Origin of the sequence: Salinirubrum litoreum, assembly GCF_020567425.1 — an archaeon.
In the GTDB taxonomy this organism is placed as follows: domain Archaea; phylum Halobacteriota; class Halobacteria; order Halobacteriales; family Haloferacaceae; genus Salinirubrum; species Salinirubrum litoreum.
Map to the genome: position 1 here is coordinate 452678 of NZ_JAJCVJ010000001.1, position 452934 is coordinate 905611.

Below are 452934 nucleotides of genomic sequence, written 5' to 3' on the forward strand. Positions count from 1 at the left end.
CCCTCAAGAGCCTCGACGACGCCCGCGCCATCCACGAGGACGTGAAGCAGGCCGCCGCCGAGGCTTCCCGCACCGACCCGGCACAGGTCGTCGTCGGCGGGGCCGGCCTGTCGGGCATCCAGACCGCCGGTGAGATCGCGGAGTACCGCGACAAGCACCGCGCACCGATCGACATCAAACTGGTCGAGGGACTCGACGAGGTCTTCCCCGGGAACGACCCCGAACTGCAGGGTGCCCTCCGGAAGCGCCTCGAAGCGGCCGACATCGACATCCTGACCGGCGACTTCATCTCGAAGGTCGACGAGGAGACGATCTACCTCGGCGGCGGCGAGGACGAGGCGCCAGAGGAGTTGCCCTACGACGTGTCGGTCTGGACCGGCGGCATCACCGGCCAGGAGGAGGTCGCGGAGGCGAACGTCGAGAAGGACGAACGCTCGAACCGCATCTACGCGGACATGGACTTCCAGACGAGTAACGACCGCGTCTTCGCCATCGGCGACTCGGCGCTGATCGACCAGGGCGACGACGAGTTCGCGCCGCCGACCGCACAGGCCGCGTGGGGTGCCGCAGAGGTCGCCGGCGAGAACCTCGCCCGATCGGTTCGCGGTGCGCCGCTGAAGTCGTGGACCCACACCGACAAGGGGACGCTCGTCTCGGTCGGCGAGAAGGCGGTCGCCCACGGCGTCGACCCACTGCCGATCGACACGTTCGGCGGGTTCGGCGCGAAGTTCCTGAAGAAGGCGGTCGCGGTGCGGTGGATCGCGGACGTGACCTCGCTCGGGCGTGGTCTGAACGCCTGGAGCGACATGTGACGCTCGGCGACTGACACCGCAATCTGCCACGGACTTCCCCCGACCGTATCCTCGTCTTTCACCGATTTCTCCCGACCGGGAACTTCACCCGGTCCGGATGCTGGTTCAGTTCCGCCAGCACACGCCGCGAGAGTTCGTTTCTGACACGCGCGCCCCGGCGTGGGTGGGTCGTGTACCGCAGTCGCAGTTCGACCCACGACTCCTGTTGCCGGACGTTGACGCTCGGGTGGTCCTGCACGTCGAGTTCGACCGGCGTCCGGGCGAGCGCGTCGGTGTACTCCGCGACGCCGCGCGTCATGTCGTCGCCGAGGTACGCTTCGGCGACGTCGACCATCCGCTCGCGGGCGAAGTCCAGGTCGGTCTCGTAGGCGACCTGCACGACGACCTCGTTCCAGATGGCGTCGAAGCCGGCGGTGTAGTTGACGACCTCCGAGGAGAGGACGACGCTGTTCGGCACCGTCACCACCCGCCCGGAGGGCTGGTTCGACGCGACGAGTTCGCCGTCGATCTCCCACAACTCCGTGACGAGGAAGTCCACCTCTACCACGTCGCCCTTCCGCCCCTCGATCTCGACGCGGTCGCCGACCTCGTAGGGCCGCTTCGTCATGATGTAGACCCACCCGAGGAGTGACAGCAGTGGCTGCTGGAGGGCGAAGGTGATGGCGAAGCCGATGACGCCGAAGGAGACGAGGACGCCGACCCACTGGTTCGTCACGATGCCGAGGACCGCGACGACCGTCACCGCACCGAAGGCGAGTCGGAGGACGTTCCGGGCGTCGTGGGCCCGGCGCTTGTTCGCGCTCCGGGCGACGAGATACCGCGAGATCAGCAGGTAACACCCGTTCGCGCCGAGGACCACGCCGAGGGCGTACAACGCCTTCGCCGCCAGCAGTGTGAACGCGAACTCGTCGAGCAGCGGCGTCCCCTCGACGAGTGCGCCGGCGACCCCAGCGACGAGTGCGAGGAGCAGGGAGACGTAGCCGACTGGTCGTTTCACGGTCGGGTGTCGGTCGGGTGGTCGAAAAGGGTTAGGTTCCGCCCGCCGGCCGACCGCCTGCCGCGTCGGCGACGGCACCGGCCAGCACGCGCGTCGCGGTCGCGCAGTCGGCCCAGTCGGTCCACTCGCGGGGGTTGTGCGAGATGCCGTCTTCCGAGGGAGCAAAGAGGAGACAGGCGTCGGTGACGCTTGCCACGTGCATCGTGTCGTGGGCCGCGCCGGAGTGCAGGTCGATCGTCTCGACTCCGGCCCGGTCGCCCGCGTCGTGGGCCGCACTCCGGAGTCGGTCGCTCATCGCCGTCGGGTCGAGGTCGAAGGGACGCTCGAAACTCGTCTCGACGCCCCGGTCGGCCGCGAGCACCGAGAGGCTGGCCCGTGCCGACTCGACGATGGTCTCCATCGCCTCGCGGGTCACGTCCCGCACGTCGACGCCGAGTTCGACGCGGCCGGGGACGACGTTCGTCGCGTTCGGCGAGACGGTCGCAGAGCCGACCGTGCCGACCGCGGTCTCGGAGTCCTCGGCGACGACCTCGGTCGCGGTCGCCTCCACGTCCAGGACGAACTCGCTCGCGGCCGCCAGCGCGTCGGTTCGCTGATCCATCGGCGTCGCGCCTGCGTGGTTCGCCTCGCCGAGAATCTCGACGTGACAGTGGGTGATCCCGGTGATCGTCGTCACGACGCCGACCGGCACGCCGGCCGATTCGAGCCGTGTGTCCTGTTCGATGTGGAGTTCGTACCAGGCGTCCCACTCGCTGGCGTCCAGACGGCCCTCCCCACGGAAGTCGATGTCGTCGAGTGCGTCCCCGAGTGTGGTGCCGTCGTCGTCCGCCAGCGCGATGGCGTCCGCGACCGACCGCTCGCCGGCCGCGACCGAGGAGCCGAGGAGGCCGTCGCCGAACCGGCCGCCCTCCTCCTCGGTGAAGGAGACGACCACGACCGGGCGCTCGGCTTCGACGCCGGCGTCCTGCATCGCCCGGACGGTTTCGAGCGCGGCGTAGACCCCGAGCGGTCCGTCGAAGATGCCGCCCTCCGGGACCGAGTCGAGGTGGCTCCCGACAGCCACCGGCGCGGCGTCCGGGTCGGCGGAGTCCGGGTCCCAGCGTCCGGCGACGTTGCCCACCGCGTCGACTGCGACGGTCAGGCCGGCGTCTCGGAGTCGCTCGACGAGGTACTCGCGCGCCTCGCGGTTGGCCTCGGTGCCACAACGGACGGTCCGGCCCCACCCCTCGTCGGTCGGAACCCGGCCGAACTCGCCGGTGGCCTCGATGTCGGCTCTGAGTCTCTCGGCGTCTACCTGCATGTGTCTGCGGTTTCGCGGGTCCGGTTATGTGGGTTGCTATCTCACTTCGCGGTATCGCGTCTCACTCCGGAAACAGCTCTTCCTCGCGCTCTATCGCGTCGATCCGGGCCACGTCCTCGTCGTCCAACGCGAGTTCACCGGCCCGCAGATTCGCCTCCAGGTGCGACCGACTCGACGCCTTCGGGATCACCGCGATGTCCTTCGCCCGGAGCCACGCGACCGCGACCGCCGCCTCGGTCGTCTCGTGCTTCTCCGCGACCGCCGTGATCTCGGGCAGCTCGAACACCTTCCCGCCGGCGAGCGGGGAGTAGGCGACCAGCCGGTAGCCGTGCTCGCGGGCGTGTTCCAGCAACTCGGGTCGCCGAAACAGCGGGTGGTACTCGGTCTGGTGGGCCACCAGCGGGCTGTCGAGGATCGACACCGCCTCGTCGAGTTCAGCGACCGTGAAGTTGCTGACGCCGACGCCCCGGACCACGCCGTCCTCGCGGAGCGCGTCGAACGCAGGCAGTGTCGTCGCCGGGTCGTAGGTGTCGATGGGCCGGTGAACGTACAGCAGGTCGATGGTCTCGACGCCGAGTTTCTCGCGACTCGCCAGCGTCGACTCGCGGACGTCTGCGGCCGCGAGACTGTCGGCCCACACCTTCGTCGCCACCAGCACGTCCTCGCGCGGGACCGGCGAGTCCGCGAGGCCCTCGCCGACGACCGCCTCGTTCTCGTAGATCTGTGCGGTGTCGAGGTGGCGGTAGCCCACGTCCAGCGCGGTCGTGATCGCCTGCGGATCCTCGATGCCCATCGTCCCGAGTCCGACCGGCGGGATGGCTCCGGGTGTGAGCGCGTCGGCGCTCGTCTCGCTCACAGTGTCTTCCGTTTCGTTCGTCATGCCCCCCGGTGGTGTCCGGGGGAACTTAAACCGCGTCGTCCCGTCGGTCGCCTTTACACCGAGTCGTCCGGGTCGTGGTGTTCGCGCATCCACTCCGCCTCGGTCGCGTAGCGGTCGCGCTCTGCGGGATCGTCGACCGGTGCCAGTCGTTCTTCGGGCGCGTCGATGGCGGCCGTCACCGTCGGGGCGGAGCGGGCGAAGCCGTGGTGGGACCGCTCCTGCTGGAGGTACTGGCTCCCGTCGGGCGTCGCGTAGACGATCACGAGGATGTTCGGCGAGTCCGACGAGTAGGTCCGCTCGACCATCCAGAGCCGACGTGTCCGCGTCTCGTCGCTCCTGCCGTCCGCCGGCGTCTGTTCGGTCGTCACCCCGTCGCGGACGGTCGCCTCGCCGTGGGTCGTCTCTGTCATACCTGTCCCTTCGACTGCCGGGAGCATATACCCGGAAATCGCTTCCCGGCGGGTGAGAACCGCCGGGACTCGGCGGACGGTCTCTGTTCCGGAGCCGTCGACGGTCTCAGCCGTCGAGTATCCCGTGCAGATCGTACAGCGAATCGAGGTCGTGGGTCGGGTCCGGTTCGGGCGTGTGGCCGGCACGGTGGCTCCGGCGGACGAACGCCGAGTCGATCCCGACCGCCTCGGCCGCCGCCACGTCCGAGTCCGAGTCGCCGACGAACAGCGGGTTCCGGGCGTCCAGTGCCCGCACCGCCCGGTCGAGGTAGTAAGGGTTCGGCTTCTTCCGGTGGAGGCTCTCGACGGTCGGCTCTCTGCCGATCGCGGGGTCGAACAGGTGCGCCATGTCGAAGTGCGAGAGGAGGAAGTCGATCGTCGTCTGCTGGTTCGTGGAGACGATCGCCTTCGGGAGTTCGATCCCGGCCACGGCGTCGACGTCGTCGTACAGCGACTTCTGTCCGGCCCGGATCGCGTCCTGCTGGGCGACCGAACTCGCGTGGTCGCGGCTGGCCCAGAGCGTCTCCGGATCGACGCCGTAGGTCTCTGCGACCCGGTGGACCGTCTCCGGCGCGACACCGAGCGTCATCGCCTCGACGTGCTCCTCGGCGGGGTCGGTGACGCCGACCGTCTCGAAGGCGATCCGAGTGGACTCCACGAGGAGCGACCGGTCCGCGAGGTCCACGAGGACGCCGTCGTTGTCGAAGATGACCGCGTCGTACACACCGGAGAGAGCGCCCGTGTCGGCAAAACGCTTCCCACTGTCTCGACGACGCTCCGGTGCGTCAGATCGCCGGCGTGTCCAGCGAGAACGGCTCGGGTCGGCGACCGTCCACGTCCACCACGTCGTACTCCCGCGCGAGTTCCGCGACCCGCGCGACCGTCCCGGTTCGCGCGCCGACGTTCGGATCGCCGGCCAGCGCCGCGACGACCCGACCGACGAACGCCGGAGAGTGCGTCTCCGCCGGTACCGCCGCGCCCGCCTCGGCGAACGTGGCTTCGACACGCTCGGTCCGGGTGAACCCCGGCTGGACGACCAGCGACGTGACCGCAGTCTCCGCCTCGCGCAGTTCGTAGGCCATCGCCCGGCCCAGTCGTTCGACCGCGGTCTTCGCCACGTCGTAGGGGAGACTCCCGCGATACTTCGGGCCGTCACCGGCCGACACCGTGACGATCAGCCCACGTTCGCTCCGCCGGAGCAGGGGGACCGCGAGTCGACTGGCGGTGAAGGCGGGCCGGACACCGGCGTCGAACATCGCATCCCACCGGCGGGTCGACTGCTCCCAGAAGGGCGCGTCGAACGACTCGTCGTAGCCTTCGTAGCCACCCCACGCGTTGTTGACGAGCAGATCCAGTCGGCCCTGTTCGCTCGTCATGCGCTCGAACAACAGGCGCACGTCTTCGTCGTCGGTGTGGTCACACCGGACCGCGATGCCGGTGCCGCCCGCCGCCGTCACCGCCTCGGCCGTGGCGTCCACGGTTCCCGGCAGGTTCTCCGTCCTGTCGTCGGCGACGCTTCGGCCCGTGACGTACACCGTCGCGCCCGCCGTGCCGAGTTCGACGGCGACACCGCGCCCCACACCTCTGCTCGCACCCGTCACCACGGCGACCCGCCCCGAGAGATCGGTCATAGGGCCAACACGCTCCGCGAGAGAATGTAGCTATCGCGCTCTGAGGACCACTGCTCTCGTGCCCTGAGGACCATTCCTATCGCGTCCCTGAGACCACCGCGAGGGCGGTGGTGAGCGCGTACAGTCCGATCCCGACGAGCACGATGGTCCCGCCGGCCGCGAGTCCGAACGCGTACGAGAGCGTCACGCCGACGAGCACCGCGACGAGACCGGAGAGCACCGCGAGCAGGACCGACTCGCGGAAGCTCCGGGCGACCTGTGTGGCGGTGGCGACCGGGACGACCAGCATCGCGGCGACGAGGATGACACCCATCATCTGCATCGCGCCGACGACGACCAGCGCCGTGAGGAGCGCGAGCAGCCGGTTGATCCGTGGCACGTCGATCCCCGCCACGTGGGCCGACGACTCGTCGAAGGTGACGTAGACCAGTTGTCGGTAGGTCAGCAGGACGGTGCCGGTGACGAAGACGCCGAGGACGAGGAGGAGTTCGACGTTCGCCTGCGTGAGCGTCGAGAGACTCCCGAACAGGTACTGGCCGATGCTGACCGCGATGCCCCCGTCGGTCAGGCTGACGAGAACCGTGCCCAGCGCGAACCCGCCGGAGAGCACGATGGCCATCGACACGTCGTTGTAGACGTCGGTGTACTCCGAGAGCAGTTCGATCACGAGGCCGGCGACGACCGCGACGGCCAGCGCGGTCAGTGCCGGCGGGACAACGACCCCGAGCACGCTGGTCAGGAACAACCCGACGGCGACCCCGGCGAAGGCCGTGTGCGCCAGCGTGTCGCCGATCATCGCCATCCGGCGGTGGACGAGGAAGGACCCCACGAGCGGCGCGACGACCGCGATGCAGACCCCGGCGATCACTGCCCGACGCATGAAGCCGTAGCTCAGCATCTCGGTCAGGAAGCCGACGACGAGCGGCGGGTGGGTGCCGGCGACGCCGGCGGACAGCGCGCCCATCACGGGTGGTCGTGTGCGAGGAGTCGCTGGTTCGCGCCGTAGGCGGCCTGGAGCGCGTCGCTCTCGGAGAAGTCCAGCGTGTCCCCGTGAAAGTACAGTTCCCGGTTGATACAGGCGACCGAGGTCGCGTAGGCGGTGACCACGCCGATGTCGTGTTCGACCAGCAGGACCGTCAGGCCGTCGTCGTTCAACTCGCCGAGGAGGTCGTAGAACGCCTCGCGCGACTCGGCGTCGACGCCGACGGCCGGTTCGTCCAGCACGAGGAGGTCGGCGTCGCCGGCCAGTGCCCGCGCGATGACGACTCGTTGGCGTTGCCCGCCGGAGAGCGCCGAGAGCCGACGACCTGCGAGGTCAGCGACCCCGACGGTCGCCAGGGCGTCGTCGACCGCCTCGGTGTCGGCCGGGCCGAACCGCCCCCTCCCGACGTGGGGGTAGCGACCCATCCGGACGACCTCCCGGACCGTCACCGGCATCCCGCTGTCGGCCTCTCTGCCGAGTTGCGCGACGTAGCCGATCCGGGTCCCGTCCGCGAACTCGTCTGCTGGCTCGCCGAACAACCGGACCTCGCCGGCGTCGGGGTCGATCAGTCCGAGCGCGAGTTTCAACAGGGTCGTCTTGCCGGATCCGTTCGGCCCGACGACGCCGAGGAACTCGCCGGCCTCGACGGTCAGCGACACGTCCTCGACCGCCGGCCGGTCGCCGTAGCCGAAGGTCACGTCGTCGAAGTCGAGGACGCTCATTCCGTCTCCGCTCCGAGTGCGCGGGCCAGCGACGGGAGGTTCACCTGCTCCATCACGTCGAGGTAGCCCCAGCCCCGGTCGTTCCACTCGGGCGTCAGACTCGGCACCGGCGTCAGCGGCAGGACCCCGGTCGCGTCGGTCTCTGCGACGAGTTGGCGGGCGGCGCGGTCGGACTCGAACACCGGCGCGAGGACGTACTCCACGTCGTGTTCCGCGATGGCGTCCTGCGCCCGGCGCACGTCCTGCGGTGTCGGTGCGGCGTCGGGTGCCAGTCCGGTGAGTGCCTCGACGTCGAAGTCGTAGCGCCGCGCGAGATACCGGAACGAGTTGTGGCCGGCGACGAGTATCGTGTCGCGGGTCCGGCCCGACAGGCGTTCGCGGTAGGTCGCGTCAAGCGAGTCCAGGTCGTCTCGGAGCCTGTCGGCGTTGCTCGCCAGCGTCTCCTGCTGGTCGGGGACGACCTCTGTGAGACCGGCCTCGATGTTGCCGACCGCCTGTTTCGCTCGCTCGGGGTCGAGCCAGAAGTGCGGATCGACGGCCCCGTGGTCGTGGTCGTCGTGGCCGTCGTCACTCCCCGATTCGTGGTCGTCGTGATGCTCGTCGTCGTGTGTCTCAGTCTCGGTTTCGTGGTCGTCGTGATGCTCGTCGTCGTGCGTCTCCGTCTCGTCGTCGTGATGCTCGTCGTCGTGATGCTCGTCGTCGTGCGTCTCGTCGTGGTCCCCGTGTTCGTCGCCGTCGGCAGCCAACAGGTCGACGCCGGCCCAGGCCTCGACGGTCGGTACGTCGCTCCCGTCGTCACGGAGGTTCCGGCGAATCCGGTCGGCCCACGGCTGGAACCCGTCGCCGACGTACAGGAAGGCGTCGGCGTCGAGGACCCGGCGCTGGACGGTCGGGCCCGGTTCCCAGCCGTGGCCGTGCTGGCCGAAGGGAACGAGGTTCCCGACGGATAGAACGTCGCCGGCGACCGCCGAGGCGAAGTCCGAGACGACGAAGAAGGAGGACTCTGCGGTCTCTCCGGTCGCGGTCCCGTCTGTCGATCCTGACCCGCCCGTCGTTCCCCTGCCGAGACAGCCAGCGAGTCCGGTGAGCGCCGCACCGCTCGTTCCGAGGAGGAATCGTCGCCGTGTCTGTGATCGCATATTAGCAAATCTACTTCTCTAGTTAATAACTCTTGCCACAGCAATCAAGGGTGTTGTTAACGAGTGAGAGTGTCCGGGTCGCTCCGCAACCACTAAACGCCGTCCACGCCTGAATCCGGTAATGGCCGACTGGACGGAGACGTACCGCCCGACGACGCTGTCGGAGGTGCGGGGGAACGACAAGGCCCGCGACAAACTGAAGCAGTGGGCCGAGACGTGGGACGACCACCGGGAGGCGGTCGTCGTTCACGGGAGTCCGGGCGTCGGGAAGACCTCGGCGGCCCACGCGCTGGCGAACGACATGGGCTGGGAGACGGTCGAACTGAACGCCTCGGACCAGCGCACGGCGGACGTCATCGAGAAGGCCGCCGGCCGCGCGGCGATGAACACGACCCTCGACGGGAGCGCCTCGGGCGGCACGCGTTCGACCCGACAACTCGTCGTGATGGACGAGGCTGACAACATCCACGGCAACTACGACCGGGGCGGCGCGGGTGCCATCACGTCGCTGGTGAAAGAGTCCGAACAGCCGATCGTGCTCATCGCCAACGACTACTACGACATGAGCCGCGGCCTCCGGAACGCGACCCAGGAGATCGAGTTCCGCGACGTGTCCGCCCGATCCATCGTCCCGGTCCTGCGGAACGTCTGCCGGAGCGAGGGCATCGAGTTCGAGTCGGACGCCCTCCAGCGCATCGCCGAGATGAACAGCGGCGACCTGCGCTCGGCGGTGAAGGACCTGCAGGCCGCCGCGGAGGGGCGCGACGCGATCCGACTGGAACACGTCGTCACGAGCGACCGGGACCGCTCGACCGACCTCTTCTCCTTCCTCGACGTGGTGATGAAGGAGGAGGGTGCCGAGGAGTCGATCACGACGGCGTACTCGGTGGACGAGACGCCGGACGACCTGACGAAGTGGATCGCCGAGAACGTCCCGAAGGTGTACGACGGGCACGAACTCGCGCGGGCGTACGACCACCTCGCCAACGCCGACCGGTGGCTCGGTCGCGTCATGGCGACGCAGAACTACTCCTACTGGCGCTACGCGACGGACAACCTCGCCGGCGGGGTCGCGGCCGCGCGCGACGGGACGAAAGGTGGCTGGACGCGTTTCAACCGACCGCAGTTCTGGCCGAGCAAGAACGAGACGCGGGACGAACTCGTCCAGCGCATCGCAGAGCGCGAGGGCGTCTCGATGGGGACCGCCCGTCGGGAGATGCTGCCCTTCCTCCAGACGATGACCCACCACTGCAAGCCCCGCGAGTTGACCGTGTTGATGGCGGCGGTCTACGAGTTGGACGAGGCCGGCGTCTCCTACGTCACGGGGAGTGGCGAGACGACGAACAAGGTGCAGTCCATCGTCGCAGACGCCGAGGAACTCCGCGAGGCGGAGATGCAGTCACACGCCGGGAGCGCCTTCGAGGGTGCTCGCCGGACGCCCGACGAAGAGGTGGAGGGAGACGACGGGGCGTCGTCCGACCTGTTGGACGACGCCGACGACGCCGACGACGCCGACAGTGGGAGCGAGGACTCGGACGACGACAGCCAGATGAGTTTCAGCGACTTCGGCTGAGCCGAGGACGCGTCGCCGGCAGTCGGGGAGGGGTAGAGCGTACGGCGACGGGCGGCTTCCGGGTCACGGACGACACGCCGAGTGACTCTCACGACGGGTCACGGCACTCGGGCGGAGACAGAGAGACAGTCCGGTCTCGTGGGTGTGGACCCGCGACCGCTCTCACATGTACATCCGGTCTTCCGGTTCCTCCTCGGCCGTGCGCTCCATCCGCTGTGCGAGTTCGCTGTAGTACTGCTGGACTTCGCTGGCGAACCCTCGCAGTGGCTCGGTATCCACGCCGAGGTCGTACACCTCGTTCACCGTCTCCAGAAGCCGAATCCCGGCGTCCACGTCCGGCGCTCGCGCGTGGACCGGCGTGACGTAGAGACCGACACCCAGCGGGGAGTCGAGTCCTTGCTCGACCAGCGCGGCGTTCACACCCGAGAGGAACCCGTTGCCCATCGCCGGGATCTCTCGCCCCGCGAGTCGGCGCTGGTGGTAGTCGTCCGTGGCGATGTAGTAGGTGCGGTGGTCCTCGGGACCGTGGGGCACCGGCACCCCCGAGAGAACCGCGATCTCCTCGACGCCGTTGTCCGCCGTCCAGTCGAGGATCGCCTCGCTGAGTGTCGCACCCGCGCTGGCCGGGACGAACTGCTCGCAGACCAGCACCGTCACGTTCAGATCGTCCCGCGAGTAGAGCCGGATCGGATGTCGGGGGCGTCCCTCCACGAAGGGCGTGATCGGGTCCAACCCCTCGGCGGTGATGTGCCCCTGCTGGGTCAGATCGAGATGCTCCACGAGGTAGTCCACCGCCGTCAACCCCGCGAGGCCGAACTGCGAGAAGCCGACGAGGAGCGTGTCGCTCGGCTGTGAGTCGTGCGAGACCGTGAAGTCCGTCGAAGTGGGTCCGAACCCGAACATGTCTCCGACTACGACCGCCGGTGTCAAATCCGTTTCCCGCACCTCGGCGGCACAGATCTTAGACGAGACCGACACCGACAGCGACCTCGCTGCTGGAATCGACTCCCACGACGACCGACACCGGGCGCGAGTACCTGCGACGAAACCGACGCGACAACCCGAACCACGACCGCCCCATCCCGAACGCTTTTTTCGGGGGCGGGAGAGGGTTCGGCCATGCTTCCCGCCGGGCTTGTCGCAGTCGTCGCCGTGCTGTCGTCGGTCGCCCGACCGCTCGCCGCGGCGCTGGGACGCCACGACTGGTTCGGCCAGACCGACGGGACGACGACCGGGACACCCGACGGCGGGGGGACGACCGGGACGCCGACGCCGACGCCCGGCGGCAACACCACCGCACCCAACGGGACCGGCGGCGGGGGCGGCACCACCGACGCGGGTGAGGCAGTCGTCGGGGCACTCCCGCCGGAACTCCAGGCAGTCGTCGAGGCACTCGCGGCGATCCCCGGCAGTCAGGTCGTCGCGGCTCTGATCATCGTCTTCACGGGGGCGTACCTCTCGAAGTTCCTCGTCCGTCTGCTCGCCCGCCCGGTCGCTCGGCGGTTCCAGCGCCAGTCGGTCGCACAGACCGTCCTCCGGGGGGTCCGGGTCGGGACCGTCATCTTCGCCGCGTTCGTCGCCGCCGACGTCCTCGATCTGGGGATCGGCAACGTCGTTCTCTCGGTGACGGTGTTCTCGGCGGTGCTGGGGATCGTCCTCGCACCCATCGTCGGGAGTGTTCTCAACGGCCTGTTCGTGCTCGCCGACCAACCCTACGAGATCGGCGACATGGTGGAGTTCGTCGACACCGGCCAGCGCGGCTTCGTCGAGGACATCACGCTCCGGTACACGAAGGTCTTCACGCTGGACAACACGTTTCTCGTCCTGCCGAACGCCTCGATCCGGGAACGCGACGTGTTGAACTACTCGGCCGAGGACGAACGCACTCGGCTCCGCCTCTCGGTGATCGTCACCTACGAGTCGGACATCCCGGAAGCCCGCCGGATCATCGAGCGGTCGGCCGCGAACGTCGACGACGTCATCGAGGGTGGGCCGGACATCCGGATCGGGAGCGCACGCTACCCCGCGAAGCCGACCGCCTACCTCGACACCTTCGGCGACCACGGGATCATGATCACCCTCCGCTACTGGGCGAAACGCCCCTACAAACTCCTGACCGTCAGATCGAAGGTCCAGACAGAGGTGTGGGAGGCGCTCGAAGACGCGGACGTCGAGATCGCCTACCCGCACCAGCACCTGGTCTTCGACGAGACCAGCGGCGAGGCACAGGTCGGTGTCCGGCACCGTGACGGCGAGGGCGGCGGCGACGTGCTGGGTGGCTCACCTCCCCGAGAACGGTGAGAGCGGCCCCCCGAGGTTTCGACGCGGCAGTGAGGTCGCCAGCGGTTCAGGAGACGCGTCGGTACTCGACGAAGTCGAAGTCTTCGCCCGTCTCGCGTGACGTCTCTCGCCAGTCGTCCCACCGGACTTCGGGGAAGTATCGGTCGCCCTCGTACTCGCCGTGAAGTTCTGTCAACACGAGTCGACCTGCGAGCGGCAGGAACGCCTCGTACACCGCCGAACCGCCGGCGACGTAGATCGTCTCGACGCCCATCTCGCGGGCCGCCTCGCGGGCGACGGACAGTGCTTCCTCGACAGAGCCGACCGCGACGGCACCCTCGGGCAAGTCCGACAGCGTCTCGGTAAGGACGACGCTCAGGCGATCCGGGAACGGTTCACCGAGGCCGGCGACGACGTTCTCGTAGGTCTTCCGCCCGAGGATCACCGGGTGCCCGGTCGTCGTCTCTTTGAAGTGCCGGAGGTCGGCGCTGTAGTGCCACGGGATCGACCCGTCCGCGCCGACGACGCCGTTCGCCGCGACCGCCGCGATCAGGGCGATCTCGATCTCGTCGTCGCCCGGATCTGCGTCGTCTCCGGCCGACGACTCGTGATCGCCGGTCATTCTGCGACCGCGAACTCGATGCCCGGCGCGGGGTCGTAGTCCCGCAACTGGAAGTCGTCGAAGGTCAACTCGTCCAGGGGAAGGTCCGAGATGTCGATCTCCGGGCGCTCGCGTGGTTCACGCGAGAGTTGTTCGAGCAGGCCCGGCACGTGGTCGTAGTGGTCACGCTCCTCCGGCGGAGCCGTCTCCGTCAGCCAGTCACGCACCGCGAGGTAGTCCTCGCCTGTCTCGGCGTCGGCCAGTCGGGACTGGAGGGCGTCGAGGTTGTCGCCGTACCACGCGCCCCGGTCGCCCTCGCCGCAGTAGACGTGCGCGTCGACCACGGTGTGGGAGAACTCGCCCGGTTCGAAGCCGGTGCGCTGGGCGATGGCCTCACACAGCAGGCTGTAACAGGCGATGTTGAACGGCACCCCGAGGGCGATATCGCCCGACCGCTGGGTGAGGTGGACGTTCAGATGATCGCCCTGCACGTTGAACACGAAGCTGTAGTGACACGGTGGAAGCGTCGAGACCGCCGCGTTCGCCGGGTGCCACGCGTTCACCACGATTCTGCGCGACTGCGGATTCTCCCGCAGGCTGTCGAGGACGTAGGCGATCTGATCGAACGTCCCGTCCTCGTTCGTCCACCGGTGGGCGTCGTCGGGCCACGACTCGCCCGGTAGCCGGTCCTCGTCCTCCGGGATCGGGTAGCGTCGCCAGAACCGACCGTAGGCCGTGTCGAGTCGGCCCTCGTCGTCGGCCCATGCGTCCCAGATGGCGGTCTCCTCGCGCAGGGTGCGGATGTGTTCTTCGCCCGAGAGGTACCACAGCAGTTCGTGGATCAGCGAGTTCCAGCGATAGCCAGACAGGTCCTTGGTCGTCAACAGGGGGAAGCCCTCCTGCAGATCGACCGTGTAGTGTCTCCCGAACCCGGAGACGGTGTCCACCCCGGTCCGGTTCGGTTTGTACTGCCCCTCCGACAACACTCCCTCCACGAGATCGAGATACTGGCGCATGAGGTCGTTGTCGGTGTGTCTGTAGCCGGGGCTATCAAACGTTGGCATCCGGCAGGTGTCGGGAAGACACAAATCCCTCCCCGCCAAAGGACTGCTATGATCCACAACATCGCACAGGGCGTCCAGGCGTTCACCAGCAACGCCTTCCTCGTCTCGGGCGACCGGACCGTCCTCGTGGACACCGGCGCGAACTTCGACGCCGTCTCGCACGTCCGCGACGACGTAGACGAACTCGACGCGGTGATCCTCACCCACACCCACGAGGACCACGTGGGGAACGTCGAAGCGGTTCGGGACGCGTTCGACGTGGAGACGTGGGGCTTCGACACCGACCAGCCGTGGGTCGAGAATGCCATCGCCGACGAGGAGACGGTCCGGATCGGCGACGACGACTACCTCGCGCTCCACACGCCGGGTCACAAGGACGATCACCTCTGCTTCTACGCCGAGTCCGCGGGCATCCTCTTTGCGGGCGATCTGATCTTCCAGAACGGGAGTTTCGGCCGCACCGACCTCGCAGAGGGCGACCGAGACCTGCTGATCCAGAGCATCGACCGCGTGCTGGGGACGGTCGACGAGTCGCTCTCGGAGATGCACGTCGGTCACGGGCCCAGCGTGATCGACCGCCCCTACGACGACATCGAACTGGCGAGCAGAGCCGCCAGAATGTACTGAACTGTCGGATTCCGCTTTCTGTGTCGACCCGTCTCAGACGGCGTCCAGCAGTGCGTGGTAGGCTTCGCGGTTCGCCTCAGCGACCGACGCCGGATCGTTCTGTGCCTCGCCGGACAGCGCGGGCAACTCGACGCGGGCGAGGGGATCGAGCATCTCCACGACCGCGCCGACTCGTTCCTCCAGTTGGCCGTCGCGGGCACTCCCGCGTGCGACCTCGCAGGCTTTCAGATACCGGTCGGCGGCGTACACCCGACAGCGCGTCGGTTCCACGACCGCGACCGCGTCGAAGCCCACGTCGTCGAGCGGGAGCGCGATGTCGCTGTACGACTCCACGACTGCGGTGTCCGTGGCGCGAATCCGGTCCGCCACGCGCTCGAACGCCGGGAGGTAGCGGTCGGCCATCAGATCGTTGAACTCGGGGATCGACGAGACGCGCGTCGCGTCGGCCAGTGGAAGCGTGTTCTTTACCAGGTCCGGCAGGTCGCCGTCCGACTCCGCCTCGCCGTTGACGACGAACTGCGTGTCGAGGTCAGTCTCACTTCCCCCGCCGGTCACCCGGTCGACGAGGAAGGTCCGATCCGACTCGCCGAGCAGCCCCTGTCTGCCGGGTGTCGGTCGCCAGAGTCGGTGAACCGGGTTGATCGCCTCCGGTCGGACGTCGCCAGCAGAGGCCGCCGCGAGGCGCGTCGCGTCCTTCCCGTAGAGGCGGCCGTCGCCCGTGGCGGCCTGTACGTCGTCGTGGTCGAACCAGTAGTCGTTGCCGGCGCGGGGTTTGAAACCGACCGGGGCGTGGTCCACCTCGGCGAGGTGTGCGAGGAGGCCGACCGAGAAGGTGGTCTTGCCGGCGTCCACGCGGTCACCGCCGGCGACGAGCAGTCTCATTCGGCGCGGCCGTAGTAGCCCGGTTCGTCGTCGTCACGGGGTTCGGCGACGACGAGGTCGTCCGAGTTCGTCATGATCCACGGGATGGCCCAGTCCAGCAGGACCGCCTCGGTCTCCTCGTCCAACTCGGCGTCCGGATCGAGTTGCTGGAGGAGTCGCGCGATCTCGTAGACGGTGTACATCTGGTCGGCTTCGAGCAGTTCTTCCGGCGTGTAGAAGTCACACGGGTAGAGGTCCGCGAACTCGTCTTTCGGCGTCGGCATGGTCCGCGCTACGGACAGGCGTCTGTAAACGGTGCCGATTCGGACGCCCCTCCGACGACCCACACTCTCGCCGTCGCCCGCCGCGCGTGTCGGCCGAATGTCTAACTCTGTCGGCAGGTGTGAAACTGGGTCGAACGACGCACAGGATCGTCGCGTTAGCCACGGGAAAGCCCACCGACGAGTAGTCGCGGTCGCTGCTCTGGCTGTCGTTCGTCCGACGACCTCTCAATTTATCACAAAAATGAATATCCACGAAGGCCTTCTACTGCACGTATGAGCGACGCGCCGGACCGCCTCGTCACTACCTTCGAAGATTACGGAGGCGAGTCCCTGCGGGACGTGTGGCTGTTCGACCAGTGGACACACCAGCAGTTGTACACTCGCGACGACGTGGCCTCCGCGCTCGAAGCGCTGGACGTGGACGGCTTCGTCGACAACGAACGGTACGGCTACGTCACCCGCGACACCTACGAGGCGCTGTACTACGCGGAGTACGCCTACACGGTTCGTGGCTTCGACACCTTCGAACAGTTCAGAACCTTCCTCGCCGACGAGGAGGACCGTGTCGGCGTCCTCGCGTCGTTCGACCGCCGGGACGGCGGCTACGACTGGGGGGCACTCCACGAGTCGGTATTGGCAGTCGCGGAGGACTACCCGGTCGCCGAGTTCGTCCCGGCCGAAGACGAGACGTAGCTGCCCGGGTGACGAGTCGCCGAGACTTCGGGTGTCGCCACTGGTCGGCTGGCGTCGAAAGAAGATTCGGGGTTGGACTTACTCGAACAGTTCGACGGCCTGCTCGTAGCGGGCACTCGGTTCGTCCCAGTCGACGACCTCGAAGAAGTTCTCGACGAAGTCGCCGCGGGCCGGCCCGTAGTCGTAGTAGTAGGAGTGTTCCCACACGTCGAGCGCGAGAATCGGGTGACCGCCCCAGATCGCACCCTGGTCGTGCTTGTCGACGACCACGTTACGAAGCTGGTTCGAGAAGGTGTCGTAGACGAGGAGCGCCCAGCCGGACGCGTTGCCGGCCGCGGCCTCGAACTCGCCCTTCCACGCCTCGTAAGAGCCGAAGTCCTCCGCGATGCGGTCTGCGAGCGCGCCGGCTGGCTCGTCGCCGCCCTCCGGAGACATGTTCTGCCAGAACAGGTCGTGCAGAATGTGCCCCGAGGAGTTGTGCGTGACGGAGCGGATCGCGCTGGCGGAGCTACCGAACTCGTGGTTCTCGCGGTTCTCGGCGAGGGTCTCCTCGGCGGAGTTCCAGCCGTTGACGTAGCCCTGGTGGTGGGTGTCGTGGTGCCACGTGAGAACCTGCTCGCTGATGTGGGGTTCGAGTGCGTCGTAGTCGTACGGGAGTGGGTCGAGTTCGTAGCTCATGATGATAATTCCTCCATCGAATACATACTCGGGATAGCTGTTAAAGGTTGAGGAGACGCACGCTAACACCTCACAACCGGGATCGACTCACACCGGTCACTCGGCTCTGAACACGTCGTATCGTCGCTCGTACTCCAACTCCTTCGCGACCCGATCTGCGACCTCGCGTGACGCCTCCCGCTCGACTATGTAGAGGGCGAGATCGAGTCCGGAGGTGACGCCGCCGGCGGTGAGGATGTCTCCGTCGTCCACGACGCGGGCGTCCACTACGTCCGCGCCGCTGGCGCGCAGGTCGTCCAGTGCCCCGTCGTGGGTCGTCGCGTGTCTGCCGTCGGTCAGGCCGGCCTCTGCCAGCAGCATCCCGCCGGTACAAACCGACGCGACCGTGACGCCCGCCTCGTGGTAGGCGTCCGCCGCCGCCGGAACCGCGCCCTTCTGCGCCTCCGCCCACGCGCCGGCCTCACTCCGGCTGTTCCAACCGCCGCCGGGGATCACGAGGAGGTTCGGCAGGTCGGCTTCGCTGTCGGCCGCGTCGGCCAGTACGCCGTCGGGTTCCACGCGCAGGCCGTGGCTCGCGGTGACGGTCTCGGTCGGGTCGAGCGTGACGAGTCGGGTCGAGAGGTCCGCGCCGTAGGCTGCTGCCGCGCCGAACACCTCGAAGGGACCGATCGCGTCGAGTTCGTCGAACCCCTCGTACAGCACGATGTCGATCTGGGTGGTCATACCCGTCAGTGGGTCGGCTACCGCTAAAAAGGGTGGTCGCAGCACTGGGTCGGCCGGTGAGGTGGTGGGAGCGTCGTCGGCCTCTCGGCTGTGACTGTGGGAACGACCGGACCTCCGCGACTACGACTGCGACTGCGACTCGATCGTGACGGCACCGACACCCGCGACCACGACGACGCCAACACCGCGAACCAAGACGACGCCAACACCGCGAACCGCGACAACACCGCAGACAGCCACCGCACCAGCACCGCTCCTCGTCGTAGCGCACCGACGAGAAGCCCGCACCCGCACAGCACCGCACTGCGAACAGCACAACAGACCGCGACCGCAACTGCACGGTACCGCACCTCGGCCCTCCCCAGCCTCGGCGGGGTTCTCCGCACCGCCCACCCTGCCTCCCTCGCGCGCGTTCCTCGCACGCGCCGACCGCAGGGTTCTGAGCACACGTCACGCTCTCGTCTATCCGACTCCGGCGACACCCCGGAACCCGGATCGGACGCGATCTGTTGCCGGTCGCCAGCAGCCGGGGAGGGATAGGGGAGACTACGACGACCGGGTTCCGGCATCTCCGACCCACAGTTCGACACGTTCGTCAGAAGACATTTCATTGCGGCGACCCGACGCGAGCACATGGGTCACTGTCCGAGTTGTGGCGACCAGATCCGGGAGGTCGTCGAGAGCGACACGGACGCACGGTACAGCGACGCGAACGTCTGGGAGTGTGAGTCGTGCGGCGCGGTGCTGGGTGTCACACAGATCGGCGTCTGACACGACAGCGTGGCAGACAGGCTCGGCTCTCCGGTCCGGCCCGTCGAGTCCGGGAGTCGTCAGGCCGTCGCGTTCACCGGATCGGCCAGCGGGTACAGCAGCACCGTCGTCGTCTCCGGTCGCTCCAGTGTTCTGATCGGTCGCTCGCCCACGAGAACCGTCACCGACCGGAAGTCGCTCGGGAGCGAAGCCGAGACGGTCGCGTGCGACCCGACCGGGCAGTCGGGCGGGGCGTCCCCACGCTCCGCGTCGCGGAACGAGAAGACGATCCGGTACCGACGGTCGCCGACCGCCTGCACCCGTGGCTCGGCGAGTTGCTGGTCGCGGTCGTGTGCGAGCGTGGCGTTGACCGTGACGAACCGGCTGTTGGCCTGCGACCCGGTGGCGATCCAGCCAGCGTTGGCCGGCGCGTCGGTGAGACACTGCGGGCCACCCCACGAGGCACTGGCGGGCGGTGCTTCCGGATCGGGCGGCGCGAGGGTGACCGTCCCCGGTTCCTCGCCGACCGTGGCGAAGCCGACGCCGAGGACGCCACCGAGGACGATACCGGCGAGTAAGACCGCGAGTGCGGACGAGTTGGAGGACATCGGTCGTAGTTCACGCGGCGGTGACAAGAACGTGCGGGGTCGGTCGTCCGGCGGGCACCCCGTGCGACTGCTCCGTCACTCGATCCGCGCTGTCAGCCCGTCACAGGAGCGACAGACACACAACAGCGCGTCCTGCTCCGACGACAGTCGCAGGTCGTGTTCCACGAGCGACCCGCAGTCCGGACAGTCCCGGAGGCGTGTCACGTCGGTCGACTCCTTCGGCCCGCCGAGCGCCACCACGCGAACCGTCTCGGTCCCGTCGTTGCGACCGCGCTGGAACTCGCCGGGGGCGAACCTGACCGTCTCGTCTGCGGCGACGACGACCTCCTCGGTCGGCCCCTCGCGGTCGCCGACCGCGAAGGTCAACTCGCCCGCGAGGACGTAGAACACCTCCTCCTGATCGGCGTGTGCGTGGTAGAAGGGCGCGAGGTGTGAGTCCGGTTCGACCTCGTAGTAGTTCACCGCCAGATCGGTCGTGTCGAGCAGTCGCCCGAGCGGCTTCATCAGGTCTGCACTGCTCAGAAACGCCTCGGCGTCTGCGACTCGCACGTGATGCATACCGGCGATTCGCCCGGCGAGACCCTGAGTGTTCCCCCGACGCGGGGACCGTCCCGCGAGACGCGACCGCCGCCGCCGTCGGCCGATCAGTCGTCGTCGCCGCGTGCGGTCTCGAACATCTCCAGCGCCCGCTCTCTGCGCTCGGAGTGGTCGACGACCGGGGCAGGGTAGTCCTCGGCGACACGCCGACGCTCGAAGTCGGTCAGTTCGTGCCACTCGTGGATGGCCTTCGGGGAGGCGGCGTCGAGTTCCGGGACGTACTCCTTGATGTACTCGGCGTCCGGGTCGTAGCGTTCCCCCTGCGTCATCGGGTTGAAGATGCGGAAGTACGGCTGAGCGTCGGTGCCGGTCGAGGCGGCCCACTGCCACCCGCCGTTGTCGTTGGCGGTGTCGTGGTCCGCGAGTTTCTCCCGGAACCAGTCGTACCCCTCCCGCCAGTCGATCAGCAGGTCCTTCGTCAGGAACGAGGCGACGATCATCCGGACGCGGTTGTGCATGTACGCTTCCTCGCGCAACTGGCGCATCCCGGCGTCCACGATGGGATAGCCGGTCTCGCCGTCCTTCCACGCCTGCAGGAGGTCCTCGTCGTTCTCCCACGCGATGTCGCGTTCGTACTCCTTGTAGTTCTGCGAGACGACCTCGGGGTTGAAGAACAGAACGTGCGTGTAGAACTCCCGCCACGCGAGTTGGGACTGGAACTCCTCGACCGACTCGACCGGCCCTGCCGAGTCGTCGCCGTCTTCTGCGTCGGCGTCCGCGTCCGTCGCCTCGGCTCTCGCCTGCTCCGTAGCCGCGTACACCTCTCTGATCCCGATAGTGCCGAACTTCAGGTCGGTCGAGAGGCGCGAGGTCGCGTCTCGGGTCATGTAGTCGCGGTCGGCTTCGTACCGGTAGATGGCGTCCTCGCAGAAGTCGGCGAGTCGCTCCCGTGCGGCCTCGGTCCCTGCCTGCTGTACCGTTCCCTCGGGGTCGTCGAAGCCCAGATCCTCGAGTGTCGGCAGGTCGTCTCCCGCTATCTCCGCGAGGTCGTCGGCGTCCGGTTCGGGGTAGGGGTCGTGCTTCTGTCGGTCGCGCCACTTCTTCCAGAAGTAGGTGTACACCGAGTACGGGTCGCCCGCGTTGGTGGTGATCGACCCCGGTTCGTGGTGGATCGCGTCGTGGACCGACTCGCGCGCTACGTCGGCGTCGTTCAGGGCCTGTCGGACCTCGCTGTCTCGCTCGCGGGCGAGTCCCGAGTAGTCCTTGTTCCAGACGACGCGCTCGGCGTCGTACTCGGCGGCCAGTTCCGGGAGTACCTCGCGGGGGTCGCCGTGCGCGACCACGAGGTCCGAGCCGTGGTCGCGGTACCAGTCGCGCAGGGTCGACAGTGCGTCGAGCATGAAGCGGACGCGTGGTGGCCCGGCGTGTGCGAGCACGTCGCGGTCGAAGACGAACACCGGAACGACCGGGCCCGCCTCGGACGCGACCGAGAGACCACGGTTGTCGCTCGCGCGCAGGTCCCGCCGGTGCCAGTGTATCTGCATACGCGAGCCACGGACGGCGTCGCCGTAAGGATACCGACCCGGTGATAGAAGTGGCCGACGCCCCAACACCACCTATGCGCGACGAAGCCGAGATCCGGGAGCAGTACGAGTTCCTCGAAGAACAACTCGCCGACGAGGAGATGCGCCACGAGGGCGTCAGACAGATGTTCACGTACTACAAACGCGCACTGGGCTGGGTGCTCGAAGAAGAGCACATGTGACTCTCGCCTGCACCACTAATGGACCGATCGGAGCGTGTGACCGGTCCAATCACACCGAGCCGAACCAGTTACGACCGCCGTGTCGCACCCGGTTGGACACTGCCCACGACGGAAGCGACCAGCCGGCACCCTCGCGTTCTGTCGTCCCTCGGGCGTCAGACTCCGTCGGTAGCTTTAAGTAAAAACACTCGGTACTATGGTGTGACGCTTCGCTTGGAGGGCCGAAGCGTCAGCGGGGACCAATTCAGGGCGGCAAGAATCCACGCACTCTTTGCGTGGCTTGCTTTCCTTTTGTGATACTCGACCGACCAGTAGTACACCGAGTCTCGACTCCCTCGTGGTACGCAACGAGACGGTGTGACGAGGTGCGTCACAGAACGCCGTAGTTCGTGGCTTTCTCGACGGGGCGACTCACTCGACAGACAGTGTCTCGTCGCCGCCACCGCCTTCGGGCCACTCCAGTTCGAACTCGATGCTCAGCTCCGGATTCCCGCCGCCTTTCGAGGTCTCGCGTTCGACCTTGACCTCGAAGGTCGGCCGCTCGGGGACGTCGAGGGTCGTCGACTGGCCGCCCGCAGCGAGTGTCACCGGGTCGCCCGCGTCGAGTTTGTCGGCGACCTGTCGGAGGTAGTCCGCGACTTCGGCTCTGGTCTGTTTGGTCTCGGTCTCGAACAGCACTTCTTCTGGCATACTGCGATGTACGTGACCGAGCGGTAAACTCGTGTCGGCGGGTCGCACCGACACCGCCACACCGACTCTCGCCGGGAGTTCGCCGAGTAGCCTGGGCCTACCGATCAGTTTGGTGTTACCTACCACATCAGTACCCAGTGGGGATGGATAGTTAGCAGAAAAGATCACTTTCGTTATCTTTCCCGTGGTAGAGTATTCAGGGTCTACGGGGCCTCGATACACTGAACGGGGGTGGTATGAGCGATATATTTATTTAATTCCGACAGTAATGTCTATCTGGAACTTACCAATGTACGACTTGACAGGCTTCCAGCGCGATCTGCTGTACGTCATCGCAGGACTGGAAGAGCCCCACGGACTGGCCATCAAAGAAGAACTCGAAGAGTACTACGAGAAGGAGATCCACCACGGCCGCCTCTACCCGAACCTCGACACGCTCGTCGACAAAGGGCTGGTCGAGAAGGGCCAGCGCGACCGCCGCACCAACTACTACACGCTGACCCGGCGCGGTCGGCGTGAGATCGAAGCGCGGGACGACTGGGAGTCGAAGTACGTCGCGGCGTAGACCGGTCAACGATCGGGTGCGTCGTCCGTGTCGGTAGCTGTCGGCTCGTCGATCCACTCCATGTCTCCCGTCTCCGCTCCTCTCTCGCCGTCGCTCACGCTGTTCTCGGCGTCGCCCGTCCCCTCACCGTCTGCTGCCACACCGTCCACGTCTGCGTGCGGTTCGGTGCCTTCGATCATGTGCGTCGGGTCGACCGCGTAGGGTTGGATCGGCGTCCCGGCGATCAGTTCCGGCAGGACGATGCGCGCGAAGTGGACGACCAGGACGAGCAACATCGGCGCGAGGAAGATCCCGTACCACCCGAACAGTAGTGGGCCGAACGTGTAGGCGATCATCACCGCGCCGACGTGGAGACTCCGGCCGGAGACGTAGGGCCTGAGCACCAAGTCCGGAATCGTGTCGACGATCACGAACGACACCCCGGCGAAGACGGCGACGAACCACAGCGCCTCCTGCTGACCGCCGAGGATAGCCACGAGACCCATGTACGCCGCGACCGGGACGTAGACGAGTTTCATCCCGACGACCGGGATGAGGCTGGCGACACCCGCGAGCAGGCCGACCAGCGCGGCCGCCGGGATGGCGACACCCTGTGGCGCGACGGTGTTCAGCAGTGAGTAGGCGATGACACCGATCGTCCCCGTCAGCACCGCGTTGAGGATGTTGCCGAAGAAGATGTTGTTGAAGTCGCGGTCCACCGCGCGGAGGTACGCCTCGAGGACGCCGGTGTCGTCCCCGAAGCGGCCCCGGACCCATCGGGCGAGTTTGTAGTCGTCCCGGAGGAGGTAGAACGCGAGCGCGAGCATCACGAACAGGTGGATCGCACCGATGCCGACGAAGCTGATCGAGTCGCCGATCTGCCCGAGTGAGTTGAGGAGCGTCTCGACCGTCTGCTGGCTCACCAGCGCGTCCGGCCCGGACTCCCGGACGGTCTGGAACAGTTCGTCGGGACCGGAGACCGTCCCGGTCGCGTTGAGGTACGGCTGGAGTGCGGCGACGGTCGTCCCGCCCTCACCCCCGTTCAGATACGGTCTGATCTGCTGGAGGCCGACGGCCAGCGCGTACAGCATCAACAGCAGGGCGGGGAGTGCGAGCGCGAACAACGAGACGGCGGCCGCGAGGCTGGGCGGGCGGAGCCGACGCTTGAGTCGGCGGTGGATCGGCCGGGTCGCGTAGTAGATGAAGACGCCGAAGACGAACGTGCCGACGAACGAGTAGAGGACGAACCCCAACGCGCCCACCAGCCCGAGTCCCAGCGCCCACCACGCGAGGCGCGACCGGTCCATGTCGAGGAGGGCCATGCTCGAATGCGTGCGACCGGGGGCCAAAAAGCTGTCGTCAACCCGAGTTGTTCGGCGTAGGGGACACCTACTCGGTCGGTACCGACCGGTCTGCGACCGGCGGCCGACAGATCGCGGGGGTACCTTCCGTCCCGCGAGTCGGTTCGACAGTCGCGGCGTCGGACCACCGTTTTGATATGCGCCGAACGTCAGATTCGGGTATGGACGACGTGGACGACCAGTACAGCCCCGAGGACGTGGAGTCCTCGGTCGAGGCGTACTGGGACGACAACGAGGCCTACGACGCGACGGAGGAGGCACACGCCGACGACCCGGCCTTCTTCTTCGTGGACGGGCCGCCGTACACCTCCGGACAGATGCACCTCGGGACGGCGTGGAACAAGACGCTGAAAGACGCCATCATCCGGTACAAGCGCATGGAAGGCCACCGGGTCACCGACCGACCGGGCTACGACATGCACGGCCTGCCCATCGAGGTGAAAGTCGAGGAGGAACTCGGCTTCGACTCGAAGAAGGACATCGAAGAACACGGGATGGAGGCGTTCATCGACGAGTGCAAGGACTTCGCGGAGCGCAACCGCGTCAAGATGGACGACGACTTCCAGTCCATCGGCGTCTGGATGGACTGGGACGACCCCTACAAGACCATCTCGCCGGAGTACATGGAGGCGACGTGGTGGGCGTTCCAGCAGGTCCACGAGAACGGTCTCGTGGAGCAGGGCAAACGCGCCATCAACCAGTGTCCGCGCTGTGAGACCGCCATCGCGGACAACGAGGTCGAGTACCACGAGATCGAGTCCCCGTCTATCTACGTGAAGTTCCCTCTGCGCGACCGCGAGGGGAGCCTCGTCATCTGGACGACGACCCCGTGGACCGTCCCGGCGAACACCTTCGTCGCGGTGGACGGCGAGATGACCTATCAGGCCGTCCGCGCGGAGAAGGACGGCGACTCGGAGGTCCTCTACCTCGCGGAACCGTGCGTCGAGGACGTCCTGAAGGAGGGTCGGTACGAGGACTACGAGGTCCTCGAGGAGTTCACCGGCGAGGACCTGGTGGGCTGGGAGTACGACCACCCACTCGCCGACGAGGTTCCCGACTACGCCGACTTCGAGGGTGCCGGACAGGTCTACACCGGCGACTACGTCGAAGCCGACCGAACTGGCCTGGTTCACTCTGCGCCCGGCCACGGGCAGGAGGACTTCGAGCGCGGGACCGAACTCGGGCTGGACGTGTTCTCGCCCGTGCGCGGCGACGGCACCTTCACCGCCGAGGCCGGCACGTACGAGGGTCAGTTCGTCCGGGACGCGAACGACGACATCATCGCCGATCTGGACGCGAACGGCTATCTGCTCGCCTCGGGCACCCACCACCACCGGTACGGGCAGTGCTGGCGGTGTGACACGGACATCGTCTTCCTCGCGACCGACCAGTGGTTCATCACGGTCACGGACATCAAAGACGAACTCCTCGACAACATCGGGGACAGCGAGTGGCACCCGCAGTGGGCCCGCGACAACCGATTCCGGAACTTCGTCGAGGACGCGCCGGACTGGAACGTCTCCCGCCAGCGCTACTGGGGCATCCCGCTCCCGATCTGGGTCCCGGCCGACGAGACCGGCCCGTTCTCCGACGACGAGATTCTGGTCGTCGGCACCCGCGAGGAACTCGCCGAGCGTGCCGATCAGGACGTCGACCCCGACGAACTGGACCTACACCGACCCTCGGTCGACCCGCTGACGATCACCGAAGACGGGACGACTTACGAGCGCGTGCCGGACGTGTTCGACGTGTGGATCGACTCCTCGGTGGCGACGTGGGGGACGCTGAATCACCCGTCTGCGGGCGCGGACAGCGAGTTCGACGACCTCTGGCCCGCCGATCTGATCGTCGAGGCGCACGACCAGACGCGCGGCTGGTTCTGGTCCCAGCTCGGGATGGGGACCGCCGCGCTGGGTGAGGTGCCCTACGACGAGGTGCTGATGCACGGCTTCGCCAACGACAAGGACGGCCGGAAGATGTCGAAGTCGCTCGGCAACATCGTCACACCTCACGAGGCCATCGAGCGTGCCGGTCGCGACCCGCTCCGGGCGTATCTGCTGAGCCACGACCAGCAGGGCGTCGACCTGTCGTTCGAGTGGGACGGCCTGAGCGACGTACAGCAGACGCTCAACATCTTCTGGAACGTCTTCCGGTTCCCGGTCCCGTACATGCGTCTCGACGACTACGATCCCAGCGAGGCCGACCTCTCGGACGGCGACCTGTCGGTCGTCGACGAGTGGGTCCTCTCGCGGCTCCAGACCGTCGAGCAGGAGATGAGCGACGCGTGGGACGACTACGAGGTCCACGAGGCGCTGAACACGCTCCTCGACTTCGTGACCGAGGACGTCTCCCGTTTCTACATCAAGGCCATCCGTCACCGGATGTGGGAGGAGGAAGACTCCCCGAGCAAGCGCGGCGCGTACGCCACGCTGTCGACCGTGCTGGGCGAGGTCGTGCGCCTGCTCGCGCCCTTCACGCCCTACGTCGCCGAGGAGGTGTACCAGCATCTCGATGGCTCGGCCACCACGGTCCACCAACTCTCGTGGCCCGAAGCCGACGCGGACCTGCGTGACCCCGAACTGGAACGGAACGTCGCCGTCCTCCGGCAGGTCGAGGAGGCGGCCGCGAACGCCCGCCAGCAGGGCGGCCGGAAGCTCCGGTGGCCCGTCCCGCGCGTCGTCGTGGAGAGCGAGGACCCAGCAGTCCGCGAGTCGGTCGAAGCACTCGCGGACCTCCTCTCGGAGCGCGTCAACACCCGCGAGGTGCAGGTGACCGACCGGTTCGGCGAACTCGTGCAGGTCGCCGAACCGGAGATGTCGGTCATCGGGCCGGCGTTCGGTGCGGACGCCCAGAAGGTGATGGCCGCAGTCGAGGGGGCGACCCGCGACGAACTCACCGAGGAGGGCTCCATCTTCGTGACGGTCGAGGGCGACGAGTACGAACTGACCGACGAGATGGTCGGCTGGCGCTCCGAACCGCCGGAGAACGTCTCCTCGGCCGACTTCGAGAACGGCACGGTGTACGTGGACACCTCGCTGACCGACGAGATCGAGTCGGAGGGGTACGCCCGCGACATCGTCCGCCGGGTGCAGGAGATGCGCAAGCAACTCGATCTCGACGTCGAAGCGGAGATCAGGACCGCCGTCGCGGTCGCCGACGACCGGGTCGCCGGCTTCGTCGACGAGCACCGCGAGTTCATCGCCGAGGAGACCCGGACCGCCGAGTGGGCCGACGACACCGCCGACCTCGCTACCGTCGAGGAGTGGGAGGTCGAAGGTGTCGCGGTGACAATCGGCATCGAACGGGTCGCGGTGGACGAACAGACCGCCGACTGAGCCAGCGACAGACTCGACAGGACCCTCTGCGACCGACTCGTTCGGGTTCACCTTCGTCTCTCTCCGACACGTCCCCTCGACGACGACAGTCACGACCTTCTGACACGTCACCCTCCGAGTAGAAGCGGAATTCTGCGCGTACTTATGTCTCTATCGGTGGTCTCTCCGGTCATGCCTCTGCTCACGACACTCTGCCGGCGTGCGCCCTCGGCGGCCACCCGCCCGCGCGACTCTCTCGCCGACCTCCGCACCGCGATAGCCGGGACGACCGCGACGTTGCTCGCGCTTCCGGTCTACCTCCTGCTCGTCGGCGCGCTCTTGGCCGGTGTCCTCCCTGACGGCCACCTCGGGACCGTCGCCGGCCTCCTCGCGCTGACGGCCGGTCTCCGACTCGCTGTCGGTGTGACCGACCTCTTCTCGTCGGCATAGCCGACCCGACGTTCCGACACGAACTGGCAGACCGTCTCGACTCTCACTTCCGAAGGGCATCCACCGGTCGCTCGTTCGCCGCCTTCCACGCCGGGTACAACCCACTGAGCACGCTCGTCACGAGGCCGAAGCCCATCGCCAGCAGGACGTACAGCGCGTTCGTCGCGGTGAACGTCGCCAGCGGATCGTTCAACACGACCTGATTCAGGACCATCCCGGCACCGACCGAGAGGATCGCACCCACGACGCCGCCCGCGAGTCCGAGCAGGCCCGCCTCGACGAGGATCACCTTCACCACGTCGAACTTCTGGACGCCGACCGCCCGGAGGACGCCGATCTCCTCGCGGCGCTCGATGGTGCTCATCAGCATCACGTTCAGGATGCTCACGCCCGCGACGACCAGCGAGATGGAGCCGACACCGATGAGAAAGGCGTTCAGGATGCCGAAGAACTGGTTGATCGACTCCGTGATCGCGCCCAACTCGAAGACGGTCACGCGTTGTTCCCGCCGGTTCAGCGACTCCCGGACCGCCATCGCGGTCGCGTTCGCCTCCTCGCCCGTCTCGGCGTTCACGACCACCTGCGAGAAGCCGTCCTCCTCGAAGTCGTTCGGCGGGACGATCACGGCGTTGTTCGGGTTCACCGGCGAGAAGCCGTCCTGCTGGACCAGCACGGCCTTCACCCGGTACGTCTGGCCGTCCAGTGTGATGCTGTTGCCGGCCCGGATGCCGAACCGGTCGGCGACCGCCGCGCCGACGACTGCGCCCTCCCGCAGTTGGTCCGGCACGCGCCCACCCGAGGCCTCGTACAGCGACCCGGGTGACTCCATCCCGTAGACCGTCACGACGCTCCTGTCACTCCCGCGTTCCAGCACCGACTGCCGCGTCTTCACCGGCACGACACTCGCCCCACCGGCCGCGCGTTCGATGTTCACCACGTCCCGGTCCGACAGTTCTTGCACCCCCTCGCTGAACGCGGGGGAGACGATCACTTCGCTCCCAATCTCGCCGAGCGAGGAAGTCGCGCCGGTCTGGAGGGTCGCACCGAACATCCCCAGCGAGGCGATGGCGAGGACGCCGATCACGATGCCGAGCACCGCCAACCCGGACCGGAGGCTGTTCCGCGAGAGGTTCCGCCGGGCCATCAGCGTCGCCGGGAACCGGCGGGAGAGTCTATCGAGAAGCTTCACGTCCCGTAGTCGTCCTCCTCCGTCCGGATCAGCCCGTCCACGAGGTTGATCGTCCGGTCGGCGTACTTCGTCACCTGCGAGTCGTGGGTGACCGCGATGACGGCCACGTCGTCCTCCTCCTTGATGCGGGTGAACTCCTCCAGGATCGTACGACCGGTCTCCCGGTCGAGGTTCCCGGTCGGTTCGTCGGCCAGCAGGATGCGGGGTCGGTTCACCAGCGACCGCGCGATGGCGACGCGCTGTTTCTGGCCGCCGGACAACTGGTTCGGTCGGTGTTCGAGTCGGTCGCCCAGTCCGACCCGCGAGAGGAGGTCGATGGCCCGGTCGTGGGCGGTCGGGTCGTCGTCGAACAGCGTCGGCACTTCGACGTTCTCGGTCGCCGTGAGCGTCGGGATGAGGTAGAAGTTCTGGAAGACGAAGCCGATGGAGCGTTTCCGTTCCAGCGTCATCTCCTCGTCCGAGAGGTCGGTCACGTCACGCCCGTTCAACAGCACGACGCCCTCGGTCGGTGCGTCGAGGAGACCGAGCACGTTCAGCATCGTGGACTTGCCACTGCCGGAGGGACCCATGATGGCGACGAACTCGCCGGGGCGGGCCACGAAGTCGATCCCCTTCAGCGCCTCGACGATTTCGCCGCCGGTGTCGTACCGTTTTCTGACGCCTCGGAGTTCGATCACCGGGTCGACATCTGCGAAGTCGTCGGTGTCGATCTCGTCTGCACGTTCGCTCGTCTCCTCCTCGTCGCCGGTCTCGTGTTCGTCTGCGTCTGCAGTCCCGAGGTCTTCCTCGTCGTCGACCACCGGTTCCGCTGCGTCTGCGACCTCGGCGTCTCCCTGCTCGCCGGTCTCGGCCACCGCGTTCACGTCTTCAGGGTCGTCGGTCTCGGCAACCGCGTTCACACCTTCAGCGTCGTCGCTCTCGGCCAGTACGTCCTCGACGGACCACTCGTCGTCCCGGCTCATCGGCGGTTCCGGTAGAACAGGTAGCCGACCAGCGCGAGCCCGGCGACGATCACGACGCCCCCGCCGAGCACCAGCGGGAGCGAGAACCCCGTCTGTTGCTGTTGTGACTGTTGGGCTGGCTGGGCGTTCACGTCCGACACGTCCACCTCGACCACCTCCGAGACTCTGCTCCCGTCGGCGATGTAGCTGATCCTGACCGGGACCGTCTCGGTGCCGGCGTCCACGTCGGCGTAGAGGTCGAACGACACGAAGTCGCTCGCCGGGACGGTACCGACGAAGTACTCGCGGTAGGGGCGGGCCGGCCGTACGCCGTCTGCCGGGACCACCGAGAGGACCACGCTGTTCACCTCGCCGAGGCCGACGTTGCTCGCGCTCCCGGTGAGGTGGAGCCGACCACCTTCGGTCTCCACGTCCACGCCGGTCAGCGAGACACGACCGGGGTTCGCCGCGTAGGCCAGCGTCGTCGTCGCCTCGCCGGCCTGTCCCCCGGTCTCGTAGTCGGCGACGACGCGCAGGTCGCTCGTTCCCTGCCCGGAGACGTTCACCAGCACGGTGTCGCTCGTCCGGGCCGGGAGGTCCGGCGCGGAGGTTCGACCGACGACCTGGCCGTCTCGTTCGAGTCGGACCGTCAGTTCGGACAGCGGCGCGTTGCCGAAGTTCGACACGTCCACCGCGACCGGGGGCCGGGTGCCGTCGCCTCTGACCTCGGCCGCGACCGACACGTCCTCGTCGAGTTCGGCCACGTCGAGCGTCCGCGTCTCCGAGACGACACGGCGACTCCCCTCGTCAGTCAGGTACGACAGCGTGGCGTTCAGCGTCCCGTCGCCCGCCGCCTCGGGCGTCGCCTCGAACCGGAAGGTCCGCTCTGCACCGCTGTCGAGACGCGGCGAGACGCGGGTGTCGTTGGCGACCCGCATCCGCTCGCCGGCCAGCGTCAGTCGGAGGTTGTTCGCGGTGTCGGCCTCGCCGTTCGAGACCGTCACGCGCACCGGCACCTCGTCGCCAGCCACCGCGTCCTCTGCGTCGATGGAGAGTCGCGGGCCACTGTCACGGACGCGGATGGCGACCGGATACCGGAGTTGGAGCGGTTCGCCGCCGCTCTGGCCGTAGACGACGAGTCGGAGGTTCCGGACGCCCGATTCGCGGAACTTCACCGTCAGGGGCACGTCGACGGAACCGCCGGGCGGGACCGTGCCAACGTCGCGGACACGGGCGTACTCCTCGAACTGGCCGGGGCCGCTTCTGAGTGCGACCGCGTTGATCCGGTACGTGGCGGAGGGTTCGCTGGCGGTGCCGGCACCGTTCCGTATCGTGGTGGTGAAGGTGATCAGTTGGCCGGGGGCTGGCTGGTCGTCCGAAACGGTAACGTCGGTGATCGACACCTGCGCGGACTGCGCGACCGCGAACCCGGAGACCGACAGCGACGACGCGACTAGGAGGACCGTGAGGAGGAGGACGGCGGGGCGTTTCATCTACCGTACGTCTTCAGCCACCGGCGGCAAATAGTTGTGGGACGGAACGCCGGCGAGTCGTCGGAATCGCCGATCCCGCCGAGACGAGGTCGGTCGTCGTTCGTCGCCTGTCGCTCTCGCTCCGTCGTCGCCACCGATCACGCTCGCCCGGAGATTTTTATGCGGCTCCGGCACCACCTACCGGTGTGCACGTCCGAGACCTCCCCCTGCCCGATCCCGTCGTCGCGCACTACGAGTCGGCGGGGATCGGCGACCTCTACCCGCCGCAGGCCGAGGCAGTCGACGCCGGCGTCTGCGAGGGGAGAAACGTCGTCACGGCCATCCCGACCGCCAGCGGGAAGACGTTCGTCGCCGAGTTAGCGATGCTGACGGCCGGCGGGCCCGCCCTCTACATCGTCCCACTGCGCGCGCTGGCCCGCGAGAAGTACGAGTCCTTCGCCGAACTGCCGGGTGTCGAGGTCGGCATCTCGACGGGCGACTTCGACTCCGCCGGCGAGGGACTGGCCGACTACGACGTCGTCGTCGCCACCAGCGAGAAGGTCGACTCGGCGATCAGAAACGGCGCGACGTGGATCGACGACCTCGCCTGCGTCGTCGTCGACGAGATCCACCTCCTCGGCGCGGAAGGCAGGGGGCCGACGCTGGAAGTGACACTCTCGAATCTCCGGCGGCGGACACCCGGCGTCCAACTCGTCGGCCTGTCCGCCACCGTCGCCAACCCCGGCGAGGTTGCAGACTGGCTCGACGCCGAACTGGTCGAGTCCGACTGGCGACCGGTCGATCTCAGAACCGGCGTCTACGCCGAGGGGACGGTCGCGTTCGACGACGGGAGCGACCTCACCGTCGAGGTGCCGACCGATACGCCCGACGACCCCGAGACGGCCGCGACCGCCGAACTCGTCGCCGAAGCGGTCGACGCCGGCGGGCAGGCGCTGTCCTTTGTCCGCTCCCGGAACGAGGCCGAACAACTCGCGGCCCGACTCGCCGAGGACGACTACCCCGGCGCACCCGAGGTGGCAGACGCGCTCCGGGCGCTCGACCCGACCGACACCGGCGAGCGACTCGCCGACTGCGTGGCGTCGGGGGTCGCGTTCCACCACGCGGGCCTGCGGAGCGACCACCGCAGGCTGGTCGAGACCGCGTTCCGCGACCGGAAGCTGACGGCGCTGGCGGCGACTCCGACTCTCGCCGCAGGTGTGAACGTCCCCGCTCGCAGGGTCGTCGTCCGCGATCAACAGCGGTACACCGGCTCCGGGATGGAGTGGCTTCCGGTCCTCGAAGTCCACCAGATGTGCGGCCGGGCGGGCAGGCCACATCTCGACCCCTACGGCGAGGCGGTCCTCGTGGCGGACGCCGACTCCCGCGACGAGGTGACGGAGCGGTACGTCGGTGCCGACCCGGAGGCGGTCGAGTCGAAACTGACGGGCGAGCAGGCGCTCCGGACGCACGTCCTCTCGACGGTCGCGTCGGGGTTCGCCGACTCCGAGTCGGAGATGCTGGAACTGCTGTCGGCGACGTTCTACGCCCACCAGACACCCTCTGCCGACCTCTCGGGTGAGGTGAAGGCGGCGATCGGCGACCTCGTTCGGATGGAACTGCTCCACGCCGGCGACGGTCTCTCGGCGACCGACATCGGGTCGCAGGTGTCTCGGCAGTATCTCGCACCGGAGAGCGGGGCACGTATCGTCTCGGGGCTGCGGACCGTCGCCGGGATGGAACGCGTGACGAGTCTGACCGTCCTCGAACTCGTCTGTGACACGCCGGACGTCCACGACGGCTATCTCGGCAACCAGGAACGGGCCGCCCTCTACCAGTTCGCCCGCGAACACGCCGACGAGTTCACGAAACCGATGGGTGGCTCGGACGACTTCGAGGGGTGGCTCCGGGCGGTGAAGACCGCCCGCGTGATCGACGAGTGGCTGGCGGGGGAACCGGCGGACAGACTCGTGGAACGTTACCGGATCGCCCCGGGCGACCTGGAGTCCCGACTGGAGCGTGTCGAGTGGTTGCTGGGCGCGGCGGACGCGCTGGCGGGGGTGCTCGACATCGACGTGCCGAAGCTGACGGCGGTTCGGGCGCAGGTGGCGGCGGACGGCGAGTCGACCGACCTCGATTCGGGCGGGGCGAACGACTCCGGATCGGGCGAGTCGGCGACCGACGAAGCAGAATCGGCTACCGATCGGGACGCGACGACCGGGGAGGGCGACACACCGGCAGAAGACTGAGAGACCACCTGTCGCGGTCGTGACGCCCCGTCGCCAGACCGCGTCGAAGCTATCAGCTGAGGTGTGCTATTTCGTCCCATGCATCGGCGCGCCTTCCTCGCCACCGCCGGTCTCGGTGGTCTCGTCGGGATCGCAGGCTGTGCCGGGAGCGGTCCGGCCGGTAGTGGTGACACTGGTGGCTCCGGCGGCGGAAGCGGCACCCCCCGCCAGTCCGCCACCGCGACCGACGGGTCGCCGGCCAGTGTCCCGCCACCGGAGCGGTTCCGGAACGTCGAACTCCCGGTGCCGGAGGACGAACTGAATCGCGGCGCGAGCGAGGACGGCATCCCGGCGATCGTCGATCCGGTGTTCGCCGACGACTGGTCCGCGGTGGACGACTCGCTGTCCGACGACTCCCGCGTCATCGGCGTGGTTCGAGACGGGGACGCCCGTGCCTACCCACTCGCCGTGCTGAACTGGCACGAGATCGTCAACGACTCGTTCGACCTGCCGGTCCTCGTCACCTACTGCCCACTCTGCGGGAGCGGCGTGGTCGCCGACCGCCGCATCGACGGCCACCCGGCGGTCTTCGGCGTCTCGGGCCTGTTGTGGAACTCCGACCTCGTGATGTACGACAGTGTGACCGACAGCCTGTGGAGTCAACTCCTCGGGACCGCGATTCGAGGACCGGCCACCGGCACCGAACTGACGCTCTTGCCGGCGACGATGGCGACCTGGGGCGAGTGGCGCGCCGAGTACCCCGAGACGCGCGTCCTCCTCCCGCCGCCGGAGTCGAACACGGTGCGTGGTCGCCGGCAGGCGAGAGACTACGACCGCGACCCCTACGCCGGCTACGACCGATCGGCCCGCATCGGGATCGGCTACAACGACTTCTCGGACGACCGACTCGATCCGAAGGCGAGCGTGATCGGTGTCTACGCCGACGGCGTGGCACGGGCGTACCCCCGCGAAGCAGTCTGGGAGGCCGGCGTCGTCAACGACACCGTCGGCGACCTGCCGGTCGTCGTCTCCGCGAGCGTGAACGGGAGTCTCGTCGCCTACGACCGGCGGGTGGCTGGTGAGACGCAGAGCTTCGAGCGCGACCCGGCGACAGCCACCGGAGACGGTACCGGCGACCGAACCGCGAGTGCCGTCCTCCGTGCCGGCGACAGCACGTGGGGCCTGCTGACGGGCGAGGGTCGCGCCGGGCCGCTGGCCGACACGAGGCTCCGACGGGCGAACGACCGGTCACAGCTGTTCTGGTTCGCGTGGGCCGACTTCCACCCCGAGACCGAGATCTGGCGGCCGTGAGTCCGGGTCGGTCCCCCGACGAGTCCGGCCACCGACCTTCTATTCACTCTGTTCGCGTAATTGTCAAAACACAGATTTGAAAGTGCTGGCCTCGGTAGGCTGAGATGTCGGCAGGCGCGGGCGGCCACTCGTGCCTCTGACTGGCCGCCACGGCCTGTCGGCGTTCGTGGGAACGACTGCCGACTCCTCCTCGCTTCCTGCCGAGTTACCGCCCCTGCCACTCGGGGTCTCGGCCGTCGAGAAACGCGTCGATCCCCTCGTCCTTGTCCTCGGTGGCGAACAACTCGACGAACAGTTCGCGCTCGTAGTCGAGACCGGCGTCGAGGTCGCGTCGCTGGCTGGCCCGGAGTGCCTCGGTCGCGTGCCGCACGGCGATCGGCGGGTTGGCGGCGATGGACTCTGCGAGATCGTACACAGCCCCGTCCAGTCGTTCGGCCCCGACTGCCTCGTCGATCAGGCCGATCTCACTCGCTTCTTCGGCGTCGACGAGTTCACCAGTGAGCACGAGTCGCATCGCCTGCCCGAGTCCGACCAGTCGCGGGAGTCGCTGGGTCCCGCCACCGCCGGGCATGATCCCGAGTCCGATCTCGGGTTGCCCGATCTTCGCGTCCTCGCGGGCGATCCGCAGGTCGCACGCCTGAGCGAGTTCACACCCACCACCCAGCGCGTGGCCGTTGACACGAGCGACGACGGGGACGGGGCAATCGGCGACCGCCTCGTAGACACGCGGGCGGCGGCTGGCTCCTCGCTGGTCGACGACACCGCGCTCACGGAGTTCTGTCACGTCCGCGCCGGCGACGAACGCCTTCGCGTCGTCAGCGCCGGTCAGGACGACGGTCCTGACGCTCGGCAGTGAACTGGAGTCCTCGTCTGCTTCGGTCCCGGCGTCCGCGATAGCGTCGAAGACGGTCTGGAGTTCCGCGCGGACCGCCGCGTTCAGCGCGTTTCTGGCGTCCGGGCGGTCGATCACCACGGTCGTCACGCCCGGCGCGTCGGTTCCGTCCGGGCGCTCGTCGCGGAGCACCCGGAGGTGATCGGCACGCTCGCCGGCCTGCGTCAACTGGTCGTCCGGACTCGCGTCGTCGTCACTCATCGAACTCCCCCGAGACGCCGACGATGTCGCCGTCCTCCCAGACGTAGAACCCCTCGCCGGTCTTCTTGCCCAGTTTCCCGGCGCGGACCTTCCGGCGAAGCAGTTGCGGCGGGCGGAAGCGTTCGCCGAGTTCCGCCCGGAGGTGTTCGAGAATGTCCAGCCGCACGTCCAACCCGACCACGTCCCCGAGTTCGAGCGGTCCCATCGGGTGGTTGTAGCCGAGTTCCATCGCCGCGTCGATGTCGGAGGGAGAGGCGACGCCCTCCTGTACCATCCGCACCGCCTCGACGCCGACCGCGACACCGAGTCTGGAGGTGGCAAAGCCCGGCGCGTCGGTCACGGTGACGGCGGTCTTGTCGATGCCGGCGACGAACGACTCCGCGAACTGTTCGGTGTCGGTGTCGGTCTGTTCGGCGACGACGACCTCTACCAGCGCCATGATGTGGACCGGGTTGAAGAAGTGCAGTCCGACGAACCGCTCGGGGCGGTCGAGCGCGCTGGCGATCTCGGTGACGGACAGCGAGGAGGTGTTGGTCGCCAGCACCGCGTCCTCGGGCGCGAGCGCCTCGGCCTCGCACAGCACGTCCTGTTTCAACGCGGTGTCCTCCGGGACCGCCTCGATCACGAGGTCGGCGTCGCCGACCGCCGCGTCGAGGTCGGTGGTCCCCGCGAGTCGGTCGAGGGTCGCGTCGCGTTCGCTCTCGGTGACCTTCCCGCGTTCGACGCCGCCAGCGAGGTTCTCCCGGATCGACGCGAGACCCTCCGCGACGATCTGCTCGTCTACGTCGCGCAGGGTGACGCTGTGGCCCGCCATCGCCGCAACCTGTGCGATGCCGTGGCCCATCGTCCCCGCACCAAGTACACCGACGTTCATGATGGATCGGCCGGCCGGGGAGCGGTTAAGTGGTTCGGGACTCGCCGGCGTCGGCGACAGGTGACTCGGCCGCGTCGATCACCGGAGCACCGACACCAGAATCACCGCGCCGAGCAGGAGAAACACCAGCGCGGTCACCGGTTGTCCGCCGGTCGCGCCGAGGTAGGCACCGTAGCCGATGCCGGCCGCGACGACGCCGACGAACGTGCTCGCGCCGGCGTGGACCAGTTCCAGTCGGGTCGTGTCGGCCTCCCTGCCCAGTTGCTCGCCGACGCCGATGCCGTGTTCGCCGACGTCCCACGCCAACACCGCCGTCAGCAGGCCGACCAACAGCACCTCGGGACCGGCACCCTGCACCCCGGCGAACAGCACCCCGCCGACGAGCAGTGTCCCGCCTGCACCGAGCGTCCGGCGGCCGCCGGTCAGCAGCCCGACACCGACCGCGAGCAGTCCCGGTCCGGCGAGCGCCAGCCCCGAGACACTACCGAGCGCGACCGACAGTGCAGCACACATCCCCGCCAACACCGCGAGTGAGGTGCTGACGACCGCCGGCTTGCGGGTGATCTCGCTCACGCCGACCACCGCCCGCGCGCTCTGGTGATCTCCGCCGCCAGCGACTCCTCGCCCCAGTCCACGACCCGAAGTCCCGAGGCCCGCAGGCGACTGATCCGGTTCCGGCGCTGGACACGCGCCAGGCGGTGCCCCGGCGTGTCGGCGGTCGTCGGGTCCGGACTGACGACCGTCACGAGGTGGCCGTAGGCGTCCAGTCGCCGGGCGACCGAGGCCACGTAGTCGTCACACAGCGGCGTGAAGAACAGCAACTGCGCGTCCGAGGGGAGCAGTCGCCTGAGTCGTCTGAGCCTGATCGAGGGGAAGAAGTCCTCGCCGCTCGGCGTCGGTGACAGCGCCGGATGCGTCGCCAACAGTTGCCGAGCCTTCACCCGGTGGTCCGATCCCGACCCCGGCGCGAGCCACAGGTCCTCCGGGCCGAACGCCGCCACGCCAACCCGGTCGCCCCCGCCCTCCAACGCGACGAACGCGCGGCCCGCCGCGTCGACGCTACGCTCGACCGCGTTCGGGGCGTCCTCGCCCGCCTGTCGGTACGCCTCGGATCGCGCGTCGATCAACAGGACCACGGTGGCCGCGCGCTCCTCGCGGAACTCAAGCGTCGAGAGTTCGCCGGTTCTGGCCCAGCGGTTCCAGTCGATGCGCCGGAGTGGGTCTCCCGGACGGTAGTGGCGCGTCGAGTAGAACTCCACGCCGGTCCCGGCTACGTCGGTCGCAACTCGGCCGGTGTACTGGGTCGTCAGCCCACGGAGCGGCAGGTCGGTCGTCGCCTCCAGTCGAGGCGTACAGCGCATGGTCGTCTCCGTCTCCAGTGTCGTCTCGCGTTCCAGTGCGCCGCTCGGGTCGCGAGCGATCACCTGTGTCGGCTCCCAACTGTGCTCGCCCCGTGTCGCGTCGACGGTGTAGCCGAACGTCGCCTGCTTGCCGGGGCGGAGGGCGGTCCCGTGACGCGCCGACCCGCCCGACACAGACAGCGCCTTCGGCACGCCGTCGACGACTCGCAGGTCGGCGACTGGACTGTCACCGACGTTCCGAACCGTCAGCGTCACGCGCACGTCGTCGCCGGGTGTCGGCGTCGTGTCCGAGAGCTCCCGGTCGAGTTCGAGTGAGACGCTGGGCTGGCTGGCACTCCGGGCGTAGGCGGCGCAGGCGACCCCGAGTACGCCGGCCAACAGGAGCCCGGGCTGACGGGCGAGGATGGCGACACCGCCGGCGAGCAACGCGAGTCCAGCGGCTCCGATCCAGCGATTCGTCGGCACGGTCCGATCCAGCGAGCGCCGGTGCTCGCTCACCGGTCACCCTCCTGGAGTCGGACCAGTGCGTCAACCGTGTGCTGTGCCCCACGCGAGAACGCCGACCCACGACTGAGCAGGCCGCGAATCCTGGTCCCCAGCGGCACCTCCGGGGCGTTCCGACTCAGGAACCGGGCCGCCACCGGGTCGTCGGTCCACGAGCCGTCGTCGACCCGCTCCTCTGCGGTCTCCTCCGAGACGCCGGTCTGCGTGACCAGCGTCTCGACGGCGGCGTCGTACAGCGTCTGGCGGGCGCGCTTCCGGTGTTCGACGCCGTGGGGTGCCCAGCCGCCGAGTCCCTGCAGCTCCGACTCCAGTTCGTCGCCGGGCGTCGGCACCGAGAATCTGACTTCGGGGTCGCCGGTCTCCGCCGCGTACGCCTCCTGACTCCGGCGTTCGTTCACCAACCGGACGCCTTGGACGAGCGCCAGCAGGCCGACGAGCGTGACGAACAGGTAGTCCAGCGAGACGGTGCTGGCGAGGCCACGCTGGACGACGACGGCGAGACCGAACAGCGTGGTAACCACGCCGAGCAGGAGAGCAACGCGATTCACGCTGTTCCCTCCGAGTCGGTCGAGGTCACGCGCCGACCTCCCGGTTCGCTGACTGGTGGGGGCGGAAGTCGGGGACTGCGGGGGTTCGCTCCACGTGACCGGGTAGCACGATGGGCGGTTTAGGGGTTTCGGGACGCTCTCGTGGGTCCGAGAGACGAGCGACGGACCTCAGGTCAGTTCCGCGAGGAAGAGCAGAATCTGCGGGGCGACCAACAGGACGAGACCGACGACGATCAACAGGGCCGGCAGGATCAGCAGGCCCATGTCGGTCAACAGCCACAGGCCGAGTCCCGCGAGCACCGCGAGGACTCCGAGGATACGGAGCAACCAGACGAACGCGCCTTCCAGTTCCGAGTCGGCGACGACTTCGACGACCTCCAGTGCTTCGTCCATCGTTCACCCGCAGTATCACGGGCCAGACCTTTCAGTGCTGTGGCCTCTCGGTCTGCCGACCGCGCGTCGCGTCTCGTCGTCACTCGGCGTCCGCGTACGTTTCCTCGATCCGCCTGAGCGCCGACACGGCCCGTTCTTCTCGCTCGCTCGTCACGTCCTCGCCGCCGTAGCGAACTTCCTCGAACAGTCGAGTGAGTTCGTCCACGTCGTCGCTCGCCATCCCCGCCTCGACTGCGGCCGTGGCGAACTCGGCCGGGGTACTCGACCGGGGGTTGTCCACGTCGAGACTGTCGGTCATCTCGACCCACGCGCGGTAGACTTCGTTCTGCACGTCCGCGTCGCGTTCGATGCGGTCGGCGGCGTCTCCCGCCGCGCGGCCGACTGCGGCCACGTCCGGGTCCGGCCCGTCGTCGTCGGGGTCGTCGAACGACTCCTCCTCGTCGCCGCTGGCGACGAACAGCAGCAGGACCGACCCCGCGAGTGCGACCACGAGGAGGATGGCGAGAATGGCCGACGGGGTCGAGACGGTCTGGCTCGCTCCCTCCGCGAGACCGGACGACCCGCCACCGGAGGGGAGGATGCCGGTGCCGTTCGCCGAGGGCGCGGGGAACAACCCGCCGCCCGCCGCCGACCGGCAGGAGGTGAGCAGCGCCCAGACCAACCCGACCGGAATCCCGAACGCGAGTGTCAGCGAGGCGGGGACGAGGACGGTCCGGGTCTGGTAGTACGCGACCGCTCCCATCAGGAGGAACGCGCCGACGATACCGAGGACGACGAGCGGGTCGGCGAGCCACGGGTAACAGAAGCCGACCGCCATCCCGCCGCCGGCCGCCTCCTGTTGGGTGCCGAAGTCGCCGTCACTCCCGGTGCCGACACCCGGTTGCTCGGCCGGCCCGACGCCGAGTCCGCTGCCGCCTTCCTGGACGGTCGCGGAGTCGAGCGTGGCGGCGGCCAGCGAGAGGGCGACGACCGCGAGGACCGCGACCCCGACGGTCAGGGCGGTGTTCCTGTCCACGTACGATGGTAGCGCCAACCGTGGGTTAGGTGTTTCGGGTACGACACTGCGGCAGTTCGGGAGGGACGCGACAGAGTCACGTCTCGGAGGGGTGCCGGCGGGGCGTCAGGGGGACCACGAGAAGGGTGCCTCTGTCGGCAGTGGGGGGCGGTGGCGGAGTCGGTCTCGGTCAGGCGGCCCGGCGCGTCCGAAGCCATCGACGGAGCGCCGGGCCACGCCACAACAGGAGTCCGGACAGGACCAGCGCGGGGAACGCGATGACCTGCACGACGAGACGGAACGTCGGGTCGGCGGTGAACGGCGAGTAGACGAACGTCCCGAGCACGGCCGCCAGCAGGAGGTGGACGAGTCGATGCGTCGACCGTCGCCACGCTCGCGTCTGCTGACCGGTCACGGGACGCCACCTCGCCGCCGGGGGTCAGGGTCCTCGCGAGAGGCCGGGGGGCCGCCGGATTCGGTGGGGAGTGCCGACGCACTCGTCGTGTCGGTCATCGTCTCTGTCGAGCGACCCTGCCGATGTAAGTCGTTCCCCAACAGGTTGGCGACAGCTACGTACCCCCGCCCGCGAAAGGCGTCGTATGCTCAACGCACGACTCCGGGTCGCGCTCCCCCCGGACACGTGGATCAGCGACGTGTCACAGGGGTTTCCGAACGCCGAGTTCCGACTGTTGACCGGTGTCGCACTCGACGACGGCGCGCTCGAACTCGGCGAGGTACTCGGTGACGCGGCGGAGTCGGCGGTCGAGGCGGTACGGTCGCACCCGAACGTCGCGGACTACAACCTGCTGTACGCCGACGAGCGCCGGGCGTTGGGACGCTACCGGACCAGTGATGCCGGTCTGTACGAACTGGCCGCAGACACGACGTTCCCCCCGGAGTATCCCGTCATCGTGCGTGACGGGTGGTTCGTCTACGAACTGAGCGGCACCAGACAGGAGTTCGACGCGCTCCGTACGACGCTGGACGAGGCGGGACTCCGGTACGAACTCCTCTCGCTCGTCACGCGCTCGGAGTCGAGCGGACTCCTCACCGACCGCCAGCGCGAGGTGCTCGGTGTCGCACAGCGCGCGGGGTACTACGAGGTCCCACGCCGAACGACCCTCCAGACGGTCGCGGAGCGCGTCGACATCGACAAGTCGACCGCCAGCGAGATTCTCCGCCGGGCCGAAGGTCGACTCGTGGACTGGTACTTGCGCGAAGAAGCCGACCGGTGAGCGTGTCCATCGGAACAGGCGCTCACGCGATACCGTCTGCCACCAGTCGCTCGGCGACGGCGTGGGCCTCCCGCCGGATGCGGTCGGCGTCTGCCACGACCACCTCGCCGTCACGCTGGCAGACCTGCCCGTCGACCATCGTGAACTCCACGTCGTCGCCGTGTGCCGAGAAGACGAGGTGCGAGAGCGGATCGTACAACGGCGTCGCGCGTGTCACGTCTGTCGTCAGTCCGACGACGTCGGCACGCCAGCCCTCCCGGAGTCTCCCGACTCGGCCGAAGCCGGCGGCTTCAGCACCGGCGACGGTCGCCATCTCGAAGACGGCGCGGGCCGGGAGCGCCTCCGGGTCGTAGCCCTCGACCTTCTGGAGGACGCTCGCCTGCTTCATCTCGGTGAAGGGATCGAGCGTGTTGTTGCACGGCGGGCCGTCGTTGCCCAGTGCGACCGTGATGCCGCGCTCGCGGTAGTCGGTGATGGGTGCGACGCCGGAGGCGAGTTTCATGTTCGAGGAGGGGCAGTAGGTGACGTTCGTCCCGGTCTCGGCCAGAATCTCGCGTTCCCGGTCGTCGGTGTGGACACAGTGGGCCAGGACCACGTCCTCGCCGGTCAGACCGACCTCGTGCAGGTACTCGACGTTCCGCATCCCGGTTCGTGCCTCGACGGTGGCGATCTCGTCGCGGTTCTCGCTCGCGTGGGTGTGGATCGTCACGCCCTCGTGGCGATCCGCGAGGTCCCGACAGCCTCGCAGGCAGGCCTCGGAGCAAGTGACGGCGAAGCGCGGCGTCACGGCGTACCGGAGTCGGCCCTCGGGGTCGTGGTACCGCTCGATCAGTTCCTCCGAGCGCCCGAGGCCGGCGTCGGTCTCCTCCTGCAGGTCCGCCGGCGAGTCCCGGTCCATCAGCACCTTGCCGAGTCGGCCCCGGATACCCATCTCGCGGGCGGCCTCGAAGGCCTGTTCCGCGTGCGCGACCGAGAGGTGGTCGATCACGGTCGTGACGCCGGACTCGAGCAGTTCGAGGTAGCCGAGTTCGGCGGCGACCCGCATCTCGTCGGCCGAGAGGCTGGCCTCCATCGGGAGCACGTGGTCGAACAGCCAATCGAGGAGCGTCGCGTCGTCGGCGATACCCCGCCCGAGGCTCTGGACCGAGTGAACGTGCGCCCCGACCATCCCCGGCGCGAGGAGGTCGTACGACTCCTCGACGTGGTCCGGATACTGCTCGCGGAGGGTGTCTGCGTCGCCGACCGCCGCGATCACCTCGTCGCGCACGACGATCGCACCGTCCTCGACGACGGTCTCCGCGTCGGCGACGACGGTTCCGGTGAGTAACATTCCCGCCCGCACTGTGTGACGCCGGGATAAGAAAGATGCGATGCAGTCGTCGGTGCGGGAGTCCGGGTGTCACAGCCGTCACCGGACGACCGATCACCACACCGGGCCAGCGACGGAAGCCACGACGCCGGCGGTCGCCTCAGCAGGCACGGTCGATCAGTCTTCGTCTTGGTCCTCGCCCTCGAATCGTTTCCGGACGCTCTCGGCGTGGCCCTCCAGCCCTTCGGCCTCCGCCAGCGTCGTGATCGTCGCCGAGAGGTCGGAGAGGCCCTCGCGGTCCAGTCGCTGGACCGTCGTGGAGCGCACGAACTCGTCGACCGACAGGCCGCCGTACACCTTCGCCCCGCCGTTCGTCGGCAGGACGTGGTTCGTCCCCGAGGCGTAGTCGCCGGCCGCGACCGGCGTGTGCGGGCCGAGGAAGACGCTCCCGGCGTTCGAGATGCGATCCAGCAGGGCCTCGTCGTCGTCGGCCACGATGGAGAGATGTTCGGCGGCGTACTCCTCGGCGAACAGCACCGCCTCCGACATCGACCGCGCGAGGAAGACGCCCGACGCGTCGTTCGCCAGCGCCGACTCGACGATGTCGGCCCGCGCTCGCTCGGGTGCCTGCGCCTCGACTTCCGCGGCGATGGCTTCCGCAGTGGCCTCGTCGTCGGTCACCGCGACGACCGACGCCTCCGGGTCGTGTTCGGCCTGCGCCACCAGATCACTGGCGACGAGCCGCGCATCGGCGGTCTCGTCGGCGATCACCAGCACCTCGGAGGGACCGGCGAGGAAGTCGATCTCCACGGTGCCGCGCACCTCGGCTTTCGCCGCCGTCACCCACTTGTTACCGGGGCCGACGATCTTCTGCACACCCTTCACCGTCTCGGTGCCGTACGCCAGCGCCGCGACCGCCTGCGCACCGCCGGCGGCGTACACCGCGTCCGCACCCGCCTCGTGGATCGCGGCGAGCGTCACCGGGTTCATCTCGTCGGCCGGGGGCGTGGCGACCGCGACGTGGTCCACGCCGGCGACCTTCGCCGGGACGACGCCCATCAGCACGCTGGAGGGGTACGCGGCGGTGCCGCCGGGCGCGTAGACGCCGACCCGGTCGAGCGGCCTGAACCGGCGACCCAACTCGCGGACGCCGGCCGAATCGAACGACTCGCGCCAGTCGTCGGGCACCTGTCGCTCGTGGAACTCGCGGACGTTGTCGGCCGCCTCGCGGATCGCGGCCAGCACGTCGTCGTCCACCGACTCGTGGGCACGGGCAACGTCGTCGGTGATGTCGATGTTGCCGACCTCGACGTCGTCGAACTCGCGGGCGAAGTCGCGGAGGGCGACGTCCCCCTCTGCGCGGACGCGCTCGGTGATCTCGCGCACGTCGCTCCGGACCGCGTCGATCCCGGCGTCCCGGTCGAACAGGGCGCTCCGGGCGTCGGGACCGAGATCCGCGATAGCGTGTACGTCCATACCGGATCGTGGGGTGGCTCGTGAAAAGACGTTCCGGAAGCGGTCGCGGTCGTGGTCTGTCCCGGAGACGCCACCATCTCGCAGAGGCTCCGACTGCCGACCGGCGACGTTATCAGAATCGCAGACGCAGGACCGGGCATGACACCACTGCGCGTCGCCGGGATCGGACTCGGGGACCTCGGTCGGACAGAACTCCACGTGCTCGCCGGGCTCAGAGACGTCGAGATCGTCGCCGGTGCCGACGTCTCCGAACAGGCCCGCGAGCAGTTCGCACAGGACTTCGACGCGCCGACCTACACGGACTACGAGGAGTTGCTCGACACCGAAGATGTGGACCTCGTGAACGTCGTCACGCCGCATACGCTCCACTACGAACAGGCGAGAGCGGCGCTCGACCGGGGTGTCCACGTCCACCTGGAGAAGCCGATGGTCACAGAGATCGAACACGCCGAGGACCTGATCGCCCGCGCCGACCGAGCGAACCTCGTGCTGGCGGTCGGCTACCAGCGCCACTTCGACGACCGGTTCCGCGAGATCCGCCGACTCCTCGACGCGGGCCGGATCGGGACGCCCCACATGGCGACCTGTCACCTCGAACAGATCTGGATCGAGTGGGCGGTCCGCCAGTGGCGCGGCAAGCCCGACCTCTCCGGCGGCGGCCAGTTGTACGACTCCGGGTCGCACCTGCTCGACGCCCTGCTGTGGACGACTCGCGCCGACCCCGAGTCGGTCGCGGCGAGCATCGACTACCGGGGCGAGGCGGTCGACGTGAACAGCGCGCTGGCGATCACGCTGGACCGCGACGGCGACCGGATCACCGGCACCGTCGGCGTCACGGGCGCGGGCCAGTCGACGCCGGCACCCGGCGAACGACTGGACGTCTGGGGCACCGAGGGCCACCTCTCCTTCGACGGCGATGAGATCACGATCACCGAAGCCGGGACGACCTACCGGGCGACGCCGCACGAACCGGACTTCGAGACGCTCACGCGTCGGAAACTCGGCAACGTCGTGGACGCGATCCGCGACGGTGCCGACCTCCAGATTCCGGCCGAAGACGCCCTGCGCGTCACCGCGCTGACCGAGGCGGCCTACCGCGCCGACGAGACCGGCGAGCGCGTGGCTGTCAGCGACCTGCTCTCTGACGGCTTCGGCGAGTAGTCGTCGGTCCAGAGACAGCCGATCGGTCGCGTCTCAGTCGGCGCTCGCCTCCGGTTCCACCGACTCGACGCCGTCGCTCACGTGCTCTCCGAGATCGGCGTCGGCGTCGGCGATCTCGCCGGTCTCGACGTCCTCGTCGCCGGTCACCGAGGAGCCAGTCTTCCGACCGCACAGAGGGTTTCGGCGCTCGATCTCACAGTCGAAGGCGGGATGTTCCGCGACGTGCCGGATCAGCATGTGCCGGCGGGAACCGGTGATCCCCGCGCGACCCACGTCCTCCGCGTCGAAGCTGTCCGGCAGGCGGTCGAACAGGCGGCGCAGGGCCTCGAAGCTCTCGAAGACCTTCGCGTTGCCCGTCGAGTCTGCGCCCCGACGCGAGACGACGTAACTGCCGTCGTCGCGGTACTCGCCCGCAGTTCGGAAGAACTCCCGTCTGTCGGTCACGGCGTCGCCGATGGCCGCCTGCAGATCGACGGCCTCGGCTCTGGACAGGGTACAGGAACGCTCGCCGATACGGACGCGGATGGTCTCACCCTCTGCCGTCACCGAGACGGCGGTCTCATCACCCGAGAAGAACGCGATCAGGAGTCTGGGTACTCCGTGTCATCACCCTCCTGTGGTCGCTCCCACCGCAAAAACCTACCGGCGTGTGCAGGTGTTACACACGACGGGACGGTCGAACGCGACGAGAGGCGAACGAAACCCGGCGACAGCGGGATAGTCGCCGGACTCAGAACAGGCCGCCGTCGTCGGTGGTCGTCGTCCCACTCGTCTCGTTCGTCGGGGTGTCGGTCGGCGTCGGTGCGCTGGTCGTCTCGGACCCCTCTGTCGTCGTCCCCTCCGAGGTCGTCGTGTCGTCGAGCAGGCCGCCGTCGTCGGTCGTCGTCGTGTCCGATCCGGCGTCGGTGGCAGTGCCGTCGGCAGTCGAGTCCCCCGGCGTCTCGGTCGGGCGCGGGGTCGCCGTGGAATCGTCGTCGCCCGACTCACCGCCGGCGTCACCCGACCCGCCTGCTTCGTTGCCGAAGATGTCGGTCTCGATGGTCTCCGTGTAGGTCAGCGACCGGAGCGGGACCCGGATGGTCTCGCCGTCGGTCACCTCCAGTCGGGCGTAGAACTCGATCCGGAGATCCGTCACCTGATCGCGTTCGAGGTGGGTGACCCACCACTCGTCGAGTTCGGTGTTGTCGATCAAGGTCGTCGTCTCGACGGTCTCCGCAGACTCCGGCCCGACGGTGTACCCCTGCTCTGTCGTCCCCTCGCCGACCGGCACGTCGTTCATCGTGATCTCGTAGCCGATCTCCGAGACGCCGACCGGGTACGGCTTGGGGTTGTAGACGCGGAAGTCGAGGTTCAAGGGCGTCCGCGACTCGTTCACTTCGCCCCACTGCGCGCTGGTCTCGTTGACGTACAGAATCGGATCGGAGACGAGTGGCTGACTCGCGTTCACCGGGCGCGTCTCGGTCGAGTTGAACTGCGAGAGCATGTCGGTCTCGATACTGCGCTCGACCTTCGGCGCGCCGAAGGACTGCCCGACCGTCGAGGAGTGGATACTGGCGTCCACGGTCAGCGTCGTCTGTTCGCCGTTCGAGACGTGGCTCACCCACCACTCGGGGATGCGGTCGTTCGCCATGTACGTCGTGAACGGGAGCGTCGAGTTCCCCTGCGCCACCTCGACGCCGGACTTGGTGCCCTCCGCCATCCGGATACCGTTCATGTCGATGGCGTAGTCGACCGTCAACCCGCCGAGATTCGCCCCGATGGGGTTCGGGTTCCGGACCCGGAGATCGCTCTGGATCGTCGTCTGCGTCTCGTCGACGCCCGCGAACTCGTTGTCGACGCCCGTGACCGTGGGCGCACCGAGGACTCCGAGTGCGAACGCGCCGCCGACCGACGCGCCGAGGAGGAGCACCGCGACCCCGGCGATCCGGAGTTTACTGCCCAGTAACACCGATTCGAGCGTCGAGAGCATACCACCTCGTTATCAAGGGTCACTTTAATCGCTGACGGCCACGAGCGACCGTGGGAGAAGTGTACACGGAGTCCACGACGGACTGGTTCCCCGCGAATCACATCGCCGCGCCGGGTTGGTACTCGCCGAACTCGTCGCGGAGCGTGTTGCAGATCTCCCCGACCGTGGCGTAGGCCTTCACCGCGTCGACGATGGGCGGCAGGAGGTTCCCGTCGCCCCGTGCTGTGTCCCGAAGCGCCGCGAGGGCGTCTTCGACCGCCTCGTCGTCGCGGTCGGCCCGCACCGACTCCAGCGACTCGACCTGCCGGCGCTCGTCCTCCTCGGTCACCTCCTCCACGTCCATCTGTGGCTCGTCGTCCTCGACGGTGTACTCGTTGACCCCGACGATGACGCATTCGCCCTGCTCGATCTCGCGCTGTCGGTCGTAGGCAGTGTCCTGGATCTGCCGCTGGACCCACTGGTTCTGTACTGCCGGGAGCATCCCGCCCTTCCCGTCGATCTCGTCGATGATCTCGAACGCCTCCGCTTCGATGTCGTCGGTCAACGACTCGACGTAGTAACTGCCCGCGAGGGGGTCGATGGTGTCGGCCGCACCGGACTCGTGAGCCAGAATCTGCTGGGTCCGCAGGGCGGTCCGGACGGACTTCTCTGTCGGCAGCGAGAGGGCTTCGTCCTTCCCGTTGGTGTGGAGCGACTGGGTCCCGCCGAGCACGGCGGAGAGCGCCTGGTACGCGACCCGGACGACGTTGTTCTCGATCTGCTGGGCGGTCAAGGTGGAGCCGCCGGTCTGGGTGTGGAACTTCAGTTGTTTCGACTTGGGGTTCTCGGCACCGAACCGCTCCTCCATGATCTGGGCCCACATCCGGCGGGCCGCCCGGAACTTCGCGGCCTCCTCGAAGATGTTGTTGTGGGCGTTGAAGAAGAACGAGAGCTGTGGGGCGAAGTCGTCGACGTCCTGCCCGGCGTCCAGTGCGGCTTCCACGTACTCGATCCCGTTGGCGAGGGTGAACGCGATCTCCTGGGCCGCCGTCGAACCGGCCTCGCGGATGTGGTAGCCCGAGATGGAGATGGTGTTGAAGTTCGGCGTCTCGTCGGCACAGAACTCGAAGATGTCCGTGATGAGTCGCATCGACGGCTCCGGCGGGTAGATGTAGAGGTTGCGGGCGATGTACTCCTTCATGATGTCGTTCTGGATCGTCCCGCGCAGTTGCTCGCGGTCCACGCCCTGCTGATCGCCGACGGCGACGTACATCGCCAGCAGGACGGCGGCGGGCGCGTTGATCGTCATCGAGGTGGACACCTCGTCCAGCGGGATGCCGTCGAAGACGGTCTCCATGTCGGCCAGCGTGTCGATGGCGACCCCGCTCTTCCCGACTTCGCCGGCGGCCATCTCGGCGTCGGAGTCGTAGCCCATCTGCGTCGGCAGGTCGAAGGCGAGCGACAGGCCCGAGGAGCCGTTGTCGATCAGGTACTGGAAGCGTTCGTTGGTCTCGGCGGCGGTGCCGAAGCCGGCGTACTGGCGCATCGTCCAGAGTCGCCCCCGGTGCATCGTCGGGTAGACGCCGCGCGTGTACGGTTCCTCGCCGGGGAAGCCGAGGTCTGCGTCGTACTCTAAGTCGGCCACGTCGTCGGGGGTGTAGAGCCGGTCCACCTCCTGTCCGCCGGTGTCGGTGGTGAACGTCTCCTCGCGCTCGCCGAATCGGTCGAGCGTCGGCCCGAGCGTCTCCGCTTCCCACTCCTCCCGCGCGGAGCGAATCTCCGCCAGGTCGTCGGGATCGAACATTGTCGATGGTGACGGTCGGCCCGGACTTAAGCGTGGGTACGTTGGTGAAGCGTGGGTACGCCCGTGGTCTCGCGGAGTGGTCGGCCGAGTGGAGTGGTCGGCCGAGTTCGCCGACGTGACGATGCGGTGTCGTCGCTCGTCGGGTGAAAATCGTAGAAACACGACGGACGGCTTGGGCCTGAACGGGGGACGTTTTCCCCGGCCCGTACGACCGTAAACCACTACTACGCTGGCTTTATCCGGGCTTTCACCGGCTGTTACCGTGTCCGAGACTGTCGCCTCGGTGTCCGGGTCCGATCCCCCTTCCGGGTTCTCGGGTCCGGTCCGACACTTTCGCGCCGGTCGGCGTTAGTCGGGCTCGCACCGACAGTTGCCTGCTTCGCGGCTCTGTTTCCCGAACACCACTTACGCGGTGTCCGGTACTCGGTCTTGACGCCCACCGCCATGGCGGCCAGGTGGTGGGCCGGTTCGGTTCTCCTTCGGAGCGTTGTCCTCGTTTCCCTGTGACGGGAAGTTCGGTTGTTGCCCCTCACACCCTGCTTTTCGATTCCGTCGAACCGATCAGCAACGTGTCGTTCAGTGTGCCCCCGTACGTCGTGGGCAACACTACAGTAGGACGCGATAGTAGAAATACTTGCCGGTTGTTCTCGTATCGTGTGTCTCGGTAACGTTACACGTAGACGAACGGTCGCCCGAGAACACGTCAGTCGGATAGGGGTGATACGTTGCCGGCATCCGCAGGTTCCGGCCAATCCTGCGGAGAAGGTGTGAGGTTTACGTCGGGATACACGAGTAAGGTGCAGTATGGACCGGTCAGACTACAGTCCGTCCCGCAGACAACTACTCGGCACGGTCGGCACCGCAGGCGTCGTCGGCCTCGCCGGGTGTGTCGGCGGCGACGACGAAACAGAGACGCCCGCTGACGACGGTACGACGGGTGACAGCGACACGTCGACAGACAGCGAGACGCCGGAGCGTTCCGGCGGCACGTTCAACTTCGCACAGACGAAGTCGCCGCTTGACTTCGACCCACTGCAGGCGAACGACGTGCCCTCGCTGCAGGTCGTCGAGCGCATCTTCGACTCGCTGTACACCTACGAGGAGGGGACGACGCTCACGCCCGAACTGGCAGACGGCGACCCGGAGGTCAGCCGCGAGGGGACCCGGTACGTGGTCTCGCTGAAAGACGGCGTGACGTTCCACAACGGCGACCCGATCACTGCCGAGGACGTCCGCTACTCCTACATCGCGCCCGAGGAGGAGGAGACCGAGAACGGGTCGGAGTTCACGATGATCGACACCATCGAGGTCGTGGACGAACAGACCCTGCAGTTCGACCTGAAGTTCCCCTTCGGCCCCTTCCGGCACAAACTCGCGTGGCAACCGGTCCCGAAGTCGGTGCGCGAGAACGACAAGGAGGCGTTCAACACGAGTGCGCCGGTCGGCTCCGGTCCCTTCGAGTTCGTCGACTGGCAGGAGGGCGACTTCGTCGAACTCCAGCGGTACGACGACTACTGGGGCGAGCCGAAGCCGAACGTGGAGACGCTGCGGTTCGAACCGGTCGAGGAGCCGACGACCCGCGTCACGACGCTCCGGAACGGCGAGAACCACCTCATCCAGACGGTCCCGCCGAAGCTCTACTCGACGGTCGAGGGCATCGAGAGCGCGTCGATCCAGGAGCGGCCCGGACTCGGCTACTACTACCTCGCGTTCAACTGTAACGAGGGGCCGACGGCCTCGAAGACGGTCCGGGAAGCGATCGACTACGCCGTCTCGATGGACGACGCCGTCTCCAACTTCGTCGAACCCGCCGGCAACCGGCTCAACCAGCCGCTCCCGAACTCGCTGGTCGAGTCGTGGGACTTCCCCGGCGAGGAGTGGGCGGACATCGGCCACGAGAAGGACCTGGAGCAGGCACAGGCGCTGATGGAGGAGGCCGACGTGCCGATGGACTACGAGTGGACCATCATCGTCCCGCCGGACGACAAGCGCGAACAGATCGGCATCACGGTGTCGAACGCGCTGAAGGAGATCGGCTTCTCCAACGTCTCTGTCCAGCGACTCGACTGGGGCGCGTTCCTCGACAAGTACTCGACCGGCGACGAGGACGACTACAACATGTACACCCTCGGCTGGGTGGACGAGGTCGACCCCGACGGCTACCTCTACTTCATGTTCCACGAGTCCGAGGAGGGCTCCACGAACGGCTGTTACTACAGCAACGACGAGGTGATGGACAAGCTGGATCAGGCCCGCGAGTCACCGGACCGCGCGGAGCGCAAACAGCTCTACACCGAGGTCGTGACGTCGATTCTGGAGGACCGCCCCCACCTCCCGGCGTACAACCTCAAGAACAGCTTCGGCGTCCGCGAGGAGGTCGAGGGCTTCCGACCGCACACCATCGCGGGCATCAACCCGCGCTTCGCCGGCCCACTCGGCACCGTCTCGCTGAACGACTGAGGCGGCGGCGGAGCCCCCGTCTCCGAGGGGACGTCGGTCTGTGCGTCTCCATCGTCGGTGGACACGACCGGCGCGTCGGACGCCCGCGACGGACACCGCGACCGTCGGTGAGTCCGACAGTCTGGATCGACGAAGACCGCCGAGGCGGGATCGTTTACACGGCAGCGAGTTACGATTCTCGAGATCACCCGTCTCAGCCGCCGAATCGGTGACGTGTCGGATTTCGGACGACGAGTCGCCGACAGACGTTAATAAAAGAACATCGTATTGCCGACGGGGTCAGACAGACTACCGATGTCAACCCTGAGCCACGTTCACTGTGACGGCTGTGGATGGACAGGCACGGAATCGGACCTCGACAACTCGCAGGGTGGTCCGGCTTGCCCCGACTGCGGTGCGAACGTCCGCATCTGAGTCGGCTGGCTGGACACCCCCGAGGTCTTTTCACCGGTGGTCGACCGCCCCCGACGAGCGTTCTCAGTCGCGCGGGCCGACACGCACGTCTGCCAGCGTCCGCCTCGCGAATCCGGTCGCGCCGGTCGCCGAGAGATCGACGTAGTCGTAGCTGACGACCTCGGACAGCGGGTGAACGACCGGCAGACAGACGACGTCTTGCCAGTTGGCTTCTTCGACGTCCCGGACCGCCTCGGCGCGGACCTGTCGGTCCGTCTCGGTGTCGCGCTGGTGACGCTGGAACCGCGTCCACGCCTCGCGGGCACGCTCGGCGCTGTCGGCGTCCGCACCGCCGGCGTGCCAGTCGACGATGCCGGCGTCGGTCCCCGGTGCGAACAGTCGGAGCACCTGTTCGGCGGTCGGCGCGGTGAACTCGTGGTTGGCCCAGTACAGATCGAGTTCGCCCGTGCGTCGGCGACGTCGGAGCGCCGCAGGTGTCACGGTCTCGACCGAGAGGTCGACGGGGAGTCCGCGAACCGTGTCACGCAGTCGGTTCGCGGTGCGGACCGCCGTCTCGCCCCCGTCGGTGGTGAAGGTCACGGACACCGTGTTCGCCGGGTTGTAGCCCGCCGACTCCATCTCCTTGCGCGCGTCGTCCATCCGCGACTCGCTGACGTCGAACGGGTACGACTCGCCGTGGTCGATGGCGGCGTCACGGCCGCTGGGGAACAGCGCCGGTGGCGTCAGGTGGACTGCCGGCGCTGCGCGTTCCCGGTGAACCTCGGTGGCGTGGGCAGTCGGGTTCACGGCGTACGCGAGCGCCCGCCGGACCGGCTTCGGCACGCGGGTGGGGTTCAGTCCGACGTAGCCGGTGGCGAGCAGACAGACTTGCTGGTAGTCGAGTGGTTCGCCGACCGGGTCGACCGGGCCGTACTTCCCGGTCTTTCGCCCCCGGTCGTCTATCGTCACGACCGTCACGTCGTCCGGATCGTACTCCGCGTCGGGGACGCGAAACGCGTCTGCGTCACCGGCGACCGCGCGCTCGTAGCCGGTCTCGGCGTCCGGCACGCGAGTCCACCGGACGCCACCGACCGCCGGCGTCTCGCCGTGATACGACTCGCGGGCGACGACCCGGAACTCGTCGTCCGGCGTGTCCGGATCGAACCGGAAGGGCCCGGTGCCGACCGGCGACTGGGTGGCGAACGTCTCGTACGAGAGTTCGCCGGTGTGACCCGACAGGTCGCCGACGATCCCCGCCGGTACGACGCCGAACGCGGGGTGTGCGAGGATCGACGCGGCCGCGTGACAGGGTTCGACGAGTTCCAGTTCGACCGTACGGTCGCCGACCGCCTCGACCGCCAGACTGCCCTGGACGTACCCGTCGGCCACGCCAGTCGCGGTCGTGGCTTCGGCCTCGGCAGTAGTGTCGTCGGCCGAACCACTGGCGTCTGACGCGCTGGTCCCGACTCGTTCGTGGACGACACCGAGGTCGTCGAGCAGGAGCGACCGGTGGGCCGAGTGCTCGCTCGCGGCGAGACGCTCGAAGCTGTAGACCACGTCCTCGGCCGTCAGTTCCCTGTCGACTGGTTCGTGGAACCGCACGCCGTCGCGGAGTGCGATCTGGTAGGTTCGTCCGGCGTCGGTCACGTCGATCTGTTCGGCGAGGAGTGGTTCCGGATCGGGGACACCGGCCGGGAAGGTCGTCAGCCCCTCGTAGAGTTTGCTGACGACCGCGACCGACGCGGGGTCGCTCGCGGCGACCGGATCGAGTGTCCGGTAGCCGGTGGAGACCAGTCGGAGGTCGCGGCCGGGCGATTCGTCGTCTGGCTCGTCGGTGTCCGACGAGCCCGGACCGTGGGTCGCCGGTGGCGTGGTCCGGTCGTCGGTGTCCGGCGAGTCGTCGTCGCCGAAACAGCCGGCGAGACCGCTGGCGAGCGCGACTGTGCCGGCGGTCTGGAGGAACCGTCGTCGTGAGTGTGGCGGGGTGGGCATCTCGTGAGGGGCACGATGGTCGGGAGGGGGATCGACCGTTGGTCGCCGCGGAGTGGACGACTGGACTGGCGTCTGTGGGGCGACCGTCGGAGGGCTGTTCGTCGGTTCCTGTGATGGGAGAGAGTAAAAAAGTCGTGGTCGAGTACTCGACAGGTTAGCCGTGTTCGTGGCGGTCAACCACGGCTCACCCGCCCGTCCGGAGTTCGATCACCGCCCGGAACGTCCGCGGACCGAGAATCGCCGCCAGTCCGATCACGACCAGCGAGACGCCGAGACCGTCGCCGAGACTGACGCCGCCGACCCCGGCGAGTCCTGCGAGTGCGACGACAACGACCAGCGCACCGACGACGTCTGCGGGTCCGAGTGGCCCCGGCATCAGCTCCGACATGGAGTTAGTTTATCGATCGACGTAGATGAACGTTTGGCCTCCGGAGTGAGAGTGACCGTCGTCGGGGTGGCACAGATCGTCAGCGGTACCGGATGCCGACTCCGGGCGCACAGCCGTCTGCCTCGGGTCTGCACGCGGACGACGACGCGGAGGTCGTGGCGGTCGAACCGGCGTGAGTCGGCCTCGGGACAGGGAGTTATCAGCGTGGGCCGAGTGATCGGCCGTGTGTCCCGCAGTCGTGCCCTCACGTTGTACGTGATCGTGCCGTGTACGCTCTTCGGCGTGCTGTTCGTCGGCCTGTTCGCGGTCGACCCCGCGCTGGTCCAGTCGCCGTGGTTCCGGGTCCTCTTTTCGGCCTTCGCGCTGGCGTTCGCGGGGGTGTTGTACTGGAAACGCGAGGAACTGCGACCGCCAGAGTGACTTCCGGGTCGGCAGAAAGCACTTGGCGACCGCGGGCGCGAACAGAATCGTGGTCCTGCTCTGTGCCCTCTTCGCCGGGTTCGCCTTCACCGTCGCCGGACTGAGCTTCTTCCGGCCGCACCTGCTGTTTCGGCTTCGCCACCCCCTGTCGGTGACGCCCGAGTCGGGATTGAGCGACATCGGTGTCGGCCTGTATCGCGTGGGTGCGATCGTGCCTGCGTTGGTCGGCCTGTGGATTCTGACGAGTTGGTGTCCATCGCTCGGGTGAAAACAGACCGCCAGTCGTGGGTACGAGGGTGAGTACTCGGCGCGTCACTCGCCGACCGCAACAGGTTCAGACTCGGCAGGCCCGGCCAGCAGGTACCCACCGAAGGCCAGCAACCACAGGACGACCGGGTAGGCGACGAACCGCTCGACGCCGCCGAGTCCTAGCGGAGCCATCGGATGTGTGATCCCGGCGATGCCGAACCCCATCACACTCGCCAACAGCAGGAGGACGAACCCACCCACCGCCAGCGAGGCGTACCGGAAGGTCCGGGGGACGACCCGCGAGGCGACCAGCGCCGCCAATCCGCCGGTCGTGAACGTCAGGAGCGCGAACAGGCCGTGCATCGGGACCTCGCTCCCGTCGAAGACGCCGACGCCGAGCAGACCCACCGACAGCAGGGCGAAGACGGCGGTCAGCGGGCGGTCACGGTACGCTCGGTGCAGGAAGTACGTCGCCCCCAGCACCAGCAGGCCGGCGACGAGCATCGTCGTGTTGAAGATGGTCGCCGAGGGCTGGAGGATGACGCTGTTCGGCGGCACGGTCGCGCCGAGGTCGCTGATCTCCTGCACGCCGGCGTTGTAACCGGGGTAGAACGCCTCGGCGGTGATGATCCCCATGATCGTCACCAGTCCGAAGGCGAACAGGAGGAGGCCGGCCCGCACGCGTTGGCGGACCGACTCGACCGCCTCCGCGACCGCCGTGTCGGTTCGTGGTGTCTCGTCGGTTCGAGTCGTCGTCTGTGTCTCGGTCGTGGTCTCCATAACGTCTAGAGAGACGACGAACGGGGCGATAACCCCGACCGCTCCTTCTCGCGGGGTGAGAACCGCGAGTGGGGAGCACCGACGACCGATCACTCCAGCTCGCGGGACTCGGTCCTCTCCGCCAGCGTCCGCAGTCGCTCGATCCGACTCGCGGTCGGCGGGTGCGTCCGGAGCGGTCGCCGGAGTCGTGCCCGAAGTCCCGCGAACCACCCGGGCCCGGACTCCAGGCCCGTCGCTCCACCCACTCCAGTCTCTGCGTCTGCTGTCACCCCGCCCGCTCCCGAGGGTTCGACGATGGCGAGTGCCGCCACCTCGACGTGCCGGAGGTCGGTGGTCGGTCGGTCGGCCAGTCCGGTCTCGATGGCGTCGAGCGCCGACGCCAGCGCGAAGGGGTCGCCGGTGATCGCCGCCGCACCACGGTCGGCGGCGTACTCTCGGCTCCGGGAGAGCGATGCGGTCAGGAGGAGCGAACAGGCCCACACCGGGAACGCGAGCAGCAACCCGGCCGTGAGAAGCGTGTCGGCGTAACTCGCGCGACTCACCTGCCCGTAGCGCAGGCCCGGCGTCGTCCCGCGAAAGAGCCTGACGACGCGCCCGGCTGCCGCGACCGGGAAGGCGGCCGCCGTCAGGACACCGGTGTCGCGGTTCTTCACGTGGGCGAGTTCGTGGGCGACGACCGCCCGCAGTTCTGGCGAGTCGAGTCGCGCCACCAGTCCGGTCGAGACCACCAGTCGCGCGTCACTGGCGGTGAAGCCGGTCGTCAGCGCCAGCGGCGTCTCGGTCTCGACGACGTACACCGCCGGCACCGGCACGTCGGCCTGTCGCGCGACCGACTCGACCGCCGCCGACAGTTCGGGATGCTCGTCGGGCGTGACCGCCGTCGCGCCGAGTGAGGCGACGGTGTGGGCCGGGGCCGACCGCTCGCCACGGAGTACGACCGCGACGACACCCAGCGCCGAGACCGCGACGACGCCGTAGGCGACGGGGTCGGTTCGAACCGTCGCCGGATCGACCGCGAAGGTGACGAGGAAGCCGAGGCCGAGGGCGACGACGACGCCGGTGGCGACCGCCGCCGCGACCACGGTCAGTCCGAGCAGTGTGAGCGTGACGATCATCCGCAGTTGGAGGGTGCGATCAGGAGACCAGTCCACACCTCACCGTCTCCCGACACGAACAAAACGCTACTGCTCTCTGTGCCCCGCCGCCCCCGGAGCAACTGCAATCACTTACTCTGTCGGGCCGAGTTCCCGAGATGTAACCACAAGAACCTACGCATCTCGCAAGAATTGCGAAAGCCTTTCACTCGACAGCCGTGAGTCGTGCACACGAATGTCGAGCCAGTCCGACTCCGACACCCCGACACGCACCGCCATCCGCGACCGGCACCGCGAGACCGCAGCGGCAGTCCTCCCCGAGCACACCGACCTCTACGTCGGCGGCGAGTTCGTCACGCCCGACGCCGGCGGCACCTTCGACACCGTCGACCCGACGACCGGGGAGGTGCTCGCGTCGGTCGCTCGCGGCCGAGAGAGCGACGTGGACCGGGCGGTCGACGCGGCGTGGGACGCGTTCGAGAAGACGTGGTCCGGCTACTCGGCCGGGCGTCGGCAACGTGTCCTGACCACCATCGCGGACACCATCGAGGAGCACACCGACGAACTGGCGAGACTGGAGACGCTGGACAACGGCAAGCCGGTCTCGGAGGCGAAGATCGACGTACGCGGGGCGGCCGAACAGTTCCGGTACTTCGCCGGTATCGTCCGGGAGAACCCCGGCGAGACGATGACCGCGGGGTCGCGCTACGGCCAGGTGGTCTCGGAACCGTACGGCGTCGTCGGCCAGATCATCCCGTGGAACTTCCCCCTGTTGATGGCCTCGTGGAAACTCGCCCCCGCGCTGGCCGCCGGCAACTGCACCGTCCTCAAGCCCGCCGAGCAGACCCCGCTGTCGGCGCTCCGCCTCGCGGAACTGATCGACGACATCGTGCCGACTGGGGTCGTCAACGTCGTCACCGGGTACGGCGAGGAGGCCGGAAGCGCACTGACGAGCAACCCCGACGTGCGGAAACTCGCGTTCACCGGGTCGACGGCGGTCGGCAAGCAGGTGATGAAGTCCGCCGCCGACAGCGTGACCGACGTGACGCTCGAACTCGGGGGCAAGAGTCCGGTCGTCGTCTTCCCGGACGTGAGCGTCCGGAAGGCGGTCGCGCTCGTCGAGTCGGCCATCTTCTACAACACCGGCGAGTGCTGTGAGGCCGGCTCTCGGCTGTTCGTCCACGACGACGTGGCCGACGAGGTACTGGATGGGCTGATCGCGGCGGTCGAAGACACGACGATCGGCGATCCACTGGACGAGGCGACCGACCTCGGGCCGAAGGTCTCCCGCGAACAGGTCGAGCGTACGACCGACTACCTCGACAGCGCACGCGAGCAGGGTGGGCAGTTCCTCGTCGGCGGCGACCGACCCGACGACGAACACCTCGCGGACGGCTGTTTCGTCGAACCGACACTGATCGAGGGACTGGCTCACGACGCCGACGCCGTGCAAGCGGAGATCTTCGGCCCGGTGCTCACGGTCTTCCGGTGGGACGACTACGACGAGATGATCGACCTGGCGAACGACGTGGACTACGGACTGGCCGGCGGCGTGATCACCGACGACATCACGCGGGCGAACAGGACCGCCCGCGACATCGAAGCCGGCTACGTCTGGATCAACAGCTACCACGACCTCGTGCCGGGACTTCCCTTCGGCGGCTACAAGCAGTCCGGTATCGGCCGGGAACTGTCGGCCGACACGCTCGACCACTACCGCCAGACGAAGACGATCAACCTCTCGCTCCGGTAGGCTGTCACGCCGTCTGCACCGGACCGACCGGTGTCAGTACGCGAACAGCGTCCAGAGCCACTCGCCGGCCGACCGTGCTCCGACCGCAGGGGGGCGCTCCACGTCGATACCGGTCTCGAACTCGTGGACGACGTGGGCATCGAACGACAGTGTCTCGTCGTCGGTCTCGTCGACGATCTCGCCGGCGAAGCGATACTCGGCCCGTTCGACGACCCGGCGCTCGCGGTCGATCCGCACCGTGATCCTGCTCTCGGTGACGTTGGTCACCGGCGGGCTGTCCCGCGCGTAGGCGGCGTCCAACACCGCAGTCGGATCGGTCAGTTCGAGGACGAGCGTCTCGTCGGTCCGCGCTGTGACCTGCCAGCCGGTCGCGTCCGGCGAGGGTGGCGAGAACCCGCCGTCAGACAGCAGGCTGTACTCGGCACTCCAGCGGGCGTAGCCGGGCGAGGCGCGGACCGTTCTGTCGTCCGGCCCGACCGTGCGACCACCGAGCGAGAAGAGATCGAACCCTCGGAGCGGCGGTGATTCGGTCCCGCTGTCGGCGTACATCGGTGTCCCGGTGGCACGCCGTCGTGGCTCGGCACGGTACTGACGGTCGGTGCGGTCGATCCACCGGACGAAGACGAACGGCTCGTCGCTGTCCGGGTCGACCGCGACCCGGTATCGGTGGTCGGCGCGCTCGGTGTTCACGAGCGCGGTGTGGTACGCGCCCTGCGGGTCGTCCGGAAGCGGCGCGGCGGCGGTGTCGGTCGGCCGCGTGTCGGTGACCCGCACCGCTCCCGCGCCGGCGACCGCCGCGACGACGAGCAGGAGAACTACGCCGACGACTCGCAGTCGGCCGGCGGGAACCGGCGACGACGCCGGCACGTCTCGACCGGTCCGGTGGGCGACCGCGAGTCCGACGAACAGGGCGGTGACCGCCAGCACACCGGCGACGGCGACTCCGAGAAACACCGGGAGCGCGTTCCGGGACTCGACGAGACTCCCCAGCCACCCACCGGCGACGACCGCGCCGACGAGTCCGACGACACCCAGCAGGTGCACACCCGCGAGACGACCGACGCCTCGCGGGTCGGTGAGTAGTGTCCGGAGGGCGGTTCGACAGGACTCGACACCGGACCGACCACCGAGGCGAGCGAGGACCGCGCGGGCCGGGACCACCCACGCGAGCACGGTGCCGATGCCGACACCGACCAGTGGCGAGAGGGCGACGACCACCGGTGTCAACAGGTCGCCGTAGTCGAGGGCGTACAGACCGACTCGAATCGGCGTGTCAACGAGGAGAAACAGCCCACTGCCGACGAGGAGCGCGACTGCGTGCCCGCCGACCGTGAGACCGGCGACCGACGCGAGCAACCGGGGGAGCGTGTCGGGTTCGTCTGTATTCGACCGACTGCGGGCGAGGACCGCGAGACCGGCGACCGCGACGACCGGCGGGGTGACGACGAACAGTACCGGCGAGACGAGCCACGAGAGCAGGGCGCGGAGACCGAGTTCGAGGACGGCACAGAGCCACGCGACTGCGAGTAGCCGACCGTCGCGGAGCCTCGGGACCCACGACGCTGTCGACGCGTCGGTCTGCTGACTGGAGGGCATCGTCCGGTGGTCGGCCGGAGCGGGAATAAATCCGGGCGATTCCGACAGCCGAGAGGAGGGCGAGAAAGCCACGACGACACACGACCGGGGGAGCCACACCGTCGGAATCAGCCGTGTCTCCGAGTCGGCGCGAACCGGGCCGCAGAGCACTCGCTGTTCTCACCGTGTTCGCTGTCAGCCCGCGACGGACGGAGACTTTTGCCGGTAGCCGACGACGGGCACATATGGAGTCACGACCACCGAACAGACTTCGAGAACGCTTCGAGACCGGTGAGGTCGCGCTCTCGGTACTCGACAACACGTACAGTCCGACGCTCGTGGAGTTCTACGGCGACCTCGGCGTCGATGCCGTCTGGCTGGATTTAGAACACGGCGGGCCGAGTCCGCTCGACGGACCGACGATGGAGCACCTCCTGCTTGCGGCCGAACGCACCGGGACCGAACTCCTCGTGCGCCTGCCGAACACCGACCCGACGCTCCTCCGGAAGGCACTCGATCTGGGCGTCCGGAACGTCTTCCTCCCGCGCGTCGAGTCCGCAGAGGAAGTCGAACGGGCCGTCAGGTCGGCCCGGTTCGACTACGACGGCGACCCCGGTGACCGCGGACTGGCCGCCCCGCGCGCCCGGCGCTGGGGTCTCGCCGACGACTACCTGACCACTGCCGACCGCGAGGTGCTGGTCGGCACGACCGTCGAGACGCCGGCCGCAGTCGAGAACATCGACGACATCCTCGCGGTGCCCGACCTCGGCTTCGTGTTCGCCGGTCCCTTCGACCTCTCGGTCGGTGTCGGTCGCCCCGACGAGATCGACCACCCCGACGTGACCGACGGTATCGAGACGATCCGGCGGGCGGCGGTCGAGGCCGGCGTCCCACTCGGCGGTCTCGGCTTCGGGATGGACGACGTGAACGAGAAGGCCGAGGCGGGCTACCGACTGCTGAACCTCGGAAGCACGACCGGCGCGCTCCGAGGTGTCGTCGAGGGTTGGCTCGGCGACTTCGAGGGTGAGCGGTCGGCCTAACGGGTAGAGTCGGTCGACGGAGCGGGCAGAGTCGGTCGGCGTCGGACTGCTGTGCGTCCCGGTCGCCTACTGGACGCCCGTCGTCGTCGCCGGCGTGCTGTTCGTGCCGATTCCCGCGCTCCTCGGCCGCCTCTCGCGGGATCGACTCTCCGGGACCGGGACGTGAGTTCGGCTCCGGACCGGCGCGTCCGCCGGTGTGAAGACGACGGGTCCGGACCAGATTGTCTTGTGAAGAACGAGAACTACTACCTGCTCAGTGCGCTCGCCGAACCGGTTGGTGTGTCTCGACGAGCGACCGGAAGTTGTCGAAGACGCGCTTCGCGGACTCGCTTTCGGCGACCGACTCGTCGGTGATGCTCGCCAGTGCCGACTCGATCCGATCCTCGGAGAGGTCCTTCCCGCGGATCACCCACTCGGCGGTCTCACGGTCGTACTCCGGGTGGAACTGTACGCCATAGGTCACGCCGACCCGGAACGCCTGCACGCCGTAGTCGTTCCGCGCGAGGGTGTGTGCGCCCGGCGGGAGTTCGGCCACGCGGTCGGAGTGCGTCTCGAAACTGGTGAAGGCCCGTGGCAGGCCGGCGAACAGTGGGTCGTCGCCGACGCGACTGATCTGTCGGTAGCCGAGTTCGTACTCGCCCATGTCGACGACTCGCCCGCCGAGTGCCTGCGCGAGGAACTGGTGCCCCCAGCAGACGCCGAGAATCGGAACGTCGGCGGCGTGCACCCGTCGAACCCACTCGGTCGCCTCGTGGATCCAGTCGTGATCGTCGTACACCGAGGTCTGTGAGCCACTGATCACCACGCCGTCGTAACGCCAGGCCGAACTGGAGACGGAGGGTGGGAACTCGCCCTCGCCGAGTTTGAACACGGCGACGTCCACCTCGGCGGCGAGTTCGCGTCTGAAGTTGCGTTCTGCGGGCGTCTCGCCGACCGACGCGTCGAGGAGTGCGAGTGTCGTCATCGTGTGTCTCTACAGGCTCGGCCACCTTAGAGTTTTGTGTGATTTTCACAATACAGTCTCGTCGGGGTGGCTGCTCACGGGCGACGCGGCCCGCACCAGTGAGTGCCGGCCGGCCTCGTCGATCACGCCGGTTCACGACGGGGGTTCGAACGTCGCGGGAGCACGTCACTCGGGTCAAAATTCACTGTCGTTCACGACGAATTCTGCACGCTAAGCGTCGGTACCGTCCGTACACTGCACACACGACCGCGACGGGTTCAAGTCCGTCCAGTCCTTACTCTCTGTATGGACGAAATCGACCGACGAGACGGCGGTACGTCGCGCGGTGCGGACTACGAGACGGTCGACCTCGGCGTGCTGGTGATCGGTGCCGGGGCGGCCGGCGCGCGGACGGCCATCGAACTCGTCGACCGGGGCGTCGACGCCGCCGAGATGCTCGTCGTCGGCAAGCGGAGCCACGGCGACGCCCACACGACCTGGGCTCGCGGCGGTGTCAACGGCGCACTCGGCACACACGACCCCGAGGACGACTGGACGATCCACGCGGCGGACACCCTGAAGGAGGGCCACTTCCTCAACGATCCGGCGAAGGTCGAGGCGGTGACGCGCCGGATGCCCGACCTGCTCCAGGAACTCGACGACTGGGGGATGGCCTACTCCCGGACACCCGACGGCGAGATCGACCAGCGCTACTTCGGCGCGCAGTCGTTCCGCCGGACCGCCTTCGCGGGTGACCACACCGGCGAGTCGATGCTGGACACCCTCGTCGCCCAGGCGCAGGCCCGCTCCATCCCGTACCGCGAGAACGTCTTCGTCACCCGTCTCGTCACCGACACCGGTGAGGACGGCGACCGCGTCCTCGGGGCCGTCGGCGTCGACCTCGACACCGGCGAGTTCGTCGTCTTCGACGCCGACGTGGTCGTCCTCGCGGCCGGCGGCTACACCAGCCTCTACGAGCGCCACTCCTCGCGGGACGACGAGAACACCGGCGACGGGCCCGCGCTGGCGTACCAGGCCGGTGCCCGAATCCTCGACACCGAGTTCGTCCAGTTCCACCCGACCGGGATGGTCGGCGCACGCTACGGCGAGGAGTGGGACGGCCGCCTCGTCACCGAGGCGGTGCGCGGCGAGGGCGGCCGCCTCTACAACAGCGACGGCGAGCGCTTCATGGAGCGCTACTCGCCAGACCAGATGGAACTCGACGCCCGTGACGTGGTGGCCCGCGCCATCGCCCGGGAGATTGCCGAGGGGCGCGGCACCGAACACGGCGGCGTCTACCTCGACATCTCCCACCGCGAGCGCGAGTTCATTCGAGAGCGGCTCCCCCGGATGTACGAGCGGTTCGCGGACCTCGGGGTCGACATGGCCGAGGAACCGGTCGAGGTCGCCCCGACGGCCCACTACGGGATGGGCGGCGTCCGCGTGGACGACGACGGCCAGACCGACGTGGACGGCCTCTACGCCATCGGCGAGACGATGGGCGGCGTCCACGGCGCGAACCGGCTCGGCGGCAACTCGCTGGCCGAGACGCTCGCGTTCGGCCAACTCACCGGCGAGGCCATCGCCGAGCGACTCGCCGGAGCGGCGGACCGAGACCGTCCCGCCGACGCCCGTGACGCACGGGTCCTCCGGGACCGCGCCGAGCGACACCTGACCGACCTCGGACGACTCGCCGACGGTGACGGGACGTACGACCCGGAGACGCTGTTCGACGACCTGCGCGCACTGCTGTGGGAGCACGCCGGTATCCTCCGCGACGAGCAGTCACTCACCGCCGGCCTCGATCGACTCGCGGTCCTGCGGGAGCGGGCCAGCGACCTCGCGGTCGGCGGGCCGACGAGTCGGTCGTTCGAGTTCGCGCTGAACCTCGGGTTCGCGCTGGACGTGGCCGAAACCATCCTCCGTGGCGCGCTCCGACGCACCGAGTCGCGCGGCGCACACGCCCGAACCGACTACCCGGAGCAGGACTCCGACCTCCGGCGGAACATCGTCGTACGACGGGACAGCGTCGGGGGGATGCAACTCGACACGCTCCGGATCGGGGAGCCGAGCGAGGCGGTCCAGGACGCGCTGGACGCCGGCTACGAACTCGACTACCATCAACTGGAGTGAGGTCGGACGAGACGGACCCGCCGGTCGGTCTCACCGGACACACCTCCGGGATAGAGGTTTGCCGCTCCGGCGAGAGAGGCCGGTATGACCGAACCGTTCGTCGTCGTCGGCGGTGACGCCGGGGGGCTGAGTGCCGCGAGCAAGTTCGTCCGCGAGTCCGCCGGCGACTCCGACGACCACGTGCCAGCCACCGAGCGCGAGGTGATCGTCTTCGAACGCGGCCAGTGGGTCTCCTACGCCCACTGCGGGACGCCGTACTTCGTGAAAGGCGAGATCGACCACCTGAGCGACCTGCTCTCGCTCTCGCCCGACGACGTCGAGTCGCGCGGGATCGACCTCCGGCGCGGTCACGAGGTCGTGGGGATCGACACCGACGCCGAGACTGTCACCGTCGCCGGACCGTCCGGTGATCGTCACACCCAGTCCTACGGCGATCTCCTGCTCGCGACCGGCGCGCGGGCGATCACCGACCCGATCCCCGGCACCGACGCGGACGCCGCCTTCACGATCCACGGACTCGACTCGGCGGCCGGACTCCGTGCCCTGCTGACCCCGGTAGACGACTTCTCGGTCGCGGATCTCGGCGGCGGTGACGCTCTCGACAGCGAGGAGGCGGCGCGATACGGCGCGATGGACCCGCCCGAGACGGTCGCGGTCGTCGGCGGCGGCTACGTCGGTATCGAGATGTGCGAGGCACTGGCGGCGTGGGACGTGGACGTGCATCTGTTCCAGCGAGCCGACCACGTGCTGCCAGCCTTCGGCGAGGCGGTCGCCGAGGTCGTCGAGGAACACCTCCGCGAGCAGGGGATCACGCTCCACCTCGGCGAGGCGGTCGACCACCTCGAACAAGACGAGACCGGGCGCGTCTCGAGACTGGTCTGCACCGGCGGGACCGAACTCGCAGTCGGGGCCGCGGTGGTCGGCGTCGGTGTCCGACCGAACGTCGAACTCGCCGAGGGGACCGACATCGAACTGGGCGAGTCGGGAGCCATCGCCACAGACGAGTTCGGCCGCACGTCGGTCGCGGGGGTCTACGCGGTCGGCGACTGTGCTGAGATGCACCACGTGGTCACCGGCGATCCGGCGTGGGTGCCGCTCGGGTTGACCGCGAACCGCGCGGGACGCGCAGTCGGGCAGACGGTCGCCGGCGACCGGACCGAAGTCGGCGGCATCGCGGGCACGGCGGTCCTGAAGGCCTTCGAGCAGGAGTGCGGTCGGTCGGGGATCACCGACCTGGCGGAGGCCCGTGAGGCCGGCTTCGATCCGGTGGCGAAGACGATCACGGCCGGGTCGCGGTCGGGCTACTACCCCGGGAGCGAGGAGACCACGGTCCGCCTCGTCGCTGACCGTGAGACCGGGCGACTGCTCGGCGGGAGCATCGTCGGACGCGACCGCGCCGCCATCCGGATCGACACGGTCGCCACCGCGCTGGAAGCCGGCATGACGGTCGGCGAGGTCGAGCGACTCGACCTGGCCTACGCCCCGCCGTTCAGCCCGGTCTGGGACCCGGTGTTGGTCTGTGCGAAGGTCTTGGCTGGCGCTCTCTCGGAGTGAGTTCCGGATCGACCACTTACTTACCGCGTCGTTCCACAGCCAGAGATACATGGTCGCACTCGGGCAAGTCGTCAACTCGATCCACCTCGTCGTCGCCGGTCTCTGGGCCGGCGCAGTCCTGTACGCCACCGTCGGCCTCCTCCCACTCGCGCGGGCCGGCGAGATCAACGCCGGTCCCGCCGCGACGCTCCTCGACCGACTCACGTGGCTCTCGCGGGGCAGTTCCCTCGTGCTCCTGCTGACCGGTGCGCACCTCGCGCTGACGCGATACCCCGGCGACGCCTTGCTGGGGACCGGCGACGGGCATCTCGTCGTGACGATGGTCGTCCTCTGGATCGCGCTCTCGGGACTCGTGGAGGTCGGGGGGAGCAAGTTCGGCGACGCACTCGACCAGCAGAAGGTCCGCACCGGTGCCGACGACGCCCGACCCTTCTTCGGACTCGCCTCGGTCGTCGCGGTCGTGCTCCTCCTCCTCGGCGGTTGGCTGGTCTGAGACGACGCGGGCCTGCCGTGAGTGCCGGCGCGTGGTCCCGACCGACGAAGCGTTTACCTCCGACCCGCGTGACCCCGGAGACATGACGCTCCCCGACGACCTCGCGCGGTTCGTCCGAGCGACCGGACCCGATCACGACCCGATCCAGCAGGAGATGGCCGACTACGCCGACGAGCACGGCTTCCCGACCATCGGCCCCGGTCCGGGCGCAGTGCTCCGACTCCTCGCGCGTCTCACGGCAGCCGAGTCGGTCTTCGAGTTCGGCTCCGGCTACGGCTACTCCGCCTCGTGGTTCGCTCGCGGGATGGACGCCGGAGAGATCGTCCTCACCGAGTTCGACGCAGACGAACTCGACATGGGCCGGGACTTCCTCGCGCGCGGCGACTACGCGCCCGACTTCGCGTTCGTCCACGGCGACGCGGTCGCCGCTGTCGACGACTACGACGGCCCCTTCGATCTCGTGTTGATCGACCACCAGAAGGAGCGCTACGCCGAGGCCTTCGGGAAGGTCCGCGAGAAGGTTCGGCCGGGCGGTGTCGTCGTCGCCGACAACGTCGTCGCCGGACCGATCGACTTCCCGGCGCTCGTGGACTACGTCGCGGAGGGGACCGGCCTCCCGGAAGACGACGACGAGACGGCCGGCATCGCCCATTATCTCGACACCGTGCGGGGAGACGACGCCTTCGAGACGACCGTGCTCCCGGTCGGTGAGGGGATCGCGGTCAGCAACCGCATCGAGTGAGTCGGGTGCGGGCAGACAGCAGGCGACTACCGCCGACTGCCGGGCTGTGGGTCGACGTGGCCTGCCGGCAGCAACTCGGCGAACTCCCGGGCGTCGAGCCACTCCAGTAGCTTCACCAACTGCTCGGTCGCGGCCTCGAACAGTTCTTCTCCCTTCTCGGCGGTCGCGTCGGTCTGGTCGCCGAAGACGCCGTTGTCGGAGTTCTCGCGGGCGTCGTAGAACGTCCGGGCACCGTGGACGAAGTTGTCGTCGCGGATGGCGCTCATGTCCTTCACGCCGCCGTCACGGGCGTCCGCGAGTCGGTCCTCGCGGACGAGTTCGGGCGCGATGTGCTGGATCATCGCGGTCTCCTTCGGCCCACCGTGGGGCCCGTTGAACTCCGAGAGGTCGTCGATCAGGTCGGGGATGGACTCGTCCCACATCCACTCGACGGCGTAGGCCGTCTCGTCTTCGTGGAGTCTGCGGCCGACTTCCCGGAGGTGCTGGACGTTGCCGCCGTGAGCGTTCACGTAGACGAGGCGGTCGATGCCGTGGTAGGTGAGGTTCCGGGTGAAGCTCTCGACGTAGTCGCGGAACTCCGGCGGGTCGACCCACATCGTCCCGTGGAACTGCCGGTGGTGCGGGCTGACGCCGACGTTGATCGTCGGCGTGCAGAGGAAGCCGGTGCGCTCTGCGGCCTCGCGGGCCAGCGCCTCCGCGATCAGGTGGTCGGTGGCGAGTGGGAGATGCGGACCGTGCTGTTCGGTCGAGCCGAGCGGGACGACGGCGACTGACTCCTCGGCGACGTAGTCTCCGAGTTCCGGCCACGTGTGGTCGGCGATGTACATGGACAGCAGTGCGAACGCGGGTGGTATGAAGGTAGGTGAATCGTCTCGACGTGCCGCCGAACCGTCCGAACCCGCCCGTCTCGGTCTCCCGTCACCCCGGCCCGGAGCCTGCCGGCCTGCGCAGGACCCGTTCGGTCCGACTCTTTTTAAGCGGTCACGCCCAACTCCGACGCGATGCAGTTAGACGATCATGCCGAGGAACTCGCCTCCGACCTCGGCGTAGACAAAGAGGAGGTCACACAGGACCTAGAGAATCTCGTCAAGTACAGCGTCCCCATCGAGGAGGCCAAACAGAGCCTCCGGCGGAAGTACGGCGGCGGCGACGGCGGGTCGGCGACACCCTCGTCGAAGAACGTCGCCGACGTGACGCCCGACTCCGGCAACGTCACCGTCACCGTGCGCGTCCTGACGAAGGGCACCCGCTCCATCCGGTATCAGGGCGACGACCAGACCATCCGCGAGGGCGAACTCGCCGACGAGACCGGCAAGATCTCGTACACCGCGTGGACCGAGTTCGGCTTCGAACCCGGCGACACCGTCACCATCGGCAACGCCGGCGTCCGCGAGTGGGACGGCAAACCCGAACTGAACCTCGGCGAGTCGACCACGGTCGCACTCGAATCCGAGACGCTCGACGTGCCCTACGACATCGGCGGCGACGCCGACCTCATCGACATCGAGTCCGGCCAGCGCGGGATGAACGTCGAGGTCGAGGTCGTCGAACTCGAAGAGCGCACGATCAACGGCCGGGACGGCGAGACGACCATCCTCTCCGGCGTCGTCGCCGACGAGACGACCCGCCTGCTCGTCACCGACTGGAATCCCCGTCCGGAACTCGCCGAGGGCGCGACCCTCCGACTGGAGGACGTCTACATCCGGGAGTTCCGTGGCTCGCCGTCGATCAACCTCACCGAGTTCACGACCACAAAACCGCTCGACCGCGAGGTGGAGGTGCGGGAGGACGCCCCTCAACTGCCCATCGCGGAGGCGGTCGGCTCCGGCGGACTGTTCGACGTGGCCGTCGTCGGCAACGTCGTCGCCGTCAGAGACGGCTCCGGGCTGATCCAGCGTTGTCCCGAGTGTAACCGCGTCATCCAGAAGGGTCAGTGCCGGAGTCACGGCCAGGTCGACGGCGTCGACGACCTGCGCGTGAAGGCCATCCTCGACGACGGGAGCGACGCGGTGACGGTCGTGCTCGACCGCGACATCACCGAGGAGATCTACGGCGGGACGATGGACGACGCGATGGAGGCGGCCCGCGAGGCGATGGACCAGGAGGTCGTCGCCGACCGCATCCGGGAGCGCATCGTCGGGCGGGAGTACCGCGCCCGGGGGACACTCTCGGTCGACGAGTACGGCGCGAACCTCGACGCGACCGAGTTCGACGAGACCGACGACGACCCGGCGAGTCGTGCCAGCGACCTCCTCCGGGAGGTGCGCGCATGAGCGCCACCGACGACGACGGAGACGGCGACGGCGGGCCGGGCCGACGCGAGGTCGCCCACCGCATCTTCGCGGCGGAGTTCGACGACGCCTCGCTCTCCTACTCCGAGAGCGACGAGGAACGCGCGCCGAACTACGTCGTCACGCCGACCGGCGCGCGGGTCAACCGCCTGTTCGCGGTCGGCGTCCTGACGGCGGTCGAGGCGGTCAACGAGGAGACGCTCCGGGCACGCATCGCGGACCCGACCGGCGCGTTCGTCAGCTACGCCGGGCAGTACCAACCGGACGAGATGGCGTTTCTCGACCGCACCACGCCGCCGGCGTTCCTCGCGCTGACCGGCAAGGCCAGAACCTTCGAACCGGAGGACTCCGACCGCGTGTTCACCTCGGTCCGCCCGGAGAGCATCAACGAGGTCGACGCCGACACCCGCGACCGGTGGGTGGTGGAGACGGCCCGCGCGACTCTCGACCGCGTCCGCGTCTTCCGCGACGCACTCGACACGGGCCTGACCGGCGACGACCTCCGGACACACCTCGAGTCGCAGGGCGTCCCGGCGGCTCTCGCCGAGGGCATCCCACTCGCTATCGACCACTACGGGACGACGACCGCGTACCTCGAAGCGGTTCGGACGCTCGCCGTCGAGACGCTGGAGGTCGTCGCCGACGAGCGCGACGAGGCGACCGCACTCGACCTCGCGCCCGACGAAGGCGGCGACGTCGACGTCGGGCCACTTCCGGCGGGCGACACCGACCTCTCGGTCGACGTCGAGGTGTCGGCCGAGACGACCGACTCCGACGAGTCGCTGGCCGAGACTGACGCTTCGTCGCCGACCGAATCGGACGTGACGACGACGGCCGACTCCGGCGCAGAGACAGAGACTGCGGCCGACGACGTCGTCTCGGCGTCGGACACCGGGTCCACGTCGACGAGCGACGAGTCGACCGGCGGTGCGTCCACGGAGCCAGCGGACACAACAGAGCCGGACGACTCCGCGGAGACGGCGGCGACCACCGCCAACAGCGCGGAGTCGCAGACCACCGCCGACGCCGAAGCATCGACGACCACCGAAACCGGAGCCTCGGACGACCTCGGGGACTTCGACGCCGAGGAGGAGACGCCCGCAGAGACCGGCGCGGACGACCTCGGCGACTTCGACACCGGCGGGACGAGTAGCGACGAGGCGTCGGAGAGCACCGACGACTCCGACGTCGAGTCCCCGGAGGACCTGGACGACGTGTTGGACGACGAGACGCGGGAAGCGGTCAAGTCCGAACACGGCGTCGGTTTCTCGACCGGCAACGAGGTCGACGACCCCGGCGAGGCCGGTATCGACGTCCCGGACGCCGACGAGTTAGAGGAGATGGCCGCCGAAGCCGACGGGAGTGCCGACCCGAGTGAGTCGGAATCGGCCGACAAGACGTCGCCGGCGGCCGACGAGACGGCCGAGGAGTCCGCGACGAGCGAAACGGCGAGCGACGATGAAGCGGCGAGCGACGAGGCGGCGACCGCCGATCCGGAAGACGTCGACCTCGAGTCGGCCGTGCTCGACGCGATGAAGACCGAAGACGGCGGCAACGGTGCGCCGCGCGAGGACGTGGTCTCGGCGGTCGTCGCGGAGTACGGCGTCCCCGAAGACGCGGTCGAAGACGCGATCCAGGAGGCGCTGATGTCCGGGCTCTGCTACGAGGCCGGCGACGGCCTGAAGCCGATCTGATGGCCCACGTCGAACCGATCCCCGGCGAACCAGCCGCGACCGCCGACCTCGGCAGGGACCGGGCACTGCTCGTCGCCGACTACCACGCCGGCATCGAGGCCGCACTCCGCTACGAACGCGGCGTCGAACTCGCCGATCACGGTGACCGACGCCGCGAGCGACTGTGCCGACTGCTCGACGCGACAGACGCGGACAGACTGGTCGTGCTCGGCGATCTGGCCCACGGCATCGGCGAACCCGAAGGTGCCGAACGCGAGGAACTCGACGCGCTGTTCGACACACTCGACGCGATGGAGGTGTCGATCACGCTCGCACCCGGAAACCACGACGGCGGTGTCACGGAGACCTACGCCGAGCGACTGGACGTGCTGCCCGGCGAGGGCGCTCGGTTCGGACCCGTCGGACTCCTGCACGGCCACACGTGGCCCGCCCACGACCTGCTGTCGGCCGACGTGCTCTGCATCGGCCACGAGCACCCGACCGTCAGACTGGAAGACAGCGTCGGCGGCAGTCGTGCCGAGAAGGCGTGGCTCCGGGGGCCGCTGCGGCCCGACCCGTTCGCCGAGCAGGTGGGTCGTGCAGTCGCAGAACTCGGCTGGGACGCATCGGCCCCCGAGTTGATCGTCTTCCCCACGTTCACCGAGCGGTCGGGCGGGACGTGGATCAACGTCGAGGGACAGGGATTCTTGAGTCCGTTCCTCCCCGAGGGGTTGGCGTCGGGCGATGCGTACCTCTTGGACGGGACGCGACTCGGTGCGTACCGGTCGGTCTGACCGGCGGCGCTCAGCCGAGATACCGGACTGTCAGTCCGAGCAGGTAGAGTCCGGTGCCGGCCGCCGCGACAATCGCGAGCCAGTGGCGACCCGTCACCTCGAACGGGTCGTCGCCCCGGTAGAGTGCGACCGCCGCCGGGACCGTGATGAGCAGGCCGGCACCGAAGACGATCACCTCGATCAGCGCGACCCCGTCGGTCGTCAACCGGACGAGTGCGTCCCCGACCGCAGCCAGTCCGAAGACGAACAGACTCCCGTTGAACAGGAGGGCGTAGTTCACGGTCGACGTGACGACGGCCGGGGTGTTGAGTGTTCGGCGTCCGGACGCACGCTCCCGTGTTCGACGCCGGTCGCGACCGCCGAGAACGGTGTGCTTAATCCCGTCGCGCCCCACGCTTCGACCGATGCAACGGGGCGACGGCGCGGACGCCTTCACACACCTCGGCCCGGCGGTCAGACGCGCACTCTCCGAGCGCGGCTTCGACACCCCGACCGAGCCACAGCGTCGGGCCATCCCGCCACTCGCAGAAGGGGAGAACGCACTCGTCATCGCACCGACCGGGACCGGCAAGACCGAGACCGCGATGCTCCCGGTGTTCGACGCCATCGCCGAGGCCGACCCGCGATTCGGGATCTCCGCGCTGTACGTCACACCCCTCCGCGCGCTGAACCGCGACATGCGCGAGCGTCTCGACTGGTGGGGCGAGTACCTCGATCTGGACGTGGACGTCCGGCACGGGGACACCACCGACTACCAGCGACAGAAACAGGCGAACGACCCGCCGGACGTGCTGGTGACGACCCCCGAGACCCTGCAGGCGATGCTCACCGGGTCGAAGTTGCGGAAAGCGCTGTCGGACGTCCACCACGTCGTCGTCGACGAGGTGCACGAACTGGCCGCCTCGAAGCGCGGCGCGCAGTTGACGGTCGGGATGGAGCGACTGCGCGAACTGGCGGGCGGGTTCCAGCGGATCGGACTGTCGGCGACAGTCGGTTCTCCCGACGAAGTCGGCAAGTTCCTCACCGGCGACCGGCCCTTCGAGATCGTCGAGGTCGACGTGCAGAGCAAGGTCGACTTCGAGGTCGTCGAACCCGAGATCACCGACGCGGACACCCGCTTGGCGGGGAAACTGGCGACCGACGAGTCGATCGCCAGCCACGTCCGGGCGATCCGTGAGATCGTGGCGTCCCACGAGTCGACACTGGTGTTCGTCAACACCCGACAGACGGCGGAGGCGCTCGGCTCCCGGTTCAAGGAACTGGGCGACCCCATCGAGGTCCACCACGGGTCGCTGTCGAAGGAAGCCAGAATCGAGGTCGAAGATCAGTTCAAGGCCGGCGAGATCGACGCGCTCATCTGCACCTCTTCGATGGAACTCGGCATCGACGTGGGGCGCGTGGATCACGTCGTCCAGTACGGCAGTCCACGCGAGGTCGCGCGCTTGCTCCAGCGTGTCGGTCGCGCGGGCCACCGATCCGAACTCGTCTCCGAGGGGACCGTGATCGTCGGGCACCCGGACGACGCGATGGAGGCGCTGGCGATCGCCCGGCGCGCAGAGCAGGGCGAGGTCGAGGACGCGAACATCCACCACGGGAGTCTCGACGTGGTGGCGAACCAGATCGTCGGGATCGTGATGGACCACGGCGACGTGAGTGCGAGACGGGCTTACGAGACGATCACGGCGGCGTACCCCTTCCGCGACCTCGGTGAAGCGCAGTTCCGCGAGATCGTCCGAGAGATCGCCGGTAACCGACTCCTGTGGTTAGAGGAGGAGAAGGACGTGCTGGAGAAGTCCAGCGGGACGTGGCAGTACTTCTACGCGAACCTCTCGATGATCCCCGACGAGGAGACCTACGAGGTGTACGACATCTCCTCCCGACGGGGGATCGGCACGTTGGACGAGCGGTTCGTCGTCAACTTCGCCGACCCCGGCGAGACGTTCATCCAGCGCGGCGAGATGTGGCGCATCACCGACATCGACGAGGAGGAGTCGCAGGTGAACGTCTCGCCGATCGAGGACCCCGCCGGCGAGGTGCCCTCGTGGGTCGGCCAGGAGATTCCAGTTCCCGCCGAGGTCGCGGGGGAAGTCGGTGAGATGCGTGCCGTCGCGGAACCGCAGTTCGCCGGCGGTGCCGACCCGACCGCAGTCGCCCGCGAGTTCACCGCCCGCTATCCGACCGACCAGTACACCGCGAGTCGGGCGCTCGACCCCATCGGTAAACAGGTCGAGGCCGATCAGCCGATGCCGACCGACGACCGTCTCGTCGTCGAGGGACAGGGACGCTCTGTCGTGCTCAACTCCTGTCGCGGCCACAAGATCAACGAGACGCTCGGCAGACTCGTCTCGGCGCTGCTCGGCCAGCGCACCGGGTCGTCGGTCGGGATGGAGGTCGATCCCTACCGCGTGGAGTTCGAGTTGCCCTCGGGACTCGGCACTTCGGACGTGGTCGAGGTGCTGGAGTCGACCGACCCCGCGCACGTCGAAGCCCTGTTGGAACTCGCAGTCAAGAACTCCGACTCGCTGAAGTTCACGCTCAGCCACGTCGCGGCCAGTTTCGGCGCGCTGAAGCGGTATCAGGGGTCGAGTCGGTTCGGCGCAGATCGCCTGGTCGCCGCGCTGGAGGAGACGCCGGTCTACGACGAGGCGGTCCGGGAGGTGTTCCACACCGATCTGGCGGTCCCGGAGACGGCCGATCTGCTGGCGGACGTGCAGTCGGGTCGCGTGGCGGTCGTCACCGCACAGGGCCACACCGCCATCGGGACCAGTGGCCAGTCCAGCGGTCGGGAGTTCCTCGTGCCGGAGAACGCCGACGCGAGCGTCATCGAGACGATCCGCGAGCGCATCCGGAACGACCGCGTGATCCTGCTGTGCTGTCACTGCACCGAGTGGGACCACCAGACGAAGGTGCGGCGCGTCCGCGAGGAACCGGAATGTCCCGAGTGCGGGTCGACCCGGGTCGCCGCGCTCAATCCGTGGGACGAGGAGACCGTCTCGGCGGTCCGCAGTCGGGAGAAAGACGAGGAGCAGGAGCGACTGACGAAGCGCGCCTACCGCTCGGCGAACCTCGTCCAGAGCCACGGCAAGCAGGCCGTGATCGCGCTGGCGGCCAGAGGGGTCGGGCCGCACAACGCCGCCCGGATCATCGCCAAACTCCGCGAGAACGAGGACGACTTCTACCGCGACATCCTCGAACAGGAGCGCCAGTACGCCCGAACGCAGTCGTTCTGGGACTGACGCGACCTTCGACCGTCTCACGCTGCTCGACACTCACGCTCGCCGATACGTTCATGGCCGATGCCGTCGCCAGTGGAGGTATGCGACGTCTGCTCGTCTCGTTCGGCAGTGCCGTCCTCCTGTTGGCGGGCTTCGTCGCCCTGCTGAACCCGGCGCGACTGGCGGCCCAACTCGCGGACGCCTCGCTCTCGACGTTTCTCCTCGGCCCGGTCGCGATTCTCGGCGCGATGGTCTGCTGGAGCGAGGCGAGCCGACTCCTCTTCGCCTCGTCGGACTCCCGCATCTCCTCGTGGCGGGCCTTCCGCGCCTACGGCGCAGGTGCGTTCGGCAAACTCGTCCTCCCGATGGGCAACGCCGGCGGGCCGGCGGTGATGGCCTACGCCTTCGAGCGCGAGGTGGACGTCGGGTACAGTCGGTCGCTGGCGGTCATCGCGGTCGCCGAGTTTCTCTCGCTGCTCGCCTCGATACTCCTCGCACTGGTGGGCGTGACCGTCCTGTTCGCGGTCGGGGTGACGACGCCGGTCGTCCGCCTGCTGGGTGTCGCGGCACTGGTCGTCGCCGTCGCACTCGCGGCGCTCGGTGTCGTCGTCTGGTATCGCCGGACTGCGGTCTCGGGCGCGCTGGTGACGGTGACCCGGGTCGTGGAGCCGGCGGTTCGCCGGGTCTCTCCGGGTCTCGCCGCGAAACTCGCCCCCGACCGCGTGACCGCCGGCCTCGAACGCTACTACGAGACCTTCGAGACGGTCGTCGCCGACCGCCGGACGGTCGTCGTGGCGTTCCTCGTCACGCAACTCGGCTGGCTGCTCTTCGCGCTCCCGCTGTTCACCAGCGCACTGGCGCTGGGGACGCCGGTGCCGGTCGCGCTGGCGCTCTTTCTCGTGCCGGCGGTCGGCGTGGCGACCGTGGTCCCCCTGCCGGGCGGACTCGGTGGGATCGAGTTCGCCCTGGTCGGCCTGTTGACGACGCTCGCGACGTTCGACCTGACCGGCGCTGGCGCGGTGGTCGTCCTCTACCGACTCTGCTCGTTCTGGTTCTTCGTCCTCGTCGGCGCAGTCGCGGCGTGGACCGCGACCGTCGGGATTCGGGAACTCCCGGCGTCACTGGACGAACCGGCGGTCGCACTGGAGACACCCGCCGGAGTCGACGCGGACGACGACTGACGGTCGCGGAGTGACCCCGGAGACCGACGACTGTCGGGGGAATCGACGCGCACGACAGACGACGGTGACGACGTCGACGACCGAGTCTCGTTGCTCGGTAGCGAGTGTCACGAAGCGTGAAGTGCCGGTCGGACGACGACCTGATGATGCCAGTGTCCAGCGACGGCCCGGACCCACTCGGACGCGCGATGCTCGACTACGCCCGCGAGGAGTACGACGAGAACTGCGTCTACCGCGACGGCGACGCGGTGCAGGACGCCGCGATCCGCGAGTTCTACTTCCTCCCGGAGTCCGAATGGTCAGAACGGGAGCGTCGGGACGTCGACTCCCTGTCGGGACCGGTGCTGGACCTCGGGTGTGGTGCTGGTCGGCACACCCTCGCGTTACAGGACCGAGGCGTCGAGGTGCTGGCGACCGACGTGAGTCCGCACGCGGTACAGGCCGCGAGCGAACGCGGCGTGACGCACGCAGTCCAGATGGACATGTTCGATCTGCGACTGCCGGACGACGCCTACCGGTCGGTGCTGGCGCTCGGGACCCAGGTCACGGTCGCCGGGTCGCTGGGACGACTCGCGGATTTCTTCGCCGAAGTAGATCGAGTGACGACCGACGACGCCACGGTCCTCGTGGACGGCTACGACCCGACCGACCCGACGTGTGCCGACCTGCTCGGCTACCGGGCCGATCCTCGCGAGGGACTCGCCCGGCGGAGTTTCCGGTTCCAGTACGGCGACGAGTTCGGCGACCCCATCGAGATGCTGTTGTTCTCCCCGGAGCGGCTACGGGACGCACTCGCCGGGACCGCGTGGCGGGTGGCCGACCTGCTGGACGCGGACGACTTCGCGCACTTCCGGGCGGTCCTGGAGAAGGCCTGAACCCGGGCCACTCCCGGTCGACTCCACTTTCGCCGTGGAAGCCGAAGCTTGACAGCCCCGCACCGCGAAGCAGGAGTATGGCCGGCGGGACCCTCCCCGGAACAGAGCGGGACGCCCCCGACCGGATCGTCCTCCACGTCGACATGGACTGCTTCTACGCCTCGTGTGAGCGGCGGAAAGACCCCTCCCTCGCCGGCGAACCGGTCGTCGTCGGCATGGGTTACGAAGCCGGCGAGACTCACGGCGCGGTGGCGACCGCCAGCTACGAGGCCCGCGAGTACGGCGTCGAGTCGGCCCAGCCCATCTCGCAGGCACTGGAGAACCTCCCCCGGATGGCCGCGGCGACCGGCGCGGGCGACGTCGAGCGGGACCCCGATCTCGACCCCGCGGAGTGCGGCTACTACCGCCCGGTGGACATGGACTACTACCAGTCGGTCAGCGAGGAAGTGAAGGAGATTCTCCACGACTGCGCCGAGACGGTCCGGGAAGTCAGCATCGACGAGGCGTACCTCGACGTGACCGACCGGACCTCGTGGGCGCGGACGCCCGACGGCTCTCGGACCCTCGCGGAGGGGTTCGCCCGGCACGTCAAGACCCGGATCGACGACGAGGTCGGCGTCCCCGCCAGCGTCGGGGTCGCGCCGAACATGTCCACCGCGAAGGTCGCCAGCGACCACGACAAACCGGACGGCCTGACCGTGGTCGAACCGGGCTCTGTTCGGGACTTTCTCGCGCCGCTCCCGGTCGAGACGGTCCACGGCGTCGGCCCGGTGACGGCCCGCCGACTCGCGGCGATGGACGTCGAGACGGCCGGTGACCTCGCGGCGGCCGACCCGGCCGAACTCGGTGCCGAGTTCGGCGAACGCGGCCGGGAACTGTACGCCCGCGCTCGCGGCGAGGACGACCGAGCCGTGGAGCCCACCGGCCGACCCAAGAGCCTCTCGCGGGAGTCGGCGTTCACCGAGGCCACCGCCGACGAGGACGCGAAACGGGAGAAGGTCCGGAAGCTGTCGGCGGACGTGGCCGACCGCGCCCGGCGCAAGGGGGCGCTCTACCGGACCATCGGGGTCAAGGTCGTCGAACCGCCCTTCGACGTGAACACCCGCGCTTCCTCCCTGCCGGGGCCCGTTGACGACCCCGACCTCGTGGCGGAGGTGGCGCTGGACCTGCTCGAGGAGTTCGCCGGCCGTGAGGTCCGGAAGGTGGGCGTCCGGGTCTCGAAACTCGACTTCGGGGAGACGGACCAGTCGAGTCTCGACGGCTGGGCCGGCGCAGGCGACGACGAGTCCGAGAGTGAGTTTCCGGCGTCCGCGTCGACAGGGCCGACTTCGGCGGGGTCGACGGCCGCGGACCCGCCGGACGACACGGCGACACTCGCGGAGTGGGCCAGTGAGGCCGAGGTGGAACCGGACGACCCCGAGACGTTGGCCGACTGGGCCGAAGTCGCCGGTGGTGACGGGCCCTCGAACGCCGACGACCCCGGCGGCGGACGCGGCCACGAGCGTCACCGAGAGGGACAGGCGTCGCTGGGCGATTTCGACGGGGAGTCGGAGTGAGGGCGGTCGAACGCGGGACGCGTCAGTCGTCGGACCGCGTGCGGACCGCGTCGTCGCGCCAGTCGGCGTACACCGGGAGCACGTCGGTCTCGTCGAAGCGTTCGACGCAGGGCACGTCGTAGGGGTGCAGGTCACGGACACGAGCGACCAGGTCGTCGTATGCCTCGTCGGTCGTCTTCACCAGCAGGATGCGCTCCTCGTCGTCGTGAATCTCGTCCTCCCAGCGGTAGATGGAGTCACAAGCGAGGCGGTTCACGCAGGCGGCGAGGCGCTCCTCGACCAGTGTGCGAGCGAGTTCGTCGGCGGACTCGGGGGGCGCGGTGACGAAGACGGTCGGCATCAGTCGAAGGGCGCGAAGGTACCGTTGATGTCCCACTCGTGGATACAGTAGATGCTCCCGACACGGCGCTCGCCGTCTTCGACCGCGACGCGCCAGCTCTCCTCGTCAGCGTTCCAGACCTCCGACCGGCCGCAGACCTCGCACGTTCTGGCGGTCGGCGTCTGGAGTTTCGATGCGGGCATACCAGAGTGGGCGACGGCGAGGGAGTTAACGCTGTCCCCGGCGGCAGATGTGCGGTCCCCGCAGGCAGGGTCTGTGGTCCCGAAGCCACGAGGACTCCCGAGACCGGGACCACTTCGATCGAGAACACCCGAGTTGCAACGATACCGTTCCGAGTCGTGTCAACCGGTGTCGACGGTAGGACAAGACGTCGCGGCGGTGTCGGGACCGAGACGGTAATCGCTCCCCGCCGGCACGTCAGTTCGGAACGACATCACCGGTGCTCTCGGACGACAGCGCCGGCAGCCCGGACCCCCGACAGGCTGCGATCTGCTGGCGACCGACACCGAGCAGTGTCCGAGCGACAGCGAGGACCTGCGCGCAGTCCGCGTCGCCAGCAGTCGGGGAGGAGTGGTGGACTACCAGCGAACCGGGGTCCGACCACTGCGACGATTGACGACGTGGCGACCGACTCGACGAGAGACCCGGTACGAGATTCGGCGGCGGTTCCGGTACGAGATTCGTCGACAGCGTACTACTTTCGTTACGACTCGGTCCACGCGCGCCCGGCACGCGCCGCCAGCCGAGCCACCCGGATCGGCTCCGGACGACCACCCTCCGGGGTGAACCCACGCACCACGTCGAACGTCTCCGCCGTCCCGAGGCCGACACTCCTGACGAACACCGTCTCAGCGTCGTCTCCCGATCCGAGCGCGACCTGCTCTCGGTCCGGTAACGACCCGTAGATGGAGAGCCGCTGATCCAGCGCGACGTCGGCGAACTCCCGGCGGAGCGCCGGTTCCAGCCCCGCACTCGACTCGAAGGAGACCGACACCACTGGGCGGTTCACCACCTCGTGGATCCGGCGGAGGTCGAACAGATTGAACCACGCGGGCGCGACACCCGACAACAGGAGGTAGCGAACGTCCGGCCTGTCGAGGCGGCGAAAACAGTCGAGGAGTGTGTCGGTGGCGTCCAGTCCTCCGACCGCGCACGTCCCGAAGACGAGACCGTCCACGACCCGGTCGGCGCGGACGACCGCCCCCGCGAGGGTGCTGGTGGACTCGCCGTCCGAGCAGGCCACCCCCAGCGCGCGGGTCCCGGACTTCACTCGTCTTTGATCTGCTGGAGTCGGTCGAGCAGTTCGTCGTTCGATGCGCCGATCTCGAAGTCGACGTCGCCCTGATGGTCCGTCTGGCGCGCCGCGACCGCCTCGTCCTCGTCGAGATCGGTGTCGTACTCCTGGTTCTCCTGTTCCGACTCGTCGTAGCTCCCGAAGCCCATACAGTCGATAGTAATGAATTGTCATACAAAAACCACACGCCGATATACCTCGAAATCGACACGTCGTCGGTCCTCGGTGTCGATGAGCGGTCGACTGTGACCATCCGGAGTCTCCCCACGGTCACGGAATCCTCCCACGACGGTCACAGGTATCTACCGCGACGACCGCGCTTTTTACGCGGGAGCGTCAGAGACGGGTATGGACGTTCACACCGTGACCGCCGACGCGGACCAGTTCACCTGTAACGCGTATCTCGTGGTCGGGGCCGAGACGACGCTGGTGGACGCCGGGACGATGCCCGGTGTCGAGGACGTGATCGCCGAGTACACCGACGACCTGGACCGCGTCGTCCTCACCCACCAGCACCACGACCACGTCGGGCAACTCGACGCCGTACTCGACGCCTTCGACGCCGAGTTGTACGCCTACGGCGACCACCCGCGCCGGGACCACGAACTCGTCGACGGCGACGAGGTACAGATCGGTGACGAGGCCTGCGAAGTCGTCTACACGCCGGGCCACGCCGCCGACCACGTCGCGTTCGTCGGGGAGACGGTGCTGTTCAGCGGCGACGTGGTGGTCTACAACGACGGCGCGTTCGACGACGGGAGCTTCGGCCGGACGGACATGTCCGGGCAGTCCCGCGAACGCCTGATCGAGAGTCTCTCGACGCTGCTCGACCGCCTCCCCGACTCCGTGACCGCGATGTACGCCGGCCACGGCGACGTGTTCGAGGCGACCGACGACGAGTCGGTTCGGGACGTGATCGAACGCGCACTGACCCGTGCAGAACGCCGGGAACCGAAGTACCCAGAAGAGTGAGTCACCGACTCGCGTCGCTGTCGGTCGTGTCCGGGTGACGCACCCGTCACGTGGTATTAACTATCACCCGGCCGAAGGGTGTGGTATGGCAACAGCAACCGATAGCCGGGTCGCCACCGAATCGCTCAGTGGACTCCACTGGGCCGGCGCGGCGCTGGCAGTCGTCTCGGGGGTCATCCACCTCGTCCTCGGTGCCGTCAGTCTGTTGGGTGGAGACGTCGGGTTCGGCGTCGCGTTCCTGCTCGCCGGCATCGCCTTTCTCGTCGCGGTCGGCCTCCTCGTGATCGACTACCGGCGGCCGGTGCTGTACGCCGTGGGCGTTCCCTTCACCGCAGTCCAGATACTCGCGTGGTACTGGCTGAACTACGGATCGACCGGTCGGTCACTCGGATCCGTCGGTGGGATCGAGATCGCCGACAAACTGGCGCAGGTGCTGCTGATCGTCGTGCTGGTCGTGCTGTACAGGAGAGAAGCGTAGACTTACGCGCTCCGGCGCTCTTTCGCCTTCGGCCGGAGGTTCTTGTAGCCGCACTTCCGGCACTTGTCGGCCTGCGCAGGGTTGCGGGCGTTACAGCGCATACAGATCTGCTTGTCGAGGTCTCGCTTCTCGGCGGCGTCGAACTTGGCCATGTCCGGCCGTTGTAGGGGGACCGGTTTAATCGTTGCGAGACTCTGCGGTGCGAGTCGGTCGACCGGTGCTGGGGCGTGCAGTGACCGTGCAGGGCTGCCGCGACCCTGTGCTTTAGGACGTGAGGCATCCACTCGGGACCATGCTCGTCATTCGCAACGGAACAGTCGTGGACGCAGAGCGGACCGTCGAGACCGACGTGGGGGTGGAGGAGGGTGAGATCGTCGCCCTCGGCGAGGTCGACGCACCCGAGGACGCCGACGAGATCGACGCGGACGGCCAGTTCGTCGCGCCCGGCTTGATCGACTCGCACGTCCACGTGATGATGGACGGTCGACCGGACGTGGCGACAGCCACGTCGGAGAGCGCCTACCTCTCCTCGTACCGCGCGACCGGGAACCTCCGCGACGCCCTCGGGGCCGGCGTGACGACACTGCGGGACCTCGGCTCCCGCGAGACGCTCGCACTCGACGCCGACGTCGCCGTCTCCGAGGACGTGATCGCCGGCCCGCGCGTGCTCGCCTGCGGCCAGAACGTCATCATGACCGGTGGACACGGCCACTGGTTCGGCCGCGAAGCCGACGGCCCACACGAGGTCCGCAAGGCGGCCCGCGAGCAACTGAAACGCGGTGCAGACGTGGTGAAGTGCATGGCCACCGGCGGCGTCCTCACCGAGGGCGCGGTCACCGGCGCGCCGGAACTCACCCCCGAGGAACTGGAGGCCCTGGTCGAGGCCGCAGAGACCAAGGGCGTCCCGACTGCCGCGCACGCCCACGGTGCGGAGGGGATCAAGAACGCGGTCCGGGCCGGCATCAGCAGTGTCGAACACGGGACGTTCATGGACCGCGAGGCGGCCGAACTGATGGTCGAACACGGCACCTACTGGGTCCCGACCGCGAGCGCGCTCCACGGCATCGTCGAGAACGGCGTCGAGGCGGGCATCCCCGAGGAGGCGGTGGCGAAAGCCGAGGAGGCGGCCGACCACTTCGACGACGCCTTCGACCACGCGCTCGAACTGGGTGTGAACGTCGCGATGGGCACCGACGCCGGGACGCCGTTCAACTTCTTCGCCGACATCCCGCAGGAACTGCAGTACATGGTCGACCACGGGATGGACCCGGCCCACGCGCTGGAGGCCGCGACCGTGAACGCCGCCGACCTCCTGGGACTGGACGACACCGGACTCGTCTCGGAGGGCTACCGCGCCGACCTGGTCGTCCTCCCGACCGACCCGAGCGAAGACGCCAGTGCGTGGCAGGACCCGACGCACGTCGTCGCAGACGGCGAGGTCGTCGACGCCTGAGTCGGAAGCGTCCGCCGCCACCCGGAGACGCGCGGTGACGACCGAGGACTCACGACAGAGCTATCTCCCGAGTGGTCTGTCATCGAACCCCGCGCTGTGTTGCGGTTTCGAGGAAAAGCACGTATTCGAGTCGTCTGTCGACCTGATCCCGTGCGGCGACGAACCCTGCTCGCGAGAACGAGTACCCTCCTCGTCGCCGGTTGTGCCGGACTCCCCTCCGGATGGAACGGGACCGACACCACCGAGACGGTCACCGTCCGGAGCGACGACGAGACCGAGACCGTCGAGGGCTGAACCCCACGAGTCCGTGCTCGATACGCCACAGAACCAGCCGTAAACTGTCCGGAGATGGACAGCAGCCGCCGGATCGACGGCGTGTCACAAACTCTTTTTAATAGCCGTGTGATTCACTACCCGATGGATCGGTCGGTCCTCCTCGTGGTGTTGGTCCTGATCGTCTCGGCGACGGTCGGAACGGCACTCCCCGCCACGGCGCTCAGCGACGCACCCGACCAACGCGTCGCCACCGCCGGCCCCGTCCCCGCCAGCAGCGACTCCGAGGGCCTCCGCGGTCCCGGACCGTTCGCCGACGCCGAGCAGTCCGACGGTGCCGGGCAGTTCGATCCCGCCGGACAGAACGTGACGGCCGCAACCGCACTCCAGCAACAGGAGTTCGACCGGACGCAGTACATCATCACCGTCAGGGAAGATACGTCGGCCCGGTGGACGTTCCGGTTCGAGCGACCGCTGACGAACGAGACCGAGCGACAGGAGTTCCGGGCGTTCGCGGAGGAGTTCAACAGTACCGAGACGCAACTCTACACGAACTTCCAGCGTGACGCGCGGGGGTTGGTCGCCGAGGGGGCGAACTTCACCGGGCGGGAGATGACGGCGAGCGACTTCAGTAGAGACGCCCGGATCGAGTCCGGTCTGAACACGGTCGGCGTCGTAGAGATGTCGTTCACGTGGAGTGCCTTCGCCGTCGAGGACGGCGACCGGGTCGTCGTCGGCGACGTGTTCGAGGACGGACTCTACATCTATCGCGACCAGTCGCTGGTGATGCGCGCCGGTTCAGGGCTCGTCTTCGACTCGGTCACGCCGAACGGGACGCTCTCGAATCCCGACTCGGTGTCCGAGAGCGACTCGGTGACGTGGCAGGGCGAGAAGCAGTTCACCGACAACCGCCCGCAGGTCGCGTTCGTGCCCGCCTCGTCGGTGACGCCGACCGCGACACCGACCGCGACGCCGGGACCGGGCGACTCGCCGACGCAGACACCGGGGCCGGGTGACGGCCCGACGGACTCGGGTCTCCCGCTTCCGCTCGTGGTCGGTGTCCTCGCGCTCGTCGGTCTGCTGGTGGGCGGCATCTGGTATCGCCAGCGTGGCGGCGGTGGTCCCTCCGACTCCGGCGGTTCGCCCGGCGGTACCGGAGGCGGCAGTACCGGCAGTTCCACCGGCTCTGGCGGTTCCCGTAGTGGAATCGGTGACTCGGGTGGGGCGAGTGGCTCCGGTGCCGGCAGCGGCGCTGGCGCTGGTGGGACCAGCGACGGCCAGACGACACACGGTGCCGCCGCAGGCGCGAGTGGCGCGGCCGGGGCGGGTGCGGTCGCCGGGGCCGACGACGACGAACCGATGCCGGAACCCTCGGTGCCGGACGAGGAACTGCTGGCCGACGACGACCGGGTCGTCCGGATGCTGAGACAACACGGCGGCCGGATGAAGCAGGTGAAGATCGTCGACGAGACCGGGTGGTCGAAGTCGAAGGTCAGCATGCTCCTCTCGGACATGGAAGAAGAGGGTACCATCTCGAAGCTCCGAGTCGGTCGGGAGAACGTCATCTCGCTGGCCGGCCACGAACCGGAGGCCGCCGGGTCACCGTTCGACGACGAGGAGTAGACGACTGGCCCCGACGACTGCTGCGCGTCGACTCAGACCGACAGTTCGGTGCCACACTCGGGACACGCCAGTCGCATCTCCCCGTCGTCGCCGAACCCGACCGCGAGCGTCTCGCTGTCCCCACACTCGGCGCAGGCGGTCGGCACCCGCACGTCGGTAGAGGGAGTCGGCGCACCCAGCGCCAGCGCGGTGACGCGCTCGTCGGACTCGTTGCGACCCTGCTGGAACTCGCCTGCCGCGAACCGGATCGCCTCCTGTGGCCCGACCTCGACCGTCTCGGACTCGGCGGTCGGGTCGCTCATCGTCTCGAAGGTGGCGGTGCCCTCCATCACGTAGAACACCTCCTCCTGGTCGTAGTGAGCGTGCATCCCGCCGGAGAAGGCGTCGCCCGGATCGAGCGCGTAGTAGTTGACGGCGAGGTCGTCGGCGTCGAGTGCGTCGGTGAGTCCGCGACGGTCCACGTCGCCGCCGGCGGGGTGGGACGATTCGAGGGACTCGATGGCAACTCGCTCCATACACTCGTCTCGGACGCCCGATGGAAAACACTGGGGCAAGCGGTCGGGTCGGCCGGAACCCCGCAGTCGGTCGGTCGCCGAGTCGGAGAGTCGGAGACTGCACGGTCGCCGACCACCGCCGCGAGTGACCGGTTCACGTGCGATTTCGCCACACGGCGGCCGGAAAGCGCAACTGTTTTATTCCTCTCTGCGATACGTTAGGATGCGCTCTGGTGGTGTAGTCCGGCCAATCATATCACCCTCTCACGGTGATGACCAGGGTTCAAATCCCTGCCGGAGCATTCTCGCGTCTTCACCTCTTCTAGCCGTGTCTCCGGCCGTCTCGACGGCTCGCAGGCTCGAAGACACAAGCGAGATTTTGACTCTCAGTCGGGGTTAAGTTTCGAGCCGACGTTCTCACTTGTATGTCCCCGACACGACGCGATCTGCTCCGAACTCTGGCCGTGGGCACGACTGCGGTCGTCGCCGGCTGTCTCTCGAACGGGAGTCCGGCCGGGTCGCCGACGAACTCGCCGACCGACACGCCGACCGACGACCTCCCGACAGACGGGACCGACACCGACGACTCGGGAAGCACACGCCCGACCGGTACCGGCGGGCCCGGCGTGAGCATCGTCGGGACCGACGAGGCTCCGTCCCTCCCGATCCGACCCGACGTCGCGGTCGTCACCGAGGCCGCGACCGAGGAGACCCCGCCACAGCTTCGCGTGACCGTCACGAACGAAGCCGACGAGACGCTCAACATCGGCGAGGGTCGGGACGTAGTCTTCGCTTACGTCGAAGACGACGACGGGATGTTGATCCTGCTGCCCGCCGGCGAGGAGTATCCCGCCGAACCCGGCTGTTGGCGGCTCAGCGAGGGCATCGCCGTCACCGAGGAGTACCGGACGATCGAACTCGACCCCGGCGAGTCCACGTCACAACTGCTCGATCTGTACGCGCTACCCGGCGAGGACGCCTGTCTCCCGGTCGGGAACTTCCGGTTCACGGCGACCTACAGCGTCGCGCGAGGGCCGGACCGGATCGCGACCGAAGGTGAATCGGCCGAGTGGGGCTTTAGTATCACGTTAGAGTGAGTTAGCCTCGGTCACGAGAACTCCGAATACGGCCGTCTGTAGGGAGCATTGCGTTAACGACTGAATACTTATCCGCGTCTCACCGGTCGGCGGGGACGATGCTCTCCACTGTCCGACAGTCCTTTCGTCAGCGAGGGTTGGTCGACGGAGTTCGCTGGAACCTCTGGAACGTGTTCAGAGGGAAGTACAAACCGCTCGCCGAGGGGACCGTTCAGTACGCGCCGTTTCTGTTCTTGGACACCGACGAACTGAAACAGCACTGCCGGCGACACGGCGAGTGCTGGTTCTACGGTGACGCCAAACGCTACACCTTCGACGCGCCTGACCACGCCCTCCCCGAGGTTCGTGCCCTCGACGGCGAGTACGTGATTCCACAGCCGTTCGTGGGTGTCGCGGAAGACGCGCGGCTGGTCGGACCCTATCCCTTTGCGCTCCTCGACGGCAAGATCAGCCTCGACGCCACGGTCACTGCCACCGTGACCGCACTGAACCTCTTCTACACCCTGCGAGACACGGTCGAGGACGGTCCCCGTGCGACGCTCGGCGGCGGCCGCCGTGAGTTCGACCGCGCCGTCCTGCTCTACAACTGCTGGAACAGCGGCTACTACCACTGGGTCACGGAGACACTCACACGGCTCGAAGGCGTGGAAGCCTACAGCGAACGAACCGGAGAGACACCCACCCTCGTCGTCGGTCCCGACTTCGGCGGCTTCCAGCGGGAGACGCTGGAACTGCTCGGATACGGTCCCGAGGACTGGGTGGAGTGGGACTGCGCGGTCGCCGACGTCGACGAACTCGTGATCCCTTCGGTACGGCGACAGATCAATCGGGGCGCGATCTCGCCGGTCGCGGTCGACTGGCTCCGTGAACGGATGCGGCCGGCGGTTCGGGAGCGCGTCGATCCGGACCAGTTCTCGGAACGCGTCTACATCTCACGGAACGACGCCACGCGCCGGAGCGTGAGCAACGAAGACGAACTGTTCGCCGAGTTGGAAGCACGCGGGTTCGAGCGGTACTGTCTCGCGGAGATGCCGACCGCAGAGACCATCGCGCTGATGATGCAAGCCGAGATCGTGGTCGGTCCTCACGGTGCGGGGTTGACGGACATCCTCTACGCCGACGACGCGGCGGTGATCGAACTCTGTCGGGGAGAAAAGCACAGCCGTGCCTACTACACCCTGTCGAGCCAGGTCGGTCTCCGGCATCGGAGTATCCCTGGAGAGATCGACGGTGCCGACATGCGTGCCGACGTGGACGCGGTCGTCGAAGCTGTCGAGACGGAACTCGATCAGGACCAACTCAAGGCGGCCTGAGAGGGCTCAGACGTAACCGAGGTCTTCGAGGTCGCGGCGAGTCTCCTCGTCGATGTCGGTCTTGCGGGCACTGACGTCACCGGATCGAACCGTCTCGATCAGCTCTGTCGCCTCCGAACGCGAGAACTCCGGCGTGCCGAAGGTTTGGGTCCGGGGTCCGTAGACACGTGCGCTCCGGACGAGGCGGCCAACGGGGTTCCGGTCGGCGTTGAACGCGGCGGTGTAGTTCGACCGGAGTGCCTCGTACCAGATCAGCGCGCTCCGGCGAACGGGACCGGTTTTTCCGACGACACGGCCGCCGGACAGACTCCAGACGCTCGGGGCGTCGTAGATCGGATCGAGCATCGATCCTCTGAACTTCGGGGTCGCCCGGACCAGCGCGTGCGTGTAGGTCAGGCGAGTACGTGGTAGATCGGAGAACAGCGAGACGCCGTCCATCGCCTCCGTCGGCAGACCGGTGTCGGTCGTGAGAGCGTCGGCGATCGTCGGGACGAAATCGACGTGCGAGACGTGTTTGGAGCGCCGTTCTCCCGCCGGTAGGCCCTCGTGAATGGCGACCGTCGGCACGTGGACGACTTCCGGCGCGACCGGCAGTTGGTGGCCGACGAAGCCGCCGTGCTCGCCGAGCAGTTCGCCGTGATCGGAGGTGAACAGGACGAGCGTCTCGTCGAGCAGTCCACGGTCGTCGAGGACCGCCATCCGGTCGTGGAAGCGTTCGACGCTCGCCGCGACACCCTCGCGGTACCGCCGGCGGAGTTCGTCGGTGTCGCCGATACGCCCGAGGAGGTCGGCGGTCGTCCGTTCCATGTCGCCGGGATACGGCGTGTGGCCGCCGTGGTCGTGTTCGACGGCGACGAACGGCGGGTCGACCGACGACAGGTCGACCCTCGGCGGGTCGTCCAGCACGTTCCGGACGGAACTACCCTTCCAGACGAGTTCGTCGTAGCCCACCGAGAGACCGTTCGAGTCGCCGGTGTCGGCGTCGAACAGTGTCGGTACGTCCGGCGACAGCACCTCGTCGAACCAGTCGACACCGTGGTTCGGAGGGTAGAGGCCGGTGAGGATGGTCGGCATCGACTGCGGCGTACAGAGCGCGTTCGCCAGCGTCGGCACGGTGACGCCGAGGTCGGCGACCGACTCGGGGAGTTCGTCCCTGCGCAAGGCGTCACAGACGAAGACGTAGACGTTCTCGACGGAGCCTGCAGTCATCGGCGCGAGGACGGACATATCCACACGGCTCTCGGCGACTACTTAGCTACTCACTCGGTACTTCGGTGTAAGGTCGTCTTACACCCGGACGACTCGGGTTCGGACCTGTCGAGTGAGACAGCCGTCGAGACGGCCGGAGAGAAGTCGGTCGAGCCTGTCGCAGTGCCAGACACAGACAGCGCGTCACGACGTCCCTCGCGGGACACGTTCAAGCCGTCTCGGCCCTACGGACGACACGATGTCACTCGCGCCAGTGCCGCCGACCGACGCCGTAGTCGCCGACCTCGCGAACCGGGGCTACCGACTGGACCACCCAGAGGGCTGGAACACACCCGCCGCGGTCGCCACACCCGAGGGAGAGACGACCCCGGTGACGACCGCGCCGGGCGAGACCACCGAGGCTCCCCTGGCGGTCGAACCACTCGCCTCGGCCGATCCGCTGACACTCGTGGCGCGACTGGCGGACGCGGCCGACGCTGGCCGGCGTGTGCTGTTCGTCGCCGATCCGGAGACCGCCAGCGAGGTAGTCGAGACGCTGGGCGACCCCTTCCTCCTCCGGGCCGACACCGACGCAGGCAGGCAGTTCTACACCATCCCGGATCGCATCCTGCTGACCGACGACAGCTACGCCTGTGTGCGCACCGACGCCGACCTCGCGTGGCGCGAGGAACGCTCCGACGAGGCCGCCGGACCCGAAGCCACCGCCCGGCTCGTCCTCGACGCGGGCGAAGAGACGGTCGCGGTGCTGGACTCGGTCGACGGGCTCACCTGCCCCGGACCGACTCCCGAGACCTTCCGGCATCGTTACAGGCGGGGCGACGACAAGCGCATCCACGTCTTCGACCGCGACGGCCCCGTCGGTCGCTACGCCGGCATCTCGGCGATGAAGGCCAACGCCTACCGGCCAGTTCCCCTGCCGCTGGTGCCCGAACACCATCTGCGCGAGAACCCACGCTTGGCCCGTGCGTGGAGTCTCGCGGTCGTGGACCCTGACGGCGAGTTCCTCGAACGTGGCGAATCCGAAGCCGGGGGACGCTATCTCGACGCCGACACTACCGAGGTCGCCACGACCGACGAGAGCGACGACACCAGCAACCGACCGGCCTGAGGATGCCCCGCGAGAACCCCGTCTCGCGCGAACGCGGTCACTGTCCCTGCTGTGGATACCGCACGCTCCCGCCCGGCAGTCCCGGTTCCTACGAGGTCTGTCCGGTCTGCTACTGGCTGGACGACCTCCTCGGCTTTTACTACCCGGAGTCGCCGAACGACTACAACCACGTCTCGCTGGCGACCGCCCGCGAGAACGTCCGGGCGTACGGGGCGTGTTCTCCCGACGTGGTCGACCGGACTCGGGAGCCACGAGAGAACGAGGCACGCGACCCGAACTGGCCCTACGACGAACGCTCCCGCGATTGACCGCGCCTGTGCCGACCTACACCTCGACCGTCTCGCCGAACTCTGGCGCACTCGCCTCGTACCCGTCCGCCCGCAACTCCTCGGCGAACGCGCCGCACCGGTCACCGTGGTTCACCAGCACCTCGCTCTCTCGGTAACTGTCGAGGAAGGCCAGTAGGCCCTCGCGGTCCGCGTGCGCCGAGAAGTCGTAGCTCTCGACCTGCGCCGAGACCGGCATCCGGCGACCGTCTATCTCCGCACTGCCGGTGTCCAGGAGGTCCCGGCCGGGCGTGCCCTCGACCTGGTAGCCAGTCATCGTGATCTTGTTCGTCGGTCGCCCGCGAATCTCCGGGATGTAGGTCATCGCGGGACCACCGGAGAGCATCCCGCTTGTCGTGACGATCACCGTGTTCTGATCGGCGATGCGCTTGCGCTGGCCGTCTCGCCCGGTGACGAACCGGGCGTTCGACTTCGCCCGGCGCAGGGCCTCTGGATCACGGACGTAGTCGGGGTAGTTCCGGAACAGGTTCGTCACGCGCTTGCCCATCCCGTCCACGTAGCAGTCGATGTCGTGCGCCTCGCAGACGAGCATGACCTCCTGCGTCCGCCCGATGGCGAACGCCGGGACGACGACCGTGCCACCCTCCCAGACCGTGGTCCGGAGGCTCTCGGCGAACCGGCGTTCGATCTCTCTCCGGTCGTCGTGGAGCACGTCCGAGTAGGTCGATTCGCAGATGACCACGTCCGCGTCGGGCCTGTCGGTCGTCCCCGACAGGAGTCGCTGGTCGTCGGTGTGGAAGTCGGCGGTGTACAGCAGGCGGGTGTCGCCGTCCGACACGAGGACGTGCGCACTGCCGGGGATGTGGCCCGCCGGGTAGAACGTCACCTCGTACCCGGCCGCCTCGAACGTCTCGCGGTAGCCGTGTCGGACCGACACCTCCGACAGACGGCGGATCTCCTCCTCGGTGAACGGACAGTCGTAGCTCCCGCCGTGGAGTTTGAGGGTGTCACGGGCCAGCAGTCGCGTCAGTTCGGCAGTGGGCGGCGTCCAGTGGATCGGCGGCCGACGGTCGCCGGAGAGCAGAGAGGGGACCGCGCCGACGTGGTCGAGGTGGCCGTGGGAGACGACGACCGCGTCGGGGTCGACGCCGATCCCACCCCCGCCGGACAGCCCCGCCGGGAACTGCGGGCGCGTCCCGGTCAGCAGGCCGAAGTCCAAGAGCAGGGAGTCGTCCACGGCGATGGCACTCCGCCCGACCTCGCCCGCCCCGCCGAGGAACTGAATCTCCATCGAGCAACGGTAGTGGGAGCGAGGGTTTGGATTCGTCGCTTTCGACCGGATCGGCGGTGGCCGGCGACCACGACAAGCGGTCGGGTGTCTGTCAGACCGCGACCGGTTCGGATCGCTCGCGGTACGACTCGTAGACACGCTCGGCCCACTGTCGGGCGATCTCGGAGTCGGTATCGACCAGCACCCGGATCGCACCGGTCTCCTCGTCGTACCCCGCGATCGCCACCCGGTCGTCGAACACTGCGAGTCCGTAGGGGAGCGCCTCACGGGTCCGAAGCGTCAGGTGGCCGGTCTCGCTGGCGCGCTGGACACGCTCGGGGAAGCGTTCCCGGAGGTGTTCGACCGTGTCCGGCAAGGAGATGACCTCCACCTCGGTCTCGGCGAACAGTCGGTCGTACGCCCCGGTCAGTCCCGGTGGGACGATGTGTGTCGTGTTGAACGCCCGGAGCGTCTCGGTTCCAGCGAGCAACGAGAGGAACCGCGAGAGCGGCGCGTGCGGGTCGTCGGGTGTCGCGGTCGTGACGGTCGCGTCCGCGAAGGGCGCGACGACGAACTCCCGATGGTCCGGACAGATAGCGTCGAGCAGTGGGCCGAGTCGCCGTGTCGTCCGCACCCCGCGCTCGAATCTGACGACCTCCTCCGCGAGCGCGACGCCCTCGCCGGTGAGGTGGAAGGTCCCGTCCCGCCGCTCTGCCAACCCGTGATCGAGGAGCCAGCGCGTGAACCGGTGGCTCGTCGCCCGCGAGACGTCGAGACGCGATTCGAGTCCGGTCCTGTCCAGCGGTTCGTCGTAGAGTGCCTCCAGTAGCTCACGGTGCCGAAGCACCTCCAGGAGGTCGTCGGTCGACAGTCGCTCTGCGGTCTGCCAGTCGTCGGCGACGACCGACGCCAGTTCCTCGGTGGTCCGGAGGAGTTCGTCGAAGAGTGGGTTCGACATGGGCTGGTCCGTCTCTCGTGAGACAGTTCGACACCATCCGACTTAACCGTGTCTCAGGGCCTGAGACGGCTCTCACACCGTATCGTCTGGCTCGGCAGATGACTATAGACCGACACAGCACGTCTGGCGAGATATGAGTTCGACGACCCCGAGCGAGCGAGGTGTACAGACGACAGTTTCGACAGACACCGAGGCGTTCGTGGAGCGCCTCGTCACGGCTGTCGCGGGTGCCTTCGACGTGTACGCCGTCTACCTCGGCGACCGACTCGGCTTCTACCGCACACTCGCCGACGCGGGGCCCCTGACGACGACCGACCTCTCCGAGGCGACCGACTGCCACGAGCGCTACGTCCGGGAGTGGTGTGAACAGCAGGCCGTGACAGGCGTGTTGACCGTGGACGACCCGTCTCTCCCGGCTACGGACCGACGGTTCGACCTCCCGGACGCCTTCGTGGAGGTGTTGACCGACGAGGAGAGCCTCCAGTTCCTCGCACCACTCGCGCAGGTGTTCGTCGGTGCGGTCCACCCGATACCCCAGGTCGCCGAGGCGTACCGAACCGGTGAGGGCGTCCCCTTCTCCGCGTTCGGTCACGACATGCACGAGGGACAGGGGCGGATGAATCGCCCCGCCTTCCGGCATCTGCTCGGGACGGAGTGGCTTCCCTCGCTCCCGGACGTGGACGAACGACTCCGCCGACCCGGTGCGCGTGTCGCCGACATCGGTCTCGGACACGCCCACTCGGCGATCGGTATCGCCGAGGCGTACCCGACCGTGAGAGTCGACGGCTACGATCTGGACGCCGAATCGGTGCGTTCCGCCCGCCAGCACGTCGCCGAGGCCGGACTCGCCGATCGGATCACGGTCGAACTGCGTGACGCGGCAGGGGTGTCGGCGACCGAGACTTACGACCTCGTGACGGCCTTCGAGTGTGTCCACGACACGAGCGACCCGGTGTCGGTTCTCCGGACGATGCGGGAGTTGGCGGGCGACGAGGGCACCGTCCTCGTGATGGACGAGCGCGTCGGTGACGCCTTCGGCGAGGAAGCCGAGTTCGACTGGTTGATGTACGGCTGGAGTATCCTCCACTGTCTCCCGGTCGGGCTGGTCGAGGAGCCAGCAGTCGGCACTGGGACCGTGATGCGCGCCGACACGCTCCGGGAGTACGCCGAGCGAGCCGGGTTCTCGGCGGTCGAGATCCTGCCGATAGAGACCGACTTCTTCCGGTTCTACCGGTTGACGCCCTGAGAGTCGGGAGCTGATACCGCGAAGACGAGGGCCGGATGTGACCCAAGCACGACCGAGACCCGGCGCGTGCGCGACTCCGACGCGCACGCGAGGGAGGCGGGGGTGGGCGGTGCGGAGAACCCCCGCCGAGGCTGGGGAGGACCGAGGTGCGGTTGCTGTGCTGTCGGCAGTTGCGGTGTTGTACTGTCGGCAGTTGCGGTGTTGTGCTGTCGGCAGTTGCGGTGCTGTGCTGTCGCGATGCTGTAGAGTTGCGGTCACAGCTACAGTCGTGACACTCCCGAGCCGAGACCACGGTCTCGGGAGACCGGGCCACCGGAGACGACCGCCTCGAAGACGGCGACCAAGAAGACGACCACCTCGTTCCAGTCAACCCGCCGTCGGCAGTTTCTCGCCCGGCCGGAACGCCTTTGCGACAACCGACCGCACCACTGGTCAATGTTCGGCGACCAGGAGCGGGTGACGGTCCGAGAACTGATGACCGACGACATCGAACGCGTCTCGGCGGGGGCGTCGGTCGGCGAGGTCCACGAGTGGCTGACCGAGAACGGGTACACCGCCGCTCCGGTCGCGCGTGACGACCCGCCGCACCTCTACGTCACGCGTGCGGACCTCGACGAGGCACTGCCCGGTGCGACCGACGACCCGGTCTACAAACACGCCGAACGCGTCGGCCTGGAAGATCTGGTCGCACCCGACGCGGAGTTCGGCGAGTTGCTCGCCGAGTTGGAGGAGCGCCCGGTCTACTTCGTCGGCTGGCACGGCGAGGTCGTCGGCGTCGTCTCGCGCTCCGATCTGAACAAACCCGCCGCCCACGCCTTTCTCTACACCCGCGTCGGCGAACTGGAGATGCGCCTCCGTGATCTGGTGGACGCCGAAGCCGACTGGGAGGGCACCCTCGCCACCGAACCGGCCCGTGACCACGACGGCTGTGAGACCGAGTACGACGCCGTCCTGCAGTCCTACGAGTCCTACGAGGACGCCGACATCCAACTTCGGCCGATCGACTACACGACCTTCTACCAACTCCAGAAGTGCCTCCGGGCCAGCCCCGAGGCGGTCGAAGAACTCCCGTTCGCCGACACTGACGAGGCCGACGACGCAGTCGACGCCATCCGAAACCTCCGCAATCATGTCGCACACTACGGCAACGTCGTCCACAACGTCGACGAGACGTACCTGAACTCGGGCCGGAACGTCCACGAACTCTCCGAGTTGTACGCGACGATGACGGAGACGCTGGAAGCGCTCCGCGACTGGTCGGATCGGGAGACCGGCGAGCGCCCGGTGGGTCAGGCGAGCGACTGAGCCGGCGTCCGCTCGGTCGTCCACTACCGCCGCGAGACGTCCGAGACTGTGCAGGTCGTCATCGAAACTACCGTACCTCCGGTGTCCGAAGGACGGTCAATGCCAACCGACTCCGGGAGTAGCAAGTCCGACCGTCGGCGTCGGAGCGTCCGCCAACTGCTGTTCGTCATCGCCGGCTCACACACCGGGGCGTTCATCGGCTCGACCGTCCCGACCTTCGGCCTGCCGGGTGACGTGTTCTCGGTCCTCCTCTTGGGGTTCCTGTTCGTCCTGCCGTTCGCCGTGGACTCGAACTGGGAGTGGATCGAGGGGAAGTACTTCGCGCTGTTCCCGGTCGAACCCGACGGCGAGTAGCTGAGTGACCGCACAGCGTTCGCCCGACGACCAGCTACTTCCGGGTGACCGCCGCCCGCTCGACGGCTACTGTCCCGCGTCGTCCAACATCGCCAGGGCGTCTCGGTCGGACTCGCCGGCCTGGATCGCCCACAGGGTCGCGTACAATCCGCCTGCCGCCACCAACTCGTCGTGGGTCCCGCGTTCGACGATCCGTCCGCCGTCCAGTACCACGATCAGGTCGGCCGACCGGACCGTCGAGAGTCGGTGTGCGATGACGACCGTCGTTCGATCGGCAGTGAGGTCGGTCAGCGCACGCTGGATGTACGCCTCGGTCTCGGTGTCGACCGCCGAGGTCGCCTCGTCCAACACGAGGATCGCCGGGTCACGCAGCATCGCCCGCGCGAGCGAGAGTCGCTGGCGCTGGCCGCCGGAGAGCTTCACCCCGCGTTCGCCGATCCGGGTGTCGTAGCCGTCGGGGAGCGACCGGACGAACGCGTCGGCCTCGGCGGCTTCGGCGGCCGCGATCATCTCCGCTTCTGTCGCGTCGAACCGCCCGTACAGCAGGTTCTCACGAACCGTGCCGTCGAAGAGGAAGGTGTCCTGTGAGACGTAGCCGATGGCGTCCCGGAGACTGTCGAGCGTCACGTCCCGCACGTCGTGTCCGTCCACGCGGACCGCCCCCTCATCGACGTCGTACAGGCGGAGCAGGAGTTTCGCGGCAGTAGACTTCCCGGCGCCGGTCGGGCCGACGAACGCGACCGTCCGGCCGGGATCGACCGAGAACGAGACGTTCCGCAGGACTGGCTCGTCGCCGTAGCCGAAGGTCACGTCGTCGTACTCGACTTCGCCGCGCACCGCGTCGAGTGCCACGGCGTCCTCGCGGTCGGCGATGCGGGCTGGCTGGTCCTGCAGCGCGAAGATGCGCTCGCCGGAGGCGCGGGCGTTCTCGTAGCTGTTGACGATCCTCCCCATGCCGGCGAGGGGGTCGACGAATCGCTGGCTCATGAACAGGAACGTGACGAACTCGCCGACCAGCAGGTCGCCCGAGAACCCTGGCGGCGCGCCGACGACGAGCCAGTAGCCGCCGAGGGCGAACGTCGCGGCGAAGGAGACGCCCGCCAGCAGGTCCATCCCCGGTTGGTAGAGGTACTCCAGTTTGACGACGGCCCACGTCCGGAGGTACGACTCCCAGGAGGCGTCCTCGACGCGGTCGGTCTCGTAGTCGCCGGTGTTGGCGGTCTTGATGACCTCCATCCCGCCGACGTTCGCCTCGATGCGCCCGGTCAGGTCGCCGATGCTCGCTCGCAGGGCGCGGTAGAGCGGCCGGACCGTCCGCGTGAACCAGACCGTGAACGTCGCCAGCAAGGGGACCGCGACCAGCGTGACGAGGGCGAGTTGCCAGTTGAGGTAGAAGAGGAGGGCGGCGATACCGACGACCGTGACGACCAACTGGAGCGCGCCGGAGACGGTCCCGTTCAGAAAGGACTTCAGGTTCCGCACGTCGTCACCGAGCACCGCGAGCAGTTGGCCGGTCTGCTTGTCGTCGAAGAATGCCATGTCGAGCGACTGCATCGCGCGGTAGGTGTCACTGCGGACACGGTGCTGGACCCGGTTCGAGAACAGCGATAGCGAGACGCCCTGCGTCCAGCCGAAGACGACCGAGAGCAGAAACGCCCCGACGATGAGGCCGACGGAGAGCCACAACTGCGCGACCGGTTCCGTGGGAAGCCACGCCGTCGGCACCAGTGGAAGTCGGTACGCGGCCCCGTTTCCGAACGTCGCGTCGATGGCGACACCCAGGACGAGCGGCGGGACGAGTCCCGCGAAGCGCGAGAGGATGCTGGTCACGACACCGAGCGTGAACAGGTGGACGTCCCGGCGACCGTAGATCGAGAAGAGTCGGGCCATCGGATCGGGGGCGTCACTGTCGGGGGCGAGGAAGCCGTCGGCCAGTTCTACTCGTCGGCTACGTGCCACGCGGTGTCGCCTCCCTCGGCAGGTGTGCGCCCACGTCGGCCGCGTGCTGGCGGACTGCGATGGTGGTGCGAGCCGGCGTGGTCGGTCTGTCGCTAGTCGGTGTATCTGTCGGCTGAATCACGGCGAGCCTCCCGGAGCGAAACTGCTCCGTGGACACTAACCGGAGGTAAGCGCCCAGCGGTATATCACGCTCGCGGTGGTCGGCGGCGCGGCTGTCACATCGGCGGACGCCCGCGACCCACCTGAAAACACTTGTACCGGACGCCGGAAGCGAGTCGTATGTCCCCGACAGAGTCGACTCTCTCTCCTCGATCACGACGCGCCCTCCTCGCCGCAGTCGGCACCGCGACGTTCGGCGGCCTCGCCGGCTGTCTGGACGAGGTCGGCAAGTCGGCAGACCGCGACGGGCCACCCCCGTCGGACGCCGACATCGGTTCGTCGTCCGCGAACTCGTCGCCGGATGAGAGCGCCGGACGCACCGACGACGACTCGCCGACACAGTTCCAGTTGACCCACGTCGAACCCGCAGACGTAGACGCCCCGGTCGTCGTCTACCCGACACAGCTTCGGACGTGGCTCCGCGACGCGGCCGGAAGCGAGGAGCCGATCCGAGTCCACGCGAGCGCGCCGGTGTACGCGCCGACGCCGATGCTCACGGCGCTGTCGGCGGTCGAACTTCCAGCGGACGAAGCCGGCGAAGGAGCCAGACAGACGTACGAAATCCGGGGCGAGGGCGGGACGCGCTACGACCTCCTCGTCGGCGCGAAACCGGTCGAGTCGGTGCCGGACGACGCCGACCCCACGCCGGTGGCAGACCTCTCCGAGGGACGTCGGGACCTCGTTCGCGGGGCGATCAGCGACCAGTCGCGGGCGAGGGTCGTGCCGGAGACCCGACTCGGCGAGTGGGTCCGGACCGACTTTTTCGACGGCTACGTCGAACGCCAGGGAACCGTCTACCGTGGTCACGAGATCCAGCAGACAGACGCGGCGTTCTTCTCGAAGGAGTTCTGGCTGGTGGTCTCGCTCGTGCCGGTCCCGGCGTCGGAGACTCCGACACCGACGCTCGGCCTCGCGTTTCCCGAGGTCCCCGAGGCGGTGCGGTCTGCGGTCGATCCGGTGCTCTCGGAGTCGAAGCAGTCGACGTCGGTGACGACCGCGACCGTCGAGGATGACAGCATACTCCGCGAGTTCGCCGAGGAGTACGACTACCTGCTGACCCACACCGCGTTGTTCGAGATCGGGAGGGAGACGTGATCGAACGCGGTCGAGGGGGAGAGGCGTGACAGCTATCGGTGCGCTGAAGCGTGTCGCCGACTCACCCGCCGTGGACGCCGTCGGGACGGTCGCGGTCGCGGCGCTGGTCGCCTCGCTCGGCGTCCAGAACCCGGTCCAACCGGCGATACTCGTCGCGCTGTGGCTGTCGTTCGTCGTCGAACGACGAGTTCCGGTCGAACGGTGGGCGGCGAGAGCGGTGCTCGGTCTCGGTCCGCTGGTCGCGGGAGCCTACTCGCTGTCGGTCGGCGACGATCCGTTCACGGTCGGACTCTGGTTCGGCGGTGCAGGGGTCGTCTTCGGGCTCTCACTGCTCGAACGTCGGTCGCAGAACCGGGGGTGACACACCGCGTCAGGACTTCTCGACGGCCTGCACCTGGAACTCGGCGTAGCCGCCGTAGGCGACCTCCAGGGCACCGAGCCACCAGTTCCACCGACTCGCCAGTGAGTCTCCCTCGGGCGCGTCTGCGAGGTTGTCGAGGATCTCCTGGGTCGTCAGCGGCGTGTCTCGGTCGCGGTCGACCGTCCCGGAGTCGGCCAGATCGCGGGCCTGCCGGACGACCACCCGGCGCTCCGCGTCGGTCCCGCCGAACCGTTCGGCCAGTGCCGCGTCGAGTTCCGCCGGGTCGAGTGTGTCGGTCACGACGGGTCGTAGGCGACCGACCGGCAAGAGTGCAGCGTCGACTGCGTCGACAGGTCACTCACCGACTGTCGGACTCAGCCGAACAGCGCCGCCGCGACCATCACCGCACCGAGGAGACCCAGTGTCGTCCCGGCGTAGAACAGTATCACGGGCTCGCCGTCGGTGACGAGCGCGAACAGCCCGACCGAACCGAAGAAGAGCACGCCGAGTACGCCGAGGACGAGTCGGACGTCGCGGTCCAGGCCACCGCTCGGCTCCCAGTCTGTCGACGTCGTGATCCGCGCCAGCACCGACTCGACACTGCTGCTGGCTTCGGCGGGTACGACGAGCAGCGTGGGCCGGTTCCCGAGCAAGTCGCGGTCGTGGTATCGGAGTCGGACGACGACGTAGCTCCCGATCCGGTAACTGTCGGTGCCGGCGAGCGACGAGAGGTCGCCAGCCCGGCGGTTCCGGTCGGCGGTGTCGAACGTCGGCACCGCCATCTCGTCGGCGACCGCAGGGTGCGACTCGGCGTACTCCCGCGCCAGTTTCCCGGTGTAGAACTCGACGGTTCGCTCCTCGGGGTCGATCCGACCGACCGTGTACCGTGAGTCGACCGACGAGACGAGGAAGGCCAGTCCGAAGGGGAGAAACAGGACCACGATCGGACCGAAGACCGCGCCGAGTCCGGCGAGGAGGCCCGCACCCGCGACGAGGCCCGGCAGGAGCCACCGGAGTCGGAGCCACGAGAGGTCGGGCGAGAACAGCGCACGCTCGCGCTCGGACCCGGCGTCGGCGGCGATCAGGACGTAGATCAGCGAGAACGGCCCGCCGACGAGTGCGAGGACGACGACCACCAGCAGCGCGTCGGTACTCGGGCCGAGCGCCGACCGGGCGAGGAGGAACGCGCCGAACCCCCCGACGACGAGCAGGAAGACACCGACCACTCCTGCGAGCAGGTGGCGAACCGCGAGAAAGTACGGGTCCGACTGGTGGTCGGGGAGTGCGACCCACGAGACGACGCCGGTGTCGGACGACTCGTCTGCGGAGGACGAATGACCGGCAGGGGCGGAGGGCATCGGCTCGGACTTCACTCCGCGACGGAAAGAGTGTTCGTGTCTGTCGGCTCAGCGCCACCACTCGCTCCGGCGCTCCTCGTAGCTCGCGTCGCGGAACGGCGCCGGTTTGTCGGCGTCATCCTCCGCGCCGAGTGCGTACGCCAGCCAGTAGCCGACGTGCCAGCCGACCGCGTCGGTGTCGAGGTTCACGAGCGTGATCCGGGTGCGTTCGTACCGCTCGATGGCACCGTCGCCGTCGGGGTCGGTGCCACGCGTCCCGACACAGGACCCGGCCTCGTCGTCGGGACCGCACGGCGAGGTGTCCGAGAAGTCGACGACGATCTCGGCGGCTTCGGGGTCGTCGACGCGCCGGAAGGTGAGGTTGTCGGGCATCCCCGGCGCGCCCTCGGCGTAGTAGTCCAGCGCGTGGCCCACCTGCTCGCTCGCACGGGCCGGGTCAGAGGCGTTCGCGGTGTCGACGTAGACGGTGAACTCGCCGTCGGCCCACGGGTACGCGCGCTCGGTCGCGTTCGGCTTCGGCTGGGTGTAGATGACCGACCGGGCGGCCATCACGTCTGCTGGCGCGTCCTCGTGACCCAGACCGAGCGTGTGGCCGAGTTCGTGCGTCACGACGAGGACGCTGGACTGGTCGGACAGCCCGCCCTGTATCCAGATCGTCTCGGGGCGCTCGATCTGTCGGGCGTCGGTGATCAACGGCGCACAGCCCACCGCGTCGGTCACGGTGCCACACTCCGGAACGGTCTCGGTGAACTCGACTCGGAGGTCGGGCGCTTCGGCGTCGGGGACGACGCGGTAGTCGATCGGGTAACCGGCGTAGCGTTCGGCGTTCGCCTCCCAGTAAGCGGTCGCCTCCCGGACGAGTGGCGTGACGTTCCGACTGGGGTCGGCGCTGTTCGCGACCGCGACGACGACTGGCTCCTCGCCCCACGGACTGACGCCCGGCGGGGCTGCCGTAGCGATGGGCGTCGAGTCGGCGGTCGGCGAGACGGTCGGGCGTGTCGTCGTCGCGGGATCGGACGGGCGTGTCTCTACCGGGCCGATGCACCCGGCCACGAGGAGACAACAGACCAGCGAGAGCACCAGGAGGCGGGTCACGTTCGATGCGACGGCTGGGAGCGAAATGAGCGTTCGGGCTGGGTTTCGGAGTGGGATCGGCGTGAGTATCCTGGCGGGTCGGCCACGTCGCCGAGTCTCCGAACCCACCGACAGCGGTCGAATTCACCGGACAAACCGTGTGAGTTTGCTCCGTCAGAGTTAACCCTTAGATACGTCTAAATCCGACCATGTTGAGCGACGTGATGGAGGACTACCTGAAGGCCATCTACATCCTGCAGGCCGAGCAGGGACCCCCGGTGTCGACCTCCGACATCGCCGACTACCTCGACAAGACCTCGCCGACCGTCACCAGCATGATCGGCAAACTCGCCGACCGTGGCCTGGTCGAACGCGAGAAGTACAAGGGCGTCGAGTTGACCGACGAGGGCGAGACGGTCGCCCTGGAGGTCCTCCGGCACCACCGCCTGCTGGAGGCGTACCTCGCCGAGCATCTCGACTACGACTGGAGCGAGGTCCACGACGAGGCCGACGCGCTGGAACACCACATCAGCGAGGAGTTCGAGCGCAGAGTCGCCGAGGCACTGGGCGACCCCGAGGTCGACCCCCACGGCGATCCGATCCCCAGCGCGGACCTCAGTCCACTGGAGGAGGACGACGCCGAACGCCTCTCGGACCACGGCGTCGGCGACCGAGTGGTCGTCTCGCGCGTCTCCGACCGTGACGAGGACGAACTGGCGTACCTCGCCGAGGCGGGGGTCACACCCGGCACCGAACTGACCGTCCGGGACGTCGCGCCCTTCGGGATGGTGACGGTGCTTGTCGGCGACACCGGGAACGAGCAGAGCCTGCCCGAGTCGGTCGCCCGCTCGATTCGCGTCCGCAGTGCGACCGATCCGAGCGACACCGCCAACACGGAGGCCGGCCAGCCGTGACCGGCTGGGTCGAGATCCTCACCGTCGCGTTCGTCGCGCAACTCGTCGTCCTGCCGGGCGAGAAGGTCCAGTTCATCATCGCCGGGCTGTCGACGCGCTACAACCCGGCCGTGGTCGTCGCCGCCGCCGGCTCCGCCTTCGCGGGCTGGACCGCCCTGGAGATCGCCTTCGGCGCGGCCCTCCAGCGCGCGCTCTCGCCGCTCGTCCTCGACGCGCTGACCGGCGGACTGTTCCTGCTGTTCGCCGTCCTGCTCTACCGGTCTGCGCCGGAACCGGGCGAGACCTCGCTCCCGGAGACCGACGGCGGGAACGTCGCGGCCGACGTTACCGTCTTCGGGCGAGAGGTGCCGGACGCACTCGGCGGGTTCCTCCCGATCTTCGCCATGATGGCCTTCGGCGAGTTCGGCGACAAGACCCAACTCGTCACCATCGGGCTGGCGGCCCAGTACGGCGCGAGTCCCGCGATCTGGGCCGGCGAGATGCTGGCCATCATCCCGGTCAGCGTCGCCAACGCGGTGTTCTTCCACCGCTTCTCACACCGGTTCGACGTCCGGAAGGCACACCTCGGGGCGGCCGCGCTGTTCGGCTTCTTCGCCCTCGACACCGCGCTCGCGATCGCCACCGGTTTCTCGGTCTGGGAGACGGTCGTCACGACCATCTCCGACGCGGTCCTCGCGGCGGTCTGACTCGTCTTCGTCTCGTCGTCCACAGAGCGCCGACGAGGTGACGCAGAATCCGCATCTTTTTTCGCAGTTTCACCCGTCTCACAGCCTGTGTCGCTCGCTGCACCCCTCCTCGACTCGGTCGTGACCGCACTCCTCGGCATCGTCTTCGGACTGGCGCTCGCCGCGCCGCCGGGGCCGATGAACGCGATCATCGCCGAGGAGAGCGTCGTCCGTGGCTGGCAGTCGGGGTTCACGGCCGGACTGGGTGCGGCGTCTGCGGACGCCATCTTCTTCGTGCTCGCGTATCTCGGTGTCGTCGCCTTCGTCGAGCAGTTCCCGACGCTCCGGGCCGTGATGGTCGGCATCGGCGGCCTGCTGATGGTCTACTTCGCCTACGGGGCCGGACAGGAGGCGCTCGCCGGGTCGTTCCTCGGGAGCGACGTTGCTGTCGGAGACGCCCCGGAGACCGACGGCGGGGTCGACTCGACCGGCTTCCGGAAGGCGTTCGTCCTCGCGTTGACGAACCCCTACCAGATCCTGTTCTGGCTCACCATCGGCGTCGGCCTGCTGGAACCCGGCACCCTGGACGTGTTCGCCGAGATGCCGTACCTCGGCGAGTATCTCGCGGGCCTGCTCGTCGTCCAGACCGGAAGCGCCGCCCTGGTCGTCGGCTTCTTCGGCGGCATCGGCGTCTGGATCACCGGGTTCCCGGCCGCACTGGTGACCGCGAAGCGCCGCGTCGAGTCGCTCGCGCCGGTCGTCGCCGGGGTGAGTGCTCTGGTGCTCCTCGGCTTCGGCGTGACGTTCGTCGTGGACGCGGTTCGGTCGCTGCTGTGAGGCGCGACGGGCCGACGCTCCCTGACGGCCAGCAACACTGATGGCTCGAGGTCACCTCCGGAGAGTCGAATGACGAGCGATCCGATCTACGTGGTGGACGTGTTCGCCCAGCGCCGGTACGCCGGCAACCAACTCGCGGTCGTCCTCGATAGCGGCGACCGGACAGACGAGGAGCGGTTGGCACTGACACGCGAGACGAAGTTCTCGGAGGCGACGTTCGTCACCGACAGCGATCCGGCGACAGATCGCTACGACGTCCGCATCTTCGATCCGATCGAGGAGATCCCGTTCGCGGGTCACCCGACGCTCGGGACCGCCTTCGTCCTCCGGGAGCACGTCGCACCCGACCGGCCGGACGAACTGACGCTGACCCTCGGAGTCGGGGAGGTGCCCGTCTGGATCGAGACCGACGAGACTGGCGTGGAGACCTACTGGATGCGCCAGCCGGCCCCGACGTTCGGCGAGCGAGCCGACCCCGACAGCCTCGCCCGGATACTCGGACTGTCCACCGACGACATCGACTCGGCGTCTCCGATCCAACTGGTCTCGACCGGGCTACCGACACTGATCGTCCCACTCACCTCGCGCGACGCACTCCAGCGCGCAGCGACCCGACAGCCGGCCTACGATCGCGAGTTCCTCGACGGGTTCGGTCACACGAACCTCCTCGTCTTCGCGCCGGAGGGATACGAGGAGGCCGATCTGAGTGTCCGCGTGTTCGCCGACTACGCCGGTGTACCGGAAGACCCCGCCACTGGCTCGTCGAACGGCTGTCTCGCCGCGTACCTCGTCGAACACGACTACTTCGAGACCGACGAGATCGACTGTACGGTCGAACAGGGGGACGAGATCGACCGCCCGTCTCGGCTTCACCTCCGGGCCGCACGCACTGCTCCCGACGGAGATCACGGGAGTATCGACGTTCGTGTCGGCGGCCGCGTCGTCCCGGTTCTGCACGGCCACCTTCACTGACTCGGAGGGTCGCTCCTCGTCGTTCTCTCGGCACCGTCCTCTCGGGTCACCGTCTTCTCACGTCACGCCGCCACTGCTCGTCTCGTACTCCGCGAGTGCCCCCTCGGCAAGCACCGACCGTGCGATCTCCACCACATCCCACACGTCGGCGAACCCGGTGTAGAGCGGCGCGGGACAGAGCCGAACGACGTTCGGTGGCCGAAAGTCGACGACGACACCACGATCCTTCAGCGCCTCGGCGAGTTTCTGCCCCTCGGGGTGTTCGACTGCGACGTGCCCGCCTCGCCGGTCCGCATCGCGCGGTGTGCCGACCGAACAGCCGAACTCGGCGAGTCGCTCGTCCACGAGGGCGATCAGGTAGTCGGTCAGTGCGACCGACTTCTCGCGGATCGTGTCGATCCCCGCGTCTCGAATGATCGACAGCGAGCCCTCCAGTGGCGCGAGGCTGAGGAGGTGCGGCGTCCCGATCTGCCACGCGCCGGCCGAGTCTGCCGGCGTGAACTCGAGGTTCATGTCGAACTGCGTGGACTTGTCGTGGCCCCACCAGCCCGCGAGTGCGGGCGTCGTCCCGAAGTGATCACGGTTCACGTACAGTCCCGCCAGCGCGCCGGGGCCCGCGTTGAGATACTTGTACGAACACCAGACCGCGAAGTCCACGCCGATGTCGGCGAGGTCGTGCGGGACGACGCCGACCGAGTGTGCGAGGTCGAATCCGGCCAGCGCGCCGTGATCGTGGGCGATCTCGGTCAGACGCTCGACGTCCAGCAGTTGGCCGCTCCGGTAGAACACCGAGGGCATGAACACCACCACCACGTCGTCGTGCGATTCGAGCGCGTCGGCGACGTCGCGCTCCGCCAGCGTCCGGCCGTCCTCACTCTCGACGACGACCAGTCCTTCGTCGGGGTCGATGCCGCGCTGGCGGAACTGCGCCCGGATGGCGTAGTGGTCGGTCGGGAAGTCGAGGTCGTTGACGACGACCTTCGTCCCGTCGGCCTCGTCGAGGAACGTGCCGATCAGGGTGTGGATGTTGACGGTCGTCGAGTTCGCCAACACGACCTCCTCGGCGTCCGCACCGAGGAGCGGCGCGAGGTCGTCGCCCAGTTCCTCGGCGTAGGTGAACCAGTCCTGCTCGGCGTCGGTCCAGCCCCGGATGCCGAGGTCGCGCCACTCCTCGACGATCCGGTCCAGCGAAGCCTCCGCCTCGGCCGAGATGGGTCCCAGCGAGTTGCCGTCCATGTAGTAGTCGTCGGGCACGTCGAACCGCTCCCGGAAGTCGGCGAGTGGGTCCCGCCGGTCGGCGGCGACCGCGCCTGCTCGCCCGTCGGTCGGATCGGGTCGCGCTCCCGCAGGCGGCGAATCGGTGTTCATACCCCATCCTCGGACGCCTGCGGGTTGTCGGTTTCGCCGTGCGTGTCTCCGAGTCGGGACACCGCCTGCCGGAGCGTGTGGAACTTTACGCCCGGCGCGTCAGTCGGCGACATGGACAGGATGGACCCGGACGCGGCCGACGCCGTCGCCGAGATCGAGGCGCTCGGCGTCCCCGAGTGGCACACGCTCTCGGTCGAGTCGGCCCGCCGGATCGAAGCCGAGGTGTTCACCCCCGAGTCGCTCCCGCCGGTTCCCTTCGTCCGCGACCTGGCGATCCCCGGCAGAGCCGGCGAGATCCCGATCCGCGTCTACCGACCGCGACCGCTCGATGCGGCCGACGCCGACTCCCGGTCTCTCCCGGTTCTCGTCTTCTACCACGGCGGCGGGTGGGTCCTCGGGACGCTCGACTCGGCGGGATCGATCTGTCGGGAACTGGCCCGACGCGCCGGGTGTGCCGTCGTCTCGGTGGACTACCGACTCGCGCCGGAACACCCGTTCCCCGCCGGCGTCGAGGACGCGTTCACTGCGGTCTCGTGGGTCGCCCGGAACGCCGAGACGTTCGGCGGCGACCCGGATCGTATCGCGGTGGGTGGGACCAGCGCCGGCGGTGCGCTCGCGGCCGCGACCGCACTCAGGGCGCGGGACGCCGGCGGTCCCGTGATCGCTCACCAACTGCTCTGTTACCCGGCGACCGACCACGACTTCGACACCGACTCCTACCGCGAGAACGCCGACGGGCCACTGCTCACGACGGCCGACATGGAGTGGTTCTGGGCGCAGTACCTCCGGAGTCCACTCGACACCGCCAACCCCTACGCCGTCCCGATGCAGGCCGACGACGTGACCGGCCTCCCGTCGGCGACGGTCGCCACCGGCGGGTTCGACCCACTGCGCGACGACGGGTTCGCCTACGCCGACCGTCTCGACCACGGCGACGCGGACGTGACCCGCGTCCACGCGCCGCGTCTGCCCCACGGCTTCCTCAGCCTAACCGACGAGGTGCCGAGAGCCGACGAGGCGATGTCGGCCGTGGCCGAGTCGCTGGCCGACGCACTCGACACGGCCTGAGTATTCCCGGTGAACGACTACTCTCCGAACGGTTCTAGGGAGCGTATGGATCCCGACGAGACGACGACTTCTCGCAGAGGCTTCCTTCGTGGCGTCGGCACGGTCGGCGGTGGGAGTGCGGTCATCGCCGGGTCGGCCGAGTCGGCCAGCGCACAGGAGGCGACGACCCACCAGGTAGACATGACCGACGGTCTCGTCTTCGACCCGGACAGTCTGACCATCGCACCGGGTGACACCGTGGTCTGGGAGACGGTCGGGAGCGTCGGTCACTCGGTGACGGCCTACGAGGACGAACAACCGGAGGGCGTCGAGTTCTGGTCGTCCGGCGACCTCGACAGCGAACAGGCCGCGCGGAACGCCTACCCCGACCAGGGTGACGTGGCGTCCGGCGAGACCTACGAGCACACCTTCGAGACCGAGGGCGTCTACGACTACTTCTGCATCCCGCACGAGGCGGCCGGGATGATCGCCGAGTTGGAGGTCGTCGAAGGCGGCGCGGCGCCCGACGGGGGTGGCGGACCGGTCATCCCGCAGGTTCCGGACAGCGCGAAGTCGCTGGCGGTCGCCGCGACGACCGCGATGCTGTCGGTGCTCGCACTGGCGTGGTTCTTCATCAAGTACGGCGGCGACTACGAGACGGTCGAGGACGGCGGAGAGTGAGGACGCGACCGCGACCACCAACAGCGAAGAAGGACCCGATCAGGGTGCGACCAGATCCACCACGGTCTCGGCGTCCACGACGAGGTTGTACGCCCCCTCGTCGTCGTTCCACAGCGCGAGCACGTTTTCGACCGCGACGACCGACCCGTAGTCGGCCCGGAACAGGTCACGGTTCAGCGCAGACTCCTTCGTCACGACCGCGTAGTGGTCGACCGACTCGCTCCCGTCGCCGATCTTGAACACCGGGTTCGGCTCCGGGTCTGCCGGCCCTCGGTGGCCGTCACCGTCCTCGGCGTCGGGGCCGGTCCGCGACAGGTCCCGACTCAGTTTCACCGCCAGCAGGTCGATGCGCTCGGTGACGTGTCGCTCCATGTCGGCCATCCGGGCGAACCGGGCGGCGTCGGCCCGAACCTCGACGCGGCGCTGACCGTCTGGTCGCAGGATGGCGTAGGCGAACTGCACCGTCTCGTTGGTGTAGGTGCCGTCGTCGGCACCCCCGGCGTCGAGGCGCGTCTGGAACGGCGGGGCCTCGACGTCGGGTCGCACGTCGAATGACCACCCGGTGTCGCTCGGGGCGTGACCGGGCCAGAGTCGGAGCGCCGGACTGTAGACACTCGCCGAGGAGTCGGCGGGCACGACCGCGCGTTCGACCTCCCGAAGGCCGATCGCGGTGTTCCTGTCGGCCGGTGCGAGTGCGACGACCGACCCGTCTGGCGTCACCCAGTCCATCGCGCGGGAGACGACCGCCGTCGGGTCGGCCAACTCCGAGAGGACGTTGCCGAACACCACGAGGTCGAAGGGACCGCTCGGCGAGTGCTCGGTGTCGTCGGCATCTCCGGTCGCGTCGGTCTCCGCCACCGCTTCGCTCGGATCGAACGCCTCCACGGTCGTCTCGTGGATCGTCGTCCGGACGTTTCGGGGCGTCTCGCCGAGCATCGCCTCCAACACCTCGGCCGCCGGACTCGGCTCTATCGCGTGGTAGTCGACAAGCGCGTCGTCGGGGAGGTAGTCGAACAGGCCCAGTGCGGGACCGCCGGCACCCGCGCCGACGTCCAGGACGCGAAGGTTCGAGGGGAGCAGACCGTTCTCGGCGAGGTCGTCCAGCACGTACCCGATCGCGGCGTAGTAGTCCGGCAGGTGGTAGATCGCGTAGCCCAGTGCCGCCGTCTCGTCGTACTCCACGTCGTTCTCGTAGAAGTAGTCGGTCTTCAGGCGGCTGATCGCCTCCCGGAGTGCCTCGCCCGAGTCCCCCCGGTGCCAGTTCGCGCCGTACTCCCGGACGAGCAGATCTTCGAGGGCGAAGCTGTACTGCTCGGGAAACTCGGTCGGCCCCCAGTCTGCACGCGGTGCCGGGCCGTCCTCGAAGGGGACGAAGGTGCCGTCCTCGCGCTCCCAGAGGCCGAGGTCGAACGCCTCCTCGCGGAGCGTCTGCCGGACGACTGCGGGGTGTGGCGACCCGTCGACGTACTCGGCGATCTCTTCGGGATCGATCGGTCTGACCTGCCGGAGGTACTTCGCGTTGTTCCGGATCGCCGTGCGCTGGTCGGTCACGACTCGTCACCTCGCTCGCCGGTGTCGGTCGGCGTACTCGTCGGACCGCCCGACTCGGACGACTTCCGTGCCGACTCCCCGGCTTCGCGGTAGAGGTCGGCGAAGGTCGCGGCGTCTGCGTCCGCGATTCGGCGGGCCGCGTCCGCGACCGCCTCGCTCCCGTCGAAGGAGTCCTGTATCTCGGCGTAGACCCGCGGTTCGCCGCCGGTGACGGTCGCAACGAGATCGCCGAGGCCTGCCGAGACGGGCGTCGAGAACTCCGGGCGCGTCTCCTCGGCCGCGAGGGCGAAGGCGAGGATCGCGGTGTGTGCGGCGGCCTGGACCGTCTCCATCGCCCGGTCGTGTTCTTCGGCGGTCGTCTCGAACAGGTGGTTGCCGGCGTCGGCGAGGTCGGCCCGGAGCGTGTCGGTGACCGGGCCGGGCGCGTCTGCGACGACCGCGACGTTGCCGGGCGCGTTCTCCGGCGCGAACAGCGGGTGGAGACTCACACGCTCCAGATCGGGGGCGTGCTCTCGCATCGCCGCGACCGGGAGCGCCATGACGCCGGTCACGTCCAGCAGGGCGGACTCGGCGCGGTCGGCGTAGGCCGCGAACGCCGACTTCGTCGCGGAGATCGGGACCGCGAGCGCGACCCCAGCGAACGTCTCCTCGGTGTCCAGCGAGACGTGTCGGGTCTCGTGGCCGTCGGCGGCGAGCGACTCGACTGCGCGGCGTGCCGACGCGGGGTCGGCGTCGGCGAAGGCGACCGGGACCGTGACGGTCCGGGCGAGCCAGCGACCCATCGCTCCGGCACCGACGACCAGCAGTTCCATCGGGCGGTCGTAGCCGGGGACGTGGCAAAAGGGGTTCGGTGCTGGGCGGTGGGTCGCCGGGACGCCGGCCGAACGGGTCGGCCACCCAACGACTCGATCGTAAACCGCCGGCCCGTCGTCGAGAGTGGAACAACAGTGAAGTGGTGGCCCCGGAAACCGACTGCGCATGGCTGACACACCACTGGCTGGACAGGTCGCGTTCGTCACCGGCACCACCCGAGGGATCGGGAAGGCACTCGCGCTCTCGCTGGCGGAGGCGGGCGCGAGGGTCGTCTCGACCGGCAAGACGACCGAACCGCGCGACGACCTGCCGGGGACCATCTACGAGACGCGAGACGCGATCCGGGAGGCTGGCGGCGAGTCCATCGCCATCGAGTTGGACGTGCGCGACCCCGAGAACGTGCAGTCCGCCATCGACCGGACTGTCGAGGAGTGGGGCAGACTCGACATCGTCGTCAACAACGCGGGCGCGATCCACTTCGCGCCCATCGCCGACACGCCGGCGAAGCGGTTCGACCTGCTGATGGACGTGAACGCTCGCGGGGCGTACGTGACGACCAGAGCCGCCCTGCCGCATCTCCGCGAGGGAGACGGCGGGCACGCGATCATGATGTCGCCGCCGGTGGCGATGGACGCCGCACCCGGCAAAGCGCCCTACGCGCTCTCGAAACACGGGATGACCTTCATCGCCAAGTCGCTCGCCGCAGAGGAGACGAACGTCGGCGTCAACGCGCTCTGGCCGGTCACGGCCATCGAGTCGGAGGCGACCCGGCACTTCAACATGGGCACGCCGGAGGACTGGCGGACCCCCGACGTGGTCTGTGACGCGACGCTGGAGATTCTGACCAGCGACCCGACGGACTGCACCGGCAACGCCTTCTACGACGAGGAGGTGCTCTCGCAGGCCGGCGTCGATGACTTCTCGGAGTACGCAGTCGTCGAGGGGAACGACCCCGGTCCGACCTCGGCCCAGTTGTTCGATCCGGACTTCGAGCGACCCGACGAGTGGTGAACTCCGACGGCACAGGACCAGTCGAACCGGCTGGCGCGACACCTCGGCGGCGTGGGGCCGCCTCGGGCGAACCCCGTGTCGCGCCGACGGTTCCAGGTAGGCCCACAGCGCCGACTGGTTCACCACGAGTTGCGTGACCTGTCACTCCCCACTGCGAGTTGCGTGACCTGTCACCCCTCACCAAGAGTGGCGTACGCCTTCGCAGAAGCCATCGGGTGAGACTTTCATCTCTCGGTGTCCACGACTTCCCCGACAGAATCGACGCCACCCGAGTAGCGACTCCCTCTCGTCACGCCGTAAGCCATTTGACGTGACGGATTGACGACTCACGTATGGACCGCCGTACCTACCTCGCCCTCGCCGGGAGCAGTCTCCTCGCAGGCTGTTCCGGCTTCGATCTCCCCGGCGACGGCTCCCCGACCGCGACGCCCTCCCCGACTGCCACGGACACGCCGACCGACACCGCGTCGCCGACAGCCACCGACACACCCACGGACACACCCTCCCCGACGCCGACCGAGACACCGACCGAGACGCCCACGGACACGGCCACGCCGACGCCCTCGGCACCGGGGGACTACATCCGACTCGCCGAGTCGGAACTGGAGGCCGCCATCGAGGCGTTCACCAACGCCGTCGGCACCGACGCGACCATCCTCGACGTGGACTCGACGGCCACCGACTTCCGGCGTGAGCCGATCTTCCGGCGGATCGCCGCCGCCCGCGACGATCTCGATCGGGCGAAGGAGGACGCGACCGCGAGACAGGGTGGGCTGATCCGCGACCGGGAGGAGGTCGCCCAGTACGTCGAGGAACTGACGCGCGTCCAGTACAACCTCACGCAGACGTACGCGACACACGACGAGTTGGATCGACTGCTGTTCACCGACGAGGAGATCGAGGGCTTGGCGACACCCTACCGGGACACACTCGACACCGCGGTCCTCTGGATCGACCGCGTGGGCGACATCGAGACGAACCGACTGGAGCGGTCGGGCTTCTTCACGCCCGAGACGGTCGACCGCAAGCAGAACCAGATTCGACAGGAGCGGGACGCGTTCCAGGCGTTCTACGCCACCTTCGAGTCGCTGCCGGAGGCCCGCAGACAGCTCTACACCGCCGCGACGACCCACTTCGTCGAGGCCGAGTATCAGGAGGCCGACGAGGAGTTCGAGGACACCATCGACGCGTTCGAGACGGCCCAACGGGACTTCGAGCCGGATCGTATCCGGCCGGACATCTTCGCCGAGTCGCGCGACCGCTTCGTCTGCTACTTCGACGCCGCACTCCGGGGGAGCGAGGCGATGGAACGCGCCGCCGAGAACGGCGACGACAACGACGACAGGGAGCGCGAGGAGTTCGAGGCAGAGGCCGGGCGCATCTTCACAGAGTCGTGTGACCGGCCGATCGCAGGCCCGTGGGGCGACAGCGAGACACCGACGCCCGGGAGTCTGCGCGGCGCGCTGACCCGGCTTCTGTTCGGCTGAGCGGCGCGTGGCAGGCGCGAAATCGTCGACTCGGTCTCCGGTCGCCGGCGATAGCTCGCTCCTCACTTGATCGTGACGTGCTCCGACTCCTCGTTCAGCGCCAGATTCGCCGCGATCTCGGCGTTCCGCATCGCGTACTGGGCCGTCTGCTGGAGGCTGACGAGCACCTCACGCACCTGCAGGAGGTCCTCGTTCGACAGTTCCGGCAGGTCGTTGAGAATCTCTTTCTCGCGGTCACTGATCTCCCGGAACAGCGTCCGGACCTCGATCGTCTTGTCGTAGTCGCGCTCCACGACCGCCTGCACCGCCAGGGCCGTGATGTCGTCCACCTGATCCGTGAACTCCCGGATGCGGCGCATCGTCGCCGAGTCGACGTTGAGGCTGTGGCCCTCGGCCTCCATGACGATCTCGGCGATGTCCTCGGCGTTGTCGGCCGTGAGTTCGAGGTTCTTCGCCACCGACCGGTAGCCGATCAACGGGAACCCCGACTCTAGCCCGACGGCCCGACAGAGGTTCGGGTTCTGGTAGGCCGTGAAGATCAGTCTGAGCAGGAGGACGAAGATCTTGTTCGCCTGCCGCTCCCGGTTCAGTGCGCGCTGTGCCAGATCGGGGTTGCCGTGAGCCAGCGACTTGATCGCCTCGCCGCGCATCGTCGATCCGGTGTTCTCCAGTCGCTCCAGCAGGTTGTCCAGCGAGAAGTCCTCCGGGTCGACCGAACACCGGATGGCGATGCTCTCCGGCGTCTCCTCGATCACGCCGAGGCCCATCAACTGCGTCTCGGCCTGGTACACCGCGTTGATCTGCTCCGAATCGAGCGCCCCGTCGGTCTTCTCGACGTGGATCACGCGCCGCCCAAGCACGTACTGCGCGAGGATCGACCGCTCCAGCGCACTCGCGTCGAGGTTGTCGGCCTTGATGATCGCCTCCGAGTCTTCGACGCTGGCCGACTCCGGCAGGACCGTCAGCGTCCCCTTTCCGCCCATCCGAAGCGACACCTCGTCACCTTTCTGCACGTCGTGTTCCTTCGCCCACTCTGCCGGCAACGTCATGGCTAACGTCGACGGTCCCAGCCGTTGCACCTTCCGCGTCTCCATGAACGGTTGGACACATCCAATGACCTTAATCTTCACTGTATGCCAATAATACGGGATAAATGAGGAAGAACGATCTACGGTAGTATTGATCGATCGAACTGTCCCGTGTTCAGGACAGTCACGCGATCCACGCTCGACGAGCGAGCAGGTAACTCACGCCCGCCAGTCGGTCAGACAACTTCGAGGAGGCGACGCTCGAACCGACCGACCCGAACCCGCCGCCAGCCTCGAAGCTCCGCGTCCAGTTCCGGGTCGTCGGTGTCGACCCGCAGTTGCCCGATGTCGTCCAGTTTCGACCGGGAGGCGACGATCTCGATCTCACACTGCCGGATCACGGTCGGCGAGAGCTGTGGGTTCCCACGCCCGAAGACGAAGCCCTGTCCGCCGATCGGCGAGACGACGATCACGTTTCGATCACCCAGCGCGTCCAGGATCTCCGACTCGGTCGCGTCCCGGACCAGTACCTCGCCGTCCCGCCACACGTCCACGCCCAGTGGTGAGCCGTCGAATCCGAGTTCCGATTTGATCGCCCCGACCGTGCTCCCCGGTCCCAGAACGTAGGTCACACCCGACTCGGTGTCGTCGGCGAACCCTTCGGCCAGCGACTCGACGGTGCCGCCGCCGGTCTGTTTCGACGACTGGAGGTCGTCGGCGACCGGCACTCGCGCCACGGCCCGGAGTTCCGGGTGGACCTCGCCCGCGCGGTAGTCGTCCTCGTCGATGTCCAGCACCTCCCGCGACTCGGTACGGGAGAAGGTCAGGGCGATCTCCCCGGCGTCCTCCGGAGAGACCGCGAACACCGACGAGTAGACCTTCACGCCGCCGGGACAGCCGAGCATCGGCACCTCGGTCCCCGAGAGCGTCTCGGCGACGTCCACCGCGGTCCCGTCGCCGCCGACGAACAGGACGAGGTCGACACCCGCCTCGACGAACGCCCGGACTGCCTCGCGAGTGTCCGCGGCGGTCGTCTCTACTTCGCTGGTGGACACCGACGCCGAGTCGACCACCGCCGCAGGCCGACCGACCACCTCGGGATCGAAGCCGGCTTCGCGGGCCAGCGACTCGCCCATCGGATCGCCGTAGGTGAGGAGTTCGACCGGTTCGCCGGCGTCGGCGAGGACGGTCAACATCCGGCGGGTGCGGTCCGGCGCGCGCGGTTCGGCACCGAGTGCCCGCGCCTCCGCGACCTTCCCGTCGGTGCCCTTCAGTCCCACCCGACCGCCCATCCCCGCGATGGGGTTGACGACGACGCCGATTCGCATGGCTGATCGGTCGGCCGGCGGCAGGAAAAGTCGTCCGACTCGGTGTCGGCCGTATCGGTCGTGACGCGTCGACCCGGTCACGGGGTCGGCGTCACCGACCGGCGGTGACGACGCTCAGTACTCCTCGTACGCGAGGTTCATGATCCACTGTGAGATGGCGTCGCTGTTGGGGTCGACTTCCTCTTCGCCGACGAACGGCGAGAGCATGTCGCCGGCCATCAACAGCGAGAAGTCGAGGTCGCGGGGGGCTGGCTGGAGGTAGTAGGTGTTGTGGCCCTCGTAGACCGTCTTCTCCCGGTCGATCAGTTCCATCTCGGCGAGGCGTTCGATGATCCGGCTCCCCTTCCGCGAGGAGATGTCGAGTTCCTTCCAGAAGTCGCTCTGGTGGATGCCGCCGGTCTCGCGGATGAGTTCGAGACCACGATACTCGTCCTCAGAGAGGTCGGCTTCCAGATCGGACACACTCACGCAGACCACCCCGAACTGTCGGTGAACGCGGTCATACCACCTACTCGTCCCGCGAGTCGTTTAAACTTGGCTTTCGACCGGACGGTACTCGGTCTCGCAGGGTGGTCCGTCGGCGAAGCGGTAGCTGACGCCCTCCGCACCGATCGAGACGAGCGAGGACGACCGCGTGCCGAAGCCGTCGCCGTGGATGCAGACGCCGAAGTCGTGGTCTCGGATGGCGTCACGCGCGCGGTCCAGCCACCCACCGGACGACTCGCCCGGTTCCGGTTGGAGCGCATCGTAGAGTCGCCGGGCGTTGTCGGCCTGCTGGCGACCGATCTTCGGCCGTTCCTCCGGCACGAAGAAGTCGTCGTCCGCCCCAACGTTGACGACGACGTGGACGCCGGGGTCGAAGTTCCGGACCGCGAGCAAGCCGTCCCACTCCAGCAGGATGGCCGCGTTCGCGTCGGCGACGACCAGGTTGAACCCCTCGTAACTCCGCTCGCGTAACTCGCGCTCGACCAGTCGGGCGGCGTCCTCGGCGGACTGCTGGCGGAGTGCGTCCCGGACCAGCAGGCCCCGCGAGCGCTGGCCGACCAACCCGTCGCCCACCCACCGGTTCGTGATCGCGACGAACAGACCGTGTTCGTTGTAGCCGATCCACGTCCCGCCGGCCTCGGCGTCCTGCGGCGCGACGACACCGGGGTCGCGCTCCAGTGTCGTCGGCGGGCGCGAGGGGCGGTCTATCGCCTCGTCACGGTTCGCCGCGACGACCACGGGCGCGTCCGGAAACACCTGCCACGCGAGGGTGAGAGTGCACACGACCCGTAGTAGGTGCGCCCCGGATTTAACTCCTGTTCGGTGGGGCGTACCGCCTCGGCACCGCACTCTGTGAACCGGCGCACATCCTTAACACCGGTCCCGCCGAACCGCCGCGCATGCCAGCAGACGACAGCGACTCGCGCACCCCTGACGACGACAGCGACTCGCCCACTCTCGACGACGACGCGATGCGTAACTTCCCGGTGCCGGACTTCGAAGACCTCCCCGACGACCTCCAGGCGCGGATCGCCGAGGAGACCGACCGCGCCGGCTTCACGCCGAACGTCTTCGCGGGGTTCGCCTACAAGCCGTCGCACTTCCGGGCGTTCTTCGACTACCACGACGCCCTCGTCGACGACACTGCACTGGACCGAGAGGAGGTCGAGATGATCGTCGTCGCGGTCTCCGGCGTCAACCACTGCTACTACTGCAACGTCGCGCACGGCGCACTCGCCCGGATCTACGCTAAGTCACCGAAACTCGCGGACCAGTTGGTCGCCAACTACCGGACCGCCGACGTGAGCGAGCGGCGGAAGACCATGCTCGACGTGGCCGTCAAACTCACCGAGTCGCCCGCCGAAGTGACCGAAGCAGATCTGGACCGACTGGCAGACGCCGGCTACTCCGAGGAGGCGATGTGGGACATCGCGTCCGTGACGGCCTTCTTCAACCTCTCGAACCGGATGGCGATGTTCGCCGACATGCGCCCGAACGACGAGTTCCACACGATGGGGCGGTAGGCTCGCCGTCCGTTCCTTCGTCAGGCGCTCGCGTCGTAGCCAGCGTCCTGCACGGCGACGATCAGATCGAGTGGGTCGGCGTCTCCCTCGACGGTCGCGGCGTTCGACTCGTGATCTGCGGTCGCGCTCTCTACGCCCTCGACGCCTTCGAGTGCCTCGACCACGGCGGCTTCACAGGAGCCACAGCTCATCCCTTCGACGGTGAGTGACGTCATACGACGGACTACGAAATCGACACCCAAATCGCTTTCTGCACCACCGCTCTGCCGCGAGCGACCGGTCGATCCGGAGCGTGTTCGTGCGGAACCCACAACCGGGCGTCCGCCGGATCGGTGCCGATCCGCGAGTGAAACACACGAAACAATGTGACTGTAGTTAGACAGAGAGTCATAGCAAAAAAGTCATACACCAGAACGACCAAAGTGAGTCGTATGCGTGACTTAGACGACACGGATCGACAGATCCTCCGACTCCTGCTGGAAGACGGTCGCCGGCCGTTCAGCGGGATCGCTGAGGAAGTCGACCTGTCCCCGCCTGCGGTCTCCGACCGAGTCGACCGACTCCAATCGCTCGGTGTGATCGACCGGTTCACGGTCGATCTGGACCGCTCGAAGCTCTCCGAAGGTGTGCCGGTCCTCCTCGACTTGACGGTCGACCCCGGGTCCGCCGGCGAGATCAGAGCGGCCATCGCCGACCTCGACTGGGTCGAGCACGTCTTCGAGACCGCCGGTGCCCGGGTCCTCTGTAAGGGGATCGCCGCCGACCGGAGGATCGCCCCTCTCGTGGCCGAGGCGGTCGATCTCGACCTGATCGAGGAGTACGACGTCCACCTGCTCGCGGAGAGTTCGTGGACACCGACGCTCGGCGACGCCGAACTCGTGTTGTCGTGTACCGAGTGTGGCCGAACCGTCGGGGCCGAGGGCGAGTCGCTGACGCTGGACGGCGGCCGTCTCCACTTCTGTTCGGAGTCGTGTGCCTCCGAGCACCGCGAGGAAGAAGCGCTCACCGCAGATTGATTCGCCGGACCCACACCCTCTTTGCGCGTTCGGTCTTCGGTCTCGGATCGAAAGATTCGACCGGTCTGGACTTTCGACTCGGGCGTTTGCCTGCGCTACGACACTTGCTCTCGAAGGGACAAAGGGATTGAACGAGTAGTGCGTAGGAACGAGTAAGGTGAGATCGTGACACGCGTCAGAATCGAGATCGGCGGGATGTCGTGTGCGAACTGCTCGACGACCGTCACGGAGGCGATAGAACGCCTCGACGGGATCGAGTCGGTGAACGTCAACTACGCGACCGACGAGGGGACGGTCGAGTACGACCCCGAACAGGTGTCGCTCCGGGAGATTCACGAGGCGGTCGAGTCGGCGGGGTACACCCCGATCTCGGCCGAACTGACGGTCGCCGTGACCGACATGTCCTGTGCGAACTGCGCGGAGACGATCCAGACGCGTCTGCTCGACACGGAGGGGGTCCTCTCGGCGGAGGTGAACTACGCGACCGACGAGGCGCAGGTCTCGTACGATCCCGGCGTCGCCTCCCGCGACGACATCTACGACGCTATCGAGAACGCCGGCTACAGTCCGGTCCGGGAGGAGAGCGACGACGGGACGGACGGAGCGAGTGCGGCCGACGCCGCACGCGACGCCGAGACCGCCCGCCAGCGGCGACTCGTCCTGTTCGGTGCGCTCCTCTCGATTCCGCTGTCGGTGCTGACGATGGGCGGACTGGTCGGGATTCCGGTCCCCGACGCCGTCTTCGGACTCGGGAAGGAGTGGATCGCGCTTCTGTTGGCCACGCCGGTCCAGGTCGTCCTCGGTCGGGAGTTCTACGAGAACTCCTACACCGCCCTCGTGAAGAACCGGACCGCGAACATGGACGTGCTGATCGCCATGGGGTCGACGACTGCGTACGTCTACTCCGTGGCGGTCCTGCTGGCCCTGATCCCCGGTGGACTCTACTTCGAGAGCGCCGCGCTGATCCTGACGTTCATCACGCTCGGCAACTACCTCGAAGCCCGGTCGAAGAGTCGGGCCGGCGACGCCATCCGGCAACTGCTGGAGATGGAAGCCGACACCGCTCGCCTGGTCACCGAGACCGAGGACGGCTACGCAGACGAGCGTGAGGTGGACCGCGACGAGGTGCAGGTCGGCGACGTGATGAAGGTCAAGCCCGGCGAGCAGATCCCGACCGACGGCGAGGTGATCGACGGGGAGTCGGCAGTCGACGAGTCGATGGTCACCGGCGAGTCGGTGCCGGTCGAGAAGGAACCGGGCGACGAGGTGGTCGGCTCCACGATCAACGAGAACGGCGTCCTGTACGTCCGGGCGACGAAGGTCGGGTCGGAGACCGCCATCCAGCAGATCGTCTCGATGGTCCGGGACGCCCAGAGCCGCCAGCCCGAGATCCAGACGCTGGCGGACCGCATCTCGGCGTACTTCGTCCCGGCCGTGATCGTCAACGCGCTGGCGTGGGGGACGCTCTGGTATCTGTTCCCCGAGACACTCTCCGGATTGGTCACGAGTCTCCCGCTGTGGGGGCTGGTCGGCGGCGGCCCGGCCGCCATCACGCCCTTCGAGTTCGGCGTGGTCGTCTTCGCCAGTGCGGTGCTGATCGCGTGTCCCTGTGCGCTCGGTCTCGCCACGCCGGCCGCGACGATGGTCGGCACCGCCATCGGTGCGACCCACGGCATCCTGTTCAAGGGTGGCGACGTACTGGAGCGCGTCCGGGACGTGGACACCGTCGTCTTCGACAAGACCGGGACGTTGACCGAGGGCGAGATGGAACTGACCGACGCGCAGGTCGTCGGGGCGCGGGCCGACGGTGCGGCCCCGGTCGAGGAGTCGGACGCCGAGGGCGTCAGCGAGGCGTTCCTGCTGGAAGTCGCCGCCTCTGCGGAGCGCGGCAGTGAACACCCCATCGCGCAGGCGGTCGTGGCCGGAGCCGAGGAGCGCGGCGTCGACGTCTCGGAGCCGACCGCGTTCATGAACGTCGCGGGGAAGGGCGTCCGCGCCCGGACCGACCACGGCACGGTCCTCGTCGGGACGCCCGCACTCCTGCGGGACGACGACGTGGACCCCACGCCGGCAGACGAGGCTCGCGAGGAACTCGAGTCGCAGGGGAAGACGGCGATGCTGGTCGCACTCGACGGCGACCTGCTGGGGGTGCTCGCGGTCGCGGACACGGTGAAAGAGTCGGCACAGCAGGCGGTCGCGGACCTCCGGGGGCGCGGCAAGACGGTGATGCTGCTGACGGGCGACAACGAGCGCACCGCCCGCGCGGTGGCAGGGCAGGTCGGCATCGACCCCGAGAACGTCCGGGCGGAGGTGCTCCCGGACGAGAAGGCCGACACGGTGGAGTCGATCCAGTCGGACGGTTCGCGGGCGATGATGGTCGGCGACGGCGTGAACGACGCGCCCGCGCTGGCGGCCGCGTTCGTCGGCGTGGCCATCGGCTCCGGGACCGACGTGGCCATCGAGGCGGCGGACGTGACCCTGATGCGTGACGACCCGGCAGACGTGCTTCGGGCGATCAACGTCTCGGAGGGAACGCTGCGGAAGATCAAGCAGAACCTCTTCTGGGCGCTGGCGTACAACACGGCGATGATCCCACTCGCGTCGCTGGGCCTGCTCCAGCCGGTCTTCGCGGCCGGCGCGATGGCGTTCTCCTCGGTGTCGGTGCTGGCGAACAGTCTCGCCTTCCGCCGGTACGATCCGGACTCGCGGTACGAGGTGCTGGGCTTCCTGCGGTGAGACTCGGGAGACGGATTTTACTGGTCGGTCGTGGATTCGGGTGGAGGTGTAGGTTCGGTGGGAGAGAACTCGTTCAGATACGTCGTGGAGAACTTTGCCGAGTCGGCCGCAGACGACTCTGCCGGATCGGTCGCAGACGACGAGAGCTGAAAGCCCCCGGCGTCTCGACCACTGTCAGAAGCACGCTCTGACGAACCTTCGTCACCGGCGCTGTGCGCCGGTTGCTGGCGGGACCTCCGGTCCCGGTCTGTCGTCGGCGCGCCGCGCCGACTGCCAGCGAGACCCTCGGTCTCGCCCTGTTCGCAGGCTCACGAAGACCGCCGCGACTCGGTGTCGTTCGAGAGAGCGAAGCTCTCTCGTGATGACGAGAGACGCCGAGGGCGTCTCTCGAACCACGCGCCTCAGTCGGCGAGTCAGCAAGCTGACTCGCCTCCGTCCGGTGCTTACGTCGTCGCGGCGGGGTCGAGATTCTGGAGAGCGAAGCTCTCCACCGTCTCGTTCACGAGACCGCCGGCCCCTTCCAGTCCCACCCGAACTCTGCGACCCATCGTGTCGTCACTGGTGGTCACCCGGCGTGTCGTCTGGCGGACTGGAATCCGGCAGTCGCAGTGATCCCCGAACCTCCCCGACTGCTGACGGCGCGCCCTGCGAGCAGACCACTCGCTGTCGCTCGGACACTGCTCGGGTCGGTTCGCCAGCAGATCGCGTCCTGTCGGATTCCGGGCTGTCGTCGGCTGTTCGGGTGACTGGTGATGCGCGCGGTTTTACCGAAAGTCCGGCGCGTGCGAGGAGCGCGCGCGAGGGAGGAGACCGGGCGGTGCGGAGAGGTCCCCGAGGCTGGGGAGGACGAGGTGCGGATGCGGTCTGCGGTGCGCTGCTGTCGCGGGTGCGGTCGTGGCAGAGGTACGCTACGACGAGTAGCGGTGCTGGTGCGGTTGCAGTTTGCGGTGCTGTCGCGGTTGCAGTTTGCGGTGCTGTCGCGGGTCGCAGTCTGCTGTCCTGTCGCTGTTGGCTCCACCGAGTCCACGAACCCAACGTTCACCCGATCACCCCACAGTTCCGCCGTCACCCAAACGATTAGGCCGCGACCGCCCACACTCGGGGCCATGACCGACTGGATCGGAGACACCTTCACCAGCGACGTGGGATGGGACCACCTGGAGACACTCGTCGACATCGGAAACCGCATGGCCGGGTCGCCCGGCGAACGCGAGGGACTCGAAGCGACCCGCGACGCACTGGAGGCGGTCGGCGCGCGGAACGCACACATCGACGACTTCGCGATTCAGGGCTGGGAACGCGGCACCAGCGCCATCGCCGTCGGCGACAGCCGCGAGTCCTGCATCGCGCTCCCGCGCAGTCCCGAGGGCTTCGCCGAGGGCGAACTCGTGGACATCGGCTACGGTCTCCCCGAGGACTTCGACGACGACCTCGCAGGAAAAGTCGTGATGGTCTCCTCGACCGTCCCGGATCACTTCGATCGGTTCATCCACCGACGCGAGAAGTACTACCACGCCGTCGAGGCCGGCGCAGCAGCGTTCGTCTTCCGGAACCACGTGCAGGGCCAACTCCCGCCGACCGGGAGCGTCGGCACCGAGGAGGCGCCGGTCGGCGACATCCCGGCCGTCGGCGTCTCCAGCGAGGTCGGCGCGCGACTCGCCCGCCGGTTCGAGGGCGAGACGGTCGACGTGGAGGTCGACTGCGAGACGCCCGACGCCACCAGCGGGAACGTCCACGCCGAACTCGGGCCCGACACCGACGAGGAGATTCTCGTCTCCAGCCACGTCGACGCCCACGACATCGCCGAGGGCGCGATGGACAACGGCGCGGGCACGGCGACGGTCGTGGAGGTCGCCCGTGCGCTCGCCGCCCGCGAGGACGAACTCGACACGCGCGTCCGGTTCGTCTGCTACGGCTCCGAGGAGGTGGGGCTCGTCGGTTCTCACCACGAGGCCGACCGCGCCGACCACGACGCGATCAGGGCCATCGTCAACGTCGACAGCAACGTCTACGGTCGGACACTGTCGCTCGGGACCCACGGCTTCCCCGAACTGCTCGACGCGGCCGAGACGGTCGCGGACCGGTTCGACCACCCGGTCGCGACGAACCCCGGTCTCGTCCCGCACAGCGACCACTGGCCGTTCGTCCAGTGGGGTGTCCCCGGCTACATGGTCGCCGGCAAGTCCGAGGAGACCGGCCGAGGCTGGGGCCATACCGAGGCCGACACGCTCGACAAACTCGAACCCCGGAACCTCCGCGAGCAGGCCATCCTCCTGACGGAACTCGTGGTCGAACTCGCCGACGAGGGGACCGAGGTCGCACACCGTGATCCCGACGCAATCGCCGAGCAGTTGGCCGACGAGGACCTCGCCGAGGGGATGCAGATCACCGGCGACTGGCCCTACGACGACTGACGCGGCCGCCGAAGCGCACGGCCGGCCGGGACCCGTCGCTGTGCCGACAGGGAAACCCTCAACACGGCGGTCGTCGTACCGCAGGCTATGGCAGACTGGACAGATCGGATCGTCGGCGACCGGATGCGCGTCGATCAGGAGTTCAACGACCGCGTGCAGGCCTCGGAGTTCTCCAGTCAGGAGTGGGGCCTGATCATGACCGCCGTGGAGTTCGAGATCGCAGACGCCGACGACCCGGAGTCGGCCCGGATCGTCGCCAACACCGAGAAACTCCCGCAGGTGATGCCGGAGTTGGACAACATCCAAGACCAGATGCAGGCGATGGGTGGTGCCGGCGGCGGCAAGTCGAACAGTTCGGGTGGGGTCCTCGACTCGATCAAGAACGCCATCGGTCTCGGGAACGGCACGGGTCGGGACAAACAGCGGCTGGCGGCCGCAGAGAGTCTGACACAGGAGTACGCCGACACGCTCCAACAGCACCTCGAATCGAAGGGCAAGTGGGAGCAGGTTCGCGCGACCGCCGCCGAGGCGGAGTGAGAGTACGACTGCGACCGCAGACTGTCGTCGTCGACGACCGACTTACACCTCGTCGCCGGTCCGGAACAGTGTCATCTCCTCGGCCTCGTAGATGTTGATGAGTTCGGTGATGATCTCGTCGTACTCCTCGTCTTCCTGCCGGAGGTCGTCGAGTCGTGCCACGGTCTCCTCGTCGAGGTGGATCTGGGGCATACCCACGGATTCGACGCCTGAGAACTTAAATCACCGTTCGATTCCCGGTCCCAGACGACGGTGCGTGAATCACGCGCCGTCACTCGACGCCGACGCCCGAATCGCTCCCCGAATCTCTCGTCACTCGATACCGACGATCTCCCGGACTTCGGCCACCGTCTCGGCGGCCAGCGCCCGCTCTGCCAGCGCACGCGCCGCCTCGCTGTCGGTCTCGCTGACACGCGCCTTCACGTCCGGGACCGTCACCACACTCGCCGAGAGTTCGTCCAGGCCGAGACCGATCAACAGTTCCGTCAGCGCCGGATCGCCGGCCATCTCGCCGCACATCCCGACCCAACAGTCGGTGCCGTCCGCCGCCCGCGTCGTCTGTCGGATCGTCCGCAGCACTGCGGGATAGAGTGGGTCGTGCAGTGCTGCGACACGTTCGTCGCCGCGCGAGGCCGCCATCACGTACTGCGTCAGGTCGTTGGTGCCGATAGAGAGGAAGTCGACACGCTCGGCCAGATCACCGGCGAGCGTCGCGGCGGCCGGCGTCTCGACCATCACGCCGAACTCCGGCATCGCGTAGGGAACTCCCGCCGAATCGAGGTCGGACGCGACCGACTCCAGCACCGCGAGTACGGACTCGACCTCCTCGATCCGACTGACCATCGGGAGCATGACCGCGAGGTCGCCGAGTGCCGCGCCGGTCTCGTCGTCCGCGTCCTCGCCCCCGCCGTCGTCACCTGACTCGGCCCCAGCACGCAGGAGTGCCCGCAGTTGCGTCTCGAACAGGTCGGCGTCGGGACCGAGCGACCGCCGGATGCCGCGCTCGCCGAGGAAGGGGTTCTCGCTCTCTGGCAGATCGAGGTACGGGATCGGCTTGTCCCCGCCCACGTCCAGCGTCCGACAGACCACGCGGCCCTCGGGAAACGCCGCGAGTGCGGACCGGTAGGCCGCCATCTGTTCGGCCTCGTCGGGCGGGGCGTCCCGGTCGAGAAACAGGAACTCGGTCCGGTAGAGACCGATGCCGTCCGCGCCGCGTTCGACCGCCGGATCGACCTCGACCGGCCGACCGACGTTCGCCGCCACCTCGACTGCGCGGCCGTCGGTCGTCGTCACGCGCCCCTCGCGGACGCTCGCACCGGCCGACTCGTCGGCGCTCGCTCGCCTGTTCTCACCGGGATCGACGACCACTTCGCCGGCCTCGCCGTCGACGAGAACCGCCGCACCCTCCGGCACGTCCGACAGTGCGTCACCGACGCCGACGACAGCCGGCAGTGCCAGCGCCCGGGCGAAGATGGCCGCGTGGGAGGTGCGCCCGCCGGTCTGGACCGCGACTCCCGCGACACGCTCCGGGTCGAGCGCGGCGGTGTCGCTCGGCGTGAGACGCTCCGCGAGGAGGACGGTCCCTTCGGGGACGGCCGCCAGATCGGTCGTCGTCGCGTCGGTCAGGATCCGGAGCAGGCGGTCCCGCAGGTCCCGCAGGTCGTCGGCACGCTCGGCCATCCGTCCCTCCATCCCGGCGAACTGCTCGACGAATCGGTCGAAGGTACGCTGGACGGCGTGTTCGGCGGGTAGCCCATCGCCGAGTGCCGACTCCACACCCTCCGAGATCTGCGGATCGTCGAGGAACTGACGGTGCGCGTCGAAGACGGCGGCCTCCTCCGCGCCGACGCGCTCCTCGGCGCGGTCGCGTTCGCGCTCGATCGCCTCGCGTGCCCGGTCGCGGGCGGTCTCGAACCGCGACCGTTCTGCCTCGGGATCGACCGTCTCGGGTGCCGGTGGGTCCGAGAGTTCGATCTCGGGTCGGTGCCACCGCGCCGTGCCGACGCCGACGCGGGGGGTGACCCCGATCCCGGAGAGGACGCGCTCGTCAGGCATCCTCGGACTCGCCGTCACCCGATTCGGGTGTCGAGAGAATCGCTTCGAGGGCGTCGAGTGCGGCCTCGGCGTCGTCACCTTCGGCGACGATCAGCACGTCCTCGTCCCTACGGACGTTCAAGCCGGTGACACCGAGCATACTGGCGGCGTTGACCAGTCCGTCGTCGCCCTCGTCGGCGCGGCCGACCTGTACCTCGGCGTCGAACTCGCCGGCGGTCTCGACGAACTTCGCGGCCGGGCGGGCGTGGAGTCCGGCCTCGGGGACGACGGTGACGACGCGCCTCATCGTTCCTCCGTGGGTACTGTTCGGCGGTCGGATCGGCGGACGAAAGACGAGTGTGTCGCTCGGGTGGATGCGGACTGGTGTCGCATGGGGTGGGATTGGTGCCCGAGGACGTTAGTCGCTCGGTGCCGGTGAACCGCGTCGACTCTGGTCGTGTCGCGACCCTGCTGTCACGGGTCGCCATGCTCGAGTCGCCGGACGCTCGCAGTGGTGCCGTGCTCCGAGCCACCCGGACCCGCAGCGAGTCGGAACACGTCTCCGACACCACCAACTAAGCGACCCCCGGCCGACACGCCGGTATGACACGCACCACCGCCGACCTGTTCACCGAGGCCCTCGAAGGCTACGGCGTCGAACACGTCTTCGGCAACCCCGGCACCACCGAACTCCCGGTGATGGACGCGCTGGCAGACAGCGACCTGGAGTACGTCCTCGGTCTCCACGAGGACGTGGCGGTCGGCATGGCCGCCGGCTACGCGCAGACCCGGCGGTATCACTCCCACCACGACGACTCGGTCTGCCCGCTCGGTGTCGTCAACCTGCACATCACCCCCGGTCTCGCGCACGGACTCGGGAACCTCTACGGCGCGAGCGTCGCCGGGGCACCCCTGCTCGTCACCGCCGGGAACCACAGCACCGACTTCCGCCACGAGGAGCCGATTCTCTCGGGCGACCTGGAGGCGCTCGCGGACCAGTTCTGCAAGTGGTCCGCCGAGGTGCTCGACCCCGACGCGCTCCCGACGATGCTCCGCCGGGCGGTTCGCGTCGCGCTCACCCCGCCGACCGGGCCGGTCTTCCTCGGCCTCCCACTCGACACGATGCTCGCCGAGACCGACGCGGAACCCGAGCGAGTGGGGCCGATCCCGACGGCCGGCCGGGGTGACGCCCGGCAGATCGCCCACGCCGCCGAGTTGCTGGCCGACGCCGAGAACCCGGTTCTGGTGGTCGGCGACGAGATCGCCCGCGCCGGCCACGGGGCAGTCGACGCCGCAGTCGCGTTCGCGGAGGCGACCGGCGCGCGCGTCCACGGCGAGATTCTCGCCTGCGAGATCGACTTCCCGACCGACCACGACCAGTGGGTGTCGTACGTCCCGCCGGACGAGCAACTCGCCGCGACGCTCATGAACACCGACACGCTCGTCTTCGCGGGCTGTTCGACGAACACGACGCTGACGCGCCACGAGGCCCCGCTGGTCCCCGCGGACGCGACCTGCATCCACCTCTCGCCGGACGCGTGGGAAGTCGGCAAGAACCAGCCAGCCGACGCGGCCGTGATCGGTGACCTCGAAGCGACGCTCTCGGAACTGGCCGATCTCGCGGGCGGGGCTATCAGCGACGAGGAGCGAGACGCCAGACTGGAGCGCGTCGACACGATGCAGACGATGGCGAGCCAGCAGATGGAGCAGATGGGCGACGACACCGACGACGCCCAGTCGGTCGCCTCGAAGGCCGAACTCGTGGACACGCTCCGCGAGGTCGCGCCCGACGCATACATCGTCGACGAGGGTGTCACCGCCAAGTACGCGATGTTGACGCGCTGGCCGATGCAGGCCGAGCAGTACGTCTCGAACAAGGGCGGCGGACTGGGCTACGGCCTCCCGGCGTCGGTCGGCGCGGCCATCGCCGAGTCGATGCGGCCCGCCCCACGCGACGTCCTCGGCTTCGTCGGCGACGGCTCGTACCTCTACTACCCGCACGCGCTCTACTCGGCGGTCCGCCACGGCGTCGATCTGACGGTCGTGATCCCGGACAACCGCAACTACCGCATCCTGAAAGACAACGCCGTGGAACTGTTCGGCGCGGACGAGTCCGATCTGGACTTCGTGGGGATGGACTTCCACCCGCCGGTCGACATCCCGGCGAACGCCGAGAGCCACGGCGCGAGGGGAGAACGAATCGAAGCCCCCGAGCGCATCGCCGGAGCGGTCGAGTCTGCGATGGCCCGCGACGGCCCCGACGTACTGGACGTGGCGGTCCACGACTGAACTGGCGTCGAACGAGAGAGCCTCGCCACTGACGAGTGGCGTCGAAAGAAGTCTGATCGAGTGGCTGGCCGATCAGCCGCCGAAGTCGATGGTCCGCTGGGTCTCCACGCCGTCGGACGTGAAGCCGAAGATCTCGTAGGTGACGGCCTGCATGTCGCCGTTCTCGTCGAAGTCGACCGGACTCGACGCACCCACGTAGTTGATCTCCTCGCCGGCGGCCACCGCGGCGACCGCGTCCGCGAGGCTCTCGGGACCGTACTGCTCGCCCTCGGGGTTGGCGACCGCACGCAGGTTGTCGCGGATCGCCGTGCCGGTGTTCTCGCCCGCCGCGACGTTGGCGAGGATCAACACGGCGGTCGCGTCGTACGCCTGCGAGGTGAACACGCCGGGTTCGGAGCCGTACTCCTCCTGGTAGAGGTTCGTGAAGAACTCTCGACCGGGACCGGCGGCGGTGGGCGCGGTGCCGATGACGTTCGACATGTTGCTCCCGACCTCGCCGGGCAGTTCGGGGTCCTTCAGGCCGTCCGTGACCACGATGTCGACACCGCTGTCGAAGTCGTTGTAGTAGTCGCGGAACAGTTGGATGCCGGACGCCGGGTAGCCGATGACGACCAGCATGTCGGGGTCGTTCTGGAGTGCCGTCTCCAGCCGCGAGGTGTACGACGGCTGTTCCTTCTCGAAGGAGACCGCGTTGGCCACCTCGCCGGAGAAGGACTCGCCGAAGGCGTCGGACAGCGCCTGTCCGTAGTCGTTGTTGACGTACATCGTCGCGGCCGTACTCGCGTCGAGTTCGTCGCTCCCGACCTGTGCGATGACCTGCCCCTGCAGGGCGTCACTCGGCGGGGTCCGGAAGATGAGGTCGTTGTCCTCGAGCGTCGTGACGTTCGGCGAGGTCGACGACGGCGAACAGCCGACGACACCGCTCGGGATGAGCACCTGCCGGGTCACCTGCAGGTTTACACCCGAAGACGCCGGCCCGGTGATCGCCGGGAAGCCGGAGTTGACGAGGTTCTCCGCCGCGCTGATCCCCGCCTGCGGGTCCGTCTGGGTGTCTGCCACCTGCGTCTCGATGGTGAAGTCCGTCTCGCCTTCCAACTGCACCGCCGGGAGGAGCGCGCCGTCACGGATCGGGACACCGACCGACGACAGGTCGCCGGTCTCGGGCATCAGGACGCCGACGCGGACCGGATTGTCGCGGGACATACCGCCGCCGCCGCTGTCGGTCTCGGTCATGTCGTCGCCACCGCCGCCGTCGGTGGGTGTACTCGTCTCCGTGCCGTCGCCACCGCCGCCGGTACAACCGGCCAGTCCGGCGATGCCTGCGACGCTGACTCCCTTCAGGAAGTCTCGGCGTTCGATATCACGTACCATACGTGACGGATTGAGGTTCCGATTTATAAATCTACCTTTCGAATGACCGTTCGGGCTATTGGTTTCCTGTCCGGACCCCGCAAGAAACTCGCGGGCACCGATTCGACGGTCCACGAGACGGGCCCTCGTCGACCGACGAGGCGGCACCGCCGAGGCGTGACCGCTGACTCACACTTCACGACAGTCCGGACAGACGAGTTGTCCGTTGACGTTCGCCAGTTCACGAGCGAGCGTCCCGCAGACCTCACAGATGCTCTGGTCGGTGTACTCCGGGTCTCGGCTCTCGGTCTCCATCGCCAGCGCCTCGTTGGGGGATTCGGGCACCGACGTCGCCGTCGCGGCCATCACGTCGCGCTCGGACAGGACGCCGAGCAGGTCGTCGCCGTCCATCACCAGCAGTCGTCGGGCCGGTTCCGTGACCATCCGCCTCGCCGCCTCGGAGAGCACGTCGGCGGGCGAGACGACCGGTCCGACCGGTCCCATCACCTCGGAGACGGGCGTCGAGTCGGGGTCGGCACCGTCGACCAGGAGGTCGAGCGCAGCGATGCTCGTCACCACGCCGACCGGGTCGTTCCCTCTGAGGACGACGGCGCAGTCGGTTCCGTCTTCGAGCATCACACCGACTGCGCCCGCCACCGTATCGGACTCACTCACCCCGACGAACTCGCGACTCATGACATCACGCACCATGACACTCGTATCCATAGCGAAGCCTTCGGCGGGTTTCGGCTAAAAGCTACCCCCGCCAGCTTTATTCAGTCGAACATCCTACTGTGACGGTTAGACAGACCGCATTCCGAACCGAACTGTCTCTCCGGTGCAATAGTCTTCACCAAAACCACGGGTAAAGGTTTTATCTGAGTAGTCGTATCTATCGATATGTCCGGGCAGATGCAGATCGACGACAGGAGTCGGTCACAGCGATACTATCGGCACGCGGTCGAGAACCACTGGGACCCACACGACATCGACCTCTCGGCGGACGCCGGGCCGCTGTCGGCGGTGGACGACGAGGTGTTCGACCAACTGCGACTGTTCCTCGCGCGGTTCGGTGCCGGTGAACAGGCCGTGACCGAGGACCTCTCACCGCTGGCGGTACGGGCCGACGACCCTGCGGACTCGATGTTCATCACGAGTCAGCTGTACGAGGAGGCGAAACATCTGGACTTCTTCGACCGCTACTGGCGCGAGGTGATCCACCCGGTCGAGGACGCACGCGGCGTCGAGCGAAGCTATCCGACCGAGGACCGCTGGTTCAACGACGACTACGTCGACCTGTTCGACCGCAACGAGCAGGCGATGCACCGCCTGCTGGACGACGACAGCGCGGAGAACCGCGTCCGGGCGTTCTGTCACTACCACCTGACGATAGAGGGTATCCTCGCTCAGACCGGCTACTACATCATGAGCGCCTGCTACGACGACAGCGAGTACACGCGTCTCCCGACCCTACCGGGGTTGGTCGCGGGCGTCACCCAGATTCGTGGCGACGAGGGACGACACGTCGGCTTCGGCATGACGAAACTGAAGGACCTCCTCGAGGACGGGGCGGACCCACAGATCATCCACGACACGGTCAACGAACTGATGCCGATGGTCCACGGTATCGTCACGACCGTCACGGGCGACTTCGGCCCGGCGGACTCCGAGTTCGTCGAGTACGCGACCGAGAAACACCTCCAGCGGATGCAGCAGATCACGAACGCGACGGCCGAGATTCCGAACGTCGAGCGACTGGTGGCGCTGGACGACTGAACGACATCCTTCTCTCCGGTGTTCACCACCGGACTGCCACGATGTTCCGTATTCACCACCGGACTGCCACGAAGTTCCGTATTCACCGCCGGACTGCCACGAAGTTCCGTATTCACCGCCGGACTCCCACGAACTTTCTTAACCGAGTCCGCGACCACCGACGGCGTGCTCTGACTCTCGACCGTGGCGCGTCCCGCGATTGTACGACACAGCGCGTCACCTGCGTCCGTCCGGTCACCCGTCGCCGACCAGTCGGTGTCGTCTGTTCGCCCCAGTCATCCACGGCAGACTCGCCAGCCACTCGTCTCCACCGGCAGTAGGCTCAAGTCACTCGACCGACAGCGACTGCTATGTACGAGACACTCGACGGCCGAACCGCACTCGTCACTGGCGCGACTGCCGGCATCGGCTCTGCGACCGCCGACGCCCTCGCAGGTGCCGGCGCGAACGTCGCGCTCGCGGCCCGAAGAGAAGATCGACTCGCCGAACTCGTCCGGCAGATCGAGTCCGACCACGGTGTCGACGCGCTCGCGGTCCCGACCGACGTGCGCGAGGAGCGCCAGGTCGAACACTGCGTCGAGACGGTCGGAGCGGAGTTCGGACGGCTCGATGCGGTCGTCGTCAACGCCGGACTCGCCAGAGGTTCGTCGGTCGCGGACATGAGCACGGACGACTACCGGACGATGATGGAGACGAACGTCGACGGGGCGTTCTTCACCGCCAGCGAGTCGATCTCGCACCTGCGCGAGACCGAGGGAAACCTCGTCTTCGTCGGCTCCTTCGCCGGGCAGTACCCCCGTCCGTTCAACCCGGTGTACGCCGCCAGCAAGTGGTGGCTCCGGGGCTTCGCGCACAGTCTCGAAGCCAGCGTCGGCCCGGACGGCATCGCCGTGACAGTCGTCAACCCCAGCGAGGTCCGGACCGAGTTCGGCAGTGACTACGGCGAGTCCTTCGCCGATCGGTTCGAGGAAGGCGAGGTGACGGAACCGGCGGAGATCGCCGACGCCATCGTCTTCGCCGTGAAACAGGACAACTCGACCGTCAGCGAACTCGATCTGTATCGCCGCGACAAGTTCGAGGGGTGGTGACCGAGCCACGACTACTCGGCGAACCCTGACGCCGCGACCGCGCCTGCTCACCGCGGTTCGACGCCGCCGACTTCCACGGGGTCGCCGACCGCGATCGACGCACCGACCGACTCCTCGGGGACGACGGTGTTCACCATCAGTCGGAAGAAGTGGTCGAACCGCTCCGTCTCGGCCCACTCGGGGAGCGTCTCACGTCGGCGTTCGACGAACCGCTCGCGGAAGCCCGGCGTCTCCGCGCCGGTGTCCGGATCTCGTGTCGGGACGACACACCGCTGACACGGGTTGACGCCCCGGAACTCGATCCCGTCGACCGTGAACGCCACCGACTCGCCGCGACCGGCGTAGAGTCGGTCCTCCCAGAACGGTGGGAGGGACTCCTCGCCGGCCGACTCGTCGGCACCGATCTCGACGTTCGCCCGGAGGCGTCGCCGCATCTCGTCCGTGTCGACGTCCTCGTACCAGGAGGCGACCTCTCGAACCGTCGCCGTCGAGACGACGGTCGGCCCGGACAGCGTCGTGTCGTCCGGGAACCCACCCACCTGGTCGCGCCGGAGTTCGACAGGGTAGCCGAGGTACCGCTCGAACCACTCCGAGAGTGCGTCTCGTTCGCCGTCCGTCAACTCGAACGTCGCCGACTCGACCCCCGGTGCGTCGAGCGAGAGCGTGCCGGTGTCGGGATCGAACCCCGAGCGGACGCGGTGGATCGCTCGCTCGCGTTTCCCGTTGACGTAGTCGCCGTCTGCGTCGAACAGCGCGAACTCGCGGTCGCCCGCCAGGCCGCCGTTCGGGAGTAGTTCGGCACGCTCTCTGTCGGTTCCGTCGAGTGATTTCACCGGAAACGTGGTCAGTCGCCGGACACGTGGCATGGGGAGTCGAAGGACGTCGGCGTCGAAGAACGGTTCGGATCTGTCGTTACTCGTCGGCGGTGTCGAGTTCCGCGAGTCTCGACTCGATCTCGTCGGCCGACAGTGTGCGGTAGCCACCCTCGACGGCGACGGTGGTGACACTCACCGTGTCGGGGCCGAGGTCTTCGGCGTCGGTGCTCTCGGCGAGGGCTTCGAGTGCGAGCGAGACACCCTCGTCGAGTGTGAGGTCCTCGGCGTAGTGCTCCTCGAGGTACTCCTGGATCGTCTGCTGGTCGCCACCGATGGCGACGGCCTTCCACTCGTTCGGCGTCCCGGAGGGATCGGTAGCGAACAGGCGCGGCTGGCCGCCGTTGTCGACACCGCCCAGGAGGAGCGACGCACCGAAGGGTCGCGTCCCGCCGGTCTGGGTGTTCTCCTGGATCAGGTCCGTCACCTGCTTCGCCAGCGTCTCTACGTCGACCGTCTCGCCGTAGCGCAGACGGTCCCCTTGTGCCACCCGACGAGCGTAGTCGACGAGTCGGCGGGCGTCGGCGACGTGGCCCGCGCTGGCCGCACCGAGGTGGTCGTCGAGTTTGTGGAGTTTCTCCACGCTCTCCGCTTCCATCAGCGGGGAGATCATCCGGTTCTGGCCGACGAGCACGACACCCTCGGTCGTCCGGACACCGATACTCGCCGCGCCACGCGAGACCGCCTCGCGGGCGTACTCGACCTGGTAGATACGGCCGTCGGGTGAGAACAGCGACGTGCCTCGGTCGTAGGCCTGCTGGTCGTTCCGGTTCATCGACTCCCTCCGTCGGCACTCGTCTCGATCATATCACGCCGGAGGGGTCCCGGACGTATAAACGCTGGCGATGGGGACCCGACGCCCGCGACCGAAAGAGTGACCCGTCTCTGCGGGGCCGGCCACTGGTTCACCGGAGCCTACTCCACGGCCAGGATCTCGACCTCGAACACCAGCGTCTTCCCGGCGAGTTCGTGGTTGAAGTCCACCTCGACGGTCTCCTCGGTCACTGCGATCACGTCGCCGTGAAGCCCGTTCTCGGCGTGGACGTGCAGTCCGACTTCCGGTTCCTGGCCGACCATCCCGGCGAACGTCTCGGTCTCGTACTCGCGGATACGAGCGTCGTCCACCGGGCCGTACGCCTCCTCGGGTGGAATCTCGAGGGTCGCCTCGTCGCCGACCGAGAGGTCGCGAACCCGACCGTCCAGTCCCTCGATGACCTGCTCCGCGCCGACGACGAACGTCAACGGTTCGAAACTCGTCTCTCTGTCCGTGTCGACCAGTCCGTGCTCGACCGCGACCGACTCACGGGAGGTGTCGAAGACGGTGCCGTCCGGGAACCGGCCGACGTACTCCAGCGTCACGCGATCGTCCGCTTCGATACTCATACCGTCTGGTCTGGCCGGCTCGACAAAAAGCGCGTGGACTCCGGCGTGGCGGAGCGGTCGTGCCGCTCGGTAGCACTTGTCTATCAATTCGCAAATACGCTTATTAGCTCGGCCGCCCTCGGTGAAGTGCGGATTCACGAGGACACACCGAGTGGCCCGTGCCCGAGGCAGGAATCTCGGGACCTCGGCGGTCATCGACAGTCGAGAACCGACACGGCGACGCCGAGTCGGACGGGTGCGGCGCAAGCACCGACGCTCCGTAAGACGAGTGGGAGGTTCACGCGCCGACGAGGAACCGCACCGATCCAGAACTCGTCCTTCGGGACGGGCGTGAAGACCAAGTACCGGACGACGCGCAAGTGACGTTCGCGAACTCGGGCAACCGACACGGTCGTACGGATCGCGGAAAACGTCCTCCGCTCGGGTCCAATTCGTGTGACCCGCATCTCGCTTCTCACGAGACTACTCCGACACCGCTAGACTGCTCGTCTTCCGACGGCTACGCCTGGTCTGCGCACGCCGACTCGAACACTTCGCGGTGGAGTGCCGACGACACCGTGTCGGCCAGTCGCTCCAGGTTCACCGTGTCGTCGCGGTTGTACGACACCAGCGTCTCCAGTGCCGACTCGTCGCCGCGTTCGTACTCCCGCCAGAGGCGCACCGCGTCTCGGCCCGACAGATCTGGCCGGTCCCGGTCGATGCCGACCTCGCGCTCGATGGCCTTCAGGCCGCCCGACAGCCCGAGTTTCTTGCACGTGTACAGTAAGTCGAGATGTGGCTGGTCGAGCGTCAGGTCGAACGACTCCTCGAGGAAGGGCGCGTCGAACCGCTTCCCGTTGAACGTCACGAGCAGCGAGGCGTCGGCGACCTGCTCTCGGATCGCACCGGCAGTCAGGTCGTCCCCCTGCACGAGTGTCGTCGTCTCGTCCGCCCGGTGGAAGCTGACGGTCGTCACCCGGTCGCGGTGGTGGTCCAGCCCGGTCGTCTCGATGTCGAAGAAACAGGCGTCGTCCCGGAAGTTCTCGTAGAGTCGCCAGCGTTCGGCGCTCGGAAACTCCCGGTCGAAGAATCGAGCGTCACCGTCGTCGAGGTGCGGTGCTGCCTCGGCGATGAACGACTCGATCCGGTCGGCGGTGGTCGGGCCGACGACCGAGGGATCGAACTCGTCCCAGTGCGTGACGCCCGCCCGCCAGAGTTTTCGCTCCGTCGCCTCCCCGACACCCCGAACCGGAATGAAACTGTTCTCGATTCGCACGTCCGAGAGAGTGGGCGGCGACCACCTAAAGCTCTCGTCTGCCGACGGTCTCGGTCGGGGACGTCGGTCGGCACGATGACGCGACGCTCGCGTGGTCGGCGCACTCAAGAGGTACCCCGCCCTCACTTCTTGCATGTGCGGTCGCTACAGCCTGTTCACTCCGCAGGCAGACCTCCGAGCACGGTTCGACGCAGCACCGACCCGACCACTGGAGCCCCGGTACAACTGCGCTCCCGGACAGGACCTCCCGGTGATCCGTGACGACGCACCCGACGAGATCGACTTCCTCCGGTGGGGGCTGATCCCGTCGTGGGCAGACGACGAGTCGATCGGGAACCGACTCATCAACGCCCGGAGTGAGACGGTCCGGGAGAAACGCAGCTTCCGTGACGCCTACGAGTCCCGTCGGTGTCTCGTGCTCGCAGACGGGTTCTACGAGTGGGTCCCGAAAGGCGACGGCGGCAAGCAACCGTACCGAGTTGCATTCGAGGACGACCGGCCGTTCGCCATGGCCGGTCTGTGGGAACGCTGGACGCCACCACAGAAACAGACGGGCCTCGGTGACTTCGGTGACGGTGGTCCCGACCGAGAGGCAGATCCGATCGAGTCGTTCACCGTCGTCACGACCGACCCGAACGACCTGATCGCCGACCTCCACGACCGGATGGCGGTAGTGCTCGCCCCCGACGAGGAGGAGACGTGGCTCCACGGCGACCCGAACGAGGTGCACGAACTGCTCGATCCGTACCCGGACGACGAACTACACACCTACCCCGTCTCGACCCGCGTGAACAGCCCCGCGAACGACGCGCCGGACCTGATCGAGGAAGTCGAACTCGCCGGCTGACGTCCCGAGGAACTGGACTCTCGACAGGGCACCGGTGCACTTCTCGCGATTCAAACTGTGACGAGATCGACTACGCTTCGTCGAATCTCCACGCGCCGTTTCGATATAGCGACATACGATATACGAGTTCGACATCGAGCAGATCTACTCGGCAATATCGACACGTATCGTGTCGGAGCGAATCCAACACTGTTTCAGCGCGACGAGGAACAGACGCTGTCCCACTGTCTCGGTTCGACGTTCGACGCGTCGCTGGGTTGATTCGTCGTGAGAGCCGCACCACTACACGGTTCGACGACACAGATCACTAATCTTCCCTCGGTGTCGGCAGCGCTGGTCGGGCAGTCGGAGCGCCTGCAGTCTCACGACCGGAGAGTCGGCCAGTCGGTGAGTGGCTCCGCCCGTTCGCGGAGAGTCGTCTCAGTCGAGACGCCGCGACCGGCCGTTCACGAGGCGGATGACTTCAGTCTCCGGTCTGTCGGGTCTGCCGGAGGCGGACCCTCGGACACCCCGGCTGTGCTGGTCTCGGCGGACTCACTCTCCGTGTGTAGGGCGTCTCGGTGGTGATCCTCGACTCGGACACCGGTACCGGCCGGAGCCCGGAGTGCGCTTCGGGGTGTAGCGAGGGTACAGACGGGTCTCACGAGCGAACTACAGCGAGTGCGTTCTCTCCGCCCAGAACGTTCGCCAGTCTACGGGTCGGCCGAGAGGTAGCGTCACTCCGGCAGTTCGATCGAACCCGGCAGTTCACACGACACGTGCGTCCTGACCGTCCCTACCCGACGAGACTGGCTTCGGTCGCTCGAGACGGTCCCCGAGCATGGTGTCGAGAGGGCGAGAGCCCCGGACACAGACCTATCAGGCAGTATGCTCGCAGGTTCTACCGCATCACGACGAGAACGCCGTCTGTGGCCGTCTCACGAGTTTCTCCGCGGATTCGTCCTGTGGGCTCTATTGCTCGAGAGCCTTCGAGAGGCCACCCTCGGCGGCTATTGGTGGTCGTGTGGATCGGTCGGCCGTCGACTCGGGAGACAGCGGTTCGTCACGGGAGACTTCGAGTCACCGAGGTCCCGAGTCACCGAACACTTCACTGGCAGTGTACCAGAAACCGAGGTCCGGGTGTCGGGAAACTCGTCGGTCGGCGAGTACGACTGTCGTCGCGGGAGCCACGATCGTACCGAATCTCTGAGACGAAATCTACAGTTCGGTCGGTACGAATCGTGTCGCTCCGTGTCCAACAGTAGTTCGTTTCGTTGCTTCTACGGCGACAATAGTAATCACGTATTGTAGTGTTACAAGACGAAGTTAGCAGTACTAGATTATAAGATAAGTAGTAAATACGGGGGCAATTCTAGAGTCAGTTTCTACGATAAGTGAGTTTATCGCTACTGGTAGGGATACTTTGATGTGGGCGGCGTGAGTCGCCCGAACCATGGAGGAGGACACCGAGCGAACCGCAGTTCGGACCTACGTGCCAGCCTACCAGAAGGAACGGTGGGCAGCACACGCCGAGGAACTCGACATGAGTCACAGCGAGTTCGTCCGAACGATGGTGCAGGCGGGCCGACGGGATTTCGACCTCGAACCACCCGAATCGAGCGGTGGCGAGGAACCCCCTGAACCGCCCTCGAACCCCAGGGGTGACGGCCTCGAAGACCGGGTGCGGACAGTTCTCTCTACAGAGGGCGTCGTGGGATGGGAGGAACTGCTCGAAGCGGTCTCCGACGATCTCGAAGGGCGACTCGAATCTGCACTGGAGACACTTCAAGACGAGAACGCCGTTCGCTACAAACCCCGACAGGGTGGGTACGCGCTGGTGGCCGATGAGTAGCACCTCGACTCCCGACGACGACCTGCAGGACCCGATCAGCTACTTCCTGCAGGACCTCGTCTACCACGGGAAGACCGAGCGTACTCGGGACGCCTACGAGCGTGCACTCCGTGACTTCGAAGACTTCCTCCGCGATCCGGACCGGAACCCGACCGGTACCACGACCGTCGCTGCCGATGCGACCCACCGCCACTGCATGGCGTGGGTGCACGGTCTCCGTGGTCGCGTGGCGTCGAGTACCGTCGCGACCTACGCGGCCTACCTCCACCGGTTCTACGCCTACATGACACAGGTCGGCGTCTTCGACGCGAACCCGATGACACTCGTGATGGAGGAGATGGACGAGCAGATCGACACCGATCCGACGCGACGAGAGCTGTCGGTTCCGGAGATGCGGGGGTTCGTCGGCGACATCCGACACCCACTGGATCGGGCCATCGTCGTCACCCTCCTGAAGACGGGGATGCGGGTCGGTGAACTCTGTAACCTCGATCTGCGCGACCTCCGACTGACGGACAGTCCGGTATCAGAGACCTACGAACTCGGCGGGCGAGCACAGTTGGACGGAAAGCCCGACTCGCTATACGTTTCGAGCGACCCGGCTCGCGGGGCCGTGACGAACGACGAGGAACGAACCGCCTCGAACAAGCGCAAGCGCTCGACGGTGATCCCCGTCGACGAGGAACTGAAGTGGACGCTCGAACGGTGGCTGTCGGTACGGCCCGACGCGATTTCGCCCGCAGACCCGCTCTTTCTCGGAGTCTCGGACCACTGGGGTCGCCGGCTGACGACCAAGTCGGCTCGGCGGATCGTCACACGACACGCGAAGGACGCAGGGTGGCACCGGGCCGGCGGAGACGCCAGCGAGAACGTCACACCCCACTACTTCCGGCACTTCTTCACGACTCACCTCCGGGACCGGACCGGTGACCGAGGGATCGTGAAGTATCTCCGCGGCGACGTGGCCGGAGACATCATCGACACGTACACCCACAACTGGGGCGACAGAGTCCGGGAGACCTACGAGGAGCACATCTACTCGCTGTTGTGAACCGGGGAAACTCGGCGATTTCGTCGAACACGACGCTTCGGCACTGTCGGAAGTGCGTCTCGTAAATCGTATGTCGCTATATCGAATGTGCTGAGTGAGCCGGGGCAGGCACGTTCTGGAGACCAGCGAAGAATTACGCTCTCGGCCGGCGTAGACAGAGGGATGACGACGACGATCGGAGTTATCGGGAGCGGAAACATCGGCCGAACCCTCGCCGAACTGTTCGTAGCGGCAGGCCACGAGGTAGTGATCAGCAACTCCCGTGGCCCGGAGTCGCTCGCCGATCTCGTCGCGGACCTCGGCGAGCGTGCCTGTGCGGGAACGGTCGCCGAGGCGGCCGAGTGCGGGGAGATCGTCGTGGAGGCGATCCCGTTCGGCGCGTACCGAGAACTCCCTGCCGAGGCACTGGCCGGGAAGATCGTCGTCAGTGCGTCGAACTACTATCCGAACCGGGACGGTGAGATCGACTTCGGCGGACTGAGCCAGACCGAACTCGTCGCCGATCACCTCGGCGAGAGTCGGATCGTCAAGGCGTTCAACACGATGTACTGGGAGACGCTGCGTGACGAAGGGAGACCGAGCGCGACAGCGTCCGAACGACTCGTCCTGTTTCTCGCGGGCGACGACCCGGAGGCGAAGGCGGTCGTCAGCGAACTGATCGCAGAGATCGGGTTCGCGCCGATCGACACGGGATCACTCGCCGTCGGCGGGCGGAAGCAAGAGCCGGGGAGTCCGATCTACAACGAACCGATGACCTCGGACGAAGCACGAGGGCGACTCGCAGCGATGGACGGCGAAGCAGTCTGAGGGGAGAGCGAGGCTGAAATCGGGAACTTCCGAGTCAGACGCTGATCGCCGTGTCGAGTTCGGCACCCGCGATCAGATCGGCGATGTGGTCTGCGGTGCCGTTCGTCTCGGCGCGGTTCTCCATCAGCACCGTCTCGCTCGGGAACAGGTGATCGCCGAGGACGAGTCCGTGATCGCGGGCGGTCGATCCAGTCACGGTGAGGTAGACACCGAGTCCGGTCCGGGCGATGGCGGCCTCCTCCTCCTCGCCGTTCTCCGGGTACGCGAACGAGACGTCCTCGATGGCACGCGTGCCGAGGACCGCCTCGACCAGTCGCTCGTAGCGCGGGGAGATACAGAGGTCGCCCTCGTAGTCGGCGACGAACTCCCGGTCGACGTCCGCGCCCGGCGGGAGAATTTCGGGTTTCGCCATCAGCGTGTGGTACACCGTGTCGCCGAGTCCCGAGAGGACACGAACGTCGGTGTCGCGGGGGTCGATCCGGGCGTTCACGTCCGCGAGGTCGCCGACACCCTCCGGCGCGAGCGAGACGACCTCTTCGAGTACGAGGTCGGCGCTGTCGAAGCCGAGGCCGAACTCGTGAGTCCGGAGCGCACGAAACGGTTCCTCTCTGCCGACGAGTCGTACGTCGCCGGTCTCCGTCGGGACGGTCACGCTGTCGAAGACGATGCGGCGGGGCATCCCCTCGCGGTCGTCGCGCAGCAGCGTGAACTCGGGGGCGGCCGGATCGTCGAGGTCGGAGTAGTCCGCGAGTCGGCTGTACGCGTCGAGGTCCGGATGTTTCGTCCCCTTCGTGACGGCCTTCTCGTAGCGGAGCGTCGAGGTGATCTGGTCGGCGACGGCTGCGACACCGTCGGAGCCGGTGGCGTCCGCGAGTCGTTCGAGTACGGCTTCGAGGGGTCTGCCCTTTCGGGGGACAGCGATCCGGACCTCTGTCATTGTCGGTCGAAGGACAGCGGGGGGTAAGGGAATTGCGTTTCACGCGAACCGACGAGGAGACCACCACCGCCGACAGAGGTATCTCCTCTCCTGACGACTCTCTCCCGTGGTCGGTCTCCAACTCTCGGCGCTGGCGCTCCACTCGCTGTTACTGCTGGTGGCGCTCGTCGTCCTCCTCACGGGTGTCGCCAGCGTGCTGTTCGAGAGCCGAGCGGACGACCGGCGGTTCGGCGGCTATCTCCTGTTGTTGCTCGGCGCGATGGGCGTGCTGGCGGTCGGACTGCTCCGTCTCTTGTGACGAAGCGAGAAGAACGAACAAAGAACCGCGAGAGGGACCGGTGGCTCGCGTCGGTCAGTTCGCGCCGAACACGTCGCTCAGACGGTCGCGGAACTGCTCGGCCTGTTCGAGTTCCTCGTGAATCTCGTCGAGTTCGGCCTCCAGGTCCGCGACTTCCTCGTCCAGATCCTCTTCGACGGCGGCGACTGCGGCGTCAACCTCGGCGATGTCGTTGCGCACGTCGCCCATCTCCTCGTCCAGCGACTCGACGCGTCCGGACACGTCCTCGACACGCGCGTCGGTCTCCTCGGCGTTCTCTTCGAGGTACTCCAGCCAGTCGGTGTGGTCGCTCAGCGTCTCGCGGGCCTCGGCCACGCCCGCTTCGGTCTCCTCGGTCCGCGAACCGAGGTCGTCGACGCGTGCTTCGGTCTCGGTGACTCTCCCCTCGACGCTCGCCACGTCCTCGGCGACGTCCGCGAGGTCCTCGTCGGTCTCCGCGAGGTCCCGTTCGACCTCCTCGACGGTCGACTCGACCGCCTCCACGTCACCCGCGACCGAGTCCACGTCGTCGGCGATCTCGGCGCGTTCCTCGCTCGCGGTCTCGACGGTCTCCTCCAGTGACTCGACGGTGTCGCTCACGTCGGCGACCTCCGCGCGGAACTCCTCGATGAGTTCCTGTCCGGTGCCCTCCTCGTCGATGAACTCCGAGAGCGCGTCGGAGTACGCGTCGAGGTCGTCGACCTGCGACTGGAGGCGGCGGATGCGCACGTCCACGCTCCGCGGGACGCCGCCGACGTCGAGTTCCTCTTTCAACAGGTCGAGGTCCTCGTCGTCCACGTCGCCAGATCGAATCTCGTCGGCGAGCGCGCCCGCGATGCCGCCCGCCGCGACCGCCGCTGCGGGTTCGGCTTCGACAGCTTCGGCTTCTGGTTCGGCTTCGGCTTCTGGTTCGGCTTCGGCTCCCGGTTCGGCCCCGACGGTGTCCGCCTCAGCATCGTCGGCGTCGACCGCCTCGGGGTCTGCCTCCGGCGTGACGGCCGCGTCCGCCGCCTCGTCGGCGTACTCCTCGGTCGCCTCCGCGTCAGCAGCTTCGGGTTCCTCCTCTGCGACTGCTGCTGGTTCTGCTGGTTCTGCGTCGGCCTCGACCGCGTCCGCGTCCGCTTCGACTGCCCCGGATTCCGCGTCGGCCGCTTCCACGTCGGCCGACTCGGCCTCGACTCGTTCGGTCAGATCGAGTGCCCCGGCGTCTTCGGGTCGCGTGGAGACGGCCGGCGTGGTCTCGTCGTCCATCGCGCGTGGTTCCGGTGCCGGTTCTGGCTCGTCGGCCACGTCTGCCTCCCCAGGTGCGTCGGCCGCCCCTGCCTCGGCCGCCTCCGCCTCGACTGCTTCTGCCGGGTCCTCTGCGGGCTCCGCGTCCGCCTCGACCTCGTCGACCGCGTCGGCATCCGCTTCGACCGCGTCGGCTGGTTCTGCCGCCACAGACTCGTCGGCCTCGACGGCGTCGTCGTCCTCGCCACCCAGCGCGATGGGTTCCTCCTCCGCGTCGTCGACGTCGGCGGTCGCCTCGTCGCCGTCGAGGGCGATCGGCTCCTCCTCGGAGTCGTCGCCGAGGTCGAGTTCCGCCGGCTCCTCGTCCTCCGTGTCGGTCTCGGACGGGTCGTCCAAGCTGAGGTCGTCGTCGGCGTCGTCGCTGGCGTCGTCGAGCCCGCCGCCGAGGTCCAGTTCCGCCGCTTCCTCCTCGCTCTCGTCGCTCGGATCGTCCAGCGTGAAGTCGTCGTCAGCGTCCGCGTCCTCGCCGTCGTCGTCGAGTCCGCCGCCGAGATCCAGTTCCGCCGGCTCGTCGTCCGCGTCGTCGGTCGGATCGTCCAAGCTGAAGTCCTCGTCGGTGTCTTCGCCACCGTCGTCGAGTCCACCGCCGAGGTCGAGCTCCGCCTCCTCCTCGCTCTCGTCGCTCGGATCGTCCAGCGTGAAGTCGTCGCCAGTGTCGTCGGCGTCGTCGAGTCCGCCGCCGAGATCCAGTTCCGCCGGTTCGTCGTCTGCGTCGTCTGTGGGGTCGTCCAAGGTGAAGTCGCCTCCTGCGTCGCCAGTTTCCTCCTCGAGTCCGCCGCCGAGGTCCAGTTCCTCGGCTTCCTCGTCCGTCTCGTCCAGTCCGGGCATGTCGCCGTCGTCCGCGAGGGCGTCGCGGACGACCTGGTTGTTGTCGTCCCCGATGATGTCCTCGATGGACTCGCCGTCGGGCGCGACGACCTCCGCGACGCTCGGTTCGTGGAGGAACGCGCGCGCCTCGTCCGGGTCGTCGATCCGGATACCGTACACGGTGACGACCTCCTCGCCGGCGTCGAGGGTGCGCTCGTACTCGACGCGGTTGTCCTTGTAGGCGGTCCAGTTGTCGCTCTCGTAGTCCGGGTGGAAGCCGACACCGTCCATCGGGAACTCCGTCGGAATCTCGTCTGTCAGTCGCACGTCGACCGGCTCCGTCGCCGAGGACGAGACGACGAACTTGATCGCGGGCACGGGGAACTCCTCCGCCGCGAAGGACTTCTCCACGCTGATGCCACGGTCCCTGACCGTGACCGACTCGTCGAGGTCTGGCCTGCTCATGTGAACCACATCCCGTACCCGACACATAAAACAACCGGGGGGCTTCTGTCGCTGAAAAAACCCGTCTCCGCGTCCGGGCCGGAAGTCGACGCAGGCGACGAGAATTCCCCGTGATCGGGAGCTGTCGGCGATCCCGAACGCGCCCGTTCGTGTCGCCCGTACGTCATGCGATTCGACCGTCAGGTTCGACCGATCGGGTGGTCGCCACCGAGAAGACCGGCGGGTCCCGCCCGCCCTACAACTCGACGCGGTCGCCGATCTCCACGATCTCCAGATCGGCCGGATACTCGAAGCTCCGCGCGTGGTGGTGGAGCACCGTCGGATCGGCGGTCATCCCCTTCCACATGTCCCAGTGGCTGGGCAGGAGTCGATCCAGTTGCAGGTCGCTCGCGGCCTTCACGATCTCGTTTTCGGTCGAGTACCACTTCGTGCGGACCGGTTCGCCGGTCTCCTTGTCGTCGACGTTCCCGATCGCACCGAACGCGAGGATGCCGAGGTCGATGTCGTACTCGCGGCCGATTCGCTCGAACGTCTCCGAGGGTTTGGTGTCGCCGCCGTGGAAGATGGTCCCGTGGTCGTTGTGGATCACGAAGCTGACCGGATGTGTCGAGTCGGGGTCGTGGGCCTCCTCGACGTAGATGGTGAACTCGCCGACCTCGAAGCTGTCGCCCTCCTCGACTTCGTGGAACTGCGAGTCGGAGACGTCCCAGTGGTCGGTCCACCGTTCGTCTTCGCGCGCGACCGCGAGGCTGTCGTCGGTCGCGTAGAAGGGCGCGCCGGTGTTCGCCAGGATCGGTGCCTGACTCGGCCCGTGAACGTGATCGGTGTGCTCGTGGGTGGCGAGCATCGCGTCACAGTCGGTGACGTCCGCCGGATCGAACGGGACCGGGATCATCCGAATCGTGCGCGGCGGGTCGCCGAGTCCGACGTAGGGGTCGATCCACAGCGTCGTCCCCTTCGCGCCCTTGATCACGAAGCCGTTACAGCCGAGATACCAGACGGCGGCCGTCTCGGGGTCGGCGTCTGCGACCGCGGTCGGGAGCCAGTCGCCCCAGTCTGAGACTGTCATATCAGAGCCTGCGACGGGCAGGGGGCTAAGCGTTGTGGAGTCTCCGGGGCTGGCGCGGCCCCGATGAGCGGGTCGGAAGCGTGTGCCGCGTCCACACCCCGCCCGAAAGTATTCAAGGAGCGCGCCGTCACGTCGTGTCATGCACAGTACACCGACGACCGCACGACGGCGGACGGCACAGTACGACGAGATGGCCGAGACGATGCTCGCCGTGGTGTTCGGAGAGACACGCTGTCGGTGACGGCGCGACGCTCGGGACGCTGTTTGCTGGGCCTCAGTCGAGGTGGTACACCCGCGCTTCCCACGGGCGGAGTCGCAGGTCTTCGAGGTCTGCGGCCGCGGGCGCGTCGTCCACGTCGTCGTAGTTGCCGACGAGGTGGTCGACGTCGTCCGTCGCATCGATCGACACCTCATCGGGCCGCGAGAACGCGGTTGGCGTGTCCGAGAAGTTGAGCGTCACGAGCAGGCGCTCGTCGCTGAGCGTCCGGGTGTAGACCCACAGCGACTCGTGGTCCGGCAGGTAGTTCTCGTACTCGCCGTAGACCACCACGTCGTAGTCGTCCCGCAGGGCGATCAGATCACGGTAGTAGTGCCAGACCGAGTCGGGATCGTCGCGTTCGCTCTCGGCGTTGATCTCCTCGTAGTTCGGGTTCACACCGATCCACGGGTCGCCGTCGGTGAACCCGGCGTGCTCGTCGGCCGACCACTGCATCGGCGTCCGGGCGTTGTCTCGCGAGTTGGCGTTCACCGCCTGGCGGACCGACGCGAAGTCCTCGATCTCGCCGGAGTCGATCGCGTTCCGCAGGGGGTTCAGAGTGTCCACGTCGCGGAAGTCGTCCAGCGACTCGAACGGGTAGTTCGTCATCCCCAGTTCCTCGCCCTGATAGACGTACGGCGTCCCCTGCAGGGTGTGGAGGAGCGTCCCGAGCAGTTTCGCGGACTCCCGGCGGTACTCGTCGTCGTTGCCGAACCGCGAGACCATCCGGGGCTGGTCGTGGTTGTTGAGGTACAGCGAGTTCCAGCCGTCCTCGGCCAGTCCTTCCTGCCAGCGCGTGAACACCGCCTTCAGGTCCGGGAGGTCCCAGTCCTCGTCCTCCCAGATGTGCTCGCCCCGATCCAGCAGCATGTGCTCGAAGTGGAAGATCATGCTCAGGCCGTCGCCGTCCTCGCCGACGTACTGGCGGGCGGTCTCCATCGGCATGTCGTCGGCCAGCATCTCGCCGACCGTCAGGAGGTCACGCCCCTCCAGCACCGCCTCGTTCATCTCGCCGAGGTACTCGTGGATTCTGGGGCCGTTCGCCACCAGATCCAACATCCCGTTGTTCGGCAGGTCCGGATCGCCCGAGGGCAGGCCTTCGGGCTTCGAGAGCAGGTTCACCACGTCCATCCGGAAGCCGTCGATGCCCTTCTGGAGCCACCACTCCATCATGTCGAAGACCGCCTCGCGGACCTCGTCGTTCCGCCAGTTCAGGTCCGGTTGCTTGCGGTCGAACATGTGGAGGTACCACTCCTCGCTCGCCTCATCGTAGGCCCACGCCGGCCCCCCGAAGAACGACTCCCAGTTGTTCGGCGCGGCCTCGCCCGCGGGACCCTCGTCGGTGTCGTAGTCCACCGTGTCGGCGTCGACACCCTCGCGCCAGTAGTACCAGTCGCGCTTCTCGCTCGCGGGGTCGCGCGACTCGACGAACCACGCGTGTTCGTCGGAGGTGTGGTTGACCACGAGGTCCATGATGAGTCGGATGTCGCGGTCGTGGAGTTCGTCGAGCAGTCGGTCCCACTCGGCCATCGTACCGAACTCTGCCATGATCGACTGGTAGTCGGCGATGTCGTACCCGTTGTCGGCGTTCGGCGACTCGTAGACCGGGTTGAGCCAGACGCAGTCGACGCCGAGGTCGTCGAGGTAGTCCACCTTCTCGATGACGCCCGCGATGTCGCCGACGCCGTTCCCGTCGGTGTCGTTGAACGAGCGCGGGTAGATCTGATAGACGACCGCCTCTTTCCACCACGCGCGGTCGATCGCGTCGTTGTCTACGCCAGTCATAATCGGCCCTCCACGCGCCTCACATTTAGGTGTGCTTTTATGCGACGAGTTCGACGCGTCGCGTATGAGCGATCACGACGACCACGACGACGGGCACGGCCACGGTCACGAGGACTGGGCGAATCCCGGCCCCGACCGCGAGACATCCCCGATGCAGGACTTCTCGACGCGCGACGTCGGCGTCGGCTTCGCGGTGATGCTCGTCGGTCTCGTCGTCGTCTTCGGTCTCCCACTGGTGTTGGCGTAGAAGACGGACACGTCGGCTTCCTACCGAACCGGCGGTTCCGCAGTCGTCCCCGGTGTGCTCTCTTGACGGTGGCCAACGATCACCGCGAGTAGCTTTATTGCCGTAGCGCCGGTATTCGACGGCATGTCATCGAGGAAGAAGGTCGTGCTCTCGCTGGACGCGGAGCTGATCTGGGGGTTTCACGACCAGGATGACATTCCGGCAGAACAGGTGAGACACGCACGCGACTCGTGGCTCTACACACTCGACCTGTTCGACCGATACGGTGTTCCAGCGACGTGGGCGGTCGTCGGCCACCTCTTCCTCGACAGTTGTGACGGTGTCCACGCCGACCATCCCGCCGGTGCGGAGTGGTTCGCCCGTGACCCAGGGGGAACCGCTACACCCGACTCGGAGTGGTTCGGGGGGGAGCTGATCGACGCGATCCGTGACAGCGAGGTCGATCACGACGTCGGGTCACACACCTTCTCGCACGTCGAGTTCGGGAGGTCGGACGTTTCGAAGGAGGTCGCCCGGGCGGAACTCGAGTACAGCGTCGGGGTAGCAGACGAGTACGACCTCGAGTTCGCGTCGTTCGTCTTCCCGAGAAACAACGTCGGCCACCGTGAGTTGTTGGCTGACTACGGGTTCTCGTGTTACAGAGGGGTCGCACCGGAACGCTGGTACGACGGGACACCCGTCAGGCGGATGGGAAAGTTCGCCACCTTCGCGCTCGGAACGGGGAGTCCACCCATCGTCGACCCGGAACTCGACGAGTACGGACTGGTCGACGTTCCGGCGTCCATGTATCTGTTCTCGTTCGAAGGACTGGCGAGTGACATCGCCGGAGGAGTCACCGGCGACCCCGTCGTCAGCCAGGTGGAACTCGGTCTCGACAAACTGCGAGAGCGAGGAGACGGAACGTTGCACCTCTGGTTCCACCCGAACAACCTCACGAGCGCTGAGGATCGTCGGCGACTCGAACAGATCGTCTCGCGCGTCGCCGAGTACCGCGACCAGTACGACGTCGCCGTCCAGACGATGTCCCGAGTCGCCGACGAGGTGAGAGCCCGTGGCTGAGTACACGATCCGTCCGTACCGACCCGAGGACGAGGACGGGTTCCTCGCGCTCTTCGAGGTCGTCATGGGAGAGGAGAAAGGCGAGGACTGGTTCGCGTGGAAGTACGAGCACAACCCGTATCTGGACCACGTCCCGATGATCGTCGCACTCGACGGGGGGACGGTCGTCGGGTCGAGACCGCTCTTTCCACTACCGGTAGTGAGCGACGGCGAACGCAGTATCGCCCTCCAACCCGGCGACGCGATGGTTCACCCAGCGCACAGACGCCGGGGTGTCTTCACGCGGATGATAGAGCAGATGATGGAGACGTACTCCGGTGACCATCCGTTCTACTTCAGTTTCCCGAATCACCTGTCCTTGCCCGGACACCTCAAACACGGTAGCGAGGTCGTCTCCGAGCGGTCGTCGTACTACAGGATCGAGAACCCCGCGAGCATGGTCGGCCCGCAGACCGACCGGACGGCGGTCCGCCTCGCGGCGACGGTCGGGACACCGGTGGCGAGTGGATACTATCGAGTCCGTGACTTCCTCGCGAGGGGAGGACCGGACGTGACCGTCCGAGAGGAGTCCGAGCCACCGGTGGCGGCTCTCGCGACCCTGTACCGATCTGCGGTCCCCGACGAGATCCACGTCGCCCGCGACGAGCAGTTCTATCGGTGGCGACTCGGAAACCCGGACTGGGAGTACACCACGTACGTCGCCGACGGCGACGCGGGCCCCGAAGCGGCTATCGTCACCGGAACGTCCGTCGACGCCGATCCGACAGTGACGAGGATCACGGACGTCGTTCCCCTCGAGAACGCACCGGAGGCAGCACTCTCGGGGTTGATCGGTCGAGCGGTGTCGGAGCACCCGGAGACCGATCTGTTCGTGGCACCGCCGCAGGGAATCCCGGCCGCTGTACTCGGCTCGTTCGGGTTCCACGCGGACACGACCCCTCCGCTCTCGTTTCTCACGTCGCAGACGACACACGTCGTACGCACTCTCACCGAAGACTGGACGCACAACGGGGCGACTATCACGGACCCGAACAACTGGGTCATGACGTTCATCGAGGTGGACACGAACTAGGCTCGACACCCTCCGGGAGGTTCGCGCACCACGAGAAGACGACCAGAAGTAGAGAGACCGACACGAGTACGGACGATGGATCGGGGCTACACAGTCCCGAGTACCGTCGACCGGTGGAAGCGCGGATAGTGAAGTTCGCACGACGAGCCAGGTCACGGCAGAGTCCATCGCACGCGCACCGACAACTACGCCTCGCCGGCGAGAAACCGCCGCAACTCCTCGCCACACTTCCGACACAACAGCACCGAGAGGTCTCCCTCCGCGTCCAGTACGTCCACCACGGCGTAGGTACTCGACGGTGGTGGGTCGAGTGTCCTGCCGCACCGGGTGCAGTCGTGTGGTCGCATACGGTCTCTCCGTCGGACGACTATCGCTCCCGTACCGGTTCGCGCTCGCCGGTGTCGGCGACGTCGGGGTCTGTGGCGTCGGTGACGACCGTTCCGTCCTCGGTCACCTCGGGGTCGAGCGTTGCCCCCGGTGGTAGTTCGATGTCTTCGGTCTCCAGCAGTCGTTCGAGTCGGCGTTCGAACTCGACTTCGCCGATCTCGCCGCGTGCGTAGCGGTCCCGCAGTGTCGCCAGCGGATCGTCGTCGGAGTCGGTCTCGGTCGGTTCCGAGAGGGCCTCGGTGCCTGCGCCGGAGACGTCCTCCGACGCGGCGTCGGGCACGACAGCCGATTCTTCGTCGGTGACACCGAGCACGTAGACGAGGAACGCCGACAGCGGGGTGAGCAACAGCCAGCCGACGATCACCGCGACCGGGACGAGACCGCCGAACCCGAGAACTGCGAGAAGTGCGACGACCGCGAGTGTCCCGACTGCGAACACCGCCGGGAGCGTCTCCACGAGTCGCGCGGTAGCAGGGCGCATGCGATATCGTGATACAGCCGACTACAAAACGACACCGGCGTACGGCAGCGTTCGCGGACGGGACGCCGGCGATAGCTTCCCAGCGGGACAGCGCTGGCGTCGGTCTCGCCGCGGAACAGGCCGACGACGGTTTCGCCGCGGGACGAACACCGACTACAGTTCCTCGACGTGCCGCACCTGCACCGCCTCGCCGCGCGTACTCTCGGTCATCTCGCGGCCGAACATCTCGGCCCGACCGACGCCGAAGGCTCGCGGCCCTTCGACGATCACCTCGTCGCCGACCCGGATCTCCTCGTCGGCGTCGACGACACCCGGCGCGAGGACCGACCCGTGTGGCACGAAGCCGTCTATCTCGACGCGCTTCGTCGGCGCGTCCGAGTCGCGCCAGACGCGACCGCCCGCGAGCGTGAACGAGAGCGTCCCGTAGTTCGGCACCATCGTCGCCAGTTGCTCGTCGTCGGCGTCGCGGAGTTGGAGTTTCGGGTATCGGCTGGTGGTCTGCAGGTCCACGTCGGCGAACAGGTCGTCGCCGGCACCGTCGCCGAACTGGAAGTCGGCGATGGCCTTGACCGTGTTGTGCTGGCGCTCCCGCCGGGAGAACTTCAGGCCGCCCTGCAGCGTCGACATCAGGTTCGCCAGCGAGTCGGTCGTCGTCGGGTGATCCTCGACGGTGTACTCGAACGGCACGTCGACGTCCTCGTGATTTTCGACGCGCTCACAGATGTCGCGGTAGCCCTCGTCCGGCACGTGCGCGATGACGCGCGGGTAGTCGTTGCGCTGGAGATACCGGCGCAGGACCTCGGTGACGAACTGCTTCTCGTCTTCGGACCAGCGACCCGTGACCACGGTGTCGTAGTGCTGAGCCGGGTAGGTGAGTTCGAGTTCCTGCGGGACGACGCCGATGGGCGAGGTCATCGACGCGAGGTGGGCACGGTACTGGATGGCGTCGTGGAACTGGCTGTGGCTCTGTGACTCGCTGTACGGCTTGCGGGCCGAACAGGGGACGAGGACGAGTGGCTCGTCGAAGCGGCTCCGGTACCGGGTCGTCACGCGCTCGGCGAAGCGCTGGATCTCGACCCGGCGGAGGGTGTCGGAGGAGGCGGCCGACAGTTCGTTGTTCCGGAGGACGGGCGTGCGTTCCTCGACGTAGCCGTACTGCTGGTCGAACTCGCGGAACGCGGCGGTGAGCCACTGCTCGTGGCGGGCCTGTCCTTCCACGTAGTCGCGCAGGCGACCGTCCCGGATTCGTCTGCGGACGGTGGCGAGTTCCGATTCGAGGACGGCGACGTTGTGGTCTGCGCAGTCGGCGCGGTCGAAGTCGGCCGGGTCGTCGCGGTGGTCGGCACAGACCGGACAGGAGCAGGGCAGTTCGGCGAGGTCTTCGAGGAAGTACTCCCCCTCTCGGGTGAGGTACTTGCCTTCTCGGCCCTTCACCTTCGCCAGTTTCGAGTCGAGGAGGTCGACACCGCTGTAGACCAGCGTGGCGGCGTTGCGCGGGGTGGCGACCCCCGAGAGGTAGAGTGCGGTGTCGGCCGGGATGGACTCCCGGATCGAGACGATGGACTCCCGGAAGGCGCTCGCGTGGCCGACGAAGCCCGGCGCGTCCGAGACGACGTAGGCGTCCGCGCCGTAGTCGGCGGCGGTGTCCGTCGAGACGACGACGGCGCTCGGGTAGTCCACGTCGGGGTAGTCCACCGCGAACGACTCGGCGACTCGCTCGTCGGTGCCGGCCGGGAAGGCTCGGTGGGGGAGGATCGTCAGTTCGGACTCGTTCCCCTCGGGCAGTTCGCGTTCCTCGGGCCAGAGGCTCCCGGCGTCGTGGACGCGGTCGTCCACCAGCGCGGGTGTCGTCAGCCCCGGATGGAGTCGGACCTCGCCGATCCGGGCGGGTCCGTCCCGCGAGAGGACTTCGAAGTAGTCGGTCATGGCGTGGAGTCGGCAGTGAAGGGGGAACTATCTTGCTTTCTCGGTCGGCCGACGGCGCAGTCTCGTCCCGCCTCGTCCCGTTCCACTCGCTGGTTCTGGCGGTGTCGCCGCCACACCGGGCTTTTTCCTGCCGGCGTCCCTGGACAACCTATGACACGCGAGGCGGGAGAGACCGCCGAGGAGAGCGGGAGACCCGAGTTCACCGGCGCGTGGGACCGCGAGTCGGTCGCCGACTTCCTCGCCGAGCACGCCATCCCGGTTCGACTCGCCTGCCGGCGGCCGAGTGGCGACCTCTGGATGCTCTCGCTGTGGTTCGAGTACGACGCCGAGGCGGGGACCCTCCACTGCGCGACGAAGGCCGACGCGGACGTCGTGCGCTTCCTCCGGGCAGACGCGGGCGTCGCCTTCGAGATTTCGACGAACCGCCCGCCCTACCGGGGCGTTCGCGGGGCCGGGACCGCCACGCTCGCGCCCGACGCGGAGAAGACTCGCCTGCGCTCCCTGCTCGACCGCTATCTCGGCGGCACCGACTCGGACCTCGCCGAACAACTGCTCCGCCCGGAACGCGAGGAGGTCGAGATCACGATCCGCCCCACGAGCGTCTACAGTTGGGACTTCTCGGAGCGGATGGCGAGCGAGGACAGCGACGAAAGCGAGGAGTGACCGCCGGCGCGCCACTCACGTCCGACGATTCCGGCGCGCGCGAGTCCGACGCGCGCGAGGGACGACCGAGACGCGCAACGAAGTGAGCATCGCAGGGAGGAGGCTGGGGAGGTTCGAGGTGCGGTCGCTGTCGGCGGTGTAGGTACCGTTGCCCTCACGCCCTGCGACGTGGTCGAAAGACCGAACGCGACCGACAGTGGCACCCTCGCTCGTAGCCACTCCCCCCCTGTGCAGTCACGATAGCCGAGTCTGCATACTGACGCGTCGGAATCTGTCACCCGGCGAGCAACGCAATCTTATTTCCTCGCCCGGCGTAGTCTCGTCATGCACCGAGTCACCCGGAGTAGCGACGCCGACCCGACGGAGCGCCTGATCGCGGACGCCGAGTCGTGGCCGGGCGTCGAGACGGCGCCGCACCGGTTCTCGGCGACCGAGTTCCGCCTGTTCGGTCGGGAGTTCGGCCACGTCCACCGGGGCGGCGTGCTGGACGTGAACTTCCCGAAACCGGTCCGCGATCACCTGATCGAGTCGAAGTACGCGACGAGACACCGCTTCGCACCCGACACCGGGTGGACGACCTACGACCTCCGGACCCCGGACGACCTCGACGGCGGACTGTGGCTCCTGCGCCTCGCGTACACCTACCGACTGGCGACGAAGCGCACCCGACCGGAGGCCGAGGACCTGCTGGAAGACGTCGACCTCGACGCCGAGATACGAGCGCTGGGGCTCGATTCGGAACTGTCCGGCGTCTTCGAGCGTCTGCTGGCCCGGTGAGAACGCTCGCAGTCGAAGGTTCGGTGAACGGCATTACGTCTGGACCCTCCAGCGAGTGCCGTCTGTCAGTCCCGACGCCGGTCGTCGCCCCGGTCTGGACTCCGGCAGTCGCAGTGCGCCCCAGGCCTCCCCGACTACTGGCGAGGCGGGCTGCGAGGTGGTCCTCGCCGTCGCTCGGACACACCTCGGGGCCGGTCGCCAGCAGATCGCGTCCGCTCGGAGTCCGGGGCTGTCGGAGGGTCTCCTGCTCGGCGTCTCGCGTCTCGCGTCTCGCGTCTCCAGGGTCAGACTTCGCTCCCGTCCCAGTCGTCCATGCGCTCCACGACCGCCTCCAGTTGTGCGGCGCGTTCGTCGATGGCCCGGTCCCGCAGGGCGGCCTCGTCGTCGGTCGGACACGACAGGCGCGGGACCGGAGTGGGTCGACCGTCGTCGTCCAGCGCGACGAAGGTGAAGAAGGAGGTGGTCGTCTGTCGTTCCTCGTCGGTCTTCGGGTTCTCGGCGCGCACGTCGACCTTCACGTCGATGCTCGTCCGGCCGACGTTGAACACGTAGGCTTCGATGACCGCCACCTCGCCGAGGTCGATGGCGCTGATGAAGTCCACGTGGTCCATCGACGCGGTGACACACTGGCGGTTCGAGAAGCGCATCGCCGCGATGGCGCCGCAGATGTCCATCCAGTGGAGGACCGCACCCCCGAGCGCCCGCCCGAGGTTGTTCGTGTCGTTCGGCAAGATGAGTTCCGTCATCTCGGTGTGCGACTCCGCGAGGGTCGCTGTGTCAGACATGGCCCCGTCTTCGTCCGGCGCTCTGATAAGCACCTGCGGTCGGTGCGTCTCGCTCGCTTCGTCACCCTGCTCCTCGCTTTCGCTCGCGCTCGGTCGCTCCCGCCAGCGACCAAACCCTCTTGTCGGCTCACGAGCCACTCTCGGTATGCGCACCCTCGACGAGACGGACCTCAAGATCCTGCGCCTGCTCTCCGAGGACGGCCGGAAACCGTACAGCGAGATCGGCGACAGCGTCGGTCTCTCCGGGCCGGCGGTCTCCGATCGCGTCTCGCGTCTGCGAGAACTCGGCGTCATCCGGGGGTTCACCGTGGACGTGGATCGTTCGACGCTCCGGGACGGCACGCCGATGCTCCTCCGACTGTCGGTCGTCCCCGACGACGTCGAGTCGGTCGTCGCGACACTCGGCGAGAGCGAGGAGACCGAGACGGTCTACACGACCGCGGCCGGCGACGTGGTGGCGCACGTGAACCTGCCGACGACCGACGCCCGGTCGTGGCTCCTCGACACTGTCTCCGGAGACGCCGTCCGGTCGTTCGACGCCGACCTGTTGACGGACGTCGAGACGACAGACGCGGTCGCCGGGACCGACTTCGCGCTCTCCTGTGCGGAGTGTGGCAACACGGTCACCGAGGAGGGCGTGACGACGCGGGTCGGCGACGACCTCGTGAGCTTCTGTTGTTCGTCGTGTGAGTCACGCTACCAGGAGCGGTACGAGGAGTTGAAGCAGGGCGTCTGAGTCGCCGACAGGGTTAGGCGGTTACTCCAGCAGGCGCACCAGCGCCAGTAGCGACACCAGCGTCAGCGTCAGCGCGAGTGTCGCCCGCCAGTCGCCGACGCTCGAGAAGCCGCCGACCGGGCCGAGCAGGTACACCGCGACCAGTGCGACCGCGACACCGGCCCCGGCGACCAGCGTGGAGCCAGTCAGGTGAACCAACTCGGCGTCGCGCGTCTCGCCGTCACGACCGACAGACAGGCCCAGTCCGGTCGCGTGGTCGCCGAAGTCCCAGACCAGCATCGCACCTGCGACCCCCAGCACGACCACCAGCGGTGTGCCACCGAGCGCGCCGACACCCAGTGCGGCCGCGAACAGCGTCACCGCCGCGAGCGTGAAGCCGCGTGCCCGCGCCGACAGCCCCGGCGCGGCCGAGGCGAACAGGACACCACCCAGCGCGAGCATCGCGCCGGTCACGGCGACCGTCAACCCACCGAGGACCATCACCGACGGCCCGAGCAACTCGGTACTCGCCCGCAGTTGCCCCGGCGGGAGTCGCGTCGTCACCGCCCGCGCGACCGGCGGGATCGCCAGCGGAACACCGACGAACAGGGTGACGAGCAGGCCGGCTCCGGCCAGCGAGACGGTCTCGGCGGGGTCGGGACCGGCGACCGATCGGACCGACCCGATCGTCGGTCCGGCGAGCGCGACCGTCCCGGCGGCCAGCGTCCCGACCACGAGTGGGACGTGGAGCACGCCAGACTGGAGCAGGAACCGAACCGCGTCGCCGACGACCGGCACGACCGAGAGAACCCACGCGAACGTCTCCGGTGCGTATGCCGCCAGCACCGCCTGTAGGCCGAGTGCGGTCCAGTACCCGCGCGGGACCGCCCACACGTCGAGCGCGAGCGTCTCCAGTGGCTCGGTCCCTCGGGCCACCGACTCGGGTGCGTATCGCTCGACCACCGGGAGTGCCATCGCGGTCGCCACCCCGAAGGCGAGCGCGAACACCTGCACGAGCAGGAGGGCAGTGAGTTCGTTCAGCGCGACGAGCCACGCGAGCGAGTCGGCACCGAACCGGGCGACCGCGAGGACGGTCCCGGTCGTCACCCCCGCGAGAACCAGTACGCCGCCGACCAGTGCCAGTCCGGACCACCAGAACGACCGGGTCAGCGATCCGGTCGCCTCGGTGTCGAAGCCGACCGACGCGTCGACAGCACTGGTCGCCACCGCGAGTCCGACCGCCGCACCGACCAGCGCGGCCGAGCCACCGGCCGCGACCGCCCCACCGACCAGCAGTCCCGATCCGAGCAGTCCGAACAGGCCGCCGCGCACGGTCGCCGCGTTCCCGCCGGTCTCGACGTCCGCCACCGCCACGCCGAGCAGGAGGCCCCCGAGTGCGCTCCCGGAGACAGCCAGCGGCGCGCCCACAGCCCAGCCGAGCACGACGCCGGCGACGACGGCGACCGCGACCGCCAGTCGCCCGCCGACGTGTGTCGGCGCGTTCGGTAGTTCCGGGTCGGGCCCCTCGTCGGTCGTCGCCGTCTCCTCGGCCGACCCACGTGCCGCGTCGGTCGTCGTCACGCGGACCACCGCCTGCGGGCCGCGTCGAGACTGCTGCGCAGCGGCCGGTCGGGCGACCAGTCCGCCACGCGGGAGCCGTGCTCCCGGAGCGATTCGAGTCGCCGCGCCCGATCGATTCCCGCGACCGTCCCGCCGGGACTGTCGCCGGTCACGTCCGGACTGACGACCGTGACCGCGTGACCGTAAGCCGTGAATCGCCGGGCGACGTCGACCGCGTGCTCGTCGACCACCGGCGAGACGAACAGCACCTGCGCGTCGTCGGGGAGCGACCGCCGGAGTCGCCGGAAGGGCCGACTTCCGGACAGTCGCATCACGGCCGGGTCGTCGGTGTCGAGGTCGCCACCGAACAGTCTCGCCGCCCGGAGTGCGACCGTCTCGCCCGTGCCGGGCGCCAGGTAGCCGCCGTCCTCGCCGTAGGTCGCCACCCCGACCCGGTTCGTCTCCGCACAGAGTTCGTCGATCAATCGGACGGCGGCGTACTTTCCGAGTTCGACGCCGTCGAGACTCTCGTCGTCGGGCGCGACCTGTGCGTCCTCCCGGGTGTCCACGACCACGACGACCGTCGCCGCCCGGTTCTCGCGGAAGTCGATGGTCGTCAGTTCGTTCGACCGGGCGTACCGCTTCCAGTCGACCCGGCTCATCGGATCACCGGGCTGGTACTGGCGGGTCGAGTAGAACTCCACACCCTCGCCGCCGGCGTCGGTCGGCACGCGGCCCGCGTACTGGATCGTCTGGCCGGTCAGCGGGACGCGGTCCACACCGGCACTGCACGTCACCTCGATCCCGAGGTCTGCGGTGATCCGGCGCTCGCCGGTCCCGCTGACGTTCCGAGCGACGACCGCGAGGTCGCCGAACTCGTGGTCGCCGCGTCGGGCCGCCAGCCGATACGAGAACGTCGTCGACTCCCCCGGTCGCAGACTCGCCGAGTGGCGGGGCGTCCCCGACACGACCGGCATCCGGGCCGGCGCGCCGTCGGCGATCCGCACGTCCGCGAGGGGCCGAGACCCGACGTTCTCGACCGTCACGCTCACCGTGACCTCGCTACCCGGTTTCGGCGCGCCGGTGTCGATCCGACGCTCCACGTCGAGTTCGACGGCCGGCGGGCGCGTCGCGTAGCCGTAGAGCGCGAACGCCAGCGGGACGACCCCGGCGACGAACGCGGCGGTCGTCCCCGTCAGGACGCCGGCCGCACCGGCGACGAGTCCGGCGGTCAGGCCGATCCCCCAGCGATCCACGCCGACGGGAGTGCCGTCGTCCGGCCCGACCGAGACACTCGCCGCGATCTCACCGTCGCCGTGTGCGCGCCGGTCGGCCAGCAGGCCGAGTTCGGCCGTGAGGTCCTCGCGCTCGGCGTCGGTGTCCCCGGACCCGACAGCCGCCGGTTCGGCGTCCGGTCCGGTCGAACCGCTCCCGGTTCCGCTACTCGGTGCCTGTCCCGTCGTCGTGCCTCCGGTCCGGGTCGCGTCCGGCGGGTCGTCGTCCTCCGTCACCCACTCCGGAGCCGCGACACCGGCATCGGTTGCCAGATCGGCCTCGGAAGTCGCGTCTGTGGATTCGGACTCGGTCACGGAGTTCTCGGGGTCGATATCGGCGACTGATTCCTCGGATTCCGTCCCGGAGGCCGACTCCTCGGCCGTCTCTCCCACGAGTTCGCGGTCGCTCATCGACTCACCTCACGAGCGTCGGCAGCGGACTCGGCCGGCGACGACGTATCGGAGTCCGGTTCCGTCGCGCTCCGTCCGCGCCGAGACTCACCGCGCAGGTCGCGAAGCGCGACGAGTTCGGCGACCGTCACCTCGACGTTCCGGTCGAACCCCTCGCCGGAGAGCCAGTCGCGGAGCCGCGTCCCGAGCGGGAGTTGCGGGGGCCGGACACCGTCACTCCCGCGACCGGGGACGCCGGCGAGAAACGCGCCGGCTCGCTGTGCGTCGGTCCACTGGCCGGTGTTCACGAGTCGTTCTGCCGCCGAGCGGTCGATCCGTCTGGTGTCGATCAGCGTCTCGACGACCGCGCTCCTGAGCTGTCGGCGCGCCTCCCGACGGTTGTAGCGCCGCCGCCACGCGACGACCTCGTCGCGGTCGTCGTTCTCGGCCGCGAGCGTCACGTCGATCTCACGACCGGCGACGCTTCGCGCCCACGCGGTCTCCGTCGGCGTCACGCGGTCGAACCACTCGTCGTCCGGTTCGGTGGGGTCGTCGGGTCCGCCGGTCGGGACGACCGTCACGGCGGCGTACAGCACCGTGACGACGCCCAGCAGGACGACCGCGCCACGGTTCGCCAGCAGTCCGCGACCGACCGCTTCGAGCAGGCCGGTCGGGAGGAGCCACGGCGCGAAGACGAGCAGGCCGGCCAGCAGGAGTCCCCCGACGCCGATGCCGCCGAGTAGCGTCTCGCGGTTGGTCCCGAGTGCGTTGCGCACCCACCCGGTGAACCGACCGGCGAGTCGGGAGAGGGAGGGCGGAGTTCCCGCAGAGCCGCTCTCTCTGCCGGCACCCGGCGATCTGCGGCTCACGAGTCACGCACCTCCAGATGCTGGCGGATGGCCGCGATGGCCTCGCGGGCCGACTGGACCCGCAGTTCGGAGGAGGGGTAGTCCCCGTACCGCACTTCCCGGAAGACCGTCGTCAGGGTCTCGACCGCGTCCGCCGGGAAGCCCTGTTCGACTGCGGCGCGGGCGAAGTCGGCCGGCGTCGCGGCCCGGCGGTGGCGGACGCGGACCTCGTCTGTCATCGCGTCCCACGCCTCCTCGATGTCTGGCGGTCCCGGATCGACCGGCTCCTGATCGGGGTCGGTCCCCGCACCCGCCGACGACCGCTCGTCGTCGTCCGACCCCCAGTTGCGACTCGTCACGCCACTGCCGATGCTCGCCAGCGCGCCCGACAGGGAGAACAGTCCGTCGAGTCCCCGACCGAGACCGCCGAGTCCCTGCGCGAGTGCGCTCGGGACGCCGACGACCGCGACCTCTAAGCCGCGAGCGATCCCGCGCCCGCCGGCCGACAGCGCCGACCCGACCCCGTCGGCCAGTGAGGAGAGCGCGTCCACGGTCGGCGACAGCGAGGTCCCGACACCGAGGACGAACAGCATCGACTGGCGGGGGAGCTCCGCGAGCAGGGCGGGGAGTCCGCCGTCCGGCAGTCGAGCCTCGTCGATCGGAAGCAGACCGAGCAGTGGGTAGCGCCGACCCCGGTGGTGTCGGACGCCGGCGAGGAGGAGGACACTGCCGCCGCCGAGGGCGAACAGCCAGAGGATCGCTCCCCAGTTCAGCGACGGTGCGTCGCCGGTGTCCGGCGGAATCGGCGTGTCTGTCGCCGTCGCGTTCGGCTCCGGCGTGTCGGTCGGCGTCGGGGTGTCGGTCGTCTCGTCGCCGGGGTCGGTCGGCGTCGGTGTCGGTGTCGATACGGGTGTCTCGGTGCCACCGGTCGGATCGCCCGGAAGCGTCGGTCCCCCGGCGTCCCGGCTGGGGTACGACCCGAAGCCGGTCGCGGGGAACAGCGAGGCCCCGAACAGGACCGCGACCACACAGAGGAGGGCGAGGGCGGCGCGCTGGCGGTCGTATGCCACGTTGCCAGGCCGTTTTCGGCGCGCAGGCAAATGCTTTTCCTACGTGGAGCGTGTCGGTGCGAAAGAAGCACTGTCGGTCGCGACGTCGACCGATCTTCGCCCTCGCCGACCCCCGCACACCGACCCACACCGACAATGTCGCCCGACGCACCTCCCACGACCGCCGACCCCTCCACCCGCGACCGCCACGCCGACGACGCGACCGACCTCCGGCGTCGTGTCGTCGTGACACTGCTCGCCGTGCTCGCTATCGACACCGCGTTCGTCCTCGTCGTCACGGCGCTTCTCTCGCCGTGGCTGCGACCCATCGGGGACGCGCTCGTCGCCGCACTCGGCGTGCCGGGGACCCCGACCGCAGTTCGCTGGCTGGCGGTCGTGGTCCCATGCGTCGCGCTGTTCGCGTGGGCACAGCTCCGATACACCCGGCGGGAACTGCTCGCCGAGGTCGACGCCGACCCGATCACCGCCGAGTCGCATCCCGCGCTCCACGACCGCGTGGCCCGACTCGCACAGCAGGGCGGAACGACCCCGCCGACGGTCGCGGTCGCCGACAGTCCGGTCCCGAACAGCCTCACGGTCGGTGGCCTCCGGGACGCGACACTCGTCGTCTCGACCGGCCTGCTGGAGACGCTGGACGACGAGCGACTCGACGCGGTGCTGGCGCACGAACTCGCACACGTCCGGAACCGGGACGCGGCCATCCTCACGCTGGCGACGTTCCTGCCGGCAGTGGCGGGCGGCGAGGCGTCGTTTCTCGGCGTCCTCTTTCCGGCGTCGTGGAGCGACGGCGCACGGAAGGCGACGGTCGTCGTGGGACTGCTCGCACTGTTCGTGGTCGGTGCGGTCGTCTTCGACGGACCAGTGGGGGCGGGCTACCTCGTCGGTGTCGCCGGCCTCGTCGGGTTCTCGCTGGTCTTCGGCGGTGTGGCACTCGGCGTGGCGGCCGCCCCGGTGGTCACGCTCGGCCGGCGACTCTCCCGGGCCAGGGAGTTACAGGCCGACCGCGCCGGGGCACTGCTGACCGGGAACCCGAGCGCGCTGGCCGACGCGCTGGCGACGCTCGACGCCTCGGTCGCGGACACACCGGCCGACGACCTGCGGACGACCGCCTCGATCAGGGAGCTCTGTCTCCTCCCGCACGGCTTCGACGACGCAGTGTCGAGCGAGGGCGTCGGCGACTCACTCGCCGGCGGGGTACCGGTCTCGATCCGGAGCCACCCGCCGACCGAGGAGCGTATCGCGCGACTCCGCGACGTCGCGCGGGCACTCGAGTCGGGTGGGTGAGACGCGCCACAAGACACAACTCTCGTGGCTCCGAAGATCGACCGATGTACGCGAGTCTGGAGAGCCAGCCATGATCACGAACCGCGAGATCAAGAGCGAGGCGCTGCTGGACGAGGCGCTGACCGAGATCGTCCAGAGCGCCCGCGAGAACGAGATCTCCGACCAGCGACTGGCCGAGACGCTGTTCGACACGGCCGAGGCGGTCGCCAACGGCGAGTTCGAGGCGAGCGAGCGAGCGCAGTCCGAAGAGTGAGTGACGCGGTGCCGGAGACTCGTCGACGTCTGCGCGAGAGAACCGTCCGTGTCGGTCGCAGTCGTTCTCGTCGGTGTCAGCGCCAGTCCTCGTCGTCGTGGTCGGTGCCGGTCGACCCCTCGAAGGAGATGGCGGAGGGGGGCCGCCCGGCGGCGTCGAGAATCTCGTCGGAGACTTCGATGGGACAGTCGACCCGCACTGCGAGTGCGATGGCGTCGCTCGGCCGGGCGTCGAAGACGAACCGCTCCACCTGACCGTCCTCGTAGCGTTCGGCGTCGACCTTGGCGAAGAAGGTCCCCTCGGAGAGGTCGTCGATCCGGACGCGGTCGACCGCGCCGCCGAACTCCGTCACCATGTCGACGAGCAGGTCGTGTGTGAGGGGGCGCTCGAACTGCTCGCCCTCCATCGCCAGTCGGATCGCGTTCGCCTGGTCCTCGGTGACGAAGATCGGGAGCAGTTCCTCGCGCGCCGAGAGGACCACCGCCGGGACGTTGTTGCCGTCCGCACCGATCCCCATGCCGATCCCTCGCACCTCGGCAGTGTGTGACATACCCGTAGTTCGTCGTGCCGGTACGAATAGTTGTTCCCGGTCACGGTGGTCGACCCGGCGGAGTAGTCGCCTCTGTCTGAGTGGTCCTCGTCCCTCCGAGTCCACTCGGCGGGTCGGTGTCGAAAGAGCCGTATCCCCGGCGCGAGAGTAGCCACCGATGACACACCCGGTCGCGGAGTCGGCACCGATCCGCGTCATGAGCTTCAACGCCCGCGTCCACGTGCCGGAGGACGGGAAGGACACGTGGCCCGAACGCGCCGAGGGGGTCGTCCGCCTCGTCCGCTACCACGCGCCCGACGTGGTCTGCTTCCAGGAACTCGCACCCCACCAGTACGACTTCGTCCGCGACCGACTCGACGGCTACGACTGGGTCGGTGCCGGCCGACGCGACGGAGCCGGCAACGGCGAACACGTCCCGGTCGGTGTCGATCCCGAGCGACTCCGCGTCACCGACCACGAGACCTTCTGGCTCTCCGAGACGCCGGACGAAGCGGGGAGCGTCGGCTGGGACGCGACCTACCCCCGGATCGTCACCCGCGTCTCGCTGGTCGAGACAGAGTCGGACGACGCCGACGCGCCGCCCACCGACGCCGCCGCGACCGACCCCGTCCACGTCGCCAACACCCACTTCGACCACGAAGGCGTCGAGGCCAGAGCCGAGAGCGCGCGGGTCGTCCGCGACCGACTCGCGGACCTCGACGGGCCGACCGTCCTGTTGGGCGACTTCAACTGCGAACCCGACAGCGTTCCGTACCGCCGACTCGTCGCGGACGAGGGAGAGACACCGGGGTTCGACGACGCTCGACGGCTCTCCCGCGAGGGCTGTCTCGGCCCGGAACACACGTTCCACGAGTTCACCGGCGACCCGACGATCCAGATCGACCACGTGTTCGTCCGGGACTGTTCGGTCCTCCGGCACGCGACCCTCGCGGACCGGATCGACGACGACCGCTACCCCTCGGATCACTTCCCGCTGGTCGCCGACCTCCTGCCGGACTGACGCCTCACAGGGGCGAGGCGGCGGTCACCGGTCGATTCGCCAGACGATCACTTCTCGATGCGCCAGAGACCGAGTTTCTCGGCGACCGACCGCACGAACAGGTACGCGACCAGCAGCGCCGCCGCCGCGAACAGCGGGCCAGCGAGCAGTCGCGCAGTCCGGTACGGGAGCACGATCCGCGAGAAGCCGAGGACGACGAACCCCGCGAGGATCAACCCGAAGGCGAGTCCCGAGAGGCGGACGAAGCGGTCGGGTGTCACGGCTCGTCACCACCCGGTACGGACGACCTCACTGTGGTGCGGGCGTCCGGGTGTACTCCCACTGGTCGGTGTACGCCCGGTAGAGCCGACCGACCATCGTGCGGTTCGTCGCCAGTCTCGCCAACAGTCCCGGCCGGCGCAGGAGGCGACCGAACGCCTGTCGCGGGTCGCGGTCCACTGCCTCCACGTCGATGCCCGACACCGCGTCCATCACGTCGCCGAGGATGTCCGGCCGGCCGTCCTCCAGCGCACCACGGACGACGTACGCGAGTCGGTACTCAGACCGCATCCGCGAGTAGAGCTGTTGCGGATACGACGCGAGGTCGTCGCGCGCGGCGAGCGAGGCCATCAGGTACGACGACTCGACCGCCTGCGAGATTCCCTTGCCGGTGAAGCGGTTGGCGATGCCGGCCGCGTCGCCGACTCGGACGATGGATCGGTCGGGATCGTAGACACGACTCGGGTCGAGCGACGGGCCACGCGGGATGGTGTAGATGTTCGCCGCGCCTCGCTCGGGCACCGGCCAGTCGTTCCGCTCGCAGGCGTTCTCGAACGCTGCCATGTAGTCGTCCGGGAGTTTGTCCTCGGCCCACCCGATGCCGACGTTCGCGCGGTCGGGCGTCTTCGGGAACACCCACGAGTAGCCGAGGTAGTTCTCGAACAGGATGACGGAGCGAGGGTAGATGTGGGAGAAGTCGCCCGTCACGTCGGCGTTGATCGCGGTCATCCGGCCGCTGTACTCGGTGGTCGTCCCGTCCACCTTGCTCGTCAACGCGGGCTGGCCGGTCGCGTCGACGACGAGGTCGGACTCCGCACAGAGCCGAGCGAAGTCGGCCTTCGAGATACCGGTGTTCTCGCGCACGTCGACACCGTTTGCGTCCAGTTCCCGCGCCCACGCTCGCTCGACGAGGTTCCGGTCGGTGATGTAGCCGTGTTCCGAGGGGAAGACGCCACTGCCAGCGAGTCGTCTCTCGCCCGTGTCGCCGGTGAACACCTGCACCTCGAACTCCGGCGTGTGGTTGACGAAGCCGTTCTCGGGAGTCTTCGCCAGCGGAATCGAGGACACGTCGGTCATCGCCTCGCCGCAGTTCACGCGCTTCGTGTCGTAGGCCTGTCGCTCGTACAGCGTCGTCTCGTAGCCGAGGACGTTCAGCGCGTGGGCGGCCGCGAGTCCCGCCATCGCGCCGCCGATCACCGTCGCGGTCTGGCCCGCGTGCGAGCGGTCCGCCGGGAGACCGTCGGGCCTGCCGAGATAGCTGCGGAACGGGTCCTGCTCGGCGTCGGAAGTCATGACAACTGATACTGGAGATTCGCGCAAAAGGCTACCGTTCCGGGGACGCGGCCGGGGTGTCGTCTGCCGCACTCGTGGGCGTGGCGTCCGTGGCGACCGTGGCGTCGCCCGGGACACCGAGACGTTCGGCGACCAGGTCGGCGAAGTCGTCGGCGAAGGCGTCCACGGCGTCCCAGTCGGTGTACTCGTAGTCCCGCGAGGTGTCCGTGTCGCCGGTCGAGGACTTGGCGATGCGCTTCATCACGAACCGGAGCAGGAAGTTGTACTCCGAGTACCGGAGTGCGCCCGCGAAACTCCCGACCAGATCGGCCCGCCACCCGGTCTCCGCGAAGAACTCCTCGACGTAGCCGGCGGCCTCCCCGCGTCGCTCCGGGTCGTCGCTGGCCGCCGAGAGCGACACCTGCACGAAGCCGGAGGGCCGGGACGAGAGCGCCTCGCGTTGCTGTTCGGCGAACGCGACGATCTCCGGTTGGTGGCGACCGGTGTGGATCGAACAGGCGACGATCACGGCGTCGTAGTCTGCGGTCGACACGTCGGCCGGGTCGCGTTCGATCTGCACGAGTTCGACGGTGTGGCCGTGTTCACGGAGTCTGTCTGCGATACGGTCGACCACGCGGGCCGTCTGGCCCTCCGAGGTCGCGTAGGGGACGAGGATCGTTGACATCACTGCTCACCGGGTAGAGAGACGCGTCCCGAGGAGATAGTCGAGCGACCTGATTCTCGGGAGTCGAGAGCCGCACGCTCCGACGCGAGACGTGATGTCTGCTCCCGGCGAACGCTGGACCCGCCGAAAAATCGAAACGAAGTGCTCGCGACTACGGGCGGAGTCGCTCGCCGCGAGCGGGTGAGATACTCTCCCCCATCGGCGGGTAGTCGAAGTAGTCCTCGGGGTCCACATCGGCGATGCTCCCGTCGGCGATGGCCTCCAGCGTCACGTCGAAGCCGACGACCGTCGCTTGCAGGTAGCGGCCGAACGCCTTCTGGCCGATCTGGTCGGTCTGGAAGGAGGTCTCGTACAGCATCCCGGCCGCGTTCGTCTGCGGCGTCAGGGCGTCCAGATACGACCCCCACAGCGGGAAGTAGCCGTACCGGGTCGTGCTGTCGAAGACGCTGTTGCCCTTCTCGGCCAGCGCGTTGGCGACCAGCGCGTTCAACTGGAGCGACCGCGTGCTGGTCGCCTCGTCGAGGAACGGGTTGACGGCCTGCTGAATCGGTTCGTAGTCCGGCGGGTAGAACAGCGACCGGTCGCGGTACGCCGGGCCGAACGCGGCCATGATCGCCAGCAGGCTCTGTTTCTGTGGCCCCTTGCCACCGCTGTCGGGCACGAGGTTCCCGCCCCGGTGGTGGTGGGTGATCGCGTAGTCCGGATCGGCTTCGAGGTACGACCGGGTGACTGCCCGGACCTCCGGCGTCAGACGGAGGCCGCTGCTGAACAGCGTGTACCCCTCGTACTCCAGATCGAAGAACCGGTTCGCGAACCACGACCCCTGATCCTCGTCGTCGGGCGCGTCGAAGTCCGTGACGATGCTGAAGTCGCGGTTCATGTCGTAGCCGGACGGCGTGCCGGACGGCGAAGAGTAGTGATAGTACGGTTCGTACGTCGAGTCGGACGGGGACCACGGCTGGGTGTTGGTCCGCCGGCCGACGATCTCCTCGCGACCGTCGTCGTCGTAGTCGTAGGCGAACACCGCGCCGTCGGGGTTGACACGCGGGATCACGGTCAGCGTGATCTCGTCGAGGATGCGGTCGACCTGTCGCCCGTTGCCGAGTGCGAGTTTCCGGAGGAGTTTCAGCGCCACCTCTGTCCCGGAGGCTTCGTCGCCGTGGATCTGTGTGATGATGTGGACGTTCGTGTCGCCCTCACCCACCTGCATCTCCCAGACGGTGCCGGCACCGCCGGCCGATTCGGTGAGCGCCCGAAGCGAGGTCCGGTCGCTCTGGCGGTGGATCTGCTGGAGCGCCGCCGCGAGTTGTTCGTTGTCGTGGAAGGCGTTGAGGTTGATCGCCTGTGGCGACCCCCGCCGGGGACCGCCGGGTCGATACACGTCGTCGTTCTGTCCTGCGACCGTCGTCGTCGCGCCGCCAGCGAGCGTCGTCAGGCCGGTCAGTTTGAGGAAGGTTCGTCGGTCCATGGTGTACTGCGGGGGGCCATCGCCACAGACAGCCGTCGCTCGGCGTCTCCTGGGGCGACGAGACCACCCCCGCACGCCCTGACTTCACCGCCCACGGGCTTAAATTCGTGTGAACAGTTCACAGGAGTAAAATGTCCGCTACCGGACTGGTCCCGGCGTGGACCTGTTCTCCCCGAGACAGCGGTCGGGAGCGACAGCCACCGCCGGGTCGGTGAGTGCGACAACCACCGACCCGGTCGCCGAGTCCCTCACCCACCGAGGTAGGCGTCGATGACGCGCTCGTCGTTCAGCACTTCTTCTGGGGTGCCGGTCGTCAGCACCGACCCCTGATCGAGGACGACGATGCGCTCCACCAGGTCGGCCAGCGTCTCGATCTCGTGTTCGATGATCAGGAACGCCCGCCCCTCCTCGGCGTGGAGTCGCCGGACGTGTTCGACGATCCGTTTCTGGAGGGTGGGGTTGACGCCGGCGAAGGGTTCGTCCAGCATGAGTAGATCGGGATCGAGCATCAGCGCGCGAGCGACCTCCAGCAGCTTTCGCTGGCCGCCGGAGAGCGTCGCGGCGTAGTCGTCCGCGACCTCGGTGAGTTCGAAGATGTCCAGCAGTCGCTCGACGCGGTCGGCGATCTGGGTCTCGTGCTCGGCGACTGCTCCCTCCCGGAACACCGCCATCGGCGCACGCTCGCCGGGGTTGTCCGGATCGCCCAGTGCGACGTTCTCCCGCACCGTCATCGTCGTCAACTCCCGCGACTGCTGGAAGGTTCTGACGAGTCCCTGCCGGGCCAGGGCGTGCGGTTCGGCGTCGGTCACGTCATCGCCTGCGAGCCGAACCGTCCCGGAATCGGGCGACAGATGGCCCGACACGAGGTCGAACGTCGTCGTCTTGCCCGCGCCGTTCGGCCCGATGAGGCCGACGAGTTCGCCGGACTCGACCGAGAACGTCGCACCGTCTACGGCCTGCACGCCTCGGAAGGCCTTCGAGAGGCCGTCGACTTCGAGTAGACTCATCTGTCCACCCCCAGTTCCTCGGGGTCGCCGAACAGTCCCTGCGGCCGGTAGCGGATGATGACCATCAGCAGGAGGCCGACCATGATCAGCCGCACCGACGCGAACTGATCGGCCGACACCGCCGGGATCTCGCCGTTCAGGAAGCGGGTCAGGAGGCGGAAGCCGACGATGATACCGACACCGACGACGACCGCCCAGTCGGTGCCCGGCCCGCCGACGAGCATCCCGACCCAGACCGTCACGGTCACGCTGATCGTGAACAGCCCCGGCGAGATGGCACCGAGGGTGAAGGCGTACACCGCCCCGGCCGCACCCGCGATGGCCGCGCCGTAGACGAACGCCCAGAGTTTGTAGCCGAACACGTCCTTCCCGAGCGTCTCTGCGACACGCTCGTCGGCCCGGATCGCCCGCAGGACGCGGCCGTACGGCGAGTCGGTCAGTCGGCGCACCCCGGCGTAGGTCACGAGCAGAAGCCCTAAGAGCAGAACCGCCGTGATCAGACTCGCCTCGTTCGCCGAGTCGGTCAGGTCCGAGATCGGCGTCGGGATGGACAGCAGGCCGATGCCGCCGCCGGTCACCGACTGGAAACTCCCGAGCAGATCGTGGAGAATCTCCGCGACCGCCAGCGTCACGATGGCGAGGAAGTCCCCGCGCAGGCGGAGCGTCGTCACACCCAGCAGGCCGCCGAGGAGCGCCGCCGCGAGCACCGCGCCGACGACGCCGACCGGCCACGGGAGTCCGAGTCCGATGCCGACACTCGGCGCGTTGGCCGTCAGCAGGCCGGCGGTGTAGCCGCCGACCGCGAAGAAGACGACGTGGCCGAAGTTCACCAGTCCGGTGTGGCCGAACTGGAGGTTCAGGCCGACGACGAGCAGGCCGAAGAGGAGAAACAGCGAGAACTCCTCGACGAACACCAGCAGTCCGGGCGGGACCGCCACGAACAGCGGTGTGAACAGGAGGACGAGTGCGAAGACGACGAAGCCACCCCCGAGCGGTCCGGCGACACGAGGTCCGTCCGCCAGCAGACCGCCGAGTCTGTCGGCCACGCCATCGACTGCACCCTCGCCTGTCTCGTCCGCCTGTTGTGCGCTCGCGTCCGGGTCGTCGGTCGCCATCAGCCGATCACCTCCGGGCACCGAGGCGCACGGAACCGATCCGCCGGGGACCGGTTCGCGGCGTACCGACCCGCCGTCATGCCCGCACCTCCTCGCCGGTGATGCCGCCCGGCCGGACCAACAGGACGACGATGAGGACGACGAACGCCATCGTCGTCCCGAGTTCCGTCGCCCACGTCGGCAGGAAGGCGATGGAGAAGGAGATGGTGATGCCGAGGACGTACGCCCCGACGACCGCGCCGTAGACGCTCCCCGCGCCGCCGAGGATGGCGGCGGTGATCACGAGCAGGAGTTGGCTGAAGCCGGTGCCGGGCGTCGCCCCCTGCCCGACCGCGAGCATGTAGCCCGCGAGTCCCGCGAAGCCGGAGGCGATGAGCCAGACCAGCGCCCGGACCGTCTTCGTCTCGATGCCGGTCACGCGGGCCAGCGCCTCGTTGTCCGACATCGCCCGCATCGCCTTCCCGGTCTGCGTCCGGGTCAGGAACAGGTGGACCGCGACGACCGCGACCGCCGTCGTCCCGATGAGCAGGAGGTGCTGCCCGGTGACGAAGAAGCCCAGGTCGTCGAACCTGAAGGTCGGCGCGTCGAGGTTCACGAACCGCTTCTCGGGCGTGGCGACCAGCCGAATCCCGTTTCTGAGCACCAGACCGAGCCCGATAGAGGTGAGCAGGAGCGGAATCGGGCCGGTGTCCGACAGTGGCTCGAAGACGACCCACGCCAGTCCCCACCCGACGACTGCCGAGACGAGCATCACCGGGAGCAGGGCGCCGAGCACCGGCAGGCCGAGCATCTCGGCACCGATGAAGCCGATGTACGCGCCGACGGTCATGAACTCGCCGTGGGCGAAGTTGATCATGTTCACCAGTCCGTAGATCATGGTGAACCCGATGGCGCCGACCGCGATGTACGACCCCGTGACCAGCCCGAAGATCAGTTCCTGGACGAATGGCAGTTCCATGTGTCGTCAGTAGCTCTCGACGAGTCCCTTCAGGTCGTCTGCCTTCACGGTCCCCTCTATCTCGAAGCCGTCCGGCGTGACACTGGAGACCGTCACGTCGCCGAAGACGTTCCCGAAGTCGGTGAAGTCCACCGGCGTCGCGGCCCCGTCGTAGTTGATCTCCTCCCCGTTCGCCAGGGCCTCCTTCCCTTCGGCGAACGTGGAGACCGTCGTGCCGCCCTCGCGGGCGACCGGGCCGAGATTCTGCTGGATCGTCTCCGGGTCGGCACTGCCGCCGCGTTCGACGGCGAGTGCGACGACGTTCGTCGCGTCGTACGCCGCCACGCCCCAGGTGTGGATGTCCGCGTCGCCGGCCTCGCGGAACTTCTCGACGAAACTGTCGTAGTTCGGTCCCTCGCTGGACCCGGCGGCGATCCACGCCCCCTCCGCCTGTTCGCCGACGTTCTCGATGAGGTCGGGGTCGCGGAGCCCGTCTTCGAGGAGGAGTTGCCTGCCGTAGCCGGCACTGTCCCACTCGCGGACGATCGTCGTCGCGTCCTGCAGGCCGACCGCGAGCGCCCACGCGTCGAAGTCTGCCTCGAACAGCGTGTTCAGTTCCGACTGGTACGAGGCCTTCCCCTCGGAGACCTCCACCTGCTTGGTGACGGTGCCGCCGTTGCCCTCGTAGGCGTTCCGGAAGGACTCGGCCCACGAGCGTTCACCCTGGCTCGTCCCGTTGAGGATGCCCATGGTGGAGACGTCCTGATCGAGGACGTACTGGGCCGCGCCGAGCGTCCCGACGGTGTCGCCGATGACGGTCCGCCAGACCCAGCCGTCGTCGTCCAGCGTCTCGGTGCCCTTGTCGCCACCGCGCGTGTCCAGCGAGGTCGCGCCGGGCCAGGGTGTGACGACCGGGACCGCCGTCTCCTGGAGGAAGTCGAACAGTGGCGTGATCTCACTCGAGAAGAGACCGAGGATGGCCGGGACCTCGTCGTTGTTCACGAGTTGGTTGACGACGGTCCGGGCCTCCTGAGGGTTGACGGCCGTGTCGCGCCGACTGACCGACACCTCCGCACCGAGGATACCGCCCGCCTCGTTGATCTCCCTGATCGCCAGGTCGGTCGACTGTGAGGCGGCCGGTTGCAGGAAGTCCCACTTCCCGGTCAACGAGGCCGGTTGGCCGAAGGTGATCGACTCCGGACCGGTCTCCGTCTCCGTCTCGGTCGCGGTGTCGGTGTCGTCGCCCCCACCCGTCTCGTCGCCGCCACTGGTCGGCGTACTCGCACCGTCGCCGCCGTCGACGCCGACACAGCCAGCCAGACTCCCGATTCCGGCGAGTCCGGTCACGCCGGCGTACTTCAGCACCGTGCGCCTGTTCGTCGCGTCGTGGGTCTCGTCCGTGTCGTCGATGTTCCGTGCCATAATTTCACTCGGTGTACGTCCACACGCCTCAATCCATCAGCCCCTCCTAAGTATTCCGGCACTGGCGGGACAGGTTCGGCCGAAATTAAGGCGAGAAGTGCATTGGTGTCACGTTTCGGCGGACGAGCCGCCGGTTACCAGGAGATATTCGAATAGTTTCACTCGATACCGAGTTCACGTGTGCCGGGTGCCGTCGGGGACGAGCGAGGTCGTCGGACGGCGGTGATGGGTTCGCGGGGCTGTCCGCGTATAAGAAGGCTTATTCGGCGCGCATGACCACCGGCCACCATGGTAGCGTTCGAAGTACCGGAGGTAGACTACACCCGGTACACGAATCGTCAACTCGCGGCCGTCCCGCTCGCGATCCTCGCACTCGCCCTCCTCGTGATCGTCGGCTGGACCGTCGTGACTGGCGCGCCGGTGAACCTCGGCATCGAGTTCACCGGTGGAACAGAACTGCGAATCGACGCGCAGGGCGTCTCGGAGGCAGAGATCGCAAACAGCTTCTCACAGTCGCCGGAGTCGATCCGACTCGTCCCGGAGGACGGCACCTACATCGTGACGTTCCAGACCGCCGAGGGCGCGGCCGGTGACGGCACCGACTTCGCAGAGGAGGCCAGAGACGCCGGCTTCTCGGTCAGATCGAGCAGTACCGTCTCTCCGACGTTCGGCGGTGACCTCCAGCAGGAGGCGCTGATCGGCCTCGTGGTCGCGTTCACCGGGATGGCGGTGCTCGTCTTCGCGATGTTCCGCGTGTTCGTGCCGAGTGTCGCGGTCGTCGTCTCCGCGTTCTCGGACATCGTGATCCCGCTCGCGCTGATGAACCTGTTCGGGATCAAACTCTCACTGGGGACCATCGCGGCGCTCCTGATGATCATCGGGTACAGCGTCGACTCCGACATCCTGCTGAACAACCACATCCTCCGGCGGTCGGGTGACTTCTACGAGTCCACCTACCGGGCGATGCGGACAGGCGTGACGATGACGCTCACGTCGCTGTCGGCGATGATCGTCATGACCGTCACCGCGACGCTGTTCGGCATCCAACTGCTCGCGGCCATCGGGACCGTGCTCGCGTTCGGTCTCGCGGTCGACCTGATGAACACCTACATGCTCAATCTCAGTCTCCTGCGCTGGTACAAGTTCGAGGGGATCGCACGATGAGCGTGGCCGGTATCTACACCACGGCCCGCGAGAACTGGCGGGTGACGTTCCTCGTCTTCGTGCTGATCCTCTCCAGTGTCGCGCTGTTCGCGCCGACCGGCGGCGGCACCGGCGCGGACGCCGCGCCGAACAGCACCGTGACGAACGGCACGACCCCGGCTCCGACGGTGAACGACACCGGTGACTCCGGGATGACCAACCTCCAGTACGGGATTCAACTCTCCGGCGGGACCCGTATCCGGGCACCGTTGCAGGGCTACGTCGCGAACGACGTAGACATCGGCGGACGGGACTCGACCGCCGTCGAGCAGGCGGTCGCCGCCGAACTGCCGAACACCGACGCGGGCGACGTGACCGTCCGCGGCCCGAGTTCGGAGTTCAACCGCAACACGCCCGCCATCGAACTGACCTCGAACGCCACGCAGTCGGAGTTCACCGCCGCACTCGACGCGGCCGGTGTCGAGTACGGCGCGGTCTCGTCGGGCGTGACCGGCGAGACGCGCGAGGAGACGGTCCGCGTCCTCCGAAGCAAGATCAACCAGGCCGGACTCTCCGGCGGGTCGGTGACGACGATCACCGACGAGTCCGGACAGCGTTTCGTGGTCGTCACGGTGCCGAACGAGAACCCGGAGTCGGTGGTCGACCTCGTCCAGAGCCGCGGTGAAGTCGAAGTCCTCGCGTACTACCCGACCGAGGAGAACAACGAGACGGTCTACCGCAACCGGACCGTGCTGACGCAGGACGACTTCGCCAACATCGGCGTCGCCGAACAACAACAGAGCGGCGGCGGTGCGTTCGTTCCGGTGCAGGTCCGCGAGGAGGCCGCGCCGCGCTTCCAAGCGGACATGGTCGAGACCGGCATCGCCCGCCCCGGCGGGAGTGGCTGTGGCTGGCCGAGCGAGAGCGGGACCTGTCTGCTCGTGACGGTCGACGACCGTGTGGTCGCCTCCTACGGGATGCGCGCGAGTCTCGCCGAGTCGATGGTCGACGGCTCGTGGGTGCAAGACTCCGGCTTCCAACTGCTTGCAGCCAACATCAGCGAGGCGCAGTCGGTCGCCATCTCCCTGCGCGCCGGTGCGCTCCCGGCAGCACTCTCGGTCGCGGAGGGTGACGTCCTCTACGTCGCGCCCAGCCTCGGTGCCGAGTTCCGGACGAACTCGCTGATCACCGCGCTGATCGCCGTCTTCGCGGTCAGTGGTGTCGTCTTCGTCAGATACGGCGAGGCGAAGGTCGCGGCACCGATGGTCGTCACCGCACTCTCGGAGGTGCTCATCCTCCTCGGGTTCGCGGCGGCGATCGGCTATCCCCTCGATCTGTCGGTCATCGCCGGCTTCATCGCCGTCATCGGGACGGGGGTGGACGACCTCATCATCATCGCCGACGAGGTGATGTCCGAAGGCGAGGTGAACTCCCGGCGGGTGTTCCAGAGTCGCTTCCGGAAGGCGTTCTGGGTCATCGGCGCGGCCGCCGCGACGACGATCGTCGCCATGTCGCCGCTCGCCGTGCTGTCGCTGGGCGACCTGCAGGGCTTCGCCATCTTCACCATCCTCGGTGTGCTGGTCGGCGTCCTGCTGACCCGACCCGCCTACGGTGACATCCTGCGTGCGCTGCTGACCGAGCGCTGACGACGCCGAGACCCTCGGCGTCCACCGATCGACTGCAGAACTTTTTGCCGCATGTTCGGTCTAGATCCGGACAGTCACGGGTCTTTTCGAGTGACCACGAGTCAGGGGATTCTTGAGGCTTCGTGAGCAAATTATCATCCGAGAACAGCGCGACCGACCACAGGCGGTCTCCCACCACAGACCCATGCACGACGCAGACCTCGACGCCGACGAGCACGAAACGGCCGACCACACCGTGCCGCGCGCACTCCTCGACGCGGACGCGGAGGGTGTCGTCGCCGTCGTCACAGAGACGGGAGACGGCGGCGAGGAGTGTACGCTGTTCCCGGCCGACGCGGCCGAGGCGGAGTTGCCGACGACGTGGCTCTCCGCCGACGAGGACTCGTTCGTCGCACTGTCCGAGATGCGCTGACCACACCGAAGCAGTTCTTTCTCTCGCTTCTCAACCTGCCACGCGAGCAGCGAACAGTGCCGACTGTGCGGTCGGCGTCGCGGTCGCGTTCCCGTCGTTCGTGCGCTCGATGACGTACCGTCGCCCGAGCATCGGGTCCAGCAGGTCGTCCACCGGCGCGCGGTCGTCGGTCAACACGGGCACGTCGTCGGTCGGGACGTCGGTGCGGTAGTTGCTGATCTCGCTGGCGAGGTCGATGCCGACGTCACGGCGGTCGTTTCTGGCCTGCAGGGTCGCCTCGGAGATGCGCGTCTCGTTCTTCGTGGCGATCACCTCGACGTTCTGGACGAAGTTCGACGGCGAGGTCGGGAAGGTGTAGATCTGCGGGTAGACCGTCTGGAGGGTGTTCACCTCGGCTCGAAGGAACTGTGAGCCGGGGCCAGAGGGCGCGGAGATGACGTTGGCGAACAGGATGCCGTCCTCGCTCAGTTTCGACTCGGTGAGTTCGAAGAACTCCCGTGTCGTCAGGTGAAAGGGGACCTGATCCTTCTTGTAGGCGTCCATGACGATCAGATCGTACTCGTGGTCGGTCTCCTGTACGAACTGCCGGCCGTCGCCGACGTGGACGTTCAACTGGTCGGACGCCTCGACGTCGAAGTACTCTCTGGCCACGCGGACGACCTCGGGGTCGATCTCCACGACGTCGACGGTCGCGTCGTACTCCTGGACGAACCGCTTCGGTCCCGAGAAGCCCCCGCCGCCGACGAACAACACCCGATCTATCTGGTCGGGATCGTCGGCGAAGAGATACGGGAGGTGGAAGTACCGCGTGTAGTCGAAGACGTAGCGGTCGGGGTCGTCTCGGTACATCGCGCTGTGGGGTTGGCCGTCGAGGTAGAGGGTGCGCGTGTCGCCGGAGTCGCGGACCTCCAGTTGCTGGTAGGGCGTGTTCGTCTGGTAGACGACCTCGCCGCCGAGGGCGGCCGGGGTGAGCGAGACGCCGACGCTGGCGAGGACGGTGGCAGAGACGATGAGGAACGCCACGCCGCCGACGCGCAGGGCGTTCGCGGAGACGAACTCCCGCGAGACGAACACCGCCGAGAGGAGCATCAGGCCGCCGAACATCAGTTCGATCGTCGGGACGGCGAAGTTCGGCACGAGGACGAACGTCGTGGCGAAGGTGCCGACGATACTCCCGATGGTCCCGACTGCGTACACTCGCCCCGATGCCTCGCCGGTGGAACCCTCCACCGACAACTCTGCGGCGTAGGGGCTGATGAACCCGAGCAGGAACGTCGGCGGGCCGAACAGGAGCGTGACGGGGACGATGGCGGCGAAGCGCGCACCGAGTGGGAGCACGTCGCCGGCGGCCAGCAGCAGGTCGCCGGCGAGGACGATCACGCCGACGTAGAGTGCCGACTGCACGAGGATGGCGGCCAGTTTCGGGTAGGAGGCCGCCCGGCGCGCGCGTTTCCCGCCGAGGTAGTAGCCGGCCGACAGCGCGGTGAGGAAGACGCCGATGATCGACCCCCAGGTGTAGATACTGCTCCCGAACTCGGGGGCGACGATGAGACCGGCGAGAATCTCCAGTCCCATGCTGGCGACACCGGAGACGAAGACCGCGAGTTCCGCACGCGAGAAGTCGGTGGTGGAGACGGAGGCCATTACCGGTGCTGTGGGCGCGATAGGCATAACGGTGCTGACGACGGGACGGGGAGCACGACGACGTGAACTCGGTCGGAGACACGAACGCTATCGAGTCGGTCACGGACGACGAGCGGTGACCGTCGACGGGGCTGAGGCGGCCCCACGCCAGCGAAGTCACGCCATGGAAGCCACGCCAGCCCGTCGACTGGTGCGAGTGCTGACTGCTGACACGCGTCTCGCTCCCCGGTTTCGGGCGTAAACATATCCTGTACGACAGCGTATCGACAGCTATGCAGTCCTCGCACCGCCGCTCGGCCCGGCAACTCCTCGCAGTCTGTCTCGTCGTCTCGGTCCTCCTCGCCGGCGTCCCGGCACCCGCGAGTGCCGACCGCGTCGCCGGGAAGCCGAACCTCTCGGTCTTCCTGCCGAACAACGAACTCGCCCCCGGCGAGACCACCACCCTCGACGTGTTCGTCCGGAACGCCGGCGACCTCTCCGACGCGGGCGACCCCAACTACGAGGCGCTGGTGCAGACCGCCCGCGCGACCACGCTCCGGGTCCGCTCCGGCGACGCACCGATCACGGTCAGGACGGGCCGAACCCCGGTCGGTACCCTCCCCGACGGGGTCCACGGGCCGGTGCCGTTCCGGGTGACGGTCGACGAGGACGCCGAACCGGGGACCTACCGCATCCCGGTCGACGTCGCCTTCGAGTACACCGCCGAGGTGCGGAACACCGAGACCGGCGATCCGGTGCTGATCCAGCGCCGACAGACCGACACGAAACGACTGACCGTCGAGATCACCGAACAGGCGCGCTTCCGGGTCGTCGAGAGCGAGACCGACGCGGCGGTCGGCGAGGCCGGCACGGTCAGCGTCACGCTCGAGAACATCGGGAGCGAGTCGGCGCGTGACGCGACCGTCACCCTCGCCGGAACCGACCCGGACCTCCGACTCGGCGACAGCGCCTCGGCGGACACCTTCGTCGGCGACTGGCCGGCGGGCGAGCGCCGGACCGTCACGACCCGCGTCGCGGTCGCCGAGGACGCGGTGGTCCGGAACTACTCGCTGGACGCGCTGGTCGCCTACCGCGACACCGCCGGCGACCGCCAGACGTCCGAGCCACTCCGGGTCGGCGTCCGCCCCGCCAGCGCACAGTCGTTCGCGGTCGAGTCGGTCGAGAGCACGCTCCGGGTGGACGCGGAGGGCGAGGTTCGCGGCGTCGTGCGCAACACCGGCGACCGACCGGCTGAGGCGGTCCGCGTCACCCTCCCGACGCCGGAACCGAGGCTCGTGTACCAGACGACGACCTACCCGGTCGGTGACCTCGCGCCGGGCGAGTCGGCGGCCTTCGCCTTCGGCGTCGCGGTCGCGAACACGACCACGGCCGGCCCGCGGAGCCTCGACCTCGGGATCTCGTACCGGGACGCGCTCGGCGACCGACGCACGACCGACGACGACCACTCGGCCGCGGTCGAGATCGGACCGCGTCGCGACACGTTCACCGCCAGTCCCGTCGACGCGACGTTCACTGTGGACTCCGACGGTGTCCTGACCGTCGACCTGACGAACACCGACGAGACGGCGGTCTCGCGGGTCAACGCCCGTATCACGCCGACCGGCCCGGTCGAGAGCGACGATCCGGCGGCCTTCGTCGGTGATCTCGCACCCGGCGAGACGGTGACGCTTCGGTTCCAGTTGACGGTCACCAACGACGCCATCCCGAAGACGACGCCGGTTCCCCTGTCGGTGACCTACCGGACCGCCAGCGGGACACCCCGAATCGAGGAGACGACCGTCCCCGTGGAGGTGGTTCCACAGGAGGGGACCGGGTTGCCGGTCCTGCCCATCGTGGTGATCGTGGTTGTGCTAGCCGGTGCCGGGGTGTGGTGGTGGCGACGACGATAGGATTCGGGTGGATCGGGCGGGGAAGATTCGGGTGGATCGGTTGGCGACGACGTGAGGTAGAAGTCTTGCTACGATGTAACGACTGTCTAGTGAGACGTGAGCAGCGAGAGGTGAAAGCCTCCGCGAGGGTGGAGTCCGCGAAAGCGCAGGCAACACTCGGTGGACCAGTCGGCTCAGCGCGAGCGCCTCCCTGTGACCGTCGGCTGGCCTGAAGAGGGCCGAGGTGCGGTGCTGTGGTGTTGCGGGTGCGGTCGTGGTAGAGGTGCGCTAGATCGAGTAGCGGTGTCGGTGCGGTCGTGGTCTGCGGTGCTGTCGCTGTCGGGGTGGCACCCCCATCACTCTCACCGTGGGCTGGTGAACGAGTGATGCTTCCAGAACCACTCTCTCGGTCCGACTCGCCACCTCACTCCTCCTCGAACCCGTACACCTCTCTCGCCCGCGCCGGCGTCAGTTTCCCGAGTCGGAGATCACGCAGGAGCGCCGACTCGTCCCGGTCACTCGGGTCGCCGTACCCCCCACCGCCGGGCGTCCGGACCGACAGCACCTCGCCCGCGTCGAGTTCTCTGACGACCTTCGCCGGGAGTCGTTCTGCGTCCTCCTCGCCCGCCGAACTACCCGACAACAGGAAGGCGGCACCGGACGCCCCCGCCCCCCCACCGACCAGTCCGTAGGGCTGTGACTCGTGACGTTCCGCGAGCAGACTCACAGTCGCACGGTCGCTCCGAATCTCGATGTCGCGGCGCAAGCCCAACCCTCCCCGGAACTCGCCCGCGCCACCCGAATCCGGCCGGAGTTCGTACCGCCGGACACGCAGGGGATACGCGGTCTCCAGCACTTCGGCGGGCGTGTTCATCGTGTTCGACATGTGGACGTGGACCGCGTCCATCCCGTCCAGTCCGGCCCGCCCGCCGAACCCGCCGCCCTCGGTCTCGTAGAAGGCGTACGGCGAGTCGTCGCGCGGGTCGGTTCCCCCGACGGTGACGTTGTTCATCGTCCCCTGTCCGGCGGCGACCGCCGCTTCGGGGTCTGCCCCGGCGAGTGCGCCGAGCACCACGTCCGTCACGCGCTGGCTGGTCTCCAGGTTCCCACCGACTACGGCGGCCGGGAGTGTCGGGTTGACGATGGTTCCCTCGGGGGCGTCGATGTCGACCGGCCGGTAACAGCCGTCGTTCGGCGGGATGTCGGGATCGGTGACACACCGGACCGCGTAGTAGGTCGCCGAGGCCGTCACCGCGAAAACGGCGTTGATCGGCCCCTCGGTCTGTGGCGCGGTTCCCTCGAAGTCCACTCGGACCGACTCGCCCGCGACCTCTACGGCGACCTCGACCGGCAGGTCCCGGTTCCCGCGTCCGTCGTCGTCGAGCGCGTCCGCGAAGCGGTAGGTGCCGTCCGGCAGGTCTGCGATCTCGGCGCGCATCCGGCGCTCGGAGTAGTCTTTGATCGCGTCGAGTGCGGCCTGCAGCGTGTCGACGCCGTACCGGTCCACCAGGTCGAGGAACCGCTCGCGGCCGGTCTCGTTGGCTGCCTCCTGTGCGCGCAAATCCCCTCGGCGTTCGTCTGGCGTCCGGACGTTCGCCAGCAGGAGATCGACGACCGCCTGGTTCGGCTCGCCGCCCTCCCGGAGTTTGACGGGCGGGATCCGGAACCCCTCCTGGTAGATCTCGGTCGAGTCGGCCGCGACGGACCCGGCCCGCGCCCCGCCGATGTCGGCGTGGTGGGCCCGGTTCGCGGTGTACGCGACCAGTTCCCCGTCGGCGAAGACCGGCGTCACGAGCGTCAGATCGGGGAGGTGCGCGCCGCCCCGGTAGGGGTCGTTCAGGAGGACCGAGTCGCCCGGCGCGAGGTCGAACGCGTCGACCGCCGCCGCGACCGAGAAGGGCATCGCGCCGAGGTGGACCGGCATCGTCTCGGCCTGGGCGATCATCTCGCCGTCGGCGTCGAACAGCGCGGTCGAGCAGTCCCGGCGCTCGGTGACGTTCGGCGAGTAGGCCGTCCTGACGAGCGTCGCGTTCATCTCCTCGGCGACCGCGACACAGGCGTTCCGCAGGACTTCGAGCGTCACGGGGTCGACCGCCGGGTCGGGGCCGGCCTCGTCGCCCCCGGTCGCGCCGTCTTCTGTCATGGATCGACCTCCACGACCATCGTCCCGTCGTCTGCGACCCGCACCTGCTGGCCGGGCCTGACGACCGTCGTGCTCTCCGACCCTTCCACGACCGCCGGACCCGCGAAGGTTCCGCCAGCAGGAAGCCGGTCACGGTCGTACACCGGCGTCTCGTGGTCTGTCCCGTCGAAGCCGACGGCGCGAGTCGTCCGAACCGCGTCGTCCGGCCGTCCCTCGGTGCGGGCCGGCGCGATGTCCGGTGGCTCGACCACCCCGCGCGTCCGGAGCCGGATCGTCACCAGCTCCAGCGGTTCGTCCGGGCTGGCGTGGCCATACCGCTCCCGGTGGCGCTCGTGGAACCGGTCGGCAATCGCATCGAGGTCGTCGGAGTCGAGCCCGATCGGCACCGGGTCCGTCCCTGCGTTCCCACCGTCGGTGACCGCCTCCGGCACTGGCACCGACAGTTCGTACGACTGCCCGACGTACCGCAGATCGAGACTCGGCTCCGTTCGAATCTCGGCGGGCGACTCGTCCGCGAGGCGGGCGCGACCCTGCTCGGCGAAGTCGGCGAACGTCTCGGTCAGCGACGCCGGGTCGACCTCGCTCCACCGTCGGACCCGGGAGGTGCTGTCGTCAGTCACCAGATCGCTCACGAGAAGCCCGAGTGCCGAGAGGACCCCGGCGGTCGGCGGGATCACGACCTCCGGGATGTCGAGCGACTCGGCGAGAGTCGCGGCGTGGAGCGGTCCGGCCCCGCCGAACGCGACCAGCGCGAAGTCGCGGGGGTCGTGGCCCCGTTCGACCGAGACGACGCGCAACGCGCGTTCCATGTTCGCGTTCGCCACGTCGAGTACGCCCTGTGCCGCCTCACGGACGCCCAGTCCGAGGTCGTCTGCGACCTCCTGGCGGACGGCGTCGGCGACCGTCCGGCGTTCGACCGCGAGGTCCGCGACGAAGGCGTCCGGGTCGATTCTGCCGAGCAGGTAGTGGGCGTCGGTCGTCGTCGGCTGCTCGCCGCCGCGACCGTAGCAGATCGGTCCCGGGTCCGCGCCGGCCGACTTCGGGCCGACCCGGAGCGCGCCCCCGGCGTCGACCCACGCCAGCGACCCGCCGCCGGCACCGACGGTGTGCACGTCGACCGAGGGGACCCCGATCGGGTAGTCGCCGACCTCGGTCTCGGTCGTCACCAGCGGGTCGCCGTCCCGGACGAGCGACACGTCACAGGAGGTGCCGCCCATGTCCATCGTCAGCAGGTCGTCGTAACCCGCTCTCCCGGCGACGAACGCCGCTCCCTGCACGCCGCCCGCAGGTCCGGACAGCAGGGTGTTCACCGGTCGTTCGCGGGCGGCGTCGCCCGAGAGCGTCCCGCCGTTCGAGGCCATCAGCGTCAGTGGTGCGGTGATACCGGCGTCCCGCAGGCCAGTCACGAGACCGGCGAGGTAGTCGTCCATCACCGGGACGAGCGCGGCGTTCAGCGCGGTCGTCAGGGTGCGCTCGTACTCCCTGATCTCCGGGAGCACGACGGACGACAGCGAGATGGGCGTCTCGACGCCCGCCTCGCGCAGTATCTCGGCGACCCGCCGCTCGTGGGTACCGTTCTCGAAGGCGAACAGCAGACAGACGGCGACGCTCTCGGCTCCGGTGTCCCGCACGCGATCCGCGAGATCGGTGACCGCCGACTCGTCCAGGTCACGCAGAACGTTCCCGCGTTCGTCCAGTCGTTCCGGCACCTCGAACCGGCGGTCCCGCGGGACGACCGGGTCGGGTTTCTCGGCCCGGAAGTCGTAGATGTCCGGGCGGTTCTGACGCCCGATCTCCAGTGCGTCCCGGAACCCTTCGGTCGTGAGCAGTGCGGTCTCGGCCCACTCGCCCTCCAAGACCGCGTTCGTCGCCACCGTGGTTCCGTGCGAGCAGAAGGAGATCGCAGTCGGGTCGGCGATCGACTCGCGTTCGGCGGCGGCGACGGCGTCCAGCACGCCCTGTTCCGGGGCGTCGGGCGTCGAAGGGACTTTCAGCGAGTGGACCGCGCCGTCGGCGACGACGACGAGATCGGTGAAGGTGCCGCCCACGTCGACGCCGATCCGGGGTCCGTGGTCGACCGGGGACTGGGCCTCGTCCGCGTTCATGTCCCGGTCCACGGGAGCGCCCGCCATGTAGCTACGCCTGTCGGCGAGTCGGTCGCCGGGGTCGTCGTGAGTTCGACCGAGCCCTCCACGTACGCCGCCCCGATTTATTACCACCCCACGCTTGGACCAGCGTATGAGTCAGAGTCACACCGACGCGGACTACGTCGAGTTCCGCCGAGACCTGCACCGCCACCCAGAACCCGCGTGGCGCGAGTTCTACACGACGGCCCGCATCGTCGACGAACTGGAGACCCGCGACCTCGACGAACTGTACGTCGGTCCCGAGGTGCTGGCCGAGGGGAGTCGGATGGCCGTCCCGGACGACGACGAACTCGACGAGTGGTTCGAGCAGGCCCGCGAGGCTGGCGCGCGCGAAGACATCCTCGACCGCCTCCGTGGCGGCTACACCGGCGCACTCGCGGTCCTGAAGAAGGGTGACGGTCCCACCGTCGGTCTGCGCGTGGACATCGACGGCCTGCCGATCACCGAGTCCGAGGACGGGAGCCACGCCCCGGCAGGCGGCGGCTTCCGGTCGGAACACGAGGGGTACATGCACGCCTGCGGCCACGACGCCCACGCGACCATCGGCCTCGGTGTCCTCGACGCCGTCGCCGACTCCGACTTCGAGGGGACGCTGAAGGTGTTCTTCCAACCCGGCGAGGAACTCGTCGCCGGCGGGAAGCCGATGGCCGAGTCCGGCCACCTCGACGACGTGGACTACCTCCTCGCGGTCCACATCGGTCTCGACCACCCGACCGGCGAGGTGGTCGCCGGGGTCGGTGGCTTCCTCGCGGTCCACCACTTCCTCGCGGAGTTCTCCGGGCAGACCTCTCACGCGGGCGGGAAACCCGAGGAGGGCCGCAACACGGTGCAGGCGATGGCGACCGCGATCCAGAACCTCTACGCCATCCCCCGTCACTCCGACGGCGCGACGCGGGTCAACGCCGGCCTCGTCGGCGGCGGGACCGCGACGAACATCATCCCCGAGCAGTCGTTCATCGAGGGGGAAGTGAGAGGCGAGACGACCGAACTGAAGGAGTACATGCGCGAACACGCCGAGCGCATTCTCCACTCGGCCGCCGAGATGCACGACTGCGAGGTCGAACTGACGACCGAGGGCGTCGCCCCCAGCGCGGTCAGCGATCAGGGTATCGTGGACGTCGTTCACGCGGTCTCACAGCGGACACCGGGTGTCGATTCGCCGATCGAGCGCGACGAACTGGGCGGGAGCGAGGACGCGACGTATCTGATGCAGCGAGTGCAGGAGCGCGGCGGACAGGCTTGCTACGTCGGCGTCGGCACCGACCACCCCGGCGGCCACCACACGCCGACCTTCGACGTGGACGAGGAGTCGCTTCGGATCGGCATCGACGTGCTGGCCGACTCCGTCGTCGAACTCGGGAAGCGCCGCCCGTAAGTCGGCTCCGAGATCGGACGCGAGAGCGGGGCTGACCGTCGGGATCGCCGACACCGCCCGAACCCGCCGGAACCATCCGTTTTTTGTCCGTCGCTCGCAGAGTTCGGGGCATGACCGACCCGTCGGTGGCCGACCTCGATCTGGACTTCGAGCACACGCCGACGTCGGACCAGTCGTTCGAGAACGCGCTGGGGAAGGCGCGGGCTGGCGACCGATTGACGGTCGCCGACGGTGTCGAACTGCTGACGACGGGCACCGACTCGCCGGGCATCGACCCGATCCGGAAAGAGCAGGTGCTGGAAGCCGCCGACCGCCGGCGTGCGGAGGTAGTCGGCGACGAGGTGACGTTCGTCGCCAACCTGAACAACAACGTCACGACCGCCTGCAACACCGGCTGTCTGTTCTGCAACTTCAAGGACACCGCCCACCAGTTCGAGACCGACTACGACGGTGAGCACGCGGGCTTCACGAAGACACCGGCCGAGTCGCAGGCCGTCGTCGAGGACGCACTGGATCGCGGGGTCTACGAAGTCTGCTCGGTGTCGGGGCTCCATCCCGCGTTCGCGTTGAACGACGAACACCACGAGATTCTGCGAACCTACGACGACCCGGCGAGCGAGGTGAACTACAGACCGCCCGAGACCTACACGACCGATCCCGGCACCTACGTCGAGCAGATCGAAGCGATGTCGGTCGGCGGCGTCCACCTCCACTCGATGACCCCCGAAGAGGCGTACCACGCCCGCAGAGGGACCGACTGGAGTTACGAGCGCGTCTACCGGGAACTGCAGGCCGCTGGCCTCGACTCGGCCCCCGGCACCGCCGCCGAGATTCTCGTCCCCGAAGTCAGGGAGGTGATCTGCCCCGGCAAGATCGACTCCGACGAGTGGGAGGCGGCGATGGAGGCAGCGATGTCCGTGGGGCTGGACACCACGGCGACGATCATGTACGGTCACGTGGACAACGAGATGCACCGCGCGATGCACCTGAAGCGCGTGCGGGACCTGCAGGACCGGACCGGCGGCATCACCGAGTTCGTCCCGCTCTCCTTTATCCACCAGCAGACGCCGCTGTACGAACACGGCGTCGTCTCGGGGGGTGCGTCGGACGCCGAAGACGAACTGATGATCGCGGTCTCGCGGCTGTTCTTGGACAACGTCGACCACATCCAGTCGTCGTGGGTGAAGTTCGGGAACGCGAAGGGGCTCAAACTGCTGAACTGCGGCGCGGACGACTTCATGGGCACCATCCTCTCCGAGGAGATCACGAAGCGTGCCGGTGGACAGTACGGCGAGTTCCGGTCGGTCGCGGACTACGCCGAGATGGTGTCTGCCATCGGCCGGCCGCTGGTGGAACGCTCGACCGACTACACCGAGCGCCGGCGCGTCGAACTGGATGTCGAGGCCGACCCGGAATCGCTCGGTCCACGACTCGGGCCGCGTGCCGACGGGACGCCACTGCTTCCTGCGACCGGCACTGGAGTCGGTGACGGGGCTGGCGAGTCGGACGAGGACCGGGCACACGCGGACGACTGACCGAGACGATGGACACCAGACCGACACCGGCATCTACGGGTGACGACCGATGATGGCGACGACCCACGCGGCGGTCGGACTGTTGCTCGCGACGCCGGTCGCGCTGGTCGCGCCGGAACTGGCGATTCCGGCGGCAGTCGGCGGGTTGGCGGGCGGGCTGTTTCCCGATCTGGACCTGTTCGTCGGGACGCACCGCAAGACGCTCCACTACCCGGCGTACTACTGGCTGCTCGCCGTCCCGGCGGTCGCGGTGGCGGGTCTCGCACCCTCGGCGCTGACGGTCGCGGGCGCGCTGTTCCTGCTGGCGGCGGCGGTCCACTCGGTCTCGGACGTGTTCGGCGCGGGGCTGGAGACCCGGCCGTGGGAGGCGACCTCGGAGCGGGCGGTCTACCTCCACCCCCAGTCGCGGTGGCTCCGGCCTCGGCGAGTGATTCGGTACGACGGCGCACCGGAGGACCTGGCCACGGCGGCGGTGCTCGCGGTGCCGGGCCTGCTGTTGTTCGACAGTCGGATTCGGCTCGTCGTGGCGGTCGGACTGGTCGTCTCGGCGGTGTACGTCGCGGTTCGGAAGCGACTGCCCGAGTCGGTGCTGGAGTGGCTCCAGTGAGTGGAACCCGGGTTGCACACCGGCGAGACGACCGTATCCGCACCGGGACCGCGACCGCACCTCGTCCTCCCCAACCTCGCGGGACTCTCGGCACCGCCCGTCCCGCTCCCTCGCGCGCGTCGGGGTCGCGCGCGCCGGGACTGAGTGAGAGGGGCACGTGAGGAGGGCACGTCTCCCTCCTCGTCTACGACCGACTCGACCGAGTCCCGTCAGATAAACGCCAGTGGGACCATCACCGCGATACCGACGGCCAACCCGGCCACCAGTTCCTGATAGCCACGCCCCGGCAACCCCTCGCCCAGATCCAGCGCCTCCGGGATGAACTCGGTCAGGACGAGGTAGATCATCGCGCCGGCGGCGAACCCGAAGCCGTAGGGCAGGAACTCCCGTGCGTACCGGACGAACGCGAACGCGATCACCGCACCGATCGGCTGGGGAAGCGAGGAGAACACCGCCCACCACGCCATCCGCCACTCGCTGACACCCATCGAGCGAAGCGGAATCGAGATGGCCACGCCCTCCGGGACGTTGTGGATCGAGATGGCGACCGTCATGAACACCGCGAGCAACGGGACCGTCGTCCCGAAGATAGCGAGTCCGGTGGCCGACTGCAACCCGAGGTCGGCGAACGAGACGCCGACTGCGACACCCTCCGGGAAACTGTGGACCGTCAGAATCCCGAGGATCAACACGAGTTTCTTGAAGTCGGCCTGCGCGTACTTCTTCGGACTGACCTCGTAGTCCTCCAGCACCTCGTGGGCGACGACGACCAGCACGACACCCGCGAGCAAGCCGATACCCAACTCCACCGGCGTCCCGTTCGCCAGACCCTCGCCGATCAACCCGAACAGCGACGCCGAGACCATGATCCCCGACGCGATACCCCACAGCGCGACGTTCCACCGATCGCTGATGTCGTCGAACAGAAAGAACGGAATCGCCCCCAGTCCGGTCGCCAGTGCGGTGACCAGTCCGGCGAGAAACACGAAGACGAACGCGCCGAAGGAGGCGTCGGTGGCCATCTGCATACCCGGACGTAGCGCGCCTGCGCCGATAAGTATTATCACCTGTTCGATAGGTTTAGGCCGACCGAAACTCCCTCGGTGACTGGCGCTTGGTCCTGGCGGACTGTCACTCCCCGACGGTGCGTCCTTCGGGCGTCGGGAACGACCGGAGGTGGCGCGGCGGGACGAGGAAGTTCCCGCGACTCCGGACGAAGATGTACTCCAAGATCCCGTTGTTGACGCGCTGGCGGATGGTCGGCACGTCGGTCAGGTCGGTCCCGTTCATCGCCTCGCGGACCTCCTCGAACGCCGAGATACCGCGCTGGAGCGTCGGGAAGTGGAGACTCGCCACGTCGTCGTCGGTCGACTCGAAGTGTCGACGCAGGAGGCGGACGTTCCCGTCGTCGTCGCGGTTCCCGCGTGCGGCCTTCTGTGCGTGACCGACGACGCCGAACTCCTCGGCGTGGTCGCGGACGTTCTCGACGATCTCCGGCGTCAGGCCGTTGTCGTCGCCGAGGTTCGCGCCGACACCCTCGACGAGGTTCTCCACCCTGTGGATCGGGCTGAACATCCGGTCGACGCGCTGATCGTAGGTGTCCTCGACGTACCAGTCGTCCAGTCGCTGGCGGATGTTCGCGACGTGTTTCGTCGTCCCGCCGGCGAAGGGACCGGACTCCAGCGTGACGTAGTCCTCGGTCGCCTGGTTCCCGACGAAGCCCGCGACGAAGCCCATGAACAGCGGCGACTCCTCGGGAACGTGGTCGCCCTCGGGGACGCCGGCCACGTCCTGCCGGTCGGCGGGCATCCCCGCGCCGACGAACCCCGTGCGCCGATCCGCGACGTCGAGGACGTCGGTGATGGTCGCCGACACCTCGGTCGCGTTGGCGGTGTCACGCTCCCCGCGCATCGCCTCCTCGGCCTCCAGTAGGGCGTCCGGTCGGTCGCTGGCGAAGTGGACCAGTACGTCCTGCGTGTCGAACTCCGGCGTCTCGAAGTCCGAGAGCCGACGAGGCTGTGGGAGGTCGAGGTCCTCGGGCAGGGCGGTCTCGAACCGCTCGAAGTACGACGGCGAGTAGGCGACCGAGTAGAGCAGGCCATCGTGACTGCGCTCGTAGGCACGGTCCAGCGTCCGGAGTGCGGATTCGAGGGTCGCCTGCTCGTCGGCCGTCGGCGGGCCGTCGTGCGGGAGGTCGAGATACCAGAGGACCTGGTGACGCGGGAGCATGTGGTTCCCGTGTTCGTCGGTCCGGATGTAGTCGTTCCAGGCGTGCTGACGCTCGGGGAGGGTCGTCGGGTCGGAGACGCCGGTCGGTACCGGTTCGTCGGCCTGCTCGAGACACGCCGAGAGTGCCGCCGCGCCGCCGACCGCGACCGCTGCTTTGAGTACGTCTCTGCGGGACGTTTCGCCGCCGAAGGGCATGTGGGGACGTAGGGGCGCTGGCGATGAAATGGGTTCCGGACGTGGACTTCGATCTCGAGTTAGTCGCCGTATGTGTCGAAGCTGTCCCGGTGGAGTTCGCTTCGACTGTCGCCGGTGTGGTTGCCGAGTGAGTCGTGGACACCGGGCGGTGAAAGCCCCCGGCGTCTCGACGGTCCGCGACTCCCTGCGCTCCTCAGTCGAGAGAGCCGGCAAGCCGGCTCTCCTACCCTGCGGTGCTGACGGGCGAGCCACGCCTCGCCCGTCTGCTATCGAGACCTCCGGTCTCGCTCTGTCACCGGCGCGGCGCGCCGGTTTCCAGCGGGACCTCCAGTCCCGCTCTGCTCACGAGACCGCCGGCCCCGTTCAGTCCCACCCGAATCTGTAAAAGGGCACGCAACACCCGGTGGACCAGTCGGTTTCAGCGAGAGTGCCTCCCTGCGACCGTCGGCTCACCTGAGGCGGCCCTACGCCGCCGAAGTGCGCGACACGAGGCTCGTCCGAGGCGGCCCCACGCCGCCGAGGTGTGGTGCCCGAGGCGACCCTACGTCGCCGAGGTGTGGTGCCCGAGGCGACCCTACGTCGCCGAGGTGTGGCACCCGAACCGGGTGCATCCCGGTGAGGTGTCGCGCCAGCCCGGTCGACTGGTGCGTGTGTCGTCCGAACTGGCCCGAACTCGGTCGGTCTCTACCCTCGGTCGGAACCACGCAGATTTACCCATTCGCTGCCGAAGCGGGAGATATGACCATCAGACACGACGGCTTGCAGGTGACGTGGCTCGGCTACGCCACGGTCCGCATCGAGACGCCGACCGGCTTCGTCGCGTACCTCGACCCCGGCCGGTACGGCGTACTCGACGACTACTACGCCCGTGACGCCGACCTCGTCTGCGTCACCCACGACCACCACTACGACTCCGACGCGATCGAGCAGGTGGCCGACGAGGACGCGACGCTCGTGGTCTACGAGAGTGTCGACGCCGACCGCATCGACCGCGACGTGGTGGCTCCCGAGGAACTCGGATTCGCAGTCGAGCGCGTCCCGGACGACGCGCACCTCACGGTCGGCGAGGCCGAAGTGTGGACCGTCCCGGCCCACAACGAAGCCGACGGGCCACACACCCACGACGACGGCAGTCCGCACCACCCGCCGGGGTTCGGCTGTGGCTTCCTGTTGTCGCTCGCGGACCGAACCGTCTTCTGGCCCGGCGACTCGGACGCACTCGACGGCTTCCGGGAACTGGAGGTCTCGTTGTTCCTCGCCAACATCGGCGGCTCGGTCGTGATGGACCGTCACGAGGCCGCCGGCCTCGCGGAGGCGCTTGACCCCGACCTCGTTCTCCCGATCCACTACGACACCTTCGACATGCTCGCCAGCGATTCGGGCGCGTTCGCGGCGGACGTGGCCGGACGCGGCGTGCCGGTCGTACTCGACGAGCGCTCGGCGAACCAGTAGCATCGAGTGGGACAGCGAGGACGACGAAGCTTATCCCCACGCCCGGCGTCTCTCAGGGTGACAGCGACACGCACGGAGAGTGCGGAGCCGACCACGCTCGGCGTGTCGGGAGCGACGACAGTGAGCGACGAGGCAATCGACAGGATACTGCGACGGGTGGCGACGTGGCCCGGTGTCACGATAACGGAACCGGGAGCTACGCCGACGGGAGCGACCCTGCTACCGGAACAGGACGGCGGCGCGAGTACGGTCGAGCCACCGGTGGAAGGGAGTCTGATTCGGATCGACGAGAACGTGGTCGCCGGCGTCCGAGCCGACGGACTGCTCGACGTCCCGGTGGACCGGCGGCTCCGAGACCAACTCCTCACCGAGGGGAGAGCCGACAGACATCCGGTCGCACCGAGCGCGAATCGGGTGAGCTACCGGATCGGCGGCCCGGCAGACGTCTCCGGGGCGATGTGGCTCCTCCGGGTCGTCCACCTCGCACACTGTTGCCGGACTGCTCGTCTCTCGCCGTCGGTCGTGTCGAGACGCACGCGACTGCTCCGTCTCTCGCCGGAACTGGCGAGACTGGTCCACGAGGAGGAACGACTGGTCCACGAGGAGGAACGACTGGTTCGCGAGGAGGAACGCCCGGTCCGCGCCGACGGTGACGCCGAGAGCGGCGACGCGACTACCTCGCCGGGAGCGGCCGACGGTCGGCAGTCGGTGCCGCCACGCCACTTCCGGGACTGACGACCGACGCACTGCTCCCACACTCGGTGTTCCCGGTGTTGCCCACACAGCCGTCGTCGTTGCCAGCAGCACCTCCATCGTCGTTGCCAGCGGTGCCACCGTCGTCGTTCCCGGCAGTGCCGCCGTCGTCGTTGCCGACCGAGAAGTTCGCGGCCGCGCCGATACCGCCACTGAACGCTTCCTGATCCGACAGCGACGCCTGGGTGTAGAAGCCGCCGGCGAAACTCAGCCCGAAGACGAGCGCCGCGAAGGTCAATGCGGCGAGTCGCCGGTCGCTCTCGTTCACCGTTCCTCACCTCCGTCTCCCGACTCGTCCGAGAGGTCCGCGTCGTCACTCGACGCCGGAACCGACTCGGCTGTCTCGTCTGCCACACCGGTCCCGTTCGTCGCTTCGGCCCCGTGGCCCGCCGTCTTCTCCCCGCCGGTCGCTGGCGGGGTCTCGGGCGTCTCGGGCAACCTGACGACCGGTGGTTCGACAGTCGGTAGGGACCCGTCGCCGGCACTGTCCGCTGCCGACGATCCGTCTTCGCCGCCCGGATCCGCCGTCGACCGGGCGACTCGCGTACCTGCAGAGCCGCCGTCGTCCGGTCCCGTGTCGGTCACGGCTCCACCATCGTCATCGTCGGGGCCGTCGCGGTGGGCCACGGTCGACGACGAACTCCCGGCGTCTCCGCCGGCCGCGTAGTAGATCGCACCGCAGATCACGACCCCGGCACCCGACCCGACTGCGGCCGTCACCGTCACGCCGGACGTCTCCTGCAGAGCGATCCACGTCGCGTACACCGCGAAGACTGACAGGATCGCCATCGAGAGTCGGAGGTCCGAGCGCGTGACGGTGTAGGTCGACGCCGTCGGTTCTGTCGACTCGTCGCCCGCGTCTGTCGCCGTCGACTCTGCGGTCGTCCGATCTGCAGTCCCCGACTCGCCGGTGACCGACTCCGCAGTCGTCACGGCCGGCGTGGTCGTCGCATCCGGCGCGGTCGGTGCGTCGGCCGCTTCAGGTGCGGCCGCGACACCTCCCTCGTCACTGGTCGTCTCGCCGCCACCGGTCCCGTCGTTGCCCGCCCGAAGGATCGACCAGGCCTCGTTGACGACCAGCAGTCCGAGCGGCAGTCCGATCAGGAGGAGGAACCCGGTCTGTGTGTTGGCGAACCGGACGACGTAGCCGATCAGCGGGATCACGTAGGTCACCTCGCCGATCACCTGTTCGGGGCGGACGGGCGCTGGATCGGGGTCCTCGTTCGCGTCGCCTTTCGTCGTGTACGCGACCCCCTCCTCGCGCGGGTTCACCTCGACGACGCGGTGGGTCGTCGGCACCTCCGCGTCGCGCTGCATGAAGGTGATCACGTCTCCGCGTTCGATCTGTCTCTGCGTCGCCTCGCTGACGACCACCACGTCACCCGGCGAGATCTCCGGTTCCATGCTCCCCGAGAGCACGACGAAGCTGTGGTCCGCCCCCACGACCGCCGGCATCGAGTAGACGACGAACGGCGCGACGACCGCGATCAGCACGACGACCGCGAGGACGTTCACTACTCCCCCGAGCGTCGGCGACGGCAGTCGACTCGTCGTGCTGTTCGCCTCGGCTCGTGTCACGATACTCCCCTCCGCTTTTCGCGTCTGTCGTGTCCCACTCCTGACTCCCCCGGATGGTGTGGCCGCGCCGACTGCCCGGTCGACGCGCCACCGTCGCCACGGCCTTCGGCCGAGACCCGATTAGCTATTCGTCGGTTAACCCTCGGAAAGAACGGTCCCGGCGGGAGTCCCACTCGGTTAACCGACCGAAACGACTGGTTCCACCCGATAAACCGCGGGTTATCCACCCGACAGCGCGGCGATCTCGGCTCTGCTCTGCTCGGCGGCCGACCGACAGACTCGTCGCTCACTCGCGTCACGGGCCGCCTCCTGCACAGCGCTCGGCCGTGAACCCCACGCCGAAGTCGACCGAGTCGGTCTGGACCGCGTTCGCCGTCTCGGGCGCGAGCGACCACCCGACCGCGACCGACACCGACTCGCCGGGGCGGAGACACGCCGGGCCGGACGACGCCGGATCGAGGACGACGCCGCCGGAGAGTGCCGACGCGACCTCCCGAAGCGACCCCTCGGCGTCCGGCGCGACCAGTGGCTCGCCGGGTTCGCGGGTCCCGTTGCGGGTGCCGAGACCGTCGACGCCGGCGGCACCGCGGTCGTACCAGACCTCGACAGCCAGCGCGTCGGCGAGTTCCCCGCCGTCCTCGCCAGTCGTCGTGTCGCCGGCCGTCGACTCCGGTTCGTTGATCCCGTTCTCGGCGTTGCCGGTGAGCGCCAGCGAGGCGGTGACCTCGGCGGGTCCCGGTTCCCCGGTCGGCACGGTCAGTCGGATGACGAGTGCCCCGGTGTCGCCCGGCAAGAGGTTCGAGAGCGCGACTGCTGGCCCGGCGGGTGCGTCGCCGCCACCGTCCTCGAAGCCGGTGCCGGCGATACGCTCGCCGTTGTAGAGTGCGACCCACTCGACGCGGAGTGTCGGCCCGTTCTGCTGGGTGATCTCGCGCTGGTCGGTGAACGAGACGGCGTCTAATCCGAGTGCACCGCGAGCGACCGAGGCACCACCGTAGAGTCCACCGACACCGGCGACTGCGGCGAGAACTGCCCTGCGTGACGGCGGATCGGGTGTGTCCATACGCCCACCGGCGGAGTCGAACCGCCGCCACGTGGCGCCGTCGACAGCAGGTCCGCGTGAGACCGGAGTCGTCGACGGGTCGCGTGCCCCGGGGGATGTGCCACCGGGAAGCGCCCGCGTGGGTGGTTGTTGGCTGGAAGGGAGGGCCAGCGGACAGTTATTTAATCACTGGCTATCCCGCCCCCAAGATCGGAAATCGACGAGTGTCGGGCGGCCGGCGTTCCGAGACCCGCGTCGACAGCTTCCAGCTTTCGGGGACCACCTGACACGTCACGAGAAGACCACTGTCTGTGGTGCTCGCCACCCCTCTTGTGAGAAACCACTGGGAGAGTCGAATTTTCGAGATGCTGACGTGGGTTGTGAGTTCTCTCATGGCTCGAGATCGTAGATGACGCCGTCTCCGGATTCGAGTCGAATCTCAATGCCGTCGATGTCGCCGCTGTGGTCTTGGTACCAGTCACTGCCAACGGCGAACCGCATCGTCTTCACCTGCATGTCGCGGTAGTTGATTTCGGTCGTCTCCGCGTCCGACACGTAGTCCGACCACTGGAACGAGCCCGTCGACTGGATGTCCGACAGTGTCGCGCCGGTGTCCTGGCCGTAGTAGGGCGGCGGGTTCCCGTCGCTCGTGCCGTAGTCACGTGCAGTGTCGTACCACGTCAGCTGGTTTGACCCACTCTCCGTCCGCCACGTCACCCACTCGTCTGCCGGCGCGTCTGTGTCGAACGAGTCTTCGGGGAGTGCCTGTAGGAGCTTTCCGTAGTACCCCGCGTCCGGGTTTGGGTCGCTGTCGACGGTGGTCCAGATCTCCGCGAAGAACTCCTTGCCGAGCGGCACGCCGCTGTCCCGGCGCGTCCGGTACCGGACCGACTCGATCTCACCGACCGTGAACGGCGGGAGCGGAGCGAAGTCGAAGTAGAACGTCCCGATGTAGAACTGTTCGTAGTTCCCTGGGTCTGGTTCGTCGGAGTTCGTCTGGTCGTCGTCGTCGGTCCAGTAGCCAGATCCGACGGCACCGTCGCCGCTCGCCGACGCGAAGCCGAACTGCTCCGCCTCGTCGCTTCCGAGGGAGACTCGGCGAACGTCGCCCACGCCCGTGTTGTGCCGACACTGCTCGGTGTAGAATCCCATATCGAACGCGACCGAGTCGGTCTGGATCTCGTTCGCGTGGTCGGCCGGGAGCCACCACGCCATCGCGCAGTAGCGCGTGGTGGAGTTCGGGAAGCAGTCGTGACCTTCTGTGGTCGGGTCGGCGTCGAGCAAGAGTCCACCGGTCTCGAGAACGGAGAGTGTCTCCCTGAGTGTTCCGCGGTGGACGAGCGCCTCTTCTTGAGAGGCCATGATTCCACTGTCGGCAGTGTCATGAGTTGCAACGAGTTGTTCAGCGTCTCCTCCGTAGTTTTCTCCAGAAAGCACATTGTCGCCGTCGTCGTGCCAGATGGCGACCTGTATCTCGTCTAGTAGTTCGACCTGTGCGGTCTGGACGTTCGTGGTGAGTTCGTCCGCAGACCCGTGTTCGTCTGCGTCGTCGGCCTCTGGTTCGGTGTGGCCGTGTTCGCCGGCCTGTACTAACTGGCCCGTCATCCAGACGTGACCGGGATTGTTGAACGTGTGCATTCCAAACGTTACTTCACCCATATCCCCTGGCTTCACATCTTGCATCTGGACGAGTGGTTTGCCTCGATAGTCTCTAGTACGGTTCTTCAAATTCTCACCGTCTGAGAGATTAGCGAACTGTTTCCGAAAAGCGTCTTCCAATTGCTGGCCTGAGTAACCGTAGTGAGACGATAACGTGTTGCGGGAGTGGATAGTGTCCTGAATCCCATCATCGTCCGAGTCGGGGTATGCATCGATGGATGTGTTCGCCATGAAGTCGTCGACACATTCCTCGGGTACCGCGATTAGTGGCTCCATAGGGACTGGGAAGCCGACGTAATCTTCCGGGACAAGAGAGGGCTCCCCCTCTGTCATCACCACCTCCCAATCGTCGACACCGTCGCCGTCGATATCGCTATCGCTGTCGTCTTCTGTTGTCTCAAGTGGACCATTCAGTGAACTGTCCGTCAGGTCGTCGTTCTCGTCGTCCGACCAGTCGGAGTAGTGTTCCTGGAAGGCCACCATCATGTCCAACTCGCCCGCGACGAGGCTGTTGTTCTGGAAGGACTCCTCGTCGCTGAAGAACGCCGTCGTGCCGAGGCCGGCACCGACCGACCCGATACCCACGGCTCCGAGGCTTCCGAGGACTTTGCGTCGCGTCAAGCGGAGACCATCGTCTGTCATGTTCGCCAACCCCTCGCGGGAGGACCCACCGGCGGAGTCGAACCGCCGAACGTGTGGCCAGCGTGGGTCGGGTGGTCGGAGGGTAGTGCCTGGTCGAGCGGTCGATCAGCCGTTCTCGGGAGCCTGCGGCGTGCCGCCGTCGTTGTGGCGGCACTGCTCGGTGTAGAAGCCGAGGTCGAAGCTCACGGAGTCCGTCTGGATCTCGTTGGCGTGATCGACCGGGAGCCACCACTCGAAGCCGATGTAGGCGGTCGTCGAGTTGGGGAAGCAATCACGGTCCGGGTCACCCACTGGACCGCCGCCACCGTTGCCGTCGTCACCGTCGACCGGGCAGCAGACGTCGATGTTACTGATTCCTTGACCAGTGGGCGTGGTGAACGTAACTCCGTTTAGGATAACAGGCTGGTCAAAGACGTAGATGTTCTCGCCTTCGTTGCCGCCTTTCACGCTGACAACTCTAACAGGGTTATCCGTCGAGAGCGTGATCGTATCAAGATCACTGTCACCTCTCTGATCGCTGAGTGAGTCGACGGTGAGACCGGCACACGAACTGTAGTCCATACCCGCCTCGAGCATCTCTGCCTCGATGGCCGTTCCGACGAGACTCATCCCGTCGAAGAGCAGATTATCATAGTCTCCACAGTTGAGATTCTTAGGGGCAGGATTGCCAGAGGCGCCGCCGGTCACGAACGACTTGAACGGCTCGTCCTCGGTACTCACGTACAGTCTGTAGCTGTCGCCGTCGCCGTCGGTATCGCCATCAGCGTCAGCGAGGTCGTCCAGTACAGGGGCTGTATCATTACTGCTCCCGCTAGTAGCCGTAGAGGTGGTAGCCGTGACAGGGTTGGCGTCAAGCGGGAACGGGTTGTTCTGTAACTGGAGGAGGACACCACCGAGAGTACCCATCTGGATCGGCGACTCCCCAGGCTGGAGGTAGTTGTCCCCCTCGTCTTCATCCTTGTCACCGAAGTCGGCACCGTAGCCGTTTTCGCCGGTGTCGTACCAGAACGCGACTTGAATCTCGCTGAGCAGTTCGACGTCTGCCGGCGTGGTAGAGTCGGGGTCGCCGTCCTCGTCGGGGTCATTCTGTTCGGGTTCGGTCAAACCGTTCTCGCTTGCGGAGACGAGGTCACCGGTCAACCAGACGTACCCGGGGTTCCCGCACACGTGGAAAGAAAACGTGACTTCACCGAAATCACCTGGTTTCACGTCCGCGATCTGGATCAGTGGGTCGCCAGCTGCAGTGGTCTGGGGGTTCGGGTCACCTCCGGCAGTGTAGCCATCGCCATCATCAGTTGCGACCGCTCCGGTACGGAACGGATGGCTGAGAACACCGTTTCCACCATCGGTATCAGCCGGCAAATTACAGATGTCGCTGTCGTTCGCCGGATCAGTTTTGACTGCATCATAGTCGTCCGCTGTGACGTTTGCCGCGTCCAGAGACGGATCTGCGTCAGGGAACGCCTCAATGACGGTGTTCCGCAGGAACTGGTCCGGGTCGCTGACGAACACCGACTGATTCGTAGGGTCAGCCGCCGATGGAAAGCCGGTCAGTCCGTCACCAGGTTCCATCGCTACCGTGTCGATGCCCTCGGCTTCGTCGTCAGACCAGTCGGAGTAGTGCTCTTGCCAGTCGACCTTGAGGTCCAACTCCCCGGCTGTTAGGGTGTTGTCCTGGAAGTCTTCTCTGTCACTGAAGTACGCAGTCGTGCCGAGTCCCGCACCTGCCGACGCGATCCCGATGGTGCCCAGACCGGCGAGGACTTCGCGTCGTGAGATGTCGAACCCGCTGTTGTTTGCCATAGGGTTGTCACCCGAGGACCCACCGGCGGAATCGAACCGCCGAGGTGTGCAGCCGGCGTGGGTCGGTTTACCGTCTCTTGAAACGGTGTGGTCGGTGTTCGATACTTCTTACTCTGCGGACACGTCGACTGCCCAGCCCTCGTCTCCACCGGGGAAGTCACCCTGCCTGGATACGGAGAGTTCCCCGCTCAGCTCGAAGCTCTCCGAGCCGTCGAGCGCCGTATCGAGAACAAGGTAGTTGAATGCCCGGCCGCCGCCGTCGTCGTCGTTCGTCGCTTGGACGCTCGTCGGGCCGTTGATCGTCTGACTGTTCCCGTCGACTGACAGCGACACGTTCTCGGCGTTGACGGTGGCTTCGTCGGCTTTCGTCTGTACGAGCAACCGCCCGTCGAAGGCGCTGGCAGCCGTGGTCCGCGAAACCGTGGTCGCGCCGACGTTGAACTCCGTGGTACCGTCGCTCGAGTCGTAGCTCAGGCTCCACGGAACGTTGGATAGCGGGAAGCTCCAAGACGCGTCGGTCGTGTCCTCGGACGGAGTGTCACCCGATCCGATGCCGACCTCCCACCCGCCATTGCCGTTCCGGGCACGTGAAGTGATCGCGTTCGGAGTGTCGAAGTCTTCACCATCGTCCCCGTATCCATTGTTCTGGTTTTCCGACTCAGATAGTTTCCCGAACCCGGTCCCGGTCCGTGATGGGATCTCCGGATCTCCAACACCGCCACCCTGGCCGCTCCCGTTGTTGTGGCGGCACTGCTCGGTGTAGAAGCCGAGGTCGAACTGCACAGAGTCGGTCTGGATCTCGTTGGCGTGGTCCAGCGGAAGCCACCAGTCGAACCCGATGTAGTGTGGGGTCGACGCAGAGTAGCAGTTCCGGGCGTCCGCGCTCCCGCCACCTTCTGGTGCCGGGACGTCCCCATCGAGTGGGAAGCCGAGGCTCCCATTCTCGGGGTCGAACTCGTACTGGTTACAGAAGTCTTCGAGCGTGCCACGGAAGAACTCCTGTTCGCCACCTTCGATGACTTCGAAATTGTTCTCGATCTCATCGATGGCATCGGCGATGCTGGTGTCGACGGCGCCCTGATCCGTGCCGCTCTGGACCTGGATCACCTCGTCGCTGATGTCCGTGTGGAACTGCTGCTGTGCGGGACTGAGGTTGCCGAAGGCGACGATCTTGATCTCGACGCCAGCGTTCTTCAGGTTGTCCGCCGCCGCCTGAACGTTGGCCCGTTCGGTCGCGTCCGAGGGTCGGCTGTCCCCGTTGGTGTAGACGACGATCACGTTGTCGTCGTTTTCGTCGTCGGTGTCGTCTGTCACGAGGTCCGCCAGAGCGTTCTCAAGGCCCTCAACGAAATCCTCCGCGCCGAGAGTGCCACCACCAGCGCCTGCCGTGTTGCCGAGCGCAGTGTCTACGTCGTCGGTGTCCGTACTATCTGCCAGTAGCTCCGACGCGCCGGCCTCGGCCATCACTGCGACTGTCTGCTCAACCGTGGTGCCGAGACCGTCGAGGTAGGCGTTCGTCGCTTCTCCGACTTGGATCGCCGCGTCGTCCTTCTCGAACTCCGTCCCCTCCTCAACCAAGTTCTCCTCCATTGTCCCGGAGGTATCGATCAAGTGATAGACGTCGATGGCCTGCGCCCCAGGCTCGTAGATGTTGTCGCCGTCGTCGTACCAGGCGCGTACCTCGATCTGCTCGGCGAGTTCGGGCTCCCCGCCGGGGCCGTCCTCGTCCGGATCGTCCAGTTCTGGCTCGGTGAAGCCGTTCTCGGCCTCCGAGAAGTTGTTGCAGTAGAACCAGACGAACCCTGGATTGTTACACAGGTGGAAGCTCAGGGTGACTTCTCCGAAGTCACCTGGCTTGACGTCGTCGAGAGCGACGACCGGCTCTCCACGGTACTGCTCCGTGCGGAGGTCCGAGTCGAGGAGGTCTGGGGTGTCCGCGTCCTCCTCACAGATGTCGAAGCCCTCCGGAAAGTCCTGAATACCGTCGTCGTTCGTGTCCGGGTACGCGTCGATGGACGTGGCGTCCTTGAACTCCGCGACGGTGTTGTTCGGGAACCTGAGCGATATCGGTTCCGCCAGGTCGTCGGCGTTCGGGCCGGGTGGGAGGTAGATGTCCGCCTCGTCTTGCGGGACACCCATCTCAACCTCCAGGTCGGCCTCGGTGCTTCCGTCACCACCTCGGTTGTTGATCCAGTCGGCGTAGTGTTCCTCGAAGTCGACCTTGAGGTCGAGCGACCCGGCTGTCAAGCTGTTGCCCTCGAAGTCTTCTCGGTCGCTGAAGAATGCTGTCGTGCCCAGTCCAGCCCCCGCGGACGCGACACCTACTGTGCCGAGTGCCGCGAGCGCCTTCCGCCGCGTCAGTTCGATTGGTTGGTCTGACATGGTCAGGTATCCCCGGTAGGGGACGCCCACCGACGGAGTCGAACCGTCCTCCACGGGGTCCGAATCCAACCGGCAGGCGGTCGACGTGACCGCCTGCCCGTCAGCGGAACCGGGAGTCCGAAGTGGGTCCTGACGGCGGCGCACCCCACGCCACCGACACTCACCCCTGACAGGGGAGCCTCCATAACTAATTACCGAGTACTGCCTGAAAACAACTGAATGAGGCCCTGAAACACCGGAATCAGGTGTTCTGAACGCGGCGATGAGGTATCGTCGGGCCCGCCCCCCGCGACTCAACGTGCCGATCCGTCGACGCCCGCCGAGCGTAATTCGCGATGCAGTCGTGGAAAGGCGGTGTTAATTCGCGAGGCAGCGTGCCGCACGACGGCGATTTCGGCCGGTTCGCGGGTACACTGCCCCGTCTGTCCCTCGCGACTCCCGAAAGGCCGGGACTTCAGCGCCAGACGCACCGATTAGTTATCCGGGGGCACGTACTTTATTCCGGCAAGCCGACAGCGAATCGGCGACACGGGGGAACTCATGGGGATACTCAGGAAACGGAATCTCATCGACACGGACATCCACGACATCCTGTGCAACCAGCGGCGTCGTCACGCGCTGAACCACCTCAGACGGCGTCGTGAGACGGTATCGCTCGCCGAACTGGCCGACGCCGTCGCCGAACAGGAGACCGGGCAGGCATCACCGCCCGCCGACCTCCGCCAGAGCGTCTACAACTCGCTCCACCAGACGCACCTGCCGCGACTCGACGCCGAGGGTGTCATCGAGTACGACCCCGACGGGAAGGAGATCAGACTCACGGAGTCGGCCCGCGAGGTGGAGGTCTACATGGAGGTGTTCACGCGCTACGGGGTCACCTGGGCGGAGTACTACCGCCTGCTCGGGACGGTCGGCCTGTGTGTCGTCCTCCTCGCGACACTGGAGATGGGACCGTTCGCGCTCGTGCCGCCCGTCGTCGCGGTCACGTTCTTCCTCGTCCTGCTGGCCGTATCGACCGTCTACCAGCTGGTGACCCGACGACACGTCACCCTCCGACAGCTCTTCGGGTGAGATGTGCACCCTGTTCGTGGTGCGTCTGTTACTGCTGCCCGGGATGCGTACCGGGGCGCCAAAACGGAACGCACTGGTGTTGCTGCTGTACCTCCTCGGCTGTTTCGTGATCGGGAGTACACTCCTCGATTGGTTGGGGTTCATGGAGGTATTCTGACGAGCCCCGTGGTGCAGACGATCGAGATGGGATGCGACCCCGAACGACGAATCTCCTCGCGAGGGAGTGCTGTAGTCTCGAGAACGGGTCATTTCCCCCGAGTCGGCGTGCCACTCGAAGCCGTCCAGACACGTCTCACCACGTCGTGATCCCGAACCGTGTCCGGAGTCGATCTACGGTCCTCGTCAGAGGCACGATCGGCGAGATTCTCACACACGCCGAGCTCCCGATCTACGACCGATGTGCTGTCGAGAGTACCTAAGGAGCAATCTCAGAGCGTTCACACCCTCCTCGTCGCTCCGGCAGTAGTGAGCACAGAGCCGAGTGTGTGCCTACAGCGGCGCGGCAGATGAGTGAACGGTGTGATCGGAAGCGACAGCTGAGACGACATAATCGCCCGACTTCGATGACCTCCGGACGACGTATCGAGTGCGATTTTGCCCTCGTCCCTGCAGGAGAGGGCCGACGCTGCACGGCTCGAATCTTCACACTCGGGTGCCGTCTAGCGGTTTCCGGATCTGGAATCTCCGTTGAACCCGAGTCGGGCCGAACAGCCACCCCCCTAGCCACCACCAAACCGCCAGACGAGAGCGCCCCGACGGGCGTAGACTCCGCGCAGATTCCCTTCGTCGCAAGCGAGCACGTCTTTTCACACACACACCCTCACAGGACCCGCACAGGCCTCACTACCGGGGATTTACCCGGATGTGAACCTCACGAGCGATGGCGAGCCACCTTCTCGACGAGTCTGCACGCTCGAACCGGTGATTCGTCGTGTGTGAACACCGGGGTTGCCCGAGGCCATCTGTTGCTGCGCAGTGGATCAGGCTCTCGGGGGGAGATGTCGTCCGTGGCGGGTCGAAACGTGATCACGCCGTTCTCGAATCACGTGTCGGTAGGTTTCTCGGTGTTCGTTGCAGAACTCACCTGGACGGCGGTCACCGTCCACCAGACTCCGCGCCGATCGGACTCTCGACGCGCTCGCCGTCGGTGTGACGCGACTGGAGTGCCCCGACCTCGAAGCTGAAGTCGACGGAGTCCGTCTGGACTTCGTTGCCGACGTCGTTCGGCAACCGCCACTCGACTCTGATGGCCTGTTCGTCGTCCTCGGTGTACTCGTCGTCACCGTCAGGATCGCAGTCAGTCACGAGTCGTCCGCCGTCGGCGGTCGGCATCGCCGTCGTCAGCAGGTCGTACAGCGAGAGCGGCGTCTCGACCGAATCGACGAAGCCCTGGACGGCCGTGATCTCGACGTGCTGAGCGAGTTCGCCGCCGCCGTCGATGTCGTCGTCTGGCGCGTAGTCGTCGTCCTCCCCGTCGGCATCGGCTTCCGGTTCGGTCACAGAGTTCTCGTCGTTCGCCACAAGCGTCCCGCCGGCGAAGACGTACGCCGGGTTCCCCTCGACGGACGGGACGAACTCGAAGTGACCGCTGTCGCCCGGTTTGAGGTCCTCGACGACGTAGGCACCGGAGACACTCGCTCCGTCTACGGTCACGTTGGTCTTCACGGAGGAGTCGGTATCGGCACCGTCCTGGGATACCGCCCCGTCGAAGGTCACCGCCAGATTCAGATCGCCGGCCTGGACGGCGTTGTCAGTAAACTCCTCGCTGTCGGTGAGGTACGCGACGGTCCCCAGTCCGGCCCCGGCCGCCGAGACGCCGACCGTGCCGAGTACCGTGAGCACTCGCCGACGGGTGAGTCTGATTCGTCGGTCTGTCATCCTGTGTGTGACGCGAGACCCACCGACGGAGTCGAACCGTCGTGACGCCGGCGTGGGTGAACGGGGGAGAGGGAACTGCGGCGGTGTCTCAGACGGTCGGGTTGTCGTTGTTGCGGGCCTGTTCGGCCTCGAAACCGAGGTTGAACTTCATCGAGTCCGTCTGAATCTCGTTGCCGACGTCGGGATCGATGTACCAGGCGAATCCGATGTAAGCAGTCGTAGAGTTCACAAACGGTTCACGCTCGTCGGCGGCTGGATTCGCAGGCTGGGGCTCGTAGCAGATGAGGAGGTAGCTCAGAGCCTTATTTTTTGGTGCCGCGAACGTGACATTGGTAAGGGTGGCTCCGTCGGGTTCCTCGTAGACTTTGAATCCAGGACCACTGTTGCCTCCGCCTTGGGAGGATCCACCCTTGGGCGTCACTGCGGTGATCGGTTTGTTGGTGCTGATCTCTAATTCGAGCACTTCACCAGTCTGGCTGTCGCGTGTGACAGAATCAACCGTGATAGTGATGCCACCAGTGCTGGCGTCCGGACCGATAGTATCGCCGGCTTCTAAACTCTCGAGCTCTGAACCCTCTATCTTTGCTACTTCGGAGTATTCCGGATTGATGTCTTCGCAGTCCGGTTGTCCTTTGTAATCGATATCAGTCGGTTCCAGGACGTTACTGAAATCACTAATATCATCAATCTCCTTATTGCTCGATTCGGGAACGACCTCGAAGAAGTCGGTGGAGAGGTCTCCGTTGAGTGGTATTCCACCCTCTAGCGTGTCGAGAACCATCCCAAGGTTCCCGCGAAGCACCTCGTTGGCGTTCGCGATTATGGTCTCATTCTCCTGTAGAATGTTGTCCCCCTCGGTCGGATCACTGCTGGGTTCCGCTCCCGCATCCTCGAACTCATTGTCTTCTCCCGCATCGTACCAGATAACTGCAGATGCCTCGTCGAGCAACTCGCCGTTCATGTCGTCTGACGCGTTTCCGGTCCCATCAACTTCCTCTTCGGGTTCGGTGAGATCGTTCTCAGCGTTCTCCAGTAATTCGCCCGAGATGGAAATGTAAGCAGGGTTACCGCAGTTGTGAAGACTAAACGTCACCTCACCGAAATCACCAGGTTTTGCGTCAGAGATGTCTACCAGCGGGTCACCCTCGTCAGTCGTCTGAGGATTTGGTCCACTGCCGACTTGTCCCTGTGTCCGACTAGATGATGAAAGGATGTCTCCATTGTCGGGGACAAGTGGCTGGAGATACGCACACTCCGCACTGTCGTCGCCTTGAGCTCCATTGACGGGAATGTCGTCCTGAATTCCATCGTCCGCATCCGAGGAGCTAATATTGCTGTAATCGGTGCCATCGACGGTGATTTCTCTACCGTCTGTATCAGGGAATGAATCGATGGCCGACGCATCCATGTACGCCTTCACCGGATCCGGAAGTTCGGAGTAGGCGGCGTTGACTGCGACCAGAGGATTGTCCTGCGATGGGATACCGACCTCGTCAGTCTCGAGATTAGCGTCGTCGGGGTCCACGTATCGGACGTATTCGAGATCATCCGCCGGTGCGGCTCCCGAATAGTGTTCTTCAAAGTCGATCACCAAGTCGAGTTCACCGGCTTGGACGATGTTGTTCCCGAAGCTCTCCGTATCGTTGAAGAACGCCGTCGTCCCGAGACCCGCCCCCACTGAGGCGACTCCGACGGTGCCGACGGCACCGAGTATTTTCCGTCTCGTGATGTCGAGTCCGTTGTCTGTCATTGGTTCTCCCCCTCGTTCGGGGAAACCCACCGGCGGAGTCGAACCGCCACCACGTTCGCGGGCACCAGCGTGGGTGAAATCCAGATGATTGGGGGTATGTTCAGCTATCGACCGCGTCAAACGGGTTGCTACTGTTGTTCCGAGCCTGTGCTGCCTCGAACTCAAGGTCAAAGCTCACAGAGTCTCCCTGTATGATGTTCCCAACTCCATCCGGAATCTCGAATTTGGCGTAGTAGCAGGCGACCCCGGTGAACGAACTGCCGCCCCTGAAGTCGATTCCACCGTCGGTGAGGTCATTGAGAACTTTGTTCAGCGACCCCGAGAGTCTTGAGATTGAGGGATCGATTTCCCCGGCTTGACTGTCGTACCCACCTCCGACGGTCACCTCAATGGCATTGTCGAGTTCACCGTCCCCAGAGATGCCGTCGTTGTCACCGGGCGAAGACTGTTCCAGATCTATTCCGTCATCCTTCGTACCGTAATCGTTGCCCGAACTGTCGTCATCGCCTTCGGGTTCCGTGATGTCGTTCTCGGGGTCTGCCACGTTCGATGCTGTGGTCCGTACGTACGCCGGATTCCCGAGGACATTGGCACAGACCTTGAGGACGAAGGAGTCACCCGGCTTCACGTCACCAAGCTGGAATCCGACTGCCGCATCGCCGTCCACGACGACCGCACCCTTGCTAGTCGTCTCCGGGTAGTTACTGACGTTGCCGAACGGGTTAGTATCTTCGTCGGTGTCGAACGGCACATTATTGCCGGACGCAACGACATTGGTGTTGTTCACGCCACCGAAATCGTAGTCAATGACGTCAACAGACGCTTGAAGATTCAGCGTCCCTGCCTGCACGCTGTTGTTTTCGAAGCTTTCCGTGTCGTTGAAGTACGCGGTCGTACCGACGCCTGCGCCTGCGGACGCGACACCGATTGTGCCGAGTGCCGCGAGCGCCTTGCGCCGCGAGATGTTGAACTCCTGTGGCATGGTTCGATCGCCCCCTTCCGGGGAGTCCCACCGGCGGAGTCGAACCGCCGTCGGACGTCCACTCCCCCCAGCGGGTGGACGTCCGCCCCCTCGCGGACCGCGAGGGGGTTGGACCGACGTGGGTGATCCGGCGTCGTCGGCAGTCCGGGGGTGGGGATACCTGCGGCGTGCCGACGACACGCACACCCTGTACCTGTCACCCCATAGTTAGTTGGCAGATAGAACTCGAACAATCGGCGTGTTGCGGCCGCAAACGACAGAATTTTCGGCCCCCAATCGTTCTTTTGTTCTGACCATTCGAGTCGTTTGTCGCCGACAAACCGGTGGATTGCCCGATGCAGACGGTGTGTGGGAATCCGGACCGCGACTGAAGTGCGTCGTTAACACACGCCTCACCGTCTCACAGACACGATTCACCAGATCGTTCGATCGAAGAAACAGTTCGTCCAGCGAGACGACAGAGTCCGGACAGTATCGGCCGTTAACCGGGTGAATCAGCTAATTAGTTATTAGTGGATGGTCGCTACTGGTTGCCGTGCCGACACGACGTCGGCCGACTGGACGACAATGGAGCTACGTAAAGAGCGCGACCTGGTCGACACGGACATCCACGCCATCCTCGGGAACCGACGCCGGCGCCACGCACTCGACCACCTCCGCGAGACGCCGGACACCGTCGCCATCTCGGATCTGGCCGACGCCGTCGCCGAACGGGAGGCCGGGGAGTCACCGCCACCGGAGGACCTCCGCCAGAGCGTGTACAACTCGCTCCACCAGAGCCACATCCCGCGTCTCGAAGGGGAGGGGGTCATCGAGTACGACCGGGAGACGAACGAGATTCGACTCACCGAGTCGGCCCGCGAGGTGGAGGTCTACATGGAGGTGTTCACCCGATACGGGATCACCTGGGTCGAGTACTACCGCCTGCTGGGGACCGTCTCGCTGCTGGTGTTGCTGCTCGCCACGATGGACGTCGCTCCGTTCGCGCTCGTGGACACGGTGCTGTGGGTGTCGCTGTTCCTCGCGCTCATCGCCGTCTCGACGGCCTATCAGCTCTGGACCCGGCGGTCTCTCTACCTCAGACAGTTCCTGTAACGACACGAGTATCGAGGATGCGAATCGACACACTTCCCGGCTTCCGACCGGGCACCCCGAAACGGAATGCACTCGTTCTCCTCCTCTACTCGTTGCTACTGTTCGTCGCTGCCGCGACCTCCGACCTCCTGCCGAAGCTACTCGTCCCCTGAGCGGCGCAGGCCCCCGACCACGCGGCTCTCAGAACCGATCCGTCCGCCCCGAGGCGGTCCACGCGTCGGTCGGCGCACCGTCCGGCACGCGAACCGACCGGCGGCCCTGTAGCCCGTCGATCCGGCCCGCGAACGTCCACTTCTTCTCGGTCCACGTCTCGACCGCCTCGCCTTCGCTCGCCGCCGCGAGGGCCGCCTGATCCCGCAGGTGTGCGCCGACGACCGCCGCGATGGCGGCCGCCTCGTCGCTGTCGGCGTCGTCGGGGATCGACAGCGCGTCGGCGAGTGCGGCCTGCACCGGGTCGCGCTCGGGCGTCTCCTCGCTCATCTCAGATCGGGATGTTGCCGTGTTTCTTGTCCGGCAGGGAGGTGCGCTTGCTCTTGAGCATCGAGAGGTCGTCGATCAGCCGCGACCGCGTCTCGGTCGGTTCGATCACGTCGTCGAGGAAGCCGTAGTCCGCCGCCGTGTAGGGGTTGGCGAACTCCTCGCGGTACTCCTCGATGAGTTCGTCCCGGCGGGCGTCGGGGTCGTCGGCCGCGTCGAGTTCGTCGCTGTAGAGGATGTTGACCGCGCCCTGCGGCCCCATGACGGCGATCTCCGCCGTCGGCCAGGCGTAGTTCACGTCTGCGCCGAGGTGTTTCGACGCCATCACGTCGTAGGCCCCGCCGTAGGCCTTCCGGGTGATGACCGTCAGGAGGGGCACCGTCGCCTCGCTGTAGGCGTACAGCAGTTTCGCGCCGTGGCGGATGATCCCCTCGTGTTCCTGGTCCGTCCCGGGGAGGAAGCCCGGCACGTCGACGAACGTCACGATGGGGACGTTGAACGCGTCACAGGTCCGGACGAAGCGCGCCGACTTCTCGGAGGCTTCGATGTCCAGCGTGCCGGCGTTCACCCGTGGCTGGTTGGCGACGACGCCGACCGCGTGGCCGTCGAGGCGGGCGAAGCCACAGAGGATGTTCTTCGCGAAGTTCTCGTGGACCTCGAAGAAGGAGCCCTCGTCGAGGACGCCGCCGATCACGTCGTGCATGTCGTACGGTTTCCGGGGCTGGTCCGGCACGACCGAGTTCAGCGATTCGTCGGTGCGTTCGGGGTCGTCCCACGGCTCGACTCGGGGTGGGTCCTCGACGTTGTTCTGCGGGAGGTACGACAGCAGGCGGGCGATGTCGTCGAGTGCCTCCTCCTCGGAGTCGGCCGCGAAGTGGGCGACACCCGACTCGCTGGCGTGGGTCATCGCACCGCCGAGTTCCTCGAAGGTGACCTCCTCGCCGGTGACCGTCTTGATCACGTCCGGGCCGGTGATGAACATGTGGCTGGAGTCTTTCACCATGAAGGTGAAGTCCGTCAGCGCGGGCGAGTAGACCGCGCCGCCGGCACAGGGACCCATGATCGAGGAGATCTGCGGGACGACGCCCGACGCCTCGGTGTTCCGGCGGAATATCTCGCCGAACCCGCCGAGCGAGGCGACACCCTCCTGGATGCGTGCCCCGGCGGAGTCGTTGAGGCCGACGACCGGCGCGCCGACCTCGACGGCCTTGTCCATCACCTTCGTGATCTTCTCGGCGAACACCTCGCCGAGCGACCCGCCGAAGACGGTGAAGTCGTGCGCGAAGACGAAGACGGTCCGGCCGTTCACCTCGCCGTAGCCCGTGACGACGCCGTCGCCGTACTGCTGGCGCTCCTCCATGCCGAACTTGTGGGTCCGGTGGGTCCGGAACTGGTCGAACTCCTCGAAGGTGTCCTCGTCGAGGAAGTAGTCGATACGCTCGCGGGCGGTCATCTTGCCCTTGTCGTGTTGTGACTGGATGCGGTCTTCCCCGCCGCCGAGCAACGCCTCCTCGCGTTTCTCGCGGAGTTCCTCGATCCGGTCGTCCATCGTCACGTCGGACCACCTCTGTTCATTGGGTGGCAACTGTGTGACGGCGGGCAAAAGGATTCCGCAATCCGGCAACCCGTCGTTCGACGACTGTGGAACTTCCGCCCCTTCAAATCGCCACGAATCGCCGGACTGCGCGCCGACCTCCGTACTCTCAGTATCGCTATCGAGTGATCAGAACAGAATATATATTATATCCGATATATTTACGTGGCGCAGGCACCTCGTCACAGACGAGATGTCGGTGGACGACCGCAGCGACGACGGTGCCGCCCGAGCAGACCGACCGGGAGACGACGAGACCGGCGCGGACGCCGACGCCGCCCGCCGTGCACTCGCCGACCGCCCGCGTCCCACGGCCCTCCGACCAGGCGACGCCTCGCTGACGATCGAGTTCGCCCGCGAGAGCGGCGCGATTCGTATCCGGCGCGAGACGGCACTGGGGGCCTACACCGAATCTGTAGACAGGTAACCGGCGACGGAGTCGCCCACGTTCACACCCGCATCGTCTCAGAGTTGGTAGCGTCGCTCGTCGTCACGCTGAGGGTACTGATCCGCACCGGTCATCTCCTCGTAGGTCATCCCCGAGAGGTACTCGTCGTAGGTCACGTCGTAGCCCTGCCGGAGGTGGAAGTCGAGGGTCCCGCGATCGACCGTCGTCTGGAACAACTGGTGGATCGCCCGGCGGACCACCTCGTCGGTCTCCGCGGTGTCGAACGCCGCGGTCAACATCGCCAGTTCGTTCTTCGTCTCCCGGTCAAGCGCGACGGGGAGTTCGTCGTCCAACTCCGAGTATGCCGCCGTCACGTCGTCGTTCAGGTCGTCGAGGCTCATCACCCCGCACTGTGACCGTCGGGCGGAAACGGCTTTCGTTCCGAGAGGCCACGGTGGCGGCGAGTCGCTTCACCCGCGTCGAACCGGGGAAGCTAACCGGCCGGGTGCCCACGTCCGGACGATGACCGACGTGGCCGACCTCCCGGACGACCTGCCCGCCGTCCGGACGGCGCTGATCGAGTGGTACGAGGCCGACCACCGCGAGTTCCCGTGGCGCGAGACGACCGATCCGTATCCCATCCTCGTCTCGGAGATCATGAGCCAGCAGACCCAACTCGGCAGAGTCGAGGAGGCGTGGGCCGCGTTCCTCGACACCTGGCCGACCGTCGCGGCCCTCGCCGAGGCGGACCGCGCCGACGTGGTGGGGTTCTGGACCGACCACTCGCTGGGCTACAACAACCGCGCGAAGTACCTCCACGAGTCGGCCCGTCAGATCGTCGAGGAGTTCGACGGCGAGTGGCCGACGTCACCCGAGGGCCTGCAGGAGTTGATGGGCGTCGGCCCGTACACTGCCAACGCGGTCGCCTCCTTCGCCTTCGACAACGGCGATGCGGTGGTCGATACGAACGTCAAGCGCGTGCTCTACCGCGCCTTCGACGTGCCGGACGACGACGGCGTCTTCGAGGCGACCGCGAGCGAACTGCTGCCCGCCGGCGAGTCCCGCGTCTGGAACAACGCGATCATGGAACTGGGGGGCGTCGCCTGCGGGAAGACGCCCCGGTGTGACGAGGCTGGCTGTCCGTGGCGTGCGTGGTGTCACGCCTACGAGGTCGGCGACTTCACCGCGCCGGACGTGCCGACCCAGCCGAGTTTCGAGGGCTCTCGCCGGCAGTTCCGGGGGCGAGTCGTCCGCACGCTCGGCGAGTACGACGAACTGGCGCTGGACGATTTGGGACCCAGAATCCGCGTGGACTACGCCCCCGACGGCGAGTACGGTCGGGAGTGGCTTCGTGGCTTGGTCGACGACCTGGCGGACGACGGCCTGCTGGCGGTTCGTGCGGACGGAGACAGCTCCGAGCGCGACGCCGACGGAGACGAGCGTGTCCTCGTCTCGCTCCGGCGGTAGGCAGAGTCGGACTGGATACTTTTCACACCTCGCTACGTCTCGCCGGACATGACGACTGACGACGAGACGACGAAGTCGGCGACAGAGGCCGGAACCGAACCCGAGAGAGACGAGAGTGGGCCACTCGTCGTCGCGGTCGCCGGAAGTCTGCGCGACGAGAGCTACACCCGCCTCGGACTCGACCACGCCCTGCGCGGTGCGGAGGCGGCCGGCGGCCGAACGCGGATGCTCGATCTGCGAGACTACGACCTCCCGCCGCTGGACGCCGACGAGGACGAACAGGGCGACAGCGCCGCGTTCACGGCGGCGATCCGCGAGGCCGACTCGGTGCTGCTCGGCACGCCGGTCTACCACGGATCGTACTCCGGCGTCCTGAAGAACGCGCTCGACTTCTGCGGCTTCGACGAGTTCGAGCACACCACGGTCGGTCTCCTGTCGGTCTCGGGCGGGGCGTTTCCGGTCACGGCGCTCGAACACCTCCGGTCGGTCGGCCGGGCGCTGAACGCGTGGGTGTTGCCGCACCAGGCGGCGATCCCGCGACCTTACCGTGTCTTCGACGACGGCGAGTTCACCGACGAGGGGTTGGAAGAGCGGGTTCGTGTGCTGGGTCGCCGGGCGGTGGAGTACGCGACCATCGAACCCGACCCGAGCACCTTCGAGGGCAGCCAGAACGTCGGCGCACGCGACTGAACACGACTCGCTGTGTCCGCCGATCCGTGGTTCGTTGCCGGAGTACCGGACCCTGACACGCCCAGCACGTAGTGTCTCCCGCCGAACAGTCCGCTCTCGGCACCGCCGTTCCCGCCGGAACCACTACCCTTTTTCAGGCGGTCCGCGCAATTTTTACCACAGCATGAGCCAGCACACAGACGAGGTCTACCGCCACTACGTAGACGGCGAGTGGACGACTGGACACGGCGAGGAGACGTTCGAGAGCGTGAACCCGGCGACGGGCGAGACGCTCGGGGAGTTCCACCGGGGAACCACCGAGGACATCGAGCACGCCCTCGGAGTGGCAGACGACGCTTACGACGAGTGGCGCGGACTGTCGTACATCGACCGCGCAGAGTACCTGTGGGACATCTACCACGAACTGCGCGACCGGACCGACGAGTTAGGTGAGATCGTCACGAAAGAGTGCGGGAAAGAGATTTCGGAAGGCAAGGCCGACGTGGTCGAAGCGGCGCACATGGTCGAGTGGGCCGCCGGCAACGCTCGGCATCCACACGGTGACATCGTCCCCTCGGAAATCCCCAGCAAGGACGCGTACATGCGGCGGAAACCGCGCGGCGTCGTCGGCTGTATCACGCCCTGGAACTTCCCCGTCGCCATCCCCTTCTGGCACATGGCCGTCGCGCTCGTGGAAGGCAACACGGTCGTCTGGAAACCTGCAGAGCAGACGCCGTGGTGCGGCCAGATCATCGCCGAGATGTTCGAGGACGCGGGCATCCCGGACGGCGTGTTCAACATGGTCCACGGCTTCGGCGACGCCGGCGCACAGATCGTCGAAGACGATAGAACTGATACTGTCCTGTTCACGGGATCGGCCGAGGTCGGCCACGAGGTCGCACAGAAAGTCGCGCAGGACCCCGGCAAACTCGCCGCCTGCGAGATGGGCGGGAAGAACGGTATCGTCGTGACGGAAAAAGCGGATCTCGACACTGCGGTTCACGCCGCAGTGATGTCCTCGTTCAAGACCACGGGCCAGCGGTGCGTCTCCTCGGAGCGCCTGATCGTCCACGAGGACGTCTACGACGAGTTCAAAACACGCTACGTCGATCTGGCCGAGGACGTCGCCGTGGGCGACCCGCTGGACGACTCGACGTTCATGGGCCCGCTCATCGAACCCGGACACGTCGAGAAAGTGACCGGCTACAACGAGTTGGCGAAAGACGAAGACGTGAACGTGCTGGTCGACAGGACCGAGTTGGACGCTGAGGAGATTCCCGAGGGTCACGAAGAGGGCAACTGGGTCGGGCCATTCGTCTACGAAGCAGACGCACATGCCCCCCTGCGCTGTACCCACGAGGAAGTGTTCGGCCCGCACGTCGCGCTGTTGAAGTACAGTGGCGACATCGAGGAAGCGGTCGAGATTCACAACGACACTGACTACGGTCTCGCGGGTGCGATCATCTCTGAAGACTACCGCCAGATCAACTACTACCGCGACCACGCCGAGGTCGGCCTCGCGTACGCCAATCTCCCCTGCATCGGTGCCGAGGTCCAGTTGCCCTTCGGCGGCGTGAAAAAGTCCGGCAACGGTTACCCCTCCGCGCGTGAAGTGATCGAAGCCGTGACCGAACGGACCGCGTGGACGCTCAACAACTCCTACGACATCGAGATGGCACAGGGGCTGTCCGCCGACATCAAGACCGACGACGAGTGACTCCGTAGCGACCACCTGACAGGCGGCGACAGTCAGTCAGGCGTCCACCGTCGCCCACACTCGGCACAGCGATACTCGCCGCGCCACCCGCCGCCGGTGGCGTACCGCTTCCGGAAGGAGTCGCGTGCACCACACTCCGGACACCGGGCCGGTGGCTCCTCGCGGTCGCTCCCTCCGGACCGACTGCCGCCTCGTCTGTCGCTCACACCTGTCAGTCGTCACCGGCGGGCAAATAACTCGGGGCGTCACCGTGGCCGCCGGTGTTCCAGAAATTACTACGGGGCATTTTCGCGGTTCGCAAATATTAAGCGGCGTCATTTCCAACTCACGGTCGATGACCGAACTCGTTGCGACGACGACGGGGTTGTACCCGTTGCCGGACTGGGCGAAAGACGACCTCTCCGACCTGAAGGGACACCAGAAGCACGACCTGATCAGCGGCGACGAGTCGCCGGAGATCGTCGACGCCTACGACCGGGCGCGGAGTGAAGTGATCTCGCTCCAGCAGGACGCCGGACTCGACCGCGTGGTCGAAGGGCAACTGCGCTGGGACGACATGCTCGCGCACCCGCTGACGGTCCACGAGAACGTCGAGACCGGCGGCATCGTGCGATACTACAACAACAACAACTTCTACCGCGACCCGACGGTCGTCGGCGAACTGACGCCCTCGGGCGACGTGGCGAGCGAACTCGACGCGGCGGCCGAGCAGACCGACGACCTGCAGGCCGTCCTGCCGGGGCCGTACTCGCTGTTCGACCTCTCGAACGACGACTACTACGGCGACGACGCCGACTTCCTGTCGGCACTCGCCGACTTCCTCGCGGGCGAGGTGGCCGAGTTCCCGAGCCACGAGACGCTGTTCCTGTTGGAGCCATCACTCGTCGTGAACCCCCCAGCCTCCGACGACCTGCACGCTCGCGCGAGCGAGGCAATCGACCGCGTGGCCGACGCGACCGACGCCGAGGTCGTCGTCCACACCTACTGGGGCGCGCTCTCGGAGAAGACCTACGCGCACCTGATGGACGCCGACGTGGCCGGCTTCGGCTTCGACTTCGTGGCCGGCGACCGCGAGCAGACGCTGTACAACTTAGACGAGTACGGCGCGAAGGACGCGGCCGCGTTCGGTCTCGTCGACGGCCAGAACACCCTCGTCGAGGACGCGAGTACGATCCGTGAGCGCGTCGACTGGGTCCAGGACCAGTTGGCCGTCGCCGAGTTCGACACCGTGTTCGTGACGCCGAACACCGAGACGTTCTACCTGCCGACGAACAAGTTTGAGGCCAAACTCGCGGCGCTCGCCGACGCCGTCGCGCCGACGGAGGTGGAAGCATGACACGATCCGACACCGACACCAGAGAGCAGTTCCGCCCGGACGACCACCCGACCGACCACTTCCTGCTGACGACCGTCGTCGGCAGTTATCCGAAGCCGAAGTGGCTGAACCGTGCCGACGAACTCGCCGAGGACGACGACTCGAAGTTCGACGCCGACGACCTACAGGAGGCCCACGACGACGCCGCCCGGTGTATCACCCACGAGCACGAACGCGCCGGGCTGGATACGGTCGTGGACGGCGAGATGCGCAGAAACGAGATGGTGGAGTTCTTCGCCCACCGCATCGACGGCTACGACTTCAACGGCCGCGTGAAGGTCTGGGGCCACAACTACTTCGACAAGCCCTCGGTCGTGGACGAGGTCGAGTACGACGAACCGTGGCTCGTGGACGAGTTCGAGTTCACCAGCGAGGCCGCCGAGAAGCCCGTGAAAGTACCGATCACCGGTCCCTACACGCTGGCTTCGTGGTCGTTCAACGAAGTCTACGACACCGAAGCCGACCTCGCGTACGATCTGGCCGACCTCGTGAACGAGGAGATCGAGAAACTGGTCGAGGCGGGCGCACAGTACATCCAGATCGACGAACCGGCACTGGCCACGACGCCGGACGACCACGCCATCGTCGGGGAGTGTCTGGAGCGCATCGTCGCCGGCATCCCGGAAGACGTCCGTATCGGCCTGCACGTCTGTTACGGCGACTACTCGCGCATCTACCCCGAACTGAACGACTACCCCATCGACGAGTTCGACGTGGAACTGTGCAACGGCGGCTACGAACAGATCGACGTGTTCACCGAACCGGAGTTCGAGCCGGATCTGGCACTCGGTGTCGTCGACGCCCACACCGCCGAGGTGGAGTCGGTCGCGGAGATCAAGGAGAACGTGAAGGAGGGGCTGAAGGTCGTGCCGCCGGAGAAACTGACGATCAGCCCGGACTGCGGGCTGAAACTGCTCCCGCGTGAGATCGCCTACGGCAAGATGGAGAACATGGTGAAAGCGGTTCGAGAGGTCGAGCAGGAACTGGACGACGGCGAGATCGACATCGCGCCGACGCCCGCGAAGGCGGACTGAGATCGGGCACCTCCGCGACTCTCGGCGACTCCCTGCGACTCGACGACATCACTTATTCGGCTCCGACACGTCCCAGCGCGTAGTGACGGTCCTCGCCCTGACGACGCTCCGCCGACCTGACCAGTTCGCCGACTGGTACCGGATCGGCGCGGACTACGTGCTCGAAGTCGCGGAGGGACTGGACCTCGCGCTCGGCGACTTCCCGACGCTGGCCGACGAGGCGACCGAGGCGATGCGCGCCGGGCGAACCGACGTACGCGCCGAACTCGCCCGTTCTATCGCGGCGGACCTGTACGCCGACGCCGCGTTCTGTGAGCCGTATCTGGAGTGGACGCCGCTGTGGTACGAACTCGCCCTGCTCGCCCCGGTGCGGTACGCCGACGCGCGACTGCGCCGAGTGGCGGGCCGGTACGCGAGCGACCTGGGCCACGTCTCGGTCCCGCAGTTCAGTCGACCGAAAGACGTGCTGGTCGGCGGTCGTCCGGCGTTCACGTCGGTGTCGGGCTTCAGGAATCGGTTTCTGTTCGCCGACGCTCTGCTCCACGTGGAGTGGTTCGTCCACGTCGCCCGCGAGTCGGGGATCGAGGTACCCGAGTCGCTGGTCGCCCGGACTCGCAGGGAGACGGTGGAGTGGTACGCCTCGGGTGCCGAGGACCCGGCAGCGTTGTCACCCGAGGTGCGCGAGTTCCAGCGACTGCTGTTCGCGGACGACCGGTGGGTGCGTCGAATCGACGAGGCGTACGAGTTGGACAGTGTGCTGTTCTCGATCTGGGAGCGGATTCTGCGAGAGGAACGGGAGCGATTGACTGGTTGAACGTCGGATGGTGGGAGATTCGTTCTCGGTCGTGTGAGTTCGTCTCGTCTCGTGAATTCGGCAGGACCGCAGACCGGGACTGCGACAGCACCGCACCTCGAACCTCCCCAGCCTCGGCAGACGCTCTCCGCACCGCCCGCGTCTGCCTCCCTCGCGCGTTCCTCGCGCGCCGATCGCAAAGACTGCACGGCGACAACTGAACTGAACGTCCGACTCACGACACACGCACCAGTCGGATGGGCTGGCGCGACCTCGTGTCGCGCCGACGGTCGCAGGGAGGCGCTCACGCTGAAAGCGACTGGTCCACCGGGTGTTGCGTGCGCCTTCACAGATTCCACCGGGTGGGACTGAAAGGGGCCGCGCTCTCGATTCCCTCCCGGACGACGTAAGCAGGGCGAGACCTCCGGTCTCGCCAGCAGACGGGCGAGGCTCGCCCGTCAGCACCGCAAGGAGGGAGAGCGAGATTGCTCGCTCGACCGACTGAGGAGCACAGCGAGTCCCGGAGGTCTTCGTGAGCCTGCGAACGAAGGCTCGGGAGAGCTTGCCTCTCCCGGTGGTCGAGAGCGCGGGGGATTTCACCTCGCGTCGTCACCGACCGATTCGACTGCGGTCGTGTCTCACGGAAACGTTCACCTACCGTCGTCCGCGACTATTCACGAATATAAAACAAGATACTCTAATATTCTTACATATAGCCGAGATCAGCCAACCGATCCGCAGTCGCCTCGTCCACGTCCACACCCTCGCCCTCCGCACCCTCGGCGCGACGCTTGTAGGCCGTGATCTCCTCGTCGAAGAACTCGGATTCCAGTTCCTCGACCACCCCACCGACATCCGACTCCACACGCTCCTGCCAGCAGGGACGACCCGGATCGAGGCGCACCCGAGACGACTCACCCAGCGAGTCCCACTCGATCTTCTCGGTTCCGTCGTACACACACCGGAGCATCCGGTTCCAGAACTCCGGATTCTCCGGGGGTTGGGCGATACTGCTCCCGATCAACTCTGCGGGGATGCGCTCGCGGGTCACGTCCGGTACCTCGTCGTGGGCCAGACCGACCAGCAGGTCGCCGAGTTGCAGGTGGGAGACGTACTCCGAGACGAGTGTGGTGTCGCCGCCGGGACCGCCCTCGGTCGTCCCGCCGTCCGGCATCTCCTCGTCGGACACGGCATCTTCCGGCGCGTTCACGACGTACAGTGGGACGTGGAGCAGGCCCTCCGAGAGACTGCTGTCGTGGCCGACGAGGTAGTCGTCCGCCGGGAAGCCGAGGTTCTCGCCGTGGTCGGCCGTGATCACGAACGTCGTCTCGTGGTCCGTGGCCGCCTGCACGTCGTCGATGAACTCGACGACCGTCCGGTCGAGGTAGTCGATGGCGGCGCGATAGAGACCGCGATGGTTCTCGACGTGCTCGCGGTTGCGCTCTAACCCCTCCGCTTTGTCGCGGTTCAACTCCCACTTGTCGTAGTCGGCGGTCGACCACGTGTTCGGCGCGTCGTGGAGCGACCGGTCGTACCCCCGGACGTGCCGCAGTGGAGCGTGGGCGTCCATGAAGTTCGTGAACATGAAGAACGGCTGTGGACACGACTCGGCGGTCTTGACGCCCTCGCGGGCGATGATGCTCGCGCCCTCGTCCAGCAGTTTCGGGACGGGGAGCGAGGCGAGTGCCTTGTCCAGTTCCACGGCCGCGCCGTTCAGGAAGCTCTCGATCGGGTGGTCGTGGGTCGCACAGGCCTTGGCGAAGGAGAGGAACTTCTTCGGTCCCTCACCCTTGTGCTCGTAGCCGAACCGCCCGACGTGGATCCCCTCCGGGAACCGGGAGTCCGGCGACACGTCACGGAAGTCGTCGAACATCCGGTCGAAGCCGAAGCCGGAGGAGGCGTAGACGTTCGCGGAGACGCCGGTGGTGTGGTGGTCCGGCAGGTCGGCGAGGAAGGTAGCTGACTCTGTGATGCCGGAGAAGTCGCGGTTGTGGTCGTGGACGCCGTGCTGGTGTGGCAACGCGCCGGTCATCATGCTCGCGTGGCTCGGAATCGACCACGAGGAGGCCGCGCGACACTGCTCGTAGGAGCGGTCCGCACGCGCCCGAATCCGGGGCGCGTGTTCGTCGAAGAAGTCCTTCCGGACCGTGTCCAGACAGATCAGGACGACGTTTCTCATCGCCACGACTGTCGGCTACGACCGGGATAAGTCTCGTGGGACGCGCTCGCCGGACGGGCCTCTCTGTCGTCGCTCGCCCGGCAGCGACCCCGACACTGACCCCGACATCGAGATCGACATCGACACGCGACCTTTACCACCCGCCGCCGCGAACCACCAGCGATGACCGGCGTCGTCTGTGTCACGGGCTGTGACTCCGGAATCGGCTACCTCACTGCGGTCGCCTTCCACCGGCGCGACTGGACCGTCTACGCGACCGGACTCGCGCCCGAGGAGACCGACCTGTCGGAGCGCGGGATCGAGACGCGTCGCCTCGACGTGACCGACGCGGCGGACACGGAGCGCGTGTTCGCGGAGATCGAGTCCGAGCACGGCCGACTCGACTGTCTCGTCAACGTCGCCGGTGTCGGCCACACCGGCGCGCTGGAGGCGACGACGCCCGACGATCTGCGCGAGATTCTCGACGTGAACCTCGTCGGCACCCACCGCGTCACGCGCGCCGCGCTCCCACTGCTCCGGGCGGGTGAGACTGCTGGCGGGAACGCGGGCAGAGTCGTCACGATCAGCAGCGTCGTCGGCCGGTACGCCTTGCCGGGACTCGGTGGCTACTCCGCCTCGAAACACGGGGTAGAGGGGTTGTCGGACGCCCTGCGCTGGGAGGTCGCCGACTCCGGTGTCCGGGTGGTTCTCGTCGAACCGCCGACCACGCGAACCGGCTTCGTCGACAGGGTGGAGAGCGACCTCGCCGAGTTGCTGGCGGGAGAGGGAGACGATACTGCCACCGCCGACGACCGAGACGGAACCGGGCGCTACGACCGACTGTATCGGATGCTCGACTGGTGGATCCCGCGACTGGCCGACGCGGGCGCGAGTCCGGCGGACGTCGCCCGCACGGTCGTCCGAGCGACCGAGACCCCGGACCCCCGGACACGCTACCCGGTCGGCGCGCAGGGATGGCTCCTCGCGCTTGGCAGCCACCTGCCCGGCCGGTTACAGGACCTCGGCTGGCGCGGGGCGACGTGGATCGCGGAGCGCAGGTGGCCGTAGCTCTCTGGACGTAGGCCCCTGCGAGACTGCGAGAGGGCCAGTCGGGAACTCAGTCCCGGACGGCCTGGAAGAACGCGACCGCGTAGCTCTGCTGGAAGGCCAGTAGGACGGTCGTGAGGACGAGCGTCATCGCGGAGATGATCACGACTTCGACGGGGCTGAACAGCGAGAGGCTACCGGCACCTGCACCACCGAAGCCGCCACCGGTCGGGGTCGTGCCGCCTGCGCCGGCACTCTGAATCTGGGAGAGGGTACGGCTCAACGTGAACGCTGTCACGGGTGCCGCCGCGATCAGCGCGACCCCGAAGGAGACGATAGAGTAGCCGACCGTCGGGAGGACGTTCGACCGGACGACGCCGTAGCTCCGCTTGAACGCCTCGATCACGTCGCGGTCCTCGGCGACGATGGCAACCGGGAAGAACTGGATCAGCACCATCACGACGAGGTACGGGAGGACCGCGAACAGCAGGAACGCAACGAAGACGAGTCCCAGCGACCCGAGGAGCGCCCCGGGATCGAGTCCACCCTCGGAGATGGCCCCCGCGCCGCCGATGCCGACGACGAACGCGACGATGCCGAACAGGAAGACGACGATCCCGAAGGCGAACTGGATCGCCGTTCTGAGGAGAGTTCCGAGCAGGAGGGGAACGTAGTTCTCCTTGCCCTCACGCGTCAGCGTGCCGAAGGCGGTGCCGTCGGCCTGCGCCTCGATCGCCATCCCGATCAGACCGGCGAGGAGGAACGGCGTGATGAAGTACGTGACGAGTTGGAGGAGCGTCGGGGCCAACGGGATGCCGAGCAGACTCAGTGCGCTCTGGGGGAGCGTCACGAGTCCGATCAGGAACGATGCGACGAACAGGACGGGGTTGCTCACGAGACTGCCGAGGGCAGTTCGGAGGGAACTGAGCACTGCCATATCGCTACTGACAGAAAACGGACGGATAAAGCTGTCTGTCGGTGGTCGACAGTCCGCCGTGTCGCGGTTCCTCGCGTCTCGGAGTCGGGTGACTCGTCAGACCGGCCGCCCGCCCTCGGAGGTGCCCAGCAGGAGCGCCCCGGCGGACATCCCGATTGCGGCGAGAACGACCAGCGCGGCCGGAATACTGTTGCTCACGCCCGTTCCGAGCAGGATCACACTGCTGACGAGCAACAGTCCGGCCCCGCCAGCGACTTTCTTCGTATCGACTGCCATACCCGAGACTCGGCAGGAGAGGCGTTTATAGCTTTCTTTCTTTCGTGTCGTGTGTTGTCTATTGACACTCGACACGATCGATCACGATCCGAAGCCCTAACCACGGGCGCGGGGAATCGCGGAGTATGAGCGAGGAGCGAGCGGATCGGAATGAGCGCGAGGACCCTGCGGATCGGGCGGAGAGCGACCTCGGGCCACTCCGGACCGTCGCGGACTACCAGTTCGGGCGGGGCGCGGGAGCGGCGCTGTTCCCCACCGGCGAGGCGTTCGACATCGAGCGATCCACGAGTGGCCGACCGCGACAGGTGAAAGCCGACGAGGGACGACTCGTGACCTACACGACCGACGGGCGATTCACCCTCGGACTCGCCGGTGGTGCCCGACTCTGTTCGGCGCTCGAGGCCCCGGCGAACCGGGTGGTCGTCGGCGACGAGAGCGAACCGTTCGTCCGCGACGGGAAGAATACCTTCGCCAAGTTCGTCGACGAGGTCGATCCGGCGATCCGACCGGGCGACGAGGTGGCTGTCGTCCACCACAATGGCGATCTGCTGGCCGTCGGTCGTGCCGAACTGTCCGCCGACGCGATGCTCGACTTCGACACCGGGATGGCCGTGAAAGTCCGGGACGGCGCAGGAGAGCGAGACGACTGAGACGACCGAGACGACCGAGACGATGACCGGAAAGTAGTTCTGCTCACGTCACAGGTGCCAGTCGGGTGGGCTGGCGCGAGTTCATCTCGCGCACTTCGGCGGCGTGAGGCCGCCTCAGGCAAGCCGACGGTCGCAGGTAGGCACTCGCGCTGAAAGCGACTGGTCCACCGGGTGTTGCGGGCGCCCCCGCAAAATCGCCGGGTGGGACTGAACGGGGCCGGCCGGTCGATCCTCCCCCGACGACGCAAGCACCGGAAGGAAGGCGAGCCGGCTTGCCGTCTCGCCTGACTGAGGAGCACAGCGAGTCGCGGGAGGTCGAGCGGCCGGGGGCTTTCACCCCTCGTCGTCAACAACACATTCGGCAGAATCTACGTCTGAGACTGACTCGCCGACAACAGCCCGACAGGACGCTCTATATCCAGCCGTCTTCGACCAGCAGTTCCCCGTTCAGCACCGACGCACCGGCCGCCCCCCGGATCGTGTTGTGCGCGAGGCAGTTGTACTTCACACCCTCGTCCGTCGCCTGGATCCCGCCGGCACAGATCGCCATCCCGTCGCCGCGCTCCCGGTCCAGTCGCGGCTGGGGCCGCATCGGATCCTCGAAGACGTGGATCAGTTGCTCGGGGGCGCTCGGCAGGTCGACGCCGGGGTAGTCGCGCATCGCCGCCGCGATGTCCTCGGCGTCCGGATCCTCGGTCAGATCGGCGAAGACGTTCTCCAGGTGGCCGTCGAGCGTCGGAATCCGGTTGCAGGAGGCCGTCACGTCCGCGCCGTGGAGCGTGACCTCGGCCCCGTCGAAGTCGCCGAGCAGTTTGCGGGACTCGGACTCCATCTTCTCCTCCTCGCCGCCGATGTGCGGGATGGCGTTGTCGATGATCTCCATCGAGGTGACACCCGAGTAGCCCGCACCCGACACCGCCTGCAGGGTCGAGACGCTGACGCGTTCCAGTCCGAACTGGTCGAGCGCCGCGAGCGTCGGGACCATCGTGATCGTCGAGCAGTTCGGGTTCTTGATGAGCGCGCCGTCCCAGCCGCGATTCTCGCGCTGGACCTCGATCAGTTCGAGGTGGTCGGCGTTGATCTCCGGAATCGTGAGCGGGACGTCCGGGGCCATCCGATCGTTCGAGGAGTTCGAGGAGACGACGTAGCCCGCCTCCAGGAAGTCGGGTTCGACCGCTGCGGCGACCGAGGAGGGCAGCGAGGAGAAGAGCAGATCGACGTCGTCCGGGACCGCCTCGGGCGTCGTCGCACCGACGGTCATCTCCGCGACTGCGTCCGGGATCGGCGTGTTGACGCGCCACTTCGCGGCGTCGCGGTACGTCTCGCCCGCACTCGACTCGCTGGCGGTGAGGGCCGCGATCTCGAACGTCTCGTGGTCGTCCAACAACTGGATGAATCGCTGCCCGACCGCGCCCGTCGCACCGAGGATACCGACTCGTACTGACATTGGCTCTCATCTCCGTCGCACGCGCTTAAGCCGGTTTGGATTGGCGCAGGGTTGCCCGCAGAGTCGCCGACTGCTGGACGGAACACCCGTAGAACTGCCGCCTCACCACGAAGGGCTAAGTGGGTCGGGGTCAGTCGTCGTAGTATGCCAGCCGACGAGGTAGACTTCGACGTGTCGCTGCGGGACGGTCGGACAGAGATCACGCTGGAGGGCCAACAGGACGCCATCGTCGTCGTCCGCTCCGAGTCGGGCGAACGCATCTACCTCCCGCCGGACGGCTTCGAGGAGACGCCGACGACGCAGGGTGAGAGTCCCTACGAGGGTGTCCGCTCGGAATCGTCGTACCAGCGTGCAGAACAGAGCCCCTACGAGTCGAGCCAGCAGAGCAGTTACGGGGCGGGCAGGAACTCGCCGGGCATCCACCCGACCCGCACCGGGTACCGTATCGTCCACCCCGAACCAGTCACCGACCTGCGCCTGCTCCGGGCCGACTGAGTCGCTACTCCTCGACTGCGCCCTCTGCGTCGGTCGCCTGTCTCGCGTCTTCGCCGGTCTCGTCTCCACCAGACTCCCGCTCTGCCATCACGCGTTCGTACACCGCGAGGTTCCCGTCCACGCAGTCGTCCCAGGTGAACGGGTCGTACTCAGGCGCGCCGTCCATCGCCAGCGCCTGCCGGATCCCCCACGCGATCGAGTCCGAGTCCGGTTCGACCTCGACCAGGGCGTTCTCCGGGAGGACCTCCGCGACGCCACACTCGGTGGCGACGACCGGCGTCCCGACCGAGAGCGCCTCCGTGATCGTGATCCCGAACGGTTCCGCGAGCGACGGCGAGACGAACACGTCGGCGGCGGCGTAGTAGTCGCCCAGTTCCGCCTCGGGGATGAAGCCGGGGAACCGAACGCGGTCTTCGATTCCGAGGAGTTCGGCGAACAGTTTCAGTTGCGGCGAGAGGTGGCCCTTCCCGCCGAGGACGAGCGTCACGTCCCGGTCGAGGATCTTCGTCATCGCGTACATCAGGTGTTCGATCCCCTTCTGGTGGGTGTGGCGACCGACGAAGAAGATCATCTCGCCGTCGATGCCCAACTCGGCGCGAACGTCGCGGTCGGTGGTCTCACACGAGGAGAAGCCGTTGTAGATGACCTCGGACTCGCCGCCGTACTGCTCGTGGAGGTTGCCGGCGAGCAGTTCGCTGACGGAGATGAGGTAGTCGGCGTTCTCGACGATCCGGCGTTCGGTCTCGACCTCGCGCTGAGGCGGGTCGACGTTCCGGTCAGAGGAGAGCGAGTGGAACGACGCGACCCACGTCACGTCGTTGTTCCGTTTCGCGCGCAGGCCCGGCCCGTAGCCGAACCAGTCGTGGGTGTGGATGATCTCGTGGTCCGCCGCGCGTTCGGCGAAGGTCTCCGAGAGTCGCCCGATCCGGGTGATGATGTCGCCTTCGCCGGTCGGGACGCCGACGACGTTCTCACGGTCCGGCGCGTACTCCTCCGGGAGGACGAGTTCGACGTCCACTCCGCGACGCTCCAGTCCCTCGAACAGTTCGCCGACGTGTACGTCGAGGCCGCCCGTGACGTTCGGTGGGAACCCCCACCCCAACAGCAGGACACTCGGAGTCATATACTGTGAGGATATCCCACACCGACCACTTAACGCTGTCCGTGACGGCGACTGACCACGACCGGACGCCGACCGCGACCACACGCCGACCCCCACCGGACGCCGACTGCGACCACACGCCGACCCCCACCGGACGCCGACCGCGACCGCACTGCCACCGATAGTCAGCACTCCGACAGTCACCGGCGGTCCGCGCCGACCGCCAGAACACGACGGAGACCTGTCGCGTCGGCGAGAATATTCCGGGACACCGGTGACTGGAACCGGCCGTCGGACTTAAGAGAAATGCCGCAGAGACGTAGCTATGGTCTCTGTGCCGTCCTCCGAGAGAGGACGGGATACAGAGCCAGCGACCGATAGTTCTCGACAGACCCCCGAGGAATCGGCCTCGACCCTCACGCCTGCCGTCCGCCACGAAGTCCTCGTCAACGACCGGCGGCGCGCTATCGTCGAACTGCTCGACGACGAGACGACGCTGCGCACCCTCGCGGACGAAGTGGCCCGCGTCGAAGCCGGCGGTGGCGACCCCGACCGGAAGACGCGTCAGAGCGTCTACATCACGCTCCACCAGTGCCACCTCCCGAAACTCGACGAGTTCGGCGTCGTCACCTACGACGCCGACCGCAAGCAGGTCCGGCCCGCCGCCGGGTTGTGGGCGATTCGGGCGTACCGCGACCGGATCGCCGAGTACACGACACGGCGGCAGGAGGCGGTCTCTCCGCTCCCCTACGCCGGTCTGGGGCTCCTCGGCATCGGCGGTCTGCTCGCGGGTGCGGCCGGCGTCGCACCGACTGCGTCGTGGGTCGTCGCGGCCGGTGCCTTCCTCGGAGTCGCCGGACTCGCCGGGCGGGCAGTCTGGTCGGAGCGACGAGGGTGACCGCCGAGCGGTGGCGGCGACCCACCGCCGGACGAGTTCCCGACCGAGGGCCGAGGCTCGCACCCGACGGAACTTCCGAAGAACGACAGAGGACCCGAACGACGACAGAGAACCCGAACGACCACACGACCCCCGATACGACCACACGACCCCCGATACGACCACACGACCCCCGATACGACCACACGACCCCCGATACGACCACACGACCCCCGATACGACCACACGACCCCCGATACGACCACACGACCCCCGATACGACCACACGACCCCCGATACGACGGGACGGCGGACGCTCACCCCGCCTGTGGATTTATTGTCGCGCCGCCCTACTACACCACCACTCGTGGGGACTTCACACTCGACTTCGACGCTGGGGAGGGATCGCAGATGGCACTGATCGAGTCACACCACTGGCCACCGCTGCTCGCGGCCGTCGTGACGCTGATCGCCTGCAACGCAGTCGCCTACTGGCAGGGACTCATCGTCTTCTCGACGATCGCCGCAGTGCCGGTCGCGATCGGCGCGTTCTGTGCGGTCAACTACGTCCTGAACGGCGAGTACCTGCCGAAGACCGCACCGCCGGAGTGATCGCCCGTGGGTGAGCGACTCACCGTCGTCGCCAGCGACGGCGGTGACCACGGACTGGTCGCGGTCGCCCCGGCGACACTCGACGCACTGGGACTCGGACCCGGCGACCCCGTCTCGCTCGCCGGCGGCCGCGAGACCGTCGGGCGGGTGACGCCGGACGACGCGGTGCCGGTCGACGCGGTGGGACTCTCGGCGACGATGCGGCGCAACGCGGGCGTCTCGACCGACGAGCAGGTCGAAGTCTCGCCGACGAGCGTCGAACCGGCCCGGAGCGTCACGCTCGCGCCGATCCAGACGCTGACGATCAAAGGCGGCGAGTCTGCGCTCTCCCGGACGCTCTCCGGGTCGCCGATCCGGGTCGGAGACCGCGTGCAGGCCCGCCTGCTCGACGGTGCACTCACCCTCCCGTTCCGGGTCGTGGCGACCGACCCGTCCGGTCCGGTGCGCGTCGGCGACGAGACGACCGTGACGGTCCGGGACAGGCCGGCCGAGGAGTTGGACGACCTCGTCGAGATTCCCCCGGTGCGATACGACGACGTGGGCGGACTCGACGCCGAACTCCGGCAGGTCCGCGAACTGGTCGAACTCCCGCTGGTGCGGCCGGAACTGGTCGGCGACCTCGGGCGACGACCGGCGGACGGTGTCCTGCTGTACGGCCCCTCGGGTGCCGGCAAGAGCCTGCTGTGGCAGGCGCTGGCGACCGAGAGCGAGGTGGACGTGCTCCCGGTGCCGCCCTCGGCACTGCTCGGCCGGAGTACCGAGTCGGCCATCGAGCGCCTGCGGGAGGTCGGGCGGGAGGCGGCAGACAGCGCGCCCGCAGTGGTCGTGCTCGACGACATCGACAGCGTGGTGCCGGACGACGAGGACACCACGACCCGCCGACTGCTGTCGGGCGTGCGGGATCTGCTGGACCGGATCGCACGCACCGACGGCGTGGTCGCGCTCGGGACCGCCCGGAGTGCCGACGACGTCCACAGTTCGCTGCGGCGCGGTGGCCGCTTCGACCGGGAGATCGAACTCGGTGCGCCCGACCGGGCGGGTCGACGCGAGATTCTGTCGATCCAGACGCGCGGAGTTCGACTCGCCGACAGCGTGGACCTCGACGACGTGGCTGAGCGAACCGGCGGCTATCTCGGGGCCGACCTTGACGCGGTGGTCCGGGCGGCGACCGGCGCGGCGCTCTCGCGACTCGGCGGCGTCGACCTGCTGGCGGGCGACGCCGGAGCCACGCCGGGCGAGACGCCCGCGTTGACCTCGGCGGACTTCGACGCGGCACTGACGGCGGTCGGGCCGAGTGCGATGCGGTCGGTCCGTGTCGAGGTCCCGAACGTCTCCTACGACGACATCGGGGGACTCGCGGAGGCGAAGCGGGAACTGATCCGGGCGGCCGAGTGGCCGATCCGGCACCCGGACCTGTTCGAGCAACTCGGCGTGACCGCGCCGAAGGGCGTGTTGCTGTACGGACCGCCCGGCACCGGGAAGACGATGCTCGCGCGGGCGGTGGCGACCGCGACCGAGGCGAACTTCATCCCGGTGAAGGGACCGGAACTGCTGGACAAGTTCGTCGGCGAGTCCGAGAAGGCGGTTCGGGAGGTGTTCGAGCGCGCCAGAGCGAACGCGCCGGCCATCGTCTTCTTCGACGAGATCGACGCCCTGACGCCGGAGCGTGGCGACTCCGACGCCGACGCGCCGGAGCGTGTCGTCTCACAGCTGTTGACCGAGTTAGACGGACTGGAGCGACTGTCGGACGTGACGGTCGTCGCGGCGACGAACCGGCCGGACCGCATCGACCCGGCACTCCTGCGGCCCGGTCGACTGGAGCGACTGGTGGAGGTGCCGGTCCCGGACGAGGAGGCGCGGGCGGCCATCTTCCGGGTCCACACGCGGAACGTGCCGACGACGAACCTGAACTTCGAGGCGCTGGCCCGCGAGACCGAAGGGTTCACCGGGAGCGACATCGAGGCGGTGATCCGGGAGGCGTCGCTGCTGGCGATGGAGGCGTACCTGTCGGCGGAAGGCGGCGAGACGCCGCCACTGCGAGTCGAGGCCAAGCACCTGCGCGAGGCGCTGGACGCGGCCCGCCCCTCGATCACCGAGTCGATGCGGCAGTACTACGACGGGTTGTCGGAGGAACTCGCGCGCTGAATCGGCGACGAGGACGATCCGGGACTCGACTACATCGACGCCGCCAGCGCACCGCACCAGCACTGCTGGCCCACCGCATCAGCACCCTCAGCCCACTGCACTTCGACACCCCGGAATCCGAGAGGACGCGATCTGCTGGCGACCCGACCCGAATCGTGTCCGAGCGACGGCGAGGACCGATTCGCCGTCCGCGTCGCCAGCAGTCGGGGAGGCGTGGGGGTACTGCGACTGCCGGGTTCCCCCGCGCGATCACCGACCTGTCGACCCCACTCGACGCGCTCGGCAGACGATCACCCACGGGACACGACGGGCCACCGGGTCGGGGCACACTTACGGTCACGACGCACGTCCAGCCAGCCATGCAGTGGGACACGATCACCCTCGACATCGACGACGACGCGATAGCGACCCTCACCGTGGATCGGCCGGAGCGCCTGAACGCGCTGAACGTCGAGACGCTGGAAGCGATCGAAGATGCCCTCACAGAGGCCGAGGCGCAGGACGCTCGCGTGCTGATCCTCACCGGCGCGGGGGAGAAGGCGTTCGTCGCCGGCGCGGACATCGGCTACATGCAGGACCTCACGACACCGGAGGCGCAGGCCTACGCCGAACTCGGCCACCGGGTCGCCGACGCCATCGAGTCCTTCCCCGGCGTCACGATCGCCGCGATCAACGGCTACGCCTTCGGCGGCGGGTGTGAACTCGCGCTGGCCTGCGACCTGCGGGTCGCCTCCGAGCGCGCCGTCCTCGGACAGACCGAGATCGACCTCGGTATCGTGCCGGGGTGGGGCGGCACCCAGCGACTGACGCGACTCGTCGGCGACGAGACCGCCCGCAGACTGATCTTCTTCGGGGAGCGCGTGGACGCCTCCGACGCGAACGAACTCGATCTCGTCGGCGAGGTCGTCGCACACGACCAACTCCACGACCACGTCCGCGACATGGCCACGGAACTGGCCGCGAAACCGGCCGTGGCGCTCCGGACCGCGAAGGAGGCGCTGAATCAGGTTCACGAGACGCACCAGCACGCCGGACTAGCCTACGAGCGCCGGGCGTGGGCCGGCCTGTTCGGTACGCACGACCAGCGCGAGGGGATGGCGGCGTTCGTGGAGAAGCGCGATCCCGAGTTCGAGTAGAGGCCAGCGCAGGGTCTTTTCAATCTTCGTAGCGTGAGTCGAGTCGTGATCGAGCACCTCCGTCAGTCGCTCCGTGCCCGCGTGGCGGCGAACTTCGTGGTCGCCGTGGTGGTCGGGTTCGGCGTCGCGCGACTCGTCGGTGAACCGACCGCGAGCGCACTCGTGACGAGTGTCGGCGTCGGCATCGGGGTCGTCGTCGCCGTGCTGTTCGTCGGCCGTGACGAGGGCGAGAACTGAGAGCACTCCTGCCTCGCGTGTCACGCCACACCGTACCGCGGTCGGTCGGTTCGGAAAGGGATTTACGCGCCAGCACGCCACCGAGAGGTAATGGCCTACAAGATCGGACTCGTCGGCAAACCCTCTGTCGGCAAGTCCACCTTCTTCAACTCTGCGACGATGAACGACGTGCCGGAGGGTGCCTACCCCTTCACGACGATCGACCCCACGGTCGGGGAAGCCTACGTCCGCGTCGAGTGTGCCGCCCCGGAGTTCGACGAGACCTGCACGCCCGACACCGGCTACTGCGCCGACGGGACGCGGTACGTCCCGGTCAAACTCGTGGACGTGGCGGGGCTGATCCCCGGCGCACACGAGGGGAACGGCCTCGGCAACCAGTTCCTCACCGACCTCAACGAGGCCGACGTGTTGATCCACGTCGTGGACTTCTCCGGGCAGACCGACGCCGAGGGTGAACCCACCGAGGGCCACGACCCCCGCGACGACATCGACTTCCTGGAGGAGGAGTTGGACCAGTGGTATCTCGAGATTCTGGAGAAGGGGATCGAACGCTACCGCTCCGGCTACCACGGGACCGAGAAGGACATCGAAATCGAACTCGCCGAGCAGATGTCGGCGTTCAAGACGAACAAGGACGAACTCAAGCGATTCATCCGGCGTGTCGGCGTCGGGTTCGACCCCGACGAGTGGGACGAGTCCGACCGCCTCGACCTCGCCCGCGAGATTCGCAAGGAGACGAAACCCATCGTCATCGCGGGCAACAAACTCGACACGCCCGAGGGACAGGCGAACTACGCCGAGATCACCGACGATCCGGAGTACGACCACCTGCCGATCGTCCCCGCGAGCGCCCACGCCGAGAAGGCGCTGAAGAACGCCGCCGAGGCCGGTGTCGTGGACTACGACCCCGGCGACAACGACTTCGAGATCACCGGCGACGTGAGCGACGGTCAGCGCGAGGGCCTCGAACAGATCGAGTCGTTCGTGACCGAGTACGACGGCACCGGCGTCCAGCAGGCCTTAGAGACTGCACTGTTCGACACGCTCGGCGTCATGGCCATCTTCCCCGGCGGGGCCGAGTCGATGGGCGACGAGCAGGGCCGAGTCATGCGTGACTGCTTCCTGCTCCCCGAGGGAGCGACGACCGAGGAGTTCGCCCACCACCTCCACTCCGACATCGGCGAGGGCCTGCTCCACGGCATCGACTGCCGGAGCAAGCGCCAACTCGGCGGGGACCGCACGCTGCACCACCGCGACGTGGTCGAACTGGTCTCGACGAACTGACTGCGCCTCGCCGCTCCGATCTCCGCCGTCTCGACTCCCGCTGGCACCGCCGACTCCGGAACCTCTTTGCCGCCGTCGGGCCAAGCCGGCGGTATGACAGACGGTGCCCTCGACAGCGAGGTCCTCGACAAGTACCGCGAGGCGGGCGACATCTGGCGAACCGTGATCGACGAAGCCGCCGACATGATCGAACCGGGCGTCACCCACCTCGACGTCGCGGAGTACGCCGAGTCCCGCGTCGAGGAACTCGGCGGCGGCCACGCCTTCCCGGTGAACATCTCGGTCGACGAGGAGGCCTCCCACGCCACGCCGGCCAGAGACGACGAGACCGAGTTCGCCGAGGGTGAACTCGTCTGTCTCGACATCGGTGTCCACGTCGACGGCTACATCGCGGACGCGGCCGTGACGGTCGACCTCGGCGACCACACCGAACTCGTCGAAGCGGCCGAGGAGGCTCTCGACGCCGCACTCGACGCGATGGGACCGGGCGTCGAGACCGGCGTCGTCGGCAGAGAGATCGAGGAGGTCATCCGGGGCTACGGCTACACGCCCGTCCTCAACCTCTCTGGCCACGGCGTCAAGCAGTTCGACGCGCACACCGAACCGAGCGTCCCGAACCGTGGCGTCGAGCGCAGTGTCGAACTCGAACCCGGACAGGTCGTCGCGGTCGAACCGTTCGCCACCGACGGACGCGGGAAGGTCGGCGAAGGGTCGAAAGAGGAGATCTTCGAGATCCAGCGCGAGCGGTCGGTCCGGAACCGACAGGCACGACAGGTCTTAGAGCAGATCACGAACGAGTTCGACGGGCTTCCCTTCGCGGAACGCTGGCTCGACTCGCCGCGTGCCTCGATGGCGCTCCGCCGACTGAAGCAGAACGGGATCGTGAAGGGCTATCCGGTGTTGAAAGAGGAGGAGGGCCGGTACGTCAGCCAGGCGGAACACACCGTCGTCGTCACCGAAGACGGCATCGAGATTCTGACAGCGTAGACGGCGGCCGCGGCTCGTCAGCGATCTCTCCTCGGTTCCGATACACGGTCCGACGTGCAGGCTGCCGTCGCTAGTGCTCCATCGGCGCACGGACGGCGAACGTCCCGCGAGAATCAGGCGTTGTTCATGCGCTGTGACTGCTCGTCACCACAGCGCTGGCAGGTTGCGACCCGGTACGGCTCACGCGAGAACTGTGCGTTCTTCTGCTTCGCACTCTCCGTGCGGATCTCCACGTGTACGTCGTGGTGGGTCTCGGTGCCACAGCGCTCACACGGTTCCGTCATCCGGTCGAGATCGGTCGGTTTCGTTGCCATCGTCACCTGCACCTTGCGGCGAGATGTGAATAAAAACCCCCTTTCGTTCCACCCGTTTCCGACCGTTCATCGCAAGACGAGAGTACGATCGGCTCTCTCACGAGACGAGAGACGACGAGACTGTTCAAAGAGCGCTCTCGACTCTCATAATTCGGCTTAATTCGGTGAACGGCCACAGTCTTTATATACTACTTTGTTTGCAGTTCTGTTCAGCGCCCCACGCCGTGAAGAATCGTGTCGTTTGGCGGTCTGGCGTCGGAGTCGCCCACGTCCGCGGTCGACGTCGTCACCTCGTGTCGTCGTCGTCACGGTACACCTATGCCCGGGCCGTGTGTCGCGGGTGACATGGATCAGCTGTTCGCACCGTGGCGCATCGAGTGGGTCGAACGCGACGGCGAGGACGCCATCGACGGCTGTCCGTTCTGTGTCATCCCCGACCGTGACGCGGACCGCGAGCACCTCCTGCTCGCCGAGAGCGAACACACGGTCGTCCTGTTGAACAACTACCCCTACAACCCCGGCCACGCGATGGTCATCCCGCGCCGACACACCGGCGACTGGGTCGACCTGAGCGAGGCGGAACTGCTCGACCACGCGAAACTCAAACGTCGGACGCTCTCTGCACTCCGGAGCGCCTTCGCGCCCGACGGCTTCAACGTCGGCGAGAACCTCGGCGGGGCAGCGGCCGGGGGGTCGATCGACGACCACCTGCACACCCACGTCCTCCCGCGCTGGTCGGGCGACACCAACTTCATGCCGGTCGTCGGCGACACGAAGGTCGTCGTGGAGGCGCTGGACGACACCTACGCGAAACTCCACGAGGCGTTCGCCGAGCAGGACGGCGTGACGGTCGCGGACGGCGAGACCGCAGTACAGATCGACTGAGCGAACGCGACTCGCCGCCGGCCTCGGAGGCTGCGACCCGACGCCGAACGCCTTTTCCTGTCCGGTGCCGAAGCGGCGAGCGATGGATCGCCAGTCGGCCGTCAGGCGCGTGGGGTTCGTGATCCTCGCGGTCAACCTCGCGCTGGTGGCGGCGAAAGCGGGCGTCTGGTACGCGACCGGCAGTCTCGCCGTCGGGTCCGAGGCCGTCAACAGCCTCGCGGACTCGGTCTACTCGCTGTTCGTCCTCGCGGGACTGTATCTCACGACCCGACCGCCGGACTTCGAACACCCCCACGGTCACGAGCGCATCGAACCGTTCGTCTCGCTCGTCATCGCGGTCGGGGTCATCGGCGCGGGGTTCGCCATCCTCTACCAGTCGGTGACGACCGTCCTCTCGGGTTCCTACGGTGTCTCTGCCGGGACCGCCGGGATCGCGGTACTCGCCGGGTCGGCGGCCGCGAAGTACGCGCTCTACCGGTACTGTCTCCGGGTCGGCGACGAACACAACTCCCCGGCACTCGTTGCGACCGCGAAGGACAACCGGAACGACATCCTGACCGCCGGTGCGGCGCTGATCGGGGTCCTCGGCGCGTCGGTCGGCGTCCCCGTCCTCGATCCGCTGGCCGCCGGTGTCGTCTCGTTCGGCGTGCTGTACACCGGCTACGAGATCACGCGCGACAACCTGAACTACCTCATCGGAACCGCACCGCCGGAGGAACTCCGCGCCGAGATCGTCCGCCGAGCCCTCGCACACCCGGACGTGCGGGGCGCACACGACGTGATCGCCCACTACGTCGGGCCGGAGGTGGACGTGAGTCTCCACATCGAGGTGGAAGGCGACATGACACTCCGGCAGGCCCACGACATCGAGACGGGCGTCGTGGAGTCGATCCGGGCGATGCCGGAGGTCGACGACGTGTTCGTCCACATCGACCCGAAGGAGTTGGACGAGTGGAAGGAGGACCCGGAGACGGATCGGCTGGCGGGGATCAGACCGGACGGCGAGGGCGAGGAGGGGTCGTGAGTGGCCGTCGCGGGCGTCTCGTGCGACGACTGCTCAACAGGCCTGCCCGGTCAGGGCGAGGCGGACACAGCCGAGGTAGGGTGCGCCGACGGTCGCTTTCGACTGGATCCAGGCGTCCTTCACCGGCGGAGCGCGCCGGATGGCCTGGTCGTAGGTCGGGTTTGCGTCGCCTTTCGTGATGTAGCCGGCGTTCGGGGCCGGACAGTTGGCGAGTTCGGCACAGGACTCGACACCGGTCGGGAGTGCGCTCCGGTTCGCCTCGTCGTACCAGTTCTCGCCGGCCTCGACGTGGAACATCGCCCGGTGGATGATCGGCGACCCGCGTCTGTCCGGCGGGGCGTAGACCACCACGTCGCCGCGCATCCCGAAGCGTTCGTAGCCCTGCGAGGCGTCGCGGGTGACGACGCCGCCGTCGGTCGCGGCCGGGGCGGTGTAGCGTTCCGGGCCGGTGACGAAGATCAGATCACCCTTGCTCATGTGGGGTTCCATGCTCCCGCTCTCCACGGCGACCATCGGGGGCCAGACCCCGCTGAGGGCGAAGAGGACCGCGCCGACGAGGAGGACGGTGCCGACCGTCTCGGCGAGGTCGCGCCAGAGGGGCTTCTGCTCGTCGTCTCCCATCGTCGGAGGGTTTCGGGCGACAGACCTGTATCTTTCGATGCACTCGATTGGAACGGAAACGCGGTGTCGCTGTCGTGATGCCGATCGTCACGTCCGGTACGTGGCACGGGCCCGCGACAGCGAAGCGACCGCAACCGCCACCGCCCGTCTCGTCCGGACCACCAACCCACTCGGTCGCATCCGAGAGCGAAACACATCCCTCCCACCGCCACGAACCCGGAGTCAGATGCTCACCTCGGTCACGGTCCCGGTCGAGACGCGCGCCCCCGGCGGCACCACCAACGCCTACCTCGTCGGCCAGACCGACACACTGCTCGTCGATCCACCGGCGCGCAGTCCGGCCCTCGACGGCGCGGTCGGCGACCACGACGTCCAGCACCTCGCGGTCACGCACACTCACCCGGATCACGTCGGGGCAGTCGCCGACTACGCCCGTGAGACCGACGCGACCGTCTGGTGCCGGCGCGGCCGCGAACGGCGGTTCCGGGAGGCGACCGGCGTCGGCCCGGACCGGACGTTCGCGGAGGGGACGACCATCCCGAGCGACCCGCCGGTGACGGTCCTCGACACGCCCGGCCACGCACCCGATCACGTCGCGTTCGCGTTCCAGCAGTCGGACACCAACGCGAGTGCGACGCGGTCGGGGCCGACGGCCACGGAGATACTCGTCGGCGATCTCGCGGTCGCCGAGGGGAGCGTGGTCGTCGGTGCACCGGAGGGTGACGTGCGGGCCTACTGCACCGCCCTGCGCCGCCTCCTCGCACGGGACGCCCGACGACTCCACCCCGGGCACGGGCCGACGATCTCCGACCCCCGAGCGACCTGCACTCGCCTGCTTGCCCACCGGCACGACCGCGAGCACCGGATCGAGTCTGTGATCCGAGGCGGTGCGCGGGACATCGACGCGGTGCTCGACGCGGCCTACGAGAAGGACCTGACCGGCGTACGTGATCTGGCTCGCGCGACCGTGATCGCGCACGTCGAGAAACTCGCCCGCGCCGGGCGGATCGAGTGGGACGCCGACTCGGAGCGCGTCGCCCCGGCGTGACGCGGGACACAGGACACGCGGGATTTCACCCGACGCGCTTTTCGCTCTCCGACCCCCAGCACCGGGCGTGCAGAGTCTCGACGCGGAACTCGCCGAAGCCCGCGAGTTGGACACCGACAGCCTCGCGGACGCGATCCAGTCCATCGGCTTCGAGTGTACGCGCTGTGGCGCGTGTTGCAAGGGGTACGATCCAGCCGACACAGGAGGCGAGCAAGCGAACGACGGCGCGGGAGGCGAGGAGAGGAGAGACGACGCGGGAGGCGAGGAGAGGAGAGACGACACGCGTCGGGAAGACTCGGCGTCGTCCGACGCGGACTGTCACGACGACCGCGAACCCCACACCGCGACCGTCTTCCCGGACGAGGTTCGGGACCTCCGGGCCGCGACCGACTACGACTGGCGGGACGTGGCCCGGCCGATGCCCTACGGCCTGCAGGAGGTCGACGGCGAGCAGACTGGCGAGACCTTCGAGTGGGCACTGCAGACCGACGCCTGCGGCGACTGTACCTTCTACCGCGAGAGCGACGACGGGACCGGTGCCTGTGCGGTCCACGAGGACCGACCACTGATCTGTGAGACGTACCCCTTCAGCGTCGCACTCGGCGGGACCGCTCAGCCGATGGGCGAGGCGGTGGACGAGGCGGGGCAGGTCCGCGCGCACGAGTGCGAAGGACTGGGCCGAGACATCTCTCGCGAGAACGCCGAACAGTTGGCGGCGGCGCTGAAGGAGCGTGCCGTCCGTGAGATCGAGGAGGCGATCGCGGTCCGAGACGGCTACCGGCCGGTCGAGACGGAGGCGGGCGAGGTCGTCGTCCACGACTCCGAGGGTGCGAAGCGACCGGATGGGTCGGCGTTGTAGTGGGCCACCGGCAGCACCGACGTCGCGGGCAGTCGGCCCCGAAACCCCAAGTCTCGGCCACGTTCCTCCGGCGGTACACCTTTAACGATTCGCACCACACAACGAATGGAGGTCTACACGTTGGAAATCTCAGATGAACTCCTGTGTCTGTTCAGTGCGGACGTGCGGGCCGAGGACGACCGCTACGTCGTAGAGGTACCCCGTAGAGAGGTCGAGACCGGCGCTATCGAACCGGGTGATACCTACCGAGTCGCGCTCATCTCTCGCAGTCGTGGCGAGTCGAGCGACACCGACGAGGCGTCCCAGAGCAGTAGCCCGCCGTCGGAGCCACAACCACCGGTCGAGGTCGGCGAACTCCGGTACGTCGAGATCGAGGACATCGGCAAGCAGGGCGACGGCATCGCCCGCGTCGAACGCGGCTACGTCATCATCGTCCCCGGCGCGGAGATCGGCGAGCGCGTGAAAGTCGAGATCACCGAGGTCAAGTCGAACTTCGCGGTCGGCGAGATCATCGACGACGACTTCTGAGCCACGGATCGTCGACAGATCGATTGCTGGTTCGCTTTCCTTTCGAAGCGGAAGTCCCCCGCAGTAGCCGTCTTCACGACGTGAAACTCACCGGAACAATATTGTGAGTGGTTCGTGTCACGAGAAGTATGACGCGACAGCGACGCGCCGTCTTACGGGCGCTCGGCGTCGCCGGACTGGGGCTCGCCGGCGGCTGTCTGGGTGGCGGCGACGACACCGCGACGCCACGCTCCAACGGGGGCAACGGCGGTGGGGGTGGGGAGACACAGACCACGGCGACCAGTGACGGAACGGAGACACCGACCGAGACGCCGACACCGACGATGACGCGGACCGGCCAGTGGCCGATGACGCAGGGTGGTCCGCGTGCGACCGGGCAGGCCGCTGCCGGCCCGCCGCGCGAGTCGGTGCGCTGGGAACAGCAACTCGGGGGGAAGATCCGGTCCGGACCGGCGGTCGCCGGCGACCGACTGTTCACGACCGCGAACAAACAACTCGTCGCGGTCGCACTCGACGACGGCGAAGAACTGTGGCGAACCGGTGTCGGTGGACAGGTACAACACTCGGTCGCGTACCACGAGAAGACCGTCCTCGTGCCGACCGAGAACGGCATCGTCGCGGTCGACGCCGAGTCCGGAGCCACGCAGTGGAGCAAGCGCCTCAAGGGCGGTGCGGCGACCGACGTGACCACGACCGCCGGAACCGCGATGGTCGCCTCCGGGAAGCAGGTGTACTACGGCCTGACCGTCGGCGACGGCTCGGTCCGGTGGGACAGCGTCCCGTTCAACTTCGGCGGCCTGCAGGAGGCGTCTGCGGACGGTCGACAGGTGTACGGTGGCGGCGAGAACGCCTTCTTCGCCATGCAGGACGGTGCGCGCCAGTGGACGAAAGAGATCGGTGGCGGCATCGTCGGCGCGCCGACCGTCGGGGACAAGTACCTGTTCGTCGGGACGAACTCGGCGAAGGGGCTGGCAGTCGCGAAGGAGACCGGCAACACCGAGTGGGAGACGCGACTGAACGGCGGCGCGACGGCCTCGCCGGCGCTCGACGACCGGTCGCTGTACGTCCCCGCCGGCGGCACGCTCCACAAACTCCAGCGTGGCTCCGGCGACAAGGTGTGGGAGACCGGGCTGGACAACACCTGTCTCGTCGCGCCGGCGATCACCGACGAGGCGATCTACCTCGCCACGACCAGCGGGACGATCTACTCGATCAGTCCCGACAACGGGACGATCTTCTGGAAGCACGAGGCCGAGATGACGATCCAGTCCGACCCGGCGCTGGCGGGCGGGCGACTCTACATCGGCTCCGACTCCGGACAGCTGTTCGCCTTCGAGTGATGCCGCCAGTTCAGTCCCGCAGGACACTCCTCCGGCGGACCGGCGTCACGCTCGCCACAGTCGGCCTCGGCGGACTCGCGGGCTGTCTCGGGTCCGACACGGAAGCGACCCGCACCGAACAGACGCCGACAGCCACATCCACGCCGACGCCGACACCGACCGGGCCGCCGCCGACGCCGAGAGCGTCCGGGCCGTGGCCGACCACACGGGCCGGCCCGCGACACCTCGGCCGGACGACCGACGCCGGTCCGAGCGAGGGCAGTGTCGCGTGGACGACCACGCTGGACGCACCGGTCGTCAGCGAACCGATCGTCGCCGACAGCGCCGTCTTCGTGGCCACCGAGGCGGGAGAACTCGTCTCCCTCGCGGTCGCCGACGGGAGTGTCCGGTGGCGCGTGCCGACGAGGACGAACGTCGCGCCGGCTTACGCCGACGGCTCTCTCGTCGTCGCCGACGACGGCCTCCGAGCACTCGACGTGCGGACCGGCGAGGAGCAGTGGTCGGCCGCACTCGACGGCTCTCCGACGAGTCCGCCGACGGTCGCCGAGGGGGCCGTCTACGTCGCGGTCGCCGACGAGTCGCTCGCGGCCGTCGGACTCGACGGCACCGTCCAGTACGAGACCGCGCCGTACACGCAACTCGGCGGGGTGGCGTCCCCGACCGTGACGGCCGACCGGATCACGCTCGGGGCGACGAACGGCTACTACGGCGTCCGCGACGGTCGCAGAGCGTGGAAGCGATCGCTCGGCGGGAGCGTCGCCGGGCCGCCGGTCGCGACCGACCGGTCGGTGTTCCTCGCCACCGACGGCGGGAGTCTGCTGGCGACGAAGCCGACGTCCGGCGGTGTGCAGTGGGAGCGAGATTTGCCGAGTGGGGTGCCGGGGTCGCCGGTCGTCGCGGACGGCGTGCTCTCGCTCGTCGCCGGCGACCGACTCCGGGCGCTCAGAGCGACGAGTGGCGACGACCTCTGGCAGACGCCGCTGTCGGCACAGGAGACGACGACGCCGGCGCTGGCCGGTGGGATGCTCTACCTCGGCGACTCGGCCGGAACCGTCCTCGCAGTCGACGTCGACGACGGGATCACCGAGTGGGACGTCGAGGTAGACGGTCCCGTGCGAGTGCCGCCGGCGGTCGCCGGGAAGAGTCTGTTCGTCGGCACCGAGGCGGGCACCGTCGCTCGGGTCGACTGAGTTCGGAGAGCGTCAGTCGTCTGCCGGCACGTCCGCCGCGTCGCGGGCGAGCAGCCGATCCAGTGCGTCGACCATCGCCGTCACGCTGGCGAGCGTGATGTCCGCGTCCGAGGCGGCGACGGTGACGGTCCGGTCCTTGCGGGACATCTCCACCTCGACGGTGACGACCGCGTCCGTCCCGCCCGTGATGGCGTCCACGTGGTAGGAGTCCAGCGAGGCGTCGGCCTGCGGGCCGAGTGCGCCCCGGACTGCTTCGACGGCGGCGTCGACCGGTCCCGACCCGGTGCCGGAGGCGACCCGCTCCTCGTCGTCCACGCGGAGGCGGACGCTGGCGGTCGGGATGCCGCCGCCGGAGGCCGTGGTGAGGTCCAGCAGTTCGACCCGGCGGTCGCGTTCCCGGCCCTGCACGTCCTCGGCGATTGTCAGCAGGTCCGCGTCGGTCACGCGCTTGCCCCGGTCGCCCAGTGCCTTCACGCGGTCGACGACCGCCGACAGTTCCTCGTCGGTCACGTCGACGCCGTGTTCCTGCAGGGCGGCGTGGACGCCGGCGCGCCCGGCGTGTTTCCCGAGGACCAGCCGGCGCTCGCGGCCGACCGTCTCGGGCGGGTACGGTTCGTACATCGCGTCGTCCTTCAACGTCCCGTCGGTGTGGATGCCCGACTCGTGGGTGAAGGCGTTCTCGCCGACGACCGCCTTGTTCGGCGGGAGCGGAATCTTCGTCGCCCGCGAGACGAGTTCGGCGAGGTCGTACAGTTCGTCGAGGTTCACCGTCTCCACGTCGTAGCAGTGGTGGAGCGCGATGGCGACCTCCTCCAGTGCGACGTTGCCGGCGCGTTCGCCGATGCCGTCGACGGTCGCGTGGACCATGTCCGCGCCGGCCCGGAGGCTGGCGTGGACGTTCGCCATCGCGAGGCCCAGGTCGTCGTGGGTGTGCGTCGAGGTCGGGCCGAACTCGGCGAGTCGGGAGACGGCCTCGAAGGTCTCCTCGGGACTGGCGTGGCCCACGGTGTCGGCGAAGCAGAACCGGTCTGCCCCGGCGTCGTGGGCGGTCTCGGCGAGTCGGCAGAGGAAGTCCAGGTCGGCCCGGGAGCCGTCCTCGCCGATGACCTCGACCCAGAGGCCGTGGTCGCGGGCGTACGCCACGAGGTCGGCGGTCGTCTCCACGACGCCGTCGCGGGAGGTGCCGACCTTGTCCTCGACGTGGCGGTCGCTCGCCGGGACGACGATGGTGACGCCGTCGACGCCGCAGTCTACGGCGAGGTCCACGTCGTTGCGGACGCCGCGGGCGAAACTGGTGACGGTCGCGTCCAGACCGAGGTCGGTGACCCGGCGGATGGTCTCGCGTTCGCCCTGGCCGGTGCAGGCGCTGCCGGCCTCGATGTAGTCGACGTTCGCCCGGTCGAGTGCGCGGGCGATGTCGGCCTTCTGTGCGGGCGTCAGCGAGACGCCGGGTGCCTGTTCGCCGTCGCGCAGGGTGGTATCCAGAAGCTGTACCGCGTCGCGGTCAGTGAGAGGGGGTAGTTCGGGGGAGCCCCCGAATAAATCGATCACGAGTCATTGCTGCTCTACCCTGTCTCTGACTGGCACGGTATTTAAACCGGCTGTTGTGACAGTTCTTGCTGTCCGACCGGTTCCAGCAGTCGTCCCGCCGACAGGTCACGCCGCCGGCGGGCGGTCGCCGTGACGGTTCACTCCTCGACCAGTTTCACGGTGTCGCCCGGTTCCACCGCGTCGGCGGTCCCTGCCGGCAGTTCGTAGATGGCGTCGGCGGTCCCCCAGCCGAGTCCGACCCACGGCCGGAGGCGTCTCACCTTCGTCACCTCGTCTCCGACGGTCCAGACCGCGTCGATGGGAAACGGGACGAACAGCATGTGGAGGCTCCTGCCGCGCGGGTCCGGAAACCGGAACGCCATCGCCGAGCCTTCGGGGAGCGCGCGCCGGAACATCAACCCTCGGGCCTGCGAGAGCGGTCCCTCGGCGAGGTCCACCTCCTCGGCCAGCACGCGCTCTCGGGGTTCGTCCACCTCGGCGGGGTGGTCGGCGATGCGCTCGGTCACCTCCTCTGCGGCCTCGGCGGCCTGCGCGCGCCGACGCTCGGCCTCGTCGGGGCGTTCGTCCGGTCGGGCGCGGCGCTCGACGGCCGCGACCTCCTCGGTGATCTGCTCGCCGACGCCGGGTTCGGTGGGCTCCGGAGGGGTGACCTGCGCCGGGACGTGGATCAGTCGCACACTGCGGGCTTCTCACGCACCCGACAAAACGGTTGCGCGGTGCGGCTCCGGGACCGCCCGCTGGCCACTTCGCCGTCCGACCGGAGTCCGTAGGTTCAACTGCGATGCGGACTCAGACTCCGGCATGGAGAAGACGCCCACCGGGACCTCGGTCGGCGTGGACGACCCCTACGCGGTCGCGGGGCGCTGTGACCACCTGACCGACGACGGCCGGTGTCGCTACGCACTCCAGCACGCCGGCAACGACCCGGAGTTCGCCGAGGCGCGCCGGGCCGAGGACTACGCCTGTGTCGCCGGCGACGAAGACTGCGACTGGCGCGACTGTCCGCACTACCGGTGGACCCCACGCGACCGGGAGTGTGTCCGGTGTGGGCTCGAGGAGGTCCGCATGGCCCACGAGGACGCCCGGCCACTCCTGGAAGAACACCACCTGTCGTACGGCGACGGCTCGGCGACGAGCCACGAGATCACGGTACGCCTCTGTCGGTGGTGTCACGCGAAGGTCCACGACTCCTTCGCCCGCATCGACGACGACGTGTCGCCCGATCCGGAGGCCATCGCGGCGCGCGAACAACGCCGGGGGAAGGAACTCGACGAGATGGGGTTCTCGTCTGCGAGAGAGCGGTACGACTCTGGATCGGAGTGAGAGCGAGCGGTGTCGCGCGGGGCTCGGTCGAGTCGGTATGGACGCGAGCGGTCTCAGTCGGCCTTCGAGCCACCGTCGGGCCGATCACGCCCTCTGACGCGGTCCCACGCGGACTCGAACGCCTCGTCGTCCTCGACGACTGCCTCCCACTGGATCAGGCCGCGTTCGTCACGCGACCCGGAGACGGTGTTGTCCAGCACGAACGCGGCCAGGCCGCCGACCGCCATCCCCGTGCCGCCGATGACGAACAGCGTGTTCGCCACGATGTCGGTCCCGAGGAGCACGCCCGCGACCGGGATACCCGCGAGACCCTGCTGGAAGAACGCCGAGGCCGTGACACCGTCGGGGGCGGCCGCGCCGAGACCATTGATGTACGCCGGGACCGCCAGGCCAGCGAAGAGCGCGAAGCCGACGATGAAGACGTTGCGCTGGGAGTCCAGATCGACGTACTTCAGGTTCGACAGGCCGACCGCGACGATCTGCCCGAACATGGCGAGGAAGAGCCCACCGACGATGGGGTTCGGGATGGTGGCGACCGCCTGTCCGAAGTAGCCGACGAAGCCGACGAACAGCATCACGACCGCACCGATCTGGACGACGTACCGCGAGGCGACGCCGGTCAGGCCGATGGCACCGATGTTCTCGGAGTAGGAGGTACAGCCACAGCCACCGAAGGAGGCGGAGACGATGTTCATCAGCCCCTCCATGCCGATACCGTGGTTGATCCGGCGTTCCGAGGGTGCGCCCTGTCCCGACAGACGGGCCACGGCGTGGTAGTCACCGAAACTCTCGACCATCGAGGCGGCGACCCCGGCGAACATCCCGACCACGAGGGGAAGCGAGACCTCGGGAATCCCCCACTGGAGCGGGTAGATCGGCATGATCGCCGGCGCGGACAGCACCTGTCCGTAGGCGACGTACCCCGGCGAAGACGAGGTGTAGACGCCCGCGAGCGACAGCACGAGGGCGATGGCCCACGCGGTCACGACGCCCAACAGGACCGGGAACAGATCGAAGATGCGGTGGCTCGTGTCGAGATACAGCGAGAAGAGGATGATGAGCCCCAGCGTCAGGCCCAGCAGCCAGAAGTCGTTCGTCGCGGCCGTGATCTGCGGCGTGTTGAACAGCGCCAGTCCGATCAGCGCGATCGTCGGGGCGACGACGACCGGTGAGATGAACCGCCGGAGGCGACCGAGCAGGCCGAAGTAGCCGATCGCGACCTCGGCGAGCGAGGCCACGATGATCGCCCCCTGCAGTTGGAGGAGCGCCGCCTGCCACGCCGGCCCGGTGGGGTTCGAGGCCTGTACGACCCCGATCACGGCCAGCGCGGGCGCGAGCATCGAGAAGGGTGCCCCCTGCACGATCGGGTAGCGGTTCCCGATCGTCGTCTGAGCCAGCGTGGCGATGCCGGAGACGACGAAGAATGTGCCGACGAACTGCGGGACGATCTCGCTGGGCATTCCGAGTGCGCCCGCGAGAATCAGTGGGACCGCGATGTTCGCGCCGACCATCGTGAGGTAGTGTTGCACCCCGAGCAACAGCGAGGTCGGCAGGGGTGGTCTGTCGTCGATACCGTACTCCACGAAACTCGATTCCGACGTGTTCTCTTCGCTCATGCGCGTGAGTCGCTCGGTGCGATGTGAAGCGAGGTGATAAATCCAACTCTCCCGACCGAGGTCGTGTCGGCCGAGGGACGTCTGTGACGGCGGAGTCCACGACCGAGCGGAGTCGATCCGCCTCAGATGATGTACCACGACCGCAGCACACCCTCCACGAACGCGACCAGCGGCGTCAGTCCCCGGAAGGCGTAGCCGAACACCAGTGTCGCCGGGATCGCGCCAGCGACCGCCGCCCGGCCGAGCGTCGTCCCGTGGACCGTCGCCAGGCCGATCACCAGGAGGGCCGCGCCGTACAGCGTCGCCAGGATCCGCACCTCGGGGAACGGAAGCCCCGCGACCACCGCCGGTGCGGTCGCGTAGGCGATCACCTGCACCGTCTCGGAGACGCCCGCCCGATCACGCACCGTGGCGATCAACAGGATCGTTTGCAGTGCGGCGGTCAGGTGGAGCGTGGCCGGCGCGATGACCAGCGCCACCGCCAGCACCGACAGGACGAAGGGGACCGCCGTCCCGCCGCCCAGATCGGGGACGTAGCTCGGCTGGAAGGCGAACAGTCCGAGGACGTACACCAGCGACACCGCGACCGCGAACGAGAGGCCCGGCGCCTGATCGCCTGGTGCGACCCCGTTCCGGAAGAACCGGCGGGGACGGAGCAGTACCTCGACCCACGCTCGCGCCAGTCCGCGCGGGCCGCGATCACGGCCGCCGCTGGGATTCTCGACCCACGTCGTCACGGATTACTATTCGCGTCGGAGCGTATGACAGTTGCGACACCGCGCCTCGTACGACTCCTCGGCCCCGACCATGATCGTCGGATCGTCGGCGTGGGCCGGTTCGCCCTCGATGAGTCGCTGGTTCCGCGTCGCCGGCTCACCGCAGACCGAACAGATCGCCTGCAACTTGTCGACGTACTCCGCGATGGCCATCAACTGTGGCACCGGCTCGAACGGTTCCGCCCGGAAGGTCTGGTCGGTCCCGGAGACGATGACACGCCGCCCGTCGGCCGCGAGTGCCTCACAGACCGCGACGAGCGTCTCGTCGAAGAAGTTCGCCTCGTCGACGGCGACGACCTGCTCCCCGTTCATCGCGTCGGTGATCGACCACACGCCGTCGCCCTCCGACTCGACGACCTCGGCGTCCCACTGGCGACCGTTGTGGGTCCCGATCGTCGCCTCGCCGTAGCGGTCGTCGACTGCAGGTTTGAACACCGCGATCTCCTGGCCCGCGATCTCGGCCCGGCGGAGTCGCCGGAGGAGTTCCTCCGTCTTCCCCGAGAACATACTCCCGGTGATGACCTCCACCCACCCGGAGTTGGTGATAGCGTGCATGCACCCAACCGGTGACGCGACCGGTAAAACGGTTGCTGGTTCGCCTGCGGGCGAGCGGGTACGGCGCTACCCGCCACCGCTTCGGCGACCGTCTCCCCGGCGGAATCGTTCGAAGAAGCCGTCTCCCTGCTGGATCGCGTAGTAGGTGGCGGTGAGCGCGATGATCGCGAGGAAGCCGGCCCCGACGAGTGTCGGAGCCACCCAGCCGAACCCCGGCACCGCCACCAGCGAAGCCAGCACCGAGAGCAGGCCGAGCACGGAGAGCGCGACGTAGAGTTCGTTGGTCGACAGGCCGTACTCCTCGACGACCTCCATGTAGACTGTCACGGCGTCCGCACCGTCGAGCAGTTCCACCTCCTTAGAGTCGGGGTCGTAGGCGACGACGCCGGCCTCGTCGAGTCGCGGGAGATGCGTCTGGTGGAGCGAGACGTAGACACTCTGCCGGACGTTCTTCGGTGGGGGCGACTCGCCCGACTCTTCGCTCGCGAGTTGATCCGCGAGCGACCCGACCGTCGCGCGACCACTGCTCTGCTTGAGGTGTTCGATCACGAACCGACGCCGGTCGTTCCGGAGGATGTCGTACACCTCGCTCTCGTCGAGTCTGTCTGTCACCGCCATACGACCTCGTCGCTGTCTGGATCGAGGCGTCCCTCGGCTCCGTCCTGTCGGGTACACCGCCTGTTCGACGCAACCGAGCCAACTCCGTGCATACCACCCCGACGCGGAGTCGGAGGTTCAGTATAACGTGAATACCGACAGCGGCCGACTGGTAGCCAGTCACTTCCACGCTTAGGTCGGCTCGCTTTCGGCGTAGGTACCACTGATCGCTCGACTGCCGCCGGGATTCGACGCCGACCGATCATCGAGGATCGGGTCGACCGCGCCAGACTCACTCCCGAAGCCTGTCGAGTACGGTCTCCTCCTGGTTCGACACGTGGTAGAGCGACGAGACGACGAGGACGAGGAACAACAGCGCGACCAACACGGTGCCGAGCATCCCCGACAGGACCGGCATCCCGGACGCGACGGCGACCGACAGTCCCAGTCCGAGTAAGCCCACCCCGAGGTAGTACTCGGCCCACGAGATCCCGTCTTGTGGAACGACCTCCATGTAGACGGCCACCTCGTCGGCACACTCCGCCAACCGGACCCGTTTCGAGTCCGAATCGTACTCGACGATCCCGAGGTCGTCGAGTTTCGGCAAGTGTGTCTGGTGGAGCGAGACGTAGACGCTCTGGCGAATGTTTCGCGGCGGCGGAGACTCCCCAGACTCCTCGGCCGCGATCCGTTCGGACAACTCCCGGACACTCTCGCTACTGTCCTCGACCTCCTGCAGTCGCTCGATCACCAGCCGCCGACGGTCGTTTCGCAACACGTCGTGGATGTCGGCCTCGTCGAGTTCGCTGTGTGCAGGACCTCCCCCGTCCTGCCGGACCCCTTGAGAACTCATCTCGGAGTAATGTTCGCCCTGTAGCAAAAGAAGGTATCCGATTGTTTTCCCTGACCGATTGTCAGTATTATGTACGTTTCGAAACGCTAAATCGGGGCTTAAAAAGCGGTTCAGAGCCAGTCGTCTGGCTTCGTGTCGTAGTCCACGTCGGTCGCCGTGATCCGGTCTTCGAGGTCCGGATCGAGGTCGTAAGTCTCGAATCGCTCCCCGTCGTACCGGATGCGTTTGCCGACTTCCGTGGGTGTCGGCTCGCGGTTCCGCCGGCGGGCGACCTCCACGTCGTGGTCGTCGAGTTCCTTCACGATGGTCATCAGGTTCACCGGGCGACCCCACAACTGGTAGATGCGCTCCAGCACGTCCTTCGCCTGCCCGATGTCGAGACTGATCCCGTTGTACTGGTGGCCGAGGAGCAGTTCGTTCCGGTTGGCGAAGTTCCCGTCGTACACCGCGACGGTCGGCTTCCCGAAGTTCGTGAACTGCAAGAGCAGTTTCTTCTTCACGTCCTCGTAGTCGGTCGACGTCACGCGGTAGTCGTTGCTCGCGTGGGTGAACTCGTAGGTGAAGTAGTGGTTGTCGGTGACGAACTCCTGGGTGAGGAACTCGTCTAAGAAGGTCACGTCGTTGTGACTCGCTCTGATCTCGCGCATCCGGTCCCACCCGGCGGCGTAGTCCACGTCCGCCAGCGCCTCGGCGACCGAGTCGTACTTCTCGTCGTCGAACATGTACCGGGCCAGTCGCTCCAGTTCCGACTGGCCGATGCGACGCAGGAAGCCACGGTTCTGCTTCTTCACGAGCGAGAAGTGTCGCTCGGCGAGTCCCTCGTAGGTCAGCACCTTCCACGGGTATGTGTCCACGTCGACGGCCTCGTCACTGTCGGGGTCGACGTCGCCGTCGCGGGTCGCGATGGCTCGGTCGAGGGCCGCCTGGTCGATACGCGGGTCGTCGCCGAGTGCCGCCAGTTCGTCCAGTCGTTCGGGCGTCACACCGTCGATTGCGGGGTGCGGCGCGAGTCGCTCCTGGACCGTGTCGAAGTCGACCACATCGGTCAGGTTCCGCCACGTGATGCCCCGCACGCGGAGGAGTTTGTCCGCGACCTCCCGCCGGTTGACCGTGTTCTCGACGTACTCCCACAGTTCCTTCCCGAGTTTGTAGGGGTTCAGGCCGGGCGACCCGAGGACGCGGGCCTGGTGGTCGGCGTACGAGAGGAACTCGTCGGTGCCGGCGAACCGCTCCTCGCCCATCATCATCGACTCCCAGTAGGCGGCCCACCCCTCGTTCATCACCTTCGTCATCTTCTGGGGGGCGAAGTAGTACGCCTCCGCGCGGAGCATGTCGAGTACGTCGCGTTGCCACTCTTCCATCTCGACGGCCTTCCCGCTGTCTGCGTCGTACTGCTTGCCGTGTTCTCTGAGGAACGCCAGTACGTCCTTCCGGGGTTCGTCGAGTCTGGCCGCCGCCTCCTCCGCCTCGGCGAGACGGTCCAGCCACTCCTCGTCGAACACCTGGCGGCGCACGTCCTCGGAGATGTCCATCTCGTCGAGGCGGTCCCGGAGGTCCTCGGGTGTCTCGTCGTCCTCGTCGGATCGCTCGGTGTCGAACGCCCGGTGCTGGTCGATGGTGTCCTCCAGACACAGTACCGCGTCGATGAACGCCTCGACCTCGCCACGGTCGATGTCGGGGTCCTCCATGTACCGACCGATGGCGTCGCCGTGGCGTTCGAGCATCGCGGTCGCGTCCAGTTCGCCGCCGAACAGGCGGTACCAACTGTTGTTCTTGAAGAAGTCGGCGTGCGCCTCGACGTGGGTGATGACCGCCTTCTGGTCGACGAGGGCGTTCGACTCCTGCAGGAAAGCGTGGCTCGGGTCGTCGTTGTTGACGAGTTCGTAGGCCCGCCCGCCGAGGAACTGGCTCTGTTTCTTCGATCTGTCGTACTGCATCCCCCACCGCCAGTGGGGGTACCGGTGCTGGAAGCCGCCGTAGGCCATCAACTGGTTCATCTCGTCGTAGTCGACGATCCAGTAGTTGACCGGGTAGGGGTCCAAGCCGAGTTTCTCGGCCAGGGCGTTGGCCTCCCGGACCGGTTCACCCAGTCCGGCGGCCTCCCGTCGTGCGTCGATTCTGTGGTCTCTCATTCGTCTGCCTCCGTGCTCAGCACGTCGTAGATGGCGTCGATCACGTCCTCGGGGGTCGAGACGTACGTGACGACGACGTTACCCGTGTCGCCCAGTGCTCGCTCGACCTCCTCGGCGTGGGTCGCGTTGATCGCGTTCCCGCCGGGTTGCGTCTCCACGTAGGCGTGGAGGTTGGCGGGGATCTCCTCCATCAGGGGGATCACGTTCTCCGTCGTGTCGTTCGAGGAGTTCTCGGAGTCGCCCGCCGCGAAGACGTAGCGGTTCCACTCGCTCCACGGGTACTCCTCCTCCAGCACCTCCTTCGCCAGTTCGTACGCCGACGAGATCTTCGTCCCGCCGCCCGACCGGATGCCGAAGAAGTCGTCGCGGTCCACCCGCCACGCCTCCGCGTCGTGGGCGATGTAGACGAACTCGGCGTTGTCGTACTTGCCCGTCAGATACCAGTCCAGCGGCGTGAAGGTTCGCTCGACGAGTTCGCGCTTCTTCTCGCGCATCGACCCGGAGACGTCCCGGATGTTGACGACGACGACGTTCTTCTGCTTCTTCTCCACCACTTCGGGGTGCCGGTAGCGCTCGTCCTCCCGGCGGAACGGGACGTTCCGCAGGCCGTCGCGGCGGATGCGCTGGATGGTCGTCGTGCGCTCGACGTTCGCCTCCATCTCGTCGAAGGAGTCCCACCGGCCGCGTTCGGCTTCGAGCGCGTCCCACTCGTCGTCGATCCACGCCTGCGAGACGAGGATGTTTTGTTCGCGGCACCACTCGAACACCTCGCGCGGCGTCACGCCGGCGACCGTCATCGCCTCCCGGACGTAGTCCTCGTCGAAGTCCATCGCCAGTTTGCGCTTCAGGCCGCGTTTGAACAACTGCTCGAAGTCGAGCGTCGAGTTCGGCCCGGCGCGGGTGAGTTCGGTGAAGTCGCCTTCGACCTCCTCGATCACTTCCTTGCCTTTGGGTTCCAGATCGAGCCCCAGTTCCTCGTCCAGTTCCTGGGCGAACTCCTCGGGATCCATCTGGTAGTACTCGTGGTCGCCGCCCTCCTCGCCGGGGTCGCCGTCCTCGTCGCCGTCGCCGGGTTGTGGCTGACCGACCGGTTGGCCCACGTCCGGCGTGCCGCCCTGTCCCTGTCCGACGCCGCCCTTGTCGCGGGGGTCGTAGGCGAACTCCGGCAGGTCGACGACCTTGATCGGGACGTTGATGCTGTTCGGGCCGGAGCCACCGAGGTCGCCGTAGCTGATGAACTCCTTCAGGTCCTCACGGCGCTGTTCGCCGACCTCGCGGAATCTGTCCAGATCGTCTCTCAGTCCCATTTGTAACTCACCTCTCTGAGCACCGCACGGCTGGTCAGTTCGGCCGACGCCTCGCTGTAGCCGTGGGTCGTCATCTCCGCGATGGTGCGCTCTTTCACGCGGGCCGTCTCGGTGTTGGCCGGCGGGTCGTCCCACTGGCGCGGGTCGAAGTCCTCGAACAGGCGCTGGACGTCCTCCCAGTCGTTCGTGTCCAGCACCGCCCGGATCACCGGGATGCTCGACAGGTCCACGTCCTCGATGGCGAAGTCGTCGTCGCGGTTCTCCCACGCGTAGCGGTTGATCGCGGTGATGATCTTCTCCCGGCGGAACTCCACCACCGGATCGGTCGGCTCGTTCCCCTGGTAGGCGGCCGACGAGAAGCGCCCGAGGTGTTCCGTCTCGAACAGCTTCATCAGCAGGGGGTCCGGATCGACCGGGCCGCGTTCCGTCTCGATCTGTTCGTCCGCGTCCCACGCGTAGACGTGTTCGACGTACTCGGCGACGGTCTCCTCCTCGACGCCCTTCTCGGCCAGCAGCGCCGAGAGGACGTCCCGCTCCTGTCGCTCGAAGATTTGCTTTTTCACGCCCGCCAGGCGCGTCTCGTACTCGGTCGCCTCGCCGCGGGAGAACACCGGGGCCGACTTCAGGTCGTCGGCCATCGCGTCCAGCACGTCGTCGGGCATGATGACGCGTTCCACGGGGAGGTCCGGGTGGTGGCGGTCGCGGTCCTCGTGGAGCAGGTCCGCGATGACGTCGCGGGTGTACGTCACCGGGATGCCGTGGCTCCCGTCGTTGGAGTCGTCGTCGAAGTCGTAGTCGCGCTTCTCGTGGCGCTCGTCGCCCGACTGGAGGTAGCCCTGATCGTAGATGATGGCCTTGTCGACCAGGTCCAGTCCCGGCGGCACGTCCTCGCCGTCGAGTCGGGTCACGACGCTGTAGAGTGCGGCAGCGGTGATGGTGTGGGGTGCGAGTTCCCGGTCGATGGCCCGCCCCCGGTTGTCCCGCACCGTCACGTGCAGTGGCTCGCGGATGCGGGCCTCAAGGTCGGCGTAGTCGTTCGCCTCCCACACTGTCGTTTCGTTCGTCAACTCCCGCTGGATCAACTCGGCCTCCAGCGAGAGGTTCGTCAGGTACCGGAACTCGTGTTTGTCGAGTCGGCGCTTCAGCGCCTTCAGGGGGTCTCTGCCGTTTCTGTCCGCGAACTTGTCGAGTTCCACGTCCAGATCGGGGTTCGAGATGACGAGCAGTTGCGTGTCGATGTCCATCCCGATGCCCTTGTCCAGTTTGACGCGCCCCTCGTCGGGGACGTTCAGCAGTTTCTGGAGCAGGTCGGAGTGCTGGGTCGCGTCCTCCACGACCGTCAGCAGACCGTTCCCCTGCGACAGCACGCCGTCGTAGCTGAACGCCTGCGGGTTCTTCCGGCCACGGGAGTCCAGTTCCCGGAGCATCCCCATCATCCACGACCCGACGAGTCGCTCCTTCGGACTGCCGTCGTCCTCGGAGTGGAGGATGCCGATGCCCTGCCCCACGTCCACGACGTAGTTCTTCACGCGGAGGTGGCCGGGGTCGGCGATGCGACTGAACAGGTCGGCCTTCCCGGCGCGGCGGTACTCCTCTTCGAGGTAGCGGTACGCCTCCCGGCAGAAGGGGTCGAGGTCCTCGTCCACCGTGATGGGGATGTGGTCGTCCAGTTCGGCGTTGAGGTCGGCGAGCAGTCGCTTCCGGACCTCCGGCGGGAAGACGGTGAGCGGGTGCGACTGGACGGGTGACTCGTACCAGTCGTCCTCGCGCTCTCTGCGTTCCTCGCCGTAGCTCAGCCCACGCGTGTCTTCGGCGTTGGCGACGTTCCACTCGACCGTGTACCGTCGCCCTGCCTCTGTCTTCGAGTACTCGCGCAGGCCGTTGACGAGACAGCGCTTCAGTTCGGACTTGCCCGTCGCGGTGGGGCCGTCGAACCAGATGATCTTCTCGCCCTTCCCCCGGTCTGCGGCGATCGTCCGCAGGTCGTCGACGAAGCCGTTCAGCACCTCGGTGTTGCCGAGGACCGCGTGCTCGCCGTCGTTGTGCGGGTCGTCGAAGAAGCGGTAGCGCTCCTTCTGTTCGCCCTCCTCGACGACCTCGCGGGTCCCCATCGACTCGATGGCTTCCAGCAAGTACTTCGAGGCGTGGCTGGCGATGCTCGGGCGCTCGAAGGCCGCGTCCACGTAGTCGGCGAGGCTCATCGGCTCCTCGTAGGCCCCCGTGAGCGCCTCGTCGCCCGCCCGGATGTAATCTGAAGAACGCATCACTCTTCGAGTTCGGCCTTGGCGACCTCCGCGCCGGCGAACTCGAGCACTTCGCGGGCCCCCTCACGCGAGTAGCCCTGTTCGACCAGCGCGTCGACCCAGGCGTTGCGCTCGTCGTCGTCCAGTTCGTTCGCGGACACCAACGCCGAGAAGTTGATGTTGTGTTTCTTGTCCTCCCAGAGTTTGCGCTCCAGTGCGCGGCGCAGGCGGTCGTTGTCCTGCGGGTTGAACGACGTGCCCTCGCGGGCGCGCCGGGAGACCCAGTTGGAGACCTCCTGCCGGAAGTCGTCTTTCCGGTCCGACGGGATGTCGAGTTTCTCCTCGACCGACCGCAGGAACTTCTCGTCGGGGTCCTGCTCTCTGCCGGTGAGTTCGTCCTCGACCGTCGCGTCGTCGATGTACGCCATCACGTGGTCCATGTACTTCTCGCCCTGTCGCTGGATCTCGTCGATGTCGTAGGCGAGGGCGTGGCGCACGTCCTCGATGGCGCGGTCCTTGTACTCCTCGCGGACCAGTTCGAGGTACCGGTAGTAGCGATCCAGGTTCTCCTCGGGGATCGACCCGTGGTTCTCCAGGTTCTGCTCGAAGTGGTTGAAGACCGTGAGGGGACTCAGGTAGTCCCGTCCGCGGTGGGTCGAGTCCATGATCGCCTCGGCGATCTCGTCGCCGATGAACCGGGCCGAGACGCCGTCCATCCCCTCCGCGATGTCGGCCTTCGACTCGCCCTCCTCGCGGAGTTTCTTCACGTCGACGTCGTCGATCTCGTCGATCTCGCCGTTGTAAGCCTTCGCCTTCTGGAGGAGAGTGATCGTCTCGCCGTCGGGTTCCTCGATGCGGGTGAGGACGCCGAACAGCCCCGCCATCTCCAGGGCGTGCGGTTCGATGTGCATGTCCGGCACGTCGGCGTTCCGGAGCATCTTCCGGTAGATCTCGGACTCCTGCTCGTACTCTAAGACGTACGGGAAGTCGATCCGCTTGGTGCGGTCGTTGAACGCCTCCATCTTCTCGTCGCCCTTCTTGTCCCGGTACTCGGGCATGTTCGTCCGGCCGACGATGACCTGGTCGATGTCGATGCGGGGGTTGTTCTTCGGCTTGATCGTCTGTTCCTGCGTCGCGTGCAGGAAGTCGTAGAGGAACTCCCGCTGGAGTTTCAGCAGTTCCTCGCCGGAGAAGATGCCCCGGTTCGCGTTACAGAACGCGCCGGAGTAGTCGAACGCTCGCGGGTCCGACTCGCCGTAGATGGCGAGTTTCGAGTAGTTGATGTCGCCGGTGAGTTCCGTCTCGTCCTGGTTCTTCTTGTCCTTCGGTTCGAACGTCTCGATGCACTGCCGCTTGTTCTCGCTCGCCACGAGGCGGATGATCTCGACGTGGTTCTCCAGGACTGCCTGGAGGTCGTCGTCGTAGTGGGCCAGCAGGCGGTCCATGTAGAACTCGCTGGCCGGGTCGAGCGACTGCTCGTTCCGGATGGTGTACGGCGCGTCCAGTTGCTCGTTGAGTTGCTCGATGACCGTGTCGCGCTGTTCCTGCGGGAGCAGAACGAGGGGGTCCTGGTTCATCGGCGACTGCACCGTGTCGTCGCCGGGGTCCTGATCCCGGATCACGTCGCCGAGGTTGACCCAGCGGAACGTGTACATCCGGCCCTCGTCGCGGAGGGTGTAGTCCTCGAAGTAGCGTCGGACCATCCAGTCGAAGTGGGACTTCCCGGAACCGACCGGGCCGAGCAGGAGTTTGATCCGTTTCTCGGGGCCGAGGCCGCGAGCGCCGGACTTCACCTTGTTGACGAACTCGTGGATCGACTCGTGGACCTCCCGGCCGTAGAAGACGTTCTCCCCGTCGTGGAGCGGGTCTTCGGAGGCCATGAGATACTCGACGACGCCGGCGTCCTCGTCGTACTCGGTGCCGTAGTGGTCGAACATGTCCGCGACGCGCTGGTTGGCGTTGCGGCCCAGTTTCGGGTCCTCGTACACCTTTTCGAGGTACCAGTCGAACGTCTTCGCCTCGCGGAGGTCCGCCGGCATCGACTCGCGGTACTGTTTGCTCAGTTCTTCGAGGGTTTCGATGTCACCTTTCATTGTATCACTGCTGTCTCGCTTGTGTCGGTCGAACGGTCGGTGTCGGGCGACGCCACCGGGCGGAGAAAGAAAGACCGGTGGCGGTGGTCGGGTGCGACAGGTGACTCACGCCGCCGATCGCAGTGCTCCTGCGACCGGCGACCGATCCCACCGTGGGCGCGTCCGGGTGAGTTCCATGTCATGCGTACACGTACCACACCTCGCTGCCCACCGTCGGATCGGCGTGAGACGACAGAATCGACGCAGGAGCCGAACGGTGGGCGCGGGAGGGGCGATCTCGCCCGGCCGACGAGCGACCGAGACTATTAAGAGTGTGAGGGATACTCTCACATAAGTCTTGTCTCAGCTTCGGTACGTGTCTCGAAATTAATATCGGTGTAACAGTACGACGAGAGCCAGATGACGCGGTCGGGCGTCGTGAGCGTCCAGCTCCGCTGATATACCTTTCGTTAGCACCGGTCGGACCCCGCCGTTCGCGGTCGGCGACGTCGGGGTGTCCCGTCCCACACCCATCGCTCGGTCGCTCACGACGATTCGGTACGCTCGCGGACGACTTGCATCCACAGGAGGGCGGTCTGGAGTGCGAGTACGAGCAGTGTCAGGAGCTGCACGCCGACGCGGATGGCTGTCGCTGGGTCCATGCGTGTGTGCCTCCGGTTCGGTCCACCCCTTACCGATGCCGACAGCACAACCAGTACACTCGTCAGTCCGTGGCAATCCGAACCGCTATAAGCTTTGGAATTGCTCACATATAAATGTTGGGTAGATTTCCGTAATCGGGGTGCAAATAACTGCGACGACGGCCACTCTCAGGCGTGACACGCCTGTCCCCGAACGAGAGCCATTTGAGTCCCGCCGACCAACCGGCGGGTATGAGTCTCGACGCTTTGCCGGCGGGCTGGCAGGTCTGGACCGAGGAACACGAGGGTCGCGTGATCCTCGCGTACCGGCCGGACGTGTTCGACACCGAGCAGTTCCCCGCGCCGTGTCTGCCGACCATCTTCGTCTCGAACGGGTCACGTCGGAAGCGACCGGGCGCCTCGCAGGTCGCGACCGACACGTGGCACGCCTCCCTCCTGTTGGAACCGGAGATCGAAGGGCCGGTCCGGAAGTTCGACTCGCGGGAGGACGCGCTGGTCGGTGCGGTCGGACTCGCCGAGGCGTTCGTGGCTGGCGAGATCGACTATCGCGGGCTGTACCAGGTGCCACGTGAGGACTACTTCGCGAAACTGGACGAGTTGGTCGGCGACAGCGAGTGAGTCGTCCGGGGGTCCGGAACTCGGTAGTCGCAGTCGTCCCCGAGCCTCCCCGACTGCTTGCGACCGAACTGCGAGCAGACCACTCCCTGTCGCTCGGGCCCTGCTCGGTGCCGGTCGCCACCAGCTCGCGTCCTCGTGAGTTCCGGGTTATGATCGCGTGATCGGACGACGAGTGTCGCGTGCGCTTTCACCTCGAATTCGGCGCGCGAGGAGCGTCTTCGTGAGTCGGGCGAGACCGGAGGTCTCGCTGAAAACCGGCGCGGAGCGCCGGTGATGAAACGAACGAAGGTCAGCGAGAGCGTGTCTCTCGCCAGACGCGAGGGAGGCGGGGTGGGCGGTGCGGAGAACCCCGCCGAGGCCGGGGAGGACGAGGTGCGGTGCAGTGTGGTTGCGGTGCGGGTGCGGTTCCTCGCGTAGCACGAGTAGCGTTGCTGATGCGGTCGTGGCCTGTGGCGCGGTCACGGTCGAATAGTCCGTTTGCACCGGATCGAGTAGTGGTGCCGTCGCGGTCTGTGGTGTCGTCGCGGTCGGTGTTCCAGTCTGCGGTGTCGTAGTAGTCGCGGTCTGCGGTGTCGTCGCTGTCAGCTGTAGAACCGACTCCCGACTGTCGGTGAACCGACGACGAGAGCGAACACCCATCCACACCAACGCAGCCGTCGTCTCAGAGGAAACCACCATATCGCCAGCGCGCGTACGATCAGCGATGGCCGACTCCCAGACCCGGTGTAAGATCTGCGGTCGCACCTTCGAGAGCGACGAGGCACTCCGGAAACACGTCCGCGAGATCGGACTCGTGGACTGACTCGCCCGACGATGCACCCTACCGATAGCGATTCAACCGATCACGAAGTTGCTTCGCCGAGCCACGGGCGGCCTTGTCGAAGTTCTCACCCTCGCCCGCGAAGATGATCCCCCGCGAGGAGTTCACGAGGCCGACACCCACGCCGTCCCGGTCGGCGAGGCCGTACTCGACCGCCGCCTCGACGTCGCCGCCCTGTGCGCCGACCCCCGGCACGAGGAACGGGATGTCCGGGACCTGCTCCCGGAGCGATTCGAGTTCCTCGGGCGCGGTGGCACCGACCACCAGGCCGACGTTGTCGTTCGCGTTCCACAGGTCCGCGAGCGCCGCGACACGCTCGTACACCGTTTCGCCCGAGTCGAGTTCGAGGTCCTGCAGGTCCGCGCCGCCGGGGTTCGAGGTCCGGCAGAGGACGAACACGCCCTTCTCCTGTCGGTCGAGAAACGGCTGGAGCGAGTCCCGACCCATGTAGGGGTTCACGGTGATCGCGTCCGCACGGTCCAGCAGGCCGGCGTACTGCCGGGTCGTGTTCCCGATGTCGGCGCGTTTGGCGTCCAAGAGGACCGGGACGTCCTTGCCGTGGGCGTAGGCGATCGTCTCCGTCAGGGCGCGCCAGCCGTCGGGGTCCTCGTAGAACGCCGCGTTCGGCTTGTAACACGCCGCGAACTCGTGGGTCGCGTCGATGATCCGGCGGTTGAACGCCCACCGGGGCAGGTCGTACTCCTGGAGATGCTCGGGGATCCGACTCGGGTCCGGGTCGAGGCCGACCGAGACGACGCTGTCGGTCGCCCGGATGCGATCCGCGAGCGTGTCGAAGAACGTCATGCTCGGTGGTGGCGCGGACGCGACCCTCGTTCTTTCGATCCGTCTCGACCGGTCGCCTCCACCGGCTGGTTCGTTGACTACGACTGTAGTAACTCGTTGCCACGAGACTCACTCAGATCGTTGTAAACGTTCTCTGATACTCTCAGAAGCCGTCATATCCGATTTCTGACCACCAACTACTTACGTCAGTTCGTCACAGTACAGCGTGATGTTGCCCTTTGCCGACAGCCCGATCAAGCGCAACGGAAAGTCACTCATCCTCGCCTACGACCACGGGCTGGAACACGGCCCGGCCGACTTCAAAGGGATGCCGGAGACGGCCGATCCGGAGCGGACGTTCGAACTCGGCACCCACGACGCGGTCACGGCGGTCGCAGTACAGAAGGGAATCGCCGAGGCGTACTACCCCTCCTACGAAGACGACGTGAACCTGCTGGTGAAACTCAACGGGACCTCGAACCTCTGGATGGGCGAACCGAACCAACCGGTCAACTGTACGGTCGACTACGCGGTCGACATCGGCGCGGTCGGTGTCGGCTTCACCATCTACGGCGGATCGAACCACGAGGTCGAGATGTTCGAGGAGTTCCGCGAGGCACAGCAGTCCTGCCGGGACTACGACATCCCGATGGTGATGTGGTCGTACCCGCGCGGGCAGGGACTCAAGAACGACACGGCACCCGACACGATCGCCTACGCGACCCGCCTCGCCCTGGAGATCGGTGCCGACATGGTGAAGGTGAAGTACCCCGGCAGCCCCGACGCGATGAGCCACGCGGTGAACATGGCGGGGAAGATGCCGGTCGTGATGTCAGGGGGGTCGAAGATCAGCGACGAGGAGTTCCTGCAGACGGTCAGTGCGTCACTGGACGCAGGTGCGAAGGGACTCGCGGTCGGCCGGAACATCTGGCAACGTGACAACCCGATCGAGATGCTCGACATGCTGGAACAACTGATCTTCGAGGACGCGAGCGTCGAGGCGGCGCTCGCGCACGGCGGCGACTGATGACCGACCCAGACGACGCGGCCGGTTCGGACGATCCGAGCGACGCTAGTGACCCACCCGACGCGTCGGCAGACGGGACCGGGGAGACGATCACCGCGGTCTTCGACGTGATCGCCGAGACGGCCCCGGACATCCGCCACGGCCTGCCCGGCAGACGCCTCGAAGACGCCGGCGTCAACCCCAGCGGCGAGCGACAGGCGGCGGCGGACGTGTACGCCGACGACCTCCTGCGCGACCGGATCGGCGAGGTCGCGGGCGTCGCGGAGTACGCCAGCGAGGAACGCCCCGACGTCATCGACGTCTCCGGTGCAGAGTCGGACGCGCCCGGCGATCACGACGCGACGCTCTCGGTCGGCGTGGACCCCCTCGACGGCTCCTCGAACCTCAAACCGAACAACACGATGGGCACCATCGTCGCGGTCTACGACGCGCCCCTGCCGGCGGACGGCGACCACCTCGTCGCCGGCGGCTACGTCCTCTTCGGCCCGGTGACGACGATGGTCGTCGCCCGCGAGGGCCACGTCACCGAGTATCTGATCGAGGACGACGGGACCCGGAACGTCGTGCAAGACGACGTGCGACTGCCCGACCAACCGGGCGTCTACGGCGTCGGCGGGCGCGTCCCCGACTGGCCCGACGACGTGACCGACTACGTCCGCGAGGTCGAGTCGGACGACAGCATGAAACTCCGGTACGGCGGGTCGATGATCGGCGACGTGAACCAGGTCGTCACCTACGGCGGCGTCTTCGCGTACCCGAAACTCCACTCGGCACCGAACGGGAAACTCCGCCTCCAGTTCGAGGGCGCGCCCATCGCCTACGTGCTGGAGTGTGCCGGCGGGAAGTCCACCGACGGCGAGCAGTCGCTCCTCGACGTGCCGGCGACCGACCTCCACCAGCGCGTACCGGTGTACATCGGCAACGCCGAGTTGATCGACCGACTCGAATCGGCCGTCGAGTGACAGCCAGGGACACCGCCGCGAGAAGGCGGAAGGGTCCACTTCTGTGCGGGAGGCGTAGTCCGTCGACGGTTCGGCGGTCGAAACCCTCACAACGTTCATGACGCGCTACCGAGAACCGTGAGACGATGCCAGACGGCGCACCGATTCGGGTCCTGCACGTCGACGACGACCCGGCGTTTCTCGATCTCACGGCCGTCTCGCTGGCCGACGACGAGATCGAGGTCGTCAGCGAGTCCGACGCGAACGCCGTCTTGGACCGACTCGCCGAGGAACCAGGCTCCACCTGTGGAGCGACCGCCGAGTCCGGGCCGACCGCAGCGGCGGACCCGCCGCGAGGTGACGCCGCGTTCGACTGTGTGATCAGCGACTTCGACATGCCGGGGATGGACGGCCTGTCGCTGCTGGAAGCGGTCCGGCAGTCGTACCCCGCGCTCCCGTTCGTGCTGTTCACTGGGAAGGGGAGCGAGGAGATCGCCGCAGAGGCGATCTCGGCGGGTGTGACCGACTACATCCAGAAACAGGGGGGCGGCGAACAGTTCCGCCTGCTCGTGAACCGCGTCCGGAACGCGGTCGCACAGGCCCGCGCAGAACGCCGACTCGAACGGAGCGAGGAGCGCTACCGCCGGCTGGTCGACACCTCGCCGACGCCGATCGGCATCTACGCCGCTTCGGGTGAGATCGTCTACGCGAACCGGGCCGGCGTGGACTTCTTCGACGCCGACGACCCCGAGGACCTCTGTGGCCGGACGGTCTTCGAGTTGGTCGACCCGAGCGACCGGGACCTCGCCGAGGAGCGCGCCCGCCGAGTCATCGACGACCGGACGCCCGCACCGCCGCTCGAACTCGAACTGACCAGTTTCGCGGGTGAACGCCGGCACGCCGTCTTGACCTCCGCCCCGGTGGAGTACGCCGGCGAACCGGCCGCGCAGGTCGTGCTCAACGACATCACCGAGTACGTGCAGACACACGAGGAACTCGCGCGGCGGAACGAGCAACTGGACCGGTTCACCGGCGTCGTGAGTCACGACCTCCGGAACCCGCTGAACGTCCTCTCCGGGCGACTGACGACCGCCCGCGACCGGGCCGACCAGATGGAGGGCCCGACCGCCGAGGCGCTCCGGCGCGACCTGACCCGGATGGCCGAGGCGGCCGGGAACATGGGCGCCCTCGTCTCCGACCTGTTGACGCTGGCCCGAGAGGGTGACACGGTGGACAGCCCCGAACCGGTGTGGCTCCCGACGGTCGCGCGCTCCGCGTGGGCGGACGTGCCGACCGGCGAGTCGGCCGAGTTGGTGGTGGACGCGAACCGGTCGATCCCCGGCGACGAGCATCGCCTGCAGGAGTTGTTACAGAATCTGTACGCGAACGCGGTCCAGCACGGCGGCGCGGAGGTGACGGTCAGGGTACTCGGCCTGCCCGAGACGCCGGGGTTCGCGGTCGCGGACGACGGCCGGGGGTTCACAGACGCGGATCGGTCGTCGGTGTTCGACCACGGCTACACGACAGACAGCGACGGCACCGGGTTCGGTCTGGCCATCGTCGAACGCATCGTGGAGGCTCACGGCTGGTCGGTCCGGGCGACCGAGAGCGACGCCGACGGCGCGCGATTCGAGATTCGGACCGACACGGAGTGAACGGAGTAAGACTGGGAACTCGCGGTGCAGTCACGCGTGCGGGTCCGGACTCCCGGCGGTCTGACTCCGGTCGCGGTACTGTCGTCGCGGCTCTCCTCCCGTCACAGTCCGCGTACCGTCGTCACGCGCCGGTTTCGATCCGATCCTCGTCGACGAAGATCACGATCTTCTCGTACCAGAGGCGGAAGTAGTGGCGGTGGCCCTCGTAGGTCTCCAGTTGCCCCTCCACTTGCTCCAGATTCTGCTCGTGGACGATCACGACCGGCGGCGGGTCCTGCAGGGGCGCGCCCGCCTCGGACGGCGGTGTGCTGGTCACGTTCGCGTCCCACTTCTCCAGATACCACGGCAGGGGCATCCGACTCAGCCAGTTCTGTTCGCCGCCGCCGGGACCCGGCGGTTGGAGCGCGTCACTCTCGTTGCGGACGTAGAACAGCGGTTCGTCGCCGTCGTACCCCCCGTAGAACAACACGTCCGTCCCCTCGTTCTCCCGGACCACGTCACGGACCTCGAGCAGGGTGTCTTTCATGTCGTTGTGGGGCTGTGCCCACTGGAGCACCTCGCGGTGCTCGTCGTTCGTCGAGTTCATGTAGGTCACGTTCGCGCCGACCGCGCCCCCGACCGCGACGAGGATGACGAGCGCCGCGAGTCCCGTGCTGACCGCGTCGTCGGCCGACAGCGAGGCCCGCCCGGAGCGGTAGATCATCGCCAGGCCGACCGCCGCCGGCACGGCGAGGGGGACGATGGCGTGGACCGTCGCCCACGGCGCTTCGATGTCGGTGGCGATGGGATACCCGAGGATGCTGACGAAGCCCCAGTAACTCGCGAACGCGACCAGATCACGCGGCCCGTCGCCCGAGTAGCGATCCGCGAGAAAGCCGAGCACTGCGAAGGGGATCACGACGAACGCGCCGTGCAGGAGCGTCTCCAGAAACCCGTAGAGGAAGGGCAGGTAGGCGTGGTCCTGGTGGCCGCCGGAGGCCCACGTGCCGACGAACTTCTCCCACGACCCGACCGTCGCCTCGCCGACGACGCCGGGGAGCATCGCGGGGTTGCCGAACGCCTGCCAGAGATCCGGACGCGGCGCGTAGAAGAAGACGATCACGAGGAAGAAGCCGACCAGCGCGCCGACCGCGTGGCCCCACCAGCCCCGGAACCGACGAGCGACTTCCCGCAGGCCACCGGCGACGAGTGCCGGTCGCGTCGGTGACCTCGGCGCGGTCGCACCCGTGTCGCCGCTGCCGGCACTCGGTGACTGGCCGCCGTCGGCCAGTGCCCGCGAGCGACTGGCACGCCGGAACTCGGCGAGTCGATCCAGCAGGTCTTCGCGGCGCGTGACGAGTCGGTGGTCCAGCAGGAGCGCGGCGGCCCCGGCGAAACAGACGACGTAGATCAGCGCGTTCTCCTTCGTGGTGAACGCCAGTCCGAGGCTCACGCCCGCAGGTGTGAGATAGCGTGCGTCCCGGACCGTGATCGCCCGGACGAGGAACCCGAGTGCGAAGACGGCGAACGTCGCCACGAGCAGGTCGCTGCGCATGAACCGGGAGTAGTAGACGAGGATCGGATTCAGCGCGAGTAGACCCGCCAGCGCCACGATCTCGGCGTCCCGCAGGTGGTCGCGGAACAGCCACGCCGCAAGGGGGAGCAACCCGCCGATCACCGCGACCGGCAGGCGCGCGAGGAAGTCGCTGGGGACCATCCCGAACGCGGCGGCCGCGGTGAACAGGTAGTCGTTGACGACCGGGACGAAGGGACCGTGGATGATCGGGCGGTAGCTCAACTGGCCGGACTCGTGGTAGCGGAGGAGCCAGTAGCCGACGCGAGCCTCGTCCCAGTGGAAGATTCGCCCGCCGAGTGCGTACAGGCGGAGCACGAGTGCGGCGACGGTCGTGAACAGGACCGCGAGGAGGACGTTCGACCGGTCACCCGCGAGTCGGCCGAGAAGCGACTCACCGGTGCCACCGGGCGAGTCGTCGTAGTCGGGCGAGGGCGTGTCGTCTCGCGCCGAGGGAGGGTCGGCGGGATCGGCGCTCGACGCATCAGCTGTCATGAGACGGTGTAGCCACTGCCGGGGTAACAACTCTTGTGATTACGACGACAGTCGTTTGTCCTTTCGGCTCGCCGTCGGTCGCTCCCGACGACGCGCCCTCGTGGAGGGTGACCGACAGCGACCGACGGCGACCGACAGCGACCGACCGACACTGCATCGCCTGCGCCGAACGGTAGTTCTTTGCCGAGGCCACACCACGCGACCGGTATGACACGACTCGGACTGGTGGTGGCGCGGTTCAACGCCTCGGTGACGGAGCCGATGGCGGAGACGGCCCGCGAGACCGCCGGGGAGCGCGACGCCGAGATCGTCGAGACCGTCGAGATTCCCGGCGCGTACGACGCACCGCTCGCCGTGGATCGACTCGCTCGGCGGGACGACGTCGACGCCGTCGCGGTCGTCGGTGCTATCGTCACGGGCGACACCGACCACGATCAGGTCATCGGCCACGCGGTCGCCGAGAAACTGGCCGACGTGAGCGTGGATCGGGACACACCGGTCGCGTTCGGCGTCTCGGGGCCGGGCCAGAGTGGTGCCGAAGCGCGCGAGCGCATCGAGAAAGGAGCGGAAGCAGTAAACAGTGCGGTCGATATGTACGAGACACTACCATGACGGACTTCGACTTCGCGGACCGTGTCGGGCGTGTAGAGCCGTCGGCGACGCTGGCAATCTCCAACCTCGCCGGGGAACTGGAAGCAGACGGGATCGACGTGGTCGACCTCTCGGTCGGGGAACCGGACTTCCCGACCCCGGAGAACATCGTCGAGGCCGGCAAGGACGCGATGGACGCCGGCCACACCGGCTACACCTCCTCGAACGGGATTCCGGCACTGAAGGAGGCTATCGTCGACAAACTCCACGACGACGGCATCGACTGCGGGACCGAGAACATCATCGTCACGCCCGGCGGGAAGCAGGGGCTGTACGAGATCGTCCACACCCTCATCGACGACGGCGACGAGGTCGTCCTGCTCGACCCGGCGTGGGTCTCCTACGAGGCGATGGTGAAACTCGCCGGCGGGAGCCTGAAACGCGTGGACACCTCGCCGCACGACTTCCAGTTGGAACCGGCACTGGACGAACTGGCCGAGACCGTGTCTGACGAGACGGAACTGCTGGTCGTCAACTCTCCGTCGAACCCGACCGGCGCGGTCTACTCCGACGCCGCGCTGGAAGGGGTCCGAGACCTCGCGGTGGAACACGACATCACCGTCATCTCCGACGAGATATACAAGGAGATCACCTACGGCGTCTCCCAGACGAGTCTCGGGTCGCTGGAGGGGATGGGCGACCGGACGATCACGCTCAACGGCTTCTCGAAGGCCTACTCGATGACCGGGTGGCGGCTCGGCTACTTCTGTGCGCCCGAGTCGGTCGTCCAGCAGGCGGGCAAACTCCACAGCCACTCGGTGTCGTGTGCGGTGAACTTCGTCCAGCACGCCGGCGTGGAGGCACTCCGGAACACCGACGACGCGGTCGCGGAGATGCGCGACGCCTTCGAGGAACGCCGGGACTTCCTCGTCGACCTGCTGGCGGAGCACGGCGTGGACGTGGCGGTGCCGGACGGCGCGTTCTACATGATGCTCCCCGTCGACGACGACGATCAGGCGTGGTGTGAGGGAGCCATCGAAGACGCCCACGTCGCCACGGTGCCGGGGAGTGCCTTCGGGACGCCGGGCTACGCCCGCATCTCCTACGCCAAGAGTCAGGAGCGACTCGCCGAGGCGGTGGAGCGACTGGCCGCCCACGACTACCTCTGAGGCGGGTTCGAGAGCGATTTCGGCTTTCGGCAGTGTCGAGAGGACGGAGAGCTTCGGCTCTCGGCCTCGTCGACCGAAGCGCTCTCCTCTCGTCGGCTACATCACGCCGAGTACATCGGGACGCGAAACCGGTTTCACCTCTCCGGACCAACCGCCGGCAGTGACGATCCTCGGCGTCGACGACACCGACTCCCGCGAGCGCGGGATGTGTACGACGTACCTCGCCGACCGGGTGGCCCGCGAGATCGAGTCCCGGGGCGGGCGCGTACAGCGCCGCCTCCTCGTCCGACTCAACCCCGCCGTCGAACACAAGACGCGGGGCAACGCCGCCCTCGCGCTCCACACCGAGCATCCGACCGACGCGGTCCGCGACATCGCGACAGAGGCGCTCGCCGCCCTCGCGGAGACCGACGACCCGCGAACGAGTCCGGGGCTGGTCGTCGCGGACACCGATCCAGAGACGGTACCCGACGCTGTCGCCGAGTTCGCCCGCGAGGCCCTCCGGGAGTTCCACACGACCGACGACGCCGTGGCGCTCGCAGAGTCCGTCGGCTACGAGCACCGAGGGTGGCACGGCGGCCGGGGGCGCATCGGCGCGCTGGCGGCCGTCGGCGCGTGGCGCGCCTTCGACGAGTGGACCTACGAACACGTCTCCTACCGAGTGTTCGACCGGTGTGGCACCCCCCGCGAGGTGGATCACGACTCGGTGTTCGCCGCCGCCGAGTCGGGCTACCCCGAGGTGTGGGACACCGTCGACCGCGCCGAGGGAGAATCGGTCTGCGTCCCCCACGCACCCGGCCCGATCCTCCACGGTGTTCGCGGCGACGACCCCGACGCAGTCCGCCGTGTCGCGTCCCGGATCGACGCCGAACCGGTCGCCCACTCGGCGACGTTCGTGACGAATCAAGGCACCGACGCCCACCTCCGCCCCGGCGAGATCGGTGCCCTCCGAGACGGCCGGAGCTACCGCGTCGACGGGGTCGTGAGCGCGGCACCCGAGACGCGCGCCGGCGGGCACGTCCACCTGACGCTGGCCGACGAGGACGCCGAGGACGCGAGAGACGCAAGAGGTGCGGGAGATGCGAGAGGCGCGAGAGACGCAAGAGGTGCGGGAGACGCAAGAGGCGCGAACCGGCTCGACTGTGTGGCGTTCGAACCGACGAAGCGGTTCCGTGATCGCGTCCGCGCGCTGCGCGTCGGCGACCGACTCACGGTCTGTGGCGAGGTCAGCGACGGCACGCTCAAACTGGAGAAGTTCGCGGTCCGCGAGTCGGTGACGACCGAACTCGCCACCCCGGTCTGTCCGGACTGCGACCGGACGATGGAGAGCGCCGGCCGGGGACAGGGCTACCGCTGTCGGGACTGCGGGACGAGTGCCCCCGGCAAGACCGAGGTTCGGATCGACCGCGACCTCGAAACGGGCTGGTACGAGGTCCCGCCCTGCGCCCGCCGACACGTCGCCAAACCGCTGATTCGCGGGGGCTTCGACGCGCCGACACATCCCGAGCGGTGACTGCGACCCGGTCGGGTTCCAGCCCGTCAGCGATCCAGCGCGGCCAGCACGTCACGACTCGACGCGACCGTGGCGAACTCGCCGGACAACTGCGCGAGTGCGGCCCGGTGGTTCTCCGCTGCCGACAGGTGCCCACCGCCCGGCACCGCACGGTCGAAGGTCGCGGTCGCGTCCGCGACGACGACTGCCTCGAAGCCGAGGTTCTCGGCCATCCGTGTCGTCGTGGAGACGCAGTGGTCGGTCGTCAGGCCGACGACGACCACCGTCTCGTGGCCGTGGTCGCGGAGCCACGTCTCCAGCCCCGTGCCGACGAACGCACTGTTGACCGACTTCTCGAAGGTCGGTTCGTCGGCCACCGGAGCAGTCCTGGCCTGGAACGCGAACCCCGGGCCGTCCGGTCGGAGTGGCGAGTTCGGTTCGGTAGACGCGTGGCGGACGTGGACGCGCGGGAGGTCGCGGTCGCGCCACGCGTCGAGCAGTTCGCCGGCGCGGGATTCGGCGTCCGGGTTGGTTCGCTCGCCCCACGCCGAGTCCTCGAAGCCGGTCTGGAGGTCGACGAGCAAGAGGACCGGGTCGGGCGGGAGCGTGAGGTCGGGAGCGAGCGCGCCGGTGGTCGAGTGGTCGAGCAGTGGCCCGTCGACGTCCGAGTCCTCGGGCATCTCAGTCACTCGCCTGCGGCGCTGGCGGCTGGACTTTCGGGTGTTCTCGCGTCACGCGAATCGGACACTCGTCGGGTGCCTGCGACTCGTCGGCCGAGAGCATGTACTGGATCCACTCGCGGTCGCCCTCGACGCCCCAGTCGCCGATGTCGGCGTGTGGGCAGACGCCGTCGTACTCGGTGATCCGTTCCTGGATGACCTCGCGGGCCTGCTGGCCGGCCTCGGTGTCGGCCGTGATCCCCTCGAAGATAGCCCGGGGCTGGAAGGTGATCTCCAGTCCGATCGGACAGTACCGGCTCATCCGGTCGTCGTAGAAGGGCGCACGACAGGTCGGGAACATCGGCTCGCCCGCGAAACAGAACTCCCAGTGTTCGTCGTCCGGATCGGTCGGGATGTCCGCCGGCCACGGCTCCGGGTCGTGGACGTGGAGGAACTGGAGGACGTGCCACAGGCGCTCGTGGTAGTCGGCTTCGGTCACGACCGCCGGGTCGGGGTTCCAGAAGGTGACGAGCGAGCACCGGTCGCTGTAGTCCGGGAAGGTCTCGACGTACTCGGTCAGTGTGTCCCGGAACGCGAACAGCGCGTCGGGGTCCGTCGAGGACTCGACGAAGGTGTAGAGCGCGTCGCCGTTGCGTTCCGACTCGATGCCGAAGTAGCAGGGGAACGGCGAGTCGTTGCGCTCGCCGAGCAGGCCCTCGCGGAACGACTCGTAGTGCGCCTCGGCCCAGTCCGGGAGGTCGCCGGCGGCGAGTCGGTCGTGGAGTTCCGACTGCGTGAGCAGTGACTGCACGCCCGGTTCGTTCATACCTCGACTGAGGCACGCAGAAGTATGTGGATTTCGAAGGATCGAGTGTGGATCTCGAAGGGCCCGCGGTCGGTCTGCCCGCTCCTCGAAGACTCCGCGCTCAGTCCGCCCGGACCGAGTAGACCGCCGACTGCTCGTCGGGGGCGGTCGTCGTCAGCAGGGAGACACCGAACGTGAGCACGAGGCTCAACAGCATCCCGTACAGCGCGAAGTCCCACGTGAAGTAGGTCGTCCCGAAGACGGTCAGTGTGGACCCGGCGACCGTGAGCGTCTGTGCCGGGACGAAGACGTGAGCGAGGTAGAACACCTGACTGCCGAGGATGCCCGCGAACATCCCCTGCCGGTTCGTCCGGGGCCAGTAGAGTGCGAGCATCACCGGCAGTGCGAGTTGCGCGAACCCGCCGAACGCGGTGTCGCCGACCTCCAGCAGCGTGCCGGGGCGGAACAGACTCCCGACGAACGCGAGCAGTGCGAAGCCGGCGACCACGACACGGGCGAGCAACCCTTCCGTTCGCTCCGAGGCGTCGGGGTTCACCAGCGGTCGGTAGAGGTCCCGCGTGATGTACGAGGCACCCGACAGCAGCATCGAGTCCGAGGAGGACATCATCGCCGCCATCGCGCCGGCGATCACCAGCGCCGCGAACCAGACCGGCGTGTACTCGTTCAGCAGGACCGGCACGACGTTCTGACCCTCCGGAACGACCACGCCGAGTCCGGCGGCCCACGTGCCGAGCAGGAACGCCGGGACGAAGAGGAGAACGACGAGAACCGGCCACAGCGCGAAGGAGCGCTTCAGCACGCGGGCGTCCTTCGCGACGAAGAACCGCTGGTTGATCTGTGGGAACATCGTCACGCCGAACGCGATCGTCACGGCGGTCGAGATGATGTACTGCGGGGTGTAGAAGCCGCTTCCGAGCGAGAGGAACCCGGCGGTCGTCTCACCCGCCTGCAGGCCCTCGTTGATCGGGCCGAGACCGCCGACCGCCGAGAGTACCCACGCGACCGCGATCCAGACGATACCGAGCATGAACAGCCCCTGGATCGTGTCGGTCCACGCGACGCCTCGCAGGCCCGCGGCCGCGACGTAGCCGATCATGAACACGGTGATGAGCGCCGCGCCGGCCCAGTAGGGCACCGCGCCGTTCGTCAGACCGGTGATCGCTTCGCCGGCACCGATCTGCTGGAGCATCACGTACGGGAACAGCCAGAAGACGCTGATCCCGGCGACCAGGGCGCGCAGGGTGGTCGACCCGAACCTGTCGCCGAGCATCTCTCCCAGCGTGACGTACCCCTGTTTCCGACCGACGAGCCACTGCTTGTAGCCGATCAGGTACCAGAGCACCGCAAAGAGGATGCCGTCCATCACGCCCATCACGAGGATCCACTCGGGACCGAACCGGTAGGCGATGTCCGGCCCGGCGAAGAACGTGAACGCCGACAGGAGGGTGGCGAACGTCGTGAACAACAGGACGACGGTCCCGATAGACCGCGAGGCGAGGTAGTAGTCCTCGGCCGCTCGGCTGGTGACGCGATACGCGACGAGGCCGACCGCGAGCGCCAGCACGAGGTACGCGCCGATCACGCCCAACTGGACCGCGAGGTCCGACTGGAGCACGACCACCGGGAGTGAAAGCGAGGCCCAGACCGGGGCGAGTCCGGTGAGGCTCACGCCTCCACCCCCATCCCGCGATCCCACGCACTGCGGGTGAACAGGTAGAAGACGCCGCTGGCGAGGCACATCCAGCCGATGTGCCACCACAGCCACAGCGGGAGTCCGGCGACCACGCGCCCGTCACCCCACAGGAACCACGGCACCGCGAAGACGACGAGCACTGCGAAGGTGAGTATCCACAGATACTCTCTCGGTGTTCGAGCCATCAGTGGCACTACTAATCGACACAGGTACGTAAAGGTTGTTAGATCGTGTTCGTTCTCTCTTATCGAAGAATATTTTTCTTCGATACGGTGTCGTGAGGGAGTTCGGTAATGCACGAGTGACCGGTCGACGGAACGTCGGAGTCGTCGCTGGAGTGACTGCCGTCGAAGCGCGATAGTCGGCGTGACGCGGCCCCCCGTCAGTCGCGCAGGGCGACGACCACGTCGACCAGACAGAGAGCGACGAGAAACAGGAACAGTTCAGGGGAGAGCGCCGACCCGACGTCCCGGTCCAAGGGGTCCGTGGTCGCCGCGACCAGTCCCAACCCGACCGCGTAGTAGCCTGCGCGGGCGAAGGTCCACCGCCGCTCTCCACGGTCGAGGTGCGGGACCAGTCCGGCACCGACCGCGCCGAAGACCGCGGCCGAGACGATGCCCAGAACCCACGATCCGGTAGCGATGTCCAGCACCGACGCGCCGTAGGTGGCGATCATCAGCGTCCCGGACAGCAGGGCCGCACGCCGGAGGAACTGAAAACTCCCGCCGCGTTCGGCCATCGTGGACGCCGAGAGCGTGGGCCACGGGTGCCCGACCGAGACGTAGCCACCCCGGACGGTGCCCACCGCGAGGATGGTCGCGGCGTAGCCCGCGATCCCCGCAGTTTTGGCCTCGACGTAGATGTACGGCGTCTGGAGGACGACCCACAGCGCCGGAAGCCCCAGCACGGTCGTCTGCGCGAAGCCGGCGAAGACGTGGGCGATCCAGCGCTCGATCCCCTCCTTCTCGTCGTCCCGCCGGGGGCGCGCCGGGCGTGAGGCGGTTCGGTCGCGGTTCGATGAACTCATCCCCCCGACCGTAGCTGGACTATGATCTAAAGGCTTGGGAGCGTGAGAGGAATCCGAGTGAGTCGTCGGTGGTCTCCGTCGAGCGTCGTCTGTCGCCGGTCCCGCAGCAGTCTACGCTCGGCCGGCGCGCACGGGTAGTTTGACCCGGCTGGCGGACCTCTGTGGAATCGTGTTCTCCTCGCTTCGATCGCGGGTCGCCAGGGTTCTCCCGAATCGACTCGTCCTCGCGGTCCTCCTCGATCTGCTCGTCTGCTGCCTCCTCCTGTTCTGGATGGCCGTGACCGTCACCTGACGACTACTCCGTGGAGTCGGTGGTGTCGTCGGTGCCGGTGTCGGTTGGGCCGTCGGTACCGGTGCCGGTCACGCGGTCGCCGTTCGCGGCGGTGAGATACGCCTCCAGCAGGCCGGGGAAGTCTCTCCCTTTCAGGTAGCGCAGGCCGAAGTCCTCGGCCCACGAGATGATCCCGGTGTCCTCGGTGACGACGCCGGCGTCCATCTCGCGGGCGAGGATCAGGAGGTCGAAGTCCTCTCGGGAGTCCAGCACCCCTTGCCTCAGCGTCCGCCGGTACTCGTCGCGCAGGTCGGAGATGACCTTGTCGACCTCGCTCAGGTGGTCCTCGGCCGGGTCCTCGCGGGAGTCCTCGGCCTTCCGGACCGCCTTCTCCGAGACGCGTAGCCCGCGATTCACCCGGTCGCTCATCTCGTCGATGAAGCCGTAGACGATCTCTGCGGGGATCATCACCTCGAAGCGCGCGGGGTTCTTCTTGATGACCCAGGCGTTCAGTTTGGCGAAGGTCTCCTCGGAGACGCCGCGGTCCTCCAACATCCGGGCGAGTTCCTCGTAGATGGACGGCGGGAGGTAACAGGAGATGTTGAGTTCGAGTTTCGCCCGCGCGATCAGATCGAGAAAGCGGGAGACGGCGTCTTCGAGACTCTCCCCGTCCCGTCGGATCTCCTCGGTGATGAAGACCGACGTGTCGAGGACGAATCGCTGTTTCAGCGGATACTCCGGCATCACCGGAGATTGACGCCCGGCAGTGAAATATCGTCCGGGGCGGGTTCGAGGGAATCTGCGCGAGAGTTCGGCGAGGATTTCGACCAGGATCACTGCTACGACGACCGACTGAAGAATCTGACTCACGTCACGCGACCAGTCAGGCGGGCTGGCGCGACCCCCGTGTCGCGCCGACGGTCGCAGGTAGGCGCTCACGCTGAAAGCGACTGGTCCACCGGGTGTTGCATGAGTCCCCGCCCAATCTCAGGGTGGGACTGAAAGGGGCCGCGCTCTCGATCCTGCCCCGACGCCGGTAGCACTGGACTGAACGAGAGCGCGAGCGAAGCGACGCGCTCTCGTGAGGGAAGCGCGCACCAAGTCGCGGCAGGTCGAGAGCGTGGGGGCTTTCACCTCTCGTCGTCTGCGACCGATTCGACCGAGTTCTCGACAACCGATTCGACCAAGTTCACACCCTCGCTCCAGTCGACAGAATCTACCGCTCGGACCGAATCGACAGAACCCACGTCTCGAACGTTTCCACCAGAACCCGCGTACTCGTATCCACCGCCTTCATATCGGTCGCGCCAGCAGTCGGGGGTGTGCCGTCCTCCGACCCCCGCAACCGACTCCACGCCGCCCTCTTGGGACACCCCGGTCGGAGTCTCGCCGCGATCACCCTCCTCGCGCTCGTCCTCCGACTCTGGAGTCTCGGCGCGCGCACCATCCACTGGGACGAGGCCCGCGTCGCCTACTGGACCGTGCGCTACCTCGACTCGGGCGTCTTCTTCTACCGGCCCATCGTCCACGGACCCTTCCTCCAGATCGTCAATCGCCACGTGTTCGCCCTGCTCGGCCCCACCGACGCCAAGACTCGCCTCGTCGTCGCACTGCTCGGTGGGGTGCTCCCGGCGAGCGTCTGGCTCCTCCGGGCGCACCTCGACGACGCCGAACTGCTCGCAGTCGCCACGGTTCTCGCGGTCGACCCACTCCTGCTGTACTTCTCGCGGTTCTCCAGAGCCGACGTGCCACTGGCCGTCTTCGCGTTCGTCGCGTTCGCCTTCGCAGTTCGGGCGTACGACACCGGCCGCGTCCGGTACCTGCTCGCGGCCGGTCTGGCGGCCGGCCTCGCGACCACGACGAAGGAGAACGTCCTCGTCTACCTCGCCTGCGGTCTCGGTGCCTGCGTGCTCGCGGTCGGAACGCGGGTGCTCTCGCGCCACACAGCGGACGGGACCGCACTCGGCACCGCACTCGGCGAGACCACAGAGACGATTTCCGGGCGACTCCGGCCGCTCCTCCCCGGCGTGGGTCCCGCACTCCTGCTCGCACTCGTCCCGATTCTGGTCTTCTACACCCCGCGCGGGGTCGGCGAACCCGCGTTCGGCGCGCTCCTCGGCGAGCCGACGCTCCTGCCCGCCGCGGTCGGACAGGCGACGCTCGGCACGTGGGAGACCTTCGTCGGCGGTATCTGGGCCGACTCCGCGACGCGGGATCACCCGTATCTCCCCTATTTACTCCACTTCGTCGGCATCCTCGCGGTCGGGAGTGCCGTGTCGTACACTCTCGCGGTCGGCGGGACGGTTCGAGAACTATGGCGGGGAGTTCGGCACCGCAGTTCGTCTGCGGTGTCGGCGAGTCCAGCACCACGCGGCTTGGTCGTCGGCACGGCCGGGTGGGGGTTCGTCAGCGTCCTCGGCTACCCCCTGGGGACCGACGTCATGGCCCCGTGGCTCGGCGTCCACGTGATCGTCCCGCTGGCAGTCCCGGCCGGTGTGGGTCTGGTCGCGCTCCTCCGGTGGGGGAGCGAGCGCCTCCGGCAGGGTGACCGCGCGACGGCCGGGGCAGTCCTGCTCGTCTGTCTCCTGCTCGGGTCGCAGGTCGCGTTCGTCGCGTACACGACCAGCTACACGACGCCGACGCCGCGCGTGAACGCCATGGCGCAGGGTGCCCAACCCGGCGACGACCTTGACCCACTCGTCGCCGACATCGAAGCCACCGCGGGGTACGATCCGGGGGTGCTCTACTACGGCGAGCGCTTCTTCCTCCCGAACGAGTCGGTCGCCGACCGACCGCCGCGACCCGACGCCGACGCCCCGTGGCTCGGCTTCTGGTTACGACGACTCCCGATGGCGTGGTACGCGGAACGCGCCGGCGTCGAGACGGACTACGTCTGGAAGGCTCCCGAGTTCCGGGACCGCGAGAGCTATCCGCCGGTGGTGATCGCCCCCGCCGAGGAGGCAGACGTCGTTCGCCGGACGCTCCCCGACTACCGGTCGGCGACGTACGACACCGCGCTGTACGGGAACCGTGTCGTCGTGTTCACCGACGAACCGCGGCTGAACACGACTGTGAACTGAGCCGGGTCGAGTGGACGTGTCTCGAGAGCGTGGCAGTGTCGTGGCGAGGAGAGCGTGTTCGGATCGGTGCAGTCCCCGTCTTTCGACGCTACTGCGAGTGAAGTAGGCACGGCCTTCGACGGTGTTAAGCGTCTGTGGTCGGTACGTTTGTGGGATGAGTAGCCCGGCCATCGACGTGGTGGAGTTCCTGCTGACGGCACACGTCTACACGAACGAGCGGGACTTAGACGAGAACGACCTACCGCCCCGGTACCGACAGGTGTTCTGGTCGGACGGGCAGATCGAACGACCACTGACGACGACCGAGACGACGGCGCGGAAGGCGACCGGCGTCGAACACCCGTGGGACGCCATCTCCGATCTCCTCTTCACCCAGCACGAGGAGTTCTCGGGCAAACTCTCGCTGACCCAACCGGAGATGGCCGAGGAGTGGCTGGCAGACCGGATCGACGAAGAACAGATCGCGACGAACCCGACGCTGGCACACGTCTACGAGGACTACACCGGGATCGACGTGAGCCACGAGGAGGCCCGCGAGCAGAACCGCCCGATCCAAGCCGACCGCGTCTGGATCGACTCCCTGCTGGAGGAGTACTTCGACGAGGACGAGGACGGCGAGATGCTGGACCTCGTGAACGTCCTCGCGCCCGAGGAGATCGAGATGACACTCGACGACCTCGTGTTGACGACCGATCAGGAGGGCGAGATCCAGAAGATCGTGAAGGCCATCGAGCACCGCGACTACCTCGCGGACATCGGCCTGCGCGAGATCGGAAAACTGCTGTTCGTCGGGCCGCCGGGGACCGGCAAGACGACCATCTCGCGGGGGCTGGCCCACGAACTCGGCCTCCCGTTCGTCGAGGTGAAACTGTCGATGATCACGAGTCAGTACCTCGGCGAGACGGCCAAGAACGTCGAGAAGACGTTCGAGGTCGCCAAGCGACTCTCGCCGTGTATCCTCTTCATCGACGAGTTCGACTCGGTGGCGAAGACGCGCCGGTCGGACGAACACGCCGCCCTCAAGCGGGCGGTGAACACCCTCCTGAAGTCCATCGACGACATCTCGCTGATCCGGGACGACGTGCTCCTGATCGGGGCGACGAACCACCCGGACCAGTTGGACGCGGCGGCGTGGCGGCGCTTCGACGAGATCGTCAACTTCCCGAAACCGGACGAGCAGATGCGCGCGGACATCCTCCGGGTCATCACCCGCCGGATGGACATCGCCGAGTTCGACCCCGAGTCGGTCGCGGCGAAGACCAGCGGCCTGACCGGGAGTGACCTCCGGATGGTCCTGCGGGAGGCGGTACTGGAGGCGCTGATGGAGGAGCGCACGACGCTCACCCAGGAGGACATCATGGACGCCGTCGCCGACTTCGAGGAGCGCGACAACCTGAAGAACATGGACATGATCGACGGCGACTCGGACGCGCTGGTGGCCGGTGACGGCGGGCAGGACGACGGCCACGCACACGATCACGACGACGGACACACGCACGACCACTGAGGATGCGTGTCACCCTGCTCGGCACCGGCGACACCACGGGGACGCCGACGGTCGGCTGTGACTGTGAGACCTGTATCGAGGCCCGCGAACGCGGCGTCGAGCGCACCCGTTTTTCGGTTCACGTCGAGAACGAGGCGACCGGCGAGTCGCTGCTGATCGACGCCAGCCCGGACTTCCGCCACCAGTTTCTCCGCGAGGGCGTCCCGCTGCCGGACGCGGTCGTGATCAGCCACATCCACTTCGATCACCTCGACGGCCTCGGCAACGCCTACCGCCTGTTCGACGACCTGCCGGTCCACGCGCCGAGCGAGGTGGACCCCGTCACGGAGGAGAGCGTCGCGGACACCATCCGGCGGAAGTACGACTACCTCGACCGGATCACGGTCCACGACGAGGCTCCCTTCGAGCCGTTTCGTGCGGCGGGGCTGGACGTGACACTCGTGCCGGTGGACCACCCGCCACTGCTCTGTTACGGCCTGCGGATCGAGGACCCCGAGACCGGCGGGACGCTCTCGCTGTCGGGCGACACGAGTTACAACGTCTCCGACGAATCCCTACGCGTGCTGGCAGACCCGGACCTGTTTCTCGCGGACGCCATCGTCCCGGCGAGTCTCTGTGAACACCACCCGCTCGGCGGGCGGCACCACGACGCCGACGGCGTGCCGCAGACGTTCGGCACGAAGCACATGACCCGCGAGGGGGCGCTGGCGATGGCCGAGGGGATCGGTGCCGACGAGACGCGGTTGGTTCACACTGCGCACTTCTACCCGGCCGACGAGGCGTTCGCGGAACCGCTGGCCGTCGACGGCGAAGTGTACGAGTTGTGAAATCGTCGGGGAGTCACCGAGCGACCCGACCGGGTGTCGCAGGTGGCGAGAGCCACGCACGGGGTGGGTCCGGTCGGGGACGCTGGACACCGCTGGTACGTCGTCCACGGCCGTGAGGCTGGACACGCCTGTTAGCCGCGTCCGGTCGTGGCGATTCGCAGATAGCTTTTATCCGTCTCACCGCGTACGAGGTCGGCGATACTACCATGAGTAACACTTCTCCGGCGTCGGAAGACCGTGATGTCGGCCCCGTGGGTATCGGTGCCTTCCTCCTCTTGACGTTCGCGTGGTCGTGGGGCTTCTGGGTCCCCGACGTCCTCGTCGAGGTGGGTGTCGTCGAGAGCGTTCCGGCTCTCCCGAACCTCGGTGCCTTCGGCCCGACGGTCGCCGCCGTCCTCCTCGTCGCGTACGCCGGTGGCCTGACGGGCGTGCGACGACTCCTCGGGCGGGCGATTCGGCTCGACTACCCTCGGCGGTGGGTTCTGGTCGCGCTGTCGGTCCCGCCGGCAATCGTCGGCGTCGCACTCGCGGTCGCCGTCGCCACCGGCACGACGCCAGTGTTCCCCTGGTCGGGCCAGCCGATAATCCTCCTCGTCGCCTTCGGCTGGATTCTCTTTCTGGGCGGGCCTGTCCAGGAGGAATTCGGCTGGCGTGGGTACCTCCTCGACCCACTCCAGACACGACTCACCCCGCTCGGTGGAGGCATCGCCGTGGGACTCGTCTGGGCGGTCTGGCACCTCCCGCTGTTCTACATCCCGAGCGAGACGATCTACTACGACAGTCCGTTCCTCGGGTTCGCCGTCTCCATCACCCTGCTGTCGGTGCTCATGACGTGGGTGTACAACAGCACGGACGGAAGCCTCCTCCCGGTCCTCTTGATGCACACCCGTGGAACTGGGCGCAGGGGATGTTCCCCGTCCTCGAGTCCGACCCCGCGAGTCTCGCGATGGTCGGTGTCCTCGCGGTCGTCACCGTCGCCGTGGTGTTATACTCGGGGCGGACGCGCCTGGGGAAATTCGGAGGGGACGTCCGACCGAACTGAACCACTCTCCGCTCGGATGTGAACGCTCGACGGGCACGACGACCCGCGACGGTCGGCCGACTGGGACGCACTCCTGCCGACCGATAGTAGCAAGACGGCGTCAGTCCGGCCGACCGGGAGTAGCCCGGCGCTGGCACTCCGACCAGACCGCAGAGGGCGACGAGAGCGTGTCAGTCCCCGTCCGAGACCGGGTCGAACCGGAAGCCGTCCCAGTCTTGACTCGCCGGTTCGCGGATGCCGGCCTCCGGGTCTCGAAGCTCCGAACAGTACACGGGCCGGACCTCGTCACCGATCTCCACCGCGTCGGTCGTCGCCTGGCCGATGGCGCGCACCGGTTCGCCGTCCACGTCGAACTCCACGATGGCCAGCGTGTTCGGTTGCCGGACGCCCGGTGGCGTCGCGGTGCTCGTCGTCCACGTCACCACCTCGGCGGTGTACTCGGAGAGGTCGACCGTGCCGACCTGGTCGCCGCCGTCCGGACCCAGCGGGTGCGGCGGGTAGGTGATGCTCCCGTCGGCGTAGCGGGCCGCCTCCATGATCGGTGCGTCGTCGGTCTCCGCGTTCGTCTCGGTAGTCTCGTCTGTCATCGTCCCGCCTCCAGAATCGTGGTCGTGACACAGTTCCCGAAGCCGCCGACGTTACACGCGAGGCCCACGTCCGCCTCGACCTGTCGCGGCCCGGCCTCACCGAGTACCTGCTTGTACACCTCGTACATCTGTGCGACGCCCGACGCGCCGAGGGGGTGGCCCTTCGACTTCAGGCCGCCCGAGGTGTTGATCGGTAACTCGCCGTCGCGGTCCGTGACGCCCGCCTCGACCGCTTTCCAGCCCTCGCCCTTCTCGAAGAAGCCGAGGTCCTCCGACTGGAGGAACTCCAGGATGGTGAACATGTCGTGGAGTTCCGCCACGTCCACGTCGTCCGGGTCGCGGTCGGCCATCTCGTAGGCGATCTCCGAGGACTCGACGACCCCGCGCATGGTCGTCGGGTCGGCGCGTTCGTGGACGACGTGGGTGTCCGTCGCGCCGCCGATCCCCGAGACGACGGCGTAGTCGTCGGTGTACTCCCGGGCGACCGACTCCGGGCAGAAGAGCAGCGCCGCCGAGCCGTCGGTGATCGGACAGAAGTCGTACAGCCGGAGGGGGTCGGCGACGACCGGCGACTCCAGGACGGTCTCTAAGTCGACCTCCTTCCGGAACTGCGCGTGGGGGTTGTCCACACCGTTCCGGTGGTTCTTCACGGCGACCTTCCCGAGACTCTCGCGTGGGGCGTCGTAGCTGTCGAGGTAGAGCCGCGCCGTCAACCCCGCGAACGAGGGGAGCGTGATCCCGTGTTTGTACTCCACCGGATGGGTCAGCGAGGCGATCACGTCGGTCGCCTCGGCGGTACTCCGGTGGGTCATCTTCTCCCCGCCGACGAGCAGGGTCATGTCGCTCGCGCCGGAGGCGACCGACTGCCACGCGGCGTAGGTGCCCGCCCCGCCGGAGGAAGAGGTCTGGTCGATGCGAGCGGTGTACGCCGGCATCGCCGCCAGGTCGTGCGCCAGGGCGTTCGGCACGCCGGTCTGGCCCTCGAACTCGCCGCTGGCCATGTTCGAGACGTACAGATGCTCCACTGCGTCGGGTGACACGTCGGCGTCCGCGAGACAGGCCTCGCCGGCCTCCGCCAGCAACTCGCGGATCCAACCGTCCCGGTCCCCGAACCGGGTCATCGACGCGCCGATGATCGCTACGCGGTCCATACGACACGTTGCTCCCTCGCCCGGTTTAAACCCGACTCATCCGGTCGGCACGATGCTGGCCGACGCCCCGTGGTCGCTCTCACCACCCGCCGGATCGTCTCTCCCCACCGACAGATTCGGTCCCGAACAACTCGGCTTCGATTTATTCGAGTGCCAGAAGAAATATAATCGGCTACCCACGACGAGAGAAACGCGATGAACGATAATGAAGGTCACGCAGGGCGGGCGAACAGGAACGTATCGAGACGGACACTCCTCGGATCGACGGCGGTCGGGGTCGCCGGAGTCGCCGGACTCGCCGGCTTCTCCGGGACGGCGTCGGCGATCACGAAGGGCGACGGCGACGACGACGGGCCACCGCCGGAGAACTTCCCGCACGTCACGACGCGGGACCACTTCGAGATCGGCTGGTTCGGCGACGTGGATCTGACCGGCGGCAACACCGACACCAACTACAGCACGAAGAACGGCATTCCGGGACTCGACGGCACGTCGCCCGACGAGATCGCCATGCACGTCCACGGGTGGCTCTCGGACGTGGACTCCGCGCTGATCTCGTTCGAGCAGTCGAGACAGGCCCTGCGGAACAACGGCTACGACAGGCCGGTCGTCGGCTTCTCGTGGGACGCGGACACCGGCGTCGACAACTGGTGGCCCGCGACCGAGATCGCCGAGCGCAACGGCTACAAACTCGCACAGTTCCTCTTCGACTACACGGAGGCGACCGGCGGCACCTCGCTCCGACTGCTCGCGCACTCGCTGGGCGCACGAGTCGTGCTCTCGGCGGTCCGGACGCTGAACTACAACGGCTACACGGACGTCGTCAGTTCCGTCTCGCTACTGGGCGGTGCGGCCGACAACGACGCGGTGTCGCTGAGCGGGACCTACGGCGACGACCTCGAAGCGGCAGTCGGGTCGGTGGACAACTTCTGGAAGGCCGACGACAGCGTGCTGAACTACGCCTACTCGACGGCGGAGTTCGACTCGGCGGTCGGCGAAGAAGGGTGCGAGGGCACCCCGCCGAACAACTATCAGGACCACAACGTGGACTTCGTGCCGGACCACTACTCCTACTACGAACCGAACGAAGGCTGTATGAGCGAGGTCGTCGCCGAGTTCTGACTCCCCTCACGTCTGCGACGCGGACACCGGCGAGTGAACGGTTAAGCCACCACGCGTCGTAGGTGAACTGCGTCAGTTGTGCAGTCCAGTCGGTCGTGAGACGTGTCGTGCTAGACGCATCACCCGCGCGGTGGTCACGAGGTGGGCGACGGCGAGCGACGTGCTGGGAGGGCCGTCGTCTTCGCCCGCCCGCCCCGCGACGACCGTGACCGGTGACGAGGGGGCGACCGGGCGGGGTCCGGGCATCGGGCGCGGTGGGATTCCCCGAGTTCGGCTCAGGGTCGGGGGGCACCGAGCACCACGACGAGGACGGGGGAGCCGTGACGAGGGACACGGTCCTCGTCGTTCGACGCGTCAGCATCCGAGCCCGGAGTCTATCCCGGGACGACCCGGTCGAGAGTTATCGTCGCCAGTAGAATCGCGGACCGGCCACGGTGTACGCCAGCGCGAGAAACAACAGGCCCCACGCGAAGACGCGGCCGGGGAAGCCCCGTAAGAGAATCGCCAGCGCCTGCACGACACCCATCACCAGCGCGTCCTGCCAGTGGAGGTCGGGGTAGGTGATCGTCGTCACCATCATGATCGCCAGCACGCCGGCCAGTGCGACGAGCATCGGCGGCGTGACGAACCCCGCCAACACCCCGGCGGCGAGGATGGTCGCCGAGAGCGTCGTCTGGACGCCCTCGGTCTCGTCCGAGTTCGTGTCGAGCACGGTGTAGAGACCGAGTCGGACGACCGCCATCGCCACGAACAGGCCCGGCAGGGCGATCCCGGCCGCAAAGAGGAGTGGCTCGGCCGGCCACGACCAGACCTCCTTCGCGGTGCAGGCGATCAGCAGCGCTGGCGCGACCCCGAAGGAGGCCACGTCCGCCAGCGAGTCGAGATACTCGCCGGCGTCGCTGGAGCCGACTTTTCTGGCGACCACGCCGTCCAGTCCGTCCGCGATGGCCGCGAGTAAGATCAGCCGTGCGGCGAGTCCGGTGTCGACGGTAGCCGCGACTGCCGCGAAGAAGCCGAGTGCGGCGTTGGCGGTCGTCACGGCGTCGGCCGCGCTCAGCCGACCGAGGAACCGGGGTTGCACGTCCGCCCGGTCCCACGGCGTCGGCTTACGTTTTTATATCCGGGGCGGACGTTCCCGCGACGGAACTGCCTCGGTCGGTGGACGCCCGCGTCACCGCTCACTGTAATCGACCCACACGATTCGACGCGGGAACCACACCACATTTGTCCGTCCGGTCCCGACAGAAGCGTATGGACAGACGCACCTTCCTCGCGGGCGCGTCGGCGGTCGGGATCACCGGACTCGCGGGCTGTACGGCCCTCGGAAGCGGTAAGGACGACTACGACATCGGGATGACGGCGGTCGCTTACCGCCCCCCGTCGCTGACGGTCGAGGTCGGCGACACGGTCGTCTGGAAGAACACGTCCTCGCGTGCGCACAGCGTGACGGCCTACGAGCAGGGGATTCCGGACGAGGCCGACTACTTCGCCACCGGCGACTTCGCCTCGGAGCAGGCGGCCCGAGACGCGTGGGACGGCGCCGCCGGCGCGATCAACTCCGGGGACACCTACGAACACACGTTCGAGGTGCCGGGCACCTACGAGTACTTCTGCATCCCCCACGAGACGGGCGGGATGGTCGGGACTGTCGTCGTCGAATAAGGGAGAATCGAACTGCGTGCGATCGTCGGTGATCGCCCACGTCCGGGCGGTCGCCGACGAACCCCAGTCGGCGGCGGTCGACCGAGTTACGCCTCTTCGTCGACCGCGAGGTCCTCGGCGTCCACGTCGACGGCCGCCTCCTCCTCGGCGGCGACCTCTTCGGGACGTGCTTCCAGCGTCAGCTTCTGGATCTCCACCCGGCGGAGCGGGTAGATGGTCTTCGCCTCGCCGTAGATGGCCGAGGAGAGTCGCCCCTCCACGACGCTGTCGACGAGTTGCTCGAAGCTGCGTTCTTTCGCGGCCTCGCGCACGAGGTCGATCATGACCCGGCGGATGGCCTGCTCCTGACTGCGGTCGGCCTTCTTGGTCGTGAAGGCGACCGGCTGGAGCTGGACGCGGTAGTCGTCGGTCGTCAGCACCGTCTGGGCGACGGAGACCTTCGACGCACCGCGCCGGACGAGACTCCGGAGGTAGTCGCGTGTGAGTTCGTGCTTGACGAACTCGGTGTACGCGGCGTCGGAGCCGACGTCGGTGATCTTGAACGTCAGCTTGGTGTTGTTCTGGCCGGCGTCGTCTTCGATCTCGCCGAGCGTCGTCTCGATGGTTCGCTCGTAGATCTTGTCTGGTTCGTCGGCGAAGGTCTCGCCGAGTTTCGCGCGGTCGAACTGCTCGGGTGCGAGCACGTCGTACCAGCGCTTGCCTCGCTTCTGCTTGGATACGGATCGTTCACTCATGATTTGGTGTGGTGTGTCGGTCTGCTGTCTCTGCGACTGTGTCCGCGACGGAGACGTTGACGACGTAGTCGTCGACCGACGACTGCAGGCCGCCGGTCGTCTCTCGCTCGATCTCGGTCACGACCCGGTCGCCCTCGACTCGCGTCGTCATCGACGCGGTGTTGTCGGGGATCAGCGCGGCCGCCACGACGGCGGGGTCCGCGTGGGTCGTCCGGAGTCGAGCGCGTCGGGTCACAGTGCCTCCCTGAACGCCGCGATGAACTCCTTCGTCGGTGCCTCGAATCGTGCCTCGCCGGTCCGTGTCGTCCCGCCCGCAGTGCCGCCGAGTTCGGCGACGGCGGCCGAGAGTGCCCGACCGACGCCGACCGGGTCGACGCTCGCGGCGGCCGCCCCGTCGTCGCCGACGACGAGGACGGTCGGCTCCGGAGAGCGGAAGTCCCGGCAGAGCCGAGCGACGGTCCCGAGCGTCGTGTGATCGACCTCGGTCTCGACGCGGGCGACGAACAGGCCGTCGTACCGGCCGGTCGTCGCCTCGCGGAGCGCGCGGTGTGCGACGAGCGCGTGCTCGCGCCACGCCGACAGCGCCGCCTCCCGAGCGTCGTGTCCGAGCGCCAGCGCGACACCGGTTCCGGGTCGCTCTCTGGCGACCGCGTCCAGCACGTCGGCGTAGCCGCCGAGCGTGGCGAAGGGGGCGTCCGGTGTCGCGTACGGCCGGAGCAGTCGTTCGACCGCCTCGGCCGACCGTGGGGTCGCGTCGGCGTCGGTCGCGGTCTGGACCGCGACGAGCGACGCGACGGTACGGTGGGCGTCGTCGTCCAGTTCTGCCGGCAGGTCCAACTCCGCGAGGTCGGCGCGCAGGCGCTCCACCTCGCCGGAGTACGGCCCGTGGGCGAGTGTCGTGTGTGCCAGTCCGTCGCCGAGGTCGGCGACCGGGACCGCCACGCCGGGTCGGCGCTCGACCGCGCCGGTCTCGACTGCGGTGTCGAGGACGTCCTCGCTCCCGGCGTCGCCGGGAACGGACTCGCGGGCGACGACGCCGGCGAGCGTGAGCACGGGGTCGGGGTCGGTCCCGAGCACCCGCGCCGTCTCGTCGGCGGTCACGCTGGCCGGCGTCGGTTCGCCGGGGACGACGAGGTCGGCGGGTGCCGACTCGTGGCCGACCGCGAGGACGAGGCTGTCGTCGTCGCGGTCGGTCGACTCGTCTGTCGCGTCGGCGTTGCCGGTGACGGTAGGGTCGGCGGTCGCGGCCGAGGTCGTCCGGATCTGGAACGGCACGTCGAGGGCTCTGCACGCCCGCGCGAGGAGACCGCTGGCGGCGAGGCTGTCGCCGTCGGCCCGCGCGAGCACCCGGACGAACGGGGCCTCACGCAGGGCGCGGGCGACGGTCTCGCCGTCGGCGGTCTCGTCGGCTGGACGTGCAGTGGACATCGACTAGTCGAGGAGTTCTTTCGCGGCGTCGTAGCTGTACGTGAAGTCTTCGTCGAGCTTGCCGCCCCGGTAGTAGGAGACGAGCCGACGGATCTTCGACTCCGTGTTCTGGAGTGCGCGGCGGTTCTGGTGGTCCTGACCGTTCTCCTCCACGTGCTCGCGGAGGGTGATGGCGCGTTCCATCAGGTTCCGGAGGTCCTCGGGCAGATCGGGGTCGGCGTCGTGGTCCTCGAGAATCTCGGTGACCTTCTTGCCGGTCGCCAGCTTCACGTTCGGGATCGGCGTGCCCTTCACGCCCTCGTCCCGAAGCGCGAGTCCGATCTGGCTCGGGTCGTGGCCCTGCTCTGCGAGTTCCACGACTCGCTCCTCGATGGCCTCGCTGTCTACGTCACTCCACTCCGGCGGTTCGTCTGTCACGGGCTTGTCCGAGTCGGAACTCCCGCGACGGCGGGTGTGCATTCGTGCCATTGTTCTGGTTGGAACGGCACAAGCCGCAGAGGTAGATGTACCGACTGCTGTCGATAACACGTCCGTAATCCCGAAGTCCGGGCGCGTGTGCCCCGGACGAGTCAGATTTACGGCTGTGCTGTTCCCGTCGGTGAGTCGTCGGCTCTCGGTGAAAAGGGTTGTCACTCCGGACTGGGTGTGTGTCTCGGTCCCAGACGTGGCGCGGGTAGCCGTGTGACTTATTCTCACGAACGGCCACCAGAAACTTACCAGTTCCAGCCGTTTTCGTCTCTCATGGAACGACGCAACTTCCTCGAGGCGACGGCGACACTCGCCACAGCGAGCACGGTCGGACTCGCCGGCTGTTCGGCGATGAGTGGCACCGCGACCGGGACGCTGGCGACGCGGGTCAGCGACCAGCCCGGCGACATCGCCGACTTCGAGGAGTGTATCGTCACGATCACCGAGGTCTGGGCCAAGCCCGCCGACGGTGAACTCGTCGAGAAAGACGTCGAGGAGACCGACGCGGACCTGACGGAGTTGCAGGGCGAGGCGTCGTCGCTGGTCGACGAGGTCGAACTGGAGACCGGCGAGTACAGCTTCCTGCAGGTGCAGATCAACGAGACGAGCGCGACGCTGACCGACGGGAGCGAGGCGAACGTGCAGGTCCCCGGCGAGGCGCCCCTGAAGTTCGAGAAGAGCTTCGAGATCCGGGCGGGCGAGACGACGCAGTTCACCGCCGACTTCACGCCGGTCAAGGCCGGCGGCAGTGGGATGTACAACCTCCAACCGGTCGCCGAGGAAGTGACCGTGACCTACGAGGACGAGGAGACCGAGAGCGGCAACCAGACGACCGGCGGCAACGAGTCCGCGTAACGCCGCCATCGGTGAATCGACACGGTCGACACGACCGTTCTGCGTCTTCGACACGGCGACCGCGAGTGGCGACAGTCTCGGTCGGGACGACCGAAGCCGGAAAAACAGCGTGTGTCGCCGACCTCAGCCGACGACGATCCAGACCGCCAGCGCGATGGTCTGCAGGATGATGACGAACTTCACGCCCGAGAGGATGTCCGCGTCGCGGATGTACCCCGAGATGAACCCCGAGAGGATCGCCTGCAGGGTGACCGCGTGGAAGAACAGCACCGACAGCAGGTTCGTGTCGATGCTCGCACCGAAGGAGGTGCCGCCGGCCGCCGCGCCGCCACCGCCGCCGCCGGAACTCGCCTGATCGGTCAGCCCCGACATCACGTCGAGGAACTGGGTCTTCAGGATCGCCATCACCGCGAGCAGGGTGAGGTACGTCATGATGATGATGACGACCTGCATCCGGGTGCGGGACTTGCGTTCGCGGGCGATGTCGTCCTGGTTCTCGGAGGCCTGTGCCGCCGTGGTCAGTACGTCCGTGATCTGGCTGGAGGCCTCCTGTGCCTTCGTGATCAGCTTCACCGTGCGGGCGAGTCGCGGGATGTGGTACTTGTTGTTGAACTCGACCAGCGCCTCCCGGAGGCTCATCCCGTAGTTCACCTTCGCGTACATCACGTCGAACTCGTCAGCGAGTTTCCCGGACGAGGTCTCCGAGACGGTCTTGACCGATTCGAGCAGGGTCTGGCCGGTGTCGTTCGCACTGGAGAGTTTCCGGAGGTTGTCCGACAGTTTGCTCACGACCGCGTTGCGCGACCGCTGGTTCCACTCCCGGAAGAAGGCGAGCGGGAACGCGGTGATGTAGATCGGCACGTACACCCAGATGAACGTCCCCCAGACCGGTTGTGCGACCATCCCGTCCCACGAGGTCGGTGCGACGCCCTGCACCAGCGCGACTGCCAGCAGGACCAGCGCGGCCGGGACCGTCAGCGCCAGCGTGTACAGCGGGTTGTCCCGGAAGAACAGGTGCGGCGCTTTGAGCAGTTCCTTCGTCTTGTAGGTGCCCTCCTTGCTCTTGATGCGGTCGAAGACGCCGAAGGTGCCCGCGAAGCTCTCGATGAGGCCGAGGTGGAGCAGGCCCTCTTTGTTCGACTCGGCGAGGCGGTCGGTCCCCTCCTGCGGGCTGAGGTAGCCGTCGCCCGGTTCGTCCTCCTTCACCGTCGAGACCAGCACGAGGAACCCGACGCCCGTGAGGGGAATCAGGCCGTAGACGGTCGCGTACAGGAGGAGTTGGTCAGCGTTGCCCAGCATCGACATGATGACGAGGATGATGATGAGCAGGAGCGGAAACAGCGAGAGCGTCATGTACATCTCGCCGAACAGTTCCAGCGTCTCCAGGGTCATCTCCTGTTGCTGCTGGGCGGTCCGCATGTGCTTGTCCTTCTTGTCGTCCAGGAACTGCTCCATGTTCCCGCCGGAGTTGACGATAGAGAGCATGTCCGTCAGGAACTGCGAGAGTTCGTCGCTCGGGGTCGCTTCGGCTTGATTCTGGATGGCGTTCCGGTAGTCGGTGCCGAAGTACTCGGTCTCCTGGACGATGCCCTGGAACTCGCGGGCCACCTCGCCGTAGGTGTCCTCGGCCTTCGCCATCGCCTCCAGAATCTCCAACTGGTTCAGCCCCCCGACCGACAGGGCGTACATGAACGACACCGAATCGGAGAGGAGCATGTTGATCTCGCGTTTCCGCGCCGACGCCCGCGAGTAGGGGATGGCCAGCAGTGTCCCGAACCCCATCCCGAAGCCGATGGCACCGAAGAACAGCCCCGAGAACAGCACGGCGGCGGGCATCTTCAGCGCCTCGATGGTCTGTAACGCCCCCGGACTCGGGGCGGGGAGTCCGATAGACAACATCTCCGTACTCAGAATACCGAGTGCGAACAGGCCGTAGGCGAGCAGACTGCCGACCAACCACAGCGCGCCCCCCGCGATGACGCCGATCGCGAGCGCCTGCGAGATGAACATCTCGACGGTGTCGCCCATCCGTGCTTCCGCCAGTTTCGTCTCGATGTCGTGGACGAAGTCGCCGTCGGGGTCGAACAACCACTGGAACAGCGGGTAGAAGGCGTCACCGAGCGCGTCCGCGCTGTTTCCGCCGCCGACGCTCGGTCCACCCGTGTCGAGACTCATTCGTCCTCCTCGGGGTCGGCGCTCTCGAACTCACCGAAGCCCCACTCGTCGTCGAGGCCGGCGTCGCCATCCCCGTCGCCGTCGGCGTCGTCGCCCTCGTCACCACCGAGATCGAACTCGTCGGGCGCGTCGTCTCCGTCGAAGTCGCTCCCCTCGCCGAAATCGCTTCCGTCACCGAAGTCGCTCCCGCCGTCGAACCCGCCGCCCTCGTCGAAGTCGCTCGGATCGCCCAGGTCGTCCACGTCCCAGTTGTCCGGGTCCTCCATGTCGGCCGGCGAGGCGTCGTCGTCCATCTCCGAGGGGTCCGACCCGATGAACATCGGTTCGTCGCCGAAGTCCAGTACGTCCTCGTCGCCCTCGGCGTCCGCCTCTGGCTCTGTCTGTGACCCACTCGCCGGATCGTCGAGGTTCATCGACCCGCCCCCCTGTCCCTCGTTCAGGTGCAGTTCGTCTGGGTCGTCGGACTCGTCGGGGGCTTCGAGTTCGCTCGGGTCGTCGAACTCGTCGCCGTACTCGTCCAGTGGATCCGGGCCGTCGTCGGACTGCTCGTGGTCGGCGGCCGCGAGTTCCGGGTGGTCCGGCCCGTCGTCGTCCGCGTCGGCCACCACGTCTTCCTCCGATTCGAGGTCCAGCAGGGCGCTGGCGACACTGCTCGCGTCCTCGCCACGGTAGTCGTCGAACAGTTCGTCTTCGGCACGGTCGAGAATCTCCTCGGCCTCGGCGATCTTCTCCTCGTTCGCGCTCGGGCGCGGCACCATCGCCTCCTTCTCGGGGTCGATGTCGATCAGGACCGACTCCATCTCCCGCAGGTCTTCCAGCGACCGTTCCAACTGGCCGTTCGCCATCAGCGTCAGGATGGTGTCCTGGTCGTTGATGAACGCCTGGAACGTCGCCGCGACCTGCGTGTAGGTGTTCAGGCCGTGTTTGATCAGGTACGCGAGGACGACCCGGCGCTTGAACATCTCGGTCCGCAGGGTGTGTTCGTTCCACCCACGGTCGAACTTGATCTCGTCCAACGTGTTCGAGTCGCCCATCTTCAGGAACTCGTCGGTCTCGGCCTGCCACTGGTAGACGTCCTGCACGTTGATCTCGTCGTTCTCGGCGTCGTAGTGGTTGATCTCTGTGAGCGACTTGTTCCGGCGGACCTTGTTGCCCTGCACCCGCGTCTGGGTCTGGATGGAGACGAGGTCCAGCGCGGTGAACATCGTCTTCGAGACGTTGATCGGGTCGGTCGTGAACCGCTTCAGCACCTCGCCGACCGAGTCCGCGTGGAAGGTGGTGTAGGTCGTGTGCCCCGTGGACATGACCTGGAAGAGCGTCCGCCCCTCCTCGCCACGGATCTCACCCATGACGATGTACTCGGGGCGCTGGCGCAGTGCGGCCTCCAGCAGGTCGAACTCGTCCACGTCGCCCTTGTCGTCGTCGGAGAAGGAGGGTCGCGTGACCGACGCGATCCAGTTCCGCTGTGGCAGTTCGACCTCGCGGGTGTCCTCGATGGAGACGATCTTCGCGTTCGAGGGGATGAACAGCGAGACCGCGTTCAGCGAGGTCGTCTTCCCGGAGGCGGTACCCCCGGCGAAGATGAGGCTCTTGTTGTTCTCGATGCAGAGCCAGAGGAACGCCATCTCGTCGAGCGAGAAGGTCGACCAGTTGATCAGGTCGATGGGCGTGAACGGCACGTCCTTGAACTGACGGATGGTGTAGTTGGTCCCGTGATCCGACACTTCCTTACCGAGCGTCAACTGGGCACGGGAGCCGTCCGGCAGGGTCGCGTCGACCTGCGGTCGACGCTTCGAGATACCCTTCCCGGATCGCTGTGCCAACTTGACGACGAAGTCGTCCAGTTCCGTCTCGTCGTGGTAGATGTTCGTGATCAGCTGTTCGTAGTCGCCGTGGTAGACGAACACCGGCGAGTTGTAGCCGTCACAGGAGATGTCCTCCACGTTCACGTCGTTCTTGATCCCGTCGATGCGCTCGTAGCCGATGAAGTCCCGCTTCAGCAGGTAGAGCAGTTTGTCCACCTGGTACTCCGAGAGGGTGTCTCGGTCCTCCTCGATGACGACCGGTTCCGGTCGGGCTTCGATTCCCTCCAGTCCGCCGTCCTCGGTGCGGTGGCCCTGCCAGCCGAGCATCGCCAGCAGTTTCGCGGTCGTCCCTTCGTCGTCCTCGACGCCGAGTCGCTCCGCGACCGTGTCCAGCAGTTCGTTCCCGTCGTCGGTCTGGTAGAGGTCGTACCGCTCCAGGAGACTCAGCGTCTCGTTCTCGATGACGGTCCGGCGCTGGTCGTCGCCGCCGACCAGCACTCCGTCGTCGGAGTACTTGATCGCGTTCCGGAGTTTGCCGGTGAGGAACTCCTTCAGGTCGGACTCGATCTCGGTCGTGTACGGCTGGACCACGTAGTACTTCTTCTCGTTCTCCTTGCTGGAGTGGAAGATGATGACGAACGCGTACGGTTTGTTGACCCAGTAGCGTTCGATCTCCTCGAAGTGGGTCTTCTTCGCCAGCGGGACCGACTTCTCCAGATCGTAGCGGTTGACGACCGTGGTGTGGCCCTCCGAGGTGGAGAAGAAGTCGTCCTCGGAGAAGTCCTCGGCCACGTCGACGGTTCGCCGGTCCACGATCTCGGCGAGGTCGTCCCGGCGGTTCCCGGCGTGAGAGAGCACGCTCTCGACGTGCTCGGGGTCGAAGCCGAGCGTCGGTTCGGCGTCGAAGGGGTCGACCTCGCCCTCCGACTCCGGCCGACTGCCGTCCTCGTCGTAGTAGTACTCACGCTTGTAGTGTTCCCACAGGTACTCGTCTTTGACGACCGGCGTCGTCTCCGGGTCACAGAACGACTCGAAGTGCTCCTGCAACCGTTCGGCGGTCGCACCGGCCTCGCCGACACGGTCTTCGGTGTCGGTCGGGTGGAAGCCCAGATGCTCCTCGGGGTCGAAGTCCACACGCGCCCAGTCCTGTTCGCCGAGCGTCGTCCGGACCGCCTCGTCGTCGCCCGAGTCCCAGCGCTCGCTCCCCGGTGCGGCCCCGAGATTCCGATACAGTTCCGACTCGACCTCGTCGTAGTCGTACTCCGTGAGGTAGTCCGACCACGTGTACTCGCCGACCGTGACCTGCTGTCCGTGGGTGTCGGTCCCCGCCTCCCCGTCGGCGTGCCCCTCGGACTCCGCTGAGTCGTCGGCTCCGCTCAACTGCGATGGGTCGGAGCCGTCAGCGTCGTCGATAGCCATTGGTCCACCGTCGGTGTCCCCCATCAAAAAGCCTTCTCCATAATTAACCCAAACTTACTACTTCTGTCTCTCTGATACGTTCGGAATCGAACGCGACCCGGTCGCGACAGATTCGGCTGCAGTCCTGCTCTTTCTCTCCGAAATTCCGACGACAGCGACTGTCGGCTCCCGTGCTCTTCTGTGGTCGGGTCTCCGACAGAACTGCGTAGGTTCAGATGGATCGAGTGCCCGTTCGCTCGCGCGCGACACCGAGTTAAGCCGGGCTTAACCGCCTCGGTTCGCTCGGCTCGTCCGACTCGATTCGGGGATCGGTACCACCGGTGTCGCCCGCGTCACACCGACTCAGCGTCTGATCTCGAAGCCGTCCAGTCCCTCGGGGTCGCCGTACTCGACGGCCACGTCCGAGACGGTCGCCTGTGGACTGCCCGTGTCGCACCAGTCGACCATCGACTCCACCGCCGAGCGTGGGCCCTCGAACACCGCCTCGACCCGGCCGTCGGCGAGGTTCCGCACCCAGCCGTCGACGCCGTGGTCGCGGGCCGTGTCCCGTGTCGTCGCGCGGTAGAAGACGCCCTGTACTCGCCCGGTGACGAAGACGTGTGCGCGAACGCGGTCGCTGTCGTCGGTCATGGATCGACGTTCGACGCCCGCCGGGGAAAAGCCACCGTCCCGGGCGCGACGCGAATCGACGGCATCTAAGTGGTCGGCCGGAAACGGTGGCGTATGGACTTGTTCGGAACCGCCGGCATCCGTGGCAGTGCCAGAGAGCGCGTGACACCGGAACTCGCGCTGGCGGTCGGCCGCGCCGTCGGTCGGGACGCCGACGAGGTCGTCGTCGGCCGCGACGGACGCACGACCGGCCCGGCACTCGCGGCGGCCGTCGAGGCGGGCCTGCTCTCTGCGGGCGCGACCGTCCGCCGAGTCGGCGTCGTCCCGACGCCCGCACTCGCCTCCGCCTCGCGGGGCCGACGCGGCGTGATGCTGACCGCCTCGCACAACCCGCCGACCGACAACGGGATCAAACTGTTCGTGAACGGCGTGGAGTACGACCGCGAGGCGGAACGCCGGATCGACCGCCGCGTCGAAGCCGACGAACCGTCGGCGGCGTGGGACGAGTGGGCCGACTCCAGCCACGTCGACCCACTGCCCGACTACCGCGAGTCGGTCGTCGCCTACGCCGAGACACTGGGTGCGCCGGCCGACGACCTCCGGGTCGCAGTCGACTGCGGCAACGGGATGTCGGCAGTCGGAACGCCGCAGGTGCTCCGGGACCTCGGCGCGTCGGTCGTCACGCTGAACGCGAACGTGGACGGTCACTTCCCCGGCAGAGAGAGCAAACCGACGCCAGAGTCGCTCGCGGACCTCCGGGCGTTCGTCGCCGACGGCGACTTCGACCTCGGCGTCGGTCACGACGGGGACGCTGACCGCATCGTGATCGTGGACGGCACGGGCGAGGTGATCCACGAGGACACCGTGGTCGCGATTCTCGCCGAGCGGTACGTCCGGACTGCCGAGGCGGCCGACCCGGTCGTCGTCACGACACCGAACGCCTCGGCGCGCATCGACGAGCGAGTTCGGGCCGCAGGCGGTCGCGTCGAGCGCGTCCGACTCGGTGCGCTCCACGAGGGCATCGCCCGCGTCCGGCGTGAGGGTGGCGAGGACACCGCGGTCGTCTTCGCCGCCGAACCGTGGAAACACGTCCACACGCGGTTCGGCGGCTGGATCGACGGCATCTGTAGCGCGGCCGTGCTGTCACGGCTCGTGGCGGAGTCGGGGCTGTCCGCACTCAGAGAGCCAGTCACGGAGCGCCCGTACCGGAAGGTCAGCGTCTCCTGTCCGGACGACGCGAAGTCGGCGGTGATGGCCGACCTGACGACCAGTCTGCCCGAGGCGTTCCCCGAGGCCGAGGTGGACACCGACCACGGCGTCCGCCTGGAACTGCCGGACAGTTCGTGGGTGCTCGTCCGGCCGAGCGGTACGGAACCCTACGTCAGAGTCTACGCCGAGAGCGACGAGGTGGACGAACTGATCGACGCGGCGACCGACGTCGTCGAGTCGGTGGTCGCCGCCAACTGAGTTCGGTCGGGTCGACCCGGAGTCGGGTTCCACGGCCCGAGTCGCCTTCCACGCCCCGAAACCGGCCTCCACGAACCGAGGTCAGCCTCCACGAGCCGAGTCTGCCGGCGACGACCGCACCGAGTCGCTCCTGTCGGGGGAGTTCCCGATGCCGGAGTCCGGTTCGGTTTTCTCACACATCTGCCGTGTGAAACGACGCCTTTATGCCTAACTCTCGGCCTTGATACTGCATAGGTGTCCATAGATATGGATAGACGGACGTTCATCAAGGGGACGGGTGTCGCAGGCATCGCCGGACTCGCAGGCTGTACCGGCGGACCGACGCAGGAAGCGACAGAGAGTGCGACAGACACACCGACGGACTCCGGCGGCGACATGGAGGACACGGAGACCGAGACGACGACCGAGAGCGGGCCGGCCGCGAACGTCGGCATGGTCTACGCGCTCGGCGGTCTCGGCGACAAGTCGTTCAACGACGCCGCCAAGCGCGGTGTCGTGCAGGCCGAGGAGGAACTCGGCATCGCCTACGCCGAGGTCCAGCCCGAGGCGTCCGAGGAGTTCCCGCAGTTCCAGCGCCGGTACGCACAGTCGACGGACCCGAACTACGACCTCGTGTGCTGTATCGGCTTCGCCCAGCAGAGCGCGCTGGCGGAGACCGCACCGGGCTTCTCGGACCAGAACTTCATGCTCGTCGACGCCGTCGTCGACGAACCGAACGTCGCCAACTACGTCTTCCGCGAGGAGGAGGGCTCGTTCCAGGTCGGCCACCTCGCCGGCCTGATGACGACCCGGTCGTTCGACGCGGGGTCCGGCGAGACGCAGTCCGACTCGACGAACGTCGGCTTCGTCGGCGGCGTCGACGCGCCGCTGATCCGGAAGTTCCAGGCCGGCTTCGAGGCGGGTGTCAACTACGCCAACTCCGACGTAGACGTGAGCACGGCGTACGCCGGGTCGTTCTCCGACTCCGCACAGGGGAAGGAGATCGCCACGTCGATGTACCAGTCCGGTGCCGACATCGTCTACCACGCGGCCGGCGCGACCGGCCTCGGGGTCTTCCAGGCCGCGAAAGAGCAGGGCAAGTACGCCATCGGCGTCGACTCCGACCAGTCGCTGACCGAGCCGAACTTCGCCGACGTCATCATGGCGAGCATGGTCAAGCGCGTCGAGACGCCGGTGTACGAGTCGATCGAGAACGTCGTCAACGACGACTTCAACGGCGGTTCGACGACGACACTCGGACTGGAGGAGGACGGTGTCGCCTGCGTCTACGGCGACCAACTCGGCTCCGCCATCCCGCAGGACGTGAAAGACGCCGTCGCCGAGACCCGCGAAGGGATCATCTCGGGCGACATCGACGTGCCGACCGAACCGCAGTAGACGCGCGGTGGCCGGCCGACCGGCCGTTCGGGCTATCGGTCGACCGGTTCGAGAGACAGGAGAGACACAGGATGACAGACGACGCGACCGCGTGTGGCGACCGGCCGATCGGCGTCCTCGACGACCGGCGGACGCCGGTGTGTGCCCCTGCCCCACCCGGCCCGCGAAACCACGACTTTATGCGGACCACTACGAAACCCACACTCAGATGACGACCGCTGTCCACCTCGACGGGATCACGAAACGCTTCCCTGGGGTCGTCGCCAACGACGACGTGACCCTCACCGTCGAGCGCGGCACGGTCCACGCGCTGTTGGGCGAGAACGGCGCGGGGAAGACGACGCTGATGAACGTCCTCTACGGCCTCTACCAGCCGACAGAGGGGACCATCAACGTCGACGGCGAGCCACGCGAATTCGACTCGCCCCGTGACGCCATCGACGCCGGCATCGGGATGATCCACCAGCACTTCATGCTCGTGGACCCGATGACGGTCACCCAGAACATCGTGCTGGGCCACGAACCCCGGAAGTGGTTGGGACTGGCGACAGACTCCGCACAGGCGCGGGCCGACGTGCGCGAACTCTCCGAGAAGTACGGCTTCGACGTCGACCCCGAGGCGGCCATCGAGGACGTGTCGGTCGGCGTCCAACAGCGCGTCGAGATTCTGAAGGCGCTGTATCGCGGGGCGGACATCCTCATCCTCGACGAACCGACCGCCGTGTTGACGCCACAGGAGGTCGAGGAACTGTTCGCCGTCTTCGAGGAACTCACCGCACAGGGCAAGACGATCATCTTCATCACCCACAAACTGGGCGAGGCGATGCACGCCGCCGACGACATCACGGTCCTGCGGGACGGCCACCACGTCGGGACCGTCCCCGCAGACGAGACCACCCGCGAGTCGCTCGCGGAACTGATGGTCGGCCGCGAGGTGCTGATGGAGGTCGGGACCGACACCCGCGAACCGGGCGAGACGGTCCTCGGCGTCGAGAACATCCACGTCGACGACAACCGCGGCATCGAGGCCGTGACCGACGTGAACTTCTCCGTCCGGGAGGGCGAGATCTTCGGCATCGCCGGCGTCGACGGCAACGGCCAGTCGGAACTGATCGAAGCGATCACCGGGCTTCGGACGCCGACGACGGGGCGAGTCGTCTACGAGGGCGAGGACATCACCGACGCGCCGCGCAGACAGCGGATCGACAGTGGGATGGCGTACGTCCCCGAGGACCGCCACGAGCGCGGACTGGTGATGGAGTTCGACCTCGTGAGCAACGGGATTCTGGGGAGCCAGCACAGCCCGCAGTTCGCCCGCGACGGCCGGATCGACTGGCCGGGCGCGCGGACCCACGCCGAGGACATCATCTCGGAGTACGACGTGCGGCCGCCGAACGCCGACGCGACTGCGGAGTCGCTGTCGGGCGGCAACCAGCAGAAGTTCATCGTCGGTCGGGAGTTCGAGCGAAATCCCGATCTGGTGGTGGCGACGCACCCGACACGCGGTGTGGACATCGGCTCGACCGAGTTCATCCACGACCGCCTCCGTGAACTGCGGCAGGCCGGGAAGGGCATCCTGCTCGTCTCCTCGAAACTCGACGAGGTGCAGGGGCTGTCCGACAGACTCGGCGTGATGCACGACGGGCGACTGATGGACGTGGTCGACCCTGCCGAGGTGACCGAAGAACAGATCGGCCTGCTGATGGCCGGCGAGTCCATCGACGCCGGCACGGACGCGACCGCCGACGGGCAGACGACTGCGCCCGCCGAGTCGGACGCCGACGTGGCGGCCGACGGAGGTGAGCGATGAGCGACTCCGGTGTGGAACCCGAAGCGCCGGCAGAGTCGGAGTCGCCAGAACAGACCGGCTGGCGGCGTCAGCTCCAGCGCCTCGTGGACGCCTCTGCCTTCGAACGACTGGCGATCAGTGTCGCGGCGCTCGTGCTCGCCGTACTGGTCGGCGCGGTCATCATCCTCGTCTCCGGTCGCATCGCCACCTGCCAGACGGCGGCGGCCACCTACTTCGGTCTCGGGTTCTGTTACGATCCGATCGAGGTGTACCTCGTGCTGTTCAACGGCGCGCTCGGCAACCCCTTCGCGCTCGGCGAGCCGGCGCTGTTCGCCGAGGGCTGGGGCTTCTACAACTTCGGCCTCGCGCTGACGCTGAAGGAGACGACACTGCTCGTCTTCACCGGCCTGTCGGTGGCCGTGGCGTTCCGCGCGGGCCTGTTCAACATCGGGACGCAGGGCCAGTTAGTGCTCGGTGCGCTGGCGACCGGCCTGTTCGCGCTGTACGTCTCGCGTGCGGTTCCCTCGGGGATGATCGGCGGTCTGATCGTCATCCCGACGTCGATTCTCGTCGGCGCGGTCGTCGGCGGGCTCTACGGCGCGATTCCGGGGGCGCTGAAGGCCTACGCCGACGCGAACGAGGTGATCACGACGATCATGCTCAACTTCATCGCCGCACAGGTCGCCTTCGTGGTCGTCTCGGAGTACTTCCGCAACCCCGACTCGCAGGTCGTCGAGACGACGCCGCTGGCCGACTTCGCCACCATCCTGCCGGTGAGTTCGTTCCTCCCGTTCGGCTTCCCGGCTTCGGGTGACTTCTCGCTGCTCGCGCTGGCGTTCGCGTTCCTGCTGGTCGCGGCAATCTTCTACCTGCTCGAACGCACCTCGTTCGGCTACGACCTGCGCACCTCCGGCATCCAACCCGAGGCGGCCGAGTACGGCGGCGTCGACGCCAAGCGGACGACCGTGGCGAGTATGTTCCTCTCGGGTGCGCTCGGGGGCATCGGCGGCGCGGTGTGGGTCCTGATGGTCATCGGCAAGTGGCAGGCCGGCGTGCCGGCGCTCGGCTTCGACGGCATCACGGTCTCCATCCTCGCGGGGAACAACCCGCTCGGTGTCTTCCCGGCCGCGCTGTTGTTCGGGACGCTGAAGTCCGGGTCCGTGGCGGTACAGTTCCAGACCGGCGTGCCGAAGCAACTCGTGGGAGTGCTGCGCGGGCTGATCATCCTGTTCGTGGCGATGCCGGAGTTCTTCCGCCTGCTGGGTCGCAACGTGATCGACCTCCGACCGGAGCGTCCGGCGACCGCGACCGACGGCGGCCGCATCGGGGGTGAGGACGATGAGTAACGAACGCGAGATGGCCGACGAGGGACCGCTGGTCGACGACGACGGCTTCGAGGTCACCTACCGTGTCGGGTTGGCGCTCGGCGCGGTCGGCGCGTTCCTCGTGGTCGTGATCGCGGGACTGGCGTTCCCGCAGACCATCGCGGGCGACCTGCTCGGCATCGTCACGCGAGAGGACACGCTCGCGTCTGCGTTGCGGCTGGCGGTCCCGATCAGCTTCGCGGCGCTGGGTGGCATCTTCGCTGAGAAGGCCGGCGTGATCAACATCGGACTGGAGGGGCTGCTGATCATCTCCGCGTTCACGGCAGTCGCGGTGACGAGTATCATGGGACCGGCGGGCGCGACCGCCGGCCTCCCGCACATCTGGGTCGGCTTCCTCGCGGGCGTGGTCGCCAGTACCTTGCTGTCGCTGCTGTTCGCCATCGTCTGTATCAAGTTCCGGGCGGACCAGATCATCGCGGGACTGGCGGTGTGGCTGATCGCACTGGGCCTCGCGCCCTTCGCGGCGACAGTGTACTACGGCGGGGTGAACTCCGACAGTCTGCCCCGGACGCCGGACACCTTCGCCATCCCGGTGCTCTCGGAGATTCCGGTGCTGGGGGCGTTCTTCAACGCGACCATCCCGGTGTATCTCATGCTCCTCGCGGTCCCGGCGGCGTGGTTCGTGTTGAACCACACCTCGTTCGGGTGGTGGGTGCGCGCCTCGGGTGAGAACCCGCGTGCGCTGGACACCGTCGGCGTGAACGTCAGTCGGGTGCGCTACGCCGCCGTGGTGCTCTCGGGGTTCCTCTCGGGCATCGGCGGGTCGGCGCTCTCGTTGGGAGCGGGCCAGTTCGTCGGCAACGGCCAGACGATGGTCAACGGGAAGGGGTTCATCGCCATCGTGGCGTACCTGTTCGGCAACTACAACCCCATCGGCGCGTTCGGCGCGTCGTTCCTCTTCGCCGGCCTCGAGGCGGTGCAGATCCGCCTCCAGCAGGTGCAGGGGTACGCGATTCCGGACTCGCTGATCCAGACGATTCCGTACGTGACGGTGATCATCATCCTCGCGCTGGTCGGGCGGACCCGGATTCCCTCTGCGGCCGGGGATCACTACGAGTCCGGCGAGGACTGAGGTCGGGGTCGGGGTGAGATGGTGGGGTTCGTGGTTCTCGGTGGTTGGAGGCCGTGGTTCTGGTCGAGGTCGTTGGGGACGGGACCACCGCGATCGGCCGAGCACACCGTGACTCGATCCCGTGTCCTTCTGCGACGACTCCAGACGACTACCGCACCGCCGACCGTGAGAACGTCGGCACGGCGACCGCGACCGCGACTATCGGAGCCCACCGACCCACACAGCGACAGCATCGGCACCGCAGGCCGCGACCCACCGCGACAGCGACCACTACTCGTGCGAGCGCGAGGACCCGCCACCGCCCCGCGGCAGCGACCGCACCTCGGCCCTCCCCACCCGCTACGGCCTGCTCTGGACCCCCGACTGGCCGCGATCTGCTTGAGCGACCGGAACCGAGGCGTGTTCGAGCGACAGCGAGAACCGACTCGCGGGTCCGCGTCGCCAGCAGTCGGGGAGGAGTGGGGGAGTACTGCGACTGCCGGGGTCCCACCACAGCGACGCGGGACGCCACATCACCCGACTTTTCCCGTTGTCGCCCGGAGAGACGAGTATGAGCGACGTGCCGCCGCCACCGATGCCCGAGGAGCGCATCGCCGACGCGGGCTACGTGCAGACCGGCGACGAGACCGAGGTCGGCTTCGAGTCACGGTTCGTCACGGTGCGGACCCGCACGCAGATCTTCGAGGACGCGGCCCTCCGAGATCGCCTGCCGGGTCACGACGTGGAGCGCACCATCCGGGCCGTCTTCGGCACGCGACTCGGGTTCGAGCCACCCTTCTCCCGCGCGCCGGTCTCGCCCGAATCTGTCGTCGGACTCGCCGCCAGGCGTGCCCGGTCGGAGTTCGTGAACGACCTCCGGCGATCGGGCCTCCGGGACGTCTCCGTCGCCGAGACGCGCCGCTTTCGGTGGGGCAGGGTCGAAGGCCGGCTGTTCGACATCCGGGCCGACTACCCGCTGTCCGCCCGGAACGTCCTCGCGGATGTCGACTCCGAGAGCGCGATCGACCTCCGGGCGCAGGTGTTGGCGGCCATCCGCCCGTGGCGCGATACGTTCGTCATGGCCGGTGTCGCGCACCCCCGCGAGTCGGTCGCCTCGGCCGTGGAGCGGTCGCGGTTCGCCGGCGAAACCGCGGTCGAACACGGCGTCGATCCGACCGAGGCGCGCGACGAGGGGGTGGAGTTGATCCGGGCCGTGGGTCGGTGACGACCCGTGTGGAGGAGCGCAGGCGTGGAGACGCCAGCCCCGTCACGTAGCTTTTTCCCACATCGAGCGACCACCCTTCGACACCTACAAGCCCCGGCGACGGGGAGGCACCCACAGTGAGTTGGCAGGAGGTCTTCGGACACCCCGAACCGTACCCCGAGCAGGCGGACGGCATCGAGACGGCGATCGAGACGAGCGAGGATGACGGCTTTCTCGTCGTCGAAGGTGCCTGCGGGACTGGCAAGACCATGCTGGCGCTGACCGCCGGGATCGACCGCGTGCGCGACCCCGACTCCGACTACGAGCGCGTGGTCGTCCTCACCAGCGTCAAACAACAGCTTCGGCAGTTCGAGGAGGACCTCCGCACGATCAACCGGAACCTGCCGGACGACTGGTCGCCCGTCTCGGCGCTGACGCTCGTCGGGAAGGCCGACGTCTGCCCGTACAACATCGAGAACGCCGGCGGCATCGACGGCGAGAACGTCTACGACCGGTGTGAGAGCCTCCGCGAGCGCACCCGGAACGTCACCGGCGAGGGGAACGACACCTCCACCGCGAACCTCGTGAGCGAGGCGAAAGCCGTCCAGACCGGACTCGCCGACTCCGGATCGGACGGCGGCGCGGACTACATGAGCGTCGACGGCGAACCGACGCCGTACCCCCGCGCGATGCCGGAGTTCGACGGCGTGGAGTACTGCCCCTTCTACGCCCAGTACCTCGACGACCTGCCGGACGACGGCGACGCCGCGGAGTCGGTCCCGTTCGCGTTCGACGACCTCGGGCTGATCGACACCGAGGAACTCGTCCGCCTCTCGGCGGGCCACGGCACCTGCCCACACTCGATGATGGGCGTCCTGCTCGGCGAGGTAGAGGTCGTCGTGGCGAACTACTACCACGCCTTCGACCCGACGACGGTCGGCTCGTTCACCGGATCGCTCGTGGACGACGACTCCTTTCTCGTCTGTGACGAGGCGCACATGCTCGAACCGCGCGTCCGCGAACTCGTCTCCGACGGTCTCGCGGACGCCTCCCTGCGGGACGCCGAGTCGGAGTTGACCCGCGTCATCCAGCCGGTCGAGTTCGAGGCCAGCGGGAAGGACACGTCCCCGACCGCCCAGACCGCCGACGCGGAACTGGTGAAGGGCGAACTCGACGAGGCCGACGTGACGCTCGCGGAACTGAAGGAGACCCGCGAGTTCGTCCGGGACCTGCGCGACGAGTTGGACCGACGGGTGAAAGCGCACCTGGACCGCACGCGCCCCGACTGGCGTGCCGACCTCCAGTCGCTCGACGACGCCGAGGTCCCCCTTCGGGACCCCGAGACGCCCGGCGACGACGAGATCACCGAGTGGGCAGACGAGGCGGGCTACGACGCCGGGACGTGGACCCGCGCCGAGATAGTCGGCGTCGTCGTCGGCCGCATTTTGAACGAGGCCGAAGACGAGGACAAACAGCGCGCCGCACCCGGCGTCGGGCGCGTCCTCGGCGAGTGGTACCGCCAGAGCCACGAGACGTACTTCCGGCAACTGGAACTCGACCGCACCTGGGACGAGACGGAACCGCCCGACTCGTGGCGGCGCGCGTACAACGCGCGACTCGCGTTGCACAACTGCGTGCCGGGTGACGCCATCGCCGACCGACTCGCGGAGTTCGGCGGCGGCGTGCTGATGAGCGCGACGCTCGAACCGCTGGACGTGTTCCGGCGCGTGACCGGCCTCGACGACCTCGCCGAGGACGGCCGGCCGGTCACGGAACGAACCTACGGCCTCGGCTTCCCGGCGGAGAACCGCGAGAGCTTCGCGGTGGACGCGCCGAAGTTCACCTACAGCAACCGGGGCGCACCGGGCGAGGCGACCGAGACGCGCCGCGTCCACGCCGACACGGTGCGGGCGGTCTGTCGCTCGCCGGGCAACGTCCTCGTCGGGATGCCGAGCTACGCCGAGGCGGAGTGGATCGCCGAGGAGTTGCGCCGGACGCTCGACAAGCCGGTCCTGCTGGACGAGGCGAGCGACGACGGCACCACGGAGAAGCTGAAGTCGGAGTTCTTCGCCGACGAGGGGAAGGTGCTCGTGACGAGTCTCCGCGGGACGCTGACCGAGGGCGTGGACTACCGGGGTGACCGTCTCTCGGCCGCCGTGGTCTGTGGCGTCCCGATCATCAACACCGCGAGTCCGCTGACCAAGGCCGTCAGGACGGCCTACGACCGCGAGTTCGGCGACGGCTTCGAGACGGCACTGACGGTGCCGGCGGTGAGAAAAGCTCGACAGGCAGTCGGGCGCGTGATCAGAGGCACCGAGGAGGTCGGCGTCCGCGTGCTGGTGGACGGTCGCTACGCCCGCACCTCGTGGAACAGCGTCCGGGAGTATCTCCCGGAGATCGAGCGCGAGGAGTTCCAGCCGGTCAGCCCGGATATGGTGGAGTTCGGCCTCCAGCGGTTCTGGGGCGACGACTGGGACTGAATCGAGAGCCGAGCGGTGCCGAGTCGGACCGTGTCGACTCAGTCCTGTGGTGCGCCGTCCGGTCGGTCGTCCATAGCCATCCCGACCGTCTCCTCGACCTGCGTGACGACGAGGAGCAGGCCCAACACCGCCAGCACCGCGCCGACCGTGAACGGCACCGAGAAGCCGATGCCGACGAGGTAGCCCGAGGCGAGGGGGCCGATGGCGATGCCGAGTCCGAAGCCCATCGTCAACACGGAGAGGGTCGTGCCGGACTGGCCCTGTTTCGCCAGGTCGCCGGCCAGCGCCAGCGACGGCGCGAACACCATCGCCACCGCGACCCCCTGAAAGAGTCGCGCGACCAGCATCAGCCACGGCGAGAAGATGATCCCCTGCACGAAGATGGAGGGGATCAGGATCAGGAACCCACCGACGAGAAACGGCTTCCGACCGTAGGTGTCCGACAGACGCCCGACCGGAATCTGAAAGAGCACGTTGGCGATGACGACTGCACCGAACTGAAGCGAGAAGAACACCGCATCCTGTCCGAGTCGGGCGTTCACCTGGTTCTGGAGCGTGGCGAACAGCGCGATGGTGATGCCGATGAACACGGTCGCCACGCCGAGCGTGAACACCGGGTCGAGCCACCGGTCGCCCTCGCCTCGGATGGACACCGAGAGGTCGTCGCCGGCGCTCGCCTCGGTCCCCTCCACGTCCGAGACGAGAATTGAGACGAGCGTGAAACTCCCGAACGCACCGAGGAAGGCGATCAGAAACGCCGCGTCGAACCCGGAGAGACCGATGCCACCGCCGACCGGGAGCGTGTAGGGACCGAGTTCGACGACGATACCGGCGGCCAGCGGGCCGAAGCCGAACCCGATCAGTCGGAACGTGTTGAAGACGCCGAAACTCCCCCCACGCGTCGCACCTTGCGAGTACTCGTTGACCAGCGCGACCGTCGCCGGGACCGCGAAGCCGACGCCGATGCCCTGGAGTGCCCGGAGCGCCATCACCGCCCAGTAGTCCTCGACGAAGGCGTACAGTCCGCTGGCGGTGCCGAGCAGTGCGATGCCGAGGAGGATGTAGAGTTTCCGCTTCGCGGTGCGGTCCGACAGTCGACCGGTGAACGGTTGGGCGAAGCTGTTGAGGAAGCCGAACAGCGAGAGGACGATGCCGATCAGCAGTGGTTCGGTGAGCGTGACCGACGCGGGACCGACGCCGAGGTCGGCGTCCAGCAGGCCGGAGAGGTCGATCTGGCCGCTGGCGATGTACAGCGGGAGGACGACGACCAGAAACGAGTTGCCGAGCGCGCCGACCATCCGGGCCAGCGCCAGCACGATGACCCGTTCGTCGGTGTCGCCGACGAGCGGGGCGAAGATACGGCGGAGAAGTCCCATTCGAACTACTGTTTCCGCCGCGTCGTGAAGCCAGTTGTGTTCGGCGGGCCCTGCGCCGGTTCTCCGGCCCGGACTCTGCTGCCGTCTCGCACGGTCGACACTGCCCCCGGAGCTAAGTGACGGGACGGCGAAGACCGGGGTATGCCAGAGGAAGTCAAACTCAGCCGGGTCGAGACACTGTTCGCGGAACTCCGATATCCGGTGACACGTGCCGACGCCGCCGCCGAGTTCGCGGACACGACGGTCCTGTTCGCCGACGGCGAGGCGAACCTCGGGAAACTCGTCTCCGAGGTCGGGAGTGACTCCTTCTCCGACCCGGAAGATCTGTTCGCCGAACTCCAGAACGTCCTGCCCGTCGAGGCCGTCGGCGAACCCGGACAGTCCGAAGGCGACGCCTGAGTCGGGCGGTGCCGGACGATTCTCCGACGTGCGGACGGCGACCCCACGAGGGGGCACGCGATACGATGGCACGCCGACCCCGAAAACCCGGCAATTAAGTACACGAAGGCTCTGAACCTCCAGACATGGAATTCTGCGACGAGTGCGGTTCGATGATGCAGACGCAGGGCGACAAGTGGGTCTGCACCAAGTGCGACTTCGAGAAACTGCGGGACTCTGCCAAAGAGGCGGCGATGGTGACGACCCAGTCACAGGAAGCGAGCGAAGTCATCGAGTCGCAGGGCGGGACCGAGGGCCTGCCGACGACCGACGCCAACTGTCCGAACTGCGAGAACGACACGGCGTACTGGTACATGCAACAGATCCGGTCGGCCGACGAGTCCGAGACGCGCTTCTTCGTCTGTACCGAGTGTGAACACAAGTGGCGCGAAGACGACCACTGACCGACCGCTGGACACCGACCCTCCACTGCTGATCGACGGCTACCAACTGCCGGCCATCGACTCCAGATCACCGGTCGCCGACTCCGGATCACGATCCCATGCCAACGCCCGCGCCACCGACACTCCCCGACGACCGACTCACCGGGTGGCGACAGGTAGAACAGACGACGGACACGCCCTTCTCGATCGGGCCGGTCTCGGTGACGGCGACGACGGTCGTCTACGAGGACGAACGACTCCGTCGAACACTGCGCGCGGCGACCGACATCGACGACCGGTGGCGCTTCTTCTTCGCCAGCCGACTCGCCATCTCCCCGGCGACACCGCCCTCGGGGGCGCTCCGCCGACTCGTCACCGACCGGGCACGGCGAGGGTTCCGTGATCGACTCCGCGACCGAGGTTTCGAGTCGCCCACGGAACGCGGGCGACGGACGATTCGGATCGACGGGACCGACGCCGAGGTGACGGCCTACGACGCCACCTGTCGACTCGGCGACCTGCGACTGTCGGTCGTGGGGTGGCTGGCGGTCTGGCCCGACGACGCGGAGTTTCTCCTCGCCGGTGGCGCGTACCCGACCGCAGTCGCGGCGTCGGGACTCGAAGCCGGTGACGACAGGGGTGCTGCCGACTCGACAGCAGCACTCGCAGGAGAACTCACGCCCGATACGTTCCGGGACGAACTGTTCTCGTTGATTCGAGCGACACGCTGAATCGGTCGACGGTCGGCGGGGAGGTGCTCACCCTCGTCGCCGCGAGAGCCAGCGCAGGCCGGCGAGGGCGACCCCACCGAGCGACACGGTGGCGTCCGGGACGCCGACCGCCCGGGAGACGAGTCCGGCGTCGACCTCCGGGCCGAGGCGTGCCACGCTGGCACCCCGGACGCGCACGTCGACCGTCACGTCGGCGTGGCGGAGACTGGGACCGACCTCGGCGACCGGGAGCGTCGTCGCGCCGCCGAGCAAGGCGCGCGCGCCGCGTAACGAGGACGCCTCGACGACCACGAGGTCGCCGTAGCCGACGACGGTGACCGGGTGGCCCTCGACCTCCAGTTGCAGTTCGGCGGTGACGCTGAGCGGGCGCTGGGTGGACACGGTCACTCGTCGCGTTCGCGCGTGCTGATCCGCATCGTCCCGTTGAGTTTCCAGTGGGCGTGGTCCGCGTCGTCGCCGACCTTGCTCGGCACCTCGACCTCCATGTCGTCGAACTCGTAGGTGATCTCCGCGCCTCTCCCCGTCAGTCGTTCGTACAGCCCGATCGCGAGTTCGGGCCACGTGCTGGTCTCGTCGATCTCGGGTGTGGGTTCGTCGGTGCTCACGAACCGTGGTAGGGACTGTCGCAACTTATCGTTTCGCCCGGTTCTCGCGGTCGTCGCAGTAGTCCCGCTAGTCCCGGCGGTGGTCGTCCGTGCGTGCCGACCGAGTCGGCGTCGATCCACGACCGCCGGTCGGATCGGATCGCGCAGTTGAAACCCCCACCGCACGCACGACCGGACATGACCGACGAGGACGCAGACGGCGGGGAGGACCACGACACTGGCGGAGGAGACGGCCACGACGAGGGCGGCTACCACGAACCGCACCGCGAGGCGTTCGACCACGACCCGCTCGGCCACGCACAGATCCGTGGCGGGATGTCGGTCGGGGAACTGACCGACCAACTCGGCAACGCCGGCATCGGCGCGGCTTCGGTCCACGAAGCGGTCGACGTGACCCACGAGATGCTCGCGGACGAGGACTGCACCGTCTTCTGTTCGCTGGCCGGTGCGATGGTCCCGACCGGGATGCGGGCGGTCGTCGCCGATCTGATCCGGGACGGCTACGTCGACGCGTTGGTGACGACCGGCGCGAACCTCACCCACGACGCCATCGAGGCAATCGGCGGGAAACACCACCACGGCCACGAGGGGCAGGACGGCAAGAGCCGCAGAGAACACGACGAGCAACTGCGCGACGAGGAGGTGGACCGCATCTACAACGTCTACCTCCCGCAGGAACACTTCGCGCTGTTCGAGTCCCACCTGCGCGAGGAGGTCTTCCCGCCACTCGACGCCGAGGGGACCGTCAGCATCCAACGCCTGACCGAGGAACTCGGGCGGGCGAACACCGAGGTGAACGAGCGGGAGGGAATCGCGGAGGACGCGGGCGTCGCGGCCGCCGCCTACGAGGCCGACGTGCCCATCTACTGTCCGGCGGTGCAGGACTCGGTGCTCGGTCTGCAGGCGTGGATGTACTCACAGACGGCCGACTTCTCGCTGGACGCGCTGGCGGACATGACGCCCCTGACCGATCTGGCCTACGAGGCCGACACGGCTGGCTGTCTGCTGGTCGGTGGCGGCGTGCCGAAGAACTTCACCCTCCAGACGATGCTCGTGACGCCGGGGGCGTACGACTACGGCGTCCAGATCACGATGGACTCGGAGGCGACCGGCGGGTTGTCCGGCGCGACGCTGGACGAGGCGCGCTCGTGGGGGAAGTTGGAGAAGGACGCCCGGAACGTGACCGTGCTGGGTGACGCGACGGTGTATCTCCCGCTGTTGGTCGCCGCAGTGAGAGAGAAACTGGAAGAGTAGTCTGGGTTTCGAGTCGGCAGTCAGTCAGTCGTCGTCTTCCTCCTCTTCGTCTTCTTCCTCTTCTTCCTCGTCGTCTTCGTCTTGTTCTTCCTCGTCATCGTCGTCTCGCTCCGATTCTTCCTCGTCGTCCTCGTCGTCTTCCTCCTCTCTCTCGTCTTCGTCGTCTTCCTCGTCGTCCTCTTCCTCATCTTCATCTTCGTCGCCACGGGGCGGCGCAGTCTTGTCGATGGTCGGGACGAGTCCGAACTCCTCGTCGGACGACTCGTCGTCCGGGGAGAGGTAGCCGACGGCGAAGACGGTGTAGATGCTGCCGGCGGTCAGCGGGAGTATCGTCTCGAAGACGACCGAGCCGTCGTCGTCCTCGGTGTCGGGCCGAACCTCGACTGCGTACTCGCCAGCTGGGACCTCGACGTAGCCGCCGGATTCGCCGAACTCGACGCCGTCGAACAGCATCGCCGAACCGTCGTTCACCGTCACGTCGACGGCGGGGGCGTCGGGAGAGGCGTGGACGACCCGGACGCGGGCGTTCCCGTCGAAGACGCGCCCGTTCTCGTCCTCGAACACCTCGACGCCGAACTCGGTGTCGTCGCTCGCCACTTCGCCGAGTGCGACTGCGGTGTAGTCCTCACCTGCGAGTTCGACGGTCTGGTCGAAGACGACCGTATCGGGGTCCCCGGCGGCCGTCACCTGCACGCCGTACTCACCGTCCGAGAGTTCGAGGTAGTCGGTCACGTCCCGGAAGCCGAGGCTCTCGATCACCCGACTGCCGTCCACGTACACGTCGACAGCGGGGGCGTCAGGCGAGGCGTGGGCCACGCGAACCGCCGCCTCGTCGCCGCCATCCTCCTCGTCGTCATCGTCACGACCGCGACCGCGGTCTCCCGGCGGGTCGGCGAGGACGATCCCGGTGCCGCCCGCGACCGCGACTGTCGAACCGATGCCTGCGAGGACGTTCCGTCTCGTGTGGGGCATACGGTGTATCACAAGGATCGGTCCTGAAAATGGATTGTGGCCGTTTCCCGAGATGTTTTCGCGGGCGTAGCCGAGCGAAATTCACTTGCGCAGGGCGGGGGTACTGTCGTGTGGCCGATGACGACGGCACCGGGCCGAACCGGGGTGGCACCCGGTGACGACGAGCCCTATGAGTGCCGAGGCCTCATATTCTGTCTTAGATTATTTCCGCGAACTGCATAATCATTTGGATAGCACGGATGCTTCCTGAAATTCCACAAGCCACACTCAACATTCTCATCGGCGCGGGCATCGCCGGCACAGGCATCTACAACTGGGACCAGCGCCGCATACAGAGAAACAACCTGCGCCGTGCACTCATCCTTGAGAGCGTCCTGGCCAGTATATCGATCCAGGCGATCATCAATAACGAGGGCACACTCCCACACTCAGATATCGATACAGAGTCCTTCCTGCCCAGTAAGGTCTACGAGGCGAACCTGGGCAAGATCAAGACCCTGAACCGGAACGAGATCGAGGTTGTGTTCCAGTTCTACACTGGACTTGAGCTGATGCGTGACGTGTCTCACCATACGAGGTAGCCGATCCGGAGTACGTGATAGGGATGCGTGATGAATCGCTCAGGTCGCTCGAAGAACTCCGACGGGGGCAGGGTACCGTCTGCTACGGCGTATCGGGCTCATCCGGTCAAACGATGCATATGAGACCTGACCGGCAGCCACGTCACTCACGCTCCAGTTCGAACTCCCGTTCCCGCTCTTTCTCCGGGTCCTCTTCGTGAACGAATCGGATAGTGTCCCGGTCATCCGGTTCTTCCTCCTCCTCCGGCCTGCGTGATTCAGTCCGTTCAGGCTCGAAATCGTCCAGATTTCTATTCCGCGCAGCTCGTTCCTCCACCGGGGTATGGTCGAGGGCACGGTCCGATCGCTCACGGCGCTCCGGCCTGGCATCGATGTACGCGTTCTCCCCGTACATGTTGTAGACGACCGTCTGTGAATCCGATTCCTCGGGAGGAAGCCCCATCTCGGCTGCACGTCTTCTTTCGCGCCACTCCCTCGCGCGCTCACGCTCTCGTTTTTTTCGCTCCCGTTCGCGTTCTTCCTCACGCTCCTCTTCACGGCGCCGCTGTGTCATCAACCGGCGACCCGCACCCAGAAGGGCAATATACAACGCTCCAACACCCGCTAACAGGGCCGGGGCAGACAGAATCGCAGTCTGGTTCAATATTAAGGCCAAGATGGCCAGAATCCCGATGATTTCGATGAGATCGAGGACCCACGCCTTCTCCTCAAACCATCTTCTCATCATATCGATTAGCCCCCATACTGAACGCTGCCAGTAGCACGCCGACAACAAGGAACGCGACAGCAACGGTCCGAGCGTCAGGAGACGGATTAACCAGCAGAAGAATTCCTGCGAGCGCGTACAGCGTATACCGCACGTAGGCGATACCGTCCCAGAACACCTCGTCCATACAATCTCCGATGCGTCAGAGGCACAAAGTTGTTTACCTGCGGCCTGACGCGCGCAGAGGTATGAGCGTTCAACAGGTCACTTGACCGGAAGCTATTCCTTACGTCAACAAATACATCCATTAACAGATCGTGACAATTACCGACGCCGACCGAGAGACCTTCCAGACCACAGTCGAGGAATTCCGGCCGCAGATCACCGAGGACATGTGTCTGCCGACGGCGCTAAAGAATGTTCTCGACGAATTCGCTGGACGCCACGGCTCAGACGGTCCGCTCAGCCTCAGCGATCTCAACGATATCTGTGATTACCGCGCCGGCAGCGCATCAAGCGCTCAAGGTGTCCCTGCCAAACTGGACCCGGAGATCGAGGAATATGGTATCGAGACCCGCATCAGCATCGGCACGTCGTTCGAAGATCTCCAAGCCATCATTGATGACGACGACCGATCTCTCCCGATTGTTGAGCTGGACTCCGCATACTTCGATAGCGTCGACGGCTACGACCCACGGGGCGGTATCGACGGATACCAATGGGACCACGTTGTCATCCCGTTCACCGTCAACGATGAAACCGTACTGTTCTATGACCCCTTCGAGGAGATCTTCCAGCGTTCTACCCGAATCGATTCACCACCTACTGAACGGTCCAAAACCCAGTTCTACGAATGGTGGACCGCTGCATCATCACGGTGGACGATGTGGCTGCAACGCCGAGACCAGCAGGTCTTAACCAGTCCCCGGTTCAAGGATAATGAGTAACAATGTCCAGCACTGATTGGAGTACCGGCAGCAGGCTCAAGTTCCGTAATCCTGAGGAGATTAAGTATGGCCGAGCGGAGAGCCAGCTGAAGCACCGGTACGGCCGAGGCATCTACGTCAACGATATCTACGAAGCCTCGAACGAGGATCTGGTAATCTCGCTGGGCAATACAGTGCCAAAGGACGTCTCTGACTCTCTGGAACAGGACCGTGTCCTCCAGTTTATAAACATCCGCGATATCTACACGCTTCGAGGGGAGGCCACAGGAGAAGGAGTCTATGTCGTTGACCTGCCTGACAGGGACGAGGTCCACAAGGGGTTCGTGCAGCGCCGTCGGCAGATCATCGATCGACTGGATTGGTCAATGGCAAAGGCAATCTACGAACACGTCTTCGAGCTGACCCCGGTTGAGAACCAACTGAACGCTATTATCCAGCTTGTGCGCTGGGTACATGAGGAATCGTCAATCCCGCTCACCCGTCTCAAGGATGCACAGGGCTCGGACAACACCGAGGAGTACGTCCACGTTCTGTCCGATCTCGGGTTCCTTGAACTGGATGACGGCGATGTTGTAGAAGGCGAGAAAATGCAAGAGACCCAGTTGCTTGAACTTGACAACGAGGATTACGTCAAGACGGTTATTGGGAATATCGTCAAGGAAGGGTACAACGTTCTTCAAGACCGACTGGAGTTGCGGATGCTACGGCACTACCCAAAGTTCTGCAACGCGTACTACTACGACGCGCTCCAACGTCAGGATCCTGGTCTGCATCTTGATGTGGACGCAGTCACGAAGAACTACAACAGACAGTATGACGAGGATATTGACTCCTTCGTGGTTCGTGATAAGCTGAATGAGTTGGCCGAAACCAGTGTCATTCGCATGCAGGACGGGTATGTGCAGTCCAGCCCAGATGTCTATCAACAAGTGTCTCAGGAAGCGCCGGTCAGCTGATTAGATCCGTTGTCTAGGTTATTTTCGCAAGCAACTACTGGACTAGGAAACTCAGTTCCAGTGTAATATTATAAGCGAGCGAAAATTTCCTCGTCGGTCCTCCTCGTAGCGGTAATCTTTCCCGACTGAGCCGAACAGTCGGCAGGGGTTGTCAACTGAAGTCAGCTACTCCATGATATAACGTATAATCAAGAGACAACACTGCTGAGCAATTCCTCGGGGAAATCAACGTTATACATTATTCTCGTGCAAGCATCGGAAGAGCCACTAACTCTCTGGAAGCACGAAACGAAGCCTCAGGATTCAGCACTGTGGGGTGTCGACATTCTGAGTCAGACAACGAGTTCGCTGGAGAACGTCTGTGACTCATCAATACCCACCTCTTGAATAATTAGGGTTATCTATGATCTAGTCATGAACGAAAAACAAGTCCGACAGGTATTGTCGAATGCTCTCAAGAAAGTCCTAGAACAAGATAGTGACTTACTGGAGTACGATGTAAACGAGAGAAGCATCACCCATAGATTGGCAGTTTACCTTGAAGAAGAAGAGGTCTGCCGGGAATGGGACGTTGATGTAGAATATAATCGCCTGGGGAAGAATGAGGTGAGCAAATCAATCTCAATGGAACATCTCAGGAGTAAAATCTCGGATAGCGTAGACCCAGAAGACCTTGACGCGAAGACAGTCTATCCAGATATAGTCGTACACAAAAGAGGAGAGCGAAACGAGAACCTGCTGGTGATTGAAGCAAAGAAATCGGGACGATCAGGCGAGTATGACCGGGAGAAACTCACTGCCTACAAAGAAGAACTAGGATATGAGCACGGAGTGTTTGTCACATTTGAGGGAATTGGACTCAGTGAAGGCCCTGGATATTGCTGTGACTGGCATCCATTCGAAGAGTAGTAAACAGAGAGCAGATTACAGATTTATCGGTGTCAATGGGCGTTGTAAACACATTCACTCTGGATAGATTGTGAGTCTTGAGTGCCGAAGCCGAATCTCTCTCGGAGACGTTCTGAACTGCACCGATGGTAAACCCAGTATCCTAGTGAATGATAGCAGTTCCGACCGACGCTTGAACCACTCCTTCCAGAGAGGCTATCCGTGCTGGCCGAGTCGCTCTCGTCGATGGACGAGGCGATCACCGAGAGCGTCACCGACTGGGCCGACTGCCCCGTCGAAACCACCACCGAACTCGACGGCGGACAGGTCGGCAGTGTCCACCGCGTCGACCTCGCCGACGACCGCCGCGTCGTCGTCAAGACCGCCGACACCGACCTCCGGATCGAAGCCGAGATGCTCGCACACCTGCGCTCGGTCGGCGGTCTCACAGTCCCCGACGTCTACCACGCAACCGCCGACCTGCTGATCCTGGAGTTCGTCCCCGGCGACTCCGCGATATCCCCAGCAGTCGAACGCGACCTCGCAGCGCGACTCGCAGACCTCCACGCCACGGAGACCGACCAGTTCGGCTTCCCCTTCGACACGCTGACCGGCAGGTATCGCCAACCGAATCCGTGGACCGACGACTGGGCGACGTTCTTCGGCGACGAGCGACTCGGCCACGCCGCGGCCTGCGCCCGCGAGGAGGGCGTCTTGCCGCCCGACCTCGCCGAGCGACTCGGAGCACTCGGCGACGACCTACCCGTGCTACTGGATCACGACCCCACGCCGTCGCTGATCCACGGCGACGTGTGGTCCGAGAACCTGCTGACCGACGGCGAGTCGGTCCGGGCGTTTCTCGATCCGGCGTGTTACTACGCCGATAGGGAAGTGGAACTGGCCTACGCCGAGTGGGCCGGCGTGGCCGGCGAGACCTTCTTCGAACGCTACCGCGCGGTGGCGGGTGTCGACTCCGGGTACGAGTCGCGGAGACACGTCTACCGGCTCTACCCTCTGCTGACGCATCTCCGGCACTTCGGTTCGGAGTATCTGGATCCACTCGACGCGACGCTCGAAACACTCGGGTACTGAGTTGGCGGGCACCGAGTCACGACCCACCGAGTCGCTGTGACGAGGGTGCGGCGCGTCGGTGTTCAGTAGTAGCCCAGCGCGGCGAGTTGCTCCTTCGCCTCGTCGGTCACCTGCCGGCCGTCGAGTGGTTCGCGTACTCCTTCCTCGCCGCGCTCGAACGCCCCGTCCACAGTCGCAGGCTCCACCGATCCCTGCGGCTGGACGTCGCCGGGACCGTGAACGAGAGCTTCGAGCCCCTGCTCGCCCCAGTAGTATCGTTTCCGAACCGCCGTTCCAGGGGCGTCGGTGTAGACCGCGCGACTGGCGGCGGTGTAGGAGTCCAGGTCGTCACAGGCTCGCTCGAACCGGTCACGGAGATCCGCCGTCACCGGCTGTTTCATCGAGACCACGCGCTCGGTTGCGAACCCGTGCGCCGAAGGCTCACCGTCGAGATGTTCCCGAACTACCGCCGGGAACTGCGTGAGCGCGGCCGGTCGGTGACAGCGGTCGCCGGTGCCACCACCGGGCGGTCGGACGAGCAGTGGCACGTGGAGCAACTCCTCGTGCATCGGCACGATGTGTGAGACTGCCGGCGGTTCACCGGCGACGTAGCCCGGTTCCCCGAACCCGTCTCCGTGGTCACCGCAGACGACGACCAGCGTCTCGTCGAGATCACCGCGTCGTCGGAGGCCCTCGACGACCGACTCGACGACTGCGTCGGCCTGTCGGATCCCACCGTCGTAGAGCGACTCTAACCCCGAGAGTTGCCAGTAGGGTCGGTCGCCACCGTGGAAGGTCCACTCCCAGCGCGTGTCTAGCGACTGCTGTAACTCCCGAGCGCGTTCGTCGGCCCACTGGTCGTACTCGTCGCGTGGCTCGAACGGTCGATGTGCGTCCATGAGATTCAGACAGGCCGCCCACGGTTCGTCTCGCCCCGCCGTCCAGTCCAACAACTGGTCGGCGTAGTAGAACCCATCCGGGCCGGGGTTGATCTCTCCCGTGTCGTACGCGTCGTCGAAGGAGTCGGGAACAGCGACGACCGTCTCGAAGCAGTTCTCGATGCCGACCTCGTGGCCGGTGAGAAAGCCGTTCTCGGAGAACAGCCCGGTGTCGTAGCCGGCCGTCTCCAGCGACTCGAACGCGGTGTGTCCGGGGATGAGTCTGTCGTGCACGGTCACTCTGTGTTCGTGCGCCTCCAGCCCGGTGAACAGGCTGACGTGGCTGGGGAGCGACCAGTTCGAGGGTGCCCGTGCCTGCGTGTACGTCACCGCCTCGTCTGTGAACGACTCCAAGAACGGTGTCGTCTCGCGCGGTGCGCCGTAGACAGAGCAGTTCGACGCTCGGACCGAGTCGAGGACGACGAGCAACACGTTCGGGACCGCTTCCGCGTGCATACCAGCTGAACCGACCACGCCGACTTGGTTCTTGTCACATTTAATACAGTACGTCAACGTCTCGGTCGGGATCGGTACGAGCCACTACAGGGTAGTCGGGAGCGTCACCGAGTTCGTGTCGGTGTCCTGCGTCCACGAGTCCGGCCCAACCGATACGTCGGGTCGCCACCTCGCCGGCCCGTCCGGCACGTCGGGTTGGCAGCTCGCCAGATCGGGTGCCTCGTCAACGACCCATCCCGTCCAGGAACGCGTCACTCGCCTCTCGCCACGCCTCGACGACTGCGTCACTCGGCCCGGCGTCGGCAGAGGCCACCTCGCCGTGCTCGTCCAACCACTGCACGACCCGACGCACGCCGGTCTCGAACGCCACGCTGTACTCGAAATCCAGCACCTGCTTCGCCCGACTGTTGTCGAAGACGGTGCTGTACTGGAAGTGATCGCGGAGCATCCCCGTCTCGTCCGGCACCGCCTCGGAGAGCAGATCGGTCGGCACGTGGACCAACTCGGGGTCCGGCGCGTCCAGCGCGTCGGCCACCGTCCGGTGGTACTCGTTCCACGCCATCGTCTCCTCGCTGGTGACGTTGTAGGCCCGCCCCGCCGCCTCTGGGGTCTCGACCGCGCCGACGAACGCGCCGGCCACGTCGTCGCGGTGGCACGGACCCCACAAGCCAGTCCCGTCGCCGTGGACGACGATCGGCTTCCCGTCCCGGATGCGGGCGAGATACTCCGTCCCGAGGCCGAAAGTGTGGACGAGCGAGCCACCTTCGCCGTAGGTGTTCCACGGACGCAGGATCGTCACGTCGAGTCGACCAGCCTCGTGGGCGTCGAAGAACACGTCTTCTGCGCTCGCTTTGTTCCGGCCGTAGTCGCTCACGTTCGGATACCGGCGGGCCGACTCCGGAACCGGGTTCCGGGCGACCGGCCGGTGATAGACGTCGACCGTGCTACAGAACACGTACCGGTCGCAGTGCGGTGCGACCGCATCGACTGCCTCGCGGGCCTGGTCGGCGTCGAAACAGACCATGTCGATCACGCAGTCGGGGGCAGTCTCGCGGACTGCGGCCGACAGTCGCTCGGTGTCGTCCCGGTCGCCGCGAAATCGGTCGCTGTCCGGCACCGGCACCGGGACCGCGGGATCGGTCTCGCCGCGAGTGAACAGCGTCACGTCGTGCCCCCGGTCGTCGAGTTGGCGCGTGATGCCAGTGCTGATGAGTCCGGTCCCGCCGACGATGAACACGTCCATGGGTCCGTGCCTCACCCCGGCGACAAAAGCGCGTGGGAACCAGTCGGCAAGAGGCGAGGTCGTTCGGCAGGCGGCGACAGCGACCGAGACCTACCGACTCAAGACGGACCAGGCCGTCTCACCGACGTAGTGACCCTCGACACAGATGCCGATTCCGGTGCAGGCACCGACGCCCATCTCTACAAAGCCCCCCGAACCCAGATCACACAGAACCAGGGCAACTTCCGGACGCACTTCAACTTCCCCGGCCGGAACCACCCGGATCACGCTGATCACGGCTACGGCCCACTCGCCACCGTAGTCGAGTCGTTCATGGACCCGGACACACTGATCCGGATGCACCCCCACCGCGACGAGGAGATCGTTTCGTGGGTCCCGGCGGGCGTGATGCGCCACGACGACGGCGAGGGAAACCAACTCGTCACCGACGCCGATCACCTGCTGGTGATGAACGCCGGCCGGGAGTTCTGGCACGAGGAGCGCACCCTCGCCGACGATTCACCGCTCCGGATGCTGCAGATATTCGTCAGACCGCACAGCCTCGGTCTCGAACCCCAGATTCAGCACGGACCGCTCCCCGCGTCCGTCCCGAACGAGTGGCGACACCTGTTCGGCCCCGAGGACGCCGAGGTGCCGTTCCACGTCCGGAATCGCGTCCACTGTCACGACGTTCACCTCGACGCTGGAGCGACGGTCGATCTGCCGACGAAACCGGACTGGGACACCTACTTCTACGTCTTCGAGGGCACAGTCGAGGCTGGCGGGACGCAGTTTACGGAAACCGAGAGTGGCCTGTTCGTCGGTGCCGACGGTTCGTCGTCGTCGGTCGGCGACGCCGACCTCTCACTCACTGCAGAGACGGACGCCATCGTCGTCGCGTTCCGCATCGACCCCGACGCGCCCGTGACGAGACAGGGCACCATCGGTCGCTGACGACCGATCCGCTCTGCTACTCCTCTTGCAGTTCCGACAGCCGACCCCCGACCGTCGCGTGGATCGACGACACGTCCCCGCCGATTCTGACGATCTGATAGCCGGCGTCTATCGCAGTCCGTGCCTCCTCGACACCGTTCCGAATCCGACCGACAGGCACGTCGGCCTCCAGACACGCAGCCACCGCCCGGTCTATCGCGGCCCGCACCGCCTCGTCGGTGTCCGCGGTCGGGTCGCCGGCCGACAGCGACATCGACAGATCGGCCGGGCCGACGAACGTGAAACCCAACTGCGGCACCGAGAGGATCTCTTCGATGTTCTCGACCGCCCGCTGGTTCTCGATCATCGTCCCGACCAACACCTCGCTGTCCTCGCCGGCCACGAACTCGTCGCCGTAGCCGACCCACTCGGCCGACCGACCGACGCCGACGCCACGGTCCCCCACGTCGCCGTCGTACGAGAAGTAGGCCGCCCGCACACCTCGGCGCAGTTGCTCGGCGGTCTCGATGCGTGGGAGGAGGATCGTCCGCACCCCGGCGTCCAACACCTTCCGAATCAGCGGCGGGTCGGGTGCCGGCAGGCGCACGAGGAGGTCGACGTCGGCGGCTTCGCCCGCCCGTGTCAGCTCTTCGAGTGCGGTGCTGTCGGACGGACTCGGTCCCGAGTGTTCCAGATCGAGCCAGACGTAGTCCAGTCCGAGGTGGCCCATCGTCTCGATCACGGTCGGGGAGAAGGTCGCACAACTCGCACCCAGCACCGTCTCGCCCGCTTCGAGTTTCCGGCGGAGGGCGTTCTCGGTTCTCATCGGTGGCCCTCCCAGCCGAGTCGGGCGCTACTCATCGCCCCGCCTCCAGTGCCTCACGGTTCACCGTCGAGTCCGGCACCCCACCCTCGTACACCGTCCGGACGTTGTCGGCCGCCTGCTGGCTCATCCGGACCAGCGCCTGCTCGGTGGTCGCGCCGACGTGTGGCGTCAGGAGCACGTCGTCACGACTCGCAAGCGGGTGGTCGGCACCCGGCGGTTCCGACTCGAAGGTGTCCAGTCCGGCACCGGCGATCATCCCCTCCGCGAGCGCCTCGACGAGAGCGTCCTCGTCGACGACCGCCCCGCGCGCCGTATTGACGAGCACACCGTCCCCGCCGAGTCGGTCGAGTTCCGCACGGCCGACGAGATGGCGGGTGTCGTCGGTCAGTGGAACGTGGAGGCTGATCGCGTCCGCACGGTCACAGAGGTCCGGGACGCTGTCGATCAGCGTGATCTCTGCGGGCACCGCGTCGGCGGACACGTAGGGATCGTAGACGACGACGTCCATGCCGACGCCCTGCGCGAGGTCGGCGACCGACCGGGCGATGTTGCCGAAGCCGAGCAGTCCGAGCGTGTCGTCTGCGAGTTCACGACCCGTGAACGCCGACCGGTCCCAGCCACCGTTCCGGACGTGCCGGTCGGCGGTGTGGAGGTGTCGGCGGACGCCGAACAAGAGCGCGAGGGTGTGTTCTGCGACGGACCGGGTGTTCGCGTCGGGCGTGTTGCAGACGACGATGCCCCGGCCCGAGGCGGCGTCGACGTCCACGTTGTCGAGGCCGGTGCCGTGTTTGGCGATCACCCGGAGGCGGTCGGCGCGGTCGATCACCTCGGCGTCGAGTCTGGCGGTTCTGACGATCACGGCGTCGTAGCGAGCGACGTCCGCGAGTGCCGCCTCGGGACTCGCGTACTCGTCCATCCCGGTGCAGTGTGCGATGTCGACGAGCGACTCGGGACCCGCCGGGTCGATAGCTGTCGGGAGGAGTATCTCCCACTCTGTGGTCATAGCCGACAGTTCACGCGAACCGAGAAAAGCGTGCGGCCGGGAACGGTGGGTAGCCCTGCCTCCGACAGCGGACCGACACCGATCTACCGATCTACGGCGTTCGGAAGACGCGCATCGTGTCACGGCCACGGGACTCGGCTCGAAGTTGTTCACAGCCGAGGTCGCCGAAGACGGACGCCCAATCGCGGTAGTACAGCGGGATGTCCTCGCGGACGTAGTTCACCTCGGGGTCGTCGTCGGGTGGGTCGTCGGCATCCTCCTCAGTCGTCGAGTCGCCCGACGCGTTCTCGTCAGACGGGTCGCCGTCGCCCTCGTTCTCGACGGTGACGACGATCTCGCCCGCGACCCGGGCGATCTCGGCGAACACCCACGCCTCGTCGGGGTGGATGTGCTGGAGCGTCTCGACCGAGTAGACCGCGTCGAACCGATCGTCGGCGAACCCGGGGACCGCCGACTCGATGGTGTCGCAGGTGAACTCCCCCACTTCGTCCAGTTGGGGGTACTCCTCGGCGAGTACGTCGAACGACTCGTCGTTCACGTCCAGTCCCGAGAGGTTCGAGAAGCCCGCCTCGTGGAGGTGCGCGAGGTGTCGGCCGGGACCACAGCCGAGTTCCATCACGGCGGCGTCGGACGGGAGGTGCTCGGCGAGGACCGCCCGCACCGACTCGCTCGTCTCGTCCGGGCCACGGTAGGCGTAGTACGCCGGCGAGTACTCGCCGGATCGATCCGCCCACTCGTCCCGAACGTCGTCTGAATACACAGGTGGGAACTATCGGGGCGACGTAAATGGCCGTCGGAGTCGCTCGCGTGCCGGCTAGCCGATCTGCCACGCCGACGACCGAGGAGCCCCGAGAACTGTGGAATCGACCGAACGACTCGCTCCCCGCGACTGCTCGGGCACCGTACCGACCGAGAACCGAATGCGTGGTCGAATGTCCATCGAAATCGTATTTGCAGAAACGTTCGTCTGCGACAATGCGTGTCACGAAAACGAATACAGAAGTCTTATCAGTACCGTCGGTGTTCGTTTAGTTGCAATGGCAAACGGTAAGGTTGACTTCTTCAACGACACGGGCGGCTACGGTTTCATCGCAACTGAGGACTCTGACGACGACGTGTTCTTCCACATGGAAGACGTTGGCGGCGAGGACCTGACTGAGGGGACCGAGATCGAGTTCGACATCGAACAGGCCCCGAAGGGCCCGCGCGCGACGAACGTCGTTCGTAACTGAACGGTTTCGTTCGCAACTGAGCGCTCTCTTCACAACTGACTACGGCTTCACACCGTCGCCTGACGGCGATGGAGCGTGACTTCGTTTCTCCCGACGACTGACCCACGAGCGACGGGTTCGTCGGTCGAGTGCAGACAGGTCTCTCGATCCGATCAGTCGTGGGTCTCTCGAGTCGATCAGTCGTCGTTCGTACCGCTACGGCAGTCGAAGTCGGCAGTCGGCCGTGACAGAGCAATCGAGGTCGGCAGTCGGCTGTGACAGAGCAATCGAGGTCGGTGGTCGTCTGTGGCAGTTGCAGTCGGCGCGCGCGAGAAACGCGTGCGAGGGAGTGACGCGGGGGGTGCGGAGAGCGTCACGAGGTTGGGGAGGGCCGAGGTGCGGTGCCGTGCCGTCGCGGATGCGGTGCGGGTGCGGTTCCGCTGGGAGGTGCGCTACGACGAGTAGCCGTGCTGTCGCGGTCGTAGTTTGCAGTGCTGTCGCGGTCTGCGGCGCGACTGCTGTCACGGTCGTCGTGGAGGTGCGCTCGCTATCGTCGAACCCGTGACCAACAGACGCGACAGAAGTGCTATCCGCCTCGCACCCCACCATCAGATATGAAGCGATCCGAGGTCCGGCGAGCGTGGGACAGCGTCTCCGAGACCTACGCCAGCAGCCGAGACCCGACCGGCTCCGACGCCGCCCTGCTCGACGACCTCCTCGCGGAACTCACCGACTCGGGCATCGACGACCCCCGAGTCCTCGACGTGGGCTGTGGCGACGGCGCGCGCACGCTGGCGAACCTGCCGGCCGGCAGCATCGGACTGGACTTCTCCCGCGCCGGACTGGACCTCGCCCGCGAGACGGTGCCCGACGCCAGACTCCTGCAGGCCGACATGCTCGACATCCCCCTCCGTGCGGCCAGCGTGGACGCGATCACGGCCTACCACGCCGTCTTCCACGTCTCGCGCGACGACCACCCAACAGTCTACCGCGAGTTCGCGCGCGTTCTCCGGCCCGGCGGCCGCCTGTTGCTGACGCTCCCCGGTGGTCGCTTCGAGACGGTCCGGCGCGGCTGGATGGGCGGGGAGATGTTCTTCTCCGCACCCGGCCGGCAGGCGACGCTCGACCAACTCCGGGATGCCGGCTTCGAGAATCTCCGAACCGAGACCGTGAGCGACCCCCTCGGCAGCAGCGCCGAGTTCGTCTTCGCCACTCGCGCCGACGCGCAGGAGGCAGGCGACACCGACACCGCCGGCCGATGAACCACGACCGCATCCACGCCCGCGAACCGACCCACGACGCCGACGAGTGGGAGACCGGGACGATCCGCGCCGTCGACCTGCGCGACGGCCACGTCGTCTTCACGGTCACGCCGGCCAGCGACGAGGATGGTGTGGAGACGGACCAGCAGCCGATCGAGTTGGTGGTCACGACGGCGATCCGTGATCTCGTCCTGCGCCGACTCCCCGGCGACACCGAGAGTCCGGTCGGCCAGCGCGTCTGGTACAAGCGCCGAGGTCGGTGAGGCAGAGAGTCCGGGGCGGTGACGACGACTACGACTGTCCTCGGTTCCTCCGACCGGCGTCAGCGTTGAAGTACGGCGAGTCCCTACGACTGTCGTGGACCTCGACCGCTTCGCCGACGACACGCCCGCAGACGACGCACCTGCCGACGCCCGTGTCTGCGTCGTCGCCGCGCAACCGGACACCTTCGAGCGCTGTCGCCGAGGGTTCTACCCCGCGCCGCGCTCCTACCCCCGGACGCGCGAGTCGTTCGACTACATGGCCTTCTACCGGACCGCGCCGACCTCGGCGATCACCCACTACGCCCGGATCACGAACCGCGTCGAACAGACCCGTGGCGAACCGGGACCGATGGCCGAATCGGACTGGGCGGCCACCATCGACCCCTTCACCGACGAGCGAGTCGTCCTCGTCTTCGAGTTCGAGGACCTCGTGCCACTCGGCACACCGGTCCGAAACGACCGAAACGGCGTTCGGGGCGCGTGGTACTGCACCGTCGCCGACCTCCGGAGCGCCGAGACGCTGTCGGAACTGGCCGACCGGAGCGAGGTGACCTGAGATGCGCCTGCACGTCGTCGGTGACAGCGTTCCGGCGGGCTACGGACTGGACGACCCGACCGACGCGGCGTGGCCCGCGCGTCTTCCGGGATACGTCGCGGAACTCGCACCGAGAGACGTGACGGTCGACGCCAGCACCGGCCGGACGCTTCGGGACTGTGCCGATCGACTCACGTCCGAGCGCCTCGCCGAACAGTTCGGGACCGGTGGTGTCGACGCAGAGACGTGGAGTGACGACGAGGAACGCGTCGTCTGCGTCCACGCCGGCCACAACGACGCCCAACTGTCGGGTGGCGAGCCACGCGTCGACGAGAGCGAGTTCCGGGAGACGGCGACCGAACTGGACGCCCGACTCGCCGGCAGCGAGATTATCGACCGTCACGCGTTCGTCGGGACGGTCCCACTCCTCTCGCTGGACCGTCCGGGCACCGTCCCGTTCGGCGACGAGCAACCGGCGCGTGGGGTGGCCTACGACGACCTGTTGGCCGGGGCTGTCGCTGTCCACCTGCGGATCGTCACAGGTGAACGAGACGATACCGAGACAGACCGGCGTGAGACCGCCGGAGAACTATCGACGCTCGACGACTGGCGCGACTGGACCGCAGACGGCGTCCACCCCGGCCCCGCCGGCCACGACTTCCTCGCCCGGCGTGTCGCCGGATGGCTGACCGGCTGAGTGTGTCGGCTCGGCGAATCCGACTGCGGCCGACACAGGGGCCGCTACAGGTCGACCGGACAGCCGCCGATCATCCCGCCGCGCATCCCGTCGGCCAGCCAGTAGATCGAGAGGGTGATGACGACGAGTGCGAGCAGCGCGAACTCCAGTCCGTCGAGCGGGAGAAAGAGCAGGGAGGTCGAGACGCCGACGAGCGACAGCAGGCCGAGCAGGACTGCCGACCCGCAGGCGGCACAGCCCGCACCGAGTGTTCCGAAGAGGACGCCGAGCGCACTCGTCCCCCCCTGCTGCAGGCTGACGCCGTGTTCCCGGAAGTGGTAGATCGCCATCGAGACGTTCAGGCCGGTCAAGGCCGCGACGAGCAGGAGCAGGAGCCCCTGTCCCGCCCCGAACGACGATCCGACGAAGGGGTACAGTTCGGTGAGGATCGTCACTCGGCCGGCGAGCGACAGGGAGCCACCGACGACCAGATCGAGCACCAGCGGGACGTTCAGCGAGACGACGAACAGCGTGAGCGCGGTGAGGCTGGCGACGACCGCCAGCACCGCGTAGGCCGGCACCGACAACACGAGGCGGGCGGTGCGGGCCATCAGCCGCCAGTCGTCGGTCTCGGTCGGCAGTCGGATCGTCGGGAGCCGCGACGCGACCGACATCACTCGACTCCGAGCGCAGTGCCGATCACGTCGTAGCTGACGCTCCCACTCGCGCGAGTGACGTATCTGCCGTCTCGAAAGAGGAGCACGGTCGGCGTGGTCCGCCCCACGTCTGCGTTCATCCCCGCGTCGAGGTCGGTCTGGACGGCCGCGTCGTAGGCACCCGACTCGGCGTCGGCGACCACCGCGTCCCCGTCCACGTCTGTCTCGCCGTTCAGGAACTCGGCGGTCCTGTCGAGGACGTTGTCGGTCTCGAAGGAGGACTGCTCGTCGAAGTAGTGGGCGAACAGCGACCAGAACGCGTCCGAATCGCGGTCGTAGGTCGCCTCCAGCGCGTGCACCGCCGGCTCACCCCACGGGTAGACGACCGGGTAGGTTCTGACGACGTAGGCACCCTGCCCGGTCGCCACGAGGTTCTCCTCGATGTCCGGCACCGTCTGCCGTTCGAAGGTCCGACAGCGCGGACAGGAGGGGTCCTCGAACGCGAGGACGACGTTGCCGCCGAGTTCGCCCTTCCGGGGCTGGTCCTCGATACCGGCGGTCGCCGGGTGGTCGGCGAAGGGCGTCCCCGACGGTGTGGACTCCCCGCCGAGCGCGCCGCCGAGACACCCCGCCGTGGCGACGAGGCCCGCCGAGAGTCCGGTCGCGCCCGCCGACCGCAGGAACGTGCGTCTGTTCACACTCCACCGTGGCGAGCGACCGGCTTAGCAGTTGTTCCAAATTCGTTCCGAATCCGGCCCGGTCGTGCGGTCGAGTCACGATCCCGGCACGAAGCCGTGGCTACGCGCGAGGGTGGCGCAGTCGGTGGCGGTCGCTGTCGCCGGAAACACCGGGCTGTCGCCCGAGAATCAGTCGATGTGGCCTTCGCGGCGGAGTTGGTCGGCGTCCTGTCCGGAGTAGCGCCACTCGATGTTGGCCTTCTCGTCCTGCCAGTCCCACGGCTCGACGATGACGGTGTCGCCCTCGTTGATCCAGGTGCGGTACTTCATCCGGCCGGGGATGCGGCCCATCCGGTTCTTGCCGTCCTCACAGCGGACGCGAACGTGGTTGCCACCGTTGTGTTCGGTGACGACCGCGAACATCTCGTCGTCGTTGGGCATTCGGAGGTTCCGACGCCCTGTCTCTTCAGTCACGGGTTACCTACGTCCCGGAGACGGTTAAAACGTTGGAGAGTCGCGGTAGCGTGTCACACGGGCGTCCAGCGAGGACGCCGATCGTTCGCTCACCGCTTCGCCACGCCGGTCAACGGGCAGAGGAAGTAGTTCGGCGGCGCACCCTCGAAGTCGGGTCGGCCGAGCGACACGTCGAGGTAGTCGCCGTCCGCGGCCAGCACGTCCGCGTCGTTCGTCAGCGGGGCGTTCGCCTGGTACTTCTCCATGTCGGTGACGAGGGCGTTGAAGTGGGTCCACTTCCCGCCGTTGTAGTCGGTGTCGCCGGGTGCCGTCTCGGAGACGGCCGGCTGGAGCCCCTGCGAGCCGTCGTGGACGAAGTAGAGTCTGTCCTCGTTCTTCGGGCGACTGTCGAGTACCCTGACGACGTGCGTGGTGTAGAGGGTGTCGTTCGCCCAGATCCGCCCGAACTGGGTGCCCTTGTCGTTGCCCTTGCCCGCGAGGGCGGTACCGGTCCCGCCGACGCCGAGGGCGAGGCCACCGACGAGGAGTCCGCCTGTCTTGAGTACGTCACGCCGGCCGAACTGTCGGGTCGTGTCTCGGGTCATGGTAGCGGAGGTCACTGCCTCCACCGGGAGCGACGACCGACGAGACGTTAGGCGTTTTTCGAGATTCGACCACCCTTCCACACGAGTCGCTGACGACTCTCTTCCAACTTCGGACCGATTCTCCCACGAGTGCGTTCGGACCGTTCAGACGCGCTCGGACTGCGCACTACACCGCAGACACAGCACCGTCTCGGCGACGTGGTTGATGTCGTTCGATCCGCACTCGGGACACCGATAGCTGTCGTTGCCGTACTCGGTCGAGCCACGCGGCGCGTGGAGTTTGCCGGCCTCGACACGAGCGTCGGCCATACGCCCGATCCGATTCCGGACGAACCGTACCCGCCGGACGAGCGCCTCGTCGCGGTTCGGGCCGTGAATCTCGTCCCACTCCACGTCGTCCGGGCGGGAGAGGTGTGTCACGAGGTCGGTGCCGGCCTGCAGGAGCGACCGAGTGGTGGCCTGAAACCCGTTCTCCACGTCGGCCGACTCGTAGCCCGATTCGGCGCGGTCGAACGCGGCACTCGCCTGCTCTGTGTCGCCGGTGACGGCGCGGGCGACGCCGACGAGTTCGTGGCAGGCGGCCCGGTCGACGTCGGTCGACACGACGTGATCACGCTGGTCGCCAGCGACGAGAATCGCCTGCCCCGCTCGGTTGCGGGCGCGGTCAGACGCGTCGGCGATTCGGTAGCAGACCGCCGCCCGGAGGAGGTCACAGACCGCGAAGCCGGCCCAGCCAGCGTGGTCGGTGTCGAACGCCTCGCGGTTCCGATTCTCGAAGCCCGCGAGCGTCCCGTACGCCGAGAGGCTGTAGCGGTCGCCGGCGCGGTCGAAGCGTTCGTCCGCGAGTGCGAAGATGGCGTCGTCGCCGTGTTCCCTGCCGGTGTCGTCCATATCAGTCGCTGGGGCGCGACCGACACAGTCGTTTCGCCTCGTGGTCGCCGGCGGACGCCGATTCGACGCGGGCGACCGATCGCACGCGGGACCGACCGCGAGTCCGTTCAGTAGATCCGGTGGCTCGACGACCCGACGTCGATCCGAACCAGTCGGTTCTCGGCCCACGCCGCCTCGTTGGCGTCGTACTTCCGGTTGATCCGTTTCGTCGCTTCTTCGCTCGCCTCGGGGTCGTCCACCACGGTCGCGGTCCCCAGCACGGTCACCATCCACTCGGCGCGCGGGCCGTCGTCTTTCGCCACCGAGAGCGCGACCTTCGGGTTCTCACGGAGGTTCGTCAGTTTCTGGCCGGTCGTGACGACCTCGATGGTGTCCCCCTGCACGTCGTACCACAGCGGCGCGACGTGCGGGTTCCCCGCCCGACACGTGGCGAGGTGGGCGGTGAGCGGTTCGCTGGTCAACAGATCACGGGCAGTCCGCGAGAGTCCACGAGTCATGGTACCACACGACGCACTGCGGACGCAAAAAGCCGAGTGCGGGACCGACCGTCTCCCGACAGCGAGTCACTCGTCGCCTTCGAAGTCGAGTGCGGCCGAGTTGATGCAGAAGCGTTTGCCGGTCGGCTCCGGGCCGTCGTCGAAGACGTGTCCGAGGTGGCCGTCGCAGGTCGCACACCGGACCTCGATGCGGCGCATCCCGTGGCTGGTGTCCTCCCGTGTCGTCACCGACTCCTCCTCGGCGGCGTAGAAACTCGGCCAGCCACAGCCGGAGTGGTACTTCGTCTCCGACTCGAACAGCACGGTGCCACACCCGGCGCAGGTGTAGACGCCGTCGTCGTCGCGGTCGACGTGTTCGCCGCTGAATCGGGCTTCGGTTCCCGACTCGCGGAGGATACGGTACTCCTCGGGGTCGAGTCGGTCGCGCCACTCCGCGTCGGTCTTCGGGAGGTCGTCGGTCTGCGGTTCGCTCATACCAGTCGTTGGTGTCGCAGGCGGTTAGGGCTTTCTCGGTCGTGCGCTTCGCCGGGCGGTCTCTCCGTCTCGCCGGCCCGCCGGCCCCGTCTCGCCGGTTCGCCAGCCCCGTCTCGCCGGCCCGCCGGCCCCGTCTCGCCGGCCCGCCGGTTCGCCGGGAAAGATTGACAACACGCTCCCGAGAAGCGCGTCACATGGTCTCCGAGACGGTCCACGACGACCTCGCTCCCTCCCGTGGCGGTCGCCTGTTGACGACGCTCCGCGACCACTGGCTCGCACTCCTTCTCGCCGGCGTGGTGTCGTTCGTCGTCGCCTTCGGCTCACTCTACGGGAGCGCGGGCGACCTGCTCGCTCCCGCAGTCGACCTCCTCGGCGGGGGCGAGTCGGTCGTCGTCACCTCCCCGTTCGGCTTGCTCGTCTTCACCGCCGAACTCGCCGGCGGTGTCGCGGTCGGCGTCGTCGCGCTCCTGTTCACCGGGTTCGCGTTTCGGGACGCCGGCGCGTTCCGCCGAGATGTCCGCCGTACCGTCGTCGGGCCCCTGGTCGTCGCGGGCCTGCTGTTCGCCGCCGGTGTCGGGATCAGCCTCACCCTCGTCGTCCCACTACTGGGTGAGCTTCTCGCCTCGGACGCGCTCGTCTCCGGCTTCCGACCGAGTTATCACGCCGTCTGGTCGGCCGAACTCGTCGTCTTCCTCCCGGTCGTCGTCGGTGTCGCGCTGGCGCTCCCGGCGTTGCTGGCTGCCGGCGTGCGGGGCAGTGTGGTCCACCCACGGACGCTCGGCTCTCGGTGGCCGGTCGCGCTGCTCGGCGCGGTCCTGGTCGCCGCGTTCTTCTCCCCGCCGGACTCGCTGACCTTCGCGCTGTCCGCCGGCGTGTTGCTCGTCGGCTACGGCGTCGGCACGATGGTCGGGGCGTCAGTCGAACCGGGCGGCACCTCGTAATCCCGAGCAGTGATCGGGCCGGTCTCGACTCGCTACACGACTCGGCGACCGACTGTCAGGGATACGGGTGGAACGCCCGATCCAAACGCGGCTCGAAGCCGAGCCGTCGCGGAACCTCGTGGGCGCGGTCGCCGAAGAACGGGTCGCCGGTGAACAGCGGTTGCGCCTCTGGGACCACGGCACGGACCGCCTCGAACCCGAGACCGGCGACCTCGCGGGTGGTCAGCCTGACGGCGTAGGCGTCCAGTTCTGCCTCCGTGAGTCGGTCCACGACGCCGGCCAGTTCGGCCCGACCTGTCGGCACCGGATCGGGACCGACGCTCGCCGCCGGGACGGTCGCCTCGGCGTCGACGAACTCCCGCGCAGGGGTCGGGAAGCCGGCGTAGTGCCCGATGGCACCACTCTCCCCGCTGGCCTGCTCGGGTCCCATCGCCCGGAGTTCGGTCCAGTTCTGGAGCGCCTCGGCGAGTGCAGAGCGGGCGGCAGAGGCGGGGTCGAGGTCGGCACCCGACCCGACCGCGAAGTGCGGCCACTCGCTCGTCTCGGGGTCGCGGTGGACCGCGCAGGCGACGACCGGCACGTCCACGTCCTGCGTGACGAGCAACGGGGTGACGGACAGTTCCTCGGCGCGGGCGCGACCGACCAGCGTCTCGAAGCCCGGGTCGTCGATGGCGAGCGCCAGTGGCTCGAACTCGGAGTACCACGCGAGCATCGTCGCGTCGCGTTCGATCACCTCGTACAGACCGGACAGCAGGGCCTCGACGCCGGAGTTGCCGAGACCGAGACCGGTCGTGATCGACGGTTTGTGTCGTTCCGTCGGTGGCGGGAAGTGGACGAACTCGGCCGGGACCGACACCTCGGTCGGGGCACCCTCGTCTCCGTCCGTCTCGACTCCCCCGGCCTCACCGCCGGAGAGCGCCTCGGCGTCGAGTTCCACTCCGTCGACCCACGGAATCGGTTCTTCGGCGTCCGGTGGCCGGTAGCCGGCGTCGGGGCGCACGAACCGCCGGGGCGACACTGGACGCGCGCGGGTCTCCTCGGGCGCGACCGTGAACCCGCGCTGGCGGTAGACCGCCCCGCAGTAGCGTTCCAGCGCCTCCCCGAGCGCCTTCATGAACGCGGGGTTCCAGTCCGCGTCGACGCCGGCGGTCAGGTCCGGGGCGCTGGCGTCGGAGAACCCTGAGGTGTCGGCCAGTTGCGCGAGGTAGTAGGGGACCGGGAACGACTCACGCTCGCCGACCTGCGCGACGAGACCGACGCGGTCGTCCACCGCGTGCTCCGCCCTGGCCAGTGCGTCGTCTATCTCCGCGTCGCGGTGTGTCGTCGGCACCGGGTCGTACCGCTGGAAGTCGTCGACGTGTCGGTCGGCGCAGTCACACCCCGGCACCGGCAGGACCCGACGTTCGGGGCCGGGTACCTCCACGACGGTCCCGCCGAGGGACTCGCCAGCGAGGAGTCGGACCGCCCGCCGGCCGGCGACCGCCCCGGCGAAGCGCACGGCGCTCCGGTCCCCGCGCGGTCGCTCGGCGGTCTCGGGTGCGTTGGCCGCGACGCGCCGGCGGAGGCAGTCGAAGCACGCCGCGTGGGTCGTGTCGGCGGTCGCGTCGAAGACGGCGACCCCGGCGTCGACGTTCGGGAGGGGGTGGCCGCCGACGCCGCCGACCTCGACCGCGAGCCATCGGTCCGTGACCGCGTTCGCCGTCCGGAAGGCGTCGGCTCCCGTGGGGGCCACGACCGCACCGAGGCCGAACCGGGCGAGTTCGTCGGGCGTCGTCTCGGTGACGGTCGCGTCCACGTCGGCCAGCGCCGCCGTCAGCGACTCGACTGCCGGGCCGGAGCCGGCGATTCCAACGTTCATACCTCGCGGTCGGGTGGCTGTGGGAAAAAGCGTCGGGAACCGGACTGGCGGCATCGGAGGGCGTCGGGTCGGTGAGGCCGCTCAGAGAGACCGCGGCCGAGTCGAGCAGAGACGACGCGCAGTCGGTCTTTCTCGGTCCACCGGGTCTGGACCGATCGTGTCGCCACTGGTGGTCACTCGGGGCGGTACTCGCGGATTCGGACCCCGGCAGTCGCAGTCGCCTCCCCACGCCTCCCCGACTGCTGGCGACGCGACCGGCGAGTCGGTCCTCACGGGATTCGGACACGACTCGATGCCGGTCGCCAGCAGATCGCGTCCTCCTGGGGTCCAGAACGGACGGGAGCGAGTGACGCGTCTGCCGTCTGTTGGGAGACAGGAACGTTCGAGAAAACCTATGACTGGCTGGGCCTGTCGTCGGCCGAGCGAATCCGACTGTCGTCAGCAGGGACGGGGGTGTCGCAGAATCCGAATCCCGAGGGGCGACTCAGACGCGGTCGTCGGCGACCGGTTCGACCGGGATGGTGTTGTCGGTCGCGTCGGACTCGACCGTCACGACGCTGTCGCGGGGTTCGGAGGCGGTCGAGTCGTCGGACTCGTCGGCCGACCCGAACAACTCCTCGTCCCAGTCGATCTCGAACAGGCGAGCACCACAGGAGGCACACTTGCCGGCGAGCACGTCGTAGGTGCGACAGCAGGACTTCACGACGTCCTGTCCGAGCGTCACCTGCCCGTCACAGTCGGGACACCGGTCCAGCATGACGCGCAGGCCGCCGAGGACCTCACTCCGGAACAGCATGGGTAGGTCGCGCCACGCCGGGTAGCGGGCGTCGAGTTCCCGGCCGGCGGCCACGTCCGCGACGAACGCGGCGCGGGACTCCCACTGGCCGATCCAGACGCCGTCCATCTTCGCGGTGAAGGCGTTGTTGTGCCAGTGCACGTCGAGCGTCTCGGGGTCCACGTCGACCAGTTCCGCGAGTTCCTCGCGGTCGGTCTGCCCCGATCCGATCTCGGCCATCCGGCCGTACCACGCCCGTTCGAAGTCGGGCGTCAGCACCACGTCGCCGACGACGGGGTCGTCCACGACGACGCCCGCCTCGCGCAGGACGGTCTCGGCGGTCAGTCCCTCGAGGTCGATCTCCGGGCCGGCGGCGCGGCGCGGGTCCTTGTCGAACAGCGCGAGGAGCCAGTCGGGGAAGTACCGCTGGGTGAGTTCCGGCGTGCCGGGGATCAGGTAGCCCCGGAGCCAGATCGCGGCGAGCGAGACGCCGAAGACCGCCGCGCCGAGGATCGGCGTCCCGACGACGCTGGCACCGACTGCCAGTGCGCCGGCGATGGCGACGTTCGTGATCGTGCAGGGCCAGCAACGGTTCGCACCCGTGTACTCGGGCTGTCGGACGGAGTCGAGGAAGGTGAACATGATAACCACGCCCACGACGATTTCGTGGGGTTCGATGACAGGAACGCAAGATCACCGGATAGGTATGCTGTCCATACCTGCCGAGAACTCCCGAACCCACCCGGTACGCTGACCGTACCGCCGCCGTGTCGTGCGGTTCCGTGACTCACGACCGCGAGTGACACGGCAGACGAGAACGACCGACTCCCCGCCGGAGTTCCCGGCGACGACCCCCGACTCGGCAAGCTATTTGCCAGCAACCCGCCAACTCCGAGTCGATGCGTTCCACGACCGCGCGATTCACGGCACTGGCGTCGGGTCCCCTCCGGGCGGACTTCGAGAACGGGGACAGCGAGCGGTTCGTCGTGCAGGCCGTGGACCTCACCGGCGACACGATCAGGGCGGTCGTTCGCCTCGCCGACACGCCCTCGGCGCAGTTCCGACTGGTCGGGACGATGGGCGAGGATCGACTCGAACTGCAGCACGCAGAGACCGTGGACTTCGACGATCCGAACGCGGTCTTCCGGTCGTCGGGGTTCGAGACCGTCGGGACGGTCGTCGGCGTCTCGCGTGCCGACGCCGACACGTAGAGCGAGTCGGGGAGACAGCAGTCAGGGTTCCAGCACGACTTTGCCGACCGACTGCCGGTCTTCGAGGTACGCCTGCGCCTCGACCGCGTCTTCGAGGTCGAACGTCTCGCCGACGATCACCTCCAGATCGCCGGACATGAGCAGTTCCGTCAGCCCCGGCACGGCTTTCAGCACCGACGAGGGGTCGTGACCGAGCGCCCGCCCGAGGTGGAAGCCGATTACGGACTTGTTCTCGAACAGCAGGCGCGTCGTGTCGGCCTGCGCCGGGTCGCCGCTGGCGACCCCGTAGGTGACGAGTCGCCCCCGGAAGGTCAGCGCGTCCAGCGACGACTCGAACACGTCGCCACCTACGCCGTCCAGCACCAGATCGACGCCCGCACCGTCGGTCTCCTCCTCGATCACTTCGGCGAAGTCCACCTCGGTGTAGTTGATCGGGTGGTCGAGACCGAGGTCGGTGGCCAGATCGAGTTTCTCGGCGGTGCTGGCGGTCCCGAACGTCTCGGCTCCGGCGGCCGAGGCGAGTTGCACTGCGGCGGTGCCGACCCCGCCGGCGGCGGCGTGGATCAACACGCGTTCGTCGGCGTCTTCCGTGTCCAGGCCGCCCCACTCGTGGAGACAACAGTGGGCCGTCAGGAACTGCACCGGGAAGCCCGCCGCCTCGGCGAACGACATCGTCGGCGGCAGATCGAACAGGCCCTCCGCGTCGGCGATGGCCTTCTCGGCGTAGCCGCCCCCGGAGACCATCGAGACGACCTCGTCGCCGACCTCGCGGTCGACGCCCTCACCCACGGCGTCGATCGTCCCGGCGACCTCCATCCCCGGCACGTAGGGGGGCTTCGGCCCGCCGAGGTAGTGGCCCCGGCGCTGCATGATGTCGGCGAAGTTCAGCCCCGCCGCCTCGACCGCGATCCGGACCTGCCCCGGTCCCGGCTCCGGTTCCTCGACGTCGGCGACTTCGATCCCTTCGCGTCCACCGAACTCCGTCACGCGGATAGCTCGCATGAGACACCGTACAGACGGGAGCGTCAAAAACCCCCAGTGAATCGGACAACTCGCCCGGCGTTTTCGGTTTCTCGCCGCCGGAGCGCCGGCCAGTCGCGGCGTCGCCGACGAGTCACGAGGCGGGTTGGCACGCCCTGAACCATCCTGCCACACGCTTACGTTCTCGCTTGTGATATGGTCACACGAACCATGTCACTACACCTCGACTGTCCGATAGACGGCTGTAGCGCGTCCATCGAGGGCGACACGGAGGCGTCGGTGCTGTCGCAGGCAGAACAACACGCCGCCGACGCGCACCCCGACCTGGAGATGAACGACGAGACCGTCTCGATGATCAAATCGAACATTCGGGAGGTCTGATCGTCGGGAACCGATCCCTGCGACCGACGACACCCGACTCTCGACGCCCGCTCTCCGACACCGACTCCTCACACGACCATCGACCTGCCCCTCACTCCTCCTCGCGCGACTTCCGTGCTTCCCGGCCGAGTTCACGCTCGACTGCCTCGACCTTCTCCGACGCGCGCTGGTCGGTCGTTCGCTTGTCGTCGATCTTCAGAAACGTGCTCACTCGGTCGCCGTCGACCGCCTTGTGCGCGGACGCCACCGCCGCCAGCAAGGTGTCGACGTCGTCGGCTTCGATCACGGTCCCCATCGGGTTCGTCTCGTAGTCCACGTCGTGGGCGTCCAGCGCCGCGACCGCCTTCGCGACCTCGCTCGCCATGCTCCCCTCGACGACCGGCGCGACCGACAGCAGTGCGATGACTGTCATGTGGGCGGCTTCGACCGCGATTCACCTGCTGTTTTCGGTGGTGTCTCCGGGTCGACGCTACCGCCGTCGCCGGGCTGACGACCCCGGGCCGACGACGCCGGATCGCAGTCGATTCCGGGGCGGCCCGACTCAGCCGTCGCTCGCGTTCGACGAGACTGCGACGCTTCCGCCGTCGGACTCCGTCCGATAGCAGTCGTAGTCCATCGTCACCGCGTCGACCGTCTCGTCGGTGTCGTCCACCGCGACGACCCGGAACACCCCGGTCTGCGGGTAGGGACCGAGGTACGTCCGGAACACCCGGACGTTCTCGGCCGGATACTTCCCGGTCGGAGCGGACCGACCGCCGCCGGGAGCGACCGGCAGTTCGTGGACGATCCGTCCCTCGCTGGTGCGGAACTCGACCCGCCTGACACCGGTGTCTCGGATCGCCGCCTCGGTCAGTGCGACGAGAAGGACGACGCCGTCGTCTTCCGGATCGACGCCGGGTCCCGTGATCGAGAACAGGTCGCCGGTCGCACGGTCGCCGAAGCCGGACCCGCAGTGGCGGGCGGTACCGGACGACCCGCTACCGGCACAGCCCGCGAGAGCGACCGTCGTACTCGTCGCCAGTGCTGTCAGCAGTCTGCGTCTGGAGGGCATCACCCGAACGTCACAGGCCTCTCACAAGAGTTCGTCGCAGCGAGTCGCCCGATTCAAGTCCCGGCTCACGAAGCTACGAGTATGACCGATCTACAGGACCGCAGGGAGCGACTGGACGAGTTCCTCGCCCGCGAGGGGTGCGAGGCGGTGTGGCTCGCGCGCCCGAACTCCTTCGCGTGGCTGACCGGCGGCAGCAACGTCGTGGACCGCGACGCCGACCTCGGTGTCGCGGCGGCCGGCTACGACGGCGAGTTCCGGGTCGTCACCGACAACATCGAAGCCGAACGACTCGCGGACGAGGAACTACCCGACGCGTTCACCGTCGAGTCGACGGCGTGGTACGAGTCGGGTCTCGGGGAGGCGGTCGCCGACCGCACCCCGACGCCGGCGCTCGCCGATTTCCCGGTTCCGGCCGAGGATGTCACAGAGTTCGACGCGAGCACGCTCCGGCAACCGCTGTCAGAGAACGACGTACAGCGGTACCGGGACCTCGGCACGGCGGCCGCCAACGCGGTGGAGTCGGTCTGCCGGGAACTCCAGTCGGGCGACACCGAGATCGAAGTCGCCGCCGGCATCCGCATCTCGCTGTCGGCACAGGACGTCGAGACCCCGGTCGCACTCGCCGGCGGTGCGGAGCGCGCCCGGCAGTACCGCCACTACACGCCGACGACGAGTTCGCTGGGGGAGTACGCCCTCGTCTCCATCACCGCCGAGCGCGGCGGCCTGTACGCCTCCTGTACGCGAACCGTGGCGTTCGACCCGCCGGAGTGGCTGGCCGAGCGCCACCAGTCTGCGATGCAGATCGAGACCGACGCGCTGGCCGCGACTCGCCGGGTGGCACGCGAGGGTGGGACCGCGAGCGACGTGTTCGCCGACGTGCGGGCGGCCTACGACCGCGCAGGCTGGCCCGAGGAGTGGCGGAACCACCACCAGGGCGGCGCGGCGGGCTACGCCGGCCGCGAGTGGTTCGCCAGCCCCGACGCCGAGAATCCGGTGCAGACGCCGATGGCGTACGCCTGGAACCCGACGGTCCAGGGCGCGAAGAGCGAGGACACCGTGCTGGTGACCGACGACGGCTTCGAGGTGCTGACCGCGACCGGCGACTGGCCGAGCGTCGAGGTGTCGCCGGACGAGTCGGTGGTCGGTGACGGCGCGTCGCCGGCGCTCACCCGACACGAGATACTGTCGCTCGGTGAGTGAACTCAGACGTCGCCGGCCACCACCTCGGCGACGCGCTCCGGGTCGTACAGCTGTCCGTCGGCACCGTACAACTGTTCGGCGAGTCGCTGAGTGACGACGAGGTTCGTGATCGGTCCCTGATACAACCCACCGGCGCGGTAGACGTCGCCGTTCTGGACCGCAGTGAGTTCACTCGCGACGTCGTTCGCTTCCATGTACGCGACGACCGTCGATTCGAACTCCTCGGCCGTCTTCGCCTCCTGCCCACGCAGGAGGAGCACGTCTGGATCGACCTCCAACAGCGTCTCGAAGTCGATCGCTCCCCGACTGCTGTAGAAGTCTTTCACCTGTGAGTCGGCCAGCGCGTCCCGGACTTTCAGATCGGTGAGGTGTTTGAAGCTGGTCCCGTCGTCCACGGTGTAGGGGTAGAACTTCGCCGGTTCGTCGCCGCCGCCCCAGACGACCGCGACCTCGGGACGCTCGCTCCGGGCCGGGACGACCGGCGCGAGGTTCGCCTGGAAGTCGTCGTGGATCGACTCGAACGCTTCGTACCGATCGGTTCGCTGGAACACCTCGGCGAGTTTCTCGAAGGCCTCCATCAGCCCGTAGTACCGGTAGTCCTCGTGCCACGGGTAGCCTCGCGAGAAGCTGCTGTTGCCGAACATCGGCGCGACGTTCTCGGTGATCTCGTCGATGTCGGCCTGTTTCCACCCCTTCGACCGGTTGAGGAGGAAGTTCGGGTCCATCACGTGAACGTCCGCGTCGAGTGCGTAGAACTGCTCCTTGCCGATGCCGCTGTCGCCCCAGAGCTTCTCGATCTGGCTCCCGTCGACGCTCACGCCGGGAATCTCGTCGTAGTAGCTCGTGTGATACCGGCTCGGGAGCCAGACGCCCTCCGGCGGTTCGAGGCCGAGCGCGATCCCCATGTCGGCCCAACTCCCGTTGTTGGCGACCCACGTCTCCGGCACCGAGTCGAACGTCACCTCCCCGACCGGTTCGATGGACACCGAGTACGACTCGGCCTCGGGCGTCTCCGTCTCGGTGGCGGTCGCCGTGACCGTCTCCTCCTCGGTCGGCGTCTCCGAGTTGCCGGTGTCGCCCCCGCCGGTACAGCCCGCGAGTAGCCCGCTCGCCACCACAGTAGCGCCGTACGTCAGATACTCCCGTCGCGTCGATCCATCGTGATCCGGTGTGTCGTCCATCGTGACTTTTCGGTCTGCATAAAAAACACATAAGTCTGGCGAAGTTTAGGCGAGCCGAAAACAATCGCTTCTGATGCGATTTTCGCTCCGCTGGGAGCCGGCTTGGCTCTCACTCACCGCGCGCACTGCTCACGACGTAGATGCCGACAGCCATCACTGCCCCGCCGAGGAGGAACGCCGGGCCGGCCTGTTCGTCGAGCAACAGGACGCCGAGCACGGTCCCGACGACTGGCTGGGCGAAGAAGAACACCGCGACCGTCCCGCTGTCGACGTACTCCAGGCCCTTGTACCAGAGATACCACGCGAGAGCGGTGCTGGCGACACCGAGGTAGCCGACCGCCGCGAGCAGTGCGGGCGTCCACGAGATTGCACCGAGGTCGGCCCCGGTCGTCACCACCTCGACGCCGGCACCGACCGCGAGCAGTGGCACGGCGAACAGCGTGGAGTAGGTCGCGGTCGTCAGCGCGCCGTACCGCCGGACGAGCGGCGCGCCCTGTACGGTGTAGAGCGCCCAGCCGAGACTGGCGAGGAGGAGCGCGAGGACGCCGAGACCGCCGACGGTCCCCCCGAGGCTCCCCCCGCCAGCCCCGCCGTCGAGCGTCCCGAGGTCGGTCGTCGCCGCGACGACCACGAGCGTCCCGGCCAGCGCCAGTCCGGTGCCGACGACCTTCGCCCGCGAGAGCGACTCGTCCAAGAGCGCGACCCCCAGCGCGAGCGTGAACACCGGCGTCAGCACCGTCAACAGCGAGCCCTGGCTGGCGGTCGTCAGCGCGGTCCCGAGGAACTGCGTGGCGAGCGTGACGGCGACCCAGACGCCGAGGAGGGCGAACCGCGACCACTCCGCACGAGAGAACGACCGGGTCGGTTCCCGGAGTCTGACGACGAGAAGGAGGACGACGCCGCCGAGGAGAACGCGGAGGAAGGCGAGCGTCACCGGCGGAATCGCCTCGAACCCCCAGCGACTGACGACGTACATCCCGCCCCAGAGGACCGCCGCACCGAGCGGGGCGACGGGTGCGATGGCGGGGAGGCGTCGGCTCACTGGCGGTCGTTTCGGGAGTCGGCGAAAGAGCGTGTCGGTTCGTGCGAAGGTGAGATCCTGCCGAAGACAGCCGCACCGCTCACTCGACGAACGCCTCGATGCGGTTCATCGCCTCCTTCAACTCCGCCATCCCGGAGGCGTACGACACCCGGAGGTGGCCCGCGCCGCCGTCGCCGAAGACGCTACCGGGGACGACCGCCACGTCCTGTGATTCGAGCAGATCCTCGGCGAACTGCTCGTCGTCGCCGCCACACTCCGGGAAGACGTAGAACGCTCCTTTCGCCTCGAAGCAGTCCATCCCCATCTCGCGGAACCGCGAGAGGACGTACCGCCGGCGGCGGTCGAACTGCGTGCGCATCTCGACCACGTCGTCGTCACACGACCGGAGTGCCTCGAGCGCGGCGTACTGGGCGGTCGTCGGCGCAGACAGCATCGTGTACTGGTGGATGCGGTTCATCGCTTGCGTCGCCTCCGGCGGCGCGAGTGCGAAGCCGAGTCGCAAGCCGGTCATCGCGTAGGCCTTCGAGAAGCCGTTGAAGACGACCGTCCGCTCGCGCATCCCCGGCAGGGTGGCGATGGACGTGTGGTCGCCGTCGTAGGTCAGCGCGGCGTAGATCTCGTCCGAGAGGACCGTCAGGTCGTGGTCCCGGGCGAACTCCGCGACTTCCCGGAGGTGGGCGTCGTCGATCGTCGCGCCGGTCGGGTTGTTCGGGTAGCAGATCACCAGTGCCTCGGCCTCGGCGGCCCCGGCGTCGCGGAGCGCGTCGTAGGTGAGTTGGAACTCTGTCTCGGGCGTCGTCGGTACTCGGATCGGCTCCCCGCCGGCGAACTGGATGCCGGGGACGTAGGAGATATACGTCGGCTCCTGCACTGCCACCGTGTCGCCGGGGTCGACGAACGCCCGCATCGCCAGATCGACCGCCTCGCTCGCGCCGGCGGTGACGAGAATCTCCTCGTCGGGGTCGTAGTCCAGGCCCCACTGCTGGACGTAGTCGGCGATGCTCACGCGGAGATTCCGCATCCCTTTGTTCGCGGTGTAGCTCGTCTTCCCGCGTTCGAGCGAGTCGATGGCGGCGGTTCTGGCGGCCCACGGCGCGCTGAAGTCCGGTTCGCCGACGCCGAGCGAGATGACCTCCTCTTTCTCCTCGGCGAGTTCGAAGAATCGCCGGATGCCCGAGGGCGGCACCTGCTGGACGCGGTCGGCGATCTTCATGGCGAGACCGACAACCGATCGTCGTCGTCGGAGGCGTCGAACTCGATGCCTCGCTCCTTGTACGTCTCCATCACGAAGTGAGTGACAGTCTGCGTGACCTCCGGAATCGGTGCGATCTGCTCGGAGACGAACTGCGACACGTCGTGCATCGACCGGCCCTCCACGTCCACCGCGAAGTCGTAACTCCCGGAGACGAGTCGGAGCGAGGAGACCTGTGGGAACTTGGCGATGCGGCGGGCGATCTGTTCGTAGCCCGTCTCGCGGTCGAGTTCGACGTTGAGTTCGACCTCCGCCTGCACGTGTTCCTCGTCGACCCGCGACCAGTCCACGACCGCCTTGTAGCCGCGGACGACGCCTGCGGACTCCAACTCCGCGATCGCTGCCTCCACCTCGTCGGGCGTGAGACCGGTCTGTCGCGCGATGTCCTCGGTGGACTCCCGCGCGTCGTCGAGCAACAGGTCGAGCAGTTCCCGCTGTTCGTCCATACAGTGGGCTGTCGCCGGGACGTGAAAGGGTTTGCTCCCGACGCAAAACGGCGGTCGAGAGAGACGGGCCGGAAACTCCCCGAGACCTCTCGGACGAGTGTCGTCCCCGGGCGGCCGAGCCGAAAGAGGTTTGCATGGTTTACCCACTACTCTGTATCAGCAATGACCGACGACTCGTCGTCCGACGCCGACCCACCGCCGGACGATGCCGAGACCGTGTCAGCAGACAGCGACCGACCGCCGAGAGACGCCGACTCCCGAGAGACGGTGGACCCGGTGAACGTGGCCGGCGACCCCGAGGTCGGCAAGGGCCTGCTCGACGAGACGATGGGACCGAGTTCCGCGATGGCGCACCTCTACCGCGGCGAAATCCACCGGATGAAGTTCTGGCGGGAGCGACTCGACCGCACCACGAACTGGGCGGTCATCGTCATGGCCGCCGTCTTGACGTGGGCCTTCTCCAGTCCGACGAACCCGCACTACGTGATCCTCGTCGGGGCGGCCGCGCTGACCGTCTTTCTGGTCGTCGAAGCCCGCCGCTACCGGGGGTACGACATCTGGCGCTCGCGCGTCCGGTCGCTCCAACAGAACGTCTGGACGCCGGGACTCGATCCGACCAGAGACCCTGCCGACCCCGACTGGCGACGGGACCTCGCGGACGACTACGACACGCCGACGATCAAGATCACGATGGAGGAGGCGGTCGCACACCGACTGCGGCGTATCTACCTCCCGCTGTTCGCCGTGTTGCTGTCGGCGTGGGTGATCCGGATCACCGCCTTCGGCGTCGAACGCTGGCCCGAGTCGGCCGGGATCGGCATGATCTCGGGAGCACTCGTCTCGGCGGTCGTCGCCGGCTACACGCTCCTCCTGGTCGGAATCGCGCTCCGGCCGCGGACGTGGCACGCGAGAGAAGAGATGCGGACGACCGACTTCCGCCGGGAGCGGTAGTCGTCGAGTCCGTCACGGACGGAGCGAACCCGGTCGAACAGTGGCGTTCAGACCAGCAACTGCACGTCGGCGTCGGCCATGTGCTGGAGTGCGGTCGCGGCCCCGACGCCGGTCGTCACGCCCTCGTAGAAGTCGTCTTCGTCGTAGTCCATCAGTTCGACCGTCATCTGACAGGCCTGCAGGTCGACGCCCATGTCGAGAGACGTCTCGATCAGTTCCTCGATTGTCGCGGTCCCGTTGTCCGCGATGCGTTTCTCCATCATCCGGGTCGTCATCCGGTCCATCCCCGGCAGGGCGGCGACCGCGTTGGGGACCGGCATCGAGGGGTTGCCGACCGCCGACAGTTTGAGGTGCTTCGACCGTTCCTCGTGGAGGATGTCGAGTCCCCAGAACGTGTGGAAGACGACCACGTCCCAGCCGAACGCGGCCGCCGTGCTGGCGAGGATCAGCGGCGGGTACGCCATGTCGAGCGTCCCCTTCGTGGCGATGATCGTCATCGACCGCTGGTCGTCGCCGCTGTCGGTGGTGGCCTCGGCGAGTTCCTCGCGCAGTTCTTCGACCTCGGCGCGGAGTGCCGCGACCGACTCGGGGTCGACCGTCTCCTCGACGCCGCCCGCGTCCGACTCCGACTCGTCTGCCGAGTGGGGTGTCTCGGTACTCATCTCACAGCTTCCGGAGGTAGTGACTGTAGACAGTTCCGTCGTCGCTCTGCTCGAGTAGTTCCACGTCGTCCACCGACTCGGCCCAGCCCGCGATGTCGCTCACGCTCCCGGAGTCGGTCGCCAGCACTTCCAGCACGTCGCCGGACGCGAGGTCGTCGACGGCACCGCGCGTCTTGACGACCGGCATCGGACACGACTCTCCCTGTACGTCTAGCGTCTCCGTGACTTCGAATTCCGTACTCATTCTGTGTTCACCAGTGTTGGGTGTACTCCGCAATATCGAGGGGAGAGAGATAAGTGTGTCGGTCAGTGGGACAGTCGAGCAAGACAACCGGCCGAGGGATCGACTCGCGAAGTCTGTTCGCGAGGCGTTCCGTCCACACTGCTCCCGAAAGAGGAGAGAGACTGGATATCGACTCGGGGGAATGGTATTGCAACTACTCTGAAAGACTATCCGAAGTCTTAATAGAATTCCCTCGATATTGGGTGGTACACACATGAGTACGCCAGAGTTCCCGGAACCGGAGACCGAGGCACCGAGTGTCACGGCGAGTGCGCTGAAAGAGCGGATCGACGCGGGTGAGCAGGTCACGATTCTCGACACGCGCGTCCCGAGCGAGTTCGAGTCGTGGCAGATCGACGGTGCGTCGGTCGAGAACGTCAACGTCCCCTACTTCGACTTTCTCGTCGACGACATCGACCCGGAGACGCTCGCGCAGGTCCCCGACGACCGGCGCGTCACGGTCTCCTGTGCGAAGGGCGAGTCCTCCCGGTACGTCGCCGGTCTGCTCGCGGACCGGGGCTACGACGTGGAACACCTCGAAGACGGGATGAACGGCTGGGCCCGCCTGTACGAGTACGTCGAACTCGACACTGCTGGCGACACCACAGGTGACCTGACGGTCGCGCAGTACCAGCGCCCGTCGAGTGGCTGTCTCGCCTACCTCGTCGTCTCCGGCGACGAGGCGGCCGTGATCGACCCACTGCGCGCCTTCGCCGACGAGTACGTCGCCGACGCGAAGGCGCTCGGTGCGGACCTGCGCTACGCGGTGGACACCCACGTCCACGCGGACCACGTCTCGGGCGTCCGGACGCTCGCCGAGGAGTACGGTGTCGAGGCGGTCGTCCCCGAACCAGCCCTGGATCGCGGACTGGACTACGAGATCGCCGTCTCGACGATCGCCGACGGCGAGTCGCTGGCTGTCGGCGACGCCGAGATCGAAGCGCTCCACACGCCCGGCCACACTTCCGGGATGACGAGCTATCGCGTCGCCGAGTTCCTGTTCACCGGCGACGGTCTGTTCACCGAGTCGGTCGCCCGCCCCGACCTGGAAGACGGCGACGACGGCGCGCCGGACGCGGCCCGGACGCTGTACGAGACGCTCCAGGAGACGATCCTGCCGCTCCCGGACGAGACCGTGATCGCCCCCGCCCACTTCAGCGACGCGGCCGACCGCGCGGCCGACGGGAGCTACACCACCACGCTCGGCGACCTCCGGGCGTCGATGGACGCACTGTCGATGGACCGCGACGAGTTCGTCGAGTACGTTCTCGCCGACATGCCGCCGCGACCGGCGAACTACGAGGACGTGATCGCCACCAACCTCGGCCAGCAGACCGTCGACGACCGGGAGGCCTTCGAGTTGGAACTCGGCCCGAACAACTGCGCGGCCAGCACCGACGCGATGACGAGCGACGACTGAGATGGTCGACGCACTCACGCAGGTCGCGGGTGCTGGTGCCGGGGCAGTCGCCGGGGCCAACCTCGCGGAGACTGCCGGCCTGCTCCTCCAGTCGGGCGAGCCACTGCTCCCGCCGGAGTACTTCCCGAACGGGTGGGAACGATACGCGATCGGCGGGCTGTTCGTCGGTCTCGGCGTGGCGATCATCTACCTCGCGTCGGGGATCATCGCCGGCGCGAGCACCTTTCTGGAGACGACGCTGTCCTACGTCTCCGACCTCCCGCGATTCAACCGTGGGAAGTATCTCCGGTCGCGCGACTGGCGCGTCGTCTTCACGGTCGGCATCGTCGGCGGTGCGGCCATCTACGCCCTGCTGTTTCAGGACGGCGCGTGGACCACCGCAGTCCAGCCGTGGCGACTGTTCGCCGGGGGTATCCTCGTCGGCGTCGGCACGCGACTCGGGAAGGGCTGTACCTCCGGTCACGGCGTCTGTGGCGTCGGGTCGGCCTCCCGAACATCGCTCGTCAACGTCGCCACGTTCATGCTGATCGCGGTCGGGACCGCCCAACTCGTCGCCGCACTCGGGGTGAGTCCCTGATGAGTGACGAGCGTGCAGTCACAGACGGCGGGAGCGGTGAGGCGGCGCAGAGTCCGTGGTTCCTGCCGGTCGTCCTGTTCGGCGGGATGGTCTTCGGCTTCGGCCTCGGCTTCAGCCAGATGGCACGCCCGGAGGTCGTGCTGGACTTCCTCCAGTTCGAGGACTTCGGGCTGGTGTTCGTGATGGGCGGGGCCGCGGTCGTCACCGGGACGACCTTCTTCCTCGCCACGCGTCTGCTGGACCGTGCGCCCCTGACGGGCGACGCCTACACGCGCCGACTGAAGTCGTTCGACCGGAACGTCCTCGTCGGCGGCGGCATCTTCGGTGTCGGCTGGGGCCTGTCGGGTATCTGCCCCGGCGCGGCGTACGCCAGCCTCGGCGTCGGGAACGTCACCATCCTCTGGGCGATCGCCGGGATGTTCCTCGGTGCGTACCTCCAGGGCTGGTGGCGGGCACGGGACGCGACGTCGACAACGACCGCCACGTCCGCTGACTGAGCTGACCCGTGGGACGGACGGTCGTTCCGTGGCACGCGCGGCGGTGTGGTCGTTCCGTGGCACGCGCGGCGGTGTAATCCACCACACGCGAGCGGGCCGCCTCAGTGTTGCGTCAGGCATACAAACTCTTTTGCCCGTCCACTGCGTAGCTCCGCCAACATGACGAACTCGATGAGCGAGATGCTCCGGGGGGACATGGAGTGTGAGGGACTCCTCGAGTGTTTCCACGGGCTGAAGGAGTTGGACAAGGAGGTGTTCCGCGAACTGACGACCCACGACGAGTCACTGACCGTCGACGAGGTGGCCGAGGCGATCGACCGGGAACGGTCGACCGCCTACCGGTCCATCCAGCGACTCCTCAGTACCGGCTTCGTCCAGAAGGAGCAGGTCAACTACGATCAGGGCGGCTACTACCACGTCTACCACCCGACCGACCCCGACGAGGTGGCCGACGACATGCAACGCATGCTGAACGACTGGTACGCCAAGATGGGCCAGTTGATCGGCGAGTTCCGCGAGAAGTACGACACGCCCGAGGCCGCGACCTCCGAGAGCTGAGTTCACACACCCCGTCGAACGAACCCCTCGAATTCTCCGTTCACCGCGTCCTTTACGCTGGTTGAGCACGTACGTGCATAGGATGAAGAAGAACGAACTGGTCCACTTTCACTCCCTCCTGGTGACCATCGCCGAGGAGTTCGTCGACTCGGGGCTGGCGACGAAGGCGGACTTCGCGGAGTACGACGTACTCGACGTCTCGCCGCTGGCGCTCCGTGCCGCGCGGGACGACCACGAACGGGCGGTGCTGACGCTGGCACGACTGCTCGCCGACGTCGTCAGAGAGCCCGAGACGCCGTCACAGGCCGTCGAAGCGAACTGAGTCGGCGGACACACGTCCAGCCGGCGTGTCGTCGGTCCCGACACCCACTCCGAGCGACAGCTAACGAGAAACCGATAAGTCGGGCCCGTCACACCCTCCCGACATGCGACTGGAGGACTACTGGGGCGTGGGACCGAAGACGAGCGAGCGACTCCGGGCGACGCTCGGCGTCGACCGCGCCGTCACGGCCATCGAGAGTGCCGACATCCGGGCGCTGACCGAGGCGGGTATCTCGCGAGGGCGAGCGACCCGCATCCTGCGTCGGGCGAACGGCGAGGCCGGGATGGACCTACTCGCCACCCGCGACGCCCGCAACGTCTACGACGACCTGCTCTCACTCGCCGAGGAGTACGCCGTCACGCACCACGCGGGCGACCGGATTCGCGTGCTCACACCACTGACCGACCGAGAGGCCGTCGAATCCCGACTGGACGACGTGCTGGCCGCGCGGGAGGCGTGGGCCGGACTCTCGGAGTCGGATCGCGAGAACGTCCTCTCGGCGTTCGAGACCTACGACGAGGCCGGGGGGACCGAACGCGCCGCCGTCGAGACCGCGCTGACGCTCCGAGAGGCCGGCCTGTCGGGTGGGCCGTTCGACGCGCTGTCGGACGTCGACCCGGCCGCACTCCGGGAGGCGGCGGGCGCACTCGGGCGTGTCGAGGACGGCGAAGTCGCGGCCGGCGTCGACGAGGAACTCGACCGACTGCGCAACCGGCTCGCAGACGCCGAATCACTCGAGGGAAGCGCCTTCGACCTGATCGACACAATCCGGGAGGGCGGCGTCCGGAACCTCGACGACTTCCGGGGTGCGTTCGTCGAGTACGTGGCGAGCGAGACCGACCTGACGCGCGGGGAGGTCGAGTCGGCGACCACGGACGACGCGGTGGACGCCGCCGACTTCGTGAGCAGTTCGCTCCGGAACCTCGTCGCCGACCTCCGGGAACAGGCCGAGGCGCGCGAGGAGACCGTCGCCGAGGATCTCTCCGGTGCGGTCGAGTCGGCCCGCGAGGACATCGACACCGCCGTCTCGGCGACCGACGACATCGCCTTCGCCCTCTCGCTGGCGCGGTTCGCCGAGGCACACGACCTCGTCCGGCCCGAACTCGTGGCGGACGGCCTCGCGGTCCGGGACGCCCGGAACCTGACCCTGTCGGGCGACATCCAGCCGATCACCTACGCGGTTGGACGCCACAGTCTGTCGCCGGCGGCCGAGTTGTCTGCGGGGGCGACTCGCGGTGCGGGCGGGGCGAGAGCCGGAGGCTTTGGCGACGACGACCCGCCGGAGACGCCGCCCTCCGGCGACCGGGTGACGGTCCTGACCGGGGCGAACTCCGGCGGGAAGACGACGCTGCTGGAGACGCTCTGTCAGATCACGCTGCTCGCGTCGATGGGGCTGCCGGTGCCGGCACGGGAGGCCGAAGTCGCGCTGGTCGACTCGGTGGTCTTCCACCGCCGGCACGCGAGTTTCAACGCCGGTGTGCTGGAGTCCACGCTCAAGTCTATCGTCCCGCCGCTGACCGAGGAGGGGCGCGCCCTGATGCTCGTCGACGAGTTCGAGGCCATCACGGAACCTGGCCGGGCGGCGGACCTGCTGAACGGACTCGTGCAGTTGTCGGTCGATCACGACGCACTCGGCGTCTACGTCACCCACCTCGCGGACGACCTCTCGCCGCTCCCGGACGCGGCCCGCATCGACGGCATCTTCGCCGAGGGGCTGACGCAGGACCTCGATCTACGGGTCGACTACCAGCCCCGGTTCGGGACGGTCGGCAAGTCCACGCCCGAGTTCATCGTCTCGCGACTGGTGGCGAACGCGCGGGGACGCGCCGAGCGACAGGGGTTCGAGGCGCTGGCGGGCGCGGTGGGCGAGGAGGCGGTCCAGCGCACGCTGTCGGACGTTCGGTGGCAGGAGAACTGAGCGCAGCTTCGCCGACGCTACCGCATCTCTTCGAGACCGACGAACGCTTCGCGGTCGGCCGAGAGCCACGACGCGACCCGATCACGGCACCGACTCCGGCGAGGGTAGATCGTACACCGGTCCGGTCGCCCGTCGTACTCCACGACGACGCTGTGGAGGGCGAAGTCGCGGCTGTCGATGGCGTGGGGGGCGGTCGCGGACGATGACGCTCCGTCTGGGTGCGTGGCTCCTGACGAGCCGGCGGGGTCGAGTGGCATGGTCGGCGGTCTGTACTATCGAGACGCCGACCGGACTACATAACCCCTGCTAAGAGCACTCCATAGCGTTCGGTATCGGTCGTGATCGTTCGTGTCGGTGGCGAATGTGGTCTGCTCCACGGCCTGTCCCGGAGATGCACAGAACTACAGAGTGCTACGTATCCCACTTAGCGAACTACTAACCCGGCGGGTGAGTCGGTGTCCTCAGCGTGCGCGGACGCGTTATCACGTGCCAGTGACGCGACGCCAGCCAGCCTGTCCAGTTCGCGCACGCCTTCTGCGACGCACAACCCCTGTTGCCACTGCCTCGGCCCGCTGTCACGACTGCCTCGTTCGGTCGGTGCAAAACTCGCGGGACAACTGCCGAATGGGACAGATTCAACTGTCGGCGTCACCCGGTACTGAGGTATGGTCGATCCGACTTCCGATCTCGGCGAGGACGTAGACGAGGAGTCGGCCCCCCGGTGTGCGACCTGCGGCGACGCCATCGTCCGGGAGCCGACACACCGGGTCGTGACGTGGGTCGAGGACGGGTCGGTCCACCACCGCCACTTCTGTAGCGACGACTGCAAGGCCGACTACGACGACGCGGCCTGACGCGCGGCCGACGACGCGGGCCGCGAGAACACGACACGCCGAGCGTCACTGGCGGGCGGTCACGACCGCGCGGTGATGACGGTACAGTCCAGTTTCTCCTTCAGGAACGTCTCGATGTCCGGATCGTCGAGGAAGCGTCGGAGCGTCCGCCGCCAGCGACCGGCCTGCTTCTGCCCGATCACGACGACGTCGGCCGACTCCGCCGCGACCTCCTCCAGAATCGTCTCCTCGACGATGAACCCCCGGCGGACGACGTAGCGAGCGCGCGGGATGTCGCCGAACTCGCTCTCGACCGCGCGTTTGAGGTCGGTCCGACTCACCGTGGACCCGTCCTGATAGAGGTTGACGTGGAGGACGGTGAGGTCGGCGTCGCGTTCGTCTGCGACGCGCAGTGCCTCTTCCAGGGTCGCGTGGGAGTGGCTCGTCAGGGGATACCGCACGGGGACGACGACAAGCGTCATTGGTGGCTCCAGTCACTCCAAGGGTGTGAAGATTTCTGTCGGCGGCCGTCGCGTCGACTCACTCGGAGTCGGCCGGGTCCGCGGTCACGGCGTCCACAGCCCCGTCGGCGACCCGCATCCGGCCGTCGATCTCGGCGGTGACGCCGAACTCGCGGGCGTAGTCGGCGACGACCTCGTGCTGGATGCCGGACTCGCCCGCGCGGTGGTGTTCGTCCAGCGTCGGGAACTCGTGATCCGAGTGGAGCAGGTACTCCGGCGTGGCGAGCGTGTAGTACCGCTCCTCGTCGAGTGGCTCACCCCCGACCGTCACCTCTCGAACCGACTCGCCGTCGGGGTCCCAGACGACCTCCACGCCGGAGACGTGACCGTGTCGCCAGCCCGGTTCGCCGAAGTCCACGACCGAGCCACTGATCTCCGCGAGGATCGCCCGCAGGTCTGTGCCGGACACCTCGGCGATCACGATGCGTTCCTCGAAGGGGAGCACCGAGATCAGATCGGCCATCGTCACCGCGCCCGCGAGGGGTGGCCCGGACCGGAGGCCGCCGCTGTTCTGAAGCGCGGTGTCGGTGCCGGCGGCCCAGCGGTAGGCGTCGGCGACGAAGTTGCCGATCCGGCACTCGCCGGCGACCACGGTCTCCTGTGCCCTGTCGAGTGGCTCCGGGGCCTCGGCGACCGTCTCGTTCAGGCCGGCGTCCGCGACGCGCCCCCGGAGCGCGTCGGCGAGCGAGCGCAGCGGACTCCCACTCGCGACGCGGGGGTCGTCCGCCTCCGGGTCGCCCAGGTCGGCGACCGCGTGTCGCCGGACCGACGGCGTGTCGCCCTCGTCCGGATCGAGATCGACCTCCAGCAGGACGTGGCCGTTCTGGCCGGGGCGGGTGAGCAGCGTCCCGGTCACCACCTCGCTGCGCTCGCTGTGGACGTGGCCGCCGAGGATGGCGTCGAAGTCGAGTGCCGCGAGGTCGTCGTCACCCTGGCCGAGGTGCGAGAGTGCGACGAGGAAGTCGACACCCTCCTCGCGCAGGCGACCGATCGCCCGCCGGGCGGCCGGGACGGGGTCGTCGAAGCCGAGGTCGACGGCCTCCGGATTGAGCGACTGGGTCGTCGGATCGGTGAGTCCGACGAAGCCGATCCGGTCGCCCGCGACCTCGCGGATGGTCCAGGGCACGACGCCCTGCTGGGCACCGAAGCGCTCGCCGTCCTCGTCGCGGACGTTCGCGCTGACCCACTCCTGCGGGCTGTCGGCGACGAGGGCTCGGGTCGCGTCCGGGCCGTAGTCGAAGTCGTGGTTGCCGAAGGTCTCCAGATCGGTGCCGACCGCCCGGAAGAAGTCGAGCGACTGGCGACCGCGCTCGACCAGCGAGAGGACGCCCGGCGCGGTGTTGTCGCCGGTGCCGGTCACCAGCGTATCGTCCCCGTCGAGCGTGGCGATCAGGCCGGCGAGGCGGCTCACGCGGTCCGGGTCGTCGTAGACGTTCTCGATGTCGGAGTAGTGGAGGAGACGCGGCATCTATCGGCTGTGACGTGCGTGGCGTCAAGAAGGCGTCGGGATCCACGCCCGGTCCGAAGCCCTTTCCCGCGTGGCCCGTCAGACGTCGGGTATGCCAGAGATCGGAGACTCCGACGTCGAGGACGCCGAGCGGTGGGCCGCGAACGCCGACCGCGAGAAGCAGGCGTGGGAGGCGACGCTCGAAGACATGCAGGCGATGGCCGAGGACCTCGAAGCCGAGGGCTGGGACACCGTCGCCACCGCCGCCGGGCACACCGCCCCCGAGAGTCCCGAAGCGGGCGACTACGACCGGTTCGGGCTGACCCACGTCGTCCCCGACAACTTCGCCGAGGCGTTCACCGACGCCTTCTCCGTGGGCGACTTCCCGCAGTTCGAGGTCTACCGCGCCGAACAGGACGGGCGCGTCTTCCTCGTGACCGTGCTGATGGATCCCGACGCACGGCAGGCCATCCTGCTGGCCGGTACCTACGAACTGCGCCACGCACTCGGCTGTGTGAAAGCCGCCGAGGAGGCCGGCGAGATGTACACCCACGTCGTGACACTCGATCAGACGCACCTCGGGTCGTTCCGCCACGACAGCCACGAGAAGTTCTTCCCCGACAGAGCGACCGTGGAGAACTGGGCGATCGACCCCGAGCGCAGAGACGACTGACGACGCTCTCTCTCGACGACTCTCTCGTCCGCCGTCACACTTCCCCGCTTCGCAGAGTACAAGAGGTGCGGGGCAGTACGGCGGTGTATGCAAGTAGCCGACGCGATGACGCCCCGCTCGGACCTCGTGACCGTCGAGTTGCCGGGCACCCGCGACGACGTGCTTCAGTACCTACAGGAGCACGGCTTCTCGTCCGTGCCAGTCGTCAAAGTGACCGACGGCGTCGAGGAGTACCGTGGTCTGATCTCCCGTGAAGACCTGATCGAGGACCCCGACGAGGACCAGTTGGCGATCCTGATGCGCGAGGTCCCGACCGCCACCGCCGACGAGGCCATCGAGGCGGTCGCGGCGCGGATGGTCGCGGAACGCTCCCGGCGCGTCCCGGTCGTCGACGACGACGGGGGGCTGGAGGGGATCGTCACCGTCACCGACGTCGTGCGAGCCATCGCACGCGGCGACATCGACGGCGACACGGAGGTCGGCGAGGTCGCGGCCCGCGACGTGAACACCAGCTACGTCGAGACGCCCCTGACGGTCGTCGAACGCGAGATCAACTACGCGAACGTCCCCTACTCGGTCGTGCTGGACGACGACGCCCGGATGGCCGGCATCGTCACCGAGGTCGACATCATCGAGGTCGCCCGTGTCGTCGAAGGCGAGGACGAGACCGGCGACTCCGTGGCCGGGCAGGACGACGAGTGGATGTGGGAGGGGATCAAGGCGGTCGGCAACCGGTACATCCCGACCCGGAACGTCGAGATCCCCGCCGAACCGGTCCGTGAGTTCATGAGCGACGAGGTGACGACCGTCTCCAGCAAGCGGACCGCGAAGGAGGTCGCCGGGACGATGCTGTCGACAGACATCGAGCAGATCCCGCTGGTCTCGGGCGACGAACTGATCGGCGTCGTCCGCGACGTGAACCTGCTGGAGGCGCTCTGATGGCGGACGCCGAGACCATCACCGAACTCGCCAAGCGACGGGGCTTCTTCTTCGGCTCCTCGGGCGCGTACGGCGGTGTGGCGGGCTTCTACACCTTCGGGCCGCAGGGTGCGGCGCTGAAGGGCAACGTCGAAGCCTCGTGGCGCGAGCAGTTCGCCGTCAAACTCGGCAACGAGGAGATCGAAGCACCGACGATCATGCCCGAAGCCGTCTTCGAGGCGTCGGGCCACCTCGACGGCTTCGACGACATGCTCGTCGAGTGTGCCGAGTGTGGCGAGTCCCACCGTGCGGACCACCTGATCGAGGACAACACCGGCATCGAGGAGGCTGAGAGCCTGCCGATCCCGGAGGTCGAGGAACTGATCCGCGAACACGACCTCGCGTGTCCCTCGTGTGGTGCCCCCCTCGCCGGCCAACCGGTCGAGGATTTCAACCTCATGTTCGAGACGTCCATCGGTCCCGGGTCCGGTCAGCCGGGGTACCTGCGTCCCGAGACGGCACAGGGTATCTTCGTGGAGTTCCCGCAACTGAAGGAGTACGCCCGGAACAAACTCCCCTTCGGCGTCACCCAGATCGGCCCGGCCTACCGGAACGAGATCAGTCCCCGGAAGGGGATCATCCGGGTGCGTGAGTTCACGCAGGCCGAGTTGGAGCAGTTCATCGACCCCGAGACCGACGAACCGCCACTGGAGGAGGTCGCCGACGAACCGGTGACGCTCTACCCGGCGACGAAACAGGAAGCGGAGGGCACCGAGTACGTCGAGACGACGATCGGCGAGGCGGTCGACGACGGCGTCATCGCCGACGCGTGGATCGGCTACTACCTCGGCATCGCCAAGCGGTGGTACCAGTCCATCGGCGTCGACATGGACCGGTTCCGGTTCCGCCAGCACCTCCCCGGCGAACTCGCCCACTACTCGGCGGACTGCTGGGACGCCGAGAGCGAGGTCGGCGGCGACTGGGTGGAGATCGCGGGCTTCTCCTACCGGGCCGACTACGACCTCACGAAACACGGCGAGTACGCAGACGACGACTTCACCATCTTCCGGCAGTACGACGAACCGAAGACGGTCGAGCGCGCCGTCGTCGACCCCGACATGAGCGTCCTCGGCCCGGAGTTCGGCGGCGCGGCCGGCGACGTGGCCGAGGCCCTCGCGGACCTCGCGGCACGCGACCCGGACGCCTTCGACGGCGAGACGGTGACCGTCGAGGTCGACGGCGAGTCCTACGAGGTCGACACCGAGGTCGCCGACTTCCGCGTCGAGGAGCAGACCGAGTCGGGCGAACACATCACGCCCCACGTCGTGGAACCCTCCTTCGGCGTCGGCCGGACGGTCTACACGCTCATCGAACACGGCTACACCGAAGACGAGGTCGCGGGCGAGGCGCGCACCTTCCTCGATCTGGACGCCTCGGTCGCGCCGACGTTCGCGGGCGTCTTCCCCCTCGTCTCGGACGACCGACTGGAGTCGCTGGCCCACGAGATCGTCTCGGACCTCCGGGCGGTCGGCCTCGAGGCGGACTACGACGACTCCGGCAACATCGGCCGTCGCTACCGCCGGCAGGACGAGATCGGCACGCCGTTCTGCATCACGGTCGACCGGGACGGGATCGAGGGCGACGGCCCCGACACCGTGACGGTGCGGGAACGCGACACGACCGCGCAGGTTCGGGTGCCGGTCTCCGAGGTCGTCTCGGAGCTGACGGCCCTGCGGACCGGCGACCGGGAGTTCGCCGCGCTCCTAGACGAGTACGAGACGGTCTCCGAAGGCCAACTGGCCGACGCGTGAGCGAGATCGGTCGGCGGCTCGTCCACGCGAGCGGGACCGGGATTCCGGGGCTGTACCTCCTGAGCCTGGTCAGCTACCGCCAACTCGGCTACGTGCTGATCGGCCTGGCGGTGACCGTCACGGTCCTGGAGATCGCGCGACTCGGCTTCGGCCTCGACTGGGCCATCTACGACCGTCTGACGCGGGAGTACGAGCAGGACAACGTCGCGGGCTACGCGCTCTACATGTACTCGATGCTCGCGGTCGTCTGGGTGTTCGAGCCGACGGTCGCAGTACCGGGGATGCTGATGCTGACGGTCGGTGACCCCATCTCGGGCGTCCTCGGGTCGAACGATGCCACCACGGCGAAGGAAGTGGGCGTGCTGGCGGCGATGTTCGCGGTCTGTCTCGCGCTGGCACTCCCCTTCGTGTCGCTGCTCCCGGCGGCACTCGGGGCGCTCGGAGCGACACTGGCAGACGGGTTCAAGCCGGTGATCGCGGGCTACGTCGTCGACGACAACCTCTCCATCCCGCCCTCGGCGGCGGTCGGGATCACGCTCGGGACGTTCCTGTTGACGCTCGTCTGACCCGAGCCTCGATCCGCGCACGCGGTCGTCGGTGACTGGCTCACCGAGAACTCGCTCGGGCGAGCCAGCTTGCGGTTCTCGACCTCCTCGCCCGGGTGCTCCGAACACGACACCGAGCGGACAAGTGTCGGAAAGAGAGACGTACAGTTCGGATCGGCACCCGACGGCGGCAGGATTAACGTCATCTCGATATCAATTACGGGGACCTACCTTTATATGCTAGCCTGCGTGATTGGCAACAACTCAATCATGGCAACGGTCTACGCAGTCGCGAGTTCGAAGGGTGGCGTCGGGAAGACGACGACCACGGTGAACCTGGGGGCGACACTGGCGTCTGCAGGGCTGTCGGTCGCGGTCGTCGACGGCGACATCGGGATGGCGAACCTCGGCGACGCGCTGGGTGTCGACCCGGACGGCGCGACGCTCCACGACGTGCTGGCCGAGGACAGCGAGGTCGCCCCCGAGGACGCCGTCTACGAGGGACCGGCCGGGGTGGCGGTCGTCCCCGGCGACACGAGCATCGACGGGTTCCGGGCCGCAGAGCCGGCGAACCTCGCAGCCGTCATCGACGCGCTGGACGACTACGACTACGTCCTCGTGGACACCGGCGCGGGACTCAGCCACGACACGGTGCTCCCGCTGGGGCTGGCCGACGAGGTCGTCCTCGTCTCGACCACCGAGCGCGACTCGCTGACCGACACCGAGAAGACCAGACAGGTGGTCGATCGCCTCGGCGGGACGACACGCGGCGTGGTGTTGACGAGCGTCGATCCGGACGACCCGAACGCCGAGGAGGTCGCAGCACGCCTCGACGCCGACGTGATCGAGGCCATCCCGGCCGACCCGGTCGTTCGGGAGTCGATGCAGTTGGCCGACCCGCTGGCGAGGTACGCTCCCGGTTCGCCGGCCGCGAGCGCCTACCGAGCGCTCGCCGGTAGCTTGACTGGCGAGTCGATTCCGACGCCCGAGGTGGTCGACGAACCGGCAGACGAGACGACCGAGGCGGACGACGCGGGCGAGACGTCGACTGCCGACGAGGAGACGGCGGGGACCGACGACACGGACGCCGAACCCGCCGGCGAGACCGAGTCCGTCGAGGTCGGTGCGGTCGAGACCGGTTCCGAGGACGGCGAAGCGAGCGATGCCGAAGACGGCGAAGCGATCGATGCCGAGGACGGCGAGACGACCGATGCCGAAGACGGCGACGGGATCACGCTCGGCTCGCCGGCCGAGGGAGAGACCGGTGAGGAAGCGGACGACGGAATCACTCTCACCGAATCCGAGGAAGGTGAATCCGAGGAGATCGACGCCGGCGCGACCGAATCCGAGGATCTCGATCTCGACACGACCGACGAGGACTCGGCTGGTGAGGACGTGCTGTCGGCAGACGACGCCGACCCGGCCGCAGACGACGACGAAGACGCCGAGGCCAGCGAGACGGCGGCGGGCGAGTCGGACGACGCGGAGACGACCGAGACGGTCGACGACACGGGAGCGGAAGCCGAGACGGAAGCAGAGACGGCCGACGATTCCGAGGAGGGAGTCGGGGCCGACGACGCAGACGACGCGGGCGACCCGTCGGGACTGACCGACGACGACGCGCTCGCAGCAGACACCGCGCCCTCTGACGACCCGCTCGTCGCCGACAGTGCAGAACCGGACGAGGGAGCGTCGGCCGACGAGGACGACGACACCGTCTTCGCCACGTCGCTGGTCGAGGAGGCCGAACCGACAGAGGACGACAGCGACGACAGCGGGGCTGCGACCGACACCGACGAGGACGCGGCGTTCGTCGAGACCGACGACGAGGACGACGAGGACGACGACGACGGCGGCAAGGGTTTCCTCGGGCGACTGTTGGGCTGAATCGGGAACTTCTTTTAGCTGGCTCGTGCCAGCAGGGACATGGACGAATCAGAGTCAGTACCGATGAGCTGGATCGTGCTCTTTCTGCTGTTGGCCCTCGGACTCGGTGCCGCCGTCGTCCTCGCGGTCGGTGGCACGCTGATCGCGTAGGGCGCGGGCGGTCGGGCAGTCCCGTGGTCGGGTCGGTCGCGCGCTACATCGACTCGGGGGCCGCGACCCCGAGGACGCCGAGCGCGTTGGCGACCGTGTGCCGGGACGCCTCCACGAGAGCGATGCGAGCGCGCTGCGTCTCCGGGTCGTCGGCCGACAACACCGGACACTCGCGGTAGAAGGCGTTGAACAGTTCCGCGAACTCCCGCGTGAACGTGGCGACGACGTGCGGTTCGAGGTCCTCGGCGGACTCCTCGATCACCGCCGGGAACCGCGCGATCTTTCTGAGCAGTGCACGCTCGTACTCGCTGTCCAGTACGTCGGGGTCGATCTCGTCCGCACCGGGCACGGCGATACCCTGTGACTCGGCCTCGTCGAGGATGCCACAACAGCGGGCGTGCACGTACTGGACGTACGGGGCCGACTGTGCCTCGAAGTCCAGTGCCTGCTCCCACTCGAAGGTGATCCCCTTCGTCGGCTGTTTCGAGACGATGTCGTACCGGACCGCGCCGATGCCGACCTGTTCGGCGATGCGGTCGACGTCATCTTCGTCCAGGTCGTCGTCACGCGACCGGGAGTCGAGGCGGCTCTCCACCTCGTCGCGGGCACGTGAGATGGCCTCGTCGAGCAAGTCGTCCAGGTCGACGCCGGTGCCCTCGCGGGTGGACATCCCACCCTCGGGCAGGTTGACCCACGAGTAGAACGTCGAGCGGAGCTGATCGGTGTCGTTGCCGAGGATTTCGAGCGCGGTTCTGAGCTGTTCGGCCTGCAGTTTGTGGTCCTCGCCCAGCACCGTCACGGCGCGGTCGAAGTTCTCGAACTTCCACTCGTGGTGGGCCAGGTCGCGGGTCGTGTAGAGACTGGTGCCGTCCGACCGCAGGAAGACGAGTTTCTTCTCGAAGCCGAACGCCGAGAGGTCGAGTTGCCACGCGTCCTCCTCGTAGACGGCGTACTCGCTGTCTTTCAGGCGCTGGACGAGGTCGTCTGCCGACCCGTCGCGCATGAACGACGACTCCTTCACGAAGGCGTCGAACTCGGCGGGCAGGCGTTCGAGCGACTGACGCATCCCGGAGAGACAGCCGTCGACCACGCGACCGACGCGCTCGAAGGCCTCGTCGTCGCCGGCTTCGAGTCCCTGCATGATGGACTCGATCTCGGCTTCGGCCCGTTCGGCGGCCGCCTCGTCGGCCGATTCGAGGAACTGGTTGCCCTTGCGGTAGTAGCGCACGAGGTCGTAGTCGGCACGGTCGCGTTCCGGGTCCGGGAGGTCGGCCTCGTCGAACCGTTCGTAGGCCCACGCGAAGACCGCGACCTGTCGGCCGGCGTCGTTGACGTAGTAGTGGCGCTCCACGTCGTTGCCGGCGAAGTCGAGGACGCGGGCGACGGCGTCGCCGAGGATCGGGTTCCGGGCGCGTCCGACGTGGATCGGGCCGGTCGGGTTCGCGGAGGTGTGCTCGACGACGACCGAGTCGCCGGTGTCTTCGAGTCGGCCCCACTCGCTGTCCTGACCGGCGTCGAGGGTGTCGGCGTAGTAGTCCTCTGACGGGTGGAAGTTGACGTAGGGGCCCTGCGCGGAGACGCCGCCGAGGTAGTCGTAGCCGGAGGGGTCGATCTCGTCGGCCACGTCGCCCGCGATCTGTGGCGGGGGTGCCCCGACCACGCCGGCGAGTCGGAAGGCGACGCTGGACGCGAGCACCGCGTCTACGTCGTCCGGCGGTTCCTCCACGCCGAGGTCGTCGGTCGGCAGATCCATCGCGGACAGCGCGTCGGCCACTGCGGCTTCGACTGCGTCCCGGAACGCTCTGAACATGGGCGTCGATTTCGCGGGGAGGCTAAATGGGTTTACGAACTTGACCCGCACCTCGGTCTTCCCCAGTCCCGACCACCGCTCCGGACCGCCCGGTGGTCTCCCTCGCACGCCCTGCTCGCGCGCGTCGGAGTCGGACTCGGAGCGCACGACAGAGCCACCGACCGCAGGCGACAGCCACCGACCGACGGATACAAACCGGTCGACACCGGACGTGTGTGTACGACACCATCCGCCTCGCCCGCACCGTCACGATTCTGTTACGCTTCTCAGTTCCGGTACGCTTAACCCACGCGAGGCCGACGGTCTACTCATGCCAGAGACGACAGCGACGCCGACCGTCGGCCACGACGAACTCGCCGCCCTGAAGTTCGTCGCGGTCGACGGGGGCTTGGCCGGTCCCGTCAAGGTCTCCTGTTCCGGGCTCGCGGGTCGGCTCGACGCCTCCAGTCAGACCGCCTCGCGGCGACTCCAGCGACTCGACGAGGCCGGTCTGCTCGACCGCGAGATCGTCAGCGACGGCCAGTGGATCGAGATCACCGACGCCGGCGAGTCGGCCCTGCGCGGCGAGTACGCCGACTACCGGCGCATCTTCGAGGACGACGCGACACTGACACTCGAGGGCACCGTCACCAGCGGGATGGGCGAGGGGCGACACTACATCTCCCTGCCGGGCTACATGGAGCAGTTCCGGGAGCGACTCGACTACGAACCGTTCGCCGGGACCCTGAACGTCGAACTGACCGAGGAGAGCGTCCGCGCCCGCGCCGGGATGGCCTCACTGGACGCGGTCTCGATCGACGGCTGGGAGGACGAGGAGCGCACCTTCGGCCCCGCCACGTGCTACGCCGCGACCATCGTCGCGGGCGACGACAGCTTCGACACCGCCCACATCATCGTCCCGGACCGAACCCACCACGACGAGACGCAACTGGAAGTGATCGCGCCCGCGAAACTCCGGGACGAACTCGGACTGGCCGACGGCGACACGATCACGGTCCGCGTGGAGGAGGTCTGACGATGGCGTCTCACGCGTCCGAGGAACCACGCGCCGCCGACTCGACCATCGCCGAGGCGGTCGCGGCGTTCCGCGAGGGCAAGCCGGTCCTGATCCACGACTTCGCCGACCGCGAGGGCGAGACCGACATCGTCTACCCGGCCGAGTCGATGACTCCCGAGGACGTGGTGCGCCTGCGGACCGACGCGGGCGGCCTGATCTGTACCGCCATCCCGGACGCGGTCGGTGCGGCCTTCGACCTCCCGTTGCTGGACGACGCGCTGGCTCACCCGTCTGCGGACGGCGGCGACCTCGGCTACGACTCGCGGTCCTCGTTCTCCCTGCCGGTGAACCACCGCGACACCTACACCGGGATCACCGACAACGACCGGTCGCTGACGATCCGGAAACTGGCGGAGGCGACCGCGAACCCGGCAGGAACCGACTTCGCGTCGGAGTTCCGGGCACCCGGTCACGTCCACGTCCTGCGGGCCGCGCCCGGCTTGCTGTCGGAGCGCAGAGGCCACACGGAACTCGGTGTCGCACTGGCGCAGGAAGCCGGCGTGACGCCCGCCGTCGTCGTCTGTGAGATGCTCGACGAGGAGACCGGCGAGGCGCTGTCACCCGCCGACGCGCAGAGCTACGCCGACCGGCACGGACTGGTGTACCTGGAAGGGTCGGCACTGGTCGAGCAGTTGGGCTGACTCGCTCGCGTCTCTCCGGCCCGACGACAACTCGCCGCCGAGTTGTCTTCCGGTACTATCGGTCGTTCACGGACGATACTCGTGCTTTTATCACCTGCCGCGCTGTTGTCCCGCGTATGAGCGGCTTCGACGACATGGACGTGGACACCATCTGGATGGACGGCGAGTTCGTGGACTGGGACGACGCCCAGATTCACGTGCTGAGCCACGGACTCCACTACGGCACCGGCGTCTTCGAGGGCGCGCGGTGTTACGACACGGAAGAGGGCCCCGCCATCTTCCGGTGGGAGGAGCACCTCGACCGCCTGTTCGCCTCGACCAAACCCTACGACATGGAGATTCCCTTCTCGCGGGAGGAACTCAGCGAGGCGACGCTCGAACTGATCCGGCGACAGAACCTCGAGTCCTGTTACATCCGGCCGATCGCCTTCTTCGGGTACCACGCGCTGGGCGTCAGCCCCGGCGAGTGTCCGACCGACGTGGCTATCGCGGCGTGGCCGTGGGGCACCTACCTCGGCGAGGAGGCACTCGAGAACGGCATCGACGTGATGGTCTCCTCGTGGCGCAAGCACGCCTCCAGCCAGATTCCGACAAACGCGAAGACGACCGGCCTGTACGTCAACTCCCTGCTCGCGGGCGAGGAAGCCCGGAGAAACGGCTACCGCGAGGCCATCGTCCTGAACAAGGAGGGCAACGTGGCCGAGGGTCCCGGCGAGAACATCTTCCTCGTCCGCGACGGCGAGATATTCACGCCCGGTCTCTCGGAGTCCATCCTCGACGGGATCACCCGCAACACGGTCATCACGCTGGCCGAGGAGCGCGGCTACGAGGTCCACGACAACGTCTCCATCTCGCGTGGCGAACTCAACACCGCCGACGAACTGTTCTTCACCGGCTCTGCGGCCGAGGTGACGCCGATCAAGCGGGTCGACAACGTGACCATCGGCAACGGCTCGCGCGGCCCCGTCACCGAGGAACTCCAGCAGGCGTTCTTCGACCTCGTGGAGCGCCGGACCGACGACCACGACGACTGGTTCACCTACGTCTGAGGTCGCGGTCGACGCACCGCGTTCCCGACGAACCGTTCTCAGCCCGCCTGCTCGTCGCCACCGTCGGGTGAGGGCGTCGGTTTCTCCTCGCCGCGTTCGTCCTCGACGTCGATGGGGATGCCCTCCTCTTTCTGCTCGGCGAACCCGGCCGAGAGGATGCGCGTCAGGGCCTCCTCGACGCGTTCGTCGGTCTCCTCCAGTCGTTCGGGTTCGACCTCCATCACGAACCCGGTGGTGATGTTCGGCGCGGTCGGCATGAAGAGCACCTCGCGGCCGTCCTCGGTCTGCTTGCCGGTCTTGAACGCCGTCATCCGGATACCGGGCCAGGTCTCCAGTCGGACCGGCTTCTGGAGGTCTTCGGTCCCGGAGAGTGCCGTCTCGACGGCGAGTTTGGAGGCGTTGTAGACGATGCGGATGACCGGCACCCGGTTGATCACGTCGTCGATGCCGGCTTCGATGAGTCGGCCGAGCGTCGTCCGCATGAGGTAGCCGACCGCCAGGACCAGCATGGCGAAGACGACGATGACGATGGCGACCCGGACGACCTCGACCGGAATCGTCCCCGCCGCGTCCTGACTGATGATGCTGGACAGAAACGGCAGACCGAGTATCTGGTTGTAGAGCCAACTGACGACGGCGGCGATGACGAGCAACGGAACGAGGACGACCAACCCACTCGCGACGTCGCGTTTCCACGAGGACATTCTCTGGTTCGTCTAACCGCCGCCTCGCTTATCAAGTCTTCTTCCCGCTCCGCAGGTGACGAGCGGCTTTACGACCGGATTCGCGGTGACCGCCGAGGACCCTCACCCGGAGACGATCGCGCGCAGGGCGAAGCCGAGGTTCTCCTTGCGCTCGCGGACGCGGCGATAGAAGTACGAGAGCCACTTGTCGCCGTAGGGTGCGTACTGCCAGACCTCGTAGCCGTCGGCCGCGAGGTCGAACTGTGCCTGTTCGCGGACGCCCATCAGCATCTGAATCTCGAAGTCGGTGCCGTACTGGTCGTGGAGGTCGGTGGCGAAGTCGATCATCGCCGGGTCGTGGCTCCCGACACCGATCCCGCCGTCGAACTCCTGGAACATGAACTCCAGATCCTCGCGGTAGGCCTCGTTCACGTCCGACTTGTCGGTGTAGGCGATGTCCGAACCTTCCTCGTAGGCCCCCTTCACGAGGCGGATCTTGCCCGGTACGCTCGCGAGTCGTTCGAGGTCGGTCTTGGTCCGGCGGAGGTTCGCCTGCACGCACAGGCCCATCCCGCCCCCGAACTCCCGGGCGAGGTCCTCGTAGGCGTCGAGCGTCGCGTCGGTCGTGGTCGCGTCCTCCATGTCACACCAGACGAACACGTCGTGCTCGTCGCCGGCTTCGGCGATGGCGCGGTACTGCTCGCGGAAGAACTCCTCGCTCACGTCGAGGCCGATCTGCGAAGGCTTGACCGAGACGCAGGCGTCCAGTCCGGTGCTGGCGATGTCGGCGATCAGTTGCCGGTAGGCGTCGGCGTCGTCGCGGGCCGGCGCTGGGTCGTCGTAGTGTTCGCCCAGCAGGTTCAGGATGACCTTCACGCCCTCGGCGTTCGTGAGTCGGGTGTGTTCGAGCGCCACGGCCGGCGTCTCCCCCGCCACGAACCGGCTGGCGATGGGTGGAATCATGTGGCAAACCTTGCGAGGGTCGGCATAAGTCAGTACCGTCTCCGGTCGTGCCGGCCGGGAGTTTCGGTCGGTCACGGAAACTGTCGACGAGGTAGTCGGTGTCGGCCCGAGTCCGCGACCGAACCACGGGAGCTTTTATCAGCCGGCTTCGACGCGGGTGTATGGTCGTCACGACGCTGGCAACCGCGCTGTGGGCGATGTTGCCCGCCTACCTGCCGAACAACGTCGCCGTCGTCGCCGGCGGTGGTCGGCCCATCGACGGCGGCCGCACGATGGGCGGCAACCGTCTGCTCGGAGACGGGAAGACGTGGCGCGGCACCGCGGTCGGGACGGTCGCCGGGACGCTGTTGGCACTCGGGCTGAACGTCGTCCACGACTCGATCGCGGGCCTGCTGGGCGTCGCACTCCCCTTCTTCCCGCTCCGGGTCGGCTTCGCACTCGCCTTCGGGGCGATGCTGGGCGACATCGGGGCGTCGTTCGTGAAACGCCGGACCGGGAGCGAACGCGGCGCGGCGTTCCCCGGACTCGACCAACTGGACTTCGTGGTCGGTGCGCTGGTGACCACGGCGGTCGTCGCGCCGGCGTGGTTCGGCGCGACGTTCACGCTCCCGGTGGTGGTTGCGGTGTTGATCGCGACGCCGGTCCTGCACGTGGTGACGAACGTCGGGGCGTACCTGCTCGGCCTGAAAGACGAGCCCTGGTGATCCGGGCGAGCGTGTCGTCGTCCGGGTGGCTGATCGCAGTCTGTCGGTCGTCTGGTCGTCGGAACCGTGCTGTCGAGTGCTCCCGGAGAGCCGTGGTCTCGACCCTGATCGCATCCGTGACCCACGGCCGCGACAGTATCCACCACCGCAGGAACCGCCTCGACACCGCACTCCGGTCCTCCTCAGCCTCGCCGGGCGCACTCGTGACCCGCCTCCCTCGCGCACCCCTGGTCTCTCCGAAGCGCACAAAGCGCACGTCGAGTCAGTCACTCGGTCACCCCGACCGCAGTCCGGAGTCGACAGCGAGTGCGCTGCTGGCGACACGGGACCGACCCGGCTTCAGATCCCCTGTCCCATCAGGTGACTCCGGAGCACGTCGGCCGTCTTGCCGCCGGACTCGGTGTTCACCAGCACGACCGTCGCGTCCGCGTCGAACTCGTCGGCCAGTTCCCACGCGCCGGCGGCCGAGGCACCGCCGGCCGCACCCATCTCCACGCCTTCCGACCCGGCGGCCGTCACGGCACTCCGGAGGATCGACTCGTCTTCGACCGCGACCGCGTCGCCGTCGCACTCGGCGAGCGCCGACACCGCGAGGTCGCCGCCGGCCGGGTCCGGAATCTCCAGTTCGCCGACGATGGTGTCCGGGTGGTCCCACGCCTCGGTCGTCTCCGCGCCGGACTCGAACGCCTCGACGACCGGGGCACAGCCCTCCGGTTGGACCGCGAACAGCCGCGGCGTCTCCTCGACCCACCCGGCCGCGACGGCCGACCGGAACCCCTCGGCCAGTCCGACCAGCACCTCGCCGGTGCCGACCGGGGTGACGACCGCGTCCGGCACCTCCCAGTCGAGGTCGGCCAGCACCTCGTAGGCCACCGTCTTCGCGCCCTCGTGCCGGTAGGGGTTCGTGAACTCCTGGAGGGAGGTCCAGTCGGTCGCCAACTGCTCCGAGACGGCCGCCAGCGCGTCCGGGTACCGCCCGCCGACGACGCGCATCTCGCCGCCGTGGACGTTGATCATCGCCTTGTTCGAGAACGGTGCACGCGAGGGGACGAAGGCGTAGGATCGCAGGTCGGCGCGGCCGGCGTACGCGGCCGCCGACTGCCCGGCGTTCCCCGGCGTGGCGTGTGCCAGCGGTTCCGGGTCCTCGCCGCCGAACTGCGCGACCGCGGTGACCGCCAGCGACAACCCTCGGTCGAGAACCGTGCCGGTCGGGTTCCGACTCTCGTCTTTGACGAGGACCGTGCCGGTGTCCAACTCGTCGGCGAGACGCGGGGCGTCCACCAGTGGCGTGTCCCCCTCCGAGATGGTGACCGCCGACTCGACCGGGAACGGCAGGAGGTCGGCGTAGCGCCACATCCCCGACCCGTCGGCCAGTTCCGCCGGGTCGGCGGGGACCGCGCCGTAGTCGTACTCGGGGGCGAGTGGTGCCCCACAGTCCGGACACCGGTCGAGGTGGTCCGGGTCGAACGTCGCGCCGCAGTCGGTGCAGGCCAGCCCACGGAACGACTCCGTCGTGTCCATGGCCGTGTCTTCGGCGCGAGCGACTAAGCCCTTCCCGTCTGTCGGTCGGAGTTGCTTTGTACGCGCCGGTCCAACGCGGTGACATGACCGACTCAGTGGTCGTCGTCGGCGGCGGACTCGCCGGACTCGTCGCGGCACGACACCTCGCCGAGGCGGGCGCGGACGTGACGCTCTACGAACAGCACGAGACGGTCGGTGGCCGCGTCCGGACCCGCGAGCGGGACGGCTTCACGCTCGACCGTGGCTTCCAGGTGCTGTTCACCGCCTACCCCGCCGTCCGGCGGGAACTGGACCTCGACGCCCTCGACCTCCGGACCTTCTCGCCGGGTGCGTGCATCTGCCGGCCCGGCAAGCGGTCGATCCTCTCGGATCCACTCCGTGAACCGACCACCATCCTCGACTCGCTGCGGAACGACGAGGTGCCCCTCTCGGACAAAGCCCGGACGCTCCTCCTTCGACAGGACCTTCGCGGCAAGAGCGAGAGCGACATCTTCGACGGCCCGGACCGGTCGATCCGACAGCACCTCTCGGAGTGGGGCTTCTCGGACGACTACGTCGAGCACTTCGTCGCGCCGTTCTACGGCGGGATCACGCTCGACCGGTCACTGGCCACCTCCAAACGCGTCTTCGAGTACACGTTCAAGGCCCTCTCCGCCGGCGAGATCGGCGTTCCCGCAGACGGGATGGGAGCGATCCCCGAGCAACTCGCCGCTCGCGCCCGCGAGGCGGGAGCCGAGATCCGAACCGGCGTCGAAGCCACCGAGGTCGTCGATCCGGCGAGTTCCGGAGGGCGTGCGATCGAGATCACCGACGGCGGCGAGTCGGAACGCCTCGACGACCTGCCGACGGACGCGGGAGACGGAGAGACCGCCGAGGCAGACAGCGACGAGACGGGCGGTTCGGTGACGGTCGAGACGAGCGAGGGGACGGTCGAGGCGGACGCGGTCGTCGTCGCCGCCGATCCGAAGCGTGCTCGCGAACTGACCGGCGTCCCGTCCATCCCGACCGAGGCTGTCTCCTCCGTGACGCAGTACTACAGCCTCCCGACCGGGACCGACCTCGGCACCGACCGGAAACTCCTCTTGAACGCGAAGGACGCCAGCCCGAACGCGGTCGTCCCGATGTCGGAGGTCGCGCCGGAGTACGCACCCGCCGGTCGAGAACTCCTCACGGCGACGTTCCTCGGGCGCGAGGCGCTGGACGCGGACGACGAGGAGTTGTTCACCGCCACCCGGCGCGCGCTGGCGGCGTGGTACCCCGAACGCGACTTCGAGGACCTCGACGTGGTGGCGACCGACAGGATCGAGTTCGCGCAGTTCGCCCAACCGCCGGGTGTCCACGACGACCTGCCCTCGGCGCGCACGGCCGGCGGCAACACCTATCTCGCGGGCGACTACACCGGGTGGTCGTCGATCAACGCCGCGATGAAGAGTGGCCGACTGGCCGCCAGTGCGGTGCTGGCGGATCGCTGAGTCGGGGGAGACGGGCCGACCGCCAGCCGTCTGTCGCCTGCCGCTCATCGCCGACCGCTACCAGTCGACGCTGGCGTACTTGTTCGACAGACTCTCCACGAAGACGAACGCCGAGAGCAGTTGGAGGACGACCGCCCCGAGCAGCGAGACGACCATGATCGTGCCGAGCGACAACGGCAGGTTCGAGGCCGCGAAGGGGTCGGCACCCATCACGTCGACGTACGACGCGACCGCGCTCGCCCCGCCGAAGCCGAGTGCGAAGCCGGCGTGGGTGATGGCGACCGCGAGCGTGGCGGTGCCGAGTCCGAGAGTCGAACAGACGTTCTCGGCGGCGAGCAACTGCTCGGCTTCGAACTCCGAGATGTTCGGTTCGCGTGCGAGTCGCCGCACCGCCACGCCGGCGTGCCCCAGTCCCGTGAGAACGAGCAGGAGCGCGCCGGCGAAGCCGAGGACCGCGAGTTTCGGCGACGCGAGTGCCAACTCGCCGGTGAGATACTGCATCCGTGTGGAGTCCGGGAGCGCGGCCGCGATAGGTAACAGCGCAGCGAGCGACAGCAGGAGGTAGCTCTGCCACGCGAGCTTTCGGTGGATCGCCTGTTTGAACACGCCGAACCGAAGCGCCCGGAGTCGGTCGTAGGTCGACTCGCCGAGGACGGCGTCGGTGATCGGGTCGTCTGACTTCCCCATACAGGTGGTCGTCTCTCGGCAACCCTATATCACGCTTTCGGCCGATAGAGCGCCTCTCAGGTGTATTTAGTTTAGTTTCCGAGAGGAGTTAAGATCGGGTTAACTCGTCGATCGCCGGACACGATCGACCGACAGCGTCGGCCCGGGAGTCCTCACGGGACCCCGATACCGATGCAAAACACTACCTTCCCGATCCGCGTTACGCGACCTATGACTGCCGACTCGCCAGATGCGGACGTACCGGAGCAGACCTCGCCGGGGTCCGGCGGAGACGTGGCCGTCCCGGACCGCCAGTGGTGGAAGGAGGCTGTCGTCTACCAGATCTATCCGCGAAGTTTCCGCGACACCGACGGCGACGGAATCGGCGACCTCGCCGGGATCACCGAGCAGGTGCCGTACCTCGCCGACCTCGGTGTGGACGTGGTCTGGCTCTGTCCGGTCTACGACTCGCCGAACGCCGACAACGGCTACGACATCCGGGACTATCGCGCCGTCCACGAGGAGTTCGGGACGATGGCCGACTGGGAGGCGCTCCTCGCCGAACTCCACGACCACGACGTGCGCCTGCTGATGGACCTCGTCGTCAACCACACCTCCGACGAACACGAGTGGTTCCAGCGCTCTCGCCGAGAGGAAGACGGGTACGAGGACTACTACTACTGGCGCGACGGCGTGCCGGCGGAGTCGGTCGACTACGAGGTCGCGTGGGAGGGTGGCCCAGTGGGGGAAGCGCCGCCGAACAACTGGGAGTCGTTCATGGGCGGGTCGGCGTGGAGCTACGACGACCTGCGCGAACAGTGGTACCTCCACGTCTTCGACGAGAAACAGCCCGATCTGAACTGGCGGACGCCGGCAGTCCGACAGGAGGTCGACGACCTCGTCGAGTGGTGGCTGGCGAAGGGAATCGACGGCTTCCGGATGGACGCGATCAACTACATCTCGAAGGCCGAGGGCCTGCCGGACGGCGACCCCGAGAACTTCCCTATCGGCGTCGAGCAGTTCGGGCACGGTCCGCGCATCCACGAGTACCTGCGAGGGCTGTACGACCGTGTGCTGTCGCGCTACGACGCGATGACGGTCGCGGAGATGGCCGACACGAGCGTCGACCTCGCAGAGGAGTACCTCGGCGAGGACGGCGACGGGCTGAGCATGATCTTCCACTTCGAGCACATGGAACTCGATCTGAGTCCCGAGGGCCGGTGGGACCACGAGGGGTGGGGCGAGTGGGACCTCACGGATCTGAAAGAGACCACGGCCCGGTGGCAGACCGATCTGGAATCGGGGTGGAACTCGGTGTATCTCGGCAACCACGACCAGCCCCGGATCGTCTCCCGGTTCGGCGACGACGGCGAGTACCGCCGAGCGTCGGCGACCCTGCTCGCCACCTTCCTGCTCACGAGTCGCGGGACGCCCTACGTCTATCAGGGCGAGGAGATCGGGATGACGAACGCCGACTTCGCCTCCATCGACGACCTCGACGATCCGATGACCATCGCGCCGGTCCGCGAGAAGATCGAGTCGGGCGAAGTCGACTCCTACGAGGACCTCCGCGCGTTCGTGAACTACGTCTCGCGGGACCACGCCCGGACGCCCATGCAGTGGTCGGCCGACGAACACGCCGGCTTCACGGACGGCGAACCGTGGTTCGCGCTCAACGACAACTACGACGAGATCAACGTCGAGGCGGCGCTGGCCGACGAGACCTCGATCTGGTACCACTACCGCGACCTGATCGCGCTCCGGCACGCCGAAGACGTGCTGGTGTACGGCGACTTCGAACTCCTGCTTCCCGACCACGAGCAGTTCTACGCCTACCTGCGGACGCTCGGCGAGGATCGGGTGCTGGTCGTCCTCAACTGGTCCGGCGAGTCGCCGACGTTCGATCCCGACGCCGACCTCGGGGGCGACGCGAGCGAGATACTCCACTCGAACTACGCCGACAGCCCGATCAGTCCGGACGGGGCCGACTTCCGACCCTACGAAGCAGTCGTCTACCGGCTCTAAATCGTCGTTTGGAGGCAGTTCGGCAGAGACCTACAGCATGCGGCGGAAGCGCCCGAGTTCCGGGAACGCCAGCGACTCACCCGCGTCCGCGTCGTAGACGACCGGACGAAGCTCGTTCACTCGGCGGATCAGCGGCGACTGGAAGTCGCTGGCGCGCATCCCGTTGATCTCCACGCCGGCCGCGAGACTCGTGAACGCCGGGAGCAGCACCACGTCGCGGTTGCGGTAGACGCCCTCGCCGAACAGGAAACAGGGCCGGCGCTGGCCCTCGATGTTGATCGTCGGGTGGTCGTGCCCGATCACGTAGCAAGCCGGAGTCTCTGTCCCGTCTAGTTTCGGTTCCTCGTGGCCGTGACAGACGAGGACGTCGTAGTCCGGCCGAGATGGATCGACAGCTTCGATCCGATAGCTGTCGTGCACCTCGCCGTCCCACACCGAGTCGAGCATCGCGTCGTGGTTCCCGGCGACGAGCACCGGGGTCGCCCCCGCCTCGCGGCACGCCTCGGTGAGGTCCCGCAGACGTTCCGCGATGCCGTAGCTCGCGCTATCGAACTGGTGGAGCACGTCGCCCGCGAACACGACCTCGCTCGGTTCGCAGGTAGCCAACAGGGCTGTCAGTCGATCCTGCAGATCGGTCGACTCGCCGAGTGGGAACTCGACCTCGCTGGCCTCGTCTCGGCCGACGTGGGTGTCCGCGAGGACCAGCGTCTCGGTCGCCGGGAGGTAGACGGCACGGTCCAGAAACTCGATCCAGTCCACGTCCGGAGGTCGGCCGCGACCGGCAAAGCCGTGACGACTCGGGCAGTCCGGTGACGGCTGTCGGGTCAGCCCGCACCGAGACCGGACACCGAGACGGGAGGCTTTTCTTGCCTCCCCCCGAGCCTTCGCGCATGGCAGACGCCCTGAAAGACAAGCGGACCGCGACCCGGTTCCGCGTGCTCGTCGAGATCGCGGACCGCCAGCCAGCCGTCAGTCAGGGCGAGATCGCCGACGCGGTCGGCATCACGAGCCAAGCCGTCAGCGAGTACATCCGCGAACTCGGCGACGAGGGCTACGTCGAGAAGGAGGGTCGCTCGCGCTACCGAGTCACGAAGGAGGGCGTCGACTGGCTCTTAAGAGAGGCGAAGTCGATCCGCCGATTCGCCGACCACGTCACCGAGGACGTCCTGGAGACGGTCGAGGAGGACGCCGCCATCGCCACGGCCGACATCGAGACCGGCGACACGGTGACCCTCTCGATTCAGCGTGGCCTGCTCCACGCGACACCGGGCGACGAGGGGCCGGCGACCGGCGTGGCGACCACCGACGCCGAGGCCGGGACCGACGTGAGCGTCACGGGCTTCGAGGGGATCATCGACATCGAGTCCGGGAGCGTGACGCTGTTCCAACTCCCGCCGGTTCGGTCCGGCGGGAGTCGGACGGCCGACAGTGAGGCGCTCCGAGACGCCTGCGAGGCGGCCGATCTGGTCGTCGCGGCCGGCGTCGAGTCGGTCGTCGCGCTCCGGCAAGCCGGTGTAGAGCCGACGGTGACGGTCGCCGCCGGCGAGATCGCAGCGGCGGCCGCGCCGGTCGGACTCGACGTCGTCGCGGTCGTCACCACCGAGGCGTTCGGTCGCGTCACCGACGCGCTCCGCGACGCAGAGGTGGCCTACGAGGTCGCGGATACGTAGGCAGAGGTCGCGGATACGGTGGACGAGGAGAACGAACGAGGCTGTAGTGACAGTCGGAGGAGAGTCGGCGCGGAGTCAGTCGGCGTGGTCTTTGGCGATCTGGTAGGCGTCGCGGAGTCGCTGGAACTCCTCACGGTCGCCACCCTGATCCGGGTGGACCGACTTCACGCGATCGCGATAGGCGGTTCTGATCGCGTCCCTGTCGGCGGTCGTCGGCAGTTCGAGGTGGTCGAAGGCCGCAGACACCGGATCGTCCAACTCCTCGATCTCGGGTTCCAGATCCGGCACGTCGAAGGGGAGGCGTCTCCCGAGGTGGATCGCCGGCATCTCGTGTTCACACAGCACCGCGAAGCCGCCGGCACGCTCGATGACGAAGTACGCCTGCGCGTCGAACGTGATCGCCACGTCACGCTCGGGGAGGTAGAAGGCGACCGTGTGGCCGTACACCGAGTGGTCCTCGTGGAATCGCTCGTCGATCCGGCGGAGGTAGTCTCTGATCTCGGCTCTCCTGCGGTCGGTCCCGTCGACGCGCGGGCCGGTCGCGTGCGACTGGCCGGGGAACAATCGGCCCCCGACGACGAACACGCCGGCGACCGCGACGGAGGCGACGACACCGAGACCCAGTCCGACGAGGAGCCACGGCGGGAACAGCGAGAGCCACTCCGGAAGCACGGACATCCCTTAGCATCGGGGGCTAAAGAATGACTCGCTACCGCTCGTGGCGACGGTCGGCGTCTCCCGAGACACGCCGAGACAGCAGTCGGGGCGCGACTCGGCGCTCGGCCTGCACACTCCGGGTCGCCCTTTTCCCCCTGCCCCGCCTCTGTCCACGCATGCGACCGATCCGATTCGAGGAGGCCGACTCGGCCGACAGAACCGCCATCGGTGAGGGGTTGACACGGCTCGCGGTCCGGGCGAACCGACTGGAGACGGGGCGGGAGGGGGCGAAGTACTACCTCCGGCACGACGACGGCTGTGGCGTCTGTGGCCGCCGCATCGAGGCCGGCGACAGCTTCTACCTCGACGCCGACAGCGGCGAAGTTCTCTGTGCGGACCACGGCGAACAGCGGCGAGCGCCGGCAGACGCCGAGGAGTGAGGCCGAGTACGCGGGCGACACCGAGTCGAACGCCGTGAACTGGCTGACGGCCAGTGGAACGGGTGGTCTCCAACTGGAACAGAGTCGCCGGGGCCGCGAGGAGTTCGGCCGAGTCGTCGCCGACGTCGTGGCGGAACTGGTCGACCGACCCGCTCTTATCCGAACACCTGCCGGAACAGACCGGCCTGTCCGCGCCGGAGACGTTCGAGAAACGCCGACTTGCTGATCCCGATCGCCTCGGCGACCTCGCTCGCGGTCGTCTCGCGCGGGACCGCGAAGTAGCCCATGTCGAGAGCCGTGCGGATCGCGGTCTCCTGTCGCGGTGTCACGTCCCAGCGACCGGCCGGGGTCCCGGCCTCCTCGGGACCGAGTGGGTAGACGCGCTCCAGCGTGACGCCCACCGTGTCGCCGGCCGCTTCGAGCACTCCCTGTAGCACGTCGTAGCCGACGACCGCCCCGACGTAGCGTTCCGCGCCGTCCTCGTAGGTGATCGACTCGACGACGAGTCCGGCGTTCGTCAGGTCGTGGACGACACAGGGCGCTTTCGAGAGACACCGATAGTCGTCTCTGCCGGTCGGATCTGTCCCCGCCGGGTCGCTCTCCCCCCCACCTACCGCGTGACGACCGCGCCCGTCTCTGCCACCACGCGACCGGTGGAGGTAGCGAATCCGGTCGTCGGCGTCCAGTGTCGCCGCGAGGTCGTCGCTCGCGGGTGCAGAGAAGTGCAGGAGGTCGTTGCCGTCCGCCCGCGCCTGCGGCGGGGTACACTCGATTCGGATGCCGACTTCGCGGGACGCGGCGGCAAGCGGGCAGTCGTCGCCCGTCACCCGACACTCGACGACCAGACACTCCTCGATCATCACCGCAGTATCGCGGGGTAGAATATTTAAATCCCGTCTATAGACGGGCCAAATCGTATGCACCACAGAAGGTAACGGTCTATCATGGACGTAGACGAGGTCATCGAGCGGGCCGGCCCGAGACAGTTCGGGCCGAAAGACGACATGCCCGAGGAGTACCGGAAGGCGGCGACCCGGATGATCCAGTTCCACGCCAACAGCGAGGTGATGGGCGGCTATCTGGACAAGGAGTTCACTCGAAAAGCGCCGAGTCTGGACCGGAAACTCGCCGCCAGTGCGAAGTGCCAAGACGAGATCGGGCACGCGCAACTGCTCTATCGGGCGGCAGAAGCACTCGGCGTGAAGTCGCGCGACCAGATGCTGGACGAACTGGCGACCGGCGAGGGGAAGTTCCTCAACTGCTTCCACTACCCGGTCGACTCGTGGTACGAAGCGCCGATGATCGACTTCTTCGTCGACGGCGCGGCGATGCGCCGGCAGGCGACGCTCAAGCGCACCTCCTGGGAACCGTACGCCCACGCGATGGACAAGGTCTGTTTCGAGGAGGGGTTCCACGTCAAACACGGCGAGGACATCCTGCGGGAACTGATGGGCTCCTCGAAGGCGAACCGCGAGCGCACACAGGAGACGTTCGAGGAGTGGTGGCCGCGCATCCTCCAGTTCTTCGGGCCGACGAACGACCAGAGTACCCACCACGACTTCGCCAGCAAGACCGGCCTGAAGACGATGACCAACGACGAACTCCGGAACGCCTTCCTCAACGCATACATGCCGAAGGCGCGGAAGTACGGACTGGAGATTCCCGACGAGCCACGCATCCGGGAGCGCGACGACGGGACCTACGAGGTCGTCGAGGACGACCTGAACTGGGACGAGTTCTGGACCATCGCGAAGAACGAATCCGACGGAAGCCACGAACAGATCGGCTCGCGGCGACGGCGACAGGAGGCCGTCTCGTGGGTTCGGACCGCACTCGACGCGGGTGAGACCGCCGGCGCGGGCACGACCCCGCAGGCGGCCGACTGACCATGATCTTCGAAGTCTTCAGACAGGAGAAGCCGGGCGACTACCACCGGCACGTCGGCAACGTCCACGCGCCGGATCGGGAGATGGCGAAGCTGTTCGCCCAGATCCAGCACGGTCGCCGGATGCAGACCAACTCGCTGTGGGTCGTTCCCCAGGACGAGGTGAGCGAGGTCGACACCGACGAGGCGACCTTCGGCGGGCGCACCGACAAGGCGTACCGGTGGGCGATGACGTACAACCGGGTCGACGCGAGTTTCGCGGAGGAGGTCGCCGACTCGGAGGACGAACAGCGCGAGGCCGCGAAGAAGCGCCAGGAGGCGGACTCGTGACGGACTCGTACACGACACCCGGCGACCTGAACGAGACCGAGCAGTCGGCACTGGAGGAACTGCTCTTTCGACTGGCAGACGACGAGTACGTCGCCGCCGAGCGGTACGTCGAGTGGCAGATCTTCGCGCCGACGCTCGAATCCGACCTCGCGCTGGCGAACATCGCACAGGACGAGTACGGCCACGCTCGACTCTGGTACGATCTCCTGCAGGAGTTCGGCTACCGCGAGGCGGACCTGCTGTGGGAGCGCGATCCGGCCGACTTCCGGCACGCGACGCTGGTCGAACAACCTTTCGCGGAGGGCGACTGGGGGGACGCAGTCGTGCGATCCTACCTCTACGACACCGCCGAGATTCTGCGGCTGGAGGCGTTGACCGACACGAGCTACGAACCCCTCGCGGATCGCGTCCCGAAGGCCATCGACGAGGAGAGCTACCACCGCGAGCACGCCCAGTCGTGGTTGGAGCGACTGACGGTCGGCACCGACGACACCGAGTCCGCAGAGTCGGCGGACGCTGTGGGCGCGAGTGAGGACGCGCCGGATCGTGACGCCCACAGGAAGGTGCAGGGCGCACTGGATCGACTCTTCCCGCACGCACTGACGCTCTTCGAACCGGGCGAGTACGCCGAGGAGATCGTCGCGTTCGGCTTCCAGACCGAGACGCTGGGCGAGATGCGCGACCAGTGGCTCGACACGACGATCCCGTATCTGGAGTCGCTCGGGCTGACGGTGCCCGACCCGGCGGACGCAGAGCGCCCGACAGCGCGAGGCCGCGACGGGAGTCACACCGACGCGTGGTTCGACCTGCACGCGGAGTTCACCGCGACGTACCACGAACTGAACTTCGACGAGCCGACCCGCCTGCGAGGTGAGGAGGCGTGAGTACCGACGACTCGCCCTCGGGCGTCGGACCCGAAGGAGCCGAACTGGCGTCGGAGGCGACGGCCGACGCCACCGATAGCGCGGACGCCGACGACCTCACGCCGGACTACGACTCGGACGCCTGCGCCTACACCGACTACGAACGCGGCGAGGCACCGGCAGAGTACCCGAAAGACGGGTCGGGTGCGACCGGCGTCGACGCGGACGTCTGGGCCGCACTCCGAGAGGTCGAGGATCCCGAGATGCCGGTCAGCGTGGTCGATCTCGGACTCATCTACGACGTGGCGGTCGAGGACGGCCACGCGCTGGTGGAGATGACGCTGACCTACTCGGGGTGTCCCGCGCGGGACATGCTGATGAACGACGTGCGGTGTGCCGCGATGACCGCGCCCGGTGTGGAGAACGCCGAGGTGCAACTGCGCTACTCGCCGACGTGGTGTGTCGACATGGTGACGCCGGAGGGTCGTGAGGCCCTGCGGGAGTTCGGCCTGAGTGTGTGAGGTGACAGAATGAGATTCGGCAATTCGGGCGCTGGCGATCCGAGCGTGGGCACGTCCGGCGACACGGAGCCTGCTGAGTGTCCGTACTGCGGGTCGACGGAGACGGAGCGTGAGCACCCGAAGGGCCCGGGACTGTGTCGCTCGATGCACTACTGTACTGCGTGTGAGGAACCGTTCGAGAAGTTCGGATAGTCGTCGCGTCGTTGCTCTTTTCGTCCGTACCGACCTGGCCAGCGTATGGTCGAAGACGACGCAGAGCAGACGACACACGAGGGCGCGGTCGCCGAGAGTTCGGTCTCGTCGGGGACGCTCGTTCGCCATCCACTGAACGATCTGGATCGGCTCCGGGCAGAACTCGACGACGCGGTGCGTATCGTACAGAGTGGTGGTAATCCGAGTCAGGACCTGTTGGCACCACTCCTGCCGTACTACACTGTCGCCGTGGAGTTAGTCAAGAGCCGGAGTAACTCTCTGCTGGCCCGTGTACTCTTGCGGGACGACGTCAGAGACGTGAGCCGGGCACGGGACCTAGTCGTGGAGACCAGTGTGGGGACGAAAGTCAGTCTCCTCTACGAAACCGGAACGATCGAGAACGAGACTCGTGAACGGCTGATTCGAGCCAAGAACGTCCGTAACGACCTGGTTCACGAAGTCGATCAGCGATACACGCTCGCAACCTTCGAGAGTGAGAGAGACTTCGAACGAGAACTGGACGCGGCGCTCGAAGCCGTCCACACACTGGACGAGGTGTACAAACGACGCCACGAACTGTGAACGGTGCCGCACGTCTGAGGAAGGAAGGAGAGCGATTCGGGTCGAATTTGATACAGACTCCGCACAGAGGCGAGTCCGATGTCGGAAAACCCCTTTTGTCCGTCCCGTCCCTGACTCTGGTATGCACACCGCGCCGCCACGCCACACCCACACGAGCGACCTCGGAGGCGACAGATGAGCCGCGCCGACCGACTCCCCTCGCCGTGGACACTCCTGATCGCTCTCGCGGGCGGATTCGCCGCAGTCGGGGCCTCCTACGCTGTGGTCGGGGGCACCCCCGCGTTCGTCGCCACACCGATCAGTCGCGGAGTGACCGCCGTCACCCCCGGCGCGGTCATCACCTGGGCGATCCAGAATCTCGGGTCGCTCGGCCAGCAGGGGGCGTTCCTCGGCGCACTCGTGCTGACGGTCGGACTCTTCGCCACGATCGCGCTCGCCGGGATCCTCGCCGGGCGACGATTCGGGACCAGCGACACCGGGCCGCGCTCCCCGACCGCGTTGGCGCTGGCGACCACCGGCGTCGGATCGCTCGCGGTCGCAGTCCTGCTGGTCGGTCCCACCGCCTCGGCACTCGCGGCCGCCGTCGCCGGAACTGCCGTCGTCGCGGTCGGGGTTCGTGGCCGACGGGTAGTCGGTGCCGAACCCGCCTCGGTCTCACGCAGACGAGCGATCCAAGCCGGGATCGGCGGGCTGGCGGTCGCGGGCATCGGCTCCGCACTCGGTCGGCAGGCCGGTCGCGGGACGACGACCGAGAACGACGTGGCCGACGCGACGACCGCGAACCTGCTCCGGATCGCGGAGGACCGCACTATTCCAATCGCGGGTATCGACGGCCTGCTCTCCGGACCGGGGTTCTACGAGGTGGACATCAACAGCGTCGATCCGAACCTCTCGGCCGACGACTGGACGCTCTCGATCACCGGCGCAGTCGAGGCGGAAGCCGAAGTGAGCTACGCCGACCTCCGGGCGTACGAACCCGAACACCGGTTCGTCTCCCTGCGGTGTGTCGGCGAACCACTCAACGGGAAGAAGCTGGACAACGCGCTGTGGACCGGCGTCCCACTCGTCGAGGTCATCGAGGACGCGACCGGCCACCCGCTCCCCGACGAGTGCTGTGTGATGCTCCGCGCGGACGACGACTTCTACGAGGAGTTCCCGGTCTCGGCGCTGGAAGACGGCTTCCTCGCGTACGGGATGGACGGCGCACGCCTCCCGCGCGGCCACGGCTACCCGGTCCGGGCGCTGATCCCCGGTCACTGGGGCGAGATCAACGTCAAGTGGCTCACCGAGATCGAGATCCTCGAGGACCCGGCAGACGGCTACTGGGAGAAGCGCGGCTGGCACGGCACCGGCCCGGTCGAGACCGTCGCCAAACTCCACGCCGTCAACCGGCTGGACGACGGGCGAATCGAGGTCGCGGGCCACGCCTACGCCGGGACGCGGGGCATCTCCCGCGTCGAGGTCTCGACCGACGGCGGCGAGACGTGGTCGGACGCCGAACTGTCCGCGCGCCTGCCGGGCGCGTTCCGTGGCGGCGAACAGTTGCGGGAGACCGCACAGGACGCCTGGCGGCAGTGGCACTACGTCTACGAGGCCGACGAGCCACACGAGGTCGTGGTTCGCGCGACCGACGCGGAAGGCAGGCTCCAGCCCGAAGAACAGCGGAAGTCGTTCCCGAGCGGGGCGACCGGGTGGGTCTCACAGCAGGTGGAGCCGTGATGGACGCGACCAGTCACAGGAGCCACGACAAGACGCTGTGGTACCTGTTGACCGCGACACGCGGCGGGCCGAACCGGGCGCGCATCGTCCGGGCGCTGGCGGAGCGACCCCGGAACGCGAACCGACTCGCCGACGAGTTGGGTGTCGGCTACAAGACGGTCAGACACCACCTCGACACCCTGCAGGAACACGGCGTCGTAGAGGCCGGCGGCGACGACTACGGGAAACTCTACTTCGTCACCGACCGCGTCGAACGCGAGTGGGACACCTTCGAGCGCATCGCCGAGGAGATCGACGGATGAGTCGGCGTCGGCCGACTGGCGTCGGGAGGCGACGCCGATGTCGGTGATGGACTCTCGGAGGGGGCGCTGATGGTCGCCATGGAGACGACGATCATGCTGGCGAGTGCGCTGTCGGGCGTGAACCTCCTGCTCCTCGGCGCGGTGACGGCCGTGTGGGTACGGAACTACCGGACGTTCGGCACCCCGCTGATCGCCGGGTTGATCGCGTTCGGTGCGGTCCTGCTGGTGGAGAACGCGGTCGCCATCTACTTCTTCTTCAGCATGGAGAGCCTCTACTCCGGTGACCCGCACGTCCAGCAGGCCGTGCTGGTGATGCGCGCCCTGCAGGCCGTCGCGCTCGGGGTGCTGGCCTACGTCACGGTCAGATAGAGGGAACTCGACGGCTCTGTCGAAATCCTGACCGACTGATAGCTGTGGCGTGACCGATACAGAGTACGGATTCGGTCCGCGATTACGTGGTGGTCGTGTTCGGTCCGCGATTACGTGGTGGTCGTGTCGTTTGGCCGCCTACAGTACGAGAGGAGGGGACCAACCGAGAAACCACAGTCCAGTGATCATCGTTAGCCGGCGACGATGTACCGCTCGTGGCCGTATCCCACGAGCGCACCGAGTGGGACGACGAAGGGGACGGCCGATGACAACCCCGAATGTACGTGCGAGGAACTCGTCGACAGCGTCGACAGTGGTTTTTCCGGCCGCCCCGAGGTCCTAGCCACGGTCTCCGCCGAACTGGTACTCGGCGACGGCCTCCTCGTCGGCGGCTTGTTTCTCGTGTGAGAGGTGTGCGACCACCCGACACGCGGGGGCCCACCATCTGTTATACCCGGCCTGACTCGTCCGAGGAGACACGTCGTCGGAGTCCCCAATTGCAATACCGCGCCGGTCGAACATCTGCACATCCATGGCCTCCGATATCGTCCTCACAGCCGGGTTTCTCGTCTGCGGCACGTTCACCGTCGTGCTGGGGATCGTTCACTTCGCCATGCCGTGGCTACTGGACTTCGACGGTGCGATACCGATGGAAGGCGACTCGTTGCGTCCGCTCGAACTGCTCGTCGTCACGTACCAGACGAAGCGGTCGGATATCCGCGGGATCGCGCAGATCATGAATCACGCAGTCAGTTACACCCTCGTCTCGATCGGGATCGTCGATCTCCTCGCGTCACGCTGGCTCGCGGCGTGGTTCGCGCCGTACCTGCTCGCGTGGATCGCTGGGTGGTGGTTTCTCCGCGCGGCGACACAGCGTCACATGGGGTCCCGACCGGGCGATCGGCTGGTCGCAGCCGGGTTCACGCTCGTCGGTCTGTTCCATCTCGCGGTCGCCGTGGGGTAGAGGAACCGGTGGCTGACGTCCTCGTCGGGGATCGTACACTGGTCTTTCTGTCCGAACCAGTCGTAGCGGTTGTCGGCGACGATGTCGTACAGCGAATCGCGGAGACTCTTCGGGAGAATCCGGCCGACCCATGCCACCCGATACGGCCACCCGAGCAGTTCCGCGACGCGGATCGCGGCGTCCGACTTCGTGTACAGTTGCTCCCCTTCGACGAGGACGAACGAGTCGAACCCCTCCGTCGGAAGGCCGTGCCGAGTCAGCAGATCCTGTCCCGCGTCGGACTGCAACGCGGCGAACGTGAGTCGCCCCTCGGGGTCACGGGGGAGCAGAAAGGAGACGAGCCCGTTACACAGGTTGCAGACGCCGTCGAACAGCACGACCGCCTCGTCCGGTTCGACACCCGTCTCGGCGTCCGTCTCAGCGGTCATCTGTGTCCTCCCGCAGCCGTCTGCTCCGAGACGCGACGACGTCCAGCCCCGGGCTGTAGTAGTACACCGGCTCTGTGTCCGGGCGAGCAAAGCCGTCGGCCCGCAACAGGGTATCGGTCTCGACGGTGGCGTCGGCCGGGTACAGCGCCCACGTGTCGTGATCGACGTCGGTGTACCGGATCGTGCCGTCGGGCGCTTCGGTGCAGAAGCGATAGCGCTCCACGAGGAACTCCGCCAGCGGGTCGGTCGGCGCGTCGAAGGGTTCGCCGGTCGGCCAGTAGGTCGCTTCGTAGCGGCCGGGACGGGCACCTGGATGGTGGCGTCGGCTCGTGAACCGGACGCGCCCGTCGCTCATCTCCAACGCGATCCGGGCGTAGTAGTACGGCAAGTGATGGAACAGGCGAGCACCGGTGACGCTGAGGAGCCCCTGTGCGTCGAGGCTGAAGAAGTAGACGCTCGGGACGCCATCACGCGTGACGTAGGTCCGGACGTTTATCTCCGGAAGTCGCACGCCGAGCGATCGCGGGGTCCCTTTCGGCCGGACGGCGACGTTTGTGAACGGGATCACCGAGAGCCACGCGCTCCCGTCGTGCGTATCCGCGCTCAGCGACGCGGGGAGATGGGCGTCCATCAGCACCGGGTCGACCGGCCAGTTCTCGAACAACAGGTGGCGCCAGCCCATCTCCAGTGGAACGACCATAGTGGGTAGTCAGGTGACCGACGGAAATTCCTCCCGGTGCGTTCGGCAGCAGCGCCGGAAGTCACTCCACAGGCGAGCGGGAGCGTTCGTAGAGGGTCCCTGCGAGGATGCCGAGCGGGAGCGTGATCCAGCACGTGGCCACGAACGCGACGGAGGTGAACGCGGCGACGCCGACGACGGCTTCGGTGATGGCATCGCCGGTAAGGACGGCGAGGACGACGGCACCACAGGTCCCGACCACCGCCGGACCCACGTAGACCAGCATCGTCGCGAGGAAGCCGTTCACCGCACCGATAAACGGGACCGAGGGTGGAACCGAACGCCACGCGACGACCCCGGCGACGAACCCGAGGGGGGCGACGACGCCGGCGACGGTGCCAGCCCCGCTGAGCAACCCGATAGTGGCGAACCCGAGAAACTGTCCCGACGAAGCGCTCCCGACACTCGCCGAGAGGAGTAGGATGGCGACGAACTGCACGACGAAGTAGAGAACTCCGGCACCCGCAGCCGCAATTCCCATCGCGTATCCGGCACCGATAGTCCGGTCGTCACCACGCGGTAGCCGATCGAGGTGCCGACAGGGGGCCACGGCGCTTGGAGCGGGGAGGGCCATATCGGAACGTCACGGGACTGTCTATTCATTCTTGTGACGGCATCGACGTGAGTCTACACCCTATCGGCCCGCAGAACACTCTCGGTCGGGTCTACACGTCCACAACACTCACCGAAGGCAGACCGACACTAGGTCGATGCGGTACTGCACACTACTCGCCGGTGAGAGACGGGATCGCTACGTGGACGAGAGCGAACAGCGCCAATCCCGATACGATAAAGGCAAACCCGAGCACCGGTTGTTCCCCCCACGGTAGTTCGAGCGGTGCCCTGTCGAGCAGACCCACTCTATCCGGGTTCCGTATCTGTCCCCAGCTTAGCGTAGCGCCGATCGTGACGAGTATCCAAGAGCCATACGTGCCGACCAGCGCTAGATATCTGCTAGTTTGGGCCGGACCACGAGACGTGGTCGCATCCCCACTCGCGTCTGGGTCGGCGTCGAACTTGTACTCCCCACTCGTCTCTGATTCGGTGTCGAACCTGTCGTACCACCCGGCGTACAACAGCACCACACCGAGTCCAGCGAGTACAATCCCGAGTGTACTCGTCTCTACGGGGAGTTCGACCCAGGTGGCTGGAACGAAGTACAGTATCGTCCCACCAGCCATGAGTACGATCGGAACGTAGCCGAGTAGTCTCTCGATGGCTCTCATGGTATGAACAGCTCGTTCGAAACGTTTCGATCACACGCGATCGGCTTGTGTTTTGGGACGACGAGGCTCCGGATCACCGTCCGAAGGCGGCCTTCGGGATGTGCGAACAGCATTACGACTCTTCCCGTACGGACGGCGCACCGGTTCCGGTTTCGTTCCGTACGACGAAGTAGAGAGCCCAGACGACGAACCCGCCGAGCCCCCCGAGGAACACGCCGAGAAACGATCCGGCACCCCACGCGAAGGCGTGAGATTGGTTCCGGCGCTTCGCGTCGCGGTAGATCCACACAGCAACACCGATATTGACGAGAAACAGTACCACGGGAATTACAAGGACGATGAGGAGTTCGACACTGATCGGACCGCCTGCCTGAGGTGTAATCGACATGAGTGCGCGTTGCGGCCGTGCTATTGTAAAAACGAATGCGGTTTTCGCGGCCGCAAAGCGGCGATTCGCGGCCGTGAAACGATCGGACGAGAGTCAGTTGGCCGGACTCCCGGGGTGGCACACCACGGCAGGTACTGCGACAGTGCCAAGAACATACGGCGGGGGGTTCGACCCGTCTGTCCCCAGGAGTTGTTGGACATCGACACGTCATCGCCACGGCTAGTTCGCCCCACTACCGCACGACACGCTCGCCAGCGACCAGGAACAGCCCGGCGATCAGTAGTTGAAGTGCGGTGACGCCGACGAACAGCCCGCCGGTCGCGAGGACGGCGGCGAGGGATTCGATCGGACCTCCTGTCTCGTTCAGGAGTCCGACGATGACGATGCTCGTGCTGCTACCGAGTACAACTATCGACACCAACCCACCTAGCACGAAGAGTCGGAAGCCTGCCGTGTCCGACACTGTGAGGAAGCCGATGGAGAGCCGGTCGTGCGGGGCTTCGGTAGCGAAGGCGTCTTTCCCTTCGGGGGACAGCGGCCAGTTCGACTCCTGGTAATTGATGTAGTACAGTGTGACCGAGTCGGGGTACGTCTCGGTGGCGACGATATCGATCTCCTGCAACTCGTTCAGTCGGTTCCGTACCGTCGCTTTGCTCACGTCCGGTTTGACGAGAGCTTGGAGCTGACGAGCCGAGAAGAACGGCCGCTCTGAGTCGACCATCGTCTCGACGACGTGCTTTTGTGAGAGCGTGTTGTCGAGGTTCTGATCGAGCCGATTGTCGATCCAACTCGGAAGCTCGGACACGGTGGGTCGGTGGAACGGCCGGAAGGGTATAAATACCGAACAGGATTTCGTGGCCGCAAACCGCGAATCGGCAGGTGGGAAACGGTGAAAGTCCAGCAGTTGGTTGCGTGCAGCTCCGGTTGTTCGATTACGTACACATAATGTCGATAAGGGCGACTGGAACTCGACACCGACCAGTCACGCCTGTCCTCTGGCTACGTACCGTTCGTATCCGTATCCCACGGTCGCCGCTATCGGGACGATGAACGGGAGCGTGATGAGCAGTCCGAGTCCAACGATCAGGGCGAGGAACTCGATGGCTTCGAACACCGTCCCGCTTGTAGGTGGGCCGATGGTGGGAGCCTCTAGCACGATGGCCGTGATGCCTACCAGGGCCGTGAACAGGAACACGGCGACGGCTCCCGATATGGCGCCGGCCATGGCACCGTAGCGTGGGTTCGGTTCCTCCGGCATCACCACACGCCAGACGACAGTCGCGACGGTCAGCGCGAGGACTGGCGTGACGATTATCCCGAGGGTGGCGCCGGGGTTCCCCCGACCGGATCCAGAAAAGAGGTTGAAGAGGGCGAAGAGCGAGGCGGCGACGTACGCCGACCCGGCGATGGCGAGGCCCGCCCCGACGTCTCGCCGAGATAGGCCCAAGGAGTCGAACATGTTCTACCAGGCGCACGTTAGCGGATACTCGGTCATAAACGTTCGACCACCGACCGCCGTGATTCATTCCTCGTCGACTCGCGCTCCGTCTCCAGCACAGTTCCGACGAACCGCCGGGAACTGAGGATCTCGACAGACCGAACTCCACAGGTTTACGCCGGGGGACGCGCAAGCCACGCCCATGACGACCCCGTGGTTCGCGGACCTGTCGCCCGACGAGGCCGCCAGCGAGACGGCCCGCAGTCGGATTCGAGACGGGTCGGCGGACGCCCCCGACGACTGGCCGGCACGCGCGGTCGAATCGGGCTTCGCCGAGAGCGAGTCGGACTACTACGCCACGTTGCGCGAGGCGACCATCTCTGCGACACGCGAGGCGGTCACCGAACGCGAACGCGCCGACGACCAGCAGTTGGTCCACGCGGTGCGCGCGATGGACGACACCGCCCGCACCGCGAACGAACTCGCCGAGCGACTCGCGGAGTGGGCCGGGAGCCTCTTCGACGACCCCGGCACCGGCATCGCGGGTGCCCGCGCCGTCGCCGACATCGACCCCGCCGATCCGACCGAGGAACGCGCCGTCTCGCTCGCACAGCGTGTCGTGGACCTCGCCGACGAGCGCGACGACCTGGAGTCCTACGTCCGAGAGCGCGCCCCGACCGTCTACCCGAACCTCGCGGAGATGGCCGGGCCGGTGCTGGCGACCCGCCTCGTCGCGCTCGTCGGCGGCCTGGAGTCGTTGGCGAAGAAACCCTCGGGGACGATCCAAGTGCTCGGTGCCGAGGACGCGCTGTTCGCGCACCTCCGGGGCCACGCCCCCTCGCCGAAACACGGGATCATCTTCACCCACGAGTACGTTCGCGGGACCCGCCGCGAGGACCGCGGCTCGGCCGCCCGTGCCTTCGCCGGCAAGTTGGCGATCGCCGCACGCATCGACCACTACTCCGGCGACTACCGTCCGGAACTCCACGCCGAACTGCGCGACAGGATCGAGACGATTCAGGCGCGAGGTGCCGACGATGCGTGAACTCCCCACGGCGACCGACGGCGGGAGGCCGTCGCTCCCCGTAGCAACCGACGGCGGGAGGCCGTCGCTCCCCGCGGGCGTCGAACGCCGGAGCTTCGACGGCCGGGAACGACTGGCGACGCGCGGGCCGACCGTCTACGGCGAACCCTCGGACGGCGAGTGGCGCCTCTGGGACGCCGGGCGCTCGAAACTCGGTGCGATGCTCGCACTCGGGATGGACACTGGCCTCGCTGGCGGTGAGTCGGTGCTGTACCTCGGCGCGGCGAGTGGGACCACGGTCAGCCACGTCGCAGACTTCTCGGGACCGACCTACGCGGTGGAGTTCGCGCCCCGACCGACCCGCGATCTGCTCGGCGTGGCAGAAGACCGCCAGAACCTCTTCCCGCTGCTGAAGGACGCCCGGAAGCCGGCGACCTACGCTCACGTCGTGGAGTCGAATCTGGACGTGCTCGTGCAGGACGTGGCGACACGCGGGCAGGCCGAGGTCGCCCTGCGGAACCGGCAGTTCCTCGCGGACGACGGGCGACTGCTGGTCGCTATCAAAGCCAGAAGCGAGGACGTGACCGCCGACCCGAGCGACGTGTTCGAGTCGGTACTCGGCGAGTTGGAGACGGGCTACGAGGTTCTGGAGACCGAGCGACTGGATCGGTTCCACGAGGACCACCTCGGCATCGTGGCGAGGCCGAGGTAGTTCGACTTCGCCTACGCTACTCCAACAGCGACTCGCCGGTCATCGCGTCCGGTTGTGGCAGACTCATCAGTTCGAGAATCGTCGGCGCGAGATCACAGAGCGCGCCGCCCGAGCGCAGGGTCCGGCCGCCACCGTCGCCGGCCGGCGTGAGGTAGATCACCGGCACCGGGTTGAACGTGTGGGCGGTGTGCGGCCGGTCTGCGGTGCCCATGTCGTCGGCGTTCCCGTGGTCGGCCGTGACGATCGCGTGCCCGCCGGCTTCTGCCACGGCGTCCAGCAACCGGCCGAGTTGTTCGTCCACCGCCTCGACTGCCGCCACGGCGGCGTCGAAGTCGCCGGTGTGCCCCACCATGTCCGGGTTCGCGTAGTTGACGACGAGCAGGTCCGGGTCGTCCGCCTCGATGAACTCTATTGCCGTGTCGGTCACACCTTCGGCGGACATCTCCGGCTTGCGGTCGTAGGTCGGCACGTCCGGACTCTCGACGATCTGGCGGTTCTCGCCGGGGAACTCGACCTCGCGCCCGCCGTTGAGGAAGTAGGTGACGTGGGCGTACTTCTCGGATTCGGCCAGTCGCAGTTGCGTGAGTCCGGTCTCCGAGACAACTTCGCCGAGCGTGTCCTCCGGCTGGTTCGGCGGGTAGGCGACCGGGAGACCGAACTCCTTGTCGTACTCGGTCATCGTGACGACCCGCGTCGCCGGCGGGGTGGTGTCCGCGCCCCACGCCTCAGGCTCGATGTCGGCGAGCATCCGGACCAGTTGCCGGGCGCGGTCGGCCCGGAAGTTGAAGAAGACGACCGCGTCGCCGTCGTCCAGCGTCGCGCCGCCCGCCACGGTGGTCGGCTCGACGAACTCGTCGGTCTCCCCGCGCTCGTAGGACTCGGTCACGGCCGCGACCGCAGAGTCGGCTTCGTACTCTGCCTCGCGGGAGACGATGGCGTCGTAGGCGCGCCGGGTGCGGTCCCAGTTCTGGTCGCGGTCCATCGCGTAGTAGCGCCCCGAGACGGTCGCCACGCCGCCCGTGTCCTGTTCGTCGACGACCGACTGGAGGGCTTCGAGGTAGCCCTCGCCGCCGTGCGGGTCGGTGTCCCGGCCGTCGGTGAAGGCGTGGGTCACGGCGTCGGTCCCCCGCCGGCCCGCGAGTTCGATCAGCGCGTGGAGGTGCTCCTGTGAAGAGTGGACGCCGCCGTCGGAGACGAGTCCCATGAAGTGGACCTGTCCGTCGTTCGCCTCGGCGTGCTCGAACGCCGAGAGCAGGGCCTCGTTCTCGAAGAAGGAGCCGTCCTCGATGTCGTCGCCGATCCGAGTGTACGCCTGCTTGACGACCCGGCCCGCACCGATGTTGAGGTGACCGACCTCGGAGTTGCCCATCTGCCCGTCGGGGAGACCGACGGCGCGCCCGTGCGTCGTCAGCGTCTCGTGTGCCCCGGCGTTCCAGATGCGGTCGAAGGTCGGCGTGTCGGCCGCCTTCACCGCGTCCCGTCGGTCGTGGTCGCCCAGTCCCCAGCCGTCGAGTACCACCAGTGCGGCTCGCATACCCGGTCGGTCGCGGTCCCGCGCCGAATAGGCTTCGCTTCCCGCAGTGCCGTCTACGAGTCGGACACACTCCACTCGCCTCCCGGTTCACGGCCCCGTTGCCACCAGTTATATTCCGGAGAAGCCTGAACTGACGGTATCTATGGACGACCCCGACAGCCCCGACGACGGGGACGGCCCTCCCGGCGAGTCCACGCCCGACGACGCGTCGCCCGACGTGACCGAGACTGCCGCCGCCGGTGACGAACCGGCCGACGACGCAGACGGCGGGAGAGTCGCCGGACTCGGCGACCTCGGCCGCCGGAAGCTGCTCGCCGGCGTCGGCGGGGCGGCGGTGCTCGGCGGCGGCGCGCTGGCAATGTTCGGCGGCGAGACGAGTGTCCCGAACCCCTCGGAGGTCGTCCGGCCCGACCCCGAGACGGCACGGGACTTCGCCGACGCCTTCGCGCCGACCATCTACTTCGGCGCCGGCGAGCGCTGGTTCCCGACCGACCCGCGCCGGTACGAGTCGGAGCAGGACGGCGAGACGGTCGTCGCCGGGTTCGACGCTCTCGACGGCTACACGAAGGAGTTCGACGAGTCCGGCGACCCGCCGGCTCCGACCGTCTTCTACAACGTCGTGGAAGTGACCGACCGCCTGACGGTCGTCCAGCACTGGTTCTACTCGGCCTTCGACCAGTTCACGACGAACTTCCACTGGCACGACTGGGAACTGCTCCAGACGTTCGTCGACACCGAGACGAACGAACCGGTGCTCTACGCCGCGAGCGCCCACTCTCGGAAGGTGCCGAACAACGAGTTTCTCGACCCCGAGGCCAGCGACCGAGTCGCCATCATCTCGGAGGTCGGCTCACACTCCAGCGCCCTGGGGGTCAACGCATCCCCGCGAACGTTCCAGCGGTTCCCCTCCGAGGACACCATCGCCGACATCACGAACCGGGTCATCGACGTGGCCGAGAGCGTCGGGAGTTTCCCCGTCGCCTACGGCCTCCCGCGCGACGAAGGTGCGCCGCTCCCGTATGCACTCCCGGAACTCGACGGGAAGCCGGTGTACGAACACGACCGCCTGCCGAACGTCGAGCGTGAGCATCTCGTTCCCGACGAGTTGACGGTCCGGAGTTTCGGCGACCTGTCGACCCCACCCGAGGAACTCCCGGCCCGTGAGCAGGGGCGGTCGTTCGGTCCGGTCGGCGTCGAGACCGACACGACCTACGACCTCGTCCCGATGCAGGAGACCGATCACATCGCGGACTACACCGGGCCACAGTTGAGTTTCGAGTTCGCGGTCCCCAAGTTCGCGGAGAACGCGGTCGCCAGCCACCTGACGAGCGTCGGGCGACCGCAGGATCAGCCACGCTACCGAAACCCGGTGGAAGACGTGACCGACCCGCGACACCGGTCGGCACTCGCAGAGCAGTTCGCGGGCGTCGAGACCGGGGGACCGGTGTCGCAGGTGGTCGGCGTCCTCCGAGAGGCGACGGCCGGCGCACCGGGCGCACCCGAGGGAGGCGGCATCTCGCTGTCGGAACCGACGACCGAGAGTGTCGCCCTGCTGGAGAGCGACCCGACCGCGATTCCGACGACGAACGGCATCGTCGTGGCGACCGACGTGGCCGAGGGCGAGCACCGACTGACGATCAACGGTCCAGGGGTCGCACCCTACACCCAACGCCTCCGACACGGTGGCGGAGACGAGACGACCCGTGTCGGCGTCGAGGGCGCGGTGACGGTTGTCCCGAACCGGGACGCGGTGAAGGTGCAGGCCGACGCCCGCGAGACGCCGGCCGGCGTGGCGAACCTCGAAATCACCGACGACTTCGCGGGGGCGGTCTACGACGCGCTCCCGGCGACAGACGACACCTTCGGCGTCTACGTCCACCGATCCGGCGCGTACACCGCCGAGATCACCGACCGTGACGGGGACAGGGGTGCGTTCCGGGTGAACCCGGACGAAGGCGAGGAAACCGTCACCATCGAGAACCCGACGACCGGAAAACTGGCGATGACGCGTTACCTCGTGGACTATCTCTCGGAGAGTCTCGCCGAGGCCCGGTCGTTCCGCGAGCGTGAGGACACCGACGGCGAGGACCTCGATCCGATCCTCAAGGAGTTGGAGACCGCGGTCGCGGCCGCGAAACAGGCTCGTGATGCGGCCGAGTCCGACGACGCGAGCGCGGCGAACGACCGGTTGTCGGAGGTCGAGCGTCGAATCGACGCCATCGCCGAATCGGTCCGCGACAACCGGGAGCAGCTCTCGACACGGGTGCTCGCCCTACTCGGTCGCCGGATCGAACGCGCGCGAACCCGGGTTCAGCAGGCTACCGACGCGCCGCTGAAGTGACGTCTGCCGTCCGCCCATCCGTCTCCTCGCGCCCCTCCCACTCCCCGTCGGCGAGCGACCCGGCGACGAGGTCACCGCCTTTCAGCACCGCCTCGGGATCGTTCAACACCGTCAGGTCGTCGAGTGGGTTCCCGGCTACGACCAGCAGGTCGGCGTGTGTCCCGGGGTCCAGCGTCCCGGAGCCGTCGAGGCCGACCACCTCGGCGGCCGTCTCGGTCATCGCCCGGATCGCGTCGCGGGCACCCAGTCCGTACTCGGCCATGAACTGCATCTCGCTGGCGTTCGCGCCGTGGAAGTTGAACGGCGTGCCGGCGTCGGTGCCGCCGGCGATTCGGACGCCGGCCTCGGCCGCCATCCGGAACGACTCGATGTGCTGCTCGTACACCTGCTCGGTCTTCCGGGCGCTCTCTGTCGTCGCGCCGGCGGCGTTTCGGGTGATGCGGTACGGCGCGGAGAGTGTCGGCACGAGTGTCACGTCCTCGGCGAGCATGAGATCGATCGCCTCGTCGTCGAGGAAGGTGCCGTGTTCGACCGTGTCCACGCCGGCCGCGACGGCGGCTTTGACGCCCGCCGCGCCGTGTGCGTGGGTCGCGGTGTGGACGCCTCTCGCGTGGGCCTCGTCGACGAGTGCGTCGAGTTCGGCGTCGGTCAGTGCGACCGCGCCGGGGTCGGTGCCGGGCGTCGTCACCCCGCCGGTCGTCATGAACTTGATGAACTCCGCGCCGCGCTTCACCTGTTCTCGGACCGCCTTCCGGGCGTCCGCCGGGCCGTCGATCTCTCTCCCGAGGTGGTGGCCGTGCCCACCGGTGATCGTGATCGACCGGCAGTTGGCGACGGTCCGGGGGCCGGGGACGTCGCCGCGTTCGATGGCGTCTCTGACGTGGACGTCGACGTCGCTGGCACCCATCGCCCGGACGCCGGTCACGCCGGCTTCGAGCGTCTCGCGGGCGTTTCTGGCTTCGACGAGTGTCAGTTCCGGGTCGGACAGACCGACGACTTCCTCGACCGAGCGTTCGCCGGACAGCGAGAAGTGGACGTGGGCGTCCACCAGTCCCGGCAGGACGGTCCGGCCCGGCAACGAGACGACCGGTTCGTCGGCCCGTCGCTCGGCGTCACCGACCGCCGTGATCGTTCCAGCGTCCGGATCGACCCGGATCGCGGCGTCCTCGAACTCCTCGTCGCCCGACAAGAGGCGCACGTCCCGCAGAATCATCGTTCCATCGTGGCGGCCCGGTGGGCTTGAATCTCTCCCTTTCGGGCGAGCCGCGACGGACAGCGAGCCGACGTCGTGATCGTTCAGTCGAGTTGTCAGCAGAGCGCCGAACCGTGAGCAGGCGACTCACTCGCGGGTGTCGATTCGCTGTCGAGAGGCCGAAAGTAACTTCCCGTGGGCGCGAGTCGTCGGTCGCATGGCAACATCCGGAGAGAGTACGCTGTCGGGTCGGTCGATCGGACTGGGCGCGGCCGGCGGTGCGGTCGCGTACGTCCTCGGCTACCTGTTCACCTACGTGCTCACGAGTTCAGAGATCCAGAACTCCTTCGCACAGCAACTGGTCGAGTTCGCCACCGGCGACCCCGGGACGTGGAAGATCGTCGGCTGGGTGTTCTACAACGCCCACTTCGTCTCGACGAACATCCCCGGCCTGTTCGGGACGAGTTCGGTGAACCTGATCGGCGAGGTGGAGGCGTTCTCGGCAGTGCTGTACGTCATCCCGCCGCTCCTGCTCGTGGCGGCCGGCATCTTCGCCGGGCGACAGGCCGGCGCTGACGACCCCGCTTCGGGCGCGACGAGTGGCGCACTGGTGCTCGCGGGCTACCTTCCGCTGGCTATCGTCGGCGCGTTCCTGTTCGTCATCTCGGCGGGCGACGCCTCGGCCGGCCCCGACCTGATCACCGGCGTCCTGCTGGGCGGCGCAGTCTACCCGGCGGTGTTCGGTGCGGTCGGCGGTGCGGTCGCCGGCGTGACGAGTTAGACGGTCGACTCGGCCGACCGGCGTCGACTCACGGTGGGCCGCGATTCAGAGCTGTTTCGCCAGCATCTCGCCCCAGTGCTCGAAGCCGTGGCGGTCGTAGACCGCCCGGGCACGCTCGTTCTTGCGATCCACGTCCAGCACCACCCTGTCGAGTGGCAGGTCCTGCTCGCGAGCGTGGGCGACCGCGCGGTCCAGCAGGTCGTCGGCGACACCGGTGCCCCGGTAGTCGGGCGCGAGGTAGAGTTCGTTCAGTACTGCGGCGTCCCAGACGAACGCGAGTCGTTCGGGCAGGAGGAAGACGTAGCCCGCGAGGTGGTCGGCGTCCACGGTCGTGTCGGACGGCTCGACGGCCGCATCCGGCACCGCGACCGTGATGCAGTCCGGATCCTCTGCGACACACCACGCTACCCAGTCGAGCCATCGGTCGCGGTACTCCTCGGTCAGTTTCTCCTCGTACGTCGCCTGTTTCGCGTCGTCGCCGGTCCCGCTCCCGAGACCGAGTTCGAAGCCGCGCTTCAGGTCCCACAGGGCGGCGCGGTCGGCCGAGTCGTCGGGGTCGTAGGCTCGGTAGTGCACAGACTGGATTCGGCCGACGACGACAAGAGGGTTACAGTCGCGGCGGTCGCGGAACACTCTTTCAGTCACACCCGGTCGCGGAACACTCTTTCAGTCACACCCGGTTGCGGAACACTCTTGCCGGCGGCAGGTGGTGGGTGGTGTATGGTCCTCGACGTACTCCTCGACGTGGTCGCCGACGCCCTCCGAAGCTACGCGCCGGTCGTCGCCCTCGTCGTCCCGGCGTACCTCGGCGCGCGGATCGCACGGGGTCGCCCGCTGACACGCCGGGAGACGCTCGGCTACCTGTTCGACGTGACGGTCTACTCGGGCGTCCTCGGTGGGAGTTTCGGACTCGTCGGTCTCCTGCTGGCGGACGCGATAGCTCTCGACCGACAGACCGCACTGGTCGTCGCCGGTGTCGTCGGTCTCGTCCTGTACGCGCTGGTCTGCTGGGCGGCCTACGTCGATACGTTTCGGGATTCGCCACCGGCGTTTCTCGGTCGACTGGTCGGGTTCCGGTCCGGATGAGGACGCCGGCGGGGTCGCAGCATCGGCTGCTCCGCTACCGGTCACCCAGTACGTCAGTCAGGCGTCGCGGTCGGTCCACAGTCGCGCGAGTACACTCCCGGTCCCGAGCAGGATCAACAGGAGTTGCGTTCCCGAGGCGGCCACCGGGAAGATACGCTCGACGTTCTCGGGCTCTCTGCCGGGTGAGGGGTCGACCCCGGTGCTGTAGTGGATCGTCTCGGTCGTCTGTGGCGGCTGTTCGGGCTGGAGTTCGACGAACGTCTGGACGACGCCGCGCTGGTCCGACAGGAGGAGTTCGCCGTTCACCGTGTAGAACGCGTCGTGGAGCGGATAGAAGGCGTTCACGCCGTTCGTGAACAGGTCCGGGGCGATGCCGCCGGCGAGCAAACCGGCCACCGCGACCCACGCGACACGGGGAGCCGACTCACCCCAGCGCGCCCGAAGTCGAGAGGTGGCCGCGAGTCGCGTGTCCCACAGCAGGACCGCCGCGAGGAGGGCGGGCAACAGCAGGGTGTGGAGCAGCGATCGATGTGCGCCGGGCAGGACGAGACCCGCGAAGGTGTCCAGATCCGGGACGACAGCCGCGAGTAGCACGACGCCGATGGCACGCGGGCTGAAGTCGTCCGCGAGGAGCGCACAGCCCACCAACCCCGCGACCGCGACGTGGACGACGGTCGATGGCACACCCGAGCTTTCGGTGGGGTGGACAAAAACGTGTCTGCGGTGGGTGTCGTAGCCACCACGCACGAACTTGGCGAGGATCCCGAGCCGAAACCGCAAAGAGACCTCCGCCCCTGTCGAACTGCGTGGACGCGCTCGAACTCAGCACCGTCGTCTACTGCCCGCCGAGCGAGGTGTACGACTTCCTCCGGGAGTTCACCGCCTACGAACAGTACTCCGACTACGTGAAGCGCGTCCGACGCTCGGGGGACGGCGACGTCGGGAGTCGCTACGAGATCACGGTCCAGTGGTGGCGGCTCTCCTACACCGTCACGCCGCGCGTCACCGCTCTCGACCCGCCGAAACGGATCGACTGGCGCGTCGTGGACCGCGTGCAGGCCGAGGGCTACTGGGCCGTCGAACCCCTCCCCGACGAGGCGGTGCCAGCCGACCGCGAGCACGCGACGCGAGCACGCCTCCGCATCGAGTTCGTCCAGTCGAGCCTCTCGAACGGGGTCAGCGGCCTCCCGCCGCTGGTCCCCTTCGACCGTATTCTCAAGCGCGTGACGCCGGTCGCCAAACGCGAGATCGACGCCGTGTTCCGCCGGGCGGTCGCCGATCTGGAGGGCGAAGAGCGCGAGGTCGAGGTCGAGTATCACCGGAAACCGGACGTGCTGGCGTGACGCGCCTTCGGACGCCACGACCCGGCGAGAGTGCCGCCCCTCTGTCGGCCAAATCGGCACCGACCGCCACACCTAATTAGTCGCCGACCAGCGAAGTTCGTATGCACGGTCGGGCCACAGCACCGGGCGCGGGCACCGTTCTCAACGCGCTAGCGACCGGGTTCGGCTCGGCCTTCGCCATCGACGCCGAGACGACCGCGACCGTCGACCTCGCGGCCGACGCGGCGACGATCGCCGGCGACATCGCGGGTGCACCCGAGGCCGACACCCGACTGATCGAGCGGTGTGTCGAACTCGTCGTCGAGCGGTTCGGCGACGACGAGGGCGGGACGGTCCGGACCGACAGCGAGGTGCCGATGGCCGCCGGCCTCAAGAGTTCCAGCGCGGCCGCGAACGCGACCGTCCTCGCGACACTCGACGCCCTCGACGCTGCCGAGGAGATCGACCGCGTCGCGGCGACACGGCTCGGTGTGCAGGCGGCCCGCGACGTGGGCGTGACGGTGACCGGCGCGTTCGACGACGCCTCGGCGAGTATGCTCGGCGGCGTGACGGTGACGGACAACGCGGAAGACGAACTGCTCGCCCACGAGTCGGTCGACTGGGACGTGCTGGTCTGGACGCCGCCGGAGCAGGCGTTCAGCGCCGACGCCGACGTCGAGGCGTGCCAGTCGGTCGCCCCGATGGCCGAACTCGTGGCGGAACTCGCACTCGACGGGCGCTACGGCGAGGCGATGACGGTCAACGGCCTGGCGTTCTCGGCGGTCCTCGACTTTCCGACCGACCCGGCGGTCGAGGCGATGCCAGACGCGGCCGGCGTCTCGCTGTCCGGGACGGGACCGAGCGTCGTCGCGGTCGGCGAGCGAGCGGAACTGGAGGCGGTCGCAGAGCGGTGGCGGACACGGGAGGGTACTACATGGTTCACGACGACACGACAGACCGGCGCGGAGATTCGATGACGGAACGGGACGAGACGACCACCACGGAGCGGTTCACGACCGACGGCGGGGAGGAGTTCGACCCGGCGGAGGCGTCGCTGGACGAACTCCGCCACGAGATCGAGGACATCGACCGGGAGATCGTGGAACTCATCGCCCGGCGCACCTACGTCGCCGACACCGTCGCGCAGGTGAAGGCCGACCGGAACCTGCCGACGACGGACGAGTCACAGGAGGAGCGCGTGATGGAACGGGCCGCCACGAACGCGAAACGGTTCGAGGTCGACGCGAACCTCGTGAAGGCCATCTTCCGGCTCCTGATCGAACTGAACAAGGCGGAGCAGCGGGAGAGCAGGTAGCCGAACCCGGGGTTCTCAGAGCTGTTGTCGACGGTCGGGTAGTCGATTCTTCGTCCGGCAGTTGTTCTTACGGATCTCGATCGGTGAACGTAGACGTAGTCCACGTGGCAGCGGTAGCCTGACCGATACACAGGGTGACTGATCGTAGACGGATCGTCGAATCTCACCGAAAGGCTCCGATACGGTCACGATGACTCAGAGAGCGCGGATACCACAACAGTACAGTTATACAACGATCGATCTTTATGTTTTTCATGCCCACTCCGCTGGAGGACATCCGCTTTCTGGCGGACTCGGAGAACCGATTCACTGCGCTCGAAGCCCTCGCGGCACGCCCCCGGACGAGGTCGGAATTGCGGAGCGCGACGGAGGCCTCAAAAGCCACGATCAGCCGCCTCCTCGGTGATTTCGAGAGGCGTGGCTGGGTAGGCAGGGACGGGAAGCGATACGCGTTGACTCCGCTCGGGGAACACGTGGCGAACACGTTCATCGAACTCTACGGCCACATGAAGACCGCCAGCGATCTGCGTGAACTACTCCCGTGGTTTCCGCTGGGGGAACTGGACGTCGAGTTCGATCTCGAGGTCTTGACAAGTGCGAGGATCACTGCGGCGACCCCCGACAACCCGCTGGCACCGGTGGCCCGCGTGCTGGAGATCGAACGCGAGTCGACCCGAACACAGACACTGGCGGACAGGCTCCCCGAACCGTGTATCAAAGCGAGACACGAGGCAGTCGTCGCCGGCACGCAGACGTCCGAACTGGTGACGACCCCAGCCGTCATCGAGTCGGTGAGGGCGTCTCCGTACGCCGACAAGTTCGAGGACATCGTCGCCGGCTCCACAGTGTACATCGCCGACAGTGACGTCCCGCCGGGTGGCATCCACGACGGGACGGCCTATCTCATCGTCGCCGACGACCGAGACGTGAATGTGGGCGTGATCGAGTCCGACGATCCGGCCCTCGTAGATCGGCTCGCGGAAACGTTCGACCGGTACAGAGAAGCGTCGATCCGACTCACCGCATCGGCGTTAGAGAACGAGCGAGAACCCGCCGGTTCCGAGACCTAGCAGCGGCAGCCCCGAGACCGCGGAGTCGTGCCGAGAGTCCCGACTCCCCGGCGGACAGCAGTCTTGGACCCCCGGTTGTCCACGGAGGACCTGCGAACCGGTCCATCCCTTCTCCACGTCGAGGTACCGACGCTGGGGTGGACGTGTTGCACGGTGTGAAACGGTTACATCAGATGCCTATACCGTTGTCACGAGCGAAGTCGATCTGCGGGAACAGAATCCAACCATCCGACAACACCGACTACGACACGTCATGGCACTCGACGAAGAACGACTGAACCAGCACGTACAGACAGCGATAACCGACTTCGGAGCCACGGCGCACGCACCGCTGGTCATCATCGGCGACAAACTCGGCCTGTACGAGACGCTCGCCGACGCGGGACCACTCACGTCGTCCGGACTGGCCGAAGAGACTGACACCGCGGAACGATACGTCCGCGAGTGGGTGCGCTCGCAGGCCGCCGGTGGGTACGTCACCTACGACCCGGAGACTGACCGCTACAGCCTCACCCCCGAGCAGGCCGCTCTGCTGGCCGACGAGAACAGTCCCGCGTTCATGGTGGGCAACTTTCGGGTCGCCCTATCGGCGGCCAAAATCGAATCACAACTCGCCGAGGCTTTCCGCACGGGAGCGGGTGTGGGCTGGCACGAGCACGACGCGGACCTGTTCCACGCCATCGAGTACTCCTGGCGAGCACAGTACGCGGCGCACCTCGTAGACAACTGGATTCCCGCGCTTGATGGCGTGGATACGACGCTCGAAACCGGCGGGCGCGTCGCCGACGTTGGGTGTGGTCACGGCGCGTCGACCGTCTTGATGGCCGAGGCGTATCCTGACTCGACGTTCGTCGGTATCGATCCTCACGAACCGTCGATCGCGGCGGCACAGGAACGAGCCGAGGAAGCCGGGGTCGCCGACCGCGTGAGTTTCGAGGTGGCGACTGCCAAGTCGTACGACGGTGCGAGTTACGATTTCGTGGCTACCTTCGACGCCTTCCACGACATGGGTGATCCCGTGGGCGCGGCGGCGCACGTCCACGACACGCTCACAAGCGACGGTACGTGGATGATCGTCGAGCTGTTCGCCAACGACAGTGTGGAGGACAACCTCAATCCGATGGGCCGGGCGGCCTACTCCATCTCGACGCTGATCTGCACGCCGGGCGCACTCGATCAAGAAGCCGAGCGAGTACTGGGCGCACAGGCCGGCGAGGCGGGGATCCGGGAAGCCGTCACGGACGGCGGCTTTACCCGGTTCCGCCGGGCGGCCGAGACGCCACTAAATCTCGTGTTCGAGGTCAAACCGTAGACCGTGACGAACGGACGACTGTGGACCGGTGCGGGCAGGACGAACCAGCCGTTCGCTGCGAAGCTCTCGATCTCCGAGACACGAATCGAACCGAAGTCGAAGTCGAACCCGAACCACACGGACAGAATCGGTCTCGAAAGCCACCGATGCTTCTCCGACTCGAACAGGACGTGCCGGTTGTGGGGGCGGGCGGGGGTCATGACGGGAGAAGCCGTCCTCCGTACGACCCCACCGGATCACCGAGAGAAGGGGCCACGCCGTGGTCGTCGCAGCTAGCACGGCGAGGACCTTGGCAACTCGAGGTTCAGTCGAACAGTTCGAGACGGTCGCCCTCATCGAAAAAGACCGCTTCCCCTATTCTGCACGCTCGCTGGATCATATCGCGATCTGAAGATCTCGGGCGAGCCGTTCGTGACTGTGCGACTTCATCTCTCCGGGCGACGTAGATGTCGTATGCCGACCGTCCGCACGAACGACATCGAGACGTACTACGAACTCGCCGGCGACGGGCCCGTCGTCGTCTTCGTCCACGCTTCGATGCTCGACCACTCGGTGTGGGACGCCCAGGCCGCCGCGCTCCGGGCAGACCACACGACGCTCGTCTACGACCTCCGGGGCCACGGCCGGACCGGCGGGTCGCAGCGAGCGTCGTACACGATCGACCTGTTCGTCGACGACCTCGACGCGCTACTCGACGCGCTGTCGCTCGACTCCGTCGTCCTCTGTGGCCTCTCGATGGGCGGACTGATCGCCGAGTGCTACGCCACGCGGCATCCCGAGCGAGTCGTCGGTCTCGTCCTCGCCGAGACGTGGACGCCGCCGGTGCTCGGCGCAAGCGACTGGCTGGTCCGCCGGGTCGTCCTGCCGGCGACGGTACTCCCGGTCCGGCTGTTCGGCATCGAGCGGGTCGAGCGAGCGAACGTCTGGCTCACAGAACGGTTCGCCCGCGGGGCCGGGGGCGACTACGCGGCGATCCAGCGACTCCGGCGGGACGCACCGCCGATGGCGACCGCCGAGTTCACCAAGGTCGTGGGTGCGATGACGCGGTTCCACCGGACGACGGTCGATCTGAGTGCGCTGACGATGCCGACGCTCGTCCTCGTCGCGGCGAACGGGCTGCCGTTCGTCCGACGGCACGCCGCGCGGATCGCCGCGTCGGCCGACGAGCGTGCCGGCGTCAGCGTCGAGACGGTCCCGGACGCAGGCCACGCCGTGACCGTCGACGCGCCCGATGTCGTCACCGACGCGATCCGTGGACTGCTCACTCGGATCGAGAGCGTGCCGGGTCCCGGAGACACGACGCGAACCGGCTAGTCGCCCGTCGGCTGCCCGCGGTTCGCGGCACTGGCGTCGTGGCTCGCGTCGAGCGGGTCCTCCAGTTCGCCCATCACCGTCTCCAGTGCGTCGGTCGCGGTGACGAGGCCGAGGACCTCGCCGTCTTCGAGGACCAGCGCGAGCTCCTGTCGCTCCGCCTGGAACCGGTCGACCGTGTCGCTGACGGTAGTGTCCGCCGAGACGGTCATCGGTGGGGCGGCGATCTCCGCGAATGTCACGTCGCCCGCTTTCAGCTCCTCGATGCGGTCGAGAATCGACGGGACGTAGACGACCCCGACGAACTCGTCTGCCGACTCGCCGACCAGCGGGTAGCGCGTGTGTGGCGTCTCGGAGACGCGACGGAGGTTCTCCTCGACGGAGACCTCCGTCGAGAGGTACACGACGTCCGACTCGTCGACCATCACCTCGCGGACCTCCGTCGTCCCGGCTTCGAGTGCGCTGACGACTTCGTCGTGGCGCTCGCCGGAGAGTTCACCCTGTTCCAGCAGGGAACTGAGCCGAGTGCGGAGCTGTGCTCGGCTCTCGATTGCGTCCTCCTCGGCTTCGAGCCACGCACCGGTCATCTCGATGCCGAACAGTTTGAGCGTGTACTTCGCCACGTAGTCGCCGAGCGTGATGATCGGCGAGATGATCACGTAGAAGTAGTAGAGCGGCGCGGCCCCGTACCGGCAGACCATCCGTGAGCGCTCGACGCCGAGGTACGTCGGGGCCTGCTCGCCGTGGGTGAGGTGGACGAGGTTGATGATCCCGTAGGCGATGATCGCACCGGCACCGATCGTCGCCAGCGCAGACCCGGCGAACAGCGGCTCGAACAGCGCGGCCAGCGCCGGTTCCGCGACGATACCGACCGCGATACTGGACGCGGTGATGCCGACCTGGCAGGTCGTCAGGTACAGTTCGAGGTCCTGTGTCATCTCCCAGGCGCGTTCGAGTCGGCCGTCGCCGTCCACGAACTCCGATTCGGTGAACTGGCGAGCGCGCGTCAGCGCGAACTCGATGGCCACGAAGAAGCCGTTCGTGAGGATCAGGAGGACGCCAGCCACGAGTCGGAGGCTGATTTCCAGTGGAGTCATCGGGGTGACACCTGGTTGACGACCGAGACAGGAGAATCCATCGACTCGTCTGAGAGTACACGTACGGTCTCGTCGTCCCGACAGCGAATCGGTCTTCGAGTGACGAACTGACGACACAGCGGAGAGCGAGCACCGGGGCGGGCGATGACGGTGCCGGTGACGAAGACGCGGGCGAGTGAGCGACAGAGAGCGGAGACGGACGAGACCGCGAGTACAGAGAGTGGAGGAGCACGAGACCGACACGACCGGGGCGGCGTCGCTCAGTACGTCCACAGTCGCCGGACACGATCGGCGAACCCCGGGTGCTCCTCGCGGAGCGTCTCCGGGTCTCGCTCGCCGTCGACGTTGATCACCTGCACCTCGCCGCGTCGCTCGCTGTAGACGTCCTGAAAGTCGTAGACGACGCCGTAAATCGTCACGGAGTCGGGAACCTCGTCGCTGTCACAGAGGAACGCGACCTGTCGGTCGACGTTGTACTCGACGAGGTAGTTGACTGCCTCGGCGTCCGAGAGGTCGTCCGGGAGTGCCTCGACGCCGGGACCGACGTGTGGGGCGAGCAGGTCCAGACAGCGTCGAATCCCTGCGGGTTCGTCGATGCCGTCGGTCAGATCGGCGTAGGTCGCCGTCACCGCGCCACACCCGGTATGGCCGACGACGACGACCGTCTCGGTGCCGGTGTGTTCGACGGGGTAGAGCACGTCCCCCGAGACGACCTGCTCGCCGCCGACTTCCTGGACGACCCGGTTGCCGATGTTGCCGCAGGTGAAGAGGTGGCCGGGGTCGTCGTTGCCCCACATCCGGTCTTGGAGCACGCGGGAGTCGGCACAGCAGACGGTGACGGCGTCGGGAAACTGCGCGTCCTGGAGGTCGTCGAACTTCGACCGAAACTCGTCGGCGTGGGCGTCGTTGCCGGCGAGCAGTCGCGTGAACGTCTCGTGCATCTACCGGTGCCTCTCGGGCGAGCTTCAAATCTCCTTCTTCATCGGCCGATCTACCGCACCGTGAACCCGGCCGACGACCCGCCGGCGTCCGCCTCCGGGCCACAACGTGTTTCCCCGCCGAGTGCGTCGGTCGGGAGCGTGACAGACCCCGAATCCATCCTCGCCGAGTCGCCGGTGACCTTTCAGTCGGCAGTCGCCTACGCGCTCCACCCCGAGATGCGTCGGCTCCTGATCGTCTACGTCGCCGGGGCGCTGATCCTCCCCTTCGGCCTGAACCTCCTGCTCGGCGGGCCCTTCCAGCCCGTCCTCGTCCGGACGATCGAACTCCTCCTGGGTATCGTCGTCTCGGCGACCGGCGCGGCGCTGTTCTTCGGCGGCCTAGTCGGCGCGGCGTTCAAACTCGTGACCGACGCGAACCTGCTGGCGAACGCGGAGTAGTCCCGCCGGTCGCTCGATAGCTCTCGACTCTATTCCACTCCCGTCTCCGACGTCTCGGCAGACTCACCGCACAACTGCGACGACCAACAGCGCGAGCAGGCCGCAGGCGACGACGCCGAGCAGGAGGGCGACACCGACCGGACCGCCGACCGAGATGGCGGCACCGCCGAGGACGACCGTCAACAGGAGGGCGAACAGCAACGCGAGCCGAATCCGGAGGTAGCTGCCGACGACCGGCGAATCGAGGAGGTGCTGGAGGGGACCGGACATGGTGACGTGGGTGCGTGAGACGCCGAGTCGAGATCAGTCCGCGCCGTAGGTCTCGGCGAGTGCGTCCAGCGCCTCGTGGTGTTCGGTCGTGTGCGGGGCGGTCAGCGGCGAGACGGAGACGTGCCCCTCGACGACGGCGCGGCGGTCGGTGCCCTCGGGGTCCGGGATGTCGCCGGTGCGCATGCGTTCCCAGACGCGGTCGTGAAGCTGAATCCTGCCCTCGTCGTGGTCGGCGGTCATGTCGTACAGCGTCGAGGGTTCGGTGACGACCATCTCGGCCGGGTCGCCGGCGGTCGGCATCGGCGCGTTGACGTTCAGGTACTCGGCCTGCTCGAAGACACCCGCACCGAGGGCGTGTCTCGTCAGGTAGGTCGTCGCCCGCGCCGCGTTGTCGTAGTCCGCAGGGTCGGTGGCTTTCTCGTGCCACGGCGTGTCGTCCCCGGGGCCGCCGGCCGGGACGTACAGCGAGACGGCGATGGCCGGGACGTCGAAGAACGCGGCCTCGACTGCCGCCGAGACGGTGCCGGAGCGCCCGAGGACGTACGCCCCGAGGTTCGCCCCCTTGTTACAGCCGGCGACCACGAGGTCGACGTTCGGGCAGAGGGATTCGAGACCCGCGACGGTGCAGTCTGCGGGGGTACCCTCGATGGCGTAGCCGAGGTCGTGTTCGACGACCGAGACCTCGTGGGACATGGCGCGCCCGACCGCACTCTGGTCGTCGGCCGGGGCGACTGCCGTCACGTCGGCGAATTCGCTCAGGGCGTCGTACAGCGCCCGGAAGCCGGTGCTGTCGATGCCGTCGTCGTTCGTCAGGAGAATCGCGGGCGACTCGCTCATAGCTGGTGGTGTGGCGGCGAGCGCAAAAGTACACCGGAGCGGGACGGTGCTGTCGCGGTCGGTGTCGTCGCGGTTTGGTCGCTGTCCCGGTCGCTGTCGTCGCTGGGCGGTCACTGTTCCGGTCGCTGCTCTCGCTGGGGGGTCGGTGTCCTCGCAAGGTCGTTCGGAGACGCCAGTCACCGGGACCGAACCCCGAGGAACTACGCCAGCGTCACGTCCGGCATCGTCAGGAACGCGGTCTCGTACCCCTCGTGGCGCGCCGCGACCGGGGGCGTCTCGACCGTCAGCGTCACCTCGTCGCCGGCCTGCAACTCGTCGACCGGCGCGCCGTAGTGGAAGCCGGCCTCGGGGTCGAGTGCGGATCGGAGTCGACCGGCGAACACCTCCTCGCCGTCGCGGGTGACGGTCGCTCGCAGCCCCATCCCCGGCAGGACGAACCCGTGGTAGGGCGTCCCGGCCGTCACCGCGAGGTACGGCCCGCCGAACCGGTCGGCGTCGATCCGACTCGCCCGGAACCGGGCGTCGCCGCTGGTTCCCGACCCGAGCGACTCGCCCGGCAGGTCGGCCGTCCGGCCGAGTGGCATCGTCCCCATGCCCATGTCCATGTTCATCTCCATCGCCGGGGCCGCGCCGCGCTGTCCCTGCGTGTCCGGGTAGAGTTCGTAGGGGATGTCGTTGCGCTCTGCCTCGCTGTACTCGAACTCGATCTCGGCGGTCGATGGCTCGCCGAAGCGGTCCGCGAACGCGCCGTAGCGGTCGGCCGAGACCCCGCCGACCTGCACCTGCGCGGTGTAGGTGCCGTCGCCGTCGAGCGGGAAGTTCCCGCCGTAGTGGACGCCCATGCGCTGGGATAGCATCGAGTAGACGACCTCCTGTTCGAGGAAGCCGTCGGCGTTCGTCACCTCGACCGAGACGCCGGTCGTCGGGATCACCATCCCCGTCTCGGCGTCCCAGACCGACGCCATCAGGTGGATCGCGTCGTCCGGTCCCACGTCGATCCGGCGCGTGCCGAAGCCGCCTTCCTCCTGCTCGACGACCCAGAACCGGTGGGGGTAGGAGTAGGTGAGCGCCACCCGGAGGTCGCCAGCCATCGCCATCCCGAGCATCGTCATTCCTTCGTGGTGGGTCGGGATGTACGTCGCCGCCGGACGGTCCTCGACCAGCGGTGGCTCCCGGCCGCCGGTCGTCGTCTGGAACAGCGAGCTACAGCCGGCGAGGCCGGCGGTCGCCCCGACGCCCAGTGTTCCGAGGAATCGCCGTCGTCTCATACTCGACGAGTGGGTCCTCGGACAATTACGGGTTCTGGTTCGGGCGTCGAAGCCCGCGGTCTCGGGTGTTCACGGGGTCCGGCCTCACTCCTCGGCGAGCAGGTCGTCGACGAGACGGGTGAACCGGTCCACGAACCGCCCGGGGAGCGAGGGCGACACGGAGGCGACCAGGTCGGCGGTTCGCTCGGGGCGTGTCAGCGTGAGCGTCACCCGGCCGCGCTCGTCGTAGGTCTTCGTCACCACGTCGGCCTCGGTGAGGTTGTCGAGGTGCCACTCCAGCGTGCTCCGGGCGATGCCGACCGCGTCCGCCACGCTCGCCGGCGGTGCCGACCCGCCGGCGTCCAGCAGACACGCGACCACGTCACGGGGTGTCTCCCGGCGGACCAGCGCGAGCACGCGGCGCTCCCACGGGTCGAATTCCGGCGGGTAGTAGTGCGTCCGGCCGTACAGTTCGTCGGCGATCAGGCGCTCGTCGCTCAGCAGGCGTTTCAGGTGGTGTTGCACCTGCCCCGGCGCGAGGTCGAGTCGCCGGACGAGGTCGTTGAAGTGGACGCCCGGACGCGCCCGGACGCAGTCCGCGATCCGGGTTCTGGTGTCCGTCATCGGTCGTCCCCCTCGCCGGCGGACCGCGCGCGAACCGACTGCTCGACCCGGCGGGCGTAGTACACCGCCGCGAGGATCAGTCCCGCCATCACGGCGTCCAGCGCGTGTTCGAGCGTGTGGTGCGACTCGAACGGGACGATACCGACCATCGTCGAGACGGCGACGCCGGTCCGGAGCGCGAGCGTCGAGAGCGCCGCCGCGATCAGGAGATACGAGACGGACCGGCGTCTGATCGCGGCGGTGATCCCGAGCAGTGCGAGTACGGCGGTTCCGACGCCGGCAGTGACGAGGACGCCCGCGAGAACGGGATCGACCCCCGACAGCACGTGGAGCGGGAGGGCGTGAGTGGACAGCCGCGACGTAGACGTGAGCATCGTCGTCCCTCAGGCGGAGCGGACGCGCCGGAGGTCGTCGAGTACGTCCTGGCGACCGACGCTCAGCCCTTCACCCTGCTCGAGGCGCGCACGGTAGCCACGTTCGACGTAGCCGTCGCCGTTCACCAGGAGGATCAGTCCGAGGTGCGTGAACATGTACGGGCCGTCCTCCTGTGGGTCCTTCTCGAAGAAGACGCCGAACTGCTCCTGGATGACCTCCTTGGCGCGCTCCTCGGTCTCGGGTCGCAGGAAGTGCCAGTTGCCGGCGTCCATGTCGACGTTCATCCGGTCGGCGTAGCTCCGGAGCGTCTCGGCGTCGTCGCGTGCCGGATCGAAGGTAGCCGGGTAGAAGTCGACCTCGTCGGCGTACCCCTCGGTCACGCTGTGGATCTGCAGTTCGCGCACGAGACCGACGATGGCCGGGCAGACGGTCATGCAGTTCGAGAAGAAGAACGTCGTGACGTGCGGTCGGTCCACGTCGCGCAGGGCGACAGACTCTCCGGAAAGCGGGTTCGGGAGGCTCACGTCGGGCACCTGCTGGCCCCACGCAGGGTACGGCAGGTCCTCGCTGGTCACGTCCGAGTCGCGGTCCGGCGCGCCGAGGACGACGTTCGGGTTGTCGTCGCCGAATCCCCCGAGACAGCCGGCGAGTGACGCGGTGCCAGCGAGTCCGGCCGCCCGAAGATAGCTTCGCCTGTTCATCACCGAGAGGTTACGGCCCGACGCCTAAGTGCCGATTGGTTCGAGCGTCTAACCGCCCAGCGATCGACCGCGATCACGATCTCGGCCGCGACCGCAACCGCGACCGCGATCACGGTCTCGACCGCGACCTGCGGTGGGCGGTGAACCCCTCCTCGCAGGATACGTTTTTGACCCGCGATGTCGTAGAACGATCATGAACAACACGCGAACGACCGAGATGCCAGACGCGGAGCGTGACGAGTTCCTCGGCACCGGCGGGACGGGAGTGATCTCCTTCGCACGGCCGAGCGACGAGCCACCGTACTCGTTGCCGGTGTCGTACGGGTACGACGCCGAGGACGGCGTGTTCTACCTCCGTCTCGCGTTCGGTCCCGACAGCGGGAAGTCCTTCGTCGGCGAACAGACGCCCGTCTCGTTCGTCGTCCACCGACAGACGGACTCGGGGTGGGCGAGCGTCGTCGCCACCGGTCACCTGTCGGCGGTGACGGAGACGGTCCTCGACTCGTCGGTGGCGGCGGCGCTGCGCCGGATCGAGATCCCACTGGTCGACGTGTTCGACCGGCACCCGCGGGAGTACGAGTTCCGCTTCTTCCGCCTCGTGACGGACGAGGTGACCGGAAAGAAGCAGGTGCCGACAGACAGCTAACTCCGAGACGTGACACCGGGACGACGGGCCGCCGGGCGACGCGCCACCACCCTTTTGCCGGGCAGTAGCGTAGCCGAGGTATGGCAGGGTCGGCGAGCGTGAAGGAGTACATGACGCGGGACGTACAGACGGTCTCGCCGGACGACACCGTCTCGGCGGTCGCCCGGCGCATCGCCGAGAGCGACGGACACAACGGCTTCCCCGTGACGGACGGCCGGAAGGTCGAGGGGTTCGTCAACGCCCGCGACCTCCTCTTGGCAGACGACGACGCCCCCATCTTCACCGTGATGACGACCGACCTGATCGTCGCACACCCGGAGATGGACGTGACCGACGCGGCGCGGGTGATCCTCCGGTCCGGGATCCAGAAGCTACCGGTGGTGGACGACGCGGGCAACCTCGTCGGCATCATCTCGAACACGGACGTCATCCGGAGTCAGATCGAACGCGCCACCCCGGAGAAGGTCGGGAAACTGATGCGAACCCTTGAGAACATCCACGACATCACCGTCGACGAGCGCCGGGAGTCGGTCGCACTCGTCGACCTGACCCCGACGCAGGCGCGGGTGTACGCCGACGAACTGGAGGGCCGCCAGTACGAACTCGAACGCGGACTCGCCGAGCCACTGGTGGTCATCGAGAACGGCGACGTACTCCTGTTGGCCGACGGTCACCACCGCGTCGCGGCCGCGAACCAACTCGGCGTCGAGCAGATGGACGCCTACGTCATCGTCGTGGACGAGAGTGTCGAACTCGGGATGCACCGCACAGCGAAGAAGGAGGGACTGGCGTCTATCGACGACATCGAGATCGTCGACTACGCCAAGCATCCGCTGGTCGAGACGACGAAGCGACTACAGGAGTGACTCACTCGATTCTTCGAAGGACGCCGAACTGATCGTCTCAGGACAGCGCGTCTCGGAACAGATCGTCTCAGGACGCGTCAGTGTCGAACTCGTCGCGCCACTCCTCTGCCAGTTCTTCGCCCGCTTCCCGCGACTCGACCGTCTCCCGGCGGTAGCCGTCGCCCTCCGACGCCTGGATCAGTCGGTCGAACCGGACGACGAACCGGCCGTCACCCCGCTCGCGCAGGCGAATCGTCGCGTAGCCGTCGTCGCGTTCCCACTCCGTGACGCCCTCGCGGGCGTTCGACTCGTGCCAACTCACGACCGGTGGTTCGGGCGCGGAGACCAAATCAGTCCTGCCCGCGACCGAACCGGTACTCGCGGAAGCGCACCACGCGTCCGTCGACGATGACTGCCTCGTCGTCGAGTCCGACCGGGCGACCACGCGGTTCTGCGTCACTCGTTGCCATGTCACACAGTAGCGTGAGAGGATCATAAATAGCTACGTCAGCCAGTCGTCAGACGCGAAGGGGTGTACGGGGGAGTACACCGGCGAGAGCGGCACGCGGCAGGTCACGCACGCGGGGACAGATCACTCTCCGGTCCGAGCCACCGTCGTCGTTCTGTCCGTCCGAGCCGGCCGGCAGAGTTTTCGGCGAGTGAAGTCCTGCGGGGCCTTTTCCCACCCGTCTGGCCTGTCCTCTCGTGGGTGCATCCCCATGACAGCGAGCCACCAGCCGACCGACGAATCGGATCGTTCGACGGTCGAGAAAGCCTCAGAGTTCCTCGGACTCTGGAAGACGTGGATCGTCGCAGCCGGGTCGGTCGCGATCGCCGTCTACGCCGGTCTCAACCCCGAACTGGCGCCCGGCGGCTACGTCCCGATCTTCCTCGCGTTCGCGGCGGCGGCGGTCCTGTACGGGGTCCAGAAACTCGACTTCACCGCCGATCCGCTCCCCGTGTGACGACGTCGCCGGCCCGCCTCGTCCGGTCTCGACCCGTGCCGTCTCGTACGCAACCGTCTCCGGCCTCAGTACTGCGTCACGGAGTAGAACAGGGTCGCCAGGCCGAGTGCGATGACGACGCCCTCTACCGTGTGGAGCGCGAGCAGTTCTCTGCCCGACAGTTCGTAGCCGCGAATCCCCAGTTCGTAGATACCCTCCACCACCGACCCGAGGGTGATGAGTCCGAACCCGGCGGCGGCGGTCCCGAACGCCGACTCACCGGCGCGGCGGTAGGCCCGGTAGCTCAGTCCCGTGATCGTCCCGCCGAGTGCGAGCGTCAGGAGGTTCGAGAGGAGAAAGGCGTAGAACTCCGGCGGTTCACCCGTCACCATCACCGAGGTCCCCCCAGAAGTCGCCGAACTTGTCGACCAGATCGCGCCGGTACTCGATGTCGATGGTGAACCCGCCCTCCTCGATCTCGACGCAGAGTTCCTGCAGTTTCGTCTCGTAGGTGGTGTAGTGGTGCCCGTCCGCGTCGATCGCGGTGTCCTCCGCCAGCAGGTCGTACTCCACCATCGCGTTCACCCGGCGGTAGACGGTCGGGAGCGAGGTGTCGAGTCGGTCCGCGATCTCCTCGGCCGAGACCGGTTCGACGCTCGCCAGGACGAGTATCTGTCGGGCGCGCTCGCTGCCGAACACGTCGAAGACGTTCTCTGGCTCCCATTCCTTGCTCACGTCCCTGCACAACTCGGTCGCGCGTCCTGAAAGTGTCGCACACCCGACTTCGCCGACCGAAACTGTGCCCAAGGTTGAAGTGGGAGACGACTCGGGGGGTCAGAGAAGGCCGCCGCTGGCCCACGGGAGCGTCTCGAGCACCCGAACCGACGCGGAGACCTGCCCGAACTCGGTGTCGTCGGAGCGCCCGAGAGGCACACGCGAACGGTCGACCCATACGCTGGGGTGGCAGGCGGGCGTCCTCGCCAGTCGACGGAAGCCTGACTGCCGGCGGGTTTTCGCCGGCGGAAACCGTGGTCGTCGCTTTACGTGTCTCTCGGCACGACGTGGTGGTAACCCATGAGCCTGAGCGACGTACGAGACGGCGCGGAAGTCGACACCGACACCTCCCTGCCGGACGTCCGCGAACTGATCGAATCGGTCGTCTCCGGGTATCCTCTCGCGGGTCGCATCCTCGGCATCGAGGCGGCGCTGCTCTCGCTCGCGGTTGTCACCGCTCTCGTCGGGACACAGACACAGACGCACGGCGTCGGCCTCCTGAACCTCCTCTCGGGGCTGTTGATCGTGACGGCGATGATCGTCGCGGTCGTGAGCGTCGTGGCCGCCGTGGTCGTCGCGGCCCACCGCGCGTTCGTCGACCTCCGGCGCGAGTACTCGCCGGTCTGACCGGTCGCCGAACTCAGAGCACGTCAACGTGCAGTCAGGGTAACGCCCGCATGTCGTCGAGCATCTCGTCGAGGTTCTTCGAGGTGATCGCCAGCGAGAAGCCGTCGATGCGGGCCAGTTTCGGCGCGTAGTCCCACAACTCCTCCTCGCTGATGCCGTGGAGCACGACCGCGTTCGGCGTCGGGTTGACGACCCGCATCGCCACCAGCGGGGACTCCCCGCGCGAGACGGCCGTGAACACCAGCGCGCGGTTCGTGCTCTGGCCGTAGAGTCGATAGAACTCGTCGCTGGACAGGCGGGTGATCGCCTCCACGCTGTCCAGTACGGTGTGCCCGCTGATCCGGTCCTGATCGCCCCGGACGAGTTCGGTCGCGTCCATCGCCTCGTACAGGTCGTCGAGGGGGATGGTCGTCGCGTACTCCTGTAAGTCGAGGACGATCTCGCTGTCGAACCCGGCCGAGAGCACCCGGGCGTACTGCCGGATGCGACCCCCGCCGCGCGACTCGTCGATGTCCAGCAGGGCCTCGACCATCCGCCGGACGACGCCGATGCCGGGACTCTCGCGGCGGCCGGATTCGTAGTCCGAGACGACCGAGGAGGAGACGTCGAGTTGGCCGGCGAGTTCCGTCTGGGACACGTCGAAGTCGGTGCGCCACTTCCGGAGGGTCGCGCCGGGGTCGTCGCTGAGCGTGATCTCGCCCGCGATCCGCCGCGCGAGGTCGGCCCGAGGGGTCGCCGTCATGTCCGAGGGTGTGTCACTGCGGCGCAAAAGCGTATCGAAACCGACCTTCGGCAGTCGTCGAAGTGGGACGAAACGACAGCCGAAGACGCGACGAAACGATACGAGGTGAGTGCAGACGACACGTCTACCAGTCAAACGGGCTTTCGCGTCCCGTCGTCCACGACTTACTCGACCGAGTCACGACCCGAACTGAGAGAGCCGAGTTAGTTCGGTCGCGTCAGTACCATCGCCGCCCCAGAGACGACGGTCACCGCGACGATGTGCCCCCCAACTGCGAGCAACAGCACCGGCTGATCCAGCAAGAACGGCAACAGCACCGCCTGCCCGACCGCAAAGAGGACGTTCATCGCGTCCAGTCGGCGATAGCCTCTCGCCGTCTCGGCGTCGAAGTCGTAGCGCCACCCGCGCCACAGCGAGACCACGGCGGCCCACCACGAGGTGCCGATCCGGTAACAGAGGTCCCACAGGACGAGCAGGGTGAGGTACACCACCAGTACCGGCGGCTCCGGCCCGAACAGCGACGACAGCAGCGGGAGCGCCGACTCCTGTGGATCGAAGACGAACAGGTGGGTCACCAGCGCGATGAACGCCAGCACCGCCAGCACCACTTCGATGCTGGACCCGAACAGCAGTCGGCGATACGGCTCCGGCGCGCCGAGCTTTCGGGTGCCGGTCCCGAGTCGCCGCATCGCCACGCTACCGGCGGCCGCGACCGCGACTGCCGCCGTCCCGGCCAGCGCCGCCGTCCAGAGGTCGTACAGAAACGCGAGGAGGACGATACCGACCTCGAAGACGACGAACTGGAGCGCGACCGCCTCCGACTCCCGGAGGTCGATGCCCGGCAGTGCGCCGACGATGCTCTCGTAGACCCACGTGTCGCCGTACTCCGGCCCAGTCATTCGGGCGGAGGAACTCGCTCGGGCCACTTAGCCGACCCGACTCGGTTCGACGGTCGCGGGCGTCGAGTCGCCCGTCGCATCCCTGCCGAGTGCCCGTGCGACCGCCACGTCGAAGGGTGTCGGCTCCACGTCGAGCAGGTCCTGCAGGCGCGTGTCGTGGACGACGACCGGGTTCTTCAGCCCGTCGATCAGCGGTCTGGCGACGCTGTTCGGCACGTCGGTGACGAAGCCGACCCAGTGAGAGGAGAGCTTCGGCGTCAACACCGGCACCGGGACGATGAACAACTTTCGGCCTAGCTGCCGGGCCGTCTGACGCATGATCTGCTCGTAGGTCAACACGTCCGGGCCGCCGATCTCGTAGGTCTCGCCGGCCGTCTCGGGGTGATCGAGCACGCCGACGAGATACTGGATCACGTCCGCGATGGCGATGGGTTGGCAGTCGGTTCGGACCCACTGCGGCGTGATCATCACCGGGAGTTTGCGGACCAACTGCTCGATCATGTCGAAACTCGCGCTCCCCTCGCCGATGATGATCGCGGCTCGGAGCGTCGTCAGATCGTAGTCGCCCTCGCCGAGGATGCGCTCGACCTCCCGGCGCGACTCGAGGTGTTTCGACAGGTCCTCGCGTTCCTCGCCGAGGCCGCCGAGGTAGACGACGCGGTCGACGCCGGCCGCGCTGGCGGCGTCGGCGAAGTGCTGGGCGGCCCGGCGGTCGCGTTCCGCGAAGTCCGCTCCGGACTGCATCGAGTGGACCAGATAGTAGGCGGCGTCCACGTCGAGCGCCTCGTCGAAGCTCCCTGGTTCGAGGAGGTCACCCTCCACCACGCGCACGTCCGCAGGACCGGCGTATCGCGCCGCGTCGCGCACGAGGACCGTGACCTCGTGGCCGGCGTCGCGGAGCGGCGAGAGCAGTCGGCTGCCGACGAAGCCGGTCGCCCCCGTGACGAGTATTCGCATGGTAGAGAGTCAGGGACTACGCTCGGTTAACTCTTTAGTCGGTGTCGTCCGGGCGCGAAACTCGCTCGCTTGCTGAGAGTCGTCGGTCGCTCACGGTTCCGGACCCCACCCCTGGGTCGCCGGTGCCCCCCGGTCGGTCTCGATTCGGGCGACGAGGTCCGTGGGGGTGTCTGCGTCCCGGTCGATCAACTCGCCGAGTCCGCCTGCACGGTCGGCGCGATCACGCCACTCCTCGCAGGCGCGGCCGGCCCACGACTCGGCGGCAAGCACCGCATCGCGCGCATCGGCGGCACGGGCGTCGTTCACCGTCGTCGATCCGGGACTGGAGCCGACGGCCACGCCGACGAACTCGGCGCGGTCGGTGGGCGTCAGATCTCCGCTCGCGGCGCGGCTGACGACGCCCGCGAGGCGGTCCGGATCGGGGTGGGTGAACACCTTCGAGCCGAGTGCGTGCGGACCGAGCAGCAGACCCTCCATCCCCTCGGGTGGCTCGCGGTCGAGCAGTCGGTCGCCGCCCCACTCGGCTTCGACGCGCTCACACTCGGTCTCCCGGTCGAGTTCGAGGTTGTGGCCCGGGTAGTCGGCACACTCGGTCGGGTAGCGATCGCTCCCGTGGATACGACACTGGAGCGTCTCGGGGTCGAGGAAGACACAACTCCGGAGCCAGCGTGGGTCGGTGTCGAAGGGACCGACCGGCTTCGGCGGTTTCCGCAGACCGACGAAGAACGCGGGCCGACCGGCGACGGCGGCGACCTCGATACCGTCGACCTCGACACCCTCGTCGCCCTCGGCGCGCCAGAGTCGCGGGACGAGTGCGTCGCCGAGTCCGTCCGCCACGAAGTCCCGGACCTCGTCGCGTGTCAGCGGGACGAGGTTGTAGGTGTCGTCCAGTGGCGGACGCGGACCACGCCGCTCGTGGTCGAGCGAGCGCCTGCTGAGCGGTCGCCAGTCGATACAACAGCCGGCACACCCCTCGCAGTCGACGCGCATACCGTGAGAGTTGGTGGCACGGCGTGAAAACGGTTCGGAGCGCGGAGCCCCGGCACCACGTGAGTCGGTCGTCACTCACAGTTCGTGGGGTAGCCCGTCCGATCCTGCGAGTGTCCCGGTGACAGTGCCAGACCGCAACAGCGCCGCCACGACACGGCAACAGCACTACGCCGCAACAGCAACGCGACGACACAGCGACGACACAGCGACAGCACAGCGACGACACAGCGACGACACAGCGACGACACAGCGACAGCACAGCAGACCACCCCTCGGTCCTCCCCAGCCTCGGGGTTCTCTCGGCACCGCCCGAACCCCTCCCTCGCGCGCGTCGGAGTCGCGCGCGCCAGAGAGTAGACAGGTCTCACGTACCGGAGACTCGGAGCCGACTGTCCCCCGATAGTCAGTGATAAGGGTCCGTAGTCCCCAACGTGAGCTAATGGAATCGCTTCGGAGCGGCGAGGTGCCGGGGAGCGCGCATCTCGTCAGTCGGGCCGTGCAGATCGACTCGCCGTCGTTCCGGGCGTGGCTCGACGTCGCCGACACGCCCCGGACCGTCTGGACCGCACCCTCAGAGGCCACCGTCGTCGGCTCCGGTGCGGCCGCGACACTCTCGGCCGACGGCCCGGACCGCTTCACCGCGATCCAAGAGACCGCAGAGACGCTGTTCTCCTCCGGGGACGTCCACGCCGGCACCGAGGCGGCCTGCCCCCGACTGTTCGGCGGCTTCGCCTTCCACGACCGCGACGAGGACGGCGCACCGTGGGACGCCTTCCCCGGCGCGCGCTTCGTCCTCCCGCGCGTCCAGGTCACCGAAGCCGAGAACGGGACGTGGCTGACCGTCAACGCGGTCGGTCCCGACGCCGACGCCGAGTCGGTCGAAGCCCGCCTCGCCGCCGAGCAGGAACGCATCGCCGACCTCCCGGACCCCGGTCCGGTCGCCGAGCCGCCGGGTGTCGTCTCCCGGACGCGAACCATGTCCACCGCGGACTGGCGCGAGAGCGTCGAGGCGGCGGTCGAGCGCATCCGGGCCGGCGACCTCCAGAAGGTCGTCCTCGCGCAGGCCCTCCGGACCGAACTCGCCCGCGAGGTGTCCATCCCGGACCTCCTCGCTCGCCTCGCGGACACCTACCCCGACTGCTACCGGTTCCTCGTCGAACCCGAGGGAGCCGAGCCACGCGCGAGTTTCTTCGGCGCGACCCCGGAACGCCTCGTCAAGCGCCGGGGGCGCACGGTCGAGACCGGCGCACTCGCCGGGACGACCGGCCGGGGTGACACCCCGACAGAAGACGAGTGGCTCGCCGAGGAACTGCGCGACAGCGAGAAGAACGCGCACGAACACCAGCTCGTCGCCGACGCCATCCGCGAGCAACTCGCCCCACTCGCCTCCTCGGTCAGGACCGGCGAGCGGAGTGTCCGCCGACTGGCGACCGTCCAGCACCTGTTCACGCCGATCACCGCCACGCTGTCCCGCGATCAGCACGTTCTCTCGCTGGTGGAGGCGCTCCACCCGACGCCCGCAGTCGGCGGCCTGCCGCCGGAGCGCGCACTGGAGACCATCCGCGACACCGAACCGTTCGACCGTGGCTGGTACGCCGCGCCGGTCGGCTGGTTCGACGCCGCCGGGAACGGGTCGTTCGCGGTCGCCCTGCGCTCGGCCGTCGCACGCGAGACCTCCGCGACCCTCTTTGCGGGCGTCGGCATCGTCGCCGACAGCGACCCCGACCGCGAGTGGGACGAAGTCCAACTGAAGTACCGACCGATCCTCGACGAACTCGAAGCCTGAGTCGTATGACGCGCGCACCCACATCCACACCGACGACCACGGACAGCGACAGATGACAGCACCGAACCGCAACGCCCTCTGGGCACGGACGCTCGTCGACGAACTGGCGCAGGCCGGCGTCACCGCCGTCTGCATCGCGCCGGGGAGTAGATCGACCCCCCTCACCGCCGCCTTCGACCGCCACGAGGACGTCCGGACGTTCTCACACCTCGACGAACGGTCGGCGGCGTACTTCGCGCTCGGCCGCGCCAAGCGCACCGGCGAGGTGACGCCGCTGGTCTGCACCTCCGGCACCGCCGCCGTGAACTTCCACCCGGCGGTCGTGGAGGCGTCGCAGGCCCGCGTCCCGATGCTGTTGCTCACGGCCGACCGACCGCCGGAACTCCGGGACAGCGGCGCGAACCAGACGATCGACCAGGAGAAGCTCTACGGCGACTCGGTGCGCTGGTACCGCGACCTCCCGGAACCGGAACCGACGAACCGGAAACTCCGCCGCCTCCGGACCGACGCGGCGCGGGCGCTCTCGACTGCCACCGGGACCCCGCCGGGACCGGTCCACCTGAACGTCCCGTTCCGGAAGCCACTCGAACCGGTCCACGTCGAGGGCGACGTGCCGGACGACCTCGACTCGCTTGCGGTCGAGGGCCGTGACGGCCCCTTCGTCTCGACCAGTCGGGGAACGCCCACCGTCTCCGAGACCGACCTGCACGAACTGGCCGAGACGCTGTCCGAGGCAGAGCGAGGACTGCTCGTCGCCGGTCCCGAGGACCCGCGACTCGACACCGAGGCGATCACCGCGCTGGCGCACGCGACCGGGTTCCCGGTGCTCGCGGACCCACTCTCCGGGATGCGGTTCGGCGGGCACGTCAGGACCGTCCCGGTCTGTGGCGGCTACGACGCCTACCTCGCTCCCGATGTGACCGACGACTGGCCCGGTCCGGACGTCGTCGTGCGGTTCGGCGCGTCGCCGACCTCGAAGCCACTCCGGAAGTACCTCGCGCGCACCGACGCCAGACAGGTGCTCGTCGACCCGGCCGGCGAGTGGCGCGAGGCGGAGTTCACCGCGAGTGATCTGGTGGTCGCCGACCCCGGTCGGCTGGCTGGCGACCTCTCGCGGCTGGTTCGCGGGAGCAGAAGCGAAGCGAGTTCGGACTGGCGCGACCGGTTCGAGAGCGCCGAGGAGGTCCACTGGAACGTGTTCGCCGACGCGGAGTCGGCAGACGCCGGGACCGTTCACGAGGGCGCGATTCTCGCGGACGCCACCGACCTCGCGCCGGAACCGGCCACGCTGGTCGTCTCGAACAGTATGCCGGTCCGCGATCTGGACCGGTTCGCCGAACCCTCGACCGCGAGTCGGACCGTCCTCGCCAACCGGGGCGCGTCGGGCATCGACGGCGTGACGAGCACCGCACTCGGCGCGGGCAGTGCGACGACCGACCACCTGACGTACGTCACGGGCGATCTGGCGTACTACCACGACATGAACGGCCTACTGGCGCTCGGTCGCTGTGGCGTCGAGGCGACGATCGTGCTGATCAACAACGACGGCGGCGGCATCTTCCACATGCTTCCGATCGAGCAGTTCGACCCGCCCTTTACCGGCCAGTTCAAGACGCCCCACGGCCTCGACTTCCGGCCGACCGAGGACATCTACGCCCTCGGCTTCGCCCGCGTCGAGACGCGCGAGGCGTTCCGCGAAGCGTACCGCGAGTCGGTCGCCGCTCCCGGCGCGCAGGTCATCGAGGTGTCGAGCGACGCCGAGTCGAGCCACCGGACCCGCGAGCGACTCCGGGAGCAGGTCGTCGCGGAACTCTCCTGAGAGCGGTCCCGGTTCGCGTCTCTCGACGTCTCAGCCGAACTCGTAGGCGACCAGCAGTGCGAACACGAAGGGGAGCCAGCAGGCACCGACGATGGCGGGGAGAACGACCGACCCGGCGTCCACGTTCCAGAGCGCGACGACCGCCGGTGCGAGCACACTCCACGCCCCGAAGACGCCGAGACCGATCGCGGGCCGGACCAGCGCGTAGCAGACGAGGATCAGCGTGAGGACGCCGAGCGTGACGTTGACGACCAGCGGGAACGTGGGCGCGACACTGCCGAACAGGAAGAAGGGGTAGCCGATCCACAGCGCGACCGCGAACAGCAGTTCGGTCTCGTCGGGGCGACCGACCGAGACGCGCCGACCGCCGCCGGTCGGTTCGACGTTTCTGATGCCGAACCCCTCCGTGTCGCCTCTCCCGGCGTCTCCACTCGGATCGACCCACGACGACCCGGCGTCGAACAACCCGGCGTCGTCCACGGCGGCGGTCGTTCTGCTCGTCCCGCCCGAGATGCTCGCCGAGTCTGCCCCGGCGGCGGTCGCGCTGGTGGTCCCGGTTCGCTCGGTGTCTGCGGTGTGCTCGGTGGTGGTGGATGTCGCGGTGTGGTCGGTGGCGGTGGACGTCGAGGTGTGGTCGGTGGCGGTGGATGTCTCGGTGTGGTCGGCGGTCGCCGAGTCCGCCGTGCTGTCGCCGGCGGCGGATCCCGTCGTGCTGTCGCCGGCGGTCGTTCCGGTCCAGCCGTCGCCGGTGGCGGTGTCGTCGGCTCCCTCCCTGCGGTCGGTCGCCGACGCGGGATCGGTAGTGGCGCTGTCGGCGGCCGTGTCGGGGTTCTCGACGCCCGACTCCCCATCCCGATCCGCGACCCACTCCGCGGTCACGGCGAGCCACGTCGCGGTGAACTCCTCGGACCACGCGCGGTCGGCGTAGGCGTCGTGACCGAGTCGGTCGTAGCGAGCGCGACTCTCGGCGTCGAGGAGGGTCGTCCGAGCGCGTGCCAGCAGGCGGAATCGCTCGGTCGCGTCGGCGTGGTCGCTCACGTCCAGATGTGTCTCGCGGGCGCGTCTGCGAAACGCGGTCTCTATCTCCTCGTCGGTCGCGTCCGGACCGACGGCCAGCACGTCGTAACACGTCACGGCCATCTCGGCTGTCGATTCCACTCCGGACCGCGTGAGACAAAGTTCCGTCGGTCCTCAGGGGAGAAATCGACGCCAGCAGACCGACTACTGTCGGCCGAAACCCTTTGTACGATCCGGCAGAAGTGCCGGACATGTCCTCCCGCTGGAAGTACGTCGCCGGCACACTCGTCTTGCTGACGGTGGCGTACGCCCTCGTCATCGCCGGACAGATTCTCCTCGGGGTGATCGCCGCCGTCGGCATCTACGGCACCGGCTGGCTGTTCGCCACCTTCCGCCCGGCCGACGGCTACATCGAGGCGCTCGGCTGGGGGCGGGTCGCCGTCCTGACGCTGATCGCGCTCGTGAACCTCACTTACGCGGTCGTCATCGCGAACCAACTTCTGCTCGGGATCATCGCTGTCTGGGTGATCGCACTCCTCGGGTTCGTCGTGGCGCCCGGCGGGCCGCTCACCGAAGCACGGGAGTTCTACGACCGACTTCGACGCGTCGACCGCTACATCCGCGAACAGGAGGGCGAACTCACCGACGGCGGCTGGAACGACGACGCCGACGCCGACACGGACGACGCCGACGAGTGGGGCACGACCGACGACACCGACGAAGAAGTCGGCTGGGAGCGAGAACGCGACGACTGACCGCCGCCGAACTCAGCCGATGAGGTCGCGGGCGAACACCCGCCCCGACTCCGACTCGCCGCCGAGTTCGCTCGCCTCGGCGACGAACACTGCACCATCGCCGACCACCGGGTCCGTGACTTGCTCGACACCGGGGTCGAACGTCCACCGCGTCTCGCCGGACGCGGCGTCGAGACCGAACAGGCGGGCCGACTGCCCGTCGGCAGTGACGACCACGCCCTCGGCGACGGCCGCCGGTCGCGTGTACTCGCCACCCGGCGTGGCACGCCAGTCGACCGAGCCGTCCTCGGGTGACAGCGAGACGACCGCCGACTCGCCGAAGCCGAGCAGTCGGTCCCCGGCGAGGAGCGCGAGCAGGAGCGACTCGTCGGTCGTCCAGCGCACTGTCCCGTCGGAGCCGGCGTGACGCACCTCGCGCCCGCCGAGAAAGACGCCAGCCTCCGCACCCGAGTCGTCGACCAGCACCGAGTTGACCGGGCCGTCGAGTCGCCAGCGTTCGGTCCCCGAATCGAGGGCGACGGCCCGGAGTGGGCCGCCGTTGTGCCCGACGTAGACCGTCTCACCAGCGACGCGGGGTGAGAGAAGTCCGGCGTCTTCGACCGACACCGACCAACGTTCGGTCCCGTCGGCGGTGGCGAGTCCACGGAACAGGAACTGCGTGGCGACGACCGTCGTCTCCACGCCCGGTTCGATGCCGGACACGTCGCCGGTGCCGACCCGCCAGCGTTCCGCGCCGGTGTCGGTCTCCAGCGCGATGGTCGGGTCGCCCTCGTCGGAGAGCGCGTCGTCGTTGCTCCCGACGAACAGCGCGCCGTCGGCGGTGCCGTGGAGTCCGAACGCCTCGTAGGAGATGTCGGGGGCGTAGGTCCACAACTCCTCGCCGGTTCCGGGGTCCAGCGCGTGGACGCGGTTCTCCTGGCCGTGCAGGCCGTCGAACGCGCCACTCACCGCGTAGAGCGTTCCGTCCGCGACGAGGAGACCGGTGCCGGACGCGAGCGACTTCACCGGGTTCGGGGCGTCGAAGCGCCACCTGACGCGCCCGTCGCTCTGGTCGAGGGCGACGAGGGAGCTCGCGTCGGTGCCGGCGTACAGCGTCCCGTCGTGGAACCGCAGTTCGCCGACTCGGCCGGGGAGATCGGCGGTCCATCGGGCGTCTGCCGGGGGGTCAGAGACGTCGGTGTCGTCGTCCGTCGTCGGCGAGGTGTCGTCGGTGTTCGTGGGTGGAGTGTCGTCGTCGGTCGAACTGGTCGGCGTCCCCGAGTCGTCGTTACTGAGACAACCGGCGACAGCGCCGCCGAGCGCGACGCCGAGGGTCCGGAGAGCGGTCCTGCGGGTAGTTCTGTGGGAGGGCATGGGTCGTTCGGCGGTGTCGCGTTCGGGGGGTACGTGCTTTGTGGTGGACCGAGTGGAGAGTTCGACCAGCGACGCGGACGCCGGGACAAGAACGCTTTTGCGCGGTCCGGCCGCCTATCGTGACATGACTTCGGAACTGATGGACTCGGACCGGTGGGAGCAGGTCACCGACGAGTTCCACGACGTGACCTACCACCGGGCGACCGACGCACCCGTGGTCCGGATCGCGTTCGACCGCCCCGAGGTGCGCAACGCCTTCCGACCGGGGACGGTCGACGAACTGTACGCGGCGCTGGACCACGCCCGGAAACAGGCCGTCGTCGGCTGTGTGCTCCTCACGGGCAACGGCCCGTCGCCGAAAGACGGCGGCTGGGCGTTCTGTGCCGGCGGCGACCAGTCTGTTCGCGGCGGGTCGGGCTACGAGTACCGCGACGACGACGAGGCCGACGAGAGCGACGACCCACTCGTCCGCGAGGCGAAAGCCGGTCGCCTGCACATCCTCGAAGTCCAGCGACTGATCCGGTTCATGCCGAAACCGGTGATCGCCGTGGTGCCGGGGTGGGCCGTCGGCGGGGGCCACTCACTGCACGTCGTCTGCGACCTGACGCTCGCCTCGGAGGAACACGCGAAGTTCCTCCAGACCGACCCCGACGTGGCCTCCTTCGACGGCGGCTTCGGGTCGGCGTACCTCGCCAAGCAGGTCGGCCAGAAGAAAGCACGAGAAGTGTTCTTCCGTGGGAAGACCTACTCCGCCGCGGAGGCAGTCGAGATGGGGATGGCGAACGAGGCGATCCCCCACGGAGACCTCGAAGACGTGGCGTTCGAGTGGGCAGAGGAGATCACCGCGAAGTCGCCGACCGCGATCCGGATGCTGAAGTACGCGTTCAACCTCACCGACGACGGACTGGTCGGCCAGCAGGTGTTCGCCGGCGAGGCGACCCGACTGGCGTACATGACCGACGAGGCGGCCGAGGGCCGGGACGCCTTCCTGGAGAAGCGCGAACCGAACTTCTCGGAGTTCCCGTGGCACTACTGATGGGCGGAGAGATCGACGCATGACGACGAACGCCGAGATCACGCGGATGCGGGCGTGGATCATCGCCGCTCGGCCCCAGACCTTGCCGGCCGCGCTCGCACCGGTCGCGGTCGGCACCGGCCTCGCCTACCACGACGGCTACCTCGCGATACTGCCGGCGCTGGTCGCACTGCTCGGAGCGACGTTGATCCAGATCGGGACGAACTTCGCCAACGACTACTACGACGCGGTGCAGGGCGCGGACACCGAGGCCCGCGAAGGGTTCACCCGCGTCACGGCCGGGGGGCTCATCCCGCCCGGACAGGTGAAGGCGGGGATGTATCTCACCTTCGCGCTGGCGGTTCTCTCGGGGACGTACCTCGTCTACGTCGGCGGCGTGCCGATCCTCGTCATCGGCCTGCTGTCCGTGGTCTCGGGCATCGCCTACACCGGCGGGCCGTACCCGCTGGGCTACCACGGCCTCGGCGACGTGTTCGTCTTCGTCTTCTTCGGCCTCGTCGCGGTGACGGGCACCTACTACGTACAGGCCGTGACGTTCCTCGCAGAGCCACTGACGACGACGGTGCCGGCCGGCACGGTGCCACTCGCGGCTGTCGTCGCCAGCCTCCCGGTCGCGGCCATCTCGACGAACGTCCTGGTCGTCAACAACGTCCGGGACAAAGAGGAGGACGCGACGACCGGCAAGCGCACGCTCGCGGTCCGGTTCGGCTACGGCTTCGCGCGCGCCGAGTACGTCGGTCTGCTCGTCCTCGCGTACCTCGTGCCGGCGTACTTCTGGCTCTGGCCGGAGTTCGGCGCGACGGTCCTCCTGCCACTCGTCACGATGCCCATCGCGGGGCGTGTCGCTCGAACCGTCGTCACCGAGACGAAAGGCGAGAAGCTGAACCCCGCGCTGGAAGACACCGGGAAACTGCTCGCCGGCTACTCGCTGCTGTTCGCGCTGGGGTTGGCGCTGGCATGACCGGCCTGTCACTCGCCGACTTCTCGCTCCCGCTCCGGGAGCCACTCGGCACCGCGAAGGGTGCGATCACCAGCAGAGACGGCTGGCTCGTCGGTGTCGACCGGGACGGCCAGCGTGGCATCGGCGAGGCGACGCCCCTGCCGGGGTGGACCGAGAGCCACGACGAGTGTGACGAGACGCTCCGAGACCTCGCCGACTCGTGGCCGGGCGTGCCGGACCGCGAGACACCGGCCGCGAGACACGGCGTCACGCTCGCACTGCACGACGCCCAGGCCCGAGAGGCGGATGTCCCACTCGGTCGCCACCTCGCCGGCCCCGACGCGCCGGTCGCCGACTCGGTGCCCGTCAACGCGACACTCGGCGACGCGCCGGTCGCGGAGACGGTCGACCGGGCCGAGTCCGCCGTCGACGCCGGCTACGGGACGCTGAAGCTGAAGGTCGGCGTCCGCGACCCCGAAGAAGACGTCGAGCGCATCCGCGCGGTGCGGGACGCGGTCGGTGCCGGCGTCACGCTCCGGGCCGACGCGAACGGCGCGTGGGACTACACGACCGCCCGCGACGTGCTGGTGGAACTCGCCGAGATCGGCGTCGAGTACGTCGAACAGCCGGTTCCGGCCACGGAACTCGGCGCGCTCTCGTCGCTCCGGGGCAGGGGTGTCGGCGTCGCGGCCGACGAGTCGCTGGCCGAGTACAGCGTCCGCGAAGTCGTGGAGGCCGACGCCGCCGACACGCTGATCCTGAAACCGATGGCACTCGGCGGTCCCGAGTCGACGCTGCGGGCGGTCGGGAAGGCCCGGACCGCCGGCGTCTCGTCGGTCGTCACGACGACGATCGACGGCGCTGTGGCGCGCGCGGCGGCGGTCCACGTCGCGGCGTGTCTCCCCGGCGACCGGGCGCACGGCCTGGCGACCGGCGACCTCCTCGCCGAGGACGTTGGGCCCGACCCGGTGCCGGTGGTCGACGGTCGCATCTCGGTGCCGACGGGACCGGGCGTCGTCGGCGACAGCTTCGACTCGCTGGTCTGGGACGGGTGAGCGCGTGAGAGCGTGACCGAGTCGGAGTCGAGAGAATCAGCGCGAGAGCGGCGACAGTCGGTAGAGCAGCTGGGCGGCCTGTGCCACGCCGCGTGCACCCTTCGCCGCACCCCTCACACTCCCTTTCGCGCCGACTTTCGCGTAGTAACCGCTCTTTCTGGCCGCGCCGATAGCGTAGTGTTTCGTCGAGAGGCGGATCGGCTGGCGTCTGCCCTGCACGCGCGTCGACCCGTTCTTCAGGGCGTCCAGCACGAGGTCGGCGTCCAGATCGGCGCGGGTGGCGTCCGGAATCTCCAGTTCGGTGTAGGCCCTCCCGACGTAGGGCACCGAGTGGGCGTCGCTGGCGGCCACGCCGGGGTAGCCCCGCGTCTCGGCGAACCGGCGGGCGCGCCGGTTCTTGTAGCCGGTGAACAGCCACGCGTTGAACACCTCGACCGCGTCACAGTCGGTGAGTCTGCGCTTCCGGACGCCGTGCCGGGAGCGCTGGAAGGGGTGCGGAACGACCGCGACGCCGCCGTGCGACCTGACCCACTGGACCGTCTCGTCGAAGGGCGCGCGGTGTGGCGGCATCTCGTCGACCCCGATGGCGAGCAGGTGTCCCGCGGCGGTCGAGATCTCGACGCCGGGGATGCCGACCAGTCCGTAGTCGGCGGCGAGTTCCGCCGCGCGTAGCGACTCGTGGATGGCGTCGTGGTCGGTGATCACGACGCCGTCGAGTCCGATCTCTGCGGCCTGCTCTAGGATCAACTCCACCGGGTCACTCGCGTCGTAGGAACCCTCCGAGTGGACGTGTGGGTCGATCCGGACTGTCAGTGAGGGCACGAGTTGTCGAAAGTTGGACGTACTCGGACAAAAGCTTCACTGCCGACCGTGCGCCCTGTCCGCAGTCGGCAGGGTGGTGGGCGGCACCGAGCGAGGTTCTGACAGCAGAGTTACCAAAATCCGCGTCAGGGAACGCTCTTGGTACCCGGCGTGGTAGTCCGTGTCATGAGTCAGACCGACTCGAACTTCCAGCCTGCGGTCCCACTCGACGACCTCCGGGCGTCAGGCAGAGAACTGGTCCGCGTCGACGGGCGTGCAATCGCCGTCTTCCACCACGAAGGCGAGGTGCGCGCGGTCGACAACCGCTGTCCGCACATGGGCTTTCCCCTCACGGAGGGGAGCGTCGAGGACGGCATCCTCACCTGTCACTGGCACCACGCGCGGTTCGAACTCTCCTGTGGCGACACCTTCGACCCGTGGGCAGACGACGTGCAGGCCTACCCGGTCGAGGTCCGCGACGGGACGGTGTACGTCGATCCGGACCCGCCGCGCGACGAACCGCCGGCCGAGCACTGGGCGAGTCGACTGGAGGACGGCCTCGAACAGAACCTCCGACTCGTCCTCGCCAAGTCCGCCATCGGCCTGGACGACGCCGGCGTCGACCCGACCGAACAGGTCGAGACCGGCGTCCGGTTCGGGACGCAGTACCGGCAGGGCGGGTGGGGGCCGGGGCTGACCATCCTCACCGCGATGGCGAACGTCCTCCCGGACCTCGACACGAACGACCGCCGGCGCGCACTGTACCAGGGGCTCGTGCAGGTCGCCTCGGACTGTGCCGACCAGCCACCCCGCTTCGAGCAGGAGTCGTTCTCGGCGCGGGACCTCTCCCACGAGCGCCTGAAGTCGTGGTTCCGCGAGACGGTCGAGGTCCGCGACGCCGACGGTGCGGAGCGCTGTCTCCGGACGGCGGTCGCCTCCGGCGCGAGTGAGGCCGAACTCGCCGAGATGCTGGTCGCGGCCGGCACCGATCACCGGTATCTCGACACCGGACACACGATGGACTTCGTGAACAAGGCGTGCGAGGCCCTGGACCTGATCGGGTGGGAGCACGCGGAGTCGGTCCTCCCGACGCTGGTCGACGGCCTGACCGGCGCGGAGCGCAGCGAGGAACTCTCCTCGTGGCGACAGCCCATCGACCTCGCGGCGATGGCCGACGACACCTTCGACCGCCTGCCGGACCTCGTCGCGGCGGGAGAGGGCGAGGAGTGGACCGAACCCGACGACTTCACCGACCGCCTGCACAGCGACGACCCCGAAGCCGTGTTCGACGCGCTGGAGGGAGCGATTCAGGGGGGCGCGACGGTCGAGCAGTTGGCGTCGGCGGTCGCCTTTGCGGCGGGGAAACGCGTCGCGCAGTTCGCCACCAGCAACGAGTTCTCGGACTGGAACACCGTCCACCACACCTTCACCTACGCGAACGCGGTCCACCGCCTCTCGCGGCGCACCGACGCCACGGAACTGTATCGCGGTGTGTTCGACGCCGCCGTCAACGTCTACCTCGACCGCTTCCTCAACACGCCGCCGGCACCGATTCCGGACCGGGGCGACAGCGAGGCGGACACCGACGCACTGCTCGACGACCTGCTGGCGACGTTCGACACCGAGGGCGCGGTGAACGAGGCCGGGCGACTGACGGCTCACTACCTCGACGCCGGCGGTGACCCGGCCGCGTTGCGGGAGCGACTGGGGAGTGGACTCGTTCGCGAGGATGCGGGCTTCCACACGTTCCAGGCGCTGGAGGCCGGCTTCACGCAGGCCGGGATGCGCGAGGAGAGCGAGGAACGGCGGGTGTTGCTGGTCGCGGTGGCGCGGTACCTGTCGGCGCACTTCCCGACCCGGCGGGAACGCGAGCAGACCTTCACCATCGCGGATCGACTGCACCGTGGCGAGAAGATTCACGAAGCCGACTGAGATGCGAACTCGGTCGAATCGGTCGCGGACGACGAGCGGTGAAAGCCCCCGACCGCTCGACCGGCCGCGTCGCCCGAGGCGGCCCCACGCCGCCGAGGTGTCGCGCCAGCCCGGTCGACTGGTGAGTGTGTCGTGAGCCGAAACTCGACTCGGTGTGCCGTATTTATAACGAACTATCAAGAGAGATACGCGAGTCGTTAAGTCGGGGTGTCACGTACGTCTCTGTATGACACTTGCACTCGTACCACACGCATCCGGCGGCAGACTCGGCGAGGACGGCGAGGGCGTCGGAGGCATCGGTCGTCGGGGCCACTACGCCTGCGGGGTGATCAGCATCGCAGTCGTGCTCGCCACACTGGTCGTCAGTTACTCGCTCGTCGTGGCGATGACGAGCGCGGTCCCTCTACTCTCGACGACCGCCATCGTCCTCCTGACCGTGGTCGTCTGGGTGCTCGTCTGGCTCCTCCTCGACATGACATTGCTGTGGTGGGTCGCCCGTACCGCCGACGAGTGACCGGGGCGACGGGTGGAACCGGGGGCCGGCGGAGTCCCCGACGTGGCAATGAAAAGAACGATACTGGTGCGGCCCTTGCCTCGAACAACGTGTCACGTTCGCTGTTCTTCACCGCCGAACGAGAGGTCGCGGTCCGCGAGCGCGAGGTGGGGCCTCCCGGTCCCGAGGAGGTCCGCGTGGAGACCACAGTCTCCGCTGTCAGCCCCGGAACCGAACTCCTGCTGTATCGTGGCGACGCCCCCCAGTCGATGGAGACCGACGCGACGCTCCCGGCGTTCGCCGACGAAGACCTCTCGTACCCCCTCCGGTACGGCTACGCCGCCGTCGGCGACGTGACCGCCGTCGGCGAGGACGTCGCGGACGACTGGCTGGGCGAGACGGTCTTCGGCTTCAACCCCCACGAGAGCGCCTTCCTCGCGGAGCCGAGCCACCTGATCCGGGTCCCGGGCGACTGTTCGCCCGAGCAGGCCGCCTTCCTGCCCACCGTCGAGACCGCCGTGAACTTCGTCATGGACGGTCGCCCGGTCGTCGGCGAACGTCTCGCGGTCTTCGGACAGGGACTCGTCGGCCTGACGACCACCGCCATCCTCGCCGAGTTCCCGCTGTCCTCGCTCGTCACCGTCGAGACCGTGCCAGAGCGCCGCGAACGCTCGCGGGGCTTCGGTGCCGACGAGAGCATCGACCCGACTGCGGTCCCCGACACGCTCTCGCCGAGCGACGGGACCGGCGTCGACCTGGCGTACGAACTCTCCGGGAACCCCCGAGCACTGGACGACGCGGTCGGGGCGACGGCCTACGACGGGCGCATCGTCGTCGGGTCGTGGTACGGGACGAAACGGGCCGACCTCGGACTCGGCGGGCGGTTCCACCGCGAGCGCATCGACATCACGAGCAGTCAGGTGAGCACCATCGACCCCGAGTTCCGGGGGCGGTGGGACACCGACCGCCGACTCTCCGTCGCGTGGGACCACCTCGCCGACCTGCCGACCGACGACCTCGTGACCCACCGACTCCCACTCGGCGAGGCCGACAGCGCCTACGAGACGCTGGACACCAGTCCGGAGGCGGCAGTGGGAATCCTCTTTACGTATGACGACCGTTGACCGGTTCATGTACACGGTGACGGTTCGCCGCGAGTTCATCGCCCAACACTTTCTGACGGTTCCGGACCCCGGACCCGAGGGCGACCTGCACTCGCACGCCTTCACGCTGGAACTCCGCCTGTCTGGGCCGGAGCTGAACGAGTTCGGGTATCTCGTGGACATCGACCACGTGGAGGCCGCGATCGACGACCTGTTGGCCCGCTACCGGGACGCGACGCTGAACGACCTGCCGGAGTTCGACGGCGAGAACCCGAGCGTCGAACACTTCGCCCGACACGTCGCCGATCGGTTCACCGACGACGCCGACCTGTCGAACCCCGAGCGAGTCGAAGTCAGACTCTGGGAGGACGACAGCGCGTGGGCGAGTTACGAGACGCCGGTCTGATGCAGGAGGCTGAAACCGACAGAGAGGAGGGCGATGCCGACACACTCCACGTCGGCTGGGTCGTCTACGGCGACCTCGACCGCCGGTCGGGCGGCTACCTCTACGACGCCGAGGTCGTCGAGCGTCTGCGGGCCGCCGGCGACGAAGTGACCGTCGTCTCCCTGCCCGACGTGTCGTACCTCCGGTCGCTGACCCACAACGCCGGCAGGGGTCTCCGGCGTCGACTCCGGCGAGTCGCCCGCGAGGTCGACGTCCTCGTCCAGGACGAACTCTGTCACCCCTCGCTCGCGTGGGCGAACGACGCGCTCCCGGCCGGCACACCGGTCGTCGGACTCGTCCACCACCTGCGCTCTGCGGAACCTGCCCCGCCGTGGCGCAGGCGTGGCTACCGCACCATCGAACGTCGCTACCTCCGGACGCTGGACGCGGTGATCTGCAACAGCGAGACCACGCGCCGGACGGTCACAGAGCTCGCAGGTCCCGAGGCGACTGCCGAGTCGGTCGTCGCGTACCCGGCCGGAGACCGCTTCGGTGAGCCACTCCCGGCGGCCGAGATCCGCCGCCGCGCACACGAGGACCCGTTTCGGGTCGTCTTCCTCGGCAACGTCACGCCCCGGAAGGGACTGGACACGCTGCTGGCCGGACTATCCCGACTCCACTGCGACTGGGACCTGACGGTGCTCGGCAGTCTCTCAGCCGACGAGTCGTACGCCGAGTCGGTCGCCCGACTCGTCGGCGACCTCGGACTCGCAGACCGGGTGACGCTGGCCGGTCGGGTCGACGACGACCGCCTCCGTGCAGAACTCCGGCGCGGCCACGTGCTGGCGATCCCCTCGACGTACGAGGGATTCGGGATCGCCTACCTCGAGGGGATGTGTTTCGGCCTCCCCGCACTGGCCTCGACGGCGGGTGGGGCCTCGGAACTCGTCACCCACCGCGCGGACGGCTGGGTCGTCGATCCGGGCGACCCGAGCGAGATCGCGGACGCCCTCGCGCCGGTCTGCCGGAAGCGGGACCGACTGGCCCGGATGGGTCTCGCGGCGGCCGACCGGTACCGCGACCACCCGACGTGGGCCGAGACCGCGAGCACGATCCGGGCGTTTCTGACCGACGTGAGCGAGACCGACTGAGAGTCCCGACAGCGGACGACTGCGCCCGACCCCCATCGACACCCGGCGGTCGTCGTGACGCGTCGTTCGTCGCCGACGGAACTGTGCTATTCACAGATGTTTTTCGGAGCTGGGCGTATGGAATCTGTATGGAAACTCCGGCACGGGTGCTCCTGGTCGACGACGACGAACGGTTCGCCGAACTCGCGTCGACCTACCTCGAACGCTCCGGCGACGTGACCGTCGTCACCGAAACCGACGCGGCCGCCGGACTCGATCGACTCGATGGGGGAGGGATCGACTGTGTCGTCTCGGACTACGAGATGCCCGAGACCGACGGTCTCGGCTTCCTCGAGTCGGTCCGTGCGGATCGCCCAGATCTCCCCTTCGTGTTGTTCACCGGGAAGGGGAGCGAGGAAATCGCCGCCGAGGCCATCGCCGCCGGTGTCACCGACTACCTCCAGAAGGGGACCGGCACCGAGCAGTACACCGTGCTCGCCAACCGGATCGAACGCGCCGTGGACGCGTATCGCACAGAGCGGGCGGCCGTCCGAACCGAGACCGACCTCGAACGACGCGAGGCCGCGCTCCGCCAGATGTACCGGATCATCGCGGGTGGCGATCAGTCGCTCAAGTCGAAGATGGAGGAACTCCTCGCGGTCGGCTGTCGAGCGCTGGACACCGACATCGGCGTCGTCTCGCACGTCGAGGGCGACGAGTACGAGGTCGTCGCCGCGCGGACACCGACAGCGGAGTTCGTGACCGGCGACACGCTGGACATCGGCCAGACCTACTGTGAGGTGACGATGGAGTCCGAGGAGACGACCGTCTTCGAGCAGGTCCAGCAGGCGACGACCGACGGCGGCTGTGAGCTCACGGAGCGACTCCCCTACACCGAAGTCGGACTCAGTGCCTACATCGGGACACCGATCGACCTCTGTGAGACGACCTACGGGACGCTGTGTTTCGCGGACCCGGAGCCACGCGAGGCGTTCTCCGAGTGGGGCAGGACGGTCGTCGAACTGATGGGTCGGTGGCTCGGCTACGAACTCACCCGCCGAACCGCGAAAGCCGAGATCGAGCGCCAGCGCGACCGGCTGGACGAGTTCGCCAGCGTGGTCTCACACGACCTCCGGAGTCCGCTCTCGGTCGCACAGGGGCACCTCGAACTCGCTCGAGAGGCGGACGACCCGACGCAGGCGGACAGTCACTTCGACGGTATCGACGCCGCGCTCGGCCGGATGGACGAACTGATCGACGACGTACTCGGACTCGCGCGACAGGGCAAGCGCGTCGACGAGACGACGACGGTGTCGCTCACAGAACTGGTGTCGCAGGCGTGGGCCAGCAGAGAGCACGGCGGAGAGGCGACGCTCGAACGTGGCGACCTGCCGAGCGTCGAGGCCGACCGGGAGCGACTGCGTGCGCTCTTAGAGAACCTGTTCCGGAACGCCCACGAGCACTCCGGGGCGGAGCCGACCGTGACGATCGAAGCACTCCCCGGCGGGGGGTTCGCCGTCGCGGACGACGGGCCGGGCGTCCCCGCCGAGGAGCGCGAGTCCGTGTTCGATCACGGCTACTCGACGAGCGACTCGGGCACCGGCTTCGGCCTCTCTATCGTGGACACCGTCGCGCGAGCCCACGGCTGGGACGTATCGCTGACCGAGAGCGTGTCGGGTGGGGCGCGGTTCGAATTTCGGTGGTAGCGCGACCGCGACGCCGTCCGAGCGAATCCGACAGCAGCCCTACTCGTGCGTCCAGTAGACGACCGACTCGTCGTCGCCGTGGGCGTCGACGCGGGCGAAGCCGACGCGCTCGAACTGGATCACGTCGTCGACCTCGGTGTCGGCGAAGTCGGGTTCCGCCTCGCCGGTCACGTCACCCTCGGGCGTTCGCATCCGGACCGGGACGGTGTCGTCGGCCGGCACCCAGTGGATCACCGGGACGCCCTCCTCGCGGACCGCCGCGATGTCGTCGCCGACGTACTCGAAGGCGTCGCGGGTGTGGCGGACACAGCCGTACCCCTTCAGCCAGACCCGCTTCCCGTTCGGCGGGAGGTCCTCGGCTTCGATCTGTACCGCGCCGGGCACCGGCACCTCGCGCCGGCCGCGCTCCTCGTGTTCCGGGTGGTACGGCGGGTGGCCCGCCTCAGGACCGCCGATCACGGGCACCTCTCTCCCATCGCGGACGAGGAAGTAGCGGTCCGCCTCTGGATCGACGCGTTCGCGGTTCGCGGCGTAGACCGCCGACATCGAGAGATCGACGTTCGAGGTGGAGGTGCCGAGCGCCGTCATCGCCTCCACGATCGCCGGGCCGCGGATGCCTCTGCGCTGCAGGCTGGCGAGCGTCGGCGCACGGGGGTCGTCCCAGCCGTCGAGGTCACCGTCCGCGATGAGTTGTTTGATCGTCGAGGTGGACATCTTCACGTCGTAGGCGTCGATCTGCACGTGGCCCCAGTGGATCACCTCGGGGTACTCCCAGCCGAAGTAGTCGTAGACGAACTGCTGGCGCTTCGCGGAGTCCTGCAGGTCGATCCCCCGGATGATGTGGGTGATCCCGGTCAGGTGGTCGTCGATCCCGGACTGGAAGTCGAGCATCGGCCAGCACCGGTAGTCGGCGGCTTCCTCGCGGGGGTGCGGGGTGTCGATCATCCGGAAGGCGACCCAGTCGCGCAGCGCGGGGTTCTTGTGCTCGATGTCGGTCCGGACACGGAGGACCATCTCGCCGGACTCGTACTCGCCGTCGATCATCGCCGCGAACTCCTCGCGGGTCGTCTCGGGATCTTTGTCGCGGTGCGGGCAGGCCTCGCCGCTGTTCTTCAGGTCGGAGAACTCGCCCTGCGGACACGAACAGGTGTAGGCCCCGCCCATGTCGATCAACTCGCGGGCGTGGTCGTAGTAGGTCTCGACGCGGTCGGAGGCGCGGATGACCTCGTCCGGTTCGAAGCCGAGGTAGTCGATGGCGTCGAGGATCCCGTCGTAGGCGTCGAGGTCGGGGCGTTTGGTCTCCGGGTCGGTGTCGTCGAACCGGCAGAGCATCCAGCCGTCGTACATCTCCTTGTACGTCCCGATGACCGCCGGCATCCGGGCGTTGCCGAGGTGCCACGGCCCGTTCGGGTTCGGCGCGAGGCGCATCCGGATCTGGTCGTACTCCTCGGCGTTCGGCAGGTCCGGCAGGAGGGCGTCGTCTCCCTCGTCTTCGGCGAGAATCTCGTCCATCTCCTCCGGTGCGAGTTCTTCGAGTCGAGCGATGCGTTCGTCCCGATCCATCCCGTTGACGCGACTCACGACGCCGCCGACAACGCCGGGAATCTCGTCGCCGTGGGGGCGGAAGTCCGGGTTCTCGCCCATCAGCGGCCCCATCACGGCACCCACGTCCGCGTCGCTGTCGTACTTCACCGCGTTCAACAGCGCGTGTTTCTCGGCTTCCGCCTCGACGCGCTCCCGAAGCTCAGAATCCATTAGCCGGTGGTTCGCTCCCGTCGCTAAAAACTGCGGTGGATCGACGTGACGCGACCGGCACACCCGACACCCGGTCGAGTTCGACTGCCTGCGTGGTCGACCCAGTCCACCGGTTCGGCACAGCGGGGTAGGGGCATGTCGAGCGTTAGCATTGCACAGTCAAAAGGGTTTCTGGCGAGTCACTGCGAGCGGTCGCGTGGGTCACTCCCGGAGGTCGTCGGTCGCGCCCGACAGGTCGGCGACGAACTCCCGGACGACCTTTCCCTCGGCCCGGTGGAGCGTCTCGCTCAGCGTCGAGGCCGCCAGACCGAGGTCGTCGGCGAGTTCGGTCAGCGTGCAGTCACGCGGCGAGTCGTAGTAGCCCGCCTCGACCGCTTCGAGGACGAGTTCTCGCTGCCGGGCAGTGAGCACGCGTTCGGGGTCGACCGACTCCTTGATCCACTCGACGTGGTAGTCGAGTCCCATCGCGTCCAGTTGGTCGGCCATCGCGGCGAGTCGGTCCCGCGAGGTCGTGAGTTCCAGCGTCGCCGTCCCGTCCCGGATGGTGATCGGTGGCTGGAGGGGGAGGCCGGACTCACGAGCGGAGAACAGCAACAGCGGTTCGGTCGTCTCGAACTGGATCACCGCCTCCTCGGGAGTCGTCCCGACGATTGACAGACTCGTCACCGCCTCGTGGTCTTCCATCGCCGCGACCGCCGACAGGACGTCTCTCCCCGACAGTTCCACGAGACCGACGCCTCGGTCGTCGGCGGGGAGCGCGGCCAACACCTCGAACGTCACGTCGGGGTACGTCTGCGAGACTGCGCCGATCCAGACCATCTCCGGCAACGTGACCGTCATCCGAGCGTGCGACATCACTCGGCCTTCTCGCGGTCGACGGGAAAGCGTTGTGGGGGCCGAACATCTTCGGGACCACACCCACAGTCGTCGGCCGCGACCCTCCGGATATGGACACGGAGTCAGTACACGACGGGTCGTGGTCGAAGAACCTGGAGACGGAGACGTACGCCGACGACGAGGAGCGACTCCTCGAAGACGCCGTCGCGGCGGTCGCGGCCACACGGCCCGGCCACCACGTGAACCTCGTCACGCACTCGGCCCACGGGCATCCCCGCCAGTATCTGTACGAGGAACTGACGGCCGTCTTCGGCGACGCCGTCGACGCCGAGTACGTCGAACAGTGTGGCTGTGGCGGCCACGTCACTCGCGTCGCTGTCGAGGGAGAGATCGACCGTCGAGAGTAAGAACGGCCCGCGAAGCCAGCGCGGGCCGTCGGACTGACCAAGCCACCGCGAGGAGCACCAGTCTCGCAGTGCGTGACGCGCGTGGCTCGCGTATGCCTGCGGTAACCGTACCGTCGCGCGTCGACTACAGCTTTGAACGATAGGGTAAAAAGTGCTTGGGTTAGACTAATATCGTCCAGTTGCTCGCAAGGATGTTCGGTAGTATCAGAATCGGGCGTTAGTTTCCGTAGAGTACGAAAATTCTACTTTCGTTTCGAGTCGTCACTGGACGAATCGTAACACGCACCGACCCACGAGCCGAGACGGTTTCGACGCCGAGGCACCCTCGGAGGTGTGTCCGTCGCGCGTCCGCGCCGGTTCGTTCGTGGCCGACTGGCGCCTTCGTGTCAGCAGGGAATCTAGAACGGTGATCGAAGGACCACAGGGACCGGAGACGGTGGTCGGCGACGTGTGGGCGAGACCCGTCGAGATTCGGTGTCGGTTCTGCGTTCTCGACAACGCAGGCGTCGGCCCGCTCTCCTCACCGAACCATGTACGGGTCGTCGCCGGCGAGGAACCGACCGAGGTCGACCTCGCGCCGGAAGTCGGTGCGCTGGAGTTCCCGGAGGCCGGCGACGAGTCGGTCGTGGTCGCCCTCGACCCACTCTGCGGGGTCCTTGATCGGGAGGATCAGGAAGCCGGCACCGAGGATCTCGGTCCCGTGGAGGTCGTCCATGTCCGAGGAGACCTTCCCGGCGCGCGCGGAGTAGGTCTGGAGGACGTGCCGTGTCGCGCGGGCACCGACCGGCAGGAGGACGTGGGCCGCGATGGCCCGGAGTTCGGCGTCGAAGAAGCGTTCCATGTCGCCGTAGTCGTCGTCGGTCGGCGGGTCCTCCGAGACGCACATGTGGATGTACGAGAGGAACGTCTTCGAGACGCTCGGGTCGTCGCCGGTCTCCCGGAGAAGTCCGGCGTCGGCGAGTGCGGACTGGAGTCGCAGGCCCGCCTCGTTGGTGAACGGGACGCCGGTGTCGGCCCCGCCGTGGACGCCGGGGTGGTCGCCGATCACGTGGAACTCGGCGTTGGCGTCGCCGTAGCCGGGGACGAACTGCTCGCAGTCCGGTCGCATGTCGAAGGGGTTCGAGATACGGTCGGTGACGTTCTCCACGCTACCCGGTAGTCAGCGGTCGAAATAAGAATACCGCGATTCTGCTCGGCCCACCGGTGGTCTTCCTGTTCGGTGGACCACTCCGGGTCGTGTCGCTCAGAACACGCCGAGCAGGAAGCCGAGTCCCATCCCGATCAGGACGACTCCCGAGACGATCGGGAAGTACTCGCTGAGTCGCTCGACGCGTTCCTCGAAGGCGTGGTAGCCGGCGACCAGCGCGAGTGTCAGGCCGACGATGCCGACGATGACCGTGACGGCGTAGATCAGCATCAGTTCGAGACAGTAGGTCGACCCGGTGCAGATGGCGATGATCTCGAACTCCTCCTCGTGGGCGAAGCCGAGGAGGAACGCGAACCCCGCGATACCCCACAGGCCACGGTCTGCGGCGTCCTCCATCGAACCGTGTCCGTGGCTGTGTCGGCCGACGACGGGGAGTGCCGACTTTACACGGGCGAGTGGGCCGGTGTCGGCGTGGTCGAGATCGTGCGCGTGACCGTGGTCGTCGTGATGCTCGTGGTCGTGGGCGTGATCGTGGTCGCCGTGATCGCCCTCGCCGTGGTCGTGGTGGTGGCCGCCGCCTCGAAGTTCCCGGACGCCGAGCAGGATCAACAGTCCCCCGGCGACGTAGTTGAGCCAGCCGATCTGCGTGACCCCGAAGAACTCGGTCGCCCAGAAGAAGACGGCGACGACCGCGATACTGCTGATCAGGTGGCCGACCCCGATGATCAGACTCGCGGCGACCCCGGAGAGCCACTTGTTCGACTGCTCCATCGCGTAGGTCGCCGCGACCGGCCAGCCGTGACCTGGTTCGACCCCGTGGAGTGCGCCGAGGGCGACAGCGCCGGCGACCAGTCCCGGCACGTCGGAGAGCGGCATGGTCGTGTTGGAGCCACGCAGGTCGAAAGAGGTTGTTATGACCCGACCGAAGGGATCGTAATAATCGGGTTCAAGCGCCCGGCGTGCCGAGTGGGTCGTATGCGAACGAGTCTGAACGTCCCCGAGGACGTGCTCACGGAGTTCGACGCGGTCTGGCAGGCCGAGGGGTTGGCCTCGCGGTCGCGTGCGATCCGGGAGGCGATGCAGGAGTACGTCGAGTCGCACAGTCGACTGGAGGCGACGAGCGGTGAGATCGCCGCCGTCGTCGCGTTCGACTACCAGCACGACCCCGTGATCCGCGACCTCCACACCGTCCAACACGAGTTTCAGGACGTGATCACGACGACGAGCCACGTCCACCAGGGCGACTGGTGTCTGGAGACCGTCTTCTGTCGCGGCGCTGCGGGGCGGGTCCGCCGACTCGTCTACCGGTTGCGGGACTTCGACGCCGTGGCTCGCGTCTCGGTGCTGTCGCTCTCGACCGAGACCGGAGAGGAACCGCACGAGCACGGGACGGTCGACGATCACGATCACGAATCGACCGAGTGAACGACTGCCGTCGACCGAATCGGGGTGTCGTGTCGGAGGTCCCGGAACCCTTATCCCTGCGGTGCGCGTTCTGTCACGTGCAAATGGCGAAAGGTACGGTTGCGTTCTTCAACGACACAGGCGGTTACGGCTTCATCGAGACAGAGGATGCGGACGACGACGTGTTCTTCCACATGGAAGATGTCGGCGGCCCGGACCTCGAAGAGGGCCAGGAAGTAGAGTTCGAGATCGAACAGGCGGACAAAGGGCCGCGCGCGAAGAACCTCACTCGGCTGTAGCCGACGGGTTGGTCGACGGCTCGACAACGACACTTTTCGAGAAACTACCGACGAGCGACGCGACCGGGCGACTCACTGCTCGGCGACGTGAAAACGGACAGCGGATCACGGCGGAAGTGAACGTCTCGGAATCGACCGACTCAGGTTCCGTACTGTCGCGCCCGCTGGAGATCGGAACCGCACTCCGGGCAGGCCGCCCGGTACGATATCGACGCGACGCGGTGGGAACACTCCCGACACTCGTACGACGAACGTTCACGCATCAGGCACGTCAACGTATCACATAGTGTTAAAGCTTGCCGTCAGACGGGTGGCTGACAGACGGTTCGACGCGCCGGTCGAAAGTACACAAACTTTTACCCACGTTCGGCGAACGACGCGGTATGCCTTACAGCTACGAACCGCACCACTTCGAGGACTTCGAGGTCGGCGAGACGTTCGAGAGCGTCGGCCGGACGGTGACCGAGACCGACCTGGTGATGCACTCGGCGTTCACCGGGGATTGGACCGAGCTCCACAGCAACGCCCACTACGCCGAGGAGGGACACTTCGGCGAACGCGTCGCACACGGGCCGATGACGTTCGTGCTCGCCACCGGCTTCGTCTACCGGTGTGGCTTCCTCGAACGCACCGTGGTCGCCTTCCTCGGGATGAACTACATGAACATCCCCGCGCCGGTGAAGGTCGGCGACACCGTCTCGATGGACATGGAAGTGATCGAGACGAAGGAACTCTCCTCGCGGGACGACGCCGGACTGGTGGTCATCGACTCCACGGTCACGAACCAGGACGACGAGACGGTCTTCGAGGGCGACATGAAGTTCATGGTGAAGCGCCGAGACTGATCTGCCCGCGTCTGCGCGCCGCCGACGGTCGGCGCACCTCACGGCGCAAGCCCGGCGAACGATTCCCGTAACTTACGGGTACTGGCCGGATGGCTCACGCCGTTCCTACTCCGCGGACTCGAAGAACGCACCTCTACTTGCCGAGCGGACAAATCGAGTTTAATCGAACGACAGCGCCGGGGTGGGCCGACAGCGTGGGCCAGAACTTTTATATACTCCTCCCGTCGGAGAACTGCGCTACAGGCAGATGATCTCGAAGCTGTACCGGACAAGCCTACTCGCGCTGTACCAACTCACGGTCGCCCTCGGCATCCTCGTGCTGCCGCTGGCGATGCTCGCACGCCGCGCCGGACTCCGGCTCCCGATCCACCGGCTGGTCGAAGCCGCCGACCGGGCCTACGAGAACGCGGCACGCTGAGGACGGACGCCCGACTCGATTCTCGACGCTCCCGACGACCCGTACTCTCAAGTACGAAGCCGGGACCACCTCGTCGCGGTGGTGATCCACGGAGACGGCCGATCCGACCGAGCGTGTTCCCCCCACACCTTCGCCGATTCGGACTTCTTCGTCGGTCCGGATCCGTACCCCTACCCGGCGAGTGGCTGGGAGACGATCCACAACGAGAGGACGGTGTAGCCGACCATCAAGACGGTCAGCGGTGCGTGTGCTCGGAGCGTCCCCCGAGAAGACACCGACTTGCGCGGATCTACGATCGTCTCGCCGACCACCCGCTCGACCACCGCGTGCGCGGCGACGACCGCGACGACGTGGCCGACGACGATCAGCGACACCTGTGACGCCCAGAAGGCCCAGATCGGGAGCCAGCCCAACAGGTCGACCGACCCCGCACCGACTGCGATCGGCAGTCGACCGAGGAACGTCAGGCTGTAGCCGTAGCTGTGTGCGACCTCGTAGCCGGCGGCGATGGGCAACAGCGTCGGCGCGAGCGCCAGACCGAGCGAGTCCGCCACGCCGCCGTCACCGGCGACGCGGGTCGGCCCTGGCTCGCCGCTCGGAGTGGCCCACGCCACCGCGCGCACGACGAGCCAGAAGCACGCGAGGAAGCCCCCGAAGCCGAGGAGGTAGAGCACGATGCTGACGCTCGGGCCGACAGCCAGTGCGTCCTGGACGCCGACGTGGAGGCTGGCGTACTGCGGCGACTCGGCGAACCCGTCGAAGCTGACGGTGTAGACCGCCGCGACGACGAGCGCCGCCGTCGCGCGATCCGCGACCGGTCGCCGGCAGTCACGCCACGGGACACGGGCGACGACGGTCGCGGCACCGTCGGACTCGCGCGTCACCGACAGCGGTGCGGCCCGTCCGAGCAGTCGGTAGAACACCGCAAGTGGGTCGGCACGGTCGAACCACGTCGGACCGAAGGCGATGCCGCCGAGAAGCATCACCAGCGCGTAGCCGGCGACGAGAACCGCGGTCCCGGCCGGGAGCGACGGGAGTCGGGTGAGGTTCTCGGCGACGCCGACGAGCAGGAGGAAGCCGACGAGAGCGGGCCACGCACCGAGACGATCGGGATATTCACGGAGCGCGATCGGTGCTCCCTCAAGCGAACAGAGCGCGTCGTAGACCGTCCGCCACGGGGAGAGGAGTCGCCACGGACTCCCGGCGACGATCGACAGCAGCGCGAGTCCCTTCAGCCAGACCGGCCAGACGAACAGGGTCGCGAAGTTCGCACCGGGCGTCGGTGTTCCGGTCGCACCGACCCACAGTACGGCACCGAAGGCGAAGAAGAACGTCGCGCGGGCGAAGGTGGACAGTGGCCGGGCGACGACCGCCGGAACCCTCCCGAGTCGGCGACTGGCGTCGGGGACCGACCCTCCGACTGCGAGTAGGAGGGCGGTGAGGGCGACCGTCGCGCCGGCACCGGCGAACAGCCACGGGAGCGGCACCGGCACGTCGAACCGGGTGGCGAACTGGTGGGCGAGAGCCGGTCGAGCGAGGAGTCCGACGCCGAGCGTGACGAGCAGGAACCGAACGAGCCACGACCGGCGGCGGGACATACCGGTCCGTAACGGCCGGACCGACAAAACGCGGTTGGTTCGTGGCCGCTGTGTGGGAGCCCCCGGCCGCGACTGGAACGTCGAGACGCTACAGCAGAACGACGAACAGCACGACGCCGACGAGTAGCGAGAGCGTCAACAGCAGGAGGACACCCGCCGAGGCGAGCATCCCGAGAATCGTGGTCGTCGCGGCCGACGCGCTCGCTTCCACGTCGCCCGTCTCGTGGTACTCCAGCGTGAAGACGGTGCCGACGACGCCGAGCAGGATGCCGACCGGTCCCGTGACCGCGAACAGGACCAGCCCCACGACGGCCGACAGCGCGCTCGTCCGGGGCGAGGCCCCACCGGCCGCCGCCGAGATGGGGCCGGCGAACTGTTCGACGCCGACTGCCGTCACGCCGACCGTGGTGAACGACAGGAGCAGGAGTGGGCCGGGGTCCGAGAAGCCGGTCAGGGCCCAGTAGCTGTAGACGCCGGCGAGCGAGAGCAGTCCGGCCGGGACGGCGGGGAGGACGCTGGCGACGACGCCGGCCGAGAGGAGGAGCAGGGCGAGGAGGACGGGGAGTGTGGACACACGGGAGCGTTCACGACCGAGACGGAAGAACCGGGGCGACAGTCCACGATTCCGGAACGTCCGGACGGGCCGAGACTCGGGAGCGAGTCTCGGCGACCGACCAGTGGCGACACCGTTCTGCGTCGAGTGGCGACCCAAGCGACCGGCGTCCTCACAGGAAGACGACGACCACCATCACGACGAGCATCGACCCGGTGAGGAGCGCCTGCACGAGGTTGGAGCCGAGCATCCCGAGCGTCGTGATCGCGGCACTGCGCAGACTCGCCTCCGCGTCGCCACCTCGGGAGAACTCGACGGCGAAGACGACACCCGCGATACCGAGGATCACGCCGACCGGGCCGGCGACGAACAGCAGGACGAAGCCGGCGAGTCCGGCGAGGAGAGTGGTGGTCGTCGAGGCACCACTCGCCTTCGCCGCCAGCGCGCCCGCCAGCCAGTCGACCGCGATCGTCACCAGTCCGACCAGCGTCAAGCCGAGGAGGACGAACAGCCCTGGCTCCGTGTAGCCCGACTGCCACCAGAACAGGTAGACGCCGGCCAGCGAGAGGAGCGCACCCGGAAGCCCGGGGATCAGACTCCCCACGACGCCTAAAACGAGCAGTCCCACGGCGACCCACGCCAACGTCGTGACCATACCGAATCGAGCGACCGCGTTCGGGTTAGGTGTTCGGATTCCCGGCCGAGAGCGTCTCTCGGGCGAGGTTTTATATAGTACATTATCGAACGTTAGCAACTGCCATGCCAATCGACCCCGAGTTCACGGAACACAGAGAGGTAGTGGACGAACACGAGGGCCACGACGTGTGGGGGCCCGTAGAGGAACCAGAGACACTCGGTATCCACGGGACCCACGTCGCGGTGGACTTCGACATCTGCATCGCCGACGGGGCCTGTCTGGAGGACTGCCCGGTCGACGTGTTCGAGTGGGTCGACTCGCCCGGACACCCCGAGAGCGAGATCAAAGCGGACCCGACCCACGAGGGACAGTGCATCGACTGTATGCTCTGTGTCGACGTGTGCCCGGTGGACGCCATCGACGTGGACGCGGGCCGACAGGGGCGGGTGTGAGGTGAGGATGGATGCGCTACGTCGTACTCACCAAGGGCGTCCCGGACTTCCGTGAGGGGAAGGTCTCCTTCGACGAGGACGGCCACCTCGAACGCGGGAAGACGCCGACCGTGATGAACCCGAACGACAAACACGCCCTCCGCGCCGCACTCCAGACCAAGGTGCGACACGGCGGCCACCTCTCGCTGATGAGCATGGGGCCGCCGGGGTACGAAGACGTGCTCCGCGAGGGGATGGCGGACGTGTACGCGGACGACCTCTACCTGCTCTCGGATCGAGCACTCGCCGCCTCGGACACGTGGGCGACCGCGATCACGCTCTCGACCGGCGTCTCGAAACTCGACGAGCAACCGGACATCGTCTTTGCCGGTTTCAAGACCGCAGACGGCGAGACCGGCCACACCGGACCGCAGGCCTGCTGGTGTGAGGACTGGCCCATCGTCACCCACGTCGTCGCACTGGACGTGGACGAGGAGGAAGGGATGCTCCGCGCGAAACGACTCGTGGAAGGCGACGTCGACGAGATCGAGACCGTCGAGGCACCGCTCCCGGCGTTCGTGGTCGCCGACCCGGAGTTCGAACCCTCGTACACCCGCGCCGAGCACCGCCTCCGGTATCGCGACCTGCGCGAGGAGACGCAGGCCCGCGCCGAGCACTACGAGGAGCACCTGACGACGTGGAACCACGTCGACCTGAACCTCGACCCGGACTACATCGGCCTCGACGGCTCCCCGACGATCGTCTCGTCGGTCGACCCGATCCCGAAGGCACCGGCCGAACGGGAGGCGACGATGGTCGATCCGAGCGACACCGAGGGGATGCGCGCCGTGGTGGACGAACTGACGCCGTTCGCGGGAGGTGACTGACCGTGCCACTCGACCCGAACGACTACGACATCTCCGAACTCGGCCCCGCGCTGAAGGACGTCGAGGACGTGGACGAACTCCGCGAGATTCTGGCCGCCGAGGAGGCCGGGCAGGACCGCGTCGGTGCGAAGAAACTCATCGAGAGTCGGATCGAGAAGTTCGCGGACGACGGCGAGGACGCCGGGGACGGCGAACTCGACCCGAGCGAGATGAGCCTCGCAGACCTCGGGAACGCGATCCGGAAGATCGAGGACACGGACCGGCTCCGAGAGGTGCTGGACGCCGAGGAGAGTGGAGCGAACAGAGACGGCGCGAAACGACTCATCAGTCAGCGTATCGAGTCGCTGACCGAGACCGAGGAGGACGACGGCGACGGGGACACGGACGAGGAGCGACTGAGCCCCGAGGAGAAACACCCGGATCTCGACCACCCGACCGCCGACAAGCGGCACGTCAGGGCGCTCGACGGGGGCGAGTACCGCGACATGTGGGTCTACTGTGAGACGCAGGGCGGTGACCTGCTGTCCGTCTCGCGGGAGATGCTCGGGAAGGCCCGCGAGTTGATGGACGACTACAACGCCCGGTACGTCGGCGACGACGAGGCGGACGAACGCGTGGTCGCCGTCCTCATCGGCGACGGCGTGAGCGAACTCGCCGACGAGTGCATCGCCCTCGGTGCGGACGTGGTCGTCCACTACGAAGACGAGCGACTGGACCGCTTCGTCCACAAGCCGTACACCGAGGTCTTCTGCGAGATGGCGCGGTGGCACGCAGAGCCGCCGGACGCGACCGGCGTCGAGGGGACGGACCCAGACCCGACCGACTGGCGCGACTACGACGAACCGCGCTACGTCCTGTTCCCTGCGACGAACAACGGGCGGGACCTCTCGGCGATGGTGCAGGCCGAGTTGGACTCGGGGCTGGCGTCCGACTGCTCCGGTCTCTACATCGAGGACACGGAAATCTCGAACCCCGCGAAGACCGGCGAACCGGGGACGACGAAGACGTTCCGCCGAGTCCTGCACATGAAGCGGCCGGACTTCTCGGGGTTCGAGTACTCGACGATCCTCTGTCTCGACGCGCCCGACCGGGAGTTCCACCCGCAGGGCGGGTCCGTGATTCCGGGCAGTTTCGACGTGCCGGACCCGAATCCCGAACGCGAGGGCGAGGTGATCGCCTTCGAGACCGACGTGCCCGACGACTGGTTGCGGGTCCGGGTGACAGAACACGACCGACTCGACGAGGGTGTCGACCTGACCGGCCACGACGTGATCGTCGCAGTCGGTCGGGGCATCGGCGCGGACCCGACACGCGGGATGGAACTCGCGGTCGAACTCGCGGACGCCTTCGAGGACGCCGAGGTCGGCGTCTCGCGTGGCATCGTGACCGGGTCGTACCAGTTCGACGCGCACGTCGAGCAGTACACCCACGAGGACCGCCAGATCGGCGAGACCGGGCAGATCGTCGAACCGAAGATCTACATCGGGGCCGGCATCTCCGGGGCGGTCCAGCACAAGGTCGGCATGGACGAGTCGGACACGATCATCGCGGTCAACACTGACCCCGACGCCCGCATCCGCGACTTCTCGGACTACTTCGTCGAGGGCGACCTGTTCGAGGTCCTGCCCCGACTGACCGAGGCGGTCGAGACCGGCGAACTGGACCTCGCGGCGATGGCAGACGGCGGTCGTCGCCGGTCGCCGGAGACCGACGGTGGTCCTGAGACCACCGGTGAAGAAGGGGGTGACGCCGATGTCTGACGACTACGAGCACTACGAGGCGGTCGTCGTCGGTGGCGGTCCCGGCGGGGCGGCCGCAGCGGCACGCCTCGCGGATCACGGCGTCGAGACGCTCCTGCTCGAACGCGGCGTCGACGCAGGGTCGAAGAACGTCTCGGGCGGCCTCATCTACGCCGAGGAGTCCGCGCCGTACACCATCGACGACCTGTTCCCGGACTTCCGCGAGGCGGCCTCCGAGCGCCCGATCACGCGGTACTACATCCACAACGTCGCCGGCACGTCGGTCGAGACGTTCAACCTGACCGACCTGCACGAACACGACACCCAGTGGTCCGACAGCGTCCTCCGCCGGCGGATGGACTCGTGGCTCGCAGAGCGCGTCCACGAACGCTGTCGGGAGACCGGCGGCGGCGTCCTGACCGAGGTCCGGGTGAACGGCCTCCTGCGCGAGGACGGCGAGATAGTCGGCGTCACGTGCGACGAACTCGACCCCATCCGCGCGGACACCATCGTCGCGGCCGACGGCGTCAACTCCGAACTCGCACGGGACGCCGGCCTGATGGACTGGGAGGACCCCGGCGAGTGGTTCCAGGGCGTGAAGGCGGTCGTCGACATGGACCCGAAAGTCGTCGACGACCGGTTCGACATCGACGCCGACGAGGGGGTCGCCCACCTGTTCTCGGGCGACCTGTTCCAGAACGTCCGGGGCGGCGGCTTCCTCTACACGAACGAAGACTCGCTGTCCATCGGCTCCGTCTTCCACCTCGACAGCATCGTCGCGGAGGCGGCCGAACCGCACGAACTACTGGACGCTCTGCTGACCCACCCACTGCTCGGGCGCTGGCTCGGCGACGACTACGACGAGCGAGAGTACTCCGCGAAACTCGTCCCGGACTCGAAGAAGGTCGCGCTCCGCCAGCCACACGAGGGTCGCCTGCTGGTCGTCGGCGACGCGGCCGGCCAGATGCAGGCGCAGGGGCCGATCATCAAGGGGATGAACCACGCCGTCACTGCGGGGGCACTCGCGGCCGACGCGGTGAACGAAGCCCGCGAATCCGGGCGCGTCGAGACGGCCGGCAGCCGCTACGCCCAGAAGTTGGACGACAGCGGGACGATGGCGAAACTCCGTCCCCGGCGCTACGAACTCACGAGTTCGATCGCGGAACACGATACCGTCGCGTCGGTGACGGATCGACTGATCGAGTCGCCGGTCGGTCGCCTCGGCGTGAAGGCGCTCGGCGGGCAACTGGAGCGGCTCTACAACTCGCCGCTCCTGACGGGGATGATCCCCGACACCGAGACGCCGTACGTCACCCTGCCGACCGTCATCGCGCAGGAACTCGGGACGCCGGTCCGGGCGCGGAACGACGTCCACCCGCCGGACCTCGTGGACCGGATCGGCGGGCTGACCTACGACACCGACGTCGGCAACCCGCACATCCGGGTGACGGACAACTCGATGGCCGCGAGTGGTGCGGCCGTCACTGCCTGCCCGGTCTCGGCGAAGGGCTTCGGCGGCGGCTGCTACCGCGAGGAGACGATCAGGACGAACGGGTCCGAGGAGCAGGTCGTCAGTCTCGACACCCAGCCCTGCGTCGAGTGTGGCACCTGCGCCGTGGTCGCCGACACCGAGTGGGAACACCCGCGCGGTGGCAAGGGGGTGGCCTTCCGCGACGGATGAGCCGACTCGCCGACCGCACCGCGCGACTCGCTCGCCGGGCACGCGACGACACCGCCGCCTTCGACCCGCCGAGCGACCCGCCCGCCGAGGAGGAGGCGCTCGGCTACCTCACCGACGGCGTGGGCGAGGTCGTCTCGACCTACGTCGAGGCGCGCACGGGAGAGTTCGTCCGCCTCACGGAGACGGAGATGACAGACCTCCACCGAGCGTTGAACGACTGGCTGGCGCTGTACGCCCGGTGTTACGGTCGGTCGGTCGATCCGGACGTGACGGTGCGGACGACCGCCGAGGTGGTGCTGAAGACCCACAGCCTGCGCGACACCGCACAGCTACTGACCAGCGTCCCTGCTCGCGGGGACGCCCCCGGCGTCGGCGAGGACCGACACACCCACGCGGTGGTCGGCGACGGCGGAGACGACACGGACACGCGAGCGACCCAGACCGATGGAACTCACTGAACAACTCTCGTTCGACAACAAGGACCGCAAAGACATCTACGAGTACGTGGAGCGCCACGGCACCGTCTCCGAGAAACAGGCGCGCCGCGCACTGAACATGGAACCGGAGGCGTTCGGCCACCACGTCACCATCCTCCGGCGGGACGGCTACCTCCGGAACGTCGATGGGAAACTCGAAGTGGCCTACGGCGACGAGACCGCCACGGACCACGAGTCGGAGGGCATCAGCTACAGCATCCGGATCGCCCGACAGAACGACCTCTCGGGGCTGCTCGGGACCATCCGACAGGTCGCCGAGGAGGGGAGCTACATCGAGGGCGAGACGGTCGCGGACATGATCGACCACGAGGAGGTCATCCTCCGGCACAACGAACTCGGCTCCCGCCTCTTCTTCGTCGCGACGGTCGACGAGGACGTGATCGGCTGGGTCCACCTCGACCTCCCGGAGGCCGAGAAACTGTCGCACACGGCCGTCCTGACGCTCGGCTTACTGGAGGAGTACCGCGACCACGGTATCGGGAGCGCGCTGCTCGAACGCGGGACCGACTGGGCACGCGACCACGACTTCGAGAAGCTCTACAACAGCGTCCCGTCGGTCAACGAGGGAGCAATCGGCTTCCTCGAGTCACACGGCTGGGAGACAGAGGCGGTGCGCGAGGACCACTACAAGATCGACGGCGACTACGTGGACGAGGTGATGATGGCGATCTGGCTGGACTGAGGTCGCTCTCGCGTCGAACTCCCCGTCGAACTCTCTCAGTCCCAGTCGAACTCACGACCGTCGTCGGTCGTCCGGAGGACGAACGGTCCGATGGAGAGCGTCCGTTTTGCGACAGTAGCGATCCGGAGGACGTACGACAACAGCACCGCGAAGGGGAGGACTGCGAACCCGACCGCGAGACTGACGACGAGTACCGGGGTCGGCACTCCGGGCACGAGCGCCGGGAAGCTTCCGACCTCGTAGTACAGCACCATGAACGACGAGACGAGCAGTGCGGGGATGGAGGCGACGAGGATCACCCGCGAGAGGTCGATCAGTTCCCACTGGAAGTAGAGCGTCTTGAAGTGTTCCCGCGTCGGGCCGAACAGTTCCAGTGCCTCGATCAGATCGTCCAGCGCGGACTGCTGGTCCGCGGAGAGTTCGGTCCCGTCGTCGGAGTCGACTCCGCCGGCACCTTCCTCCTCGTCACCGCCACCACCCTCGGCCCGGAGTCGACGTGCGGCGTACAGCTTCCACGAGTAGTTGAAGTTCAGACCGGCGGAGATGACCTCGAACTGCCCGAATCGCGCGCCGGACAGACTGTCCCGGACGCCCTCGGCGTTCTCGGCCACCGACTGTGCGAGGTCGGCGAGTCGGTTGTCGTCGCCCGCAGAGTCCCGCAGTGTCTCGGCGCGGTCGTGCGTCACCGACAGCAGACTCCGGAGGAAGTCGGCCGGTTCCGGCGGGCTGACGGGCGTGTCGAACAACTCGGCGGTGTCCTCGCGGAACTGCATCGCGCCCTGCATTCGCTCGCGCTGGTCGCCGACCGCGCCGAGTTCCTGCGAGAGCACCAGTTGCGTCAGCGTCACGACGATGGTGACACCGGTGATCGTCGCGCCGATGAACGACTGGAAGGCGGTCTCGATGGGGTCACCCTCCTCGAGGAAGCCGACTGGATCGGGGACCAGCAGGCCGACCGCGAGGAGAAGCCCGATCACGACCGCGAGAAACAGGGCGACGACGAGCAGGCGGTTCGCCTCGGTGAGCACCCAGAGTTTGACGCGGCTCTCGTCGGCGCGCTCCCGCATCGTGTCGGCCGGGGCGTCGTCGCTCACGGGACGACAGTCGGTGCGCGTCGGGAAAAGTCGCGGGGGTCGGTCTTCTCGCTCAGCGCCACTCGACGCCCTCCAGCGGTTCGGCCACGACGCCGTCCTGCTGGACCAGCACCCGAGCGTGGGCGGTACACACCTCTCTATCCTCGGCCCACGGGACGTACACCCGGACCGCCGCCTCGTCCTCGCAGTCCGCCTCCGCACAGGTCGCCATGTGCGGTGCTACCACGCGAGCCGGCTTCGGTCTGTCGGCGACCTGCACCGACCGCTCTCGGTCGCGCACTCGCGTCGGCAGTTCGCGCGTTCTGAACACGTCGGCGACTCCCTGCGGTCGTCGCCGCGTCGCGGGTGAAGGCGCGGTCGCACCCGGTTCGGTCGTCGGCTTCGTCACTGCGTTCGGTCGCCGACTCCCTATCGGTGCCGGCGACCAACCCGAGTTCCGTGCGCCAGTTCCTCTCGTTCACCCGGCCCACCTACGTCACTCCGTAGTCTCGTCGCCGACCAACCGATCACGCTCGGCCAGTGCCACCTCGGTCCCGTAGGCGTCCACCAGCGGTTTACAGGCGTCACCGAAGGCGCGCATACACTGCGCCTTCGAGACGAAGCCGAGTTCGTCGGCCACCGACTCCCAGTCGTGACACTGCAACGCCCGGCGGACCAGCAGGCGTTCCTCGTCGGCGTCCAGCCCATTCAGATCGTCCACGATGCCGGCCACCGCGAGCGGTCGGAAGGCACCGGGTGAAACTGCCGAGATACCCGCCCCGTAGCTCGCGCCGACCACTACGCGCCAGTCGGCCGGCGAGCGGTCGGTGTCCGGGTCGGCGTCCGTCGCCCGGAGTGCGCTCCGAGCGACATCCGGATCGAGGTCGCGCAGGGGATCGGAGAGCAGACCTCGCACCCGGTCGGCGAACCAGTCGGCGTGGCGGTCGTGCAACTGCTGGCCGGCGTCGCTCGTGGGGCGGAGCATCAGCGCCGAGTACTCCCCGCTGGTGTCGTTCCGGGTCGTCGAGAGGTGGACGACGCCGTAGTCGTTGGCCGACCAGAAGCGCAGGAGGTCGGGTGTCGCGCCGTACCCGACACCGAGCCAGTCCATCTCGTGGGCGAACTCCTCGTGAATCTCGTCGAGGAGGTGCGAGCCGAGTCCACGCGACCGGACCGCGTGGTGAGTGGCGATCCGGACCACGCGCTGGCCGACCGGAATCGCGGCGTCCACGTCCCGCAACTGGCTCGTCAGCACGTCGGGAAGCATGTTCCCGCGCACTCGCGCCCCGTCGTACATCGACTGCCGCAGGTCCTCGGGGAGTCCGCCCTCGCGTGCCAGCAGGGCGACCGCGACGACGTGGCCCTGCCAGCAGAGCGCCCGAATCCGGAGGTTCGGCGCGTCGAGCAGTCGCGCGAGGTCGTCCGGTTCGGTCCGGTAGTGGGCCGTCACCAGCAGGCCGAAGATCTCCCGCAGGAGATGCTCGTCAGCCAGCAGATCCTCGGGCGAGAGCGCCCGGTACACGAGCGACCCGGAACCTGCGGTGTGATCAGGGTCGACTGTCGCGTCGGCGACCACCTGCTCGACCGGTGGCCGGGCGTCGAGCAACAGCGCCCGGAACGCCCACGACTCCACCGGGTCGCCGGCCGCGTACCGGATCGGTGCGTCGAGTCGCACCGCAGAGACCTCGCGGTCGCTCTCGGCGAGGTGCTCGCGGAACCGGACCGAGAACCCCCGACCTGCGCCCTCGTAGCCGTGGACCGTCGTGCAGAACGCGACCGGCGGCCCCCCGGCGAGATCCGAGAGCAGGCGAACCGGGAGCGCGGCCGCCTCGTCGACGAGGAGCGCGTCCGGCGGATCAGACGCCAGCAGGTCGACCGCCTCCGGCGGGTCGGCGAACCGGACTCGGCCACCACTCTCGGCGATCAGCAGACGCGGACTGTCGGCGTTCGGCGAGCCATCGGCGAGCATCCCCCGGTCGCGCAGGACCGCCCGAGCGCGGGCGAACACCTCCTCGGCGTTCCGGTAGCCCGGCGCGGTGACGAGGACGTCCCGTCCCTCGGCGGCGAGCGCCCCGGCCGCGAGTCCCGCCGCGCTGGACTTCCCGCGTCCTCTGTCGGACTCGACGACGACCGCCGTGTTCGGATTTCTGAGCATCTCCAGCGTGGCGACGGCGTCGGCCTGATCCGGTGTCAGGCAGGCTTCGTACACCGACGCGGGGAACTCGGCGGTGCCGGGTGCCTCGACTGCGGGACGCTCGCGGGCCGGAAAGGGGTCGGTCAGGCCGTCGCGTTCGATCACGAGGTTACCGTCGGAGTCGATTCGGACGACCGCGACACCGGGATGGTCCCGCAGGGTACCGACGAACCGTCGGCGGAAGTTGCCGCCCACGTCCGCGACGGTAGCCGGTGGCACCGCCAGTCGCTCGTCGAAGTCGTCGCGTCGGTCGGGCCACTCGTCGAGCGGCGGCGTCAACAGGACGAACAGCCCCCCGCCGTCCACCGCGCCGACGGTGCGCCCGACTGCGTTCGGCGAGAAGTCCGCGTGGCAGTCGAGGATCACGGTTCGGCGGGTTCGGCCCAGCAGATCGCTCGCGTGCCGAGGTTCGACGGTCTCGACGCCCGGTACCTCGCGGGTCGAGACCAACGTGCTGTCCGTGTCGGCGGCGGAGTCGGAGTCGCCGGTCCCCGCGTCGAGGACCCGAGAGTCGTCGTCACTCGCCCGAACCGCGTCGAGTGCCGTCTCCAAGCCGATGTCGCGGTCGCCAGCGAGCACGAGCAGTCGGCGCTCGTTCGCCCGGCGGGCTTCCGTGCGGAGCGACCGGACGAGGGCACGGCAGTCCATACCCGCGATTGGCGCGTCGACGGTTTGGCCGTTTTCATCCGGCGGCACCCGGCGGCCCACGTTCCCCGTCCGAACACGTTCGGGAGCCGTCCCACCGACTCGGAACCCCCGTCCGACTCAAAAGCCCGCCGTGTGAAGGGCGACCCGTCATGAGAGTCCGCAAGCAGACCCTGGCGAAGCTACTGCTGGTCGTCTTCGTCGTGAACCTCGTCGTCATGGGCGCGGGCGCGCTCCTGGCGTACGAGCAGGCACCGCCCATCCCGAGAGCGGTGCAGGGGCCCGACGGCGAGACCCTGGTGACGAAGGGAGAGGTACAGGAGGGCAAGACGGTGTTCCAGCGTGACGGGTTGATGAACCACGGTTCGATCCTCGGCAACGGGGCGTACTTCGGGCCGGACTACACCGCCGACACGCTGGACCTGAAGGTCCAGTACATGCGCGAGTACTACGCCGAGGAGCGCCACGGGACGACCTACGACGCGCTCTCGGGACCGGAACAGGCCGCCGTCGACCAGCGCGTCGAGACCGAACTCGACGACGAGTACGGGGAGACGGGCGTCGTGCAGTACTCCGCGGCGGAGACCTACGCCCACCGACAGGTCCGCGAGGTGTACGTCGAGCGATACCACGAGGGGAGTCTGGAACGGGGCGTCCCGGCCGGGATGATCGACTCCGAGGGCGAGGCCCGGCGGTTCGCGGACTTCGCGCTGTGGACCGCGTGGATGTCCCACACCGACCGCCCCGGGAGCGACCACACCTTCACGAACGACTGGCCGTACCAGCCGACCGCCGGGAACGAACCGACCACCGCCGCGATGACGTGGTCCGTGATCGCCATGGTCCTGCTCGTCGCCGGTGCGGGCGTCGGCGTCTGGCTCTACAAGTCCGTGGAGTTGCCCGAACCGGAGACCGACGGCGTCTCGGTCCCGCACCCCGAGGACGTCGACCTCGTGCCGAGTCAGCGCGCGGCGGTGACGTTCGTCCCCGTCGCGGCCCTGCTGTTCGTCGGACAGGTGATGCTCGGCGGCCTGCTCGCACACTACTACGTCGAACGCGGCGGCTTCTTCGGTCTCGGGGAGCTACTGGGGGTGAACGTCGTCTCGCTGTTGCCCTTCGCCATCGCCAAGACGTGGCACATCGACCTCGGGGTCCTCTGGATCGCCACGCTGTGGATCGGCGCGGGGCTGTTCCTCCCGCCGTTGCTGACCGGCTACGAACCCGACGGCCAGTCGCGGCTGATCCACGGCTTGCTCGGTGCGCTCGTCGTCGTCGTGGTCGGCGGTCTCTCGGGGATCTGGCTCGGCGCACAGGGGTACATCGACGGGAGCCTCTGGTGGATTCTCGGCAACGAAGGGCTGGAGTATCTCGAAGTCGGAAAACTCTGGCAGGTCGGTCTGCTCGCCGGCTTCGTCGGCTGGGCGTACCTCGTCGCACGGGGGTTCAAGCCCTTGCTGGATCGGGAGCCGCGTCACGGCCTGGCGCACATGATCCTCTACGCCGGCGGCTCTATCGCCCTGCTGTTCGTCGCCGGGTTCCTGTTCACGCCGAAGACGAACATCGCCGTCACCGAGTTCTGGCGCTGGTGGGTCGTCCACATGTGGGTCGAGGGCGCCTTCGAGTTCTTCATCGTCGCCGTCGTCGGCCTGACGCTGGTGTCGATGAACCTCCTCTCCAAACGGTCGGCCGAGAAGGCCGTCCTCCTGGAGGCGCTGTTCGTCATGGGGACCGGCGTCATCGGCGTCTCCCACCACTACTGGTGGATCGGGATGCCGGACCTGTGGGTGCCCATCGGGAGCGTCTTCTCGACGTTGGAGCTGATTCCGCTCGTCTTCATCCTCTTCGAGGCGATCAACGAGTACCGCGCGATGGCGACCGCAGGAGAGGCGTTCCCCTACAGCCTCCCCTTCGCGTTCATCGTCGCCTCGGGCGTCTGGAACTTCGTCGGCGCGGGGGTGCTCGGCTTCTTCATCAACCTCCCGCTGGTGAACTACTACGAGCACGGGACCTACCTCACGGTCGGTCACGCCCACGCCGCGATGTTCGGCGCGTTCGGCTTCCTCGCGCTAGGGATGGCGACCTACATGCTCCGGATCGCGGTCAGAGAGGTCCACTGGTCGACCCGGCGACTCCGGGCCGCCTTCTGGCTGTGGAACGTCGGCCTCGTGTTGATGGTGTTCGTCTCGGTCCTACCGGTCGGCTTCCTCCAGTTGGAGACCGCCTTCGCCGTGAGCTACGACGCCGCCCGGAGCGTGGCGTTCTACGAACGACCGCTCGTGCAGGCGCTGTTCTGGGCGCGGATGCCCGGCGACACCCTGCTGATCCTCGGGACTCTCGTCTTCGGCTACGACGTGGTCGTGAAACTCCGACACCTGCGGCCGGCGGTGTCGGACGCCGAGGACCGGCAGTGGTCGCCCTCCGTGGTGCTGGGTGACGACTGAGGCCGCCGCCCGTGTTCACAGCCCACGGTATCATCGGACGAACTAAGCCGACACCCGTCGTAGCACGGGTATGGCCGAAGCTACGAAGGGACAGAAACGACTGATGGTCGGGCTGTTCGCGGTGGCGATCAGTATCACGCTGCTCGGCATCGCCGTGATCTGGGTTCTCAGCGGCTGATCGGCGCGCCGACGCTCACTCGGGGCGGTGCTCGACGCCCGCGTTCCCGTCCGCCCGTCGGCGGCGGAGCGCGGCCTGCGCGTTGCTCGCGTCGTAGCCGAACAGCACGTCTTTCGCGTAGGCCTCCGCCACCTCGGTCGCGTGCAGGAGGTCGTCGATGTCGACGTTCACCGCGTACAGTTCGATGGAAACGTCCACGTCGAGGTCGGCGAGTCGGCTCTCGAACCCTTTGGCGATGGTCTCCAGCCAGTAGGTCGTCCCGTAGTGGATGTCGTACAGGGGGACGACGAACTCGTCCACGAAGTCGGCCAGCACGTCCAGGTCGAGGCCGGCACGCTCGAACAGGTGGCCGGGGTACGGATCGGGGTACAGCGTCAGGTAGGTCCGACCGGGAATCCGGTCGTTCGCGTCGGCCACGAAGTCGCTGATGACCGTCGCCCGCCACTCGCCGCGGTCCTCGAAGGGACTCTCGGCGAACAGGCGCTCACAGCGATCGCAGTGACAGTACTCGGCGCGGGGGAAGCCAACGTCGTCCAGTCGCACGTCCTCGTTTTCCGCCGCGCAGTCGGCGATTATCTCCAGCAGACCGGCGCGGTACTCGGGGTGCGTCGGGCAGATGTACGCCCAGTCGAAGTACGTCCGGTCGCGGGTGGCGCGGTTCCCGTCGGGGTCCACGGGGACGAGGTCGGGGTTCCCCTCGGCGGCCGCGTT

At 67.6% G+C, this 452934-nt stretch carries 455 protein-coding genes, 1 tRNA gene and 3 pseudogenes (2 of these 459 only partly in view); 225 read left to right on the forward strand and 234 right to left on the reverse strand.

Features of this window, described 5'->3' with window-relative positions; translation table 11 throughout:
• Positions 1–812: the 3' portion of an NAD(P)/FAD-dependent oxidoreductase gene (locus LI337_RS02170; protein ID WP_227228074.1), read on the forward strand. The gene continues 370 nt to the left of window position 1, outside the view; 812 of the gene's 1182 nt are visible here — the last part of the coding sequence; the start codon falls outside the window, past its left edge; the stop codon is at positions 810–812.
• 58 nt (positions 813–870) lie between these two features.
• On the opposite strand, the gene LI337_RS02175 is transcribed toward LI337_RS02170, so the two are convergent.
• The 9 genes from LI337_RS02175 to LI337_RS02215 form a co-directional block, all read right to left on the reverse strand.
• The gene (locus tag LI337_RS02175) at positions 871–1809 is read right to left on the reverse strand and encodes a mechanosensitive ion channel family protein (RefSeq protein WP_227228075.1); all 939 of its coding nucleotides are present in this window, start codon (positions 1807–1809) and stop codon (positions 871–873) included.
• Between the two features lie 31 nt (positions 1810–1840).
• Positions 1841–3109 (reverse strand): Zn-dependent hydrolase, encoded by a 1269-nt coding sequence (locus LI337_RS02180; protein ID WP_227228076.1) that lies wholly within the window; start codon positions 3107–3109, stop codon positions 1841–1843.
• Positions 3110–3170: 61 nt separating this feature from the next.
• On the reverse strand, positions 3171–3989 hold the full coding sequence (locus tag LI337_RS02185; RefSeq protein WP_303645190.1) for an aldo/keto reductase: 819 nt from the start codon (positions 3987–3989) through the stop codon (positions 3171–3173).
• 53 nt (positions 3990–4042) lie between these two features.
• Complete coding sequence (locus LI337_RS02190) at positions 4043–4399, reverse strand: DUF7967 family protein (RefSeq protein WP_227228077.1); 357 nt, start codon at positions 4397–4399, stop codon at positions 4043–4045.
• A 106-nt stretch (positions 4400–4505) separates the two neighbouring features.
• Positions 4506–5162: an HAD family hydrolase gene (locus LI337_RS02195; protein ID WP_227228078.1), complete on the reverse strand. Its 657-nt coding sequence runs from the start codon at positions 5160–5162 to the stop codon at positions 4506–4508.
• A 61-nt stretch (positions 5163–5223) separates the two neighbouring features.
• Entirely contained in the window at positions 5224–6069 is an 846-nt protein-coding gene (locus LI337_RS02200; protein WP_227228079.1) for an SDR family NAD(P)-dependent oxidoreductase, read from the reverse strand.
• Positions 6070–6145: 76 nt separating this feature from the next.
• Positions 6146–7033 carry a metal ABC transporter permease gene (locus tag LI337_RS02205; RefSeq protein ID WP_227228080.1) on the reverse strand — a complete coding sequence of 296 codons (888 nt, stop codon included), beginning with the start codon at positions 7031–7033 and terminating at the stop codon, positions 6146–6148.
• Positions 7033–7773 carry a metal ABC transporter ATP-binding protein gene (locus tag LI337_RS02210; protein WP_227228081.1) on the reverse strand — a complete coding sequence of 247 codons (741 nt, stop codon included), beginning with the start codon at positions 7771–7773 and terminating at the stop codon, positions 7033–7035. Before LI337_RS02210 ends, LI337_RS02205 begins: the two co-directional genes overlap by 1 nt.
• Positions 7770–8912: a metal ABC transporter substrate-binding protein gene (locus tag LI337_RS02215; RefSeq protein ID WP_227228082.1), complete on the reverse strand. Its 1143-nt coding sequence runs from the start codon at positions 8910–8912 to the stop codon at positions 7770–7772. Before LI337_RS02215 ends, LI337_RS02210 begins: the two co-directional genes overlap by 4 nt.
• A gap of 121 nt (positions 8913–9033) precedes the next feature.
• On the opposite strand from LI337_RS02215, the gene LI337_RS02220 reads away from it, so the two are divergent.
• Positions 9034–10485 carry a replication factor C large subunit gene (locus tag LI337_RS02220; RefSeq protein WP_227228083.1) on the forward strand — a complete coding sequence of 484 codons (1452 nt, stop codon included), beginning with the start codon at positions 9034–9036 and terminating at the stop codon, positions 10483–10485.
• A gap of 162 nt (positions 10486–10647) precedes the next feature.
• On the opposite strand, the gene LI337_RS02225 is transcribed toward LI337_RS02220, so the two are convergent.
• Entirely contained in the window at positions 10648–11388 is a 741-nt protein-coding gene (locus LI337_RS02225; RefSeq protein ID WP_227228084.1) for a proteasome assembly chaperone family protein, read from the reverse strand.
• A 216-nt stretch (positions 11389–11604) separates the two neighbouring features.
• On the opposite strand from LI337_RS02225, the gene LI337_RS02230 reads away from it, so the two are divergent.
• The gene (locus LI337_RS02230; protein ID WP_227228085.1) at positions 11605–12786 is read left to right on the forward strand and encodes a mechanosensitive ion channel family protein; all 1182 of its coding nucleotides are present in this window, start codon (positions 11605–11607) and stop codon (positions 12784–12786) included.
• Between the two features lie 46 nt (positions 12787–12832).
• On the opposite strand, the gene LI337_RS02235 is transcribed toward LI337_RS02230, so the two are convergent.
• Both LI337_RS02235 and thyA read right to left on the reverse strand, forming a co-directional pair.
• Positions 12833–13387, reverse strand: a complete 555-nt coding sequence (locus tag LI337_RS02235) for a dihydrofolate reductase (RefSeq protein WP_227228086.1) — start codon at positions 13385–13387, stop codon at positions 12833–12835.
• On the reverse strand, positions 13384–14382 hold the full coding sequence (gene thyA, locus LI337_RS02240; protein ID WP_303645222.1) for a thymidylate synthase: 999 nt from the start codon (positions 14380–14382) through the stop codon (positions 13384–13386). The genes LI337_RS02235 and thyA overlap by 4 nt, the downstream gene beginning before the upstream one ends.
• A 96-nt stretch (positions 14383–14478) precedes the next feature.
• On the opposite strand from thyA, the gene LI337_RS02245 reads away from it, so the two are divergent.
• On the forward strand, positions 14479–15057 hold the full coding sequence (locus LI337_RS02245; protein ID WP_227228088.1) for an MBL fold metallo-hydrolase: 579 nt from the start codon (positions 14479–14481) through the stop codon (positions 15055–15057).
• Positions 15058–15090: 33 nt separating this feature from the next.
• On the opposite strand, the gene LI337_RS02250 is transcribed toward LI337_RS02245, so the two are convergent.
• Together LI337_RS02250 and LI337_RS02255 are read right to left on the reverse strand one after the other, a co-directional pair.
• A complete protein-coding gene (locus LI337_RS02250; protein ID WP_227228089.1) occupies positions 15091–15939 on the reverse strand; it encodes an ATPase in 849 nt (282 codons plus the stop codon).
• A complete protein-coding gene (locus LI337_RS02255; RefSeq protein ID WP_227228090.1) occupies positions 15936–16202 on the reverse strand; it encodes a DUF5827 family protein in 267 nt (88 codons plus the stop codon). Before LI337_RS02255 ends, LI337_RS02250 begins: the two co-directional genes overlap by 4 nt.
• 273 nt (positions 16203–16475) lie before the next feature.
• On the opposite strand from LI337_RS02255, the gene LI337_RS02260 reads away from it, so the two are divergent.
• Positions 16476–16895 (forward strand): DUF7522 family protein, encoded by a 420-nt coding sequence (locus LI337_RS02260; protein WP_227228091.1) that lies wholly within the window; start codon positions 16476–16478, stop codon positions 16893–16895.
• Positions 16896–16973: 78 nt separating this feature from the next.
• Here the strand turns inward: LI337_RS02260 and sod are convergent, their stop codons facing one another.
• Entirely contained in the window at positions 16974–17573 is a 600-nt protein-coding gene (gene sod, locus LI337_RS02265) for a superoxide dismutase (RefSeq protein ID WP_264474839.1), read from the reverse strand.
• 96 nt (positions 17574–17669) lie between these two features.
• The gene (locus tag LI337_RS02270; RefSeq protein WP_227228092.1) at positions 17670–18296 is read right to left on the reverse strand and encodes a DJ-1/PfpI family protein; all 627 of its coding nucleotides are present in this window, start codon (positions 18294–18296) and stop codon (positions 17670–17672) included.
• Positions 18297–18929: 633 nt separating this feature from the next.
• Between LI337_RS02270 and LI337_RS02275 the strand changes: the two genes are divergently transcribed.
• Positions 18930–19067, forward strand: a complete 138-nt coding sequence (locus LI337_RS02275) for a hypothetical protein (RefSeq protein WP_227228093.1) — start codon at positions 18930–18932, stop codon at positions 19065–19067.
• A 59-nt stretch (positions 19068–19126) separates the two neighbouring features.
• Here LI337_RS02275 and LI337_RS02280 read toward each other — a convergent pair whose 3' ends face one another.
• The 3 genes from LI337_RS02280 to LI337_RS02290 form a co-directional block, all read right to left on the reverse strand.
• Positions 19127–19654, reverse strand: coding sequence for a hypothetical protein (locus LI337_RS02280; RefSeq protein WP_227228094.1), 528 nt, complete (start codon positions 19652–19654; stop codon positions 19127–19129).
• 75 nt (positions 19655–19729) lie between these two features.
• Positions 19730–20212, reverse strand: coding sequence for a cupin domain-containing protein (locus LI337_RS02285; protein ID WP_227228095.1), 483 nt, complete (start codon positions 20210–20212; stop codon positions 19730–19732).
• An 86-nt stretch (positions 20213–20298) separates the two neighbouring features.
• Positions 20299–21735: a cryptochrome/photolyase family protein gene (locus LI337_RS02290; RefSeq protein WP_227228096.1), complete on the reverse strand. Its 1437-nt coding sequence runs from the start codon at positions 21733–21735 to the stop codon at positions 20299–20301.
• 74 nt (positions 21736–21809) lie between these two features.
• On the opposite strand from LI337_RS02290, the gene LI337_RS02295 reads away from it, so the two are divergent.
• Positions 21810–21956: a hypothetical protein gene (locus LI337_RS02295; protein ID WP_227228097.1), complete on the forward strand. Its 147-nt coding sequence runs from the start codon at positions 21810–21812 to the stop codon at positions 21954–21956.
• Positions 21957–22367: 411 nt separating this feature from the next.
• On the opposite strand, the gene LI337_RS02300 is transcribed toward LI337_RS02295, so the two are convergent.
• Positions 22368–22646, reverse strand: coding sequence for an amphi-Trp domain-containing protein (locus tag LI337_RS02300; RefSeq protein WP_227228098.1), 279 nt, complete (start codon positions 22644–22646; stop codon positions 22368–22370).
• Positions 22647–22935: 289 nt separating this feature from the next.
• On the opposite strand from LI337_RS02300, the gene LI337_RS02305 reads away from it, so the two are divergent.
• Positions 22936–23211: a helix-turn-helix transcriptional regulator gene (locus LI337_RS02305; RefSeq protein ID WP_227228099.1), complete on the forward strand. Its 276-nt coding sequence runs from the start codon at positions 22936–22938 to the stop codon at positions 23209–23211.
• A gap of 5 nt (positions 23212–23216) precedes the next feature.
• On the opposite strand, the gene LI337_RS02310 is transcribed toward LI337_RS02305, so the two are convergent.
• Positions 23217–24512 carry an AI-2E family transporter gene (locus tag LI337_RS02310; protein ID WP_227228100.1) on the reverse strand — a complete coding sequence of 432 codons (1296 nt, stop codon included), beginning with the start codon at positions 24510–24512 and terminating at the stop codon, positions 23217–23219.
• Positions 24513–24712: 200 nt separating this feature from the next.
• On the opposite strand from LI337_RS02310, the gene ileS reads away from it, so the two are divergent.
• Together ileS and LI337_RS02320 are read left to right on the forward strand one after the other, a co-directional pair.
• Positions 24713–27886, forward strand: coding sequence for an isoleucine--tRNA ligase (ileS, locus tag LI337_RS02315; RefSeq protein WP_227228101.1), 3174 nt, complete (start codon positions 24713–24715; stop codon positions 27884–27886).
• 171 nt (positions 27887–28057) lie between these two features.
• Positions 28058–28315, forward strand: a complete 258-nt coding sequence (locus tag LI337_RS02320; RefSeq protein WP_227228102.1) for a hypothetical protein — start codon at positions 28058–28060, stop codon at positions 28313–28315.
• 43 nt (positions 28316–28358) lie between these two features.
• Here the strand turns inward: LI337_RS02320 and LI337_RS02325 are convergent, their stop codons facing one another.
• The 3 genes from LI337_RS02325 to LI337_RS02335 all read right to left on the reverse strand — a co-directional run bounded on the left by LI337_RS02325 (position 28359) and on the right by LI337_RS02335 (position 31938).
• Positions 28359–29504, reverse strand: a complete 1146-nt coding sequence (locus LI337_RS02325) for an ABC transporter permease (RefSeq protein ID WP_227228103.1) — start codon at positions 29502–29504, stop codon at positions 28359–28361.
• Positions 29501–30214, reverse strand: a complete 714-nt coding sequence (locus LI337_RS02330; RefSeq protein WP_345777734.1) for an ABC transporter ATP-binding protein — start codon at positions 30212–30214, stop codon at positions 29501–29503. The genes LI337_RS02325 and LI337_RS02330 overlap by 4 nt, the downstream gene beginning before the upstream one ends.
• A gap of 248 nt (positions 30215–30462) precedes the next feature.
• Entirely contained in the window at positions 30463–31938 is a 1476-nt protein-coding gene (locus LI337_RS02335) for a COG1361 family protein (protein WP_227228104.1), read from the reverse strand.
• Between the two features lie 185 nt (positions 31939–32123).
• Here LI337_RS02335 and LI337_RS02340 point away from each other — a divergent pair, with 185 nt between their 5' ends.
• The gene (locus LI337_RS02340) at positions 32124–34163 is read left to right on the forward strand and encodes a DEAD/DEAH box helicase (RefSeq protein ID WP_227228105.1); all 2040 of its coding nucleotides are present in this window, start codon (positions 32124–32126) and stop codon (positions 34161–34163) included.
• 78 nt (positions 34164–34241) lie between these two features.
• The gene (locus LI337_RS02345) at positions 34242–35453 is read left to right on the forward strand and encodes a DUF3179 domain-containing protein (protein WP_227228106.1); all 1212 of its coding nucleotides are present in this window, start codon (positions 34242–34244) and stop codon (positions 35451–35453) included.
• A gap of 205 nt (positions 35454–35658) precedes the next feature.
• On the opposite strand, the gene LI337_RS02350 is transcribed toward LI337_RS02345, so the two are convergent.
• The 8 genes from LI337_RS02350 to LI337_RS02385 form a co-directional block, all read right to left on the reverse strand.
• Positions 35659–36546, reverse strand: coding sequence for an enoyl-CoA hydratase/isomerase family protein (locus tag LI337_RS02350; RefSeq protein WP_227228107.1), 888 nt, complete (start codon positions 36544–36546; stop codon positions 35659–35661).
• Complete coding sequence (locus LI337_RS02355) at positions 36539–37420, reverse strand: 3-hydroxyacyl-CoA dehydrogenase family protein (protein WP_227228108.1); 882 nt, start codon at positions 37418–37420, stop codon at positions 36539–36541. Before LI337_RS02355 ends, LI337_RS02350 begins: the two co-directional genes overlap by 8 nt.
• A gap of 78 nt (positions 37421–37498) precedes the next feature.
• Positions 37499–37993, reverse strand: a complete 495-nt coding sequence (locus LI337_RS02360; RefSeq protein WP_227228109.1) for a DUF7519 family protein — start codon at positions 37991–37993, stop codon at positions 37499–37501.
• Entirely contained in the window at positions 37990–39258 is a 1269-nt protein-coding gene (locus LI337_RS02365; protein ID WP_303645223.1) for a DUF58 domain-containing protein, read from the reverse strand. Before LI337_RS02365 ends, LI337_RS02360 begins: the two co-directional genes overlap by 4 nt.
• A 17-nt stretch (positions 39259–39275) precedes the next feature.
• Entirely contained in the window at positions 39276–39833 is a 558-nt protein-coding gene (locus LI337_RS02370; protein ID WP_227228111.1) for a DUF7269 family protein, read from the reverse strand.
• 168 nt (positions 39834–40001) lie between these two features.
• Positions 40002–40226: a hypothetical protein gene (locus LI337_RS02375; protein ID WP_227228112.1), complete on the reverse strand. Its 225-nt coding sequence runs from the start codon at positions 40224–40226 to the stop codon at positions 40002–40004.
• A 79-nt stretch (positions 40227–40305) separates the two neighbouring features.
• On the reverse strand, positions 40306–41241 hold the full coding sequence (locus tag LI337_RS02380; RefSeq protein ID WP_227228113.1) for a DUF4129 domain-containing protein: 936 nt from the start codon (positions 41239–41241) through the stop codon (positions 40306–40308).
• A 169-nt stretch (positions 41242–41410) separates the two neighbouring features.
• Positions 41411–41635 carry a hypothetical protein gene (locus LI337_RS02385; RefSeq protein ID WP_227228114.1) on the reverse strand — a complete coding sequence of 75 codons (225 nt, stop codon included), beginning with the start codon at positions 41633–41635 and terminating at the stop codon, positions 41411–41413.
• 184 nt (positions 41636–41819) lie between these two features.
• Here LI337_RS02385 and LI337_RS02390 point away from each other — a divergent pair, with 184 nt between their 5' ends.
• Complete coding sequence (locus LI337_RS02390; RefSeq protein ID WP_227228115.1) at positions 41820–42455, forward strand: helix-turn-helix domain-containing protein; 636 nt, start codon at positions 41820–41822, stop codon at positions 42453–42455.
• Positions 42456–42477: 22 nt separating this feature from the next.
• On the opposite strand, the gene LI337_RS02395 is transcribed toward LI337_RS02390, so the two are convergent.
• Positions 42478–43785 carry a 5'-deoxyadenosine deaminase gene (locus LI337_RS02395; RefSeq protein ID WP_227228116.1) on the reverse strand — a complete coding sequence of 436 codons (1308 nt, stop codon included), beginning with the start codon at positions 43783–43785 and terminating at the stop codon, positions 42478–42480.
• A gap of 156 nt (positions 43786–43941) precedes the next feature.
• The gene (gene hisD / locus LI337_RS02400; RefSeq protein ID WP_227228117.1) at positions 43942–45240 is read right to left on the reverse strand and encodes a histidinol dehydrogenase; all 1299 of its coding nucleotides are present in this window, start codon (positions 45238–45240) and stop codon (positions 43942–43944) included.
• Between the two features lie 138 nt (positions 45241–45378).
• On the opposite strand from hisD, the gene LI337_RS02405 reads away from it, so the two are divergent.
• Complete coding sequence (locus LI337_RS02405) at positions 45379–46401, forward strand: Gfo/Idh/MocA family protein (protein WP_227228118.1); 1023 nt, start codon at positions 45379–45381, stop codon at positions 46399–46401.
• Between the two features lie 105 nt (positions 46402–46506).
• Here LI337_RS02405 and LI337_RS02410 read toward each other — a convergent pair.
• From LI337_RS02410 to LI337_RS02420, 3 genes and pseudogenes are all read right to left on the reverse strand, one after another.
• Positions 46507–46893: pseudogene (locus LI337_RS02410) on the reverse strand (DUF7528 family protein); the annotation flags it as partial.
• A 238-nt stretch (positions 46894–47131) separates the two neighbouring features.
• Entirely contained in the window at positions 47132–48370 is a 1239-nt protein-coding gene (locus LI337_RS02415; RefSeq protein ID WP_227228120.1) for an LEA/WHy family protein, read from the reverse strand.
• Between the two features lie 97 nt (positions 48371–48467).
• Positions 48468–50153 (reverse strand): acyl-CoA mutase large subunit family protein, encoded by a 1686-nt coding sequence (locus tag LI337_RS02420; RefSeq protein WP_227228121.1) that lies wholly within the window; start codon positions 50151–50153, stop codon positions 48468–48470.
• Positions 50154–50957: 804 nt separating this feature from the next.
• On the opposite strand from LI337_RS02420, the gene LI337_RS02425 reads away from it, so the two are divergent.
• Positions 50958–52613, forward strand: coding sequence for an ABC transporter substrate-binding protein (locus tag LI337_RS02425; RefSeq protein WP_227228122.1), 1656 nt, complete (start codon positions 50958–50960; stop codon positions 52611–52613).
• Positions 52614–53090: 477 nt separating this feature from the next.
• Here the strand turns inward: LI337_RS02425 and LI337_RS02430 are convergent, their stop codons facing one another.
• Together LI337_RS02430 and LI337_RS02435 are read right to left on the reverse strand one after the other, a co-directional pair.
• The gene (locus tag LI337_RS02430; RefSeq protein ID WP_227228123.1) at positions 53091–54998 is read right to left on the reverse strand and encodes an ABC transporter substrate-binding protein; all 1908 of its coding nucleotides are present in this window, start codon (positions 54996–54998) and stop codon (positions 53091–53093) included.
• A gap of 184 nt (positions 54999–55182) precedes the next feature.
• A complete protein-coding gene (locus LI337_RS02435; protein WP_227228124.1) occupies positions 55183–55386 on the reverse strand; it encodes a hypothetical protein in 204 nt (67 codons plus the stop codon).
• Positions 55387–55611: 225 nt separating this feature from the next.
• On the opposite strand from LI337_RS02435, the gene LI337_RS02440 reads away from it, so the two are divergent.
• Positions 55612–55806 carry a hypothetical protein gene (locus LI337_RS02440; protein WP_227228125.1) on the forward strand — a complete coding sequence of 65 codons (195 nt, stop codon included), beginning with the start codon at positions 55612–55614 and terminating at the stop codon, positions 55804–55806.
• A 49-nt stretch (positions 55807–55855) separates the two neighbouring features.
• On the forward strand, positions 55856–56074 hold the full coding sequence (locus LI337_RS02445; protein WP_227228126.1) for a hypothetical protein: 219 nt from the start codon (positions 55856–55858) through the stop codon (positions 56072–56074).
• A gap of 44 nt (positions 56075–56118) precedes the next feature.
• Here LI337_RS02445 and LI337_RS02450 read toward each other — a convergent pair whose 3' ends face one another.
• Together LI337_RS02450 and LI337_RS02455 are read right to left on the reverse strand one after the other, a co-directional pair.
• Positions 56119–56835, reverse strand: coding sequence for a DUF998 domain-containing protein (locus LI337_RS02450; protein ID WP_227228127.1), 717 nt, complete (start codon positions 56833–56835; stop codon positions 56119–56121).
• Positions 56836–56924: 89 nt separating this feature from the next.
• Positions 56925–57986, reverse strand: coding sequence for a M48 family metalloprotease (locus tag LI337_RS02455; RefSeq protein ID WP_227228128.1), 1062 nt, complete (start codon positions 57984–57986; stop codon positions 56925–56927).
• Between the two features lie 178 nt (positions 57987–58164).
• Between LI337_RS02455 and LI337_RS02460 the strand changes: the two genes are divergently transcribed.
• Complete coding sequence (locus LI337_RS02460; RefSeq protein ID WP_227228129.1) at positions 58165–59682, forward strand: aldehyde dehydrogenase family protein; 1518 nt, start codon at positions 58165–58167, stop codon at positions 59680–59682.
• Between the two features lie 33 nt (positions 59683–59715).
• On the opposite strand, the gene LI337_RS02465 is transcribed toward LI337_RS02460, so the two are convergent.
• The gene (locus LI337_RS02465; RefSeq protein ID WP_227228130.1) at positions 59716–61278 is read right to left on the reverse strand and encodes a hypothetical protein; all 1563 of its coding nucleotides are present in this window, start codon (positions 61276–61278) and stop codon (positions 59716–59718) included.
• A gap of 224 nt (positions 61279–61502) precedes the next feature.
• Here LI337_RS02465 and LI337_RS02470 point away from each other — a divergent pair, with 224 nt between their 5' ends.
• The gene (locus LI337_RS02470) at positions 61503–62297 is read left to right on the forward strand and encodes an HpcH/HpaI aldolase family protein (RefSeq protein ID WP_227228131.1); all 795 of its coding nucleotides are present in this window, start codon (positions 61503–61505) and stop codon (positions 62295–62297) included.
• 253 nt (positions 62298–62550) lie between these two features.
• Here the strand turns inward: LI337_RS02470 and LI337_RS02475 are convergent, their stop codons facing one another.
• Positions 62551–63261 (reverse strand): type 1 glutamine amidotransferase, encoded by a 711-nt coding sequence (locus LI337_RS02475; protein ID WP_227228132.1) that lies wholly within the window; start codon positions 63259–63261, stop codon positions 62551–62553.
• A 285-nt stretch (positions 63262–63546) separates the two neighbouring features.
• On the opposite strand from LI337_RS02475, the gene LI337_RS02480 reads away from it, so the two are divergent.
• The 4 genes from LI337_RS02480 (at position 63547) to LI337_RS02495 (ending at position 68162) form a co-directional block, all read left to right on the forward strand.
• A complete protein-coding gene (locus LI337_RS02480; RefSeq protein WP_227228133.1) occupies positions 63547–65373 on the forward strand; it encodes an L-aspartate oxidase in 1827 nt (608 codons plus the stop codon).
• A gap of 84 nt (positions 65374–65457) precedes the next feature.
• Positions 65458–66927: an FAD-dependent oxidoreductase gene (locus tag LI337_RS02485; RefSeq protein WP_227228134.1), complete on the forward strand. Its 1470-nt coding sequence runs from the start codon at positions 65458–65460 to the stop codon at positions 66925–66927.
• A gap of 49 nt (positions 66928–66976) precedes the next feature.
• A complete protein-coding gene (locus tag LI337_RS02490) occupies positions 66977–67420 on the forward strand; it encodes a CopD family protein (protein ID WP_227228135.1) in 444 nt (147 codons plus the stop codon).
• A gap of 82 nt (positions 67421–67502) precedes the next feature.
• The gene (locus LI337_RS02495) at positions 67503–68162 is read left to right on the forward strand and encodes an O-methyltransferase (protein ID WP_227228136.1); all 660 of its coding nucleotides are present in this window, start codon (positions 67503–67505) and stop codon (positions 68160–68162) included.
• A 26-nt stretch (positions 68163–68188) separates the two neighbouring features.
• Here the strand turns inward: LI337_RS02495 and LI337_RS02500 are convergent, their stop codons facing one another.
• Entirely contained in the window at positions 68189–68989 is an 801-nt protein-coding gene (locus LI337_RS02500) for a creatininase family protein (protein ID WP_227228137.1), read from the reverse strand.
• 174 nt (positions 68990–69163) lie between these two features.
• Between LI337_RS02500 and LI337_RS02505 the strand changes: the two genes are divergently transcribed.
• Genes LI337_RS02505 through LI337_RS02515 form a run of 3 tightly spaced genes read left to right on the forward strand, consistent with a single transcriptional unit; the run spans position 69164 to position 72920 of the window.
• On the forward strand, positions 69164–70435 hold the full coding sequence (locus LI337_RS02505) for a Single-stranded DNA binding protein (protein WP_227228138.1): 1272 nt from the start codon (positions 69164–69166) through the stop codon (positions 70433–70435).
• The gene (locus LI337_RS02510; RefSeq protein WP_227228139.1) at positions 70432–72147 is read left to right on the forward strand and encodes a hypothetical protein; all 1716 of its coding nucleotides are present in this window, start codon (positions 70432–70434) and stop codon (positions 72145–72147) included. Before LI337_RS02505 ends, LI337_RS02510 begins: the two co-directional genes overlap by 4 nt.
• Entirely contained in the window at positions 72147–72920 is a 774-nt protein-coding gene (locus tag LI337_RS02515; RefSeq protein ID WP_227228140.1) for a metallophosphoesterase, read from the forward strand. Before LI337_RS02510 ends, LI337_RS02515 begins: the two co-directional genes overlap by 1 nt.
• Positions 72921–72930: 10 nt before the next feature.
• Here the strand turns inward: LI337_RS02515 and LI337_RS02520 are convergent, their stop codons facing one another.
• Positions 72931–73200, reverse strand: a complete 270-nt coding sequence (locus LI337_RS02520; protein ID WP_227228141.1) for a hypothetical protein — start codon at positions 73198–73200, stop codon at positions 72931–72933.
• Positions 73201–73324: 124 nt separating this feature from the next.
• Here LI337_RS02520 and LI337_RS02525 point away from each other — a divergent pair, with 124 nt between their 5' ends.
• The 4 genes from LI337_RS02525 to LI337_RS02540 all read left to right on the forward strand — a co-directional run bounded on the left by LI337_RS02525 (position 73325) and on the right by LI337_RS02540 (position 79747).
• The gene (locus tag LI337_RS02525) at positions 73325–76156 is read left to right on the forward strand and encodes a DEAD/DEAH box helicase (RefSeq protein WP_227228142.1); all 2832 of its coding nucleotides are present in this window, start codon (positions 73325–73327) and stop codon (positions 76154–76156) included.
• 80 nt (positions 76157–76236) lie between these two features.
• Entirely contained in the window at positions 76237–77316 is a 1080-nt protein-coding gene (locus tag LI337_RS02530) for a lysylphosphatidylglycerol synthase transmembrane domain-containing protein (protein WP_227228143.1), read from the forward strand.
• A 146-nt stretch (positions 77317–77462) separates the two neighbouring features.
• Positions 77463–78191, forward strand: a complete 729-nt coding sequence (locus LI337_RS02535; protein ID WP_227228144.1) for a class I SAM-dependent methyltransferase — start codon at positions 77463–77465, stop codon at positions 78189–78191.
• Positions 78192–78268: 77 nt separating this feature from the next.
• The gene (locus LI337_RS02540; protein WP_227228145.1) at positions 78269–79747 is read left to right on the forward strand and encodes a DNA polymerase Y family protein; all 1479 of its coding nucleotides are present in this window, start codon (positions 78269–78271) and stop codon (positions 79745–79747) included.
• A gap of 22 nt (positions 79748–79769) precedes the next feature.
• Here the strand turns inward: LI337_RS02540 and cutA are convergent, their stop codons facing one another.
• From cutA to LI337_RS02560, 4 genes are all read right to left on the reverse strand, one after another.
• Positions 79770–80087, reverse strand: coding sequence for a divalent-cation tolerance protein CutA (cutA, locus tag LI337_RS02545; protein ID WP_227228146.1), 318 nt, complete (start codon positions 80085–80087; stop codon positions 79770–79772).
• Entirely contained in the window at positions 80087–80269 is a 183-nt protein-coding gene (locus tag LI337_RS02550) for an HEWD family protein (protein WP_227228147.1), read from the reverse strand. Before LI337_RS02550 ends, cutA begins: the two co-directional genes overlap by 1 nt.
• A 521-nt stretch (positions 80270–80790) precedes the next feature.
• Positions 80791–81357, reverse strand: a complete 567-nt coding sequence (locus LI337_RS02555; RefSeq protein WP_227228148.1) for an endonuclease dU — start codon at positions 81355–81357, stop codon at positions 80791–80793.
• On the reverse strand, positions 81354–81530 hold the full coding sequence (locus tag LI337_RS02560) for a DUF5786 family protein (RefSeq protein WP_227228149.1): 177 nt from the start codon (positions 81528–81530) through the stop codon (positions 81354–81356). The genes LI337_RS02555 and LI337_RS02560 overlap by 4 nt, the downstream gene beginning before the upstream one ends.
• Before the next feature lie 199 nt (positions 81531–81729).
• On the opposite strand from LI337_RS02560, the gene LI337_RS02565 reads away from it, so the two are divergent.
• Positions 81730–82353: an MBL fold metallo-hydrolase gene (locus LI337_RS02565; RefSeq protein ID WP_227228150.1), complete on the forward strand. Its 624-nt coding sequence runs from the start codon at positions 81730–81732 to the stop codon at positions 82351–82353.
• An 85-nt stretch (positions 82354–82438) separates the two neighbouring features.
• A complete protein-coding gene (locus tag LI337_RS02570; protein ID WP_227228151.1) occupies positions 82439–82831 on the forward strand; it encodes a DUF7475 family protein in 393 nt (130 codons plus the stop codon).
• Between the two features lie 2 nt (positions 82832–82833).
• Here the strand turns inward: LI337_RS02570 and LI337_RS02575 are convergent, their stop codons facing one another.
• A complete protein-coding gene (locus LI337_RS02575; RefSeq protein ID WP_227228152.1) occupies positions 82834–82983 on the reverse strand; it encodes a 50S ribosomal protein L40e in 150 nt (49 codons plus the stop codon).
• A gap of 140 nt (positions 82984–83123) precedes the next feature.
• Here LI337_RS02575 and LI337_RS02580 point away from each other — a divergent pair, with 140 nt between their 5' ends.
• The 3 genes from LI337_RS02580 to LI337_RS02590 all read left to right on the forward strand — a co-directional run bounded on the left by LI337_RS02580 (position 83124) and on the right by LI337_RS02590 (position 86180).
• Entirely contained in the window at positions 83124–84284 is a 1161-nt protein-coding gene (locus LI337_RS02580) for a metal-dependent hydrolase family protein (protein WP_227228153.1), read from the forward strand.
• A 150-nt stretch (positions 84285–84434) separates the two neighbouring features.
• The gene (locus tag LI337_RS02585; protein ID WP_227228154.1) at positions 84435–84578 is read left to right on the forward strand and encodes a hypothetical protein; all 144 of its coding nucleotides are present in this window, start codon (positions 84435–84437) and stop codon (positions 84576–84578) included.
• 123 nt (positions 84579–84701) lie between these two features.
• Positions 84702–86180 carry a helix-turn-helix transcriptional regulator gene (locus LI337_RS02590; RefSeq protein ID WP_227228155.1) on the forward strand — a complete coding sequence of 493 codons (1479 nt, stop codon included), beginning with the start codon at positions 84702–84704 and terminating at the stop codon, positions 86178–86180.
• Between the two features lie 32 nt (positions 86181–86212).
• On the opposite strand, the gene LI337_RS02595 is transcribed toward LI337_RS02590, so the two are convergent.
• Positions 86213–86695: a cupin domain-containing protein gene (locus LI337_RS02595; RefSeq protein WP_227228156.1), complete on the reverse strand. Its 483-nt coding sequence runs from the start codon at positions 86693–86695 to the stop codon at positions 86213–86215.
• Positions 86696–86901: 206 nt separating this feature from the next.
• Here LI337_RS02595 and LI337_RS02600 point away from each other — a divergent pair.
• The 3 genes from LI337_RS02600 (at position 86902) to LI337_RS02610 (ending at position 89084) form a co-directional block, all read left to right on the forward strand.
• Positions 86902–86976: transfer RNA gene (locus LI337_RS02600), tRNA-Glu, on the forward strand.
• 123 nt (positions 86977–87099) lie between these two features.
• Positions 87100–87771 (forward strand): twin-arginine translocation signal domain-containing protein, encoded by a 672-nt coding sequence (locus tag LI337_RS02605; RefSeq protein ID WP_227228157.1) that lies wholly within the window; start codon positions 87100–87102, stop codon positions 87769–87771.
• Between the two features lie 98 nt (positions 87772–87869).
• Entirely contained in the window at positions 87870–89084 is a 1215-nt protein-coding gene (locus tag LI337_RS02610; RefSeq protein ID WP_227228158.1) for a glycosyltransferase family 61 protein, read from the forward strand.
• A 6-nt stretch (positions 89085–89090) separates the two neighbouring features.
• Here the strand turns inward: LI337_RS02610 and LI337_RS02615 are convergent, their stop codons facing one another.
• Entirely contained in the window at positions 89091–90311 is a 1221-nt protein-coding gene (locus LI337_RS02615; RefSeq protein WP_227228159.1) for a sulfatase-like hydrolase/transferase, read from the reverse strand.
• Positions 90312–90531: 220 nt separating this feature from the next.
• Here LI337_RS02615 and LI337_RS02620 point away from each other — a divergent pair, with 220 nt between their 5' ends.
• Together LI337_RS02620 and LI337_RS02625 are read left to right on the forward strand one after the other, a co-directional pair.
• Entirely contained in the window at positions 90532–91401 is an 870-nt protein-coding gene (locus LI337_RS02620; protein ID WP_227228160.1) for a hypothetical protein, read from the forward strand.
• 2 nt (positions 91402–91403) lie between these two features.
• Positions 91404–91709, forward strand: a complete 306-nt coding sequence (locus tag LI337_RS02625; RefSeq protein ID WP_227228161.1) for a CPCC family cysteine-rich protein — start codon at positions 91404–91406, stop codon at positions 91707–91709.
• Positions 91710–91725: 16 nt separating this feature from the next.
• On the opposite strand, the gene LI337_RS02630 is transcribed toward LI337_RS02625, so the two are convergent.
• Both LI337_RS02630 and LI337_RS02635 read right to left on the reverse strand, forming a co-directional pair.
• A complete protein-coding gene (locus tag LI337_RS02630; RefSeq protein ID WP_227228162.1) occupies positions 91726–92979 on the reverse strand; it encodes an MBL fold metallo-hydrolase in 1254 nt (417 codons plus the stop codon).
• Positions 92980–93070: 91 nt separating this feature from the next.
• On the reverse strand, positions 93071–93916 hold the full coding sequence (locus LI337_RS02635) for a helix-turn-helix transcriptional regulator (protein WP_227228163.1): 846 nt from the start codon (positions 93914–93916) through the stop codon (positions 93071–93073).
• A gap of 133 nt (positions 93917–94049) precedes the next feature.
• Between LI337_RS02635 and LI337_RS02640 the strand changes: the two genes are divergently transcribed.
• The 3 genes from LI337_RS02640 to LI337_RS02650 all read left to right on the forward strand — a co-directional run bounded on the left by LI337_RS02640 (position 94050) and on the right by LI337_RS02650 (position 96821).
• Positions 94050–95162, forward strand: a complete 1113-nt coding sequence (locus tag LI337_RS02640) for an SAM-dependent methyltransferase (protein WP_227228164.1) — start codon at positions 94050–94052, stop codon at positions 95160–95162.
• Positions 95163–95597: 435 nt separating this feature from the next.
• Positions 95598–96467: a CBS domain-containing protein gene (locus tag LI337_RS02645; protein ID WP_227228165.1), complete on the forward strand. Its 870-nt coding sequence runs from the start codon at positions 95598–95600 to the stop codon at positions 96465–96467.
• A gap of 99 nt (positions 96468–96566) precedes the next feature.
• Entirely contained in the window at positions 96567–96821 is a 255-nt protein-coding gene (locus LI337_RS02650) for a hypothetical protein (RefSeq protein WP_227228166.1), read from the forward strand.
• Positions 96822–96887: 66 nt separating this feature from the next.
• On the opposite strand, the gene LI337_RS02655 is transcribed toward LI337_RS02650, so the two are convergent.
• Positions 96888–98711, reverse strand: coding sequence for an ABC transporter ATP-binding protein (locus LI337_RS02655; protein WP_264474900.1), 1824 nt, complete (start codon positions 98709–98711; stop codon positions 96888–96890).
• A gap of 348 nt (positions 98712–99059) precedes the next feature.
• Here LI337_RS02655 and LI337_RS02660 point away from each other — a divergent pair, with 348 nt between their 5' ends.
• Both LI337_RS02660 and LI337_RS02665 read left to right on the forward strand, forming a co-directional pair.
• The gene (locus LI337_RS02660) at positions 99060–100034 is read left to right on the forward strand and encodes a DUF7979 domain-containing protein (RefSeq protein ID WP_227228168.1); all 975 of its coding nucleotides are present in this window, start codon (positions 99060–99062) and stop codon (positions 100032–100034) included.
• 25 nt (positions 100035–100059) lie between these two features.
• Positions 100060–100395 carry a hypothetical protein gene (locus LI337_RS02665; protein ID WP_227228169.1) on the forward strand — a complete coding sequence of 112 codons (336 nt, stop codon included), beginning with the start codon at positions 100060–100062 and terminating at the stop codon, positions 100393–100395.
• Between the two features lie 9 nt (positions 100396–100404).
• Here LI337_RS02665 and LI337_RS02670 read toward each other — a convergent pair whose 3' ends face one another.
• From LI337_RS02670 to LI337_RS20045, 3 genes are all read right to left on the reverse strand, one after another.
• Positions 100405–100695, reverse strand: a complete 291-nt coding sequence (locus tag LI337_RS02670; RefSeq protein ID WP_227228170.1) for a WNWW family protein — start codon at positions 100693–100695, stop codon at positions 100405–100407.
• A gap of 74 nt (positions 100696–100769) precedes the next feature.
• On the reverse strand, positions 100770–101753 hold the full coding sequence (locus tag LI337_RS02675) for a hypothetical protein (RefSeq protein WP_227228171.1): 984 nt from the start codon (positions 101751–101753) through the stop codon (positions 100770–100772).
• Between the two features lie 48 nt (positions 101754–101801).
• Entirely contained in the window at positions 101802–102848 is a 1047-nt protein-coding gene (locus tag LI337_RS20045; RefSeq protein ID WP_227228172.1) for a matrixin family metalloprotease, read from the reverse strand.
• Positions 102849–103036: 188 nt separating this feature from the next.
• On the opposite strand from LI337_RS20045, the gene LI337_RS02685 reads away from it, so the two are divergent.
• The 4 genes from LI337_RS02685 to LI337_RS02700 all read left to right on the forward strand — a co-directional run bounded on the left by LI337_RS02685 (position 103037) and on the right by LI337_RS02700 (position 106215).
• Positions 103037–103741 (forward strand): metal-dependent transcriptional regulator, encoded by a 705-nt coding sequence (locus LI337_RS02685; protein WP_227228173.1) that lies wholly within the window; start codon positions 103037–103039, stop codon positions 103739–103741.
• Positions 103738–104427 (forward strand): TMEM165/GDT1 family protein, encoded by a 690-nt coding sequence (locus LI337_RS02690; protein ID WP_227228174.1) that lies wholly within the window; start codon positions 103738–103740, stop codon positions 104425–104427. The genes LI337_RS02685 and LI337_RS02690 overlap by 4 nt, the downstream gene beginning before the upstream one ends.
• A 138-nt stretch (positions 104428–104565) precedes the next feature.
• Complete coding sequence (locus LI337_RS02695) at positions 104566–105243, forward strand: LysE family translocator (RefSeq protein WP_380699652.1); 678 nt, start codon at positions 104566–104568, stop codon at positions 105241–105243.
• Positions 105244–105312: 69 nt separating this feature from the next.
• Positions 105313–106215, forward strand: coding sequence for a PhzF family phenazine biosynthesis protein (locus tag LI337_RS02700; RefSeq protein ID WP_227228176.1), 903 nt, complete (start codon positions 105313–105315; stop codon positions 106213–106215).
• Between the two features lie 57 nt (positions 106216–106272).
• Here LI337_RS02700 and kynU read toward each other — a convergent pair whose 3' ends face one another.
• A complete protein-coding gene (gene kynU / locus LI337_RS02705; RefSeq protein WP_227228177.1) occupies positions 106273–107583 on the reverse strand; it encodes a kynureninase in 1311 nt (436 codons plus the stop codon).
• Between the two features lie 111 nt (positions 107584–107694).
• Here kynU and LI337_RS02710 point away from each other — a divergent pair, with 111 nt between their 5' ends.
• Entirely contained in the window at positions 107695–108651 is a 957-nt protein-coding gene (locus LI337_RS02710) for an alpha/beta hydrolase (RefSeq protein WP_227228178.1), read from the forward strand.
• A 45-nt stretch (positions 108652–108696) separates the two neighbouring features.
• Positions 108697–109311, forward strand: a complete 615-nt coding sequence (locus LI337_RS02715; RefSeq protein ID WP_227228179.1) for a plastocyanin/azurin family copper-binding protein — start codon at positions 108697–108699, stop codon at positions 109309–109311.
• Between the two features lie 39 nt (positions 109312–109350).
• On the opposite strand, the gene LI337_RS02720 is transcribed toward LI337_RS02715, so the two are convergent.
• Together LI337_RS02720 and LI337_RS02725 are read right to left on the reverse strand one after the other, a co-directional pair.
• Positions 109351–110862, reverse strand: coding sequence for a small ribosomal subunit Rsm22 family protein (locus LI337_RS02720; protein WP_227228180.1), 1512 nt, complete (start codon positions 110860–110862; stop codon positions 109351–109353).
• Positions 110859–111674 carry a prephenate dehydrogenase/arogenate dehydrogenase family protein gene (locus LI337_RS02725; protein WP_227228181.1) on the reverse strand — a complete coding sequence of 272 codons (816 nt, stop codon included), beginning with the start codon at positions 111672–111674 and terminating at the stop codon, positions 110859–110861. Before LI337_RS02725 ends, LI337_RS02720 begins: the two co-directional genes overlap by 4 nt.
• Positions 111675–111834: 160 nt before the next feature.
• On the opposite strand from LI337_RS02725, the gene LI337_RS02730 reads away from it, so the two are divergent.
• Entirely contained in the window at positions 111835–112686 is an 852-nt protein-coding gene (locus tag LI337_RS02730) for an SDR family oxidoreductase (protein ID WP_380699650.1), read from the forward strand.
• Between the two features lie 332 nt (positions 112687–113018).
• Entirely contained in the window at positions 113019–114173 is a 1155-nt protein-coding gene (locus LI337_RS02735; RefSeq protein ID WP_227228183.1) for a hypothetical protein, read from the forward strand.
• Between the two features lie 62 nt (positions 114174–114235).
• Here LI337_RS02735 and LI337_RS02740 read toward each other — a convergent pair whose 3' ends face one another.
• From LI337_RS02740 to LI337_RS02755, 4 genes are all read right to left on the reverse strand, one after another.
• On the reverse strand, positions 114236–115267 hold the full coding sequence (locus LI337_RS02740; protein ID WP_227228184.1) for a phosphate signaling complex PhoU family protein: 1032 nt from the start codon (positions 115265–115267) through the stop codon (positions 114236–114238).
• Between the two features lie 170 nt (positions 115268–115437).
• Entirely contained in the window at positions 115438–116529 is a 1092-nt protein-coding gene (locus LI337_RS02745; protein ID WP_227228185.1) for an ATP-NAD kinase family protein, read from the reverse strand.
• Positions 116530–116643: 114 nt separating this feature from the next.
• Positions 116644–116997: a helix-turn-helix transcriptional regulator gene (locus LI337_RS02750; RefSeq protein ID WP_227228186.1), complete on the reverse strand. Its 354-nt coding sequence runs from the start codon at positions 116995–116997 to the stop codon at positions 116644–116646.
• A gap of 60 nt (positions 116998–117057) precedes the next feature.
• Positions 117058–117798: an NRDE family protein gene (locus LI337_RS02755; protein WP_227228187.1), complete on the reverse strand. Its 741-nt coding sequence runs from the start codon at positions 117796–117798 to the stop codon at positions 117058–117060.
• 116 nt (positions 117799–117914) lie between these two features.
• Here LI337_RS02755 and LI337_RS02760 point away from each other — a divergent pair, with 116 nt between their 5' ends.
• Positions 117915–118538: a peroxidase-related enzyme gene (locus tag LI337_RS02760; protein ID WP_303645193.1), complete on the forward strand. Its 624-nt coding sequence runs from the start codon at positions 117915–117917 to the stop codon at positions 118536–118538.
• Between the two features lie 20 nt (positions 118539–118558).
• Here the strand turns inward: LI337_RS02760 and LI337_RS02765 are convergent, their stop codons facing one another.
• Entirely contained in the window at positions 118559–118753 is a 195-nt protein-coding gene (locus LI337_RS02765) for a heavy-metal-associated domain-containing protein (RefSeq protein ID WP_227228188.1), read from the reverse strand.
• 216 nt (positions 118754–118969) lie between these two features.
• Here LI337_RS02765 and LI337_RS02770 point away from each other — a divergent pair, with 216 nt between their 5' ends.
• Both LI337_RS02770 and LI337_RS02775 read left to right on the forward strand, forming a co-directional pair.
• Positions 118970–119554: an AsnC family transcriptional regulator gene (locus LI337_RS02770; protein ID WP_227228189.1), complete on the forward strand. Its 585-nt coding sequence runs from the start codon at positions 118970–118972 to the stop codon at positions 119552–119554.
• A gap of 162 nt (positions 119555–119716) precedes the next feature.
• Complete coding sequence (locus LI337_RS02775) at positions 119717–122290, forward strand: heavy metal translocating P-type ATPase (RefSeq protein ID WP_227229413.1); 2574 nt, start codon at positions 119717–119719, stop codon at positions 122288–122290.
• Between the two features lie 443 nt (positions 122291–122733).
• Here LI337_RS02775 and LI337_RS19825 read toward each other — a convergent pair whose 3' ends face one another.
• Positions 122734–122859, reverse strand: coding sequence for a hypothetical protein (locus LI337_RS19825; RefSeq protein WP_264474842.1), 126 nt, complete (start codon positions 122857–122859; stop codon positions 122734–122736).
• Between the two features lie 537 nt (positions 122860–123396).
• On the opposite strand from LI337_RS19825, the gene LI337_RS02780 reads away from it, so the two are divergent.
• Both LI337_RS02780 and LI337_RS02785 read left to right on the forward strand, forming a co-directional pair.
• Entirely contained in the window at positions 123397–124704 is a 1308-nt protein-coding gene (locus tag LI337_RS02780) for a M28 family peptidase (RefSeq protein WP_227228190.1), read from the forward strand.
• 87 nt (positions 124705–124791) lie between these two features.
• Positions 124792–125241 (forward strand): DUF5799 family protein, encoded by a 450-nt coding sequence (locus tag LI337_RS02785; protein WP_227228191.1) that lies wholly within the window; start codon positions 124792–124794, stop codon positions 125239–125241.
• Between the two features lie 42 nt (positions 125242–125283).
• Here the strand turns inward: LI337_RS02785 and LI337_RS02790 are convergent, their stop codons facing one another.
• The 3 genes from LI337_RS02790 to ptsH1 form a co-directional block, all read right to left on the reverse strand.
• Complete coding sequence (locus tag LI337_RS02790; protein WP_227228192.1) at positions 125284–125433, reverse strand: DUF7557 family protein; 150 nt, start codon at positions 125431–125433, stop codon at positions 125284–125286.
• Between the two features lie 120 nt (positions 125434–125553).
• Entirely contained in the window at positions 125554–127296 is a 1743-nt protein-coding gene (ptsP, locus tag LI337_RS02795; RefSeq protein WP_227228193.1) for a phosphoenolpyruvate--protein phosphotransferase, read from the reverse strand.
• Positions 127289–127582 carry a phosphocarrier protein HPr gene (gene ptsH1 / locus LI337_RS02800; protein WP_227228194.1) on the reverse strand — a complete coding sequence of 98 codons (294 nt, stop codon included), beginning with the start codon at positions 127580–127582 and terminating at the stop codon, positions 127289–127291. Before ptsH1 ends, ptsP begins: the two co-directional genes overlap by 8 nt.
• A 296-nt stretch (positions 127583–127878) precedes the next feature.
• Here ptsH1 and LI337_RS02805 point away from each other — a divergent pair, with 296 nt between their 5' ends.
• Complete coding sequence (locus tag LI337_RS02805) at positions 127879–129564, forward strand: thiamine pyrophosphate-binding protein (RefSeq protein ID WP_227228195.1); 1686 nt, start codon at positions 127879–127881, stop codon at positions 129562–129564.
• Between the two features lie 72 nt (positions 129565–129636).
• On the opposite strand, the gene LI337_RS02810 is transcribed toward LI337_RS02805, so the two are convergent.
• Both LI337_RS02810 and LI337_RS02815 read right to left on the reverse strand, forming a co-directional pair.
• Complete coding sequence (locus LI337_RS02810; protein WP_227228196.1) at positions 129637–130935, reverse strand: ABC transporter substrate-binding protein; 1299 nt, start codon at positions 130933–130935, stop codon at positions 129637–129639.
• Between the two features lie 168 nt (positions 130936–131103).
• Positions 131104–131640 carry a CBS domain-containing protein gene (locus tag LI337_RS02815; RefSeq protein WP_227228197.1) on the reverse strand — a complete coding sequence of 179 codons (537 nt, stop codon included), beginning with the start codon at positions 131638–131640 and terminating at the stop codon, positions 131104–131106.
• Between the two features lie 174 nt (positions 131641–131814).
• On the opposite strand from LI337_RS02815, the gene LI337_RS02820 reads away from it, so the two are divergent.
• Positions 131815–132690 carry a ribonucleotide-diphosphate reductase subunit beta gene (locus LI337_RS02820; protein ID WP_227228198.1) on the forward strand — a complete coding sequence of 292 codons (876 nt, stop codon included), beginning with the start codon at positions 131815–131817 and terminating at the stop codon, positions 132688–132690.
• 350 nt (positions 132691–133040) lie between these two features.
• On the forward strand, positions 133041–133778 hold the full coding sequence (locus tag LI337_RS02825; RefSeq protein WP_227228199.1) for an SDR family oxidoreductase: 738 nt from the start codon (positions 133041–133043) through the stop codon (positions 133776–133778).
• Positions 133779–133825: 47 nt separating this feature from the next.
• Here the strand turns inward: LI337_RS02825 and LI337_RS02830 are convergent, their stop codons facing one another.
• The 4 genes from LI337_RS02830 to LI337_RS02845 form a co-directional block, all read right to left on the reverse strand.
• The gene (locus tag LI337_RS02830; protein WP_227228200.1) at positions 133826–134644 is read right to left on the reverse strand and encodes an MOSC domain-containing protein; all 819 of its coding nucleotides are present in this window, start codon (positions 134642–134644) and stop codon (positions 133826–133828) included.
• Positions 134645–134690: 46 nt separating this feature from the next.
• Positions 134691–135425 (reverse strand): archaeal proteasome endopeptidase complex subunit alpha, encoded by a 735-nt coding sequence (gene psmA, locus LI337_RS02835; RefSeq protein ID WP_227228201.1) that lies wholly within the window; start codon positions 135423–135425, stop codon positions 134691–134693.
• Between the two features lie 140 nt (positions 135426–135565).
• A complete protein-coding gene (locus LI337_RS02840; protein WP_227228202.1) occupies positions 135566–136033 on the reverse strand; it encodes an FKBP-type peptidyl-prolyl cis-trans isomerase in 468 nt (155 codons plus the stop codon).
• Positions 136034–136532: 499 nt separating this feature from the next.
• Positions 136533–137288 carry a ribonuclease H-like domain-containing protein gene (locus LI337_RS02845; protein WP_227228203.1) on the reverse strand — a complete coding sequence of 252 codons (756 nt, stop codon included), beginning with the start codon at positions 137286–137288 and terminating at the stop codon, positions 136533–136535.
• 133 nt (positions 137289–137421) lie between these two features.
• On the opposite strand from LI337_RS02845, the gene LI337_RS02850 reads away from it, so the two are divergent.
• The 4 genes from LI337_RS02850 to LI337_RS02865 all read left to right on the forward strand — a co-directional run bounded on the left by LI337_RS02850 (position 137422) and on the right by LI337_RS02865 (position 141824).
• Complete coding sequence (locus LI337_RS02850) at positions 137422–138135, forward strand: SOS response-associated peptidase (protein WP_227228204.1); 714 nt, start codon at positions 137422–137424, stop codon at positions 138133–138135.
• Between the two features lie 1432 nt (positions 138136–139567).
• The gene (locus tag LI337_RS02855) at positions 139568–139966 is read left to right on the forward strand and encodes a DUF5805 domain-containing protein (protein ID WP_227228205.1); all 399 of its coding nucleotides are present in this window, start codon (positions 139568–139570) and stop codon (positions 139964–139966) included.
• The gene (locus tag LI337_RS02860; RefSeq protein ID WP_227228206.1) at positions 139959–141017 is read left to right on the forward strand and encodes a tyrosine-type recombinase/integrase; all 1059 of its coding nucleotides are present in this window, start codon (positions 139959–139961) and stop codon (positions 141015–141017) included. The genes LI337_RS02855 and LI337_RS02860 overlap by 8 nt, the downstream gene beginning before the upstream one ends.
• 162 nt (positions 141018–141179) lie before the next feature.
• Positions 141180–141824 (forward strand): NADPH-dependent F420 reductase, encoded by a 645-nt coding sequence (locus LI337_RS02865; protein WP_227228207.1) that lies wholly within the window; start codon positions 141180–141182, stop codon positions 141822–141824.
• Positions 141825–141858: 34 nt separating this feature from the next.
• Here LI337_RS02865 and LI337_RS02870 read toward each other — a convergent pair whose 3' ends face one another.
• Complete coding sequence (locus LI337_RS02870; RefSeq protein WP_227228208.1) at positions 141859–142761, reverse strand: phosphoribosyltransferase HisG-related protein; 903 nt, start codon at positions 142759–142761, stop codon at positions 141859–141861.
• Positions 142762–142867: 106 nt separating this feature from the next.
• Here LI337_RS02870 and LI337_RS02875 point away from each other — a divergent pair, with 106 nt between their 5' ends.
• Complete coding sequence (locus tag LI337_RS02875) at positions 142868–143059, forward strand: hypothetical protein (RefSeq protein WP_227228209.1); 192 nt, start codon at positions 142868–142870, stop codon at positions 143057–143059.
• Positions 143060–143113: 54 nt separating this feature from the next.
• Here LI337_RS02875 and LI337_RS02880 read toward each other — a convergent pair whose 3' ends face one another.
• The 3 genes from LI337_RS02880 to LI337_RS02890 form a co-directional block, all read right to left on the reverse strand.
• The gene (locus LI337_RS02880) at positions 143114–145639 is read right to left on the reverse strand and encodes a hypothetical protein (protein WP_227228210.1); all 2526 of its coding nucleotides are present in this window, start codon (positions 145637–145639) and stop codon (positions 143114–143116) included.
• A 235-nt stretch (positions 145640–145874) separates the two neighbouring features.
• Positions 145875–146708: an MBL fold metallo-hydrolase gene (locus LI337_RS02885; RefSeq protein WP_227228211.1), complete on the reverse strand. Its 834-nt coding sequence runs from the start codon at positions 146706–146708 to the stop codon at positions 145875–145877.
• Positions 146709–146982: 274 nt separating this feature from the next.
• Complete coding sequence (locus LI337_RS02890; RefSeq protein WP_264474844.1) at positions 146983–148749, reverse strand: glycoside hydrolase family 13 protein; 1767 nt, start codon at positions 148747–148749, stop codon at positions 146983–146985.
• A 64-nt stretch (positions 148750–148813) separates the two neighbouring features.
• Here LI337_RS02890 and LI337_RS02895 point away from each other — a divergent pair, with 64 nt between their 5' ends.
• The 3 genes from LI337_RS02895 (at position 148814) to LI337_RS02905 (ending at position 151127) form a co-directional block, all read left to right on the forward strand.
• Entirely contained in the window at positions 148814–148996 is a 183-nt protein-coding gene (locus LI337_RS02895; protein ID WP_227228212.1) for a DUF7550 family protein, read from the forward strand.
• 123 nt (positions 148997–149119) lie between these two features.
• Positions 149120–150055: a polysaccharide deacetylase family protein gene (locus LI337_RS02900; RefSeq protein WP_227228213.1), complete on the forward strand. Its 936-nt coding sequence runs from the start codon at positions 149120–149122 to the stop codon at positions 150053–150055.
• Entirely contained in the window at positions 150048–151127 is a 1080-nt protein-coding gene (locus LI337_RS02905) for a GNAT family N-acetyltransferase (protein WP_227228214.1), read from the forward strand. The genes LI337_RS02900 and LI337_RS02905 overlap by 8 nt, the downstream gene beginning before the upstream one ends.
• Positions 151128–151312: 185 nt before the next feature.
• Here LI337_RS02905 and LI337_RS02910 read toward each other — a convergent pair whose 3' ends face one another.
• The 3 genes from LI337_RS02910 to arcS all read right to left on the reverse strand — a co-directional run bounded on the left by LI337_RS02910 (position 151313) and on the right by arcS (position 153921).
• On the reverse strand, positions 151313–151474 hold the full coding sequence (locus LI337_RS02910; RefSeq protein WP_227228215.1) for a hypothetical protein: 162 nt from the start codon (positions 151472–151474) through the stop codon (positions 151313–151315).
• A 20-nt stretch (positions 151475–151494) separates the two neighbouring features.
• Positions 151495–151995, reverse strand: a complete 501-nt coding sequence (locus LI337_RS02915; protein ID WP_227228216.1) for an SHOCT domain-containing protein — start codon at positions 151993–151995, stop codon at positions 151495–151497.
• Between the two features lie 153 nt (positions 151996–152148).
• Complete coding sequence (gene arcS, locus LI337_RS02920) at positions 152149–153921, reverse strand: archaeosine synthase subunit alpha (protein WP_227228217.1); 1773 nt, start codon at positions 153919–153921, stop codon at positions 152149–152151.
• Between the two features lie 150 nt (positions 153922–154071).
• Between arcS and LI337_RS02925 the strand changes: the two genes are divergently transcribed.
• On the forward strand, positions 154072–154584 hold the full coding sequence (locus tag LI337_RS02925; RefSeq protein WP_227228218.1) for a pyridoxamine 5'-phosphate oxidase family protein: 513 nt from the start codon (positions 154072–154074) through the stop codon (positions 154582–154584).
• 324 nt (positions 154585–154908) lie between these two features.
• Positions 154909–155361, forward strand: coding sequence for a luciferase domain-containing protein (locus LI337_RS02930; protein WP_227228219.1), 453 nt, complete (start codon positions 154909–154911; stop codon positions 155359–155361).
• A gap of 284 nt (positions 155362–155645) precedes the next feature.
• Here LI337_RS02930 and LI337_RS02935 read toward each other — a convergent pair whose 3' ends face one another.
• Positions 155646–156146: an acyl-CoA thioesterase gene (locus LI337_RS02935; RefSeq protein ID WP_227228220.1), complete on the reverse strand. Its 501-nt coding sequence runs from the start codon at positions 156144–156146 to the stop codon at positions 155646–155648.
• A gap of 145 nt (positions 156147–156291) precedes the next feature.
• On the opposite strand from LI337_RS02935, the gene LI337_RS02940 reads away from it, so the two are divergent.
• Positions 156292–156882 carry an AsnC family transcriptional regulator gene (locus tag LI337_RS02940; RefSeq protein WP_227228221.1) on the forward strand — a complete coding sequence of 197 codons (591 nt, stop codon included), beginning with the start codon at positions 156292–156294 and terminating at the stop codon, positions 156880–156882.
• A 21-nt stretch (positions 156883–156903) separates the two neighbouring features.
• Here the strand turns inward: LI337_RS02940 and LI337_RS02945 are convergent, their stop codons facing one another.
• From LI337_RS02945 to LI337_RS20140, 4 genes are read right to left on the reverse strand one after another with little or no spacing between them, the layout of a single operon-like run.
• Positions 156904–158442 (reverse strand): DUF7519 family protein, encoded by a 1539-nt coding sequence (locus tag LI337_RS02945; protein ID WP_227228222.1) that lies wholly within the window; start codon positions 158440–158442, stop codon positions 156904–156906.
• Complete coding sequence (locus LI337_RS02950; RefSeq protein ID WP_227228223.1) at positions 158439–160106, reverse strand: DUF58 domain-containing protein; 1668 nt, start codon at positions 160104–160106, stop codon at positions 158439–158441. The genes LI337_RS02945 and LI337_RS02950 overlap by 4 nt, the downstream gene beginning before the upstream one ends.
• Complete coding sequence (locus LI337_RS02955; protein WP_227228224.1) at positions 160103–160954, reverse strand: DUF7269 family protein; 852 nt, start codon at positions 160952–160954, stop codon at positions 160103–160105. The genes LI337_RS02950 and LI337_RS02955 overlap by 4 nt, the downstream gene beginning before the upstream one ends.
• A complete protein-coding gene (locus LI337_RS20140) occupies positions 160951–162003 on the reverse strand; it encodes a DUF4129 domain-containing protein (protein WP_227228225.1) in 1053 nt (350 codons plus the stop codon). The genes LI337_RS02955 and LI337_RS20140 overlap by 4 nt, the downstream gene beginning before the upstream one ends.
• A gap of 135 nt (positions 162004–162138) precedes the next feature.
• On the opposite strand from LI337_RS20140, the gene LI337_RS02965 reads away from it, so the two are divergent.
• Positions 162139–163287 carry a M48 family metalloprotease gene (locus LI337_RS02965; protein WP_227228226.1) on the forward strand — a complete coding sequence of 383 codons (1149 nt, stop codon included), beginning with the start codon at positions 162139–162141 and terminating at the stop codon, positions 163285–163287.
• A 70-nt stretch (positions 163288–163357) separates the two neighbouring features.
• Positions 163358–163540 carry a hypothetical protein gene (locus LI337_RS02970; RefSeq protein WP_227228227.1) on the forward strand — a complete coding sequence of 61 codons (183 nt, stop codon included), beginning with the start codon at positions 163358–163360 and terminating at the stop codon, positions 163538–163540.
• A 76-nt stretch (positions 163541–163616) separates the two neighbouring features.
• Here LI337_RS02970 and LI337_RS02975 read toward each other — a convergent pair whose 3' ends face one another.
• Positions 163617–164090, reverse strand: coding sequence for a bifunctional nuclease family protein (locus LI337_RS02975; protein WP_227228228.1), 474 nt, complete (start codon positions 164088–164090; stop codon positions 163617–163619).
• Between the two features lie 157 nt (positions 164091–164247).
• Between LI337_RS02975 and LI337_RS02980 the strand changes: the two genes are divergently transcribed.
• Complete coding sequence (locus LI337_RS02980; protein ID WP_227228229.1) at positions 164248–165090, forward strand: endonuclease/exonuclease/phosphatase family protein; 843 nt, start codon at positions 164248–164250, stop codon at positions 165088–165090.
• 47 nt (positions 165091–165137) lie between these two features.
• Here LI337_RS02980 and LI337_RS02985 read toward each other — a convergent pair whose 3' ends face one another.
• From LI337_RS02985 to LI337_RS03020, 8 genes are all read right to left on the reverse strand, one after another.
• A complete protein-coding gene (locus tag LI337_RS02985; RefSeq protein ID WP_227228230.1) occupies positions 165138–165350 on the reverse strand; it encodes a hypothetical protein in 213 nt (70 codons plus the stop codon).
• A 28-nt stretch (positions 165351–165378) separates the two neighbouring features.
• A complete protein-coding gene (locus LI337_RS02990; RefSeq protein WP_227228231.1) occupies positions 165379–166641 on the reverse strand; it encodes an NAD(P)/FAD-dependent oxidoreductase in 1263 nt (420 codons plus the stop codon).
• Positions 166642–166672: 31 nt separating this feature from the next.
• Positions 166673–167305: a flavodoxin domain-containing protein gene (locus tag LI337_RS02995; RefSeq protein ID WP_227228232.1), complete on the reverse strand. Its 633-nt coding sequence runs from the start codon at positions 167303–167305 to the stop codon at positions 166673–166675.
• A gap of 151 nt (positions 167306–167456) precedes the next feature.
• Positions 167457–168773: a M14 family zinc carboxypeptidase gene (locus tag LI337_RS03000; RefSeq protein WP_227228233.1), complete on the reverse strand. Its 1317-nt coding sequence runs from the start codon at positions 168771–168773 to the stop codon at positions 167457–167459.
• 248 nt (positions 168774–169021) lie between these two features.
• Complete coding sequence (locus LI337_RS03005; protein WP_227228234.1) at positions 169022–169780, reverse strand: ABC transporter ATP-binding protein; 759 nt, start codon at positions 169778–169780, stop codon at positions 169022–169024.
• On the reverse strand, positions 169777–170895 hold the full coding sequence (locus tag LI337_RS03010; protein WP_227228235.1) for a branched-chain amino acid ABC transporter permease: 1119 nt from the start codon (positions 170893–170895) through the stop codon (positions 169777–169779). Before LI337_RS03010 ends, LI337_RS03005 begins: the two co-directional genes overlap by 4 nt.
• Positions 170896–170971: 76 nt before the next feature.
• On the reverse strand, positions 170972–171853 hold the full coding sequence (locus LI337_RS03015) for a branched-chain amino acid ABC transporter permease (protein ID WP_227228236.1): 882 nt from the start codon (positions 171851–171853) through the stop codon (positions 170972–170974).
• Between the two features lie 6 nt (positions 171854–171859).
• Positions 171860–173254, reverse strand: coding sequence for an ABC transporter substrate-binding protein (locus LI337_RS03020; RefSeq protein ID WP_227228237.1), 1395 nt, complete (start codon positions 173252–173254; stop codon positions 171860–171862).
• Between the two features lie 288 nt (positions 173255–173542).
• Here LI337_RS03020 and secF point away from each other — a divergent pair, with 288 nt between their 5' ends.
• The 3 genes from secF (at position 173543) to LI337_RS03035 (ending at position 176455) form a co-directional block, all read left to right on the forward strand.
• A complete protein-coding gene (gene secF / locus LI337_RS03025; protein WP_227228238.1) occupies positions 173543–174418 on the forward strand; it encodes a protein translocase subunit SecF in 876 nt (291 codons plus the stop codon).
• Positions 174415–176043 (forward strand): preprotein translocase subunit SecD, encoded by a 1629-nt coding sequence (locus LI337_RS03030; RefSeq protein WP_227228239.1) that lies wholly within the window; start codon positions 174415–174417, stop codon positions 176041–176043. Before secF ends, LI337_RS03030 begins: the two co-directional genes overlap by 4 nt.
• Positions 176044–176227: 184 nt before the next feature.
• Positions 176228–176455 carry a DUF7511 domain-containing protein gene (locus LI337_RS03035; protein ID WP_227228240.1) on the forward strand — a complete coding sequence of 76 codons (228 nt, stop codon included), beginning with the start codon at positions 176228–176230 and terminating at the stop codon, positions 176453–176455.
• Positions 176456–176485: 30 nt separating this feature from the next.
• Here LI337_RS03035 and LI337_RS03040 read toward each other — a convergent pair whose 3' ends face one another.
• Positions 176486–178099 carry a spermidine synthase gene (locus tag LI337_RS03040; protein WP_227228241.1) on the reverse strand — a complete coding sequence of 538 codons (1614 nt, stop codon included), beginning with the start codon at positions 178097–178099 and terminating at the stop codon, positions 176486–176488.
• 272 nt (positions 178100–178371) lie between these two features.
• Here LI337_RS03040 and LI337_RS03045 point away from each other — a divergent pair, with 272 nt between their 5' ends.
• A complete protein-coding gene (locus LI337_RS03045) occupies positions 178372–179988 on the forward strand; it encodes a COG1361 S-layer family protein (protein ID WP_227228242.1) in 1617 nt (538 codons plus the stop codon).
• Positions 179989–180391: 403 nt separating this feature from the next.
• On the opposite strand, the gene LI337_RS03050 is transcribed toward LI337_RS03045, so the two are convergent.
• Together LI337_RS03050 and LI337_RS03055 are read right to left on the reverse strand one after the other, a co-directional pair.
• Entirely contained in the window at positions 180392–182110 is a 1719-nt protein-coding gene (locus LI337_RS03050) for a hydantoinase B/oxoprolinase family protein (RefSeq protein WP_227228243.1), read from the reverse strand.
• On the reverse strand, positions 182107–184215 hold the full coding sequence (locus LI337_RS03055; RefSeq protein WP_227228244.1) for a hydantoinase/oxoprolinase family protein: 2109 nt from the start codon (positions 184213–184215) through the stop codon (positions 182107–182109). The genes LI337_RS03050 and LI337_RS03055 overlap by 4 nt, the downstream gene beginning before the upstream one ends.
• Before the next feature lie 133 nt (positions 184216–184348).
• Here LI337_RS03055 and LI337_RS03060 point away from each other — a divergent pair, with 133 nt between their 5' ends.
• The 3 genes from LI337_RS03060 (at position 184349) to LI337_RS03070 (ending at position 187774) form a co-directional block, all read left to right on the forward strand.
• Positions 184349–185632, forward strand: coding sequence for an amidohydrolase (locus LI337_RS03060; RefSeq protein WP_227228245.1), 1284 nt, complete (start codon positions 184349–184351; stop codon positions 185630–185632).
• A 110-nt stretch (positions 185633–185742) separates the two neighbouring features.
• Positions 185743–187167, forward strand: a complete 1425-nt coding sequence (gene cofH / locus LI337_RS03065) for a 7,8-didemethyl-8-hydroxy-5-deazariboflavin synthase subunit CofH (protein WP_227228246.1) — start codon at positions 185743–185745, stop codon at positions 187165–187167.
• Between the two features lie 49 nt (positions 187168–187216).
• Entirely contained in the window at positions 187217–187774 is a 558-nt protein-coding gene (locus tag LI337_RS03070; RefSeq protein ID WP_227228247.1) for a metal-dependent hydrolase, read from the forward strand.
• Positions 187775–187983: 209 nt separating this feature from the next.
• Here LI337_RS03070 and LI337_RS03075 read toward each other — a convergent pair whose 3' ends face one another.
• Positions 187984–188796, reverse strand: a complete 813-nt coding sequence (locus LI337_RS03075) for a ZIP family metal transporter (RefSeq protein ID WP_303645225.1) — start codon at positions 188794–188796, stop codon at positions 187984–187986.
• Between the two features lie 109 nt (positions 188797–188905).
• A complete protein-coding gene (locus LI337_RS03080; RefSeq protein WP_227228249.1) occupies positions 188906–190198 on the reverse strand; it encodes a DUF7405 family protein in 1293 nt (430 codons plus the stop codon).
• 738 nt (positions 190199–190936) lie between these two features.
• Between LI337_RS03080 and LI337_RS03085 the strand changes: the two genes are divergently transcribed.
• Positions 190937–191650, forward strand: coding sequence for an MBL fold metallo-hydrolase (locus LI337_RS03085; RefSeq protein ID WP_227228250.1), 714 nt, complete (start codon positions 190937–190939; stop codon positions 191648–191650).
• A gap of 120 nt (positions 191651–191770) precedes the next feature.
• Complete coding sequence (locus LI337_RS03090; protein WP_227228251.1) at positions 191771–192385, forward strand: luciferase domain-containing protein; 615 nt, start codon at positions 191771–191773, stop codon at positions 192383–192385.
• On the opposite strand, the gene LI337_RS03095 is transcribed toward LI337_RS03090, so the two are convergent.
• The 7 genes and pseudogenes from LI337_RS03095 to LI337_RS20270 all read right to left on the reverse strand — a co-directional run.
• Entirely contained in the window at positions 192324–192671 is a 348-nt protein-coding gene (locus LI337_RS03095) for a hypothetical protein (RefSeq protein WP_227228252.1), read from the reverse strand. The two genes, LI337_RS03090 and LI337_RS03095, sit on opposite strands and share 62 nt — an antisense overlap.
• Positions 192668–193981 carry a signal peptidase I gene (locus LI337_RS03100; RefSeq protein ID WP_227228253.1) on the reverse strand — a complete coding sequence of 438 codons (1314 nt, stop codon included), beginning with the start codon at positions 193979–193981 and terminating at the stop codon, positions 192668–192670. Before LI337_RS03100 ends, LI337_RS03095 begins: the two co-directional genes overlap by 4 nt.
• A 295-nt stretch (positions 193982–194276) precedes the next feature.
• Positions 194277–195044: a hypothetical protein gene (locus LI337_RS03105; RefSeq protein WP_227228254.1), complete on the reverse strand. Its 768-nt coding sequence runs from the start codon at positions 195042–195044 to the stop codon at positions 194277–194279.
• Between the two features lie 369 nt (positions 195045–195413).
• On the reverse strand, positions 195414–197324 hold the full coding sequence (locus tag LI337_RS03110) for a SipW-dependent-type signal peptide-containing protein (protein WP_345777724.1): 1911 nt from the start codon (positions 197322–197324) through the stop codon (positions 195414–195416).
• Positions 197325–197429: 105 nt separating this feature from the next.
• Positions 197430–199127 carry a SipW-dependent-type signal peptide-containing protein gene (locus LI337_RS03120; RefSeq protein WP_227228255.1) on the reverse strand — a complete coding sequence of 566 codons (1698 nt, stop codon included), beginning with the start codon at positions 199125–199127 and terminating at the stop codon, positions 197430–197432.
• 108 nt (positions 199128–199235) lie between these two features.
• On the reverse strand, positions 199236–201266 hold the full coding sequence (locus LI337_RS03125; RefSeq protein ID WP_425600773.1) for a choice-of-anchor W domain-containing protein: 2031 nt from the start codon (positions 201264–201266) through the stop codon (positions 199236–199238).
• Positions 201267–201326: 60 nt separating this feature from the next.
• Positions 201327–201509 (reverse strand): annotated as a pseudogene (locus tag LI337_RS20270) (SipW-dependent-type signal peptide-containing protein); the annotation flags it as partial.
• A 540-nt stretch (positions 201510–202049) separates the two neighbouring features.
• Between LI337_RS20270 and LI337_RS03130 the strand changes: the two are divergent.
• Complete coding sequence (locus LI337_RS03130; protein WP_227228257.1) at positions 202050–202580, forward strand: DUF7344 domain-containing protein; 531 nt, start codon at positions 202050–202052, stop codon at positions 202578–202580.
• Between the two features lie 1095 nt (positions 202581–203675).
• Here LI337_RS03130 and LI337_RS03135 read toward each other — a convergent pair.
• The 3 genes from LI337_RS03135 to LI337_RS03145 all read right to left on the reverse strand — a co-directional run bounded on the left by LI337_RS03135 (position 203676) and on the right by LI337_RS03145 (position 207190).
• Entirely contained in the window at positions 203676–204458 is a 783-nt protein-coding gene (locus LI337_RS03135; protein WP_227228258.1) for a SipW-dependent-type signal peptide-containing protein, read from the reverse strand.
• 88 nt (positions 204459–204546) lie between these two features.
• Entirely contained in the window at positions 204547–206208 is a 1662-nt protein-coding gene (locus tag LI337_RS03140; RefSeq protein WP_227228259.1) for a SipW-dependent-type signal peptide-containing protein, read from the reverse strand.
• Between the two features lie 100 nt (positions 206209–206308).
• Positions 206309–207190, reverse strand: coding sequence for a SipW-dependent-type signal peptide-containing protein (locus LI337_RS03145; RefSeq protein ID WP_227228260.1), 882 nt, complete (start codon positions 207188–207190; stop codon positions 206309–206311).
• Between the two features lie 567 nt (positions 207191–207757).
• On the opposite strand from LI337_RS03145, the gene LI337_RS03150 reads away from it, so the two are divergent.
• Both LI337_RS03150 and LI337_RS19835 read left to right on the forward strand, forming a co-directional pair.
• Positions 207758–208285 (forward strand): DUF7344 domain-containing protein, encoded by a 528-nt coding sequence (locus tag LI337_RS03150; RefSeq protein ID WP_227228261.1) that lies wholly within the window; start codon positions 207758–207760, stop codon positions 208283–208285.
• A gap of 17 nt (positions 208286–208302) precedes the next feature.
• A complete protein-coding gene (locus LI337_RS19835; RefSeq protein WP_264474845.1) occupies positions 208303–208437 on the forward strand; it encodes a hypothetical protein in 135 nt (44 codons plus the stop codon).
• 28 nt (positions 208438–208465) lie between these two features.
• On the opposite strand, the gene LI337_RS03155 is transcribed toward LI337_RS19835, so the two are convergent.
• Together LI337_RS03155 and LI337_RS03160 are read right to left on the reverse strand one after the other, a co-directional pair.
• Positions 208466–208765, reverse strand: coding sequence for a DUF8022 family protein (locus LI337_RS03155; RefSeq protein ID WP_227228262.1), 300 nt, complete (start codon positions 208763–208765; stop codon positions 208466–208468).
• A 1-nt stretch (position 208766) separates the two neighbouring features.
• Complete coding sequence (locus LI337_RS03160; protein WP_264474846.1) at positions 208767–210311, reverse strand: acyl-CoA carboxylase subunit beta; 1545 nt, start codon at positions 210309–210311, stop codon at positions 208767–208769.
• Between the two features lie 238 nt (positions 210312–210549).
• On the opposite strand from LI337_RS03160, the gene LI337_RS03165 reads away from it, so the two are divergent.
• Positions 210550–210783: a hypothetical protein gene (locus tag LI337_RS03165; protein WP_227228264.1), complete on the forward strand. Its 234-nt coding sequence runs from the start codon at positions 210550–210552 to the stop codon at positions 210781–210783.
• A gap of 38 nt (positions 210784–210821) precedes the next feature.
• Here LI337_RS03165 and LI337_RS03170 read toward each other — a convergent pair whose 3' ends face one another.
• Positions 210822–211145 carry a ribbon-helix-helix protein gene (locus LI337_RS03170; protein ID WP_227228265.1) on the reverse strand — a complete coding sequence of 108 codons (324 nt, stop codon included), beginning with the start codon at positions 211143–211145 and terminating at the stop codon, positions 210822–210824.
• A gap of 121 nt (positions 211146–211266) precedes the next feature.
• Between LI337_RS03170 and LI337_RS03175 the strand changes: the two genes are divergently transcribed.
• From LI337_RS03175 to LI337_RS03185, 3 genes are all read left to right on the forward strand, one after another.
• On the forward strand, positions 211267–212211 hold the full coding sequence (locus LI337_RS03175) for an HhH-GPD family protein (protein ID WP_227228266.1): 945 nt from the start codon (positions 211267–211269) through the stop codon (positions 212209–212211).
• 48 nt (positions 212212–212259) lie between these two features.
• The gene (locus tag LI337_RS03180; RefSeq protein ID WP_227228267.1) at positions 212260–212901 is read left to right on the forward strand and encodes an NADPH-dependent FMN reductase; all 642 of its coding nucleotides are present in this window, start codon (positions 212260–212262) and stop codon (positions 212899–212901) included.
• 163 nt (positions 212902–213064) lie between these two features.
• Entirely contained in the window at positions 213065–214597 is a 1533-nt protein-coding gene (locus LI337_RS03185; RefSeq protein WP_227228268.1) for an aldehyde dehydrogenase family protein, read from the forward strand.
• Between the two features lie 32 nt (positions 214598–214629).
• On the opposite strand, the gene LI337_RS03190 is transcribed toward LI337_RS03185, so the two are convergent.
• Positions 214630–214803 (reverse strand): hypothetical protein, encoded by a 174-nt coding sequence (locus LI337_RS03190; RefSeq protein ID WP_227228269.1) that lies wholly within the window; start codon positions 214801–214803, stop codon positions 214630–214632.
• A 128-nt stretch (positions 214804–214931) separates the two neighbouring features.
• On the opposite strand from LI337_RS03190, the gene LI337_RS03195 reads away from it, so the two are divergent.
• The 3 genes from LI337_RS03195 to LI337_RS03205 all read left to right on the forward strand — a co-directional run bounded on the left by LI337_RS03195 (position 214932) and on the right by LI337_RS03205 (position 217820).
• Complete coding sequence (locus LI337_RS03195) at positions 214932–215933, forward strand: 5-methyltetrahydropteroyltriglutamate--homocysteine methyltransferase (protein ID WP_227228270.1); 1002 nt, start codon at positions 214932–214934, stop codon at positions 215931–215933.
• Positions 215930–217006, forward strand: a complete 1077-nt coding sequence (locus LI337_RS03200) for a methionine synthase (RefSeq protein ID WP_227228271.1) — start codon at positions 215930–215932, stop codon at positions 217004–217006. The genes LI337_RS03195 and LI337_RS03200 overlap by 4 nt, the downstream gene beginning before the upstream one ends.
• An 82-nt stretch (positions 217007–217088) precedes the next feature.
• Positions 217089–217820: a DUF8116 family protein gene (locus LI337_RS03205; RefSeq protein ID WP_227228272.1), complete on the forward strand. Its 732-nt coding sequence runs from the start codon at positions 217089–217091 to the stop codon at positions 217818–217820.
• Between the two features lie 685 nt (positions 217821–218505).
• Here the strand turns inward: LI337_RS03205 and LI337_RS03210 are convergent.
• Entirely contained in the window at positions 218506–219978 is a 1473-nt protein-coding gene (locus tag LI337_RS03210; RefSeq protein ID WP_227228273.1) for a sulfatase-like hydrolase/transferase, read from the reverse strand.
• 162 nt (positions 219979–220140) lie between these two features.
• On the opposite strand from LI337_RS03210, the gene LI337_RS03215 reads away from it, so the two are divergent.
• On the forward strand, positions 220141–221025 hold the full coding sequence (locus LI337_RS03215; protein ID WP_227228274.1) for an SDR family oxidoreductase: 885 nt from the start codon (positions 220141–220143) through the stop codon (positions 221023–221025).
• 49 nt (positions 221026–221074) lie between these two features.
• Here LI337_RS03215 and LI337_RS03220 read toward each other — a convergent pair whose 3' ends face one another.
• Both LI337_RS03220 and LI337_RS03225 read right to left on the reverse strand, forming a co-directional pair.
• A complete protein-coding gene (locus LI337_RS03220; RefSeq protein WP_227228275.1) occupies positions 221075–221941 on the reverse strand; it encodes a DUF7847 domain-containing protein in 867 nt (288 codons plus the stop codon).
• 96 nt (positions 221942–222037) lie between these two features.
• Positions 222038–222217, reverse strand: a complete 180-nt coding sequence (locus tag LI337_RS03225; protein WP_227228276.1) for a hypothetical protein — start codon at positions 222215–222217, stop codon at positions 222038–222040.
• Between the two features lie 125 nt (positions 222218–222342).
• Here LI337_RS03225 and LI337_RS03230 point away from each other — a divergent pair, with 125 nt between their 5' ends.
• Entirely contained in the window at positions 222343–222867 is a 525-nt protein-coding gene (locus tag LI337_RS03230) for a PUA domain-containing protein (RefSeq protein ID WP_227228277.1), read from the forward strand.
• A gap of 412 nt (positions 222868–223279) precedes the next feature.
• On the opposite strand, the gene asd is transcribed toward LI337_RS03230, so the two are convergent.
• Positions 223280–224314 carry an aspartate-semialdehyde dehydrogenase gene (asd, locus tag LI337_RS03235; RefSeq protein WP_227228278.1) on the reverse strand — a complete coding sequence of 345 codons (1035 nt, stop codon included), beginning with the start codon at positions 224312–224314 and terminating at the stop codon, positions 223280–223282.
• 144 nt (positions 224315–224458) lie between these two features.
• On the opposite strand from asd, the gene LI337_RS03240 reads away from it, so the two are divergent.
• The gene (locus LI337_RS03240) at positions 224459–224809 is read left to right on the forward strand and encodes a DUF7510 family protein (protein ID WP_227228279.1); all 351 of its coding nucleotides are present in this window, start codon (positions 224459–224461) and stop codon (positions 224807–224809) included.
• A gap of 4 nt (positions 224810–224813) precedes the next feature.
• Here the strand turns inward: LI337_RS03240 and LI337_RS03245 are convergent, their stop codons facing one another.
• Positions 224814–225914, reverse strand: coding sequence for a glycosyltransferase family 4 protein (locus LI337_RS03245; protein ID WP_303645227.1), 1101 nt, complete (start codon positions 225912–225914; stop codon positions 224814–224816).
• A 322-nt stretch (positions 225915–226236) separates the two neighbouring features.
• Here LI337_RS03245 and LI337_RS03250 point away from each other — a divergent pair, with 322 nt between their 5' ends.
• The 7 genes from LI337_RS03250 (at position 226237) to map (ending at position 233189) form a co-directional block, all read left to right on the forward strand.
• On the forward strand, positions 226237–226809 hold the full coding sequence (locus LI337_RS03250; protein ID WP_227228281.1) for a DUF7344 domain-containing protein: 573 nt from the start codon (positions 226237–226239) through the stop codon (positions 226807–226809).
• A gap of 390 nt (positions 226810–227199) precedes the next feature.
• A complete protein-coding gene (locus LI337_RS03255; protein WP_227228282.1) occupies positions 227200–227400 on the forward strand; it encodes a hypothetical protein in 201 nt (66 codons plus the stop codon).
• 6 nt (positions 227401–227406) lie between these two features.
• Complete coding sequence (locus tag LI337_RS03260) at positions 227407–229545, forward strand: AAA family ATPase (RefSeq protein ID WP_227228283.1); 2139 nt, start codon at positions 227407–227409, stop codon at positions 229543–229545.
• 359 nt (positions 229546–229904) lie between these two features.
• Positions 229905–230681, forward strand: a complete 777-nt coding sequence (locus LI337_RS03265) for an enoyl-CoA hydratase/isomerase family protein (protein ID WP_227228284.1) — start codon at positions 229905–229907, stop codon at positions 230679–230681.
• A 45-nt stretch (positions 230682–230726) separates the two neighbouring features.
• On the forward strand, positions 230727–230918 hold the full coding sequence (locus LI337_RS03270) for a hypothetical protein (RefSeq protein ID WP_227228285.1): 192 nt from the start codon (positions 230727–230729) through the stop codon (positions 230916–230918).
• Positions 230919–231008: 90 nt separating this feature from the next.
• Positions 231009–232202, forward strand: coding sequence for a redox-regulated ATPase YchF (locus LI337_RS03275; protein ID WP_227228286.1), 1194 nt, complete (start codon positions 231009–231011; stop codon positions 232200–232202).
• Positions 232203–232295: 93 nt separating this feature from the next.
• On the forward strand, positions 232296–233189 hold the full coding sequence (gene map, locus LI337_RS03280) for a type II methionyl aminopeptidase (protein ID WP_227228287.1): 894 nt from the start codon (positions 232296–232298) through the stop codon (positions 233187–233189).
• Positions 233190–233302: 113 nt separating this feature from the next.
• Here the strand turns inward: map and LI337_RS03285 are convergent, their stop codons facing one another.
• On the reverse strand, positions 233303–233503 hold the full coding sequence (locus LI337_RS03285; RefSeq protein WP_227228288.1) for a DUF7835 family putative zinc beta-ribbon protein: 201 nt from the start codon (positions 233501–233503) through the stop codon (positions 233303–233305).
• A 345-nt stretch (positions 233504–233848) separates the two neighbouring features.
• Here LI337_RS03285 and LI337_RS03290 point away from each other — a divergent pair, with 345 nt between their 5' ends.
• Both LI337_RS03290 and LI337_RS03295 read left to right on the forward strand, forming a co-directional pair.
• Positions 233849–234388, forward strand: a complete 540-nt coding sequence (locus LI337_RS03290; protein WP_227228289.1) for an HIT family protein — start codon at positions 233849–233851, stop codon at positions 234386–234388.
• A gap of 82 nt (positions 234389–234470) precedes the next feature.
• Positions 234471–235412, forward strand: coding sequence for a cation diffusion facilitator family transporter (locus LI337_RS03295; RefSeq protein ID WP_227228290.1), 942 nt, complete (start codon positions 234471–234473; stop codon positions 235410–235412).
• 33 nt (positions 235413–235445) lie between these two features.
• On the opposite strand, the gene LI337_RS03300 is transcribed toward LI337_RS03295, so the two are convergent.
• Positions 235446–236033, reverse strand: a complete 588-nt coding sequence (locus LI337_RS03300) for a S26 family signal peptidase (protein ID WP_227228291.1) — start codon at positions 236031–236033, stop codon at positions 235446–235448.
• A gap of 226 nt (positions 236034–236259) precedes the next feature.
• On the opposite strand from LI337_RS03300, the gene LI337_RS03305 reads away from it, so the two are divergent.
• The 5 genes from LI337_RS03305 to LI337_RS03325 all read left to right on the forward strand — a co-directional run bounded on the left by LI337_RS03305 (position 236260) and on the right by LI337_RS03325 (position 240998).
• Positions 236260–237081: an MBL fold metallo-hydrolase gene (locus LI337_RS03305; protein WP_227228292.1), complete on the forward strand. Its 822-nt coding sequence runs from the start codon at positions 236260–236262 to the stop codon at positions 237079–237081.
• Between the two features lie 67 nt (positions 237082–237148).
• Positions 237149–237940: a YkgJ family cysteine cluster protein gene (locus tag LI337_RS03310; RefSeq protein ID WP_227228293.1), complete on the forward strand. Its 792-nt coding sequence runs from the start codon at positions 237149–237151 to the stop codon at positions 237938–237940.
• 120 nt (positions 237941–238060) lie between these two features.
• On the forward strand, positions 238061–238468 hold the full coding sequence (locus LI337_RS03315; protein ID WP_227228294.1) for a TRAM domain-containing protein: 408 nt from the start codon (positions 238061–238063) through the stop codon (positions 238466–238468).
• A gap of 128 nt (positions 238469–238596) precedes the next feature.
• A complete protein-coding gene (locus LI337_RS03320; RefSeq protein WP_227228295.1) occupies positions 238597–239808 on the forward strand; it encodes an outer membrane protein assembly factor BamB family protein in 1212 nt (403 codons plus the stop codon).
• Positions 239808–240998 carry an outer membrane protein assembly factor BamB family protein gene (locus tag LI337_RS03325; RefSeq protein ID WP_227228296.1) on the forward strand — a complete coding sequence of 397 codons (1191 nt, stop codon included), beginning with the start codon at positions 239808–239810 and terminating at the stop codon, positions 240996–240998. The genes LI337_RS03320 and LI337_RS03325 overlap by 1 nt, the downstream gene beginning before the upstream one ends.
• Before the next feature lie 12 nt (positions 240999–241010).
• On the opposite strand, the gene LI337_RS03330 is transcribed toward LI337_RS03325, so the two are convergent.
• Both LI337_RS03330 and LI337_RS20055 read right to left on the reverse strand, forming a co-directional pair.
• On the reverse strand, positions 241011–242549 hold the full coding sequence (locus tag LI337_RS03330) for a (R)-citramalate synthase (protein WP_227228297.1): 1539 nt from the start codon (positions 242547–242549) through the stop codon (positions 241011–241013).
• A 137-nt stretch (positions 242550–242686) separates the two neighbouring features.
• Positions 242687–243022 (reverse strand): DUF192 domain-containing protein, encoded by a 336-nt coding sequence (locus LI337_RS20055; RefSeq protein WP_345777735.1) that lies wholly within the window; start codon positions 243020–243022, stop codon positions 242687–242689.
• 328 nt (positions 243023–243350) lie between these two features.
• Between LI337_RS20055 and LI337_RS03340 the strand changes: the two genes are divergently transcribed.
• Entirely contained in the window at positions 243351–243872 is a 522-nt protein-coding gene (locus LI337_RS03340) for a DUF7097 family protein (protein ID WP_227228299.1), read from the forward strand.
• Positions 243873–243925: 53 nt separating this feature from the next.
• Here the strand turns inward: LI337_RS03340 and LI337_RS03345 are convergent, their stop codons facing one another.
• The 9 genes from LI337_RS03345 to LI337_RS03385 all read right to left on the reverse strand — a co-directional run bounded on the left by LI337_RS03345 (position 243926) and on the right by LI337_RS03385 (position 256044).
• Complete coding sequence (locus tag LI337_RS03345) at positions 243926–245488, reverse strand: uracil-xanthine permease family protein (protein ID WP_227228300.1); 1563 nt, start codon at positions 245486–245488, stop codon at positions 243926–243928.
• 122 nt (positions 245489–245610) lie between these two features.
• Positions 245611–246225, reverse strand: a complete 615-nt coding sequence (locus LI337_RS03350; protein ID WP_227228301.1) for a YIP1 family protein — start codon at positions 246223–246225, stop codon at positions 245611–245613.
• 6 nt (positions 246226–246231) lie between these two features.
• A complete protein-coding gene (locus tag LI337_RS03355) occupies positions 246232–246819 on the reverse strand; it encodes a thymidine kinase (RefSeq protein ID WP_227228302.1) in 588 nt (195 codons plus the stop codon).
• Positions 246820–246885: 66 nt separating this feature from the next.
• Complete coding sequence (locus LI337_RS03360; RefSeq protein WP_227228303.1) at positions 246886–247437, reverse strand: DUF7344 domain-containing protein; 552 nt, start codon at positions 247435–247437, stop codon at positions 246886–246888.
• Positions 247438–247708: 271 nt separating this feature from the next.
• Positions 247709–248269, reverse strand: coding sequence for a DUF7344 domain-containing protein (locus LI337_RS03365; protein WP_227228304.1), 561 nt, complete (start codon positions 248267–248269; stop codon positions 247709–247711).
• Between the two features lie 110 nt (positions 248270–248379).
• A complete protein-coding gene (locus tag LI337_RS03370; RefSeq protein WP_227228305.1) occupies positions 248380–250401 on the reverse strand; it encodes a SpoVR family protein in 2022 nt (673 codons plus the stop codon).
• Positions 250398–251708, reverse strand: a complete 1311-nt coding sequence (locus LI337_RS03375) for a YeaH/YhbH family protein (protein ID WP_227228306.1) — start codon at positions 251706–251708, stop codon at positions 250398–250400. The genes LI337_RS03370 and LI337_RS03375 overlap by 4 nt, the downstream gene beginning before the upstream one ends.
• Positions 251699–253972, reverse strand: a complete 2274-nt coding sequence (locus LI337_RS03380; RefSeq protein WP_227228307.1) for a PrkA family serine protein kinase — start codon at positions 253970–253972, stop codon at positions 251699–251701. Before LI337_RS03380 ends, LI337_RS03375 begins: the two co-directional genes overlap by 10 nt.
• Entirely contained in the window at positions 253972–256044 is a 2073-nt protein-coding gene (locus LI337_RS03385; protein ID WP_227228308.1) for a PrkA family serine protein kinase, read from the reverse strand. Before LI337_RS03385 ends, LI337_RS03380 begins: the two co-directional genes overlap by 1 nt.
• Before the next feature lie 872 nt (positions 256045–256916).
• Between LI337_RS03385 and LI337_RS03390 the strand changes: the two genes are divergently transcribed.
• Both LI337_RS03390 and LI337_RS03395 read left to right on the forward strand, forming a co-directional pair.
• The gene (locus tag LI337_RS03390; protein ID WP_227228309.1) at positions 256917–257303 is read left to right on the forward strand and encodes a DUF5820 family protein; all 387 of its coding nucleotides are present in this window, start codon (positions 256917–256919) and stop codon (positions 257301–257303) included.
• Positions 257304–257576: 273 nt separating this feature from the next.
• Complete coding sequence (locus tag LI337_RS03395; protein ID WP_227228310.1) at positions 257577–257720, forward strand: hypothetical protein; 144 nt, start codon at positions 257577–257579, stop codon at positions 257718–257720.
• Positions 257721–258123: 403 nt separating this feature from the next.
• On the opposite strand, the gene pyrF is transcribed toward LI337_RS03395, so the two are convergent.
• A complete protein-coding gene (gene pyrF / locus LI337_RS03400) occupies positions 258124–258927 on the reverse strand; it encodes an orotidine-5'-phosphate decarboxylase (protein WP_227228311.1) in 804 nt (267 codons plus the stop codon).
• A 208-nt stretch (positions 258928–259135) separates the two neighbouring features.
• Between pyrF and LI337_RS03405 the strand changes: the two genes are divergently transcribed.
• The 3 genes from LI337_RS03405 (at position 259136) to LI337_RS03415 (ending at position 262529) form a co-directional block, all read left to right on the forward strand.
• A complete protein-coding gene (locus LI337_RS03405) occupies positions 259136–259933 on the forward strand; it encodes a class I fructose-bisphosphate aldolase (RefSeq protein ID WP_227228312.1) in 798 nt (265 codons plus the stop codon).
• On the forward strand, positions 259933–260895 hold the full coding sequence (locus tag LI337_RS03410) for a class 1 fructose-bisphosphatase (RefSeq protein ID WP_227228313.1): 963 nt from the start codon (positions 259933–259935) through the stop codon (positions 260893–260895). The genes LI337_RS03405 and LI337_RS03410 overlap by 1 nt, the downstream gene beginning before the upstream one ends.
• Positions 260896–261020: 125 nt before the next feature.
• A complete protein-coding gene (locus LI337_RS03415; protein ID WP_227228314.1) occupies positions 261021–262529 on the forward strand; it encodes an ATP-binding response regulator in 1509 nt (502 codons plus the stop codon).
• A 121-nt stretch (positions 262530–262650) separates the two neighbouring features.
• Here LI337_RS03415 and LI337_RS03420 read toward each other — a convergent pair whose 3' ends face one another.
• Positions 262651–264576, reverse strand: coding sequence for a flippase activity-associated protein Agl23 (locus tag LI337_RS03420; protein WP_227228315.1), 1926 nt, complete (start codon positions 264574–264576; stop codon positions 262651–262653).
• Positions 264577–264783: 207 nt separating this feature from the next.
• Between LI337_RS03420 and ribH the strand changes: the two genes are divergently transcribed.
• From ribH to LI337_RS03435, 3 genes are all read left to right on the forward strand, one after another.
• On the forward strand, positions 264784–265188 hold the full coding sequence (gene ribH, locus LI337_RS03425) for a 6,7-dimethyl-8-ribityllumazine synthase (protein WP_227228316.1): 405 nt from the start codon (positions 264784–264786) through the stop codon (positions 265186–265188).
• Positions 265185–266336 carry a pyridoxal phosphate-dependent aminotransferase gene (locus LI337_RS03430; protein ID WP_227228317.1) on the forward strand — a complete coding sequence of 384 codons (1152 nt, stop codon included), beginning with the start codon at positions 265185–265187 and terminating at the stop codon, positions 266334–266336. Before ribH ends, LI337_RS03430 begins: the two co-directional genes overlap by 4 nt.
• 160 nt (positions 266337–266496) lie before the next feature.
• Positions 266497–267849, forward strand: a complete 1353-nt coding sequence (locus tag LI337_RS03435) for a TiaS agmantine-binding domain-containing protein (RefSeq protein ID WP_227228318.1) — start codon at positions 266497–266499, stop codon at positions 267847–267849.
• Positions 267850–267875: 26 nt separating this feature from the next.
• On the opposite strand, the gene LI337_RS03440 is transcribed toward LI337_RS03435, so the two are convergent.
• The 5 genes from LI337_RS03440 to LI337_RS03460 form a co-directional block, all read right to left on the reverse strand.
• Positions 267876–268508 carry a cysteine hydrolase family protein gene (locus LI337_RS03440; protein WP_227228319.1) on the reverse strand — a complete coding sequence of 211 codons (633 nt, stop codon included), beginning with the start codon at positions 268506–268508 and terminating at the stop codon, positions 267876–267878.
• Between the two features lies 1 nt (position 268509).
• Positions 268510–269313: a YqcI/YcgG family protein gene (locus LI337_RS03445; protein ID WP_227228320.1), complete on the reverse strand. Its 804-nt coding sequence runs from the start codon at positions 269311–269313 to the stop codon at positions 268510–268512.
• A 100-nt stretch (positions 269314–269413) separates the two neighbouring features.
• A complete protein-coding gene (locus LI337_RS03450) occupies positions 269414–270928 on the reverse strand; it encodes a sodium:solute symporter family protein (RefSeq protein ID WP_227229415.1) in 1515 nt (504 codons plus the stop codon).
• A 50-nt stretch (positions 270929–270978) separates the two neighbouring features.
• Entirely contained in the window at positions 270979–271191 is a 213-nt protein-coding gene (locus tag LI337_RS03455) for a DUF3311 domain-containing protein (protein ID WP_227228321.1), read from the reverse strand.
• 197 nt (positions 271192–271388) lie between these two features.
• Positions 271389–272033, reverse strand: coding sequence for a DUF8215 family protein (locus tag LI337_RS03460; RefSeq protein WP_227228322.1), 645 nt, complete (start codon positions 272031–272033; stop codon positions 271389–271391).
• Between the two features lie 139 nt (positions 272034–272172).
• On the opposite strand from LI337_RS03460, the gene LI337_RS03465 reads away from it, so the two are divergent.
• Positions 272173–272325 (forward strand): hypothetical protein, encoded by a 153-nt coding sequence (locus LI337_RS03465; RefSeq protein ID WP_227228323.1) that lies wholly within the window; start codon positions 272173–272175, stop codon positions 272323–272325.
• Positions 272326–272328: 3 nt separating this feature from the next.
• Here LI337_RS03465 and LI337_RS03470 read toward each other — a convergent pair whose 3' ends face one another.
• The gene (locus tag LI337_RS03470) at positions 272329–273048 is read right to left on the reverse strand and encodes an RNA ligase partner protein (protein ID WP_227228324.1); all 720 of its coding nucleotides are present in this window, start codon (positions 273046–273048) and stop codon (positions 272329–272331) included.
• 578 nt (positions 273049–273626) lie between these two features.
• Here LI337_RS03470 and LI337_RS03475 point away from each other — a divergent pair.
• The 4 genes from LI337_RS03475 (at position 273627) to LI337_RS03490 (ending at position 278782) form a co-directional block, all read left to right on the forward strand.
• On the forward strand, positions 273627–275384 hold the full coding sequence (locus LI337_RS03475; protein WP_227228325.1) for a flippase activity-associated protein Agl23: 1758 nt from the start codon (positions 273627–273629) through the stop codon (positions 275382–275384).
• A gap of 154 nt (positions 275385–275538) precedes the next feature.
• Entirely contained in the window at positions 275539–276891 is a 1353-nt protein-coding gene (locus tag LI337_RS03480) for an ATP-binding protein (protein ID WP_227228326.1), read from the forward strand.
• 2 nt (positions 276892–276893) lie between these two features.
• Complete coding sequence (locus LI337_RS03485; protein ID WP_227228327.1) at positions 276894–277718, forward strand: MBL fold metallo-hydrolase; 825 nt, start codon at positions 276894–276896, stop codon at positions 277716–277718.
• A gap of 206 nt (positions 277719–277924) precedes the next feature.
• Positions 277925–278782 carry a CPBP family intramembrane glutamic endopeptidase gene (locus LI337_RS03490; RefSeq protein WP_227228328.1) on the forward strand — a complete coding sequence of 286 codons (858 nt, stop codon included), beginning with the start codon at positions 277925–277927 and terminating at the stop codon, positions 278780–278782.
• A 148-nt stretch (positions 278783–278930) separates the two neighbouring features.
• Here LI337_RS03490 and LI337_RS03495 read toward each other — a convergent pair whose 3' ends face one another.
• Both LI337_RS03495 and LI337_RS03500 read right to left on the reverse strand, forming a co-directional pair.
• A complete protein-coding gene (locus LI337_RS03495) occupies positions 278931–279347 on the reverse strand; it encodes a Zn-ribbon domain-containing OB-fold protein (protein WP_227228329.1) in 417 nt (138 codons plus the stop codon).
• The gene (locus LI337_RS03500; protein ID WP_227228330.1) at positions 279344–280498 is read right to left on the reverse strand and encodes a thiolase family protein; all 1155 of its coding nucleotides are present in this window, start codon (positions 280496–280498) and stop codon (positions 279344–279346) included. The genes LI337_RS03495 and LI337_RS03500 overlap by 4 nt, the downstream gene beginning before the upstream one ends.
• 195 nt (positions 280499–280693) lie before the next feature.
• On the opposite strand from LI337_RS03500, the gene LI337_RS03505 reads away from it, so the two are divergent.
• Entirely contained in the window at positions 280694–281620 is a 927-nt protein-coding gene (locus LI337_RS03505) for a DUF726 domain-containing protein (protein WP_227228331.1), read from the forward strand.
• 400 nt (positions 281621–282020) lie between these two features.
• Here LI337_RS03505 and LI337_RS03510 read toward each other — a convergent pair whose 3' ends face one another.
• Positions 282021–282701 carry a protein sorting system archaetidylserine synthase gene (locus LI337_RS03510; RefSeq protein ID WP_227228332.1) on the reverse strand — a complete coding sequence of 227 codons (681 nt, stop codon included), beginning with the start codon at positions 282699–282701 and terminating at the stop codon, positions 282021–282023.
• A gap of 170 nt (positions 282702–282871) precedes the next feature.
• On the opposite strand from LI337_RS03510, the gene LI337_RS03515 reads away from it, so the two are divergent.
• Positions 282872–283282: a plastocyanin/azurin family copper-binding protein gene (locus LI337_RS03515; protein WP_227228333.1), complete on the forward strand. Its 411-nt coding sequence runs from the start codon at positions 282872–282874 to the stop codon at positions 283280–283282.
• Positions 283283–283368: 86 nt separating this feature from the next.
• Here the strand turns inward: LI337_RS03515 and LI337_RS03520 are convergent, their stop codons facing one another.
• From LI337_RS03520 to LI337_RS03535, 4 genes are read right to left on the reverse strand one after another with little or no spacing between them, the layout of a single operon-like run.
• Positions 283369–284016: a 30S ribosomal protein S3ae gene (locus tag LI337_RS03520; protein ID WP_227228334.1), complete on the reverse strand. Its 648-nt coding sequence runs from the start codon at positions 284014–284016 to the stop codon at positions 283369–283371.
• Complete coding sequence (locus LI337_RS03525; protein ID WP_227228335.1) at positions 284009–284251, reverse strand: KEOPS complex subunit Pcc1; 243 nt, start codon at positions 284249–284251, stop codon at positions 284009–284011. Before LI337_RS03525 ends, LI337_RS03520 begins: the two co-directional genes overlap by 8 nt.
• Positions 284248–285444, reverse strand: a complete 1197-nt coding sequence (locus tag LI337_RS03530) for an exonuclease RecJ (protein WP_227228336.1) — start codon at positions 285442–285444, stop codon at positions 284248–284250. The genes LI337_RS03525 and LI337_RS03530 overlap by 4 nt, the downstream gene beginning before the upstream one ends.
• A gap of 3 nt (positions 285445–285447) precedes the next feature.
• Positions 285448–285912, reverse strand: coding sequence for a 30S ribosomal protein S15 (locus tag LI337_RS03535; protein WP_227228337.1), 465 nt, complete (start codon positions 285910–285912; stop codon positions 285448–285450).
• Positions 285913–286185: 273 nt separating this feature from the next.
• Between LI337_RS03535 and LI337_RS03540 the strand changes: the two genes are divergently transcribed.
• A complete protein-coding gene (locus LI337_RS03540) occupies positions 286186–286767 on the forward strand; it encodes a DUF4382 domain-containing protein (protein WP_227228338.1) in 582 nt (193 codons plus the stop codon).
• A gap of 123 nt (positions 286768–286890) precedes the next feature.
• Here LI337_RS03540 and LI337_RS03545 read toward each other — a convergent pair whose 3' ends face one another.
• The 3 genes from LI337_RS03545 to LI337_RS03555 all read right to left on the reverse strand — a co-directional run bounded on the left by LI337_RS03545 (position 286891) and on the right by LI337_RS03555 (position 292796).
• Complete coding sequence (locus tag LI337_RS03545) at positions 286891–288942, reverse strand: type II secretion system F family protein (RefSeq protein WP_227228339.1); 2052 nt, start codon at positions 288940–288942, stop codon at positions 286891–286893.
• Positions 288939–292166, reverse strand: a complete 3228-nt coding sequence (locus LI337_RS03550) for an ATPase, T2SS/T4P/T4SS family (RefSeq protein ID WP_303645194.1) — start codon at positions 292164–292166, stop codon at positions 288939–288941. Before LI337_RS03550 ends, LI337_RS03545 begins: the two co-directional genes overlap by 4 nt.
• A gap of 342 nt (positions 292167–292508) precedes the next feature.
• The gene (locus LI337_RS03555) at positions 292509–292796 is read right to left on the reverse strand and encodes an acylphosphatase (protein ID WP_227228340.1); all 288 of its coding nucleotides are present in this window, start codon (positions 292794–292796) and stop codon (positions 292509–292511) included.
• Between the two features lie 93 nt (positions 292797–292889).
• On the opposite strand from LI337_RS03555, the gene LI337_RS03560 reads away from it, so the two are divergent.
• The 7 genes from LI337_RS03560 to LI337_RS03590 all read left to right on the forward strand — a co-directional run bounded on the left by LI337_RS03560 (position 292890) and on the right by LI337_RS03590 (position 303528).
• Positions 292890–294242 carry a phosphopentomutase/phosphoglucosamine mutase gene (locus LI337_RS03560; protein ID WP_227228341.1) on the forward strand — a complete coding sequence of 451 codons (1353 nt, stop codon included), beginning with the start codon at positions 292890–292892 and terminating at the stop codon, positions 294240–294242.
• Positions 294243–294488: 246 nt separating this feature from the next.
• On the forward strand, positions 294489–295619 hold the full coding sequence (locus LI337_RS03565) for a BMP family lipoprotein (RefSeq protein WP_227228342.1): 1131 nt from the start codon (positions 294489–294491) through the stop codon (positions 295617–295619).
• Positions 295620–295827: 208 nt separating this feature from the next.
• Positions 295828–297429: an ABC transporter ATP-binding protein gene (locus tag LI337_RS03570; RefSeq protein WP_227228343.1), complete on the forward strand. Its 1602-nt coding sequence runs from the start codon at positions 295828–295830 to the stop codon at positions 297427–297429.
• Entirely contained in the window at positions 297426–298754 is a 1329-nt protein-coding gene (locus tag LI337_RS03575) for an ABC transporter permease (RefSeq protein ID WP_227228344.1), read from the forward strand. Before LI337_RS03570 ends, LI337_RS03575 begins: the two co-directional genes overlap by 4 nt.
• 10 nt (positions 298755–298764) lie before the next feature.
• Positions 298765–299865 carry an ABC transporter permease gene (locus LI337_RS03580; protein WP_380699645.1) on the forward strand — a complete coding sequence of 367 codons (1101 nt, stop codon included), beginning with the start codon at positions 298765–298767 and terminating at the stop codon, positions 299863–299865.
• Between the two features lie 550 nt (positions 299866–300415).
• Positions 300416–301069: a DUF6517 family protein gene (locus LI337_RS03585; protein WP_227228346.1), complete on the forward strand. Its 654-nt coding sequence runs from the start codon at positions 300416–300418 to the stop codon at positions 301067–301069.
• A gap of 116 nt (positions 301070–301185) precedes the next feature.
• Positions 301186–303528, forward strand: coding sequence for an ATP-dependent DNA helicase (locus tag LI337_RS03590; RefSeq protein ID WP_227228347.1), 2343 nt, complete (start codon positions 301186–301188; stop codon positions 303526–303528).
• A gap of 38 nt (positions 303529–303566) precedes the next feature.
• On the opposite strand, the gene LI337_RS03595 is transcribed toward LI337_RS03590, so the two are convergent.
• Positions 303567–304904, reverse strand: coding sequence for an MFS transporter (locus LI337_RS03595; RefSeq protein WP_227228348.1), 1338 nt, complete (start codon positions 304902–304904; stop codon positions 303567–303569).
• Positions 304905–305045: 141 nt separating this feature from the next.
• Here LI337_RS03595 and LI337_RS03600 point away from each other — a divergent pair, with 141 nt between their 5' ends.
• The 3 genes from LI337_RS03600 (at position 305046) to LI337_RS03610 (ending at position 306456) form a co-directional block, all read left to right on the forward strand.
• Positions 305046–305303 carry a DUF5789 family protein gene (locus tag LI337_RS03600; protein ID WP_227228349.1) on the forward strand — a complete coding sequence of 86 codons (258 nt, stop codon included), beginning with the start codon at positions 305046–305048 and terminating at the stop codon, positions 305301–305303.
• A 125-nt stretch (positions 305304–305428) separates the two neighbouring features.
• Positions 305429–305746 carry a transcription factor S gene (locus LI337_RS03605; RefSeq protein ID WP_227228350.1) on the forward strand — a complete coding sequence of 106 codons (318 nt, stop codon included), beginning with the start codon at positions 305429–305431 and terminating at the stop codon, positions 305744–305746.
• A 98-nt stretch (positions 305747–305844) separates the two neighbouring features.
• A complete protein-coding gene (locus LI337_RS03610) occupies positions 305845–306456 on the forward strand; it encodes a DUF6517 family protein (protein WP_227228351.1) in 612 nt (203 codons plus the stop codon).
• 27 nt (positions 306457–306483) lie between these two features.
• Here the strand turns inward: LI337_RS03610 and LI337_RS03615 are convergent, their stop codons facing one another.
• Together LI337_RS03615 and LI337_RS03620 are read right to left on the reverse strand one after the other, a co-directional pair.
• Positions 306484–306837, reverse strand: a complete 354-nt coding sequence (locus LI337_RS03615) for a hypothetical protein (protein WP_227228352.1) — start codon at positions 306835–306837, stop codon at positions 306484–306486.
• Between the two features lie 2 nt (positions 306838–306839).
• The gene (locus LI337_RS03620; protein WP_227228353.1) at positions 306840–307061 is read right to left on the reverse strand and encodes a hypothetical protein; all 222 of its coding nucleotides are present in this window, start codon (positions 307059–307061) and stop codon (positions 306840–306842) included.
• Positions 307062–307238: 177 nt separating this feature from the next.
• Between LI337_RS03620 and LI337_RS03625 the strand changes: the two genes are divergently transcribed.
• Entirely contained in the window at positions 307239–308315 is a 1077-nt protein-coding gene (locus tag LI337_RS03625) for a deoxyhypusine synthase (RefSeq protein ID WP_264474917.1), read from the forward strand.
• A 24-nt stretch (positions 308316–308339) separates the two neighbouring features.
• Here the strand turns inward: LI337_RS03625 and LI337_RS03630 are convergent, their stop codons facing one another.
• The gene (locus LI337_RS03630; RefSeq protein ID WP_227228355.1) at positions 308340–309287 is read right to left on the reverse strand and encodes a DUF4397 domain-containing protein; all 948 of its coding nucleotides are present in this window, start codon (positions 309285–309287) and stop codon (positions 308340–308342) included.
• A 239-nt stretch (positions 309288–309526) separates the two neighbouring features.
• Here LI337_RS03630 and LI337_RS03635 point away from each other — a divergent pair, with 239 nt between their 5' ends.
• The gene (locus LI337_RS03635; protein ID WP_227228356.1) at positions 309527–309868 is read left to right on the forward strand and encodes a hypothetical protein; all 342 of its coding nucleotides are present in this window, start codon (positions 309527–309529) and stop codon (positions 309866–309868) included.
• A gap of 142 nt (positions 309869–310010) precedes the next feature.
• Here the strand turns inward: LI337_RS03635 and LI337_RS03640 are convergent, their stop codons facing one another.
• Positions 310011–310595 (reverse strand): hypothetical protein, encoded by a 585-nt coding sequence (locus tag LI337_RS03640; RefSeq protein ID WP_227228357.1) that lies wholly within the window; start codon positions 310593–310595, stop codon positions 310011–310013.
• Positions 310576–310761: a hypothetical protein gene (locus LI337_RS03645; RefSeq protein WP_227228358.1), complete on the reverse strand. Its 186-nt coding sequence runs from the start codon at positions 310759–310761 to the stop codon at positions 310576–310578. The genes LI337_RS03640 and LI337_RS03645 overlap by 20 nt, the downstream gene beginning before the upstream one ends.
• Before the next feature lie 130 nt (positions 310762–310891).
• On the opposite strand from LI337_RS03645, the gene LI337_RS03650 reads away from it, so the two are divergent.
• The 4 genes from LI337_RS03650 to LI337_RS03665 all read left to right on the forward strand — a co-directional run bounded on the left by LI337_RS03650 (position 310892) and on the right by LI337_RS03665 (position 314457).
• Complete coding sequence (locus tag LI337_RS03650; protein WP_227228359.1) at positions 310892–311521, forward strand: hypothetical protein; 630 nt, start codon at positions 310892–310894, stop codon at positions 311519–311521.
• A gap of 2 nt (positions 311522–311523) precedes the next feature.
• Complete coding sequence (locus tag LI337_RS03655; RefSeq protein ID WP_227228360.1) at positions 311524–312477, forward strand: hypothetical protein; 954 nt, start codon at positions 311524–311526, stop codon at positions 312475–312477.
• A 414-nt stretch (positions 312478–312891) separates the two neighbouring features.
• Positions 312892–313386: a hypothetical protein gene (locus LI337_RS03660; RefSeq protein ID WP_227228361.1), complete on the forward strand. Its 495-nt coding sequence runs from the start codon at positions 312892–312894 to the stop codon at positions 313384–313386.
• A gap of 201 nt (positions 313387–313587) precedes the next feature.
• Entirely contained in the window at positions 313588–314457 is an 870-nt protein-coding gene (locus LI337_RS03665; RefSeq protein ID WP_227228362.1) for a fructosamine kinase family protein, read from the forward strand.
• 62 nt (positions 314458–314519) lie between these two features.
• On the opposite strand, the gene LI337_RS03670 is transcribed toward LI337_RS03665, so the two are convergent.
• Entirely contained in the window at positions 314520–315830 is a 1311-nt protein-coding gene (locus LI337_RS03670; RefSeq protein WP_227228363.1) for a sulfatase, read from the reverse strand.
• 223 nt (positions 315831–316053) lie between these two features.
• Complete coding sequence (locus tag LI337_RS03675) at positions 316054–317073, reverse strand: NAD-dependent epimerase/dehydratase family protein (RefSeq protein ID WP_227228364.1); 1020 nt, start codon at positions 317071–317073, stop codon at positions 316054–316056.
• 129 nt (positions 317074–317202) lie between these two features.
• Here LI337_RS03675 and LI337_RS03680 point away from each other — a divergent pair, with 129 nt between their 5' ends.
• Complete coding sequence (locus LI337_RS03680) at positions 317203–318006, forward strand: pirin family protein (protein WP_227228365.1); 804 nt, start codon at positions 317203–317205, stop codon at positions 318004–318006.
• A gap of 16 nt (positions 318007–318022) precedes the next feature.
• Here the strand turns inward: LI337_RS03680 and LI337_RS03685 are convergent, their stop codons facing one another.
• The 3 genes from LI337_RS03685 to LI337_RS03695 form a co-directional block, all read right to left on the reverse strand.
• Complete coding sequence (locus LI337_RS03685) at positions 318023–318811, reverse strand: HpcH/HpaI aldolase family protein (RefSeq protein WP_227228366.1); 789 nt, start codon at positions 318809–318811, stop codon at positions 318023–318025.
• Between the two features lie 31 nt (positions 318812–318842).
• Complete coding sequence (locus tag LI337_RS03690; RefSeq protein ID WP_227228367.1) at positions 318843–319814, reverse strand: hydroxyacid dehydrogenase; 972 nt, start codon at positions 319812–319814, stop codon at positions 318843–318845.
• A gap of 91 nt (positions 319815–319905) precedes the next feature.
• Positions 319906–320574, reverse strand: a complete 669-nt coding sequence (locus tag LI337_RS03695; RefSeq protein ID WP_227228368.1) for a class I SAM-dependent methyltransferase — start codon at positions 320572–320574, stop codon at positions 319906–319908.
• Positions 320575–320851: 277 nt separating this feature from the next.
• Here LI337_RS03695 and LI337_RS03700 point away from each other — a divergent pair, with 277 nt between their 5' ends.
• The 5 genes from LI337_RS03700 to LI337_RS03720 all read left to right on the forward strand — a co-directional run bounded on the left by LI337_RS03700 (position 320852) and on the right by LI337_RS03720 (position 323782).
• Positions 320852–321046, forward strand: a complete 195-nt coding sequence (locus tag LI337_RS03700; RefSeq protein ID WP_227228369.1) for a cold-shock protein — start codon at positions 320852–320854, stop codon at positions 321044–321046.
• A 593-nt stretch (positions 321047–321639) separates the two neighbouring features.
• Positions 321640–322287: a class I SAM-dependent methyltransferase gene (locus LI337_RS03705; RefSeq protein ID WP_227228370.1), complete on the forward strand. Its 648-nt coding sequence runs from the start codon at positions 321640–321642 to the stop codon at positions 322285–322287.
• The gene (locus LI337_RS03710) at positions 322284–322550 is read left to right on the forward strand and encodes a DUF7861 family protein (RefSeq protein WP_227228371.1); all 267 of its coding nucleotides are present in this window, start codon (positions 322284–322286) and stop codon (positions 322548–322550) included. Before LI337_RS03705 ends, LI337_RS03710 begins: the two co-directional genes overlap by 4 nt.
• 94 nt (positions 322551–322644) lie before the next feature.
• A complete protein-coding gene (locus LI337_RS03715; protein ID WP_227228372.1) occupies positions 322645–323106 on the forward strand; it encodes a hypothetical protein in 462 nt (153 codons plus the stop codon).
• A 1-nt stretch (position 323107) separates the two neighbouring features.
• Entirely contained in the window at positions 323108–323782 is a 675-nt protein-coding gene (locus LI337_RS03720) for an SGNH/GDSL hydrolase family protein (RefSeq protein WP_227228373.1), read from the forward strand.
• Between the two features lie 44 nt (positions 323783–323826).
• Here the strand turns inward: LI337_RS03720 and LI337_RS03725 are convergent, their stop codons facing one another.
• From LI337_RS03725 to msrB, 7 genes are all read right to left on the reverse strand, one after another.
• Positions 323827–324435: a hypothetical protein gene (locus LI337_RS03725; protein WP_227228374.1), complete on the reverse strand. Its 609-nt coding sequence runs from the start codon at positions 324433–324435 to the stop codon at positions 323827–323829.
• Positions 324435–325115 carry a DsbA family protein gene (locus LI337_RS03730; RefSeq protein ID WP_227228375.1) on the reverse strand — a complete coding sequence of 227 codons (681 nt, stop codon included), beginning with the start codon at positions 325113–325115 and terminating at the stop codon, positions 324435–324437. Before LI337_RS03730 ends, LI337_RS03725 begins: the two co-directional genes overlap by 1 nt.
• Before the next feature lie 168 nt (positions 325116–325283).
• Positions 325284–325568 (reverse strand): translation initiation factor eIF-1A, encoded by a 285-nt coding sequence (locus LI337_RS03735; protein WP_227228376.1) that lies wholly within the window; start codon positions 325566–325568, stop codon positions 325284–325286.
• Positions 325569–325657: 89 nt separating this feature from the next.
• On the reverse strand, positions 325658–326152 hold the full coding sequence (locus tag LI337_RS03740; RefSeq protein WP_227228377.1) for a hypothetical protein: 495 nt from the start codon (positions 326150–326152) through the stop codon (positions 325658–325660).
• A 144-nt stretch (positions 326153–326296) separates the two neighbouring features.
• Positions 326297–327043 carry a hypothetical protein gene (locus LI337_RS03745; RefSeq protein ID WP_227228378.1) on the reverse strand — a complete coding sequence of 249 codons (747 nt, stop codon included), beginning with the start codon at positions 327041–327043 and terminating at the stop codon, positions 326297–326299.
• Between the two features lie 107 nt (positions 327044–327150).
• Complete coding sequence (locus tag LI337_RS03750; RefSeq protein WP_227228379.1) at positions 327151–327540, reverse strand: pyridoxamine 5'-phosphate oxidase family protein; 390 nt, start codon at positions 327538–327540, stop codon at positions 327151–327153.
• 66 nt (positions 327541–327606) lie between these two features.
• Positions 327607–328014: a peptide-methionine (R)-S-oxide reductase MsrB gene (gene msrB, locus LI337_RS03755; RefSeq protein WP_227228380.1), complete on the reverse strand. Its 408-nt coding sequence runs from the start codon at positions 328012–328014 to the stop codon at positions 327607–327609.
• Between the two features lie 194 nt (positions 328015–328208).
• Here msrB and LI337_RS03760 point away from each other — a divergent pair, with 194 nt between their 5' ends.
• On the forward strand, positions 328209–328955 hold the full coding sequence (locus LI337_RS03760; RefSeq protein ID WP_227228381.1) for a twin-arginine translocase subunit TatC: 747 nt from the start codon (positions 328209–328211) through the stop codon (positions 328953–328955).
• 55 nt (positions 328956–329010) lie between these two features.
• Here the strand turns inward: LI337_RS03760 and LI337_RS03765 are convergent, their stop codons facing one another.
• Positions 329011–330813 (reverse strand): YcaO-like family protein, encoded by a 1803-nt coding sequence (locus LI337_RS03765; RefSeq protein WP_227228382.1) that lies wholly within the window; start codon positions 330811–330813, stop codon positions 329011–329013.
• A 484-nt stretch (positions 330814–331297) separates the two neighbouring features.
• Positions 331298–332230: a DUF8054 domain-containing protein gene (locus tag LI337_RS03770; protein WP_227228383.1), complete on the reverse strand. Its 933-nt coding sequence runs from the start codon at positions 332228–332230 to the stop codon at positions 331298–331300.
• 257 nt (positions 332231–332487) lie between these two features.
• Here LI337_RS03770 and LI337_RS03775 point away from each other — a divergent pair, with 257 nt between their 5' ends.
• Complete coding sequence (locus LI337_RS03775) at positions 332488–332799, forward strand: hypothetical protein (protein ID WP_227228384.1); 312 nt, start codon at positions 332488–332490, stop codon at positions 332797–332799.
• 21 nt (positions 332800–332820) lie between these two features.
• On the opposite strand, the gene LI337_RS03780 is transcribed toward LI337_RS03775, so the two are convergent.
• Positions 332821–333801 (reverse strand): quinone oxidoreductase family protein, encoded by a 981-nt coding sequence (locus tag LI337_RS03780; RefSeq protein WP_227228385.1) that lies wholly within the window; start codon positions 333799–333801, stop codon positions 332821–332823.
• Between the two features lie 189 nt (positions 333802–333990).
• On the opposite strand from LI337_RS03780, the gene LI337_RS03785 reads away from it, so the two are divergent.
• A complete protein-coding gene (locus tag LI337_RS03785; RefSeq protein WP_227228386.1) occupies positions 333991–334161 on the forward strand; it encodes a DUF1059 domain-containing protein in 171 nt (56 codons plus the stop codon).
• A 91-nt stretch (positions 334162–334252) separates the two neighbouring features.
• Here the strand turns inward: LI337_RS03785 and LI337_RS03790 are convergent, their stop codons facing one another.
• Together LI337_RS03790 and LI337_RS03795 are read right to left on the reverse strand one after the other, a co-directional pair.
• Positions 334253–334573: an MTH1187 family thiamine-binding protein gene (locus LI337_RS03790; RefSeq protein WP_227228387.1), complete on the reverse strand. Its 321-nt coding sequence runs from the start codon at positions 334571–334573 to the stop codon at positions 334253–334255.
• Positions 334574–334702: 129 nt separating this feature from the next.
• On the reverse strand, positions 334703–335212 hold the full coding sequence (locus LI337_RS03795; protein WP_227228388.1) for a hypothetical protein: 510 nt from the start codon (positions 335210–335212) through the stop codon (positions 334703–334705).
• 81 nt (positions 335213–335293) lie between these two features.
• Here LI337_RS03795 and LI337_RS03800 point away from each other — a divergent pair, with 81 nt between their 5' ends.
• Positions 335294–336412 (forward strand): M24 family metallopeptidase, encoded by a 1119-nt coding sequence (locus LI337_RS03800; protein ID WP_227228389.1) that lies wholly within the window; start codon positions 335294–335296, stop codon positions 336410–336412.
• 2 nt (positions 336413–336414) lie between these two features.
• On the opposite strand, the gene LI337_RS03805 is transcribed toward LI337_RS03800, so the two are convergent.
• The 4 genes from LI337_RS03805 to LI337_RS03820 form a co-directional block, all read right to left on the reverse strand.
• A complete protein-coding gene (locus tag LI337_RS03805) occupies positions 336415–337593 on the reverse strand; it encodes an ABC transporter substrate-binding protein (protein ID WP_227228390.1) in 1179 nt (392 codons plus the stop codon).
• Positions 337594–337702: 109 nt separating this feature from the next.
• Positions 337703–338635: a DMT family transporter gene (locus LI337_RS20060; RefSeq protein WP_227228391.1), complete on the reverse strand. Its 933-nt coding sequence runs from the start codon at positions 338633–338635 to the stop codon at positions 337703–337705.
• Positions 338636–338714: 79 nt separating this feature from the next.
• Positions 338715–339848, reverse strand: a complete 1134-nt coding sequence (locus tag LI337_RS03815) for a pyridoxal phosphate-dependent aminotransferase (RefSeq protein ID WP_227228392.1) — start codon at positions 339846–339848, stop codon at positions 338715–338717.
• Entirely contained in the window at positions 339845–340333 is a 489-nt protein-coding gene (locus LI337_RS03820; RefSeq protein WP_227228393.1) for an Lrp/AsnC family transcriptional regulator, read from the reverse strand. Before LI337_RS03820 ends, LI337_RS03815 begins: the two co-directional genes overlap by 4 nt.
• Positions 340334–340495: 162 nt before the next feature.
• Between LI337_RS03820 and LI337_RS03825 the strand changes: the two genes are divergently transcribed.
• On the forward strand, positions 340496–341284 hold the full coding sequence (locus tag LI337_RS03825; protein ID WP_227228394.1) for a DUF2270 domain-containing protein: 789 nt from the start codon (positions 340496–340498) through the stop codon (positions 341282–341284).
• Positions 341285–341331: 47 nt separating this feature from the next.
• Here LI337_RS03825 and LI337_RS03830 read toward each other — a convergent pair whose 3' ends face one another.
• Positions 341332–341946, reverse strand: coding sequence for a DsrE/DsrF/DrsH-like family protein (locus LI337_RS03830; protein WP_227228395.1), 615 nt, complete (start codon positions 341944–341946; stop codon positions 341332–341334).
• A 1-nt stretch (position 341947) separates the two neighbouring features.
• Entirely contained in the window at positions 341948–342190 is a 243-nt protein-coding gene (locus LI337_RS03835) for a sulfurtransferase TusA family protein (protein WP_227228396.1), read from the reverse strand.
• 253 nt (positions 342191–342443) lie between these two features.
• Between LI337_RS03835 and LI337_RS03840 the strand changes: the two genes are divergently transcribed.
• From LI337_RS03840 to LI337_RS03865, 6 genes are all read left to right on the forward strand, one after another.
• Entirely contained in the window at positions 342444–343649 is a 1206-nt protein-coding gene (locus tag LI337_RS03840) for an MBL fold metallo-hydrolase (protein WP_227228397.1), read from the forward strand.
• A gap of 1 nt (position 343650) precedes the next feature.
• Positions 343651–344226 (forward strand): YeeE/YedE family protein, encoded by a 576-nt coding sequence (locus LI337_RS03845; RefSeq protein WP_303645195.1) that lies wholly within the window; start codon positions 343651–343653, stop codon positions 344224–344226.
• Positions 344226–344723 carry a DUF6691 family protein gene (locus LI337_RS03850; protein ID WP_227228398.1) on the forward strand — a complete coding sequence of 166 codons (498 nt, stop codon included), beginning with the start codon at positions 344226–344228 and terminating at the stop codon, positions 344721–344723. The genes LI337_RS03845 and LI337_RS03850 overlap by 1 nt, the downstream gene beginning before the upstream one ends.
• 159 nt (positions 344724–344882) lie before the next feature.
• Positions 344883–345281, forward strand: a complete 399-nt coding sequence (locus LI337_RS03855) for a helix-turn-helix domain-containing protein (RefSeq protein ID WP_227228399.1) — start codon at positions 344883–344885, stop codon at positions 345279–345281.
• Between the two features lie 82 nt (positions 345282–345363).
• On the forward strand, positions 345364–345603 hold the full coding sequence (locus tag LI337_RS03860) for a UPF0058 family protein (protein ID WP_227228400.1): 240 nt from the start codon (positions 345364–345366) through the stop codon (positions 345601–345603).
• A 103-nt stretch (positions 345604–345706) separates the two neighbouring features.
• Positions 345707–347521 (forward strand): MutS-related protein, encoded by a 1815-nt coding sequence (locus LI337_RS03865; RefSeq protein WP_227228401.1) that lies wholly within the window; start codon positions 345707–345709, stop codon positions 347519–347521.
• Positions 347522–347538: 17 nt separating this feature from the next.
• Here LI337_RS03865 and LI337_RS03870 read toward each other — a convergent pair whose 3' ends face one another.
• Positions 347539–347778, reverse strand: coding sequence for a DUF7511 domain-containing protein (locus LI337_RS03870; protein WP_227228402.1), 240 nt, complete (start codon positions 347776–347778; stop codon positions 347539–347541).
• A gap of 408 nt (positions 347779–348186) precedes the next feature.
• Here LI337_RS03870 and LI337_RS03875 point away from each other — a divergent pair, with 408 nt between their 5' ends.
• On the forward strand, positions 348187–348375 hold the full coding sequence (locus LI337_RS03875) for a DUF7576 family protein (protein WP_227228403.1): 189 nt from the start codon (positions 348187–348189) through the stop codon (positions 348373–348375).
• Between the two features lie 59 nt (positions 348376–348434).
• On the opposite strand, the gene LI337_RS03880 is transcribed toward LI337_RS03875, so the two are convergent.
• Both LI337_RS03880 and LI337_RS03885 read right to left on the reverse strand, forming a co-directional pair.
• The gene (locus tag LI337_RS03880) at positions 348435–348836 is read right to left on the reverse strand and encodes a universal stress protein (protein WP_227228404.1); all 402 of its coding nucleotides are present in this window, start codon (positions 348834–348836) and stop codon (positions 348435–348437) included.
• A gap of 58 nt (positions 348837–348894) precedes the next feature.
• The gene (locus LI337_RS03885; protein WP_227228405.1) at positions 348895–350343 is read right to left on the reverse strand and encodes a bifunctional metallophosphatase/5'-nucleotidase; all 1449 of its coding nucleotides are present in this window, start codon (positions 350341–350343) and stop codon (positions 348895–348897) included.
• Between the two features lie 91 nt (positions 350344–350434).
• Here LI337_RS03885 and LI337_RS03890 point away from each other — a divergent pair, with 91 nt between their 5' ends.
• From LI337_RS03890 to LI337_RS03910, 5 genes are all read left to right on the forward strand, one after another.
• On the forward strand, positions 350435–350995 hold the full coding sequence (locus LI337_RS03890; protein WP_227228406.1) for a DUF7529 family protein: 561 nt from the start codon (positions 350435–350437) through the stop codon (positions 350993–350995).
• An 87-nt stretch (positions 350996–351082) separates the two neighbouring features.
• Complete coding sequence (locus LI337_RS03895; RefSeq protein ID WP_227228407.1) at positions 351083–351934, forward strand: CBS domain-containing protein; 852 nt, start codon at positions 351083–351085, stop codon at positions 351932–351934.
• The gene (gene glyS, locus LI337_RS03900) at positions 351934–353724 is read left to right on the forward strand and encodes a glycine--tRNA ligase (RefSeq protein ID WP_227228408.1); all 1791 of its coding nucleotides are present in this window, start codon (positions 351934–351936) and stop codon (positions 353722–353724) included. Before LI337_RS03895 ends, glyS begins: the two co-directional genes overlap by 1 nt.
• Complete coding sequence (locus tag LI337_RS03905) at positions 353721–354290, forward strand: dolichol kinase (protein ID WP_227228409.1); 570 nt, start codon at positions 353721–353723, stop codon at positions 354288–354290. Before glyS ends, LI337_RS03905 begins: the two co-directional genes overlap by 4 nt.
• Positions 354291–354539: 249 nt before the next feature.
• On the forward strand, positions 354540–356156 hold the full coding sequence (locus LI337_RS03910) for a nucleotide-binding protein (protein ID WP_227228410.1): 1617 nt from the start codon (positions 354540–354542) through the stop codon (positions 356154–356156).
• Positions 356157–356349: 193 nt separating this feature from the next.
• On the opposite strand, the gene argS is transcribed toward LI337_RS03910, so the two are convergent.
• A complete protein-coding gene (gene argS / locus LI337_RS03915) occupies positions 356350–358116 on the reverse strand; it encodes an arginine--tRNA ligase (protein WP_227228411.1) in 1767 nt (588 codons plus the stop codon).
• 310 nt (positions 358117–358426) lie between these two features.
• On the opposite strand from argS, the gene LI337_RS03920 reads away from it, so the two are divergent.
• The 3 genes from LI337_RS03920 (at position 358427) to LI337_RS03930 (ending at position 360863) form a co-directional block, all read left to right on the forward strand.
• Positions 358427–359131 carry a CTP-dependent riboflavin kinase gene (locus tag LI337_RS03920; RefSeq protein WP_227228412.1) on the forward strand — a complete coding sequence of 235 codons (705 nt, stop codon included), beginning with the start codon at positions 358427–358429 and terminating at the stop codon, positions 359129–359131.
• A gap of 2 nt (positions 359132–359133) precedes the next feature.
• On the forward strand, positions 359134–359814 hold the full coding sequence (gene ribB, locus LI337_RS03925) for a 3,4-dihydroxy-2-butanone-4-phosphate synthase (RefSeq protein WP_227228413.1): 681 nt from the start codon (positions 359134–359136) through the stop codon (positions 359812–359814).
• 116 nt (positions 359815–359930) lie between these two features.
• Positions 359931–360863: a branched-chain amino acid transaminase gene (locus LI337_RS03930; RefSeq protein WP_227228414.1), complete on the forward strand. Its 933-nt coding sequence runs from the start codon at positions 359931–359933 to the stop codon at positions 360861–360863.
• Positions 360864–360901: 38 nt separating this feature from the next.
• Here the strand turns inward: LI337_RS03930 and LI337_RS03935 are convergent, their stop codons facing one another.
• Both LI337_RS03935 and LI337_RS03940 read right to left on the reverse strand, forming a co-directional pair.
• Positions 360902–361567: a DUF502 domain-containing protein gene (locus LI337_RS03935; protein WP_227228415.1), complete on the reverse strand. Its 666-nt coding sequence runs from the start codon at positions 361565–361567 to the stop codon at positions 360902–360904.
• Positions 361568–361669: 102 nt separating this feature from the next.
• Positions 361670–362509, reverse strand: coding sequence for a proline dehydrogenase family protein (locus tag LI337_RS03940; RefSeq protein ID WP_227228416.1), 840 nt, complete (start codon positions 362507–362509; stop codon positions 361670–361672).
• 161 nt (positions 362510–362670) lie between these two features.
• Between LI337_RS03940 and LI337_RS03945 the strand changes: the two genes are divergently transcribed.
• A complete protein-coding gene (locus LI337_RS03945; RefSeq protein ID WP_227228417.1) occupies positions 362671–363213 on the forward strand; it encodes a CDP-2,3-bis-(O-geranylgeranyl)-sn-glycerol synthase in 543 nt (180 codons plus the stop codon).
• A 339-nt stretch (positions 363214–363552) separates the two neighbouring features.
• Here the strand turns inward: LI337_RS03945 and LI337_RS03950 are convergent, their stop codons facing one another.
• Entirely contained in the window at positions 363553–364734 is a 1182-nt protein-coding gene (locus tag LI337_RS03950; protein ID WP_227228418.1) for a threonine synthase, read from the reverse strand.
• Between the two features lie 83 nt (positions 364735–364817).
• On the opposite strand from LI337_RS03950, the gene LI337_RS03955 reads away from it, so the two are divergent.
• Positions 364818–366206: an NAD(P)/FAD-dependent oxidoreductase gene (locus tag LI337_RS03955; protein WP_227228419.1), complete on the forward strand. Its 1389-nt coding sequence runs from the start codon at positions 364818–364820 to the stop codon at positions 366204–366206.
• Positions 366207–366263: 57 nt separating this feature from the next.
• Here LI337_RS03955 and LI337_RS03960 read toward each other — a convergent pair whose 3' ends face one another.
• A complete protein-coding gene (locus LI337_RS03960; RefSeq protein WP_227228420.1) occupies positions 366264–366893 on the reverse strand; it encodes a hypothetical protein in 630 nt (209 codons plus the stop codon).
• 210 nt (positions 366894–367103) lie between these two features.
• Here LI337_RS03960 and LI337_RS03965 point away from each other — a divergent pair, with 210 nt between their 5' ends.
• A complete protein-coding gene (locus tag LI337_RS03965) occupies positions 367104–368897 on the forward strand; it encodes a glycoside hydrolase family 13 protein (protein WP_227228421.1) in 1794 nt (597 codons plus the stop codon).
• Between the two features lie 30 nt (positions 368898–368927).
• Here LI337_RS03965 and LI337_RS03970 read toward each other — a convergent pair whose 3' ends face one another.
• Positions 368928–369656 (reverse strand): metallophosphoesterase, encoded by a 729-nt coding sequence (locus LI337_RS03970; RefSeq protein ID WP_227228422.1) that lies wholly within the window; start codon positions 369654–369656, stop codon positions 368928–368930.
• 131 nt (positions 369657–369787) lie between these two features.
• On the opposite strand from LI337_RS03970, the gene LI337_RS03975 reads away from it, so the two are divergent.
• Positions 369788–370567: a DUF7839 domain-containing protein gene (locus tag LI337_RS03975; RefSeq protein WP_227228423.1), complete on the forward strand. Its 780-nt coding sequence runs from the start codon at positions 369788–369790 to the stop codon at positions 370565–370567.
• A gap of 75 nt (positions 370568–370642) precedes the next feature.
• On the opposite strand, the gene LI337_RS03980 is transcribed toward LI337_RS03975, so the two are convergent.
• Positions 370643–371239, reverse strand: a complete 597-nt coding sequence (locus LI337_RS03980) for a J domain-containing protein (protein ID WP_345777736.1) — start codon at positions 371237–371239, stop codon at positions 370643–370645.
• Between the two features lie 161 nt (positions 371240–371400).
• Between LI337_RS03980 and LI337_RS03985 the strand changes: the two genes are divergently transcribed.
• Complete coding sequence (locus tag LI337_RS03985; protein WP_227228425.1) at positions 371401–371664, forward strand: DUF8075 family protein; 264 nt, start codon at positions 371401–371403, stop codon at positions 371662–371664.
• A gap of 155 nt (positions 371665–371819) precedes the next feature.
• Here the strand turns inward: LI337_RS03985 and LI337_RS03990 are convergent, their stop codons facing one another.
• On the reverse strand, positions 371820–372524 hold the full coding sequence (locus tag LI337_RS03990; RefSeq protein WP_227228426.1) for a helix-turn-helix domain-containing protein: 705 nt from the start codon (positions 372522–372524) through the stop codon (positions 371820–371822).
• A gap of 84 nt (positions 372525–372608) precedes the next feature.
• Between LI337_RS03990 and LI337_RS03995 the strand changes: the two genes are divergently transcribed.
• The 9 genes from LI337_RS03995 to LI337_RS04035 all read left to right on the forward strand — a co-directional run bounded on the left by LI337_RS03995 (position 372609) and on the right by LI337_RS04035 (position 378427).
• Positions 372609–373550: a Phenylacetic acid catabolic protein gene (locus LI337_RS03995; RefSeq protein WP_227228427.1), complete on the forward strand. Its 942-nt coding sequence runs from the start codon at positions 372609–372611 to the stop codon at positions 373548–373550.
• Between the two features lie 2 nt (positions 373551–373552).
• Positions 373553–373879 (forward strand): 1,2-phenylacetyl-CoA epoxidase subunit PaaB, encoded by a 327-nt coding sequence (gene paaB, locus LI337_RS04000; protein ID WP_227228428.1) that lies wholly within the window; start codon positions 373553–373555, stop codon positions 373877–373879.
• A complete protein-coding gene (gene paaC, locus LI337_RS04005) occupies positions 373876–374763 on the forward strand; it encodes a 1,2-phenylacetyl-CoA epoxidase subunit PaaC (RefSeq protein ID WP_227228429.1) in 888 nt (295 codons plus the stop codon). The genes paaB and paaC overlap by 4 nt, the downstream gene beginning before the upstream one ends.
• Entirely contained in the window at positions 374760–375263 is a 504-nt protein-coding gene (paaD, locus tag LI337_RS04010) for a 1,2-phenylacetyl-CoA epoxidase subunit PaaD (RefSeq protein WP_227228430.1), read from the forward strand. Before paaC ends, paaD begins: the two co-directional genes overlap by 4 nt.
• Before the next feature lie 9 nt (positions 375264–375272).
• Positions 375273–375455 (forward strand): 1,2-phenylacetyl-CoA epoxidase subunit PaaE, encoded by a 183-nt coding sequence (gene paaE, locus LI337_RS04015; RefSeq protein WP_227228431.1) that lies wholly within the window; start codon positions 375273–375275, stop codon positions 375453–375455.
• 45 nt (positions 375456–375500) lie between these two features.
• Positions 375501–376037, forward strand: a complete 537-nt coding sequence (locus LI337_RS04020; protein ID WP_227228432.1) for a hypothetical protein — start codon at positions 375501–375503, stop codon at positions 376035–376037.
• A gap of 174 nt (positions 376038–376211) precedes the next feature.
• Entirely contained in the window at positions 376212–377756 is a 1545-nt protein-coding gene (locus tag LI337_RS04025; RefSeq protein WP_227228433.1) for a molybdopterin-dependent oxidoreductase, read from the forward strand.
• Positions 377756–378058, forward strand: a complete 303-nt coding sequence (locus tag LI337_RS04030) for an ArsR/SmtB family transcription factor (RefSeq protein ID WP_227228434.1) — start codon at positions 377756–377758, stop codon at positions 378056–378058. The genes LI337_RS04025 and LI337_RS04030 overlap by 1 nt, the downstream gene beginning before the upstream one ends.
• A gap of 78 nt (positions 378059–378136) precedes the next feature.
• Positions 378137–378427: a DUF8036 family membrane protein gene (locus LI337_RS04035; protein ID WP_303645229.1), complete on the forward strand. Its 291-nt coding sequence runs from the start codon at positions 378137–378139 to the stop codon at positions 378425–378427.
• A 339-nt stretch (positions 378428–378766) separates the two neighbouring features.
• Here LI337_RS04035 and LI337_RS04040 read toward each other — a convergent pair whose 3' ends face one another.
• Positions 378767–378955 carry a hypothetical protein gene (locus LI337_RS04040; protein WP_227228436.1) on the reverse strand — a complete coding sequence of 63 codons (189 nt, stop codon included), beginning with the start codon at positions 378953–378955 and terminating at the stop codon, positions 378767–378769.
• A 4-nt stretch (positions 378956–378959) separates the two neighbouring features.
• Between LI337_RS04040 and LI337_RS04045 the strand changes: the two genes are divergently transcribed.
• Entirely contained in the window at positions 378960–379391 is a 432-nt protein-coding gene (locus LI337_RS04045; protein ID WP_227228437.1) for a hypothetical protein, read from the forward strand.
• Here the strand turns inward: LI337_RS04045 and LI337_RS04050 are convergent.
• The 7 genes and pseudogenes from LI337_RS04050 to LI337_RS04080 all read right to left on the reverse strand — a co-directional run.
• Positions 379391–379819: pseudogene (locus LI337_RS04050) on the reverse strand (thiol-disulfide oxidoreductase DCC family protein); the annotation flags it as partial. The gene LI337_RS04045 and the pseudogene LI337_RS04050 sit on opposite strands and share 1 nt — an antisense overlap.
• Positions 379809–380519 (reverse strand): YqjF family protein, encoded by a 711-nt coding sequence (locus LI337_RS04055; protein ID WP_227228439.1) that lies wholly within the window; start codon positions 380517–380519, stop codon positions 379809–379811. The gene LI337_RS04055 and the pseudogene LI337_RS04050, both read right to left, overlap by 11 nt.
• A gap of 61 nt (positions 380520–380580) precedes the next feature.
• A complete protein-coding gene (locus tag LI337_RS04060; RefSeq protein WP_227228440.1) occupies positions 380581–381039 on the reverse strand; it encodes a hypothetical protein in 459 nt (152 codons plus the stop codon).
• Positions 381040–381283: 244 nt separating this feature from the next.
• Complete coding sequence (locus LI337_RS04065; RefSeq protein WP_227228441.1) at positions 381284–381784, reverse strand: hypothetical protein; 501 nt, start codon at positions 381782–381784, stop codon at positions 381284–381286.
• Between the two features lie 112 nt (positions 381785–381896).
• Positions 381897–382172, reverse strand: coding sequence for a hypothetical protein (locus LI337_RS04070; RefSeq protein WP_227228442.1), 276 nt, complete (start codon positions 382170–382172; stop codon positions 381897–381899).
• Between the two features lie 232 nt (positions 382173–382404).
• Positions 382405–382977 carry a helix-turn-helix domain-containing protein gene (locus LI337_RS04075; RefSeq protein WP_227228443.1) on the reverse strand — a complete coding sequence of 191 codons (573 nt, stop codon included), beginning with the start codon at positions 382975–382977 and terminating at the stop codon, positions 382405–382407.
• A gap of 177 nt (positions 382978–383154) precedes the next feature.
• A complete protein-coding gene (locus LI337_RS04080; protein ID WP_227228444.1) occupies positions 383155–383631 on the reverse strand; it encodes a hypothetical protein in 477 nt (158 codons plus the stop codon).
• A gap of 181 nt (positions 383632–383812) precedes the next feature.
• On the opposite strand from LI337_RS04080, the gene LI337_RS04085 reads away from it, so the two are divergent.
• Both LI337_RS04085 and LI337_RS04090 read left to right on the forward strand, forming a co-directional pair.
• Complete coding sequence (locus tag LI337_RS04085) at positions 383813–384655, forward strand: NOP5/NOP56 family protein (protein WP_227228445.1); 843 nt, start codon at positions 383813–383815, stop codon at positions 384653–384655.
• Positions 384648–385346 carry a fibrillarin-like rRNA/tRNA 2'-O-methyltransferase gene (locus LI337_RS04090; protein WP_227228446.1) on the forward strand — a complete coding sequence of 233 codons (699 nt, stop codon included), beginning with the start codon at positions 384648–384650 and terminating at the stop codon, positions 385344–385346. Before LI337_RS04085 ends, LI337_RS04090 begins: the two co-directional genes overlap by 8 nt.
• A gap of 16 nt (positions 385347–385362) precedes the next feature.
• Here the strand turns inward: LI337_RS04090 and gpmI are convergent, their stop codons facing one another.
• Positions 385363–386880, reverse strand: a complete 1518-nt coding sequence (gpmI, locus tag LI337_RS04095) for a 2,3-bisphosphoglycerate-independent phosphoglycerate mutase (RefSeq protein ID WP_227228447.1) — start codon at positions 386878–386880, stop codon at positions 385363–385365.
• Between the two features lie 142 nt (positions 386881–387022).
• Between gpmI and LI337_RS04100 the strand changes: the two genes are divergently transcribed.
• Complete coding sequence (locus LI337_RS04100) at positions 387023–389221, forward strand: hypothetical protein (protein WP_227228448.1); 2199 nt, start codon at positions 387023–387025, stop codon at positions 389219–389221.
• On the opposite strand, the gene LI337_RS04105 is transcribed toward LI337_RS04100, so the two are convergent.
• Complete coding sequence (locus LI337_RS04105; RefSeq protein WP_227228449.1) at positions 389199–390434, reverse strand: metal-dependent hydrolase family protein; 1236 nt, start codon at positions 390432–390434, stop codon at positions 389199–389201. The genes LI337_RS04100 and LI337_RS04105 overlap by 23 nt on opposite strands.
• 196 nt (positions 390435–390630) lie before the next feature.
• Here LI337_RS04105 and LI337_RS04110 point away from each other — a divergent pair, with 196 nt between their 5' ends.
• The gene (locus LI337_RS04110) at positions 390631–391194 is read left to right on the forward strand and encodes a DUF7978 family protein (protein WP_227228450.1); all 564 of its coding nucleotides are present in this window, start codon (positions 390631–390633) and stop codon (positions 391192–391194) included.
• 45 nt (positions 391195–391239) lie between these two features.
• Here LI337_RS04110 and LI337_RS04115 read toward each other — a convergent pair whose 3' ends face one another.
• Complete coding sequence (locus LI337_RS04115) at positions 391240–391770, reverse strand: GNAT family N-acetyltransferase (protein WP_227228451.1); 531 nt, start codon at positions 391768–391770, stop codon at positions 391240–391242.
• 144 nt (positions 391771–391914) lie between these two features.
• Here LI337_RS04115 and LI337_RS04120 point away from each other — a divergent pair, with 144 nt between their 5' ends.
• Entirely contained in the window at positions 391915–392280 is a 366-nt protein-coding gene (locus LI337_RS04120) for a hypothetical protein (RefSeq protein WP_227228452.1), read from the forward strand.
• 57 nt (positions 392281–392337) lie between these two features.
• On the opposite strand, the gene LI337_RS04125 is transcribed toward LI337_RS04120, so the two are convergent.
• The gene (locus LI337_RS04125; protein WP_227228453.1) at positions 392338–392964 is read right to left on the reverse strand and encodes a metal-dependent hydrolase; all 627 of its coding nucleotides are present in this window, start codon (positions 392962–392964) and stop codon (positions 392338–392340) included.
• Between the two features lie 122 nt (positions 392965–393086).
• Between LI337_RS04125 and LI337_RS04130 the strand changes: the two genes are divergently transcribed.
• The 6 genes from LI337_RS04130 to LI337_RS04155 all read left to right on the forward strand — a co-directional run bounded on the left by LI337_RS04130 (position 393087) and on the right by LI337_RS04155 (position 398613).
• On the forward strand, positions 393087–393623 hold the full coding sequence (locus LI337_RS04130; protein WP_227228454.1) for an SRPBCC family protein: 537 nt from the start codon (positions 393087–393089) through the stop codon (positions 393621–393623).
• A 101-nt stretch (positions 393624–393724) separates the two neighbouring features.
• Positions 393725–394579: a shikimate kinase gene (locus tag LI337_RS04135; protein WP_227228455.1), complete on the forward strand. Its 855-nt coding sequence runs from the start codon at positions 393725–393727 to the stop codon at positions 394577–394579.
• Complete coding sequence (locus tag LI337_RS04140; protein WP_303645196.1) at positions 394576–394917, forward strand: chorismate mutase; 342 nt, start codon at positions 394576–394578, stop codon at positions 394915–394917. Before LI337_RS04135 ends, LI337_RS04140 begins: the two co-directional genes overlap by 4 nt.
• Before the next feature lie 254 nt (positions 394918–395171).
• On the forward strand, positions 395172–395987 hold the full coding sequence (locus LI337_RS04145; RefSeq protein ID WP_227228456.1) for a helix-turn-helix transcriptional regulator: 816 nt from the start codon (positions 395172–395174) through the stop codon (positions 395985–395987).
• Positions 395988–396240: 253 nt separating this feature from the next.
• The gene (locus LI337_RS04150) at positions 396241–397299 is read left to right on the forward strand and encodes a class I SAM-dependent methyltransferase (protein WP_227228457.1); all 1059 of its coding nucleotides are present in this window, start codon (positions 396241–396243) and stop codon (positions 397297–397299) included.
• A 453-nt stretch (positions 397300–397752) separates the two neighbouring features.
• The gene (locus LI337_RS04155; RefSeq protein ID WP_227228458.1) at positions 397753–398613 is read left to right on the forward strand and encodes an alpha/beta fold hydrolase; all 861 of its coding nucleotides are present in this window, start codon (positions 397753–397755) and stop codon (positions 398611–398613) included.
• Here the strand turns inward: LI337_RS04155 and LI337_RS04160 are convergent.
• Together LI337_RS04160 and LI337_RS04165 are read right to left on the reverse strand one after the other, a co-directional pair.
• On the reverse strand, positions 398610–399707 hold the full coding sequence (locus tag LI337_RS04160; RefSeq protein ID WP_227228459.1) for a CNNM domain-containing protein: 1098 nt from the start codon (positions 399705–399707) through the stop codon (positions 398610–398612). The two genes, LI337_RS04155 and LI337_RS04160, sit on opposite strands and share 4 nt — an antisense overlap.
• A 260-nt stretch (positions 399708–399967) precedes the next feature.
• Positions 399968–400648 carry a carbonic anhydrase gene (locus LI337_RS04165; RefSeq protein ID WP_227228460.1) on the reverse strand — a complete coding sequence of 227 codons (681 nt, stop codon included), beginning with the start codon at positions 400646–400648 and terminating at the stop codon, positions 399968–399970.
• Between the two features lie 138 nt (positions 400649–400786).
• On the opposite strand from LI337_RS04165, the gene LI337_RS04170 reads away from it, so the two are divergent.
• Positions 400787–401086, forward strand: a complete 300-nt coding sequence (locus LI337_RS04170; protein ID WP_227228461.1) for a hypothetical protein — start codon at positions 400787–400789, stop codon at positions 401084–401086.
• A 63-nt stretch (positions 401087–401149) separates the two neighbouring features.
• On the opposite strand, the gene LI337_RS04175 is transcribed toward LI337_RS04170, so the two are convergent.
• The 6 genes from LI337_RS04175 to LI337_RS04200 form a co-directional block, all read right to left on the reverse strand.
• Positions 401150–401356 (reverse strand): hypothetical protein, encoded by a 207-nt coding sequence (locus tag LI337_RS04175; protein WP_227228462.1) that lies wholly within the window; start codon positions 401354–401356, stop codon positions 401150–401152.
• 33 nt (positions 401357–401389) lie between these two features.
• Positions 401390–402193, reverse strand: coding sequence for a 5'/3'-nucleotidase SurE (surE, locus tag LI337_RS04180; protein ID WP_227228463.1), 804 nt, complete (start codon positions 402191–402193; stop codon positions 401390–401392).
• Positions 402194–402393: 200 nt separating this feature from the next.
• Entirely contained in the window at positions 402394–403461 is a 1068-nt protein-coding gene (locus LI337_RS04185) for an iron transporter (protein WP_227228464.1), read from the reverse strand.
• 84 nt (positions 403462–403545) lie between these two features.
• Entirely contained in the window at positions 403546–404064 is a 519-nt protein-coding gene (locus LI337_RS04190) for a winged helix-turn-helix transcriptional regulator (RefSeq protein WP_227228465.1), read from the reverse strand.
• Positions 404061–404438, reverse strand: a complete 378-nt coding sequence (locus LI337_RS04195) for a DUF7471 family protein (RefSeq protein ID WP_227228466.1) — start codon at positions 404436–404438, stop codon at positions 404061–404063. The genes LI337_RS04190 and LI337_RS04195 overlap by 4 nt, the downstream gene beginning before the upstream one ends.
• A gap of 9 nt (positions 404439–404447) precedes the next feature.
• Entirely contained in the window at positions 404448–405140 is a 693-nt protein-coding gene (locus tag LI337_RS04200; RefSeq protein ID WP_227228467.1) for an SCO family protein, read from the reverse strand.
• Positions 405141–405333: 193 nt separating this feature from the next.
• Between LI337_RS04200 and LI337_RS04205 the strand changes: the two genes are divergently transcribed.
• Together LI337_RS04205 and LI337_RS04210 are read left to right on the forward strand one after the other, a co-directional pair.
• Complete coding sequence (locus tag LI337_RS04205) at positions 405334–405786, forward strand: pyridoxamine 5'-phosphate oxidase family protein (RefSeq protein WP_227228468.1); 453 nt, start codon at positions 405334–405336, stop codon at positions 405784–405786.
• An 80-nt stretch (positions 405787–405866) separates the two neighbouring features.
• Positions 405867–406652, forward strand: coding sequence for a CBS domain-containing protein (locus LI337_RS04210; RefSeq protein WP_227228469.1), 786 nt, complete (start codon positions 405867–405869; stop codon positions 406650–406652).
• A gap of 67 nt (positions 406653–406719) precedes the next feature.
• Here the strand turns inward: LI337_RS04210 and LI337_RS04215 are convergent, their stop codons facing one another.
• On the reverse strand, positions 406720–406953 hold the full coding sequence (locus LI337_RS04215; protein WP_227228470.1) for a DUF7543 family protein: 234 nt from the start codon (positions 406951–406953) through the stop codon (positions 406720–406722).
• Between the two features lie 397 nt (positions 406954–407350).
• Between LI337_RS04215 and LI337_RS04220 the strand changes: the two genes are divergently transcribed.
• Complete coding sequence (locus LI337_RS04220; protein ID WP_227228471.1) at positions 407351–407596, forward strand: hypothetical protein; 246 nt, start codon at positions 407351–407353, stop codon at positions 407594–407596.
• A 65-nt stretch (positions 407597–407661) separates the two neighbouring features.
• Here LI337_RS04220 and LI337_RS04225 read toward each other — a convergent pair whose 3' ends face one another.
• Positions 407662–407967, reverse strand: a complete 306-nt coding sequence (locus LI337_RS04225) for a DUF7521 family protein (RefSeq protein WP_227228472.1) — start codon at positions 407965–407967, stop codon at positions 407662–407664.
• Complete coding sequence (locus tag LI337_RS04230; protein WP_227228473.1) at positions 407954–408310, reverse strand: ArsR/SmtB family transcription factor; 357 nt, start codon at positions 408308–408310, stop codon at positions 407954–407956. The genes LI337_RS04225 and LI337_RS04230 overlap by 14 nt, the downstream gene beginning before the upstream one ends.
• Before the next feature lie 339 nt (positions 408311–408649).
• Between LI337_RS04230 and LI337_RS04235 the strand changes: the two genes are divergently transcribed.
• The gene (locus tag LI337_RS04235; protein ID WP_227228474.1) at positions 408650–408976 is read left to right on the forward strand and encodes a hypothetical protein; all 327 of its coding nucleotides are present in this window, start codon (positions 408650–408652) and stop codon (positions 408974–408976) included.
• Between the two features lie 34 nt (positions 408977–409010).
• Here the strand turns inward: LI337_RS04235 and LI337_RS04240 are convergent, their stop codons facing one another.
• The 4 genes from LI337_RS04240 to LI337_RS04255 form a co-directional block, all read right to left on the reverse strand.
• On the reverse strand, positions 409011–409718 hold the full coding sequence (locus tag LI337_RS04240; protein ID WP_227228475.1) for a helix-turn-helix domain-containing protein: 708 nt from the start codon (positions 409716–409718) through the stop codon (positions 409011–409013).
• Between the two features lie 203 nt (positions 409719–409921).
• Positions 409922–410617: a DUF7530 family protein gene (locus LI337_RS04245; protein ID WP_227228476.1), complete on the reverse strand. Its 696-nt coding sequence runs from the start codon at positions 410615–410617 to the stop codon at positions 409922–409924.
• Between the two features lie 27 nt (positions 410618–410644).
• A complete protein-coding gene (locus LI337_RS04250) occupies positions 410645–411574 on the reverse strand; it encodes an NAD(P)H-binding protein (protein WP_227228477.1) in 930 nt (309 codons plus the stop codon).
• A 90-nt stretch (positions 411575–411664) separates the two neighbouring features.
• Complete coding sequence (locus LI337_RS04255) at positions 411665–412564, reverse strand: YkgJ family cysteine cluster protein (protein WP_227228478.1); 900 nt, start codon at positions 412562–412564, stop codon at positions 411665–411667.
• A gap of 439 nt (positions 412565–413003) precedes the next feature.
• Between LI337_RS04255 and LI337_RS04260 the strand changes: the two genes are divergently transcribed.
• Positions 413004–414350: an isochorismate synthase gene (locus LI337_RS04260; RefSeq protein WP_227228479.1), complete on the forward strand. Its 1347-nt coding sequence runs from the start codon at positions 413004–413006 to the stop codon at positions 414348–414350.
• A 52-nt stretch (positions 414351–414402) separates the two neighbouring features.
• A complete protein-coding gene (gene menD / locus LI337_RS04265) occupies positions 414403–416169 on the forward strand; it encodes a 2-succinyl-5-enolpyruvyl-6-hydroxy-3-cyclohexene-1-carboxylic-acid synthase (RefSeq protein WP_227228480.1) in 1767 nt (588 codons plus the stop codon).
• A gap of 30 nt (positions 416170–416199) precedes the next feature.
• Here menD and LI337_RS04270 read toward each other — a convergent pair whose 3' ends face one another.
• On the reverse strand, positions 416200–417309 hold the full coding sequence (locus LI337_RS04270) for a J domain-containing protein (RefSeq protein ID WP_227228481.1): 1110 nt from the start codon (positions 417307–417309) through the stop codon (positions 416200–416202).
• A gap of 128 nt (positions 417310–417437) precedes the next feature.
• Between LI337_RS04270 and LI337_RS04275 the strand changes: the two genes are divergently transcribed.
• A complete protein-coding gene (locus tag LI337_RS04275) occupies positions 417438–417941 on the forward strand; it encodes a hypothetical protein (RefSeq protein ID WP_227228482.1) in 504 nt (167 codons plus the stop codon).
• A 12-nt stretch (positions 417942–417953) separates the two neighbouring features.
• Here the strand turns inward: LI337_RS04275 and LI337_RS04280 are convergent, their stop codons facing one another.
• Complete coding sequence (locus tag LI337_RS04280; RefSeq protein ID WP_227228483.1) at positions 417954–419294, reverse strand: PQQ-binding-like beta-propeller repeat protein; 1341 nt, start codon at positions 419292–419294, stop codon at positions 417954–417956.
• Positions 419295–419418: 124 nt separating this feature from the next.
• Between LI337_RS04280 and LI337_RS04285 the strand changes: the two genes are divergently transcribed.
• The 3 genes from LI337_RS04285 to LI337_RS04295 all read left to right on the forward strand — a co-directional run bounded on the left by LI337_RS04285 (position 419419) and on the right by LI337_RS04295 (position 422325).
• On the forward strand, positions 419419–420330 hold the full coding sequence (locus LI337_RS04285; RefSeq protein WP_227228484.1) for a 1,4-dihydroxy-2-naphthoyl-CoA synthase: 912 nt from the start codon (positions 419419–419421) through the stop codon (positions 420328–420330).
• 61 nt (positions 420331–420391) lie between these two features.
• Positions 420392–421291, forward strand: coding sequence for a 1,4-dihydroxy-2-naphthoate polyprenyltransferase (locus tag LI337_RS04290; RefSeq protein WP_380699642.1), 900 nt, complete (start codon positions 420392–420394; stop codon positions 421289–421291).
• Positions 421288–422325, forward strand: coding sequence for a mandelate racemase/muconate lactonizing enzyme family protein (locus LI337_RS04295; RefSeq protein ID WP_303645197.1), 1038 nt, complete (start codon positions 421288–421290; stop codon positions 422323–422325). Before LI337_RS04290 ends, LI337_RS04295 begins: the two co-directional genes overlap by 4 nt.
• A 36-nt stretch (positions 422326–422361) precedes the next feature.
• Here the strand turns inward: LI337_RS04295 and LI337_RS04300 are convergent, their stop codons facing one another.
• Complete coding sequence (locus LI337_RS04300) at positions 422362–423147, reverse strand: CehA/McbA family metallohydrolase (protein WP_227228486.1); 786 nt, start codon at positions 423145–423147, stop codon at positions 422362–422364.
• A 165-nt stretch (positions 423148–423312) separates the two neighbouring features.
• Between LI337_RS04300 and LI337_RS04305 the strand changes: the two genes are divergently transcribed.
• The 6 genes from LI337_RS04305 to LI337_RS04330 all read left to right on the forward strand — a co-directional run bounded on the left by LI337_RS04305 (position 423313) and on the right by LI337_RS04330 (position 429875).
• Positions 423313–425058, forward strand: coding sequence for a Rieske (2Fe-2S) protein (locus LI337_RS04305; protein ID WP_227228487.1), 1746 nt, complete (start codon positions 423313–423315; stop codon positions 425056–425058).
• A 226-nt stretch (positions 425059–425284) separates the two neighbouring features.
• Positions 425285–425572, forward strand: a complete 288-nt coding sequence (locus LI337_RS04310) for a hypothetical protein (RefSeq protein ID WP_227228488.1) — start codon at positions 425285–425287, stop codon at positions 425570–425572.
• An 89-nt stretch (positions 425573–425661) separates the two neighbouring features.
• On the forward strand, positions 425662–426675 hold the full coding sequence (locus LI337_RS04315; protein ID WP_227228489.1) for a zinc-dependent alcohol dehydrogenase: 1014 nt from the start codon (positions 425662–425664) through the stop codon (positions 426673–426675).
• Between the two features lie 7 nt (positions 426676–426682).
• Positions 426683–427060 carry a 6-pyruvoyl trahydropterin synthase family protein gene (locus tag LI337_RS04320; RefSeq protein ID WP_227229419.1) on the forward strand — a complete coding sequence of 126 codons (378 nt, stop codon included), beginning with the start codon at positions 426683–426685 and terminating at the stop codon, positions 427058–427060.
• Positions 427060–428190 (forward strand): glycosyltransferase family 4 protein, encoded by a 1131-nt coding sequence (locus tag LI337_RS04325; protein ID WP_227228490.1) that lies wholly within the window; start codon positions 427060–427062, stop codon positions 428188–428190. Before LI337_RS04320 ends, LI337_RS04325 begins: the two co-directional genes overlap by 1 nt.
• 128 nt (positions 428191–428318) lie before the next feature.
• Positions 428319–429875, forward strand: coding sequence for a response regulator (locus LI337_RS04330; RefSeq protein WP_227228491.1), 1557 nt, complete (start codon positions 428319–428321; stop codon positions 429873–429875).
• A 39-nt stretch (positions 429876–429914) separates the two neighbouring features.
• On the opposite strand, the gene LI337_RS04335 is transcribed toward LI337_RS04330, so the two are convergent.
• Entirely contained in the window at positions 429915–431630 is a 1716-nt protein-coding gene (locus LI337_RS04335) for a glutamate--tRNA ligase (protein ID WP_227228492.1), read from the reverse strand.
• Positions 431631–431831: 201 nt separating this feature from the next.
• Positions 431832–432485, reverse strand: a complete 654-nt coding sequence (locus LI337_RS04340) for a helix-turn-helix domain-containing protein (protein ID WP_227228493.1) — start codon at positions 432483–432485, stop codon at positions 431832–431834.
• A gap of 92 nt (positions 432486–432577) precedes the next feature.
• Between LI337_RS04340 and LI337_RS04345 the strand changes: the two genes are divergently transcribed.
• Complete coding sequence (locus tag LI337_RS04345) at positions 432578–432874, forward strand: CGCGG family putative rSAM-modified RiPP protein (RefSeq protein WP_227228494.1); 297 nt, start codon at positions 432578–432580, stop codon at positions 432872–432874.
• 520 nt (positions 432875–433394) lie between these two features.
• On the opposite strand, the gene LI337_RS04350 is transcribed toward LI337_RS04345, so the two are convergent.
• Complete coding sequence (locus LI337_RS04350; protein WP_227228495.1) at positions 433395–434021, reverse strand: uracil-DNA glycosylase family protein; 627 nt, start codon at positions 434019–434021, stop codon at positions 433395–433397.
• 96 nt (positions 434022–434117) lie between these two features.
• Positions 434118–434897, reverse strand: coding sequence for a hypothetical protein (locus LI337_RS04355; RefSeq protein ID WP_227228496.1), 780 nt, complete (start codon positions 434895–434897; stop codon positions 434118–434120).
• Between the two features lie 99 nt (positions 434898–434996).
• Here LI337_RS04355 and LI337_RS04360 point away from each other — a divergent pair, with 99 nt between their 5' ends.
• Together LI337_RS04360 and LI337_RS04365 are read left to right on the forward strand one after the other, a co-directional pair.
• Positions 434997–435446, forward strand: coding sequence for a CopG family ribbon-helix-helix protein (locus LI337_RS04360; RefSeq protein WP_227228497.1), 450 nt, complete (start codon positions 434997–434999; stop codon positions 435444–435446).
• An 83-nt stretch (positions 435447–435529) separates the two neighbouring features.
• Positions 435530–435724 carry a cold-shock protein gene (locus tag LI337_RS04365; protein ID WP_227228498.1) on the forward strand — a complete coding sequence of 65 codons (195 nt, stop codon included), beginning with the start codon at positions 435530–435532 and terminating at the stop codon, positions 435722–435724.
• A 140-nt stretch (positions 435725–435864) separates the two neighbouring features.
• Here LI337_RS04365 and LI337_RS20145 read toward each other — a convergent pair whose 3' ends face one another.
• A complete protein-coding gene (locus tag LI337_RS20145; protein WP_227228499.1) occupies positions 435865–435987 on the reverse strand; it encodes a rubrerythrin-like domain-containing protein in 123 nt (40 codons plus the stop codon).
• A gap of 120 nt (positions 435988–436107) precedes the next feature.
• Here LI337_RS20145 and LI337_RS04375 point away from each other — a divergent pair, with 120 nt between their 5' ends.
• Together LI337_RS04375 and LI337_RS04380 are read left to right on the forward strand one after the other, a co-directional pair.
• Entirely contained in the window at positions 436108–436569 is a 462-nt protein-coding gene (locus LI337_RS04375; RefSeq protein ID WP_227228500.1) for a MaoC/PaaZ C-terminal domain-containing protein, read from the forward strand.
• 247 nt (positions 436570–436816) lie between these two features.
• Positions 436817–436987, forward strand: a complete 171-nt coding sequence (locus LI337_RS04380) for a hypothetical protein (RefSeq protein ID WP_227228501.1) — start codon at positions 436817–436819, stop codon at positions 436985–436987.
• A gap of 170 nt (positions 436988–437157) precedes the next feature.
• Here the strand turns inward: LI337_RS04380 and LI337_RS04385 are convergent, their stop codons facing one another.
• The 3 genes from LI337_RS04385 to LI337_RS04395 all read right to left on the reverse strand — a co-directional run bounded on the left by LI337_RS04385 (position 437158) and on the right by LI337_RS04395 (position 439793).
• The gene (locus LI337_RS04385; RefSeq protein WP_227228502.1) at positions 437158–438585 is read right to left on the reverse strand and encodes a hypothetical protein; all 1428 of its coding nucleotides are present in this window, start codon (positions 438583–438585) and stop codon (positions 437158–437160) included.
• An 88-nt stretch (positions 438586–438673) separates the two neighbouring features.
• On the reverse strand, positions 438674–439159 hold the full coding sequence (locus LI337_RS04390; protein ID WP_227228503.1) for a DUF456 domain-containing protein: 486 nt from the start codon (positions 439157–439159) through the stop codon (positions 438674–438676).
• Between the two features lie 151 nt (positions 439160–439310).
• Entirely contained in the window at positions 439311–439793 is a 483-nt protein-coding gene (locus LI337_RS04395) for a DUF456 domain-containing protein (RefSeq protein ID WP_227228504.1), read from the reverse strand.
• 104 nt (positions 439794–439897) lie between these two features.
• On the opposite strand from LI337_RS04395, the gene LI337_RS04400 reads away from it, so the two are divergent.
• Genes LI337_RS04400 through LI337_RS04425 form a run of 6 tightly spaced genes read left to right on the forward strand, consistent with a single transcriptional unit; the run spans position 439898 to position 445692 of the window.
• Positions 439898–440227, forward strand: a complete 330-nt coding sequence (locus tag LI337_RS04400) for a 4Fe-4S dicluster domain-containing protein (RefSeq protein ID WP_227228505.1) — start codon at positions 439898–439900, stop codon at positions 440225–440227.
• Positions 440228–440238: 11 nt separating this feature from the next.
• Positions 440239–441093, forward strand: a complete 855-nt coding sequence (locus LI337_RS04405; RefSeq protein ID WP_227228506.1) for an electron transfer flavoprotein subunit beta/FixA family protein — start codon at positions 440239–440241, stop codon at positions 441091–441093.
• A gap of 2 nt (positions 441094–441095) precedes the next feature.
• On the forward strand, positions 441096–442853 hold the full coding sequence (locus LI337_RS04410; RefSeq protein WP_227228507.1) for an electron transfer flavoprotein subunit alpha/FixB family protein: 1758 nt from the start codon (positions 441096–441098) through the stop codon (positions 442851–442853).
• Positions 442846–444513, forward strand: coding sequence for an FAD-dependent oxidoreductase (locus LI337_RS04415; RefSeq protein ID WP_227228508.1), 1668 nt, complete (start codon positions 442846–442848; stop codon positions 444511–444513). Before LI337_RS04410 ends, LI337_RS04415 begins: the two co-directional genes overlap by 8 nt.
• Complete coding sequence (locus LI337_RS04420; RefSeq protein WP_227228509.1) at positions 444510–444971, forward strand: DUF8055 family protein; 462 nt, start codon at positions 444510–444512, stop codon at positions 444969–444971. The genes LI337_RS04415 and LI337_RS04420 overlap by 4 nt, the downstream gene beginning before the upstream one ends.
• Positions 444958–445692 (forward strand): GNAT family N-acetyltransferase, encoded by a 735-nt coding sequence (locus LI337_RS04425; protein WP_227228510.1) that lies wholly within the window; start codon positions 444958–444960, stop codon positions 445690–445692. The genes LI337_RS04420 and LI337_RS04425 overlap by 14 nt, the downstream gene beginning before the upstream one ends.
• A gap of 35 nt (positions 445693–445727) precedes the next feature.
• On the opposite strand, the gene LI337_RS04430 is transcribed toward LI337_RS04425, so the two are convergent.
• From LI337_RS04430 to tmcA, 3 genes are all read right to left on the reverse strand, one after another.
• Positions 445728–446786, reverse strand: coding sequence for a DUF7972 family membrane protein (locus tag LI337_RS04430; RefSeq protein WP_345777727.1), 1059 nt, complete (start codon positions 446784–446786; stop codon positions 445728–445730).
• 52 nt (positions 446787–446838) lie between these two features.
• The gene (locus tag LI337_RS20350; protein ID WP_465269961.1) at positions 446839–446997 is read right to left on the reverse strand and encodes a DUF8014 family protein; all 159 of its coding nucleotides are present in this window, start codon (positions 446995–446997) and stop codon (positions 446839–446841) included.
• A gap of 264 nt (positions 446998–447261) precedes the next feature.
• Positions 447262–449607 carry a tRNA(Met) cytidine acetyltransferase TmcA gene (gene tmcA / locus LI337_RS04440; protein WP_227228511.1) on the reverse strand — a complete coding sequence of 782 codons (2346 nt, stop codon included), beginning with the start codon at positions 449605–449607 and terminating at the stop codon, positions 447262–447264.
• A gap of 149 nt (positions 449608–449756) precedes the next feature.
• Here tmcA and LI337_RS04445 point away from each other — a divergent pair, with 149 nt between their 5' ends.
• On the forward strand, positions 449757–452045 hold the full coding sequence (locus LI337_RS04445) for a nitric-oxide reductase large subunit (protein ID WP_227228512.1): 2289 nt from the start codon (positions 449757–449759) through the stop codon (positions 452043–452045).
• A gap of 193 nt (positions 452046–452238) precedes the next feature.
• Here the strand turns inward: LI337_RS04445 and LI337_RS04450 are convergent, their stop codons facing one another.
• Positions 452239–452934 carry the 3' portion of a hypothetical protein gene (locus LI337_RS04450; RefSeq protein WP_227228513.1) on the reverse strand. 141 nt of this gene lie beyond the right edge of the window, so the window shows 696 of its 837 coding nt (coding positions 142–837); its start codon lies beyond the right edge, outside the window — the gene reads right to left on this strand; it ends in the stop codon at positions 452239–452241.

Coding starts and splice junctions, on each gene's coding strand:
- LI337_RS02180 (WP_227228076.1), bottom strand. CDS start 3,109: ATGCAGGTAGACGCCGAGAGACTCAGAGCCGACATCGAGGCCACCGGC.
- LI337_RS02185 (WP_303645190.1), bottom strand. CDS start 3,989: ATGACGAACGAAACGGAAGACACTGTGAGCGAGACGAGCGCCGACGCG.
- LI337_RS02190 (WP_227228077.1), bottom strand. CDS start 4,399: ATGACAGAGACGACCCACGGCGAGGCGACCGTCCGCGACGGGGTGACG.
- LI337_RS02200 (WP_227228079.1), bottom strand. CDS start 6,069: ATGACCGATCTCTCGGGGCGGGTCGCCGTGGTGACGGGTGCGAGCAGA.
- LI337_RS02205 (WP_227228080.1), bottom strand. CDS start 7,033: ATGGGCGCGCTGTCCGCCGGCGTCGCCGGCACCCACCCGCCGCTCGTC.
- LI337_RS02210 (WP_227228081.1), bottom strand. CDS start 7,773: ATGAGCGTCCTCGACTTCGACGACGTGACCTTCGGCTACGGCGACCGG.
- LI337_RS02215 (WP_227228082.1), bottom strand. CDS start 8,912: ATGCGATCACAGACACGGCGACGATTCCTCCTCGGAACGAGCGGTGCG.
- LI337_RS02220 (WP_227228083.1), top strand. CDS start 9,034: ATGGCCGACTGGACGGAGACGTACCGCCCGACGACGCTGTCGGAGGTG.
- LI337_RS02225 (WP_227228084.1), bottom strand. CDS start 11,388: ATGTTCGGGTTCGGACCCACTTCGACGGACTTCACGGTCTCGCACGAC.
- LI337_RS02230 (WP_227228085.1), top strand. CDS start 11,605: ATGCTTCCCGCCGGGCTTGTCGCAGTCGTCGCCGTGCTGTCGTCGGTC.
- LI337_RS02235 (WP_227228086.1), bottom strand. CDS start 13,387: ATGACCGGCGATCACGAGTCGTCGGCCGGAGACGACGCAGATCCGGGC.
- thyA (WP_303645222.1), bottom strand. CDS start 14,382: ATGCGCCAGTATCTCGATCTCGTGGAGGGAGTGTTGTCGGAGGGGCAG.
- LI337_RS02245 (WP_227228088.1), top strand. CDS start 14,479: ATGATCCACAACATCGCACAGGGCGTCCAGGCGTTCACCAGCAACGCC.
- LI337_RS02250 (WP_227228089.1), bottom strand. CDS start 15,939: ATGAGACTGCTCGTCGCCGGCGGTGACCGCGTGGACGCCGGCAAGACC.
- LI337_RS02255 (WP_227228090.1), bottom strand. CDS start 16,202: ATGCCGACGCCGAAAGACGAGTTCGCGGACCTCTACCCGTGTGACTTC.
- LI337_RS02260 (WP_227228091.1), top strand. CDS start 16,476: ATGAGCGACGCGCCGGACCGCCTCGTCACTACCTTCGAAGATTACGGA.
- sod (WP_264474839.1), bottom strand. CDS start 17,573: ATGAGCTACGAACTCGACCCACTCCCGTACGACTACGACGCACTCGAA.
- LI337_RS02270 (WP_227228092.1), bottom strand. CDS start 18,296: ATGACCACCCAGATCGACATCGTGCTGTACGAGGGGTTCGACGAACTC.
- LI337_RS02275 (WP_227228093.1), top strand. CDS start 18,930: ATGGGTCACTGTCCGAGTTGTGGCGACCAGATCCGGGAGGTCGTCGAG.
- LI337_RS02280 (WP_227228094.1), bottom strand. CDS start 19,654: ATGTCCTCCAACTCGTCCGCACTCGCGGTCTTACTCGCCGGTATCGTC.
- LI337_RS02285 (WP_227228095.1), bottom strand. CDS start 20,212: ATGCATCACGTGCGAGTCGCAGACGCCGAGGCGTTTCTGAGCAGTGCA.
- LI337_RS02290 (WP_227228096.1), bottom strand. CDS start 21,735: ATGCAGATACACTGGCACCGGCGGGACCTGCGCGCGAGCGACAACCGT.
- LI337_RS02295 (WP_227228097.1), top strand. CDS start 21,810: ATGCGCGACGAAGCCGAGATCCGGGAGCAGTACGAGTTCCTCGAAGAA.
- LI337_RS02300 (WP_227228098.1), bottom strand. CDS start 22,646: ATGCCAGAAGAAGTGCTGTTCGAGACCGAGACCAAACAGACCAGAGCC.
- LI337_RS02305 (WP_227228099.1), top strand. CDS start 22,936: ATGTACGACTTGACAGGCTTCCAGCGCGATCTGCTGTACGTCATCGCA.
- LI337_RS02310 (WP_227228100.1), bottom strand. CDS start 24,512: ATGGCCCTCCTCGACATGGACCGGTCGCGCCTCGCGTGGTGGGCGCTG.
- ileS (WP_227228101.1), top strand. CDS start 24,713: ATGGACGACGTGGACGACCAGTACAGCCCCGAGGACGTGGAGTCCTCG.
- LI337_RS02320 (WP_227228102.1), top strand. CDS start 28,058: ATGCCTCTGCTCACGACACTCTGCCGGCGTGCGCCCTCGGCGGCCACC.
- LI337_RS02335 (WP_227228104.1), bottom strand. CDS start 31,938: ATGAAACGCCCCGCCGTCCTCCTCCTCACGGTCCTCCTAGTCGCGTCG.
- LI337_RS02345 (WP_227228106.1), top strand. CDS start 34,242: ATGCATCGGCGCGCCTTCCTCGCCACCGCCGGTCTCGGTGGTCTCGTC.
- LI337_RS02350 (WP_227228107.1), bottom strand. CDS start 36,546: ATGAGTGACGACGACGCGAGTCCGGACGACCAGTTGACGCAGGCCGGC.
- LI337_RS02355 (WP_227228108.1), bottom strand. CDS start 37,420: ATGAACGTCGGTGTACTTGGTGCGGGGACGATGGGCCACGGCATCGCA.
- LI337_RS02375 (WP_227228112.1), bottom strand. CDS start 40,226: ATGGACGAAGCACTGGAGGTCGTCGAAGTCGTCGCCGACTCGGAACTG.
- LI337_RS02390 (WP_227228115.1), top strand. CDS start 41,820: ATGCTCAACGCACGACTCCGGGTCGCGCTCCCCCCGGACACGTGGATC.
- LI337_RS02395 (WP_227228116.1), bottom strand. CDS start 43,785: ATGTTACTCACCGGAACCGTCGTCGCCGACGCGGAGACCGTCGTCGAG.
- hisD (WP_227228117.1), bottom strand. CDS start 45,240: ATGGACGTACACGCTATCGCGGATCTCGGTCCCGACGCCCGGAGCGCC.
- LI337_RS02405 (WP_227228118.1), top strand. CDS start 45,379: ATGACACCACTGCGCGTCGCCGGGATCGGACTCGGGGACCTCGGTCGG.
- LI337_RS02415 (WP_227228120.1), bottom strand. CDS start 48,370: ATGCTCTCGACGCTCGAATCGGTGTTACTGGGCAGTAAACTCCGGATC.
- LI337_RS02420 (WP_227228121.1), bottom strand. CDS start 50,153: ATGTTCGATCCCGACGACCTGGCGGAGATTCGCTCCGCGCGGGAGGAG.
- LI337_RS02425 (WP_227228122.1), top strand. CDS start 50,958: ATGGACCGGTCAGACTACAGTCCGTCCCGCAGACAACTACTCGGCACG.
- LI337_RS02430 (WP_227228123.1), bottom strand. CDS start 54,998: ATGCCCACCCCGCCACACTCACGACGACGGTTCCTCCAGACCGCCGGC.
- LI337_RS02435 (WP_227228124.1), bottom strand. CDS start 55,386: ATGTCGGAGCTGATGCCGGGGCCACTCGGACCCGCAGACGTCGTCGGT.
- LI337_RS02450 (WP_227228127.1), bottom strand. CDS start 56,835: ATGGAGACCACGACCGAGACACAGACGACGACTCGAACCGACGAGACA.
- LI337_RS02460 (WP_227228129.1), top strand. CDS start 58,165: ATGTCGAGCCAGTCCGACTCCGACACCCCGACACGCACCGCCATCCGC.
- LI337_RS02465 (WP_227228130.1), bottom strand. CDS start 61,278: ATGCCCTCCAGTCAGCAGACCGACGCGTCGACAGCGTCGTGGGTCCCG.
- LI337_RS02470 (WP_227228131.1), top strand. CDS start 61,503: ATGGAGTCACGACCACCGAACAGACTTCGAGAACGCTTCGAGACCGGT.
- LI337_RS02475 (WP_227228132.1), bottom strand. CDS start 63,261: ATGACGACACTCGCACTCCTCGACGCGTCGGTCGGCGAGACGCCCGCA.
- LI337_RS02480 (WP_227228133.1), top strand. CDS start 63,547: ATGGACGAAATCGACCGACGAGACGGCGGTACGTCGCGCGGTGCGGAC.
- LI337_RS02485 (WP_227228134.1), top strand. CDS start 65,458: ATGACCGAACCGTTCGTCGTCGTCGGCGGTGACGCCGGGGGGCTGAGT.
- LI337_RS02490 (WP_227228135.1), top strand. CDS start 66,977: ATGGTCGCACTCGGGCAAGTCGTCAACTCGATCCACCTCGTCGTCGCC.
- LI337_RS02495 (WP_227228136.1), top strand. CDS start 67,503: ATGACGCTCCCCGACGACCTCGCGCGGTTCGTCCGAGCGACCGGACCC.
- LI337_RS02500 (WP_227228137.1), bottom strand. CDS start 68,989: ATGTACATCGCCGACCACACGTGGCCGGAACTCGGAGACTACGTCGCC.
- LI337_RS02505 (WP_227228138.1), top strand. CDS start 69,164: ATGCAGTTAGACGATCATGCCGAGGAACTCGCCTCCGACCTCGGCGTA.
- LI337_RS02510 (WP_227228139.1), top strand. CDS start 70,432: ATGAGCGCCACCGACGACGACGGAGACGGCGACGGCGGGCCGGGCCGA.
- LI337_RS02515 (WP_227228140.1), top strand. CDS start 72,147: ATGGCCCACGTCGAACCGATCCCCGGCGAACCAGCCGCGACCGCCGAC.
- LI337_RS02525 (WP_227228142.1), top strand. CDS start 73,325: ATGCAACGGGGCGACGGCGCGGACGCCTTCACACACCTCGGCCCGGCG.
- LI337_RS02530 (WP_227228143.1), top strand. CDS start 76,237: ATGCGACGTCTGCTCGTCTCGTTCGGCAGTGCCGTCCTCCTGTTGGCG.
- LI337_RS02535 (WP_227228144.1), top strand. CDS start 77,463: ATGCCAGTGTCCAGCGACGGCCCGGACCCACTCGGACGCGCGATGCTC.
- LI337_RS02540 (WP_227228145.1), top strand. CDS start 78,269: ATGGCCGGCGGGACCCTCCCCGGAACAGAGCGGGACGCCCCCGACCGG.
- cutA (WP_227228146.1), bottom strand. CDS start 80,087: ATGCCGACCGTCTTCGTCACCGCGCCCCCCGAGTCCGCCGACGAACTC.
- LI337_RS02550 (WP_227228147.1), bottom strand. CDS start 80,269: ATGCCCGCATCGAAACTCCAGACGCCGACCGCCAGAACGTGCGAGGTC.
- LI337_RS02560 (WP_227228149.1), bottom strand. CDS start 81,530: ATGGGCTTCGGGAGCTACGACGAGTCGGAACAGGAGAACCAGGAGTAC.
- LI337_RS02565 (WP_227228150.1), top strand. CDS start 81,730: ATGGACGTTCACACCGTGACCGCCGACGCGGACCAGTTCACCTGTAAC.
- LI337_RS02570 (WP_227228151.1), top strand. CDS start 82,439: ATGGCAACAGCAACCGATAGCCGGGTCGCCACCGAATCGCTCAGTGGA.
- LI337_RS02575 (WP_227228152.1), bottom strand. CDS start 82,983: ATGGCCAAGTTCGACGCCGCCGAGAAGCGAGACCTCGACAAGCAGATC.
- LI337_RS02580 (WP_227228153.1), top strand. CDS start 83,124: ATGCTCGTCATTCGCAACGGAACAGTCGTGGACGCAGAGCGGACCGTC.
- LI337_RS02590 (WP_227228155.1), top strand. CDS start 84,702: ATGGATCGGTCGGTCCTCCTCGTGGTGTTGGTCCTGATCGTCTCGGCG.
- LI337_RS02595 (WP_227228156.1), bottom strand. CDS start 86,695: ATGGAGCGAGTTGCCATCGAGTCCCTCGAATCGTCCCACCCCGCCGGC.
- LI337_RS02605 (WP_227228157.1), top strand. CDS start 87,100: ATGTCCCCGACACGACGCGATCTGCTCCGAACTCTGGCCGTGGGCACG.
- LI337_RS02610 (WP_227228158.1), top strand. CDS start 87,870: ATGCTCTCCACTGTCCGACAGTCCTTTCGTCAGCGAGGGTTGGTCGAC.
- LI337_RS02615 (WP_227228159.1), bottom strand. CDS start 90,311: ATGTCCGTCCTCGCGCCGATGACTGCAGGCTCCGTCGAGAACGTCTAC.
- LI337_RS02620 (WP_227228160.1), top strand. CDS start 90,532: ATGTCACTCGCGCCAGTGCCGCCGACCGACGCCGTAGTCGCCGACCTC.
- LI337_RS02625 (WP_227228161.1), top strand. CDS start 91,404: ATGCCCCGCGAGAACCCCGTCTCGCGCGAACGCGGTCACTGTCCCTGC.
- LI337_RS02630 (WP_227228162.1), bottom strand. CDS start 92,979: ATGGAGATTCAGTTCCTCGGCGGGGCGGGCGAGGTCGGGCGGAGTGCC.
- LI337_RS02635 (WP_227228163.1), bottom strand. CDS start 93,916: ATGTCGAACCCACTCTTCGACGAACTCCTCCGGACCACCGAGGAACTG.
- LI337_RS02640 (WP_227228164.1), top strand. CDS start 94,050: ATGAGTTCGACGACCCCGAGCGAGCGAGGTGTACAGACGACAGTTTCG.
- LI337_RS02645 (WP_227228165.1), top strand. CDS start 95,598: ATGTTCGGCGACCAGGAGCGGGTGACGGTCCGAGAACTGATGACCGAC.
- LI337_RS02650 (WP_227228166.1), top strand. CDS start 96,567: ATGCCAACCGACTCCGGGAGTAGCAAGTCCGACCGTCGGCGTCGGAGC.
- LI337_RS02655 (WP_264474900.1), bottom strand. CDS start 98,711: ATGGCCCGACTCTTCTCGATCTACGGTCGCCGGGACGTCCACCTGTTC.
- LI337_RS02660 (WP_227228168.1), top strand. CDS start 99,060: ATGTCCCCGACAGAGTCGACTCTCTCTCCTCGATCACGACGCGCCCTC.
- LI337_RS02675 (WP_227228171.1), bottom strand. CDS start 101,753: ATGCCCTCCGCCCCTGCCGGTCATTCGTCCTCCGCAGACGAGTCGTCC.
- LI337_RS02685 (WP_227228173.1), top strand. CDS start 103,037: ATGTTGAGCGACGTGATGGAGGACTACCTGAAGGCCATCTACATCCTG.
- LI337_RS02700 (WP_227228176.1), top strand. CDS start 105,313: ATGACGAGCGATCCGATCTACGTGGTGGACGTGTTCGCCCAGCGCCGG.
- kynU (WP_227228177.1), bottom strand. CDS start 107,583: ATGAACACCGATTCGCCGCCTGCGGGAGCGCGACCCGATCCGACCGAC.
- LI337_RS02710 (WP_227228178.1), top strand. CDS start 107,695: ATGGACAGGATGGACCCGGACGCGGCCGACGCCGTCGCCGAGATCGAG.
- LI337_RS02715 (WP_227228179.1), top strand. CDS start 108,697: ATGGATCCCGACGAGACGACGACTTCTCGCAGAGGCTTCCTTCGTGGC.
- LI337_RS02725 (WP_227228181.1), bottom strand. CDS start 111,674: ATGGAACTGCTGGTCGTCGGTGCCGGAGCGATGGGTCGCTGGCTCGCC.
- LI337_RS02735 (WP_227228183.1), top strand. CDS start 113,019: ATGGACCGCCGTACCTACCTCGCCCTCGCCGGGAGCAGTCTCCTCGCA.
- LI337_RS02740 (WP_227228184.1), bottom strand. CDS start 115,267: ATGGAGACGCGGAAGGTGCAACGGCTGGGACCGTCGACGTTAGCCATG.
- LI337_RS02745 (WP_227228185.1), bottom strand. CDS start 116,529: ATGCGAATCGGCGTCGTCGTCAACCCCATCGCGGGGATGGGCGGTCGG.
- LI337_RS02760 (WP_303645193.1), top strand. CDS start 117,915: ATGCCAGCAGACGACAGCGACTCGCGCACCCCTGACGACGACAGCGAC.
- LI337_RS02765 (WP_227228188.1), bottom strand. CDS start 118,753: ATGACGTCACTCACCGTCGAAGGGATGAGCTGTGGCTCCTGTGAAGCC.
- LI337_RS02770 (WP_227228189.1), top strand. CDS start 118,970: ATGCGTGACTTAGACGACACGGATCGACAGATCCTCCGACTCCTGCTG.
- LI337_RS02780 (WP_227228190.1), top strand. CDS start 123,397: ATGACCGACTGGATCGGAGACACCTTCACCAGCGACGTGGGATGGGAC.
- LI337_RS02785 (WP_227228191.1), top strand. CDS start 124,792: ATGGCAGACTGGACAGATCGGATCGTCGGCGACCGGATGCGCGTCGAT.
- LI337_RS02790 (WP_227228192.1), bottom strand. CDS start 125,433: ATGCCCCAGATCCACCTCGACGAGGAGACCGTGGCACGACTCGACGAC.
- ptsP (WP_227228193.1), bottom strand. CDS start 127,296: ATGCCTGACGAGCGCGTCCTCTCCGGGATCGGGGTCACCCCCCGCGTC.
- ptsH1 (WP_227228194.1), bottom strand. CDS start 127,582: ATGAGGCGCGTCGTCACCGTCGTCCCCGAGGCCGGACTCCACGCCCGC.
- LI337_RS02805 (WP_227228195.1), top strand. CDS start 127,879: ATGACACGCACCACCGCCGACCTGTTCACCGAGGCCCTCGAAGGCTAC.
- LI337_RS02810 (WP_227228196.1), bottom strand. CDS start 130,935: ATGGTACGTGATATCGAACGCCGAGACTTCCTGAAGGGAGTCAGCGTC.
- LI337_RS02815 (WP_227228197.1), bottom strand. CDS start 131,640: ATGGATACGAGTGTCATGGTGCGTGATGTCATGAGTCGCGAGTTCGTC.
- LI337_RS02820 (WP_227228198.1), top strand. CDS start 131,815: ATGTCCGGGCAGATGCAGATCGACGACAGGAGTCGGTCACAGCGATAC.
- LI337_RS02825 (WP_227228199.1), top strand. CDS start 133,041: ATGTACGAGACACTCGACGGCCGAACCGCACTCGTCACTGGCGCGACT.
- LI337_RS02830 (WP_227228200.1), bottom strand. CDS start 134,644: ATGCCACGTGTCCGGCGACTGACCACGTTTCCGGTGAAATCACTCGAC.
- psmA (WP_227228201.1), bottom strand. CDS start 135,425: ATGAACCGGAACGACCAGCAGGCCTACGACCGAGGCACGTCGCTGTTC.
- LI337_RS02840 (WP_227228202.1), bottom strand. CDS start 136,033: ATGAGTATCGAAGCGGACGATCGCGTGACGCTGGAGTACGTCGGCCGG.
- LI337_RS02850 (WP_227228204.1), top strand. CDS start 137,422: ATGTGCGGTCGCTACAGCCTGTTCACTCCGCAGGCAGACCTCCGAGCA.
- LI337_RS02855 (WP_227228205.1), top strand. CDS start 139,568: ATGGAGGAGGACACCGAGCGAACCGCAGTTCGGACCTACGTGCCAGCC.
- LI337_RS02860 (WP_227228206.1), top strand. CDS start 139,959: ATGAGTAGCACCTCGACTCCCGACGACGACCTGCAGGACCCGATCAGC.
- LI337_RS02865 (WP_227228207.1), top strand. CDS start 141,180: ATGACGACGACGATCGGAGTTATCGGGAGCGGAAACATCGGCCGAACC.
- LI337_RS02870 (WP_227228208.1), bottom strand. CDS start 142,761: ATGACAGAGGTCCGGATCGCTGTCCCCCGAAAGGGCAGACCCCTCGAA.
- LI337_RS02880 (WP_227228210.1), bottom strand. CDS start 145,639: ATGAGCAGGCCAGACCTCGACGAGTCGGTCACGGTCAGGGACCGTGGC.
- LI337_RS02885 (WP_227228211.1), bottom strand. CDS start 146,708: ATGACAGTCTCAGACTGGGGCGACTGGCTCCCGACCGCGGTCGCAGAC.
- LI337_RS02890 (WP_264474844.1), bottom strand. CDS start 148,749: ATGACTGGCGTAGACAACGACGCGATCGACCGCGCGTGGTGGAAAGAG.
- LI337_RS02895 (WP_227228212.1), top strand. CDS start 148,814: ATGAGCGATCACGACGACCACGACGACGGGCACGGCCACGGTCACGAG.
- LI337_RS02900 (WP_227228213.1), top strand. CDS start 149,120: ATGTCATCGAGGAAGAAGGTCGTGCTCTCGCTGGACGCGGAGCTGATC.
- LI337_RS02910 (WP_227228215.1), bottom strand. CDS start 151,474: ATGCGACCACACGACTGCACCCGGTGCGGCAGGACACTCGACCCACCA.
- LI337_RS02915 (WP_227228216.1), bottom strand. CDS start 151,995: ATGCGCCCTGCTACCGCGCGACTCGTGGAGACGCTCCCGGCGGTGTTC.
- arcS (WP_227228217.1), bottom strand. CDS start 153,921: ATGACCGACTACTTCGAAGTCCTCTCGCGGGACGGACCCGCCCGGATC.
- LI337_RS02925 (WP_227228218.1), top strand. CDS start 154,072: ATGACACGCGAGGCGGGAGAGACCGCCGAGGAGAGCGGGAGACCCGAG.
- LI337_RS02930 (WP_227228219.1), top strand. CDS start 154,909: ATGCACCGAGTCACCCGGAGTAGCGACGCCGACCCGACGGAGCGCCTG.
- LI337_RS02935 (WP_227228220.1), bottom strand. CDS start 156,146: ATGTCTGACACAGCGACCCTCGCGGAGTCGCACACCGAGATGACGGAA.
- LI337_RS02940 (WP_227228221.1), top strand. CDS start 156,292: ATGCGCACCCTCGACGAGACGGACCTCAAGATCCTGCGCCTGCTCTCC.
- LI337_RS02950 (WP_227228223.1), bottom strand. CDS start 160,106: ATGAGCGACCGCGAACTCGTGGGAGAGACGGCCGAGGAGTCGGCCTCC.
- LI337_RS02965 (WP_227228226.1), top strand. CDS start 162,139: ATGTCGCCCGACGCACCTCCCACGACCGCCGACCCCTCCACCCGCGAC.
- LI337_RS02970 (WP_227228227.1), top strand. CDS start 163,358: ATGATCACGAACCGCGAGATCAAGAGCGAGGCGCTGCTGGACGAGGCG.
- LI337_RS02975 (WP_227228228.1), bottom strand. CDS start 164,090: ATGTCACACACTGCCGAGGTGCGAGGGATCGGCATGGGGATCGGTGCG.
- LI337_RS02980 (WP_227228229.1), top strand. CDS start 164,248: ATGACACACCCGGTCGCGGAGTCGGCACCGATCCGCGTCATGAGCTTC.
- LI337_RS02990 (WP_227228231.1), bottom strand. CDS start 166,641: ATGACTTCCGACGCCGAGCAGGACCCGTTCCGCAGCTATCTCGGCAGG.
- LI337_RS02995 (WP_227228232.1), bottom strand. CDS start 167,305: ATGTCAACGATCCTCGTCCCCTACGCGACCTCGGAGGGCCAGACGGCC.
- LI337_RS03000 (WP_227228233.1), bottom strand. CDS start 168,773: ATGGACCGACGAACCTTCCTCAAACTGACCGGCCTGACGACGCTCGCT.
- LI337_RS03005 (WP_227228234.1), bottom strand. CDS start 169,780: ATGAGTCTACTCGAAGTCGACGGCCTCTCGAAGGCCTTCCGAGGCGTG.
- LI337_RS03010 (WP_227228235.1), bottom strand. CDS start 170,895: ATGGCGACCGACGACCCGGACGCGAGCGCACAACAGGCGGACGAGACA.
- LI337_RS03015 (WP_227228236.1), bottom strand. CDS start 171,853: ATGGAACTGCCATTCGTCCAGGAACTGATCTTCGGGCTGGTCACGGGG.
- LI337_RS03020 (WP_227228237.1), bottom strand. CDS start 173,254: ATGGCACGGAACATCGACGACACGGACGAGACCCACGACGCGACGAAC.
- secF (WP_227228238.1), top strand. CDS start 173,543: ATGGTAGCGTTCGAAGTACCGGAGGTAGACTACACCCGGTACACGAAT.
- LI337_RS03030 (WP_227228239.1), top strand. CDS start 174,415: ATGAGCGTGGCCGGTATCTACACCACGGCCCGCGAGAACTGGCGGGTG.
- LI337_RS03035 (WP_227228240.1), top strand. CDS start 176,228: ATGCACGACGCAGACCTCGACGCCGACGAGCACGAAACGGCCGACCAC.
- LI337_RS03040 (WP_227228241.1), bottom strand. CDS start 178,099: ATGGCCTCCGTCTCCACCACCGACTTCTCGCGTGCGGAACTCGCGGTC.
- LI337_RS03045 (WP_227228242.1), top strand. CDS start 178,372: ATGCAGTCCTCGCACCGCCGCTCGGCCCGGCAACTCCTCGCAGTCTGT.
- LI337_RS03050 (WP_227228243.1), bottom strand. CDS start 182,110: ATGACAGAAGACGGCGCGACCGGGGGCGACGAGGCCGGCCCCGACCCG.
- LI337_RS03055 (WP_227228244.1), bottom strand. CDS start 184,215: ATGAACGCGGACGAGGCCCAGTCCCCGGTCGACCACGGACCCCGGATC.
- LI337_RS03060 (WP_227228245.1), top strand. CDS start 184,349: ATGAGTCAGAGTCACACCGACGCGGACTACGTCGAGTTCCGCCGAGAC.
- cofH (WP_227228246.1), top strand. CDS start 185,743: ATGACCGACCCGTCGGTGGCCGACCTCGATCTGGACTTCGAGCACACG.
- LI337_RS03070 (WP_227228247.1), top strand. CDS start 187,217: ATGATGGCGACGACCCACGCGGCGGTCGGACTGTTGCTCGCGACGCCG.
- LI337_RS03075 (WP_303645225.1), bottom strand. CDS start 188,796: ATGGCCACCGACGCCTCCTTCGGCGCGTTCGTCTTCGTGTTTCTCGCC.
- LI337_RS03080 (WP_227228249.1), bottom strand. CDS start 190,198: ATGCCCTTCGGCGGCGAAACGTCCCGCAGAGACGTACTCAAAGCAGCG.
- LI337_RS03085 (WP_227228250.1), top strand. CDS start 190,937: ATGACCATCAGACACGACGGCTTGCAGGTGACGTGGCTCGGCTACGCC.
- LI337_RS03105 (WP_227228254.1), bottom strand. CDS start 195,044: ATGGACACACCCGATCCGCCGTCACGCAGGGCAGTTCTCGCCGCAGTC.
- LI337_RS03110 (WP_345777724.1), bottom strand. CDS start 197,324: ATGACAGACGATGGTCTCCGCTTGACGCGACGCAAAGTCCTCGGAAGC.
- LI337_RS03120 (WP_227228255.1), bottom strand. CDS start 199,127: ATGGCAAACAACAGCGGGTTCGACATCTCACGACGCGAAGTCCTCGCC.
- LI337_RS03125 (WP_425600773.1), bottom strand. CDS start 201,266: ATGGGTGTCCCGCAAGACGAGGCGGACATCTACCTCCCACCCGGCCCG.
- LI337_RS03130 (WP_227228257.1), top strand. CDS start 202,050: ATGGGGATACTCAGGAAACGGAATCTCATCGACACGGACATCCACGAC.
- LI337_RS03135 (WP_227228258.1), bottom strand. CDS start 204,458: ATGACAGACCGACGAATCAGACTCACCCGTCGGCGAGTGCTCACGGTA.
- LI337_RS03140 (WP_227228259.1), bottom strand. CDS start 206,208: ATGACAGACAACGGACTCGACATCACGAGACGGAAAATACTCGGTGCC.
- LI337_RS03145 (WP_227228260.1), bottom strand. CDS start 207,190: ATGCCACAGGAGTTCAACATCTCGCGGCGCAAGGCGCTCGCGGCACTC.
- LI337_RS03150 (WP_227228261.1), top strand. CDS start 207,758: ATGGAGCTACGTAAAGAGCGCGACCTGGTCGACACGGACATCCACGCC.
- LI337_RS19835 (WP_264474845.1), top strand. CDS start 208,303: ATGCGAATCGACACACTTCCCGGCTTCCGACCGGGCACCCCGAAACGG.
- LI337_RS03155 (WP_227228262.1), bottom strand. CDS start 208,765: ATGAGCGAGGAGACGCCCGAGCGCGACCCGGTGCAGGCCGCACTCGCC.
- LI337_RS03160 (WP_264474846.1), bottom strand. CDS start 210,311: ATGGACGACCGGATCGAGGAACTCCGCGAGAAACGCGAGGAGGCGTTG.
- LI337_RS03165 (WP_227228264.1), top strand. CDS start 210,550: ATGTCGGTGGACGACCGCAGCGACGACGGTGCCGCCCGAGCAGACCGA.
- LI337_RS03170 (WP_227228265.1), bottom strand. CDS start 211,145: ATGAGCCTCGACGACCTGAACGACGACGTGACGGCGGCATACTCGGAG.
- LI337_RS03175 (WP_227228266.1), top strand. CDS start 211,267: ATGACCGACGTGGCCGACCTCCCGGACGACCTGCCCGCCGTCCGGACG.
- LI337_RS03180 (WP_227228267.1), top strand. CDS start 212,260: ATGACGACTGACGACGAGACGACGAAGTCGGCGACAGAGGCCGGAACC.
- LI337_RS03185 (WP_227228268.1), top strand. CDS start 213,065: ATGAGCCAGCACACAGACGAGGTCTACCGCCACTACGTAGACGGCGAG.
- LI337_RS03195 (WP_227228270.1), top strand. CDS start 214,932: ATGACCGAACTCGTTGCGACGACGACGGGGTTGTACCCGTTGCCGGAC.
- LI337_RS03200 (WP_227228271.1), top strand. CDS start 215,930: ATGACACGATCCGACACCGACACCAGAGAGCAGTTCCGCCCGGACGAC.
- LI337_RS03210 (WP_227228273.1), bottom strand. CDS start 219,978: ATGAGAAACGTCGTCCTGATCTGTCTGGACACGGTCCGGAAGGACTTC.
- LI337_RS03215 (WP_227228274.1), top strand. CDS start 220,141: ATGACCGGCGTCGTCTGTGTCACGGGCTGTGACTCCGGAATCGGCTAC.
- LI337_RS03220 (WP_227228275.1), bottom strand. CDS start 221,941: ATGGCAGTGCTCAGTTCCCTCCGAACTGCCCTCGGCAGTCTCGTGAGC.
- LI337_RS03225 (WP_227228276.1), bottom strand. CDS start 222,217: ATGGCAGTCGATACGAAGAAAGTCGCTGGCGGGGCCGGACTGTTGCTC.
- LI337_RS03230 (WP_227228277.1), top strand. CDS start 222,343: ATGAGCGAGGAGCGAGCGGATCGGAATGAGCGCGAGGACCCTGCGGAT.
- asd (WP_227228278.1), bottom strand. CDS start 224,314: ATGTCAGTACGAGTCGGTATCCTCGGTGCGACGGGCGCGGTCGGGCAG.
- LI337_RS03240 (WP_227228279.1), top strand. CDS start 224,459: ATGCCAGCCGACGAGGTAGACTTCGACGTGTCGCTGCGGGACGGTCGG.
- LI337_RS03250 (WP_227228281.1), top strand. CDS start 226,237: ATGGTCTCTGTGCCGTCCTCCGAGAGAGGACGGGATACAGAGCCAGCG.
- LI337_RS03255 (WP_227228282.1), top strand. CDS start 227,200: ATGGCACTGATCGAGTCACACCACTGGCCACCGCTGCTCGCGGCCGTC.
- LI337_RS03265 (WP_227228284.1), top strand. CDS start 229,905: ATGCAGTGGGACACGATCACCCTCGACATCGACGACGACGCGATAGCG.
- LI337_RS03275 (WP_227228286.1), top strand. CDS start 231,009: ATGGCCTACAAGATCGGACTCGTCGGCAAACCCTCTGTCGGCAAGTCC.
- map (WP_227228287.1), top strand. CDS start 232,296: ATGACAGACGGTGCCCTCGACAGCGAGGTCCTCGACAAGTACCGCGAG.
- LI337_RS03285 (WP_227228288.1), bottom strand. CDS start 233,503: ATGGCAACGAAACCGACCGATCTCGACCGGATGACGGAACCGTGTGAG.
- LI337_RS03290 (WP_227228289.1), top strand. CDS start 233,849: ATGGATCAGCTGTTCGCACCGTGGCGCATCGAGTGGGTCGAACGCGAC.
- LI337_RS03295 (WP_227228290.1), top strand. CDS start 234,471: ATGGATCGCCAGTCGGCCGTCAGGCGCGTGGGGTTCGTGATCCTCGCG.
- LI337_RS03300 (WP_227228291.1), bottom strand. CDS start 236,033: ATGGGAGACGACGAGCAGAAGCCCCTCTGGCGCGACCTCGCCGAGACG.
- LI337_RS03305 (WP_227228292.1), top strand. CDS start 236,260: ATGCTCACCTCGGTCACGGTCCCGGTCGAGACGCGCGCCCCCGGCGGC.
- LI337_RS03320 (WP_227228295.1), top strand. CDS start 238,597: ATGACGCGACAGCGACGCGCCGTCTTACGGGCGCTCGGCGTCGCCGGA.
- LI337_RS03325 (WP_227228296.1), top strand. CDS start 239,808: ATGCCGCCAGTTCAGTCCCGCAGGACACTCCTCCGGCGGACCGGCGTC.
- LI337_RS03340 (WP_227228299.1), top strand. CDS start 243,351: ATGGAGAAGACGCCCACCGGGACCTCGGTCGGCGTGGACGACCCCTAC.
- LI337_RS03345 (WP_227228300.1), bottom strand. CDS start 245,488: ATGAGCGAAGAGAACACGTCGGAATCGAGTTTCGTGGAGTACGGTATC.
- LI337_RS03355 (WP_227228302.1), bottom strand. CDS start 246,819: ATGCACGCTATCACCAACTCCGGGTGGGTGGAGGTCATCACCGGGAGT.
- LI337_RS03360 (WP_227228303.1), bottom strand. CDS start 247,437: ATGGCGGTGACAGACAGACTCGACGAGAGCGAGGTGTACGACATCCTC.
- LI337_RS03365 (WP_227228304.1), bottom strand. CDS start 248,269: ATGAGTTCTCAAGGGGTCCGGCAGGACGGGGGAGGTCCTGCACACAGC.
- LI337_RS03370 (WP_227228305.1), bottom strand. CDS start 250,401: ATGAGAGACCACAGAATCGACGCACGACGGGAGGCCGCCGGACTGGGT.
- LI337_RS03375 (WP_227228306.1), bottom strand. CDS start 251,708: ATGGGACTGAGAGACGATCTGGACAGATTCCGCGAGGTCGGCGAACAG.
- LI337_RS03380 (WP_227228307.1), bottom strand. CDS start 253,972: ATGCGTTCTTCAGATTACATCCGGGCGGGCGACGAGGCGCTCACGGGG.
- LI337_RS03385 (WP_227228308.1), bottom strand. CDS start 256,044: ATGAAAGGTGACATCGAAACCCTCGAAGAACTGAGCAAACAGTACCGC.
- LI337_RS03390 (WP_227228309.1), top strand. CDS start 256,917: ATGAGTCTCGACGCTTTGCCGGCGGGCTGGCAGGTCTGGACCGAGGAA.
- LI337_RS03395 (WP_227228310.1), top strand. CDS start 257,577: ATGAAACGAACGAAGGTCAGCGAGAGCGTGTCTCTCGCCAGACGCGAG.
- pyrF (WP_227228311.1), bottom strand. CDS start 258,927: ATGACGTTCTTCGACACGCTCGCGGATCGCATCCGGGCGACCGACAGC.
- LI337_RS03405 (WP_227228312.1), top strand. CDS start 259,136: ATGTTGCCCTTTGCCGACAGCCCGATCAAGCGCAACGGAAAGTCACTC.
- LI337_RS03410 (WP_227228313.1), top strand. CDS start 259,933: ATGACCGACCCAGACGACGCGGCCGGTTCGGACGATCCGAGCGACGCT.
- LI337_RS03415 (WP_227228314.1), top strand. CDS start 261,021: ATGCCAGACGGCGCACCGATTCGGGTCCTGCACGTCGACGACGACCCG.
- LI337_RS03420 (WP_227228315.1), bottom strand. CDS start 264,576: ATGACAGCTGATGCGTCGAGCGCCGATCCCGCCGACCCTCCCTCGGCG.
- ribH (WP_227228316.1), top strand. CDS start 264,784: ATGACACGACTCGGACTGGTGGTGGCGCGGTTCAACGCCTCGGTGACG.
- LI337_RS03430 (WP_227228317.1), top strand. CDS start 265,185: ATGACGGACTTCGACTTCGCGGACCGTGTCGGGCGTGTAGAGCCGTCG.
- LI337_RS03440 (WP_227228319.1), bottom strand. CDS start 268,508: ATGCCCGAGGACTCGGACGTCGACGGGCCACTGCTCGACCACTCGACC.
- LI337_RS03445 (WP_227228320.1), bottom strand. CDS start 269,313: ATGAACGAACCGGGCGTGCAGTCACTGCTCACGCAGTCGGAACTCCAC.
- LI337_RS03455 (WP_227228321.1), bottom strand. CDS start 271,191: ATGGCTCGAACACCGAGAGAGTATCTGTGGATACTCACCTTCGCAGTG.
- LI337_RS03460 (WP_227228322.1), bottom strand. CDS start 272,033: ATGAGTTCATCGAACCGCGACCGAACCGCCTCACGCCCGGCGCGCCCC.
- LI337_RS03470 (WP_227228324.1), bottom strand. CDS start 273,048: ATGCCGGAGTATCCGCTGAAACAGCGATTCGTCCTCGACACGTCGGTC.
- LI337_RS03480 (WP_227228326.1), top strand. CDS start 275,539: ATGAGTAGCCCGGCCATCGACGTGGTGGAGTTCCTGCTGACGGCACAC.
- LI337_RS03485 (WP_227228327.1), top strand. CDS start 276,894: ATGCGTGTCACCCTGCTCGGCACCGGCGACACCACGGGGACGCCGACG.
- LI337_RS03490 (WP_227228328.1), top strand. CDS start 277,925: ATGAGTAACACTTCTCCGGCGTCGGAAGACCGTGATGTCGGCCCCGTG.
- LI337_RS03495 (WP_227228329.1), bottom strand. CDS start 279,347: ATGACAGACGAGACTACCGAGACGAACGCGGAGACCGACGACGCACCG.
- LI337_RS03500 (WP_227228330.1), bottom strand. CDS start 280,498: ATGGACCGCGTAGCGATCATCGGCGCGTCGATGACCCGGTTCGGGGAC.
- LI337_RS03505 (WP_227228331.1), top strand. CDS start 280,694: ATGAACGATAATGAAGGTCACGCAGGGCGGGCGAACAGGAACGTATCG.
- LI337_RS03515 (WP_227228333.1), top strand. CDS start 282,872: ATGGACAGACGCACCTTCCTCGCGGGCGCGTCGGCGGTCGGGATCACC.
- LI337_RS03520 (WP_227228334.1), bottom strand. CDS start 284,016: ATGAGTGAACGATCCGTATCCAAGCAGAAGCGAGGCAAGCGCTGGTAC.
- LI337_RS03530 (WP_227228336.1), bottom strand. CDS start 285,444: ATGTCCACTGCACGTCCAGCCGACGAGACCGCCGACGGCGAGACCGTC.
- LI337_RS03535 (WP_227228337.1), bottom strand. CDS start 285,912: ATGGCACGAATGCACACCCGCCGTCGCGGGAGTTCCGACTCGGACAAG.
- LI337_RS03540 (WP_227228338.1), top strand. CDS start 286,186: ATGGAACGACGCAACTTCCTCGAGGCGACGGCGACACTCGCCACAGCG.
- LI337_RS03545 (WP_227228339.1), bottom strand. CDS start 288,942: ATGAGTCTCGACACGGGTGGACCGAGCGTCGGCGGCGGAAACAGCGCG.
- LI337_RS03550 (WP_303645194.1), bottom strand. CDS start 292,166: ATGGCTATCGACGACGCTGACGGCTCCGACCCATCGCAGTTGAGCGGA.
- LI337_RS03555 (WP_227228340.1), bottom strand. CDS start 292,796: ATGACCGACGACAGCGACCGCGTTCGCGCACACGTCTTCGTCACCGGG.
- LI337_RS03560 (WP_227228341.1), top strand. CDS start 292,890: ATGGACTTGTTCGGAACCGCCGGCATCCGTGGCAGTGCCAGAGAGCGC.
- LI337_RS03565 (WP_227228342.1), top strand. CDS start 294,489: ATGGATAGACGGACGTTCATCAAGGGGACGGGTGTCGCAGGCATCGCC.
- LI337_RS03570 (WP_227228343.1), top strand. CDS start 295,828: ATGACGACCGCTGTCCACCTCGACGGGATCACGAAACGCTTCCCTGGG.
- LI337_RS03575 (WP_227228344.1), top strand. CDS start 297,426: ATGAGCGACTCCGGTGTGGAACCCGAAGCGCCGGCAGAGTCGGAGTCG.
- LI337_RS03580 (WP_380699645.1), top strand. CDS start 298,765: ATGGCCGACGAGGGACCGCTGGTCGACGACGACGGCTTCGAGGTCACC.
- LI337_RS03585 (WP_227228346.1), top strand. CDS start 300,416: ATGAGCGACGTGCCGCCGCCACCGATGCCCGAGGAGCGCATCGCCGAC.
- LI337_RS03595 (WP_227228348.1), bottom strand. CDS start 304,904: ATGGGACTTCTCCGCCGTATCTTCGCCCCGCTCGTCGGCGACACCGAC.
- LI337_RS03600 (WP_227228349.1), top strand. CDS start 305,046: ATGCCAGAGGAAGTCAAACTCAGCCGGGTCGAGACACTGTTCGCGGAA.
- LI337_RS03605 (WP_227228350.1), top strand. CDS start 305,429: ATGGAATTCTGCGACGAGTGCGGTTCGATGATGCAGACGCAGGGCGAC.
- LI337_RS03610 (WP_227228351.1), top strand. CDS start 305,845: ATGCCAACGCCCGCGCCACCGACACTCCCCGACGACCGACTCACCGGG.
- LI337_RS03625 (WP_264474917.1), top strand. CDS start 307,239: ATGACCGACGAGGACGCAGACGGCGGGGAGGACCACGACACTGGCGGA.
- LI337_RS03630 (WP_227228355.1), bottom strand. CDS start 309,287: ATGCCCCACACGAGACGGAACGTCCTCGCAGGCATCGGTTCGACAGTC.
- LI337_RS03635 (WP_227228356.1), top strand. CDS start 309,527: ATGCTTCCTGAAATTCCACAAGCCACACTCAACATTCTCATCGGCGCG.
- LI337_RS03640 (WP_227228357.1), bottom strand. CDS start 310,595: ATGATGAGAAGATGGTTTGAGGAGAAGGCGTGGGTCCTCGATCTCATC.
- LI337_RS03645 (WP_227228358.1), bottom strand. CDS start 310,761: ATGGACGAGGTGTTCTGGGACGGTATCGCCTACGTGCGGTATACGCTG.
- LI337_RS03655 (WP_227228360.1), top strand. CDS start 311,524: ATGTCCAGCACTGATTGGAGTACCGGCAGCAGGCTCAAGTTCCGTAAT.
- LI337_RS03660 (WP_227228361.1), top strand. CDS start 312,892: ATGAACGAAAAACAAGTCCGACAGGTATTGTCGAATGCTCTCAAGAAA.
- LI337_RS03670 (WP_227228363.1), bottom strand. CDS start 315,830: ATGCACGCGGAAGCGGTCCCGAACGTGTTGCTCGTCGTCCTCGACTCG.
- LI337_RS03675 (WP_227228364.1), bottom strand. CDS start 317,073: ATGGACGTGTTCATCGTCGGCGGGACCGGACTCATCAGCACTGGCATC.
- LI337_RS03685 (WP_227228366.1), bottom strand. CDS start 318,811: ATGAGAACCGAGAACGCCCTCCGCCGGAAACTCGAAGCGGGCGAGACG.
- LI337_RS03690 (WP_227228367.1), bottom strand. CDS start 319,814: ATGACCACAGAGTGGGAGATACTCCTCCCGACAGCTATCGACCCGGCG.
- LI337_RS03700 (WP_227228369.1), top strand. CDS start 320,852: ATGGCAAACGGTAAGGTTGACTTCTTCAACGACACGGGCGGCTACGGT.
- LI337_RS03705 (WP_227228370.1), top strand. CDS start 321,640: ATGAAGCGATCCGAGGTCCGGCGAGCGTGGGACAGCGTCTCCGAGACC.
- LI337_RS03710 (WP_227228371.1), top strand. CDS start 322,284: ATGAACCACGACCGCATCCACGCCCGCGAACCGACCCACGACGCCGAC.
- LI337_RS03720 (WP_227228373.1), top strand. CDS start 323,108: ATGCGCCTGCACGTCGTCGGTGACAGCGTTCCGGCGGGCTACGGACTG.
- LI337_RS03725 (WP_227228374.1), bottom strand. CDS start 324,435: ATGTCGGTCGCGTCGCGGCTCCCGACGATCCGACTGCCGACCGAGACC.
- LI337_RS03740 (WP_227228377.1), bottom strand. CDS start 326,152: ATGACCCGAGACACGACCCGACAGTTCGGCCGGCGTGACGTACTCAAG.
- LI337_RS03745 (WP_227228378.1), bottom strand. CDS start 327,043: ATGGACGACACCGGCAGGGAACACGGCGACGACGCCATCTTCGCACTC.
- LI337_RS03750 (WP_227228379.1), bottom strand. CDS start 327,540: ATGACTCGTGGACTCTCGCGGACTGCCCGTGATCTGTTGACCAGCGAA.
- msrB (WP_227228380.1), bottom strand. CDS start 328,014: ATGAGCGAACCGCAGACCGACGACCTCCCGAAGACCGACGCGGAGTGG.
- LI337_RS03760 (WP_227228381.1), top strand. CDS start 328,209: ATGGTCTCCGAGACGGTCCACGACGACCTCGCTCCCTCCCGTGGCGGT.
- LI337_RS03765 (WP_227228382.1), bottom strand. CDS start 330,813: ATGAACGTTGGAATCGCCGGCTCCGGCCCGGCAGTCGAGTCGCTGACG.
- LI337_RS03770 (WP_227228383.1), bottom strand. CDS start 332,230: ATGTTCACCTTCCTCGACTCCGTCCGACAGCCCGAGTACACGGGTGCG.
- LI337_RS03775 (WP_227228384.1), top strand. CDS start 332,488: ATGCGTTCCACGACCGCGCGATTCACGGCACTGGCGTCGGGTCCCCTC.
- LI337_RS03780 (WP_227228385.1), bottom strand. CDS start 333,801: ATGCGAGCTATCCGCGTGACGGAGTTCGGTGGACGCGAAGGGATCGAA.
- LI337_RS03785 (WP_227228386.1), top strand. CDS start 333,991: ATGTCACTACACCTCGACTGTCCGATAGACGGCTGTAGCGCGTCCATC.
- LI337_RS03790 (WP_227228387.1), bottom strand. CDS start 334,573: ATGACAGTCATCGCACTGCTGTCGGTCGCGCCGGTCGTCGAGGGGAGC.
- LI337_RS03795 (WP_227228388.1), bottom strand. CDS start 335,212: ATGCCCTCCAGACGCAGACTGCTGACAGCACTGGCGACGAGTACGACG.
- LI337_RS03800 (WP_227228389.1), top strand. CDS start 335,294: ATGACCGATCTACAGGACCGCAGGGAGCGACTGGACGAGTTCCTCGCC.
- LI337_RS03805 (WP_227228390.1), bottom strand. CDS start 337,593: ATGGACGACACACCGGATCACGATGGATCGACGCGACGGGAGTATCTG.
- LI337_RS03815 (WP_227228392.1), bottom strand. CDS start 339,848: ATGAAGATCGCCGACCGCGTCCAGCAGGTGCCGCCCTCGGGCATCCGG.
- LI337_RS03820 (WP_227228393.1), bottom strand. CDS start 340,333: ATGGACGAACAGCGGGAACTGCTCGACCTGTTGCTCGACGACGCGCGG.
- LI337_RS03825 (WP_227228394.1), top strand. CDS start 340,496: ATGACCGACGACTCGTCGTCCGACGCCGACCCACCGCCGGACGATGCC.
- LI337_RS03830 (WP_227228395.1), bottom strand. CDS start 341,946: ATGAGTACCGAGACACCCCACTCGGCAGACGAGTCGGAGTCGGACGCG.
- LI337_RS03835 (WP_227228396.1), bottom strand. CDS start 342,190: ATGAGTACGGAATTCGAAGTCACGGAGACGCTAGACGTACAGGGAGAG.
- LI337_RS03840 (WP_227228397.1), top strand. CDS start 342,444: ATGAGTACGCCAGAGTTCCCGGAACCGGAGACCGAGGCACCGAGTGTC.
- LI337_RS03845 (WP_303645195.1), top strand. CDS start 343,651: ATGGTCGACGCACTCACGCAGGTCGCGGGTGCTGGTGCCGGGGCAGTC.
- LI337_RS03850 (WP_227228398.1), top strand. CDS start 344,226: ATGAGTGACGAGCGTGCAGTCACAGACGGCGGGAGCGGTGAGGCGGCG.
- LI337_RS03855 (WP_227228399.1), top strand. CDS start 344,883: ATGACGAACTCGATGAGCGAGATGCTCCGGGGGGACATGGAGTGTGAG.
- LI337_RS03860 (WP_227228400.1), top strand. CDS start 345,364: ATGAAGAAGAACGAACTGGTCCACTTTCACTCCCTCCTGGTGACCATC.
- LI337_RS03865 (WP_227228401.1), top strand. CDS start 345,707: ATGCGACTGGAGGACTACTGGGGCGTGGGACCGAAGACGAGCGAGCGA.
- LI337_RS03870 (WP_227228402.1), bottom strand. CDS start 347,778: ATGCCACTCGACCCCGCCGGCTCGTCAGGAGCCACGCACCCAGACGGA.
- LI337_RS03875 (WP_227228403.1), top strand. CDS start 348,187: ATGGTCGATCCGACTTCCGATCTCGGCGAGGACGTAGACGAGGAGTCG.
- LI337_RS03880 (WP_227228404.1), bottom strand. CDS start 348,836: ATGACGCTTGTCGTCGTCCCCGTGCGGTATCCCCTGACGAGCCACTCC.
- LI337_RS03885 (WP_227228405.1), bottom strand. CDS start 350,343: ATGCCGCGTCTCCTCCACTACTCCGACATCGAGAACGTCTACGACGAC.
- LI337_RS03890 (WP_227228406.1), top strand. CDS start 350,435: ATGCCAGAGATCGGAGACTCCGACGTCGAGGACGCCGAGCGGTGGGCC.
- LI337_RS03895 (WP_227228407.1), top strand. CDS start 351,083: ATGCAAGTAGCCGACGCGATGACGCCCCGCTCGGACCTCGTGACCGTC.
- glyS (WP_227228408.1), top strand. CDS start 351,934: ATGGCGGACGCCGAGACCATCACCGAACTCGCCAAGCGACGGGGCTTC.
- LI337_RS03910 (WP_227228410.1), top strand. CDS start 354,540: ATGGCAACGGTCTACGCAGTCGCGAGTTCGAAGGGTGGCGTCGGGAAG.
- argS (WP_227228411.1), bottom strand. CDS start 358,116: ATGTTCAGAGCGTTCCGGGACGCAGTCGAAGCCGCAGTGGCCGACGCG.
- LI337_RS03920 (WP_227228412.1), top strand. CDS start 358,427: ATGCCAGAGACGACAGCGACGCCGACCGTCGGCCACGACGAACTCGCC.
- ribB (WP_227228413.1), top strand. CDS start 359,134: ATGGCGTCTCACGCGTCCGAGGAACCACGCGCCGCCGACTCGACCATC.
- LI337_RS03930 (WP_227228414.1), top strand. CDS start 359,931: ATGAGCGGCTTCGACGACATGGACGTGGACACCATCTGGATGGACGGC.
- LI337_RS03935 (WP_227228415.1), bottom strand. CDS start 361,567: ATGTCCTCGTGGAAACGCGACGTCGCGAGTGGGTTGGTCGTCCTCGTT.
- LI337_RS03940 (WP_227228416.1), bottom strand. CDS start 362,509: ATGATTCCACCCATCGCCAGCCGGTTCGTGGCGGGGGAGACGCCGGCC.
- LI337_RS03945 (WP_227228417.1), top strand. CDS start 362,671: ATGGTCGTCACGACGCTGGCAACCGCGCTGTGGGCGATGTTGCCCGCC.
- LI337_RS03950 (WP_227228418.1), bottom strand. CDS start 364,734: ATGGACACGACGGAGTCGTTCCGTGGGCTGGCCTGCACCGACTGCGGC.
- LI337_RS03955 (WP_227228419.1), top strand. CDS start 364,818: ATGACCGACTCAGTGGTCGTCGTCGGCGGCGGACTCGCCGGACTCGTC.
- LI337_RS03960 (WP_227228420.1), bottom strand. CDS start 366,893: ATGGGGAAGTCAGACGACCCGATCACCGACGCCGTCCTCGGCGAGTCG.
- LI337_RS03965 (WP_227228421.1), top strand. CDS start 367,104: ATGACTGCCGACTCGCCAGATGCGGACGTACCGGAGCAGACCTCGCCG.
- LI337_RS03975 (WP_227228423.1), top strand. CDS start 369,788: ATGGCAGACGCCCTGAAAGACAAGCGGACCGCGACCCGGTTCCGCGTG.
- LI337_RS03985 (WP_227228425.1), top strand. CDS start 371,401: ATGCGACCGATCCGATTCGAGGAGGCCGACTCGGCCGACAGAACCGCC.
- LI337_RS03990 (WP_227228426.1), bottom strand. CDS start 372,524: ATGATCGAGGAGTGTCTGGTCGTCGAGTGTCGGGTGACGGGCGACGAC.
- LI337_RS03995 (WP_227228427.1), top strand. CDS start 372,609: ATGGACGTAGACGAGGTCATCGAGCGGGCCGGCCCGAGACAGTTCGGG.
- paaB (WP_227228428.1), top strand. CDS start 373,553: ATGATCTTCGAAGTCTTCAGACAGGAGAAGCCGGGCGACTACCACCGG.
- paaE (WP_227228431.1), top strand. CDS start 375,273: ATGAGATTCGGCAATTCGGGCGCTGGCGATCCGAGCGTGGGCACGTCC.
- LI337_RS04020 (WP_227228432.1), top strand. CDS start 375,501: ATGGTCGAAGACGACGCAGAGCAGACGACACACGAGGGCGCGGTCGCC.
- LI337_RS04025 (WP_227228433.1), top strand. CDS start 376,212: ATGAGCCGCGCCGACCGACTCCCCTCGCCGTGGACACTCCTGATCGCT.
- LI337_RS04030 (WP_227228434.1), top strand. CDS start 377,756: ATGGACGCGACCAGTCACAGGAGCCACGACAAGACGCTGTGGTACCTG.
- LI337_RS04035 (WP_303645229.1), top strand. CDS start 378,137: ATGGAGACGACGATCATGCTGGCGAGTGCGCTGTCGGGCGTGAACCTC.
- LI337_RS04045 (WP_227228437.1), top strand. CDS start 378,960: ATGGCCTCCGATATCGTCCTCACAGCCGGGTTTCTCGTCTGCGGCACG.
- LI337_RS04055 (WP_227228439.1), bottom strand. CDS start 380,519: ATGGTCGTTCCACTGGAGATGGGCTGGCGCCACCTGTTGTTCGAGAAC.
- LI337_RS04060 (WP_227228440.1), bottom strand. CDS start 381,039: ATGGGAATTGCGGCTGCGGGTGCCGGAGTTCTCTACTTCGTCGTGCAG.
- LI337_RS04065 (WP_227228441.1), bottom strand. CDS start 381,784: ATGAGAGCCATCGAGAGACTACTCGGCTACGTTCCGATCGTACTCATG.
- LI337_RS04070 (WP_227228442.1), bottom strand. CDS start 382,172: ATGTCGATTACACCTCAGGCAGGCGGTCCGATCAGTGTCGAACTCCTC.
- LI337_RS04080 (WP_227228444.1), bottom strand. CDS start 383,631: ATGTTCGACTCCTTGGGCCTATCTCGGCGAGACGTCGGGGCGGGCCTC.
- LI337_RS04085 (WP_227228445.1), top strand. CDS start 383,813: ATGACGACCCCGTGGTTCGCGGACCTGTCGCCCGACGAGGCCGCCAGC.
- LI337_RS04090 (WP_227228446.1), top strand. CDS start 384,648: ATGCGTGAACTCCCCACGGCGACCGACGGCGGGAGGCCGTCGCTCCCC.
- gpmI (WP_227228447.1), bottom strand. CDS start 386,880: ATGCGAGCCGCACTGGTGGTACTCGACGGCTGGGGACTGGGCGACCAC.
- LI337_RS04100 (WP_227228448.1), top strand. CDS start 387,023: ATGGACGACCCCGACAGCCCCGACGACGGGGACGGCCCTCCCGGCGAG.
- LI337_RS04105 (WP_227228449.1), bottom strand. CDS start 390,434: ATGATTCTGCGGGACGTGCGCCTCTTGTCGGGCGACGAGGAGTTCGAG.
- LI337_RS04110 (WP_227228450.1), top strand. CDS start 390,631: ATGGCAACATCCGGAGAGAGTACGCTGTCGGGTCGGTCGATCGGACTG.
- LI337_RS04120 (WP_227228452.1), top strand. CDS start 391,915: ATGGTCCTCGACGTACTCCTCGACGTGGTCGCCGACGCCCTCCGAAGC.
- LI337_RS04135 (WP_227228455.1), top strand. CDS start 393,725: ATGCACGGTCGGGCCACAGCACCGGGCGCGGGCACCGTTCTCAACGCG.
- LI337_RS04140 (WP_303645196.1), top strand. CDS start 394,576: ATGACGGAACGGGACGAGACGACCACCACGGAGCGGTTCACGACCGAC.
- LI337_RS04145 (WP_227228456.1), top strand. CDS start 395,172: ATGCCCACTCCGCTGGAGGACATCCGCTTTCTGGCGGACTCGGAGAAC.
- LI337_RS04150 (WP_227228457.1), top strand. CDS start 396,241: ATGGCACTCGACGAAGAACGACTGAACCAGCACGTACAGACAGCGATA.
- LI337_RS04155 (WP_227228458.1), top strand. CDS start 397,753: ATGCCGACCGTCCGCACGAACGACATCGAGACGTACTACGAACTCGCC.
- LI337_RS04160 (WP_227228459.1), bottom strand. CDS start 399,707: ATGACTCCACTGGAAATCAGCCTCCGACTCGTGGCTGGCGTCCTCCTG.
- LI337_RS04165 (WP_227228460.1), bottom strand. CDS start 400,648: ATGCACGAGACGTTCACGCGACTGCTCGCCGGCAACGACGCCCACGCC.
- LI337_RS04175 (WP_227228462.1), bottom strand. CDS start 401,356: ATGTCCGGTCCCCTCCAGCACCTCCTCGATTCGCCGGTCGTCGGCAGC.
- surE (WP_227228463.1), bottom strand. CDS start 402,193: ATGAGCGAGTCGCCCGCGATTCTCCTGACGAACGACGACGGCATCGAC.
- LI337_RS04185 (WP_227228464.1), bottom strand. CDS start 403,461: ATGAGACGACGGCGATTCCTCGGAACACTGGGCGTCGGGGCGACCGCC.
- LI337_RS04190 (WP_227228465.1), bottom strand. CDS start 404,064: ATGACGGACACCAGAACCCGGATCGCGGACTGCGTCCGGGCGCGTCCG.
- LI337_RS04195 (WP_227228466.1), bottom strand. CDS start 404,438: ATGCTCACGTCTACGTCGCGGCTGTCCACTCACGCCCTCCCGCTCCAC.
- LI337_RS04200 (WP_227228467.1), bottom strand. CDS start 405,140: ATGAACAGGCGAAGCTATCTTCGGGCGGCCGGACTCGCTGGCACCGCG.
- LI337_RS04205 (WP_227228468.1), top strand. CDS start 405,334: ATGAACAACACGCGAACGACCGAGATGCCAGACGCGGAGCGTGACGAG.
- LI337_RS04210 (WP_227228469.1), top strand. CDS start 405,867: ATGGCAGGGTCGGCGAGCGTGAAGGAGTACATGACGCGGGACGTACAG.
- LI337_RS04220 (WP_227228471.1), top strand. CDS start 407,351: ATGACAGCGAGCCACCAGCCGACCGACGAATCGGATCGTTCGACGGTC.
- LI337_RS04225 (WP_227228472.1), bottom strand. CDS start 407,967: ATGGTGACGGGTGAACCGCCGGAGTTCTACGCCTTTCTCCTCTCGAAC.
- LI337_RS04235 (WP_227228474.1), top strand. CDS start 408,650: ATGAGCCTGAGCGACGTACGAGACGGCGCGGAAGTCGACACCGACACC.
- LI337_RS04240 (WP_227228475.1), bottom strand. CDS start 409,718: ATGACGGCGACCCCTCGGGCCGACCTCGCGCGGCGGATCGCGGGCGAG.
- LI337_RS04245 (WP_227228476.1), bottom strand. CDS start 410,617: ATGACTGGGCCGGAGTACGGCGACACGTGGGTCTACGAGAGCATCGTC.
- LI337_RS04250 (WP_227228477.1), bottom strand. CDS start 411,574: ATGCGAATACTCGTCACGGGGGCGACCGGCTTCGTCGGCAGCCGACTG.
- LI337_RS04255 (WP_227228478.1), bottom strand. CDS start 412,564: ATGCGCGTCGACTGCGAGGGGTGTGCCGGCTGTTGTATCGACTGGCGA.
- LI337_RS04260 (WP_227228479.1), top strand. CDS start 413,004: ATGGAATCGCTTCGGAGCGGCGAGGTGCCGGGGAGCGCGCATCTCGTC.
- menD (WP_227228480.1), top strand. CDS start 414,403: ATGACAGCACCGAACCGCAACGCCCTCTGGGCACGGACGCTCGTCGAC.
- LI337_RS04270 (WP_227228481.1), bottom strand. CDS start 417,309: ATGGCCGTGACGTGTTACGACGTGCTGGCCGTCGGTCCGGACGCGACC.
- LI337_RS04275 (WP_227228482.1), top strand. CDS start 417,438: ATGTCCTCCCGCTGGAAGTACGTCGCCGGCACACTCGTCTTGCTGACG.
- LI337_RS04280 (WP_227228483.1), bottom strand. CDS start 419,294: ATGCCCTCCCACAGAACTACCCGCAGGACCGCTCTCCGGACCCTCGGC.
- LI337_RS04285 (WP_227228484.1), top strand. CDS start 419,419: ATGACTTCGGAACTGATGGACTCGGACCGGTGGGAGCAGGTCACCGAC.
- LI337_RS04295 (WP_303645197.1), top strand. CDS start 421,288: ATGACCGGCCTGTCACTCGCCGACTTCTCGCTCCCGCTCCGGGAGCCA.
- LI337_RS04305 (WP_227228487.1), top strand. CDS start 423,313: ATGAGTCAGACCGACTCGAACTTCCAGCCTGCGGTCCCACTCGACGAC.
- LI337_RS04310 (WP_227228488.1), top strand. CDS start 425,285: ATGACACTTGCACTCGTACCACACGCATCCGGCGGCAGACTCGGCGAG.
- LI337_RS04320 (WP_227229419.1), top strand. CDS start 426,683: ATGTACACGGTGACGGTTCGCCGCGAGTTCATCGCCCAACACTTTCTG.
- LI337_RS04325 (WP_227228490.1), top strand. CDS start 427,060: ATGCAGGAGGCTGAAACCGACAGAGAGGAGGGCGATGCCGACACACTC.
- LI337_RS04330 (WP_227228491.1), top strand. CDS start 428,319: ATGGAAACTCCGGCACGGGTGCTCCTGGTCGACGACGACGAACGGTTC.
- LI337_RS04335 (WP_227228492.1), bottom strand. CDS start 431,630: ATGGATTCTGAGCTTCGGGAGCGCGTCGAGGCGGAAGCCGAGAAACAC.
- LI337_RS04340 (WP_227228493.1), bottom strand. CDS start 432,485: ATGTCGCACGCTCGGATGACGGTCACGTTGCCGGAGATGGTCTGGATC.
- LI337_RS04345 (WP_227228494.1), top strand. CDS start 432,578: ATGGACACGGAGTCAGTACACGACGGGTCGTGGTCGAAGAACCTGGAG.
- LI337_RS04355 (WP_227228496.1), bottom strand. CDS start 434,897: ATGCCGCTCTCCGACGTGCCGGGACTGGTCGCCGGCGCTGTCGCCCTC.
- LI337_RS04360 (WP_227228497.1), top strand. CDS start 434,997: ATGCGAACGAGTCTGAACGTCCCCGAGGACGTGCTCACGGAGTTCGAC.
- LI337_RS04365 (WP_227228498.1), top strand. CDS start 435,530: ATGGCGAAAGGTACGGTTGCGTTCTTCAACGACACAGGCGGTTACGGC.
- LI337_RS20145 (WP_227228499.1), bottom strand. CDS start 435,987: ATGCGTGAACGTTCGTCGTACGAGTGTCGGGAGTGTTCCCACCGCGTC.
- LI337_RS04375 (WP_227228500.1), top strand. CDS start 436,108: ATGCCTTACAGCTACGAACCGCACCACTTCGAGGACTTCGAGGTCGGC.
- LI337_RS04380 (WP_227228501.1), top strand. CDS start 436,817: ATGATCTCGAAGCTGTACCGGACAAGCCTACTCGCGCTGTACCAACTC.
- LI337_RS04385 (WP_227228502.1), bottom strand. CDS start 438,585: ATGTCCCGCCGCCGGTCGTGGCTCGTTCGGTTCCTGCTCGTCACGCTC.
- LI337_RS04395 (WP_227228504.1), bottom strand. CDS start 439,793: ATGGTCACGACGTTGGCGTGGGTCGCCGTGGGACTGCTCGTTTTAGGC.
- LI337_RS04400 (WP_227228505.1), top strand. CDS start 439,898: ATGCCAATCGACCCCGAGTTCACGGAACACAGAGAGGTAGTGGACGAA.
- LI337_RS04405 (WP_227228506.1), top strand. CDS start 440,239: ATGCGCTACGTCGTACTCACCAAGGGCGTCCCGGACTTCCGTGAGGGG.
- LI337_RS04415 (WP_227228508.1), top strand. CDS start 442,846: ATGTCTGACGACTACGAGCACTACGAGGCGGTCGTCGTCGGTGGCGGT.
- LI337_RS04420 (WP_227228509.1), top strand. CDS start 444,510: ATGAGCCGACTCGCCGACCGCACCGCGCGACTCGCTCGCCGGGCACGC.
- LI337_RS04425 (WP_227228510.1), top strand. CDS start 444,958: ATGGAACTCACTGAACAACTCTCGTTCGACAACAAGGACCGCAAAGAC.
- LI337_RS20350 (WP_465269961.1), bottom strand. CDS start 446,997: ATGGCGACCTGTGCGGAGGCGGACTGCGAGGACGAGGCGGCGGTCCGG.
- tmcA (WP_227228511.1), bottom strand. CDS start 449,607: ATGGACTGCCGTGCCCTCGTCCGGTCGCTCCGCACGGAAGCCCGCCGG.
- LI337_RS04445 (WP_227228512.1), top strand. CDS start 449,757: ATGAGAGTCCGCAAGCAGACCCTGGCGAAGCTACTGCTGGTCGTCTTC.